This window comes from Corynebacterium axilliensis, from assembly GCF_046097495.1.
Lineage (GTDB): Bacteria > Actinomycetota > Actinomycetes > Mycobacteriales > Mycobacteriaceae > Corynebacterium.
In genome coordinates this window covers 286,547-747,919 of the sequence record NZ_CP175768.1, presented here as the reverse complement: position 1 = coordinate 747,919, position 461,373 = coordinate 286,547, and the positions used below count along the sequence as shown (strand labels likewise).

Below are 461,373 nucleotides of genomic sequence, written 5' to 3'. Positions count from 1 at the left end.
AGGAGCCGGGGGAGTGGATCTCGGTCTACCCGTTCGTGCGCTCCTATGACTGGTACACCATGGATGAGGAAAAGCGTCGCCGCATCCTCATGGAGCACGGCATGAAGGCTCGTGACTATGCCGACGTGCGTGCCAACACCGTACCGGCCTTCGCTCTCGGTGACTATGAGTGGATCCTCGCCTTTGAGGCGCCGGAGCTGCACCGCATTGTGGACCTGATGTACCTCATGCGCTACACGGAGGCCCGTCACCACGTGCGCGAGGAGATTCCGTTCCACACGGGCCGTCGCGTCAAGGACGTGGTGGAGCTCATCAACGTGCTGCCCTAAGGCACAAGGGATAGAGAGCCGGGAGGAGGAACTAGCCTTCGACCGGCTTTTCTTCTAGGTTGAGACAGAATCGAGTTGATGCAGTAGCGCAGGTCAGTCGGGGTATCGTAGCCCTCGCCCTCGAAGACGTGGCCCAGGTGCGACTCGCAATTGGCGCAGAGCACCTCGACGCGGCGCATGCCCAGGGAATTGTCCTCGCGCTCGATGACGGTATCGCCGGCCAGCGGGGAGAAAAAGGAGGGCCAGCCGCAGTGGGATTCGAACTTCTCCGTGGAGCGGAATAGCTCCGCCCCGCAGGCCTTGCACGAGTAGACACCCTCAGTAGTGGTGTTGGTGTACTCGCCCACGTGCGGCGGCTCCGTGCCGGCTTCCCGCAGCACGTAGTATTCCTCGGCGCTGAGGCGCTGGCGCCATTCGGTATCTGCGATGAGCTTGAAATCGGTCATGCCGGGAGTTTATCGCTCTGGGCCGAGGGTGTGCCAGCACCGCGGGTGTTTGTCCACCAGCCGAACACGGAGGCGGTGGTGACCACGATGAGTAGTGACCAGCCAATAGTGGCAATGAAGACGAACATCCAGTGCGCGGCCGTGGGCATGCTGGTCGACGTCCACTCGAGCGGCGCCAAGAATAAAAATGCCGCGAGCCATGCGCCCCACGTGTGAAAAACGGAACGCTTCAGCAGCACCGTAAACATCATGGGGAACAGCCACATGGAGTAGTACTGCTGGCCCAGGGAAGACAGGAAGAAGACACCGGCCATGATGATGCCGGTGGTAGTCAACGCCCAGAACGCCGGCTCCGAGTCGCGCCAGTGCATAAGCCCCAGGATTGCCGCTGCGGTCAGCGCCGCGAAGAGCAACCAGATGGGGTAATACAGCGCGCCTGACAGGTCGAAGTAGGCGCGCACGCCCGGCCAGGCGGCGTTGGCGTAGTCACGGGTAGTGGCGAGGTAAGGGAGCAATTCGGCGCGGTAGCCGCTCACGCCAGGCACGAGTGGCCACGCGGCAAGATTGGCCAGCACGGGAACAGTGATGCCGAGGCCCACCGTCCACCAACGCTTGCGCACGACCGCCAAGAACAGCAGGGGCGCGAACTGTGGCTTGACCAAGATGGCCAGTCCGATACAGAGTCCAGCGGCCCAGCCATACCTATCCAGCAGGACAAGGAAAGCCACCATGGCCAGGAGTAGTAGGCCGTTGATGTTGGTAAAGACCAGCGTGTTGACTACGGATTCGGTGACGAAGGCGGCGGCGATGCTCACCGGCCATACCGGCCCGCGCAGGCTGTGCCCCACATAGCGCGTCAGGAGCGCCAGGGCTGCGATAATTGCGGCGGCGTTGGCAAAGATGAACGCGAGGCGCGCGTGCTCTTCAGAGACGACACCCATGGGGGAGAGCAGGACTGTTGCGCCCGGGTTGTAAAGGTAGAGTGGCTCCACAAAGGAGTAGTTCTGCTCGTAGACCGCAGTGCCCTCCCATAAGTTCCGGACAGCGCGGTAGACGGTGCCGAAGTCATCCGTCACAGTGCCATTGACCGCTAGGACGAAGACGCGGTGGAGAACAAGCAGAACTGCCGCGGGCCACGCGGCAGCGGTCCACAGGCGGGCGGGGTTCGCGTAGTTGGGAGCCGGAGAAGTCACGGCAGAAGAGTTTACGGGGTGGACATGCGCCGGTAGCGCAGAAACACCGTGTTGTCGACGGGCGTGACGTTCTCCAGCTCAAGGCGCAGTACCGGCGAAGTGGCATCGCCGTCAACGATGGGGCGTTCCACGGACGGGGAGAGGTGGGGATCGACGGTGAGGTAGAGCTGATCTACCAGCCCGGCGGCGATGAACGCCGAATAGACCGAGGGACCGCCCTCGCAGGAAATACGGGTGGCGCCGCGTGCGCGTAGGGCCGCGATGGCCTCGGTAACGGTACCCGACCCCGTGCTTACGAGCTCGGCTCCGGCGGCGGCGAGCCGGGCGGCCTCGGGCGAATCCATCCTCTCTGCCGGGGTGAGTACGAGGGGGCCAGCGGCGATGAAGTCCTCGAATCCGGCAAAGTCGAGGGAGTGGCTAAACACGGCGAGACGCGTGCTTGTCGACGCCTGATAGTCTTCCGCCTTCACCGTTGCCGATCCCACCACGGCCACATCCGCCCACTCGCGCAGCGCCGCGAAAAGCTGGCCGTCCGCCTCATTTCCCATGGCGTCCGACGTGCCGTCAATGGTGGCGGAGCCGTGCAGTGTGCTCACGGCGATGAGCCGGATACCTTCGCGGTCTGGGCCCAGAAGTGTCGATGTAAGACTTGCCCTATCGTGTGTGTTCCGAGAGTCCGTCATGGCCTTACAGCATACGGAACAATGGGCTTAAGGGACATTTCGTGTGGATAAATCGATGTGGATTCCCCGGGCAGCCTGGGGTAATGCGGTGATCTTGATTTTGAACTGGTTCCAACAGCCCGATCTGAGAAATCAACACCGGATAGTCCTAGGTCTGTGGTAGGAGGACTGCTGGCGGTGCGGTAAGGCCAATTCCTATGGCTAAAAGGAATCGGCCGTCGTGTGACATGTGCGGCCACGGACTGGTGAAGAACGGCAAAACCGCGGCAGGAACCCAACGCTGGCTATGCCCTCAGTGCAACGCATCATCGGTTAATACCCGGGTGCACACCAGCGAGATTCGGCACTTCAAAATCTTTATTGACTGGATTCTTTCCGGGGAATCCGCAGACCATTTAGCCACACGGCTTGGCGTAACAAGGCGCACGTTAACCCGGTGGTTCAAGATGCTGTGGTTTATCACCGTGCCAACCGCTACAGACCCCTATCGTGTCTATGACCAGGTCTTTATCGACGGCACCTACTTTCACAAGAAATGCCTGCTTGTAGCCTGCACCGATACACACGTCATCGCCTGGCATTGGTGCTTGCGGGAGACCTCATACGAGTACTTAAAACTGCTCGACAAAATCGCTCAACCACTCGTTGTCACCACCGACGGGGCAGGCGGAGCGCTCAAGGCGCTGCGCACTAAATGGCCCGACGTGAAAATCCAGCGCTGCCTAGTCCACGTCCAACGCAACACCTTTGCCGACATCAGCCGCAACCCGATTCACCCAGCCCATAAAGCAATCCGGAAGCTGGGCTACATGCTCGTCCAGGTACACAGCCTTGAGGACGCTGCACGGTTTACAGCTGCAGTCCACCACACCCGCATCACCTTTGGTGATTGGCTTAAACAGCGCACCTATCGCAGCACGGTACCTGCAGGCCAAGTACCGAAATGGGTCAGCCCCAACCAGAAATGGTGGTACACCCACCGCAACGCCCGCAGGGCTCTAAAGCGCTTAGAAAAGCTCCTCCACGAAGAACAGCTATTTGCCTTTCTCACCCCGCCTGAAGGTGTCACACACGATTTAAAAGCCACTACAAACCTGCTGGAAGGTGGCATCAACAAACAGCTCAAAGACTTAGCCGGAAACCATCGTGGCATGTTCGATGAGCATCAGCGCATCACCATGGACTGGTGGCTCTACACTCACACCGAAGACCCGGTAGCGCCGCTGGAGTTAGCCAAGCAACAAGACTTCGGACGCCAAGGAGAAAAGACAGCACGCGCGGCCTGGGCAAAAGAGCAACTTAAACGACGCGGCCACCCAGACGGGCGACCTGCCACATACGACACCGGCATCGACAACGAATGGAACCCCAGCTTAGGCATAAGAAAAGGCTGGGCCGGACGCTCCTAAATCCACACGAAATGTCCCTTAACGCGACACGCTGCAAATCCACACGAAATGTCCCTTAAGCCGAACAATGGACGGTAGCGGACAGGAACGAGCAGCAACGAGCGGTGCAGCGGAAAACGACAAAAGCCGCAGCAAAGGCTGCGGCTTTCAGTATGTCTTTCTGGTGGTCCTAGCTGGGATTGAACCAGCGACCTTTCCGGTGTGAACGGAACGCTCTCCCACTGAGCTATAGAACCTCACTACACACAACATTTGTTATGTCTCAATGTTGCATCGTGTTGCATCGTGGTGCACGACTTAACGTACACCGCAGGTGTGTATCTCCATAATCGCCCAGCTCACTCGCGCTTTCGTGCGGGGGAGCCGGAAAGGCGGTGGTGTGCCGCTCTGGTGTTGTGTCATGTAACAGCTGGTGTTGTGTCATGTAACAAAACTCGTGTGGCACAAGTGCGGGTGCAAGGACGGCACAGGGGCGGTGCAGGGACGGCGCAATGACATCGATGTAATCCCAAGGCGTGTGTGGAGATGTTGATTCACGCTGTGGGCTGCGGATTTGGAAACTTCGGCGGTGCGCGATAATGTTTCTACTCGCACCACGGCATTCCCGCCGGAACAGTGCAATGCGGATGTAGCGCAGTTGGTAGCGCATCACCTTGCCAAGGTGAGGGTCGCGAGTTCGAGTCTCGTCATCCGCTCCAAGACTTCCACTTTGGTGGAGGGCCTTGACAACTAGATAAGCGCGATTAGCTCAGTGGGAGAGCGCTTCCCTGACACGGAAGAGGTCACTGGTTCAATCCCAGTATCGCGCACACGGACTTTTTAGTCCTAGAAAACCGGGCCTGGTTTTCGAATGCGGATGTAGCGCAGTTGGTAGCGCATCACCTTGCCAAGGTGAGGGTCGCGAGTTCGAGTCTCGTCATCCGCTCCAGCACATGTAGTGTGTGAGGCGGTATCGCCACGGTGGAATGGCCGAGTGGTGAGGCAACGGTCTGCAAAACCGTGCACACGGGTTCGATTCCCGTTTCCACCTCAAAAAGTTGGCACCCACAAAGGGTGCTGCAAGCGCGTTTAGCTCAGCGGGAGAGCGCTTCCCTGACACGGAAGAGGTCACTGGTTCAATCCCAGTATCGCGCACAGGGTTTCTTCACGGAAACCCGTGACGAGCTACGGCTTGTCACGCGGATGTAGCGCAGTTGGTAGCGCATCACCTTGCCAAGGTGAGGGTCGCGAGTTCGAGTCTCGTCATCCGCTCCATGTACGCAAGGCGTCTTCCCTTTTTCTGGGGAAGGCGCCTTGTGTGTTTTGTGTGCTTCATTCACCGTGGGGTGAAACACATTTTCAACAATTGGGGGCTGTGGGGGAACTTTCCATGCGGATGCCGCGACTACTTCATAACCGCGCATCCCGCGCGGGACAAAGAATTAGCTAGCGCTTAAACCCCAGCGATACGATGGTGGGGTTATAAGACGCGATTGAGTTTCAAGGAGTCGCCCTCACTATGCAGCTGCGCCAGGTCACCACCGCATTCGCCGCCGGAGCTACCGGTCTCATGATTGCCATGTCTGCGCCACTGGCTCTGGCGCACGACTCCGTGGTGGGCGGAAATGTGGTCAGTGACGCTCCGCTGGAGGAGTTCCCGCGGGAGATCACCCTGGAGTTCTCCGGCATCCCGAAGGAGACCTTTAACACCTTCGCCGTGAGCGACCAGGACAGCGGTAAGGTGCTGTTCGACGGCACGCCGACTATCGACGGCCGCGACCTCACCGTAGAGGTGCCCCAGGACGTGCAGCCGGGCGCCGGCGACTATCAGGTGGGATTCCGCATCACCTCCTCCGATGGTCATTCCACCGTCGGTTCCGTGGAGTTCAGCGTGGCAGGCGGCGAGGACACGGACGGCGCTTCCGATTCTGAAGGAGCCGGAGGCGCCGACGATACCGCCGCCGATTCGGATGCTTCCAGCTCCGATGGCGTCCTCGACTCGCTGCCCACCGCGGCGAAGTGGATCATCGGGATTGGCGCCGTGCTCGTGATTGCGGCAGTGGTTGTTGCATTCGGTGCCAAGACTCGCCGCGCTAACGGCGAAGAATAGAACTGCTCTCGCTCCCTCAGTTTCACCACCTAGAGATTCATCACCTAGAGATTCACCACCAAGAGAAAGGCATATTTCATGCTGAACACCCGTTTTGTACTCCTCTCCACGGTCTCCACCATTACGGCCGCCAGCCTGGCATTGGCGGGCTGCTCGAACAGTGAGGAAGACTCCGCCGGTAACCCGGGCGCTACGAGCACGGCGGCGGCCGCCTCGTCTGCTGCGGAGAAGGACGCGGGGGCGTCGTCAAGCGCGTCGGCGTCTGAGTCCGGGGAAGAGTCACCGTCCGCCGCAGGACCCATCGTCTTCGAGGACGGCGTGGTGCGCGCCATGGAGGAGGACTCCGACATGACCTCCGTATTCGGTACGCTGCGCAACACCAGCGACAAGGACGTGCACGTCATCGGCTTCACCTCCTCTATTGAGGCAAAGAGCTACCAGATCCACGAGGTGGTGGACGGCGTCATGCAGGAAAAGCAGGACGGCTTCGACATCCCCGCCGGCGGCGAGGTGGAGCTGGCCCCGGGAGGATACCACTTCATGCTCATGGGGGTTTCCGATCCCATCCTGGCGGGCGAATCGACTGACGTGACCCTGCTGCTCGACGGCGGTACCACCGCGCGCCTCGGCGACATTCCGGTGCGCTCCATGGGCGCTGGCTCGGAGAGCTATGGCGATATGGGGGACATGAAGGATATGGGGGACATGGCCGATATGGATCATGCTGATCACGCCGACCATTCCGAGCATTCCGATCATTCTGATAACTAGAGAGGACGCGTTGCAATGAGCGAGTTCGCCAATCCTGTGAGCCGGCGGGGAGTGCTCGCCGGGGGAGTGATGGTGGCCGGTGGTGCCGCGCTGGCTGGGTGCGCGAAGGCTGAAAAATCCATCGCCGCCGAGGATTCTGACAGCACTGGCTCCACTGGTCCTACTGGGGCAGAGGAGACGATGGGCAGTGACATCGTGGCCTTTGACGGCGAGCACCAAGCCGGCATCCAGACCCCGGTCCAAGCGCACGTAGAGCTGGTTGGGTTTAATCTCAAGAAGGGCACCACCGCGCGCGGCGCGCGAGCGCTCATGCGGCTGTGGACGGAGGATGCGCGGCGCCTGTGCACCGGCGAGGCACCACTGGGCAGCCTTGAGCCCGAGCTCGCCGTGACCCCGGCGAACCTCACCGTGACCTGCGGATGGGGAGAAGGCTTCTTCCAGGCAGTGGGTGCCGATAAGCCTGAGTGGCTTGGGGACGTGCGCGCCTTCGAGCACGATGATCTGCACGAAGAATGGGGACAGACGGACCTGGTCCTGCAGATCTGCAGCGACGAGCCGCTGACCGCCGCCCACGTGCTGCGGCACATGACGCGCGCCGGCGCAGATTACGCCGAGGTGGCGTGGGTGCAACAGGGCTTTAGCCACGCCTACGGTTCCGCGCCGAAGGGCACTACTGCGCGCAACCTTTTTGGCCAAAAGGACGGCACCGTCAACCCGCGCAGCGACGACGACTTTGCGGAGCAGGTATGGATTGACGGCGGAAAGTTTGCCGGCGGTAGCGCCATGGTGGTCCGCCGCATCCACATGAACCTGGACACGTGGGAGGAGCTGGACCGCACCGCCCGGGAAACCGCCACCGGCCGGACCCTCGACACGGGCGCGCCGCTGGGAGCCAAGGATGAGTTCGACCCGGTTGACCTGGATGCGCGCGACGAGTTTGGCCTCAAGGCCATTGATGCCGATTCCCACGTGGCCCGCGCGCACCCGCCGGCAGACCACCCAGAGCAGAAAATCCTGCGCCGGCCCTTCAACTTCAACCTGCCGCCGACTGCGGAGACCACCGCGCGCGGAGAGCTCAGCAACGCCGGACAGATCTTTATCTGCTACCAAAAGGACCCCACGAAGCAGTTTGAGCCCATCCAGGCCCGACTGGACGAATCGGATCGTCTCAATACCTGGATCAGCCACATCGGCTCCGCCATGTATTACGTGCCCGCCGGAACTGACGGGCAGACCTTCTGGGGCGAATCGCTACTGCGCAGTTAAGCGGGGTAGACTATGCCGCTGTAACTTTCTCGTTGAGTGCTGCTCGGCCAGGTATGTCGAGCGGCGCGTGAGCGCAAAAGGAGCGCACCAAGTCATGGCGGAAATGATTCCAGCAGTCCCGGTCAACTACGAGCCGATCACGGTCCCGGCCGGTACTGCCGTGGGAGCAGCGATGCGCGAGCATGAGCTGCCGAACAAGGGCCCCGAAGCAGTCGTCGTCGTCCGCGGCGCCGACGGCACCCTCTACGACCTTTCCCACACCCCGGACACGGACGCCGAGTTCACTCCGGTGGCCGCCTGCGAGGAGGACGGCCGCGCCGTCATCCGCCACTCCTGCGGTCACGTCATGGCCCAGGCCGTGCAGGCCGAGTTCCCCGGCACCAAGCTGGGCATCGGCCCGGCCATCGAGAACGGCTTCTACTTCGACTTCCAGACCGCTGAGCCCTTCACGCCGGAGGACCTTAAGGCCATTGAGAAGCGCATGAAGAAGATCATCAAGGGCGGCCAGCGCTTCGAGCGCCACGTCTACGCCTCCCCGGAGGAGGCAGAGCAGGCGCTTGCCGACGAGCCGTTTAAGCTCGAGCTGGTCCAAGACAAGGGCAACGTGGACCCGGATTCCGACGAGGCTGCTGAGGTTGGCTCCGGCGATCTGACGCACTATGACAACATCAACCCGCGCACCGGCGAGGTGGAGTGGTTTGACCTCTGCCGCGGCCCGCACGTGCCGACCACCAAGTACATCCCGGCCTTCACGCTGACGCGTTCGTCTGCCGCCTACTGGCGCGGCGACCAGACCAAGGCTGGACTGCAGCGTATCTACGGCACGGCCTTTGAGTCCAAGGACGCGCTCGCTGCGTACCAGACCATGGTGGAGGAAGCCGAAAAGCGCGACCACCGTCGCCTCGGCGCCGAGCTGGATTCTGTTTTCCTTCCCGGATGAGATTGGCTCCGGCTTCCCGGTCTTCCACCCGAACGGCGCCACGGTGCGCATGGAGATGGAGGAGCACTCCCGCCGCCGCCACATCGCGGATGGCTACTCCTTCGTCTCCACCCCGCACCTGACCAAGGGCGACCTGTTCAAGAAGTCCGGCCACCTGGATTTCTACGCGGACGGCATGTTCCCGCCGATGCAGCTGGACGGCGAGTGGGATGAGGACGGCAACTGCACCAAGCAGCCGCAGGACTACTACGCCAAGCCGATGAACTGCCCGATGCACAACCTCATCTTCGCGTCCCGTGGTCGCTCCTACCGCGAGCTGCCGCTGCGACTCTTCGAGTTCGGCACCGTGTACCGCTACGAAAAGTCCGGCGTCATCCACGGCCTGACCCGCGCCCGCGGCTTTACCCAGGATGACTCCCACATTTACTGCACCCCGGAGCAGCTCGAGGAAGAGCTGACCAAGGTGCTGGAGTTCATCATCTCTTTGCTCAAGGACTACGGCCTGGATGACTTCTACCTGGAGCTGTCCACCAAGGATCCGAACAAGTACGTCGGCTCCGACGAGATTTGGGAGCGCTCCACCGCCATCCTCAAGTCCGTGGCGGAGAAGTCCGGTCTGGAACTGGTACCGGATCCGGCGGGCGCTGCCTTTTACGGCCCGAAGATTTCCGTCCAGGCACGCGATGCCATCGGCCGCACTTGGCAGATGTCCACCGTGCAGTTGGACTTCAACCTGCCGGAGCGCTTCGAGCTGGAGTACACGGCGTCGGATGGCACCAAGCAGCGCCCGATCATGATTCACCGCGCCCTGTTCGGCTCCATCGAGCGCTTCTTCGGCGTGCTGCTGGAGCATTACGCCGGCGCCTTCCCGGCTTGGCTGGCACCGCACCAGGTAGTGGGCATTCCGGTGGCGGATACGTTCGCCCCGCACCTGGAGAAGGTGTGCGCTGAGCTGCGTTCCCGCGGCCTGCGCGCGGACGTCGATACGTCCGATGACCGCATGCAGAAGAAGATCCGCAACCACACCACCGGCAAGGTCCCGTTCATGTTGCTGGCCGGCGAGCGCGACGTGGAAGCAGATGCTGTGTCCTTCCGCTTCCTTGACGGCACGCAGGTCAACGGCGTGCCGGTGGAGACCGCCATCAACGTCATCGAGGCCTGGGTGCGTGAGCGCAACAATGCGCAGCCGACCAAGGAGACCATCGAGGCCCGCGTGGCGGAATCCGCGTAAGGGCTTGCGCCAAGGACGAAGAGTAAAGGAACGCGACTACTAGTGGGAGAACCAGTGGGAGAGTACGTCGATACCGGCCTGGGAACCCCCGACCGCTTGGAGCGCCTCTGGGCGCCGTACCGCATGAGTTATATCAAGCGCGAGGGCGGAGCGGGCGATGTGCCGAAGAAGGCGCATAACCCGTTCGTGGAGATTCCGCAGATGACGGATGAGGAAGGCCTGATCGTCGCTCGCGGCGAGCTGGTCTACTGCGTGCTCAACCTGTACCCGTACAACGCCGGGCACATGATGGTGATCCCCTATCGTGAGGAATCCGAGCTGGAAAACCTCACCGAGGATGAGTCCCGTGAGCTCTTCCAGTTCGCCCAGGCCGCGATCCGTGTCCTCAAGAAGGTTTCGGGCCCAGACGCGGTGAATGCTGGCTTTAACCTGGGACGCGCCTCCGGAGGTTCTGTGGGTCAGCACCTCCACATGCATATCGTGCCGCGGTGGAGCGGAGACGCTAATTTCATGACTATTGTGGACGGCGTCAAGGTGCTGCCGCAGCTCCTCAAGGACACCCGCTCGCTGCTCGCACAGGGGTGGGCGGAGCTCGCAGCCGAGGGAATCATCGGAGGAGAAGCGCATGCTTAGTGTCCATGGGCGCAAGCCCGCCGCCGTGGTAGTGGTTCCGGTGGCCAAGCTCTTCCTCAAGATGGGCCTGACCCCAAACGTGGTGACCATCGTGGGAACGATCGTGACCATCGCTATTTCGGTCATCCTGATCCCGCTCAACCACCTGTTCGCCGCAGCTATTCTGTCAGGGCTGTTTGCAGCCTTCGACATGCTCGACGGCACGATGGCGCGCCTAACCACGGGCGGCTCGCAGTTTGGCGCCACTCTAGATGCTTCGTGTGATCGCATCACCGACGGCGCACTCTTCGCCGCTATTGCCTATTGGATGGTCTACGTCGATAACGCCAGCGCCTTAAATTTCGCTGCCTGCATGGTGGTGCTGGTTAGCTCCCAGGTCATCTCCTACGTCAAGGCGCGCGGTGAGGCCTCCGGATTTAAGATGGTCGGCGGATTGGTCGAGCGCCCCGAGCGCCTCATCGTGGGGCTAGGCGGCGTGGGCCTGGAGGGCCTCGGCGTGCCCTATGCCTTAGAGGTGGCGCTGTGGCTGCTGGCTGTGGGCTCGCTGTTTACTATTTATCAGCGCATGCGCCAGGCGGCGCGCCAAGACACCAAGGCTCGGTTCAAGAAGGACCTCTAGTTACCTTTCAGTTCTTTAGCCCCTGAAGTTCAAGGAGAACCACCGTGGCCCTGTTCGACCGCGAGCGCCTCATCGCCGCCGGCTACATTGCCTGCTGGAAGGTAGTGCGCTTCCTTCCACAGCCGGCGGCCGCGTGGCTCTTCGAGCGCGCCGCCGACTACGCCAGTGACCACGGGCGGGACATGGAGCAGCTGCGCAAAAACCTCTCCCGCGTGGTGGGTCCGGAGAACGTTACCCGGCAGCTGGTGCGGGATTCGATGCGCTCGTATCTGCGCTACTGGCTGGAGGCCTTCCGCCTTCCCGCTATCCATGCGGATCCGCAGCTGCAGCAGCGCCTGCTTGCGGGGCTGCGCGGCAAGGAGCACTCCGATGCGTCCATGGCTTCTGGGCGCGGGGTGATTTTCGCACTGCCGCACTCCGGCAACTGGGACATGGCGGGCGTGTTCTGTGTGGGCCACTACGGCGGGTTTACCACCGTGGCGGAGCGGTTGAAGCCGGAGGCGCTTTTCGACGCCTTCGTGGACTACCGCGAAAGCCTCGGCTTTACCGTCCTGCCGCTTACCGGTGGCAGCTCCCCGTTCCCGCGCCTGAAGGACACCCTGCAGCGCGGCGGCGTGGTGTGCTTGCTGGCTGAGCGCGACCTCACGCGCACGGGCGTGACCGTGGACCTCATGGGGGAGGAGGCGAATGTCGCCGCCGGCCCCGCCCAGTTGGCTATCGAGACCGGCGCTGCGCTGCACGTGGTGCACTCCTTCTTCGACGGCGACGGCTGGGGGCTGAGTGTGAGCCCCGAGGTGGAAGTCACCACCCTGCAGGAGACCTGCCAGCGCATGGCCGATGGTTTTGCGGAGAATATCCGCCAGCACCCGGAAGATTGGCACATGCTGCAGCCGCAGTGGAATGTCGACGTCGCGGCACGCCGCCAAGCCCGCGCGCAGAGTTCCCAGCGGGAAGAACGGTAGGTCTGCCTGTCATGCGCATCGGAATCATCTGCCCCTATTCCTTCGACGAGCCCGGCGGCGTGCAGGCCCACATCGTGGACCTCGCCACTGTCTTCATCGAGCAGGGCCACACCGTGGAAGTGCTCGGCCCAGCGGCGCGCGCCACCGAGGTCCCCAGTTTCGTGCGCAAGGGCGGGTGGGCCATCCCGATTACCTACAACGGCTCCGTGGCGCGCCTGGCCATTGGCCCCCACGTGGGGCGCATCATCAAGCGCTTCATCCGCGAGGGCGATTTCGACGTGCTGCATATCCACGAGCCGAACTCGCCGAGTTTCTCCATGGCCGCCCTGGCCTTGGCGCAGGGGCCCATCGTGGCCACCTACCACGCCTCGGCGTCAAGCTCCCTGGTGCTTACCCTTGCCAAGCCTTTCCTGCGCCCCTACCTGGAGAAGATCCGGGGTGGTATTGCGGTCTCCGAGATGGCGCGGCGCTGGCAGGTGGAGCAGCTGGGCGGAGACCCGGTGCTCATCCCCAACGGCGTCGATACCTCCGTTTACGCCCGCGAGCGCGCGGTGCATAGCGCTAGTGACGCTGCAGCGGAGGACAGGCCGGTGGAGATTGTGTTCTTGGGACGCTTGGATGAGCCGCGCAAGGGCCTGGACATCCTCTTAGAGGCGCTCACCCTCGTCCCAGAGAAGGTGCGGGTGACCGTCATGGGTGGCGGGCACCCGCGCAGCGTGCCCGGCGTGGACTTTGTGGGGCGCGTCAGTGATGCCGACAAGGCCGCCATCCTGGGCCGGGCAGACATCTACGTTGCACCCAACACGGGCGGCGAGAGCTTCGGTATCGTCCTGGTGGAGGCCATGGCGGCCGGCTGTGCGGTGGTGGCCTCTGACCTGGAGGCCTTCGCCGCGGTGTGCAACGTCGATTCGGAAACACCGGCGGGCCGGCTGTTCCGCACGGGCGACGCCACGGACTTGGCGCGCGTGCTTACAGACTTAGTCCAGGACCCGGGTCAGCGCGCAGCGTTGACCCAGGCGGGCACGAAGCGCGCCCGGGAATACGACTGGGACCACGTGGCCGCAGCTGTCATGCAGGTGTATGAGACTGTGGCGGATGGCACGAAGGTGCGGGTGGCGTAGATGGCCGTTGAGCTCGTTATCCTGTTCGCCATCCTGTTGGTGGTGGGGATGTGGGCGCTGTTTACCGCGCAGCGCCTGAATTCTCTGCACATCCGCACGGATGCGGCGCTGGCACAGCTGGAGGCCACCCTGGATCGCCGCGCTGCCGTGGTGAGCGCCTTGGAGCCCGAGCTGGAGCACGTGGCTGCCCGGGCTGAGTCCACGGAACTGGTGCAGGGGCACTTCGACGAGCGCACCAAGCGCGAGCGGGAGCTGTCGGCGGCGATTGCGCAGTGCTTCGGGTCGCGGCCGGCCTTGCTTGCCGACGCCGAAGGGCGCATCCACCTAGCCCACCGCTTCTACAACGAAGCGGTGAGCGATACCCGCGCGTTGCGCCTGCGCCCGGCTGTGAAACTATTGCGCCTGGGCGGCACGGCGAAGCTTCCGGAGTTCTTCGAGCTTAGTCAGATCGACTTGTAGTCAGCCGGAGCAGGCCGAGCCTGCTCAGCCTGGATGCGGTATTCGGCCCGGTGCCACAGGAGTGCTATGAGCACCATGGCGAGGATAAGGACGTTGCGCACAGCAAGGGCATAGACCGGAATCGGGTTGGCGCCCACATTGAGCCACAAGTAGTCATAGCCCCACGGGTAGATATAGGTGCCTAAGGCAGCAGCCAGCACGGTGAGGACAGCTAAGGCACGACGGTACCTGGTCGTCTGCGCGGCTACCCGGCGCTGCGCGCGCGTGCCGCGGGGGACCTCGGTGCGCAGCGCTACTGCGAGGATGGGCCCGATCCACACGATGTACTGGGTCGAAAACACCTTGTTGGTGGCAATGAGGAGCAGGATGGCGGCGACGAAGAAGACGGCCGTGGACCGCGGGTTCCAGCCGCCGCGCAGGAAGCGCGAGAGCGCAACACCCAGGGCCCACACCAAAGCTGCAGCCATCGCGATGGTGCTGATGGTGAGCGCGATACTTACACCGGGGCCGGAGATTTCAAAGCTTTTCGATGGCGCATAGTGCGCGTCCCAGCGCTGCGGATCGTAGTAGGCGCCCACCATGAAAACGGTCGCCGCCACCGATTCGATCTGCAGTCCGCGCTCGCCCTGGTAGCTGAGGGGAGACAGCAGGCGGTCCACCCCAGAAAACGCTGCTACGCCCGCGCAGAGGGCAAGGACTGCGGCGAAGTAGGCGCCGAGGCGCTGCCACGTGCCGCGCGCCGAGTACCGCCCCACCAGCCCGGCGGCGAGCACGCCCGGCCAGAGCTTCACCGTCGTGGCCCAGCCCAGCAGTGCCGCGGCGACGCGCGGGCGGGTGGCGAGTAGCGCGCCCGCGCCCGCAACGAGCAGCGCCGGATACAGGTCGAGGCGCCAGGCAAAGACATGGCCTGCCGCCGTGCCGAAGAAGATCCAGAACCACGCAGCAAAAAAGACCTCGGTGCGCCCGCGGTGCTGGCGCAGGAGGAGGGCGAGGAAGGTGGCGTCGGCAAGCAAGGTCATGACCGTAAAGCCCACGAAGTAGCGCTGCTCATGTGGGCCCGTCAGCCACGCCACGAGGACGCTGGGCCACGTGCCCGGCTGCGGGTACTCGGTCATGTCGGTGGGGTTAGTGCCATAGACCCCGTTGAAGTAGTAGTAGAGGTCACCCAGCGGGGTGGTCTTGCACAGCAACATGACCACCAGCAGCACTCGGGCGACGAGCCAGCCGGTCCAGACAGCGGGGAGACTAGCGAGTTTCTTCAATGGTGGATTCGACATCGACCGGCGGGCCCAGCATGAGCAGAACGCTAAAGACAATAGAGACCACGATGAGAGCGATGATGGCCGTGCGCACTGGGTGGCGCACCGACTGTGTCAGGACGGTGTCGAAGAGGCCGTGGGGCTCCGCGTCGTCGGTGAAGCGCCACGGTCCGCTGACCAGCCCGCGCTGTGACACCCATGCGGCGAACGGCAGGGCGGCGAACGGAATGACGGTGACCACCAGCCCCAGGATGCCCACGCCCACCGGCCAGCGGTTGTTGATCCACACCAGCGCGGTCATGAGCAGGAAGCAGAGGAAACCGAAGCCGTGGATGCCGCCCGCGGTAGGGGTCAGGGCCTCGGTCGTACCGGAGTACTTCAAGATCATGGACAGGATCAGCAGGGCCCAGGTGACCATCTCCAGGTAGGCGGCCACGCGGTGCACGCTGTGGGGGCTAGTGGAACTCATGCGGCATATACTACGCAACTCCCCGCGCTGGACCCGTGCGTGAGTAGGATAGTCGGGACGAGTGTGGCGTGCGCCATAGACATGCAGAGCATTGAGGAATGAGGAGCGGCAATGGCATCGGTGGCTCAAGCGATCGACATCGAGCAGGTAGGCACGGACGAGTTCCATGCCCCGGTGGTTCCCTCCCGCATCGAGCGCACCTTCGGCGGGCAGACTATGGCCCAGGCCCTGCGTGCGGCACAGCTCACGGTCGAGGACAAGCTCGCGCATTCGCTGCACTGCTACTTCGTGGGCCCCGGTGATTCGTCGAAACCTGTGAGCATCCGCGTCGAGCGCGTGCGCGACGGGCGTTCCTTCGCCACCCGGCACGCGCGCGTCTTTCAAGGCGAGCGCCTGCTCTTCGTCCTCATCGCCGGGTTTCACGCTGTGGGAGATACCGGACCACACCACCAGGACCCCATGCCGGAGGTCCCGGGGCCGGAAGCGTTGACCGAGAGACCCGCGGCCACGCGCATCATCCTCCAGGAATGGTCGGACTGGGACGTGCGCCTAGTTCCGGAGGAAGGACGCGACGACGTCGCCGCCGAAGCAACCGGCGCCGGGTTTCGCAACATCTGGTTCCGCAACACAGGGGACCTAGTGGCTAAAGCGCCGGACCAGGCCCTCCACCAGGCGGCGCTGACCTACATGTCCGATATGACACTGCTGCGCACCGCGCTGCTGCCGCATCAGGGAGACAAGGTACAGCTGGCCAGCCTCGATCACTCCCTATGGTTCCTGCGCCCCGTGCGCGCGGACGAATGGATGCTGTATTCGCAGAGCTCGCCCTCCGCGCAGACCGGTACCGGCCTAGCACAGGGGAAAATCTATAATCAGCGCGGCGAGCTGCTCGCCGTGGCGATGCAGGAGGGGCTGACGCGAACCTTGCGCGAGGACGTCGGTGGCTCCACCGCTAATGGGAACTGGCAGAACGTCTAGCGCACCGGGGGAGGTGTCAGGGCGCGGAGGATGGGAAGTTTTTCGGGGTACCCCGTGTTAGGGGGAGTGCGTGGTGGCCGTATAATTGCCACCAGTTTCACACAGCCACTTCGAAAGGGATGACATGTCAGGCCACTCCAAATGGGCAACGACGAAGCACAAGAAGGCTGCCAACGACGCCAAGCGCGGCAAGGAATTTGCCAAGCTGATTAAGAACATCGAGGTTGCGGCCCGCACCGGCGGCGGCGACCCGGCGGCGAATCCCACCCTCGATGACATGATTAAGAAGGCCAAGAAGGCCTCCGTTCCGAACGACAACATTGAGCGTGCCCGCAAGCGCGGCTCCGGTGAAGAGGCCGGCGGCGCCGACTGGGAGACCATCATGTACGAGGGCTACGGCCCCAACGGCGTGGCCATGCTTATTGAGTGCCTGACGGACAACCGCAACCGCGCGGCTACCGACGTGCGCACGGCGATGTCCAAGAACGGCGGCAACCTGGGCGAGTCCGGCTCGGTGGCCTACATGTTCTCCCGCACCGGCCTGGTGATGGTGGAGAAGGGCGAGCTGAGCGAGGACGACGTCCTCCTCGCCGTCCTCGAGGCCGGTGCCGAGGAAGTCAACGACAACGGCGATAAGTTCGAGATCACCTGCGCCCCGGGCGATATCCCGGCCGTGCGCGAGGCCCTCGGTGAGGCCGATATCGAGGTCGACGACACCGATACCGACTTCCGCGCCTCCGTGGATGTCCCGCTGCAGGCAGCCGATGCCCGCAAGATCTTCCGCCTCATCGACGCGCTGGAGGATTCCGACGACGTCCAGAACGTCTACACCAACATGGACCTCTCCGACGAGGTCCTGGCTGAGCTCGACGAGGACTAGGCTCGACGAGGACTAGAGCTCAAGGCCGTCGAGGCCGTGGATAGTCACTGTCTCCGACAGCGGCGCGCGGCCAGGAGCGGTCTTAAACACCGGGCTGGTCTCATCCGCTACACCGAAGGTGATGGCGGTGACCAGCTTCTGCTCCTCGTCCACGCCGAGGAACTTCCGCACGGTGGGGGCCATGAGCGAAATCATGCCCTGGGGGACGCCGTGGTAGCCGTGGGCCTCCAAGGAGAGCAGGAAGTTCTCCGTGTACGTGCCCTGGTCAAAGGCCGCGCGGATGCGATCGCCCAGTGGCGGGATGAACAGCAAGGCGGCGTGGGGCGCGCCGAAGAAGCGCAGGTTCTCCCGAATGAACTCGGTGCGCGCTGCGGTATCTTCGCGGGCGATGCCGAGAAGGCCGTACATTTTTGCCGCGAGCTGCTGCGAGCGCTGCGGGTGCACACCCTGACCGTAGTCCGTGGTGAAATCCGGAGTGATGCCGTGGGAGTCGAAGTCCTCGATCATCGCGGCGCTGAGCTGGCGGAGGGTGTCGCCGCCGACGAGGTGGACGTTCCAGGGCTGCGTATTGGAGTTGGAGGGGGCCGATTGGGCGTCGACAAGCACCTGCTTAATGACCTCGGCCGGCAGTAGCTCCGGGAGGAAGGCGCGCGGCGAGTGGCGCGAGCGGATAAATTCAGAATAGTTAGTTGATGGCGTCATGCGCGCCACTATACGCATGTGGGGTGCTAGAACACATGTGTGTACACTAATCCTGTGTAGTGCTGCGGTTGGCAGCGTCGAACCTGGAGCGAAGGAGGCTGAGTGTGAACCTAGAAGGTTTGCGGGTGATGGGCATCGACCCAGGCCTGACGCGCTGTGGCCTCTCCGTTGTGCAAGCAGGGCGCGGACGAGCGGTGATCCCCATCGCGGTGGGCGTGGTGCGCACGCCGAGTGACAAGGAGCTGGGGGAGCGCCTGCAGCGGCTGTCTGTCGCCGTGCGCGAATGGATGGATGACTATCAGCCGCAGGTGGTGGCGCTCGAGCGCGTATTCGAACGCGGCGAGGTATCCACCGTGATGCAGACGGCGCACGCAGTGGGGGTACTTGTCCTCGCCGCCGCCGAGCGTGGAATCCCGGTGCACATGTACACCCCCTCCGAGGTCAAGAAGGCGGTCTCCGGCAACGGGCGCGCCGATAAGAAGCAGATGACGGCCATGATTACCCGTATTCTGGGCCTGAGCGAAGCCCCCAAGCCGGCCGATGCGGCCGATGCTCTGGCCTTGGCGGTGTGCCACTGCTGGCGGGCACCGGCGTTGGCGTGGGTCAACGGCAGTGATCCGAGCGCCGGCGTGGGGGCGGGCGCGCGCACCAGCGGCGTGCGGGGTACTTCGCCGCGTACGGCGTCGGTATCCACGCCGCGCCGCACGGGAACTGGGACAAAGTAGAGGAGTAGGAAGATGATTGCATCGCTGCGCGGAACCGTGCTCGATATTCAGCTCGACCACGTAGTACTTGAGTGTGCCGGGGTGGGCTACAAGGTCCTGGCCACGCCCAACACTCTGGGCAGCCTGCAGCGCGGGGAGGAAGCGTTTGTCATGACCACGCTCGTGGTCAAGGAAGACTCCATGACTCTCTTCGGGTTTACCAGCCCCGAGGACCGCGACATGTTCCACGTCCTGCAGACGGTGTCCGGTCTGGGTCCGAAGCTGGCGCTGGCGGCGTTGTCCGTCATGGGGGCTGGGGAGCTGGCGCAGGCGATCAGCGGGGAGGACGCCGCGCGCCTGCAGAAGATTCCGGGCGTGGGCAAGCGCATGGCGCAGCGCCTGGTACTAGAGCTCAAGGACAAGGTTGCGGCCTTTAGCGCCGAGCTTGGCGACGATTCAGCGCCCGCCCCCGCTGCCACCGGCCCCGTGGTCGACGACGTCGTGGAAGCGCTTATCGGCTTGGGTTTTACGGACAAGGCCGCACGTCCCGTCGTGGAGGCGGTGGCGGCGGAGCAGCCGGACGCGGCTACCCCTGTGGTGCTGCGCGCGGCGCTGAGCCAGCTGGGTGCGAAGAAGTAGGGGAGTACGAACCATGTCAGACGTAGAGCGCACGGAATTCTCGCTTCCCGAAGGTCTCGATGCCACCGCCCCGCCGTCCCGCAACCTCGACGTGGACGCCTCCGAGCAGCAGGGCGAGCACGACATTGAGCGCTCGCTGCGCCCGAAATCCCTGGATGAGTTCATTGGGCAGCCGAAGGTGCGAGAGCAGCTATCGCTGGTGCTCAACGGTGCGAAGAACCGCGGGGTAACCCCGGACCACGTGCTGCTGTCCGGCCCGCCGGGCCTGGGCAAGACGACGATGGCGATGATCATCTCGCAGGAGCTGGGGACCTCCCTGCGCATGACGTCTGGTCCGGCCCTGGAGCGCGCCGGCGATCTCGCGGCGATGTTGTCCAACCTCATGGAAGGCGACGTACTCTTCATCGACGAGATCCACCGCATCGCGCGCCCGGCGGAGGAGATGCTCTACATGGCGATGGAGGATTTCCGCATTGACGTCATCGTGGGCAAGGGCCCCGGCGCTACCTCCATTCCGCTGGAGATTCCGCCCTTTACTCTGGTGGGCGCGACCACCCGTGCCGGCATGCTCACCGGCCCGCTGCGGGACCGCTTCGGATTCACCGCCCAGATGGAGTATTACGACACTGCGGACCTCACGCAGGTCATTACCCGTGCGGCCACCATCCTCGACGTGGACATTGACCACGATGCTGCGGTGGAGATTGGTTCGCGCTCGCGCGGCACGCCGCGTATTGCGAACCGCCTGCTGCGGCGCGTGCGGGATTTCGCCGAGGTCAATGGCGACGGTCACATCGATCTGGCGGCGGCGCAAGGCGCGCTCGAGGTCTTCGACGTGGACGAGCGCGGGCTGGACCGTTTGGACCGGGCGGTCTTGGAGGCCCTCATCAAGGGGCACGGCGGCGGCCCGGTCGGCGTCAACACGCTGGCTATCGCAGTGGGAGAGGAGCCCTCCACCGTGGAGGAAGTGTGCGAACCCTACTTGGTGCGTGCGGGCATGATCTCCCGGACCGGCCGCGGGCGCGTGGCCACGGCAGCTGCGTGGCAGCACCTGGGCCTCGAACCGCCGGAGGGCGCCATCGGCGGCACCCTGTTCTAGCCCCGGGCAAGTGCGGGGCAACTAGCCCGGGGGATGGTCAGTCTGGCACACTGGCCTTCTATGAATGGTACGCAACTAATTCTGCTTCTCGTCCTCGCTCTCCTCGTTATCCTGCCTAGCTTCATGTCCATGCGCGCGCAGCGCAAGCGCCAGGCGCAGCTGAAGGAACTGCAGTCCTCCCTGGCGCCGGGCAAGGAGGTCATCACCGCCGGCGGCCTACACGGCACCGTGGTGGACACCCACGGTGAGCAGGTGGATCTGCGGGTCAAGGATGGCACCGTCATGACCTTCGACACCATGGCCATCGTGCGTTCTGCCGATGCGCCGGCCGGCGCTATCGGCCAGGCGGACGCCGCGGGCGAGAAGCCGCAGGCGGACGACGAGGATGAGCGTTTCCCCAAGCTGTAAATTTCGTTGCGCTCGTCACAGTGCGGGCGCCTTCCCTTAAGCCTGTTAAGGAAAACCTTGAGCCATGACGTACAGTGATGGATTGTGCTTTAGTCATGGTGCGCGCGGCGGCCTGCCGCGCGTTGTCGATCCAGCAGGGTTGCGCGTCATGGCTAGTGAGTTTTAGCCCTGTTCCTTACAACACAGGAGATCTTTGTGTCCGCATCGAAACGTGGCGGCGTATCCAACCGCCAACGGCAATGGCCCAAGCGGGCGATCGCGCTGTTTGCGCTCATCGTCATCGTTATTTATGCCCTCATCTTCTTGACCGGTAGCAAGTCGGCGTCGCCCAAGCTGGGTATTGACCTGCAGGGCGGTACCCGCGTCACCCTCGTGCCGCAGGGTGAGGAGCCAACCCAAGACCAGCTGCAGCAGGCGCGCACCATCCTGGAGCAGCGTGTCAACGGCATGGGTGTCTCGGGTTCGGAGGTCGTCATCAACGGCTCCACCCTGGTGATCACCGTGCCGGGTGAGGATGCCTCCCAGGCGCAGGCCGTGGGCCAGACCTCGCAGCTGCTCTTCCGCCCGGTGGGAGAGCAGCCGATGCCGGACGTGGCCAAGTTGGAGAAGACGGTCACGGACATGGCTAACCGCTGGGTGAAGTACGACATCATCTCTGCGGACCAGGCCAACCAGGCCCTGTCCAACATCCACGACGCCCTGAACCCGGAAAATGATCCGCAGGCGCAGGGAGAGGATGCCAAGAAGGACTCCGATAAGAAGAAGACCCCGGCGCCGAAGGTAAGTGAAAAGCCGATGGCGGAGCCGGCTAACTCTTTGGAGGAGACCGACCGCCGCAACGAAATCACCGAGGTCCTGCTCAAGGACCGCCAGTCGGAAGACCCGACCGTGCAGACCGCCGCACTGGGCCTGATGACCTGTGACGCGGAGTCTGACCAGCTGGCCGGCTCCGACGACCCGGCCAAGCCGCTCGTGGCGTGCGACTACTCCAACAAGCAGCCCTACATTCTGCAGCCGGCCCCGCTGCTCGACGGTATTAACGATCCCAACGGCACCCGCCTGACGGGTAACGAGATTGACACTAATTCCCCGATTCAGGGCGGCCTGAACCCGCAGACCGGCCAGATGGAGATCGGCTTCGCCTTCAAGACCGGCGACGGCCCCAACGGTTCCCAGACCTGGGCCACCTTGACCCAGGAGTACCTGCAGAAGCAGGTCGCCATCACCCTGGACTCCGCGGTTATCTCCGCGCCGGTCATCCAGGGCGCGACCCCGGTGGGCTCCGCAACGTCGATCACTGGTGACTTCAGCCAGGAAGAGGCACAGAGCCTGGCGAACAACCTGCGCTACGGCGCGCTCCCGCTGTCGTTTACCGGCTCCAACGGCGAGCCGGGCGGCACCGTCGAGACCGTTCCGCCGTCGCTGGGTAAGGCGGCGCTGAAGGCCGCACTCATCGCGGGCATCGTCGGCTTCATCTTGGTTGCCGCCTACTCCCTCTACTACTTCCGCGCGCTGGCGTGGGTATCCCTGTTCGTCCTCGTCGTCTCCGGCGTGCTGACCTACGGCGCACTGGTGCTGCTAGGCCGCTGGATCGGCTACTCGTTGGACCTGTCCGGTATGGCCGGTCTTGTCATCGGTATCGGTGCTACGGCTGACTCCTTCGTGGTCTACTACGAACGCATCAAGGACGAGTTGCTGGAAGGCCGCACGTTCCGCTCGGCCACGCGCACCGCGTGGGAGCGCTCGCGCTCCACCATCGTCACCGGTAACGCCGTGACACTGATCGGTGCCGTCATCGTCTACTTCCTCGCTATCGGCGAGGTCAAGGGCTTCGCCTTCACCATGGGCCTGACCACGGTCTTCGACCTGGTGGTGTCCTTCCTGGTTATGGCGCCCATCATGCAGCTCATCGGCGGCCGCCCGGTCTACGCCAAGCCGTCCATGAACGGCCTCGGCGGTATCTACAACCTGGTGGAGGAGCGCCGCGAGCGCGGCTACTATGCCAAGAAGGCAGACACTAAGGCCCCGAAGAAGGCGCCTGAGACGGCGCCGAAGGCGGCACAGAACACGTCCACCGAGCACAACACCGAGCAGGCAGCAACCGGCGTAGCCCGTCCGGTTTCCAGCACCAACACAGAAGCTGGCGACACGGCTGAAGCTGCCAAGGCTAAGGACGAGGAGAAGTAAACCATGGCTGTCGAGACCACTAAGCGCAAGATTTCCCGCATCGACCGCCTCTACGAAGACGAGGGCGGCTACAACTTCATTGGCAAGTCCAAGACGTGGTACACCATTACCGCGGTACTCGTCATCGCCGCCATCGCGGCCATCCTCATCCGCGGCTTTAACCTGTCCCTCGACTTCGAGGGCGGCACCAAGCTGAACATGCCGGCAGGGGACCTCTCTACCGAGCAGGTGGAGGAGACCTTCACCGAGGCCACCGGCGTCGAACCGGAACTGGTCCAGATCGTGGGCGCCGGCTCCTCCGAGACCCTGGAGGTCACCTCCGAGCGCCTCTCCCAGGAGCAGGTGGGTGCTGCCCGCCAGGCCATCTTTGAGAAGTTCCAGGTCAAGGACGAGAACGGCAAGGCCAGCCCGGACGCCATCGGTTCGTCCACGGTGTCGGAATCCTGGGGTTCCTCCATCACCAACCGCATGCTGCTGGCCATGCTGGTCTTCCTCGTCGTCGCCACCGTGTACGTGGCGGTGCGCCTCCAGCGCGACATGGCCTTTGCGGCCATCGTGGCGCTGATTATCGACGGCGTCGTGATCGCCGGCATCTACGCCCTCTTCGGCTTCGAGGTCTCCCCGGCCGTCATCATCGGTTTGCTCACCGTGCTGACCTTCTCGCTCTATGACTCCGTGATTGTCTTCGACAAGGTCGATGAAAACACCCGCGGGCTCGAAGGCCAGCGCAAGAAGAACTACGCCGAGCTCGCCAACTTGGCGGTGAACCAGACCGTGATGCGCTCGATTTCGACGTCCGTCATCTCGGCCCTGCCGATCATCGCCCTGTTCGTCATCGCCGTGTGGCTCATGGGCATCGGCACTCTGCGCGACTTGGCCCTCATCCAGTTCATTGGCGTGATTGAAGGTATCTTCTCCTCGCTGTTCTTGGCCACCCCGCTGCTGGTGAGCATCGCGAACCGTCGCAAGTCCGTGAAGAAGCACAACGCGGCAGTTGCTGCGTACCGCGAGAAGTCGCTCGGTGCGGTGGATGCCGCGGACGAGAACTCCGCAGAGGACGCCGAGGCTGCGGCCGAGACTGGTTCGCGGACGGTGGCCTCCCCGGCGTCGGCAAGCACGAGCAACCAGCACAGCGGCGCATCCTGGCGCCCCGGGCGCTAAGCCGATGCGCCGGACAGTAGCCGCGGCGGTAGTCGGTCTCGGGCTGGTCGCTACCGCCTGCACCTCCGCCGAGGAGGGGCCGGCTAAAGAGGACGAGCAACCAGACTTTGCCTTTCTCAGCGACGCGCGCCTGGCCACCAGCAACGCCGCGTCCGCCTGGGGAGAGGCCGTAGGCGCCGCCCAGCTAGCCAGCCGCGTCTACCCAGCGCTGTACCTGCCGGGACCGGCGGGCCAGATGATTCCCAACTCGGATCTGGCGCAGGTGGAATACTTCGAGCCCGACGACGCGCACCCAGGCGCCCACGTGGACGTCACCTTGACAGAGCAGGCGCGGTTCTCCGACGGCACCCCCGTCACCTGCGATGACTACCTGCTGTCCTACACGGCGGGCATCCTGCCCACAACGTTTGGCTCGCACATGCCGCTGGCTGGGGACATCGCCCAGCTCGAGTGCGCCCCGCAGGCCAAGCGCTTTAGCGTATGGTTCAACCCTGACGCAGGGGCGCGGTGGCGCCACCTCTTCGGCCCGGGCACGGTGCTGCCCGCCCATGCTGTTGCTCAGCGCGCGGGCCTGAGCGTGGAGGAGCTCAACGCCGCCCTGCACACCCAGGACCCGACGCAGCTGGGCGACGTCGCCAAGACTTGGCGCGAGGGCTTTTCCACTGAGCCGGGCCACTTCGACCCCGAGCTGCAGGTATCCTTCGGCCCGTACTCCATCGACCGGGTGGAGGACAGCGGGGCAGTGGTACTCAAGGCCAATCCGGAGTACTACGGCGACAAGCCGGAGCTGGAACAGATCGTGATGTGGCCCGATACGGCCGATGCAGACGCGTTGGTCGCCGCTGGAGAGCTGCGCGTGGCCGAAGCACCGGTGAAGTCCCCGGAGTGGGTAGACCGCAACGCGGAAGGCAACCCCTTCGAGATCACGTCTGCCGTGGGCGCCCTGACGGATACGCTGACTTTCTCTGACGCCGGCGTCTTTGCCCAGCCGTGGGCGCGACAGGCTTTCGCGGCCTGCGTGGACACGGCGGCGCTGGCGAAGGCCTCCTCTGAGGCTTCCGGCGTTGAGGTGCCGGCAGTATCGGTGCGCACGGTGCGCCATGACGACCCAGTGGCGGCCCAAGTCGCGGCGGCCGATGCCGCGCCTGCCGGGGCGGCGGAAGACCTCGGCGGAACCACGGTGGGCGTGGGCTACCTCGGGCCGAACCCCCGCCTTAAGAAGATGGTGGAACAGCTGCGCACCGCCTGCACGCCCGCCGGCATCACCGTGGAGGACCGCTCCGGGGAGGATGTTTCCCGCGGCCAGCTCGCCGCTGATCCGGCGACGGGCCTTCCGGGCATCGACATCTACTTAGGCCCGGTGGATCCCCTCAACGAGTACTCCGCGCCCGCGGCCAGCGTGAAGAATGCCAAGGCGCTCCGGGAGGAAGAGAAGAAGTTGTGGGAGGAGCTACCCTCCATCCCCGTTGCCGCACAGCCGCGCAATTTCGTGGTTGACCGCGCTGTTTCCGGCGTGGTGCCCTACACTGGGCCTGCGGGAATTGGCTGGAACTTGGAGCGCTGGAGCGCCACCCGCAGCACAAGCAACACTACTAACGCAGAAGCAAAGGAAGAGTCGTGAGCGAGATTTACGCCGCAGCAGCACAAGCGTTGAAGGACAAGGTGCGCCTGGTCCAGGACTTCCCGGAGGAGGGCATCCTCTTCGAGGACCTGACCCCGGTTCTGGCGGACGCGGAGTCCTTTACCGCTGTCGTCGACGGCCTGGCTGAGGCCTGCAAGGAGCTGGGCGCGGACATGGTCGGCGGCCTCGACGCGCGCGGTTTCCTGCTGGGCTCCGCCGTGGCCTACAAGCTGGGCATGGGCATCCTGGCCATCCGCAAGAAGGGTAAGCTGCCGCCGCCGGTGCTGACCCAGGAGTACGAGCTGGAGTACGGCAGTGCGGCGCTGGAGATCCCCAATAGTGGCATCGACATTAAGGGCAAGCGCATCGTGCTTGTCGACGATGTCCTGGCCACCGGCGGAACCCTCTACGGCGCGAAGATGCTCCTCGAGGCAGCCGGCGCGGAGGTCGCGGGCAACGTGGTGGTTCTGGAAGTGAACGGCCTTAAGGGCCGTGAGCGCCTCGAAGGTTCTCCGCTCGTTGTGCTTAATCAGATGGGGGCTAGGGGCTAAGCTTGTATGCCTAAGCAATTCCGCGGAGGCAGACATGACTACTGAGAAGCAGGATAAAGCTGCGAGACGTCCCAGCGGCGTGCGCAGCATGTCGGCGCGTTTGGCCCGGTCCCTGACCGGCGGCCGCGTAAAGATTAACCCGGCGCTGGACCCGCTGATGTCCATTCACCGGGAATTTCATCCGAAGGCGGATGCGGAACTTCTCAACAATGCCTACGCCACTGCGGAGCGCCTGCACGAGGGCGTATTCCGCAAGTCGGGGGAGCCCTACATCACGCACCCGCTGGCGGTGGCGACGATTGCCGCGGAGATTGGCATGGACACCACGACGGTGGCGGCCGCCTTACTGCACGACACGGTGGAGGACACCGACTACTCTCTGGAGGACCTCACCCGTGACTTCGGGCCTGAGGTGGCCCGGCTTGTCGACGGCGTGACGAAGCTGGACAAGGTAGCTCTGGGCGCGGCCGCGGAGGCGGAGACCATCCGCAAGATGATCGTGGCCATGGCTACGGACCCGCGCGTGTTGGTGATCAAGGTGGCCGACCGCCTGCACAACATGCGCACCATGCGCTTCTTGCCGCCGGAGAAGCAGGCCAAGAAGGCCCGCCAGACCCTCGACGTGATTGCCCCGCTGGCGCACCGCCTGGGCATGGCCAACGTGAAGTGGGAGCTGGAGGACCTGTCCTTTGCCATCCTGTACCCGAAGAAGTACGACGAAATCGTGCGCATGGTGGCAGACCGTGCGCCTTCGCGCGACCGAGCGCTCAAGGACATCAAGGCCCAGGTGGGCAAGGCATTGAAGGACAACGGCATCGAGGCCGAGGTCATGGGCCGGCCGAAGCACTACTGGTCTATCTACCAGAAGATGATCGTCCGCGGTCGCGACTTTGCGGAGATCTTCGACCTCGTGGGCATCCGCATCCTGGTGGAGGACGTCAACTCTTGCTACGCCGCCATCGGCGTGGTGCACTCCTTGTACCAGGCACTGCCGGGGCGCTTCAAGGACTACATTTCCTCCCCGCGCTTCGGCGTGTACCAGTCCCTGCACACGACGGTGATTGCGGAGGGCGGCTCGACGCTGGAGGTGCAGGTGCGCACGCACGAGATGCACTACAACGCCGAGTTCGGCGTGGCCGCACACTGGCGCTACAAGGAGACCAAGGGCAAAAACTCCGGTCACCAGGAAGAAGTGGACCAGATGGCGTGGATGCGCCAGTTGCTGGACTGGCAGAAGGAGGCCGCGGACCCGAACGAATTCTTAGACTCGCTGCGCTATGATCTCACGACCAAGCAGATCTTCGCCTTCACTCCGAAGGGCGACGTGGTGAACTTGCCCGCGGGCTCAACCCCGGTGGACTTCGCCTACGCCGTCCACACCGAAGTGGGGCACCGCTGTATCGGTGCAAAGGTCAACGGCAAGCTGGTCGCGCTCGAGTCCGAGCTGAAATCCGGCGACAAGGTGGAGATCTTCACCTCGAAGGACCCGAACGCCGGTCCGTCGCGGGACTGGCAGGATTTCTTGGTCTCCCCACGTGCGAAGACCAAGGTGCGCCAATGGTTTGCCAAGGAGCGCCGCGAGGAGCACTCCGAGGCCGGCCGCGACGCCCTGGCCGCCGAGGTGCAGCGCGGCGGCCTGCCCATGCACCGTCTCTTCACGGCGTCGTCGATGAAGCAAGTGGCGGAGCAGCTGCACTACCCGGACGTGGATGCCCTCTACACCGCGATTGGTGCCGGCCACGTCTCCGCTCACCACGTGGCTAACCAGCTCATGGCGCTGTTTGGCAACCAGGACGACGCCGTCGATGCGCTGGCCTCCCGCACGCCGTTTAGCGAGCTCGAGCACTCCCGCACCCAGCACACCAAGGATTCTGCTTCGGGTACCGGCATCCTCGTGGAGGGCAGCCCCGACGTCATGGCCAAGCTGGCGAAGTGCTGTCAACCCGTGCCGGGCGACGCCATTTTTGGCTTCGTCACCCGCGGTGGCGGCGTGTCCGTCCACCGCGCGGACTGCACCAACGCGGAGAAGCTCAAGTCGGAGCCGGAGCGCATGATGAAGGTGGAATGGGCCGGCGGTCCGTCCTCCTCTGGCGCGTTCTCCGCCACCCTGCAGCTGGAGGCGCTGGACCGCCAGGGACTGCTCTTCGAGCTCACGCGGATCTTCAGCGATCAAAGTCTCAACGTGCTGTCGATGACGTCGAACCGCGGCGACGACCACATCGCCACCGTACGCTTTACCTTCTCGGTGTCCGACACCAAGCAGCTAGGCCAGCTCATGACCACGCTGCGCAACACCGAGGGTGTCTTCGACGTCTACCGCGTCACTGCCTGAGCCTCCCCTTAACCGGGGGTGCCTGCCTGTCGAACAGGTGACGGGTGGGTGAATGTTGGGTGAAGGGGCAGGTGGGGGAGTCGGCAAGCGCTGCGACAGCGTGATGCGTGCGTTATAAACACGGAGGACAAGACCACTCTCACACTCAGGAGACTCTCGTGAAATTCCGCCGCTTTGGCCAGCTGCTGGCCGCCACCACCGTCACCGCCGTCGCCGTATCCGGCGCTCCCGCCCTCGCCGCCGAGGCCGATGAGGTGACCTTCTCCGTCACCAATTTCACCGACTTCCACGGCCACCTCGAGCTGGCCGAGGCGACCGACCGCGACACCGGTGCGCTCGTTGGCTACAAGGAAATGGGTGCTGCCCGCATGGCTGCCCTCATCAAGTACGTCAACAAAGACCAGGAGTACGCTCTGACGTCCTCCGGTGACAATGTGGGCGGCTCCGCTTTCGTATCGGCTATTTCTGAGGATAAGTACACCAACGAGGCCCTCAACACCATGAACCTCGATGTCACTGCCGTTGGTAACCACGAGTTCGACAAGGGCACTGAGGACCTGATGGACCGCATCGTCAAGGAGTCTGAGTTCCCGATTATCGGTGCGAACGTGACCAAAGACGGCAAGCCTCTCCTCAAGCCTTCCTTCGTGAAGGAAGTCGATGGCGTGAAGATCGGCTTCGTCGGCACCGTCACTGAGAACACCAAGTTCAAGGTATCCGCCGCCGCCATTCCGGGCATTGAGTTCACCGACCCAGTTAAGGCTACGAATGAGGAAGCCACCCGTCTGAAGGAATCCGGCGAGGCCGACGTTGTTGTCGCACTCATGCACGAGGACGCACAGCAGTTTGCAGAGGGCTTCAACAAGGACGTCGACCTGCTTTTCGGTGGCGACACCCACGTGAAGACCCAGGGCGAGGTCGCCCGTGAGGGTGCACTGCCGCTGTACTGGGCACAGGGCTACGAGTACGGCAAGGTGCTGAACGACGCCGACATCACCTTCGACAAGGAAGAGAAGAAGATCACCAAGGTCAATCTCACCCAGTACGACGTTGCGGATGCAGAGACTTTTGAGCTTCTCCAGGGGCTGGAGGATGATGCAGAGGTTGCCTCCGTTGTCGCCGAGGCCAAGAAGGTAGCTGACGAAGAGGGCTCCAAGACCGCTGGCACCACTGAAAAGGCAATGTACCGCGGTTCTAACGATGGTGAAGATACTGGTACCAACCGCGGCGTGGAGTCCACCCTCAACAACTTCATTGCTGATGGTCAGCGCTACGCTTTGTCGAAGCAGACCAACAAGGAAATCGACCTTGGCGTCATGAATGCCGGTGGTGTTCGCGCTGACCTCAAGGAAGGCGACGTCACCTACAAGGACATCTTCGCCGTCCAGCCGTTCGGCAACTCCGTCATCACGGCTGAGGTTAGCGGCGAAGACTTCATCAAGGCACTGGAGAATCAGTGGAAGCCGGGTCAGTCCCGCCCGCGCCTGGCGTTGGGCCTGTCCAGCAATGTTTCCGTGGTCTATGACCAGAAGGCTGAGCAGGGCGAGCGCGTCAAGTCTGTCACTATCGACGGCGAGCCTATCGACCCGAAGAAGAACTACACCGTTGCTCTGTCTTCCTTCCTTGCTTCGAGCGACACTGAGGAAGGCGGTGACGGCTTCTTCGTGCCGGGTTCGATCAAGAACCGTAACGACGTCGGTTACATGGATACCCAGGCCATGATTGACTACATCGCTTCTGGCGAGTCGAAGGTGCGCACCGGCCAGGGCCAGATTGGTGCCCACATTTCCGGTGAGCTGAAGGCTGGCGAGGAAATCACCATCGACCTGTCCTCCCTCAACTACTCCAATGAGGAGGAGCCGCAGGCGAAGAAGGTTACCGTTGCTCTCGGTGATGCAAAGGTTGAGGCTGACATCGACAACGCTGCTCAGGAAGGCGACAAGAGCTTCGGTGAGCGCGGCCGCGCGACCGTCAAGCTCACCATCCCGGAAGACCTGACCGGTGAGCAGCAGCTGAGCATTACTACCGATGCCGGAACCAACGCCGTTCTTCCCATCACCCTTGACGGAGAAAAGCCGCAGCCTTCCAAGGATGGAAGCTCTAACTTCGATGGATCTTCCTTCGGCTTGGGCCTGGGGGTGGGCATTACCGGCACTGTCCTCGCGGCAATCGCAGGCGTTCTGGCTGCCGTAGGTTTCGCCCTGACGTCGCTGCCGGCGCCGATTCAGCAGGTGATCAAGGACCTGCGTAAGCAGTTCAACATCTAAAAGCTGTTTCGCTAAAAGCCCACACTTCGGTGTGGGCTTTATACATACCTGGCTTTCCACCGGAGGTAAGGTAAGAGCCCGTGGAGACCTTAAAGCTTTTTGGACGCGAAGCGATGTATCAGCTGGGCATTGAGCCTCACCGTATACCCGTCGTGATGTTTGCCACCCTAGGCATCTACTTGGCATTCATGATTCTGGTGAAGCTTTTTGGCAGTCGCGTGCTGACGTCTATGACCGCCTCTGACGCGGTAATCATCATCATGTTTGGTGCCGTTGCCGGGCGTGTCATTGTGGGTAATCCACCGACACTTGCGGCGGGTATTATCGGACTTTTTACGCTCATGCTTTTAGAGGCCGCCTTTGGTACTTTCCGGCAGTTTGTGAAGTGGTCAAAGTTCATTGACCGGCGCCCAGTCCTGCTGGTGTACAAGGGACAGTTGCAGGAAGACAATATGGTCTTTGCCCATATCACCGAGCGTGATGTCAATTCGGCAGTGCGCAAAGCTGGTTTGGGGCGGCGCAACGATGTGCAATTGATGATTCTGGAGCCGACGGGTCAGATTTCGGTGATCCGCCGGGGCCAGCTTGTCGACGCCTCCCTCTTCAAGGACGTCCTCGGCGCCGAACGCATCGAGGAGGTAGAAGAGTCCACCAACCGCGAGGATTAGCGCACGCCTTGTAGCCCGTCAACCTGGTGTGGTTGGCGGGCTTTGGTGTTTGTGGTGGTGGCGTAGGTGTTTAGTTTGCGTCTGGGTGTTTATCCGGTATCGGGTGGGCGTGCTGGTGTTTGTTCGGCGTTGAGTCTGGTTAGGGCTTGGTGGTATTCGGGTGTGGCGGTAATCGGCACGCCCCAGGGCGGGATGTAGCCGATGCCGCCGGGCATTCTGAATACGTAGCCTCTTCCGGTGGGTTTCGACGGGTCGTCGTCGTTAATACCGTTGTGGTACGCACACAGGAATGTTGCGACCGGCTATTTGGTAGCAGTGTCGTGACTATCTGGTAGCGCTTTAGTGAGTATCTGGTAGCAGCTCAGGGCGCTCGGGATGATACTTCCGGTAGTCGCACCATCCGGGTGCGGCGTGTACTGGAAGGAGTCCGCTGATGACGGATTACCGTGCGGTGATGGCGCTGCTTTTAGGGAAGCGTTCTTACCGCCAGATTGAAGACCAGCTCGGGTGCTCGCACCGCGCGATTTCCCGAGCGAACCAAGCGCTGCGAAGCCTTGGCCTGACCACTGCCCAGCAGGTCGCGGCGTTGACGAATGACGAGCTGGATGAGATATTCGTTGATAAACGCACCAGCGGGCAAGGCGAATTCGTCCCGATTGACTTTGACGCGGTCGTTAAAGCACGCACAGGGCGTGCGAAGCAGACACTGCAAGTATTGTGGGCTCGCTACACTACCACCCCCGCCCAGCTGGGCCAGCGGCACTACAGCTACGACCGGTTCCGCCAGCTGGTTGCCTCCCATGTCGATGCGGCCGGGCTGACCGCCCGGATCACTCACGCACCAGGGCATACGATGCAGGTGGATTGGGCAGGGACCAGAATGCGCCTGTACGCCCCTTCCGGCACACCGGGTGAGAAAGTCAGCATTTTCGTCGCCTCGCTGCCGTATTCAGGGATGCTGTTTGCCTGTGCGTGTGTTGACCAGCGGCAGCAGTCCTGGCTTGATGCCCACCGCCAAGCGTTTGACTACTTCGGCGGGGTCTGCCAGGTTGTTGTACCCGATAACGCATCGACGGCGTCGAACGCGATCAGCACTGCCGATAGGAATCGGAAGGTCAACGACACCTACCAGCAGTTCTTGGAGCACTACAACACAGCAGCACTTCCCACTCGTGCGCGTCGGCCGAAGGATAAAGCGAATGTGGAAGCTGCGGTAAAGATCGTCACGCACAAAGTCATCCACGCACTCGATGGCCACCAGTGTGTTGACTTAGACGAGCTCAACGGAAAGATTGTGGGCGTAGTCGACGCGATCAATACCTCCGTGCCGTTTCGCAGTCAGCAGTCAAGCCGCAGGGATCTCTTTGAAGAACACGAGCAACATCTCCTTGCTGACCTGCCGACAACCCCGTGGCAACACACCGAGTGGAAGCGCGCGAAAGTGGCCCCAGATTCCCATATCACGGTTTCAACCGTGCGCTACTCCGTCCCACACCAGCTTGTTGGCCGCACTGTCGATGTACGCATCACCGGGCAAGTCTTGACCGTCTTTGACCAGGGAACAACCGTGGCAACCCACCGGGTTTCGCATAAGCGTGGGGCCTATGTCACTGACTATGAGCACATTCCCTCTGGTATGGACTCCACCCGTGGACTGTGGACAAGCGACTACTTTTACCGTGAAGCCAGCAAAACCGGCCCGGCAACACGCAAGGTCATCGAAGAACTCATCGCGGCGAAAGCCATCCCGGCCCAGGCATACCAGTCCTGCAGAAACGTTCTGTCAATGGGCAAACACGGCAACAAACCAATCCTGGAAGAGGCATGCCAGCGCCTGACCGCCAACGACGACAGCCGACGGGCGGTGTCCTATACCGCGGTCAAAAACATGATGGCCGTCGTACGCAAAGAACACGCCACACGGCCCCGCGGTCTAGACCAGCTCCCGCGCAGCACCACAACCAACCAGCCCACCGGCACAGCACCCTCCGACCGGGATACCACCGGCGCGTTTCTCGGCGGTGCAGAACAGTTCAGCATGGACAACCTCATTCAGAAAGGAAACTAAAGCCCATGTCATCACCAACCCCGCCAACAGATCGCTTCCTTGATGAATCCGTCCTGGCCGACTTCACCGCGCTGCGGATGACTGCCTTCGGCAGAAGCGTCATCGACATCGCCAACGACCCCACATTCGACGCATGGACGTTTTCCCAAAAAGTGCTTTACGCACTCGATAAAGAAGTCGCGGCCAGGCGTGAACGACGCATCAACAAACTGCTGAAAGCATCCCGATCGCCAAACCTTGATGCTTGCCTTGAAAACGTGGTCTGCACACCTGACCGCAACATCAACCCCGAGCAAGTCAGCAGACTCGCTCACGGACAATGGTGCCACCTGGGCCAAAACATTGTCATCCTGGGCAAATCCTCAGTCGGCAAAACTTACCTCGCCCAAGCACTGATCACAGCAGCATGCCGCAACGACTACTCCGCACGGTTCTACCGCACCGACATGCTCGCCGCCGAACTAGCAGTCCTACAACCCGATGACGGACCTGACCCCCGTTAGGTAGACACCTGATATCCAGCCCTGTTGGGTTGGGAAGAAAGGTAATCTACCACCATGCCTAGGTACTCCGAACAGTTCAAACGTGATGCTGTGGCCCTCTACGAAAACAATGAGGACCTCTCGCTTCACGCGGCTTCAGCAGAGCTAGAAGTCAATCGTTCCTCACTTTTCTCCTGGATCAAGCAGTACGGCACCGGCAAACGTGCCCGTACGAAGACCTTGCGTGACAAGGCGAAGGCGACGACTGATTCTGAGCGGATCCGCCAGCTAGAAAAAGAAAACGCAAAGCTGCGCGAAGAACGCGACATCCTGCGCAAGGCCGCGAAATATTTTGCCGAAGAGACACGCTGGTAATCCGCTTCCAGTTTGTCTATGACCATCGAACCGAATACTCGGTCAAGCGGATGTGCCACGTGTTAAAGCTCAATCGCCCCTCGTTCTACAAATGGGTCAACACTCGCGAAAAACGCAGGGTAAAGACGTGTTCCGATGCCCTTATTGGCGCACAAATCAAGACCATCTTCGATGATGAACACGGGCTTTATGGTGCTAAACGCATAGCTGCAAGCCTCAACGACGATACGGACTTTCCTCCGACCAATCACAAGAAGGTCGCACGCATCATGAAATCCATGGGGCTGAAAGGCTTTAGTAAACGGCGTCGATGTATCACCACCAGGCGCAAGCCTGGCCACCGAGTCATGCCAGATCTAGTAGGCCGCAAATTCAGTGCTGACAGGCCGAACCACGTCTACGTAGGCGATATCACCTACCTGCCGTGTAAGGGTGGAAAGAACATGTACCTTGCCACGGTCATCGACGCCTACTCGCGCAAACTCGTCGGACATGCACTCGCCGATCACATGCTGAGGTTACCCTCGTTTAGTGGACACCCTATTTGTACGGATCTTGTGTCCGTAGGAGAGGATGTTCATTGTGAGTCAACAGCGCAAGAAGTACACGCCGGAGTACCGGCGTGAAGCCGCGAACCTGGTAATCGAGTCTGGGCGCCCGATTGCTCATGTGGCTAAGGAGATTGGCGTATCAGCCACAATTTTGGGCCGGTGGGTCAAACTCGAGCGTGAGCGCCGTGGAGCATCAGATGGGATGAGCGAGGCTGATCTTCGTGCTGAGAATGCTCGTCTGCGCCGGGAGCTGGCGGAAGCCAAGATGGATAATGAGTTTTTGTCAAAAGCGACAGCCTTCTTCGCTGCGAAGCAACGCGAGCAGAAAAGTTCGAATTGATGCAGCAGGAGAAGGCGAACTACAGCATCAAACGCATGGCACGGCTTTTAAAAGTGTCTCGGTCTGGATACTACAAATGGACCCATACGCAGCAGAAGCGACTATCCGGCGACGATGATCGCGCAGCTTTTTACGATGATGTTGACCGAAAGATTCATCAGATTTGGTCGGACTCCGATGAGGTTTATGGTGCTCCGCGGATCACCGCAGAGCTTGCCGAGCGCTACCAGATCACCTTGAATCGCAAGACTGTGGCTAAACGGATGCGCATGATGGGCATTGAAGGGATTTCACCGCGTGCCTTTGTCCCGGTGACAACGATTCAAGCCAAGCGTAAGTCAACTCTTCCTGACCTGGTCAAGCGCATGTTTGATACTGGTCAGCTCAACCGAGTGTGGATGTCAGATATTACCTACCTGCGCACCGGTGAGGGCTGGTTGTACTTGTGCGCGGTCCGCGATGGTCATTCCCGCAGGGTACTGGGCTGGGCTATGGATAGCGTTCAAGATACATACCTGGTTGAACGGGCCCTGCGGATGGCGCATACGCTGCGCGGTGATGTTCCTGATGGGCTGGTGTTTCACGCTGACCGCGGAACGCAATTTACCAGTGAGAAGCTCTGGGAGGTCTGCCGCAACCTGGGCATTGCTCAGTCTGTGGGGCGTACTGGTGTGTGCTTCGATAACGCGATGGCTGAGTCGTTCGTTCTGGTCGACGCTAAAGACTGAATTCTATGACCGGCAGCGCTGGGCGACCCGTGATGCTGCACGCAAGGCCGTTGCCTACTGGATTGAAGTCGTCTACAACCGCCGACGCCGGCACTCTGCACTCGGGATGGTCAGCCCCGTCGACTTCGAAAACCACATTGGTCTAACCACCAGTAGAAAAGAAATAGCTGCCTAACCACTAGGTAGCTCCACTACGTGTCCACGATTTGCGGGCAACCCCAATGCGGGTATCACTGGTTATCGAAGCTTTGTCTCATGCCAGCAAGGTTCGCGGAAGCCTTAAAGGGGCAATTTTCCATTCTGATCATGGCAGTGTGTACACCTCACAAGCATTTAGGGACCACTGCGCCCAACTTGGTGTGCGCCAATCCATGGGCGCGGTGGGTACAAGTGCTGATAACGCCCTGGCAGAATCATTTAACGCCACCTTAAAGCGTGAAGTTCTGCGTGATCGGAAAGTCTTTGACAATCCCATCATCTGCCGCCAAGAAGTGAGGTTACCCTCGAGTAGTGGACACCCTATTTGTGCGGATCTTGTGTCCGTAGGAGAGGATGTTCATTGTGAGTCAACAGCGCAAGAAGTACACGCCGGAGTATCGGCGTGAAGCCGCGAACCTGGTAATCGAGTCTGGGCGCCCGATTGCTCATGTGGCTAAGGAGATTGGCGTATCAGCCACAATTTTGGGCAGGTGGGTCAAACTCGAGCGTGAGCGCCGTGGAGCATCAGATGGGATGAGCGAGGCTGATCTTCGTGCTGAGAATGCTCGTCTGCGCCGGGAGCTGGCGGAAGCCAAGATGGATAATGAGTTTTTGTCAAAAGCGACAGCCTTCTTCGCTGCGAAGCAACGCGAGCAGAAAAGTTCGAATTGATGCAGCAGGAGAAGGCGAACTACAGCATCAAACGCATGGCACGGCTTTTAAAAGTGTCTCGGTCTGGATACTACAAATGGACCCATACGCAGCAGAAGCGACTATCCGGCGACGATGATCGCGCAGCTTTTTACGATGATGTTGACCGCAAGATTCATCAGATTTGGTCGGACTCCGATGAGGTTTATGGTGCTCCGCGGATTACCGCAGAACTTACCGAGCGCTACCACATTGCGCTTAACCGTAAGACTGTGGCTAAACGGATGCGCATGATGGGCATTGAAGGGATTTCACCGCGGGCCTTTGTTCCAGTGACAACGATCCAAGCCAAGCGTAAGTCCACGCTTCCTGACCTGGTCAAGCGCATGTTTGATACTGGTCAGCTCAACCGAGTATGGATGTCAGATATTACCTACCTGCGCACTGCTGAAGGCTGGTTGTACTTGTGCGCGGTACGCGATGGCCATTCCCGCAGGGTACTGGGCTGGGCTATGGATAGCGTTCAAGATACATACCTGGTCGAACGGGCCCTGCGAATGGCGCATACGCTGCGCGGTGACGTGCCTGACGGGCTAGTGTTTCACGCTGACCGCGGAACGCAATTTACCAGCGAGAAGCTCTGGGAAGTTTGCCGCAACCTGGGCATTGCTCAGTCCGTAGGGCGTACCGGTGTGTGCTTCGATAACGCGATGGCCGAGTCATTCTGGTCAACGCTTAAAACCGAGTTCTACGACCGTAAACGCTGGGCGACCCGTGATGCCGCACGCAAGGCCGTTGCCTACTGGATTGAAGTCGTCTACAACCGCCGGCGCCGACACTCCGCACTCGGGATGGCAAGCCCCGTCGACTTCGAGAACCACATTGGTCTAACCACCAGCAGAAAAGAAATAGCTGCCTAACCACTAGGTAGCTCCACTACGTGTCCACGATTTGCGGGCAACCCCAGAAGTCTTTCGATGGTGCATGCGCTACAACACGCGCAGACGACACTCCTGGTGCAACCTTCTAGCCCCCGATGACTTCGAAGCACTCACATCAGCTACACTGACCCAAGCAGCATAGCTAACCCCCGACGTGTCTACTTTCCGGGGGTCAGGCCCGACCCCATACGGCTGAAGTTCATCCAACACCTCCACGACGTCGACGTCCTGGTCCTAGATGACTTCCTCACCACACCCATTAATGCCGCAACCGCGCACCAAATTCTCAACATCCTCGCCGGGCGTGAAGGCAAAGTGTCAACAATTGTGACCTCACAATTCACCCCGCAGGAGTGGTACAAGTCCATCCCCGACACCGTGATCTCCGAGTCAATCCTCAACCGACTCGTCTCCGGCGCCGAGATCATCACACTCGAAGGACCAAACATGAGACTGACCACCCACGCATAACCACCAACAACGCCTGAGTGAGACACCGCTACCGGATACTCACTCAGGCGCTACCAGATACTCACCACACCGCTACCATTTCAATCTTCTGAACACACAGGAAGGTCAGGTTCTTGATGTTGGTAAGCCCGCCTGCTTGCCAGGGGATGATGTGGTGGACCTGGCAGTAGTCAGCGGGTTTATTACACCCTGGCCGTGCGCAGGTTTGGGTTTCAGCACAGAGGGTGAGGCGTTGTTTCCAGTTGGCGTGGCGTTGGAGGTCGTAGGAGTTGATGGGGCCTTCGATGGGGTGGACGATGGTGGCATACCCGATGGAGGCGAATTTGTGGGTGAGGAATTCCGCCCCGGTCATGCGGGCACCATTAGTGAGCTGCAACTCAATCTCGTCTCCGTCGCCGTTGATGATGCGGTCGAGTTCGTTGAGGGTGACTACGACTTGGGCGTGCACGGCAGGCCTGGTGCCGGTGTTACCGCCCAGGATGACGGTTTTCGCGGCATCAAGCAGGTTGGTGGGGTTGACTGATTCGAGGGTGCCGCGGATATCAGCAATGACCGTTGGGGTGTCGGTGATGGTGACGGAGTTGGGTCCCTGCTTGCGGTAGGTAAACCGCACCCCGGGTTTGTGTTCGCGTTTCTCTTTAAGTTCTTTGAGGCGTTTTACGGCAACCTCGCGGATTTTGTGTGCGGGTGTGGCGGCAAGCCGTGCACGGAGGTTCCAGGCGTCGAGTTCTTTCTTTACCCGGGTGGCGTAGGACTCGATGAGGTTAAGGGTGGATAGGCCGTGCTTTTGGGCTATAGCCGCGGTGCGGGCCTTGCGTTGTTTGCCGGTGAAGCGGGTGGGGCCGAAGTAGATGCGGTGCAGGCGGGCGAGCTCTGCGGCGTCAGCTGCGTCGGCGCCGAGCGCGCGGAGCTTGTCGGGTGAGCTGGATGCGTGTTCCACTAGCGTCATCCCCGAGTTGCGGTAGTGGAAGTAGGTTTCTAATACCCCCATGGGCACTGAGGTTAAAGCACACTGGGGGAGCCTGCAACTTGAAAACCAAAAAGCTCCCCTGCGTGCGGCAGGGGAGCGGCTGGGGTTTGGGGGATTAGTGGCCCATAACCTGCTCAGCCAGGCGCATGGAGTCATCCATAGCGTCGATGATGGAGGTGAAAACCTTGATCCACTCGCGGATCTCCTTCGGGCTCACGTTGCCCTCGTCATCGGAGGAAAGTGCGAAGAAGCCGTCGGCGGAGGAACCCTCGTCGGCCTGTGCGGCGTTAGCAATTCCGGCGCCGGAGAAAGAAACGGCAGCGGCGGTTGCTACGGCAACCAGAGACTTGCGGGAGAAGAACTTCATGATACGTGTCCTATCTTTAGTAGACCGAAAAAGAGACCCCGCCCGCAGGGAACGGGCGGGAGCGTGAAAAGTTACTTAGCGTTCGGGCCGAAGTACTTGTTCACGAAGGTGAAGACGGTGCCCAGGGCGCCGATGATGGCGGTGAAGACAGCGATCCAGTCGCGGATCTCCTTCGGGGACATGTCGGAGGAGGAACCCTCGTCAGAGGAAGAGGAGGACTCGTCCTTCTTCTTGTTCGGGGTGGTCGGCGCCGGGGTGTTGGTCTCCTTAGCCGGAGTGGTGGCCGGGGTGTTGGTCTCCGTAGCCGTAGTGGTGGCCGGGGTGGTGGTCTCGGCGGAAGCGACGGACACGCCACCGAAGGCGACGGTAGCGGCGGTAGCAGCGGCGACGATGGCCTTGCGGGAGAAGAACTTCATACTCGTTCCTTATATGTGCTCGGGAATTTCAAGGACTTCACAGATGGTACTGAGCCTAGTGACCTTTTGCAAGACTTTTGGCAAAAGTCATTCATTCTGTGAAGTATCTGCCCGTATGGTGTGAGCTGGGTTTATACGTGGGACGCGTGAGGTGGCGCAACCGATGAAACTAAACGGCTAGCTAGTGCCTAAGAAAAACCTAAAAAGTATGCTCAAAAGCACGAACTCCCCGCCGGCGATGCGCGGGCGGGGAGTGTCACCGAAATGGGGGTAGTAGTTAGCGGTGATTAGTTTTTGACGGTGGCCTTGGAAATGCGAACCTCTTCGGCCGGCTCGCCGTCGGGCTGGCCGTCCTTGACGCCCTTGGCGGCAATGGTGTCGACCGTCTTCTGGCCCTTCTCAGTCAGGTTGCCAAAGTAGGTGTAGTTCGGCGGCAGCTCAGAGTCCTTGTAGTTAATGAAGAACTGGGAACCGTTGGTGTCCGCACCGGCGTTGGCCATGGCAATGGAACCCTTGGGGTAGGTGGCCGGGTTCTGCAGATCGGCTTCGTCGGTCTCGTCCGTCGGGTACTCGTTGGCGAACTGGAAGCCCGGGCCGCCGTTGCCCTTGCCGGTCGGGTCGCCGCACTGCAGGACGAAGATGCCGCCGTCGGTCATGCGGTGGCAGACGGTGTCGTCGTAGTACTTGGCGGAGATGATGTCGGTAATCGCGTTGACGGTGCAGGGGGCCAGGGAGCGGTCGAGCTCCATCTCGATGTCGCCCTGCTTGGTCGCGAAGTTGACCTTGACCGTGCCCTTGGCCGAGACGTCGGTGCCCTTCGGGGTCGGGACGTCACGGGAGGCGTCGCCAGTCTCGGTGTATTCACACTTGACGTTGTCCTCCAGCGGGGTGGTCCGCTTGCCTGCCAGGGGCTTCGCCTCCGGCATCTCGGTGGTGGACGGGGCGGTTGAGGTCTCCTGCGCCTGCGTTTCTTCCTCGCTGTCGCGGGTGGCTAGGAACCAAATTCCGCCGACAAGGGCAATAATGACGACTGCAGCGGCAACCACGACGCCGAGCGGGCGGGTCTTCTGCTTGCGGTCGCGGGACTTCAGCTCGCGGTCGAGCTGGTTGAGCGCATCATCCAAGCGCTGTTTATTGTTAGGCACCTTCGTTTCCTCCACGTGGGTGTTCAAATTCGACTCACCTATCCTAACCGGACCACCTATCACCGTGGCGCGCCGCCCCGCCCGTCAGTACCCTGGGGTGCCATGGCTACTACTAAGTTTGAAAATCAGCCCACTGAGACCAATGGCGAGCTTCCGAAGGTAGGGGAGGCGCTGCCCGAGTTCACCCTCGTCGGCACCGACATGGAAGAGGTCACCTCCGCTGACTTCGCTGGCAAGCGCCTGGTGGTGTCCTGCTTCCCGTCCGTGGACACCGGCGTGTGCGCGGCGCAGCTGCGCGCTTTCAACGAAAAGGCAGCGGACCTGGACAACACCGTAGTGCTGTCCGTCTCCCGCGACCTTCCCTTTGCGCAGGCCCGCTTCTGTGCCGCAGAAGGTATTGAGAACGTGGTGAGCGCGTCTGACTTCCGCTCTGACTTCGCCGAGAACCTGGGTCTTAAGCTGGAGGGTTCCCCGCTCAAGGGCCTGTTCGCCCGCGCGGTCATCGTGACCGATGAGGAGCACAAGGTGGTCTACACCGAGCTGGTTCCGGAGGTCACCACCGAGCCGGACTACGACTCCGCTCTGGCTGCCCTGAAGTAGATGAGCACCCCGGAAATCTACGGCTTCGCCGCGGGGCCGTACAAGACCAACACCTACGTGGTCTCCAACGGGCCCCGGGCGTTCATCGTGGACCCGGGGATGCACACGCGCGAGCGCCTAATCCAGCTCGCGGAGGACAAGGGGCTGGAGTACGAGGCCGTGGTGCTCACGCACGGGCACATCGACCACACCCGTGACGCCAGCTCCCTGGATCTTCCGGTGTACGTCCACCCGGAGGACGCCTTCATGCTTGTCGACGGATCCGGGGTCTCCCCCGAATCCCAGCAGCTTTTCGACGCTGCCTCGATGCCCCCGGTCAAGGAGCGCCGCGATCTTGTAGGCGGCGAGACGCTGAGCGTGGCGGGCCTCGAGTTCGAACTCCTCCATGCCCCGGGGCACTCGCCTGGCTGCGTGATGCTAGTGGCAGAGGACATAGCGCTTACGGGTGACGTCCTTTTCCGCGGCTCCATTGGCCGTACCGATCTTCCGCACTCTGACCCGGCGGCGATGCAGCGCTCGTTGCGCGGGCCGGTGTGGGGATTGGACGATGGGCTGGCGATTTTGCCTGGCCACGGGCCGACGTCGACAATGCGTCGCGAGCGCGCGACCAATCCGTTTCTCATCGCGGCGGGGGATGTACTCTAAAGGGCGTGAGTGATAAGAAGCAGTTCAAAGCCCTGTCCGCGCCCAAGGGCGTGCCGGACTACGTCCCGCCGCAATCGGCCACCTTTGCCAAGGTGCGTGAGACCTTCGTGCATCAGGCGCACCTGTCCGGCTTCCAGCACATCGAGCTCCCCGTCTTCGAGGACACCTCGTTGTTTGCCCGCGGCGTTGGCGAATCCACCGACGTGGTGTCGAAGGAGATGTACACCTTCGCCGACCGCGGAGACCGCTCCGTCACCCTGCGCCCGGAGGGCACCGCGGGTGTGATGCGCGCGGTCATCGAGCACAACCTGGATCGCGGCCAGCTGCCGGTAAAGCTTAACTACTTCGGCCCCTTCTTCCGCTACGAGCGCCCGCAGGCGGGCCGCTACCGTCAGCTGCAGCAGGTGGGCGTGGAGGCCATCGGTGTGGACGACCCAGCACTTGACGCCGAGATCATCGCCCTGGCGGACCGCTCCTACCGCAGCCTGGGCCTGAGCCAGTTCCGCCTGGAGCTGACCAGCTTGGGTGACCACGACTGCCGCCCGGCGTACCGCGAGAAGCTGCAGGAGTTCCTGTTCAAGCTGGATCTGGACGAGGACACGAAGGCCCGCGCAGAGCTCAATCCGCTGCGCGTGCTGGATGATAAGCGCCCGGAGGTTCAGGAGCAGCTTGTCGACGCCCCCCTGATGCTCAACCACCTCAATAACGAGTGCCGCGAGCACTTCGAGACCGTCACGGGCCTGCTCGACGACATGGGCGTGGACTACACCATCAACCCGCGCATGGTGCGCGGGCTGGACTACTACACCAAGACCTGCTTCGAGTTCGTCCACGATGGGCTCGGCGCGCAGTCCGGCATTGGTGGCGGCGGCCGCTATGACGGCCTCATGGCGCAGCTGGGCGGCCAGGAGCTCTCCGGCATCGGCTATGGCTTGGGCGTGGACCGCACGGTGCTCGCACTCGAGGCCGAGGGCGTGTCCCTCGACGGTGTCGACGAGCGCGTGGCGGTCTTCGGCGTGGCCATGGGTGCTGCGGCCAAGAAGAAGATGGCTGTCATCATCAATGACCTGCGCAAGGCCGGCATTTCCGCCGACATGTCCTTCGGTGACCGCGGTCTTAAGGGCGCGATGAAGGGCGCGGACCGCGCCAACGCGCGCTTCGCCCTCGTCCTCGGCGACCAGGAGCTCGAGGCCGGCACCGTCGCCCTCAAGGACCTAGCGGCCCACGAGCAGCACGACGTCCCAGTGGGGGACGTCGTCAAGCAGCTAAGCCAGCTGGTTTAGCACTCCACCTGGGAGACGCTGAAGCCCATCGTCTTGGCCAAGCCGCCGAGGGAGGTCTCCTTGTACTTGGAGAGCATGTCGCGGCCGGTCTCGGCCATGGTGCGCACTGCGTTGTCGAGCGTGACGTAGTGCGTGCCTTCGCCCATGTGGGCGAGGCGAGCGGCGTTGATTGCCTTCACGGCACCGATGGCGTTGCGCTCGATGCACGGAATCTGCACCAGGCCACCGACCGGGTCACAGGTCAGGCCGAGGTTGTGTTCGAGGGCGATCTCGGCGGCGTTTTCCACCTGCGCGGGCGTGGCGCCGAGGAGCTCGGCCATGCCTGCCGCAGCCATAGAGGACGCGGAGCCGACCTCGCCCTGGCAGCCCACCTCCGCGCCGGAGATGGACGCGTTGGACTTGATGATGATGCCGATGGCACCCGCGGTGAGCAGGTAACGGCGGGCATCGGAGCGAGTGAAATCGGCCTGGAAGTCGCGGGCGTAGTGCAGCACGGCGGGGATGATGCCGCAGGCGCCGTTCGTGGGGGCGGTGATGACGCGACCGCCGGCGGCGTTTTGCTCGTTGACGGCTAGCGCGTAGAGGTTGACCCACTCCATGGCGGAGAAGCCACAGGCTTCGTCATCCTGCTTGGCCAGCAGCTGCTGGTACATCTGCGGCGCGCGGCGGTTGACGCGCAGGCCGCCGGGCAGGATGCCCTTGGTGGAAATACCCTCGGTGACGCACTCGCGCATGATGTCCCACACCAGGTCCAGGTGCTTGTAGACGTAGTCCAGCCCGCCTTCCTCGCGGTGCAGGACCGCCTCGTTGGCGGCGACGAGCTCCCAGATGGCCATGTCGTTGGCCGCGCAGAGATCGAGCATGTGCTCGCCCGACTGGAAGTCGTAGGGGACGGTGTCTTCCGTGGTGGCCGCGGCGATGCCGGCCGGGACCTCGTCGCTGGCGTGCAGCTCCGCGTCCAGCTCCTCGCGGGAGAGGATGAAGCCGCCGCCGACGGAGAAGTATTCCGATTTATCGGCAAGGACGGTCCCGTCCTTGCCCCAGGCGCTAAAGATGAGGCAGTTGGGGTGCTCCGGCACGGGCTCGTTGTTGAACTCGATGGTGTAGTCCACCTCTCCGGCCGGGCCGGAGATGGTGCCCTCGGAGGGGATGAACGCATCGGCGCGCGGCTCGGCATCCAGCGGCACGGTGAGCGGATCCCAGCCGGCGAGGCCGAGGATGACCGCGCGGTCGGTGGCGTGGCCGCGGCCGGTGGCGGACAGGGAGCCGCGCAGCTCGGTGTGGACCTTCGCCGGGTGGTGGTCTAGTGCTTCGATGAAGGCCTTAGCGGCGCGCATCGGGCCGACGGTGTGCGAGGAGGAGGGGCCGATTCCAATGGAGAAAATATCGGTCACGCTAATAGTCATGGAGACCTCCTTGGTGGCGTTAAATAAGTGACGACTAACGATAGTACCGAGCGCCTCGCACGCCTGCCTAGCCTGGTTGGCCGTTGTGGCGGGAGAGTAGCGCGCGGAATCCTGCGGGGTCCGAATCAAGCTCCTCGGCAGCGTCAGACCCGCCGGCGGTATCGAGCGGCCCGGCGAGCCCAGAGACCCGGTCGAGCGGGCGGACCATCAGGTCCGCGAGCTCGCCGGCGGCGCGCTCGATGCGCTGTTGATTGCGCGCGCCTTCCGCGGTGCCGAAGTCTTCCGTGGCTTGGAATACCCCGGTGGGCACCACCGTGGCGTGCAGGTAGTTGAGCAGAGGGCGCAGCGCGTAGTCCAGCACCAGCGCGTGGCGGCTGGAGCCACCAGTGGCTGCGATGAGCGTGGGCAGCCCGTTGAGCGCATGCGGCTGAAGGGTGTCGAAGAACATCTTGAACAGCCCGGAGTAGCTGCCCTGGAACACGGGGCTGACTGCAATGAGTCCGTCGGCCCGCGCCACGGCATTCTGGGCGGCTTCCAGCGCGGGTGTGGGCGTGACCCAGTTGGTCATCGCCTCCGCCAGCTCGGCGGCGAGCTCGCGCAACTCCACCACGGTGACGTCCACGCCCTCGCCGCGGGCGGTGACGTGGGAGGCGGTGGCGGCCGAGAGGGCGTCGCCAAGCGCGCGCGTAGAAGACGGCGAGGACAAGCCCGCCGTGACGACAACGAGTGAGCGCATCTACTTCTCCTCTCCGGGGTTTACCAGCGCGTGCGGGGCATAGGAATCCAGCGTGGCGTGCGTGGGCGGGTCAGAGGGTACGTGATCCGGGCGGCGGGCCTCAAAGCGGCGGCGGAGCTCCGGGACCACCTGCGTGCCCAGGATTTCAATCTGCTCCAGCACCACCTCCTGCGGCAGGCCGGCGTGGTCCACCAGGAAGAGCTGGCGCTGATAGTCGCCCACCCAGTCTGCGAACTGCAGCGTGCGCTCCACCACCTGCTCCACCGTGCCCACGGTCAGCGGGGTCTGCGCGGTGAACTCCTCCAGCGAGGGGCCGTGGCCGTAGACGGGGGCGTTGTCGAAATAGGGACGGAAGAAATCCTTGGCCGCCTGCTCCGTGGAGCCGATGAACACCTGTCCGCCCAAGCCCACAATGGCCTGGTCCGCGCGGCCGTGACCGTAGGACTCGTAGCGGTTGCGGTAGAGGTTGACCATCTTCGTGGTGTGTTCCTTATTCCAGAAGATGTTGCTGTGGAAGAAGCCGTCGCCGTAGTAGGCAGCCTGCTCCGCAATCTGCGGGGAGCGGATGGAGCCGTGCCACACGAAGGGCGGGATGCCGTCGAGCGGGGCAGGGGTGGCGGTAAAGCCCTGCAGCGGCGTGCGGAACTTCCCCTCCCAGGTAACGTTCTGCTCGCGCCACAGGCGGCGCAGCAGGTGATAGTTTTCCACCGCCAGCGGGATGCCTTCGCGGATATCCTTGCCAAACCACGGGTAGACCGGGCCGGTATTGCCGCGGCCGAGCATGAGATCGATGCGCCCGCCGGCCAGGTGCTGGAGAAAGGCGTAGTCCTCCGCCAAGCGCACCGGGTCGTTGGTGGTAATCAGCGTGGTGGAGGTGGACAGCTGCAGGTTCTTCGTCTGTGCTGCGATGTAGGCCAGGTGGGTCGTGGGCGCGGAGGGCACGAAGGGCGGGTTGTGGTGCTCGCCGGTGGCGAAGACGTCAAGCCCTACCTCCTCGGCCTTGAGCGCGATCTCTGTAATGGCGCGGATACGATCCGCCTCGGTGGGGGTGTTACCCGTGGTGGGGTCTTGAGTGACGTCGCCGACGCTAAAGATGCCGAATTGCATGCCTATCTCCTTTCTGTGACATGACAACAATGGTGGGGTGGGGGATTATTCCCACTCCACGGCGTCGACAAGCACGGCAAGGTCTGCCGGCGTGGCGATGCCCACCGGGCGCTGCGTGGGCTCGCCGTGCTCGGTGAGGAGGACTGCGCTGGGGTGCGTGCCATCCGCGGCGGGCTCGGTGAGTGCGTCGATGACCTCCTGGGCCGTGGCGGTGCGCGGCAGGAATTCGGCGCGGTCCTTGCGTTCGGCCATGTCGAGCGCAGCGCTTACCGACGCCGCCCCGATCACCCCATCATCACTCAAGTCCGCCGCGACCCAGCGCGCGATGGCGTTGGTGGTCAATAGGGCCGTAAACGTCCCGGAATCATAGACGGGGATCTGCGAGTAGCCGGTCTCATTGATAAGCGCTAGGGCCGCGAGGATGTCCGCGTCAGGGCTTAAGGTGGTGACTTCACCCTGGGACAGCAGGGAGAGCGCGGTGGGTGGGTCCGTGAGCAGCCGCTGCAGATCCTCCAGCTGGTCCACCACCTGCGGATGCGGGGTGGCAATGGGCTGGTTGTCGTAGTAGCGGCCGTGCGCAATGGCGTTGCGCAGGTTGGAGATGTCCTTGAGCTGTTCGGCCTGCCGCTTGCTGAGAAAGTGCTTGTCGTGGGCGCGGTCGACGATCCACCAGAAGGAATCGGAATTCTTCGCGCCGATGGCTTGGCGCAGGAACTGCTCAATATCGTTAAAGGTCGCGAAGAATCGCGCCACGGGGTTTTCGCTCATACTGCCCCAGTGTACGGATGGCGGGTGCGGGCGAGAACGCTGTGAAAACGGCTGCACCGCCGGGAGAACACGGAGGAGAACTCGCGGCGGTGCGGTGCTGTGTAGGACGCGCGATGGCTTAGAAGACCACGCGGAGGATAGAGACGGTGATAGCGGCGATACCTGCGGCGGCCGGCAGGGTGATAACCCATGCCAGGGCGATGGGCTTCATGAGGTTCCAGTTTGCAGCGCGGTTGACAATGCCCACGCCGAGCACGGCGCCGATGAGGATGTGGGTCGAGGACACCGGCAGGCCCAGCAGGGAGGCGGCCATGACCACCGCGGCCGCGGCCAGCTCAGCAGCGAAGCCGGAGGACGGGTGCATCTTGGTCAGGCCGGAACCGACAGTCTGGATGACGAAGCGGCCGATGAACCACAGGCCGGAAATCAGGGCGATACCCATGGCCACCATGACCGGCAGCGGCACGGAAACCTCATCCGAAATCTGGTTGGTCTTGAGCACGTCGAAGACCGCGGCGAACGGGCCGATGGCATTCGCGATGTCATTGGAGCCATGAGAGAACGCGAAGGCGGAGGCGGTGAAGACCTGCATCCAGGAGAACAGCAGGAACGTTGAGCGCGACAGGGACTTGTTCTTCAGGGAGCGAGCGAAGATGAACACCGCCATCCACACCGCCGCGCCGACCATGCCCATGACCAGGAGGTTCTGCAGGGTGGAGAAGTCCACACCGGTGTGCTTGAGGCCCTTGAACAGGACCATCGCGGAAATGATGATGGCGCCCAGGGCCGCCAGCAACGGGACCCAGTTCTCCAGTGCGCGGTGCGCGTGGACATCTTCCATGTCCTGGTTGATCTCGTGCAGGTCGCGGTAGTACTCGGATTCGAGGGCCTCCGGGTCGTAGTCCTCCTCGGAGGTCAGGGCGGCGTCGCGAGCCATGGCGTTGGTGTAGGAAATCTGCTGGATCTCGGTCATGCGCTCGAAGCGGTTCTTGTGCTCCTTGCGCAGCTCGGCGCGCCGGGTCTTGATTTCGCGCAGGCGCTCATCGGCGGCCTCGTTGTAGACCAAGATGGAGACCTTGATCCATTTGAACAGGATGTAGGCGGCGATACCGCCCAGGATGGGGGAGAGAACCCAGGAGAAGGCAATGGTGCCGATGCCGCCCCACTGAACCATGTCCATGCCGCCCTTGCCGGTGATGAAGCCGACGGTCAGGGCCGCACCGACGATACCGCCGACGATGGAGTGAGTCGTGGACACGGGCCAGCCCATGCGGGTAGCCACCAAAAGCCAGATGGCCGCACCCAGCAGGGAGGACATCATGATGTAGACGAACTCCATCGGGTCCAAGCCGTTGATGGCGTCCAGGTCCACGATGCCGGAGCGCACCGTATCCGTAACCTCACCGCCGGCGAGGATGGCACCGGAGACCTCGAAGATGGCGGCGACGGCCAGCGCCTGCTTCATCGACAGCGTGCCGGCGCCCACGGAGGTACCGAAGGAGTTAGCAACATCGTTGCCGCCGATGTTGAAGGCCATGAAGAGTGCAAAGATAATGGCGGTGACAAGGAGGATCTTGTTCGATCCTTCCGCAACTTCGCCATTGCCCCACACGATGAAGGCAATGAGAGTAACGGCAGTGAGGAGACCGAAGAACAGGTGCCAGATCCAGTCCCTGTTCTTGCCGTTCATGGTCTCGAGGTCTGGCATCGTCGGAGTGGCGGTGCTCAAAACGTCGTTCCTTTCGCAAGAAAACGCTTTATAAGCGTCTTTTTAGTTGTCAAGATAGAGCGGAGCCCACCACAAACCGGCGGGATCTTGGACAGACTAGGCATGTCAGGTGGACGCTAAGTGAACACGTTATGGCTGTTAACTTAAACTTTATTAAGGAGTTTGCGGTCGCCCGTCAGCTACGCCCCGGCAGTCGCGGGGGCGCAGAGGAAAAATGGAGTGAACCGGGCGATCAACAAAGCCCGCCCCTCGGCGCTGTATGGCGCTGGGGCGGGCGAAAAAATCTGGTGCCGGTGTCCTAGGACGTGTACACCCCGCGGCCCAGGGTGTCGCACTGCTCCATCTTTCCGGTCTCGTACCCAGCCAGGAAGGACCTTGCGCGATCCTCAGAGGAACCGTGGGTCCAGGTATCCGGGCGAACCTCGCCGCCGGATCGGCGCTGAATGTTGTCATCGCCCACGGCGCGCGCGGTGTTGACGGCGTCAGTCACCTGCTGCTCCGTAATGGTCTCCAGCAGGGCGTCGTCACCCTTGTCGGCATAGTGCGCCCACAGACCGGCGTAGCAGTCCGCCTGCAGCTCCACCTTCACCGCATTGGAATCCTCACCCGGGTCGTTGTAATTGGACAGGCCCAGGGTGCCCTCCAGCTTCTGGATGTGGTGGCCAAACTCGTGCGCCACGATGTACATCTGCGCCAAGGGAGCGTCGTCGCCGCCAAAGTTGCGGAGCTGGTCGAAGAACGAGGTATCAAAGTACGCGGATTCATCAGCCGGGCAGTAGAACGGACCCGTTGCGCCGGAGGCTTGGCCACAGCCGGAGACCGTCGTGTCCTGGAAGATGACGCGGCCAGGCTCGGTGTAATCAATGCCAGCCTGTTCCGGAAGCACCTGCTGCCACACCTTGTCCACGGACTGGGCGGCGAACATCACGCGGCAGTCGTCGTACTTGTTGCCATCCTCTGCGGTCTGGCAGTGCGCGAAGGCATCTTCGCCGCTGTTTTCCGGCGCCGTCTGGGACTGATCCTGCTGGGGCTCCGGGCTGGTAATCGCGCCGGGGTCACCGCCCAAGAGCAGGTAGAGGCCAATGAGGAGGAGGGAGCCGACACCGCCGCCGGCGGCCACCATGCCGCCACGGCCGCCGCCACCGGAGCTTGCGCGCTTACCGTCGAAACTTGCGCCAGATTTAAAAGTCATGCATCAAATTCTGCCATAGAGCGGCGGCACCGGTTGTGCAGCGTGGGGAGCACCGCCAGGCGGAATACAACGCGGCGAAAAAGAACGGGGCAGAAGGCCCCGGCGCTGAGCGTGTCCGGCAGGAGCGGTAGACTTGGGCCGTTCAAGTTCTTGTGCTCCTCGGCGCGTGCTGTTTACGCGTGGCGTGGGTGGGCATGAGCGTCAACAATAAGAAGGGATTGAACGAACGTGCTGCGTACACATTTGGCAGGCGAACTGCGCAAGGAGATGGCGGGGCAGTCTGTCACGCTAACCGGTTGGGTGGCGCGCCGCCGCGACCATGGTGGTGTCATCTTCATCGACTTGCGCGACCGCTCTGGCATCGCCCAGGTGGTCTTCCGTGAGACCGAGGTGGCTGAGCGCGCCCACGACCTGCGCTCTGAGTACTGCGTCAAGGTCACCGGCGTCGTCGAGCCGCGCCCGGAGGGTTCTGCGAACCCGAACCTGGCTTCCGGTGAGATCGAGGTCAACGTCACCGACCTTGAGGTGCTCAACAAGTCCGCCGCGCTGCCGTTCCAGATCGATGATCCTTCCTCCTCCGGCGAGGTGGGCGAGGAGACCCGTCTCAAGTACCGCTACCTCGACCTGCGCCGTGAGCGCCAGGCCAACGCTCTGCGCCTGCGTTCTGCTGCCAACCGCGCGGCTCGCCAGGTGCTCGATAGCCACGACTTCACCGAAATCGAGACCCCGACGCTGACCCGCTCCACCCCGGAGGGCGCTCGCGACTTCCTGGTTCCGGCTCGCCTGAAGCCGGGCAGCTGGTACGCCCTGCCGCAGTCCCCGCAGCTGTTCAAGCAGCTGCTCATGGTCTCCGGCATGGAGCGCTACTACCAGATTGCTCGCTGCTACCGCGATGAGGACTTCCGCGCCGACCGCCAGCCGGAGTTCACCCAGCTGGACGTGGAGATGTCCTTCGTGGACCAGGACGATGTCATCGCCCTGGCGGAAGAGGTCGTCTCCGCGCTGTGGAAGCTCATCGGCTACGAGATCAAGACCCCGATCCCGCGCATGACCTACGCAGACGCCATGAAGTACTACGGCTCCGATAAGCCGGACCTGCGCTTCGACATCAAGATTGTGGAGTGCACGGACTTCTTCAAGGACACCACCTTCCGCGTATTCCAAAACGAGTACGTCGGTGCCGTCGTCATGGAGGGCGGCGCCTCCCAGCCGCGCCGCCAGTTCGATGCCTGGCAGGACTGGGCCAAGCAGCGCGGTGCGAAGGGCCTGGCCTACATCACCATTGCGGAGGACGGAACCCTCGGCGGCCCGGTAGCCAAGAACATCACCGACGCTGAGCGCGAGGGTATCGCTGAGCACGTCGGCGCTAAGCCGGGTGACGCCATCTTCTTCGCCGCCGGTGACACCAAGTCCTCCCGCGCCCTGCTCGGCGCAGCCCGCGGCGAGATTGCGAAGAAGCTGGACCTCATCAAGGAGGGCGACTGGGCCTTTACCTGGGTCGTGGACGCTCCGCTGTTCGAGCCTTCCGCAGACGCCACCGCATCCGGTGACGTGGCTCTGGGCCACTCCAAGTGGACCGCCGTCCACCACGCCTTTACCTCCCCGAAGCCGGAGTACCTGGACAACTTTGACAAGAACCCGGGCGAGGCACTGGCATACGCCTACGACATTGTCTGCAACGGCAACGAGATCGGCGGCGGCTCCATCCGTATCCACTCCCAGGACGTGCAGAAGCGTGTCTTCGATGTCATGGGCATTGGTGACGAGGAAGCACAGGAGAAGTTCGGCTTCCTGCTCGATGCTTTCCAGTACGGTGCCCCGCCGCACGGCGGCATCGCCTTCGGCTGGGACCGCATCGTCTCCCTGCTGGGCGGATTCGATTCCATCCGCGACGTCATCGCCTTCCCGAAGTCTGGCGGCGGCGTTGACCCGCTGACCGATGCTCCGGGTACCATCCCGGCGGCGCAGCGCAAGGAAACCGGCGTGGATTTCAAGCCGGAGAAGGCAGACAAGGCCGCCAAGGCTGACAAGTCTGCGAAGGCCGACAAGTAAGGCGCCCTGTTAACGCGAGTCCCCGGACACTGCGATAGTCATGACTCTTGGAGCGTGGCTTTTCCACCGTCCGGGGACTCAGTTGTGAGGAGTATGATTGCGGGACCGAGGAGAAAGGTGGGTGTTTCACCGTGAGCGACGAGTACGCACGAGACCCTGAGGGCCAGGTTGAGGTGATTGACCGCGTCGTGGCGGAGGCCGCGCAGCTGCTGTCGCGCCGGTTCGGTGGTGAGCCGGATCTGAGCGGGGCAGAGCTTCTCGGCGGTTCCGGCAATGCCGTAGTCTTGCGTGTGCGCACCACCCCGAGCGCCTTCTTCCCGCACCGCTCCGTGGTGATCAAGTACAACCCGGTCACCGGCCACACCATCGATGATGCAGCGCTCTTGCGGGAGGTTGTGGCCTACCAGTTCACTACCTCCATGGCGGAGGAGGTCCGGCCCGGTCCGGTGCTGCTGGCGCACGACGTGGACAAGCGCATCCTCGTGTTGTCAGATGCCGGAGATGGCGACACCCTGGCGGACACCCTCGCCCGCAGCGGCGAGAGCGACCGCGGAGACCTGCTACGCATGCTCGGCAGCTCCCTGGGCAAGATGCACGCGGGCACAGCGAGCCGCGAGGAGGACTACGACGCCCTGCTGCACCGGCAGCTGCGCCGCCATCCGGAGTACGCCAAACACCAGGCGTTGCGCGATGACTCACTGCAGCGCTCCATCCTTATCGGGGCCGATATCCTCGACCACGCCGGCCTGACCCCGCCGGAGGACGTGCTCGCCTTGGCCCGAACGGCGACTGCCAGCTTGAGCTCCGGCCGCGACCGCGCTTTCACCCCGTTCGACCTGTCCCCGGACAACATCATCGTGGGGCAGAAGCTCACCTTCTTGGACTATGAGTGGGCGGGCTTCCGCAACGTAGGCTTTGACGTGGCCTGCGTTATCGCCGGCTTCCCGCAGTTCCTCTTTACGCGCCCGATTACGGACGAGGAAGCAGACATCTTTATCCACGCCTGGCAGCGCCGCATTGTCAACGTATGGCCGCAGCTGGCCGACGACGACACTCTGCACCGCCTGCTCGTGGCCTCCCTCATCGGCTGGGCGTTGTCCAGCGTGACCACCATGTACGCCGGTGGCATCGAAGGCGTGGTGGCACTGGCGGAGGGCAACGCGGAGATTTACCACGATGCGCACCGCTCCCTGCTGCGCCCGCCGGATCACGGTCCGTTTTCTGAGGACGAGGTCCTCATCCGGCGCGATTTGTACGAGACGTTTGAGGCGCTGTCGCGCTACGCCGCGCAGTGCGGCAGCGAGGTGTGCCTGCCGGTGGCGAAGTTTGGGCGCGAGGTAGCCGCGCGCCTGCGGGAGTCCTAATGGCACAAGACTCGCTTTTCGGGGCTCTGGGTGGCGATCCCGCCGCCTCGCGCCCGGGAGCGCCGGGGCAGGATATCTTTGCCACCCATTCCGGTTCGCCGCTGGCGGCACGGATGCGGCCGCAGTCCCTCGAGGAAGTCGTAGGCCAGGAGCACCTGCTGGAGCCCGGCAAGCCGTTGCGCCGGCTTATTGAGGGATCGGGCGAAGCATCCGTCATTCTGTACGGCCCGCCCGGTACGGGCAAGACCACGATTGCTTCCCTGATTGCCAAGTCCCTGGGAGACAACTTCATCGGTCTGTCTGCCTTGGATTCCGGCGTCAAGCAGGTGCGCGAGGTCATTACGCACGCCCGCCAGGAACTTATCCACGGCCGCCGCACGGTGCTCTTTATCGACGAGGTCCATCGCTTTTCCAAAACGCAACAGGACGCACTGCTTGCCGCCGTAGAGAACCGGACCGTGCTGCTGGTGGCCGCGACGACGGAGAACCCGTCCTTTTCTGTCGTCGCCCCGCTGCTGTCACGCTCGCTCCTGTTGCACCTGGAGCCGCTCGAGGACCCGGCGCTGCGAGCCTTGGCGGAACGTGCCCTGACAAGTGAGCGGGGTCTGAATGGGCGCATCACCGCCACGTCCGACGCCCTGGATCAGCTGGTCCTGTTAGCCGGAGGGGACGCGCGCCGCACGTTGACGTACCTGGAGGCCGCAGCGGAAGCGGTGCCTGATGGCGGCGAGCTGACCAGTGAGATCATTAAGGACAACGTCAACCGTGCAGTGGTGCGCTACGACCGCGATGGCGACCAGCACTACGATGTGGTCTCCGCCTTCATCAAATCCATCCGTGGCTCGGATGTCGACGCTGCTCTGCACTACCTGGCGCGCATGGTGGAGGCGGGGGAGGACCCGCGGTTTATCGCCCGTCGCCTCATAGTCCACGCGTCCGAGGACATTGGCATGGCGGATCCGACGGCCCTGCCCACCGCGGTCGCGGCCGCGCAGGCCGCCGCACTGATTGGGCTGCCCGAGGCGCGCATTCCTTTGGCGCAGGCCACGATTCACCTCGCCACCGCGCCGAAGTCGAACTCGGTGATTAACGCCATCGGCGCCGCCCAGGCCGACGTCCAGGCGGGCAAGATCGGCCACGTGCCGCCGCATTTGCGCGATGGCCACTACGAGGGCGCGAAACGCCTGGGCAACGCCGTGGGCTACGTTTATCCCCACGACGACCCACGAGGCGTGGTGGCGCAGCAGTACCTGCCGGACGCGCTGGCCGACGCCGAGTATTACCAGCCCACCGACCACGGTGCCGAAAAGCGGGTCCGCGACTACCTGGGCCGGCTGCGGGACATCATTCGGGGGCGGCGTCGATAAGCGTGGGCAACGACGGGTAAAGTTGAGCGCTGATAGAAACCGCTCAACAGTGAAGGACTTTTGCTCGTGAAGACTCATGAGATCCGGGAACGCTTTACCCAGCATTTCGTCAAGGCCGGCCACGAGGCCGTGCCCAGCGCGTCGCTGATCCTGGATGACCCGAACCTGCTCTTCGTTAACGCCGGCATGGTTCCCTTCAAGCCCTACTTCTTGGGCCAGCAGAACCCGCCGTTTGCAAACGGCACCGCTACCTCCATCCAGAAGTGCGTGCGCACCTTGGACATCGAAGAGGTCGGTATCACCACCCGTCACAACACCTTCTTCCAGATGGCGGGCAACTTCTCCTTCGGCCAATACTTCAAGGAAGGCGCCATCACGCACGCGTGGACGCTGCTGACCGGCGCGGTGGAGGACGGCGGCCTGGGCCTCGACCCGGAGCGTCTGTGGGTCACCGTATACCTTGACGACGATGAGGCCGCAGAAATCTGGCACAACAAGATTGGAGTGCCGCGCGAGCGCATCCAGCGCCTGGGCATGGAGGACAACTACTGGTCTATGGGCATCCCGGGCCCGTGCGGTCCGTGCTCCGAGATCTACTACGACCGCGGCCCCGAGTACGGCCAGGACGGCGGCCCCGTGGCGGACGATAACCGCTACATGGAGATCTGGAACCTGGTCTTCATGCAGAACGAGCGCGGCGAAGGCATTGGCAAGGGAAACTTCGAGATCGTCGGCGAGCTGCCCAAGAAGAACATCGATACCGGCCTGGGCATTGAGCGCGTGGCCTGCATCCTGCAGGGTGTCGATAACGTCTACGAGACGGACCTGCTGCGCCCGGTTATTGACGTGGCGGAGGAGCTCACCGGCGCGAAGTACGTTCCGGATGCTCCGAAGGAGGACCTCATCCGCTTCCGCGTGGTGGCGGATCACTCCCGCACCGGCATGATGCTCATCCTGGACGGTGTGACCCCGGGCAACGAGGGCCGCGGGTACATCCTGCGCCGTCTGCTGCGCCGCATCATTCGCTCCGCCAAGCTGTTGGGCGCGAAGGGCGAGACCATGGAGCGCTTCATGAACACCATCATGGACACCATGACCCCCTCTTATCCGGAGATTGCGGAGAACCGCGAACGCATCCTGCGCGTGGCCGTCAACGAAGAGAAGGCCTTCCTCAAGACGCTGGAGTCTGGTACCAAGCTTTTCGACGAAGCAGTGGAGGAGCTTAAGAACACCTCCCGCGCCGCCACCGCGAAGGTGTTGCCCGGTGACAAGGCGTTCGAGCTGCACGATACCTACGGTTTCCCCATCGACCTGACCCTGGAGATGGCGCAGGAGGCCGGACTGAGCGTGGACATGGAGGGCTTCGATGCCGCCATGGGTGAGCAGCGCCGTCGCGCCAAGGCTGATAGCCAGGCTAAGAAGCACGGCCACGCCGATCTTTCCCTGTACCGCGGCTGGGTGGATAACCACGCTACGGTGTTCACCGGCTACGAGACGCTGGAGTCCGACGCCAAGGTGATCGGCCTGGTCCGCGATGGCCAGAAGGTCTCCGAGGTGCAGGCCGGTGACACGGTGGAGGTCATCCTGGACCAGTCGCCGCTGTACGCTGAGGCCGGCGGCCAGACCGCCGACCGCGGCCGGATTCTCCAGGGCGAGACGCTGCTCGAGGTCAACGACGTGCAGAAGATCGGTAAGAAGCTGTGGGTTCACAAGGCCACCGTCACCTCGGGCGGCTTGGAGCTCGGCAGCGGGGTTACCGCGGCGGTTGATGAGAAGTGGCGCCACGGTGCGGTGCAGGCGCACTCGGCGACGCACCTCATCCACGCCGCGCTGCGCCAGGTGCTTGGCCCCACGGCGGTCCAGGCTGGTTCCTTGAACCGTCCGGGGTACCTGCGCTTCGACTTCAACTACACCGAGCAGCTCACCCCGGAGCAGCTGGAGGAGATTGCTCTGGTGACCAACCAGGCAGTGGATCAGCACTTCGAGGTGCACACCATCGAGACCTCTTTGGATAAGGCCAAGGAAATGGGAGCGATGGCGCTGTTCGGTGAGAACTATGGTTCCGAGGTTCGCGTGGTGGAGATGGGCGGACCCTTCTCCATCGAGCTGTGTGGTGGTACCCACGTGGCTAACACCGCGGAGATCGGGCCGGTGTCCGTGCTGGGTGAGTCTTCCGTGGGCTCCGGTGCCCGCCGCATTGAGGCCTACTCCGGCCTGGATGCCTTCCGTTACTACTCCAAGGAGACCGCCCTGGTGGAGGGCGTCTCCCGTGAGCTCAAGGTGCAGACTGAAGATCTGCCGGAGCGCATCGCACAGCTCACGGAGAAGCTCAAGGCTGCAGAGAAGCAGATTGATGAGCTGCACAAGGCGCAGCTGATGTCCCAGACTGCGGAGATGATTCAGGGAGCTAGCGAGGTCAACGGTTTCACCGTGGTCTCCGTCAAGTTGCCGAACGGTGTCAACGGCGGGGACCTGCGCACCCTGGCTTCGGACATCAAGAACCGTTTGGGAGACGTCGCTGGTATCGTGGCGCTGGCTTCGGAGAACGAGGGCGGCAAGCTGCCGTTCATCGTCGGCGCCACCAAGGCGGCTAACGAGCGTGGCGTCAAGGCAGGAGACTTGGTGAAGACCATCTCCGGCTACGTCGACGGCAAGGGCGGCGGCAAGCCGGATATGGCGCAGGGCTCCGGTGCTCGTCCGGACGGCCTGCAGGCAGCGTTTGATGCGCTGCGTGACGAACTCGCCGCACACTAGGACGCGAGGGAGGAGAGCGACAGTATGGCAGCAATCGAGCCCGATACTCCGGGCGCGGACGATCCCGGCCCGGGCCGACGCCTGGGACTCGATGTAGGCACCGTGCGCATCGGCGTGGCGGTGTCGAACCGCGAGGCCACGTTGGCCATGCCGGTGGAGACCGTGGCGCGCCAGACCGGTTTTAAGGACCGGGACAAGGGCGACATTGACCGCCTGCTGGAGCTTATCCGCGAGTATGACGTTGTCGAAATCGCCGTGGGTTTGCCCCGTGATTTGAAGGGGAATGGCTCAAAGAGTGTGAAACATGCCAAAGAAATAGCGTTTCGCATCCGCCGGCGACTAGACAGAGATGACACGATAAGTGTAGTTCCGCCCGTGCGCATGGTGGATGAGCGCCTCACCACGGTGGCGGCCACTAGTGCGCTGCGGGCCTCTGGTGTGTCAGAGAAGCGTGGGCGCGCGGTCATCGACCAAGCGGCTGCGGTGGAAATTTTGCAATCCTGGCTGGATGCGCGCCATTTCGCGTTGAGCGGCCCTAATTCAGGCCCTGAGCCTTCACACTGAGGAGACTAAGTACGTGAGCCGTAAACCATCACGCATCGGACGCTCGATGGAGCCGAAGCACGTCAAACGACGCCAGCGCGGCCTCGCCGTGCTGATTGCCTGCCTCGTCCTGATCATCGGCGGGTTGGGCTACATCGGATTCCGCCTGCTGGGAGGAGGAAGCACCTTGGACTACGAGGGCCAGGGCAACGGGGTTGTCCAGACGGTGGAGGTCCCTGAAGGGTCCTCGATGAGCCAGCTGGCGCCCACGCTGGCGGAGAAGAATGTGGTGAAGACCCCTGAGGCCTTCACCTCTGCGGCCAACAGCAACCCGCGGGCGAGCCAGATCAAACCGGGCTTCTACCGCCTCCAAGAGGAGATGAGTGCGAAGTCCGCGGTGGAGGCACTGTTGGATGAGACCAACCAGGTCGACATGCTTGACGTCCAGGGCGGTGCAACGCTGCAGGACGTCAACCTGGTGGGCGGCGATGTGCGCTTTGGTATCTACTCGCAGATTTCGGAAGTCTCCTGCAAGGAGGGCGGCTGCGTTTCTGCTGAGGACCTGGAGAAGGTTGCCGCCACCGTGGATCCGGCGGAGCTGGGCGCTCCGGAGTGGGCTCTTGATGCCGTCCGTGCTCGTGGGGATGACCCTAAGCGCTTGGAGGGCCTCATCGCCCCAGGCCAGTACGTCATCGACCCGAACATGGATGCCCAGCAAATCCTGACGGATTTGGTGTCTCGCTCCACCAAGCGCTACAACGCCACCGACATCGTGGCCCGCGCCGAGGCCATCGGCCTTAAGCCCTACGAGCTGCTCACCGTTGCCTCCCTGGTGGAGCGCGAGTCCCCGACCGGAGAGTTCTCCAAGGTGGCCCGAGTTATCCTCAACCGTCTCGACGAGCCGATGCGCCTAGAGCTGGACTCTACGGTGAACTACGGCCTTAAGGACGTGGAGCTGGCAACTACCGACGAGGACCGCGGCCGCGAGACCCCGTGGAACACCTACGCCAAGGATGGCCTGCCGGATACGCCTATTGCCTCGCCGTCCGAGGACGCCATCACGGCCATGGAGAACCCGGCCGAGGGTAACTGGCTGTTCTTCGTGACGGTGGACAGTGAGGGCACCACGGTGTTCACCGATAACTACGATGAGCACCTGTCCAATGTCGACGAGGCAGTGCGCTCCGGCATTCTGGACAGTAAGCGCGAGGGCGCAGGCAATGGCGATGGCGGCGAGGCACCCGCGCCGGAGGAAGCTCCGGTAGAGGCCCCGGCTGAGGGCCAGTAGCCCATGCCCAAGGCCGCCGTCCTGGGAAGTCCGATTTCCCATTCCCTATCCCCAGTCCTTCACAATGCCGGCTACGCCGCGCTGGGTCTGGAGGACTGGGTGTACGAGAAGATTGAGGTCACGGACCTTCCTGCCTTTCTGAATGCGGCAGGGGAGGACTACCGCGGTTTCTCCGTCACCATGCCGCTGAAGTTCGATGCGTTGGCGTGCGCGGATAGTGTCTCCGAGCGCGCGCAGCTCATCGGCTCCGCTAACACGCTGGTCCGCACGGACGACGGCTGGCGCGCAGACAACACCGACACTGAGGGTGTGCTGGGCGCGCTCGAGGAGCTTGGCGTGGAGGGAGCCTCGGCGCTGCTCATCGGCGCCGGCGGTACGGCCCGACCAGTGCTGTGGGGCCTGGCGCAGCGCGGCGTGCGTACTGTCACCGTGCTCAACCGCTCCGACCGCGTGGCAGAGCTGCGCCCGCTGGCAAACGAGCTGGGCATCACGCTCAGCGCCGCGACGTTCTCGGATGATCTGGAACGCATCGCTCGGTCCGCCGACCTCATCGTGTCCACCGTGCCCTCTGCCGCACTGGATAGCTACGTGCCGCAGCTTGCCAAGGCGCCGGTCTTTGATGTCATCTACGACCCTTGGCCGACGCCGCTGACGAAGTACGCCGCTGCGGACGGTATGGCCACTGTGGGTGGCCACATCATGCTGGCGAACCAGGCTTACTCCCAGTTTGAGCAGTTCACCGGCCACGCCGCCCCGCGCGCGGAGATGCTCGCCGCTCTGCAGGCCACCGTGGGCGTGACGGGCTAAGCCGCCTCGTAGCCAGAGCCGAAGAGGTGGCCAATTCCGTCGCGCGCGGTGACCTGCGCGACGGTATACTCCGGCGTCATGGGGGTCTTAATTCTGGTGGCGTGGGGGTGCGCCCTATTTATTTTCGACGTGCGGTATAAGCGCCTGCCTAACGTGCTGACGCTTCCTGCTGCTGCCGTATCGTTGCTCTGGTTCAGCCCGGCCGGGCTGGTCTGGCCGGGACTGTACGTGGCGCTGGCGCTTGTCACGAAGACGGCAAGCGTGGGCGGCGGGGATGTAAAGCTCGCCGTGCCCCTCGGGATGCTCACCGCCCATGCCTTCGGGGTGATGGGGGTCCTCGGCGCGATGATGGGGGCGTCGCTCGGCACTGTGGCGTGGGGACTCATCACACGGGATAAAGCACCGCCGCACGGTCCGGGAATGCTGCTGGCCGCGGCGCTTGTAGTGATTTTTAGCCCCAACACGGTGTGATTGAGCACCTAGTGCGCACGAAAGCACATGTGGCGTGCGATAATTGTCCGCATGCTTCGTTGGACTACCGCAGGGGAGTCCCACGGTCAGGCGCTCATTGCACTGCTTGAGCACATGCCGGCCGGGGTTCCTATCTCTCAAAACGACATTGCCCTTCAGCTTTCCCGCCGCCGCCTAGGCTACGGCCGCGGCGCCCGCATGAAGTTTGAGGCTGACGATCTCACCCTGCTTAGCGGCATCCGTCACGGAAAGACTCTGGGCAGCCCCATCGCCATCATGATTGGCAATACCGAGTGGCCGAAGTGGACCACCATCATGTCGCCAGATGCAGTGGACGTGGAGGACCCAGAGGTAGCCAAGGCTATGGCCTCCGGCCGCGGCGCCGCGCTGACCCGCCCGCGCCCAGGCCACGCCGATTTCGCCGGAATGGTGAAGTTCGACCACTCTGAGGCCCGGCCGATTCTGGAGCGCTCTTCCGCGCGGGAGACGGCCGCGCGCGTCGCGGCAGCTACCGTGGCCCGCAACTTCCTTCGCGAAACCCTCGGCATCGAGGTGTTTTCCCACGTCATCTCCATCGGTGGCTCCGAGGCCTATGCGGGCCCGCAGCCTACCTTTGCGGCGCTGGAGGAAATTGACGCCTCCCCGGTCCGTGCCTTCGACAAGGCGGCTGAGGAGTCCATGATTTCTGAAATTGAAGCGGCGAAGAAGCAGGGCGATACGCTGGGCGGCATCGTCGAGGTCATCGTCGACGGCCTGCCGATTGGCCTGGGCTCCCACACCTCCGGCGAGGACCGGCTGGACGCACAGCTGGCCGCAGCGCTTATGGGCATCCAGGCCATCAAGGGCGTAGAAGTCGGCGACGGGTTCGCTGAAGCCCGCCGCCGTGGCAGCGAGGCCCACGATGAGATGGTGCGCACCGCTACCGGAGTGGAGCGCGAGAGCAACCGCGCCGGCGGCCTGGAAGGTGGTATGACCAACGGTCAGACGCTGCGCCTGCGTGCAGCGATGAAGCCGATCTCCACCGTGCCGCGTGCTTTGAAGACCGTGGACATGGCCACCGGCTCGGCGGCCACGGCCATCCACCAGCGCTCCGACGTGTGCGCCGTCCCGGCTGCAGGCGTCGTAGCGGAGGCCATGGTGGCCCTCGTACTCGCGCGCGCCGTGCTGGAAAAGTTCGGCGGCGACTCGGTGGCGGAGACCAAGCGCAATATCTCCTCCTACCAGGAGTATGTTGTGGACCGGCTGACGTGGGGTGAGGCATGAGCACTCCACACGTCGTTCTCGTCGGCCCTCCCGGGGCAGGCAAGTCCACCATCGGCCGCCGCCTGTCGCGCGCCCTGAACTGCCAACTGGTGGATACCGATGAGCTTCTGGAAATCCAGTACGGCAAGGCCTGCGGTGAGGTCTTTTCGGAGCTGGGGGAGCAGGCTTTCCGCGAGGCGGAGGCGGAGCAGGTCAAAGCGGCGCTCAGCACCGGTGGGGTGGTTAGCCTCGGTGGTGGCGCGGTGCTCACTGAGTCCACCCGCGCGCTGCTGGATTCCCTCACCGTGGTCTACCTCGAGGTAACCCCGGAGGAAGGTGTGGCCCGAACGCTGGGGGATGCCAACCGCCCGGTTCTGGACTCGGCCGATCCCTTCGCGCACTACGCCCAGCTCCTCGAGACGCGCCGCCCGCTCTACACGGAGGTCGCGGACCTCAAGGTGCGCACTGGCGTGCGCTCGCCGCAGCAGGTCGTGGGCGATATCCTGAGCTTCCTCGAAACTCTCTAAGGAGTAGCAGCAATGCGCACCATTTCCGTCAACGGGCCTGCACCCTACGAGGTCACCATCGGCCACGTCCTCAGCGCCCGCATTGTGGAGCACCTGGACGGCATCGGCGCCGGCAAGGTGGCCATCATTCACCAGCCGCCTCTGCGGAAGGCGGCGCAGGACTTGGCGTCCGCGCTCACGCGCGCGGGCGCGCAGTCCCACCTCCTGCAGGTGCCGGATGCTGAAGCAGCCAAGCAGCTCGACGTCCTTGCCGGGCTGTGGGACAGCCTGGGGCAGGCCGGCTTTAGCCGCCGCGACGCTGTGGTAGGCCTGGGTGGCGGGGCCGTGACCGATCTCGCCGGATTCGCGGCGGCGACCTGGATGCGGGGAATCCCGGTCATCCAGGCCCCCACCACGCTGCTGGCGATGGTGGATGCGGCCGTGGGAGGCAAGACCGGTATCAATACCTCCGCGGGAAAGAACCTGGTGGGCGCGTTCCACGAGCCCTCCGCGGTCTTTGTGGACCTGGAGCGCCTAGAGACTCTGCCGGCGGAAGAGATCGTCGCCGGGTCCGCGGAGATCATTAAGACGGGCTTCATTCATGACCCCGCCATTATCGAGCACTACCGCACTAGTCCAGCCGAATGCCTTGACCCAAAGGGTGTTCTTCCGGAGCTGATTGAGCGCTCCATTGCTGTGAAGGCCCACGTGGTGGGCCAGGATCTCAAGGAAGCAGGGCTGCGTGAAACCCTCAACTACGGCCACACCTTCGGCCACGCGGTGGAGCGCTGTGAAAATTACACCTGGCGCCACGGCCGCGCGGTTGCGGTCGGCATGATGTTCATTGCCCACCTGTCACACGCGCGCGGGCTGATCGACGATGCCCTGCTCGATATCCATCGTGACATCCTTACCTCGGTGGGACTGCCCACCACCTATGCGCCCGGGCACTTCGCCGAGCTGGTGGAGGGCATGCGCCACGATAAGAAGAACCGCGGCGGCCACATCCGCTTCGTGGCGCTGACCGGAATCGGTCAGACCACGCGCATCGAGGACGCCACGGACGCGGAGCTCAAGGCCGCCTACGCCGCGATATCTGATACGTCCGCTGCACATTAGGAGACTTCCATGACCATTCTTGTCCTCAACGGCCCCAACCTGAACCGCCTGGGAAAGCGTCAGCCGGACGTGTATGGCTCGGAGACCCTGGGGGACGTCGAGAAGCGCGTGCGTGACGCTGCCGGGGCCGAAGAGATCATTTTCTTTCAGTCCAACCACGAAGGCGAGCTCATTGAGCAGGTGCACCGCGCCGCCGACGCAGGGTGGCCCGTCATCATCAACCCTGGCGGGTTTACCCACACCTCCGTGGCGCTGCGGGACGCGCTGGCCGAGGTCGCAGACGGTGCCGGCTTCGTCGAGGTGCACCTGTCCAACGTGCATGCGCGCGAGCCCTTCCGGCACCACTCTTATCTCAGCCCCATCGCGCGCGGGGTCATCGCTGGTCTGGGAACTTATGGGTACGTCGCGGCACTGGGGTACTTCCTGGCCGATTAGTTATCATGGAGTATCGCCCAATTAGATAGGAGTGGTTCTTCATGGCTTTGGCCGATACTCGTTTTAGTAACCGCCGCCGCAAGCTCGCCTCCGAGCTCGCTGGGCAGCGCATCGACGCCGTTGTTGTCACACACCTGACGCACGTGCGCTACCTCTCCGGTTTTTCCGGTTCCAACGGCGGATTGCTGCTGCGCAAGGATCTCTCGGCGCTCATGGCTACCGATGGGCGCTACACCACCCAGATTGCGGAGGAAGTACCAGACCTCGAGGCTGTGCTCGGTCGCGACGTCGGCCCGCACCTTCTCAGCACGCTGGAGGGCGAGCTGCGCGTCGGCTATGAGGCCGACTACGTGAGCGTCTCGCAGCTGGAGCGCCTGAAAAAGGCCGCCCCGGACGGGGTGACGCTGGTGCCGGTCAGTGGCGTCATCGAGAAGATCCGCCTAGTGAAGGACCCGCTCGAGCTGGAGAAGCTCGAGGAGATTGCAGCCCTGGCCAACCAGGCGCTCACGGAGCTCGTGGAGGCAGGGGAGATTGCCGCTGGCCGCACAGAGCGTCAGGTCGCCGCCGACTTGGAGTACCGCATGCGCATGCTTGGCTCGGAGCGTGTGAGCTTCGATACCATCGTGGCCTCCGGCGAGAACTCCGCGAAGCCGCACCACGGCGCGGACGACCGCGAGCTGCGCGACGGCGACCTGGTCACCATCGACTTCGGCGCGCACCTGCGGGGTTTCAACTCCGACTGCACCCGTACCTTTGCCATCGGGAACGTCACTGACTTCGCGCGCGAGATTTACGACGTGGTCTTGCGGGCCCAGCTCGCTGGCGTCGAGGCATCCGTTCCGGGAGCTGCGCTTGTCGACGTTGACGCGGCCTGCCGCGACGTCATCACCGACGCCGGCTTTGGCGAGTACTTTGTGCACTCCACGGGCCACGGCATCGGCCTCGACGTCCACGAGGGGCCCTCGGCGGCCAAGACCGGCAAGGGAGAGCTGGCCGAAGGCATGACGCTGACCATCGAACCGGGCATCTACGTGCCCGGCAAGGGCGGCGTGCGCATCGAGGACAGCCTGATCATTACCTCCGGCGAGCCGAAGATTATCACCGCGTACCCGAAGGATCTTCAAGTCCTCTAGAAGCGGCCACCCCGGCATACCGAGCGCGGAGTGCGTACGGTATGCTTGGACACTGTTTTCATAGTTTCACCCTCAATTATTTCGGGAGAGTCATTTCATGGCAGATACCACTGACTTCAAGAACGGCCTCGTTCTGAAGATCGACAACAAGCTGCAGCAGATCGTTGAGTTCCAGCACGTTAAGCCGGGCAAGGGCCCTGCCTTCGTGCGTACCAAGCTCAAGGATGTGGTCTCCGGCAAGGTGACGGATAAGACCTTTAACGCTGGTGTCAAGGTGGAGACCGCCAACGTGGACCGCCGCGACATGACCTACCTGTACAACGATGGCCAGAACTACGTGGTCATGGATGACAAGACCTTCGAGCAGTACGAGCTGCCGTTCGAGAAGTTCGGCGAGGCCGGCAAGTTCCTGCTGGAGAACATGCGCGTGCAGGTTTCCTTCCACGACGGTGAGGCCCTCTTCGGCGAGCTGCCGATCTCCGTGGACCTCAAGGTCGAGCACACCGAGCCCGGCCTGCAGGGCGACCGCTCCAATGGCGGCACCAAGCCGGCTACCCTCGAGACCGGCGCCGAGATCCAGGTTCCGCTGTTCATCGAGATCGGCAACGTTCTCAAGATCGATACCCGCACCGGCGAGTACCTCTCCCGCGTCAACAACTAATATGACCCAGCCCGAGCCGAACTATAAGCGCCACACTGCGCGCTACCGTGCGCGCCGCCGCGCTGCTGACATCCTGTTCGAGGCGGAGTCGCGCGACGTCGATCCCGTGGCCATCGTGGAGGACCGTGTGGCGCTCGCGCGCGATCCGGAAAACGGTGTGGCCCCGATTGCGGAGTACACCCAGGACATCGTCTCTGGCGCCGCCGAGGAGCTGGACGCCATCGATGAGGCCATCGCGCGCTATCTCTCCGATGAGTGGTCGCTCGAGCGCATCCCCGCGGTGGACCGCGCCATCATGCGCGTATCCGTGTGGGAGATCCTCTTCAACGCGGATGTTCCGAACGCCACCGCACTGGTGGAGGGCGTGGAGCTGGCCTCGGAGTACTCCAACGACCAGGCAGCACCGTATATCCACGCAGTGCTGGATGACGTCATCCAGGTGCAGTCCGCCGATAGCCCCATGGCCGCGTCCACGGACGAGGCTGAGGCGGCGACTGACGCTGAGGCCGAGTAGAAGGCCGAGTAGGAGAGAGCGCCTACCGGTTGATACGACGAAAGTCCGGTCCTACCGTGATGATAGGGCCGGACTTTGTGCATCGTAGGGGGGGCACGCAGCCGAGCTTTGCTTGCTCTAGAACAGAGAGGACAGGAAGTCCTTGGTGCGCTGGTGCTGCGGGTTATCCAGAACCTGTTCGGGGGCGCCGGATTCCACCACGGTTCCGCCATCCATGAAGTAGATCTTGTCGGCCACCTCGCGGGCAAAGCCCATCTCGTGGGTGACCACGAGCATGGTCATGCCATCGGCCGCCAGCTCCTTCATAACGCGCAGCACCTCGCCAACGAGCTCGGGGTCGAGGGCGGAGGTGGGTTCGTCGAAAAGCATGAGCTTCGGGTCCATGGCCACCGCACGGGCGATGGCCACGCGCTGCTGCTGGCCGCCGGAGAGCTGGACCGGGTACGCATCCGCCTTGTGCGCCAGACCGACCTTCTCCAGCAGCTCCATCGCGCGCTGTTTCGCCTCCTCCGGCTTCTGTTTCTTGACCTGCACCGGTGCTTCGATGATGTTTTCTAGCACGGTGCGGTGGCTAAACAGATTGAACTGCTGGAAGACCATGCCGATGTCCTGGCGCTGGGCTGCAGCCTCCTTTTCGGAGATCTCGTACAGCACGCCGTCGCGTTCGCGGTAGCCGATGATCTCGCCGTCGATGTAGAGGCGCCCGGCAGTAACCTTCTCCAAGTGGTTGCAGCAGCGCAGGAACGTGGACTTGCCGGAGCCTGACGGGCCGAGGAGGCACGCCACCTCGCCCGGCATGACGGTGATGTCGATGCCCTTGAGCACTTCCAGTTGCCCGAAGGACTTGTGCACGTTCTGCGCGGAAATCATGGGAGTAGCCATTAGTTCTTAACCTCCGGGATGACGGAAACGTTGCGGGGGATGGTGCCTTCGGCATCGGCCAGCGCAGCAAGCTGGCGGCCGGTGAGCTCGCGCGTGGCACCGCGCTCGAAGCGGCGCTCCAAGAAGTACTGGGCCACCATGAGCAATGACGTGATGGCCAGGTACCAGGTAGCGGCAACCATAAGCAGGGGAATGGGCTCGAAGAGCGCGGCGGAAATGTCGGTGGCGCGGCCGAAGATCTCGGCGGTGTAGGGAATGGCCACCACCAAGGAGGAGGTCTTGAGAAGGGAGATGAACTCGTTGCCGGTGGGCGGGATGATGATGCGCATGGCCTGTGGAAGGACCGTGCGGCGCATGGTCATCCACCAGCCCATGCCTAGCGCCTTACACGCCTCCTTCTGGCCCTCCGGGACTGACGAGATTCCGGATCTCACGATTTCTGCCATGTACGCCGCCTCGTTGAGGCCCAAGCCGAGCACGGACAGGAGGAAGGCGTTGGTGAGGACCTCGGTCAGGGAAATCTCCGTAAAGCCCAGGTTGATGGACTGGTACAGGGCGGAGAGCAGGCCCCAGAACACCAGCTGCACGTAGATTGGGGTGCCGCGGAAGAGCCAGAGGAACAGCCAGGCTACGCCGCCGAGCACCGGGTTGGGGGACATGCGCATCACCGCGAGCGCGGCGCCGCCGATGACGCCGATGATCATCGCCAGAATCGTAATCGCGATGGTGTGCAGCGCGGCGGTGGCGATGCGGGTATCGAAGAGGTACTGCGCATAGGTGCCCCAGCCGAAGGCCTCGTTGCGGGCGGAGGCAATGATGAACCAGAGGCCCAGCAGCACGAGCACCGTGGCGAAGACCCAGCGCCACGGGTGGCGCAGCGGGCGGGCCTCAATCTTGGGCGGGGTCTCGGCTGACGGGGCGGACGCCGGCCGGGCCGGTGACGGATGTGCTGAGTTAGTCATTGATCGGCCTTTCATTAATCATTGCGTGTTCGACGTGTCCTTCCTCGACGCCCCAGGCGCTCATGATCCGGGCGTATTCCCCGGTGTCGATGAGGTGCTGGAAGGCGGCGGCGACTGCCTTGCCCAGGTCCGAATCCTTCGGCACGGCGAAGCCGTACGGGCTGGCCTCAAACATCTCGCCGACCATCTTCATGCGGCCGTCGGAACGGTTGACCGCCCAGGAGGAGACGGGGGAGTCGGCGGACAGCGCGTCCGCGCGGCCCATGAGGACGGCGAGCGCCGCATTGTCGTTGGTGTCGTAGGAGAGGATGGTGAGGTCGCCGCCGCAGGCTTCCTGCTTTGGGCGCAGGTCGTCGGTCTCGGAGACCGTGGTGCGCTGTACCGCGACGGTGAGGCCGCACGGATGAGAGGGGTCGACGTCCCGGGGGCCTTCGGCAAGCGCGGCCCACTGGATGCCGGCGTAGAAAGTATCGACAAAATCGAAATTCTCCCGGCGGTCCGGAGTGTCCGTGAAGCCGGAACCGCCGATATCCACCTGCCCGGACTGCACGGCCGGGAGGATCATGGAAAAGTCCTGCTCCACCGGCCTAAATTCGAGTCCCAGGACCTCCGCGACAGCGTGGGCGAGATCCATCTCGAGGCCAATGAGCGCGCCGTCGGAATCCTTAAACTGAAAGGGCGCGAAGGGGGGGATTGGTACCCACGGTAAGAACCCCATCGGCGTCCTGATACATCGCGGCGATGTCGGGAACCTCGTCCACGTCGGGCGCGGCCCAACCTTCCGGCAGGGCCGGTTCCTCGTTGGTGACGCAGCCAGACAGGCCGCTGGCACCAAGTATTGCCGCTGCGCTGAGGACGGCTGTGAGCTTCTTCATTGTTCAACCTTCTCTTGAACCTTCTCGTAGGTCGCCGCCTTCCGTGCGTCCGCCACGATGAACGCGGCAACGATGATCCCGCCCAAGACAATCATGAGCAGGATGAGCGGGGTGGAGGCGTCCTGGTCCGCGCCCCAGGGCCACAGTGCGCGCAGCGAGCCCAGCATGAAGCCGCCCATGGCAGCCAAGGTGGGATCGCGGTGGGTGTCCAGCAGGTAGTTGAGCACCTTGACAAAGGCGGCCAAGCCGCACAGGGCGCCGAGTGCGAACACACCAATGACGGCGAAGTTTCGCTCCGATACCGCCCCGATGATCGGCTGGTACAGGCCCATGGTCAGCAGCATGAGGGAGCCGGACACGCCCGGCAGCACCAGGGCGCAGATGGCGATCATGGCGGCCAAGAAGATGACGATGTAGCTGGGGTTATCCACCGGATCTGAGGTGTAACCGGTGACAAAGAAGATGGCGATAGCGGCCACCACGAAGGAGATGATGGCGGACGGAGAGGTCCGGCGAGACAGCATGCTCAGCGGCACGATGATGGACACCAAGACCATGCCCAGGAAGAGACCGCTGGACAGCGAGACCTGGTTCTCCACAAAGCTGTGCAGCAGGCTGGAGAAGCCGAATACAGCGAGGAACATGCCCACTGCGACGGAGATGAGGAAGCCCCATTCCACCTTCTTGAAGCGGCCGGAGATGAGGTCGTTGGCGTTGTGGAGGGCGCGTTCGTAGATACCGACGATCAGCGCGACCGTGCCGCCGGAAATGCCCGGGACGAGCTCGGCCATGCCAATGAGGGCGCCGCGGATGGCGTTGAGAAAATAGTGCATAAACCGAAATTAGCGATGATGTGCTCCGCGGTGGGGGTGCCGTGCCGAGGAGACGGGGTGAGCAGATGACTTCTTATTCTCTCACCAGCCGCCAGGCTTATGCAAACTATTCAGTTCGTGGAAGGTTATACGCTTCCCGTGTTGGGGGGACTACATGGGCAGGCGCTTGGCCACCTCGGCGTAGATGGCCCCGAGGACGGCGAAGGCGGCAAAACCGATCAGCGCATCCAGCATCACTGCGTAGAAGTTGTTGAGCTGCGGGTTATCGGAGGACGCGGCGGCGTCGTGTACTTCCTTGATGTAGGAGGAGCCTTCCAGCTTGGAGGAGGCCTCCTGGCTGTTGCTCGACTGCGGCTCGGCGGCGGTGGCAACGGCAGCGGTGCCGCCCAGGGTAAGGGCGAGGGACGTGCTCAGTGCGATAAGGGTGCGACGCATGGGGGTAGGGTTCCTTTCCGTCATATACGTAAAGCACCCCACAGCCTCTCAAGCTGTGGGGTGACATTGTGCCCCTGGTGAGACTCGAACTCACACTACACGGGTTTTGAATCCGTTGCCTCTGCCAATTGGGCTACAGGGGCGCACTGGATGAAATAGTAGCGCAGGCGCATGGCCGGAACCTAATTGCCCCGCCTATCTGCCACACCCAGGGCGGGCTGTGGCGGGTGAGCGGACGCGTTAGGATGGGCCGGGTGACTACTTCTTTGCCCCGACTCTTGCTTATCGACGGCCACTCGATGGCCTTCCGTGCATTTTATGCACTGCCTGCTGAGAACTTCTCCACCTCGGGCGGTCAGCACACCAACGCCGTCTACGGCTTCCTTTCTATGCTGTCCAACATCCTGGCTGAGGAGCAGCCGGATTTCGTGGCAGTGGCGTTCGACGTGGGCCGCAAAACCTTCCGCACGGAGATGTTCCCCGAGTACAAGGCGCAGCGTGAAGCAGCACCCGAGGAGTTCCGCGGCCAGGTCGAGCTCATTCGTGAGGTCTTGGGAACCCTGGGTATTACGACGTTGTCGCGCGAAAACTTCGAGGCCGACGACATCGTGGCCACGTTGTCCACGCAGGCGGGCAACGACTTTGAGACGCTTCTGGTCACGGGTGACCGCGACTACCTGCAGCTGGTGAACGACACCACGACGGTGCTCTATCCCATGCGTGGCGTGTCGACCCTGCACCGCTTTACGCCGGCCGCCGTGGAGGAGAAGTACGGTCTGACCCCGCAGCAGTATCCAGACTTTGCGGCGCTGCGCGGCGACCCGTCAGACAACCTTCCCTCCGTTCCGAAGGTGGGGGAGAAGACTGCCACCAAGTGGATTACCCAGTACGGTTCCCTCGACGGGCTCATCGAGCACGCAGAGGAGATCAAGGGCGTGGCGGGCCAGAACTTCCGTGACCGCATTGAGCAGGTCAAGCTCAACCGCCAGCTCACGCAGATGATTACGGACATGGACTTGGAGGTTGGACCTGCGGATCTGGCCTTCCAGGGCGCGGTGGCCAGCGAGGTGGCCGCGCGATTCGATGAGCTGGAATTCGGCACCAACCTGCGCGAGCGTGTGCTCAAGGCGGTTCCGCACGACGCGGACGCAGAGGCCGATGCCGCCGAGAAGGCGCCTGAGGTGTCCGTGACCATCACCGACCAGCCGCTGGCGGAGTGGCTGCAGGGCGACGGCGACGGTGCTGCGCGCGAGCACGTTGCGGTCTTCGTGCAGGGCGATGGCACTCCGGGTGCGGGCGATGCGTCGGCGCTGGCGCTTGTCGACGCCTCCTTTGAGGGCCTCCAAGTCGAATTGGCCGATCTCAGTGCGGAGGACGATGCCGCCTTGGCGGCGTGGCTGTCCTCCGACGCGCCAAAGTACTTCCACGAGGCCAAGGCGGCGTTCCATATGCTGGCCGGCCGCGGCGTGGAACTTGCCGGCATCGCGCACGACACGGCCATCGCGGCGTACCTGCTGCGCCCCGGCCAGCGCACCTACGAACTGAGCGACGTGTACCAGCGCCACCTGCAGAAGTCCTTGGGCCAGGCCAGCGAGCAGTTGTCCATCCTGGATGACAACCCGCTGGTGGACCAGGCCGGCGCCATCATGGAGCTGGCCGCGGAGCTGACTAAGCAGCTACAGGACATCGATTCCTTTGAGCTCTACGCCGACTTGGAACTGCCGCTGGTGACGATCCTGGCGCGCATGGAGGCCACCGGCATCGCCGTGGACAAGGACGTCCTGGAAACCCAGCGCGACGCCTTCATTGAGCAGGTCAACGAGCAGGAGCGCGCTGCCCGCGAGCTGGCGGGCGATGATTCCCTCAACCTGAACTCGCCCAAGCAGCTGCAGGCCGTGCTTTTCGATACGTTCGACATGCCGAAGACGAAGAAGACCAAGACCGGCTACTCCACGGCGGCGAAGGAAATTGAGCAGTTGGCGGCCAGCCACCCGCACCCCTTCCTGGACCACCTTCTCGCGCACCGCGAGTACCAGAAGATGAAGACCACGCTGGAGGGGCTCATCAAGACCATCCAGCCGGACGGGCGCATCCACACCACCTTTAACCAAACGGTGGCCTCGACGGGCCGCCTCTCGTCGGCGGACCCGAACCTGCAGAACATCCCGGTGCGCACCGAGTCCGGGCGCCAGATCCGGTCGGCCTTCCACGTGGGCGAGGGCTTCGAGACTCTCATCACCGCCGACTACTCCCAGATCGAGATGCGCGTAATGGCGCATCTCTCGGAAGACCCGGGCCTGATTGAGGCCTACCGTGAGGGCGAGGACCTGCACAACTACGTTGGTTCCCGTGTCTTCGACGTCCCCGTCGATGAGGTGACCCCGGAGCTGCGCCGCCGCGTTAAGGCGATGTCTTACGGATTGGTCTACGGCCTGTCTGCCTACGGCCTGTCGCAGCAGCTGGGCATTCCGGCGGGCGAAGCCAAGCAGATCATGGAGAGCTACTTCGAGCGCTTCGGCGGGGTGAAGCGCTACCTCGACGAGGTCGTCGTCCAGGCCCGCAAGGATGGCTACACCTCGACGCTCTTTGGCCGGCGCCGCTACCTGCCGGAGCTTAATTCCGACAACCGCGTGGCGAGGGAGAACGCGGAGCGCGCCGCCCTCAACGCACCTATTCAGGGCACGGCGGCGGACATTATTAAGGTGGCGATGGTGCGCGTGGACGCCGCCCTGAAGGGCATGTCCTCGCGCGTGCTGCTGCAGGTCCACGACGAACTCGTGGTGGAGGTCGCCCCGGGCGAGGCCGAGCAGGTGCACGGCATCCTCGAGCGCGAGATGGACAAGGCTATCGAGTTGACTGTGCCGCTGGAGGTCTCCGTGGGCCAGGGCGAAAACTGGGACGCGGCCGCCCACTAAAGGCCCAACGGCCAAGGTCGTGCCCTAAAGGCCGGCCGCGCGCTCCAGATCCGTGGGCGCGCGGCGCTCGACCAGGCAGCCAGCCAAAAGGTCGAAGGGGGTCTGGCCGAAGGCAAGGACGCTCAATCCCAGCACCGCGAGGACGACTCCCTCCACATAGGGCAGGCCGGTCAATGCAAGCAAGGTCAGCAGGATCCAGCTATTGCGGATAAGGGCGCTGGCTACCCCGGGGCGCTGCGCAATGACCTCGAGCTTAAGCGACCACTTGCCCAGCGAGGTTTGCTTCGCAGCCTCCGCCCACACTCGGTAGGCGAAAAAGACCAGCGCTAGCGCCGCAATGTCATAGATCTCGCCGGCGCGCCCTGTAAGCGCTCCGGAGGTGGCGAGGTTTACCAGCCACTTGCACACCACGATGATGGCAGCAGCCAGGAAGGCGTCGATCCACCAGGCCACGACGCGGCGAAAGAGAATCCCAAGGCGCTCGACAATCATGAACGTCAGCCTACCGGTCCGCCGTGCACACAAAGATGGCGGTGCCGGGAAAGAGGGTGCCGCGCTGCGGCGACCACTGTCCCCACGTGATGTCGAGATCCTCCGGCCACTCGGGCTCGACCAGGTTGCGGATTTCAAAAGCGCCGCGAACCTGCAAGGCACGAATCCAATCACCCATTGTGCGGTGAAACTCTGCGTAGGTCAGGTTGCCCTCGCTGTCCTGCTCAAGGTACGCGCGGTCGAAGTAGGACAGCTCCGCTGTGAGACACTGCGGATCGTCGGGAAAGACCCAGCGCATGGGGTGCGGCACGGAAAAGACGAAGCGCCCGCCGGGGCGGAGGACACGGTGGACCTCGGTCAGGGCTGCGTCGAGATCAGCCACGAACGGCAGCGCACCGAAGGCGGAGAAGACCACGTCGAAAGAATCGGTACGGTAGGGCAGCGCCAGAGTATCCGCCTGGACGAGCGGCATACCCGGGCGGGCGTGGTCGAGCATGCCCCGGGAAATGTCAAAGCCGGTGGCAAACCCTGCCTGGTCCTGCAGCCACGCGGTGCAGGGCGCGGAACCGCAACCCAACTCGAGCACCGTGTACTGGGCAAGCTCCGCGGTGCTGCCCAAGAGCCGGGCATCGGCCTCGTGGAGCATCTCCGGGCACCAGTAAAAAGAGGAGAGATACTCGGGGTGGGAGGCATGGTAGGTCGCGGCGTCGCGGTCCCAGTAGACCTGGTTGGCCGTGGAGGGAGAAAACATAAGTCCTTTCGCGGGGCACATTTGCCGTTTTAGCTGCGGGGATGTAGTGTTGGTCGGGCGTGTCTATGACTCGGGACGCGCTGGGCTGCTGTAGGAGGGCTCAGGCGGTCTGCGAGTCGGGATTGAAATCCATCCTAAGCCTTGCGTATTTGCGCTGCTTAAAGACGCTTTTCAAGAGACACGTAACTGTCCATTTACGATCTCCTACGTTTATTCGGAGCATAACTACATGCCAACTTCTAACACCCCTCAGGTTGCGATCAACGACATCGGAACCGCAGAGGACTTCCTCGCAGCTGTCGACGCCACCATCAAGTACTTCAATGACGGTGACATCGTCGAGGGCACCGTGGTCAAGGTTGACCACGACGAGGTCCTGCTCGACATCGGTTACAAGACCGAGGGCGTTATCCCGTCCCGCGAGCTCTCCATCAAGCACGACATCAACCCGGATGAGGTTGTTGAGGTCGGCGACGAGATCGACGCACTGGTTCTCACCAAGGAGGACAAGGAAGGCCGTCTGATCCTGTCCAAGAAGCGCGCACAGTACGAGCGCGCTTGGGGCGCCGTCGAAGAGCTGCACGCCAAGGAGGAGCCGGTTACCGGTACCGTCATCGAGGTCGTCAAGGGTGGTCTCATCCTCGACATCGGCCTGCGTGGCTTCCTGCCGGCATCCCTCGTTGAGATGCGCCGCGTGCGCGACCTGGAGCCGTACATCGGCCAGGAGCTCGAGGCCAAGATTATCGAGCTGGACAAGCAGCGCAACAACGTTGTTCTGTCCCGCCGTGCATACCTCGAGCAGACCCAGTCCGAGGTTCGCTCCGAGTTCCTGCACCAGCTGCAGAAGGGCCAGGTCCGCAAGGGCGTTGTCTCCTCCATCGTCAACTTCGGCGCCTTCGTCGATCTCGGCGGTGTCGACGGCCTGGTTCACGTTTCCGAGCTGTCCTGGAAGCACATCGACCACCCGTCTGAGGTTGTCACCGTGGGCGACGAGGTCACCGTCGAGGTTCTCGACGTCGACCTGGACCGCGAGCGCGTGTCCCTGTCCCTGAAGGCAACCCAGGAGGATCCGTGGCGCGTCTTCGCCCGCACCCACGCTGTGGGCCAGATCGTCCCGGGCAAGGTCACCAAGCTCGTTCCGTTCGGCGCCTTCGTCCGCGTCGAGGAGGGCATCGAGGGCCTCGTCCACATCTCCGAGCTGGCTCAGCGCCACGTGGAGGTCCCGGACCAGGTTGTCACCGTGGGCCAGGAAGTCATGGTCAAGGTCATCGACATCGACCTCGAGCGTCGTCGTATCTCCCTGTCTGTGAAGCAGGCAGACGAGGACTACACCGACGAGTTCGATCCGTCCAAGTACGGCATGGCTGACTCCTACGACGAGCAGGGCAACTACGTGTTCCCGGAGGGCTTCGACCCGGAGACCAACGAGTGGCTCGAGGGCTACGACGAGCAGCGTCAGGCTTGGGAGGCTCGCTACGCCGAGTCCGAGCGTCGCTTCAACCTGCACACCGCGCAGATCGAGCGCAACCGTGCTGCAGCTGCTGAGGCCGCCGAGTCCGCTGCCAACAACTCCAACTACTCTTCCGAGTCCCAGGATGCAGCTCCGGCATCCGAGACCCAGGCAGAGGTTGGCGGTTCCCTGGCTTCCGACGAGCAGCTCGCTGCTCTGCGCGACAAGCTCGCTGGCAACTAAAGCCTCTCACTAGTCTCCCCATTCGGGGCACTAGTTAAGGCGCTCTAGGTCGCTTCTTCCGCCACGGTGGGAGGGGCGGCCTTTCGCCGTTTTCATAGCGTAAGGTGGGCCGGTATGAAACTCATTGGACTTACCGGCGGTATCGGCAGCGGCAAATCCACGGTGGCGCAGTTGCTGGCAGATCAGGGCTGGGCGGTTGTTGACGCCGACCGGATCGCCCGCGACATCGTCGAACCCGGCCAGCCTGCTCTCGGGGAGTTGGCCGCCGCCTTCGGGGACGACATTCTCCGCACCGACGGCAGTCTGGAGCGGGGGCTTCTGGCCAGCCGCGCCTTTGCCAGCCCCGAGCAAACGGATGCGCTCAACTCCATTACGCATCCGCGTATCCAGGAAGAGACCCAGGCCCGCTTCGCCGCGGCGCGCCGCGCGGGGGAGGAGTTCGTGGTCTATGACATGCCGCTGCTCGTGGACAATGGCCTTAATAAGGACATGGACGCCACCATCGTCGTTGACGTGGAGGCAGAGGAGCGCGTACGGCGCCTCGTGGAATTCCGCGGCCTCGATGAGGCGGATGCGCGCAGGCGTATCGCAGCCCAAATTCCCGACGACGTCCGCCTCGCCGCGGCCGACTACGTGATTGACAACAACGGACCCCGCCAAGCGCTGGATGCGCAGGTCCGGGAGGTTGCTACCAAGCTCACCCAGCGTTTCAGCTAGCGTTAGCTAGCGGGTCGCCACCACGTCGGAGACCTCGATGTGGTCGTTGTTTTCCATGTCCTCACCCACAAAGTCCAGGTCGGTGCGCATCAGCATGGTGTTGTAGTCCTTCCACGAGGTCAGCGTGTAGTACAGGTGCTGGTCGTCCTGGTTGGGCAGCACGAAGGGAGCGTAGGTGTCATTGAGCGGCTCGCCGCTGATGACCTTCGTGGTATCGGCGCTGACCAGTAGGCGGCGCGGCGACCACGGGCCCTCCGGCGAATCGGCGGTGCGCATCACGATGCCCTGGCCCTCCACGCCGTACATGGTGACAAACTTGCCCAGGTAGTCGTTGTAGGCCACAGAGAGCTCCGATACCTTGCCATCGAGCACCTCGCTGGCGCGGGACGGGTCTTTCACCCACGAGCCGTTGGAGTAGTACTCGAAGGCGTCCTCGTTGGGGAAGTCCGCCTTCGCAGCGCGGGAGAGGTACGCCGGGCCGCGCCGGCCATTTCCGGTGGTAAAGCGGTAGATATAGCCTGCGTGCTCCATGAAAGCGGACTGCTGCAGCTTTTCAAAGCCAGCCCGGTAGTTCGCGCCACCCGGGATGGGCGTAGACGAGCCATGGCTGGAATTCGTGCGGGTGGATTCATCGACCGCCTGCCAGGTGGCGCCGCCATCGGTGGACTTCATGGTGGCGGCGTAGTTGGTGGACCAGCCAGTCTCCGGGGCGTGCCAGGAGCGCACGGACATGTAGTCCACGTAGTGCACGCCGTCGACCACAATGCCGGCGGTCGGAATGGTGGTGCGCTCGCCATGGTTGTCGCCGTCGCCGACCTTCTGAGAGGGGATAAACTCCTTGGCCCGGCCGGTGCCGGACCAGCCGTTTGAGGTCAGTGCCTCATCAAGCGTGAGCCCGTCGCCGTAGTCCTGGTCGGTGGTGCGCAGGAGCACGTTGGAGCGCCAGCCATCGCCCTCGCTGGAGCAGTCCATGGTGTCACCGAAAACGTAGTAGGAGCGCCCTGCGTTATCGGAGTACGCAATGCCCAAGTCAGTGCCGGACACCCCAAAGTCGAGATCCGTGCGGTTGGGGGAGCCGGTGCCGGTGATGAGCTCCATGATTTGGGTTGGGCCACCGGTGATCTGGCGCTGGTTGTAGTTGCTGCGCTGCTCGCCGCCACCGCGGGAGGAGGAACCGCTAAACAGGGAGCCCAAGGAGCTGGAGGAGCCGCCCGCGGGGCCGGCGGGCTTTGAGGTGAAGCTGCCGGACTTCGAGTACGGGGTGCACGGGGAGGCAAGGGCCTGGGGTGCCTGGGTGACAAGGACGACGGGGGTGAGCGTGGCAATAACTGCTGCGCTGGTGAGTCTGGCGAAGGAACGGAAGGTCATGGTTGCTGATTCTAAAGCAGGGAAGCAACAATTCAATGACTTGGTAGTCAAAATTTACCTATCGCTTCCACGGCGTTCATTTTTCCGGCTTAGTCTCTTCCGGCATGGGAACCTGGGACGTTGGGCCTTTTGATAATCACACCGCGTGCGAAGTGCTCGCGGAACTTCGTGATGGCCACTTCGACCTGGATACCTTCAAGAGCAGCTGTATGGATTCCCCGATTGACGTCGATGACGCGGAAGCAATCATCGCGCTGGGCGCGCTGGCGACGACACCGCCGGAGCGCCTGCCCGCGGGGCTCGGCGTCGAGCACGTACAGATGCTGCGCACCCCGCAAACCCGTGCCTGGTTGCGCAAGCGGATGAACAGGGCGATGGAGCCGGAGACCTCACCCATCTACGCCATGTGGGAGACCACCGATGAGCTGGAGAAGTGGATCCGCTCCACCCGCGCGGCCCTGCCCTAAGGTGCGAGGTTTGTTCTCTGGCACTGGGTAGTGTGCCCGCGTTAGACTGGTCGGCATGGCTTTTGCTGCTGAACATCCCATTCTGCCCGTTTCTGAGCACCGCCCGGTGGGCGAGGTCGAGCGCCGTTCGGGCGAGTTTCACGTTGAATCCGAATACCAGCCGGCGGGCGACCAGCCGGCGGCGATTGCGGAGCTGGATGAGCGCCTCAGCCGCGGCGAGCGGGATGTTGTCCTTATGGGTGCCACGGGTACCGGTAAGTCCGCCACCGCGGCGTGGCTCATTGAGAAGCAGCAGCGCCCGACGCTGGTGATGGCGCCGAATAAGACGCTGGCCGCGCAGCTGGCCAACGAGCTGCGCCAGCTACTACCCAACAACGCGGTGGAGTACTTCGTGTCGTACTACGACTACTACCAGCCGGAGGCCTACATCGCGCAGACGGATACTTACATTGAGAAGGATTCCTCCATCAATGAGGACGTGGAGCGCCTGCGCCACTCGGCCACCTCAGCGCTGCTGTCGCGGCGCGACGTCGTCGTGGTCTCCTCGGTGTCCTGCATCTACGGCCTGGGCACGCCACAGTCCTACCTTGACCGCTCCGTGGTACTGGAGGAGGGTGAGGAAATTGACCGCGACCGCTTCCTGCGCCTGTTGGTCGACATTCAGTACGAGCGCAACGACGTGGGTTTTACCCGCGGCACCTTCCGTGTCAAGGGCGATACCGTAGACATCATCCCCGCTTATGAGGAGCGTGCGGTGCGCATCGAGTTCTTTGGGGATGACGTGGATGAGCTGTACTACATCCACCCGCTCACCGGTGACGTGCTCGAGCGCGTCGATGAGGTGCGTATCTTCCCGGCTACCCACTACGTGGCCGGCCCGGAGCGCATGGCCCGCGCCATGGAGGACATCAAGGCGGAGCTGGCGGAGCGGCTGGAGGACTTGGAGAACCGCGGCAAGCTGCTGGAGGCCCAGCGCCTGCGCATGCGCACCGAGTACGACCTGGAGATGATTGAGCAGGTCGGTTTCTGCTCCGGCATCGAGAACTACTCGCGCCACGTCGACGGCCGCCCGGCCGGGTCTGCGCCTGCGACGTTGCTGGACTATTTCCCCGAGGACTTCCTCACCATCATCGATGAGTCCCACGTGACTGTGCCGCAGATCGGCGGCATGTTTGAGGGAGACATGGCACGCAAGCGCAACCTCGTGGAGTTTGGCTTCCGCCTTCCCTCCGCGGTGGATAACCGCCCGCTGACCTTCGATGAGTTTGAGGAGCGCGTGGGGCAGACGGTCTACATGTCGGCGACGCCAGGTGACTTTGAAATGACGGCCTCCGGCGGCGAGTTTGTGGAGCAGGTCATTCGCCCGACCGGCCTGGTGGATCCGAAGGTCACGGTCAAGCCGACCAAGGGACAAATCGACGACCTGATCGATGAAGTCCGCGCCCGCACCGCAAAGCAGGAGCGCGTACTCGTGACCACTCTGACCAAGCGCATGGCGGAGGACCTGACGGACTACCTGCTGGAACACGGCATCAAGGTCCGCTACCTGCACTCCGACATCGATACCTTGCAGCGCGTGGAGCTGCTGCGCCAACTCCGCCTCGGCGAGTTCGACGTGCTGGTTGGCATCAACCTGCTGCGTGAGGGCCTTGACTTGCCTGAGGTCTCCCTCGTGGCCATCCTGGATGCGGACAAGGAGGGCTTTTTGCGCTCGACCACGTCGCTCATCCAGACCATCGGCCGCGCCGCCCGTAACGTCTCCGGTGAGGTCATCATGTACGCGGACAAGATCACCGAGTCGATGCAGGAAGCCATCGATGAGACGGAGCGCCGCCGCGAGAAGCAGATTGCCTACAACACCGAGCACGGTATTGATCCGCAGCCGCTGCGCAAGAAGATCGCGGACATCTTGGACCAGGTGTATGAGGACGGCGAGGGCTCCGAGGAAGGCGCGGACGCGGACCCGACGTCAATCGTCGAAAAGCGCGATGTGTCCTCGATGGCGGCCGACGAGGTGCAGGCGCTTATCGACGATTTAACGGCCCAAATGCGGGACGCCGCCCGCGAGCTCAAGTTCGAGCTGGCCGGACGCCTGCGCGACGAGATCGCGGACCTGAAGAAGGAGCAGCGCGGCCTCAAGGAGGCAGGCATTTAGCGCCCCGTTTTGCTACGCAGCGCTAACAGTGCGTGTCATACTGGTCATATCGTTAAGGATTAATCACCACTTATAAGGAGCTTTATGCTGAGCTATAACGTCATCGCCGTGGGCACCGATGGTTCCCCGACTTCCCTGCGCGCGGTCCAGTCCGCAGCCTCCATGGCCCGTGCGTACGACTCCACGCTGATCATCGTCTCGGCCTTCTACAATCACTCCGGCTCCATGCTGGGCGCTCCCAACTCCGAAGACGCCCGCGTGCCCGTGGTGAGCGAGGACATGTCGGAGAGCTACCTCAACAACGCCGCGGAGATCGCGCACGAGGAGGGGGCCAAGCACATCGAGATCATCGCTAAGTCCGGTGACCCGGTTAATGCTCTCATCGAGGTGGGCCGCGATTACAACGTGGACCTCTTCGTGGTGGGCAATAAGGGAATCCACTCGGTGCGCGGCCGCGTGTTCGGTTCGGTGGCCACGGAGCTCACCCGCAAGGCACACGGCGACGTCGTGGTTGTGAATACGACGGACTAGGCGGCGCGCCGGCGCGCACATTGTTAAACTAGCGGGTGCGCGAAAGCTTTATATTGTTTGTCACGCGAAGGCCTCAAACGGGGCCCGCGAAGAAAGGTCATCATGAGCGATTACAGCAAGATCGTGGTCGGTACTGACGGTTCCAAGTCCTCCCTGCTCGCAGTGGAGCGCGCCGCTCGGATCGCCGCGGCCTTCGATGCCACCCTCATCATCGGTTGCGCCTACTACGAAAACCAGGAGCAGGCTTCCAAGACCCTGCGCCAGGATTCCGTGACCATTCTGGGCGATGAGAAGGCACAGACCAACCTCACCGCTGGCAAGGAGTACGCCGAGAAGTTCGGTGTCACCAAGGTAGAGACCGCCGTTCGCCCGGGCACCCCGGTACAGGCCCTGATGTCTATCGTGAACGATAACGATGCGGACCTGCTCATCGTGGGCAACCGCGGCATTAACTCCCTGACCGGCCGCCTGCTGGGCTCTGTCCCGGCTGACGTTGCTCGTCAGTCTGACTGCGATGTGATGATCGTCCACACGGTCAAGTAAGCGTCCAGCGTGCAGCGCGCGGCACCCCATTACTGGGGGCCGCGCGCTGAGTCGTTTTCTCCTTGGCTCTAAGAAGGAGCTGTTAGGGCGGGGCTGACTGAGCTTAGGGGCCCAGTGGGCCCGGCGACTGCCGGGACTACAGACGCAGCTTGCGGAAGGCGCGCGAGAGGGCGGTGCCGTCAGCGCCCTGGATGAGCGGAATGGAGATTGTCGCGTGCGCGTTGACCTTGGCCAAGGGAGCCAGGGAACCGTGGGAGAGCAGTTGCTCCTGCGGGGAGAGATTACGGATGGCCACCGCCGCCACGCGATCAGGGTGCTCTGCCACCGCATCGGCATAGGTCAACGGATCGTGCTGCCCGTCGTCACCGATGAGCAGCCAGCGCAGCTTGGGGAAGGCAATGAAGAGATTGCGCAGCTGCACGCGCTTGTGCTCCTGACCGCTGCGGAAGAGCCCCGTGGGAGTCGGGCCCCAGTCCGTGAGCAGCAGGGGACCGCGGGGGAAGCCGTTTTCCTCCATGAAGGTCACCAACGTGTCGTAGGTGTTCCACGCGCCGGTGGACAGGTAGATGAAAGGAACGCCCGGGTGCTCGGCGGCGATGTCGCGGTAGAAGCGGGCCATGCCCTCGACCTGCTGGCGGGTATTGGTGCGCTTGACCCAGGAATTCCACGCAGCAATCATGGCGCGCGGCAGCCACGTCACCATGATCGTGTCATCGATATCGCTGATCACGCCGAACTCAGTGTCCTCACCCACGATGAGCACCTGCGTGGTGACCTCTTCCGCACCGGTGGCGCGAATAGTGACGTCGTGCCAGCCGGGCTCGAGGCCGTGCTCGTGGACTAGCACGTCGATGTAACCGTTGTGGTTACTCTTTCCCGCTACGGTTTGGTCTCCGACGGTGACTTCCACCTCGTGGTTCGGGACCTGGATGGTGAAGAATTGCCGGTATCCGCGCTGGGCCCACGTATCGGTGTTCTCCTCGTCGGGGTCGTGCATCAGCACGCGGCCCAGGACGTGGACGAAGTGCTCGTTACCGTAACCCGCATAGCCGGTGACGGAGGGCTGCCAGCCTTTGCGGGCGGAGCGCTTCAGCGTGAAGGAATTGGTGGAGTGCTCAAACTTACGGGCGATATCGGAAAATGCCATGCGCCCCAGATTATCCGAAAACCTCCGCGTAGCGTCCAGTAATAGTCAACGACTGGGTGGCGCGGGTCAGCGCGACGTAGAGGTTGTGCAGGCCCTGCGGGGAGGCGGCCACGATATCGTCGAGATGTACGACGGTGACGTGGTCGAACTCCAGGCCCTTGATCTCCTCGACGTTGGCAGCGGTAATGACCGCGCGCAGGCGCCCCTCGTCGTCCTTGAACGTGCCAGGCTCGGTATCGGCGGCTGCGTCGGAGGCTGAATCGCTCCAGATGACGTCGATGCCGTCGCGCACCGCAATACTGGGCGTGGCCTCCGGGTTGATCTCCTCCAGGAGCTCGTTGGCCAGTTCCGTAATGGGGCGCGGGGTGCGGTAGTTCACCGTGAGCCCGTGCTGGCGGAAGCGCTGGCCCACGAAAGGCTCGAGCGTCTCCGCCCAGTCGTCAACTCCCGCCGGGGAACCGGTCTGGGAAGTATCACCCACCAGCGTCATCCAGCGCGACGGGCTGCGGCGGAAAATCATGCGCCACTCCATGGGAGTGAGCTCCTGGGCTTCGTCGACGATGACGTGGCCGTAGGCCCACGTGTAGTCTTCGCGGGCGCGCTGCGCGGTGGTGCGCGAGTCCCGGACCTCGTGGCGGCGGGCCAGGTGCTCGGCGTCGATGACGTCGTGCGCGGAGAGGATCTCGGCCTCAAACATGTCGTCGTCGTTGTCGGTGGAATCCGAGGAGGTCAAGATATCGAGCGCATCCTCGGCCTCGGCCACCTGCTCCCGCCATTGCTTATCCTCGGCGGCCCGCTCGGTTTCGGGATCGGGCATGCCGATGAGGACCGCCAATTCGTCGAGAAGCGCCGCGTCCGACGCCGTCCACGCCGCCCCCTCCGCTCGGTACAGGGCAGCACGGGTCTCCTCGTCGTAGGCGCTGGCCGCCGAATCAATGCGCGCGGTGGAGCTCAGCAGCGCCGCCAGCACCTCCGTCGGCGTCAGTTGCGGCCAGAACTCCTCGATGAGGTCGGTGACCCCCGGCTCCTCCGCCAAGTCATCGTGGAGCTGGTCCACGTCTGCGCGGGAGAGCAGGTTGTCTCCGCCGAGCGGGTCCGCACCGATGCGGTCTGCCATCTGCGCGGCCAGGGACTCGACGAGGTGTTCGGCGAAGGCAGCCTGGGCATCGTTGTGCGGCTTGCGGGAGCGGCGGGCCCGGGTGCGCGCGGCCTTGACCATCTGGGAGGTCACGGTGAGCTCGAGGCGATCGATCTCCAGCGTGCGCGGCTCCTCCGGCAGGCGCTGGTAGTCCTTCACTGCGTTGGACAAGATCTCCGCCATGGCCTCGGAGCCCTTGATCTCACGTGCCAGAAGGGACTCCGAGTGGGTGGCGTCGATGCCGGGGAAGAGCGAGGCGATGGTGGAAAGGACCACACCGGTCTCACCCAGCTCCGGCAGGACCCGAGAAATGTATTCCAGGAACGTGGAGTTCGGGCCTACGATGAGCACGCCGGTCGCGGCCAGCTGCTCACGGTAGGTGTAGAGCAGGTAGGCCACGCGGTGCAGCGCAACGGCCGTCTTACCGGTACCCGGGCCGCCTTCGACCACCATGACGCCGCGAGTGCTATCCCGGATGATCTCATCCTGCTCGCGCTGGATCGTCTCCACGATGGAGGGCATGTGGCCGGTGCGGGCACGCTGCATAACGTGCTGCAGCGCGGATTCGCCGGCGACATCGCTCTCTTCGACGGCGGAGTCGCCTTCTAGCACCTCGTCGCTGATGCCGGTGACCTCACGGCCCTTCGTGCGGATGTGGCGGCGCACGTGGACGCCCTCCGGGTGCGCGGTGGTGGCGAGGTAGAAGGGGCGCGCCATGGGCGCGCGCCAGTCCAGCAGCAGGGTTCGATAGTCCTCCTCGCGGGCGTCGAGCCCCATGCGGCCAATGTAACGGCGGTCCAAGCCCTCCGGGGTCGGATTGTCCCCGGGGGCGTCGATGTCAATGCGGCCGAAGACCAACCCCAGCTGTGCCACGTTGAGGCGGTCGAGCTTGGCCTGCAGGCCGTGGTACTCGGTCTCACGGCGCACTAGTGCGTCCGCATCCGGGGTATGCGGATCCACGGCCGCCTGGACCTCGTTGAGGCGCTCGTTCGCCGCCTGGACCTCATTGTCTAGGCGCGCGAAGAGGCCGTCGACATAGGCCTGCTCGCGGGCAAGCTCCTCGCTGAGTGCACTGGCTCTGACCTCATTGTGCGGCTCGGCGGGCGAGACGTGCGAGGCGGATGAAGAATCAGACACAAGGCTCCTTAGGTGCGTGTGAAGGCTTCTCTGTACGGGGAGGGCAGTGGATTGGGGATAGTTGGAACAGAAAAAGAACAACGGCCCAGCATACTCGCTGAGCCGTTGTCCTTACCACCGCCGTGATTTTAGGCAGCGGTGCTGCGGGAAAGTCCGCAGAGATGGTGGGGTGTTTTAGAAGCGGTCACCAAACTTCTTGAAAGCCTTATCGAGCTTCTTGGAGGCTTCCTTCTGCAGCTTCTCGGCGCGCTTGCGAGCCTTCTTCTGAGCGCGCTTGCTGCCAGCGGAATCAGCCTTGGCCAGGGCGGCATCAGCGCGGTCCTGCGCCTTGCCGGCGGCCTTTACCAGGCCCTTGCGAGCGGTGGCGGTGTTATCGCGCGCAGTCTCCAGCCAGTCATCCTTGTTGTCCTCGATGAAATCGCGAGCGGACTCTGCGGTGTCCTCCACGAAGGTGCGGGCGGTATCCAGCCACTCACGGCCGGTGGACTCCCAGTCATCGCGGTTGTCCTCGACGTAATCCTTCGCGGTATCAATCCAGTCGGACGCCTTAGAGGTCACATCGGAGGAGATGTCGCTTGCGCGGTTGGAGAAGTCTTCCGCAAACTTCTGCTGCTCGGTCTTGCCCGGCAGTGCCTGCTGAATCTTCTTGTTCGCGCGCTCGGAGGCCTTAGCGGTGCGCCAGCGCAGGGAGGGCTTGCCCTCGGTGTCCTGCGTAACGATGGCCAAAGCACCCAGCAGGGCGGTGTTGGTGACGAAGTTAGTGCGCTGGGTTTCCTTCTCCTCCTTGGAGTCAGCGGACCAGAAGGAGTTGCCCACCAAGTTCGGCACGTGGGTCAGAGCCAGCACAGCAGCCGAAGTGCGCGGGGCCTTACCCAGCGCCAGGGAGGTGCCGGCCGCGGTCTTTGCACCGCCAAGCGCGCGGGTGACCAGCTCCGGATCGTTCGGGAGGTAACCTGCGTACTCGCGCGGCAGCACCTTGCGCAGGCGCTTGAGCACGGACTCGGTGTCCGCGACGTGCTCCGAGGTGTTGCGGAGGGTATCCACACCATCCCAGACAAACACGGAGGCCAGCATAGGACGGGCAAGCTTACGAATCATAACGTGCTCCATTCAATAGATATGTAAAGACGTTCGTCACACCATACTACGCGGCCGCACTAAATGTCGCCGCCGCATGCGCAGCCGGTGCCTTACAGGTTCTCTAACAGTGGGAGTATTACCAGCGGCGCTCCCACCACTCGTCCAGGTGCGGGCGCTCGGCACCCAAGGTAGTGGAATCGCCGTGGCCCGGGCGCACGATGGCCTCGTCCGGGAAAACGTCGAAAAGCCGCTGCGTGACGTCCTTGTACAGGCGCACGAAGTCACCCTCCGAGGTGGTCTTGCCTACACCGCCAGGGAAGAGGCAGTCACCCACGAAGAGGTTGGGGACGCCATCGATGTCAGCGGCAATAGCTGCGCCACCGGGGGTGTGCCCGCGCAGGATGGCGACGGGGAACTCGTAGCCCTCGAAGGGGAGGGTGTCGCCGTGCTCTAGTTCGACATCGACTGGCGCCGGCAGAGCGGGGGCGTCCAAGAAGGACGCGTAGTGCTTGGCGCCGGTCTTCTCCAAGACCTCCTCGAGCGCGCGGACGTGGTCCCAGTGGCGGTGAGTGGTGAGGACCGCTGTGATGGTGACGCCGTGATCGGTAGCGAGGGACAGCAGGGCGGGGGCGTCCGCTGCGGCGTCGACAAGCAGTGCCTTATCCCCTGCGCACAGGAGGTAGCAGTTGTTGTCCATCTCGGACACGGAAATAGTGTGCAGCTGTAGCGCGTTATTCATGTGTCCAAGCTTACGGGTAGATTCTGATCCCGAACCCCACTATGAACAATCACACGGCGTAGGAGGCAGCAACAAGTGGCTGATCGTTTGGTCGTCCGAGGCGCACGCGAGCACAACCTGAAGGGCGTGGATATTGACATCCCGCGCGATAAATTGGTGGTGTTTACCGGCCTATCCGGCTCCGGCAAGTCCTCCCTGGCGTTTGACACCATCTTTGCCGAGGGGCAGCGCCGCTACGTGGAGTCCCTCAGCTCTTACGCGCGCATGTTCTTAGGGCAGATGGACAAGCCGGACGTGGAGTTTATTGATGGCCTGTCCCCGGCGGTGTCCATTGACCAGAAGTCCACCAACCACAACCCGCGCTCCACGGTGGGCACCATTACGGAGATCTACGACTACTTGCGTTTGCTCTTCTCCCGCGCCGGTACCCCGCACTGCCCGAAGTGCGATGCGGTCATTGAGCGCCAGACGCCGCAGCAGATCGTGGACGAGGTGCTGGAGCACGAGGAGAAGCTGAAGTTCCAGGTTCTAGCCCCGGTGGTACGCCGCCGCAAGGGAGAGTTCGTGGACCTCTTCGCGGACCTGGCCGCACAGGGCTACTCGCGCGTGCGGGTCGACGGCGAGTTGCACCAGCTCAGTGACCCGCCGAAGCTGAAGAAGCAGATTAAGCACGACATTGACGTCGTGGTGGACCGCCTGCAGGTCAAGGCCTCCCAGAAGCAGCGCCTCACCGACTCGGTGGAAACGGCGCTGCGGCTGGCCGACGGTCTGGTGACCCTCGACTTTGTGGACCGCGAGGAGCTCACCCACACCTACTCCGAGAAGGCCGCCTGCCCCAATGGCCATACCCTGACCGTGGAGGAATACGAGCCGCGCGCCTTTTCCTTCAACGCGCCCTTCGGCTCCTGCCCGGACTGTGACGGCCTGGGTACGCGCCTCGAGGTGGATGTGGATCTGCTTATCCCGGACCCGGACGCCCCAGCGGTGGAGGCTATTCAGCCGTGGACGTCCAGCCCGAACGCGCGCTACTTTGTCAAGCTGGTGGAGGGGCTGGCCAAGACCATGCGCTTCGACCCGAAGACTCCGGTCTCGGAGCTCACGAAGGAGCAGCGCCACGCGCTCATCTACGGCTCCGACGTGGAAGTGACCGTGCGCTACAAGAACCGCTACGGCCGTCAGCGCAACTGGTCCGCGCCTTTCGAGGGCGCCATCGGTTTTCTGGAGCGCAAGCTGGAACAGACTGATTCCGAGTCTCAGAAGGACCGCCTGCTGCAGTACACCCGGCGAGTGCCGTGCCCGACGTGTGGCGGCACGCGCCTCAAGCCGGAAATTCTGGCCGTGCGCCTGGCCTCGACCGCGCATGGCGAGCAGTCCATTGCCGGACTGACCGCGCTGTCCATTGAGGAGGCCTCGGAGTTCCTGGATTCCCTGGTGCTGGGACACCGCGAGGAAATCATCGCCGGTGCCGTGCTCAAGGAGATCCAGGCGCGGCTGCGCTTCCTCCTTGATGTCGGATTGAACTACCTTACCTTGGACCGCGGAGCCTCGACGCTCTCCGGTGGTGAGGCGCAGCGCATCCGCCTGGCCACGCAGATTGGTTCCGGATTGGCCGGCGTGCTCTACGTGCTCGATGAGCCGTCCATCGGCCTGCACCAGCGTGATAACCAGCGCCTCATCAAGACGTTGAAGCGCCTGCGGGATATTGGCAACACCCTCATCGTGGTGGAGCACGACGAGGACACCATCCGCGAGGCAGACTGGCTGGTGGATGTTGGTCCGCGCGCCGGCGAGTACGGCGGCAACGTGATCTACCAGGGCGAGCCCGCGGGGATCGAATCGGTGGATGAATCCCTCACCGGACAGTACCTGTCCGGGAAGAAGGAACTCGCAGTGCCGGATTCACGCCGCGCGATTGACCGTGACCGCATGCTCAAGGTGGTCGGCGCGCGCGAGAACAACCTGAAGGGGATCAACGTGGAGATCCCGCTGGGTGTATTGGTGTGCGTCACCGGCGTATCTGGCTCTGGTAAGTCCACCGTGGTCAACCAGATCCTGGCCAAGACCCTGGCCAACAAGCTCAACCGCGCCCGCCAGGTGCCGGGCCGCGCCAAGCGCGTGGAGGGCGTGGAGCACCTGGACAAGCTGGTCCAGGTAGACCAGAGCCCCATCGGGCGCACCCCGCGCTCCAACCCGGCGACGTACACCGGCGTCTTTGACAAGATCCGCAACCTCTTCGCAGAAACCCAGGAGGCGAAGGTCCGCGGCTACAAGCCGGGCCGCTTCTCCTTCAACGTCAAGGGCGGGCGCTGTGAGGCCTGCCAGGGCGATGGAACCATCAAGATTGAGATGAACTTCCTGCCGGACGTGTACGTGCCGTGCGAAGTCTGCCACGGTGCGCGCTACAACCGCGAGACCCTCGAGGTGCTGTACAAGGGCAAGAACATCGCCGAGGTCCTCGATATGCCCATTACGGAGGCCGCCGAGTTCTTCGAGCCGATCACTTCGATCCACCGCTACCTCAACACGCTCGTGGAAGTGGGCCTGGGCTACGTGCGCCTGGGGCAGGCAGCGACCACGCTGTCCGGCGGCGAGGCCCAGCGCGTCAAGCTCGCCTCCGAGCTGCAGAAGCGCACCAAGGGGCGCACGGTCTACATCCTGGATGAGCCGACGACCGGCCTGCACTTTGAGGACATCCGCAAGCTCATGCTGGTCATCCAGAGCCTGGTGGATAAGGGCAATTCCGTCATCATCATCGAGCACAACCTGGACGTCATCAAGGCTGCCGACTGGATTGTAGATATGGGACCGGAAGGCGGCTCGGGCGGTGGCACCGTCGTGGCGCAGGGCACGCCAGAGGACGTGGCCAAGGTTGAGGGCTCGTACACGGGATCGTTCCTCGCGGAGCTGCTGTAGGCACGCGCCATGACCCCATGTGGTGCCAGGACCGTATAAAGTGCTCTGAATGAAAGAGTTTCACCGCGTTCCTTGGCCCCGCGCGGCGGCGTTGCTCGCCGTAGGCTGTGCCGGCATCCTCGCAGCGTGCTCGGCACCCAGTGCCCCGGAACCTGGGGCGGAGGGCGCCACTGCGACGTCGTCCGCCGCCCGCGCCGACTTTGATCTGCGCGCCGAGCTCGACCACGCCATTGCCGAAGTAGAGAGCGAGTACGACGTGCGCGCCGGCGTGGCCATCGCGGACGACAAGGACGTAACGCAGGAGGGACTCACCGGTGAGGAACCCACGTGGTCCACGGTGAAAGTCCCCATCGCCATCGCCGCTCTGCGCGCCGGTGCCAGTACCGACCTAGTGGACCTCGCCATTAAGCAGTCTGACAACGACGCGGCCTGGGCGCTGTGGTCTCAGGTGACATGGACGGAGGGCAATGCGGCCGAGGCAGTGGAAGCCTTGGTGGAGGACTACGGCTCCCACGGGCGCTTTGAGGAAACCTTCGGATACTCCACGTGGCTGTTGGCCGATCAAGCGGTGTTCGGATCCCACCTGCCGTGCATTCCGGAAGCAGAGTACGTTTACGACGCCATGGATGACATTGTGCAATGGCAACACAACGGGCTCGACGCGCTGCCCAACACCCGCGCTAAGGGCGGCTGGGGCTTGTCCGAACTGGACAACGGCTACACCCACCGCCAGTTCGGGGTGCGCAACATCGATGACGGCGCAGTCGGCTTGGCAATTGAGGTCACCATGCCAGGGGAGGACATGAACGAGGCGATACCGGCGCTCAACGTGCTAGCCACGCGCGTGGATGAGGTGGTCACAGATGCCCTGGATGCTGGTGCGATTACCCCGCGTACGGAGTGTGCGAAGGATGCGGCCGGCAAAGAAGGCGGCACCGCAACCTCGACAACGTCGAGAACGTCGAGTGTGCCTAGCTCGACACCTGAATCCACACGGCGATTTGGTTCTGCGAGTTAGCGGTGTTAGGGTTTAGGGCACTACCGCCCGTAGCGCCTCTTCCAGGAGGTACTTGGGCCACAAGCGGAGTTTCTCCCACCCGATGCCGCGCTTTGCACGCTGTTACGGCAGTGCGAACGCAGGATAACGGTAGAAGAGTAGGTGCCACGTGAGTGGTGCATGCTTGTTAGAAACTCCCGGTTGCCAGCGGCACCCGGGATTTATTCGTTTGTGGTCACGGTAGGCACACTACTAGCCCCCACAATCGAGGAGAACCACAATCAGCGCTGAAGCTCGCATCAATGAGCGCATCCGAGTACCCGAGGTCCGTCTTGTTGGCCCCGGTGGTGAACAGGTGGGCATTGTCCGTACTGACGATGCTCGCAAGCTCGCGTACGAAGCGGATCTTGACTTGGTCGAGGTTGCACCGAACGCGAAGCCGCCCGTAGCCAAGATCATGGATTACGGCAAGTTTAAGTACGAGCAGGCCCAGAAGGCCCGCGAGTCCCGTAAGAATCAGCAGCAAACTGTGGTGAAGGAACAGAAGTTCCGTCCGAAGATTGATGATCACGATTACGAGACCAAAAAGGGCAACGTGGTGCGCTTCCTGGAGAAGGGTTCCAAGGTTAAGGTGACCATCATGTTCCGCGGCCGCGAGCAGTCGCGTCCGGAGCTGGGTTTCCGCCTGCTGGAGCGTCTGGCTGACGACGTTGCCGAAATCGGCGTCGTTGAGTCCCGCCCCAAGCAGGATGGTCGCAACATGACCATGGTCCTGGGACCTGTCCGCAAAGGCAAGAAGTAGACCACGCTCCACTTAGGATTTAAGGATTTAATTCTCATGAAGCAGAAGACTCACAAGGGCACCGCCAAGCGCATCAAGGTGACCGGCTCCGGCAAGCTGCGTCGCGAGCAGGCTAACCGCCGCCACCTCCTGGAGGGCAAGCCCTCCAAGCGTACCCGTCGCCTCAAGGGCACCGAGGACGTTGCCAAGGCAGACACCAAGCGCGTCAAGCGCCTGCTCGGCCGCGCATAGTCAGCGCCGAAACTCCCCATCCCCACACACTCACAATCAAGATAAGGAAGTATTACTGTGGCACGAGTAAAGCGCTCAGTTAACGCCAAGAAGAAGCGCCGCGCGATCCTGAAGTCCGCTAAGGGCTACCGCGGCCAGCGCTCCCGCCTGTACCGTAAGGCCAAGGAGCAGTGGCTGCACTCCATGACTTACGCTTACCGCGACCGTCGCGCCCGTAAGTCCGAGTTCCGCAAGCTGTGGATCCAGCGCATCAACGCCGCTGCTCGCATGAACGACATCACCTACAACCGTCTCATCCACGGCCTGCGCCTGGCTGAGATCGAGGTCGACCGCAAGATCCTCGCTGACCTTGCCGTCAACGACTTCGAGGCTTTCTCCGCACTGTGCGAGGCCGCCAAGGCCGCTCTGCCGGAGGACGTCAACGCACCGAAGGCTGCCTAAGCTCTTCTAGCGTTCCCGCGCCCGCCGCTTCCCTTTATCGAGGGGGACGGCGGGCGTTTCGCATATTCAGCCGCATGCCCAGCGCCACCCGGACCCTTAACTCCGGACCCACGCCGCCGTGGGGAATAAGCCCCAGTGCAGGACAGAAAAGGGCGACAAGGCCTGTGCCCTGTGTTACTTTAATCGAGTTCCACCAATCACAACTTGTTTCTACAGGCTTATAAAGGAGTCTTAACCATGACGAACCCCAACGGCGGTTTCCAGCAGAACAACCAGAACGTTCCGGGCAACAATTCCCAGTACGCGAACCCGTTTGACTCCAACGGTAACCAGTACCAGGGCGGCAACTACGGTCAGGGCCTGCCCGCCCAGCAGCAGGGCGGCTACCAGGCGCAGGGTCAGCACTACGGCCAGCCGGGGCAGGTCAACGCTCCGCAGAAGTCCTGGATAGTAGCTTTGCTCCTCGCCTTCTTCCTGGGTGGATTCGGATCTCACAACTTCTACCTTGGTCGCACGGGGCGAGCCATCTGCCAGCTGCTGCTGTGCCTCTTTAGCATTGCTACCTCGTGGCTCGGCATCGGCGAGTTCACGGCGCTTGGTCTCGGAATCTGGGTCCTTGTTGAGTTCATCATGATCATCGCCGGCGCCGGCGGATACGACAAGGACTCTAAGGGCATTCCGCTGAAGAAGTAGTCTTCCGCACGCTCTTCATAGGCCCACCGGTTCCTGCTAGGGGGAGACGGTGGGCTTTGTACGTTTCCGGGGCACGAGGCGAGCGGCAGGTATCGCGGTCGCCTCGGTAGGGTAGAGGCCATGAACTTGGACTTTGAGAATGCCTTCACCGAGCGCACCCCGCGCGTGGTCAACGCTGCCAAACTGCACCGCGCGGCCAACCGCAAGAAGGCGGATCGCTTCCTCATTGAGGGCGAGAACGCCGTCGACGCCGCAGTATCAACCGGCGCGGCCACGGACGTATTTGTCACGGAGAAGGCCGCGGAGCGTTTCGCGCACATCGTGCAGACGTGCGGCTACATGGACGTCTACGTGCACGCCATTACGGACAAGGCGGCTAAGCACCTGTCGGATACCGCCACGAGCACCGGGCTGTTCGCCGTGTGCCGCCCGGTGCTGTGGAAGGCAGGCAAGATTCTTGCCGGTAAGCCTTCGCTGGTCTCCGTGCCGGTTCTGACCGCCGAGCCGGGAAACGCCGGAACGCTCATTAGGACCTCGGATGCGATGGGGGCCGATGGCGTCATCTTTGCCGGCGAAACCGTCGACCCGCTGGGCTGTAAGGTGGCGCGCGCGTCGGCCGGCTCGCTCTTTCATATTCCGGTGGCGCGCGATCCCAACATCAAGGACGTGCTGGGCCAGCTGCGCTCCTCCGGAATGCAGATCCTCGCCACGGCTGCCGATGGTGAAGTGGATCTCGCCGACGCAGACCTGTCTCAGCCCACGGCGTGGCTGTTTGGCAATGAGGCCCATGGCCTAGGGGAGCTGCAAGATGAAGCGGACATGCGCGTGCGCATTCCTATCCTGGGGCGCGCGGAGTCGCTGAACCTCGCCACGGCGGCCAGCATCTGCCTCTACGAATCGGCCAAGCAGCAGGCCCGCTAGGCGGCCACCCCGCCGGGGCAGACGCGGGTGTAGCGGCCGCGAATTTGTTTCGCCCCGTCTGCAGGGCTGGTCGCCACCGGTGTCGGCGCGCACTGTAAAATGGCCCGCGTTAGTTTTCGTGTGAGAAGAAGGTAATTTAGGCACGTGTCCGACACACCTCAGATCGAATTGACCGAAGAGGCCCTCGAGGCAGCCGCGCAGAAGGCCATCGCTGCTTTTGAGGCCGCAACCACCCTCGATGAGCTCACCGCCGCCCGCCGCGAGCACTTGGGCGATGGCGGCTTTATCCCGCAGGCCCGCCAGTCCCTGGGCCAGCTGCCCAAGGACCAGCGCAAGGACGCCGGCCGCGCGGTGAACATGGCTCGCGGCAAGGCCGAGAAGAGCTTTGCGCAGATTCGTGAGGTGCTGGAGCAGCAGGCCCGCGAAGCCCAGCTCAAGGCGGAGAAGGTGGACGTCACTATCCCCACCACGCGCGCGCAAACTGGTGCGCTGCACCCGATTACTGCGCTGTCGGAGCGCATCACCGACATCTTCGTTGGTATGGGCTGGGAAATCGCCGATGGCCCGGAGGTAGAAGCAGAATACTTCAACTTCGACGCCTTGAATTTCAAGCCGGATCACCCGGCACGTACCCTGCAGGACACCTTCCACGTGGGCAAGGAAGGCTCCAAGCAGGTGCTGCGCACGCACACGTCCCCGGTGCAGGTGCGCACCATGCTGGAGCGCGACGTGCCGCTCTACATTGCGTGCCCGGGCCGCGTGTTCCGCACCGATGAGCTGGACGCGACGCATACTCCGGTGTTCCACCAGGTAGAGGGGCTCGCAGTGGACAAGGGCCTGACCATGGCCCACCTGCGCGGCACCTTGGAGCACCTGGCGAAGGTCCTGTTCGGACCGGAGACCACCACGCGCATGCGCGTGAACTATTTCCCGTTCACCGAGCCCTCCGCAGAGGTCGATGTCTGGTTCCCCAACAAGAAGGGCGGCGCCGGCTGGATCGAGTGGGGCGGCTGCGGCATGGTTAACCCGAACGTGCTGCGTGCCGTGGGTGTGGACCCGGAGGAGTACACCGGCTTCGCTTTTGGCATGGGCCTGGAGCGCACTCTGCAGTTCCGCAATGGTTTGACCGACATGCGTGACATGGTCGAAGGCGATGTCCGCTTCACCCTGCCCTTCGGCGTGCAGGCATAAGTTACCCAGAAAGGATAGAGAAGAAACCATGCTTATTTCCCAAGACTGGGTTACCCGCATCCTGGGCGCCGCCAACTCCGGCTGGAGCGTCTCCTCGGAGGACTTGGACTCTGGCTTCGTTCGTGTCGGCTTCGAAACCGAGGGCTATGCGGCGCTGCCGGAGACTACCGGCCCGCTCGTTATCGGCCAGGTCGTAGAGATCGAGGAGCTTACGCAGTTCAAGAAGCCGATCCGCTACTGCCAGGTCAACGTGGGCCAGGCAAACGGCACTGGCGAGCTGCAGGGCATCATCTGTGGCGCCCGCAACTTCCGTCTGAACGACTATGTGGTGGTCGCCCTGCCCGGCTCGGAGCTGCCCGGCGGCTTCAAGATTGCCGCGCGCGAGACCTATGACCACATCTCCAACGGCATGCTCTGCTCCGCCGCCGAGCTCGGCTTCGGCGACAAGGCCAACGGCATCATCGTCCTGGGCGACGAGGTGGCGGATAAGGTCGGCGAAGACGCCCGGCCCATCATCGGCCTGGCGGATACCGCCTTTGACGTCAACATCACCCCGGATCGCGGCTACGCGCTCTCCGCGCGCGGACTGACCCGCGAGGTGGCCGCGGCGTTCGACCTCACCTTCCCGGACGTGGCACAGGACCCGAGCGTGGCCGGAGTGGATACCTCGGCTGTTCCGCAGCCGCAGGGCGCGCTTATCGACGTCGACCTGCGGGACGAAACCAAAGCCCAGCGCTTTGGCCTCCGCAAGGTCTCGGGCATTGATCCCACCGCCCGCACTCCGTTCTGGATGGAGCGCGAGCTCATGTTGTCGGGCCAGCGCAGCGTTAACCTGGCCACCGACGTCACCAACTACGTCATGCTGTTGCTGGGTGCCCCGATGCACGCCTTCGACGCCAACGTGGTCAGCGGCAATCTTGTGGTGCGCACTGCTGCGGAAGGGGAGAAGTTTGAGACCCTGGACCACGTCAAGCGTGAGCTGTCTGCTGGCGACGTGGTCATCTGCGATGACAACGGAATCCAGTCGCTCGCCGGAGTGATGGGCGGTACGACCTCCGAGATTTCCGAGGAGACCACGGACGTCTACTTCGAGTCCGCCATCTGGGATCCGATCACCGTCGCCCGCACGTCTCGCCGCCACAAGCTGTCCTCGGAGGCGTCTCGCCGCTTCGAGCGCGCTGTGGATCCAGCCATCGTTGAGGTCGCCCTCGACGTGGCCTGCGCGCTGCTGCAGCAGATTGCCGGCGGCACCATTGAGGCTGGCCGGACGCTCGTGGGAGACGTCGCCAAGCGCGAGCCCATTACCCTGCGCACCGCTAAGCCCAGCGAGTACGCCGGCGTGGAGTACTCCCGTGAGACCGTTATCCAGCGCCTGCGCGAGGTGGGCTGTGACGTCACTGACAACGGTGATGAGCTGCAGGTTACCCCGGCCACGTGGCGTACGGATATCTCCATGGACGTGGACCTCATTGAGGAAGTCCTGCGCCTGGAAGGTCTGGAGGATATCCCGACCGTGCTGCCGACCCCGGCCGGCGGACGCGGCCTGACTCCGACGCAGAAGCGCCGCCGCGCTATCGGCCATGGCCTGGCCTACGCCGGCTACGCCGAGGTGCTGCCTGCGCCGTTTATTGCCAACGACACCTTCGACGTCTGGGGCTTGGACAAGGACGATCCGCGCCGCCAGACCGTGCCGGTGCAGAACCCGCTCGAGGCAGACAAGGCGGTGCTGTCTACCACGCTGTTGCCCAACATGCTTGAAGCCATCGCGCGCAACGTCGCCCGCGGCCGCAGCGACCTAGCTCTCTTTGGTCTCCAGCAGGTGGCCTTCAAGCGCGCGGAAGCCTCCCCGATGCCGTCGGTGGAGTCCCGCCCGTCTGATGAGGTCGTCGCCGATCTGCTCGGTACCCTTCCAGAGCAGCCGCTGCACGTAGCAACCGTCGCCACCGGCGCACTCGAGCACGAGGGTCCGTGGGGTGCCGGACGCGCCTACACCTACGCCGACGCCATCGAGTCCGCGCGCCAGGTTGCGCGCGCCGCTGGCGTCGACGTCGGGGTCGAGTCCGCCGAGCAGCTGCCGTGGCACCCGGGACGCTGTGCTGCCATTGTCCTCACGGATGATGCGAAGACTGTCGTGGGCTACGCGGGTGAGCTGCACCCGCAGGTGCTCGAGGCCCTGGATCTTCCGGTCCGCACCTGCGCTATGGAGCTGGATGTGACGGCACTGCCGCTGGAGGAGAAGTTCCCGGCACCGATGCTGTCCGCTTTCCCGGCTCTGCACCAGGACATCGCCCTGGTTGTCGATGAGACCACTCCGGCGGAGCAGGTCCGCAAGGTCGTCGAGGAAGGCGCCGGCGAGCTGCTGGAGTCCGTGGAACTCTTCGACGTCTTCCGCGGTGAGCAACTGGGCGAAGGCAAGAAGTCCCTGGCCTTCCAGCTTCTCTTCCGCGCTAGTGACCGCACGCTGACCGATGACGAAGTCAACGAGCACCGCCTGGCCGCTGCCGAGTTGGCTAAGCAGCGCCTCAACGCGGAGATGCGCGCCTAAGAATACGCAAGAGCTCGCTCCGCCTGGAGTGGGCGTTCCGCCTAAGCCGCCCGCAGCTTACGTGTCTAGTACGTACCTGTGGGCGGCTTTCGCCGTTGTGGGGGGATGGCGGGTCGGTGGTGTATACGGGGAAAGATCCCCTAGCGGTGGCGCATATGTGTCCTGCGCCATATTCTTTCCGGTAGAGCGTTACTCACCACGAAAGGAATCTGCCATCATGCGTTCTGTGTCCCGTCTCGCCGCAGCCGCCCTCGTCGGCGGCGCGCTATTCTCCGCGCCGCTAGCGTCGGCCGATATTGCTCAAGGTTTTGCCAATTCTGATGGATCAGTGAAGTGCGACTTCACCACTATGGACGGTACCTACATCAGCTGCCTCTCCGAGGGTGCGCGCGTCACCCGTCCGGAGTGTAACCCGCCGGGGCAGAAGGCGCCGCAGTACAGCTACTACGCCGGCCGCACGTACGCGGGCTGCTACAACCAGGGGCTCATGTCCACGTCCTTCGACCACATCCAGCCGGGCCAGGTGCGCCAATACAACGAGCTCACCGTCATTGCTGACGCGAAGGGTGGCCTGCATTTCGTCTCCCCGCAGGGCTACAAGGGATATGCCGGCAAGACTGCAGTGTCCGGGCCCGAGGGCCTGGGTCAGGTGTCCTCCCGCGCACTGTAATGGGAAGCGGGATTAAGAATTGAACACTGAATAACATACAGCCGACTGCATTATTTGCTAGTGTGGCTGTATGACTATTTCAGTAGCACTTGCCGGAGCCACGGGATATGCGGGCGGCGAAATACTCCGCCTGCTGCTATCCCACCCAGCATTTCTGTCCGGTGAGCTGCGCCTCGGCGCGCTGACTGGGCACTCCACGGCAGGCCAAGAAGTCTCCCGGCTCATGCCGCACCTGCCGCAGCTGGCAGGCAGGGTCATCGAGGACACCACTGCCGATATGCTATCCGGGCACGATGTGGTCTTCTTGGCGTTGCCGCACGGCCACTCCGCCGACATCGGGCGCCAGCTGGGAGAAGGCGTTACGGTCATCGACTGTGCGGCGGACTTCCGCCTGCGAAACCGGGCGGACTGGGATGCGTATTACGGGGGCGAGTACGCCGGGAGTTGGCCCTACGGCATCCCAGAGATTCCCGGCAATCGCGAGCAGCTGCGGGGGAGTAACCGGGTGGCCGTGCCGGGATGTTTCCCCACGGCGATTACCTTGGCCGCGCTTCCCGCCGTGGCCCGGGGGCTCGTGGAACCGGACCTGTCTGTCATCGCCATCACCGGTGTATCCGGTGCGGGAAAGAAGGCCTCTGTGGCCCAACTGGGTGCGGAAACCATGGGCAACCTCAAGGCCTACAAACCCGGCGGGACCCACCGCCACACCCCGGAAGTGGTCCAAAACCTCCAGCCATTCACTGAGCATGAGGTGAGTATCAGCTTCACTCCCGTCCTAGCGCCGCTGCCGCGCGGCATCCTCGCCACGGTGACCGCCCCGCTGACGCACGGAACGGATCAGCGCCGCGTGACGGAGGTCTTCAATGCATTTTATGCAGAAGAGCCCTTCTGTCACGTGCTGCCGGAGGGCCAGCAGCCGGAAACCCAGAACGTCGTGGGCACCAACATGGCGCACCTACAGGCGCACGTGGACAACAACGCTGGGTGCCTGATCATTACCGCTGCAATCGACAACCTCTGCAAGGGCACCGCCGGTGCTGCCATCCAGTGCCTCAACCTCACTCAGAAGTGGGAGGAAACCCTCGGCCTTCCCATGGCCGCCGTAGCGCCCTAATCCGCGCCACTGTTTTCGGTCCGCTTAACCCTCTCATCCCATCACCATCTCAAGGAGAACCCCCATGATCACCACCCCTGCCGGCTTTATTGCCGGTGCCACGACCGCCGGAATCAAGCCCTCCGGCAAGCCTGATATGGCCCTCGTTGTCAACCAGGGCCCGCGTTTCGACGCCGCGGCGGTGTTCACCCGCAATCGCGTGGTCGCCTCTCCGGTGAAGCTCTCGCGCCAGGCCGTGGCCAACGGGAAGCTCCAGGCGGTGGTGTATAACTCCGGCAACGCCAACGCATGCACCGGCGCGCAGGGCGACAAGGATGCCGCCGCCATGGTTGCCGCAGTCTCCGAGCAGGCTGGTGTCACTGCAGCGGACATCGCCGTCTGCTCGACGGGACTCATCGGGGAGCCCCTTCCCATGGAGAAGGTGCTCGCGGGCATTGAGACGGTGGCTCACGATCTTGGTGCAGATTCCGCCTATGCGCACGCCGCGGCCGAGGCCATCTTGACCACAGACACCGTGAGCAAAGAAGCCGGCTATGAGGGTCCGGGGTGGACCGTGGGTGCGATGGGCAAAGGCGTGGGTATGATGGCGCCCTCGCTGGCCACCATGCTGGTGTGCCTCACCACGGATGCTGTCGCTAGCGCACAGGCCCTTCAATCCGCCCTGCAGAAGGCCAGTGACCTTACCTTCAACACGCTGGATGTCGATGGCTCGACCTCTACCAATGACACCGTGGTCCTGCTTGCCTCTGGGGCCTCAGGGGTGGAGCCGAGCCAGGAGGAGCTCGACGCCGCCGTCCTTGCGGTGTGCTCCGACCTCGCGGACCAGCTGCAGGCTGACGCCGAGGGCGTCACCAAGCGCGTCAAGATCACCGTTGAGGGCACCGGCAGCGATGCCCAGGCGCTCAACGCCGCCCGCACGTTGGGGCGCGACAACCTGTTCAAATGCGCCATGTTCGGCTCCGATCCAAACTGGGGCCGCGTGCTGGCCGCCGTCGGTATGGCCGAGGCCGACATGGACCCAGACAACATTTCCGTCTACTTCAACGACCAGCCCGTGTGCGTTGCTTCCACAGGCACGCCCGGCGCGCGCGAGGTGGAACTGTCCGGTGCGGATATCGACGTCCGCGTGGACCTGGGAACTGGTGGAGCCGGTACGGCTTTCGTGCGCACCACCGACCTGTCCCACGACTACGTGGAGATCAACTCCGCGTACAGCTCCTAGGGAGGACATGCTCATGATTCAAGGCCTCAACAATGCTGATCGGGCGACGGTGCTCGCAGAAGCGCTCCCGTGGCTGCAGCACTACCGCGACAAGATTGTCGTGGTCAAGTATGGCGGGAATGCCATGGTGGATGAGTCCCTCAAGGCTGCATTTGCCGCGGATATGGTGTTTCTGCGCACGGTGGGGGCCAAGCCTGTCGTGGTGCACGGCGGGGGACCGCAGATCAACGAGATGCTGGGCAAGCTGGGCATCGAGGGCGAGTTCAAGGGTGGGTTCCGTGTCACCACCCCGGAAATCATGGACGTGGTGCGCATGGTGCTCTTCGGGCAGGTCGGCCGCGGCCTGGTCAACCTCATTAATTCCCACGGCCCGTACGCGGTAGGAACCTCTGGCGAAGATGCAGGGTTGTTTTCGGCCCGCAAGCGCCTGGTACAGGTGGACGGTGAGCCGACGGACATCGGGATGGTGGGCGATATCGTCAGCGTCAACCCGGCGGCGGTGATGGACATTATTGAGGCAGGTCGCATTCCGGTGGTATCCACCATCGCGCCCGGTCAAGACGGCGAGGTGTACAACATCAACGCCGATGTCGCCGCGGGAGCGCTGGCCAAGGCACTGGGGGCGGAGCGCCTGGTGATCCTTACCAACGTGGAGGGGCTGTACACCGATTGGCCGCACCGTGATTCGCTTGTGTCCAAGATTGAGGTGGACAAACTCCACGCCCTGCTGCCGGATCTGGATTCCGGAATGATTCCGAAGATGGAGTCCTGCCTTATGGCGGTGGAAGGCGGGGTGAATGCGGCCCATGTGATCGATGGCCGGCTAGCGCACGCGGTCCTCTTGGAGCTATTGACCATGGGCGGAATCGGCACGATGATCTTGCCGAATGGCTACAAGCGCGAGGACTGCCCAGAGGGAACCGTATTCAGGAAGGACGATACGCAATGAGCAATGAAGACGTACACACTGCCCACACAGGCCACACTGCCCACACTCCGTTGAACCAGCGCTGGTCGCAGGTGCTGAGCAACACCTATGGCACCCCGCCGGTGGCCATTGTTTCCGGGCGCGGCTCGACAGTTACCGACGAAGAGGGGAACGAGTATATCGACATGCTGGCGGGCATCGCGGTGAACACCCTGGGCTATGCGCACCCGGCCATCGTGGAGGCGGTGAGCCGCCAAGTGGCCTCCGTGGGGCACGTGTCCAATCTCTTTGCCAGCCAGCCGGTGGTGGAGGTCGCCGCCAAGCTCATTGAAAAGGTGGGGGATAGTCAGACCCGCGTCTTCTTCTCCAATTCTGGCGCGGAGGCGAATGAGGCCGCGTTCAAGCTCGCGCGCTTGACTGGGCGGCGCCGCATCTTGGCAGCACAGCACGGCTTCCACGGTCGCACGATGGGTTCGCTAGCCATGACGGGGCAGCCGGGAAAGCGGAAGGCCTTTGAGCCTTTCCCGGGCGGGGTGGAGTTTTACACTTTCGGGGATATCGACTACCTGACCACCCTGGTGGAGCAGGATCCGCAGGACACGGCCGCCATCATTCTGGAGCCCATCCAGGGGGAGACCGGCGTCATTCCCGCCCCAGATGGATTCCTCAAAGCTGTCCGGGCGTTGTGCGATGAGCATGGGATTCTCATGATCGTCGATGAGGTGCAGACGGGTGTGGGACGCACGGGCGATTTCTTTGCCTTCCAGCACGAAGGCGTGCTGCCGGATGTCATCACCATGGCGAAGGGCTTGGGTGCGGGTCTGCCCATTGGCGCCACCATTTCGCGGGGTGCAGCCGCACATCTCTTCACCCCGGGTACGCACGGCACCACCTTTGGTGGGAACCCCGTGGCGTGTGCGGCAGCCGCGGCGGTGCTGGAGCTTGTCGACGACTCACTTGTCGCCGACGTCGCCCGAAAAGGGGAGAAGTTGCGCCGTGAGCTGAGCAAATCTCCCTATGTCGCCACAGTGCGTGGGCGAGGGCTTATGCTAGGTGTTGTATTAAATACGTCGGTGGCGAAGGACGTTGTGGCGGCGGGCTTTAAGCATGGCCTCATCCTCAATGCGCCGAGCAGCGAGGTCGTGAGGTTGACCCCGCCGCTGGTCATCACCGACGCCGAACTCGATCAGGCCATAGAGCGCCTGCATAAGGTACTGGAGGAAGTTGGATGAGCGTGCGCCATTTCTTGGCCGATGACGATCTCACACCGCAGGAACAGTCCGAGGTTCTGGACCTGGCTTTGCAGCTGAAGAAGGAGCCCTTCTCTGAGCGTCCCTTGGAGGGGCCGAAGTCGGTGGCGGTGCTTTTTGATAAGACGTCGACGCGCACGCGCTTTTCCTTCGAGGCCGGGATCGCCGCGCTGGGCGGCCACGCCATCGTGACCGAAACCAAGTCCACGCAGATGGGCAAGGGCGAAACCTACCAGGACACCGGCGCGGTCTTGTCGCGGTTCGTGGAGGCCATCGTGTGGCGCACCTATGCTCACCAGAACCTGCTGGATATGGCCCAGACCGCCACGGTCCCCATTGTCAACGCACTCTCGGACGACCTGCACCCCTGCCAAATCCTGGCAGACCTGGTGACCTGCCGCGAAAACTTCGGAGACCTCACTGGGCGCAAGGCCGTCTACCTGGGCGATGGCAACAACAATATGGCCAACTCCTACATGCTCGGCTTTGCCACCGCCGGCATGGAGATGGCCATTGTGGCGCCCGAGGGCTTCCAGCCACAGGAGGAATTTGTGGAGCGTGCCCGCAGGCGGGGGACGGTCACGGTGAGTGATTCTCTCGATGCCGTGGAGGGCGCAGACGTGGTCATCACTGACACGTGGGTCTCGATGGGCCAGGAATCGGACGGTAAGGACCGCCGCACCCCGTTCCTTCCGTACCAAGTCAACGCGGACCTCATGGCGCGCGCGAAGGACGATGCGATTTTCTTGCACTGCCTGCCCGCCTACCGCGGCAACGAGGTCACCGCCGAGGTTATTGATGGCCCCCAGTCCCGAGTCTTCGATGAAGCAGAGAACCGCCTGCATGCGCAAAAGGCGCTGCTGGTGTGGCTGCTTGCTGCACAGGAGGAGAAGTAGACCCTATGACCACGACGCCGACGACCCGCAACGCCCGCCAGGCCAAGATCCTGGAGATCCTGGACCGCACCCGCGTGACCAGCCAGGTGCAGCTTTCGGAGCTGCTGCTGGAGGAGGGCATCGACATCACCCAGGCCACCCTCTCCCGCGACCTTGATGAGCTGGGCGCCAAGAAGGTCAAGCGCGACGGCGGTCGTAGCTTCTACGTGGTGGGTGGTGAGTTGGAGCAGTTTGAGGACCAGCTCAACGGTCCGCGCGAGAAGCTGCGCCGCATGTTGGATGAGCTGGTGGTCTCCCATGACTATTCAGGAAACATCGCCATGCTGCGCACGCCGGCGGGCGCGGCACAATACCTGGCTTCCTTCATCGACCGCGTCGGTTTGTCGGAGGTCGTGGGCTGTATCGCTGGTGACGACACCATTTTCATCCTCGCCCGCGAGGACATTGGCGGCCGTGAGTTGGCGGAGAAACTCACCAGCCGCAGCATTTAACATTTATACGGCTTGCTGTATAATATAAATCTAGAGAAACAGTAGAACTCTATTTTTCGACTCTAAGGAGCAATTCACCATGACTGCACGCGTTGTGCTTGCTTACTCTGGCGGACTGGATACTTCCGTCGCCATTCCTTACCTGGCCAAGATGACCGGCGGTGAAGTTATCGCCGTCTCCCTTGACCTTGGTCAGGGTGGTGAGGACATGGAGTCCGTGCGCCAGCGTGCGCTTGACTGCGGCGCTGTTGAGTCCATCGTCGTTGATGCCAAGGACGAGTTCGCCGAGGAGTACTGCCTGCCCACCATCAAGGCCAACGGCATGTACATGAAGCAGTACCCGCTGGTCTCTGCCATTTCCCGCCCGCTGATTGTCAAGCATCTCGTGGAAGCCGCGCAGGAGCACGGCGGAACCCACGTCTCCCACGGCTGCACCGGCAAGGGTAACGACCAGGTGCGCTTTGAGGTATCCTTCCGTGCCCTCGATCCCTCCCTGGAGATCATCGCCCCCGCCCGCGATTACGCGTGGACCCGTGACAAGGCCATCGCCTTTGCCGAAGAGATTGACCTGCCCATCGAGCAGTCGGCGGCGTCGCCGTTCTCCATCGACCAGAACGTGTGGGGCCGCGCCGTGGAAACCGGCTTCCTGGAGGACCTGTGGAACCCGCCCACAAAGGATCTTTACGCCTACACCGAGCAGCCGGTTCTGGGCAACGCCCCGGATGAGGTCACCATCACCTTCGACAAGGGCGTGCCGACTGCTATCGACGGCAAGCCGGTGAGCATCCTGGAGGCCATCGAGGAGCTGAACCGCCGCGCCGGTGCCCAGGGCATCGGCCGCCTGGACATGGTGGAGGACCGCTTGGTCGGCATCAAGTCCCGTGAGGTCTACGAGGCCCCGGGTGCCATGGTGCTCATCAAGGCCCACGAGGCCTTGGAGGACGTCACCGTGGAGCGCGAGCTGGCGCGCTACAAGCGTCTGACTGACGCCCGCTGGTCCGAGGAGGTCTACGACGGCCTCTGGTTCTCCCCGCTCAAGCGCTCCCTGGACGCATTCACCGAGTCCACCCAGGAGAACGTCACGGGCGATATCCGGATGGTCCTCCACGCCGGCACCGCCACCGTCAACGGCCGCCGCTCTGGCCAGTCGCTGTACTCCTTCGACTTGGCCACTTACGACACGGGAGATACCTTCGACCAGACTGCAGCTAAGGGCTTTGTCCAGCTGCACGGTCTGTCCACCCAGATCTCCAACCAGCGTGACCGCGACGGCGGTTTCCCGACTGGTAAGTAGGGGCGTCATGCACAAGACCAACGAGGGTGCCCTGTGGGGAGGTCGCTTTGCCGGCGGCCCGTCCGAGGCCATGTTCGCCCTCTCCGTATCGACGCATTTCGACTGGGTGCTGGCACCGTACGACGTGCTGGCCTCCAAGGCACACGCCAAGGTGCTGCACAAGGCAGGCCTGCTGTCCGACGCTGACCTGGACACCATGCTCTCGGGGCTTACCGAGCTGGGGGAGAAGGTCGCCTCCGGCGAGTTTGGGCCGCTGCCGACCGACGAGGACGTGCACGGCGCCATGGAGCGCGGGCTAATCGATATTGTCGGCCCCGAGGTCGGCGGCCGACTGCGCGCCGGCCGCTCCCGCAATGATCAGGTTGCCACCTTGTTCCGCATGTGGGTGCGCGATGCCATTCGGGACATCGCCCTGCAGGTCACCGATCTGGTGAAGGCTTTGTCGGCGCAGGCAGAAAAGCACCCCGATACCATCATGCCGGGCAAGACGCACTCCCAGGCGGCGCAGCCCATTTTGCTGGCGCACGAGCTGCTTGCCCATGCGCAGCCGCAGCTGCGCAACCTGCAGCGCCTGCAGGATCTGGACAAGCGCCTGGCCGTCTCGCCCTATGGCTCAGGCGCGCTCGCGGGTTCCTCGCTGCACTTGGATCCAGAGGCCATCGCGGCGGAACTGGGCTTTGACGCTGCCGCGGAGAACTCGCTGGACGGTACGTCCTCGCGGGACTTTGCCGCGGAGACGGCCTTCGTGCTCACTCAAATCTGTATCGACATGTCGCGCTTGGCGGAAGAGATCGTGTACTGGTGCACGCCCGAGTATGGCTATGTCACGCTGGATGACGCCTGGTCTACCGGCTCCTCCATCATGCCGCAGAAGAAGAACCCGGACGTTCCGGAGCTGACTCGCGGTAAGACTGGCCGGCTTATCGGCAACCTCACCGGACTGCTTTCCACCCTGAAGGCACAGCCGCTGGCCTATAACCGCGATTTGCAGGAGGATAAGGAGCCCATCGTGGATTCGGTGGCCCAGCTCAACCTGCTGCTGCCCGCGATGACGGGCTTGGTGGAGACCCTGACCTTCCACGAGGACCGCATGCGCGAACTCGCACCGCGTGGCTTTACCCTGGCTACAGACCTTGCAGAATGGATGGTGCGCCAAGGCGCGCCGTTCCGGGAGGCTCACGAGGCCTCCGGCGCCTGCGTCCAGCTGGCAGAGGCGCGGGGCGTGGATCTGGTGGATCTCACCGATGAGGACTTGGAAGGCGTCGACAAGCGCCTGCGTTCCGAAGTCCGTGAGGTGCTCACCATTGATGGCGCCGTGGCCTCCCGCGCGACCAAGGGCGGTACCGCCGGGGTGCGCGTGGCCGAGCAGCGCCAGCGGGTGGACGAGCTCGCCGCTGACTTCCGGGACTGGGCGACGACCCCGGTAGTTCCCGCCGACTAGTCGGTCTCATACTCGACCCCCGGGGACCGCTGCAGTGGGGGACTGCAGCGGGGGTGAGCTCCCCAGAAGTCCAGCACAGCAGGGCAGGGCCTTTTATGATTTAGGTCATGAGTAGCGCACAGACGGGTGGACGAAAGAAGTCACTATTCGCAGCCCTCGCCTTCCTGGTTGTGGCTATCGTCTCCGTAGTGGTGGGACGCGGCGGGATATCGCTGCCCAGCTTTAGCTCGTCTGACTCTTCCACCCCTCCCCGGGAGCACGTCTTCGTGAAAGGGGCTATCAGCCCAGAAAGCGAGGAGTTCTTCAAGTATGCGACGGAGTCTGACGTGTTTACTGTGTTGGGGATTTCGGTGGACTACGACGTTGTCTCGCCGCAGGACATGATGGAGATCGCCAGCTCGCCTAGCTCTGACTATGACTTTGTCATGCCCGCACTAGATGGGGCTGCCCGCGCCGTGGAGGCGGAGGACAAGTCCACGACCATGACTGACGCCGACTCGGGCTCAGTGGTTGCCTTTTCCACCCCGCTCATCGCGCTGGTCTATACCGATCTGGTGGACGATATGCAGGCGAAGGGCCTCGTGGCCGATTCTGGTGGGAATAAATCCCTCGACTTGGCAAAACTGAACGAGATGTCGAAGGACGGTACCCGCTGGCGCGACATCAGCCCGGACTTTGGTTCTCCGCGCGTCGTTGACGTTGCGGTTCCGAGCGTGCGCGAGTCCAGCGCTGCGCTGCAGTACGCCTCCCTCATTCGCACAGTTGGGAAAGACACTGGGGGCGATGACGCTATGCAACGACTCTTGGTTGGCCAAGGCCACGGGGAGACCAGTACGCAAGGTATCTTCGATGCCTTCTTGCGCCTCGGACAGGGGGAGATGCCCATGGTCTTGGCTACTGAAGCCGAATTGGTGGCGGAACTGTTTCAGCAATCAATTTCTGAAAGTGGTACGAGGCTAGAGGAGTACACTCCCTTAACCCTTGACCCTGGGGCACTGCTGACGTTCACTGTCGTTCCACAGACCGAGGAGGGCGAAGCCTTCGCGGCTGCCGTGCGTGAGGCTTCATTTCAGGGCGCTGCCGCGGTTCAGGGATACCGCACGGAGCCCTCCTCCGTTTTTGAAAACTTCGCCACAGAGATCGACTACGCTCCGCTTGACCTGCCAACTCAACAAAGGCCCACACCCTGGCGAGACTACGAAGCAATTCTGCAGGAACTGGGATAAGACACGGGAACCGAAACCCCGGAAAGGATGATGTGAATGTTGCGCTCCCTCAAGGTGCTTGTTGCCGTGCTGTGCGCTATGGGCCTCACAGCCTGTTCCGCCGGCAGTGGCAGCAGCTGGCTCGATGACGCGGCCTCGAATGGTAGTGAGTACGACGGCGACCTCAAGATTGTCGCCGCCACGGAGCTAGCCCCGCTGGAGCCGGTGCTGGAGCAAGCCTCCGAGGCGCTCGGCTTCGACATCACTATGACCACGGAGTCAGGCACTCTGGAGAATTCCCGCTCGCTGAAGCAGGGAACCTTTGATGACCACTACGACGCTACGTGGTTTGCCACCAACCGCTATGCGCGCATCATCGGCGCCGATAGCAAGCTGGGCAAGGAATTCAGCGTCGCGCGCTCACCCGTGGCACTGGGCGTGCACAAGGACGTTGCCCAGCAGCACGGCTGGGATACCACGCAGCCGACGTGGCAGGAGATTGCGGATTCCGGCATCACCTTTGGCATGACGGACCCCTCGACGTCGAATTCGGGCTTCTCCGCCCTGTCCGCGGCTACCACCGCCTTCGCGGACACCGGCCGGGCACTGACGGAGGAGGATATCTATAAGGCCACGGACAAGGTTCAAGACTTGTTCAGTAACCAGACGCTGACCTCCGGTTCTTCGGGCTGGCTGGCGGACAGGTTCCGGGAGCACCCCGAACAGGCCGATGCAATCCTTAACTACGAATCCGTGCTCTACCAGCTCCAGGACGAGGGCGCGGATCTGCAGGTGGTCATTCCTTCCGACGGGGTCATCTCCGCGGACTATCCGCTGTCGGCCCTGCGTAGCTCCCCGGATGAGGACGCCGAAGCCAAGGTGCAGGCGCTGGCTGACTGGATGCGTGATTCCTCGGAGGTGCTGAAGAGCTACCACCTGCGCGTGGACGATTCCGATTTGCCGGGCACCATGTTCGAGCTTCCTTATCCCGCGAACGAGAAGACGGCGCAGGCGCTCGAGGCCGCGTTTGCGCACGAGCTGCGCAAGCCTGGCAACACCGCCTTGGTGTTGGATACTTCAGGCTCGATGGAGGGCGAGCGTATCGACCTGCTCAAGAGCAGCTTGCGCCCGCTTATCGACGGCTCCGCGGACGGCAACACCGAGGAAGAAGGCCAGGTTGCTTTCCGCAACCGCGAGCAGATCAAGCTCATGCCCTACTCGTCCGAGGCGCAGCCCGTGACCCGTGCGGTGATGGATACCGAGAACATGGGCTCGGCGAAGGAACTGGCGGACCGCGTTGAGAACCTCCGCGCGGACGGGGAAACTGCCACCTTCGATTCCGTGCTCAAGTCCTTTGATGAGCTAGATACTGGCGACGGCGATATTGGCACCGTGGTGCTCATGACCGACGGCGAAGTTACCCGCGGACGAACCTTCGCGCAGTTCAAGGAGGCCTACGAGCAGCTCCCGCCGGATAAGAAGGAAATCCCGGTCTTCGTCATCCTGTACGGTGAAGCCAACGTGCAGGAGATGGAAGAGCTAGCCCAGCTGACCGGCGGAAAAACCTTCGACGCCCTCAACGGCGACCTGGCCGGAGCCTTCGAGGAAATCCGCGCCTATCAGTAGAGCACCACTATTTAGCGAAAAGGAAGGCAGGCATCCATGGACGCCTTAACACCCCGCAAAGTCATTGCCGCGGTGACGGTCACAGCGCTCGTCGTAGTGCTGCATTTTCTCACCAGTGGCGGCTTGGGCTTCCTCTGGCCCATCGTGGCGGCCAGTTGCGGTGCGGCGGCCGGCTTCCTCACCCCGCCCGAAAAGAAGAGTAAAGAGCTTCCGGCACCTCCACAGTCGGGGGCCGGCCGGCTCACCAACACTTTGGAGGGGACTCGCTACAGCCTGCACCGCCGTGACATTCCGGCCCCGGTTGACCGCGCGTGGACGGAGTTTGATTCCTCGGCGCGGTGGGTGCTCAACAACTGGAACCGGCTTGACGATGCCCCGAGCCAGCAAGCTCTGGTCCGCGACATGATTGAGGAGCACTCGAGCGCACTGGTGAAGTCCTACCTGCAGGTCACCAATCTCACCGACCCCGCAGCGGTCAAGGAAGTCACTGAGGCCCTGGCGATTCTGAACCGCGAGATGACAGAGATTCGGGACGCCATTGCCCAAGACTCGGTGCGTAGCCTGCAGGATCACACGATGGCGCTCAAGTTGGAATATGGCGGGACCCTTCCTTCTGTGGAATCCAAGGAGGTGTAGGGTTAGCGGTTATGAGTCTCGATCCGAAGCTGCTCGACATTTTGGTGTGTCCGCAGGACAAAGGCCCGCTGAACTACCTGGAAGAAGAACAGGTGCTGGTCAACGACCGGCTGGGGGTGGCCTATCCCATCGAAAACGATATTCCCGTCATGCTGGTGGATAACGCTTCGCCGTGGCCGCCCGCTGACCAGGATGCCTAAGACACACGTCCAGCCGGAATCCAAGTAAGAAGGAGCCTCCATGAACATCATTGATGAGCTGCAGTGGCGCGGCCTCATTAACCAGTCCACCGACCTCGACGCCCTCCGCGAGGCCTGCGAAAACCCCATCACGCTGTACTGCGGCTTCGACCCCACCGGTGACTCCCTGCATGCGGGCCACTTGGTGCCGATGATCATGCTGCGTCGTTTCCAGCAGGCCGGTCACCACCCGATCGCCCTCGCGGGCGGCGCTACCGGGCAAATTGGTGACCCGCGTGACGTGGGGGAGCGCTCCATGCTCTCGCAGGAGACCATCAACGAGAATCTCGTGGCCATCAAGAAGCAGCTGCGTCAGTTCATTGACTTCGAGGGCGAAAACGCAGCGACCATGGTCAATAATGCGGACTGGACGTCCCAGATGTCCGTCATCGACTTCCTGCGTGATGTGGGCAAGAACTTCTCCCTGAACACGATGCTGGACCGCGATACGGTTAAGCGCCGCCTGGAGTCCGACGGCATCTCCTACACCGAGTTCTCCTACATGCTGCTGCAGTCCAATGATTACGTCCACCTGAACAATGAGATGGAGTGCGTCCTGCAGATCGGTGGCGGCGACCAGTGGGGCAACATCGTCTCCGGTGTGGATCTCAACCGCCGTGTCAACGGTGCGAAGGTCCACGGCCTTACCGTTCCGCTGGTCACGGATGCGCAGGGCCAGAAGTTTGGCAAGTCCACCGGTGGCGGAAAGCTGTGGCTGGATCCGGAAAAGACGTCCCCGTACGCCTGGTACCAGTACTTCCTCAACGCCGGCGACTCTGTGGTGATTGACTACCTGCGGTGGTTTACCTTCCTGGACCAGGAAGAGATTGCCGCCTACGAGCAGAAGGTCGCCGACGAGCCCTTCCGCCGCGAGGCTCAGCGCCGCTTGGCACAGGAGATGACCACCCTGGTGCACGGTGAAGAGGCGACGAAGGCCGTGGAACTTGCCGCGCAGGCACTGTTCGGAAAAGCCGAGCTCGCCGAGCTGGATGAGAACACCCTTGCCGGCGCCCTCGCGGAGACCACCGTGGCTGAGGTTCCAGCAGGTGAGCCGCGCACCATCATTGATCTGCTTGTCGCCTCCGGCCTTGCGGATTCCAAGGGTGCGGCGCGCCGTACCGTGAAGGAAGGCGGCGCGTACGTGAACAATCAGCGCATTGAGTCCAATGAGTGGGAACCCACTAACGAGGATTTGCTCCATGGTTCTTGGCTGGTGCTGCGCCGCGGTAAAAAGAACTTTGCCGGCGCGAAGCTGAGCTAGGTATTCACGCAGGCGCTTTTCGACGTCTCCCTTAAGGTAAAACCCAAGGCCCAACCCGCCGCATCCCGCGGCGGGTTTCGGCGTTTTAGACCCTAAGAGCTCAACAGTGAAGGCCATGCTGCGAAGAAACAGGTATTTAACTGGGGATTTGGTGAATATTCGGGTGCTGCGTATATTTATCGAAGTCGCCGCGGGAACGCGGATGACACGGAGATTAACTCGGAGTTGACAAAGACTTAACTTGTTGACTACAGTGTGAACTCCAGCCGCTCGGAAGGACGAACAGAAAATGTTCGTAACGAAGAGTGTGCGGATGATGTGTGAGAACTCAATAGTGTGCCAATGTACTTTTTTGTGTTGGTTGGTTTTTGATTGTTCTGGCTGTGACGCGTTGTATGCGTGTTGTGGTTGGTGTATGCCGGATGGCGCTTTTTTCAAGCGGCGTCATTGTAAATAACATAAGTTGTTTGGGCGTAGATTGAAAATCTTCTAACTAGGCCAGCCTCCTTTTTTGTGCCCCGTCGGGTTGGGGGTTGGTTGGATTTTTTCTTTATGTAATTTTTGGATTTGCCAGTCCGTGTGGTGTGTGCGTGATGCGTTCGCATTATGCGGTTTGGTTTGTTCTTTTTGTTAGGTTTGGGCTTTTCACGGCCTTTTTGTGGAGAGTTTGATCCTGGCTCAGGACGAACGCTGGCGGCGTGCTTAACACATGCAAGTCGAACGGAAAGGCTCCTGCTTGCAGGGGTACTCGAGTGGCGAACGGGTGAGTAACACGTGGGTGATCTGCCTTGTACTCTGGGATAAGCTTGGGAAACTGGGTCTAATACCGGATAGTAGCCGCCTTTAGTGTGGTGGTTGGAAAGTTTTTTCGGTGCAAGATGAGCTCGCGGCCTATCAGCTTGTTGGTGGGGTAATGGCCTACCAAGGCGTCGACGGGTAGCCGGCCTGAGAGGGTGTACGGCCACATTGGGACTGAGATACGGCCCAGACTCCTACGGGAGGCAGCAGTGGGGAATATTGCACAATGGGCGGAAGCCTGATGCAGCGACGCCGCGTGGGGGATGACGGCCTTCGGGTTGTAAACTCCTTTCGACAGGGACGAAGCTTTTTGTGACGGTACCTGTATAAGAAGCACCGGCTAACTACGTGCCAGCAGCCGCGGTAATACGTAGGGTGCGAGCGTTGTCCGGAATTACTGGGCGTAAAGAGCTCGTAGGTGGTTTGTCGCGTCGTCTGTGAAATTCCGGGGCTTAACTCCGGGCGTGCAGGCGATACGGGCATAACTTGAGTGCTGTAGGGGAGACTGGAATTCCTGGTGTAGCGGTGAAATGCGCAGATATCAGGAGGAACACCGATGGCGAAGGCAGGTCTCTGGGCAGTAACTGACGCTGAGGAGCGAAAGCATGGGTAGCGAACAGGATTAGATACCCTGGTAGTCCATGCCGTAAACGGTGGGCGCTAGGTGTAGGGGGCTTCCACGTCTTCTGTGCCGTAGCTAACGCATTAAGCGCCCCGCCTGGGGAGTACGGCCGCAAGGCTAAAACTCAAAGGAATTGACGGGGGCCCGCACAAGCGGCGGAGCATGTGGATTAATTCGATGCAACGCGAAGAACCTTACCTGGGCTTGACATACACCAGATCGCTGCAGAGATGTAGTTTCCCTTGTGGTTGGTGTACAGGTGGTGCATGGTTGTCGTCAGCTCGTGTCGTGAGATGTTGGGTTAAGTCCCGCAACGAGCGCAACCCTTGTCTTATGTTGCCAGCATTTTGGTTGGGGACTCATGAGAGACTGCCGGGGTTAACTCGGAGGAAGGTGGGGATGACGTCAAATCATCATGCCCCTTATGTCCAGGGCTTCACACATGCTACAATGGTCGGTACAACGCGCAGCGACACTGTGAGGTGGAGCGAATCGCTGAAAGCCGGCCTTAGTTCGGATTGGGGTCTGCAACTCGACCCCATGAAGTCGGAGTCGCTAGTAATCGCAGATCAGCAATGCTGCGGTGAATACGTTCCCGGGCCTTGTACACACCGCCCGTCACGTCATGAAAGTTGGTAACACCCGAAGCCAGTGGCTCAAACTCGTTTAGGGAGCTGTCTAAGGTGGGATCGGCGATTGGGACGAAGTCGTAACAAGGTACCCGTACCGGAAGGTGCGGGTGGATCACCTCCTTTCTAAGGAGCATTATTTTTCGCACCAGTTGGTGCTTGAAGCAATCATCATTATCTTCACTCTTCTTTTTTGTTGTTGTTGTGGTGGTTGTGTGGTGGTTGAGTAGGCGATTGTTCTGCTGCCACTTTTGTTTAATCGGGTGGAGATACGCCTTAACCAGAAGCAATCAATTGATTAATTGCCAATCAACGCCTTTGTTTAGAGTACTTGGTGCATTGTTGGGTGTCTGGGGCATTATCCCCTGGTTGTAACCCACACGGATGTAATGACCACTTTGTGATTGGTGGTTGTTGGCCTGTGTGGGGTGTTGTGTGAGAACTGTATAGTGGACGCGAGCATTAAACTGCATGCTGTTATCACCATTGGTGGCTGGCCTTTGTTGGTTGGTTGTTGTGGTGGGTGTGTGGTTTGTGTGATTTCTGTTCTTTTGTGTTTTGTGTAGTTCACGCCGGCATGAATGATGACGCACTGTTTGTGTGGTTGTTGTTTGTGTTGGTTGTGTGTTCGTTATTTAGGGCGCATGGTGGATGCCTTGGCATGCTGAGCCGATGAAGGACGTGAAAGGCTGCGTTAAGCCTCGGGGAGTTGTCAATTGAGCGTTGATCCGAGGATGTCCGAATGGGGAAACCTGGCACCTGTTATGGGGTGTTACCCTTCAGTGAATTCATAGCTGTTGTGGGGGTTTACGCGGGGAAGTGAAACATCTCAGTACCCGTAGGAAGAGAAAATAAATATGATTCTGCTAGTAGTGGCGAACGAACGTGGATGAGGCTAAACCGTGTGCATGTGATACTTGGTAGGGGTTGTGTGTGCGGTGTTGTGGGCCCCAACGTGCGGTGACTACCATCATCGTGCTTGTGTGTTGTTGTTAGGTGAAGTGGTGTGGAAACGCCTGCCAAAGAGGGTGATAGTCCCGTAGTTGAAGACTTCAGCATATAGGTTGTTGGGTTGCCCGAGTAGCAGCGGGCTCGTGGAATCTGCTGTGAATCTGCCGGGACCACCCGGTAAGCCTAAATACTCAGTGTGACCGATAGTGTATTAGTACCGTGAGGGAATGGTGAAAAGTACCCCGGGAGGGGAGTGAAATAGTTCCTGAAACCGTGTGCTTACAATCCGTCAGAGCACTTTTTTTAGTGTGATGGCGTGCCTTTTGAAGAATGAGCCTGCGAGTCAGCGGCATGTCGCGAGGTTAACCCGTGTGGGGTAGCCGTAGGGAAACCGAATCCTAATGGGGTGTTGAGTGGCATGTCCTGGACCCGAAGCGGGGTGATCTACCCATGGCCAGTGTGAAGCAGCTGTAAGAGGTTGTGGAGGCGCGAACCCACGTAGGTTGAAAACTGCGGGGATGAGCTGTGGGTAGGGGTGAAAGGCCAATCAAACTCCGTGATAGCTGGTTCTCCCCGAAATGCATTTAGGTGCAGCGTCGCATTAGCTTGGTGGAGGTAGAGCTACTGGTTGGTTGAGCGGGACTACAATCTTAGCAATGTCAGCCAAACTCCGAATGCCATCAATTGTGTTGTGCGGCAGTGAGACTGTGGGGGATAAGCTTCATAGTCGAGAGGGAAACAGCCCAGATCGCCGGTTAAGGCCCCTAAGGGTGTGCTAAGTGGAAAAGGATGTGGGATCGCGAAGACAGCCAGGAGGTTGGCTTAGAAGCAGCCATCCTTGAAAGAGTGCGTAATAGCTCACTGGTCGAGTGGTCCTGCGCCGACAATGTAGTGGGGCTCAAGCACACCGCCGAAGCCGCGGCAAACATTTTTGTTTGGGTAGGGGAGCGTCGTGCATGTGTTGAAGCGTTACCGTGAGGGGGCGTGGAGTGTGTGCGAGTGAGAATGCAGGCATGAGTAACGAATTGGAAGGTGAGAATCCTTCCCGCCGGATGACTAAGGGTTCCTGGGTCAAGTTCGTCTTCCCAGGGTGAGTCGGGACCTAAGGCGAGGCCGACAGGCGTAGTCGATGGATAACCAGTTGATATTCTGGTACCCGTATGTCCGCGCCCATGATAAAGCACTGATACTAACCACCGCGGATACGACTGATGTGTTCTTTGAACACGTTGGTTGTTGATGTCGTGGGGCCTGATGTGTGGTTCAAGTGATGGGGTGACACAGTGTAGTAGCCATGCCGCTTAGTGGATTGTTGGTGTAAGCGTGTGAGGTGGTGTGTAGGTAAATCCGCATACCGTGTAGCCTGAGGCGTGATGCGTAGCCCGATAGAGGGTGAAGTTGGTGATCTAGTACTGTCGAGAAAAGCCTCTAGCGATGTGGATGTATGGCCCGTACCCGAAACCGACACAGGTAGTCAGGTTGAAAATACTAAGGCGTTCGGGTGAACTGTGGTTAAGGAACTCGGCAAAATGCCCCCGTAACTTCGGGAGAAGGGGGACCACACGACTTCGGCACTTTTTGCGAGTGCTTTGGGGTTGTGGGGTCGCAGAGAATAGAGGGAAGCGACTGTTTATCAAAAACACAGGTCCATGCGAAGACGTTAAGTTGATGTATATGGACTGACGCCTGCCCGGTGCTGGAAGGTTAAGAGGACCGGTTAGTCACCTTTTGGTGGCGAAGCTGAGAATTTAAGCCCCAGTAAACGGCGGTGGTAACTATAACCATCCTAAGGTAGCGAAATTCCTTGTCGGGTAAGTTCCGACCTGCACGAATGGCGTAACGACTTCCCTGCTGTCTCAACCACAGGCCCGGTGAAATTGCACTACGAGTAAAGATGCTCGTTACGCGCGGCAGGACGAAAAGACCCCGGGACCTTCACTATAGCTTGGTATTGGTGTTTGGTTCGGTTTGTGTAGGATAGGTGGGAGACTTCGAAGCATGCACGCTAGTGTGTGTGGAGTCGTTGTTGAAATACCACTCTGATCGGATTGAGCATCTAACCTTGGCCCATGATCTGGGTTGGGGACAGTGCCTGGTGGGTAGTTTAACTGGGGCGGTTGCCTCCCAAAATGTAACGGAGGCGCCCAAAGGTTCCCTCAGCCTGGTTGGCAATCAGGTGGCGAGTGTAAGTGCACAAGGGAGCTTGACTGTGAGACAGACATGTCGAACAGGGACGAAAGTCGGGACTAGTGATCCGGCACCTACTTGTGGATGTGGTGTCGCTCAACGGATAAAAGGTACCCCGGGGATAACAGGCTGATCTTCCCCAAGAGTCCATATCGACGGGATGGTTTGGCACCTCGATGTCGGCTCGTCGCATCCTGGGGCTGGAGTAGGTCCCAAGGGTTGGGCTGTTCGCCCATTAAAGCGGCACGCGAGCTGGGTTCAGAACGTCGTGAGACAGTTCGGTCTCTATCCGCCGCGCGCGTTGAAACTTGAAGAAGGCTGTCCCTAGTACGAGAGGACCGGGACGGACGTACCTCTAGTGTGCCAGTTGTTCCGCCAGGGGCATCGCTGGTTGGCTACGTACGGAAGGGATAACCGCTGAAAGCATCTAAGCGGGAAGCCTGTTTTAAGATGAGGTTTCATTATAAGGTCCCCCAAAGACGATGGGGTTGATAGGCCAGAACTGTACGCACCGCAAGGTGTTTAGGCGACTGGTACTAATAGACCAAAACAAACACACACTTCCCAAAAATCAGGAAGTGTTAACAACACAAACACACGATTGTGTAATCACACTGTCGCTCGCGTCCACTACACAGTATCTGACACAACACCCACGGCCAGAAAATGCCCTGGAAGTTTGTCGGTGGCCAATAGCAGCAGGGAAACGCCCGGACCCATTCCGAACCCGGAAGCTAAGCCTGCCCGCGCTGATGGTACTGCAACCGGGAGGTTGTGGGAGAGTAAGAAACCGCCGACACCAAACAAAAACACATAACTCAATACACACCGAAAAAGGGGACCGTTGAAGCACCACCGCTTCAACGGTCCCCTTTTTCACGTTTTACACCTGCGCACCCACCCCCCCGTCGTTTACAACAACGACACCACCCCGGGTTGCCGCCCCGTCGTTTAAAACGACGACCGGCCAAAGCCCGGGGATTGCGCAGCCCATGGCTCTCCGCGTGAGGCAGGAGCCAATGGGCGGCAGTTGGCGGGCGACCGTCGTTTAAAACGACGAACTGAGGGTTGTGTGGGGCGGTGAGGCGTCGTCAAGCACTGCAAATCCCGGCTATGAGGCACTCGGTTTCGTATTGCGCGGAGGACCTACCGGCTAGAATTTGCGTTAAGGAATCATTCAGTGCGGCGGTAGAGGAGTAGCCTATGGACTTTCCGCAGACAACCATTCCCTTTAAGTCCAACTACAACGCCTTCTTTCGCCGGAAGCTGCGCGGGGTCCCGCTGTCTGAGGCCAATCCGAAACCAGCGCCCTATGACCTTACCGAGACGCTTCTGAAAGCTGGCCCGGTGCCGCAGCTGATGCCTTGGTCACACGTGCTGTTGGCGGTCGGCGCCTTCGGCGGTGTCTCACTGTTTATTGCCCTAGTCGCGTGGTCGGTTGCGCCCAAGGAATTTCAGATCCTCGTGGCGGCGATGCTGTGCTTTATTCTTCTCTATCACGCCTACCGGGTGCATGATTCTCGTCGGTTGGATCGCCGGACCGCTAAGGCGTATGCCAACAAGTGGATAGTGTTCTATCCGGCGCTGATTGGCCCGCTCTACTTGGAAGAGACGAAGAAGGGAGACGGGGACACACCGTCGCAATATTTTTATGAGACTGACGTGTTGGTTGTTGCTCCTAACGGGGACACGCACACGATTCCGAAGCTTCGGATGAAGCTGCGTGGGCCGAGCAGTTTGGTGAGTGAGGGTGTGTCCCTGACCCACGATCCGGCGGAAGCAAGCTTGGATTCGATCTACAACAACGGTTGGGGTCTTTTCGCTGTTGTTGCCGGTGAGCCGCTTGAGACAGGGACCTTTGATCATGGGCTTTCTAAGGAGCAAGTGAAGGCGGGGCTGGAGCGCATTCAGTACGGGTGGCCGATGGACAAGTTGGGGCGGTTTCCGTATCGGCCCTAGGTGCTGCACGCGTATGGTCTAGCTGAGCATTGCGTCTTCCAGCCGGGTGGCCTGTACACTGGTTCGGTACATACGGACACGTCTAACACGTCTAACTCAGAAAGTGCATAGCTTTAATGTCTGATTCGAATTCCGGCGATCACGGCCGTGGTCGCGACGGCTCCGCAGAGGGGAACCGTAGGAACAACCGCTCCGGCGGCCGCAACTTTGAGAAGCGTGGGGGCGCGGGCGGAAACCGTCCCGAGCGCCGCGGTGAGAAGAGAGATGATCGCCGGGGTGGCCGCGCTGGCGGGAAGCCGGGCCGTGGGGACCGCCGCGATGATCGGCGTGGTGACCGCAGGGGTGATCACAAGGGCAGCAGCCGTGGCAAGAACAAGGTTGCTCATCCGCAGCGTTCCGGCTATCGCGAGGAGCGCATCAATCGCCGCATGACGGACCCGGATCTGCCTTCGGATATCGATATCACGGATCTGGACCCGTCGGTCCTGCAGGACCTGTCCTCCTTGTCCAAGGAGAACTCAGAAGCCGTGGCCAAGCACCTCATCATGGCTGCGACGTGGTTGGAGGATGATCCGCAGCTGAGCCTGCGCCATGCCCGCGCCGCCAAGGACCGTGCCGGCCGTGTATCGGTGGCTCGCGAAATGAACGGCATTGCCGCCTACCGCGCGGGCGAGTGGAAGGAAGCCCTGTCTGAGCTGCGCGCTGCCCGCCGCATCTCCGGTGGCCCTGGTTTGCTCGCCGTGATGGCGGACTGCGAACGTGGACTGGGACGTCCCGAGAAGGCCGTCGAGCTGTGGCGCAGTGAAGACGCCAAGGAGCTCGCTCCCGAGGACACGATTGAGCTCGCTATCGTTGCTGCCGGAGCTCGCCTTGATATGGGCCAGGCTGACTCGGCCGTGGTGACTATTCAGCGCGCCGAGCCCACCAAGGAAGCCACCGGCTTGTCCGCGTGCCGTCTGTCCTATGCCTACGGTAATGCGCTGCTGGAGGCAGGTCGCAAGGACGAGGCAAAGGAATGGTTCCAGCACGCAGTAGACATCGATGAAGGAGAGTGGACCGACGCTGCTGAGCGCCTGGCCGAAATCTAGCGATGAGTATTCTCAAGACACATGACGCGCTCCTGCTCGACCTTGACGGAACCGTGTGGGAGGGCGGCCAGGCGTTGCAGTGCGTGGTAGACGTCATCAACTCCTGCGGAATCCCCGCCGTCTATGTCACCAACAACGCCTCTCGGAGCCCGCAGACCGTGGCCCGAATGCTGGGAGAGATCGGTCTGGAGACCGACACCAAGCACGTGGTGACCTCTGCCCAGGCTGTCCTGCGCATTGCGAAGGCGGATCTTCCCACGGGCGCGAAGGTGCTTATCATCGGCGCGGATTCTTTCCGCACTCTGGCGCGTGAGATGGGCTTCGAGGTGGTCAGCAGCGCTGACGACAACCCGGCTGCGGTGATCCAGGGCATGCACAAGTCCGTGGGTTGGGCGGAGCTTTCGGAGGGTGCCTTGGCCATTAGCAAGGGCGCGAAGTTCTTCGCCTCCAACTTGGACACCTCGCTGCCGACCGAGCGCGGCATGGCTGTGGGCAATGGCTCCCTGGTGGGGGCAATTACCTCGACGACTGGGGTGGAGCCGGTGTCGGCGGGCAAGCCGGAGCCGGCGATGTTTACCCAGGCGGCCAAGCTGGTGAGCGCCACGAAGCCCTTGGCAGTGGGGGATCGCTTGGATACGGATATTGCCGGTGGCAACACGGCGGCGATGGACACCTTCCACGTTCTGACTGGAGTCTCGCGCGAGCTGGAGCTCATTGAAGCCCCCGCGGAGCTGCGGCCGGACTTTATCGGTGCCGGCTTCCACGAGCTGTCCCTCTCCGAGGCCCAAGCCCGCCCCGGTGCCCAGGGAGGCTTTATGGCGCGCTACGACGGCTACGACATTGTGCTGCAAGGCGGCAACGAGAAGTCGACATCGATTGAGGCCCTGCGCACGGTGCTCGAGGTAGCCTGGGCAGGCCCCAAGCCACCGCGCTACATTCAGCCCCGCGGTGAGTTCGCGGAAAAGGCCGTGGCCACATGGCGGTAAAGCCGCACGACCCGCGCGCTGTGATGGCGCCGGAGACGCTGGACTCCTCCGTCGCGGAGATTCTTTCGCAGCCGGCGGAAACGCTTGAGGAGGAGCTGAGCCAGCTCGACAGGGCGCACGCGGTGTTGCGTGACGCTCTCCAGGAAAATTAGCGCGGACGCAAGAGGAGAAAGCCAACCATGCCACCACAACGCCGTCGACTCGATGCCGAACTGGTTCGTCGCAAAATCGCCCGCTCGCGTGAGCAGGCAGTGGAGATGATTAAGTCTGGGCGCGTGACCGTCGGTGGCTTCAAGGCCTCCAAGCCGGCCACCGTGGTGGAACCGGAGGTCTCCATCAAGGTCGAGGAGAGCGAGGGGGACGATTGGGCTTCGCGCGGAGCCCATAAGCTGCTCGGCGCGCTGGAGGCATTCGACGTTGATGTAACGGGCCGTCGGGTGCTGGACGCGGGGGCGTCGACAGGCGGGTTTACCGATGTGTGCCTGCGCCGAGGGGCGGCGGAGGTGCTCTCCGTGGACGTCGGATACGGCCAGCTGTTGTGGCGTTTGCAGAACGACGAGCGCGTCACCGTGCTGGACCGGACGAACATTCGCAACCTGACGCTGGAGACTACCGGCGGGCCGTGTGATGCCATGGTCGGGGATTTAAGCTTTATCTCCCTGAAGTTGGTCTTGCCTGCCATCGTTGACTGCATGGCGGAGGGCGCGTGGCTGTTGCCCATGGTCAAGCCCCAGTTTGAGGTAGGCAAGGACCGCATTGGCTCGGGTGGCGTCGTGCGCTCCCCGCAGTTGCGTGCGGAGGCCACCAAGGACGTCGCAGTCTTCGCACAATCCCTGGGGCTGGGTGTGAAGGGCGTGGCGGCCTCCCCGCTGCCGGGCCCGAGTGGCAACGTGGAGTACTTCCTGTGGCTTATCAAAGACGGCGTGTCCACGCCGGAGGATAGGCTGGATGTCATGATCGACACGGCCATCAAGGAGGGACCCCAGTGAGCAGAACCGTGGCTGCGGAGGCGACCGCGCGGCGCGAGATTCTTTTGGTCCCGCACGCCAGCCGCGCCGATAACCTGGCCGCTACGCATCGCGCCGCTGAGCTGCTGCAGGAGGCAGGGATTAAGGTGCGCGTGTGCGCGGCAGATACTGTCCTGCCCGGTCTGCAGCACGTCAAGCACACCCCGGCTGCCGCCGAGGGCTGCGAACTCGTCCTAGTGCTAGGCGGGGACGGTACGTTCTTGCGGGCCGCGGACATGGCCCGCGCGGTCGATGTCCCCGTGCTCGGCATCAACTTAGGCCACGTGGGGTTCTTAGCGGAATGGGAAGCGGAGTCCCTGGACCGGGCCCTGGTCCGTGTCATCGAACAAACCTATGACGTGGAAGACCGCCTGACTATCGACGTGACAGTGTTCGATCCGGAGGGCTCGTTGCGCCAGCGCGGGTGGGCGCTCAATGAGGCTTCGATCGAAAACCTCAACCGCTCCGGCGTGCTCGATGCGATTCTGGAGGTGGATGGCCGCCCAGTGTCCTCCTTCGGGTGCGACGGTATCTTGATTTCGACGCCAACAGGGTCCACGGCCTACGCGTTCTCCGCGGGCGGGCCGGTACTGTGGCCGTCGTTGGATGCGATCTTGGTGGTGCCCAACAACGCCCATGCGCTGTTTACCAAGCCACTAGTGGTCTCGCCGGATTCGCAGGTGGCGGTGGAATCGGCCTCTGCCACCACACCGGCGGTGGTGATTCTGGACGGCTTCCGGGAGATTTCCATGCCGCCTGGATCGCGCGTGGAGGTCGTGCGCGGCGAGCGCCCAGTGCGCTGGGTGCGGCTGGATGAACAACCCTTCACCGACCGCTTAGTGTCCAAGTTGCGCTTGCCCGTCGAAGGCTGGCGGGGACCGCGGCATTAAACGAACACCACACGGACACCACACACGTATTTCACGGGGGAGTAGGAAGGAGAGAGCAGCGACGTGCTCGTTGACATCAGCATCTCGGATCTCGGCGTGATCGAGAGCTCTTCAGCCGAGCTTTCTCACGGGTTGACCGTGCTCACCGGTGAGACAGGCGCGGGTAAAACCATGGTGGTCACCGGCCTGCGGCTGCTGGCAGGCGGCCGCGCAGACGCCTCCCGCGTGCGCGATGGCGCCGCGAAGGCGGCAGTGGAAGGGCACTTTTCCTCTGAGTCTCCGGCCGTGGCGGAGGTTGTGGAGCAGGCCGGGGGAGAGCCGGACGAAAACGGTGAATTCATCGCCTCGCGCACGGTGTCCTCGGCCGGGCGCTCCCGCGCCTACCTAGGCGGGCGCGCGGTGCCGGCGGCAACTCTGGGGGAGTTTGCCTCCCACCTGATCACGGTGCACGGCCAAAACGATCAGCTGCGCCTCCTAGCGGCCGAGCAGCAGTTGGCGGCCATCGACCGCTTCAATCCCAGCATCGGGCCCGTGCGCGCTGCCTACACCGATGCCTTCAAGCACTGGCGGGAGTTGGCCAAAGATTATCAGCGCCGCACGGAGTCTCGGCGGGAGATGGCGCAAGAGGTCGACCGCCTCCAGTTTGCCATCACCGAAATCACCGAGCTCGATCCGGAGCCAGGGGAAGACGCCGAGCTGGTCACGCTCATCCGCCGCCTGCAGGATGTCGATAGCCTGCGCGAGTCCGCCGCCACAGCACTCGCCGCGCTCGATGGTGGGGACGGCTTTGGCGACGAAGACACCGCCGTCAACTTGGCTGGTGCGGCGGAAGCAGCACTTGCCGGTTCCAGCGATGAGGAGCTGGCGCAGCTCGCCGGTCGGCTGAGTGAGGCCACGGCCCAGCTCACGGACATTGCCGCGGAGCTGTCGAGCTACCTCGGCGCGCTGCCGGCGGACCCGAACCTGCTGGAATCGTCCCTCCAGCGCCAACAAGATCTCAAGCGGCTTACCCGCAAGTACGCCGCGGACATCGATGGCGTGCTGGCCTGGCGCGCCGCCGCAGAGGAGAAGCTGGCCGGCATGGATACCTCCACGGAGGCCTTGGAGGAGCTGAAGAAGAAGGCCAAAGAGGCCGAGAAGGACATGGTGGCCAAGGCCAAGAAGCTCACCAGCGCGCGCACGAAGGCGGCGAAGCAGTTGGGCAAGCAGGTCACCGAGGAGATTCACGGTCTCGCCATGCCGAATTCCACGCTGAGCGTCGCCATCTCCACGGCCAAGTATTCCAAGTCGGGCGCCGATGAGGTGGAGTTCCAGCTCAACGGCAAGCCGCTTGCGGCGGCGGCCTCCGGCGGCGAGCTGTCCCGCGTCATGCTGGCCATGGAGGTCGTGCTAGCCAGCGGAGACGGCACCACGCTGGTTTTCGACGAGGTCGATGCCGGTGTGGGTGGGCGCGCGGCGGTGGAGATTGGGCGTCGCCTAGCACGGCTGTCCATCACCAACCAGGTCATCTGTGTCACCCACCTTCCCCAGGTCGCCGCCTATGCGGATTCGCACCTGCACGTTTCGAAGGACAAGTTCACCTCCGGAGTCGCTGATCTCAGCTCGGAGGAGCGAGTGGAAGAGCTGGCCCGCATGTTGGCCGGTCTCGACGATACGGAGACGGGCCGGGCGCACGCGCAGGAGCTTTTTGATCGCGCCCAAGCGGAAGTCGCCGCTTTCCGCGCGCCTTCCACACTTTGAGGCCTTTACACGGGAAACTGTCAGCATGAGTCTGTTTTCCCGTAACACCGATCTGCCCGGGGAGCACGGGGCGCTGCGTGATTGCACCCCTGGCGGAAAGGGCATGAAGAAGTTCACCGCTGGCGATTTCGCGGTCATCAACGCAGCCAACATTTCTCGCCAGGAGGCCCAGACCCTCGTGGACATCAAGCCCGCCGCGGTCATCAACGTGGCGGAGTTCTCCACTGGGTCCATCCCCAACTACGGCCCGCACATGCTTCTCGACGCCGACGTGACCCTCATCGAGGGCGTGGGCGAGGAGTTTGTGTCCAACTTCAAAGATGGCAAGAAGGCCCGCATCACTGATGACGGAACGGTGTACTCGGGCGATACCAAGCTGGCGGCGGGAACGGTTGTCACCCGCGATCGCGCGGAGAAGAACTTTGCCTCCGCGCAGCAGGAGCTCATTGACCACATGGAGGCCTACTTTGGCAACTCCATCGAGTTCATTCACTCCGAGGGTCCGCTGCTTATCGACGGCCTCGGGGTCCCCGACGCCGGCTCCGACATGGCGGGCCGCAAGGTGTTGGTGGTCTCGCCGTCGGCCGAGCACCGCAAGAAGCTCACGCTCCTGCGCAACTTCATTCGGGAATACGAACCCATCATCATTGGCGTGGACTCGGCGGCGGATACCATTGTGGATCTTGGCTACCAGCCGCAGTTCATCGTGGGCGATCCCTCGGACATTAGCTCCGAGACCCTGCGCAGCGGCGCGCAGGTGATTCTGCCGGCCGAACCTGACGGGACCGCCGAGGGCCTCGAGCGCATCCAGGATCTGGGCATCGGCGCGATGACCTTCCCGGCCGCGACAGACTCGGCCACGGACCTGGCACTGCTGTTGGCCGACTATCACGAGGCGCAGATGATCGTGCAGGTAGGCGGGGCACTGGACCTGGATGACATCTTTGCCAACAAGCCCAACGCCACTCCGGCCGCGTTGCTGAGCCACATGAAGGCCGGCACGCGTCTGGTGGATGCTGACGCCGTGATTAACCTGTACACCGCCCCAGCCTCCGGTGCGCTGGGCTGGCTGTGGGGCCTGCTCGGAGTCCTCGTGGCGCTGGCCGTGGTGGTCCTCATTGTGGGCCTGGGCGGCGACGAGTCCTTCCTCCAGAACTTGATTGATACGTGGAATAACTTTGCGTTGAGCGTGCAGGAGTGGTTCAAGTAATGGCGTCTGCTAAGTCTTTGCTCGTGGCCGGCCTCGGCTTCGGTACCGCCCTCGGCGTTGCCCTGGGCACCTTGCTCATCGCCCCCAACATGAGTTCCGCACCGGGCGGCGGGGGCGGCGGAGACATCAACGATATCCGGGAGAAGTACTCCAAACTGGTCAACGAGAACAATATTTCTGAGGCCCAGCTGGATTCCGCGGACTCCGTGCTCAAGGACCTTGACCGCTTCGTCGTGGACGGCACCCTGGCGCAGCGGCCAGTGATGGTGCTGCGCACCGCTGATGCTGACGACGGTGACGTCAAGGCTGTGAAGGATTTGCTGGGGTCTGCAGACTCTGAGGATGCCGGTGAGATCACCCTGACGGAGAAGTTCTTTGCTCAGGATTCCGCAGATAAGTTGCTCTCCTTGGTCACGAGCACGCTGCCGGCGGGCGCCAAGCTCGACGAGAAGAACGTGGACGCCGGTACCCATGCGGGGCAGGCTTTGGCCGCCGCTCTCATGCTGGATCCGAAGTCGACGGAGCCGTTGTCTTCCGTGGAGGATCGCGCAACCTTGTTGCAAGCTCTCCGGGACGCCAAGTACATCGACTACCCGGACGGGACTATATTGCCGGCCCAGGCGGTGGTCATCGTGGGCGGCGGCCAGAATGCAGCGAAGGAAGATTCCGCCGTGTCGTACGCTATTGATTCGACCGTGAAGTTTGTGGAGGGCTTCGACTCCGTGGGGCAGACCACCGTGTTCGCGGCCCCGGTGACGTCTGCGGGCGATGGCGGCGTGCTGGAGGAGCTGCGCAAGGATAAGACCGATATCAGCACCGTCGATTCCATCGACCGCCCGGTATCGCACATGGCGGCGGTGCTGGCGGTGAAGGAGCAATTGGACGGCGGGAAGGGCTCGTACGGCTCTGCCGCGAACGCCGATGCCGCTGCCCCGGCGCTTCCGAAGGACCTATAAATGAGCCACGATTTTCGCACTGTGTCGACGCAGCTGCTGCTCGACGCCCCCATTATCGCCGTTCGCCGAGATGACGTCGTCATGCCGGGCGAGGTGGTGGCCCAGCGCGAGGTGGTGGAGCACCTCGGTGCGGTGGCGGTGGTGGCGCTCGATGCGGATAACCGCATCGCCATGGTGGAGCAGTATCGCCACAGCGTGGGCCGCCGTCTGTGGGAGCTTCCCGCCGGGCTGCTCGACGTCAAAGGAGAGGACGAACTCACCGCCGCGCAGCGCGAACTGCAGGAAGAAGCCGGCCTTGCCGCGGGCGACTGGAGCGTTCTCACGGATGTGGTGACCTCTCCCGGCTTCTGTGAAGAGGCCGTGCGCGTGTTCCTAGCGCGCGATCTGAGAAGCGTGGACAAGCTCGACGCCGAAGGCGATGAGGAAGCCGATATGGACTTCGCGTGGGTGGACCTCGCCGAGGCCGTGGACCGCGTCTTGTCCGGTGACATCACCAACTCCATTGCGGTGGCCGGAATCCTCGCTGCGCATGCGTGTGCGTCGACTGGCCGCGTACCCCGCCCGGTGGACTCGCCCTTCGAGTTGCGCCCCGCGTCGCTGTCTGCCCGCCGCTCGGGCCCCGACCTGAAACAGCCGTGAGCGGGCAGACTCCTGCCGCGGCGGCCGCGCACTCCTGGCTGATGCACCTGATGGTGGAAAAGGGAGCGTCGAAGAACACCGTGAGCAACTACCGCCGCGACGTCAACCGCTACGTGGCGTGGTTGGCGGAGGCGGGCATCGACGATCTGGCCCAGGTGCAGCGCACCCACGTGGAGAACTATCTGATCCATTTGCGCGAAACCTTGGCCCAGTCTTCGGCGAGTCGAGCGCTCATCGTGGCGCGCGGCCTGCACAAGTTCGCTTTGGCCGAAGGCTTGATTGATACCGACGTGGCGGCGGATGTGTCCCCGCCCAAGAGGGCACAGCCGCTGCCGGAAACCCTCAGCGTGGACGAGGTTTCTTCGCTTCTGGCAGCCATCCCCACGGATGCCGCGGCCACACCCATTGACGTGCGGGATCGAGCCCTGCTGGAGATGCTCTACGGCACGGGTGCGCGCATTTCGGAGGTCATCAAGCTTTCCGTGGACGACATCACCGAAGACGGCCCGTCCTCTGTGCGCGATATCCTCCTGCTCAGCGGCAAAGGCAACAAGCAGCGTCTTGTGCCCATGGGTTCGCTTGCGGTGAAGGCCGTGGAGGACTACCTGGTGCGTGCTCGTCCCGTCCTGGCTACTGGGTCTTCGCACGCGCTGTTCCTCAACACGCGCGGCAAGGCCCTGTCGCGCCAAAGTGCGTGGGCGGCGATTAAATCGGCGGCGCAGCGAGCTCACCTCAACAAGTCCATCTCCCCGCACACGTTGCGGCACTCTTTCGCGACCCACCTCCTAGAAGGTGGCGCGGACGTGCGTACCGTGCAGGAGCTGTTGGGTCATTCCTCCGTGACGACGACGCAGATCTACACCCACGTCACCGCAGATTCGCTCCGCGAGGTCTGGCGCACCGCCCACCCGCGCGCCTAAAATGCAGTGATCCTTAAAGACAGTGATCCTTAAAGAGACCCCTACAACTAGAAGGATGGTTATGCCCTTTACGTCTTCTCTTCGCCGCCGTGCCACGGTCTTGGCGCTCGCGGGTGCACTGGTTACTGCTCCCGCCACGCTGAGCTGGGGGACTGTGGCGGTAGCGCATGCCCAGGACGCCACGATCCCGGTGCCGGCGGGGCAGACCACCACGGTGTCCCTTCCGGTTCCGGTAGATGTGAACATGGCTGCCGATGGCTGGAGCGTGAGCGCTTCTGGCGGCAGTGCTACGGTCACCGCCCCTGAAGCCGGTGGACAGCTGAGCGTGCCCGTGTCCTATGAGGGCATGTCCATGACGATTCTGCTCGTGGCGGATGCGGACGTGACCGCCGACGAGCTTAACGACGCCGCCCAGAACGGCGACCCCGAAAGCCTCGGCGGCAGCACCCCGGGCGGGGAGCAAGGAGGCGGCCCCGCGGGTGGCGAGAACCCAGAGGGGTCTGCACCGGGCAGGGGTGACGCAGCCGAGGGCGACGGCGGTAGTGCCGGGGACGGCGCAGCCGACGGCGCTGGCCATGCGGGTTCTGGTGAGGCCCCACATGGTGAGTCCGGTAACGCCGGCCAGCCGGCGCCGCCGCGCACGGGGCGTGGCTGGGAGGACGTCGATACGTCCGGTACGTCCTACGTCAACCTGGAATCCACCATTGACGGTCAGGGCATCACCGCCAAGCTCGGATTCAAGCAAGCGCTGGATCTCTATAACCGTTTCAAGCACCTGGAAAACGACGGCGTGACGCTGCGCTACCTCAACGCGGAGGGCGAGTTTGTCCAGGGTGTAAAGCGGGACATCGACAAGGGCTCGCGAACCATGACGCTGACCTACCCAGAAGGCCAGGAGCCGGACAACCCGTTCATCATGCAGTTCTACAACAAGGACACCCAATCAGCGGAGCTGGTGGTCACGCTCACCGATCCGAATCAGGCAAACGCCGCCGAGGTGCCGCCGGAGCAGCAGCTGGGCGCCGACGGCGACAACGCGGCGGAGGCTTCCGGGGACGAGGACGGAAGCTCCGGGCGGAACTTGGCCATTAGCGTGGTTATTGCCGCGGTCGTTGCCGTGCTGGTGGGCCTGGGTCGCTGGTGGTGGAGGCGTCGTAAAGTCTAGGCTGTAGCCTTTATCTGAGGGGATTGGCTGGCTATAATCGCGTAGAGGGTGCCCGAGGGGGTAGCCTGTAATCACGATTAATCACAATGATGTAAGCAGACGTGCGCACGTCTGAGGTATGGCCAGAGCTGCGGGCCATGTCGAGGGCTATGCTTAAGTCAAGGAAGCAGGTGTGACTGTGAGCGACGAGGGACTGTTTGACGCCTCGGAGGCCGAAGTCGGGTTGACTGGACGCCCACTCCGTGAGCTGCCGGAGCCGGAGCCGCTGGAAAAGCATGGCCCAGCAACGATCATTTCCATGTGTAACCAGAAGGGCGGCGTGGGTAAGACGACGTCCACCATCAACATGGGCGCCTGTCTGGCGGAGCTAGGCCGTAAAGTCCTGCTCGTTGACCTCGACCCGCAGGGTGCGCTGTCTGCAGGCCTGGGGCTCACGCACGATCAGATCGAGGACACGATCTACGACGTCATGCTGGACAGCCAGGTCTCGGTGCACTCGGCCATCGTCCACACGGGCGTGGCGGGGCTGGACCTTGTCCCCGCCAACATTGACCTGTCGGCGGCGGAGATCCAGATGGTCAACGAGGTCGGCCGCGAACACACACTGGCCCGCGCGCTGCGCCCGGTGCGCAAGGACTACGACTTCATCATTATTGACTGCCAGCCGTCGCTGGGCCTGCTTACCGTCAACGCGCTGGCCTGCTCCCAGGGCGTTATCATCCCCATGGAATGTGAGTTCTTCTCCCTGCGCGGCTTGGCCTTGCTCACGGATACCGTTGAGAAGGTCGCCGACCGCATCAACTTCGATCTCGAAGTCATGGGCATCCTGGTCACCATGTTTGACCGCCGCACCCGGCACGCCCGCGAGGTCATGGACCGCGTGGTGGAGTATTTCGGGGACAAGGTCTTTGACACCGTGATTACCCGGACGGTGCGTTTCCCGGAGACCTCCGTGGCGGGCGAGCCCATTACGACGTGGGCGCCCAGCTCCCAGGCGGCGAAGCAGTACCGTGACCTGGCCAAAGAGGTCATCGAGCGGGCGACTGTCTAAACCGCGATGACGCAACCGGAGATTACCGGCTTCCGCATCGCGCTGGGCAACTTTGAGGGGCCCTTCGACCTGCTCCTGCAGCTCATCCAGTCAAAGAAGCTGGATGTCACGGAGGTTGCCCTGTCGGAGGTGACCGATGAGTTCGTGGCCTATACCCGCGCCCTCGGGGAGACCGCGGACCTGGATGAAACCACCGAGTTCCTCCTCATTGCCGCTACCTTGCTGGATCTTAAGGCCGCGCGCTTGCTCCCGCGCGGGGAGGTCGATGACTTAGAGGACCTAGAGCTGCTGGAGACGCGCGACCTGCTTTTCGCCCGCCTGCTGCAGTACAAGGCGTACAAGCAAGTGGCAGACCAGTTCGCGCTGTGGCAGCGCCAGGCGCGCCGGCGCTACCCGCGGGCGGTGGCCATGGAGGAGCGTTTCAGCGATCTCTTGCCGCCGGTCAAGCTGGGACATACCCCGGCGAGCTTTGCGGAGCTGGCCGCCGGCGTGTTTCGCCCGAAAGCACCCGAGGAGGTTGCCACCGGCCATATCCACCAGGTGGCGGTGTCCGTGCCGGAACAGGCCGGCAAGATCCTGGATACTCTCAAGCTGTTGGGCAGCGGCCAGTGGATGACCTTTGAGGCTCTGACCAGGGATTGCACGGTGACAATGGAAGTTGTCGGGCGTTTTCTGGCGTTGCTGGAGCTCTATAAGGCCAAGGCGGTGGATGCGGAGCAGGAGGAGTCTTTAGGTCCGTTGGAACTGTCGTGGACGGGGCTGAACGTTGATCCGGCCGTCGTTGCCGCCGCCAACTGGGATTAGCGTACGATACCCAACCATGGAAGACATGGCCCTGCCCCTTATTTCGCAGCTGCGCTCGCGCCTGGAGTCCATTCTGCTTGTCGTGGACTCGCCCGCCAGCGTGGAAGCCCTGGCCCGCGCGCTAGATGCCGAGGTGAGCGTCGTGAGTGATGCCTTAAGGGCGCTCAAGCGGGAGTTGGATGAGCGCGGCTCCGGCATCGATCTCAGGGAAACCGAGGAGGGGTGGCGCCTTTACACGCGCCAGGACAACGCCGACGCCGTCGAACAGTTCGTGCTGGACGGCACCCAAACCAAGCTCTCCCGCGCAGCCCTGGAGACCCTGGCGGTGATTGCGTACCGCCAGCCGGTAACCCGTGCCCAGGTAGCCGGTGTGCGCGGCGTCAACGTCGACGGAGTCGTTCGGACCTTGGTGCTGCGTGGCTTGATCCGGGAGGTGGAGGCCACCGAAGGCCTGGCGCATCAGTACGAAACCACGGAGCTCTTCCTCGAGCTTCTGGGCATCGATTCTCTTGAGCGCCTGCCGGAGCTGGCGCCACTGCTGCCGGACCTGGACCAGATTGAGGAGGACTATTCATAACGGGACTTCCTGCGGTAGGATTGCGCGCGGATACTGGCGCTTTGCGCCGCCGCAAATTGAAGAACTATCGAGAGGACACAAACCCGTGACTCCACCCGCTCGCCGCGATGGCACACCGGAAAAGAAGCAGAGGGCCAGCGATAAGCTGGTTTCCAACGCTAAGCCGGCGCGCCACCAGCATGTAAAGAAGAAGCGTCCTGCCACCGCAGACTCCGTCGCCCGCGATTTGGGGGCTGATTGGCTGGTTGAGGACAACGCCAAGTCGAAGAAGAATGGCGGCCAATCCGCCAAGGGCGAGCGCCTCCAGAAGGTCCTGGCTAAGGCCGGCGTGGCTTCTCGCCGCCACGCGGAGATTCTCATTGATGAAGGCCGCGTCGAAGTCAACGGCCAGGTCATCATCACCCAGGGCACCCGCGTCAATCCCAACGCCGACGTCATCCGCGTCGACGGCGTCCGCATCAACGTCAACGAGGACACGCAGTACTTCGTGCTGAACAAGCCGCGGGGCATGCAGTCCACGATGTCGGATGACATGGGCCGCCCGTGCGTCGGTGACGTCGTCGCGGACCGGGTTGTGGCCGGTCAGCGCCTGTTCCACGTGGGTCGCCTCGATGCCGATACTGAGGGTCTGCTGCTGCTCACCAACGACGGCGAGCTGGCTAACCGCCTCATGCACCCGAAGTACGAGGTGCGCAAGACCTACCTGGCCACGGTGTTGGGTGAGGGCGATAACAAGCTCGTGCGCCAGCTCAAGCAGGGCGTCGAGCTGGAGGACGGCGTGGCCAAGGCGGACTTCGCGCAGATCGTGGACAAGAACCAGGGCTATTCGCTCATCCGCGTCGAACTGCACGAAGGCCGCAAGCACATTGTGCGCCGCATGCTCAAGGAGGCCGGGTACCCGGTGCAGCGCCTGGTGCGCACGAAGCTGCACACCGTGCAGTTGGGCGATATGAAGCCCGGCACCCTGCGTGCTCTGAATTCCAACGAGTTGACCAGCCTGTACAAGGCGGTGGGGATGTAAATGATTTCTAACATGCCAAACCAAGGCCTCATTGTGGCCGTTGACGGACCGTCCGGCACGGGCAAGTCCACCACGTGCCGCGCGCTGGCCAAGCGCCTCGACGCCAAGTACGTCGATACCGGCGCCATGTACCGCGTGGCCACCCTGGCGGTGCTGCGCGCGGGTGTGGACCCGACGGATACCGCCGCCGTCATTGGCGCTACTGCGAACCTGCCGCTGGAGGTCTCCGACGATCCGGACTCCACCCAGGTCATTTTTGACGGCGAAGACGTCTCCCGCGTTATCCGGGAGGACGAGGTCACCCGCAACGTCTCTGCCGTCTCCGCCATCCCGGAGGTACGTCAGAACCTGGTGGAGCTGCAGCGCACGTTGGCTGCGCGGGCCCACCGCGCGATTGTAGAGGGCCGCGATATTGGCACCGTCGTCCTGGCGGATGCGCCGGCGAAGGCCTTCATGACCGCCTCGGCCGAGGTGCGCGCGCAGCGCCGCCACGACCAGAACCTGGCGGCGGGCATTGAGTCAGACTTTGACACCGTGCTTGCTGACGTTGAACGGCGCGACGCTGCCGATTCCTCCCGTACCACCTCGCCGCTGCGCCCGGCTGAGGACGCCGTGCTCGTGGATACGTCTTCGATGACGCGCGACGAGGTACTCGAGGCGCTTGTTGACCTCATTAAGGAGTCTGCCGATGACTAATGATGCACACACCCCGGACGAGTCGGGCCAGGCACCCGAGGAGTTCGAGACCGAGTTCCACTACCCGGTGGGCAAGTTCGAAGAAGAATTGGTCCGCGATCCGCACGGCGGCTGGGCCCCGGCTGACTTCGACTCGGAGGAGTTCGACTACGAATTTGATGAGTCGGAGCTCGATGAGTCCGAGTTCAGCGAAGCGGACTACGGCGAGGAGGGCAGCACCGAAGGCGACGAGGCTCCCCTGAGCGAAGAGGAGTGGGAGGCGCTCTCGCACGCATTTGGTGTCGACGAGCAGCACACCGAGGAAAACCTCTGCACGGTGGCCGTGGTTGGCCGCCCGAACGTGGGCAAGTCTTCCCTGGTCAACCGCTTTTTGGGGCGTCGCGAAGCAGTGGTGGAGGACCACCCGGGCGTGACCCGTGACCGCGTGTCCTACGTGGCGGACTGGAACGGCCAGCGCTTCTTTGTCCAAGACACCGGCGGCTGGGACCCCAACGTCAAGGGCATCCACGCGGCGATCGCACGCCAGGCCGAGCAGGCCATGGCCACCGCGGACGTCATTGTCTTCGTCGTCGACACCAAGGTCGGCATCACCGAAACGGACGCCGTCATGGCTCGTAAGCTGCAGCGCTCCGAGGTCCCCGTCATCCTGGTGTCCAACAAGTTCGATTCGGAGACCATGTACGCCGACATGGCGGAGTTCTACGCGCTGGGCTTGGGCGATCCCTGGCCGGTATCCGCACAGCACGGCCGCGGCGGCGCCGACGTCCTAGATGAGATCCTGCGCCTGTTCCCGGAGGAACCGCGCAATTCTTCCATTACGTCCGGCCCGCGCCGCGTGGCGCTGGTGGGCAAACCGAACGTGGGCAAGTCCTCTCTGCTCAACAAGCTGACCTCGGAGGAGCGCTCGGTCGTCGACAACGCCGCAGGCACCACCGTGGACCCGGTGGACTCCCTAGTGCAGCTGGATGAGCGCCTGTGGAAGTTCATCGACACCGCGGGCCTGCGCAAGAAGGTCAAGAACGTCCAAGGCCACGAGTACTACGCCTCCCTGCGCACCCGCGGCGTCATCGACGCGGCGGAGGTGTGCATCATGCTTATCGACGCCTCCCAGGAAGTCTCCGAGCAGGACCAACGCGTGCTCAACATGATCCTGGAGGCCGGCAAGGCCCTCGTCATCGCCTTCAACAAGTGGGACCTGGTGGACGAGGACCGCCGCTACTACCTGGACCGCGAGATCGATGAGAACCTGCGCCACCTGCCGTGGGTAACGCGTGTGAATATCTCCGCCGAGACCGGCCGCGCCCTGCAGAAGCTGGAGCCGGCCATGATTGAGGCGCTGGAGAGCTGGGATCAGCGCGTGTCCACCGGCCAGCTCAACAACTGGATGCGCGAGGCCATCGCGGCGAACCCGCCGTCGATGAACAACAACCGCCTGCCGCGCGTGCTCTTTGCCACCCAGGCATCGACGCAGCCGCCGACAATCGTGCTGTTTACCACCGGATTCCTCGACGCCGGCTACCGCCGCTACCTGGAGCGCAAGTTCCGCGAGCGCTTCGGCTTCCACGGCTCTCCGGTGCGCATCGCGGTGCGCGTGCGCGAGCGCCGCCAGCGCCGCTAGGCAGGAACCATCACGGCCTAGATCCAGCCGTTGGTTTCAGCGCGGCGGGCGGCCTCGAAGCGGTTGCTCGCCCCAGTCTTGGACATGACGGCGGAGATGTGGTTGCGTACCGTGCCGCCGCTGAGGTGCAGCGAGCTCGCGATATCGGCAGAGCCGGCACCGCGAACGAGGAGGCGGCAGACATCGATTTCGCGTTCGGTGAGAGGATTGTCGGGGCTAAAGAGGATGTCCTGGGCCAGCTGCGGATCGATGACACGCAGGCCGGAGTGGACGCGGCGGATGGCATCGGCCAGCTGGTCTGGGGGAGTGTCTTTGACTAAGAAGCCGTCGACGCCCGCGTCGAGGGCCCGCTTGACGTAGCCGGCGCGCCCGAAGGTCGTGACGATAAGGCTGCGGCAGGCAGAGCCAGCTAGGCTCTGTGCCGCATCGATGCCATTCATGCCGGGCATCTCAATATCAAGCAGCGCTACGTCGACGCTTCGCTCGGCCACGAGTCGCGCAACTTCCGCGCCGGAAGAGCATTCCGCAAGGACCTCCATGTCCGGCTCGGTGTTGAGGAGCGCGGTGAGGGCGCCGCGGACGAGCGATTGGTCTTCGGCGATGAGAAGCCGGATGGGCGCGGTCATGGTTGCTTAAACCTCCTGCACAGTATGGTCGCTGCTGAAAGTGACGAGCACGGAGGTGACACCACCGGAGCGTTGGACAATGACCGTACCACCGGCGTCCTCCGCGCGGCGGCGCAGGCCCGCAAGACCCGTGAGGCCGGAGGCCAGGGCGCGCGAGGCATCATCTGTGAATCCGCCACCGTTGTCCGAAACCTGGAGGGAATCCGCAGCGAGGAAGACCCAGCACTGCGTAGCACCCGAGTGGCGCACCACGTTGGTGGTGAGCTCACGCAGCCCCCAGGAGAATACGTCCTCGTGGCGTGATGGGTGCGGGAAATTCTCCGGCATGTGAGCTCGGATTCCTGCCGTATCGAGGATCCGGCGCGCCGCCTGAACTTCGCCGGCAAAGGTGGGGTTCTTCATGCGCGTGACGGTGGAGCGTACCTCAGCCAGGGAGCGCCGCGACAGGGAGCTGATTTCTTCCAGCTCGCCGGCGGCTCGTGTGGGATCGCGCTCCAGGTAGCGGCGTGCCACCTCGGACTTGAGGTTGATAGCGGTCAGCGTGTGGCCCAGGAGATCATGAATATCGGAGGCGATGTCCTCGCGCTGCTGCGCGAGCTCCAAGTCGTGGCGCAGGGCCGTTTCGGTATCGCTGCGCTGCGACAGGGCACCCAGCACCACGAGGAACAGCGGCCAGCCAAAGATGACCAGGCAGAGGTAGACAAAGGCGGGACGGCCGAAGTACCACGCGGGTATGCTGGCGGCACAGCCGGTCAGCGCAACGATGGTTCCCGCCACCGTGAGCGGCTGGGTGTAGGCGACGATAGCCCCGAGATACGGCAAGAAGACGACCGCCCAGACGTCGTAGGCGGGGATAGCGGCAAGCGCGAGCACTGCGAGCAGCACCCAGCGAAGCGCCACCCGCTGGCGTTGTGACCAGCCGCGCGGCCAAGTCTGAAGGCTGCCGAAGGAAAAGAAGTAGGCGGCGGCGAAAGCGAACGTGATGACAACGGCCCAGACGCGTTGTGCGGAAGAATTGTCGGGCAGCACCAGAACCTGCAGGAGCGCCGGGAGGAGAAAGATGAGCCAGATGGCCGCGAATGCCGCGTCGCGGAGCGCGAAGTGCTTCATCAGGCGCGGCCCTTGTCGCGTTGGCGAAGGAGCAGGCAGATCCCGGCGAAAACCACTGTCCATACAGCGATGTTAACGCATGCGTACCACAGCGGGTCGTCGATAAAGAGGTGCTCGCCGTCGACCATCTGGGCCCCGTCAGACAGCGGCCAGCGAGCAAGGGCCTGCGCGCCGTACATGGGACTAAAGCGGCCGATGCTCAGGATAGATTCCTTGAGCGGCATGAAGACGTTTCCGGCGAAGGCCAGGATGACGATGCTTGAGGACGCAATGGAGACGGTGTTCTCCGAGGGGATGAGCATGGTGCAGGCCATGCCGTAGATTCCGAACGGAATGGCGCACGCCAGCGTTAGGAGGAAGGACTTTAGCCACTGCTCGGGCTGCATGCTGGCCTTGGTGAGCGCTCCGGTGACGAAGACGGCGGTCACGGGCAAAAGAGCCCGTACTGCGATGTTGAGGAAGCCGGCCCAGGCCAGCTGGGAGGGGCGCAGAGGAGTCAGCGCTAGCTGCCGGCCCCAGCCGGTACGATGCTGGGCCACTATCGCCCCCGCAGCACCCACCGCGCCCGTGGCGCCGGCATAGAGGGCCATACCAATCATGACGAGGGCAGCGACGTTTCCGCCATTAAACTCAACGTCGCCATAGTCTTGCATGGCGCCGAAGAGGATATAGAAGACCACCGGAAGGCCAACGCTGAAAAAGAGCGTGGGTATGTCCCGGCGGAGTCGCTTGAGATCGAGGGCAGCGTAGCGCAGGGTGGTCGAGGTATTCGGCATGGACACTCCTTATCGGGTTGAGTTGTCGGGCCCGGCGCTGGAGAGCTCCACGAAGGACTCCTCCAGGCTGTGGGCGCTAATCGTGATGTCGCACGCGCTGGTGTGGGTAAGCAGGTAGCGTGCCACTGCGTCCGAGTCACGAGTGGTGATGGTGAGAGCGGTGGCGGTGTGCTCCCGGTGGAGCGCACCGGGCAGCGGGGCGCGCAGGAGGCTGGCGGGAACCCCCGCAGGAAAGCTCGCGCGCACGGTGCGCGTCGCATGAGCGTCGCGGATCTCCTCCGTGGTGCCATCGGCGCGGATCTGCCCCTTGTCCAGCATGATGATGCGCTGGGCAAAGGCGTCGGCCTCGTCCAGGTAGTGCGTGGTGAACAGGATGGTGCGGCCAGCTTGGGCCTCGTTGCGCATGGACTCCCAGAAGTGTCGGCGGGCGCTGGTGTCCATGCCGGCCGTGGGTTCGTCGAGAAGCAACAGCTCTGGGTCGCCGAGGAGAGCTAGCCCAAAGCGCAGGCGCTGCTGTTCGCCGCCGGAGCATCGACCGACCCGCCGCGAGAGGAGGTTACCGAGGCCCGCGCGCTCAATAACGTCCGAATAGGCGCGCCGGGTGGGGAAGGTGGCGCCGATGAGTTCCAGGGTCTCTTTGACCGTGATATCGGGCAGGAGGCCGCCGGTCTGCAGTACCGCGCCAACGCGGCCGCTGTTAATGGCGTTGCGCGGGGTATCGCCGAGGACCTCGATGACGCCTGCGGTGGGGGTGGTGAGCCCCAAGATGAGGTCGATGAGAGTGGACTTGCCGGCGCCGTTGGTGCCCAGCAAGCAGGTGATCTGTCCGCGGGGGAGGGTCAGGGAGACGTCGTCAAGCGCGCGCACTGGAGTGCGGGAGGAAGCGTGAAAAGTCTTGATGATGCCGGATGCGCAGATAGCCGGCGGTGAAGTCTGTGTGTTCATACCTTCACGCTAGGAAGGGCAGGAAGACACCACCTAGGCCCCGCGTCATCACTCTGGCATGACAGCTGTCATGGGATGTGCCGGCTGCTATTCTCCGGTGCGCGCTAGGACGAAGGCGTCCGTGCGGTACGGGATGGCCAGCTTCTGGCCGGGCTGAAAGCCCATGTGCTCGAAGAGGTACCAGTTGAGGTTGTAGGTCATGCGCTCATGAATCGTGCTCCCGTTGCGCAGCCAGTAGGAGCGCGTATGCATCAGTTGATGCAGCTGTTCCGGGGTAAGGGAATGCTCCCAGGTCAGGCGGAGCTCGTCGCGCACTTCCCACGGGGCGGCGATGGTGGGATAGAAGCCGGGGCGTTGCACGTCGCCGGAGTGCATGATGCGCGCCAGCCGCAGAATCCACGGGTCAGCACCCACGTCCAGTGTGTTCCACACCAGGAGCACTTTCCCACCCGGCGTCAGTACACGGTCGAACTCGGCGCAGGCGCGTTCCACATCTACCCAATGCCAGGTTTGGGCGCAGGTGATGGCGTCCACACTGCCGCCGGCGAGCGCGGTGTCTTCGGCGGTGGCTCGCCAACACGGCACGCCCAGCTCAGCGAGTACCCGCGTCATGTCGGGGGAAGGATCGCTGGCGTAGACCACGGGGTTGTCTAGCGTCGCGGTGAGCTTGCCGGTACCGGCACCGACGTCGAGCACGGAGTGCGCGGACGCAATGAGCTTGGCGACGTCCCCCGGGTACCCCGGCCGCACATCATCGTAGGTATCGGCGCCGTGCTCAAAGGCTCGCGCAGAGCGCGCGCGGAGCTCTGAGGTGCGAAAGGTCGGCCCCTCCTTCTCCGAGGCCGGGCGGTAGCTGGGGTAGTGCTGGGGCAGCGGATGGGAGGTACCAGGGGTCTGAGGCGGCTCGGAATTCATAGCGCTGTTAAACTTACCGCGCTTGCTTCGGCGCGCGGAAGCGCGGGCGCGGAGCAGTTCCGTTAGGACAGTAGAGGTACGACAGATGCGACATGAGAGTGGGTGGTCCGTGATGCGTGTAGGCGCAGTTAGCATGCAGCGGTCACGGCGCCGGCCATTCCGCCTACTCGCGGCGGCCTCCGCTACCGCGTGCGCCATGGCTGTGGCATCCTGCGGCAGCAGCGAGGACAACGCTCCTGAACAATCGCAGCCGTCCACGGCCTGGACCAATGACTTGGGCATTCCACTGTCGACACCACTGGTGGGGCCAGAACCAGGACACACCAAGAAGATGCAGCTGGCATCGGGCCGCACCTTCCTGCTGCACGTTCCGGAGGGCTACACCCCGGAGCGCTCGTGGCCGATCATTCTGGTCTTCCACGGCTGGAATGAAACAATCGATAGCCTGGAGGTCAACACTGGTTTTTCTGACTCCCGGGCTATCGTGGCCTATCCCCAAGGCGTGGACGGTGCGTGGTCGCCAGCACCCTATGCCAAGACGAGCACCGATGAGGACTTGCAGTTTGTTCATGACATGGTGGATGGGCTGCGGTCGACGTACCGGGTGAATGATAATGAAATCTTCGCCGCGGGCATGTCCAACGGCGGTGGCTTCGCCGCTTTCTTGGCCTGCCGCATGCCGGAAACCTTCCACTCCGTCGCCACGGTGTCAGCGGCCTACTACGAGGGCATCCACGATGGGTGTACGGATAGACCGGTAGGGCGGCTCGACCTCCACGGCACCAAAGACCCGGTGGTCAGCTACGACGGCGGCGTGCGGCACGAGACCCCGTATGCGTCCGTGAAGGAGGTTCTGCACGAGCACGAACGACGCAATAGGTGCTCGGGCAAGGTGGAAAGCGTCCGCCTGACCAACGGCGCGGAGAAGGAAACCTGGATTGGTTGCGAAGCTCCGCTGCAGCACATTCGCATCGAGGGCGGTTCCCATATCTGGCCGGGCGGATTCAATACCCGGCACATGGAGGTCGGCCCAGGCTTTGCCACCGATGCGGTGCTGGACTTCTTCGGCATCCCCGGCCGCCCGGCGAACACCAAGCAGGAGGACGCTACGGCATCGACGACGCGCCAGGCGCCTTAGTCCGAGGAGCCGTCGGTGCCTTGCTTGTCTGCGCCGCCAGTGGCTGCCCCGGTGAGGCGAATCTGCCGGAAGTGCATGCCCTCCAGTGCTGATACCCGAGCCAGGCAAATGTCTGCCACGGTGCGAAAACCCGCAGCGTAGGCGGCGCTATCCTCCCCGGTAGGCTGCGCTATCTGGACCAGATGGACGCTGCGCTCGCCGCCGTCTTCGCGGTTGAGCTCGGCGACTGCCTGGGCAGTTGTCCCGGAACCAGCAAAAAAGTCCAGCACCACTGCGTCCTTCCCGCCCGCGATGGCAATGAGGTGCTTGATCAGGCGTACCGGCTTGGGAAAGTCGAAAACGCCGGCAACGCCCAGCGCCTCTTCGGCGTCGCGCCGGCCCGAGCGGGTCACCCCGAAACGCTCGCCGTCCAAGATGGAACGCGGGCGTGCGCCCTTCTTCTGATAGTTCTTGGTGTAGACAAACCCGCGCCGGAAAACCAGCTCGTCGTAGCGCTCTGCCACCTTGTCGCGACCCCAGCGCCAGCGAGCCACGTGAGTCTTGCCCTGCGGCTGGTGCGGCCAGTACTCCCGGCCCTGCGGATCGGTGATGGGAAAGTCCAGGGAGGGAAGATAGCCCAACGTTTTCGAGTCAAGGCGCACAAGCGAATAGTTACCCTTGTCGTCACTGTGGTTGTACCGAGTCGACGTATGGCCCTGCGGATCGACGTTGAACCCAGGGTTGGCCGGGGACTTGGCGTAACACAGCACGTACTCGTGCTCGAGCACGGCGTACTTGGAATCGTTCTTGCCGGTTCCTCCCTTCTTCCAAATCATCTGTCCGGCAAAACAGTCCTCGCCGAAGACTTCATCCATGACCAGCCGCAGGTGCGCGCATTCGGATTCACCAATTGATACGAAGATAAATCCGGTGTCTGCGAGCACCTCTCGGGCCACAATGAGGCGGGGCAGCATCATGGAGAGCCAGCGCGCGTGCCATTGGCCAAAATTCTCGGACCGCATCTCGCGCCGCTGGCGAAAGTTGTCGTGGTAGACAAAGTCTTTGCCCGTGTTATAGGGCGGGTCGATATAGATGACGTCAGCGTGGAATCCTTGGGCGCGAAAACGCTTGAGGGCGCCCAGGTTGTCCGCCACGGTGACAGAATGCGGTGCGTCCTGCGGGCCAGTCTCTTCGCAGCGTGCAACATCCAGGGGCCGCTGAGCCTCCGCTGCGGCCGCTTCCTTCCCCAGCCACGTGAGGCCAAAGTACGGGGACTCCAGTGCAGGAGAGTGAGGGGCAGGAGATGCAGGCGAACTGTGCATGGTGGCGGCGAGGGAGTTTTCGGAGCTTCGGAGTAGTCTAAGTCTTACGTCGAATTCAACAGATTCAACAACGGAATTGTGCTGTGAATCAGGGTAGCGTACGCGCTGTGGAGTGAGGCGAACGACGGGCGTGAGACCTCGTATGAGAGCTCCTGTTGCCACCCCGTCAGTTCAACCGGAATGCGCAGTGACAGACACTTATTACGGAATGGTAACTGTAGCGAACCATGTTCAAACTTAAAAGCGTTCTGAGATTGTCGATCGTTGCGAGCCCACGTTATGGCCCCAATGGGGTAGCGGGAGGGGGTAACCTTTCGGCGAAGCGCTTAAAATCTCTCAGGATTGTTTTCGCCCCCTCCGGCGGTCACAACTGGCAGGGCGCGCTCATAGTTTTTATGGCGAAGATTCAGGTCCGTCGGTACGGTGGGTGACGTGGCCCGCATGGCAGTGGCTCGGACTGGCCTAGACCGGCAAAGTCTCACTGGCGCACTGTCTATAGGGTCCAGTCGCAGACAAATTGGCTGCGGTTGATTAGAGACGAAATTAGAAGAAAGGACGATACGCAATGGGTATCTTCGACAAGGCAAAGGACGCACTGAACAGCGACAAGGGCGAGCAGCTTTCTGACAGCGCTCTGGACAAGGGTGCAGACCTGGCTAAGGGCAAGCTCGGCGAGGACAAGGCCGACAAGAATCGATTCCGCTCGTGACCAGCTCGACGACCGCATCGGCAACGCTGGTGCCGAGGGCGCTCCGGAGGAGCAGAACTAAGTAGGGGATCACCCCTCAACAAGTGGCATCTGGGTGATAAACGCTCAGCCTGTCACATAGCGCAGCCCCGTCTCCGAGAGGAGAATGGGGCTGTTGTGGTTTTAGGAACGAGGCCTGTGGTGTCCACACTGTGGGAAATTTATCCGCCGTGGCCGGACCGCTACCTGAGAGCGACCTTTAAATTTGATAAGGTGTTGGATCCGTAGTCAAATCTGAGCGAATAGTAGGTAGGCTTCTACACGTGATTACTTCAGTTGGTGTGGATAAGGGCAACCAGCCCTCTCGTCAGCTCCTTATTGAGCAGGCGGAGAGGGTTATCGCCAAGGCGGGAATTAGCGCGGTGCATCTGCGCGAAGTTGCCGACCAGGTTGATGTCCCATTTGCGGAAGCGCGCGAGCACTTTGCGTCTGATGGGCAGCTCGTTGAAGCAACCACGGAAGACCTCAATGCCGCTCTTACGTCCGCGGTTGATCTGCACCTGGCAGACTTGCCTGAAGATGCAACGGCGATCGATAGGCTGCGTGCCGCATCCTTGGCCTATTTCTCCTTCGCAGTCGAGGACCCCACCGCATTCGCCGCGTTCTCTGCGGTGCAATCGGTAGCAAAACCGCGTCTTTATGCTGAGGACTTCGCCGCCGCGGGCGGTGCCACCGACCCGTGCCCAATTATGGAGCTGCTCTTTGACCTCACGGGCGATGCCATGGCGGAAGCCGGTGGCTCTTCTGACCCGCACGAGATTCTGCTTTCTGCACTGGCAATTTTTTCCCATCTGCACGGCGTGACGCAGCTGGCTGCAGAGGGTATTCTGCGCTACCTCTCACCAGCGGCAAAGAAGCAGACCTTCAGTGGCGTTATGGACACTCTTAGCGTGGGGCTCAATCCTTTCTTTAAGGGTGAGTGCGTGGAGAAGGCTGAACCACGAGGGTTGAACGGGGAACAACCGGAACCGATCGTGCAGAAGGCCGCAGAATTCCCTCGTGGCACTGAGGAAGAAACGCGCACCGCGCTGTTGCGCGGTGCCATTGAGGAGGTGCTGGATCACGGCGTCACTGGCCTCCACTTGGGCGGTGCTGCTACCCGTGCCAACTTGACGGTCCAGGAGGCCGAGCACCTCATCGAAAGCGACCAGGAGCTGGCCAGCTACCTGGAGCGCTACCTGGACAAGATCAACTACGACTTTATTGCCGGACAGGTCTCGGCCGTCCCAAAGGACGCGGGCGCGATCTCAATGATTAGGGCTACCGGCTACGGCTACGTTTCTCACGCCCTAGCGGATCCGATGGGCTTCGATGCCCTGATTAAGATCTCTTCTGGCCCCATTGTGCCGATGTCCTTTGAGGATGACTTCCTTCCGAACGCCGGCAAGGATGTTGAGGTTCAGCGTGACTTTAGCGAGTTCGGCCAGGCCTTTGGTTTTATTATGTCGCTGGTGCGCCAAGCCATTGATGAGGTGGAAGGCCCGCGTACCCCGTGGGTGCTCTACACTCTCGTGATTTCTGTGTGGGCAGGTGCACACGGCCTTGCCATGCTGAGCACCAAGGGTCCGCTGCGCGACTACGAGACGGACTACATCTTCAAGGTGCTCACACACTACATGGACATCGAGCTCGGCGGCGTCATGCGAAGCATCGGCGCAGCACAGTAGTGAAGTAGAGCGGTCAGAACTTTAAGCTGGCTTTGCAATTTCCCCCACGCCCGGCGGCGCTTGGGGGAATACTTTTTGCCTAGACCCTTGGCGGCTTGGGGGTTTAAGGTCGTATTTTAGTCTCGTCTTTGCTGCTATCTGCCTAGAGGGGAGTACGCCGGTGCACTATTTTGGGGTGCATGTAAATACTGTGAGCGGCTAATTTGCCGTCCGGACCTTCACTAAAATGGGGGTAGTCAATCTTTTCCCTGCAGTGGCAATAAGATTTGCATGGTTGTATAGTGGCCTCGTCCGATACAAGGAAATTCTTACCTTGAAGCTGCAGAATTCAAGGCCCTACTCAAGAAAGCTTCACTATGCGCCCTATTCGCTCCCGCTTTGTGGCTACGGCCGTTGCTGTCGCCACCGCCTCGTCCCTTATTGTCGCCCCGCAGGCCTTTGCCGATGAGCCACCGTCTGACTCCTCGTTCGTCCAGGAGAAGTCCGGTACCGAGACCGTAGACGTCAACGGCACGGAATTCGATGAGGACGGAAACCTCATTGACCCGAACAACGCCGGTGATACGGCCATTGAGGAGCTGGAAGGGGAGAGCGACGACAGCGGCTTCAGCTTCTACGACGCGGAGCCGACCGAGGCTTCTGACAACGCCAAGCCCACCACCCTAGATGAGCTGGAAACCACCGAGGCCTCGACCCAGGACGTTGCAATCAAGGCCGTGGAGGAGAACGGCAAGCTGGTTTGTGAGAATCACTGATGCCCCGGGCAAGGAAGGCGAGCTGCTCGAGCGCAAGCTGGACCTAGCCAAGGCGTTCTACGACGGTGGCAATAAGATCCTGCAAACTGTGTGGGAAGTAATTCCCGTGGTCGGGGACCTGATTCCTGCCGACTTCATTAAGAAGATCGGCGCCACCTCGTGGAATGGCATCGCTGACTTGGTCCGCAAGGGTGAGAAGGATAAGTCCGTGACCTGGGACCTGGCACGCGCCCAGGGCATGGCCATCGGTCGCATCGACAACGCCGATGCCGACGTGGACCTAGATAACCCGGACATGGCCAAGAAGACGGTGTCCGATCTCATTAAGTTCTCCGACGCTGCCTTTGGCAAGGGCGTATCTGTCGTCCTCAAGGTGTTTAACGCTGCGGTGACCATCGCGGGCCTCTTCCCGGGTGCCAACGCGGCGGGAGAGCTGAAGCTTTCCGACGCTCAGCAGAAGGAGATTGAGGACACCCTGTCGGGTATCTCGGAGTCTGCATCTGCGCTTGCCGCAGTCAACGCGCCGGCCGGCCAGAAGTGCGCTGACATGCTCAACGGTAAGAAGGTTGCCTCCGATGAGCCTGCTGAAACCACCACGGAATCCAGCACGGAAACCAGCACTGAGGCCACCTCTGAAACCACTGCTGAGAACACTACCGAGCCCTCTGCGGAATCCACCACCACCGAGCCGACTGAGTCCACCGAGGCTACCGAGACCACTGAGCCCACCGAGCCCACCGAGCCGACTGAGCCTTCGGAGGAAGCTTCTACCTCCGCTGAGTCGACCGAGCCGTCCGAGGCTGCTGGTGAGACCACCACTGAGCCAACGGCCTCTGCGGCTGCCGGCGCCGACGGCCAGGACGGTCGTGACGGTAAGGACGGCGAGCCTGGTCGTGACGGCCGCGATGGCCGCGACGGTCGCGATGGGCGTGATGGCCGTGACGGAGAAGATGGTGTCGACGGTAAGGACGGTAAGGACGGCAAGGATGGCGAAGCCGGCCGCGATGGTCGTGATGGGCGTGATGGCCGCGACGGCGTTGACGGCAAGGACGGCAAGGACGGCGAGCCTGGTCGTGACGGTCGTGATGGGCGTGATGGCCGCGACGGCGTTGACGGCAAGGACGGCAAGGACGGCGAGCCTGGTCGTGACGGTCGTGATGGGCGTGATGGCCGCGACGGCGTAGACGGCATTGATGGTGTCGACGGCAAGGACGGCAAGGATGGCAAGGACGCTGACATGTCCTCCATGGTCGGCTACTCTTTCCTCGCAGCCATCTTGGGCGGCGGTGTCACGGCGGCCATTCTGGCGGCAGCTGATTACCTGTACCTCACGGGCTACCTGCCCAAGGGCAGCCTGCCCTGGCGTGCTGAGCGCTAAAGAGCCACCACCCGCGGCCCTACGGTCCGCTCGGTGATGTCGTGACCTCCCCTTGACAGCAGGGGAGGTCTTTTTCTTGCGTCACAGTCTGGTCGTCGTACGTATGATGGCGGCCATGACTGTGAACACCACTGCCTATGTTTCCTTCCCCGGCAATGGCCGCGAGATGCTTGAGTACTACCACTCGGTATTCGGCGGCGAGCTAGAGATCCTGACCTACGGCGATCAGCTGGATAATGGCGTCCAGTTCCCCTTTGACCCGCCGCGAGACGCAGTGGCGCACGGTACCCTGCGTGGACCATTTACGCTCGGCGGTGGCGATGATCTGAAGAACTCCCGCGACACGCTCAATCCGGGTGACATTGGCTTCACCGTGGAGTCTGACTCTGTCGAGGAAGCAGAGCGCATCTACAACAAACTCGCAGCAGACGGTGGCAACGCCTCCATGCCCTTCGCACAGGCTCCGTGGGGCGACTACTTCGGCATGGTAGTAGACCGCTTCGGGGTGGGCTTTAACGTCACGGTCAGCGCCACCCCCGACGCTTCGAACAAGTAGCCGGTCAATGGTGGGAGTGCGCGAGGGGCTCACGGTAGTCGTCGCTCAGCGCGAGCGCGCCCACGACGTCGCGGTGTTGCTGCGTGACTTCAACGCGGAGTTCGATACCGCGAGCCCAGCGATAGGGATTCTTACTGAGCGATTTCAGCGCCTCTTGGAGCGTGATGACGTTCTGGTGTGTATTGCTGACCTCAACCAGAGCGCGGTCGGCTTTGCATTCCTGACGCTGCGGCCTAGCCCGTACTATGAAACCCCCGTTGCCATGCTTGAGGAGCTGTACGTGCGCCCGGCATTGCGCGGGCAGGGGATTGGCACGGCCATCATGGACGTAGTAGAGGCGGAGCTGCACGGGAGGGGCGTCGAGGAGATCCAGAATCAATGTCGACGAGATGGACGGCGGCGCTTGTCGATTCTTCTCTCCCCGGTCGATTCTTCACCGACCGTCCGTGGGGATAGCCGCTGCTATTCACTTGCCTTTTCTTGCTACTTCCCTTCGTCTGCGGAGACGTAACCGGCAGCGCACGTGATGAGGCCGATGAAGCCGCACACGATTGCTACTGGCCGCGGCTGCTGCAGCACTAGCACGGTGCAGGCGACGGCGTAGGAAAGAGTCGCGAAAGAGAACCACCGCATTGCGGCGGCAGACTTGTGTCTGACAAAAGGGTTATCTATTCCGAGATCGTGCGCGGCCGGTATGGCGGTAGTGGTGAGTGCCCCTAATACTAGGCCACCGAGAGCCATTGGAGCTATCCAAGCAACAAGACTTCGGATGTAAAGGGAAATCAGTACGTCCTGTCTGGGCTAGAGAAAAACATCCCCTAGGATCGTCCATGAGGCGAAAACGCCTAAACCCACCGCATCGACGCGGTGGGTTTAGCTATGCGGAGCAGTTTCGCAAATGATTTAAGCTAGATTCGCAAAACCGTCCCGGAATTTTGTCGGACTAACAGGATTTGAACCTGCGACCCCTACACCCCCAGTGTAGTGCGCTACCAAACTGCGCCATAGTCCGCCGTCGCACCGTTCGGTGCAACTGCTACAGATTACACCAGCGGTATTCGATGAAACAAATCCCTGCTCATTCCCGGTTTCGGGGCCGAATGGGCGCCGGATCCCGCGCGCAGAAGTAGTAGGAGAGGTGCTAGAACTGCCCGGCGGAGTACACCCACTGGCCATCCTGGCGGCGGAAGGTGGAGCGCTCACGCTGGGAGCCTGAGGCCGCACCTTTATAGAAGGCCTCGAACTCCACTACGCCGGTGTCATCGAGCCGGCCGCCCGCCACGGTGTCGAGAATGTCGAGGCGGTAGAAGTGGATGCCGGTATCTGCCAAATCTAGGCGCTCGGGGCGCGTTTGGGGGTCCCACGTGCGTAGCAGGTAGTCCTCGTCGCCGGTGACGAAGGCGCTGAAGCGGGAGCGCATGAGTGCTTCTGCCGAGGGGGCGGGCGTGCCCGCGTGGTATCGCGAGCAGCACTCGCCGAAGGTGAGACCGGTGCCGCACGGGCAGCGGGCGCCGGGGTCCAGGGGGTTGAGAACAATCATGGCGCTACTGCGCTTCCGTGGCGGTAACGGTGGCAGAGGCAGTAGTGGTCGTGGTGGTGATAGTGGCGTTGAGCAATCCGTCGACGGTGGTGGCCGTGGCGGCGGCGACCAGCGCGCCACGCTGGTTATCCGTGAGGCCGGCCGGCAGAGCAATGCTGCGCTCGAAGGCCGACTCGCCGTGGTGAGTGACGGTAACGGAGAGGGCGGCCATCAAGGTGTCGTCAAGCTTCAGCTCTTTCGCTGCCGCCTTGATGGCCTGAGTGGAATCCGCCGCTAGCGCCGACATGAGAAGGCCCTCGGCGGTAAAGCCCTGGCCCTTGCCGCCCGCCTTCTTCGAGCGGTCTGCGGTCACGGAATGGTCGTTGCTGCGCACGACGACACCCATGCGGGTGCCTACGGCGGGGATGGCCGTGGCAGTTGAGGCATCCACGGGCGCGGGCACGTTCTCCGGAACTATGAACTGCTCCGACCAGGCACCAATGAGGTCGGCCGCACGCGCCGCTGAGCCCTGCTTGGTCAGAAGGTGGTCGGTCTTGTCCAAAGCCACCAGGGACTTGGGGTAGCGCGTGGTCAGGAAGATATTCTGCGCGTTATCAATGCCCACCGTGTGATCCAGGGGAGAGTGCAACAGCATCAGAGGCTTGCGCAAACGCGGCAGGTAGGCCTCCGGGTTGGTCTCCGCAAGGTCCTCCAGGAAGTAGCGGGAGATGGTCAGCTCGCGGCCGCCGAGGGTGACTTCAACCTGGCCGTTAGCGTCGACCTCACTGATCTTGTCCGCATAGTGCAGCACCGAGTGCGCGGGATCGAACGGGGCGCCGATGGTAGCCACGGCCTTGAGGGAGTGGATGTCGTTTGCCGCCGCGAGGGACGCAGCGCCACCCAGGGAGTGTCCCATGAGCAGTTGCGGGGCGGAATAGTTCTGCGCCAGCCACTCTGCGGCGGCCCGGATATCCGCCACGTTTTGGCTAAAGCAGGTCTGGGCAAAATCGCCTTCGGACTGGCCCAGACCGGGGAAGTCAAAGCGCAGTGTAGCGATTCCAAAGTTGGTGAGCTGCTTGCTTACACGGGCTGCACCTGGCGTGTGGCGCGAGCCGGCGAAGCAGTGCGCGAAAATGGCGTAGGCCTGAGGTGGGGAGTCTGGAAAGTCGATGGTTCCAGCCATCGTGGTCCCTGTACTGGAGGGAAGCGTCACGTTCACGGATTGCATGTCCATAAGGATATAAGGGCAACTGCAGGCGAGCTAACCGGGGTTGACTAGAGTCGAAGGGAGAATTGACTTCACGCACACGGATGGAGGAGTGCTCATGGGTGCATTCGATTGGTTTTGGAAGGCTATGGGCGCGCAGTCCGAGCGTAACGATAAGAAATCGAAGGCCGTCGTGGATGCCGCGGACTCCGCTGTGGAAGACATCGCGGCGCTGAGTGACAGCGCGGTGGCCTCCTCCGCCCGGGAATGCGTCAAGGACGGAGCAATCGCAGATAAGTCGACCTTCCTGGCAGCTCTCGCCGTTGCCAGCGAGCGCAAGCTGGGGATGCGCCCGTTCAATGTCCAGTCACAGGCGGTCCTGCGCTTGCTGGAGGGCGACGTGATCCAAATGGCCACGGGTGAGGGCAAGACCTTGGTGGGCGCCATGGCTGCCACGGGGTTCGCGCTCACCGGAAAGCGCGTGCACGTGGTGACGGTCAACAACTATCTGGCAGCGCGCGACGCCGAGTGGATGCGCCCCTTGGTGGAGTTCTTCGGCCTGACCGTGGCCTCCGTGACGGAGAAGCTGACCCCGGAGGAGCGCCGCGAGGCATATCGCGCGGACATCATTTATGCCCCCGTCAACGAGCTGGGCTTTGACGTGTTGCGTGATAACCAGATCACCTCCCGCGTTCAAACGGTGCAGGCGCCGGCGGACGTGGCGTTGGTGGATGAGGCGGACTCCGTGCTGGTCGACGAAGCCTTGGTCCCCCTCGTTCTGGCCGGCAACCGTCCCGGTGCGGAGTCCACCGGTCACATCACCAACGTGGTCTCCCGCCTGCGGGAAGAGAAGGACTACGTCATCGCGGAAGACGGGCGCACCGTGGCGCTGACGGATGACGGCGCGGCACGTGTCGAGCGCGAACTGGGCATTGATTCGCTGTACTCCGAGGACAACATCGGCACAGTGCTGGTCAAGGTCAACTTGGCGCTGCACGCGAAGGCGCTGCTCATCCGGGACATCCACTACATCATTACGGACGGCAAGCTGCAGCTTATCGACGCCTCCCGGGGCCGTGTGGCCGACCTGCAGCGCTGGCCCGACGGTCTGCAGGCAGCGGTGGAAGCCAAGGAAGGCCTTGAGGTCTCCGAAGGTGGGCGCATCCTGGACACCATTACTCTCCAGGAGCTCATGCGCCGCTACCCGCTGGTCTGCGGCATGACGGGTACCGCCGTCGAGGCGACCGACCAGCTGCGCCAGTTCTATGACCTGCATGTCTCCGTCATCGACCGCAACAAGGAACTCCAGCGCTTCGACGAGGCGGACCGGATCTACGCCACGGTGGATGAAAAGTCGAAGGCCATTGTGGAAGAGATTGCCGCTATTCACGCCACTGGCCAGCCGGTCCTCGTGGGCACGCACGACGTGGCCGAGTCTGAGGATTTGGCTGGGGCGCTGCGGGAGCGCGGCATCGCGGTCAGCGTGCTCAACGCCAAGAACGATGAGGACGAGGCGCGCATTGTGGCCGAGGCCGGCGACGTCGGCCGCGTGACCGTGTCCACGCAGATGGCCGGCCGCGGTACCGACATCAAACTGGGCGGTGCGGACGAGGAGGACCGGGAAACCGTGGTGGACAAGGGCGGCTTGGCCGTGCTTGGCACTTCCCGCCACCGCTCCTCGCGTCTGGACAACCAGCTGCGCGGTCGCGCGGGCCGGCAGGGCGATCCCGGTATGTCGCTCTTCTTTGTCTCCTTGGAAGACGATGTGGTCAAGCAGGGTGGAGAGGACGAATCGCTGTCCGCGCGGCCTGATGATACCGGGCTTATCGATTCTAAACGGGTGCGTGACTTCGTGGCGCACTGCCAGCGCGTGACCGAGGGACAGCTGCTGGAGATTCACGCGCAAACGTGGAAGTACAACCAGCTGCTGGCGGATCAGCGCGTGATCATCGATGAACGCCGCGCGAAACTGCTGGATACCACCCAAGCCTGGGAGGAGCTTGCGGAGCGGGCGCCGGAGCGTGCCGCCGAGCTTGCCGACGTCCCCGCGCACGCCCGCGAGCTGGCTGCCCGCGAGATCATGCTCTACCACCTGGACCTGGGCTGGGCGGATCACCTCGAGCTCATGGACGACGTGCGCGAGTCGATCCACCTGCGGGCCATCGCCCGGGAAACCCCGATCGATGAGTACCACCGCATCGCGGTGCGCGAGTTCAAGGACTTGGCGCAGCGCGCGGTCGATGACGCCGTCGATACCTTTAAGACCGTGGTCATTGATGTAGACGGCGCCCACCTTGAGGATCATGGCCTGTCCCGCCCGAGTGCAACGTGGACGTACATGGTTTCGGATAACCCCCTTTCCGGCGGCGGAAACTCCGTGCTCAAGGGGATAGGCAACATTTTCCGTTAATGGAATTTGGGCTGAGGCGGATCGCGCGCGGCGCGGAGTCGCTAATATAGATTAGGTCAACATCGATCCGACACTTCGGAGGTAAAAATGAGCGAGAACACCGGAACGCCGGAACCGCAGGCGGAGACCACTTCTGTCTTCCGCGCCGACCTACTTAAGGAGATGGAAAGCGGTAGCGCTGCGGGCTCGGACGCTTCCGTCGCCGGCGCTGAAAACCTGGCTGAGGGCCAGGCGCTCCTCGTGGTCAAGCGCGGCCCCAACGCCGGCGCCCGCTTCCTGCTGGATCAGCCCACCACCACCGCGGGTCGCCACCCGGAGGCGGATATCTTCCTGGATGACGTGACCGTGTCTCGCCGCCACGCGGAGTTCCGCGCCCAGGATGGCCAGTTCGAGGTCGTCGATGTCGGATCCCTCAACGGCACCTACGTCAACCGCGAGCCGCGCAACGCGCAGGTGCTCGAGGTGGGCGATGAAATCCAGATTGGCAAGTTCCGCTTGGTGTTCATCGCTCCGCAGTAAACACCGCTGGCTCTAACGCCATGACCGCGCGGGGTGGGAAGCAGCAGGCTTCCCACCCCGCGGTACATCAGAACGAAGTCGAGAAAGCAGTACTAGTCCCATCGTGAGCGCATCGAAGTCCACCGCCGCAGCAACGTCGCCTTCCTCGGTGAAGGCCACCACGCCGAAGGTACGGCCTGCCAAGCAGAAGCCGATGTCCATCGGTGTCATGCTCAAGCAGCTGCAACCGCAGTTCCCGGATGTCACGGTGTCGAAGATCCGCTTCTTGGAGGCCGAGGGACTCATTACACCTGAGCGCACGGCCAAGGGCTACCGCCGCTTTTATCAGAAGGACGTAGACCGGCTGCGCTATATTCTTACCGCGCAGCGCGATCACTACACGCCGCTCAAGGTCATCCGTGAGCAGCTGGAGGCCATGGACTCTGGCCAGGTGACCGCCATTGTCTCCGCGCAGAACGAGGCGCTGGTGAGTGCCGAGCAGCTGCGGGCGCCCGTGGTCAGCCGTCTTACCGATGCGGACGTGGCCGACCAGGCGGGAGCGACCCAAGAAGACATCGCTGACCTAGTAAAGGTTGGTCTCATCACGCCTGATGCTGCCGGTTTCTTCGATACGGATGACGTGTCCATCGTCTCCGCGGCAGTGGCGTTGAAGTCCTTCGGCTTCGAAGGCCGCCAGCTCAAGTCGCTGCGCAACGCTGCCCGCCGTCAGGCAGATCTCATCTCCCAGATCGCTGCTCCTGTGGCGCACTCGAAGTCTGATACCGCACCCCAGCAGGCTGAGGAGCTCTCGCAGCAGCTGGCCGCGCTGGTGTTGTCGCTGCACGGAACCCTGGTCAAGACAGAGCTGCGTGACGAGTTTAAGGGCTAGCCGAACCGGCTCGGACGCTCGCCTACGAAATATGGGAGAGTGGGAGCCATGAATACCGAGGAACTTAAATTTTTAGGCATCCATTCCGTAGGGCCAGAAAACCACCTGTGCGCCCTGTTTTACTGGGAGGAGGCTGACCGTCACGTCCCTATCTGGATTTCTCCCATCGACGGCGTCCGCGTCCTGCAGGTTCTAGAGCGCCACTTTAATGCTCGCCCCAGCACGTACGAGCTGCTCATTGAATTTGCGGAAAAGCTCGACGGCATCGAATCCATCTCTGTGGACCAACACAACAAGGGTGCTTTTATGGTCGAAATCATTGATGGTATGGGCAACGACTTCGACGCTCGAATCACTGATGCCATTGTGTTGGCTGACCATTTCGACCTGCCCATTACCTTCAACAAGGATCTCCTTGCTGACGTCGCGGTGTACATCGGTGACGACGACCTGAAGGAATACTTTGGCCTTGAGCGTGACGCAGCGAAGGTTCGGCAAGACGGGGGAGAGTCGAATGTCCAGGTTGATGACGGGTTTGAGCAGATGATGCGGGACTCGGGCTTTACGGAAGAAGACTTCCTCTCTGGCGGTGACGAGGACGGGGCAGGGAACTAGGACGTGCGGATTTCCTAAAAAAGTTAATGACACGCGTGTGACTAATGGTGACAAAGGGGACGAGAAAGTCTAAAGTTCAACTAGAGGTTCACACTGGAGGGCTCTTGACGTGCCCGACGGTGTGCCCTTTAATAGGAACTTAGAACTCCCACTAAACATCATTGGAGTAATTACGTGAGCAGCAACGACCACCACAGCGATAGTCTTCTCTATGGCGACCAGCACGATCAGGAGGTCCTCGAGACCTTCGAGGGTCGCCCCGGCTACGTCCAAGAGTCCCTCTTTGATATCGGGCCGGACGAGGAGCTGGGCTACCGTGTGCCGATCGCCTGCCAGGTTGCCGGCATTACCTACCGCCAGCTCGATTACTGGGCGCGCACTGACTTGGTCAAGCCCTCCATCCGCACCGCCCGCGGTTCCGGTTCCCAGCGCCTGTATTCCTTCAAGGACGTCCTAGTCCTCAAGATTGTCAAGCGCCTGCTCGATACGGGTATCTCCCTGCAGAATATCCGCTTGGCGGTGGACTCGCTGCGAGACCGCGGCGTAAACGACTTGGCGGAGCTGACGCTGGTGTCCGACGGTGCCACGGTGTACGAGTGCCGCTCCAACGACGAGGTGATTGACCTTCTGGCCGGCGGCCAGGGAGTCTTTGGAATCGCCGTGCCGGGCATTCTCAAGGAGCTCTCCGGTACGATTACGTCCTTCCCCGCCGAGCGCATCGTGGAGGAAGCTGGCACCGAGGACGTCGTCGTTGGCCTCGACGAGCTGGCTGCTCGTCGCAAGCGCAAGTCCTCCTAAACCTAGTCGGCCGGATAGGCCGCCGGGAGGTGTCTCACCGGCATCCTCACAGCTAGCTCAGCCCCCGCACTGTTGCTCACGTCAGTGCCGGGGCTATTGCTTGTGCTGTGGTTGTTTGGCTGGGATTGTTTAAATGTTTGGGGCCGCCGTGGACCCCGTTGCGGGCTAGACGCCGGCCGCGGCCGAAATAGCCTTGGCGTCTGCGGTGCTGTCGGAAGGATCGGTGATGGCCGTGGAGACGTCGGCAAGCTGCTCCAGTGTGGCATCCTTTTCGCCGTCGCCGACGTGGACCACACTGAGGCTCACGCCCTGAGCGCGCGCGTCCTTGAGTGCGGCAGAAAAGGTCTCATCGTCCATGTCCTGCTCGGTGCCGGTGGTGACTAGGACTACGCGGGCATCGCTGCCGGTCTCGGCCGCCTGGTCGGCGGCATTGCCCAGCGCGGCGATCACGGCGCTGCGGGTCTGCGGGACTCCGCCAGTACCGAACTGGGAGACAGCAAAAGCAACGTTTTCTGCTGGACCATAGGCCACGTTCTGGCGGTAGCCCACCGTTGCAGACTCCGAAATCGGGGAGGAGTAGTTCCACAGACCCACCTGACCGCCGTCTTCGCCGGCAGCGTTGGCCGCATCCGCCACGCCCTGGCTCACCGGTCCGAAGTAGGGCGTGAGATTAGCTGAGGTATCCAGCAGGAACAGTGTGTTCGCAGCGACCGTTTCGGCCTTTCCGGCCGGCTTGTCCGCGCTGTCCTTTTTTGCCGAGGACGGTGCTGCGGAGGAAGACTCCTGGGAGGTGGAGGGCGCGGCGGCGGAAGAGGATTCACGTGCGGAGGTGGTCTCCGCGGCTGTGGACTCGGACTCGGCAGCGGCGGTGCTCTCTACGGAGGATTCGCTTGCCGCTACCGAGGCAGCATCACCGGACTCAGTGTCATCGCCGCGGAAGAGGAAGAAAGCTCCAGCGATGAGTGCGAGAAGCACCAGAAGGGCCACGATGATGAGCCACGGTGCAACCGCGTAATTGTTCTTTCCGTCCGAGTGCCGGGACATCTTATTCCTTCCGCGCTGGGGCTACACGGACCTGCACAGTAGGCAACAAAAGTAATCGTTGGACGTTGCAGGTCACATTAATGGTTATTCATTGTAGCGCTCAGACAGTCCCGAAGAAGCGCGACAAGCCGCTGGCGAAGCGGCGCTGCAGTATCAGCCAGCGCCCGTTGGCGCTGCACGTACTCAGCCTTGCCCTCGGGCGTTTCAATGGGTACGACCCCGAATCCCCATTCGCGGCAGTCATAGGGTGAGGCCTCCATGTCCAAGCTGCGGGCTTGGACTGCAAGCCGGAAGGTGTCCAGGAAGAGCTCGCCGGGAACGATGGGGCCGAGCTTCCAGGCCCACTTGTACAGGTCCATGGTGGCGTGGACGCAGCCGGCCTGGTCGTGCTCCGGTTGGTCTTCACGAGTGAGGACCGTGAGGTTGAGCGGGCGGGCAGGCTCGGTGAAGAAGCGGAAGGCGTCGTAGTGCGTGCACTTGATGCGGTGACGGTCCACCACCTCGTTGGTGCCCTCGGCCCCAAGGCGCAGCGGCAAGTCGTGGCGCGGGGCATCGGTGTGGTAGACCATAGCCCATTCGTGCAGGCCAAAGCAGTCGAACTGCACCGGATTGACCGCTGTGCGCTCAAGCAGGTTGAGGATATAGCGCAGAGCTCCACCGCGGCGTTCCACGAACGCGTGAGCGTCCATAGTCACGCCTTCCTCCGTGCGGTGATAGTCGCGCCACTGAGCGTGGGGAACATCGTCACCTGCCAGAGTCACTCCGAACCCGGGGTGCCACCGCTTAAGGTGTGAGGGCCGGACCGGATAGTACTCAAAGAGGAAATCGTAGACCGGATGGTAGGAGCCCGGATGACGGTAGCGCGCAAGGAGTTCCTCAGCAGCCTCCTCGTGCTCACGCATCCGGGTCTGCCACGCCTCTGGCTGGAGAATCATCGCTGTCCTGCAGAGCGGTTGCTGCGCCGGCGACGATTGCCGTTGCGCCTAGAGCCGCCTGAGCGCTGCTGGTGTTGACCGGAACGGCCCGATTTTCCAGCCTTTTCCTTGTCGCCGGCCTTGTTCCTGGTATTGGCCGTGGCGGAGGTTTTCTGCGCACCCGGCTGCTGCTGGTTGGGCGGGCCCAGTGGCTCTCCCGTGGGTTTGCGGGCGCCGGTCATCTGCGCCAACTCCGGGCTGCTGGCGGGTTTATCGCGGTCACTGATATCGAGATCCGTGTGCTTCACGCCGGCCTTCTTGATGAGCTTGGCCACCTCGTCGCGCTGTTCGTCGGTGACCAGAGTGACTACCGTTCCGGAGTCGCCACCACGCGCGGTGCGCCCGGAGCGGTGCAGGTAAGCCTTGTGCTCTGCCGGGGGATCGACGTGGACAACGAGGGAGACGTCCGCGATGTCGATGCCGCGGGCGGCAATATCGGTGGCAACGAGGACCGGCACGCTGCCGTCCGCGAAGCCCTCGATGGCCCTGGTGCGCGCGCCTTGACCCTTATCGCCGTGGAGGGGCATGGCGTTGATGCCTACTCGGCGCAACTTCTTTGCCTGGCGGTCGACGCCGTGCTTGGTGCGCATGAACATAATGGTCTTGCCCTTGCGCGCACCGAGGCGCAGGACCACGTCGTTGCGGGCCTCGCGGGTACCGATGAAGATCAGGTGATGCTCCATCGTGTCCACAGCGGCTTCCACCGGCGCGGTGGAGTGAGTAACGGGGTCATGCATGAACTGCTTGACCAGTTTGTTTACTTCGCCGTCGAGGGTGGCGGAGAACAGCAGGCGCTGGCCGTCGTCCGGCGTGAGCTGGAGCAGCTTGCGAACCTGGGGGAGAAAGCCCATGTCAGCCATCTGGTCCGCCTCATCAAGGGCCGTGATACAGACCTCGTCGAAGAAGAGCTTGCCCTGGTTGATGAGGTCCTGTGCGCGGCCCGGCGTGGCCACCAAGAGGTCAACCGGGCGCGCCAAGGAACGAATGTGGCGGTTAATGTTCACGCCGCCAACCACGTCGAGGACGCGCAGGCCAAGGGCGGCGGCGGGCTCGTCCAGGCGCTGCTGAATTTGGGTGGCAAGCTCACGCGTCGGGGCAAGAACCAGCCCACGCGGGTGGCCAGGCCGAGAGACCCCGGAGCCGGCGAGGCGGGTGAGCATGGGTAGACCAAAGGTAAAGGTCTTGCCCGAGCCCGTCGGGCCGCGACCGAGCACGTCCTTGCCCGAGAGGGCATCGGGAATAGCGGCGGCCTGAATAGGGAAGGGGGACGTGATGCCCTGGTTGTCCAGGACACGCACGATGTCACGGGGAAGGCCGAGATCAGCAAAAGTAGTCATCGTGGAAAAGTGTAGTGTTCGGAACTTCCTGAGCGAAATGGGTGGCAGGTCGGCGCCCTGCAGTTGTGGATGCCGCCAAGGAAAAGAGAGAGAAGGGGAGAGGTGGGGGAATAGTCCTCGTCAGACGTTTATAGCGAAAGATTTCCACCCATGCATGGGTTACTCTACGGCTATGACCAATCCGTTCAATAATTCATCTCTCCCGCAGAACTCTTCAAACAATCAACCCCAGCAACCGCAGCAGTACCAGCAACCGCAGGACGGGTGGGGCCAGCCTAGTCCACCGCAACCCGGCTTTGGTCCGGGCAATGCGCCGGGGCAGAAACGTGGCTCCAACCCGGCTATGTGGATCATCCTTGGCAGCGTTGTCGCGGTGCTGCTCATCGCAGGCATGCTCTTTGCACTGCTGAAGGTCTCCGGCAATGGGGGCGGCTTCGGATTGCTTTCGCGTGGGGATAGCGCCTGGGACGATGAGTACTGGGAACAGCCCATCACCGCGCAAGAGGCGAAGAGCATCCGCAAAGAGGATGTCGTCACCGATACGCCGAAGGCGCTGGAGGGGCTGCCGACCACGTCGTGCACCGAATCCGCTTCCTTCTACGGCGACGTCGACGCTGACTCGGCAGAAGAGCTTCCGTGGGTGCGCTCCGTGGACTGTCGTTTTGGAGATGACGAGGAGTTCAGTGCCCACTACACCGAGAACGCGGATGCCATCGCCGCTGTCGAGGAAAATGGACTGAAAACGTACACCTCTGGACTCTCCTCTGCCCGGGGTTCCACGATTGGCTTCTACGAGACTGGGGATGAGTTCATATTGGTCGAGGTCCTCAAGGGGGACAAGGCCGTGATCGAGTACATCCTCGATGACACTCATTTGGCCGACATCGATGAACGAGACGTGGAGTTTACAGAAGCGCTCGTAGAAGCCGGCATCGTGGAATTGGAGTAGTAGACGGGGCCTAACATGCCCGTCTGTTGCGGGGGTCAGCAGGCGGGGACTTGACCCCGTGATGTGAGTCATTGCCGCTGATGCACTGTGAGATTCTGCTAGTTTGTGCACTATGACACACTCTCGTCCCGGATCTCCCGAACCGCAGCGTCCCGACCAGCCGCACGATTCTTCTATTCCATACAGTGCTCACGACAGTTCCCACGGCAGTACTCACGACGGTGCTAACGACGGTGCTCACGAGGTCGACTCGGCACAGCCAGCTCACGACACTCACGCCGACCACATCAATCACACCACGCACCCCGGCAGCCAACCCGCCCAGGGCGGCAGCGCCCAGCTGCTGGGACCTGACGCCACCCCAGAAAAGAAGTCATCGTCTAAGGGCCTCTGGATTGTCCTCGGCATCATCGTCGCCCTTCTGGCCATCGCAGCACTCGTCTTCGCGCTGCTGCGCGGCGGAAACGACGATGATCCCCAGTCCACCACGGCCGCCGGCAGCTCGACTGAGGCTGCGGCCGAGGACTCTGCCGAAGAAGGAGCAGAAGAGACCTCGGACCCGAACAAGCCCGCCAGCCCTTTCCCAGAGGGCGTGGACGAGGACTACTTTGACGACAAGCTCGACGCGGAAGAACAGCAGGAAATCCGTGACAAGGACCCCGAGCAGGTCCCCGTACCCGTCGAGCTCGCTGACCTGACTGATAGTTGCTTCAAGGATGCGTCGGTCTTTGGCCAGGTCGCGGAGGATGGCACCACCATCAGTGGCGTGGTTCCCACCATCATGTGCGTGTTTGGACCGGAGAACCAGTACGCAGCTCAGTACACGCGCAATGAAGATGCCGTGAAGGCGGAACGCCGCGCACTGCGCGACCAAAAGCTCAATGGGGGAGCGACCACGGTCGGAGTCTACACAGGACGAGGATTCTGATCTGGTGACGTTTACGTCGAAGCTTCAGGACAAGGAAGAGCAGGTCCTGGCCGAGACTCTTGAGACTAAGGACGCAGTTATCGAGTACATTGCTAGCGACGGTGACAAGGACGCTATGAACTCGGTGCTCGTTGACGCCGGCATCATCCGGACCCTGGACAGCGTTATGAAGGAAAACGAGGCGAAGCTGAACGAATCGACCTCTTAACGCGCCATCACCGAGTAAACCCCCATCCGGTAGCAGGGGCGTTGACAAAGATACGCCCGCGTACTGGATGGGGGTTTGCGCTGCCCGAGTAGGGGGAGGGGGACCGAATTACTGCTCGCTCTGGGAGCGGTCGCCGGACCACTCGATGTGGAAGGTGCCTTCGTGGTCGACGCGCTTAAACGTATGGGCGCCGAAGAAGTCGCGCTGGCCCTGGATTAGTGCGGCCGGCAGGCGCTCTGCGCGTAGGCTGTCGTAGTAGGACAGGGAGGAAGCGAACACCGGAACCGGCAGGCCCAGCTGGGTAGCGGCAACGATGACGCGGCGCCAGGAATCGATAAGACCGGTCACCTCGCCCTTGAAGTAGGGATCCAGAATCAGGGCCGGAAGCTGCGGGTTGGTGTCGTAGGCCTCCCGGATCCGGTCGAGGAACTTCGCGCGAATGATGCAGCCGCCGCGCCAGATGGTGGCCAGGTCACGCGGGTCAACATCCCAGCCAAACTGCTCGGAACCAGCCTTGATCTCGTCGAAGCCCTGCGAGTAGGCAATGAGCTTAGCGGCGTAGAGAGCGCGGCGAACGTCCTCGATGAAAGCCTGCTTGCCCACGCCCAGGGCGTCGATGCCAGCGGCGACCTCGCCAGCCGGAAGGTCCTCGGCGCGAGCGGCTTCGCGCTGCGCGGTGGCAGAGGACAGCGCGCGGGCGAAGACGGACTCGGCGATGCCAGTGACTGGCACACCCAGGTCGAGGCCGTTGATGGCGGTCCAGCGGCCCGTGCCCTTCTGGCCGGCGGCGTCCACGATCACGTCGACAAGTGGGGCACCCGTCTCCGGATCCTTCTGAGCCAAGACCTCGGCGGTGATCTCAATGAGGTAGGAATCCAAGTCGCCGTCGTTCCACTCGCGGAAGACCTCAGCGATCTCCGCCGGCTCCATGCCCGCCCCGTAACGCAGCAGCTGGTAGGCCTCACCGATCACCTGCATGTCGGCGTACTCAATGCCGTTGTGCACCATCTTGACAAAGTGGCCAGCGCCGTCGGGTCCAATGTGGGTCACGCACGGGGTGCCCTCCACGTTGGCTGCGATGGACTCCAGAATCGGACCCAGGGTCTCCCACGACTCCGCCGGGCCACCCGGCATGATGGACGGGCCGTTAAGAGCGCCCTCCTCGCCACCAGAGATGCCCGCGCCGACGAAGTGGCGGCCCTTCTCAGCCACCTCCTTCTCTCGGCGGATCGTGTCGGTGAACAGGGAGTTGCCGCCGTCGATGATGATGTCACCCTCATCCATGGCCTCTGCCAGCTGATCAATGACCGCATCCGTTGCCGCACCGGCCTTCACCATGATGATGGCCTTTCGCGGGCGCTCCAGGGAGGCAACGAAATCCTCGACGGTCTCAGAGGGGATGAAGTGGCCCTCATCGCCGTGCTCCGCAATCAGGGTGCGGGTCTTTTCCGGGCTGCGGTTGTACACGGCGACAGTATTGCCGTTGTGTGCGAAGTTGCGCGCCAGGTTGGAGCCCATGACAGCCAGGCCCACGACACCAATCTGAGCGAGTTCAGTCTTTTCAGCAGTTTGAGTCATGTTCACCATCCTACGTCACCGCATTGCAGTACTCTGGTGTGGCATGAACCACGCTGAACACGCTGAACAATTCGCGGCACTTCTGGCTGCCGCGCAGGCCCGCCCACTCAATGAGGAGGAGATGAAGCTCATCAACTCCAACCAGATGGGCCTGGGAAAGCTTATCGGTCTGCGCTACACGCTGATTTCCGCCGATGAGATCCGCTCAGAGATAGATGTCACCCCGGATCACCACCAGCCGTGGGGAGTGGCCAACGGCGGACTCTACTGCACTTTGACGGAGACCACGGCGTCGATTGGCAGCCTCATCGCCGCTGGCCAGCCCGTCGTCGGCGTCAACAACAACACCGACTTCTTGAAGCCGGTTGCTAGCGGCACCATTGAGGCAGTGGCGACACCTCTCTACAAGGGCCGCCGCACGCAGCTGTGGGAGGTCAAAATCTCCCAGGGGGACACGCTAGTTGCCGCCTCGACGCTGCGCACGATGGTGGTGCAGAAGTAGCCTCTACAGCCAGTGGTTGCGGCGGAACCACCACCACATGATGGCGACCACGAGCACCATGAGCCCGAGGGAACCATAATAGCCCCAGGCAAAGTGCAGCTCCGGCATGATGTCGAAGTTCATACCGTAGATGCCGGCCACGAGCGTTGGTGCCGCCCACATGCCAACTACTGCGGAGATGGTGCGCATGTCGGAGTTCTGCTGCATCGATACCTTGGCCACGGAGGCGTCGATAAGAGAGGTGAGGCGTTCGTCGAACCCAGCCACCTGGTCCTTGACCACCAGCTCGTGGTCATTGACGTCACGCAGGTAGGAGCGGATGGTCTTCGAAATCAGGTCCTTGTGGTCCGAGTTCATCGCCTTGAGCGCCACCGAGAGCGGATTCGATCGCGTGCTTCATCTCTAAGATCTCGCGCTTGAACATGTAAATGCGGTCAATGTTGGGCTGCGAGTTCGGAGTGAAGACCTCTTCCTCTAGCTCATCAACCTCAATGGCAATGAGGCGGCAGATTTCGGAGTAGCGGTCCACCATCATGTCCAGGATTTTCCAGGCCATCGCCACAGGTCCCAGCTCCACCAGATCCTGCTCGTCCTGGACCACGTAGGCCAGGTTAGGAAGCTTGGCGGAGTGGCGCACGGTGATGATAAACGTATCGCCGATGATCATCTGAACCTCACCGGTGGAGATGATCTGGCGCTTATCGGCTACCTCGTCATGGTCCCGGTAGTTTACCGATCGGGCCACCATGAAGAGCTGGTCGTCGTAGCGCTCCAGCTTCGGGCGCTGGTGGGCTTGGACCACGTCTTCGACGATGAGTTCGTGGATGCGGAACTCCGAGGCCACCTTGGTCATCTGGGACTCCATGGGCTCATACAGGCCCACCCACACGAATCCGCGGCCGTATTCTTCCACGGTTTGCAGCGCGCTGTGCGGGGTGAATTCGCCCGGCAGGGCCTCGCCGTCAACAAAAACACGGCAGTGCTCGATGGCGCGTTCTACCGGCACGGAGAAGGTGCGGGAGGGACTGGGAGGATCGTTTCTCTTGCGTGGCCTAAAGGGCGACGGTACAGACGGCATCGTGTCAGCCTCCTTCTTCGTGCTGGGCGCGAGGCAAGCCCCGTGCTAATTTCGTTGAGCGGCTAAAGCTTACACCGTCTGAGGGCATATAATCGTTTTCATGCCTACGTGGAAAGAAGTAACTGCAGCTAACCCGAACCATTCCCATAATTTCGCGCGGAAGTGGAAGGTGTTGCAGGCCCAGGGCAAAGACATCAACGGTGAGGCCCGGCTTATCGACGCTATGGTGGAGCGCTCCGCCCGCGTCCTAGACGCCGGCTGCGGCTCGGGACGCTTGGGCGGCGAGCTGGCCAAGCGCGGGCACACGGTGATTGGTGTCGACGTCGACCCGATTCTCATCGAGCATGCCGAGCACGACTACCCGGAGGCCCAGTGGGAGGTCGGGGACCTGTCCGTTGACGAGATCCCCGAGGGCAATTTCGACATCGCCGTAGCCGCGGGAAACGTCATGACGTTCATCGCCGTCGACGGACGCGAGGCAGCACTGCGCAACGTCTTCGCGGCTCTGCGTCCCGGCGGTCGCTTCGTGGTGGGCTTCGGTGAGGGGCGCGGCTGGGGCTTCCAGGAGTTTTTGGACCTAGCGCTGAAGGTGGGCTACCGCGTCGATTTCACCTTCGCGTCCTGGGACATGAAGGTATTCAAGGAGAGCTCCACCTTCATGGTGGCGGTACTCACCCGCCCGGGAGCAGATTCGTTGGGCTAGTCCCGCCGGCCCACGGCCACGGCGGGGAGTACACAGCCACGGGGTGAGTTCAGATACGAGAAAAGGGGAGAGGCGCTCGGCGTCTCTCCCCTTTAGCTATGCTCAGGCTGTGTCTCCTGGTGCGTCGCTGCTAGTCCTTGTTCAGGGCGTTGCGGGCGACGCGTTGCTGCTGGGTGATTTCCAGGTTGCCGCGGTCACGGGAGACGGCGTTGAGCAGCCAGTGCAGTGCCACCAGCGTGCGGCTGCGGAAGCCCACGATGTAGGCAATGTGCAGGCCCAGCCAGGAGATCCACGCCGGGAAGCCGGAGAACTCGGTCTTGCCCAGCTTGACCACGGCGTTGAAGCGGGAGATAACCGCCATGGAGCCCTTGTCGAAGTAGTCGAAAGGCTCGGCCTCGTTGGCGGTGGACTCCTCATCAATCTTGGCCTCGATGAGCTTGCCCACGTGGGTGCCGCCCTGGATGGCCACCTGAGCCACGCCCGGGAGGCGGTTGAGGGAGATCATGTCGCCCACAATGTAGACGTTGTTGTACTCGCCTACGGTGAGGTCCTCGTTAACGGAGACGCGGCCGGCGCGGTCGGACTCGACACCAGCCTGGTCTGCCACCATCTTGCCCAGCGGGGACGCGGAGACACCAGCGGACCAGATCTTGGTCGCGGCCTCGATGGTGACCTCTTCCTCGTTCTTCATGTTCTTGTAGGTCACGGCGTCCTCGGTGACGTTGGTGACCATGGCGTTGAGGCGCACGTCGACGCCCAGCTTCTCCAGGGTGCGCTGCGCCTTGCGGCCTAGGCGCTTGCCAAACGGCGGCAGCACCTGCGGGGCACCGTCCAGGAGGTAGATCTTAGCGGAGGTGGAACCGAAGTTGGAGTAGGTGCCAGCGAAGGTGCGCTGGGCCAGCTCGGCAATCTGGCCGGTGAGCTCAACGCCTGTCGGGCCAGCGCCGACGATGACGAAGGTCAGCAGCTTCTCGCGCTTGGCCGGATCCTCTTCTAGCTCCGCCTTCTCGAAGGCGGAGATGATGCGGGAGCGGATCTCCAAGGCGTCGTCCAGCGTCTTCATGCCCGGCGCGAACTCCGCAAAGTGGTCGTTGCCAAAGTAGGACTGGCCGGCACCTGCTGCTACCACGAGGGAGTCGTACTCGTAGGTGCGGGTGGTGCCATCGAGCTCAGCGGTAACGGTCTGGTCCTTAATGTTGATGTCGGTGACATCGCCGTTGACGAAGTGCGCGTTGTCCTGGTTGCGCAGGATCTGGCGGGTGGACGGAGCGATTTCGCCCGCGGAGATAACACCGGTGGCCACCTGGTAGAGCATCGGCTGGAAGAGGTGGTGATTCTTCTTATCGATGAGGGTGATCTCTACGTCGGCGTCCTTCAGCTGCTTGACGGTGTTAATGCCGCCGAAGCCGGCACCGATGACGACGACGTGGTGACGGCCGCTATTCGGACGGTGGGGAGTGTGCTCCATGGTTGTTGGCTACCTTCCTCAGAAAGTTAGAGTATTTTTACCGCAGCTAGTCTAAACCCTTGTACCCGTACATGCATACTTTATGGGCCATTAACTGGCTTTTTGGGCCGCGCCTCCACCCGCATGCCGGGGCCGGGCACTAGTGTGGAAATACATTTGTGCGACGAGGAGGCTGCTTCCACCGTGTATGACCACCTAGCTTCGATCGATGCCGAGGCGTGGCCCGGCGTGGCGTCCGTTCCGTCCTCGCGGCGGGCGCGCCACTCGGCCCGGCGCGAGGAGGCGGAATTCGCCCAGGCGTGTGCCAAGGCGGGGATTGAGCTCGAGGGCGAGGACCCAGACATCACCGTGCTGCACGATGCCCTCTTTGCCCGCATCGCCGACTCCGGTTGGCTGGGGCTGGGGGAGTCCTACCTTGCGGGGGAATGGACCACGCCTGATTCCGACCGGCTGGTCACGGTCCTGCAGCGCCTGCTTGGGGTGGGGTACCGGCCCAAAGCTAAGGAGCTTCCGGTGGAGGATTCCACGCCGGGTGAGCTGCCGATGGATCTGGTGAGGCTGTACGCGGGTGATTCGCTGAGCCATTCTGGCGGAATTTTTGCCTCGGGCGTGCCCACGACGGTGCGGCAGGCCGTGCGCAGCTACAGCTCGGGTCGGCGGGAGCCGAAGGAGCACTTCGTCGACGTCACCACGGTTTCGGAGCCAACTGCCGCGGACCGAGACGATTTGGGTGATGCACAGCGCCGTGCGGCGCAGTGGCTTCTCGACGCCACCCGGTGCACCGCTGGAACCCACCTTCTGGTCTATCCCGCAACCGGACTGCAGGTGGCGGTGCAGGCGGTGGCCCGCCGCGCCACGGTGGACGTGCTTACCGGTGACGCTGAGCAAGAGACCGTTTTTAACGAACAACTGTTGCTCGAGGGCGCAGGCGATTCCGCACACGTGGAGGTCATCGATTCCGCGCTGCCGGAGCCGAAGCGCTGGCGTGGACGTTACGACGCCATCGTGAGCGTGGAGAAGCTAGAAACCCTGTCACCGGTGGAGCGGAAGCACTATGTGCAGGTGCTGGATCGTTCCCTGATAAGCGGAGGAAGGGCGGGCATCGCGTCTCTGTTTGCCACGGACAAGATGACCCCGGCGGCGCGCTCTGCACTCCAGATTTTGCGGGCCTACATCTGGCCGGGACTGGACTTTCCCACGGTGGAGGAGACCCACCAGCTGTGTGATAAGCGCTCCAACCTGCGCATCGTGGCGCAGACTCACGTGGGTTCGCACTACGCGGAGGCTCTGCGTTTTCAGCGCAGCTTCTTCGACGGCCGCCTTCGGGAGGCCGCCGCCGCGGGCTTTGACCAGGTCTTCCGGCGTTTGTGGACGTTCCAGTTCGCACTGCGTGAGGCACTTGTGACCTTGGGCATGGTGGACGCGGTACAGCTGGTGGCCACGCACCGGCACCGCGGTGGGCGGCGCTAGTCGAACATCACTTGACCTTCACTGGAGGATCACTGGGCCTTGACGGTCCGCTTACCGGGTCTACACTGGGCGGCGCCAACGCCAATCCACAGTGCAATGCCGGAGGAAAAGGACATGTCAGACGGAACAGGAATCATCGCGCACCGAGGATATAACGGGTGGTACCCGGAAAACACCTACCGCTCCTTTGAGGAGGCGCTGAAACTTGACGTGGCGGGCGTGGAGTGCGATGTCAACCTGACCAAGGACGGCCACGTCGTGGTTATCCACGATCAGACTGTGGACAGGACGTCGGACGGCACGGGCGCAGTCGGCGAAACGACGCTTGAGGAGCTTCGCGCACTCAACGTTGGTACTGCCCAGGATCCCCAGCGCATCATGCTGCTGAGTGAACTTGTAGAGCTTGTGGAGTCCTACCCCGGGAAGCAATTGCTCATCGAGACCAAGCATCCATCTCCATTCGGCGCTCGGCTCGAGGAATCGGTGGCGGAGGTCCTGCGCACTAGGAAGATGGATGCCGACCCACGCATGAGCCTCATTTCCTTCAATCCTGAGGCGATTGCCCGCTTCCGGGCGCTGTTGCCCGCGCTGCAGTCCTTCCTCCTCCTGGAACCGGCGGACGTCCTTCCACAGTCGCTCGCGGACGCAACCGGCTACGGCCCCTCCATCCGCCAGGCGCGGATGGAGGCGGACTTCTTTGACGGCGTTGATAGCCCGTCCTACGTGTGGACGGTCAACCTGCCAAAGGATATGGCATGGTGCCGCGAGCATGGGGTAGAGCTCATGGCGACGGACCTGCCGGAGCTGGCGCTCGAGGTCCTCGCCCAGCGCTAGCAGGGGCGATTCGGGTCAGGCTCTGTGACCACATCTCCCTAAAAGGTCTAGTTGTGATTGGCGTGACATGCGGGGGTGTATGAGTTTTCTCTCAGTTCGCTCCTCGTGGCGTTGGCGTGGCGTTTCCCGCGCGTGAAGACGGGTTTGGTGAGCGCAGCGCCGGAAGTTTGTCCGTTGTTTAACCGAAGAGAACCTTTAATAAACCTTTTGTTAACCGTGTTGGTCTAGCTTCTTCTGCATGGCAACATCCAACCCGGCAAGCGTGCGCACGGCCGCCATCCCGGCCGTGACCGAAAAGCCGGTCGTCTCCGAGGAGTACGCGCGCAACCCGCGCAAGCGAAAGCTCGACTGGAGACAGATCGGTCTCGCGGCACTGCTTATTGGCCCCAACCTTCTCCTACTCATCTTGTTTACGTATCGGCCGTTGGTCGATAACATTCGTATCTCCTTCTTTAACTGGAATATCTCGTCGCCGACGATGACCTTCGTCGGCCTGCAGAACTACATCGATTGGTTCCAGGCGCCGGATACCGGCCGCGTGGTGTTTAACACCGTGGTGTTCACCTTCTTCGCGGTTGCGGGCTCTATGGTGCTGGGCCTTGGACTGGCCCTGCTGCTGGACCAGAAGCTGTTCGGCCGCGCGGCGGTGCGCTCGATTGTCTTCGCGCCCTACGTCATCGCCGGTGCTGCCATCGGTGTGGCCTTCCAGTTCGTCTTCGACCCGAACTACGGTCTTATCCAGTACTTCCTGGGGCTCATCGGGGTAGAGTCACCGAACTTTTACCAGGATCAAAACTGGGCACTGTTCATGATTACGGTGACCTACGTGTGGAAGAACGTCGGCTACGTCTTCGTCATCTATCTTGCTGCCCTGCAGGGGCGCCGCCGCGATCTGGATGAGGCTTCCGAAATCGACGGCACCCCGGCCGCGCGTCACTTCTTCCGGGTCGTCCTCCCGCAGCTGCGCGGCACCACCTTCTTCCTGCTGATTACCGTGCTGCTCAACTCTTTCCAGGTCTTCGACATCATCAATGCCATGACCGGCGGCGGGCCCTTCGGGTACGGCACGTCCACGATGGTGTTCCAGGTGTACCAGGAGACGTTCATCAACAACCGTGCCGGATACGGTGCTGCGGTGGCCACCATCATGTTCCTCGTGGTGCTGGTCATTACGGTGCTGCAGATCAAGCTGCAGGAAAGGATGGACAAGTAAATGTCTGACAACCACGCAATCCCGGCGTCGGTCCAGGTGGGGCTGCCGCAAGCGAAAGGCGAGCTGCCCCCGGTTCCCGGCTCCCAGTCCATCGCTGCGCCCGTCATCACTGAAGCCCAGCGCAAGCGTCTGGGTGCGCCGATGGACCACACGCACCCGGCCACGAAGGTCATCGGCTACATTGCCTTGGCGCTGACTGTCCTGATGATCATGGTGCCGCTGTACTTCATCTTTATCACCAGTTTCAAGTCCTTCCAGGACGTGTACTCGGATCCGATTACCTTCTGGCCCAACCCGTTCAAGGCTGAGAACTACTCCTACGTCTGGCAGACGTCCGGCTTCTCCAGCTACTTGAAGAACTCCATCTTCATCACTCTGATTCTGACGGTGGTCGAGGTGGTCCTCGGCGTGCTGTCGGCTTATGCCTTCGCGTTCATCCGCTTCCCGGGCCGCAACCTGCTGTTCATGCTGATCATCGCCTCACTCATGGTGCCGAACCAGATCACCATCATCTCGAACTACTCGCTGGTTGCGTCGCTGGGGTGGAGGGACACCTATGCCGGCGTCATCATCCCGCTCGCGGGCGTGGCGTTCGGTGCCTTCCTCATGCGCAATCACTTCCAGTCGTTGCCCCCGGAGATTCTGGAGGCTGCGCGCATGGACGGGGCGGGCTTCTTTACCACTTTGTTCCGCGTCGTCCTGCCCATGTCGTGGCCAACGCTGTCTGCATTTGTCCTCATCACCGTGGTCACCGAATGGAATCAGTACCTGTGGCCCTTCCTCATTACGTCCACGCCGGCCTCGTCCACCCTTCCGGTGGGCCTTACCCGCCTGCAGGACGCGGAAGGCGTTACCAACTGGGCGCCGGTGATGGCGGGCACCGTGCTCACGACCTTGCCCATGATCCTCATCTTCCTGATACTTCAGAAACCGATGATCAAGGGTCTGACCGCGGGCGCGGTCAAGGGTTAGCCAGCCGGCTATGTCCGGGCTACGTCATTGTCCACCCATCACGTCCATACATCTATCTACATTCAAGGAGAACTTCCCATGTCTCGTAAGGCATCTACTCGCATCGTCGCCGTCTGCGCGGCACTTCTCACCACCGCTTCCCTGACCGCATGCGCGGGTGGCTCGACCACTGCAAGCAACGGCTCCAAGGACGGCGGAGACGCCAACACCATCACCTTCTGGTCCAACCACCCGGGCTCCTCCCGTGACCTGGAGCAGGAGCTTATCGACGAGTTCGAGAAGGAAAACCCGGACCTGAAGGTCGAACTGGTGACCGCCGGCTCCAACTACGAAGAGGTTGCGCAGCGCTTCAACGCGGCGCTGGCCGGCGGCGACCTGCCGGACGTCCTCGTCGCCTCCGACGTCACCTGGTTCAACTTCGCGCTCAATGAGGCCACCACGCCGCTCGATGATCTGTGGGAGATGAACGACATCGATTCCGACAGCTACGTCGATACCCTGCGTGAGGACTACAAGTACAACGACAAGCACTACGGCGTTCCGTACTCCCGCTCCACCAACCTGATGTACTGGAACACCGATGACCTCAAGGCAGCCGGCCTGCCCACCGACCGCGGCCCGAAGGACTGGGAAGAGTTCGACGAGTGGGCAACCGCCATCAAGGACAAGCTGGACAAGCCTGCCGTGACCGTTCCGGACGGCTCCAACTACCTGGACTGGTACTTCCAGGGCATGATCTGGGCCTTCGGCGGTTCCTACTCCAACGAGTGGGAGCCCAACTTCACCTCCAAGGAGTCCATTGAGGCCGGAAAGTTCCTGCAGGATCAGGTCAAGGCTGGCCACATTGAGATCGCCACCGACCCGACCGTGGCCTTCGGCTCCGGCAAGGCCTCCGGCCTTCTCGAGTCCACCGGCTCCCTGGGCGGCCTGAAGGAGACCGCCACCGTCCCGTTCATCACCACCTACCTGCCGGGCCCCGGCCCGTCGGCAGCTACCGGTGGCGCTGGCCTGGCCGTGCCGAACAATATCTCCGACGAGCGCAAGGCCAACGCGGCTAAGTTCATCGACTTCTTGACCAACACCGAGAACACCATCAAGTTCTCCCAGAAGACGGGCTACATGCCGGTGCGCAAGGACGCCCTGGAGGATCCGGAGGAGAAGAAGTTCCTGGAGGAGAACCCGAACGCGCAGACCGCCATCGAACAGCTCAACGAGAACACCCAGCCGCAGGACTACGCCCGCGTCTTCGTTCCGGGCGGCGGACAGCGCATCGGCGGCGCCCTGGACCGCATCACCGTCGGAGACGAGGACGTCGAGACCGTATTCGGTGACCTCCAGAAGGAAACCCAGAGCGTTATCGACCGCGACATCACCCCGAAGCTCAAGTAACTCTTCGGAACGTTTGAAAGGACATCATGGCTACTGTTGAATTCCGCCAAGCTTCCAGGATCTATGATCCGAAGAAGCCACCGGCGGTCAGCCGCATTAACCTCCGCATTCAAGACGGCGAGTTCTTGGTGCTCGTGGGCCCTTCGGGCTGCGGCAAGTCGACGACCTTGCGCATGCTCGCCGGCCTCGAGCCGATCGACGAAGGCCAGATCTTCATCGACGGTTCGGACGTGACGGAGACCCGGTCCCGGGACCGCGATGTAGCCATGGTGTTCCAGTCCTACGCGCTGTACCCCAACATGACGGCGCGCCAGAACATGGCGTTCGCACTGCAGAACGCCAAGGTGGACAAGGCTACTATCGACGAGCGCGTGGACTTTGCCACGAAGATGCTCGAGCTAGAGGACCTCATTGACCGCAAGCCAGCCGCGATGTCCGGCGGCCAGCGCCAGCGCGTGGCCATGGGACGCGCCATCGTGCGCCAGCCCAAGGTCTTCCTCATGGATGAGCCCCTGTCTAACCTGGATGCGAAGCTGCGCGTGTCCACCCGTGCGCAGATCCTGCAGCTGCAGCGCGAGCTCAACACCACCACGGTCTACGTCACGCACGATCAGACCGAGGCCATGACCATGGGTGACCGCGTCTGCGTGCTCAAGCAGGGCATCATCCAGCAGGTTGACGCCCCGAACACGCTGTACGAGAACCCGGGCAATACCTTTGTCGCCACGTTCATCGGTTCGCCGGCGATGACGCTCATCGAAAATGTGCCCTTCGTCGACGGCCGCGTGGTTGGCGGCAAGGACCACGCGCTGGACTACTTCATGCCGCGCGAGCAGGCGGCCAAGGTGGAATCGGACCGCGTCATCGTCGGTGTGCGCCCGGAGAACTGGGAGATCGTCGGCGTGAACCAGCCGGGCGAGCAGTACGGTCTGCCGGTGCGTGTCGACATTGTGGAGCACTTGGGCTCCGAGCTCTACGTATACGGCAGCCGCGAGGAGACGGCCGATGACGTCATCGCCGTGCGCGGTGACCGCATCACCGTCAAGGTGCCGCGCGGCATCGCCGTGGACCAGGGCGATACGATCTACCTGCGCCCGATGGAGGGCGGCTGCGTGTTCTTCGCTCCCGATACCGAAATCAACTACGACTACCTTTAAACCGCGTGCAGCACTGATGTAGCTGCAGTATCTGCACAGGTGCAGTCGCACTGATGCGCCGGGTCGAGACTCCCACGTGGGGGTGCTTGCGACCCGGCGCTTTCCTATGGGGTGACGACGGGGCGAGAGGCTCGCTCCAGCAGGACCGCGATCGAGTCGTAGGTCTTGCCGGCGATCATCTCCAGGCCCATCTCGCAGGTGCGGTTATCGGAGACGTAGGCATCGAAGTGCTCCGCGTTGAGCGAGGCGCGTTCCTCGCGCGTCGCGGACTTGACCAGCTCCGGGTGGAGCATGACGCGGTCGCCGGCAGAGCCGCAGCACATCGCGCCTTCCGGAACCTTCGCTTCGCCGCAGAGGTTGGCCAGATCTACCAGGTCCTGGCTAATGCCCATGTGCTCCGTCGAACACGTCGGATGTACCGCGATGGAGCCCATGTTGTGCACAATCGGCAGGTGCGGGGCTACCTCGTCGCGCAGCCACTCCACCACGTCGAGGATGCGGAGGTCCTGCCAGAGTTCACGGTCGGCGTCGGACAGCGCGTCCGGTACCGAGTCCAGCAGGCCGTGGGTGCAGCTGGCGGCGTCTACTACGATGGGCAGGCGGCCGTGCTCGGACCAGTGCCAAAGGTCGCGGACGATCTTTTGGGCCTGGTAGCCAAAGCCTTCCTTGTATCCCTTGGAGGACCACGGGGTGCCACAGCAATCGCCGGTGACGTCGTCCGGGATCCAGACTGGCTGGCCGGCGCGGCGTCCCAACTCCACCACGGCGCGCGGCAGATCCACCGAGTCCGGTGCAGCACCTGCGGGCCGGCCGAAGATGCGGTTGATGCAGGCGGGGAAGTAGAGCGCCTGGGCGCCCTCGCGCGGGGTCTCCGGCAGGCGGGACGCGCCCTTCGGCAGCGGCCCAGGAACTGTCGGCAGCAGGTCGGGTGACACGACGTTGCGGGCCATGTTGGCACCCAGCTCCAGGGGCTTGTGGGGCACCTTATTGGCGGAAATGACGCCGGCGCGGGCGAGCTTTTCCACCACTTCCCAGCGCTGTGCGGTGGTCAGCGCCACCTTCTCGCGGGCCGGGGTCGCCTGCTGGGCGCGCAGCTGCTTCATGACAGCGCCGGTGTCGATGCTAATCGGGCAGGGGATAGAGCAGGTGCCGTCGGCGGCGCACATGTCCACTGCGTCGTACTGGTACTCCTCCTGCAGCTGGGCCAGGACCTCGGAGCCCTCCTCTTGGCGCGCCATTTCCCGGCGCAGCACGATGCGCTGGCGTGGAGTGACGGTGGCGTGGCGGGAGGGGCAGACCGGCTCGCAGAAGCCGCACTCCACGCACGGATTGATATCGTCCTCGACCTTGGGGAAGGACTTGAAGTTGCGCAGGTGGATAGTTTGATCGCGGGTGAGCTTGATATCGGGGGCGAGAATTCCCTGCGGGTCCAGCATGTGCTTGACCTCCCAGAAGAGCTCGAAGGCCTCCGTGCCCCACTCGTGCTCCAGGTAGGGAGCCATGTTGACGCCGGTGCCGTGCTCGGCCTTCATCGAGCCCTGGTACTTGTCAATGACCAGCTCCGCCAACTCGTCCAGGAAGTTCGCGTAGGACTCGCGTTCCTCCTCGCGGTCGAAGCGCGGGGTGAAGAAGAAGTGCAGGTTGCCAAAGGCGGCGTGGCCCATGACGGATTCCAGGTAGCCGTACTTAATCTGCAGGTCCATCAGGTCGGCGGCTGCCTCGCCCACCTTGTCGGGCGGGAAGCAGACATCCTCGGTGATGTACGCCGTCCCATTGGGGCGGTCGGCTCCCAGGAGGCCGTAGAGGCCATTGCGCAGCTCCCAAGCACCACGCATGCCTTCCGGGGAGGTTTCGAACTCGAGGGGACGGGTCAGTGGGGCGTCGGCAAGCACGGCACGGAGTCTGTCCATCGCCGCCTCCAGGTCGTCCTCATCGCTGCCGCCGACCTCTACCAGCAGAGCCGCAGCGTCATCGTCCAGGTCTCGCCACGATTCCGGCGCGTGGGAGTAGTGCTCGGCGGAACGCCGCATGACGGGGGCGACCAGCAGCTCGCAGGCCTCCGCACCGGTTTCCATGATGGGGTGCACCACGTTCGCGGCATCGCGCAGGTTGCGAAGTTCCACCCAGGTGGTGGCCTTCACACGCGGCAGCTTGACGGTGCGGATGACGGACTCCGTGATGGCGCCGAAGATGCCCTCAGAGCCGACGAGAAGGCGCTTGAGGATGTGCACCGGCTCGTCCTCATCCAGGAAGGCATCAATGCGCAGACCGTTGGTGTTGCGGATGGAGAACTTGGTGCGCAGAAACTCCACCATCTCCGTGTTGGCGCGCAGCCTATCGCGGAAATCCAGGAGCTGGGCGTGAAGTTCCGGTTCCTGCGCACGGAAGGCGGCGTCACCATGGGCAGTGTTCACGATGGTGCCGGACGGAAGGACGAAGGTGAGCTCTTCGACGCAGTGGTAGCTATCGCGCTCCAGGGAGCAGCGCATTCCGCCTGAGTTATCCGCCAGCACGCCGCCGATGGTGCACACCGAGGTCGACCCCGGGTCGGGCCCCAGCATGAAGCCGTGGCGGGAGAGCACCGCCTGGGCATCGCCGAGAATAACGCCAGGCCGGGACCACAAGGCGCGGCCACCGTCGCGGACCTCCATGCCGGTGAAGTTCGACTTGACGTCAACCAGGATGTCATCACCCATCGCCTGACCGTTGAGCGAGGTGCCGGCCGCGCGGAAAGTCATATGCCTGCCGTTGGCCTCGCAGTACTTCATCAGCTCTGCCAGGTCGGAGGCGTTGCGCGGCGAGACCACGATGTTGGGGATGGCGCGATACGGGCCGGCGTCAGAGGAGAAGCGGACGAGGTCCGTCAGACGTCCATGGACGTTATCTTTACCTACGATGGCTTCCATGTCCGCAACGAGGTCAGCGGGGGAGCCGTGGCGGTAGCGCGCAGGGACCGCGTCGGCCTGGCTCGTAGCGTCCGCTGGGCGGGAAAAGTGAGAGGAATCGGGGCTGAGGAGCTTAGACATACCTCTAATCTATCGCGCGACAGTAACTATGTTCCCAATTCCGGGCGGCTTCTTTTCAGCGAGCGGGATTGCACCCCGTTCGGGTGTACTGGGCGTTGAAAAACGGCGAAGGCCTCCCAGGGCCGGAAGGCGTGGGAGGTTGAATCGAGTGGATCGGGGGAGAGAATAGGGGAGAGCGCTGTGCGGCTTAGACCTCGCTGAGGTCCTGGTCCTTGAGCTCCTTCATCACCAGGATGGCGATGAGAGAGACCACGCAGACTGCCACCAAGTAGTAGCCCACGTAGTTGACGTTAAAGGTGCTCACCAGCCAGGTCGCGATGAACGGGGCGACGGCGGCGCCGAGAATTGAGGAGACGTTGTAGGCAATTCCAGAACCCGTGTAGCGCACGTTGGTGGGGAAGAGCTCCGGCAGCACTGCGGACATCGGTCCGAAGATGAGGCCCATGCAGAACATGCCGACGAGCAGGAAGCACAGGACCGAGTTGCGGTCAGCGACGTCCAGCCCCAGGAAGAGCGGGAAGCTGAAGCCGAAGGCGATCATCACCACGGAGGTCACGATCAGCACCGGCTTGCGCCCGTACCTATCGGACAGCATGGAGGAGACCGGGATGCCGACGATGAACATGAAGATGGAGATCAGCTGGACTTCCAGGAACTCCAGGTACGGGATACCCAGGCCGAGGCCCTGCGCCTTATCACCAATGCCATAGGAGAGGATCCACGTGGTCACCAGGTAGAACAGGGTGTAGCAGGAGAGCATGACGAAGGTTCCGATGATCATCGGCTTCCAGGAGGTCTTGAAGGCTTCCACCATTGGGGTCTTGGCCTTCTTGCCCTGGGTCACGGCCTTCTGGAAGACCGGCGTTTCCTCCAAGCGCAAGCGCACATACAGGCCGATGAGAACCATGACGGCGGAGAACAGGAAGGGCAGGCGCCAGCCCCACTGCATGAAGGCGCCGGTAGTATCCCCGCGGGTGTAGTCCATGGACGCAACCAGTAACAGGAACAAGCCGTTGGCCAACAGGAATCCGAATGGTGCGCCGAACTGCGGCCACATTGCGGCAAACGCGCGCTTGCCGTCCTTGGCGGTTTCGGAGGCCAGCAAAGCCGCACCCGACCATTCGCCACCCAGGCCCAAGCCCTGGCAGAAGCGCATCAATGCCAGCAACGCCGGGGCGATGATTCCGGCGGTCTGATACGTCGGCAGCAGGCCGATGCAGAAGGTGGCTATACCCATAGTGAGCAGCGCGCCGACCAGGGTGGCCTTGCGGCCGATGCGGTCGCCGAAGTGGCCGAAGACCACGGAGCCCAGCGGGCGAGCGATAAAGGCAAGTCCGAAAGTGGCGAAGGACTGCAGCAGGGCCACCGTCGGATCGTCCGTCTTGGGGAAGAAGAGGAACGGAAACACCGCCACGGCAGCGGTGGCATAAATGTAAAAGTCGTAGAACTCGATAGTGGTGCCGATAGTTGACGCCACGGCCACGCGCACGCGGTCTCGTGGGGTGAGCTCTGCAGCCGCGGGAACTGACTTAGTCTGCGGCGCGGTGTCCACTGCAGTCATCGGAGCAGCCTCCTTAAGGATTTCAATAGGCTGATTGGTTGTGGAAGGAATCCTATCGTTTCACTATTTGGAATACAAGTCCCACAACGTGAAACATTCACAGAGTGTCGAGGTTTCACTGTCTGGGACGAGAGTGTGGCCTTGGAGTGGGCGCTGGAGTCGGCGTTAAGGCTGGCGCTGGGCCGAGCGCTTGTCGACGTCGTGCCGACTGGCGCACGTCGTTAGACATGAAGACGTCGACAAGCGCGCTTTAGTCACCGCCGGGAAGTATGGGCTCAGCTCTCAAGGTGTGGCGCGTGCGGTGATGCGGACGGGTGCGGTGGAGGTGTGGGGCGTCCATATACTCTGACATAATGTACATTATCGGACAATTACATATGCTGGCATTTGTGGCGGCGGCTTGCTCCACCTGGTTTCGCTGTACTGTCAACGCCGTGCTGTCGTCTGACTCGCCTGGTCCTCGTTCCTTATATGTATGCCGTGTGGGCGCTTGCCGCGGGTCAGCGCGGTGCCTAATTGTGCCCAACGGTGTCCGTGTAGTCGCCCGTAACGTTATGTGGGTGTCGCCGGCGCGGGCGTGGCTCGCGGCGCTAGTCTAGGAGCTATGCCTATTCAACACGTTGTAGACAAGCCCTCTCGCGCAGCTCTTTTTCTGGTCCTGAACATCGCCCCCGGTGGCGAACAGGCTACTCGGGATATGTTGACCGGATTCACTGGCACCTACAAGTCGGTACAATTCCGTCACAATGACGGAAATCTATATACTGTGGTCGGCATCGGTGCCTCCATGTGGTCGCGTCTAACTAGCGCTCCGCGCCCGAGCCTTCTCAAAGACTTCGAGGCTATCCACGCCGCGCACGATGCGCCCGCCACGCCTGGCGATATCCTCCTGCATTTCCGCGCCAACTCCTACGACCTGTGCCACGAGATGGCTCGCCACGTGCTGGACCAGCTGGGCGCGCACGCCACGGTCGTCGATGAGACGCAAGGATTCAAGTACCTGGATCAGCGCGACCTTTTGGGTTTTGTGGACGGAACGGCTAACCCGTTCGACGATGAAGCCCTGGGCGTGGTTTTGTTGGAAGACGATGCTGACTACCCACGCGGATCTTATGTCACGGTACAGAAATATATTCATGACTTGGCCGCGTGGAATCAGCTGAGCACCGAGGAACAAGAACGCGTGATCGGCCGCACCAAGGCTGACGATATTGAGCTGGATGAGGAGACGAAGCCATCGAACTCGCACGTGGCGCTCAATGACTTGGATGAGGATATCTACCGCGAGAACATGGTCTTTGGCTCCTTCGCCGCGGGTGAAATGGGAACGTACTTCATCGCCTACGCCAAGGATCCGGAGCACATCAACCAGCGCCTGCGCAACATGTTCATCGGCGATCCGGAAGGCAACTACGACCGCATCCTTGACTTCTCCACGGCGCTGACCGGCACCAACTTCTTCGTGCCCAGCGCGGAGCTGATGGATAGCTTCGACGAGCTCCCACACTAGCTACCAGACTAAGTCCCTGCGGCGCACGGAAGTAGACAATCTGGGCATTGTGCCCACGCTACCTGTGCGTCTTTGTTAGGCTGTGGCTCACAACATGGGGTGCCGCACGTGGTGTGGCTGAGATATAGACCCATTGAACCTGCACTTAGTTAGCACTAGCGAAGGGATAGTTGTGAACGACTTTGTGGCGCGCGGCGCCTACCCCCGTGTCCTGTCTATTGCCGGCACCGATCCAACCGGCGGGGCGGGAATTCAGGCTGATTTGAAGGCCATTGCCGCCGCGGGCGGATATGGAATGTCCGTGGTGACCGCCCTGGTGGCGCAAAATACCCAGGGCGTGCGCAGCGTCCATGTCCCGCCGGTGGACTTTCTCCGCGAGCAGCTGGACTCCGTTCGCGATGACGTGGCCATTGATGCGGTGAAGATCGGCATGCTGGCTGACGCCAGCATTACCCACGTGGTGGCGGAGTTCCTCGACGGCCTCGATCCGTCCGTTCCAGTTGTCCTTGACCCTGTCATGGTTGCTACCAGCGGTGACCGCCTCTTGGAAAAAGAGGCAGAGCAAGCCGTGCGCGAGCTGTGCCGCCGCGCGGATGTCATCACACCGAACCTCAAGGAACTGGCGGTGCTCACTCAGACCGAGGAAGCCCGCAGTTTGGACGAGGCCATTGCTACCGCTACGACGTGGGCGCGCGAGGCCGGCACCGCCGTTGTGGTCAAGGGCGGTCACTTGAACTCGCGGTGTGCTGATAACGCCGTGGTGGCCCCAGACGGTCAGGTGCACCGGGTGCAATCGACTCGCGTGGACACCAAGAACACTCACGGCACCGGCTGCTCGTTGTCCTCGGCGCTGGCCACGCGGCTGGGCGCCGGCGACGATGCTGCGGCTGCCCTGGAGTGGTCCACGCAGTGGTTGCATGAGGCCATTGCACACGCCGATGCGCTCCGCGTCGGCACTGGTCACGGCCCCGTCGACCACTTCCATCGCGCCCAGCGTCTCATGCGGGCAGCCTCCGCGGTGCCGCTACCCCACCTCGCCGGCCCGCTCAAGGAAGAGGCACAGGCGGCGCAGCCCCGCGTGGCCGCAGCCGGCCCGCACACCCAGCGCCTCTGGAACATCGCGGCGGCGCAGTGGGACGCTATCGTGGCTCTGCCCTTCATCGAGGACTTAGGATCCGGTGCCCTGGATGAGTCGGCGTTTTCCTTCTACCTCGATCAGGACGCCCAGTACTTGTCGTCCTACTCGAAGGCCTTGGCACGGCTGGCTAGCCTGGCGCCGAGCACCGAAGAACAGCTCCACTGGGCAGAAAGCGCCTATGGCTGCCTCGCAGAAGAAGCAGAGCTCCACCGCACCTGGCTCCAGGGAAGGGTCTCCTCGGCGCCGTCGCGAGTCACCAGCGCCTATACCGACTTTCTGATCCGCTGCACCCACACCGATGACTACGTGGTGGCAGCGGCATCGGTGCTCCCCTGCTACTGGCTGTACGCGGAGGTGGGCCTCTATTTGGCAGAGCACGATTCGGAAGACCACCCCTACCACGCGTGGCTTAAGGTCTACGGCGGTGAGGACTTCCTGGGCAGCGTTCGACGCAGCCTGGAGATTGTGGAGCAAGCCCTGGCGCGGGCGGACGAAGAAACGCGATCCCGCGCCGAGCGCGCCTACATCAGCGCCTGCATCCACGAGGTGGATTTCTTCGACCAGGCGGACCGGCGCTTCTAGTGCCCCGCGGCGATCTTAGCGCTGGCGGTAGGCGGCCACGAGCTGGCCTATCGTTAAAAGCCCCAGCACCACGGCGAGGGCCGCGAGCCACGGCATGTCCTGCGTGAGGACAAAGATACCAAAGGCAATGAGGACGACGAGGCGCACCCACAGGGCGGGGATCAGGCGGCGGTAGCCCATCGTCGCTACTTCTGGAGAGTCACGCGGACGTTGACCGCACCGACCTCGGAGATCTTGGCCGCGATCATCTCCGGGGTTTCCACGCCGTAATCGAGACGGTTGAGCGGAATGTCGCCGCCCAGCACGACGGTGTCTGCGTCGCGTACCACCTGGAAATCATTGGTCACCTGCTTTGTCTCGCCATGGATGGTGAGGTCACCAGTGAGCGAGACGGTGGCCGCGGAGCCGTCGTCAGGTACTGCGGAGAGGTCCGCCGGCTCGGTCAGCGTAAACGTCGCCACTGGGAACTCGTCTACTTCAAAGAGCTTGGACTTCATGTTCTGATCGCGGACCTTCTTGTCCGTCGTCAGCGTCGCCATGTCAACGGTGATCGTGGCGTCCTCGACCGTAGAGCCCTTGATCGTGGCCTGCCCGGTGACGTCCTTGGTGGAGCCGGATGTAGTGCGCTTGTCTGCGGGCAGGATTTCATCGATGGTGAAACCGGCAGAGGTGAAGTTGTAGGGCGAGCCCTTGACCACGTTCCACTCGCCTTCCAGATCTGTCGTGGCGGCCTGGGTCCTCTCGGCGTTGACCGGCTCAGTCTTGACTCCCCTGCCCATTACCAACGAGAACACCAGCGGCCCGAAGGCCAGCGCCGAGGAAGCGAGAATCAACACCACGAAGATGGTGATGACGAGCTTTCGGTTTCCCAACAACGATTTCATACGTCCTATCTCAATTCCTCGAGCTTGCGCGCGAGCGTGACCAGCTCGGCGCACAGTTCTTCTATCTCTTCTGGGCTGGCGCTTTCCGACGCCGCCGTTGCCACGTCCTGAGCGCAGCACCGCAACTCAAATAAGCCGTCCCGGAGGCGATCAGCCTTCTCTGGCGTCAAGATAACGGCATCCGCCGGGATCTGGGTTCCGGCGACGTTATTGCGCTGTTCGTAGGCGCGCTGCTTGCACGACGGCGAGCAAAACTTGCGCGGCCGGCCCCGGCCTCCCTGTGCGATCTCCTTGCCGCACCATTGGCAGGTGGCCGCAGCGTTACGCCGAGGCGAGCCATGCTGTCGGTCCTGTGTACCAATCACTCCACACACCTTAGCCCATAATCCTTGGGCTGGGAACAAAGCCCAAGCAGCATTCGTTATACTGGTGGAACTTTGGGTGATAAAGGTCGAACCCGATCCTGGACCCTCAATGCTTTAACACTGCTTGAAAAGGATGATGTTGCATGGCAGATCGCGTACTGCGCGGCAGCCGCATGGGCGCTGTGAGCTACGAAACCGACCGCGACCACGACTTGGCTCCGCGCCAGATGGTGAAGTACCGCACTGAGGACGGCGATATCTACGAGGTGCCTTTCGCTGACGACGCGGAAATCCCCGAGGAGTGGATGTGCAAGAACGGCAAGCTCGGCACCCTCGTCGAGGGCGAGGGCGTGGAGTCCAAGCCGGCGAAGCCGCCGCGTACCCACTGGGACATGCTGCGTGAGCGCCGTTCCATTGAGGAGCTGGATGAGCTTTTGACGGAGCGCATTGAGAACCTGCGCTCCCGCCGCCGGGCAGCTGCCCGCCTGCTCAAGGAGCAGAAGGAAGAAGAGGCCAAGGAGTCCTAAGCCGACACCGGCTGAAGAGCAAAAAAGGGGTGCTTGTCAGCACCCCTTTTGTCATGTCTTGGCTTCTTTCCTTGGCGGCTTCTCTACGCGCCACCGCTGCTGGAGAGCTCAGGCCACTGGAGGGCCAGCTCCGCTAGATAGATGGCCAGAGCAGGGCCTACTACCGCGAGGAAAAATAGGTAGCTGCCCCACTGGCCCGGCGCAAAGAACGGGAAGAGAATCATCAGCGCAGCCGGCAGAATAGCGAGCACCGTGCGCGGCAGGTGCGCAACCGCCCGGGTCATCGCTTGCGCGCAGCGCTGCGTAAACGACAGTCCGGGCCTGTCGAGGTGGAAGAACCATACGCTCACGCAGCCCAGGACAATGAGGCCGGAGATCAACGCCGCGCGGAGCACCAGACCCATGGACCCCAGATCGGCCTGGGCAATGACGGCAAATTCGTAGGCGGCGAGGCCCACGAGGAGAAGGCATAGGAGCCACCACGCGGTGTTGGGGGCTGGCCTGGTGAGGATGCGGCGTACGAACGCAGAGCCGCGGCGGGAGCCTTCCTCGCGCACCATCTCCCCTATCACCTCGTGAGCGGTTCGCAGGGACATGCCACCCGTGACGACGGGGAAACAGGTGATGACGAGCAAAACGTTGACGATCACGAGGTCGGCGAACAAGCTCAGGACGGCATAGAACTTGGACTCGGGCCCGAGGAATCGATTCATAGAGATCAAACCTAATAGAAGGGCCTCCCGGTGGAGTGAACCGGGAGGCCTATTTCGGGGGATGCGGCGAAGCGCTAGTGCACGCTAGCCCTTCACAGCACCTGCGGCGACACCTTCGATGATGTGCTTCTGCGTGGAGAAATAGAAGATGACGATCGGGATGATGGCGAGCACCAGCATGGCCATCATGGCGCCCATATCGCGGTTACCGTTGGAGCCAACGAAGGACTGGATGACCACCGGAATGGTTTTGTAGCGCGTGGACAAGCCAATGACCAGGTACGGCAGCAGGTAGTCGTTCCATACCCACATGGCGTTCAAGATAGCCACGGTCACTGCCGTGGGCTTGAGCATGGGCCACACCACCCGGAAGTAGTTCTGGATGGGGCCACAGCCGTCGATCATCGCGGCCTCTTCCACGTCGATGGGGATCGACTTCACGAAGCCGGCGAACATGAACACTGACAGTCCCGAGCCGAAGCCGAGGTACAGGACCACGATTCCGAGGGGGTTGTTGAGGTGAAGCATGTCCGCAATCTTCACCGTCGGGAACATCACCATCTGGAACGGGATGATCATGGAGACCACGAACAGGTAGTACAGCAGGTTGGTCCACCACGTCTTCACGCGGGTGATGTAGTACGCCGTCATGGCGGAGAAGAACACAATGACGATGACGGACAGGATGGTGATGACGAAGGACCACAGCGTGGCCTCCAGGAAGCCCTGCTTGGTCAAGCCCACCATGAAATTCTCGAATCCTACCCAGGTCTCCCCGATGGGCAGTGCAAACGGGTTGGAGGAGATGGCGAACTTCGACTTAAAGGAGTTGACGAGGATGAACAGGATGGGGCCCAGGAACACGATGGTGAAGAACACCAGGATGGCGTACACCACGAACTTGGCCCCGCCGGACATCCGGGTTTCGCTGTCAGACGGCAGCTGGTGGTCCTTGTGCTGGGAGGCAGGTAAGGCCTGCGTAGAGGTAGTCATGGCTTAGGCCTCGATTTCCTTGGAACGGGTGGCGCGCAGCTGGAAGTACGCGATGACGATCACGACGACGACGAAGATCACGGCCTTGGCCTGGCCCACGCCCTCGACGTTCATCCGGTTAAACAGCGTGTTGACGATGTTGAGCGCCACCATCTCAGTTTGGCCTGACGGCGCGCCATTGGTGAGCGCCAAGTTCTGGTCGAAGAGCTTGAAGGAGTTCGACAGTGTGAGGAACAAGCAGATAGTGATGGACGGCATGACCAAGGGGATGGTCACGTGGCGCAGCATTTCCCACTTGTTGACGCCGTCGAGCTCGGCGGCCTCGATGAGCTCCGGCGGGACGTTCTGCAGGCCCGCGATGTAGATAATCATCATGTAGCCAATGAGCTGCCAGTTGAGCAGCATGATGAGGCCGGCGTAACCGAATTTCCAGTCCGCACTAATCGTCGTGGAATAGTGCGAGAGCACAGCGTTGATCATCGTCTGCCAGGTGTAGCCCAGCACGATGCCGCCGATGAGGTTCGGCATGAAGAAGACCGTGCGGAAGAAGTTCGTGCCGCGCAGCTTGCGCGTGAGCATCCACGCCAGCAGGAACGCAATGACGTTGACGGTGATGACGGAAACGATGACGACGAGGACGGTGAAACCGAAGGCGGCGATAAAGCCCTCGCGCTCAGAGAAGGCCTTGGCGTAGTTGTCTAGGCCCACCCACTTGGCCTTGGTGATCGTGGTGAACTTCGTAAAGGAGAGAAAGAAACCTACAACGAACGGGACCAAGAAGGCAATCATGAATGCCAGCAGGGTGGGCAAGACGAATACTGGGAAGTACTTCTTCAGTGTTGCTTGCATGGTGGTGCGACCTTAGCTATTAGGTGTGTGGGAGCGCTTAGCCCCAGTTGGCTTCCTTCTCAGCGGTCCAGTTGTCCTTGAACTGGTTCACCACGTCCTCCCACTTCATGCTGCCAGAGGCGTACTGCGCCAGCGCCTGGCCAAAGTCATCCTTGAACTGCTGGGACGGGAAGTACTGGAAGTTCCACGGGTAGGTGGTGACATCCTTGTTGGCAATGGCATCCGCCACCTGCTTTGCAAGCGGGTCACTGGGGGTGTCCTCGGCGGTGTAGGAGTCGAAAGGAGCGATGAAGCCCAGGTCCTTAACCACGTGCTCCTTGCCGGCCTCAGAGGTAAACAGCCAATCCACGAAGTCCTTCGTTGCCTGCTGGTCCGCCTCCGAAGCCTCGGCGTTCACGCCCAGGTAGTTCTCAGTACCGACGTTGAGGCCGAACTTCTCCTCGTCCGGCAGACCCATGTACATCGGCATGAACTTGATCTTGTCTTCCTTGACCACGTTGCCGGAGGTCTCCGAAATCTGGGACCATGCCCAGTTACCGTTCTGCACCATAGCAGCCTTGCCCTGGGCAAACTCTGCCATGGAATCAGATACCGTCTTGGACGGGGCCAGGGACTTCTCCACCGTGGAGTTGTCCAGGTAGAGATCGAAGAGGTTCTTGAACTCCTTGTTGTGGGAGAACTCAATCTCGTTGGTGTCCTCAACACCCTTGTCCTGGAACTCCTGCCAGATAGGAGCGTTTGCCAGGTGGGTCTGCCAGCGCCAATCCTCACCGGAAGTCAGCGAGGTGGAGGCGAAGGCACCCTCGATGCCCAGCTCGTCCTTCTTGGACTGCATGTCCTCTGCTACTTCCTTGAGCTTCTGGTAGCTGGTGATTTCGTCCGTGGACTTGATCTTGGCCCCGGAGGTGGCGATGTACTTGTCAAAGATCTCGTCGTTGTAGATGAGGCCGAAACCTTCGACGGCAAACGGCACGCCGCGCAGCTCCCCGTCCTCGGTGGTCAGCGGCGGCACGTCATCCGTGAGCTGTTTTGCCACTTCGGTATCAGACATATCCGCCATGTAGTCCTGCCAGGTGATGAACCCGGCGGGGCCGTTGACCTGGAACAGCGTGGGGGCTTCGTCCTTGCCAATCTCCGCCTTGAGCGTTTGCTCGTAGGAGCCGGAGGCGGCGGTGACCACCTTGACGTCCACACCAGTCTCCTCGGTGTAGGCCTTCGCAATCTCCTGGTAGGCGGCATCCTGCTCCGGCTTGAAGTTGAGGAAGTAGACGTTTCCTACATCGTCCGAATCGGAGGAGCATGCTACCAGGCTGGTAGCGGCGAGGAGAGATGCCATCGAAATGGAGGCAATGCGAGTGAGACGCTTCATGATGAGCTCACCTTTCTAAGTGAGAAATCGGCACGGAGGCCAATGCTATGAACTGGTTGACCTGTTCTTCAGTTTAGTGATGTGGTGAACATCAACAAAGTTTATGGGAGTCAAATCGCCCGTTTGTGAGCATATGCATATCCGGACAAGAAAAAATGCCCCAATAATGGGGCATTCGGGCAGATACTGCACATATCGGACTGTGAAAACCATGTGCTTGCCCCCGCTTGTGTTGAGTTCACACGCGGGCGGGGACCCGCACCTGGTTATGAGAGGTTTTCCTGAGGGTGTGGGGCATGCAGGAGGCGGGCCTCGTAGCGACGGCTGGGCAGGACAGTCGCCACGTAGGACTCGGTGGCCTCCGGGAGTGAGACGGCCTCTCCCCTCTCCTGCGAGAGATACCAGCGGTGGTCCGTGATCTCGTGGAAGATCTGTGCCGGTTCCAACTTGCCCATCATCTCGCTAGGCACGGCGGCGAGGGTCGGCTCATACTCCTGGGTCATCCAGCGGTGCGCTGCCTGAGTAAGGCCCACGTGCGCCGCACACTCCACTGCCTGATAAGCCTGAATGGAGCTGAGAAGGCGCTGCGCTTGGTGTTCTTCCACGCTGAGGCCGGTGAGACTGAGTAGCTCCGCGCGGTAGTGGCCGGGGTCCACCACAACCGGACGGATGCGCACCGTCTGCTTCGCGGCATCCTTGGTGACCTTGAGCTCGCCCACGTCGAAGCCCAGGCGGTTCAGCCGGTCGATGCGCTCGGACACGCGCCAGTACTCGCTGGCGTCCACCGCCTCCTCTGCGGTGAGCTCGTCCCACAGTTCCAGATACGAGCTCTCCACGAGGCTGCCTAGCGCAATGACGTCGATGCTCGCGTCCAAATGCTCGCCGGCCTGAAGATCCATGAGCTCGCCGATGATGTTGACGCGGGCAATGTCGACGTCGTAAAGCCGGCGTGATTCTGAGAGGTTCGGCTGGAACTCCCCCGTCTCGGCGTCGACCAGGTAGGCCGAGTAGGTGTCCGCATCGCGCCGGAAGAGGGTGTTCGACAGTGATACGTCTCCCCAGTAAAAGTTGAGAAGGTGCATCCGTACAAGCAGCACCGACAGCGCGCGGATGAGCTTCTTCGCCTCTTCAATGGTGAGGTCCCGGGAGAAGATCTCGCGATACGGCAACGAGAACTCCAGGTGCTCGGTCACCAGTGCCGCGGTAAGCTCGCCGTAGCTTTCTATGGCGGGATGGCGCCCAGTGATGACGGCGACTGGACGCACACTAGGAGCGCCGAGGCGCTGTAGCTCACGCAGCATCTTGTATTCGTGGTGGGCGGTGCGCACACCAATCTACTTGACCGCGACGATGCCACGGTTGATCCCCACAAAACGCACGATGTGCCGAGAAATGCCCCTGGGCAGGGCTGCGATGAGTTCATCGGGCCAATGCTCCAGGGGCGTATCCCACGGCAACGCCAGCAACGCTGACGCGTACGTTGAGGAGGTAATACTCATTGACTCTTTCATGGTGAGCCGTTCTCCTCCTCGGTAGTGTTTAGGGCAGACGCTGGCCAGTCGACGCCGAGAAGTTATGCTGGCCGCCCTCGGCGATACGAGCGTGGAAGACGCTGCCCGGTGCTGGCGCCGTGTTCGGAGCCGCGCGGACGACGATCTGGCCATCCTCCGGCACGTCCTCTGCGGCGGATCCCAGATCGCCGTCACCGACGAGCTTGCCGTATAGGAAGGAATCGGAGCCCAGCTCCTCGACAAAGTCCAGCTTGATCGGGATCGAGTGCTCGGTGGACTCGCCTTCAGGGATGACCTGCAGGGCCTCCGGGCGGAAACCAATGGTGATGCGGCCGTTGTCCTCCGGGGCCATGGCCTCGATGGTCTCGCGAGAGAGCTTGATGCGGGCATCGCCGGAATGAGCGACGTCGCCGTCAACGGTAAAGGTGCCCAGGTTCATGGCCGGGGAGCCGATGAAGCCGGCGACGAAGACGTTGGCGGGGTTGTCGTACAGCTCGCGCGGGGCGCCCACCTGCTGCAGGTAGCCGTCCTTGAGCACGGCGATACGGTCACCCATGGTCAAGGCCTCGGTCTGGTCGTGGGTGACGTACACGGTGGTCACCCCGAGCTTGCGCTGGAGGGCGGCGATCTGCGTACGGGTCTGGACACGCAGCTTCGCATCCAGGTTAGACAGCGGCTCGTCCATGAGGAAGACCTGCGGGTTACGCACGATGGCCCGGCCCATGGCCACGCGCTGACGCTGGCCGCCGGAGAGTGCTTTCGGCTTGCGCTCTAGGTACTCCGTCAGCCCCAAAGTGGCTGCGGCCTCGTCGACGCGCTGGTTGATCTCTTCCTGGGACTTGCCGGCAATCTTCAGGGCAAAGCCCATGTTCTCGCGCACGGTCATGTGCGGGTAGAGCGCGTAGTTCTGGAAGACCATGGCGATGTCGCGGTCGCGCGGGGCGACGTGGGTGACGTCCTTGTCGCCGATGTAGATAGCGCCGTCGGTGACGTTTTCCAGGCCAGCGAGCATGCGCAACGTGGTGGACTTACCGCAGCCGGAGGGGCCGACGAGCACCAGGAACTCGCCGTCGGCGATGTCCAGGTTGAACTTCTTCACCGTGGGCTCTGCGGCCCCTGGGTAGGTCAGGGTTGCGTCTTTGAATGTAACGGTTGCCATTGCGGTAACTCCTCCATCGGCAGGTACGTGCCGAACGATCCGTAGTGTGAGAATCCGTGAAACACATCACGTTGCACCGGTTCAGTGCCACCTACAACACTAGCACCGCAACTGGTTATTACCGCAACGGCCCGACCACCTTGTGACAAGGAAGTCGGGGCGCAGAGGAACTGGAGCCTTAGCGCTTGAATGCGTGCTTAGCCAGGGAGGTCATCTCCTCGACGAAGCCAATCACCTCGGACTTTGCCTTAGAAGCCTTAGAACCCAGCTCCATGTCCTTGACGGTGCGGCTGGCCAGGGTGGAGATCTCACTGGTGAGATCGGTCAGCTGCTCCGAGCGGTGCGCGACGCCCCACTTGGTGACCTCAAGGAGAGAATCCTTGACAAAGGAGCCGTCCAGCTTGGACTCGCCCAGCTCGCGCTCGGTGAAGGTAATCGGTACCTCGCGCACGTCGAATCCATCCTTGATGGCGCGGAAAGCCACATCCACCTGGAAGATGTAGCCGGCCTTGGACAGCTCGCCGAAGTCGAGGTGCTCCAGCAGCTCGCGGCGGAAGGCGCGGTAGCCCGCGGTCATGTCGTTGATGCCGGCGCCCAGGGCGACCGAGATGTACTTGTTGCCCAGACGGGACAGCAGCTCGCGGTTGGCGGGCCAGTTAACGGTCTCGCCGCCCGGCACGTAGCGGGAACCGATGACGAGGTCTGCCCCCTTGTCAATTTCCTGGAGGAGCAGGTGCAGCTGCTCCGGGGCGTGGGAGCCGTCCGCATCCATCTCGCACAGGACCTGGTAGTCCTGCTCCAGGCCCCACTCGAAGCCCGCGATGTAGGCGCCCAGCAGGCCGCCCTTGCCCTCACGGTGCAGGACGTGGAGGTGGTCATCCGCAGCCGCCAGCTGGTCTGCGGCCTCACCGGTGCCGTCCGGGGAGTTATCGTCCACGATGAGAATGTGGACCTCCGGGGTGGCTTCGCGCACGCGGCCGGTAATCAACGGCAGGTTCTCAATCTCGTTGTAGGTGGGGATGATGACCAGGGTGGATTCGTGGGTCGAGCTCACTTGTTCCTTGCTCCTTTAGATTTCTTTTCTGGGCGTGGTGCCGCGTCCCACGCGGGTGGAATAGACCGCCAGCAGCGCGCAGACCGTTCCAATGATAACCATGAGCCATTGCAGGAGCGAACCATAACGCACCGCTAGGGTGCGGTTTTCTCGCAATGGAAGCTCCTCTTCCAGATAAGCCGGCTCGAAAATACCGCTTGACTGGCTCACGCTGCCATCTGGGTGCACGATGGCGGAGACCCCGGAGGTGGCCGCCACCACGACCGCGCGGTCCGTCTCAAGTGCGCGCAGGCGGCTCATCGCCAACTGCTGGTAGGTCATGTCGGAGTCACTGAAGGTGGCGTTGTTGGTCGGCGTAGACAGGATCTGTGCGCCGTGGTCGACGGCGCTGCGGAAGGCCTGATCGAAGCTCACCTCGTAGCACGTCGCGATGCCCACGGGGATCCCCGCCATGTCTACGACTCCAGTGCCGTCTCCCGCCTTCATGTCCCCTGCTAGATCCACCAAGTCAGTGAACCTCTTAAAGAAGTCACGCAACGGCATCGTCTCTCCGAAGGGCTGGAGGTACTTCTTATAGTGGTGTTCACCCACGGAGCCATCGGGATTGAATACCTGCATGGTGTTTCGTGCCCCGACGTCGTCGACAGTCAGCGTGCCGACCAGGACGGGGGCATCGATGGCGGCCGCGGCGGAGTTGATAAGCTCCCGCGCGTCCGGATTCCGGAAGGGATTGATATCGGAGGAGTTTTCCGGCCAGATAACGATGTCGGGGCGAGACCCAGCGCGGGCGGCCTCCTCGGTCACGCGGACGTGATTGTCCAACACCGCGCGGCGCTGGGCAGCAAAGTCCAGGCCAAGGCGCGGAACGTTGCCCTGCACGGCGGCGATGTCGACGGTGTCCACGGTGGCGCCGGGCTTGTTAACGACTGCGCCGGCTAACAACCCACCCACCAGCGGCACCGCGATAAATCCGCACGCCAACCGCGGTGCGTGCGCTAGACCGACGAGGCCGGCGGCAGCGCACACCACCGCACACGTAATAAGCGCTGGACCGCCCCACGGCGCGAGGTTGGCCAAGGGGCCTTCTATTTGGCCCCACGCCAGGCGCACCCAGGAAAAACCGCCGAAAGGCACCGAGGAGCGCAGCATCTCGACTGCGACATAGAAGAAGGGGAAGGCCGCGAATCCGTGGCGCCGGCGCAACAGCGCCGCCCCGCCGATGCCCAGCAGGATGCTGTAGAGGGACAAGAACAAAGCCAGCGCAATGTAGGGCGCGTTGCCCACCAACTCCCCGATCCACGGCAGAGTAAGCAGGTACAGCACGGCGCTGTGCACGACGGCTACGAGCGCGCCCGTGCGCAGGCGTGGGGCCTTTCCCCGCCATGGGGAAAGCGCTGCCACCAGAATGGCAATGCCGATGATGCCGGCGGCCCACCAGCCGCGCGGTTCCACGGCCAGATACGTAATAGCGCCGGAGGCCGCGGCCAGGACTGTACGGAAAAGAAACTCCAGCACTACTTGGTGCCGTCCCCGAAGTCTTCCGGCTTCACGTGCTCGGTCCAGTCCCGCAACTCGTCCTCATCGATGACCTCGTGGGACTGCCCAGCGGTTCCTGCGCCCGGGCCGGCTGTGGCTGCGCCGAAGGAGCCGTAGGAATCACGGTGTTGTGCCATGGGGGATGCCTCGTAGACGCGCACGCCCATGTTCTCGATCTTCTTAAACATGGAGGCTGCCAGCACCGAACGGATGACTGAGCGAGTCGGTGCGAAAATGAGCAGCGCGCCCATGATGGTGGACACGAAGCCAGGCAGGGACAAAAGCAGGCCACCCACCATGGTCAGGCCCACGTTTCCGGCAGTCTTGCCCGGGGTTGGATCCTCCATAACGTAGGCGCCGTCACCGGATGTGCGGATGCGGCTGGACATCATGCGGCGCACTTCCCAGCTGGCGATGGACATGCCGAACAGCATGGTGAGCGCGAGCGCCAGGAGCGCCCAGAGGACGCCGATCCACTGAGCTACGGCCCAAAAGGCCAGTGATTCCAAGAGGATGTATGCGATGAACAGAACAAACGGCATGCCGCCTACCCTACTTGCCTCACCTGGCAGTTCGCTGAAGACCCGCCTCGGGGAGATAAACTGGCTCACCATGACTGATAGCCTGCACTTTTATCCGGACGGCGGCATGGTGGAACCACACCAATGGGTAGCCCTGGGCAAGGCGGCGCGCGCCGGTGCCGACGGCAACGTGTACCTGGAGCAGCACAGCGTCATTAGCGTGCGCGGCGTGTACGACGTGGAAGCCTTCGCCGACATCGAACTCCCCGACTCCCCCGGCGATACTCCGACTACTCATCGTTTTGAGGAGCCACCCATCGGGTGGCTGACCCAGCACACCGAGCCAGGCCGCGTGGACTTGGGTGCGGGCCTTCATCGTGGTGTGTTGCCGGGTGAGCACGCCGAGCTCATCGGCCAGCTTGGCGCTGCCATTTCTGTGACCGAGTGGCGTGGCGTGGTCATCCACGACCTTGCGGAGGGTGACGCCGACGTGGTCTTGCGGGTACTGGCTCCCCGCGGCTTCATCTTCGACGCAAACTCGGCCTTCCTCAACGACTAGCCCGGACTAGCGGGGACTAGCGCGGCATGTGACGCCACACCGGGCGCGGAACCAGTCGCATTACCCACGCCAGCGCCTGCAGCGGGCGGGGAATCCAGAGGGTGCGGGAGCCCGTACCCTTCTCGATTGCCGCGCTCACGGCAGCGGCAACTACGTCCGGGGTGACCGAAAGCGGCGCGGGCTTCATCCCCGTGGTCATCGAGCCGATGACAAAGCCGGGGCGCGCCGTGATCAGTGAGAGCGGGCCGCCGTGCAGGCGGTCGGCCAATCCCTGGCAAAAAGCGTCCAGCCCGGCCTTGGTGGAACCGTAAACATAGTTCGCGCGGCGTGCGCGCCATCCGGCAATCGAGGAAAAGGCAACGATGTGGCCCTCGCGCATGACGCTGGCCAGCACCGTGAGCATGGAGACCTGCGCGGCGTAGTCGATGAGGGCGATATCAAAGGCATGCGCTTCGTCGTGTTCGGCGCGCTCCTGTTCCCCCAGGATGCCGAAGGCCACCACGGCCGTGGTGATGTCAGTGCCCGCGAGCTTAGCGGCGCGCTCCACCACTACGCGGTGGGAAGCCACATCGGCAGCATCGAAGGACATCGTGTGCACCGACTCCGCCCCCGCACGCATCAGCTGTGCCGAAAGTTTTTCCATGCCATTGCCTCCGCGCGCTGCGAGCACCACCGGCCGGCCCGCGCACTGGCGCAGCGCCAGCTCACCACCGATGTCGCTGCGTCCGCCCAGAATAAGAAGCGCACCCACTAGCGCACCTCCCGCGGCGCGCAGTTCAGGGACTCACTGTCCGTAGCAGTGATCACCATAATGTCCTCCAAGCGCATACCCCATTTTCCGGGAACGTAGATGCCCGGTTCGATGGAAAAGCACATCGACTCAGCAAGCTCAAGCTCGTTGCCTTCCATGATGAAGGGCTCCTCATGCGTCGACAAACCAATGCCATGCCCGGTGCGGTGCGTGTAGTACTCTCCCCACCCAGCCTCAGCAATGACGCGGCGGGTGGCGCGGTCCACCGCCTGGGCGCTAGCACCTGGTCGTGCGGCCGCACGGCCTGCAGCCTGCGCCTCCTGTAGCACCGCCCAGGCCGCTTGGAAGTCCTGCGGGGCTGTCGCAATGTCCCCGCCCACGACGTAGGTGCGGGTGCAGTCGGAGTGATAGCCGGAATCCAGCGTGCCGCCGATGTCAACCACCACCGGCTCACCTTCTGCCAGCCTGCGGTCGCCGTAGTCGTAGTGCGGGTTCGCCCCGTTCGGTCCGGAGCCGACGATGATGAAGTCCACTGCCTGGTGCTCGCGCAGGATCAGCTCGCGGAGCTGGGCCGCTACCTCCGCTTCAGTGCGCCCGGGCTGTAGGAGATCCGGAACCTGCGCGTGTACCGCGTCGATGGCGTGGGCGGCACGCAGCAGCTGTTCCACCTCCTCCGGATCCTTGCGCGTGAACAGCTCCGCCAAAGCTTCTGTCGCCAGCACGCAGCGCGCCTGCGGCAGTGCAGCCTGGAAGCGCAGGACGTGATCCGCGGTCAGGGAGCTCCCCAGCGCCACCGTGGCGGGGTTCAGCCCATACAGGGCCAGCGCATACGGATCCTGACCGTCACTCCATCCGCGCACCGTGGCAGGAACGCCCGCGAGGGAGTCCTGATCAGTCATAGGAGCCACAATGACGGGTTCTCCCTCCGGCCGCAGGACCAGGCACGTCAGGCGCTCATGGGAGCTGACCCATGAACCTGTCAGGTATGCGAACTCCGGCCCGGTGCCAATGAAAGCGGCATCGATGCCGCGTTGCGCCAGTACTGCCTGGGCTCGCTGGAGGCGGGAAGTGAACACACCGTTATCAGTCATGTGCTCCAGCCTATCCTTCCCAGCCGGCCTATAGGATAGGGCGCAATGATTTCTCACCCGTCCACCGTTACGATCCGCACGCGCGAGGCGTACTGCTCGGGCGTGCTTGTCGACGTCTCCCTGCGCCCCCGCCTTAACCACCGCACCCGCCTCGTGCTCACCTGCGCCCACTTCTTCCGCCCCGGGCTCGTCCCCGGTGACAGCTACAAGGTCCGCGGCGGGTTCAACCGGCGGATTCAGGCGGTGCGCACCATCGACGGCACCGACATGGCTATCTGCGCGCTGGATAGACCTGCCCCGCCCCGGGATCTCCCCGGCCTATCCGAGTCCTTTCCCCACTTCCGGCAGCCAGTTGTCACGTGGGGTTTTGGCGGCAAGGCAGCCCGGGCGCAACGCCGACGCGGCCACTTTCTCGCACCGCTGTGGCGCACGTGGTCCGCAGATTCTGCGGACCACCGTCTCCCCCGCCGGCTTCCTCTTCAACGCGGAGCCTGCGCTCAAGGGTGACTCCGGCGGGCCGGCCTTCGTGGGCGAGGAGGTTGTGGGAACGCAGTCCCTCATCCTCGACCCCTTCGGGGCGAATCTGCACGTGGCCACGATTTCGCTTGCTGCCCCTCACCGCGCAGCGATCGCCGCGGCGGCGAGCGCGCTCCTCAAGAGCGCTTAGGCACCAATGGCGACGACACCGCGCTGGATGGCGTCAATGGCGCGCCGGGCATTGCGGCGAATCTCCTCCTCGTAGCCGGTCTTGGCCACCTGCTGCAGGAGGTCCACCACCTGACGGCACCAGCGGACGAAGTCACCGGGCGTGAGCTCAGCGCCGGCCTCGTTGGCCGCGCCCATGCAATACGCCAGCGGTGCCCCGGCCGTCCACTGGTGGATAGCCAGGGCGAACGCGGGTTCTGGTTCCCGGGTCTGCGGCAGGCGCTGGCGCTTTTCGTCTGCGACGAGTTCCGCGTAAATGCGCCAGGTGTCCTCCATGGCATCGGCCATGGGATCCGTCGCCGCGACTGGCTCGCCGCGGGTGGCCTTGCGGTTCTCAAAGACACACAGGGAGGCCACGCCGGCCAGCTCCGCCGGGTCGAGGTTATTCCAGATGCCGCGCTTGAGACACTGTGCCACGAGCAAATCGGATTCGGAGTGAATCTGCGCCAAACGCTCGCCCTCGTCGGTGATGACGGGCTCGCGGTCGGCCCCGTAGCCTTCAAACTCCACGTAGTCCATCTCCGAGAGCAGATCGACGATGCGCTCAAAGGTGCGGCCCAAGGTATCGGTGGCCCGCTCAATCTTGGCCTGCAGCTTCTCCAGGTCGCGCTCGCGGCGCGCTAGCTTCTGGGCTACCCCGGCCAGCTGCTCGCGGTCGGTCGCCGGCCAGCGGTGGACCGGGTGTGCTCGCAGTTCATCGCGCAACTGGCCCACTTTGTGGTTGGGGCGATTGCGCGGGGTAGAGCGCATCTTCTTCGGCCGCGAGTAATGATCCCGCTTGAAGGTGTCCTGGACGTATTTCACGTGGCGGCGCGGGCTCTTTTGTACCGCGCGCGGCAGCTTCATCCGTCCCACCGAGATCGGCGGATTCTCAATTCCAGCGGCATCAATGCGCCCGGACCACCCTGATTCCGTGGTCACCCACGGGCGCGGATCCGCAGTCTGGTTGGCGGGGGTAATAACCACCGCCAGCGTTGGCTTCTTCTTCGTGGCGATGGCGATGACCTCGCCCACCTGCAACCGGGCCAGGACTGCAGCGACCTCCTTGCGGCGCTCGTCCTTCTTGGCTGCGTGGGCGGCCTTTTCTTCGTCGGTCAGCGCGCGGCGCAGCCGCACATAGTCCATGAGGACATCGGCCGCGTCTTCATCGTCGGTGGTGGGCGGGGCCAGGTGGCCCAGGGCATCCTCCAGCTGCGCGCGCAGTTCCTTGACGCGGTGCTCCGCGCGCTCGATCTCGCGGGTCTCCTCCACCACGGATCCATCCGCCTGGAACTGAGCAAAGGACTTCTCCAGCAGGCGCAGGGACTCCTCGAAGCCGAGCATGCCCAGCAGGTTGATGGCCATGTTGTAGCCGGGCTCAAACGTGGAGATGAGTGGGTAGGTACGGGTAGACGCCAGGCCCGCGACGGCCTGCGGGTCCATCGCCGGTGCCCACTGCACCACCGCGTTGCCCAGCGTGTCGATGCCACGCCGGCCGGCGCGGCCGGTGAGCTGTGTGTACTGGCCCGGGGTGAGGTCTACGTGCGCTTCGCCGTTGAACTTCACAAGCTTCTCCAGCACCACGGTGCGCGCCGGCATGTTGATGCCCAGAGCCAGGGTCTCGGTGGCGAAGACCGCGCGCACCAGGCCCTTGACAAAGAGCTCCTCCACGATGTGGCGGAAGGCGGGCAACATGCCCGCATGGTGGGCGGCAAAGCCCCGGGAGAGGGCTTCGCGCCAGCGCTTGAAGTCGAGCACCTGGAGGTCTTCCTCCGGGATTCCCTCCACGCCTTTGTCCACGATCGCCTTGATCTCCGCAGCCTCCTCCTGGGAGGTGAGCACCATGCGCGAGCGCAGGCACTGGTAGAGCGCGCCATCGCACCCAGCGCGGGAGAAGATGAAGGTAATTGCCGGGAGCATGTTCATGGCCTGCAGCTCCTTGAGCACCTCCGGCCGGCCCAGCGGGCGGTAGCGGTCCTGGGCGCGCGGCGCACCACTGCGCTTGTCAGATCTTTCGGCCTTGTCCCTTCCCCGGCCGCCGCCCTTGTGGCGAGCGCGGGCGCGGAAGCTGGCGCGTCCATCCGCCCGGGTCGCGTCCTCGGCGCCGGACTCCAGCCGGTGGATGCGGCGCTGCAGCTCCGCGTTGACCTGTCCGCCGGAATCCGGCTCGAAAAGCGGGTAAATCTTGCGGCCCACCATCATCCACTGGTCCAGTGGGACGGGCCGATTCTCGGAGACGATGACGGTGGTATCGCCGCGCACGGCGCTCAACCAGCGGCCGAATTCCTCGGAATTGGACACCGTGGCGGAGAGCCCAATGATGGAGACGTGTTCGTCCAAGTTGAGGATGACCTCCTCCCACACCGCGCCGCGAGAGGCATCCGCGAGGAAGTGGATCTCATCCATGACCACGTGGGTGAGGCGCTCGAGCGCACCGGAGCTGGCGTAGATCATGTTGCGCAGCACCTCCGTGGTCATCACGAGGATGTCCGCAGAGGAGTTGATGGACACGTCACCGGTGAGGAGGCCTACAGCGTCCTCACCGTGGGCCTCCACTAGGTCGTGGTACTTCTGGTTGCTCAGCGCCTTGATCGGCGTGGTGTAGAAGCAGCGGGTCCCCTGACTCAGCGCGAGGGATACTGCAAACTCGCCCACGATTGTCTTGCCGGCGCCCGTCGGTGCGCAGACCAGCACGCCGTGGCCCGCCTCGACGGCGCGGCACCCCTCCAGCTGGAAGTCATCGAGGGAGTACGGCAGGGTGCTGGTGAACTCGTCAAGATGCGTCAAGGTCATAAGCTCCCAGGGTACCCGGCCAGACTTGTCCCGTGGCGGGTGGGATATGGCCTGCTAGAGGACGTCGTCGAAGAAACCACCCTGTGGGGGCGCGGAGTGGGTGCTGGGCTGGGCAGTCGGGGTCTGGCTCGGCTGCGGCGTCGGACCACCGACCGGAGTACTGGAGGAACGCACGCTCGACGGCGCCGGGATGGTGCTCGGCGCACTGATTCCTCCCGGTCCCTCTCCCAGCGGTGAAGCTTCTTCGTCGTCGAGGTCCATCCACTCAGGCTTGTGGAGTCCCCGGCGCTTGTCGTTGATGCGGCAGAACTGGAAGGCTGCCTCCACCAGAACTATGAGAGCGATCGAAAGCAACAGCATGGAGAAGGGATCCTGTCCCGGGGTCACCGCGGCGGCGAAGATCATGATGGCCACGATGATGATGCGGCGCTTGTCCTTCACGTGCTCGTACTCAAGGACTCCCAGCATGTTAAGGGAGACAATGAGGAGCGGGATCTCAAAGCTCACGCCGAAGATGAGCAGCAGCGCAAGCACATAGAAGAAGTAGCGTTCACCCGTGAGCGCGGCGGTCTGGAACTCGGTGCCCATGCCGACAAGGAACTCTAGCCCGACCGACAGGATGAAGTACGCGAGCACAGCACCGAGCACGAACAGCGCCACGGCGGTGGTCACGAAGAGGAAGGTAAAACGGCGCTCGTTTTTGTGCAGGCCAGGCACGATGAAGGCCCACACTTGATAGAGCCAGACCGGCGAGGACAACACAGCACCTGCCAGCGCGCCCACCTTGAGACGCAGCAGGAGCATCTCGAACGGGCTGGTGGCCAGTAGGCGGCACTCGCCGTCGTTGCTAAAGGAAAGACGTTGCTCTGGCGGCAGCGAACAGTAGGGACCGCGCAGGATTTCACCCAGCGGGGACATGCCAAACGGGGCGTACTGGTACCAGGCGAAGCCCACGATGGTGCCGACGACCAAGGCCAAGAGTGAGATGATAATGCGCTTGCGCAGCTCCTTGAGGTGCTCCACAAGTGTCATCTCCCCCGTGGGGTTCTTCGGTTTACGCCGCAGCTTCGACGCCCATTTCTGTGACCGCGCGCCCGTGGTGGTCCCGCCCTTCACTGTGTCTCCCGACTAGTGGTTGTAGATGTACTTCTGGTCCTACTGCTGATTCCGGGTACCGTCTACCGGGTTGGTACGCGGCTGCATCTCGGGGCTGTTCCAGAACTCCTCATCAGTCTGCTTGGACTGGGCGATCTGCCCCTGTTGCTTCGGCGTGTTGTTCTCGTCCTTCATCTCGTTGACCTCGGACTTGAAGATGCGCATGGAACGGCCCAGGGAGCGGGCGAGCTCCGGCAGCTTACGCGCACCGAAGAGCAAAACGATGACGAGGACGAGGATGCCGATTTCCAAAGGTCCCACGCTCATGGGTATGCCTCTTTCTAGCTTGGGTTCGTAAATTCTAGAGCAACCGTGCCGCAGAGATAGCGCGTGTCGTGCGCTCAACGGCTTACGTGTCTGGCAGTTGAGTATAGCCGCTGAGTGCTCGCTCGCGATGTTCCGCAATGACCTTCACAAGCTTCTTCGGGCCGACGACCCGCAACCTATCAGCTTGGCCCAGCGCGAAGCGGCTGAACCAGGACTCCGATCCCACCGGCATCGTTGCAGCTATTAGGCCATTTCCCAGATCCTTGCCCAGGCGGATGTCGTACTGCTCAGCCAGCCACGTGAATTCTTGGTGAATCTCTAGGCGCGCCATGCCGGTGTGATCCAGACCAAACGGAGCATCGGGGTCAAAATCCAGCTCCCGCAGGTGCGGAGAGGCCGGTGTATCCAGCACCTGCACGTCGCGCATGCGGTCAAGCCGGAAGGTGCGGTGCTCCCCCTTACCCGTCTTTCCGGCGTGAGCATCCCAGGCCACGAGGTAGGGCTCGCCGTCCACGATGAAGATGCGGGCCGGGTCCACGGTGCGCTCGGTCTCCCGGTTAGAGGACCTACTCCAGTAGGTGAAGTGCACCTGCACGCGGCGGTCCACGGCCTGGGCCAAAGCTGCTTGCACGTCGGATTCCTCCGGGTCCGTGGTGGCCAGGGAGTCGTAGATGGCGGCGGTTTTAACGTCCATGATGTCGCGCAACTTCGCCGCTGCCGATTGCACGGCGGCGGTGTCCACCAGACCCGGCATGGCTTCCAGGGACTCCAGCGTGAGCAACAAAGCGCCGGCCTCCGTCGGGGTCAAGCGCAGAGCCTGGGTCAGCCCCTGGTCGTTGTAGATCTCAATGCCGTCGCGGTAGCTAAAGCTTAAGTCGATGAGATCCTCGGTGTTTCTGCCCACGCCGGAACAAAACAGCCGGTCGACGGCATCCTTGAGCTCCGGCGGCGTCATGCCCAGGTCTTCCGCGGCCTCCATCGGGGTCAGCCCCGGGTGGTTGCGCAGGTACGGCAGCAGGTTGAGGGAGCGAACCAATGCCTGCAGCTTGCGAGAGTGATCAGCCACGAACATCCACCTCCACTTCCTCCGTGTTAGCTGGGGCCACTGGGTTCACCGGGTCCCCTGCGGCACGCAGGAGCCTAACGACGTCCCGCCGCATCTCTTCCGGCTCCTCCACAACGACCTCCGGCGCGTAGCCCGCAGCGGTGCGCACGAGCCAATCGCGGCGTACTCCGCGCAGCTCGAGGCGACCGTCGGCGCGGCGCGATCCGGCGTCGACAAGCTCCTTGGCTTGACCCTCGGGGACTGTGAGGACAGCGTCGACAGTGTCGCCGCGCTGCAGTGCTTCCTCCACGAGCTGCTGCAGCGGCATGGTGGGCTCGGTGTGGGTGGCCTCCTGGCGTGAGCGCTTGAGGTTGCTCAAGCGCGTGGCGCGGAAAGCGCGCGGCGCTTCGCGATCGGCATCCCAGCCCACCAGATAGACGCGGTCGTGGTGCGAAACCAAGCCCCACGGATCCATCACGCGGCGCACCGGCTCTGCCGCGGGCGTGGCGAAGTAGTCAAAGGTGACGCGCAATCCCGCGCGGACGGCGGTGATCACGCCGGTAACCAGCTCCGGGCTTAGCCGCGTGATGTCGTTGACCGCCGTGTATACCGGCGCATCCGTCAGATCCCGGGAGGCGCCCGAGGCCGCAATCTTGGTCCAGGCGGACAGTGAGAAGTCGCTCAAGCCGCCCGGCTTGCCAATGCCCCCGGCCACACCGAGCACCATCGCTTCCTCCGGGGTGAAGTCGATAGCGGGCAGCTGGTACTCCTCCGGGTTCAGCCGGTAGAGCGGGCCTTCCTCGCCGCCAGTATGCACCACGGGAACCCCCGCGCGCTGCAGGGTCACGATGTCGCGAGAGAGCTGCTTGGCAAAGGCCTCGTCGGTCTTGTCCTGGTAGCCCTCAACGTGGCTGCGAATCCACGCCGCGCTCCTGTCGGGCACCCCGCCCTGGTGGGCGGCGCCGTGCAGGGCGAAGGTGAGATTGGTGAGCCGTTCAACTGCCGCATCCCGGGTGGGTGTGGCCATAGCACGCTCCTTTGAGGTGGGAGAATGCGACCTTAGTGGCCGCTGTGAGACTGCATGTAGTCTAACAACCCGCCCAAGCGCGGGTCATCGGACACGAAGGGATCGGAGAACTCCTCCGTCATCGGCTCCGGCCGGTTGACCTTGAGACGAGTCCAGTCCACCGTCACGGCTGCGTCGAGCTCGCGCGCGGTGGCCAGGAATTCGCCGCGTAGCTTCGCGCGTGTGGTCTGGGGTGGGGTATCGACGCAGCGGGCGATGGAATCATCCTCCAACCAGCGCGCCACCATGCCGCGCTGGGCCAGCACGCTGTAGAGCCCGCGGCCCGGGCGGATGTCGTGGTAGGTCAGATCTATCTGGGCGAGCTTGGGGTGAGACCACTCCCCTCCCAGCGCGGCGCGGTAGCGCTCGAGGAGTCCGCGTTTGATGACCCAGTCGATTTCCCGGTCTACCCCGGAGAAATCCTGCGTATCGATGGCGCCCAGCGTGCGCTTCCACAGGTCCACGACACGCGCCATCTCCGCCGTGGGGGTTCCGGCGTCCTCACGGTGCTCGAGCCAGCGCTCGGCGGCGCCGCACAGCGCCTGCTGAAGCTCCAGGGCGGTAACGCTCCCGCCGCCGTCGAGCGGCAGCACAGTAAGCCCCGTCGGGTCCTGGGCAATAGCCCGGATGTGGTGAATCGGATCGAGTACCGGGAAAGTAGGCACGTCGAAGTCGGCCTCGAGCATCTCCAGCATGAGCAGTGCGGAACCGACCTTGAGCGCCAAGGTAGGCTCGGCCATATTTGAATCACCCACGATGATGTGCATGCGGCGGAAGCGCTTGGAATCGCCATGCGGCTCATCGCGGGTATTGATGATGGGCCGTGAGCGCGTGGTGGCGGAGGAGACACCCTCCCACACCTGGTCCGCGCGCTGCGAGAGCAGGAAGCGTGCCGGCTCCCCCGCCTTGGCCGGCTCGATCTTGCCGGCGCCGCAGATGAGCTGGCGGGTAATCATGAAAGGCAGCAGCGCCCGCCCCAGATCCTTGAGCACCACATGCCGGCCGATGAGGTAGTTCTCGTGGCAGCCGTAGGAGTGCCCGGCAGAGTCGACGTTATTCTTGAACAGGTAGACTGAGCGCTTATCGCCCTCCTCCGCCAGCGCCTGCTCCGCCTGGCGGGCGAGCTTGTCGACGATAACGTCGCCTGCCCGCTCATAGCGCATGAGCTGGGTGAGGCTATCACACTCCGCGGTGGCGACTTCCGGGTGTGAACCCACGTCGAGATACAGGCGTGAGGCGTTGGGCGTGAAGATATTCGAGGAGGAATAGCGCGAGACCACCGGGCGAAAGAGCACGCGGGCAATCTCGTCCGGGGACATCGCCCGCTGCCCCGGCGCCGTGCTGGCGGTGATGCCGTATTCGGTCTCGATGCCCATGATGCGGCGCGCATAGACGGGCCCAGCAGACACCGTTATTCGCCGCCCTTCTGCACGTAGGAGCGCACGAACTCCTCCGCGTTGGACTCGAGGAGCCCGTCGATCTCATCGAGCAGGTCATCGGTACCAGCGCTGTTGATGCTGACCTGGCCGGCGTCGAACTCCTCGGCGCTGTCGCCGGAATTGTTGCCGCCGCCGGCGTTGACCTGGGATTGCTCTCCACTCATCGTGACTAGTCCTTTCGTGTCCTGTCGTGCAGGTAGAAAATGCAGGTTAATACAGTGTAGGGTACTCGACCCGCAGCCCGAGCTCGCGCAGCCCGGCGACGAGCTCCGCGGCAGTGGCGGAGGAATCAAGCAGCTCGGCCACCTCCGCCTGGCCCATCGCCCGGGTATCATCCAGCGCCACCGTGGCGGTGCCAGAGGCAGCCCCGTCTGCCGGGCCGATGCGGAAGGTGAGCGACTGCCACGAGGCGGCCAGGACGTCCTCCCCGAACTTCCGGGTGGCCTGTCCGCGCAGGAAGGCGCGCGTATCGCGGGGCGGTATGCCGGCGGCGTCCTCTATCTCCTGTGCCGACACCAAAGTGCGCATCTGTCCCTTGCGCACCAGCGCGTGATAGAGGGACTTGGCCGGATCGATGTCGGTGTACTGCAGATCAATGAGGGCGAGCTTCGGGTCGCTAGTAGCCACGCCGCGGTCGAGGTATCCCTTGATAAGCCGGTACTTGGCTACCCAGTCCAGCAGGTGCGCGGCCTTGAGCGGGTCCTGGCCCAGTAGTTCCACGACCTCGTCCCACGCCGCAAGCACCTTCTCGTCTTCCGGGGTGGTCGCAGTGACCCGCTCGCGGTAGGCGGCGAGGAGGCCCAAGGCGGTTAAGCGGTGGCCGTCGTCAAGCAGCAGCTCATGGGTGAGCGTGACGTCCCGGCTCACCCGCTGCACCTCCGCTACCGGGTCGGCCAAGCGCAGGTCACTAAAGTCCACCCCGGCCTCGATGGCGTCGAGCACCAGGGACGTCATCCCCAGCTTGAGCAAGGTCGAGGTGTGCGACATGGTGGCGTCACCAATAATGACGTGCAGGCGCCCAAAGTCCTCCGCCACCGCATGCGGCTCGTCGCGGGTATTGATGATGCCGCGGTTGAGCGTGGTCTCGAGCGAAATCTCGGTCTCGATGTAGTCCGCGCGCTGGGAAATCTGGAAGCCCGGCTCCTCCCCGTCTGCGCCCAGACCCACGCGCCCGGCGCCTGTGACCACCTGGCGGGCCACGAAGAACGGGATGAGCCCCTGCGCAATAGCGTCGAAGTCCGTGGCGCGGGAGTACTGGTAGTTCTCATGACTGCCGTAGGAAGCACCCTTGCCGTCCACGTTGTTCTTGTAGAACTTAAGCGCCGGACACGGATCGTGGCCGTCCAATACCGAGGTGCCCTGGGCGGTGAGCTGGGCTACGGCCGCGGCGGCGCTGCGCAAGATGACGTCCCCGGCGGCGTCGTACAGCATGCCATCCCACGCATTCGTGCACTCCGGCGAGGAGTATTCTGGGTGCGCGTGGTCGACGTAGAAGCGCGCGCCATTGGCGGTGACCACGTTGGCCACCCCCAGCGCGTTGGGGTCCACCACGGGGACGGTGTGATAGCGCTTGAGATCAAAACCGCGGCTATCACGCAGCGGGTGCTCCTCGCGGAAGTCCCAGCGCGAGCGCGCACCGGTATTGAGTGCGGCGTAGGCCACCACCGCATGCGTGGAGGTGACAATGGGAGAGAGCGCGGGATTCGACGGCGTGGAGATGCCGTACTCGGTTTCAGTGCCCAGGACGCGGCTCATACTAGTTCCTCTTGTTCCTTCGGTTCCTTCTGCTTCTGCCTATTTGATCCGGCGGTGTTGCCGTGGTTGCCAGTGGCTTAGGGCGCTGCCATGAGTTCGACGCCGGTGACGTGCGCGCCGGCTGAGGTCCCCGCGACGATCTTGGCCCACTCCTCCGGGTTGGCGGAGGTGGGCACGTACTCGGACTCGGCCTGCTCGGCGGCGATGGCGCGGCGCAGATGAGCGGCGGTGACGCCGGGAGAATTAGCAGAGCTCAACGCATCCTTGATGGCCAGCTTCTTCGCGCGGGCGACAATGTTGGCGATCATCGCGCCAGAGACGAAGTCGCGGTAGTGCAGCACGCGGGGTTCCGCGTTAGCAAAGAGCAGCTTGACAAAGGGACGGTCAGCGTACAGATCGTCCACGGCGCCAGCGATAAGCTGCGCCAGATCCCCGTCGTGCGGGACGGACTCCGGGAAGTGGCGGGCAAAAATCTCACGCGCACCATCCCGGGTGGGACGGTTGACGCGGATCTTGATGTCCAGGCGGCCCGGGCGCATGATGGCCGGATCGATGAGCTCCTCGCGGTTGGTGGCACCGATGACGATGACGTTGTTGAGCTTCTCCACGCCGTCGAGCTCCGTAAGCAGCTGCGGGACCACGGTAGTTTCCATATCGGAGGACACGCCCGAGCCACGGGTGCGGAAGATGGATTCCATCTCGTCGAAGAAGATGATCACCGGGCGCGGCGAGCCGTCCTCGCCTGACTGGGACGCCAACTCCCGGGCGCGCTCGAAAATGAGGCGAATGCGCCGCTCGGTTTCTCCCACGTACTTGTTGAGCAGCTCCGGGCCCTTAACGTTGAGAAAGTAGCTGGGCGCGGTGGCTCCCAAAGAGGCGGACAGGGAGTGCGCCACAGCCTTGGCAATGAGCGTCTTGCCGCAGCCCGGTGGGCCATAAAGCAACACGCCCTTGGGCGGCTGGAGATCGAAGTCACGGTAGAGATCCGGGTGCAGAAACGGCAGTTCCACCGAGTCCCGGATCTGCGAGATTTGCGCATCCAAGCCACCGATGTCCTCGTAGGAGACATCCGGGACTTCCTCCAAGGTCAGCTGCGCCACCTCGGTCTTGTGCACTCGTTCGGAGGCCACGCCGGATTTGGGCTCGATAAGCAGGGCATCGCCCGCCCGGACGGTCTCGCGCAAAGCCGCGGCGAGGATGACGACCTGCTCTTCGCCCGCGGAATTAGTCACGATGGCGCGGTCTTCGCCCACGCGTTCCTGGAGGGTGGCCAGCGTCCCGGTCTCTACTGCACCGCAGCCCTCAACCACCACGAAGCCCTCCCCCAAGCGAACCCGCTGGCCCACCTGAAGGGACCCCGGCTCGATCTCCGGGGTGATCTTGACCCGCATGCGGCGGCCGTTGGTGAAGACCTCGGCATCGCGGCGCGAGTCTTGGGCACGTCCTGAATACCCCAAAAAGACCCCGTAGGTGGAGGCAGGCTCGGCGAGCGCGTCTACCTCCGCCAGCAGCTGCTGGAGCTTGACGCGCGCGTCCTTGAGCAGCGCGGCGAGCTTGGTATTTCGCTCGGAGAGCTGATCAATCTGCCTGCGCAGCTGGGTGTGCTCGTGAACTTCAGAGGCGTCCGTCATAAGGTCCACACTAGCGCGTCGAGCGTAGGCCTACTGCTGTGTGGTGGGGCGGTAATTCTCCCCTACTTGCGCGCGCGGCGCTGCGGGCGGGGCGGGGTGACGCCGTCGGCCAACCGGCGCGTCCAAATGAGGAACGCGGTGTGGGCATTCATGCGGTGCTCCGGGCGCGTGGCCAGGCCTTCCACCTTCCACTCGCGCACCAGGGACTCCCAGGCCCTCGGCTCGGTGAAGCACTTGAGCTCGCGGATGCCTTCCATGACCTTCATCAGCTGCGGCACGGTGGCCACGTAGGTCATGAACACGCCACCCGGGATGAGGATGTCGCGCACCTTCTCTAGGTGCTCCCAGGGCTCCAGCATGTCCAGGATGACGCGGTCTACGGGCCCGCCCAGGTCCTCGACGGTGACGTCTGCCAGAATCTCCCAGGCGCGGGGACCACCACTCCGGCTGCTCACCGAAGTATTCGCGGACGTTGTCCACGGCGTATTCCAGGTGATCGTCGCGGACCTCGTAGGAAAAGACGTGGCCTTCGGGCCCCACGGCGCGCAGCAGCGTCATGGAGAGTGCGCCCGAGCCGGCACCTGCTTCCAGCACGCGGGCGCCCATGAAGATATCGCCTTCGACCAGGATCTGTGCTGAATCCTTGGGGTAGATGACGGCGGCGCCACGCGGCATGGAGAGCACGTGGTCCACCATGAGGTGGCGGAAGAGCAGGAAGGAACTGCCCAGGGTGGAGTCGATGACGGAGCCTTCGTCGAGCCCCACGATGTCATCGTGGTTGATGATGCCCTTGTGCGAGTGGAACTGGCCGCCTTCCTCAAGGACGATGGTGTAGTGACGGCGCTTAGCATCGGTGAGCTGCACGCGGTCGCCGTAGCTGAAGGGGCCAGAATAAGCCATAGCGAAAAGGGCCTTTCACAAAATCAGGGTCAGGGTCAAAGTTATGGGTTAACCCACCAAGTATGCCTCAAGAGCCTGGCCCAGCCATAGTTGGTCGCGCTCGCCCACCATCTCCCGGGCCGAGTGCATGGAAAGCATGGGCACTCCCACGTCCACGGTCGGAATGCCCAGGCGCGTGGCGGAGATGGGGCCGATGGTAAATCCGCACGGCACGTCGTTGTTTCCCACAAAGCGCTGGACAGGAACGCCCGCGCGCTGGCAGGCGCCCTCCCACAGGGCCACGGTGGTGGCGTCGGAGGCGTAGCGCTGGTTGCCGTTGATCTTGGTCACCGGGCCGCGCCCGATGATCGGGTGGTGGGTTGGATCGTGCTTGTCCGGGAAGTTCGGGTGGACGGAGTGGGCCGCATCGGCGGACACGCAGCTCGACCGCGCGAACATCTGGAAGCGTTGCTCCTCGTTAGCACCCAGGGCGCGGGCGGTGCGCGTGAGCACGTCCCCCAGGATCGGACCGGCGGCACCGTAGCGCGAGGCAGACCCCACTTCCTCGTGGTCGAAAGCGGCCATGACCAGGATGTCCTTGTGGTCTGACGCAGTGCTTGGCGACGCCGCACCGATCATCGCCCGCAGCGACGCATGCACCGAGGACAGGTTGTCCATGCGCCCGGCGGCAATGAACTTCTCCTCGGCGCCGAAGACCTCTCCCCGCTGAGCATCAGCGGTAATGAGATTGAAGGAGGCGATATCCTCGCGCGCGAGGCCGAGATTGTCGGCCACAACGCCCAGCACGGAAGCATCCGGCGTGCCCACGGAGAGCACCGGCTGCATGTGGCGCTGGCGGTCCGGCTTGAACTCGTCCTTGCGGTACAGGTGGATGGCCAACGAGGGCAGGCGCAGTAGCGGGCCGGTGTTGACCAAGTGGCGCGTGCCGTCCGTGGTCACGACCTGACCGGCCACGGTGAGCTCGCGGTCGAACCAGCTGTGCAGGAGCACACCGCCGTAGACCTCCACGGCCACCTGCTGCCAACCAGCCGAGTCGAAGTCCGGGGTGGGCTTGAGCGCCAGACCCGGCGAGTCGGTGTGCGAACCGATGATGCGGAAGCCCGAGTCCGGACCCGCGCCCTCCGGCACGTACCAGGCCATGACGGCGCCGCCGCGCACCATGACGTGACCGCCCGGCTCGGCCGACCACTCTTCGTCTTCGTCCTGGCGGCTAAAGCCGACAGCTTCCAGCTGGCAGGCCACCTCCTCCGCGGCGTGGTAAGAGGATGGGCTGGCGGCAATGAAGTCGAGAAATTCTTCCGACGTATTCAGGGCTGTACTCGTGGCTGTACTCATGGCTTCTAGCTTGCCACGAATGACGCGCTTCGGTGTGGACCCAGTGCAGAACGTGCTGTGCGCTAGGCTGAGGAGCGTTATGCCGAAAAGACTCGCCCTCTCCCCGTCCCGCGCCTCCGACTACAAGCAGTGCCCCCTGCTCTACCGCTTCCGAGCAATCGATAAGCTGCCCGAGCCCAAGACGAAGGCTCAGGTCAAGGGAACGCTGGTGCACGCGGTGCTGGAAAACATGCACAAGCTGCCCCGCGAAGAGCGCGACTACCCAGTTGCGGTCAAGATGATCAAGCCGGAGTGGGCCACCATGGTTGAGTCCTCCCCCGATCTGCGGGAGCTGGTGCCGGAGGCGGAGGAGCTGGACTTCTTTGTTGAGGCACGCGAGCTCATCAAGGGCTACTTCCAGATGGAGAACCCACAGGGCTTCGATGCCCACGAGTGCGAGATGTACGTCGACACCGTGCTGCCCAACGGCGTGCCCGTACGCGGTTTCATCGACCGCGTCGACGTGGCTCCGACCGGTGAGGTGCGCGTGGTGGACTATAAGACCGGCAAGAAGCCGCTGCCCCGCTACTCCCAGGCCGCGCAGTTTCAGATGCGTTTCTACGCGTTGGTCTACTGGCGGCTGATGGGCACCATCCCCCAGCAGCTGCGACTGATGTACCTCAAGGTGCTCGACTCCATGTTCCTCACCCCCGGCCCGGAGGAACTCGAATACTTCGAGCGGGATCTGGGCGAGCTGTGGGCCAAGATTGAAGGCGACGGCAAGGCAGGCGACTTCCGTCCGAAGACCTCGAAGCTGTGCGGCTGGTGCTCCTTCCAGGACTTGTGCCCGGCCTTCGGCGGCACGCCGCCGGAGTACCCAGGCTGGCCGGAATAGGCCCTGCCTAGAACAGGCCGGTTATGGTGCCGTCGCCGGCGACGTCGATGTTGTTGGCCGCCGGTTTCTTGGGAAGCCCCGGCATGGTCATGACGTTTCCGGTCAGTGCCACGATGAAGCCCGCACCCGTGCGCGGCTGCAGCTCGCGCACGTGCAGCACGTGGCCCTCTGGTGCCCCCAACGCGCTGGCATCATCGGAGAAAGAGTACTGCGTCTTGGAGATCACCACGGGGAGCGAATCCCAGCCATTGTCCTTGATATAGGCCAGGTCTTTCAGCGCCTTCGCCGAATACTCCACCCGCTCAGCGCGGTAGATCTGGGTGGCGATGGTCTCGATGGAGGCCTCAATTCCCTTGGTGGGGTCGTAGAGTTGCGTCGCGGTTCCCGCGGAGAGGTTCTCCAGCACTAGCTTCGCCAGGTCGGTTGCTCCTTCGCCGCCCTTGGACCAAACGTCCGCTTCTTCCAGTGGAACGCCGAAGTCCTTCGCCCACTGGCGCATGTACTCGCGTTCTGCCTCGGTATCGCTGCCAAAGAGGTTCAGGGCGACGATGGGAGCCAGGCCGAACTTTCGGAGGTTGTCCACGTGACGCTCCAGGTTCACCACGCCCTTCTTCAGCGCGTCGAGGTTCTCCGTGGTGAGCTCGTCACGCGGCTGACCGCCGTTGTACTTCTGCGAGCGAATCGTGGCCACGACCACCGCACCGGCGACATCCAGATCGCCGAAGCGAGCCTTGATATCCATGAACTTTTCCCCGCCCAGGTCCGCACCGAAGCCGGCCTCCGTGAGGACGATATCCCCGAAACGCAGGGCGGTCTGCGTAGCCAGCAGCGTGTTGCAGCCGTGCGCGATGTTGGCAAAGGGACCGCCGTGGACAAAGGCCGGCGTGCCGGCCAATGTCTGTACGAGGTTGGGGTTAAGGGCGTCCCGCATCAGTGCGGTCAGTGCACCCTCGGCGTTGAGCTCGCGTGCGGTGACCGGCTGCTGGTCGAAGGTGTAGCCAATGGTGATGTCCCCGAGGCGCTTCTTCAAGTCCGCCAGGTCCGTGGCGAGGCCTAGAATGGCCATGATTTCTGAGGCCGCCGTAATGGTAAAGCCGGTCTCCCCCGGCACGCCGTGGGCGGGTCCACCGAGTCCGGTGACGACATGGCGCAGCGCGCGGTCGTTGACGTCAACACAGCGCTGCCAGGTCACGCGCCGCGGATCGATGCCCAGGGCGTTGCCCTGGTGGATGTGGTTGTCAATGATGGCGGCAAGCGTATTAGTGGCCGCGGCAATGGCGTGAAAATCCCCGGTGAAGTGGAGGTTAATGTCTTCCATCGGCACTACCTGGGAGTAGCCGCCGCCCGCGGCGCCGCCCTTGATGCCCATCACCGGGCCCTGCGATGGCTCTCGCAGAGCCACGATGGCCTTCTTTCCCAATGCTGCCAAGGCGTCGGTCAAGCCGATCAGAACTGTGGACTTTCCCTCGCCTGCAGGTGTAGGCGACACGCCGGTGACCAGCACCAGTGAGCCCCGTTGCTCCTGCTCCCCCAGCTGGGTGATGTCCACTTTGGCCTTGGTGCGCCCGTAGGGGATCAGGGCGCTATCCGGAATACCGGCGCGAGCGGCAATATCGGTGATGGGCTCGAGCTGGTGAGCCTGGGCAATGGCGACGTCTGAAGGTTGCGTACTCATACCTTCAGACTACCGCGCTGCGCGCCGGTTTATGCTGCTTAGAGCTATTAAATAAAGACTGCGCCGAAGACGTAGCACAGGGCAATAGACAGCGCGATGCTGACCACGCCGGGGATGATGAACGGGTGGTTGAACACGGCCTTACCAATGCGCGTGCTACCGGTGTCATCCATCTCCACTGCCGCCAGCAGCGTCGGGTACGTCGGCAGAATAAACAGCGCGGAGACGGCCGGGAAGGCGGCAACGGCGGTGAGCGGGTTAACGCCCAGGGCCAGGGCTGCCGGCATGAGGGCCTTGGTGGTAGCGGCTTGCGAGTACAGCAGAGCAGCGGCGAAGAAGAGAACCACGGCCAGCAGCCACGGAGCGGACTCAATGACCGAACCGGAGATGGACTTGATGTCCTCCATGTAGTGGTTGATCAGCGTGGTGCCCAGCCAGGCGACGCCGAGCACGCAGATGCAGGCAGACATACCGGACTTGAACACCGGCGTATTGAGCACGTCACCAGCCGGGACCTTGGTCACCATGACGATGAGCGTGGCGGCGGTAAGCATGACCGTCATAATGGCCTCGTTACGCGGCAGCGTCGGATCACTGATGAGGCCGACCTGCTCGGAGGTCAAGGTGGCCCACAGCATGACGATGATGATGGCCACCAGGAAGATCAGAACCGAGGTCTTGGCGCCCTGTACCGGGGAGTAGTTGGTAGAACCCTGGGGCTGCTTGACCAGGCCCTGGGCCATGCGCTCCTGGTACACCGGGTCATCCTCCAGCTCCTTGCCGGAGCGGTTGGCAACCCACGCGGCCGGGAAGATGGAAAGGAACGTAGCCGGGATGAGGACTGCGAGAATCTGCAGGTAGCCCACGCCTTGCGGCTCCAGGAGCGAGGCTAGCAGGACGACGGCCGCCGAAATCGGCGAGGCACAGATGGCCATCTGGGAGGCGACCACGGAGATGGACAGCGGGCGGGACGGGCGAACCTTACCTTCCTTCGCCACCTCGACGATGACGGGCAGCGTGGAGAACGCCGTGTGGCCGGTACCAGCCAGCACCGTCATGAGCCACGTGACGATTGGCGCGTAGAAGGTAATGCGCTTCGGGTTCTTGCGGAGGAACCTCTCCGCGATGTAGACCAAGTAATCCATGCCGCCGGCGCGCTGCATCGCAGCGATGGCGGCAATGACCGTCATGATGATGCCGATAACGTCGAACGGGATGTCTTCACGCGTGACCGGCACGCCGGTAAGACCCAACAGCAAGACGCCGAGGCCGCCGGCCATGCCGATGCCAATCGAACCGATTCGGGCGCCGAGGTAAATCGCCGCAAGGACGATGAGGATATGCACAACAACCATTGTGAGACTCCAATATCCGCAGGTGAACTGCAGTGCGAGTGGTGAAGCGCGCGGCGGTCATGGCGTGGCCGTTGCGCGACGGCTGACTGTTTTTATTCTGCCTCATTGGTGTTGACGGAGCGAGTATTTTTGCCCGATTGTGTCTGTTTCCACACTCTTGCGGGTCCGCAGACTAACCCCTTCTGCTCCCTCCCCGCATCATCTGCACGGGGTCCTCCCAAAACGGACCGACGCCCGCGCCGCCTGAGGGAAGGCGTGCGCGGGCATCGGTTGTTGCGAGTATCTACCGGCAACTACCGGTATCTACCGGAACAAGTGGCGGAGACCTGTGCGGCTTATTCGTCGATGTAGAGCTGGCCGCGGAACTCCGGGTGCATGAGGTTCTCGACGGAGAGAACCTTGTTGAGGGTCTCCTCATCCAGCAGGCCCTTCTCCAGGACCAGTTCCTTCACGCCCTTGCCAGTCTTCAGGGACTCCTTGGCAATCAGGTCGCCATTGTGGTGACCGATGAACGGGTTCAGGTAGGTGACGATACCGATGGAGTTCTCCACGTAGGCGCGGCAGACGTCTGCGTTGGCGGTGATGCCCTCCACGCACTTCTCGCGCAGGGTGTCCACGGCGTTGCCCATGATGCGGATGGACTGGAACAGTGCCTCACCGATGACCGGCTCCATGACGTTGAGCTGCAGCTGGCCGGCCTCAGCAGCCATGGTGACCACGTGGTCGTTGCCGAAGACCTTGAAGCAGACCTGGTTGACAACCTCCGGGATAACCGGGTTGACCTTACCCGGCATGATGGAGGAACCAGCCTGACGCGGCGGCAGGTTGATCTCTGCCAGGCCGGCGCGCGGGCCGGAGGACAGCAGGCGCAGGTCGTTACAGATCTTGGCCAGCTTCATCGCGGCGCGCTTGATGGTGGAGTGCAGCAGCACGTAGGCACCACAGTCGGAGGTTGCCTCGATAAGGTCGCGGGCGGTCTTGATCTCCAGACCGGTGACCTCAGAGAGTGCCGCGGTGACCTGGTGGCGGTAGCCAGCCGGGGTGTTCACGCCGGTACCGATAGCGGTTGCGCCGAGGTTGATCTCCAGCAGGCGCTGCTGAGCGCTGCGCAGAACCGCCTGCTCCTCAGCCAGGTTGTGAGCGAAGGCCTTGAACTCGTCGCCGAGAGTCATCGGGACTGCGTCCTGCAGCTGGGTGCGGCCCATCTTCAGGATGTCGTAGAAGTCGTTGCCCTTGGCCTGGAAGGCGGCCTGCAGAGCATCGATGCGGTCGATGAGGTCCTCCATGGCGTAGTAGACGCCCAGGCGGAAGCCCGTCGGGTACGCATCGTTGGTGGACTGGGACATGTTGACGTCATCGTTCGGGTTGATGATGTCGTAGGAGCCCTTCTCCTCACCCAGGTGCTCAAGAGCCAGGTTGGCCACGACCTCGTTGGTGTTCATGTTGAGGGACGTACCAGCGCCGCCCTGGAAGACATCCAGCGGGAACTGGTCCATGCAGCGGCCTTCTTCCAGGATCTGGTCGCACGCCCAGATGATGGCCTCTGCCTTCTTCTTCGGCAGAACATGAAGACGGCGGTTGGCCATGGCGGTGGCCTTCTTCACCTGCACCATGCCGCGGATGAAGTCCGGGATGGTGTTGATGGTGACGTAAGAGATCTGGAAGTTTTCGATAGCGCGCAGCGTGTGGACGCCGTAGTACGCGTTATTCGGGACCTCCATGGAGCCGAGAAGGTCAGTCTCGGTACGAGTCTTCTTGTTGCTCGTGGACTTCGAGGTCTTGGTGGTGGCCTTCTCCTCAACCTCTGCCTTGGCCTCCTTGACCTCGGCCTGTGCATCCTTCTTAGTGGACTTTGCCATGATGGCTGACTCCTTGCATATAAATCGAAGAACGATGGTGTTCACGGTCCATCGTAATCACCATGACGAATAAAATGTTTGGAATCTGCCCCTAAAATCGGGCAATCCGGAGATCGGAGGCCAAGATGGCCTCGGCGCCAAGCGCCGAGAGGTCATCCATCACCTGATTTGCCTGCTTACGGGGCACCATGACCCGCACAGCCACCCATCCTTCGCGGGCGAGCGGAGAAATCGTCGGCCCCGTCAAACCGGGGGTAACGGCCTCCACAGCGGACAGCTGAGCCTTGGCCACGTTGTAGTCCAACATCACGTAGTGGCGTGCGTTGAGGATGCCTTTGATACGGCTGAGCACCACTTCTTCCTCGGCATTAAGCTCCTCCCCAGCCCGCTTGATCACCACGGCCTCGGAGGACACGATTGGTTCGCCGAAGGGCTCCAGTCCCTGCTGGCGCAGCGTCGCACCGGTGGAGACAACGTCCGCAATGACATCGGCAACGCCTAAGTGGATGGAGATCTCCACGGCACCGTCCAAGCGGATGACTTCCGCCTCGATTCCGTTGTCTGCCAAGTGTCGGCGCACCACGTTGGGGTACGAGGTGGCAATGCGCTTTCCCTGTAGTTGAGATACACTCCACTGCTCCCCCGCCGGCGCCGCGTAGCGGAACGTGGAGGAGCCGAAGCCGAGGTCCAGCACCTCATTGAATTGTGCGCGCGAATCCAGCGCTAGGTCGCGTCCCGTGATGCCGAGGTCTAGCACGCCCTGGGCGACGTAGATGGCGATGTCTTTGGGTCGCAGGAAGAAGAACTCCACGCCGTTGTCCGCGTCGACGACATTGAGGGACTTGTTGTGGCCGCGGCCCTTGTAGCCTGCCTCCTTGAGAATCTCGAGGGCGGATTCGGACAGGGAGCCCTTGTTGGGAACAGCGATCTTAATCATGAGCGTTGCTTTCTTAGAGGTAGCGGTAGATATCATCCAGCGTCAGGCCGCGCTTGTGCGCCATGACCTGCAGCCAGTAGAGCAGCTGGGACATCTCTTCCGCGAGCTCCTCATCGGACTGGTACTCGGCGGCGATCCATACCTCGCCGGCCTCCTCGACGATCTTCTTGCCTAGGTGGTGCACGCCCTTGTCGTAGGCCTCCACCGTGCCCGAGCCCTCCGGGCGCTGGGCAATCTTGTGGGACAATTCCGCAAACAAGCTGTCAAAATTCTTCACACGCGCAATTCTTCCACACGGGTGCATAGAATTCAGCCGTCCTGCAGAAATTCTCTGCTGCAGCGACGACGGCTGGAGAAACAGCGCGGACGGCGCAGAGAGTTAAGACCGGAGAGAATCGAACCAGGCGTAGACGTCAGCCGCGGTGGCGCCAGCTAGGTGACGGGTATCTCGCAGGCTCGAGATCTCGGTGACCTCCGGGGGAACGGCGACGCGATCGTCCTCGGGCAAGCCGATGACGGTGCAGCCGGCGTCCACAGCCGCGCGCATGCCCGCTGCAGAGTCCTCAAAGACCAGGCACTCGTGGGCCGGAACACCCAAGCGCCGGGCGGCCTCGGCGTACATATCGGGGGCTGGCTTGCCTTGGGGCACCTCGTCGCCGCAGATCGTGTCCACGAAGTAATCGCGCCCCAGCGCAGCAATGGCGGAATCAGCCACGTAGCGCTCCGTATTGGTGGTCACCATCATCGGCATACCCTGCGCCTTCAGCTCTCCCAAAAGCTCCGGGATGCCGGGGAAGATCTCCAAATGGTCCGCAAAGAGCGACTTGACGTAGTCAAACATGAGTGTGCGGTAGCGCTCGGTATCACCCGGCTGCAGCTGCACGCCGGCCTTGTCGGCGCAGATCTGCAGGGTGCGCTCGAAGGTGGCACCCACGGTGGCGAGGCGCTCCGTCGGGGTAAGCCGGCGGCCGAGATTCTCAGAGAGATAAAACGTGGCCTCCGCCCACAGGGGTTCGGAATTGGTGAGGGTCCCGTCCATATCCCAGAGGATCGCGGACGGGCGGGAAGTGAGAGAAGACAATTAGAAATCGAGCTCCGGTAGCTGTGCTAGGGCCTCGTCATCCGCGCCGGTAGAGGCAGCAGCGGAGTGGATAAGCTCCGTCAGCTCCTCCTTCTCCTCCGGCTCCAGGATGGCATCGGCGTTCTTACGGTTAAAGGCGGCCAGCTTGTCCACGGAGGGCTTGACCGCGGCGCTGAGGATGGTGCCCTCCGGGTCATCCGGGAGGCTATCCAGCTTGTCCAGCAGGTCTTCCAGAACCTTCTTGAGCTCCGGGAGTACGGAAGCGTCAAACGGCGCCTCCCAGAACTCCTTCTCCTCTTCCTTGAGGTAGTCCCCGGTAGCGAAGGACTGCAAGTTGGACATGAATTCGTCAACGGTGGGCTGGAACTCTGCGCGAATGCTCATGAGCTAGATAATGCCTCAAGATCCTTACAGGCGCACGCCCAGCAGAGAATTAACTGCCTGGCGCAGCAGCTTCTGAGCTTCATCGTGCTCCGCTACATCCGGTGCGGACTCGCCTTCTGCACTGGCAGCGCTGGTGGCGCGAGCTGCCCAGTCGTCGAGAACCTGCAGTACGCGGGGCGTATCTAGATCGTCGGCAAGCGCGGCGCGCACCTGCTGTACGGTGTCCTGGACGGTCTCGAGGGACCCCGGCGTCTCGGCGGCCGCACGCCAGCGCTCCAGGCGCTCCTGCGCAGTGGCGAGCACCTCGTCGGACCAATCGCGGTCACCGCGGTAGTGCCCGGCGTATACGCCTACGCGAATAGCGGAGGGGTCCACCCCGGCGTCGACCAATTTGTGCACGAAGACCAGGTTGCCCAGGGACTTCGACATCTTGGTGCCGTCCAAGCCAATCATGCCGGTGTGCACGTAGTGACGCGCCATGCGCTCCACGGTGAGTGCGGCCTCAGCGTGGGCTGCGGAGAACTCGTGGTGCGGGAACTTCAAATCGGAGCCGCCGCCCTGAATATCGAAGGTGGATCCCAGGCGGTTCGTGGCGATAGCGGAGCACTCGATGTGCCAGCCGGGGCGGCCAGGCCCGAAGGGAGACTCCCACGCCGGCTCGCCCTCGCGGTGTGCGCGCCAGATCAGCGCATCGAGGGGATCGCGCTTGCCGGGACGGTCGGGGTCGCCACCGCGCTCAGCAAAGAAAGTCTCCATCTGCTCGCGCGAGTAGTTGGATTCGTAGCCGAAGTGCTGCGTGGCGTCGATGGACGCGTAGACGTCCGGGCACTCGGCGTCGTCGACGACGTAAGCCGCGCCAGCGTCGAGAAGCTTCTGCACCATCTCAACGACCTCATCGATCGCCTCCATCGCGCCCACGTAGTGTTGCGGCGGGAAGACGGAGAGCAGCTCCATGTCGGAGCGGAACAGGTCGATCTGGGAGGTACCGAGCTCGCGCCAGTCCACGCCATCGCGCTCAGCGCGCTCGAACAGCGGGTCATCAACATCCGTGATGTTCTGCGCGTAGTGGACCTTGTACCCGTTATCCAGCAGCTGGCGGTAGATCAGGTCAAAGGTCAGATACGTCGCGGCGTGGCCCAAGTGGGTGGAGTCATAGGGCGTGATGCCGCAGACGTACATGGTGGCGGTATCGCCAGAGACCTCCATCGGCTTGACTGCGGCATCAGCCGAGTCATACAGGCGGAGAGGTTGCGGAGTGCCGGGGACGGTATCGACGTTCGGTGTGGGCCATGAATGCATGCCCACAATCCTAACGCGCCCGCCCGCCACTGGGCACTACTGGGCATTTCAGGGCATTTCCGGAGTCTAGGGAACGAGAACACCCAGCGCGAGCAGAATCATGACGATGATTCCCACCGGGATGCGGTAGGCCGCGAACCACTCGAAGGAATGGTTGCCCACGAACTTCAGCAACCAGGCAATGGAGGCATAACCCACAACGAAGGCGATGAACGTGCCCACGAGCAACTGAGCGCCGGTAGCGGACTGGCCCACGGTGGGGCCGAAGGCGTCGCCCAGCGAGAACAGTCCGGAGGCAATCACTGCCGGAATGGCCAAGAGGAAGCTAAAGCGCGTGGCCACCTCGCGGTCGAGGCCCAGGAACAGGCCGCCAGAGATGGTGCCGCCGGAGCGGGAAACGCCCGGGATCAGCGCCAGGCACTGGCACAGGCCCATGACGATGGCATCCCGCATGGTGAGCTCGTCAAAGCCGCGGGACTTCTTGCCAATCCGCTCTGCCAGGATGAACACGAAGGAAAAGAGAATAAGCATGGAGGCGGTGATCCACAGGTTGCGGAGGTTATCGCGAATCAGGTCCTTGCCCAGCACCCCCAGTACACCAATGGGGATGGAGCCAACAATGACCATCCAGCCCATGCGGTAATCCTGGCCGCGCTGATCCTTGTGCACCAAGCCAACGAACCAGCCCTTGAGGATCTGCCAGATCATGCCGGCGAAGTAGACGATGACGGCCAGCTCCGTGCCGAGCTGAATCACCGCAGTAAAGGAGGCGCCGGCGTCCTGTCCCCAGAAAAGCCGGGAGACGATGCTCAAGTGGCCCGAAGAGCTCACCGGTAAAAATTCCGTGAGGCCTTGGACGAGGGACAAGACGATGACCTGCAGCCATGTCATTGCGTCAGTAGCAGCTGTTGTATTCACTCGGGCGAGCCTACTACCGGATCCAGCGGGTACCGGACTTCACCACGCTGACTGCTAGGATGAGGAACCGTGAAAATGCGTCGAGTCCTGCTTACTTCTGTCCTTGTTGCGAGCGTGAGTGCGCTCACTGCGTGCACTTCCACGGTGGGAATTGGAGCCGATCCCAACTCGGCGGTGTATGGACACGCGGAGCCGGCGGCCTCCCCAGGGGCGAAGGATCCGGCCGGTGACGTCGTGGACTTCGACGCGGTCTCCGACATGGCTGCGCTGGGCGACGCCCTCGCGGTGCGCACCGCGGACTCCCTCACTGTGGGCAGCGCGCAGGACTTTTCTGCGGACAAGGCCGAGCGCGTAGACGTCGATGAGAGCTGCGGCGACCTGACTGCCTCCACATCTCACTTCGTCCTGGCCTGTGGCGACAAGGTCCTGCTCATCGACCCGCAGAATCCTTCCGCCCCCACAGAACTGGCCGTGGAAGAGGAGGCCCCCATCACCGTGGCCGCGCAAACGTCCTCGGGCGAGGTATTCGTCGGATCGAAGGACTCGAACAAGATCGGCCTCTACAAGGACGGCGAGCGCGACAAGACCATCAAGGTTGAGGCCGGTTCGGATCAGCTCATCGCGGTGCCGAACACCGACGGCGCGGATGGCGTGGTGCGCGTGCTGCGGGACGACTCCACCATCCAGTCCCTGGACTGGGAGAAGCACCGCGCGGGCGGGCGCCTGCGCGTGGGCCAGGGCGTGGGCCAGATCTCCGGCGGTGAGGGTGCGGTGGTTGTTGCCGCTGACACCGTGGGCAAGCGTGTGGCCATCTACACCGCCAGCGACGTCATCCGGCTGCACCAATACGGCAATACCGACGGCACGCCGTGGGCTACGGCGTGGGACTCCGGGCGTTCCCTGGCGTGGGTCACGACCACGGACAACAACCTCCTGCAGGCCTTTAAGGTGGCGGACGGTGTGCCGGAGGCGGCCGGGAGCCTCAGCACCGTGGCGGATGCGCAGAACGTGGCTGTGCTGGAGAACGGCACCGTGGTCGCCGCCTCTGCCACCGGCGATGGCCTGCAGTTCATCTCCGATCCCTCTCTCAAGAACTAACAGCTCACGAAGGACTTTCCATGCACTACTCCGCAATTGACCGCGCTCGCCATGCCGCCTACCAGGTGGCGCTCAAGGGGATGTTTCAGCTCAGCCCGGAGCGCATCCACGGCATCATCAACCGCGGCCTAGCGGTTCTGCAGGCAGCCGGGCCCGCCAACCGCGCGCTGGGCAAAGTACTCCCCGTGACGGATCCAGTGCTGGAACAAGAGCTGTTCGGTGTGCGCTTCCCGCGTCCGCTGGGCTTGGCCGCCGGCTTTGACAAGAACGCCGCGGCTGCCGACGCGTGGGCGGCCATCGGCTTCGGCTATGCCGAGCTCGGCACCATTACCCCGAAGGCGCAGCCGGGCAACCCCGCACCGCGCCTGTTCCGCTTGCCGGCGGACAAGGCGATCCTCAACCGTATGGGCTTCAACAACGAGGGCGCTTTGGTAGCCGCACGGAACCTGCGCGAGCGCCGCTACCGCGACGTGGTGGGCATCAACATTGGCAAGAACAAGGTCACCCCGGCAGACAAGGCCGTCGATGACTACCGCCAGTGCGCATCGGTGCTGGGAGACCTCGCCGACTTCGTGGTGGTCAACGTCTCCTCGCCCAATACTCCGGGCTTGCGCGACCTGCAGGCGGTCGAATCCCTGCGCCCGATTATGGGGGCCGTGGTGGACTCGACCTCCTCGCCCGTCCTGGTCAAGATCGCGCCGGATCTGTCTGATGAGGACGTCGATGCCGTGGCAGACATGGCCGTCGAGGTCGGTCTCGCCGGCATCGTGGCGACCAACACCACGATCTCCCGTGAAGGGCTGAAGACCCCTGCCGACGAGGTGGCGGCGATGGGCGCCGGCGGCATCTCGGGCCTGCCGCTGGCGGACCGCTCGCTGGAGGTGCTCCAGCGCCTGCACGCCCGCGTGGGCGATAAGCTGGTGCTCGTCGCCGTCGGCGGCATCACGACCCCGGAACAGGCATGGGAACGCATCACCGCCGGCGCCTCTCTGCTGCAGGGCTACACCGGGTTGATTTATGGCGGCCCGGATTGGATCCGGGATATCCACCGAGGGATTGCCCAGCAGATACGTGCCCACGGGCTGCGCTCGATCTCTGAGGCGGTCGGCTCCGGTCTCCCCTGGCGCGACTAGCGCACTGCGCGGCGGATGAGCGCCGCACACAGCGCCGCTATGACGGCGAAGACAAACAGTAGGTTCTGCCCCATCGTGGCCAGGACGGCGTCCGGCAGGACGCGGCTAGCGATGATGAAGACTAGCGCGAGGATTAGCGGGGCAATCTGTCCAAGGCTGCCGCGCTGTTCGCGGTGCTGGGCACTGAACGCGCCCACCAGAATCGCCGCGGCGATGAGCGCTACCCGCCGCCAAGTCCACTCGAAGGGTGCGTCAAGGCCATCGCTGAAGATGGAAACCAGCCCTAGCAGTGCCAGGATGGCTGCAAGGAAAGCGAGTGCGCCCGCGGCCCGAAGAACTATAGGGTCGGACCCCTTCTCGCCTCCTGCGCCGTCTGGGTGCTTGTTCAACGGGAGGGGTTTCACTTCTCCTCGTACCATCCCCAGGTCACCGCGCGGCCGAGCGTGTGGAAGAACAGATTGAAGCCCAGCACCGTGGGGGTGGACTCCGGATCGATGTCGAGCTTCTCCACGTCCACAGCGTGCACCGCGTACAGGTAACGGTGCGGCGCGTGCCCGGCGGGCGGCTGTGCGCCGTAGTAGGTCCGCTGGCCGGAGTCACCGCGCAGGCTCACTACCCCGGGGTGGCCCAGGTCCTCGGAGGAACCTGCGCCGGTAGGCAGCTCACGAACATCAGCGGGGATGTTGAAGGCCGCCCAGTGCCAGAAACCAGAGCCCGTCGGGGCATCCGGATCAAAGCACGTCACCGCAAAGGACTTGGTGCCCTCCGGCACGTCGCTCCAGGACAGCTGCGGGGAGACGTTCTCCGGGGCGCGGAAACGCTCTGCAATCTCTTCCCCCTCCGCGATGTCCTGGGAGGTCACGTTAAAGGCCGGTACCTCGCCCAGCGGTGCATACGGGTCTGGGCCGGGGAAGCAAGAATCGGTGGCGTAGCTCGCAGGAGTCTGGGGTGTTGCCGAGTTGTTGGTCGCATCGTTATTGGTCATGCTTTCCTTTGTACCGGACGGAACTTTTGCTCGGGGAAGAATCAGTCAGTGGGTCTCCGGCAGCCGCAACGGGAGGCAACTTCCACCGTTGTGTTTTAGTGCCACAATTTCAGCCTAAAATATCCCTTCACATGGGGATTTGTGTACTGCACCCCGATCGGGATACAGTATTCGAGTGCCCAGCCGAGAGGCTGAACAAACACCCTAGCCCGGGTGGCGGAATGGCAGACGCGCTAGCTTGAGGTGCTAGTGTCCTATTAACGGACGTGGGGGTTCAAGTCCCCCCTCGGGCACAAACCAAATCTCGAGACATCATATCTACGGTGTCTCGAGTTTTTCTCGTTTTCGCCTCACACTGCACAGCGCCGTTGCACGGTACAGTGGGATGCTACGACAACAACTACCCCACCTTTGAGGCCTGCCCCCTAGCAGTGACCTCGTAAAATAAGGAGTACCGAATGAACGCTACCTTTACGTACCTCGACCCGTTTACCGCACAGCGAAAGCTCATTGAGGCTCCGGAAGGATCCGAGTACGTAGTAGTCAAGCGCCGTGGGGAGGCCGTGGTCGACGGCGAGGTGATGAGCTTCCACACCAGCCACGCCCAGGCGCGTGAGGCGGTCATGGCGGGGCTGACTGCGGAGTTTAAGACTGCCGTGGATAACGAGCCCATCTACGTCACCCACGCGCGTCTGCGTGGCGAATACGCCCGTTACGTCAATCTCTAAACCCGCGGGGAACTCTCTACCGCCGCGGACTTCTTCTTGTCGGTGAAATAGCTATGCAGGGCCTTGATGGCGATCGGTGCCACGGAAATGACGATGATGAGCAGCATGATCTTCTCAATCGAATCCGCAATACCGGGGATATGGCCCAAGAAGACACCGATCAAGTTCATGGAGAGCACCCACGCCACGGCGCCGCCGATGTTCCAGCCCACAAAGTGCTTATAGGGCATGCCCGCCGTTCCGGCCGCCACGGGGATGTAGGTGCGCACAATCGGAACAAAGCGGCCCAGCACCAGCGCGAGTGGGCCGTGCTTGTGGAAGAAATCCTCGGCGGAATGCAGGTACTCCAGCTTAAGAATCCGCGCGTCCTCTTTGAATAGGCCACGCCCGAAGCGGTGCCCCAGCCAATAGCCCACTTGGTCGCCGGCAATTGCGGCAGCCATGCCCACGATAAGCAGGAGCCAAATGGACACGTGTAGCTCGTCGCGGAGGATGGCTGCGGTGACCAGAAGGGAATCGCCGGGGAGGAAGGGGAACAGGACACCGGACTCGATGAAGACCACGAGTGCGATGCCGGCGATAACCCATGGGCCGAAGGCCTCGAGCAGGGTCGCGGCGTCCATGTAGGATGTCAGGTTATGGATAAAGTCCATGGAGTACTCCATATTCGGTGTAAGAATCGGCGCGTTGAAGATCGAGGTAGATCGAGGCGCCAGATTGGTCTCCGCTTAGTATCCTCCTCCCACTTCCAATTCCATGCATCGCGAGCGGCGTTGCTAGGTACTTTTCGCCAACCCCACAGTTAAGCCACAGTGTGCGGCACGCCCCGTTCTATCCAACGAGGGCGAGGGTCTAGGCTTAGAACTCTATGGATTCGCAAAGGCTTAAGCGTTGGGCGCGCACCGCGGGTGACTTCCTTACGTCGCTCGCCCGGTCGGCGTGGCACAGCGTTGCTGCCTGGCCATGGTGGCGCTGGGCGCTAGTACTCGCCGCGGGTGCCGGCCTCGTTGCCCTCGTTATGGTGGTGGGTATCCCCGATGTCGCAGCGCTGCGCGCCTGGTCGCGGCACTTGGGCCCGTGGTTTATTGTGGCCTTCGCGGCCGCCTACGTCTTCTTCACGCAATTCCCCTTCCCCCGCACGGTGTGGACGTTAGCCGCGGGGCTCTTGTTCGGTCCCTGGCTGGGACTCGGCATCTCTTTGGTGGCGCTGACGGTCTCGGCCACGCTCTCGTTGCTTATTGTTCGGTGGTTGCTCGGTGACTGGATCCGACCCCACCTGTCCCACCCGGCGGTGCTTCCTATCAACGCGCGCCTCGAGCGGCGCGGGTGGTTGGCCGTGGCATCACTGCGCATGGTCGCGGGAGTTCCGTTTTCCTTACTAAACTATGTCGCGGCGTTGACCCCCATCCCGGTGGGACAGTTTGCCGTCGCCACACTGCTGGGCTCCATCCCCACCACGGCCATCGGCGTGTTCCTTGGGGATACACTCTCCGGACGCCCGGATCCGTTGACCGTGGTGGCGTTTCTCGTTGCCGCGGTGCTGGGAGTGGCGGGACTCATCCTCGACACGCATCTGCCCGACCCCAGCCCCTTACCCGGCTCGGTCAAGCGCAAGGGGTAGACTAGCCTCTAGTTTCGCCTAGAAAGGAGCCCTCCACAGTGCTCGCCGTTCATGCTCGCTATCGCGGCCGCTCGGTGCGTCGCGCCGAATTGGTCCAGCGATCCGCCGCTGCCCTGTCCACGTTGGAGGGGATCGGCGAATTCGAGGTCCTCGGCGTCGAAGACATCTGCGCCGTGGCGTACTCGGCGTCCGCGGTGTGCGACGTGGCGATGGCATTGCTTGCCGACGGCGACTGGGCCATCGGCATCGGCATCATCCCGGGCGATACTGCCCGCGAGAAGCACACCCGCGCGGTCGCCACGGCCGCGGTGAAGAAGTCCGCGCGGGCCGGCCACGTCTATGCCAAGGTGGACCGGCGCGGCCGCGCCGCAGAGGCCAACGACATCGCCGCCGCTTTCGCCCTGTTGGGCTTTGTCCTTTCCAAGCGCACGATGGAAGGCCGCGAGGCTACATCGCTCGTGCGCGGCGGGCTGAATCAGAACGAGGCCGCGGAGGAGCTGGGTATCTCCAAGCAGGCAATGTCCCAGCGCCTACAAGCTGCCGGCTGGGCCGCGGAAACCGCGGGCTGCCAGCTGGCGGTTAACCTCATTGAGAGGTCCAATAAGGACTAGAGCAAATCGGCCTTAGTGAGTTCGGGCGTCGTGACGAAGTCCACGAGACGCTCCACTGCGCCGATCAGCGTGGAATCCAAGTCGCGGAAGGAAGAGACCGCGTTGTAGACCCTGCTCCAGCCTTCCTTCGGATCGGACCAGCCCACACGCCGGCAGATGCCGGTCTTCCAGTCTTCGCCATACGGCACCTCCGGCCAGGCCCGAAGCCCCAAACGCTCGGGCTTAACCGCGGCCCAAATATCGATGAAAGGGTGGCCCGTGACCAAAACGTGCTCGCCCACTGTCTGCGTTAGGCGCGTTTCTTTGGAGCCTTCCACCAGGTGATCCGCCAGCACGCCGACGCGTCGTCCGGGTCCGGGCTGGAACTCCGCCAAGCGTTCCTCTAAGTTGTCCAAGCCTTCGAGGTATTCGACGACCACACCTTCGACGCGAAGGTCGTGACCCCACACCTTCTCCACGATGGCCGCGTCGTGGATACCCTCGACCCAGATGCGCGAGGGTGCGGCGACCTTAGCCTCAACATTCTCCACGCGGCGCGAACCGGAATTGGATTTCCGCGGCGCGTGCTTTTCCACGTAGCGGGTCAGAGTCACTGGCTGTCCTTCCACGAGGAAGCCGCCCTTAATCAGCTTGAACACGCGCTGGACACCGTGGCGGTCCTCCAAGCGGACAACCGGCCCCCAGGCCGTCTTGTCTACACCGAGCACTGCCCCAACGAAGTCATCGCCGCGGACCTCGACCACCATGCCAGGCTCTGCGGGCACCGCTGGGTAGGAAGGCTTTCTGGTGCGGGAGTGGCCGGCGAAGATGTCGCCGCCGTACGGGTCGTGGGTGTTATTCATAGCGGTCTACCTTATCGTCTACACTGTCCTGCCATGGATATGCGCGCCGAGGTCTGGTCACCAGTTCAAAACATTGCCGTGTGGTGTGGGGCGTGGCTCTGGGGGCACGAGTCCACCGATGATCTCCTGGACGCGCTGACGGAGCTCGGCGGCGAGCACGTGGGAGCAGGGCCGTACAGCGGCGCGCCTTTCACCGATGTCCTCGCACTCATCCGGCGGGAAACGGCTGGAATCGTGGAGCGCGGTGAGCGCGAACCGGCGATGCGCCTCATTTTGTCCGGGCCCGGCGAGGCCCCGGCCCTGCCCGCCGGGTCCGCGTCGGCACGCGCAGCTACCGAGAACCCGGCCGGCGCCATCGTGGTGCGCACCAACGATCGCGACCGCCACCTTGTTCTCATCCCCACCTACGATGACGCCGCCGCGCTGACGCAATGGGATGTCATTGAGGAGACGGAGCCGCTGCCCCAACCGGCGTGGCTGAGCCCGGGCGAGGCCGATGCTCTCCTGAGCCAGGCGACGAACGAGTCGGCGGCACTCATTGAAGCCAGCGGCGAGCACAGCGACGCCCTTCCCAACCCGCGACTGACCGTGGGCACGTTGAGCGATTTCTATGACACCCCGGGGCTACCCGCAGCCGTGCCCGGACGCTCCGCGAAGCTTTTTGCCCGAGCTGACCGCGTTGCCGCAATCATCGAAACGGTGACGGATCGCATCAACGACCACAGCTTCGATCCGCAGCTGCTGCGCTTGTGGCGGCACATTCGCCAGGCGCGCATGGCCGGCGTGGCCTATGCGCTCAGTGACTTCTCCCGCTAAGAGGACGCCTCTAGTGGGACTTCTTCAGCGACCAGATGTCGCAGCAGCCTTCCGCGCACGGCTGGCCATTGACGGTACAGCCCTGCACTGTGACGGAGCCCAACGAGGCGATTTCTGAGCCAGCCTCCAGCTCGTCGATGAGATCCACGACCAGTGAGGCGAAACGCTGGGAAGGTCCAGCCGTGCGGGTGCGCTGGACGAGCACCCCCATCTCGTCGGCGGCGTCCTGCAGCTCGGAATCAAGGTCCCAGATGACCTCCATGTGATCGGAGATAAAACCGATCGGGCAGACCACGACAGCGTCGACGCCTTCTTCGTTGTGCAGCCGCGTGGTGTGGTCCACAATGTCCGGCTCCAGCCACGGGGTGCTCGGGCTACCGGAGCGGGATTGCCACACGAGGTCATACTCCGTGATGCCTGCTGCCTCGGCAACCAGGCGGGATGCTTCGGCCACCTGGCGCGAGTAGATGTGCTTGTCGCCCTCGGCGCCGCCCACCGCGTCGTGAGCCGTGGGAACAGAGTGCGCAGTGAAGAGCATGCGGGTAGTTTCCAGCTTCTCCTCCGGAATCTCGGCGTACGCGTCCTTGACGGCCGCCGCCATCTCCTCGATGAACTTGGGGTGGTCGAAAAACTGGCGCAGCTTGGTGAAGGTGATTTCCGGCAGGCCCTTCTCCTCCAGGTGCGCGCGGAGGGCAACGATGTCCTCGTCGTACTGGCGGCAGGCGCTGTAGCCGCCCCACGCAGAGGTGGCGAAGACGGCGACGTTGCGGATGCCATCCGCGGCCATCTGCTCCACTACCTCGGTGCCGAAGGGATGCCAGTTCCGGTTGCCAAAGTAGACCGGTAGATTATGTCCGCGAGTTTTCAGTTCCCCCTCGACGTTCTCGATAATCTCTCGATTGAGACGGTTGAGTGGGCTGACGCCACCGAAGTGGAAGTAGTGTTCTCCAACAACCTCGAGGCGCTCGCGCGGAATGCCGCGCCCGCGAGTCACGTTCTCCAAAAACGGAACGACCTCCTCGTTACCTTCCGGGCCACCGAAAGAAAGAACGAGGAGGGCGTCGAATGGGGAGTCAGTGCGCTCAACCAGAGCAGTACGCTGTGTTTCAGTCATACCGCCCAGTCTAGCAATCCGACCGGTTCGAACCGGTTAAATCAGGCGCACGGCGTAGGGGGCCATGCCTCCCTGGCGCACCGGCGAGATGCTGACCGTCTGGCCCGACTGCGGGGCCTCGATCATCTGGCCATCACCCAGATAGATCGCCACGTGCGTATTACCGGACGGGCCGTAGAAGATGAGGTCACCACGCTCCATCTCGCTCGGCGACACCTTTGTACCCTTCTGGTACTGGTAGCCGGTGTAGTGCGGCAGGGAGATGCCCACTCCCGCGAAGGCGTAGAGCACCAGGCCGGAGCAGTCAAAGCCCACCTTGTTGTAGTCGCCGTAGGAGTCGGCCACGCCGCCGTCTCGAATGCCCTTGGTCGGGCCGTTCGCGTCGCCGCCACCCCACGCGTAGGGCACGCCGATCTGGGACTCAGCGCGGGAGATGACGGTTTCGATCTTGGATTGACGGGAGGCGTCGCCAAGCGTGGCGCTAGCCTTCTCTGTCACAGAGTCGGTGGTGTCGAGCTCCTCCAGTACGCCGGAGACGTCGGAGGCCAGCTCATCTTCGTCTGCGGTGTTGCTGGTGCTTGTCAACGTCGTCGACGTGGATGCGGAATCCGATGCCGAGTCGGTGCTATCGGACGCAGTGCCGTCGCCCTGCAGAGCGAAGAGCCTAGAGGACCCCTGGGCCAAGGCGTCGATTTCCTCTGGTGTGAGGCTGTTGGAGTGATCGGGCTGGGAGGCGGCGACCATAGAGGCCACGCTGCCGACAACACCGATTCCGAGGGCAATGGTCTCCGGGTCGATGTCGCTCGAACCCATGGAGCTGCCGCCGGAGGCTTCCTTGCGGTCCTCGTCCTTAGAGGACAGCTCCTGGACGTTGGGATCGGAGGACAGCGTGTCCGCTGCACTCGACAGTTCCTTCATCTCCTCCGGGGAGATCTGCTGCGACGCAGTCCGAGAGGCCTCCGCCTGCAGGGTGCGGTTCTGAGCCTCCTCTGCCGACGGGCCCACCACGGCACCGTCGACCGCATTGTCGGTTGCGGCGGCGTCGGACTCGCTCGACTCGGCACTGGCGGCATCGGTGGTGCCGGTCGCGCCCGTGCTAGTGGTGCCGGCGGTCGCGCCGCTGGCCGTCGCGGAGGTAGGGGCATCCGCGGGAGCACTCTGCTGGGGCTTGGTCGTGGGAGCCGACGAAGCGGCGCTGGTGTCAGGGGTGGAGTGAGAGGGTTGGGTAGTCTCGCTATCAGGCTTGACCTTAGATCCAGTGTCTTGACTTGACTTAGTATTATCGTCAACGCCCTTGGCTTGATTTAGTGCCTTATGGAGGCTGGACAGCTGGGATAGGAGATCCTCACGCTTCCCGGCAGATTCCTGAATCTGGGTCTCGGAGTCAGCGAGCTGTTCGCGCGCGGCAGCCTCTGCCTCGGAGGCACGAGTCTCTCGCTGCTCTGCCAACTGCTGGGTCTTGCGCAGCTGGGACTCCTTGTTGGCCTTCTCGGTGCGCTCGCGCTCAAGTTGGTCCAGGACGTCCTGCTGCTTCTGGGACTGGCCGCGGAGGAATGCTTGGCGCTCCAGCATGGTGGAGCGTGCCTCGCTGCCCGCCGCGTTAGACACGGCGTCCGACGTGTTAGCGCGGCGGTATGCCGAGCGTGAAACCTCATCGAGCTTGGACTGCGCTGCCGCCACGTCATCCTGTGCGGAATCGAGCTGCTCCTTGGCCGTCGTGGTGCCGCGGCGCGCCTGGGCAGCCTCGGTGCGCGCATCGTTGAGGTCAACGAGCGCGCGGTTGACGGTCTCGCGCTGTGCGCCGATGGCGGCCTCTGCCTGTGCGATCTCGTTCTTCGATCTGCGCAATGGCACCGGCCAGGTCGGCGATGGACGGGTTGTCAGAAGACAGCAGCTGCGCGATGTCCAGCTGCTCTGGTTCCGCCGCAACTGCTGGGGTCAATGAAGAAACGGTGGACAGAATGGCAGTCGTCGCTATCGCAGCACAAGCTGCTTTGAGGCGGCGAAAGCCAAAGGATGAAGTGGTGGCCACGAGAGTAATCTCCTCGGCACCTACCCATGACGACGTAGACGCTTCGCCCTCCTGGCGCATACTTGCCGGCGGCAAGCGGAAACGCTCAAGACTGCGAGACGCGGATATGGGGGTTCATTCTGTATAGGTCACATAGAGACATGAAGACACGCAAAGATACAGGTGTCTCCCTAGCGGCGAGCCCAGAAGAATCAAGTGGAAAAGGCTGCGAATGAAGAAGTCTGCGTTCTGCGAAGCGCATACAGATATTCCAGGCGCTGTTCTCGTTCCTCCTCGCCAGGCGCCGCGCTCTCAATCTGTAGGACACACCGTGTGCGCGCCTACGTTAAGGCTGGCACCCAACCGGGAACCGACAGGGCCGAAAAGCTCTGACAGAACCGCGCCCTTCTGTAAGAGCGCGGGCGTGCGAGCCTCTCCTACTCGGTAGGTAGGTGCTTAATTTGTGAAAAGTCGAACACTGATAACACTGATACCGACTACGGCGGGGACTCCTAGATGCGCGGTCATCCGCCAGGCGGAGAACCCCAACTGTCGTGTTCGCGCGTGGCGTGCTTCCCCACATACCCGTGCGTCGTCTCAGTTGAGAGTCAAGGCTTGGCCCATGAACGTATGGAGCAATAGTCAACCCGTGAGTCGATACGTGAACCATACGTCACCGACACGCCGCCTCGCACACTTTCCCCAACTTTCACATGAGTTAAGTCCAGCCACAGGTCCTTACAAGTGTCCCCAACCTGCAACAATTTCGTTACCAAGGTGTGACTGTAACCTTGGTCACATTTGGGAATTGTGCGCTACCCTCCTCCAGCCCCTGCCGGTCGACCCGCGCTTCACCCCACAGCGTCTCGCCGACCCGTTTCGCGGCAAGCCTTATCCGGCCGTCCCCACCGTGCACTCACTGCCCCCTCGCGTCCCGGGAGGACTCCCCGAAGCGGGCCCACACGAGCCCGACGAGTGGCGCAAGGGAGGCTCCTCAAGGTGGCCCGGACCGCTCCCCAAAGCACCTCAAGGGAGTGAACTGTCGACGCCTAGGGTCACCCTCCCGCGACTCGCGCACCGACCCGGTGCCGGGGCCGCCGAAGAGCGGCGTCGCTTCCCTCAAACCCCTCCCCCGGTGCCAAAATAAAGCCTTAGGGGTTGACTCCACTCCCCTCCCCGACGCTTCCGCGCGAGTCTTAGTCGCCGTCAGACTGTGGCGGCGACAGCGGATTTGGCAGTGGATTCGTCAGCAGGATCTGCGCCGCGCCAGGCGTGGCGGTACGCGGCCCAGCCGGCCGCGGCGGCAAGGATAAGCATGCCGATAAGAATGAGCACCCACGGCGCCGAGAAGCCGTCCGCCGTGCCGTAGAACTCATTGAGGAGAGTGACCTGATCAAGGCCCGTCGGCAAGGAGTCCTCGGCCGCCTCGAGGCTGGCGCGGTCATAAGAATCGCTCACGGCGGAGACCTTCATCGGCGCCTGGAGGATTACGGTATCGAGCCCCGTTTGCTCCTGAAGTGTTGTCGCTAGGTCGCGCAAGTCGGGGATCTTCTCCGGATAGACGTCCACCACGGCGATGCCGTGGTTGGGATGGAGTGCCTCCGCGATGGGCTCTTGGAGGGCGTCGTCACGCGCCAGCTCCGGGTTCGAGAAGGCCACACCGTCAGCCTCTAGTTGCTGAGCAATGTCGTCTACATCCAGTCCGGCCGGAATCATTGTCCACTCCTTAGTTATGGCAACAGTCATGCCAACGATGGACTGAGCCGCGCCGGCGACAATAGTGCCGGAGCCGCGTCCACCCCTTTGGTCGTCTTGAGGGTAGGCCGCGCGCACGACGGAAGGTGTGCGGACTCGCCGGTACCCCCAAAATGGATGAAACAGAACGCTTGTACTGTTATAGTGGCACCAACCGTGGGTTCTTCCCTCTACAATGGTCGAGGAACCTTCGCGTTCTGAGAACGTCGATATGCGCCGCTCCTGCGCGCCATAATGATGTGCTCACTGAACCTTGACTAAGTGTTCAACAAACCGAAAAGCGAAACGTAAGGAATGGAGCTCCCTGTGACTGAAAGCCTGAACTCCTTCGGCGCCAAGAAGACCCTAGATGTCAACGGTAAGTCCTACGACTACTTTGATATCAACGCGGTTGAGGGCCTGGAGAAGCTGCCGTACTCCCTCAAGGTGCTGGCTGAGAACCAGCTGCGCTACGAGGATGGCAAGAACGTAACCAAGGATCACATCAACGCCTTGGCTAACTGGGATCCGTCCGCCGAGCCGGACACGGAGATCCAGTTCACCCCGGCCCGCGTCCTCATGCAGGACTTCACGGGCGTTCCTTGCGTGGTTGACCTCGCCACCATGCGTGAGGCCATCGCTGCACTGGGCGGTAAGCCGGACCAGGTTAACCCGCTCAACCCGGCAGAGATGGTCATTGACCACTCCGTTATCGTTGAGGCCTTCGGTTCTTCCGAGGCTCTGGAGAAGAACGTAGAGATCGAGTACGAGCGCAACCAGGAGCGCTACCAGTTCCTGCGCTGGGGTGCTGAGAACTTCTCCAACTTCCGCGTTGTTCCCCCGGGAACCGGTATTGTCCACCAGGTCAACATTGAGTACCTGTCCCGCGTCGTCTTCGACAACGAGGGCCTTGCTTACCCGGATACCTGTATTGGTACTGACTCCCACACCACCATGGAAAACGGCCTGGGCATCCTGGGCTGGGGCGTCGGCGGCATCGAGGCCGAGGCTGCCATGCTGGGCCAGCCGGTGTCCATGCTCATCCCGCGCGTCGTCGGCTTCAAGCTCACCGGCGAGATTCCGACCGGCGTGACGGCTACCGACGTCGTTCTGACCATCACCGAGATGCTCCGTGAGCACGGCGTAGTCCAGAAGTTTGTCGAGTTCTACGGCAACGGCGTGAAGTCCGTGCCGCTGGCTAACCGCGCCACCATCGGCAACATGTCCCCGGAGTTCGGCTCCACCGCCGCAATCTTCCCGATCGACGAGGAGACCATCAAGTACCTCGAGCTCACCGGCCGCCCGCAGGAGCAGATCGACCGCGTCGAGGCTTACGCCAAGGCACAGGGCATGTGGCTGGAGCAGGACGCTCCGGAGGCAAAGTACTCCGAGTACCTCGAGCTGGACCTGTCCACCGTCGTTCCGTCCATCGCCGGCCCGAAGCGCCCGCAGGACCGCATCCTGCTGTCCGAGGCGAAGGAGCAGTTCCGTAAGGATCTGCCGACCTACGCTTCTGGCGACGTCGTGGCTGACGAGTCCACCGTGGCCGCAAAGCGCATGACCGCTGAGGGCGGCGACGAGAACTCTCTCGTTGACGTCACCGGCGGCCTGAACAAGTCCCGCCAGGGCGAGGGCGAGTCCGCTGCCAAGGGCAGCTCCGGACGCCAGTCCACCCCGGTGACCGTGACCTCCCCGAACGGCGGCGAGTACACCCTGGACCACGGCATGGTGGCCATTGCCTCCATCACCTCCTGCACCAACACCTCCAACCCGTCCGTCATGGTGGGCGCTGGCCTCATCGCCCGCAAGGCTGCAGAGAAGGGCCTGACCTCCAAGCCGTGGGTCAAGACCATTTGCGCCCCGGGCTCCCAGGTGGTCGATGGTTACTTCCAGCGCGCAGACCTGTGGAAGGACCTGGAGGCCCTGGGCTTCTACCTCTCCGGCTTCGGCTGCACCACCTGTATCGGTAACTCCGGCCCGCTGCCGGAGGAGATCTCCAACGCCATCAACGAGCACGACCTGGCAGCCACCGCAGTGCTGTCCGGTAACCGCAACTTTGAGGGCCGCATCTCCCCGGACGTCAAGATGAACTACTTGGCATCCCCCATTATGGTCATCGCCTACGCTATTGCCGGCACCATGGACTTCGACTTCGAGACCCAGGCGCTGGGCCAGGACAAGGACGGCAACGATGTCTTCCTCAAGGACATCTGGCCCTCCCCGCAGGAGATCGAAGACACCATCCAGCAGGCTATCTCCCGCGAGCTGTACGAGGCGGACTACGCCGACGTCTTCAAGGGCGACGATGCATGGCGCAACCTGGACGTTCCGGAGGGCGAGACCTTCCAGTGGAACGAGGACTCCACCTACATCCGCAAGGCACCGTACTTCGACGGCATGCCGACCGACCCGGAGCCGGTCCAGGACATCAAGGGCGCTCGCGTGTTGGCTAAGCTCGGTGACTCCGTGACCACCGACCACATCTCCCCCGCCTCCTCCATCAAGCCGGGCACCCCGGCTGCCCAGTACCTGGATGAGAATGGTGTGGCGCGCCAGGACTACAACTCCCTGGGTTCCCGTCGTGGTAACCACGAGGTCATGATGCGAGGTACCTTCGCCAACATCCGCCTGCAGAACCAGCTGGTGGACGTTGCCGGTGGCTACACCCGTGACTTCACCCAGGAGGGCGCACCGCAGTCCTTCATCTTCGACGCGTGCGAGAACTACAAGGCCGCTGACATCCCGCTGGTCGTCCTGGCCGGCAAGGAGTACGGCACCGGTTCCTCCCGCGACTGGGCTGCCAAGGGCACCAACCTGCTGGGTGTCAAGGCCGTCATCACCGAGTCCTTCGAGCGCATCCACCGCTCCAACCTCATCGGTATGGGCGTTATCCCGCTGCAGTTCCCGGAGGGCGAGTCCCACGAGTCTCTGGGCTTGGACGGCACCGAGACCTTCGACATCGATGGCATCGCGGCCCTGAACGAGGGCGGCATCCCGAAGTCGGTTCACGTGACCGCCACCAAGGAGTCCGGCGAGACCGTCGAGTTCGATGCCAAGGTCCGCATCGACACGCCTGGTGAGGCTGACTACTACCGCCACGGCGGCATCCTGCAGTTTGTGCTGCGCCAGATGGTCAAGGCCTAAACGCCGCGACCACCACCGCGTAGCGCTGCGCACGCCGCGGGGCTACCGGTAGCCGGAAGGGCCAGCTAGCAACACCACATGCTGGCTGGCCTTTCTCATGCCCTATTCTTTTCTCTTCTTTTCTTCCCACATTTCCGCTTTCCGCTGCGCCTTCAAAGGAGACCCGTTAGCCATGCCGATCATGAGCGACTCCGAACTTAACCGCCGCCGACACGACATCCTCGTCGGCGCCCGCAAGTGCTTTGCCGAGCATGGCTACGAAGGCGCGACCGTGCGACTGCTTGAGCAAGCCACTGGAAAGTCCCGCGGTGCCATCTTCCACCACTTCGGCGATAAGGAGTCGCTCTTCTTGGCCCTTGCGCGGGAGGACGCCGCCCGTGAGGCCGAGGTCGTGGCCAACAACGGTTTGGTGGAGGTGATGAGCGAGATGCTCCGCCACCCCGAACGTCACGACTGGCTGGCTACCCGCCTCGAGGTCACCTCGATGCTGCGCACCGACCCCTCTTTCGCTACCCGCTGGCGCGAGGAGCAGCAGGTACTGGACAAGGCCGTGCGGGCCCGCTTGGAGTCCAACGCTGAGCAGGGCCGGCTGCGCGACGATATGTCGATCGACGCTCTCGTGACCTATCTGGAAACCTTCATGGATGGTTTTATCAACAGGCTAGCGCTGGGTGATACGGAGAACCTGGAGAAGGTTCTCGATGTGGTGGAACAGTCTATCCGTAGCACACGGTAGAATGTGAGCTAGGTTACCGCTCCGTCCGAGTTTGGAAATTGGGTGAACTAGCTCCGATGAACCAGTACACACTCGCTCCGTTCGACTTCGGGAAGCACTTCTACTCTGATCGCTTCATCCCCGATAGCTTCGCATCGGTTCGCTCCCCCAACCCAGCCCCGGTAACGCCGGCGGTGGCCGCGGCTGCCTACGCCGCCGGGCGCAGGCCCGGTATATCTGCGCTGAAGTGGTGGCCCTTACTGGTCCGAACCGTGAGCGCGCCATTGCTCGTTATACTTGCGTGGGCCTTCGCGGTAGGCGCCAGAGGCGAACTCTCGGTCTTTCTCTACCTGCTCATCACTATAGTTTTCGGGCTGGTGTGCCTGGCCGGTGCTGCCTACCTAGCTCATTCAGTCTGGCGCAAGGTAGTGGGAGCATTCCGCGTTGACAGCGCTACCCGCCACGGGTGGGTGAACTACTATCCGGCGCTCATCAGCGAGATTTGGGTGGTTGGAGTGATAAACCACGAGCATGATCCCCGGGAATATGAGTACATGGCCAAGGCGCGCATTCAGCTGCCCAACGGCTCGACCGAGGAGGTGAACACCGAGGTGTTCTGCTCTGAGATTGACAGCGACGGGTTCAAGCGCAGGGGCATCGTGGAGGTCAACCGTGAAGAAGAGGCACTGTTTGACCGGCCCAACGGCTGGTATCTAGCCGCGCACGTAGCCACCAAGCCGATCAGTGAGGCCAGTTTTCGCCACGGCCTCACCGAGGCACAGGTCAGAGCAGGGCTCGACGCTGTCTAGGCCGTCTAAGCCCTGCACGCACAGGTGCAGCGTTCTTAAATGTCCTTGACGCTGCCCTCGCCGTCAATAAACTCCAGCGGGGAGTCCGGCAGGGTCTCGCGGGAGGCCAGCTCCGCAACAACATCGGCCACCAGATCGCGCGAGGTGTGCTGGTCCCCCGTCAGCTCGGAATTGTCTTCGACGACGGTAATGCCCCGCGAGGGCTCCTCCGTCAGGGCTGCCGGGCCAAGAATGAGGTAATTAAGGTCGGTGGAGTTAAGCTTCTTGTCCACGGACTTCTTGGACTCGACGTAGGCGTACCACGCCTCGTCCGCCGGGTCGGTGGTATTCGTCGTAGCGCCCATGTAGGAAATCATGATGTAGGCGGGAGCGTTCTTGCCCTCGGCAGCGAGCTTCTCCATGCCCGCGATCGAGGCCAGCGCGGCGTCGCGGTCAACGGCCCAGGTCACGTCAGCACCGGCACGGCCACCGTTGCCGGCGCCCCAGACAACAACATCGTAGTCACCGAGCAGCTCCGCCCACTGCTCTTCGCTGATCTCGGTGAGATCGCGCAGTACCGGCGTTGCACCCAGCGCCTCGATGTCCGGCACCTGGTTGGGGTTGCGGATGAGCGAGTGGACGTCCAGGTTAGCGTCGACAAGCTTCGGCGTCGCTAGCAGGCCCACCTTGCCGTGCCCGCCGATGTAGAGAGCCTTCTTACGTGCGTTAGTTGTCGTATCAGTCATGGCCGCCACCGTACGCGGGTGCGTGCGGTAATGCAGGACCGCTGGACAGCGGGCTAAAGCACGCAGGTTACAATCGGGGCATGATTGCCATCATGACTGTCACCGGTGCCGATCGCACCGGCATCATCGCATCCGTGACCACCGCCCTTGCCGAGCTCAACGTCAACATCGTGGATGTCTCCCAGACCCTGATGTCCGGCTACTTCACCATGATTCTGCGCGTGGAGTTTGCAGAGGACGACGTCACCATCCGGGAGATCCAGGACAAGATGAATAGCGTGGGTGAGTCCATCAATCAGTCCATCCGCGTCCAGTCTGAGGCGCTGTTTACCGCCATGAACGACCTCTAAGCGCTCCCCGGACTCACACAAGGACCAGTCATGCTCAACCGTTTTAATACTGTCAGCATTCTCGACACGATCGAGATGATCGAGAAGTACCGCCTCGACATTCGCACCGTCACCATGGGCATTTCCCTGCTAGGCTGCACGCGCCCTACGATGGAGGCCACCGCGCAAGCTGTCTATGATCACGTCACCAGCCGCGCGGGCCAGCTCGTGGAGGTCTGCCAGGGCATCGAGGCGGACCTCGGCATTCCGATTGTGAACAAGCGCATCTCCGTCACCCCGGTCTCCCTCATCGCCGCCGGCGTCGAGGGAAACCCCGTGGACATCGCCCGCGCGCTCGACCGTGCGGCAACCGAGACCGGCGTAGACTTCGTCGGCGGCTACTCCGCGCTCGTAGAAAAGGGCGCGACCATCGCAGAGAAGATACTTATTCGCTCCATTCCGGAAGCACTGGCGGATACCAACCTGGTCTGCTCTTCAGTCAACATTGCCTCCTCCCGCGCCGGCATCAACATGAACGCCGCCGCACAGATGGGCCGCGTGATCAAGGAGGCCGCCGAGCTGACCAAGGACCGCAGCGCCATTGGCTGCGCCAAGCTTGTGATCTTTGCCAACTCCGTGGGCGATAACCCCTTCATGGCGGGCGCCTTCCACGGTGTGGAGGAGCCGGACTGCGTTGTCTCCGTTGGCGTCTCCGGACCCGGCGTCGTGGACCGTGCGCTCGGTTCCCTCGAGGGCGCCTCCCTCAACGAGGTGGCCGAAGAGGTCAAGAAGGCCGCCTTCAAGGTCACGCGTGCCGGTCAGCTCGTGGGCTCCATGGCCTCCGAGCGCCTCGGGGTTCCCTTCGGAATCATCGACCTCTCCCTGGCCCCCACCGCTGAGTTGGGCGATTCCGTTGCCCACATCCTCGAGCACATGGGCCTGGATCAGGTGGGCACGCACGGCACCACGGCAGCACTTGCGCTGCTGAACGACGCCGTGAAGAAGGGCGGCATGATGGCCTGCTCCCGCGTGGGCGGCTTGTCCGGTTCCTTCATCCCGGTTTCCGAGGACAAGGGCATGATCGATGCGGTGCGCAGCGGCGCTATCTCCATTGACAAGCTGGAGGCAATGACCTCCATCTGCTCGGTGGGACTCGACATGATCGCCATCCCAGGCGATACCTCCGCCGAAACCATCGCCGGAATGATCGCGGACGAGGCAGCCATCGGCGTCATGAACCATAAGACGACTGCCGTGCGCGTCATCCCCGCCCCGGGCACTCAGGCCGGCGACGAGGTCAACTTCGGCGGCTTGCTGGGCTACGCCCCCGTCATCCCAGTGAACGAGGTGGGCAACGCCACCTTCATCAACCGCGGCGGCTTTATCCCGGCGCCGGTGCACGGCTTCCGCAACTAGAGTGAGCCGTTGCCGCGCGGACGTTAGGCCGGGCGGCGGTTAGGCCAGTTCGACGATCTCCATGTACTCGTCGTTCCACAGGTCCTCATCGCCATCCGGCATGATGATGACGCGCTCCGGGTTGAGCGCCTTGACCGCGCCCGGGTCGTGGGTCACGAGGACCACGGCTCCGGTGTAAGTGCCCAGTGCGTCGAGCACTTGCTCGCGGGACTGCGGGTCGAGGTTGTTCGTGGGCTCGTCGAGAAGCAGCACGTTCGCGCGCGAGGACACCAGCGTGGCCAGGGACAAACGGGTCTTCTCACCGCCGGAGAGTGTGCCGGCGGGCTGCTCCAGCTTGTCGCCGGAGAACATGAAGGCACCCAGCAGGCCGCGAAGGTCCTGCTGGCCGGCATCCGGGCAGGCCTCGATGGTGTTCTCCCACACCGTTTTGTCCGGATCGATGTTGTCGTGCTCCTGGGCAAAGTAGCCAATGCGCAGGCCATGGCCGGAGACGATGCCACCCTCGCCGTCGGTGCGCTCCACTCCCGCCAGCAGCTTGAGCAGGGTCGTCTTACCAGCACCGTTATAGCCCAGCACCACGACACGCGAGCCCTTATCGATGGCTAGGTCCACGCCCGCGAAGACCTCGAGCGAGCCGTACATCTTGGTCAGGCCCTTCGCGTTCATCGGGGTCTTGCCGCACGGCGCAGGCTCGGGGAACTTGATGTGGGCGACCTTGTCGGCCACGCGGACATCATCAAGCTCGCTCATCATGCGCTCGGCGCGGTGCAGCATCTGCTTGGCGGCGGCGGCCTTTGTGGCCTTCGCACCCAGTTTGGCGGCCTGCTTTTGCAGGGCCGAAGCCTTCTTCTCCGCGTTGGCGCGCTCGCGGCGGCGGCGAGCCTCATCGGTGGCGCGGGCATCGAGGTACTTCTTAAAGCCCATGTTGTAGACATCGGCCTCCGCACGCACGGCGTCGAGGAACCAGACCTTGTTGCACACCGCCTCGAGCAGGTCCACGTCGTGCGAAATCATGACCAGCCCGCCCTCGTGCTTGGCCAGGAAGCCGCGCAGCCAGGTAATGGAGTCAGCATCGAGGTGGTTCGTGGGCTCATCGAGCAACAGCGTGGTCTGGGACTTGCCGGAGCCAGCAGATGCTGCGAACAGAATCTGTGCCAGTTCCACACGGCGGCGCTGACCACCGGAAAGCGTCTTGAGCTGCTGGTCGAGGACGCGCTGCGGCAGGCCTAGGTTGTCGCAGATCTGCGCGCACTCAGAATCCGCCTCATAGCCGCCGAGGGAATGGTATTCCTCTTCCAAGCGGGAGAACTTGCGGATGGCCTTATCGCGGAATTTGTCGTCCGTTGCCGTCTCCATGAGCTCCTGCTGCTTGGCCATACGCCGCTTGATCTCATCGAGACCTCGTGCGGAGAGCACGCGCTCGCGCGCGGTCTGCTCGATGTTGCCTTCGCGGGAATCCTGCGGGAGGTAACCAATGGGGCCGGAGCGTGTCACCGAGCCGCCGTAAGGCTCGGTTTCGCCGGCCAAGATGCGCATCGTCGTGGTCTTTCCCGCACCATTGCGGCCGACTAGGCCGATGCGGTCCCCTGCCTGCACGCGAAGGTGCTGGCCGGGAGCGTCGAGAAGCGTCCGTGCGCCCACGCGCACCTCGAAATCATTGGTCACAATCACGTCGAAACAGTCTAGCAACCAGCGCAGATAAACCCGAACCGCACGGCGGCCGGGCGACGGAACGGGAGCTGCCCCAGCGTCGAAGTTCAGAATCCCCAGACCCGAAACCCGCAACTCCCTGTTCGCGTGTGCGCTGTGACGCAGTGCTTGACGACGTCCGACAGGGTGTATGGGGATCGAGGTCTGGGGATCTGGAAACGTGAGAAAGGCGGTGCAGTACGCCGCGGCGTCGCGTGAGAGGCTACACGGCGAAGCCGAGGGCCTGGAGCATCTCGCGGCCCTCCTCGGTGATCATGTTCGGGCCCCACGGCGGCATCCACACCCAGTTGAGCTGGACGGCGTCGGCAAGCTTGTTGCCCACCACCACGTCGTCGATCTGCTCACCAATAACGTCCGTCAGCGGGCAGGCCGGGGACGTCAGCGTCATGTTGATAACGCAGGTGTTTTTGCCGTTGATGTCCTCGAGCCACAGGTCATAGACCAGGCCCAAGTCAACAACGTTAATGCCCAGCTCCGGGTCGATGACGTCCCGGAGGTACTCGGTGATGTCGAAGGCTTTGGCAATCTGCTCTTCGGTCTGCTCAGGCTTGATTCCGCCGCCACCGAAGTTGGCGTTTTCGTCCTGGTACGGGTCGGTCGGGTGGTTATCGCTAGTGGTATCCGCCATCTACTTCTCCAATTCGGTCAGCGCCTGCGCGGTGGCAGCCTGGAAGGCCTTCCACCCCAGCAGTGCGCACTTAACACGGGCGGGGAACTTGGCCACGCCGGCAAAGGCGATGCCGTCCCCGATAATCTCGTCGTCTCCCTCGACCTCACCGCGGGAGGTCACCATCCGGTCAAACTCTTCGAGCTTGGCGTTGGCCTCATCCAGCGGGATACCCACGATCTCCTCCGCCATGACGGAGGTTGAGGCCTGCGAGATGGAGCAGCCCTCGGCGTCGTAGGACACGTCCTCCACTGTCTTCCCGTCAGCGGACAGCTTCACGCGCAAGGTGATCTCGTCGCCGCAGGAGGGGTTGACGTGGTGGACCTCCGCCTGTCCTTCGCGCAGGCCGGAGAACTTCGGGTTCTTATAGTGATCCAGGATGACGTCCTGGTACATGGAATCTAGGTTCATTCGCTCACTCCAAAGAAGGTACGGGCAGCCCGCACCGCCTCTACGAGGGCGTCGACCTCGTCCTCGGTGTTGTACAGGTAAAAGCTGGCGCGCGCGGTCGAATTCACCTGGCACGCGCGGTGCAGCGGCCATGCGCAGTGATGGCCGGTGCGAATGGACACGCCGTGTGCGTCGAGCACCTGCCCCAGATCGTGCGGGTGGATTCCCTCGACGACGAAGGACACCGCTCCCCCGCGCTCCTCGGCGCTTTCGGGGCCGATGATACGCAGACCCGGGATCTGGGTAAGCTGCTCAAGGGCGTAGGCGGTGAGCTTCTTCTCGTGGGCATGAATGGCGTCCATGCCCACCTCGTCGAGGAACTTCACCGCGGCACCCAAGCCCACAACTTGGCTGGTCATCTGGGTACCGGCCTCGAAGCGCGTCGGCGGTTCGGCGAAGGTGGTGCCCTCCATCTTCACGACCTCAATCATGGAGCCGCCGGTGAGGAACGGCGGCAGCTTGTCCAGCAGCTCCGCTTTGCCGTAGAGCGCACCGACGCCCGAGGGACCGCACATCTTGTGGCCAGAGAACGCCGCGAAGTCCACGTCCAGCGCGTGGAAGTCCACCGGCATGTGCGGGACGGACTGGCAGGCATCGAGCACTACCATGGCCCCGACCGAGTGAGCACGGCGCACCAGCTCGGCGACGGGCGAGATGGCACCCGTCACGTTGGACTGGTGGGTAAACGCCACGACCTTGACGGAGTCGTCGAGCTCGAGCGAGTCGAGGTCAATCCGCCCATCCTCGGTCATGGAGTACCACTTCAGCGTGGCGCCGGTGCGCTGGCACAGCTCCTGCCACGGTACGAGGTTTGCATGATGCTCGAGCTCGGTGACCACGACGGTATCGCCCTCGCCCACGTAGAACTCACCCGCGCGCTCATCGCTGAGCACGTAAGCAACTTCATTAAGCGCCTCGGTGGCGTTCTTGGTGAACGCGATTTCGTCGCGGTCCGCACCCACGAAGTCTGCGATGGCCTGGCGGGCGGACTCATAGGCCTCGTCGGCCTCCTCCGCCAGCTGGTACGAGCCACGGTGAACCGGGGCGTTGGTGCCCAGCACGAAGTTCTCCTCCGCCTTCCACACCGGCAGCGGACGTTGCGAGGTCGCACCCGAATCCAGGTACACCAGGGGTTTACCATCGCGCACTGTGCGCTGGAGGATGGGGAACTGCTCCCTAATCGCTGTGACGTCTAGATCAGACATAAATCCTTATGCTCGGTTCTGTGGTTGGTTGCGGTGAAAAGGTGTGCGCGCTGCCGCTACTTGAGGAACTGGTCGTAGCCGTCTGCCTCAAGCTGGTCAGCCAGCTCGGCGCCGCCGGTCTTGATGACGTGGCCGTCAGCAAAGACGTGGACGAAGTCCGGAGTGACGTAGTTGAGGATGCGCTTGTAGTGGGTGATGAGGAGGATGCCACCGTTGGTCTCCTCCTGGTAGCGGTTGATGCCCTCGGAGACGACGCGCAGGGCGTCGACGTCCAGGCCGGAGTCCGTCTCGTCCATGACGGCGAACTTCGGCTTGAGCAGATCGAGCTGCATGACCTCGTGGCGCTTCTTCTCGCCGCCGGAGAAGCCCTCGTTAACGGAGCGGTGCGCAAAGGACTTATCGATGGAGAGCTTCTCACGAGCGTCCGTGAGCTCCTTGTTCCATTCGCGCAGCTTCGGGGCCTCGCCGCGCACGGCGGTGACTGCGGAGCGCATGAACTGGGCCATTTTCACGCCCGGGACCTCAGTCGGGTACTGCATAGCCAGGAAGAGGCCGGCGCGGGCGCGCTCGTCCACCTCCATCTCGAGGAGGTTTTCGCCGTCGAGCAGCACCTCGCCCTCGGTGACCTCGTACTTGGGGTGGCCAGCGATGACGTAGGACAGTGTGGACTTGCCAGAACCGTTCGGGCCCATCACGGCGTGGGTCTCACCGGACTTGATGGTGAGGTTGACACCCTTGAGGATCTCTTTCGGCTCGCCGTCCTCCTCGTTGGGGAGCACCTGCGCGTGGAGATTCTTGATTTCCAGAGTAGACATGGAGTTAGTACCTGCTTTCGGGAAGTGTTAAGCGTTGATCTTAGCCAGCTCGTCGACGACGCGGGATTCCAGAATCCTCGCGCAGGGACTCGACCGGGATGCGGGAGATGACTTCGGAGAAGAAGCCGCGAATGATGAGGCGGCGGGCCTCGGCGGCAGGGATACCGCGGGACATGAGGTAGAACAGCTCAAGGTCGTCGAAGCGGCCTACGGTGGCGGCGTGACCAGCACCAACAATCTCTCCGGTCTGGATCTCCAGGTTCGGGATGGCGTCCGCGCGCGCACCCTCGGTAAGGATGAGGTTGTTGTTGGTCTCGTAGGTATCGGTGTTGTTCGCGTCCTTGCGGATGAGCACGTCACCGACCCAGCAGGTACGAGCCTCCGGGGTTCGGGAGTTCGAACCCGCCTCTTCCTTCTCCGCGGCGGAGGCGCCCTGCAGAGCACCCTTGTAGAACACGCGGGAGCGGCAGTTCGGCACGTCATGGTCCACCAGCAGGCGGTTCTCGAAGTACTGGCCGGCGTCGGCGAAGTAGACGCCAAGCAGCTCCGCGTCGCCGCCGGGGCCGTCGAAGACCACGCGCGGGACAAGACGGACGATCTCGCCGCCGAAGATGGCGGCGTTGTGGCGCAGCACCGCGTCGCGGCCGAGCTTGGCCACCTGGTGCGAGAGGTGCACTGCGTCGTTCTCCCAGTCGGCGTCTACGACGACGGTGACCTGAGCGCCATCGTCCAGCACGAACTCCACGTTGTCCGCGTGGGTGCCGGAGCCGACGTACTTAAGCACAACGGTGGCCTCGGTGTGATGGCCTACGTGGATGGAGGTGGCACCGAAGGACGTCACGCCCTCGCCCGCGCCGGTGATGGTGATCTCCACCGGCTTGTCCAGCTGCTTCTCGGCATCGATCGTGATGACCTGCGCCTCCGGCATGGACGTCCACGCCTGCGCGGCTACGCGGTCGGCGGGGGCGCCGGCGGTGCCCAGTCGGGCGTCGTCAGGCGCGACGGTCTCGGAGGTCACGCCCTCCGGAGCAGCGACCTCAATTTTCTGCGCGGTGGCCGGGGCGAACTCGCCGTTGTGCAGGCCACGCAGGTTACGCAGGGCAATGAAGCGCCATACCTCGTCGCGGCCGTGCGGGACCGGGAAGTCCTCGACGTTAAACGAGGTGAACTGATCGCCCTTGGTGACGTCAGCGGGGTTGAATTCGTTGGAGGCTACCACTTAGCCCACCGATCCTTCCATCTGCAGTTCGATAAGACGGTTCAGCTCCAGGGCATATTCCATCGGGAGCTCCTTGGCAATCGGCTCGACAAAGCCGCGCACGATCATGGCCATGGCCTCTTCCTCGGCAATGCCGCGGGACATGAGGTAGAACAGCTGCTCCTCGGAGACCTGGGAGACAGTTGCCTCGTGGCCCAAAGTGACGTGATCGTTGCGGATGTCGTTGTACGGGTAGGTATCCGAACGCGAGTTGTTGTCCACCAGCAATGCGTCGCACTCGACGTTAGCGGTGGAGTTCGAGGCGTTGTTGTTGACCTGCACCAGACCGCGGTAGGCGGCGCGGCCACCGTTGCGAGCCACCGACTTGGACACGATATTGGAGGAGGTGTTCGGCGCCATGTGAATCATCTTGGAGCCGGTGTCCTGCACCTGGTTGTCCGCCGCGAAGGCCAGGGAAAGCACCTCGCCCTTAGCGTGCTCACCGGTGAGCCAGCAGGACGGGTACTTCATGGTCACCTTGGAGCCGATGTTGCCATCGACCCATTCCATGGTGCCGCCTTCTTCCACCTTGGCGCGCTGAGTCACCAGGTTGTAGACGTTGGTGGACCAGTTCTGGATCGTGGTGTAGCGGCAGCGTCCGCCCTTCTTAACCACGATCTCAATAACGCCGGTGTGCAGGGAGTCCGAGTTGTAGATCGGGGCCGTGCAGCCCTCGATGTAGTGGACGTATGCGCCCTCCTCCACAACGATGAGGGTGCGCTCGAACTGGCCCATGTTCTCGGTGTTGATGCGGAAGTAAGCCTGCAGCGGGATGTCCACGTGCACACCCTTCGGCACGTACACGAAGGAACCGCCGGACCAGCAGGCGTTGTTCAGCGCGGAGAACTTGTTGTCGCCGGCCGGGATCACGGTGCCGAAGTACTCCTGCAGGATCTCCGGGTACTCACGCACAGCGGTATCGGTATCGACGAAGATAACGCCCTGGGCCTCAAGGTCCTCGCGGATCTTGTGGTAGACCACCTCGGACTCGTACTGAGCGGCCACGCCGGAGACCAAGCGCTTCTTCTCTGCGTCCGGGATACCTAGCTTGTCGTAGGTCTCCTTGATATCTGCCGGAAGGTCGTCCCAGGTCTGGGCCTGCTTCTCGGTGGAGCGGACGAAGTACTTAATGTTGTCGAAGTCAATGGCGGACAGATCCGGGCCCCAGGTGGGAACCGGCTTCTTATTAAACACGCGCAAAGCCTTGAGGCGCGACTCGAGCATCCATTCCGGCTCGTTCTTCTTCTCCGAAATGTCGCGGACGACATCCTCGCTCAATCCGCGGTGTGCTGCCTGGCCGGCTTCGTCGGAATCGTGCCAGCCGTAGTCGTAGCCGCCGATGGAGGAGATGATCTCGTCATCGCTCATCTTGGTCTCAAGCCCTGGTGCTGGTTGTGCCTGTGTCAAAGCCCGCTCCTTTCTCGTCGTTTCTCATCGATTAGCGTTTATTGTCCGTCCGCCGCCCGCACGGCTTGCGCGTCCTGCGCAGCCGGTGCCGAGGGCGGAACGGGAGTAATGGGGATATTTGTGGTGCAGATGCCATGGCCATCAGCAATGGAGGCCAAGGGCTGCACGTGTGTTCCTAACAAGGCAGAGAAGACTTCCTGTTCCGCCTCGCACAGCTCCGGGTGCTCCGCGGCCACGTGAGCCACCGGGCAATGATGCTGGCAGATCTGCACGCCGTGGCCCACGGTAGTGACTGTGGCAGCGTAGCCGTGGGCATCCAGTATCTCCGCCAGCTGCTGAGCTACCTCCGGGACCGATTCATCCTCGGTCACCAGCGGCTTCACGTCCTCCACGAGGCGCTCGAAGCGAGCCCGTGCGAAGCGGCGAACCGCCTCCGGCCCCCCGGCATCCCGCAGCGCGGTCAGCGCTTCCGACGCAAGCTCGTCGTAGGCGTGTCCGAACTGAGCACGGCCCTGATCGGTGAGGCGAAAGTGTTTGGCTGGGCGGCCACGGCCCGCCGCGTGGCCCGGGCGGGCCGGCGGGCGGCGGTGGACCACCTCAGTAAGTCCTTCTTCAACCAAGATGTCTAAATGCCGGCGGATGCCGGCGGCCGAGAGACCAAGCCGCTCGCCCAAGTACGAGGCCGTGACCGGGCCATCCTTGAGAAGCAACAACATGACATGACGGCGGGTGTCCCCCTCGGTAGAGCGGGTCTCCTTATTTTCCTTAGCCACGGTGTACACCTCCTCAAGTGCGTTCTCGTGTGCGTTAAAGCCGTCTCTGTTTAGACAACACTAGTGTTCCTTAATTCATTCCCGATTTCCACTTTTTCGCTGCATGTCGCGCCGACTGCCCGCACTGACCGCGAGCGTCTAAGGTAGACACTCATGGAGAAGCAGCGCCACTACACCCGATCGGGGCGGTTCGAACGCGCCCTGTGGGGCGTGCGGGAGGAGCTGCCCCGCATGGGTTTCCCCGGCTCCCGCTCGGCCCAGCTGCACGAAGACGACCCCGCGGCGCTTTCCGGCGGCCTCCACGAGGCGCATCGCCGGACCATCGCGCAGTTGCGCACCTTGTTCGCTCTGCGGTGGATAGGAACCACCGGTGCGCTGCTCATCGCCCTCGGCGGGGTGGGGGCCGGCGCACTGCCGGTGGTGGGAAACCCGTACGAGTCTTTCCCCTTCGGCTCACTGATGGCCCGAATGCTGCAATCCGCATCCGCCCTCGTCTTCATTGGCGTAGCATTCATGGTCCTGGCGTGGGTGGCCATGGCGTTTCTCGTGGGCGCACCGCTGCGCCGACGCTCGGCCGACGGTCATGTTGCCCCCGAGCGGTTCAGCCACGCGCCACACGTGGTTACGCAGTCCCAGATGTGGCGCACGTGGCTCGGGTGGGTCCTCCCCTTCCTGGCTACCGCTCCCCTTTTCACGCAGGATATTTACTCCTACCTGGCTAACGGCTCCATCGTGCTCCAAGGCCTCGATCCCTATTCTGCCGGCCCGGTGGAACTGCTCGGCACCGCGGACGACCTCGCACGCTCAGTGCCGTTTATCTGGGCAAACTCGCCTTCGCCGTACGGCCCGGTAGCCCTGGGGCTTGCTGCCGCGGTGAGTTGGCTGACCGGCAATTCGATTGCCTGGGGGGTGTTGCTACACCGCGTGCTGTCGTTGATCGGAATCGTCGCCGCCGGCTGGGCCATCACCCGACTCGCCGCGCGCTGCCGAGTCACGCCGGAAGCAGCACTGTGGCTTGGCATCCTCAACCCCCTGACCATCCTGCACTTGGTCGGCGGTATTCACAACGAGGCCGTCATGCTCGGCTTGGCGCTGGTCGGCGTGGAGCTGGGCCTGCGAGCGGTCGACGATTCTCCAGCGCAGCGCTGGCACCCCTGGGCGCTCTGTGCCGCATCGGGCGTGCTGATCTCCTGCGCCGGAATGGTCAAGGTCACCGGCTTCATCGGGCTCGGCTTCGTCGGGATGGCCCTGGCGCGCAGGTTCATGCAGAAGCGCGTGTGGTCGGCGCTGCGCGCGGTCCTGACCGCCAGCTTCATCCAGCTCGCAGTGCTGGCCGTGTCCATCGTGCTCGTCACCTTGATTACTGGCATCGATATTGGGTGGATCTTCGGGCAAGGCGGCGCGGCAACTATTCGCTCATGGCTGTCCACCACGACGTCGATAGGCGTCGGCGCTGGCTTCCTTGGCATGCTCCTAGGGCTGGGGGATCACACCGAGGCGATCCTTACCGTGACGCGCGCCGTGGGTGTCTTGATCGCAGTAGCGTTCATGGGCCGCATGCTTTTTGCCACCTTGCGCGGGGCCATTCACCCCGTGGGCGGGCTCGGCGTTTCTACGTTCGTTCTCGTGGTGTTCTTCCCCGTGGTCCAGCCGTGGTACATCCTGTGGGCGGTCCTGCCCTTGGCGGCGTGGGCGAACCGCCGCTTCTTCCGTATGGCGGTGGTGATCTATTCCTCCGTGATGAGTTTCATCGTGCTTCCGCGCGGCCTCGGATTGCCGCCCGGCACGGTGCTGGCCATCTATCTAGCCGCCCTTGGAACCTTTGCTGTGGTGGCCGTAGTCGGATGGGTGGCATTGCGCAGAACGGGTGTGCGTGTCCTAAACTAGGCCTTCGTGAACTCCCCAGCTATCCCTGCCCACCACGGCGAAGAACCAGCGCTTTCCCTGGACGATGTAGTTAAAAGCTACGGTGAGGTCGCCGCCGTGAATGGCCTGACCTTCCAAGTCAACCGCGGCGAAATCCTCTGCCTGCTGGGCCCCAACGGAGCGGGCAAAACCACCACGATCGAGATGTGCGAGGGCTTTAAGAAACCCAGCGCAGGGCGGATTTCCGTTTTGGGACTCGACCCCGCACGTACCCCGGACGCGGTGCGCGCGCGGATCGGAATCATGCTGCAGGGCGGCGGTTCCTACTCCGGCATCAAGGTCCGAGAGATGCTGCACCTGAGCGCCTCCTATAACGAGGACCCTCTCGATCCCGACTGGCTGCTGGACTCCCTGGGACTGGGCGGCGTGGCCACCAACACCTACCGCCGCCTCTCCGGTGGCCAGCAGCAGCGACTGTCCCTCGCCTTGGCCATCATCGGCAGGCCGGAACTGGTCTTTCTGGACGAGCCCACCGCCGGCATGGATGCGCAGTCGCGCTTGGCCGTTTGGGAGCTTATCCGCTCACTGCGCGCCGACGGCGTGACCGTGGTTCTCACCACACACCTCATGGATGAGGCCGAAGCGTTGGCGGACCGCGTGGTCATCATCGATCACGGCGAAATTGTCGCCAGCGGCACCACCAAGGAGCTCATGGACTCCGCTGACACCCCGCAGGTCAGCTTTGAGACCGCCACGGAGGTAGATCTGGCGGCGTTGCACCACGCGGGCATCGCCGCCGAAGCCATTCGGCCGCTGCACTACCGGCTCGTTACCTCCGTGACCCCGGACATCATCGCGACCTTAGCCGGCGCGCTGGCCGCCCAGAACGTGACGTTGCGCAGCCTGGATACCTCTCACCGCAACCTCGAAGATGTCTTCCTCGACCTTACTGGCCGCGAACTCCGCAGCTAGGCCCCTCCCCAACCCTGTCCACGACCCACCCCAACCCTGTCCACGACCCACCCTCAACCCCAAGGAGACTCCCCCCATGAGCACCTTCGCCCCCGGCACCTTTAGCCCCAAACCGAAACGCGTGGGCGTGGCCGCCATGGCCCGGGCGCAAGGCACAATCGAGTCCAAGCTCATGTTGCGCCACGGTGAGCAGCAGCTGCTTAGCGTCGTCGTGCCCTTGGCCATCCTCATCGGTGCGGCGCAGATGAAAGACATCACGGGGCATGGCGTGGAAGAGATCTTCCCCATGGTCCTCGCTGTGGCGGCAACCTCTTCCGGTTTCACCGGGCAGGCCATCTCTCTTGCCTTTGACCGACGCTACGGAGCGCTCAAGCGCACGGGCGCCTCGGGGGTGCCGGCCTGGGCCATCGTGGTGGGCAAGATCCTGGCGGTTTTGTCCATGGTGGTCGTCCAAGTGGTGGTCCTCGGCGCGGTGGCGGCGTTCTTGGGCCTGCGCGTGGGCCCAGCGGGCATTGCCGTCGGCGCGCTGACGCTAGTACTCGGTGTAGCCACCTTTACGGCCTTGGGCCTACTGCTGGGCGGCACGCTGAGCTCAGAAATCGTTCTGGCGGTGGCCAACCTCATCTGGTTCCTGCTCCTCGGCGTCGTGGGCTGGGCCATGTATTCGCAGGGGCTGGGCAACGATGGCCTCCTGACCGTGGTGCCGACGGTGGCCCTGGCCAGTGGGCTAGACAATGCGTTCACGGGTACCTTCCCGGGATTCCAGCTCCTGGTGCTGGCGGGCTGGGCGGCGGTGGCGTCGTTTGCCGCGGTGCGTTGGTTCCGTTTCGAGGGCTAAATGTGACTTTTCTCCCCAGCGGGCTCTCAAGCGCCGTGGTATTAGTTCCGGTGGCGCCCGAGCGGTAGGCTATTAAGCCGTGAGTACCGCCAATTCGTCGACAGTTCAAAGCCCCGCCCGGCCCACCGCATCCACCGCCGGGCCCTCCGTGAAGACGCAGCGCATCATCGCGCTCATCCTTCTGCTCTGCCAGGCGGGTATTACCGTCTCCGGAGCGGTGGTGCGCGTGACGGGGTCCGGGTTGGGCTGCGTCACGTGGCCGAACTGCCACCCAGGTTCGCTGGTGCCGCTCGCCGGCGCCGCGCCGATGCTGCACCAAGCCATTGAGTTTGGCAACCGCCTGCTTACCTTCGTCGTTGGTGCTGCCGCCGTGGCCACCATCGTGGCCATGCACCGCGCGCACCGCCGCACGGAGCTCAAGGTGTATGCCTGGCTGGGGCTGGCCGGTATTGCTGTCCAGGCGCTCATCGGCGCCCTGTCCGTCAAACTCCAGCTGTCGTGGTGGTCCGTCGCTCTGCACTTCCTGCCCTCCATGGCGCTGGTGTGGATCGCCGCCATGCTGTATTCCCGCATCAATGAGCCGGACAACGGCACACCGACTCGCATCTTCCCCGCCGCTGTGCGCACCACGGCCGTCATCGCCGCCGTGGCGCTCGGCATTGTTCTGCTCACCGGCACGTTCGTTACCGGTTCCGGCACCCACTCGGGTGATGCTGGCGTGGGCATGGAAGGCCGCCTCGGCGTCGACACCTACGGGATGGCCGTCATCCACGCCGTGTGCATGTACGTCTACCTTGCGCTAACTCTGGTGGTGGCTTTCTTGCTGCACCGTACCAACGCACCGGCGCCCGCGAAGAAGGCCGGCTGGGTCCTCATCGCTTGCATTCTCATCCAGTGGGCCATCGGTGTCGCACAGTTCTACATGCACATCCCCCGCTGGACGGTGCCCTTCCACGTCGGCATGTCCTCCGTAGTCACCGCGTACACCGCGTTGCTGTGGGCACACGGCAAGCGCCGCATTACACCCCACACAACCCACGCCTCCTAAGCCTCCGGAAAGCCCTACAGGCCCACGTGCACGAAGCCCAGAAGCACTGTGGGCCTTTTTGCTGCGACTTTCCTGCGATGCCGCAGGATTGTCCGTTAACCTGTAGCTATGCATGCTATTCAGGTGACCCAGACAGGAGGACCCGAGGTCCTCACCTACACCGACGTCGACGCCCCGGCCCCCACGGACGATCAGTTGCTGGTCAACGTCACCGTGGCCGGGGTCAACTACATCGACACCTACTACCGCGAGGGTATCTACAACGCCTCTGTGCCCTTCATCCCCGGCTTTGAGGGCGCCGGCCGGGTGGTCCACGATCCCAAGGGGGAAATCGCCGAGGGCACCATGGTGGCTTGGGACCACGCCTTTGGCTCCTATGCCGAGCAGGTCTGCGTCCCCCGCGAGCGCGTCGTTGCCGTCCCGGATGAGATCCCGTCTGCTGTTGCAGGCTCAATGCTTCTGCAGGGCATGACTGCCCACTACCTCTCCCAGGGCGTGTACCAACTCGGGGAAGGCGCTTCCTGCCTCATCACCGCCGGTGCCGGCGGAGTGGGCTTGGTGCTGACCCAGATGGCGAAGGCACTCGGCGCCACGATCTACTCGGTGGTGTCCACCGATGAGAAGGAGGCCCTGGCGTACGAGGCCGGCGCGGACCACGTCTTTCGCTATGGCAGCGGTTTGGCGGAGCAGGTTCGCCGCCACAACGGCGGCCGCGGCGTCGACGTGGTCTATGACGGCGTGGGCAAGGCGACGTTCCAGGAGTCCCTCGAGGTCGTGCGCCCCCGCGGCACCGTGGCGCTCTTTGGCGCGGCGTCGGGCCCGGTGGAGCCCATGGATCCGCAGCTGCTCAACAAGCACGGCTCCATCTTCCTTACCCGCCCGTCGCTGGGCGCATGGACGGCCCAGGAGGGAGAGTTCCAGATGCGCGCGCAGGCGGTGGTACAGGCGGTCACGGAGGGGGACGTGAGCTTCCGGGTTTCGGCGGAATACCCGCTTGCCGACGCCGCACGGGCCCACCGCGACCTACAGGAGCGAAAGACCACGGGGTCCATCGTGCTCCGCGTCCGCGAAGACTAATTCCTGTCGGTCCCTCCTGGGGGGCAGGGCCTAGAACAGCGCCGCTGACCAGCCCAGCATCCGGCCGATGGGCTCCCAGCCCAGCACGGCGTCGATAGACAGGCCGATAAACAGCACGGACAGGTAGTTGTTGGAGTAGATAAACAAGCGCATGGGCTTGACCTTGGCGCCCTGCTTGACCCCCTGATGCAGGCGGATGGCCATGGCTAAGAACACCGCGCCGGAGGCTACTGCCGCCACGAGGTAGATCCACGAGGCAGCCGGAATGATCAGGAAGGTCACGATCACGGTGCCGACGGTGTACCACACGATCTGGCGGGTGACTTCCTTCTCCGGGGCCACGACCGGCAGCATCGGCACTCCTGCCTTGCGGTAGTCCTCCTTGTACTTCATGGCCAGCGCCCACGTGTGCGGCGGTGTCCAGAAGAAGATAATGAGGAAGAGCACGATGGCCTGCCACCAGCGGTCCGGCTCCCCTGCCGGGGCGTTGTCACGGATAACGGCCCAGCCCACCATGGCGGGCATGCAGCCAGCGAGGCCACCCCACACAATATTCTGCGAGTTCCGCATCTTGAGGAACTTGGTGTAGACGAACACGTAGAAGAAGTTCGTGAGCAGCACGAAGAAGGCCGCGAGCCAGGAATGCGCCAGCACGCCCAGCCAGAAGACGGACAGAGCCAGCATGATCCAGGCAAAGATGGCGGCATTGCGGCGCGAAATCTTCGCGCGCACCAAGGGCCGTGCGCGGGTGCGCTGCATCTTCTGGTCGATTTCATAGTCCACGACGTTGTTAAACGTGTGCGCTGCCGCGGCGCCCATCCAGCCGCCGAAGATGGTGGAGATAATGAGCCAGAAGTTAGAGGAGACGGCTTCGAAACCGCGCTCCGCTTGGAGCATGGCCGGGATTGCCGCCACGAGGAGGAGCTCGATGATCCTCGGTTTCGTGAGCGCAAAGTAGGCCTTGATGGTCTCCAAGGAACTATCCTCCGTCTATCCCGCTACGACAAGCGGCTCGGGTCTGGTGTGTAGGTCTGAAGTAGTTGTCGGCCCCAGGGTGCCAAAAGTTCCCGGCATCGTCTTGGGCGCCGTCATAGCGCCGTACGTGGCGCTGTCAACCATGCCAGCCTACCGCTCACGACGTGGTTTCAATAATTCCCCGCCGGGGGATCAAAAACCTTTACACTGTTAGACGGTATATCTGTTTCCAGAAGCGAAGTGAGGTTTCCACCGTGTCGCACGATAAGTTGTCCCCAGAACTGCAGGCTATGGTCCAGCGCCGCTATCCGTCTGACTGGAGTGACCTCGACACTCGCGCCGTGGATACCGTGCGCGTGCTGGCTGCCGATGCCGTCCAGAAGTGCGGTTCGGGCCACCCCGGCACCGCCATGTCGCTCGCCCCGCTGGCATACACCCTCTACCAGCGCGTGCTCAACCACGATCCGGCTGACGTGCACTGGGCTGGCCGCGACCGCTTCGTTCTCTCGGTGGGCCACTCCTCGCTGACCCAGTACATTCAGCTCTTCCTCGGCGGTTTCGGCCTCGAGATGGAGGACCTGAAGTCCTTGCGTACCTGGGGCTCGAAGACCCCGGGCCACCCGGAGGTGCACCACACCGACGGCGTGGAGATCACCACCGGCCCGCTGGGCCAGGGCTTGGCGTCGGCAGTCGGCATGGCCATGGCGGCGCGCAAGGAGCGCGGGCTGTTCGATGGCTCCGCCCCCGCCGGGGAGTCCCCCTTCGACCACTTCGTCTACGTCATCTCCTCGGACGGCGACCTCCAGGAGGGGGTTACCGCGGAGACGTCCTCGCTGGCCGGCACCCAGCAGCTGGGCAACCTCATCGTCTTCTGGGATGACAACCGCATCTCCATCGAAGATGACACCAACATTGCCTTCAATGAGGACGTGGTCAAGCGCTACGAGGCCTACGGCTGGCACGTGCAGACGGTGGAATCCGGCGAGGACGTCGAAGCGCTCGAAGCAGCCGCGGCTGCAGCTCGCGCGGAGACCACTCGCCCATCCTTCATTCGCGTGAAGACGGTCATTGGCTACCCTGCCCCGAACAAGATGAACACCGGCGGCGTGCACGGTGCCGCCTTGGGTGAGGACGAGGTGGCCGCCACCAAGGAGATCCTCGGCTTCGACCCGGAGCAGTCCTTCCACATCGATGCGGATGTCCTTGAGCACACCCGAAAGTTGGCCGAGCGGGGAGCTGAGAAGCACGCGCAGTGGCAGGAGAAGTTCGACGCGTGGGCGGCTGCCCATCCGGAGGAGAAGAAGCTCTTCGACCGCCTCCAGGCGCGTGAGCTCCCGGAGAACTTCGCCGCCGAGCTGCCGACCTGGGAGCCGGGAGAGTCTCTGGCCACGCGTAAGGCCTCCGAGGCCGCCATCCAGGCCCTGGCCGCGGCCCTGCCGGAGATGTGGGGTGGCTCCGCTGACCTGGCCGGGTCCAACAACACTGTGATCAAGGGCGCGGATTCCTTCGGCCCGGAGTCCATCACCACCGGCGCGTGGGCCGCGCAGCCGTACGGGCGCAACCTCCACTTCGGTATCCGCGAGCACGCGATGGCAGCCATCATGAACGGTATCGCCCTGCACGGCAACACCCGCGTCTACGGCGGCACCTTCCTTATCTTCTCCGAGTACCAGTACCCCGCCGTCCGCCTGGGCGCTCTGATGTCCACGGACACCTACTACGTATGGACGCACGACTCCATTGGTCTGGGCGAAGACGGCCCGACGCACCAGCCGGTGGAGACCCTGGCGGCTCTGCGCGCTATCCCGAACTTGTCCGTTATCCGCCCGGCCGACGCCAACGAGACCGCGCAGTGCTGGGCCGCAGCGCTGGAGCACAAGGCCGCCCCGAAGGGCCTGGCCCTGTCACGCCAGGGCCTGCCGGTTCTGGAGGGCACCAAGGAAAAGGCGCCTGAGGGCGTGCGCCGCGGTGCGTACATCCTTGTCGAAGCATCCAAGGACTCTCCGGACGTGATCCTGCTGGCTACCGGCTCCGAGGTGCAGCTTGCGGTGGAGGCCGCACAGCAGCTGGAGGCCGAGGGCACCGCGACCCGCGTGGTGTCCGCTCCCTGCCTGGAGTGGTTTGATGAGCAGGATGCTGAATACCGCGAGTCCGTTCTTCCCTCCTCCATTCGCGCCCGCGTCTCGGTCGAGGCTGGCGTGTCCCTGCCGTGGCACAAGTACACCGGCACCTTCGGCCGCACTGTCTCCCTCGAGCACTTCGGTGCCTCCGCCCCGGCCGGCACGCTCTTTGAGGAGTTCGGCTTCACCGCGGAAGCCGTCGCTGACGCCGCCCGCGCCGCGCTGAACGACGCCGCCTAGATTCACCATTCCTGGAAAGGACAACGCAAAACACCATGACTCATATTGACGAGCTCGCACAGATCGGTACCTCCACGTGGTTGGATGATCTCTCCCGTGAGCGTTTGGAATCCGGCAACCTGCGCGAGCTTCTCAGCACCAAGTCCATCGTCGGCGTTACCACCAACCCGGCTATCTTCGCTGCCGCGATGTCCACTGGCACCGCCTACGATGCCGACATTGCCACCCTGCGCGACAAGGGCACCCCGGCTGACGACGCCGTCTATGCCCTCGCCATCGACGACGTGCGTGCGGCGTGCGACCTATTCACGGAGATTTACGAGTCTTCGCAGGGCCGCGATGGCCGCGTGTCCATCGAGGTAGACCCGCGCATCTCCGCCGACGCCGAGGCCACCCTGGCGCAGGCGCGTGAGCTGTGGGCCGCGGTGGACCGCCCCAACCTGATGATCAAGATTCCGGCCACCGCCGGCTCCCTGCCGGCTATCGCCGACGCGTTAGCAGAAGGCGTCTCCGTCAACGTCACCCTGATCTTCTCCGTAGAGCGCTACGCCGAGGTCATCGCCGCCTACAAGGACGGCATTCGCCGCGCGGCCGCCGCCGGCAAGGACGTCTCCACCATCCACTCGGTGGCATCCTTCTTCGTCTCCCGCTTGGACACCGAGGTGGACAAGCGCCTCGAGCTCATCGGCACCGACGCGGCACTGGAGCTGCGCGGCAAGGCCGGCGTGGCCAACGCGCAGCGCGCGTATGACCTCTTCATCCGCAGCTTTACACAGGACTCTGCGCAGGACGCCGAGGCGCTCCCGGAAGGAGCAAACCTCCAGCGCCCGCTGTGGGCGTCGACTGGCGTGAAGAACCCGAACTACCCGGCCACGCTGTACGTGTCTGAGCTCGCTGGCCCGGATACGGTGAACACCATGCCGGAGAAGACCATCGATGCAGTCCTGGAGCAAGGCAACCTCCACGGCGACGCGCTGCGAGGGACCAAGGACAACGCCGACCAGGTCTTCGCGCAACTCGCGGAGGTCGGAATCGACTTCGACGATGTCTTCGCCGTCCTCGAGCGTGAGGGCGTGGACAAGTTTGTCGCGGCCTGGGAAGACTTGCTGGCTTCGATGACTGACCGCTTGGCCTAAGCAAGTTAGTCTTAGACTGGTTTATATTCACTTCTCCGCCTCCCGCTGCCCCCGCGCGCCCCACCGCTTTCCAGGCAACTGTCGGTGGTTGGGCGCGTGGCACTATGCTGGGCGGTTGGACTTTACTCACACAGACCGAAAGGACACTTAGTGAGCACAACCAGCGCGTGGGTCAACCCGTTGCGCAACGCGAAAGACAAGCGCCTACCCCGCATCGCTGGGCCATCCGGCATGGTGATCTTCGGCGTCACCGGTGACTTGGCACGCAAGAAGCTGCTCCCGGCAATCTATGACCTTGCCAACCGCGGTCTGCTGCCCGCCGGCTTCACCCTTGTGGGTTACGGCCGCCGTGAGTGGGACAAGGAGGCCTTCTGCGCCTACGTACGCGAAGCCGCTGAGGCTGGAGCTCGCACCACGTTCAAGGAACACGTGTGGGAGCACCTGGCGCAGGGCATCGAGTTCGTGCGCGGCAATTTCGATGACGAAGGCTTCGACCGCCTGTCTTCCCGCCTCAGCGAGCTCAACAGCTCCCGCGGTACTGGCGGAAACTGGGCCTACTACCTTTCGGTCCCGCCGGAGTTCTTCTCCAATATCTGCCACCAGTTGGAGCGCGTCGGGATGGCCAACAGCACCGATGGCTCATGGCGGCGCGTGATCATTGAAAAGCCGTTCGGCCACGACCAAGAATCGGCCCGCGAGCTCAATGAGATTGTCAACGCCGTCTTCCCGGAGTCCTCGGTCTTCCGCATCGACCACTACTTGGGCAAAGAGACCGTCCAGAACATCCTGGCGCTGCGCTTTGCTAACCAGATCTTTGAGCCGATGTGGAACGCGCACTACATCGACCACGTCCAGATCACCATGGCGGAGGACATTGGCCTGGGAGGCCGTGCCGGCTACTACGACGGCATCGGCGCCGCACGCGACGTGATCCAAAACCACCTCCTGCAGCTGTTGGCTCTCGTGGCCATGGAAGAGCCCTCCTCCTTCGATCCGGAGGCATTGCAGGCGGAGAAGATCAAGGTACTGCGCGCGACCAACGCGGTGCACCCGCTCAACAAGACCACTGCCCGCGGGCAATATTCGTCTGGCTGGCAGGGGTCCGAATACGTCAAGGGGCTGCGCGAAGAAGAGGGCTTCGACCCAGAATCCACCACGGAGACCTACGCGGCGTGCACCCTCGAGGTCAATTCCCGCCGCTGGGCCGGCGTCCCGTTCTACCTGCGCACCGGCAAGCGCCTGGGACGGCGCGTGACGGAGATTGCCCTGGTGTTCAAGACGGCTCCGCACCAGCCCTTCGATAAGGGCCAGGCAGACGGCCTGGACCAGAATGCTGTGGTCATTCGCGTCCAGCCGGACGAGGGCGTCACAATGCGCTTTGGCTCCAAGGTCCCCGGGTCCACCATGGAGGTGCGGGACGTCAACATGGACTTCGCCTACGCCGAGGCGTTCACGGAGGAATCCCCGGAGGCCTACGAGCGCCTTATCCTGGACGCGCTGCTGGATGAGTCCTCGCTCTTCCCCACCAACGAAGAGGTCGAGCTGTCCTGGTCGATCCTGGACCCCATCATCGAGTACTGGGCTGAAGCCGGCCAGCCGGAGCAATACCGCGCGGGCACGTGGGGGCCCGAGTCCGCTGATAAGATGCTGCGCCGCCAGGGCCATTCCTGGCGCCGGCCATAGGTTTCTAGGAGGAATAGCCGCATGATTATCCCCTTGCCAGACACTACGACGCGTCAGATTTCCCAGAAGCTGGTGGAGATGCAGGAGCACTACACCCTCACCACTGGGCGCGTCCTCACCTTGATCGTCATGACGGAGGACGGCGACGACCTGGACAACCTCCTGGCCTCCGTCCGCGACGCCTCCCACGAGCACCCCTCGCGCGTCGTCGTCATTGCAACTGGCAGTGCCGAGGACGACACCCGTCTGGACGCGGAGCTGCGCGTCGGCGGCGAGGCCGGTGCCTCCGAGATCGTGGTGATGCACCTCCACGGAGCTTTGGCAGACCAAGCAGAGGCAGTGGTTACTCCCCTGCTGCTGCCGGATACTCCGATCGTGGCGTGGTGGCCCACCGCCTGTCCGGAAGTTCCGTCCGCGGTACCCATCGGTGCCCTGGCGCAGCGCCGCATCACCAACGTGGCATTCGGTGAGGGCGTAAACCAGTACGACCTGCACCTTCTGTCTAGCGGCTACCAGCCGGGTGACTCGGACATGTCCTGGGGCGCTATCACGCTGTGGCGTGGCATCGTCGCCTCCGCGCTGGACCGGCACCCGCACGAGGACGTCACCTCCGTGGAGATCGCCGGCGCGCACAACCACGCGGCCGTGGACTTTGCGGCGGGCTGGCTTCTGGACTCCCTCTCGGTCCCCGTCACCCGCTCCGACGCCGAGGTGTCGGAGGGCGCATTCCCCATCACGTCACTTATCTTCCATCGCCCCACCGCAGACGTCTCGGTGACGGTAGTGGATGACAGCACGGTGAAGGTCACCGTTCCCGGGTCGCCGGAGTCCCTGGTGAGTCTCACCGAGCGCGCAGAGGCCGAGGTGCTCTCGGAGGAACTGCGTCACCTCGACCTGGACCGGACATACGCCCACGCTCTTCGCGCTTTGGGGCGCGTGGACTACAGTGAGAAGCAATAGATACACAGTCGTTACGAAGGATTTTCCTGCACAATGGTTACTCTTCACCGCGTCAGCGATGTAGACGAGCTCATATCCAGCGCCGCGAAGGCATTTATTGATGTCATTGCGGCGGCCCAGGCCCCGGGTGGGGGCCTCCACAACGACGGCGTGGCGCGCGTCGTCCTCACGGGAGGCGGTGCAGGTATCGGACTGCTCCGCGAACTCGCGCGCCTGGACCGCGCGGCCAAGGATCAGGGACCTGACTTCCCAGCGCTCGCCGTGGACTGGACGCGAGTGCACGTGTTCTTCGGCGATGAGCGCAACGTGCCGTCCACGGATCCTGACTCCAATGAGGGACAAGCCCGCGAGGCTCTTCTTGGCCCGGTGGGCGTTCCGGAAGACAACATTCACGGCTTCGATCTGGGCGCCATCTCCATGGAGCACGCCGCTCAGGCCTACGAGGGCGAGATTCGCGAGTTCGCACCCGAGGGCTTCGATCTCCACTTGCTGGGCATGGGCCCGGAAGGCCACATCAACTCCATCTTCCCGCACTCTGAAGCGGTGTACGAGACGGAAGATTTCGCGGTCCCCGTCCATGACTCCCCCAAGCCGCCGGCAGAGCGCGTGACGCTGACCTACCCGGCCGTCAATCGCTCCCAGCGCGTGTGGCTCTTGGTCTCAGGCGAGCAGAAGGCAGAGGCCGCAGCCCAGCTGGTGGCCGGCGCTGCTGCCGAGGACTGGCCTGCCGCAGGAGCTCACGGCACCGAGGAGACCGTCCTCTTCCTCACCGACGACGCCGCCGAGGAGCTCTAAGCTACTCCCCCCTCGGCCGAGTTTCCTCCACGCATAGCGAAGGCCCCGCCTCTGGCCTCCTGGATTTCCAGGAAGCGTCAGGGCGGGGCTTTGCGCTACCGTCTGCACAGAGCGCTGTGCGCTCTGGCTTAGCGGCTTAGCCGCTAAATGCCTGCAGCAGGTTCAGCGCGATGATGCACGCCAGCCAGATGATCACCATAACAACGGTGTAGCGGTCCAAGTTCTTTTCCACGACAGTGGAACCAGAAAGATTGGACTGCACGCCGCCACCGAAGAGGCTGGACAGACCGCCGCCCTTGCCCTTGTGCAGAAGCACGAAGATGGTCATAAGGATTGCGGCAATCACCAAGATGATTTCCAGTGCCAAGATCATGAATAGGTTCCTTGTTTACACGTTGTGACCGGGATTGTGCGCCCGCGGCCGAGAATACCCGGCCGGCGCAAGACATTGTTCGATAATACACCATAAAGCGGGACGGAAACCATTCCGACCCGCTGTGGTGCGTGAGGGAAACTCATTTGAGTTTCGCCCTCAGCGCGCTAGCTACTGAGCGACGGTTGCGGCGTTAGCAGCCAGCTTGGCAAAGTCGTCGCCCTTAAGGGAGGCGCCGCCAACGAGGCCACCGTCGACGTCCGGCTTGCCCACGATCTCAGCCACGGAGTCAACCTTGACGGAGCCGCCGTACAGAATGCGGATGCCCTCTGCAACGTCGTCGCCGGCGAGCTCACGAACGAGCTCGCGGATTGCGGCGCAGACTTCCTGAGCGTCATCAGCGGAAGCGACCTTGCCCGTACCGATTGCCCAGACCGGCTCGTAGGCGATAACGGTCTTGGACAGCTGCTCAGCGTCCAGGCCCTCGAGGGAGTTGCGGGTCTGGGTGACCACGTAGTCAACGTGGGTGCCCTTCTCGCGCACGTCGAGCGGCTCGCCGACGCAGACGATCGGGCTGATGCCGTGGGACAGCGCGGCGGCTGCCTTCTCGGCTACGAGCTTGTCGGTCTCGCCGTGGTACTGACGGCGCTCGGAGTGGCCCACCACTGCCCAGGAGCAGCCCAGTGCTTCCAGCATGGAGCCGGAAACTTCGCCGGTGTAGGCACCGGACTCGTGCTTGGAGATGTCCTGGGAGCCGTAGGTGAACTGCAGCTTGTCGCCCTCGACCAAGGTCTGGACGGTGCGGATATCCGTGAACGGAACCATGAAGGCCACGTCGACCTTCTCGTAGTACTCCTTGGGCAGGGAGAAGTCGAACTTCTGCAGGGAGCTGATTGCTTCCTTGTGGTCGAGGTTCATCTTCCAGTTACCAGCAATAAGCGGGGTACGTGCCATGATATGCCTTTCTAGAGGTGTCTAAAGGGAGGACCGGTGTGGGGGCGGCTTAGGCCTCGAGGACCTTCACGCCCGGCAGCTCCTTGCCCTCAAGGAACTCGAGGGAAGCGCCGCCACCGGTGGAGATGTGGCTGAAGCCGTTCTCATCCAGGCCGAGCAGGCGGACGGAAGCAGCGGAGTCGCCGCCGCCGACGACGGTGAAGGAACCGTTCTTAGCGGTGGCGTCGATGATGGCCTGTGCCACGCCGGCGGTGCCCTTGGAGAAGGCCTCCATCTCGAACACGCCCATCGGGCCGTTCCAGAAGACGGTCTTGGAGGTAGCGATGACCTCGTCGAACTTCTTCACGGACTCCGGTCCGACGTCGAGGGACTGCCAGCCCTCCGGGATGCCGTCGAGCGGGACAACCTTGTTCTCGGCGTTAGCATCGAAGTCAGTGGCAGCAACGAGGTCAACCGGCAGGACGATCTTGTCGCCGAAGCGCTCAAGCAGGTCCTTGCAGTTGTCGATCTGGTCCTCCTGGAGCAGGGACTTCTGAACGTTGTAGCCCTTGGCTGCCAGCAGGGTGTAGCACATGCCGCCACCGATGATGACCTTGTCAGCCTTGCCAGCCAGCGCCTCGATGACGCCGAGCTTGTCAGATACCTTGGCGCCGCCGAGGACGACGACGTACGGGTGCTCCGGCTTCTCAGCCACGGCAGCCAGGGTCTCAACTTCCTTCTGGACGAGCTTGCCGGCGTAGGCGGGCAGGCGCTTGGCAACGTCGTACACGGAAGCCTGTGCGCGGTGGACCACGCCGAAGCCGTCAGAGACGAAAGCGCCGTTGTCGGCAGCCAGGCCGACGAGCTCGTCGGCGAAGGCTCCGCGCTCGGCCTCGTCCTTGGAGGTCTCACGAGCGTCGAAGCGGACATTCTCCAGCAGGAGGACGTCGCCGTCGTTCAGGCCGTTAGCGCGCTCGTGTGCGTCCTCACCGGACACATCGCCGGCCAGGGCGACGAACTGCCCCAAGGCCTCGGAAAGCGCCTCAGCGACCGGAGCCAGGGAGTACTTCGGGTTGACTTCGCCCTTCGGGCGGCCCAGGTGTGCGGACAGGATGACCTTTGCGCCACCCTCGATCAGCGCCTTGATGGTCGGCAGCGAGGCGGTGATACGACCGGAGTCGGTGATGTTGCCCTCATCGTCCAGCGGGACGTTGAAGTCGGAACGGACAAGGACGTGACGGCCGGTAACGCCCTCAGCGAGCAGGTCGTCCAGAGTCTTGAAAGCCATAGTGATTCTCCTTAAGGGAAGTGATTGACTAACTAAAATCGTACGTATTTTTCCGCGCGCACGAGCGCAGATAGACGACAACCGGCCCAGCGCACGCCACGAAGGTTGAGGGCGTGGCGCATGGGCCGGTGTATCACAGAGTGCCTACAGCTTTAGAGCTTGGAAGCAACCAGAGCGGTGGTGCGGACGAGCTGGTTGGTGTAGCCCCACTCGTTGTCGTACCAGCCGAGAACCTTGACCAGGTTGCCGTTGGAGACCTTGGTCATGCCGGCATCGAAGATGCAGCCGTGCGGGTCGGTGATGATGTCGGTGGAGACGATCGGGTCCTCGGTGTAGCCCAGGGTCTCGCCGAACTCGCCGGTAGCCGCTTCCTTGATGGCAGCGTTGATCTCCTCGACGGTAACCTCGCGGGAAGCCTCGAAGGTCAGGTCGGTGGCGGAACCGGTGATGGTCGGAACGCGCATTGCGTAGCCGTCCAGCTTGCCCTCGAGCTCCGGCAGAACCAGGGCGACAGCCTTAGCAGCACCGGTGGAGGTCGGAACCATGTTCACGGCTGCGGCGCGGGCGCGGCGCAGGTCGCGGTGCGGAGCGTCCTGCAGGCGCTGGTCACCGGTGTAGGAGTGAACGGTGGTCATGAGGCCCTTCTCAATGCCGAACTTGTCGTTGAGGACCTTGGCCATAGGAGCCAGGCAGTTGGTGGTGCAGGAAGCAGCGGAGATGACGTTGTGCTTCTCCGGATCGTACTGGTCGGAGTTGACACCGTAGACGAAGGTGCCGTCGACGTTCTTGCCCGGTGCGGAGATGATGACCTTCTTGGCGCCAGCCTCGATGTGAGCCTTAGCAGCCTCACCGTCGGTGAAGAAGCCGGTGGACTCGATGACCAGGTCAACGTTATGCTCGGACCACTTCAGGTTCTTCGGGTCACGCTCTGCGGAGACAGCGATGCGGTGACCGTTGACGGTGATGGACTCCTCATCGTGCTCGATGGTGCCGTCGAAGCGGCCCAGCACGGAGTCATACTTAAGCAGGTTGGCGAGCGTGCCGTTGTCGGTCAGGTCGTTGACAGCAACAACCTCGAGGTCGTTGTTGCCCTGTGCAACTGCACGGAAGAAGTTACGGCCGATGCGGCCAAAGCCGTTGATGCCTACGCGAATGGTCACTGTAATGTCTCCTCAAATAATCGAGTGAAGTTCAATGTGGGGACTTCCGAGACGTTGCCTCTCAGCAGTGCGTTGGAGCTAGTAAATCTAGCCTCTTAAGCCCTGCCGGTCCTGTGGCGGACTCGGTGGTTTTCCCAACACGGCCGATACTACCCACCAATTCTCACTCTCGCAGTCTCCGTTTGCGCCCGATTGTTTGGCACTCGCAGACAAAGCAAAAGAGGCGTACACTAGATGAGCACCTTATGGCTTTCAGGGGAGTTTCCTCACACATACCTGCAGTTATGCCCGTTCATGTGGGATTATGTTGCCTGGGGTGGGATATGTCACGCGAGCAAAAACGAATGAAGCCACCCGGACATAAATTCAGGGTGGCATAGATCCGCGTGAGTTCCTCGTGAATTTCTTTCGAGGTCTTCGGGGCAGTTATCAGGGGTATCGGGCACTAGGTGATGCCCGCCGGGCCCTTAAGATTCGTCGAAAAGCTCCTCGGTAACGGCCTCCGTGGTATCCGGGACTCCCAGTTCCTTGGCCCGCTTATCCGCCATCGAGAGTAGGCGGCGGATGCGGCCCGCCACGGCATCCTTGGTCATCGGCGGGTCCGCCAGTCGCCCCAGCTCTTCCAGGGAGGCCTCGCGGTGCTGCACGCGCAGGCGTCCTGCATCTGCCAGGTGCTCCGGAACCTCATCACCCAGAATGACCATCGCGCGCTCAACGCGGGCGGCGGCGGTCACCGCAGCACGTGCGGAGCGGCGCAGGTTGGCGTCATCAAAGTTGTCTAGGCGCCGGGACGTATCGTGCGCTTCCCTTGCAATGCGCTTCTTCTCCCACGTCAAGCGGGTTTCTTGGGCGCCCATGCGGGTCAAAAGTGCCCCGATAGCCTCGCCATCGCGCACCACAACGCGGTCGGCGCCGCGGGTTTCCTTCGTCTTGGCGGACACGCCCAAGCGGCGCGCGCACCCAACCAAGGCTAGGGCGGCCTCCTGACAGGGGCAGGTGACCTCCAAGGCAGAGGAACGGCCCGGTTCAGTCAACGAGCCCTGCGCCAGAAAGGCCCCGCGCCACGCGGCTTCGTTGTCCGCGACGGAACCGGAAATCACCTGGGGCGGCAGCCCCACCACGGGGTGGCCGGAGCGGGTGACCAGGCCCAGACGCCGCGTGAGCTCCTTCGCGCCGTCAGTGATGCGCACCTGTATGCGGTTCTTCTTCGCCGAGGCAGCGGGGCCTGCCAAGTGCGTCGTGGCGGCGATGCCGTACAGGTCATCCAGGGTAGCTACCAATCGGTCTGCCACCCGCTTAGAGGCCAACTCGACGTCGTAGCTGACCTGCTCACCGTGGAGCTGCAGCTCGCCGGCAAAGCGGAGGATGGCTGCGGCCTCCGCCGCCCGCGCGGACTGGCGTGGGACGGATACCGCCGAAAGTTCCTCCTTGACCTGATCGGTCAATGACGCAGACACCTCGTGCCTCCCCTTTCCTTAGGACGTACAGTCAAAAATAGGCGCTGGGATACCGGCGCCGGTGCTCACTTACCGCCCCGCGCGGCCGCTTTAAGGGTGACAGCAGCTCGCCAGGGGCGGCACAATGTCCCACAGTTTATCGTGCTCACTGTGGCCCCGCTTGCACGCGGGGTGCGCTACTCGCGGGACACCGCCGCCGCGTGATGCGCGGTTGCCCCTTCTGTCAGGCTTTTTCCGCGCGGTATTCCGCGTATAGCTCGTTGAATACCTGGGCAAGCTTATCTGGGCAGTGCTTGTTCAGCGGGCGGCCATCATCATCGACTTGGCACACATCCCGGAACACCGCTGTAGCTCCGAGCACGCTGGCGGCGCGCTGCACGAATGCCCGCTCCGAGGAATTGGGCAGCGCCGAGCCGTCCACGATCACCTTGTCCACGCGCAGGCTCGGCGCGTGTTGGGCCAGCACATGGAGGTGGCGCTCGGCGGAAAAGCCGTGCGTCTCCCCCGGTTCCGCGGACAGGTTAAGCACGACGATGCGCAGGGCATCCGACGAGGTGATGGCCTCCACGACTTGCGGCACCAACACGTGTGGGAGCACCGAGCTAAACCAGGAGCCGGGGCCGAGGGTGATCATGTCGGCGTCGCGCAGCGCGGCCAGCGCCACCGGGTTCGCGTCCGGCTTCTCCGGAAGGATGCGCACGCGGCGCACCTGCCCCACTGTCGACGCCACGGCGACCTGGCCGCGGACCGAGCGCATGATCCGTGGATCGTCGTCAAGCCCGGCCACCTCCGCCTCAATATCGAGGGGGTGACTCACTGACGGCACCACCCGGCCGGCGGACTCCGTGAGTTCCGCCACGGCGTCCAGCGCGTCCTGGAAGTCCCCCAGCACGTCGCTCAGGCCAGCAATCAGCAAGTTGCCCACTGCATGCCCAGCCATCGCGCCATTGCCTTTGAAGCGGTGCTGCAGGGTCTGCGCCCACAGCTGGCCGTTATCGGAATCGCTGGACAGCGCCGCCAGCGCCATGCGCAGGTCTCCCGGCGGGATGATCTCCAGCTCGCGGCGCAGCCGCCCGGAGGAGCCGCCATCATCGGCGACGGTGACGATCGCGGAAATGGCTTCCGCGTCCGTCTGCCGCGCGGCGAGAAGAGTTTGGTACAGGCCGTGGCCGCCGCCAAGGCTGGCCATATGTGCAGGAGGTGTGGTCACTGAGTGCTGGCTTTCCGGATACTACGAACTTTTGAGAAACTGTGAGAAGAAAAGTATAGACAGGAATCTAGTCGCGGGAGAAGTCCCTGTGCAAGGTGCTCACGTCTAGGTCGCCACGCTGACGCAGGCGCCGCGCCAATTCCTCGGCCACAGCCACCGAGCGGTGATGCCCGCCTGTGCACCCCACGCCGACGGTGATGAAGTTCTTCCCTTCGTGGCGGTAGCCGGTGAGCATGGAGTCAAACATCTCCAGGAAGTGCTCAATGAAGGCCTGGGCCGCATCCTGGGACAGCACGTAGTCCGCCACGGGCTCATCCGTGCCGCGGTAGCCCCGCAGCTCCGGGATCCAGTACGGGTTCGGCAGGAAGCGCACGTCCACTACTAAGTCGGCATCTCGCGGGGAACCGTGCTTGAAGCCGAAGGATTCTAGCGTGACGTGCTGGCGCTCGTGACCGATCTCACCGAAGGCGGCCTCCATGGCCCGACGCAGATCGTGGACGGACAAATTGGTCGTATCAATGATGATGTCTGCCCGGTCCCGGATGGCCTGCACCGCCGCGCGCTCGCGCTGAATGCCCGCCTTAAGGGTCTCCCCCTCCTGCAGCGGGTGGGTGCGCCGCACCGAATCGAAGCGGCGAATCAGGACGTCATCGCGCGCGTCCAAGAAGAGCAGGGTGGGCTTCATGTTGAGCTGCTCCAGCTCATCCAGGGTCTCCGCGAGCGAGCCGGGGAACATGCGTGATCGCACGTCCGTGACAGCAGCGATCTTGGCCACTGGTGAATCCTCACGCGCACACAGCTTGAGCAGGTCCACGATGGCCTTGGGCGGAATGTTGTGGGCCACGTAGTAGCCCTTGTCCTCCAGTACCTTGGCGGCCGAGGTCAGGCCGCCGCCTGACATGCCGGTCACCAGAATGGGCGGCGAATCAAACGGCGAATCTTCAAACGTCATGGGCTCCATTCTTACCACCGATCCTGAAATGCGGGTGAGAATTTGCCGCAACCGCCCTCTGATGTTCGGCAGTTTCCGGGGCGTTAGGAGCCCTGCAGGTGCTCGTACACGGTCTGTGCGAGCTTCGGCCCAAAGCCCTTCACCGCGGCGATCTCCTCCACGGAGGCGGCCTTCAGCTTCTTCACCGAGCCGAAGTGCTTGACCAGGTCTGTGCGCCGCTGTGGGCCGAGCCCGGGTACGGAATCCAGCACCGAGCTGCGCATGCGCTTGGAGCGCTGCTGACGGTGGTAGGTAATCGCCACGCGGTGCGCCTCGTCGCGCAAATGCTGAAGCAGGAACAGGGCCTGGGAGTTGCGCGGGAGGATCACCGGTTCGTCGTCGCCCGGCACCCACACCTCTTCTAGGCGCTTAGCCAGACCAATCAGCGTGACGTCCACGATGCCCAGCTCGTCGAAGACCTGTTGGGCCGCGGCCACCTGCGGGGCACCGCCGTCCACGATGAACAGCTGCGGTGGATAGGAGCTCTGCTTCGTCTGGCTGGCGGCTTCCTCGCGGACCATTTCCTCGGCGAAGGTGGTGTTTTCCAGCTCCTCGTCCGGCACCGCGCGCTTGTCCTCGTGGTGATGCTTGAAGCGGCGGCGGGTCACCTCGGCGATGGAGCCGACGTCGTTCGAGTGGCCGTCGCCAGCCGCCTCCTTAATGCGGTAGCGCCGGTAGTCGGACTTGCGCGGCAGCCCGTCCTCAAAAACGACGAGGGAGGCCACCACGTCCGTGCCCTGGATGTGGGAGATATCCGTACATTCGATGCGCAGCGGTGCGGAGTCCATGCCCAGGGCTTCCTGCAGCTCCTGCAGCGCCGCGGAGCGCGCTGTGAGATCTCCCACGCGCTTGAGCTTGTGCTGGCGCAGCTGCTCCTTGGCGTTGCGCTCGACGGTTTCCATCAGCGCCCGCTTGTCGCCGCGCTGCGGCACGCGCAGGTCCACCTGTGCCCCGCGCAGCTCCTCCAGCACCACCTTCACCTGATCTGTTTCTTCCGGCTGCGCTTGCACCAAGATCTCGCGCGGGATGGCATTGCCGCGGTGGGACTCCGCGTGGGACTCTTGGTCCACTCCCCGGCGCTCGAGCTTGGCGTCCTCAGCAGCCTCCTGGCGCTGCCGCTCGACGGCATCGGAATAGAACTGGATGAGGAAGTTCTGGATAAGCGCCGGCAGCCCCGGGTCCGGCTGGCCCTCCTCAATCGGCTCCGTGGTGGCTTGGTCGCCGGAGCGTTCCACCACCCAGCCGCGCTGTCCGCGGATGCGCCCGGAGCGCACGTGAAAGATTTGCACGGCGGCCTCCAGCTCATCGGAGCTGAACGCAATGAGGTCGGCGTCGGTGCCGTCTGAGAGCACCACCGCCTGCTGCTCCATGAGCTTGTCAATCGCGCCCAGATCGTCGCGCAGGCGAGCGGCCAGCTCGAACTCGAGGTTCTCTGCGGCCTCCTCCATTCGCTGGGTCAGGCGCTTGCGCACCGGGCCGGTATTGCCGTTCATGAAGCTCAGCAGCTGGTTCACCGTCTCGCGGTGCTCCTCGGCGCTGACCCGGCCGATGCAGGGCGCGTCGCACTTTCCGATGTATCCCAGCAAGCAGGGCCGGCCCAACCGCTCGTGGCGGTTGTACACGCCTTTGGCGCAGGTGCGCATGGGGAAGACGCGGGTAAGCAGATCGAGGGACTCGCGCACGGCCCACGCATGCGAATAGGGACCAAAGTAGCGCACCCCCTTGCGCCGCGGCCCGCGGTAGAAGAATGCGCGGGGAATTGCCTCCCCCACGGATACCGCGAGCATGGGGTAAGTCTTGTCGTCGCGGTACATGACGTTGAACCGCGGGTCGAAGCGCTTGATCCAGGTGTATTCCAACTGGAGGGCCTCGACCTCGCTGGCCACGACGGTCCACTCCACCGACGCGGCGGTGAGCACCATCTGCCGGGTGCGCGGGTGGAGCTGGGTGATGTCCTGAAAATAGTTGGACAGGCGGGCACGCAGGTTCTTCGCCTTGCCCACGTAGATCACCCGGCGGTTCTCGTCGCGGAACTTGTACACGCCCGGGTCGGTAGGAATGCTTCCCGGTGCCGGGCGGTAGGTGGTGGGATCCGCCACTAGTCGTCCTGCGGCATGTAGCGTGCCTCGAGCTCGCGGAAGGCGCGAACCTTCGAGATGACCTCACCCTTGTCGCCGGACTGGAGCGCCCAGACCGGGACGTATTCGAAGTCTGGGAGCTCGATGCGCGCCATACGCGAGCCCTCCGGGAACGACAGGCCATAAATGACTTGCCACGGGTAGAAACGCGTGCCGACGATGTTGCGCACCTCTACCCCGTCGCTATTAGCGCGCACGCGGGGCCGGGTCAGGGCGAACCAGGACAAGATGGAGATGATGACGCCCACGCCGGGGAAGGCGAACTTGTCGATGGTAGTCACCGTGGCGCCGGTAAAGGACAGGCCTACGGTAAAGCCCATGAACAGGTGCGCGGCCATGACCACAACAATCCAGATGATGGCCACCTTGCGCAAGAAGGGAGAGGTGGCCTCGAACTCCCACGGCTTGGAGCTCGTCATGGCAAACGGGTCGGCGCTGGTGTAGGCCAGCATCTGCTCGTCGCTCACCTTCCGGGTGGAGGGCTTGTGTGGGTCCGTCATCTCGTCCTGCATCTCCCCTGCGTCTCCTCGATTCACTTCCGTGCGGCTACTCTGCGCGCGATCCGTCTAGTGTACGCAACGTGTGCACGGTTTCTAAAGCGGCGACCATGGCCTCAGCGCCCTTATCCTCCTCGGATTGCGGGAAGCCGGCGCGGTCCACCGCCTGCTCATAGTCATTGACGGTAAGCACGCCGTTGGCCACTGGAGTGGACTCGTCGAGGGCGATGCGGGTAAGCCCCTGCGTAACCGAGTCACACACGTAGTCGAAGTGCGGTGTACCACCTCGCACCACGCAGCCGAGTGCCACCACGGCGTCATGCGTTCGGGCGGCCGCCTGCACCACGACGGGCAGCTCCAGCGCACCGACGACGCGCAGCGGGGTCACCTCCGCGCCCGCCTCCCGGGCGGTGGCCAGGGCGCGACTATGCAGCTGATCGCAGATTCTCTGCGTTCCACGTCGCGGTGACCACGGCGACGCGGATGCCGCTGCCGTCGACTCCATCCAGTGCGGGAAGTCCTTCTTTGCTCATTGCGTGCTCCTTCTCGGCGTTATCTAGGAGTGTTCTTCGTCCCAGTGTGCCACTTGGGGCAAATCGTGGCCCATGCGGTCGCGCTTGGCCCGCAGGTAGTTAATGTTTTCCGCGGTAGCCGGCGTGGCCAACGGGGTGCGGGCGGTGGCATCGATGCCGAATCCCTGCAGGCCGGAACCCTTGTGCGGGTTGTTGGTCAGCAGGTTCACGGACTTCACCCCCAGGTCACGCAGGATCTGCCCGGCCGCCGAGTATTCGCGCGCGTCTTCCGGGAGCCCCTGTTCCACGTTGGCATCGACGGTATCGAGCCCGCCATCTTGGAGGCTGTATGCCTTGAGCTTGTTCACCAGCCCAATGCCCCGGCCCTCCTGACCGCGCAGGTAGATGACAATGCCGCGGCCGGCCTCTTGGACAGCGAGCAGAGATTCCTGCAGCTGGGGGCCGCAATCGCAGCGCTGTGAGCCAAAGACGTCACCGGTGAGGCATTCGGAGTGCACGCGCACGAGGACATCCTCGGCCCCGGCGTAGCTCTCCACGTCACCCACGACGAGGGCGACATGCTCGTGCTTGTCGACGTCTCCCCGGTACCCCACCGCGCGAAACTCGCCGTACTCGGTGGGCAGGCGGGTTTCCACCTGGCGGGAAACCTGTTGCTCGTGGTGGCGGCGCCATTCAATGAGCTGCTCGATGGAGATCATGCTCAACCCGTGGGTATCGGCAAAGCGGCGCAGCTCCGGCGATCGCGCCATGTCCGTGGGGTCCTCTTCGGAGACGATCTCACAGAGCACGCCTGCCGGGCGCAGCCCGGCTAGGCGGGCAAGGTCAATGGCCGCCTCCGTGTGGCCGTCGCGCTCCAGCACGCCGTTGGGGCGCGCCGCGAGCGGGACCACGTGGCCGGGGCGGGTGAAGTCAGCCGGGCTCGACGACGCGTTCGCCAGCGCGCGGATGGTAGCGCACCGCGAGGTCGCCGAAATGCCGGTGGAGCCGTTCGCCAGATCCACGGTGACCGTGTAGGCGGTGTGGCGGACGTCCTGGTTCACCGCCATCATCGGCGGCAGGTTCAGGCGCGTGCAATCCTCCGGCAGGAGTGGCGCGCAGATGTAGCCCGAGCTGTAGCGGACCATAAACGCCACGAGTTCCGGGGTCGCCAACTCGGCGGCAAAGATGAGGTCTCCCTCGTTTTCGCGGTCCTCGTTATCGACGACCACGACTGCTTTGCCGGCAGCGATATCAGCAATAGCCTGCTCGACGCTATCTAAAGCAACAGTTGAATGTGCGGCGCTCATAGGGACTTACTCTATCCCTCCTGCGGCTCCGCGGTGACGTCGGGGTGAAGCATCTTCTCGACGTACTTGGCCACCACGTCTACCTCGAGGTTTACCACTGCCCCGGGCTCCAAGGAACCAAATACGGTATCCCGCAGCGTCGTCGGGATGAGCGACACCTCGAAGTAGTCCTCCCCCAGCGCGGCGACGGTCAAGGACGTGCCCTGCACCGTGATGGAGCCCTTCTCCACGACGTAGCGGCCCAGCTGCTGTGGCAGGCTAAAGCGCAGCACGTCCCAGTGCTCCGATGGGGTACGCGTCAGAAGCGTGGCCGTCGCGTCGACGTGGCCCTGGACAATGTGCCCGCCCAGTCGGGTGGTGGGCAGCAGCGCGCGCTCCAGGTTGACAACGTCGCCCACCTGCAGCTGGCCCAGCGCGCTGCGGTTGAGGGATTCCTGCATGACGTCGGCAGTAAAGGCGTTCTCCCCCAACTCCGCCACGGTCAGGCACACGCCGTTGACAGCAATCGAGTCACCCAGCTGCGCGTCCCCCAGCACCGTCGTGGCTGCGATGCTCAGCCGCACCGCGTCGCCCTGCGGCTGGAGCTCTTCCACGCGGCCTACTTCTTCTACAAGTCCGGTAAACATTGCGTCCTTTCTCATCAATCCTGCACGTAAATACAGCGCTCTCACTTGGCCACTATTCTGGCCCCTTTTTCGGCCTCTAGTTGCCTCGGCACCGCTGGTACTCCACCAGCACGTCGTCGCCGAGGCCCACCACGGTGCGCCGCCGCCACCGCGGCGCCTGGGCCAGGGTCGGCGCTAACGTGGCTGCGAGCGAACGATCGAGAACGCCCCGGCCGTCGCCGACGAGTACGTTGCCGACGTAGGCCTGAATCCAGTCCACGTCGCCCTGCTCAAGCATGCTGCCGGCCAGGCCCGCACCACCTTCGACGAGCACGTCACGAGCACCGCTGGCATACAACTCGTGCAGGGCCTCAGCGGGCGTGGCGTACTGCTCAAAACCAAGGCGCGCGAGGTTGGGCATGGCGGACACATCGCGGCTGCCGATGACCACGCGGCGGGGTTGGTGCGCCCGCAGCGTGGCGTCCGGATAGCGCGCGGTGAGCGAGGGGTTATCCGCTAGAGCGGTGCCGGTACCGATGAGGATGGCGTCGCGCCGCGCCCGATCCTCGTGCACGTGCTCGCGCGCCTGCGGTCCGGTTATCCACTGGCTGGTGCCGTCGACCGCGGTGGTAAAACCATCAATGCTCTGGGCAAATTTGAGGGTGACGTGGGGGCGTCCGAGCTCCACCGCGGTCAGCCACGGGACCAGACAATCGGCGGTGTTCGCTTGAGCCTCAAGCTGGCCCACCGTGACCCCGGCCTGAGACAATGTGGCGGAGCCGCCGCCCGCCTGCGGCGTCGGGTCCGGGTGGAGGTAGTACACCGCCGCGACGCCGGCAGCGATGAGCGCCTGCGCACACGGCCCCGTGCGCCCGGTATGGTTGCACGGCTCCAGCGTTACCACCGCCGTACCACCCCGGGCCCGGCTGCCGGCTGCTTGCAGCGCCATCACTTCCGCGTGCGGCCCGCCGGGCGGCTGCGTAGCGCCGACCCCTGCCACGGTGCCAGCGGCATCTAGGATCACTGCCCCCACCGGCGGGTTCGGGCTCGTGGTGCCGGCGGCGCTGCGGCCGGCCTCCATGGCGCGCTCCAAGGCCGCGCGAAGGGGCCCCGCGGGCGCGGGTGCTGCCGTACCCACTAGAGGGTGGCTTCCTGGCGCAGTTCCTCCACCGCCGCGGCCTTATCGTCCTGCTTGTAGATGGCAGAGCCCGCCACAAAGGCGTCGCACCCGGCCTCCGCCGCCTGGCGGATAGTGTCGCGGGAGATTCCTCCGTCGATCTCGATAGTCATATCCAGACCGCGCTGGTCAATGGCCGCACGCAGGGCGCGGACCTTGTCCAGCTGGTCCGGCATGAAGCTCTGCCCGCCGAATCCGGGCTCGACAGACATCACGAGGACCTCATCGAAGTGCTCAAGGACATCCAGCCACGGCTCGATGGGGGTGCCGGGCTTGATGGAGAATCCCGCCCGCACGCCCAGGTCTCGGATGGTGCGCGCCAGCGCCACGGCGGCCTCTTGGCTCTCAACGGCTTCGACGTGGAAAATGATGCAGTCCGCACCGGCCTTGGCATAGGTCTCTACCCACTTCTCCGGTTCCTGGATCATCAGGTGCACGTCGAGCGGCTGCATGGTGAGGCCATCGACTGCCGCGGTGATGTCCGGACCGAAGGACAGGTTGGGCACGAAGTGACCATCCATGATGTCGACGTGGATCCAGTCCGCGTTAGCGACAGCGCGCACCTCCTCACCCAGCTGGGTGAAGTCGGCGGCCAGGATGGACGGGGAAATGATCGGTGCAGACGTGGCAGACATGTCCACGATCCTAGTCACCCTTAACGCTTCGGCGCAGCACTGCGAAGAACATCGCGTCCGTGCCGTGGCGGTGTGGCCACAGCTGGGCGCTCAGCTCGTGGCCGACGTTGCCCATATCCGGCAAGAAGTCGCGCGCGTTAAGCTCCTCAATCTGGAACTCGGCGCCGTCGCCGTGCGCGGACAGGGCCGCCTCCACGATGCCGCGGGTCTCCCGCAGATCCGGCGAGCAGGTGGAGTAGACCACCACTCCGCCAGGCCGCACCAGGTTCAAAGCGGAGTCCAGCAACTCTGCCTGCAAGGCAGTGAGGTCGGTGATGTCACCCTCCGACTTGCGCCACCGGGCCTCCGGACGCCGGCGTAGGGCGCCGAGGCCGGAACAGGGGGCGTCGACAAGCACGCGATCAAAACCCGGCTCGAGGCCGGGCCGGCGACCGTCGGCAGTGTGCACCGTGACGGGGAGATCCCGGACCGTTTTCTCAATGAGGCGGGCGCGGTGCTGCGAGACCTCCACGGCATCGACGTGAGCATCCTCAATGCGCGCAATAGCCCCCATGAGAGCGGCCTTGCCGCCCGGACCGGCGCAGAGGTCGAGCCAGCGCCCGGAGTCGTCGCCTTCGACTGGAGCCTCCGTCACCGCGCGGGCAATGAGCTGGCTGCCTTCGTCCTGCACGGCGGCCAACCCCTGGCGCACAGGCTCCAAGGAACCGGGATCCCCGTGTTCCAGATAGACCGCGTAGGGCGAATAGCGCCCCTCCTCGCAGCCGGTGATCAGCGCCAGCTCCTCGGCGGAAATCTCGCCCGGGCGCGCCACGAGGTGCACGATGGGACGCTGCGAGTCGGCGTCCAGGGCCGCCTCAAGTTCGGTAGCGGCGTCCGTTCCCAGCGCTTGCTCGAAGGAGCGCGCAATCCACTCCGGGTGCGCGTGCCGGAAGGCCAGCGCGGCCAAGTCGCCCTGCGGGCTGAGGCGCTCCAGCCACTCGTGGGCCGGGGTACGCGTGATGGTGCGCATGATGCCATTGGCAAAGCCCTTGGCCTTGTCGTGGCCAGAGGCTTCAACCAAGCGAACGGTGGTATCCACCGCCGCGTGCGCCTCAACGCGGGTATAGAGAACCTGATAGGTGCCCAGGCGCAGGGCCGTGAGTACCTCCGGCGCCATGGCGTCCAAGCCGCGCGAGGCGCAATCGGCGATGACCGCGTCAAGCACACCCTCGGTGCGCAAGGTGCCGTAGGTCAGCTCGGTGGCAAACGCGGCGTCCCGCCCGCTCACCTTGTTCTCGCTCAAAGCCTTAGGCAGCGTGAGGTTGGCAAAGGCGTCGTCCGCGTCGACGCGACGCAGTACGTCGAAGACCACCGCGCGGGCAAGGTCGACGCCAGCGCTTCGCGCCGCGGCTGGGAAGGACCCGGACCGGCGTTGGTGGTCGGTGCCACGACCGCGTCCGCGCTGGCTCGAACCGCGCGGGGCCCCGCCGCGTCGCTGGTTGCCGCCACGCTGTTGTCCACCGCGCTGCTGTCCACGGCGCTGTTGGCCGCCGCGCTGCTCACTGTTCGGCTGATCGCCGGACTTGCTGCGAGATCTAAACCCTCCGCTCACGAGAACACCACCTCATCGTCGTTAGCTCCGGCACTGAGTCCGCGGCCCCAGTCGGCCGCATTCATCATCTTCTTTCCGGGCGGCTGGATTCTGTTCAGCCGGACCGCGCCGCTGCCGGTGCCCACGACAACGTCCTTCTTGCTAACACGGACAGCGCCAGGGCGCAGGGTCTCCGCTTCATCGTCGAGCAGGCTCACAGGCCCCACCTTGAGGCGCGACTCCCCCAGCATCGTCCACGCGCCTGGGCCCGGGGTGTGGGCGCGAATGTGGCGGTCTACCTCCGCGGCCGGAGAAGTCCAGTCAATACGCGCGTCCGCGGTGGCAATCTTGTGCGCGTACGTTGCCTCGCCCTCCTGCGGCTGCGGCGTGATGCTGCCGTCCTCGAGGCCATCCATGGTCTCTACCAGTAGATCTCCGCCCGCATACGCCAGCCGGGTGAGCAGATCATCAGCAGTATCCGTGGGCCGAATTTCCTCCTTCATCGTCGCCAGAATGTCGCCGGTATCGAGTCCCTTATCAATGCGGAAGGTGGTGGCACCCGTGAGCTCATCGCCCGCAGCGATGGACGCCTGCACCGGCGCGGCTCCGCGCCAGGCGGGGAGCAAGGAGAAATGCAGATTAACCCATCCGTGCGCCGGAGTGTCCAGTAGATCCTCAGTAATGAGGTTGCCGTAGGCCACCACCGGGATTGCCTCGGGCGCCAACTCCGCCAGGCGGGCGCGCAAAGCCTCGCCGTCTTCCGTCCCCGGCTTAAGCGTTGTGGGGGTGAGCACCTCGATGCCGTGCTCCAGTGCCAGCGCCTTTACGGGGCTGGGGTGAAGCGTCCGGCCGCGGCCCTTGCGGGCATCGGGGCGGGTAATGACGGCGACAACCTCGTGGCGGGAGGCGATAAGCTTCTCCAACGCCACGACGGCGGGTTCAGGAGTTCCGGCAAAGATGATGCGCACGGTGTGAAGTTCCCTTTCTTCTCGCGCTGTAGATAAGTGGTGGGTTCTGCTTAGCTGGCGGTGAGCACTGGCAGTCCTTGCAGGCTAAGCCTTCTGGGCGGCAAACCAACTGGACTGGCGGATGTCTTTCATCGCCTTTTTGCGGCGCTCGGGGCTAAGGCGCTGCAGGAAGAGGATTCCATCCAGGTGATCCGATTCGTGCTGAACGCAACGCGCCATCAGCCCGGAGGCAACCAGGGCGACGGGCCGACCGTAGACGTCATTGCCGCGCACCCGCACGGTGGAAAAACGCTCGGTGGGCAGCGAAATGTCCGGGATGGACAGGCAACCCTCGGTGCCGAGCTCTGTCTCCTCCCCGATTGCCTCCCACACCGGGTTCACAATGGCCCCGCGCAGCCCATGCTGATAGTGCGAGCAATCGAAGACAAAGATGCGCTGCGTGAGACCAATCTGGTTGGCAGCCAGGCCAACGCCACCTGCATGCTCCATCGTCTCCAGCATGTCCTGGGCTAGGCGCTCGAGTGCTGGCCCGAATTCGGTAACCTCGTCGGCACGGGTGTTCAGGACGGGGTCGCCGTACAAGCGAACCTCGCGAACTGTCATAGGGGAATTCTCCACTTCCTTTGTCCAGGGGCCGGGAAAGCCCTTTGGCTCGCACCGACCCCACACCGTTGATGAATCCGAGAATAGTTCACCACTGCCCGCCCGCGCTGAGCCGGGGTGGATGCGTGACGGTGCTGCGCCTGTCCGATGTTGGCCTATCCGATGTTGATCGGATCCACGGCAATGCGCAGGGGAAGGACGTCCTTGCGGGCGCTGCGCAGGGCGTTAGCTGTCCGTAGCGCACTGCCCAGCTCCGCGCGCGGACCCAGGGGCGTGCGGATCAGGAGCCGCTGCGGCTCACCGCCGCGCTCACGGTCGTAGTCCCCGGGAAGACTCACCCCGGGCGGCAGCGGCACCGGACCGAGAAGCTCCGCGTGCTCGGGCAGCTCCGCCAGCTCCAGGAAGGAGTCCAGGGACGCGTCGGCTCCGTCGATGGCTGCCATGTGCACCGCCGGCGGAAAGCGCACCTCACGCCGCGCTGACAGCTCCGCGGAAGCAGCGCCCACCATGTCCCAGTTCGCCAGGTAGTTGACCACCGGCAGCTCCTCGTCCGCAGCGATGATCACTACCCCGCCGTCAGCGGCCGGGCACACGAGAGTCGCCGCGGCCGCCCACTTGGCCAACGCGTCCTCGGTAGCGCGCAGATCCTGCCGGCCCAACAAGGCGCCCGTCTCCACGAGCAGGGCCGCACCGTAGTGTCCGCCTCCCTCTACCCGGGGTTCCGCGCCGGGAGTCGCAATAACCAGGGCGGGTCCCAGCGCTATTTCATCCACCACCTTGGAGCCGCCTGATTGGATGACCCGCGTCTGTGGGAACGCGCGGCCTAATTCCTCCGCTGTGCGCTCCGAGCCCAGCACAATGGCGCGCAGGCGCGGCGAGCCGCAGTCCGGGCAGCGGTAGTGCGCGTCCACGCGGCCGCACCACCGGCACGTCGGCAGCGAGGCCGCAGGCGCCCCGCTTTCCGCCGCCGCGGGCAGCCCCAGCGGTCCATTGCAGTGACGGCAGCGCGCCGGGGCTGAGCACTGTCCGCATGCCAGAATCGGGGCATATCCCTTGCGCGGTACCTGAACCAAGACAGGCTCGCCGCGGCCCAAGGCGGCGCGCGTGGCATGGAAGGCGGCGGCGGCCACTGAGGTGGTTCCGCCCTGCATCTGCCTAGTGAGGTTTACGCCAAAGGGGCCTACGGGAACGATGTCCGGCTTGCTCGCCGCGATGGCCTCCGGCGTAGGAACCAAATCGTGGGCCCAGCCGGAGTCCACCAGCAGCTGGGCCTCGGCGGTCCGGGAGTGCCCGGCCACGATGAGGCTGCAGCCCTCCAGTGCCGAGCGGGTGCTTAGCACTTCCCGGGCGTGCACATAGGGCTTCAAGTTATCCACTAGGTTGTCGTCGCCGTCGCCAAGAATGACCGCCAGCTGCAAGTCCTGCACCGGCGCAAAAGCGGCGGAGCGGGTACCGATGACAATGCGCGATTGACCGGTAAGCGCAGACAGGTACCGGCGATACCGAGCCTGCGGCCCAGTGCTGTGCGCCAGCACGGTGATTTGCTTGGCAGAGACGTAACGGCGGAAGGCCGCCTCCAGCTGGTCCAGGTCCCGCTGGTCCGGCACAACGATGAGCACGCCACCGCCCTTGAGCGCTACGCTCGTCCCCAAGCTAGCCAGGGCGTCGGCCCAGTGAGCACCTGGCAGGATCTGCCACGCCGCGCGGGCGATGTGGCCGGCCAGTACCGAGTCAACGAAGGATTGGCCGTGCACGTAGCTGGTCCAGGCGGACAGGTCAGGGTGTTCCGTAGTCCCCAGCTCCTCCCACGGGGTATCAAGGTCCGCCTCTTCCGCCTTAGCGTGCCGGGCAGGAATGGCAGTGCGGATGATGTCGGAGCGCACGCCGCCATAGCGAGCGGCCAGAGACTCCACTAGGGAGGACATGACTGGGGTATAGACCGCGAAGGGCGAAATCACGCGGTCGATGAAACGCAGCGAGCCATCGAAGTCGGAGTCACTTCCCCGCGAGAGCAGAATGGCGTCCACCAGGCGGCCGTTGAAGCGGATACGCACGCGCACGCCCGGCTGCGCGGCGGCCGAATCGTCCTCATCGATGAGGTAATCGAAGGCGCGATCGAGGTGAGAGACCCCTAGTAAGGGCAACACCCGCGCGACCGGTTGGTGGGCGGCGGGTGTCTTCTTGGGCATAGCGCCCGATTCTACAGGCCGGCGGCGCGGCGCAGATCCTCGGCGCGGGACGTGTCCTCCCACGGCAGGTCGACGTCGGTGCGGCCGAAGTGACCGTAGGCCGCGGTGTTGCGGTACAGCGGGCGCAGCAGGTCAAGCTCGCGGATGATGGCGGCCGGGCGCAGATCGAAGACCTGGTCCACGGCGGCCTGAATGGCACCGTCGCTCAGCCCGTCCTTGGCGGTGCCAAAGGTCTCCACGTAGAGACCCACCGGCTTAGCGCGGCCGATGGCGTAGGCCACCTGGACCTCAGCGCGATCTGCCAAACCGGCAGCCACGATGTTTTTGGCTACCCAGCGCATGGCGTACGCGGCGGAGCGGTCCACCTTGCTCGGGTCCTTGCCAGAGAACGCACCACCGCCGTGGCGTGCCATACCGCCGTAGGTGTCGACGATAATCTTGCGACCGGTCAAGCCGGCGTCACCCATCGGGCCGCCCAGGATGAAGGAGCCGGAGGGGTTGATGAGAAGCTCAGTGTCTTCGGTGTAGTACTTGCCCAGGTCGGCGTCGTTGACCACCCATTCCACCACGTGCGCGCGCAGCTGCTCCGCCAGCCACTCCTGCGTGACGTCCGGGTCGTGCTGGGTAGAAATAACGATGGTCTCCAGGCGGGTGGGGACGTCGTTCTCGTCGTAGGCAAAGGTCACCTGCGTCTTGCCATCCGGGCGCAGCGAAGGCACGATGCCCTCCTTGCGTACCTGGGTCAGGCGGCGGGACAGGCGGTGCGCCGTGGAAATCGGCAGCGGCATGAACTCCGGGGTCTCGTTCGTGGCGTAGCCGAACATGAGGCCCTGGTCGCCGGCACCGTACTGATCGTCGTCTTCATACTCGCCGGAGCGGACCTCGGTGGAGGCATCCACGCCGGCGCCGATCTCCTGGGACTGCTCACCGATGGCCACGTTGACGCCACAGGTGTTCCCGTCAAAGCCGACGTCGGAGGAGGTAAAACCAATGTCCACGAGGGTCTTGCGCACCAGCTGTGGGATCTCCACGTAGCCGGAGGTACGGACCTCACCCACCACGTGGACCTGGCCGGTAGTCACGAGGGTTTCGACGGCAACGTGGGAGTTGGGGTCGACCTCGAGGAGGGCGTCAAGAATGGCGTCCGAAATCGCGTCACAAATCTTATCCGGGTGACCTTCGGTCACGGATTCGCTGGTGAAAAGGCGTACCGCCTGAGCAGCTGTATCAGTCACAAATCTTCCTTAAGCTAGTCGTGCGCGTCGTGGGAAGCGCGAAATGGTGGAGCTGCACCAAACTGCGCCCCACCGGCGCTCATCCCCACGTACTCGGCGTGGTAACAGAAGCCCATCGTAGACCAAGCGGTCTATAACTGCAAGGTCAACTCGGTTCCCGCCAGGATTTCATTCACCGCTTGAAGTATCTGGGCCGCCACGACCTGCTTGGAACCGGGAGCTACCTCCAACGGCTCCGCATCGCGGCGCAGAATCCACCCCGCGCTCGTGGGCTGCCCAAAAACCTTGCCCTCGCCCACCTCGTTGGCCATAAGCAGGTCACAGCCCTTCTTCACAAACTTCTGCTGCGCGTACTCGAGCACGGAGGTCTCAGCGTCCCCAGTCTCGGCGGCAAATCCCACTATCACCGCATCGCGCTTTACCTCACCGCGGTCGCGGCGGGCGACAAGCCCCTTGAGGATGTCCGGGTTCTCCACCAGCTCCAGGTGCGCCAAGTCTGCGTCCGCCTCCCCCTTCTTCATCTTGGACTCCGCTACAGAAGCCGGCCGATAGTCCGCCACGGCGGCGGCCATAATGACCACGTCGGCGCGGGCAGCCGCCGCGTTCATCGCCTCCTCCATGTCCCGCGTGGAGGTCACGCGCACTACGTTAGCCCCGGAGGGACACGGCAGGTCCTCGGTGCTTCCGGCAATGATGGTCACGTTAGCTCCGCGCTGGGCGGCAATCTCTGCCAAGGCAAAGCCCTGCCGCCCCGACGAGCGATTGCCCAGGTAGCGCACCGGGTCGAGGTTCTCCTGTGTGCCACCCGCGGAGACCACCACGTTCTTTCCTTGCCAGTCGAAGGGCACGGAATGTCCAGCGATGACGGTGCGCGCGAATTCCGCAATCTGCCCCGGCTCCGGAAGGCGGCCTGGCCCCGAATCCTTGCCCGTGAGGCGCCCGTGCGCTGGCTCCATGACGGTGACGCCGCGGCGGCGCAGGGTGGCCACGTTGTCCTGGGTAGCCGGATTGAGCCACATTTCCGTGTGCATGGCTGGCACCACGATGACCGGGCACGTCGCCACCAAAACCGAGGCGGTAAGAAGGTCGTCGGCTCGACCCGCGGCAAGCCTGGCCATGAGATCCGCAGTGGCCGGTGCGATAACGATAGCGTCCGCCTGCTGCCCCAGAGCAACGTGCTGAACTTCGTCGACGGCATCGAAGACGGTCGTGGACACCGGCTGGCCCGACAGGGCCTCAAAGGTAGCCGCGCCCACGAAGTTGAGCGCAGACGCAGTGGGCACCACGCGCACCTCGTCGCCGTGCTCCTTGAAGTCACGAATGAGGTGGCAGGCCTTGTAGGCGGCGATGCCGCCGCCCACGCCGACGAGGATGCGGCGCGCCTGGGGCGTAGAGTCTGCCGCGGTGGAGTTGTCTTGAGAATCCTGAGCTTCCTTCACTCGGCCGATACTACCCAAGACATAAAAGAACCCACCGGCACGCCCCGAAACGGGGTGCGGGTGGGTTCCGTGCGCGGCACGCTGTGCCCCGAAGGCAAGGCTTAGTTGCCTTCCTCGTGGTCCAGCAGGCCGGCGTCAATTTCACGCAGAGCGATGGACAGCGGCTTCTCGCCGGCCTCCGGGGTTACCAGCGGCCCGACGAACTCGAAGACGCCCTCGTCCTGTTCCTGGTAGTAGCTGTTGATCTGGCGCGCGCGCTTCGCGGCGAAGATCACCAGTGCGTACTTGGAGGAGACCTTACCAAGCAGCTCGTCAATCGGCGGATCAGTAATACCGGTCGGCGGATCGAAGACGGGCTCCGGCTTGGTGGCCTCAGAATTAGCAGGTGTGGTCACGTTAGTCACATGCACCTTTACTGTTGGTAGATGGTCAAAATCTTGGTCTATCCACGCAGGATAGCACTAATGGCAGCTACGGCCTCATCGAGATCTTCATTGACCACGACGTGGTCGAACTCCTTTTGTGCGGCGAGCTCAGTCTCCGCGGTGTGCAGCCTGCGATCGATGACATCCTGGGGCTCGGTGCCGCGCCCGGTGAGGCGCTCCACGAGCACGTCCCACGACGGTGGGGCAAGAAACACGGTTTCTGCCTCCGGCATCGCGGCTTTGACGTTGCGAGCGCCCGCCAGATCAACCTCCACCAACACCGGGCGGCCTTCCTCCATCGCCCGGACTACCGGCTGCGCCGGCGTTCCCGAACGCTGCAGGCCGCCGTGGATATCTGCCCATTCGAGCATGTCCCCGGCGTCGATGTGCTCCTGGAATGCTTCCGGAGTGACGAAGAAGTAATCGACCCCGTCGCGCTCGCCAGGACGGGGTTGACGCGTCGTCATAGAGACGCTGAAGTACAGGTTGTCGACATCGTCGCGCAGGCGCGAAACCACGGTGGACTTGCCCACCGCGGACGGCCCGGCCAGTACGACCAGGCGCCCGCGTGCAGTTTCGTCAGCCATTGCGCTGTTTACTCGCCGTAGCCGAAGCGCTCGAGCAGGGCGCGACGCTGGCGGTCACCCAGACCGCGCAGACGGCGGGTCTGTGCAATCTCTAGGTCCTCCATGATTTCCTTGGCCTTGACCTTGCCCACCTTCGGCAGGGCCTCGAGGAGTGCGGAGACCTTGGTCTTACCGATGATCTCATCGGTCTCAGCCTTCTCCAGAACGTCCTGCAGGTTGGTCTCGCCGCGCTTCAGCGCAGCCTTGAGCTCAGCACGAGCCTTGCGGGCCTCAGCGGCCTTTGCGAGAGCTTCCTTGCGCTGCTCATCAGTCAACTTGGGAAGGGCCACGGGTTTCCTCCGATTTCATTAGTCTGAACAATATCGTCTGATGGCTGGCACCAGATCCTCGGTCCTGCGCGGGGGCTATTCCCCCAGCGCGGAACAGCTTTCTGCCGTCCCAGCGAACCGACTTCTGGCAATCCTAGCACTGGTCTGTGCGCGGTGACGCAATCCGGGTCTGCCCCGTTAAAGGTTCCCGCACGTCAACACGCATGCCTTAAACAAAATACCAGGTAAACGGCGCGCCCGTTAATCCGGCGCGCCGCGTTTCTAGTCCCGGAACTCTGCCGCCGTTTCCTCCACCGCTTTGCGCAGGTCAGAAACCTGCGGACCGCGGGAAAGGATGGCTCGGGACACGTTAGCGAAGCCCAGCTCCGGGGCCGCCTGCGTCAGGTGGCGAACATCCGCCGCCGTCGCGCCTTGGGCGCCCACGCCCGGCAGCAGCACGGGACCGCGCAATTGGTCTAATACCGGCGGAGTATCCAGCGTGGCGCCCACGACCACGCCCACGGGGCCGACAGCCCCCTCGGCGTTCGCGCCGCAGGCCAGGTTGCGCTGACCGCACTCGTCTACCACGCGCTGCGCCACGCTGCGGCCCTCCACCGTCAGGGACTGCAGCCCCACGGCCTCTGGGTTGGAGGTCGCCGCGAGGACGAAGACCCCGCGGCCGGTCTCGGCCGCCACATCGAAGACCGGGCCGAGCGCGCCCACGCCCAGGTAGGGCGAGACGGTCACGGCGTCGGCGCGCAATGGGGAGGTCTCCCCCAGCCAGGCATCGGCGTAGCCGGCCATGGTGGAGCCGATATCGCCGCGCTTGGCATCGGCCAGGCTCAGGCAGCCCGCGTCGCGGAGCCCTGCCAGGGCGTCCTCTAGCACGGCGAAGCCCGCCGAGCCGAAGCGCTCGAAGAAGGCCACCTGCGGCTTCACCATCGCGGCCGTGTCGGCAAAAGCCTCCACGCAGGTCATGGTGAAGCTGCGCAGGCCAGCAGCGTCGACAGTCAGGCCCCAGGCCTCGAGCAGGTGCGGGTGCGGGTCAATGCCCACGCACAACCGCCCGCGCTCGCGCCCGGCGGCGACGGCGCGCTCGCCGAAGTTAGTTGACTGCGTCATGATCCAGCTCCTGTAGCTCGCGTACCTTGAGGTCACCCATGCGCAGCGCCTCGATGCCCTGCACCGCAGCGGTAACACCCTGGACGGTGGTTACCAGCGGCACACCCACGGACACGGCGGCGGCACGAATGTCGTAGCCGTCGTGGCGCGCGCCGGCGGAACCGGCCGGGGTGTTGAGGATCAGGTCCACCTTGCCGCCCAGGATGGCGTCGACGATGGACTCCTGGCCCTCCTTAGCCTCGGAAACCTTGACGGCCACCTCGCACTCTACACCGTTGCGGCGCAGCATCTGCGCGGTACCCGCCGTGGCGACGATGGTGTAGCCCATGTAGGCAAGGCGCTGAATCGGGAAGATCAGCGTGCGCTTATCGCGGTTGGCCACGGAAACGAAGACCGTGCCCTCCGTCGGCAGATCGCCGAAGGCCGCCATCTCGCCCTTGGCGTAGGCCGCACCGAAGTTGTCTGCCAAGCCCATGACCTCGCCGGTGGACTTCATCTCCGGAGACAGCAGCGTATCGAGCAGCTGGCCGTCCGGACGGCGGAAGCGGTTGAACGGCAGCACGGCCTCCTTGACCGCAATCGGGTGCTCAATGGGCAGGGAGCCGCCGTCGTAGGTGGACGGGATAATGCCCTCATCCTTTAGCTGTGCGATGGAGGCGCCGAGCATGACACGCGCAGCGGCCTTGGCCATCGGCACGCCGGTGGCCTTGGACACGAACGGCACCGTACGGGACGCGCGCGGGTTGGCCTCGATGACGTAGAGGGTGTCGTCCTTGAGCGCGTACTGAACGTTCATCAGGCCCTTGACGCCAATGCCGTGCGCTAGGCGACGCGTCGACTCCCGCACCTTCTCAATGTCCTCCGGGCCGAGCGTCATCGGCGGCAGCGCACAGGAGGAGTCGCCGGAGTGGATACCGGCTTCCTCGATGTGCTCCATCACGCCACCGAGGTAGACCTCTTCACCATCGCACAGCGCGTCGACGTCGATCTCGATGGCGTTGTCGAGGAAGCGGTCCACCAGCACCGGGTGGTCCGAGGTGATCTCGGTGGCGCGCTCGATGTAGTCGCGCAGGGAGGCCTCGTCGTAGACGATCTCCATGCCGCGGCCGCCCAGCACGTAGGACGGGCGGACCAGCACCGGGTAGCCAATGCCGGCGGCGACCTCACGGGCTTCGTCGAAGGAGGTAGCGGTGCCGAAGTCCGGCGCCGGCAGCTCCGCGTTAGCCAGGACCTTACCGAACTCGCCGCGGTCCTCGGCCAAGTCGATGGCGGCAGCCGAGGTACCCACGACCGGGACACCCGCGGCGGTAAGCCGCTCCGCCAAGCCCAGCGGGGTCTGGCCGCCGAGCTGGACGATCACACCGGCGACCTCGCCGGACTGCGCCTCCGCGTGGTAGACCTCCATGACGTCCTCGAAGGTCAGCGGCTCGAAGTAGAGACGGTCCGCGGTGTCGTAGTCCGTGGACACGGTCTCCGGGTTGCAGTTGACCATGACGGTCTCGTAGCCCTCGCGGGAGAGCTCCAGGGCGGCGTGGACGCAGGAGTAGTCAAACTCGATGCCCTGACCAATGCGGTTCGGGCCGGAGCCGAGGATGATGACCTTGCCCTTCTTGCCCTCGGCCATCGGGCCGACTTCGGACTCCGCATCTGGGTCCAGTTCGTAGGCGCTGTAGTGGTACGGGGTCTGGGCCTCGAACTCGCCGGCGCAGGTATCCACGGTCTTGTACACCGGACGGATGCCCAGGGACCAGCGCAGGGAGCGCACGCCATCCTCGCCGGCGAACTCCGGGCGCAAGGCGGCAATCTGGGCGTCGGACAGGCCGAAGACCTTAGCACGGCGCAGCAGCTCAGCATCCAGCACCGGTGCCGCGACAAGCTCTGCGCGGAACTCTACGAGGGCCTCGAGCTCAGCCAGGAACCACGGATCCAGCTTGGAGTGCTCGTGCAGCTGCTCCACGGTCGCGCCCAGGCGCAGAGCCAGCTCGATGTCGTACATGCGGCCCTCGGTCGGGCGCTCCAGGTCCTTGAGCACGGCATCCAGATCGGTGGCGCGCTCGCCGGCGAAGAACTCGTCCGGCTGCGTCCAGAACCCGGCGGGCTTGGTCTCCAGGGAGCGCATGACCTTGTTGAGGCCGGAGATGTAGTTGCGGCCGATACCCATGGCCTCGCCCACGGACTTCATGGTGGTGGTCAGGGTGTCATCGGCACCCGGGAACTTCTCAAAGGCAAAGCGCGGGGCCTTGACAATGACGTAGTCCAGCGTCGGCTCGAAGGCGGCCGGGGTCACACCGGTGATGTCGTTGCGGACCTCATCCAGGGTGTAGCCGATGGCCAGCTTGGCAGCCAGCTTCGCAATCGGGAAGCCGGTGGCTTTGGACGCCAGCGCGGAAGAGCGGGACACACGCGGGTTCATCTCGATGGTGATGATGCGGCCGTCCTCCGGGTTGACGGCGAACTGGATGTTGCAGCCGCCGGTATCCACACCGACCTCGCGGATGATGGCGATGCCCTGGTCGCGCATCTTCTGGTACTCGCGGTCCGTCAGGGTCAGTGCCGGGGCCACGGTGACGGAGTCACCGGTGTGGACGCCGAGCGCGTCGACATTCTCGATGGAGGCGATGACCACGACGTTGTCGTCGCCGTCACGCATGAGCTCGAGCTCGAACTCTTTCCAGCCCAGGATGGACTCCTCGATGAGCACGTTGGCCTCCGGGGAGGCGGCCAGGCCGCCGCCGGCAATGCGATCGAGGTCCTCTTCGTTAAAAGCCAGGCCGGAGCCCAGGCCGCCCATGGTGAACGACGGGCGGACCACAACGGGCAGGCCGAGCTCAGCTACGGCCTCGTGGACCTCGTCCATGGTGTGGCACACGCGGGAGCGAGCGGACTCGCCGCCGATGGAGGCCACGATGTCCTTGAACTTCTGGCGGTCCTCGCCGCGCTCGATGGCGTCGATGTCGGCACCGATGAGCTCGATATCGTACTTCTTCAGGATCCCCAGGCGGTCCAGCTGCACCGCGGCGTTCAGCGCGGTCTGGCCGCCTAGCGTTGCCAGCACGGCGTCGATGGGGTGTCCCTCTTCCTGCTCCTTGCGGAAGATCTTCTCAATGAACCCCGGCTCGATGGGCTCCACGTAGGTGTGGTCCGCGAACTCCGGGTCAGTCATGATAGTGGCCGGGTTGGAGTTGACCAGCGTGACGCGCAGGCCCTCCTCCTTGAGCACGCGGCACGCCTGGGTACCGGAGTAGTCGAACTCACAGGCCTGGCCGATAACGATCGGGCCGGAGCCGATAACCAGGACGTGATTGATGTCGTTGCGCTTTGGCATAAGTTTCTTCTTCCTTTTCCTGGTTGCGTTCTACTTGTTCGGGGACTTCTCAGCCATGAGCTCGATGAACTGGTCAAAGAGCGGGTTGGCGTCGTGCGGGCCGGCGGCAGACTCCGGGTGGTACTGCACGGAGTAGGCCATGCCGTCCTTGAGGGCCACGCCCTCGATGGTGTTGTCGTTGAGGCAGGTGTGCGACACCACGGCCGGGCCGAAGTCGGTGTCGAATTCTTCCCCGGCCGGGTTCTTCTTACCGGACGGGCTGGCCAGGGCGAAGCCGTGGTTCTGCGAGGTGATGTCGATCTTGCCAGTGAGCTGGTTGCGCACGGGCACGTTGATGCCACGGTGGCCAAACTTCAGCTTGTAGGTGTCCATGCCCAAGGCGCGGCCGAGAATCTGGTTGCCAAAGCAGATGCCGAAGAACGGGTACTTCGCTGCCAGGATGTCGCGCACGACCTGGACCATGGTGTCCGCCGTTGCCGGGTCGCCCGGACCGTTGGAGACGAACACGCCGTCCGGGTTGTACTGCTTGATCTCCTCGAACGGGGTGTTGGCCGGCACCACGACGGTCTCGATGCCGCGCTTGGAGAAGTTACCCGGGGTGGCGGTCTTGACACCCATGTCGTAGGCCACGACGGTGTAGCGCTTCTCCCCTTCCGCCGGAACGGTGTAGGCCTGAGTGGTGGATACTTCCTCGGAGAGGTCCAGGCCCGCCATGGACTCCTGCGCGTTGACCTTCTCAAGCAGCTTCTCGACGTCTTCCTCGGCGTCCGCGCCAGAGAACAGACCAGCCTTGATGGAGCCATGGTTGCGCAGGTGGCGCACCAGGGTGCGGGTGTCGATGCCGCTGATGCCGATGATGCCCTGCTTTTCCATCTCCTCCGGCAGGGAACGGGCGGCGCGCCAGTTGGACACGCGGCGCGACAGGTCACGGATGACCAGGCCGGCTACCCAGATCTGATTGCCGTGGGACTCGTTGTCCTCGTCATTCCAGCCGGTATTGCCGATCTGCGGTGCGGCGGTAACGACAATCTGCTTGTGGTAGGACGGGTCCGTCATCGTCTCCTGGTAGCCGGTCATGCCGGTGGTAAAGACGGCTTCACCCAGCGTGGTGCCGGTAGCACCGAAGCCCTGTCCGCGGAAGGTGCGGCCGTCTGCCAGCACCAGGATGGCGGGGACGCTCTGCGCGGAGGGGGTGGACGTCTGTGGAGTGTGTGAGGTCACAGTGTGAGGCCTTTCGTTGAAAAGAATGTGGCTACAAAATGGTCGCTGGCGTGGGATAACGTTGTTCAGGGAGCTACTGCGAGGCTGCCGAGTCGGCAGCTAGGTCGAAGGTCACCCGGCCGCGCAGGATCGTGTGGGTGACGCGCGCACCGAATTCTTCACCCTCGTAGGGGTTGTTGGCGGACTTGGAGGCCAGGTCCGTCGAATCGGACACCCAGGGGTGCTCCGGGTCCACGATAGTCAGGTTGGCCGGCTCGCCCTCCGCGATGGGGCGACCGTGGCCCGGCAGGCGGGTGATCTCAGCGGGGCGCTCCGACATCACGCGGGCGACAAAGCGCCAGTCCGCCAGGCCGGTGGCGACGAAGAGCTTGGCGACGACCGCCAAGGAGGACTCCAGGCCCAGCATGCCGGGCTTAGCGTTTTCGAATTCCACGCACTTGTCTTCGCTGCCGTGCGGTGCGTGGTCGGTCGCGACGACGTCAATGAGACCGTCGAGAAGCGCCTGGCGCAGCGCCGCGGTATCGGACTCCTCGCGCAGCGGCGGATTGACGCGGAAGACGCCGTCGTAGGACACCAGCTTGTCATCGGTCATGAGCAGGTGATGCGGGGTGACCTCCGCGGTAAGCGGAATGTCCTGTTCCTTGGCCCACTTCAGCAGCTCTACCGTGCCCTTGGTGGAGGCGTGGCAGATGTGCATGCGGTTGCCGTAGTCGCGCGCCAGGAGGGCGTCGCGGGCGACGATGGACTCCTCCGCCACGCGCGGCCAGCCACGCAGGCCCAGGCGGGCCGCTACCTCGCCCTCGTTGGCGCAGGCACCCTCGGTCATGCGGTGGTCCTCGGCGTGCTGCGCCAGCAGGACATCGAGGCCCTTGGCGTATTCCAGGGCGCGGCGCATGAGCTGCGGGTCCTGGACGCACTTGCCGTCATCGGAGAACATGCGCACCTTCGCGTCCGAGCGCGCCATCATGCCGAACTCCGTCAGCGTCTTGCCCTCCAGGCCCTTGGTGATGGAGCCCACCGGGTGGACGTCGCACAGGCCAAGCTTCTGGGCCTTCGCCCACACGGACTCAGCGATGATCGGCTGGTCGGTGACCGGCGTGGTGTTCGCCATGGTGAACACTGCAGTGAACCCGCCCTTGGTCGCGGCGCGGGAACCGGTCTCGATCGTCTCGGTATCCTCGCGGCCCGGCTCGCGCAGGTGCACGTGCATATCCACCAGGCCCGGAAGGAGGACGTGGCCGGCGGCGTCGATAGTGCGGTCCGCCGCGGTGGCCTCAGCGCCCGCGCCAATCGACGCAATGACGCCGTCCTTGATGAGGACGTTGGTGGGCTCGCCCTCGCCGTAGGGACGCACGTTGGTAATGAGCAGAGTGCCCTGCTCCGGTGCGTGCAGGGCGCCGGTGTCTGGATAGGTAGTCATAGTGGGGTGATCTCCTCTTCTAGATTCTGGCGTTCTCGCCGTTGGTCAGCAGCGTGAACAGTGTGGCCATGCGCACGTGGACGCCGTTGTGTACCTGCTGCAGCACGGCCGTGTTGTCGTAGTCCGCCACGGCGTAGTTGATTTCCATGCCGCGGACCATGGGGCCTGGGTGCATAACGATGGCGTCCTTCTGCATCGCCGCCGCGCGGTCCTTGGACAGGCCATAGAGGGAGGCGTATTCGCGGTGTGAGGGGAAGAAACCGCCGTGCATGCGCTCTGCTTGCACGCGCAGCATCATGACGACGTCGGCGGTGGCCACCTCCGCGTCAAAGTCGTGGGAGACGCGCACCGGCCAGTTCTCCACGCCGAAGGGCAGCAGGGTCGGCGGCGCCACCAAGGTGACCTCGGCGCCCAGGGTGGTCAGCAGGTCCACGTTGGAGCGCACCACACGCGAGTGCAGGCAGTCACCCACGATGGCGACGTGCAGGCCCTCGAAGCCGGTGCCGGCGGCAGAGCGTGCAGAACCGGCGGCCTGGGAAGACAGTCCGAGGCGCTGGCGCATCGTGACGGCGTCGAGCAGCGCCTGCGTCGGGTGCTGGTGTGCACCATCGCCGGCGTTGATGACGCTCGGCCCGTCACCGTTCGGTGCCACCCAGCCGGCCAGCTGCTGCGCGGCGCCGGAAGACGGGTGACGGATGATGATGGCGTCCGCGCCGACTGCCGTGAGGGTCAAGCCGGTGTCCTTGAGGGACTCGCCCTTCTTCACCGAGCTTGTCGACGCCGACAGGTTGATCACGTCCGCCGACATCCACTTACCCGCGGTCTCGAAGGAAGAGCGCGTACGGGTAGAGTTTTCGTAGAAGAGGGTAAAGACGGTGCGCCCGCGCAAGGTCGGCAGCTTCTTGACCTCGCGGCCGTCAAGCGCTTCGCGGAAGCGGTCCGCCTCATCCATGAGCGCCAGGATCTCCTCCGCGCTCAGATCAGCAATGTCAATGAGGTACTTCATTTATGCATTCTCCTTGCGTTCACCGGCGGACTCGGCCGCCGCAGCGCGGGTGAGCACCACGGCGTCGCGGCCATCGATGTCGGCGTTGTAGACGGTGACGTCCTCATCGCGCGCGGTGGGAATGTTCTTGCCCACGTAGTCTGCGCGGATGGGGACTTGGCGGTGGCCGCGGTCCACGAGGACTGCGAGCTGGATGATATCGGGCCGGCCAATATCGAACAGCGCGTCGAGAGCGGCGCGGATGGTACGGCCGGAACAGAGGACGTCATCGACCACGATGACGGTCGCGCCGTTGATTTCCCCAGACGGCACGGTGGTGGGTTGCAGCGCGCGGTGCGGGCGGGCGTAGAGATCATCACGGTACAATGTGATGTCCAGCGAGCCCCAGGGAACCTCCACCCCAGAGAATTCCGCGATCTTGCGCGCGAGGCGCTGCGCCAGGGGCACGCCACCAGACGGAATGCCGAGGAACACGACTCGAGGCGCTTCGCTCGAATCAAGCGCCGTTTTTCAATGATCTGGTGCGCGATGCGTGCGACAGTACGCGCGACGTCGTCCGAGCTCAGCAGCTCGTTAGACTCCGCGTGGGTGCCGGTTTCACTCATCGTGACCTCCTTCCCCGCCTCACGGTGCGGTCTTTAAAGGATGTCTGACAATGGTTTCGGACAAAAATATTTCGGTTGTGGGTGACTGTCTATGCTTGAAAGTCAGCCACGACCATAGCACTTGTGCTGCCCCTCCGGCTAGCGCTACTGCGTCCCCCAGAGAGGCACAGAGAAGCACCGGCGCATGGCGGCACGAACCGTTTCCACAACTAGTCGAGGCAGGTGTTCTTCTTGAGTTTCACGTTTCAACACGTAGTCCCCGCCCCACGCGACGAGGTCTGGGAGTGGCACACCCGGCCCGGGGCGCTGAATCGGCTCAACGCCCCGTTTGGCCCCATGACGCCCATCGCGCAGGCAGATTCGCTGGCTGACGGAATCTCCATCCTCGGACTTCCCGGCGGCCTGAAGTGGGTGGCGCGCCACGATCTCACCCACTTTCAGCCGCAGCGCTCCTTCGCCGACGTGTGCGTCCACGCACCCCTGCGCACGCTGTCTAAGTGGCGCCACGAGCACCGCTTTGCGGACCATCCGGAAGGCACGCTGATCACCGACGACGTGGATACGCGTGTGCCTACCGCGGCAGTGAAGAGGATGTTTGCCTACCGGCAGCACCAGCTCATTGAGGACTTTCGCTTCACAAAGCGCCTCGGCGCTCTCAACGCCCGGCCGCTCACCATTGCGCTGACCGGCTCCCACGGCACTATCGGCCAAGCGGTCTCCGCGCAGCTGCGCACGCTGGGTCACACGGTCATCCCGTTGGTGCGCGCCACCCCAGGTGCGGGCGAGCGCCTGTGGCGCCCCACCCTGCCGGCCAGGGACCTCTTAGAGGGCGTCGACGTGCTGATTCACCTCGCTGGTGAGCCCATTTTCGGGCGTTTTAATGACTCCCATAAGCAGGCGATCCGGGATTCGCGCGTGGGTCCTACCCGGCTTTTGGCTCAGCGTGCCGCCGAGACCGACTCCGTGCGCGCCATGGTCTGCGCCTCCGCCATCGGCTTCTACGGTGCGGACCGCGGTGAGGAGGAGCTTACGGAAGCATCTGACCGCGGCGAGGGGTTCCTCGCAGACGTCGTCGAGGCCTGGGAGCAGGCCTGCGAGCCGGCGCGCGCGGCCGGCACCCGCGTGGTGTCGCTGCGCACGGGCATCGTCCAATCCGGCAACGCCGGCGTACTTCCACTGCTGCGCGCGCTGTTTAACACGGGGCTTGGCGGCCCGTTCGGCACCGGGTCCATGTGGTACAGCTGGGTGACCCAAGACGATCTGGCAGACATGTACGTGCGCGCAGCCCTCGATCCGGCGTGGGAAGGCCCCATCAACGCGGTCTCCCCCACTCCGGTGCGCAACCGGGAGTTTGTCGATGCGTTGGGGTCGCTGCTGCATCGCCCGGCCCTGGTCCCCGTGCCCGACCTCGGCCCAGCACTGCTGCTGGGCAAGGAAGGTGCCCGTGAGCTGGCGCTAGCCAACCAAAAGGTGCTGCCTGCGAAGCTGCAAAGCCTAGGCCACGTGTTCCGCTACACCGAGATAGACAAGGCGCTAGCCCACGAACTAGGTGGCGAATCCCTCTGCGCTCTCCCCTCGCTCTGATCCGTGTCCGGCCGCTCCGGTACTGTCGGGACGGTACACACACGAAAGAGAAGTATTTAGACGAAGTGAGTGAGAATTAACAGTGACTGAAGAACAACCCACCGAGCGCACGCTGCTGCCGGATACCCCCATTGAAGAGGTGACCCTGGAGCGCATCGCAGAGATCTTCGACTCGGAGAAGCTGGAGTACCGCATTGAGGAACAGCAGGTCAAGGACGACAAGACCGTCACCCTCCTGCGCACCGGTTTCTCCAACGCTGCGATTGCCTTTCAGCTGATCGATAACCGCCTGATCGTCGATTCGGTCTGGCGCGGCTCCGTGCCCTCGAGCGAGGCCCCGGCACTGCTCATGCACATCAACGCCTGGAATCAGGACCACTTCACGCCGACGTTCCGTTTCTTCGAGGCCCCGGACAACGCCTTGGCGGTCTCCGGCGCGCGTGAGCTCGACGTCACCCACGGCGCCTCCCGCAACCAGGTGGGCGCCTTCGTCATGTCCACGCTCGATGCCATCTTGCAGTCCTTCGCGTGGATTGAACAGCAGTACCCGCAGCTCGTGACCTGGGAGGAGCACAACCATGACTAATCCATTTGCTGATCAGAACGCCGACCCGCACGCTCTGCCGGACGTGACCTTGGACCGCATCATCGCGGGCATGAAGACCTTCGATATCGAGTTGGAGCGCGTCGCTGGCCGCGACGATGCCGCTACGGCAAACCTCAACGGCCTGCCCTGCATGTTCGCGGTGCTGGACACCGTGGCCATCGTGCGCTGTGACGTGCCGACGGACGTGGAGTACGCCAAGGCCGATGCCGGCCTCTTCCTGGCCGCCAACCAGATCAACTCCGTGTCCATGGGCGCCCGCGCCGTCATCGCTGACTTCGACGGCACGCTGTTGGTGCGTACCGAAGCCGATATTCCGTGCGCGGCCGGCATGAACGACGAGCAGCTGGCTAATGCCCTGAAGCGCTCGGTCGACGGCGTCATTGATGCCCAGAACGCCATGGTCGCCGCCGCCGAAGAGATGGCGAAGCTGGGCTCCGAGTCCGCTGCTGAGGCAGGCGCTGATAGCGCCGAGAGCACCGCTAACACCGAGGGTGCACAGTAGTGGCGGACCTACACGCCATCGAACCCGTCACTATTGAGCGGCTGGCGCAGCTGTGCGAGCTGATTGACGCTGACTACGCCATCATCGAAGCGCCGTTGCCCGACGACGCGGATGTTGCGGTACAAGGTACAGATGGCGAAGCAGCACGAGCACACCGCGTGCTGCAGACCGGTGTGCCACACATCGCCGTGCACTGCGACGTGGATGAGGAAGGCGAAACGCTCAGTGCTTTTGCCACGTGGGAAGGAACTCTTCCCGCCTCCGCGGAAAAGGAGGTCGCCGCCGCCGTGGCAGAGATCAACTGGGCCAGCGTGGCCCCGACACTGAGCTACCTGGCGGACGATAGCTCCGCCGAGGCCGGCGGCTCGCGCGATGCCGCCGCTAGCGAGATTCAGCTGTGTGCCAACCGGGCAATGGCGGTGGGCGAAGGCCTCTCCCTGGCCCAGTTGGGTCAGTTCCTGCTGAGCTCACTGGCGAGCTTTGCCGAGGTCTTCGACGTGGTGGCGCAGCGTTTTCCGCAGGCTGTGACATGGAACGATGACGGCGACGTTGAAGGAGAGAGCTAAACATGAGTGTTGATCCGTACGACATCATTGCTGGGTCCCAGTTGCCGGCGGTCACCCGTGACCGCGTGCTCACGCTCCTCAACGGCGCGGAGCTCGACATGGCAGCCACCGCGCATCCGGAGGACGAGTCCGCGGCAGTAGCCCGCCTCAACGATCTGGATTGGGTCGTCACCGTAGACGACGGCCTGGTCCGCATAGAATGCGTGCTCCCCACGGAGCTCGACGCGGAGATCGCGTCCCTCTTCCACGTGCTGTGCAACGAGTTCAACACGGGCGCTTTTGACGGCCGCGCGCTCGTCGGCGTGGTAGCGGGCGAGGTGGAGCTGCGTGGTGACGCCTGCTTTGTCACCGCGGCGGGTCTGAGCGACGATCAGCTTTTCCACGCCCTGAACCTCGCCATCATCGCGGCCCAGAACGCGCTGCTCTCGGTGCTCGACACCTTCAACGCCACCGCCCGCGAGCTGGCGGACAAGGACGGCGAGTAGACTGCGCGGCGCCGGCGTGTAGTCGGCGCCTCATCAGCGACTAGTCAGCGTCTTCGATGCGCTGGCGCTCGGCTTCGGGGTCGAAGTCGGGGGCGGGCCACTCCAGGTCAAGGTGGCGCAATACGTCGACCATGAGGAACTTCAGCGCCATGCGGGCGTACTTCTTATTGTCCGTGGGGATGACGTACCACGGCGCGTAGTTCTCGTCCGTGCGCTGGATGGCGTCCTGATACGCCGCCATGTAGTCATCCCAGTACGCACGCTCCTCCACATCGGAGGGATTGTACTTCCAGTACTTGTCCGCTCGCTCGGTGCGCTCGAGCAGGTTTTCCTTCTGGGCTTCCTTGGATAGGTGCAGGAAGACCTTGATCACCTTGACGCCGCGCGCGGTGAGCTCCAGCTCGTAGTCACGAATAGCCTCGATGCGGCGATCTACTTCTTCTTCGTCGACCCACTCGTGCACCCGCTGGATGAGCACATCCTCGTAGTGTGAGCGGTCGAAGGCCACGATTTGTCCGGGCTGCGGATCGTGCTTGCGGATGCGCCACAAAAAGTCGTGTGCGAGCTCTTCCTCCGTGGGCTTTCCAAACCCCACAGTGGTGGTGCCCTGCGGGTCAAACGTGCTCAGTACGTGCCGGATGGCACCGCCCTTGCCGGAGGTGTCCATGCCCTGCAGGACAATGAGCACGGCAGGCGCGTCCTCGCCGTAGCTGCGCCCGTTGGCAAAGAGCCGCTCCTGCAGCTCGTACAACTCGTCGTCGTACTTGCTAAAACGTGCGTCTAGTTCGTCCTTGTCCCCGTCGAAGCCGGGAGTGGATGCGGGATCCACGGAGTCGATCTGGAAGTGATTTCCTGCACGCAGGGTGAGTGCGTCTTCGATCTTGAATTTCGCCATGGGCCTACCCTACCCATCACGCCGGACCCGCGACGGTCGTTTCTTTTACGCCGCGAGGCTCGTGAGGCCGCGGATGAGGGCGCTGACGGCGCCGAGGCTGGCCACGGACAGCGAGAGCTTTCGCGCTTTCTCCCTGGGCACCCGGCTGGCAATGCGCGTTCCCACCTGAATGCCGATGAACATGCCGAGGATGCCGCAGGGCCACACCAGCCAGTGCAGGCCCGCAAAGCCACCCGCACCAAGAAAGTACTTCGTCAGCACGGAGAAGAGTCCACCGATGAAAAAGCACGGCTGGAGCGTGGCGGCCAACATGGACTGCGGCCAGCGCGCGGCCTGCGCGTAGACGGTGATGACTGGCCCCGCCACTCCGGCCAGGGTGTTGGTGAAGCCGCCGAGGATACCCGCGGAGATGGCCGGCCCAGTGCCATGGAGCTCAGGAACGAAGCGGCGTCCGAAGCTCACCACCCCCAAAGCCACGAGCAGCGCACCGCCCACGAGGACCAGCAGCATGGCGGTATCAATGCGGGCAATGAGCAGGGCTGCCGGGATGGAGCCTAAAACCATAAACGGGCCAATCCGCAGCCACTGGGACCACTTGACGTGCTCCCGCATGGAATACGTGGTCAGCGCGGCGTTGATACAGGCCAACACGTTGATGACCATGATGCCTTCCACCGGGCCCAGCAACAGCGTCAAAATAGGTCCGCCGATGAGCCCTAGGCCCATTCCGGAGACGCGCTGCAGGCACGAACCGACGGTGACGGTTGCCAGGATGATCAGCGGGATAAGAAGTACGCCCACCTCGTTGTCACTCCCGCTGCCTAGTCGCGGTAGCGGTCCATGACGGCCTGGGCCACGGGTTCTGGGAACATGCCCGTGACGTCGCCCCCGAACTTGGCTACCTGCTTGCACAAGGAAGAAGAGATGTAGCCGTACTTTTCGTCCGTGAGCAAAAAGACAGTATCGATCCCGGACAGGCGGCGGTTCATCTGCGCCATGGGCAGCTCATACTCGTAGTCCAGGGAGGAGCGCAGGCCCTTGACAATCGTGTCCGCATTGTGGGCGCTGGTGTAGTCCACCAACAGGCCACTCCACCAATCCACCTCGATGTCCGCGGACACAGTCTGCCGGATAAGGTCTACTCGCTCCTCCACCGTGAACAGGCCGGAGGGCTTATCCGGGTTGGCGGTGACCAGCACCGTGACCTTGTCAAAAAGCTCAGCGGCACGGGTAAAGACGTCCACGTGGCCCAGCGTGATGGGGTCAAAGGATCCGGGGCATACGGCGTGGGTGGGCATGGTGCTAGTCCTCCTCAGCGGACGGTCGGTGGTAGATAGCCATGTCGAAGCGGGCGATCCCGAAGGTACGCTTCTTCAGCTTCTGGCCGGTGGGTTCAAAACCTTCGGGCCACTGTGTGGCGGGCGAATCCACGTGGCGTTCGATCACCACAATGGCCGCATCCTCCAGCACTGGCTCGATGGCAGCTACTAGGTCGTCCACGTCCTCAAAGGCGTAGGGCGGGTCCGCGAGCACCATGTCGAAGTAGCCGCGCGGCGCGGTGGCCAAGTACGAAGAAGCCTTCATCTCCCGGACCTCTACGCCTGGGTGCTTGACCACGCCAATGTTGTGGCGGATCACCTTCACCGCTGCAGGGCTATGTTCCACCAGCACGACCTCCTCGGCGCCACGGCTGGCTGCTTCCAGCCCCAATGCCCCGGAGCCCGCAAACAGGTCAAGCACCCGGGAGTCGTTAAAGCCCCAGCGGACATCGAGGGAGGAGAACAGGCCCTCGCGGGCGCGATCGGAGGTGGGCCGCGTCCCTGACTCTGGCACCTTGATGGTGCGTCCGCGCGCGTCCCCGGCGATGATTCTGGTCATGGCCTCTACCCTATAACACCCCCTGCGCCGAGCCTTTGCTGCGCAAGCTACCCGCGCCCCGCAGGGGCCGGCTAATTCTTCTCCAGGAATCCCTGCTCATCGGCGGTAAGGTTGTGCGTGAGCTCTTCCGCTAGCGCAGGGTTTCGCTCCACCAGCGCGGCGGCATCGCCATGGGTGCGCTCCACAATCTCGCGGTCGTGGCTGAGATCCAACAGCTTGAGCGTGCGCTTCGTTCCGGACTGCAGCGTGCCTAGGATGTCGCCCTCGTGGCGCTGCTGCAGGTCCAGCTCCGCCAGGTCGAAGCCGGAGGGCGTGTCCGCGATGGCGGCGATTCGCCGATAGGACTTGGTGTTCTGCTCAGCCAGGGTATGCAACAGGCACACCGAGGCGTTGCCGCCTCGTCCCACGCGGCCGCGCAGCTGGTGGAGCTGGGACACGCCGAAGTTCTCCGACTCGCGGATGAGCATAACGGTGGCGTTGGGCACGTCCACGCCCACCTCGACCACCGTGGTGGCGACCAGCACGTCGATCTCTCCCCGGGCGAAGGCGGCCATAACCTCGTCCTTGTCCGGCATCTTGCCGTGCAGCATCTCCACACTCAGGCCCCGGAAGGGCAGGTTGCGCAGCTGCACGGAGAGCTGTTCCACCCCGCCGTCGCCCTCGATGCGGGGGCAGACCACGTAAGCTTGGTGGCCCTTGTCCACTTCCTCCCGGATGCGTTCGATGGCGCGGCGGACCCACTCCGGCTTCCACTCCGGTACCACGGCGGAGAGGATTGGCTTGCGCCCGCCCGGCAGCTCCTTGAGCGTGGAGACCGCGAGGTCTCCGAACACCGTCATGGCGATGGTGCGCGGGATTGGGGTGGCGGTCATGACGAGCAGGTGCGGGCTGGTTCCCTCCCGGGTCTTGGTGCGCAAACTATCGCGCTGCTCCACTCCGAAACGGTGCTGCTCGTCCACGACAACCAGGCCGAGGTCGAAAAATTCGACGGTGTCCTGGATGAGTGCGTGGGTGCCGATGACAATGTCGGCCTCGCCGGAGACGATCTGCAGCAACGCCTGGCGCTTCTCCGCGGTCTTCATCGAACCGGTCAGGACGGTCACGGTCACCCCTTCGGGGACGCTGGCGCTTATCGACGCCCCATGCTGCGCCGCCAGCACCTCCGTCGGCGCCAGCAACGCGGCCTGCTTGCCCGCGTCGACCGCCTGCAGCATGGCGCAGGTAGCCACCAGCGTCTTGCCGGAACCGACCTCGCCCTGCAGTAGGCGCATCATGGGGACCGTTCCGGACAGATCTGCGTCGATCTCTCCGATCACGCGGCGCTGGCCGTCGGTAAGCGCAAAGGGCAGATCGGTGAGCAGCTCGTCGCGGTAGCCATCGATGATGGCGGGCATAGCTGTGGCCGTGCGCCCCTTGACGTCGCGTTGGCGCAGCGCCATGACCAGCCCGATCGACAGCGCCTCGTTGTACTTCAAGCGCTGGATGGCCCGCTCCGGCCCGCGGTCCCCCGGCTCATGAATCTCCCGTACTGCCTGGTCCAGCGTGACCATCATGCGGTAATCCAGCGGTTCCGGGATAGGCGGGGTGTTCTCTAAGACCTTGTGGATGGCACCCATGATGTACCAGGACGTGACCTTGCCGCTGGCCGGGTACACCGGAATCCACTCGCGCTGGAGGAAGGTCTCCAAGGACCCGAACTGCGACAGTCTTTTCAGCGAGCCGGTTGCCTGCCCGGCGTTGGTGGGGCTCTGCGAGTTCTGGTAGCGGCCAGGATCGAGGATGAGGAAATCCGGGTGCTGGAGGCTGGGTTGGCCGCGGAAGTACTTCAGCTTGCCAGACAGCATGACGCGCATGCCACGGCCCAGCGCGCGCTGGACGTAGTACGCGTTAAAGAAGGAGGCCTGAATGCCGCTTTCCATGTAGAGGGTAAACACCATGGCCTTGGACGTGTGGCGGACGCGTACCTCCTCAATGACGCCGGTGATGGTGACGTAGTCCCCCTCCTCCGCGCCGGCCAGGCCGACGTCCTTGTTGTGGCGGATGTAGTCCCGCGGATAGTGGCTCAGTAGCTCACCGCACGTGGTGTAGCCGAAGGCCTTCTTGAGCGCGGTGGCGTCCTTCTTCGGCAGCACCTCTGTCAGCGCGCGCTCGTCTTGCCAGCCCAGCACGCTCTACTCCACCCCGATCTCAGTGCGCAGGCCAGGCACGCGTAGCACCGCCACGTCCACGCCCAGGCGCGCGGCTAAGTCCTCTTCGCCGAGATCCAGGCCGGTGAGCACCGTAACCTGCTCGCCGCCCTGGGCTAGCAGCGTGGCACACGCGGTCTCGACAGCATCCGCCTTCTCCGCCGCGGGGTGTATCACGCGCATGGAGGTAGCCGCATCCCCCATCGCCGCAACGACCTCCGCGGTGTCCGGGTTGCCGGGCTCGTAGACGGACATCGCCGCCAGCCCCGCCACCAGGGAGTGGGTAGGGATGATGGCGGCCGCGCCGGCCTCGCCGCCGAACCCATTGGGCAGGAAAAGGTCGCGGTCACTCTCGCCGTGCACACTCGCGCCGGGTTTGAGCACGTCCGCCCCGACCTTGGCAAAGAGCTCCCCTGCCGCGCCCTCCGGTGCCACCGCAAAGATGCGCCGCTGATCCGAACCGCGCAAATCACCCGCGGCGTGGTCGGCGCCGCCGGCCGGAAGAGCCTCGAGGCGCAGGCCGCTGACACTGCCGAGGGAGAAGGCCTTCTCGATGACGGCCCCGGCATTCGCGCTATGGATGTGCACGCTGCCGGAATCTTCCGTGGACCGCGCGATGACCAGGCTATTTCCCATGGTTTTCAGGGCCTCTTCGAGCGCCCCCAGGTCGCCCTCGTAGAAGAAGACAACCTCGATCTCCGCCGCCTGAGCGCTGTCCGTTTCCTCCACCTGTGCAACGGCACTATGCTCCGGGCCGCCCGCGCGTAGCGGCAGCTCTGCTGGTTGCTCACCGGTAAGCTGCGCCAGCAGGCATTCGAGGAGGATGACCAAGCCCGCACCGCCGGCGTCGACCACCCCGGCCTCCCGCAGGGCAGGAAGCTGCGACGGGGTATTCTCCAGCGCCACACGGGCGGCCTCCAGCGCGCGAACGGCGATGCCGTAGAGCTCGGCGTGCGGCTTGAGGGAGGCTTCCTTAGCCGCCTCGGCTGCAGCGCGGAGCACGGTAATGATGGTGCCCTCCACCGGAGTAGCGAGGGCCCGGTCCACCAAATCCACAGCGAGGCCCAGCGCGGCAGCGAGCACGTGGCCGTCGATTCGGGACTGCGTGGTTGCATCCGCCACACCGCGCAGCACCTGGGAGAGCACCATGCCGGAGTTACCCCGCGCGCCGCGCACCGAACCGATAGCGAGCGCCTCGGCCACGGCGGTGGGATCGGTGCACTTATCCGCCTCCTCCAGCGCGGACTCCATGGTGTGCAGCATGTTGGAACCAGTGTCCGAGTCGGGCACGGGGAAGACGTTGAGCGAATTGATGTCAGCGCGGCGGCGCGTGAGCTCCTCCACGGTGCGCGCGGCCCACTGGTGCAGGCCCTGCGCGTCCAACTCGGCGGGATAAGACATGAGGGCCAGTTTACAAGCGCCAGTCCACCGCCGGCACGCCCCGGGCTTCCAGGGCCGTGTTGGCCCGCGAAAACGGGTGGGAGCCGAAGAAGCCGCGCCGGGCCGACAGCGGCGAGGGGTGCGGGGAGGTAATGCACTCCACGCCGGGCAAGAAGGCCTGGCAGGCCTGGGCGTCCCGCCCCCACAGAATCGCCACGATATCGCGGCCGGCTAAGGCTCGAATGGCCGCCTCGGTGATGGCTTCCCAGCCCTTACGGCGATGCGATCCGGCCTGCCCCGGCGCCACGGTGAGCACTCGGTTGAGAAGCAGCACGCCCTGGTTGAACCAGGCCCGCAAGTCCCCGTCGGCGCGGCCGGGCAGGCCTAAGTCGTCGCCAAGCTCGGCGTAGATATTCTGCAACGAACGCGGCGCTGCCACGCCCGGCCGGGTGGAAAAGGCCAGACCCATAGCATGCCCCGGCGTGGGATAGGGGTCTTGGCCCACGATGAGCACCCGCACCTGGTCAAGGGGCAGGGAGAAGGCCGCGAAGACGTCCTCGGCTGGCGGCAGGTAGTCGGAGCCGAGCTCCTCCTGGAGCCGCGGGAGGTGCTCTTCTAAGGCCGGGCGGATGTGGGGCATCCACGAGTAATGAATTCCGGACGTATCAATGAGACTCATGCCGTTGCCTCCCATCCCTGGGTATAGCGAGCTTCTTTACCGTCGACGGTTATCCCGGTGCCGCGGCACACCTGCCCAATCTCCCGAAAACCGGAGGGCACGGCGTTGTAGGTGGTCGCGAGCAGGGTGTGATCCTCTCCGCCGGTAAGCACCCACTCCCACGGGTCGACGTCGAGCACAGCGCCGGCTGAAGCGAGCAGCGGATCGGGCCCAATCGCCGCCTGGTCAAGGTCAATGCGCACCCCCGAACGGCGGGCCATCAAGCCTAAGTCAGGAACGAGCCCGTCCGAGTTATCCGTCATGGACGTCGCCCCCGTCGCGCGCGCAATGACACCGCGCCCCGGGGTGAGGGTGGGGGCACAGTGGGCATCGATCAGCGGCCACAGGTCCTCCAGCTCAGGCGGCAGGGCGCGGCCGAAGCGCTCCAGTAGGGCCAAGCCCGCGGCCGAGTACCCAATCCCGCCGTGGGCCACTACCTTCTGCCCTGCCTTCGCCTTGTCCAAGGTGAGCGGGGCGCCGCTGCCGCCCAGGGAGCCAAGGGCCGTAACGGTGATGACAAGAGTGTCTCCGCGGGTCAGGTCACCGCCTACCAGCTCCGCGTTGTACACCGCGCAGCGCTCCGCAATGCCCTCCGCAATGCCCCGCACAAAGTCCACCGGGGTATCCCCTGGCGCCGCAATCGCCAACAAGGCCGCGGTGGGCCGCGCACCCATGGCCTCGATATCGGCGAAGTTGCGCACGATGGACTTCTGACCGATCTCGCCGGCGGTTGACCAGTCCCGACGGAAGTGCCGGCCCTCCACCATCATGTCCGTTGACGCCACTGCCCGGGAATTGGGTGCGGCCGGGTACAGCACCGCTGCGTCGTCGCCGTTGAGCGCGCTTGGTGCCGCAGCGACGATTTCATGAATGACGTGCGACTCTCCCGCTTGTTCCAGCGTGTAGGACAAACCCGCGGCCTCCCTTACATAGTTCGTGGCTGTGATTGTGGCAGTGTTACTGGGTTACTGGCTGAGCGCTGCCGACCACGCCCCCGGCGTTGTGGTCTCAGCCGGGGGCGCTACGATATGCGCCTATGGATACCCAATTTAACCGCACTGCCATCTACATCTCACTCGGGCTCGCCCTCGCGATGGTGCTGGCGGTTATTTTTGGCGCTAAGTACGTCTTTGACTCCGCCGCCCAGCAGCCAGTGGCGCTTCCGCCCACGCCCTCGAAGGAGGCGGAATCCCCGGAGTGCGCAGCGTTGGTGGGCGCACTCCCGGACAAGCTCTTAGACCACCCGCGCGCGGAGTTGGCGGACCCCGCTCCCGCCGGCGCCGCCGCCTGGGCTTCGACGTCGGAGGACAAGGTCACGCTGCGCTGCGGCGTCGATTTGCCGCAGCAGTACACCGAATATTCCCAGCCGGTGGACGTGGAGGGCGAGCAGTGGCTGCGGATAATCGATGCCACCCCCGGCTCCGATCTCACCACGTGGTACACCACGCATCGCTCCCCCGTCGTCGCGGTGACGGCCACGGGCGAGAATGCTCCGGAGGGCCTGGGCGATGCCCTCCAGCAGCTGGAAGCCGAGGACCAGAAACCGCACGCGGCTCCCCTGTCCCAGCTCGCGTCCGGGCCCAATGACATGTGCCCAGACTTGGAAGCGGCGCTACCGGCAGAGATCGCCGACGGCTATTCCCGCCGCACCGATGCGGGCGGAAAGGACACGTGGGTCTACAGCGCCCCCGGCCGCGAAGAAATCGTGGTGCGCTGCGGCGTGGCCGCCCCGGAAAACTACCGCGCGGGCGTGCAGCTGCAGCAGGTTAACGACGTACCGTGGTTCGAGGACACCACGCTCGCGGAGGGCACGACGGCAGGCACATGGTTCGCCTTGGGCCGCGCCGACGACCTCGCGCTGTCTGCCCCGCAGGACGCCGCCAACTCCGCCTTGGTGCGGCTGAGCAACGCCCTCACGGAGGCCACTCCGGAGCAGTAGCTCGGCCGCGGGGAACTAGCCGCGTGCCAGGGCGGTCTGAATCAGCGTATCGAGCAGCTCCTCGTAGCTAACCCCCACTGCCGCGAACACCTGCGGGTACATCGAGATCGGGGTGAAGCCGGGGAAGGTATTGATCTCGTTGATGTAGTAGGCGTCCTCGGTGACAAAGAAGTCCACGCGCGACAAACCTGCAGCACCCAGCGCGCGGAAAGCCTCCACGGCGCGCTGGCGGATTTCGGCGCTGCGCCCCTCACCCAGCGGAGCGGGGATTCTGTGCGGACACGCCCTCGTCGATGTATTTGGCATCGAAGTCGTAGAAGCCCTCGTCCGAGTCCGTAGTGCCCAAAAGCTGGGCGGGCACGGAGGCCTGGAGGCTACCATCCGGGTGCTCGAGGACGCCGACTTCGACCTCCGCGCCGCTGATCTCCGGCTCCACTAGCACCTTGTCATCAGATTCGTAGGCCAGCTTCACCGCCGCACCGAAGTCCTCCCAAGACGCCACCTTGGACACGCCAATGGAGGAGCCGCCGCGGGCGGGCTTGACAAACACCGGCAGCCCCAAGTGCTCCTTCTGCTCCTCATCCAGCGAGGTCTCGCCGCTCAGCACCACCTGCGGGGCGACGGGCAGTCCCTCGGCTACGAGGAGCTTTTTGGCAAACTCTTTATCCATGCCGGCGGCGGAGGCCAGTACGCCCGCACCGACATACGGGATGCCAGAGAGCTCGAAAAGGCCTTGAACGGTTCCGTCCTCACCATAAGGGCCGTGGAGGACGGGCATGATGACGTCCACCTCCGCGTAGTGCTCGTGGCGGGTGACGTTGTGGATGCGCCCGCGCGTCGACGGGTTGAGGGACAGCGCAAGTTCGTCCTGCAGCTCTACCTCAGGCAGGCGGCCGTCCACGATAGCCAGCCCCTCCCGGGTGCCCTGGGTCCAGGTGCCTTCCTGGGTGATGCCGATGGGCAGCACCTCGTACTTTGCAGGGTCAAGGTGAGCCATGATGGCGCCGGCGGAGATGCAGGACACCGAGTGCTCGGAGCTGCGGCCGCCGTACACTACGGCAACGCGCACAGGTTTCGCTTCAGTCATACCGGGCAACTTTACTCGGTATTATTCCGCTTTCTTGGTGCGACCCATCAGAGCCACAATCATCTCGTCCACGCTCACTCCGCGGTGGCACACACCGTAGACGGCCTGGGTAATCGGCATCTCCACGCCCGCGCGCTGGGCTAGGCGGTAGATGGAGTCGGAGGAGACAACGCCTTCGGCCACCTGGCCGTTGGTAGCGGCCTTGGCTTCCTCCAGCGTGCCGCCCTGGCCCAGGCGGTAGCCGAAGGTGCGGTTGCGCGACAGCGTGGAGCTGCACGTGGCCACAAGGTCACCCATGCCAGCCAGCCCGGAGAACGTAAACGGGTCCGCCCCCAACTCCACGCCCAGGCGCGTGATTTCTGCCAGGCCGCGGGTGATGATGGTGGCCATGGTGTTGTTGCCCAGCCCCTTTCCAGAGGCCATGCCGCACGCCAGCGCGATGACGTTCTTGCAGGCGCCGCCGATCTCCGCGCCGATAACGTCAGTGTTGGTGTAGGGGCGGAAGTACGGGGCGGCAGCGGCGTGCTGCACCGTCTCGGCGCGCTGGGTATCCGTGCAGGCGATCACCGTGGCGGCGGGCTGCTCTTGGGCGATCTCCTTGGCCAGGTTCGGGCCAGACAGCGCGGCGATGCGGCTGGTCTCAACACCTGCCGCGTCCGCAATGACCTCACTCATCAGCTTCAGGGAATCCTTCTCCACGCCCTTGGAGATGGACACCAGGGTGGCGTCCTCCGGCAAGAGCGGGGCCCACTTTTCCAGGTTGCCGCGCAGGGTCTGGGAGGGGACGCCAAAGATAACGATGGCGGCGTCACGAAGCGCCTGCTCCGGCTCCGTGGTGGCCACGATGGACTCCGGAAGGGGCAGATCCGGCAGGTAGTCCGGGTTCTCGTGGCGGGTGTTGATGGCCTCCGCCAACTCGGCGCGGCGAGCCCACAGCCGCACCTCGTTACCGGCGTCTGCGAAGACCTTCGCCAGCGTGGTTCCCCAGGAACCCGCACCCATAACCGCAACCTTGAGCATGCCGAGCCTGCCTCTCTGTGATGAGTTTTGTGGTGAGTTGAAGTTTTCACCATTAAAGCACGCTCGGCGCGTAAGGCTGCATCTTTTCGGGGAGTGGAGGAAAATGGGGCAGACAATTGACCACCCGGCTCAAAGGAGCAGCATGCCGAAGGCAAAGAAGATGCACGAGAACGACAAGGATTCTAAGTCGGAGGTGTTCGTCAGCGGGCGCCACCAAGAGATTCCCGCCGATCCGGCGAAGGAGTTCAAGCGCACCACGCTGGCGGCCGGGGCCGTGCTCTGGCGCGGCGACCCCCAGGACCCCGAGGTAGCCCTCATTCACCGCCCGCGCTACGACGACTGGTCCCTGCCCAAGGGCAAGGTGGATCCGGGCGAGTCCCTTCCCACCACCGCCGCGCGGGAAATCCTCGAGGAAACCGGGTACTCCGTGCGCCTGGGCAAGCTCATTGGCAAGGTGGCCTACCCGGTCCAGGGACGCACGAAGGTGGTGTACTACTGGATGGCCCGCGTGCTCGAGGGCGACTACACCCCCAACGACGAAACCGATGAGCTGCGCTGGCTCAAGCTCGATGAGGCTTGCGCTCTCCTCTCCTACGAGGTCGATACCCAGGTGTTGGCCAAGGCCCAGAAACGCCTGCGCTTGGCTCCCACCACCCGCGTGCTCTACGTGCGCCACGCCCGCGCGCACGAGCGCAGCACGTGGGAGGGCGACGATAATCTGCGCCCGCTGGACAAGAAGGGCCGCCGCCAGGCCGAGATGCTGGTGCCGATGCTCACCCCGTACCACCCAACGGCTATCTTCTCCGCCACCCCGCAGCGCTGCCAGCAGACGGCCGCTCCCCTGGCGGATGAGTTGGGCTTGGACATCGCCGTCAACAAGGCTTTTGGTGATGACGTCTTCGATGCCACTCCGGATAACGCTAAGGCGGCGTTTCAGCGCGTGGTCGACGGCGGTGGCGTTCCCGTCATCGTGAGCCAGGGCCTCACCATCCCGGGCATCATCGAGTCCTACGCGCCGAAGTTCATCACCACGCCCATCGAAGAGCTCAAGTTCAAGAAGGCGTCGGTGTGGGTCCTCTCCTTCAACGACGGGGAGCTCACCGGGGCAGATTACCTGGCCAGCCCACTTCCGGTGCGCTAGGACCAGCGCACCGCTGGGCGCTCCAGTAGCGCCCGCGCAAACAGCGCCTGTGCCAGGCAGACCACGGCAAACCCATACATCCCCAGGATGGGAATGAAGAGGAAGACTAGTCCCGCGATTCCTGTGAGGACGACAAGTAGAGTGGTCCGTCCCGCATGGCGAGGCGACGTTTTCGCCGACAACCGGAGGCACTCTACCAGCCCCTTATCCGGGTTGTCCGCCTTAATATGCGGCGCCGCCCACAGCAGCACGGCGGCGACAAGACCCGGCACAACAAAGAGAACGAGGCCGCCGAAAACGAGGACGTCCACGCAGGCGAGGACAAGCATGATTCCCCCGCGGCCCCGAAAACCAAACACATCCCCAATGTTGACCTTTTCGCCGTCTACTGCCTTGCGCGCGCCGACATGGTAATTTGCCCGCCCCCACAAGGCGGTCAACCACAGGACAACCAGCGGCGCAAGAATTGTCAGCCACACCGCTGCGGAGAACGGCCAATCGTACAACCCATCCCAAAAGTCAAAATTCTCTAGGAACGGAGCTGTGATCATGGGGCCCACCCCAGCGGTCAACAGTACGGAGGCGATGGCCACGAACTGCAGAAGGAAGTAGTAGACGAAGCCCGCCACGCCCCACACCAACCATTCTTTAAACACCCCGTCAAAGCCTTGCCCGATAGCGAAGGACACGTCACGAGGTGGCACTGACATCCGGCGTGCTACCTCGTACTGTGGCTGGGCGTAAGGGGTCTCGCTGGCCTGCTGGTACTGCGGAAATTGAGAGTAGCCGTTGTAGTTCGTCATGCGCCGAAAGTCCCTAAAAATCCGAAACGTTCAGCGAAGGTTAGGCCCAGCGCCGAGCCGGACGCTTTTGCGCGGAGCGAACGAAGAGGGTGTAGCCCAATGCGGAGACCGGAAAGCTGAACAGAGCTCCGATGACAGGAATCGCGCACAAGACGCTGTTCACGATGGTAAAGACGATGTAGAAGAGAAGCGTCTGCCCGAAGTTCGCGGTCACCATGGAGAAGGATTCCGAGAAGCACTCACCGATGCTCTTGGACGGGTCATTGGCTTTGATAATCGGTGCGGCCCAGAAGAGGATGACAACGGCCAGTCCTGGTAGCACGAAAAGGAGGCTGCCAACAAAGAACAAGATGAAGAAGAGCAGGTAAACAAAGGCAACGCCGAAGCGGTCGCCGCCCTTGAAGTAATCGCCGAATGTGGCCTCTTGGCCGTCGGCAATCTTGCGGGCGGCGCAGTAGAAATTCGCCATAGCCCACAACAGGTAGAGGAACCCCAGGGTGAAGCCCACCACCATGACGGCGATGCCGGCTGCAGTAGGCTCACCGGTTGTCTCGCTGGAATAGTAGTACTCAGAGCCATAAGAGCTCGTAGTTTCTGTTGGCGCCGTCAGGACAGCGTAAATAAGCGAGCCGAAGATGAGAAGAAACGGAATAGCTCCGTGCACAGCGGCAGCGAGCATGCCCATGACGGGTTTATCGAGCGTGCCTTTAAAAGCCTGGCTGATGGAGTCCATGGCGTCCACGGGCGAGACCATAAGGCCGCCCTGCCCGTGGCCACCGGGCTGCTGCTGATAGCCCGCACCGTAGCCATTCGGGCTTCCGCCATACATGTTGGCGCCAGAGCTGTTGTAGCTGGCGCCCGAATTCTGGGTGCCGAAGCCACCCTGGTCCGCGGTGTAGGAACCGGAGTCATAGTCTGACCCGCCGAACGGGTTGTTGCCACCGGACTGACCGGCGGCGTAATTGCCATTGCTATCAAACGGATTCGTCATACGCACATAGTAAAGTCCCCCGGTTGCGGGTGCTTCCGGAAGCCGGGGATTGTTACGTATTGTTCACCGTGGGGTGCTGCCCACCCCACGCCTGTCTAGCCAGCTACACTGCGCGTACGCGCGGCTTGAACGCTGGGCGCTGGGCCTCAAAACGCTCGATGGCTTCTTCGTTGCGCAACGTCAGGCCGATATCGTCTAGGCCCTCCATGAGGCGCCAGCGGGTGTAGTCATCGATATCGAAGGTGTAGACGCTGCCGCCGACGGTCACGGAGCGGGCTTCCAAATCCACGGTGACCGTGGTTTCGCCCTGTTCGAGCTGCTTCCAGATCAGCTCAATGTCCTCCTGCTCCATCAGCCCGGTGAGCACGCCCGCCTTTCCGGAGTTACCCCGGAAGATGTCCGCGAAGCGCGAGGAGAACACCGCCTTGAAGCCGTAGTCTGCCAACGCCCACACGGCGTGCTCACGGGAGGAGCCGGTGCCGAAGTCGGGCCCGGCGAAGAGCACGGAACCGTCCTGAAATTCCGGCTGGTTGAGCACGAAGTTCTCGTCGGAGCGCCAGTTGGAAAACAGGCCCTCGGCAAAGCCGGTGCGCTTTACGGACTTGAGGTAGCGCGCCGGAATGATCTGGTCGGTATCGACGTTCGAGGCGCGCAGCGGAACGCCCACACCGGTGTGTGTCACAAACTTGTCCATCGTTCTTCTCCGTTCCCTACTATGCGTTGATGTCCGCCGGCGAGGCCAAGTGTCCCAGCACCGCGGTAGCCGCCGCGACGGCCGGGGAGACCAGGTGCGTGCGCCCACCGGGCCCCTGGCGGCCTTCAAAGTTGCGGTTGCTTGTCGACGCCGACCGCTCCCCCGGCTTCAGCTGATCGAGGTTCATACCCAGGCACATCGAGCACCCGGCAGTGCGCCACTCTGCGCCAAAATCCGTGAAAATCTTGTCCAGCCCTTCCTCCTCTGCCTGGGTCTTGACCACGGCAGAGGAGGGAACGACCATCATGCGGGTATCCGCGGCGATGCTGCGGCCCTTGACCACGTCGGCGGCCGCCCGCAGGTCCTCGATCCGCGCATTCGTGCAAGAACCGAGGAACACCGTGTCGATCTGGATATCACGCAGCGGCATGCCAGGCGTGAGGTCCATGTAGGCCAGCGCTTTTTCCGTTGCAGCCTTCTCCCCCTCATCGCCGAAGGACTCCGGGTCCGGCACAGAAGCACTGAGCGGCAGGCCCTGCCCCGGGTTGGTTCCCCAGGTCACGAACGGGGTCAGAGCAGAGCCGTCGATCTCGATGACGGTGTCGAACGCTGCGCCCTCGTCAGTCGGCAGCGTCTTCCAGTACTCCACAGCGGCGTCCCAGTCCGCGCCCTGCGGCGCGAACTCGCGGCCCTTGACGTACTCAAACGTCGTCTCGTCCGGGGCCACCATGCCGGCTCGAGCTCCTGCCTCGATGGACATGTTGCAGATGGTCATGCGGGCTTCCATCGACATCTTCCGGATGGCCTCACCGCGGTACTCAATGATGTGGCCCTGCCCGCCGCCGGTACCGATCTTGGCAATGATGGCCAGAATGAGGTCCTTGGCAGATACCCCTTCGGCTAGCTCGCCGGAGACCTCAATGGCCATGGTCTTAAAGGGCTTCAGCGACAGCGTCTGGGTAGCCATGACGTGCTCCACCTCGGAGGTGCCGATTCCCATGGCAATAGAGCCGAACGCGCCGTGGGTGGACGTGTGGGAGTCACCGCACACAATGGTCATCCCCGGCTGGGTAATGCCCAGCTGCGGTCCCACGGTGTGGACGATGCCCTGCTGGGCGTCACCCATTGCGTGCAGGCGCACACCAAACTCCTCGCAGTTTTTGCGCAGGGTGGACACCTGAGTACGGGACACCTCGTCCTTAATCTCCAGCAGGTTTCCGGTCTTGATGCCTACTGTGGGGACATTGTGGTCCTCGGTAGCCAGGTGCAGTTCTGGGTGGCGCAAGCGGCGCCCAGCCAGGCGCAGCCCATCGAAGGCCTGTGGGCTGGTAACTTCGTGGAGGAGCTGGAAATCGATGTAGAGGAGATCGGGCTCGCCGTTCTCTCCTGCGCGCACGACGTGATCGCGCCACACTTTCTCTGCCAGTGTCAGTTTCTCAGTCATAAGCCTCTCCACTTGAAATCTCAATTAATGGGACGTAGATTTCATCATATGGGAGAGTATAGCGCAGTTTCAGGAATTAAGGTGCTCGATCGCGCCGTTGCCATCATGATGGCCGCCACCAACCGGCCATCCACCCTCAACGAGCTTTGCGAAACTACTGGTTTGCCCCGCGCAACCGCCCACCGGCTCGCCACGGCGCTGGAAGCACACCGCATCCTTACGCGCACCCCCGATGGAAAGTGGGGCGCGGGCCCTGCGCTTCCCGGCAACCGGGATTGCATCATCGAAACCGCCGGCCCCATCATGGAGGAACTCCTCCAGGCCACCGGGGAATCCGTCCAACTCTATGAGGTCTCCGGCACCACCCGTACGTGCATCGCTACCCGCGAGCCGGAGGCTGGCCTGCACAACGTCGTCCCCGTAGGCCGCCAGCTTCCCCTCACGTCCGGGTCCGCGGCACGAGTCATCGCCGCCTTCGCCGGCATCCACGTGCCTGATGCGACTTTTAGCGAGCACGACATCGAGCTAGCCAAGGAAGATGGCTACTCCGTGTCCATCGAGGAGCGCGAGGCCGGCTTGGCCTCTATCTCCGCGCCCGTCTTCGATGGCGCTGGGACCTTCATCGCCGCCCTGTCCGTCTCCGGCTCCGCCGAGCGCTTCCGCCCCTCTCCTGCGGACAAGTTCGCACCTATGCTTACCGCCGCAGCGCAAAAGCTCAGCGACGCCCTCGCGGCCGACGCCTAAGCGCGCCGAAACGCGGGGGACTTAACACCTACACGGGAAGGCCAAAGTAGACCGCCAGGCCGCGCAGGCCGTCGACCCCCTTGCTACTGGTGGACGACAGCGCTTCGCCGCGCTCCTGCGCCTCCCGGATCGGGTTACCCGGTTCCCGGTTGGGGCGGCGCGGCACAAAGCCCTGGTGCGGCAGCTTCGCCAGCTCATCCGCGTTGGGTACGCGTGCGTAATTGGAAAAGGTCAGGTGCTGCCCGTTCCGGTTCACCTCAGTAATTCCCTGGTAGATACCCACGACACCCGGGCGGCCCGCAACCGACACCGGCCCTCCGCTATCTCCCGGGGAGGTCGGCATCCCCACCGCATAGTGCATGCCGGGGAACACGCCGGGACCATGCACGGCCTGGCCACAGTGCCGCCCGGAGTACCTTCCGTCGATACACACCGAGGTGCCATCGGCAGGCGGCGGCGCCATACCGTCGCCCGTGAGCGGATTGCCGCCGGGCAGAGTACCGCCCGCAAACTGGATGTACGCCAGATCGTGACCGGCTGCACCAGATGGGCTAAACCAGCGCAGGGTGCCCACATGCTGCCCCCACTCGGTGTAGATCTGGTCACCGTCCAATCCGCAGTGCGCAGAAGTCCACGCGCGGGCCGGCTCCACGTAGCCCACGCTGCAGGCAGTCCCGTCTGTGGCCACAATCTTCTGACCCTGCGCGATCGTGACCTGCTCTTCTGCCATCGCCGGCGCCGCCACAGCAGACAATGTGGTCAGCGCTAGCACCGCCCCGGCGAGAACCCCCGCGCGGCGGCGTCCCCGAGTTTCGCGAACCTCGCGAGAAAACTTGCTTATCATGCGTTTCACAATAGCGCTCTGCCGAGACATCGCTACTCAGCCCCCGGAATCTACCCCCATACCCCCGCTATTGAAATTGAACTGAAAATAGGATTTACTGAAAACAGATTGAAAATCACCACGACACCAAGGAGTTGCCATGACCCACACCGTTCATGACGAGCACACCCACACTCACGGCGAGGGCTGCGGCCACGTCGCCTTCCCGCACAACGATCACACCGACTTCGCTCACGACGGCCACATCCACCGCGAGCACGAGGGACACTGGGACGAGTGCGAGACCACCGAGCACCACGTTCATGAGGATCACGCTCACGAGCATGGCGAGGGCTGCGGCCACGTTGCCATCCCCCACGGCGATCACGTGGACTACCTCCACGACGGCCACCGCCACGCCGCCCATGAGGGCCACTGGGACGACCACTAAGGTTGCCTGCCCACACGGCACCCCATCGCACGCTGCCCACTCCGAAACCTTGCCGCTACACGGCGTTCGGTTGGGCAGCGTTCCCCGTTTTACTGCAGGTGCACACAAATTCCCGTTATGGTGGTCCCATGAGTTCCTCACGACCATCCCGTATGTTCACCACCCTCGCGGCTGTAGCCGCCGCTGGACTCATGGCCGCGGGATGCTCCACACAACCGGACACTGCTGCCTCCCCCAACTCCGCGGCACCCGCACAGGGCAGTACAACCTCGTACCCGGCCTTCAGGCCGCTCAACGACGACTCTGAGGTCCCCGTCCCCCGCGAGGAAGAGCCCGCCGCCCCGCAGCCGACGGTGCCAGGCGCCGCGGGGGGCGCCAACCCAGACACGCGGCCGCAACAGGTTCAACAAGCACAGCAAGGCCAGCAGGGCCAGCAGCCTCAGGCGGCTACTCAACACCAGACCAATGAGGCCGCCCGCAAGGCCACGATGGACCACATCTACGGGCAACACCCCAAGAACGGTGCCACCATCAACGTCTACGGAACCCAGGCGCAGGTTTGCCTCATGGGCGATGGGTACCACATCGGCATCACCATGGCAGCACCCAATACGAGCTGTGATTTCGCCGAAACTGCAACGCGAACCCTGTTGAACTTCGCCCCTGGCTCCCGCGTCGATCTCCGCCACTACGTCCCGGCAAACATCACTGTCAACAGTCCAATCACCCAGAAGGACTACGACCTATCTTGCCGCGTTGACGAGCATGAAATCATTCGCTGCACCGGCGGCGACAACGCTGAGGTTCTCATTGTGTAGGAACTGGGGTTAGAGGGTTAAGGGGCAGACCCTTTTGACCCTTGACCCAGAACCGCACAGAAAAAGAGTGGCACGCGCTTTCGCGTGCCACGCTCGCAGTTTGTACCCCGTACGGGATTTGAACCCGTGTTACCGGCGTGAGAGGCCGGCGTCCTAGGCCGCTAGACGAACGGGGCTCGTTTAGCTGTCCGTTGCGGACTTGCTAAACACTATCAGGATCCCCAATAAGTTCTACAAATCCCCAGTACATGACCATTTTTACCCAAAGAAAAACCCGAAGCTCATTGCCTTTTGGCGGCGGTGGTGGAGCAGACACTCAGTCGGCCGAGATGCGGATCGAATCAGTGGTTATTCCGCAGGCGCGCCGGAGGCGGCTGAGGCCGAGGTGCTACTTCCCATCGCTCGAGCTTCGGGGTGACGCGCTGGCTCTAGCTGCATGAGGTACGAGGCTCCTGCTTCGCTCGATAGTTGGCTTGAAGAAGTCGTGGATTCTGGCGTTGCCGCCTAGTGCCTTCTGCTAGAGTCGCGTCGGCGATAGTGATGATTGTCAGCTTCTGCCATCCGCTCTCCTTCCTTTCGGGAATGTGCTGTACCTGCAGTGTATGCCCAGCACAGGCACACCGGAAGGACTTAGACCAATTGGGCGCAGGTTTGCCCCCTGGTTATGATTTTCACCCCGTTCAACCATGCGCTTTTGCATGCCGGTAAGGGGTAGCCCCAGACCACTTCCCTGCTCCAGCAGACCCTTTACTTGCAACTGTTGCAACTGATAGACTTGCACTAGTTGCAAGCAAAGGAGTGTGGACATGGAAAACAACCTCAAGGTCGTTCACGACGCCCAAGCGCGAACCGCATGGACGCAGAGTTGGTGGGCCGTGGCGCTCGTGGCGCTAGGTGTTGGCTGCGGGCTCGCCGCATGCAAAGCATCGTGGTGGTACGCCCTGGCAATACTGGTTCCGGTTTTCGTCCTTGGCTATCTCCTCAAGGACAAGATTGCGAACCCCTTCGTGCGCCCGGACCCCAATATGGGACCAGGCAACGATCGCGCTACGTGGTCGCGGGTACTACTCCCCTTCGCCATGATCATGTCCACCACGCCGACCCCGGACTCGTGGCCGTGGATGATCGTCAGCGGTGTGGTTGTCTCCGCGGCCACGGCGTGGATGCTCTACGAGAACCGCAATGCAGCAGTAAAGGGCATCAATGCCTAAAGAGCACGAGGACCGACCACCAGAATTGGATCCGGTCATCCACCCCATCAACCGGCTCAAGATTTGCGCCACGCTATTCTCCGCTGGCGCTACCGTGGGCCGCCAGATGAAGTACGCCACGCTCTCTCAGCTCACCGAGCTCCCTGCGGACACGTTGTCCAAGCAGCTGAAGCACCTTGAAGACCACGGCTATGTCAGCCGCACCCGGGAATACGGCTCCACCCGCGCCAAGGACTCCGTGTGGGTCGCTCTCACCGATTCGGGCACCCAGGCCTACACCGAGCACGTGGAGGCCCTCAAGGCGATGACAGAGGGCCTCTAAGAAGCTAGAAGCTCCCCACCCACTGTTCGATTCGCTCATGCAGGACGGGAAACTCCGTATAGCCGTCGCTTTCAAGGAAGTGCCGGCCACCGCGAACGCGTATCGGAGTGGCCGCAAGCGCCTGGCCCAGCTCTTGCGTCAAGTCTGGGTCGACGAGGGCATCATTGTCAGAAAAGAAGACCTCTACATGACCGGTGCGAGCCGCGATGCGCGGCAGATCGACGCGCGCGTGGTCGATGAATTCATCCAGCTCTGGGATTACGCGCAGCTTCTCCACGAAGCCGGAAACGATAAACAGACCCGGTAGTTCCCACTCGCCTTCGAGCGCCGTGAGATAGTGCAGCGCCGCAATCCCGCCCAGGCTATGCGTGATGATGCAGGTATCCCCATCTGGGCGGCCAATGTCGGCGCTAAGGGTGTCTACCCATGCGGAGAGTTGCGGCGTGTGGGGCGTTGGCAGCGCAACCGTGTGGACCGTGTGTCCGGCAGCGTTCAGCTGGCGCTCTAGCCACGGGAACCAATGTTTTCGGGGCCTGCTTGGTAGCCATGAACAATAAAGAAGTGCATGAGGCCGATACTAGAAACAATAGAAAAAGAGTGGCAAGCTTTTACTGCTTGCCACTCTTCAGTGGTACCCCGTACGGGATTTGAACCCGTGTTACCGGCGTGAGAGGCCGGCGTCCTAGGCCGCTAGACGAACGGGGCATAGAACTGTGACCGCCACCTTAAAGGTGGTTATCACTGCTGGCCTACCAGGACTCGAACCTAGAATGGCGGTACCAGAAACCGCTGTGTTGCCAATTACACCATAGGCCAATATTGCTGTGAACTTGCTCGGGACTGTAACCCCTCGCCGCTCGCTGCAACGGTTTATAACTATATCCAGCACACCCGATCCACACAAATCGCCTGGCCAGATACGATTTTCGGGGCGTCGAGAGTGAACTCAAACGCCCCGAAATTACACCTCTGTGAGACTACTCAGCGCTCCACGGAGTCACGGCGAGAGCGGCCTTGAGGCGAGCCAGCGTGGACTCCTTGCCCAGCAGCTCCATGGACTCAAACAGCGGCGGGGAGACCTGCTGGCCAGAGATGGCTACGCGCAAAGCACCGTAGGCCTTGCGGGGCTTGAGCTGGAGGTCGTCGATAAGCGCTGCGGAGAGCACCTTCTCGATGTCCTCCGCCTTCCAGGAGTCGAGCTCCTCCAGCTTGGCAATGGAAACCTCGAGGGGCTGCACAGCCTCCTCCTTGAGGTTCTTCTTGGCCGCCTTGGCGTCGAGCTCCAGCTCCGCATCCGGAGTCGTCAGGAAGGACAGGAGGCCGTAGGCATCACCGAGCATCTTGATGCGGGTCTGCACCAGCTCCGCAGCGAAGGCGAACTTCTCCTCCGGGTAATCCGCCGGGAAGTCGGTGTACTCGGTGAGGTAATCACGCAGGCGCTGCGTGAAGTCGGCCGTGTCGAGCAGACGGATGTGGTCGGCGTTGATTGCCTCGAGCTTCTTCTGGTCGAAACGAGCGGGGTTGCCCAGCACGTCATGCACGTCGAAGTTGGCAACCAGCTCGTCGACGGAGAAGATGTCCTTGTCCGCGGAGAGGGACCAGCCCAGCAGGGACAGGTAGTTCAGCATGCCCTCCGGAATGATGCCGGCATCGCGGTGGTTGAACAGGTTGGACTGCGGATCGCGCTTGGACAGCTTCTTATTACCCTCACCCATCACGAACGGCAGGTGGCCGAACTCCGGGGTCTGCTTGGCAATTCCCAGCTCAATGAGCGCCTCATAGAGGGCGAGCTGGCGCGGGGTGGAGGACAGTAGATCCTCGCCGCGCAGCACGTGAGTGATACCCATCAGCGCGTCATCGACGGGGTTGACCAGGGTGTAGAGCGGCGCGCCATTGGAGCGGGCCACCACGTAATCCGGCTGGGTCTCCGACTTGAAGGTCATCTCGCCGCGGACCAGGTCGTTCCAGGACCAATCCTTGTCCGGCATGCGCAGGCGCCACACCGGCTTGCGACCCTCCGCCTCGAAGGCGTCGATCTGCTCCTGGGTGAGGTCACGGTCGAAGTTGTCGTAGCCCAGCTGCGGGTCGCGGCCGGCCGCCTTGTGGCGCTCCTGAACCTCTTCGTTGGTGGAGTACGCCGGGTAGACGTAGCCGCCGTCCTTGAGCTTCTGCAGGACATCCGCGTAGATGTCCATGCGCTGGGACTGACGGTAGGGCTCGTCGGGGCCGCCCACGTTGACGCCCTCGTCCCAGCCCATGCCGAGCCAGTTAAGGGAATCGATGATGGCCTGGAAGGACTCCTCGGAGTCACGAGCAGCATCGGTGTCCTCGATGCGGAAGATGAGCTTGCCGCCGGTATGGCGGGCGTAGGCCCAGTTAAACAGGGCCGTGCGGACCATGCCCACGTGGGGCGTGCCGGTAGGTGACGGGCAAAAACGTACGCGGACGTCGGAAGTTGTTTCAGTCATGTCCCCCATCGTAGTTCAGCCCCTGCTCGACGCACCGCCCGCCCCACTTGGGGGTAAATGAATCAGGTTTCCACTAAGTGCACGCAGGAACTTTCCAGTTTCACTTAACTGGAATGATATTCATTCTCTATAGTGAAGTCCTCACGTAAGAACTGAAGAAAGGTCTCCCACCGTGGCACGAACCCGCTACGCGGCACTGCTTACCTGCGCCGCGCTCTTCGCCTCCCCCGCTACCGCTGTCGCCGGGCCCGACGACGGCAAGCACGTGGCCACCCAGACCCACATCGACTCCCCCAAAGCCTTCTGGGAGAACGACTCGCTCACCCTCAAAACCCACCAGCCGGACACCGACTCCGACCTCGCAGACACCGTGGCCTGGGTAGGCAAGGGCTGGGGCAACAACGACACCCCCCAGTACCAGTTCACGGTTCCTGAAGACCCCGCACTCTCCTTCGCAGGCACAACCGGTAAGACCTACTACTCCGCGCCCGCCACCGTGAACGGCAACCAGAACCCCATCTGGATTGGCTTCGGTGCCGATACCGAACTGCCCGTAGATAGCTTCCGCGACAACATCGCTTCTCTCGACCTGCTCAGCGTGGACGGGCCCGGCGAGGTGGAGATGTTTGGATACTTTCCCGGCCCGGGCGGCCTGCAGCGCTTCTTCGGCACGAGCGAGGGCGCCCCGCGATCTGCCTGGCTGACCAGCGGCACGCACACGCACAACTACACCGTCTTTTCCAAGCCCGGACGCTACCGGCTTACCTACCGCACCACCGCCCGCGACAAGGACGGCATGCTCATCACCTCTGCGCCCACCACCACCTCCATCCAAGTGGGCGGCCAGCGGCCGGCAGACAATGCCACCCCGACGCTGCAGGAACGCTTCGATGCCGCCCCGTCCGGTGACCCCAGCGCAGAGAACTACCAGCTCAGCATCGCGCCGAAACAGAAGGTGGACAAGCCGGGCGACGAGCATCTGTCCACCATCGACTTCACCGGTGGTTCCGACGGCACGCTCACGCTGCTTATCGACGGCTACTTCCTCACCGATCTCCCAGTCAAGGATGGAAAGGCCCACTGGGAGGAACTCCTCGGACCGGAGGCGTCCTCCCTCCAGGCCGTCTACACCCCGGCGGGCGCGAAGCCGCGGTGGGTATCGGAGAAGCTCTCCTACACCGAGGGCGCTACGCTGCGCACCACCTCGCAGAAATCCGAGGACTCCTGGACCGACACCGAGAATACCCGCCAGCTCCAGAGCGAAGACGAGGTCACGGTCTCCGATACGGGCCTTGTCGCCCGCGCGGAACCCGCCGGCGAGGGCGCAACACGCATCGTCGTGGAGGCAGCGGATAAGAAGTTCAACGGCTTTGTCCACGGTGGCTTCTTCAGCCCGGGAAGCAAGCTTCCGGATATCGACTTCGACGGGGTGATGACCAACGGCCGCGCGGACTTCGTGGTGGGCGCCGACGACATATACAACGGCAACACCATTCGTCTCGACATCCTGCCTCACCCCACTGTCACCACGGCCGGGACATCCCTCACGCTGAGCGATGACTTCGCCTACGGCACGACGTATAAGGCACACGGCGAGCTGGGCACGACCGACCCCGCGCCCGCGGAATCGCCGGAAACGCCGGCTGAGACCGAGAAGCCCGCGCCGCCATCCACCCCGGGCACCGGGCGCTGCACGGACAAGGTCGTCCTGGACCACGGACACGTCGACATCGCCGCCACCCGCGACGGTGATTCCTTTACAGCTCGCCTGAAGGACGAAACGGCCATCGTCGACAAGCAGGCCGTTGAGCGCCCGCTCGATGACGTGGTCCTAGCCGTGCACGACAACGCCCGCCGCCCGCGCCCGCAGGCGCTAGCAGGAAAGGAGTTCGACTACCTGGGCAGCGACAAGTTCTATTTGCTCCCGCAAACGCAGCAGCAGGGCATCATCTGGCCGGGATATAACACCCAGTCCCTTAAGTACAGCGACTTCAAGGACGGCCGCGTCGACCTCACCATTGAGCCGACCTCCATGCCGGACGGCGGCAACGTGGGCATGTTCCTCACCGAGGGCATGGGCAATTCCTTTACCCCGCTTTTGAACACCGCGGAGGGCGACACCACCGTGGAGACCACCTTTGCCTCCCATACCCACGCCAACTGGGCCTTCACCAAGCCGGGAATCTATGAGCTCACGGTCACCTATTCCGCCACCACCCGCGACGGTAAGGACATTACGTCGCAGCCCCAGACGCTCACTGTGGCGGTGGGCGACGCCGCCATCGAGTCCTGCGTGAGCGGGAAGGGCGGCAACGAGTCCGAGCAGCCCTCCGCCCCTCACGAGCCGAACACCCCGTCGCGAGAGGATAGCTCCTCCGAGCGGGTCTCCAAGGGACTGTGGAGCCTGGTCCTGCCCGTCGTGTTGGCCGTTATCTTCCAGGCTTTCCTCAACTTCTTCAACGACCACCGCGCCCAGATTGAGTCCCGCCTCAGCGGACTCCTCCCGCACTAGCTGTCCATTCCCTCACCATCACCGTCACTTTCTAGACAAAGGAGCTTTCTCCCGTGGTCCCTGCTCTTTCCCGCCATGCACCGCACCGGGGTACGTTGCTTGTACACGGCACACGCCGAGTCGCGGCTGCGGTCGGCGCGCTGGTTCTGGGCTTCCTCTGCGCCCCGCTATCTCCCGCTTGGGCGCAAGGCCAGGTCTTTGACTCCGGCCACGTCGATGCCTTCTACGTCACCGCCCCCGAAGGGCAGCTCACCCTGGGGTTGAAGGAAGACATCACCGGCAGTGGTGTGACCCACCCCGGCGACGATGTCACCCTCAGGGTCTCCGAAGACGCCTGGAACGACGCCACGGAAGGCGTCAGTGGCATCGGCACGCCGACGTATTACCTGCCGCAGACCCAGGACAGCGCGCTGCTGTGGCCGGGATGGGACACCCAGCCGGCGCAATCCGCGGGCTATACGGACGTCGATTTCGAATTCGTGGAGGTCACCGGCCCCGGCGATATCTTCGTCTTCGAAACCGCCGGTTTCGGCGACGTCCAACCGGTCACCAACGCCGGGGAGATGGATCTTGTCAGCGGCGACGTCATCAACCAGGCCTACCCGGCGCACCGCCACGTCAACTGGGCATTTACGGACCCAGGTCTGTACACCATGACCGTGCAGGCGGTCTCCAACGGCGATGCCAGCAATCAGGTCACCTACACCTGGGATGTCGGAGATGGCGAAGCCGCCCCGCGCGATGATGACGCAGAGGGTTCTACAGAAGACACAGGAGAAGGCACAGCTGATGGCACTGCCGACTCTGAATTCGACTCAGAAGACTCAGCTGGTGCAGACGGTGCTGGCGCCGCAGGCGCTGCCGATTCCGCAGCTCAAGCCAACGGCGGCTCCCATGCTGCCGGGGGCACAGCGCACCACAGCAAGAACCAGCAGGGGAAGAACGGCGTCAACAAGTCAGCCCAGAAGAACTCGCAGGAGAAAACCCGCCGCGAGCGCGGTTCGCAACGCCACGGCAGCACCGCTGCGCAGGGCGAGGAGTTGGCCGCTGCCGCTGAGACCGGCTCCTACGACAGTGGCGCCAACCTGCTGCCCTGGGGCATCGGCATACTCGGTATCGGCATGCTGGTGCTAGGGCTAGCCGTCGCCCGTCTCGCGCTGGCCGGGAGGCGCGAGTAATGCACCAGAATTCACCGCGCTTCGCTGCGTTCGGCATGGTGGGCGCCCTCGCCTGCTGCGCACTGGGGGTCTCGGGCTGCTCGGTACCGGCACGCGGCGAGGCTGACTCCGAGAGCCTGCAGGTCGTAGCGACCACCCCGATCCTCGCGGACGTGGCTACGCAGGTGGCCGGTCCAGACGCCCATGTGACCGCCCTGGTACCAGCTGGAAAAGATCCACATACCTTCGAGCCCAGCCTGCGCACGGTGCGCGATATTGCCAACGCAGACGTTCTGCTGGCCAACGGCCTGCTGCTTGAGCCACAAAATCTCATGAAGGCGATGCGGGAGTCCTCCGATGTGCCCGTCACCGAGGTTGCTGACCAGGCCGCTACCCGCGGCGCCACGCTCGTACCGCTGGTGGAAAATGTCGCGCTCGACGCCATCTGGTTGGGACTGCGCGTGCGCAACGCCCCCGCGGGTCGCAACAGCGTGGACATGCGCATGGTCAGCGCCGATGGCCCCGGTGACGTGGCGGCCTACGTGGTCTCCACGTTTGGCACGCCTGAACCCCTGTTCAACTCCGCGGACGGCGTCGACACCCGCGAGGATTCCACTACCTTGCCGGCAAATGCTCACACCCACGTGTCCTGGGCGTTTAGTAAACCTGGAATTTACCGTGTGAGGTTTGCCGCCACCGGCGTCAAAGACCAGGGCCTGACTGTCGCGGTGGGCGTGGCCCCGCCGGACGGGATGCATGCTGTGGACGAGGGCCACGTGGACATCACCGCGGACCTGGACGCCGGCACGATCGGCCTGGAGGACCAGGGTGAGCGCTTCGATCCCGCAACGACGGCACTGGCCATTCCCTCCTCCACCCTGCAGGAGATCCCCGCGGATGCCTCCTACCGCTTCCTGGGCAGGCCGGGCTCGGAGACCTACCTTCTGCCGCAGGCCGTGCTGGGCAAGCACATCCACGGTGAGGTCGATCCGCACCTGTGGCACAACGCCCGAAACGTCATGTCCTACGCCGAGGTCATCGCCGACCAGCTCGCACTGGCGGATCCGACCCACGGCGCCGACTACCGCGCCCGCGCCCAGAACTACGCCGCACAGCTGCAGGCCACTGACGCCGAGGTGCGCGACCTTATTGGCAGCATCCCGGACCGCGCGCGCCATCTGGTTACCCCACACCACGGCTACGCCTACCTGGAGCAGGGCTACGGCATTGACATCGCTGGCTTCGTCACGCCCAACCCAGCCATCGAGCCCTCGCCGCGCGACGTCATCGCGCTGCGCCGCACGTTGGAGAACCTGCAGCTGCCTGCCGTCTTCGTAGAACCCACCCAGCAGGCAAGCACGGACGTCATCACGGAGGCCGCCGACTCCCTCGGCATCGCGGTGTGTCCCATCTATGGCGACACGCTCGATGACCGTGTGCCTACCTACCTGGATCTCATGCGGTTCAACGCGAATTCCCTGCACCGCTGCCTCACCGCCCCGACCCCCACCCCGCAACAACCCCAAAACCCAAACAACTCTGACGAATGAAACGAATCAGGAGAATTCCCATGCATAAGCTCACCACACCCCTGGCAGCCACCATTACCGCCGCCGTCCTTGCCTTCGCCCCCTCCGCCGCGTGGGCGGGCGACCTAGCCCAGGTGGTCAGCGGCGACGAACAGGTCGCCCCGGCGGGTGAAGAAGCCACCATCGACCATGGCCATGTGGACCTGGGCCTGCAGGTCATCGATGGACACGCAGACTTCCTCGCCCGCGACGATTCCGCAGCCACCCCGGTGTGGCGCGCCCTCGACGACGTCGTCTTTGACGTCGGCGACAATGCCACGCTCACCCTTCCGGAGGACGAGGCCTTTTCCTTCGTCGGCGCGGAGCCTGGCGCGCAGGTGTGGGTCGTCCCCCAGACCGAGCAGGCGGAGGTCCCGTGGCTGGGCTGGAATACCCAGGCGCCCTCCCTGAACGAGTCCGTGGACCGCGGAGTCACCATGGAATTTTTGGGCCACACCGGGCCCGGCGAATTTTCCATGTTCCTCCAGAACGGCGGTTTCGAGCCGCCGCAACTGCTGTGGTCCACCGCGGAGAAGAAGACCGACGGCTTCTGGGTCAATCTGGGCACCCACACCCACGCTAACTGGGTCTTTACCGAACCGGGCATTCACCAGGTGCGCGTGCGCATGTCCGGTGAGGGCAAGAGCGGCACGGGCGATACAGCCGGCGCTCAAGGTAACGAGGTGTCGGCCGAGAGCGTGCTGACCTTTGCCGTCGGTGACGAAACAGACGTGGCAGAGGCTCAGGCCACCGAGTGGGACGAATCCGCCGCTGAACTCTCGGCATCCTCGGCGTCGCACTCCGGACTCGCCGGCGTTCCCGTCTGGATCTGGGTCCTGGCCGGTGCCGGCATCCTCGTCCTCCTCGGGGCCGTCGCCCTCGCACTGCGCGCACGGGGTGGTCACCGTGACTAAGCCCTACATTTGCGTCGACGAGCTCTCGGTGTCCCTCTCCGGGCACCGCGTGGTGGACAACGCCTCACTCACCGTTCACCCCGGCGAGTTCATTGGCTTGTTGGGCCCCAACGGCGCGGGCAAGACCACGCTCATGCGCGCCATCCTGGGGCTCATCCCCGCCACCGGCACGATTTCTGTCAATGCCCACCTGGGCTACGTCCCGCAGCGCCACGACGTGGAGTGGGACTTTCCCATCTCCGTGTCCAAGGCCGTCCTCAGCGGCCGCACCGGCCTGGTGGGCTGGTTGCGCCGCCCCGGCCGTAAGGACCGGGAGGCCGCGCGCCGGGCTATTGCACTGACCAACCTCGAAGAGTTTGCCGCGCGCCCGATTGCGCAGCTTTCTGGCGGCCAACGCCAGCGCGTCCTCATCGCCCGAGCGCTGGCCACGCAGCCGCAGGTGCTGCTTCTCGACGAACCCTTTACCGGCCTCGACGCCCCCAATACCGAGGACTTGCTGGTGCTTTTCGACGAATTGACGTCGCACGGCACGAGCGTGGTGATGTCTACCCACAACCTGTCCGAGGCCGCGCACTCCTGCTCGCGGCTGGTGCTCTTCAACCGCGGCGTCGTGGCCGACGGCCCGGCCGAAAAGCTCCGCCTCGACCCCGCACCGTGGAGCGCCGCCTTCGGAGTGAAACCTTCCTCGCCGCTGCTATCCGCGATTGGGGTGGCCGCATGATCGACATTTCCCTCGTCGAGTTCTTCCAGGACCTGGCCAACCCGCACCTGGACTTCCTGGCCCGAGCGCTTGCCATTTCCGTCCTTGCGGCGGTCGTTTGCGGCGTGGTGGGCTGCTTCGTGGTCCTGCGCGGCATGGCCTTCATCGGCGATGCCGTATCCCACGCCGTCTTTCCCGGCCTGGCCATCGCGTTCGTCCTGCAGGGCTCAGTTCTGCTCGGCGGCGCGGTGGCCGGCTGCGCGGTGGCCGTGCTCATCGCTTGTTTCTCGCAGCGCCGCACGGTCCGTGAGGATTCCGTCATCGGTATCTTTTTCGCCGCGTCTTTCGCCCTAGGCATGGTGATCATCTCCCGGGTCGACGGCTACACGGCGTCGCTCACCAGCTTCCTCTTCGGCTCGCTGACTGGAGTCTCACGCACGGACCTGTACACCGCGCTCAGCGTCACCGTGCTCATTGTCGGCGTTATCGTCCTGCTGTCCCCGCAGCTGACCGCCGCCTGCCTGGACAAGGAGACCGCCCGTGCCATGGGTCTGCCGGTCTTTGCGCTCGACATCGTGCTCTACCTCTGTGTCACCGGCGCGGTGGTCATCTCCGTGGGCACCATTGGCAACATCTTGGTCCTAGCTCTGCTCATTACCCCGGCGGCTACCGCCCGCCTCCTCACCGAGTCCCTCGGCTCGATGATGGTGACTGCAGCAGCCATCGGCTCGCTGGGCAGCTTCTTCGGTATCTACCTGGCCTGGGCCATCGACCTGCCGGCCGGCGCCACCATCGTCCTGTTGCTCACCGCCTGCTTCCTCGTGGCGTGGGCCATCTCCCCCGTCCTCCACTCCCGCCACCGCACGCCTCGCCCCGCCTCCCCGTCCCGACACAAGGAGTCCGTCACCTCATGAACCGCGTCTTCACCCACCGAGTCCTCGTCCTCAGCCTGAGCACTACCCTGGCCCTGACTGCCCCGATCTTGATGTCCGCCGCACCGCAGGCCCACGCCGCGAACACGGACGAGGCAACCGCCGCCACCTGCGATGCCGACTCGCGCCACGCCTTTACCCGCGGCCACCAGGATCTCGCCCTGCTGCAGGGCTCCAACGGCATTGACTTCGTCGCCCGCGACGACGAATCCCACCAGGACTACGCCTCCGGCGAGTTCTACGTGGAGGTGAGCAAAGAATTCGACGAGTCCGGCGCCGGTGACGTGCCCAGCCACGGCTGGCAGATCCCGCAGACCCAGGACGAGACCGTGCCGTGGGTGGGCTTTAATACGAGCCACGTCGACGACGAATCCGTCGTCAGCGATGCCACCCTGTCCGCGCAGCTGCACAGTGCCCCCGCGGGCGGGCGCATGGTGGGCTACCAAACGCAGCTGGGTGGGGCGGACATCGTCTTCGACTCCGACGATCCGGGTGCTGCCTGGGACTACCCCGATCACGCGCACAGCCACGTGGGCATCGTCTTCACCGAGCCGGGTGCGTACGCCGTCACCTTTACCTTCCACCTCAACGACGGATCCGAGCATTCCATCGACGTGCCCTTCCTCGTGGGAGGGGCCGATCCTTCCGAACTGTGCGAGCTCACCTGGGACTCGGAGGCCGGGGATGGCGATGCCTCCGGCGGCACCGCGAACCGCCCGCAGCAGCTGGCCAAGGACATCAACGACACGTCGAAGGCAATTAGCCGCCTGGATAAGACCATGGACAAGACCTTCAAGGAGGCTGACACCTTGGTCAACGGCGACACGCCAAAGGATGCGAAGAAGAGCACCGAGAACACGCCACGGCAAAACAGGAAGGAGAGCAGAAGGGACAGCACCGACAACAAGGACGGGGAGGACACCGCCGCCTCTCCCGCGCAGGACTCACGCCCGGCGTCGGGCGGCCAACGCGCCAACACCACCCGCCCCCAGCACGCAAGCCAGGCCCAGCCGCCCCAGTCCGGCGGTGGCTCGCGCGGTGGCTCGCGCGGCGCTAGTGGCGAAAAGGAAGCGAAGCCCACCACGCAACGCTCAACAGGCAAGCATTCCCGCAGCGCTGAAGCGCGGGATAAGGAGGACGCCACGCTTGCCGACACCCAGCCGATCCAGCCCTTAAGCTACGGCGCGCCCATGGTGGGCTTTTGGGCGGGGTTCCTCGCCGGCATGGGTGCCCTGGCGCTGCTCTTCGGCATCGGCCTGTTCGTGGCCGTGCAGTTCTTCCGCCCACGCCGGAAGGATTAAATTCAGGACCGATGTAAACGCGCAGGCGCGAAGGAACTAAAGTTGATGGTCATGTGTGAAAGCAGACCGTCTACTGCCCCTGACTTCCTCCTGTCCCGCGCGACAGGATCCGTGCGCACCCAAGGCGCACTCAGGACGTTTACCCAGGTCGACGACGCCGTGGGCGCCCTGCGCAGCGGCGCGGCGGAGATGGTTGTCGGCGCATTGCCCTTTCACAAGGGCGAGGATGCCGCCCTCACGGTGCCCGAGAAGATTATTCGGGAAGACGGTCCGCTGGAGCCCCACGCCTATTACCGCCGCGGTGCCCTGGGCGCCCGCGTCACCGGCTTCGATCCGGAACCGGATGAGCACCTGCGCCGCATCGAGGCGGCCATCGCCACCATCGAATCCTCCAAGCTGGACAAAGTGGTACTGGCCCGCGCTGTGGACATCGAGTTCCTCACGGCAGTGGACCCGCTGCTCGTGGCAGCACGCCTGATCGATATGTCCTCCCACCGCGATGGTTTCATCGCGGACCTCACCCCGGCCGGGCGGCCAGGCGCCATGCTCGTGGGTTCCTCCCCGGAGGTGCTCATCAAGAAGCAGGGCTCCACCGTCACCGCTTTCCCGCTCGCTGGTTCCGCGCCGCGCCACGCCGATAAGTCTCGGGACATCATGGCGGGCAAAGATCTGCAGCACTCGCAGAAGGACTTGGGCGAGCACGCCTTTGTTGTCGATCACCTGCGCCGCATCCTAGAGCCGCTGTGCACCAGCCTGGACGCCCCCACCACGCCAGAACTCATGTCCACCAATGAGATGTGGCACCTGGGCACGCCTATCGCGGGCACGCTGAAGAACCCGGACATGACGGCACTAGAGCTGGCCGAGCTGGTCTATCCCACCCCCGCCATCTGCGGCACCCCCACCGAGGCCGCCCAGGCACTCATTGAAACCGCGGAAACTGACCGCGGATTCTACGCCGGCGCGGTGGGCTGGTGTGATAACTCCGGCGACGGAGAATACATGGTGGCCATTCGCTGCGCGGAAGTCGCTGGCGATGGCCTCTCTGCTCGCGCCTGGGCCGGCGGCGGAATCGTGGCCGACTCCGAGCCGGACGCTGAGCTACAGGAGACCAGCGCGAAGCTACGCACCATTCTCAAGGCTCTCGGCCTCTAGGCCGGGCGAGTAGCCACCAGCACCACGTCGGTGTGGTGATGCGCGGCGCTCTAGGGTGACGACCTTAAGCTCCCACAGGTTTTCCGCCAGCCATGCGGGCATGTCCACCTCGTCCGATTCCATCTCGTGATGGACATAGAGCAAGGTGCTGCCGGGCGCGAAGTCGATGCCGAGGACATCCCATCCCTGTTCCTTCAACTAGAACGCATCGGCGCCTTCACCGCACCCGATGTCGAACGCCTGCCCCGGATGGAGGCCCGAGGCGGCGTCGACAAGCGTAGCGTTGGGATTGCCCGACCATACATACTCGGTATCGCAGTAGCGCTGCTCCATCTCCGCAGCAGTGGGACGCTTTGGAGCGTGGTTGTGGGTGCTGGACGTGTCCGTCCCCGTTAGGCCCTTACGATCGGGTTGGTGAGGCTGCCGACCCCGGGGATCTCGATCTCGATGGTATCGCCCGGAACCATGGGGGCGGTGCCGGCCGGGGAACCGGTGGTGATGACATCGCCCGGCAGCAACGTGTAGGACTGCGAAATCTCCGCGAGAATGCCGCCCATCTTGACGATCATCTGGTCAGTGTTCGAGTCCTGCTTCTGCTCGCGCTTGCCCTCGTGGGTCAGATACGCATTAATCTTCTGATCCTCTAGGTCAATGCAGTCTAGATCCGTCTCGATCCACGGTCCCAGCGGGCAGAAGGTGTCGATGCCCTTGGCACGGGCCCACTGCCCGTCCTTAAACTGCAGGTCACGGGAGGAAACGTCGTTGCAGATGGTGTAGCCCGCAACGTGATCGCGCCAGTTCGCCGGATCGATATTCTTCGACACCTTGGAGATCACCACGGCGAGCTCGCCCTCGAACTCAACGTTGGTGGCGAACTCCGGAATTTTGATGGGCGCGCCCGGGCCCACCACGGCCGTCGACGGCTTGATGAAGATAGTCGGCGGCAGGTGCTCGGCGGACTCCTTGAATACCTCGGCCACATGGTCGGCGTAATTACGCCCCAAGGCGACCACCTTGGTGGGCAAAGTCGGAGCCAAGAGGCGAACCTGGCTCAGCGGCCACTCGCGGCCGGTGGGCTCTGGCGGGGTAAACGGAGTACCGGCGATCTCCTTGGCCACCAGCTGGTCCAGCGGGGCGTCGGCGGGGCCATCGATGATGGCGAAACAGATTCCTTCAGTGTGGGCAATTCGTCCTAAACGCATAACGGACATCCTACTCGTGAGGTTTCTTCACACGCGAGCCAGCCCGCACTGTGAAGGCTGCTAATTCCCCGCGGCTTTGCGGGCGACTTCGCCAGCTAACCAGCGAGCGCGGCGACGATCCGGTCCCCAACCTCGACGGTGCGCACTGTGTCCTCACCACGGGCGGCCACATCCTGCGCTACTGCCCCTTCCACGCGCGCCGCGTTCTCCTCGTCTCCCAGGTGGCGAAGCAGCATGGCCGCGGACAGAATCGCGGCGGTCGGGTCTGCTATGCCCTTGCCCGCAATATCCGGCGCGGAACCGTGCACGGGTTCAAACATGGAGGGATTCGCGCCCGAGGCATCAATATTTCCCGAAGCAGCCAACCCAATACCGCCGGTGACGGCGCCGGCTAAGTCAGTGAGAATATCGCCGAAGAGGTTGTCGGTCACGATGACGTCGTAGCGCCCCGGATCCGTGACCATATAGATGGTGGCGGCATCAATGTGGTTGTAGTCCACCGTGACCTCGGGGTAGTCCTTCGCCACCTCGTCGACAGTGCGCTGCCACAACCCACCGGCGTTGACTAGGACGTTGGTCTTGTGCACGAGCGTGACGTGCTTGCGGCGCCCCATGGCGCGCTCGAATGCGTCGCGCACCACGCGCTCTACGCCATAGCGGGTGTTCTGGGAGACCTCGGAGGCTACCTCATGCTCCGTTCCTTCCCGCAGCGTTCCGCCGTTGCCACAGTAAAGCCCCTCGGTGCCCTCGCGCACCACGACGAAATCGATGTCCCCCGGGTTCGCCAGCGGCGAGGTGGTCGTGGGATACAGCTTGGAGGGGCGCAGGTTGACGTGATGGTCCAGGGCGAAGCGCATCTTCAGCAACAGGCCGCGCTCCAATACCCCGGGCGGTACCTTTCCCGGGGCGCCGATAGCACCGAGCAGGATGGCGTCGTGCTCGCGCAGGGAGGCCAGGTCCTCCGCGGTGAGCAGCTCTCCGTTGCGCAGGTAGCGCCGCGCCCCCAGGTCGTAATCGGTGACCTCAATATCCGCGCGTACGGCGCGCAGAACCTTGAGCGCCTCCGCGGTGACCTCCGGTCCGATACCGTCGCCGCCAATCACTGCAAGTTTCATATTGTGGAATCCCCCTCTCACATATTGGATACTTGCGAGCGTACCAGCTAGGCCGCGGCAGATCAGCAACTCTGAGAACTCTGCGCACCAACGCAGCAGCCGGAAAGACTACTTAAGCGTCGAGATCGAGCTGGTAGCAGCTCGCACCCAGCGCGGCGTTGATGTCCTCGATGAGCTCCTCCGGCACCTTGCGTTCCACGCGCAGGATAAGGACAGCGTCATCGACCTTCTTGCCCTGGGTCAGTGCTGCAGCAACAATGTTGATGCCGGCCGAGCCCAGCTTCGTACCCACCGTGCCCAGTGCACCCGGGGCGTCCTTGTAGGAGAAGAAGAGGTTACGGCCCGTCGCGCGCATGTCTACGCCGCGGCCGTTGATGCGGATAAACTTCTCCACGCCGTCGATACCAATCAACGCACCCGTTAGCTGCGACACCTCGCCGCCCGAGCCGATAATCTTTACCACGACGGAAGAGCGGTGCCCCTTGGACTCCACGTTGGTTTTCACATCAACGCTCACTCCCCGGCTTTCCGCAATCTGCATGGCATTGACGAAGGTGACGGACTCAGACACCACCCCGGAGAACAGACCGCGGACGGCAGACAGACCCAAGGCGGAGACGTCCTCGGTGGCGAGCTCACCGCAGGCCTCCACCTCCACCGCCACTGGCGCCGATCCCAGCAGGCCGCCGGCAACCAGGCCCAGTTTGCGGGTAAGGTTCAACCAGCCGGCGACCTCCTCGCCCACCTTGCCGCCTTCCACATTGACGGCATCCGCCACAAACTCGCCGGCTAGGGCCTTGAGTACGGAGGCCGCAACGTCCGTTCCGGCGCGGTCTTGGGCCTCCACGGTGGAAGCGCCTAGGTGCGGGGACACGGTGACCTGCGGGAGCTCGAAAAGCGGGGAATCCGTGCAGGGTTCGGTGGCGTAGACGTCGAAGCCCGCGCCGCGGTGGTGCCCCGCCTTGATGGACTCCGCCAGAGCTTGCTCATCCACGAGTCCGCCGCGCGCGGCGTTGATGATGATCTGCCCCTGCTTGGCCTTGGCCAGCAGCTCGGCATCAAACATGCCGGCAGTCTCCGGAGTCTTGGGCAGGTGAATAGTCACGAAGTCCGAGCGCATCATGAGCTCATCCAAGCTCACCAGCTCCACACCCAGTGCGCCCGCGCGGGCTGGGTTGGCGTAGGGATCGTGCGCGATCACCGTCGTTTCAAAGGCCTGGAGGCGCTGGGCGAAGAGCTGGCCAATGTGCCCAAAACCGACGATGCCAATGGTCTTGCCAAAGATCTCCACTCCCTTGAAGGCGGAACGCTTCCACTCGCCCTGCCGCAGCGACTGATCTGCCGCCGGGACCTGGCGCGCGGTGGCGAGGAGCAGGGCGATAGCCTGCTCGCAGGCCGAGTGAATATTCGAGGTCGGCGCGTTGACCACCATGACGCCCCGCTCGGTGGCGGCCGGGATGTCCACGTTGTCCAGCCCCACGCCGGCCCGGCCAACAACCTTGAGCTTTTGAGCCGCGGCGAACACGTCGGAGTCGACAGTCGTGGCAGAACGCACGAGCAGCGCATCCGCCTTTGGAACCGCCGCCAACAGCTCCGCGCGGTTCGGGCCGTCTACCCAGCGGACCTCGACGGATTCTCCCAGGGCGGTGACGGTGGATTCGGCGAGCTTATCTGCAATGAGGACGACCGGCTTCGACATAGATTCCTTCAGTTGAGGGATGAATAGGATGCCGTGAAGTGTAGTTTATTCTTTCCAGCCTCGAGCGATTTTATGCGTAAAATCTGTCACCGAACCAAATTCTGGGCCCAGCGCCACGATCGGCCCCTTCGCCAGACCCGCAGTCATCGCCGCACCTACCTTGGTGGCCGACGGATCCGGATCCGGCATGACCATCACCGTAGCTCCGTACGCGTTGGCGTTGGCCACATTGGCCAACGGACTGTTCGCCGTCGCCACCATCACGGGAGCCATCTGGGCGTCGCGCCGAGCTTGGGCCGGGATCGCCGGCATCTTCTCCTTGCTCAGGTGCTGTTCAAGAGGCTCCCACGCCGCCTTCAATTCGGTGTGGGCATTGGCGTCGAGGTGCGCAATGTTGTCCACCATGCGGGAGGGATCCTTGACCACCTTGGAGGTGAACCGGAAGGCCGTGTACTCACCCAGCGCCTTCGTGTTGCCGGGGTCCTGCACCACCTCCCACTCCCCGGAGTGGCTAGCCCACGGCACGTTGCCTACCACGACGATTTGTCTGACGCCCAGGTCAGTGGCCAGTTCCGCAATGTCCGTGCGGATGTCATCGCTGTAGGTCACCATTGGCACGCGTTGGGCCACGCTGAGCGACGCCGCCCTGAGCGACGCCGCGTCCGAATCCGCCGCAATAATCAGCGTGTTGGACTCCTGGAACAACAGCCTGGCGCTTTCCATGCCCGTCGTGTCGTCGAAGACGGCCACCATGTGATCGAATCTGGGATCGATCAGCCGCAGGCGGTTCTCCTCGCTCGCGCGATCGAGATCAATGTCGGCGTCGGGGACGTCCGTAATCTCCTGCGTGACCAGCGGCTCGCCGCGCCCGTACGTGGAACAACCGCTCAGCGCTCCCCCGCCCACGGCCAGCGCCGCGAGCAGGGCTAGAAATGGGCTACCGCGCAAATGCCTGCGGCCCCTCTTCACCACCGGACAGGTTGGCCTCATCAACATCGCGCACCACTGCCTTATCGAGCGCGTATTCCACCATGCCCACGAAACGCTCGCGGCGGTCCGCGAAGAACTGGTACGCGGTCTTGGAGGTCAGCAGCTCCGGGTCAAGGTCGTGCGACGCGAGAACGCTGTCGAACTCTGCGTCCTCCATGATGGACTTAGACTGCACGCGCGGCAGGTAGCGCTCCGGCGAGTGCCCGTCCAGCACGACCTCGGTGCGCTTGCCCATCGGGGTGCGGTTGAGCACGGAGTTGGCCAAGACGGGGCTCACGCCATGGCGCTGGCACCAGCCCAGCGGGAAGATGGGGAAAAAGCCCGGCTGCAGATCAGTAAACGTACGGCGGTTGAAGGGCTGGCCGGTGCGCCAATCCTTCGCGCCGCGGGACATGAGCAAGGCGTAGAGGCCGTGCCACACGCCGTCGTTTTCGCCGACGGAGAGCAGGCGGGACTCGCGGAAGGACGCGTCACGTACCGTCTTCGGCACCTCTTCGGTCTCACCCGCGACCCACGGGGTGACCTCGTCCACGTCGCGGCCGGCGCGCAGGCGAACCGCCGCGGAGCCGTACAGCTCACCGAATACGCCGCTCCAGAACCACTGGTTGAGACGGTTCCACGCATCCTGCTTGGATAGCACGCCGCTGCGCTTGGCCAGGCGAGCCAGGATGACCGCCAGCGGGATAATCTGCTCGCTGTAGGGCACCTGCGCGAGCGACAGGATGCAGCGCTCAGCCAGGAACTCCGCGACCTCCTTGAAGGTGATAACCAGGGTCTGAGATGCCTCACGGTATTCCGCCAGGGACAGCTGCAGGATGTCCTCACGCTGTCCGCCGGCGTTGCCCTTCTCGCTGGACACCAGCAGTGAGACGGCGGACAGGAACTCGTTGCGGCCAATGCCGTCGAGCGCCGGGGAAACGCGCAGCTGCTTCTCCGCGGCTGCCCAGTCATCCGCCAAGTGGAAGTCCGGGTCCTCCGACGCGAACACGGCGGTGAGCAGATCGAAGACGTCCATCTGCAAGCCCGCGGAATTAACCTGCGCGAAGATGGAACCGATACCGGAACGGGCCGTTTCGCGCGACAGGCGGATCATCGGCACGGTGTAGCCGGACAGCGGGCGCAGGATGCGGTTGTTGAAGGCGGCCACGGCATCGCGGTACGCCCCGTCGTTGGCGGCGGCAAGCTCGAAGATCATGCTCGTGCCCTCTTCGCTCAACAGGGCCGACACCGGGATGCAGCATTCGTTGACTGCGGTCTCACGGCTGGTGATGGCGCCCTCGATATCCGGTGCAAAGTGGGAGCGCAGGTCACCGTGCTGGTTGACGGCGAAGACTGCCTCGTCCGGCATGATGTCCTCGGACGCGGCCTTGCGCAGGTCCACGTAGTACTTACGAGAGACCTTCTTGGAGCGGAAGTCGGTGGTGTCCACGTAACCATCCCCGCGGAAGCAGTGATACAGCGTGGTCAGGCGCTGCTGTCCATCCAGCAACAGCAGGCCCGGGTTTACACCGGTATCGGGCGCGCCGGCCAGCGCGCGGGGGCGGAAGCGCATGGCTTCGTTGCGGGTGTCCAGGGCCATGAAGGCACCGACGGGATAGCCGCGCAGGACAGTAACGAGGAGAGAACGAATACGATCCTCATCCCACGCGTAGGCGCGCTGAAAATCCGGGAGCTGGATATCACCGCGGTCAATGCGGGCGAAGAGGTCGTTGAGGTCATAGCTTGGCGTTGTGAAACCCATGCTTCTGAGACTACCCGTCGATGTGAGAATATGCCCGTTTGTGTGCGTATATCACTAATCTGCATCGCCCCTTCCCCACGCCTTCCCGCCCACCCATAGGAAAAGTCCCCCTCACCGGAATCTAATCCAGTGAGAAGGACTTTCAGTGAAACCGTGACGCAGCTCGTTTAAGCAGTGGCGTCCAGCGGGTTCTTGACCCAGCTCATCAGGTCACGCAGCTGGGTACCGGTCTGCTCGATCGGGTGGTTGTTCACCTTCGCGCGCAGGTCCTCCAGCTCCTTGTTGCCACCCTCCACGTTGGCAACGAGGCGCTTGACAAAGGTGCCGTCCTGGATGTCACCCAGGACGTCCTTCATGCGCTCCTTCACCGAGTCATCGATGATGCGCGGGCCGGAGAGGTAGCCGCCGAACTCTGCGGTGTCAGAACAGGAGTAGTTCATGTTCTGGATACCGCCCTCAACGATGAGGTCAACGATGAGCTTCATCTCGTGGCAGACCTCGAAGTAGGCCATCTCCGGCTCGTAGCCGGCCTCGGTGAGGACCTCAAAGCCCTTCATGATGAGGAACTCCACGCCACCGCACAGGACGGCCTGCTCACCGAACAGGTCGGTCTCGGTCTCATCTTTGAAGGTGGTGGGGATAACGCCGGCACGCGCGCCACCGATAGCGGCGGCGTAAGACAGAGTCAGCTCGCGACCTTCGCCCTGCGGGTCCTGCTCGGTCGCGATGAGGCACGGAACGCCCTTGCCGTCGACGAACTGGCGGCGGACCAAGTGGCCCGGACCCTTGGGGGCAATCATGCCGACGGTGATGTTGTCCGCCGGCTTGATCAGGCCGAAGTGGATGTTGAGGCCGTGGCCAAAAAAGAGGGCGTTGCCCGCTTCCAGATTCGGCTCGATGTCCTGGCTAAAGATGTCCGCCTGGGAGGTATCCGGCGCCAGGACCATGATGACGTCGGCCTCCTTGGCAGCGTCTGCAGTAGACAGGACCTTAAAGCCGGCTTCCTCCGCCTTCTGGCGGGACTTGGAACCCTCACGCAGACCGATGACCACCTCAACGCCGGAATCACGCAGGTTCATCGCGTGAGCGTGCCCCTGGGATCCGTAGCCGATGATGGCCACCTTACGGCCCTGGATGATGGACAGGTCGGCGTCGGAATCATAGAGAGTTTCAATAGCCATGATGCTCAATCCTTACTCTGGTGTGCGAATGTGCTGACTCCGTTGTATCACAATATGGGACACTGTGCCCATAATATGAGATATTTATTCCGACAGTGCGAACGCCTGCGGACCGCGCTCCAGTGCTACGTGGCCGGACTGCACCAGCTCGCGGATACCGAAGGGCTCCAAGATATCGAGTAGCGCCCGCAGCTTCGACGGCGTACCGGTGGCCTCGATAACCACGGACTCCGGGGCCACGTCCACGACGTGAGCGCGGAAAAGCTTGGCGGCCTCGACCACCTGCGTGCGGTTGGCATTGTTCGCCGTGACCTTAATCAGCACGATGGCGCGCGCGATGGTGTGCTCCTGCTCGAGCTCCACCACCTTGAGCACCGGGACCAGCTTGTTGAGCTGCTTGGCCACCTGCTCCGCCAAGGCATCGGTCGAATCCAACACGATGGTCAGGCGGTTAATCCCCTCGGTCTCCGTGTGCGCAGAGACCAGGGACACCAGGTTGTAGCCGCGACGGGTGAACATACCGGTGACGCGGGAGATGATGCCTTCGATGTCCTGGACCAGGACCGACAGGGTGTGGCGGGAGATATCGTCTTTAGCCATTGTTCTCGGCCTCCTCGAGAGTGTCGTCGATGTCGGCCGGTGTCTCGGCCGCGGACTCGTCGTCGTCGAATAGCGGGCGCAGGCCCTTCGCGTACTGAATCTCCTCGTTGGAGGAGCCACCGGAAATCATCGGCCACACCTGGGCGTCCTGCCCCACGATAAAGTCAATGACCACCGGGCGGTCGTTGATCTCCCGCGCGCGCTTAATCGCCGGGATGATTTCCTCTTCCTTCGTCACGCGAATTGCCTCGCAGCCCAGCGCCTCGCTGAGCTGGACAAAGTCAGGAATGTACTCGTCGCGCTCGCGCAGCTTGGTGTTGGAGTAGTTCTGGTCGTAGAACAGCGTCTGCCACTGGCGGACCATGCCCAGGTTGCCGTTGTTGATCACAGCCACCTTGACCGGCAGACCCTCCACGGCAGCGGTGGTCAGCTCCTGATTCGTCATCTGGAAGCAGCCATCGCCATCGATAGCCCAGACTTCCTTATCCGGGCACGCAGCCTTGGCTCCGAGGGCAGCCGGCACGGCGTAGCCCATGGTTCCCGCGCCGCCGGAGTTGACCCAGGTACGGGGGTGCTCGAAGTCAAGGAACTGGGCGGACCACATCTGGTGCTGACCCACGCCGGCGCAGTAGATTGCCTCCGGACCCACCTGGGCGCTGAGCTCCTCCAGGACGTGCTGCGGGTTGAGCAGGCCATCCGAGGTGCTCTCGTAGCCGCGCGGGAAACGCTTCTGCAGATCGCGCAGGTAGTCCATCCACTCCGCAATGTCCGGTGCAGACTTACCGCGGTAGGCCTCCGTGAGCTGCGCCAGGACCTCGCGGGCATCGCCCACGATCCCCACTGCGGCCTCGCGGATCTTGCCCAACTCCGCCGGATCGATGTCAGCGTGAATAACTTCGGCCTCCGGGGCGAAGGTAGAGGTATCACCGGTCACGCGGTCGTCGAAGCGAGCGCCGATGGCAATAATGAGGTCCGAGCGCTGCAGGCCCGCCACGGCGGGCACGGTGCCGTGCATGCCGGCCATACCCAGGTGCTGCGGGTGGGACTCCGGGAAAGCGCCGAGCGCCATCAGGGTGGTAGTCACCGGGATGCCGGTCAGCTCCGCAAATTCGATCAGCTCGCGGGTAGCGCCGGCCTTGACCACACCGCCGCCAATGTAGAGAATCGGCCGCTCGGCGCGGGCGATGAGCTCCACCGCCTTGGCGATCTCGCTCGACTCCGGCGTCGTCACCGGGTTGTAGCCCGGCAGGGGCATCTCAGAAATTCCAGTGTAGTCCATGTGGGCGTTCTGCACGTCCTTCGGGATGTCCACGAGGACCGGGCCGGGACGACCGCTGGAGGCCAGGTGGAACGCGGCAGCAATCGCCGCCGGGATGTCATTGACGTCCTTAACCATGAAGCTGTGCTTGGTGATCGGCATGGCCACGCCGCGAATATCGGCCTCCTGGAAGGCATCGGTACCCAGCAGCGAGGTGCCCACCTGACCGGTGATGGCCACGACCGGAGTGGAGTCCAGGTTGGCGTTGGCCAGCGGGGTGACCAGGTTGGTTGCACCCGGGCCGGAGGTGGCGATCATGACGCCGACCTTGCCGCTGGCCTGGGCATAGCCCTCGGCAGCGTGGCCGGCACCCTGCTCATGGCGTGTCAGTACGTGTCGCAGAGTCGTGGATTCAGACAGAGCATCGTAGAACGGAAGGATGGCACCTCCGGGAATACCGAAGGCAACTTCGGTGCCAAGGTCTTCAAGGGTACGGACAATTGCCTGTGCGCCCGTAATTCGTTCGGGTTTCTGCGTTGGCGGTGTGGAAGCTGCCACGATAGGTGTACTCCTTACTGAAGTGTTATTCGGAGAAATTGATGAAAAAGCAAAGCCCCCGTCTCACCTTCTATAGGGAAGGCGGCGAGGGCGCTTGCTTGTCGACGTCACCTAGTGAGCCACTACGGCACGCGCCGCGTTGATACCACAGGAAGAAGTCGAATATTCATCATGTGACAAACTATACACCTATAGGTGGCCCTTGCATAACTAAAACCAGATTTTTGAGATTTAAATCCCAAGTTATGAAACATTATGAGGCGCGGCATCAACGGGGCATGTCGCCACCGCGTCGCACTGTCAATTACGATGGCCTGTTATGACGTCCTCACACCCGCAGAAAGCGTCCCAGCCCTCAGGCCGTTCCACGGCCGAGGTTTTCAAGCCCACGCGCGAGCACCTCCTGGGCATCGGACTACTAGCCGCCATCGCCTTCTTAAGCATCGGCTGGGCGCCGAAATACCTGGCCTGGGTACTTATCTTCCCAGCGCTCGCCATCTGGTGGGTGCTGCGCGCGCGGACCGTCGTGAGCGAGAAGGGCATCGACATCACCTACGGTTTCCGCGGCCCCGTACACATCGGGTGGGACACCTTCCGGGGAATCGGGTTCCAGCGCTCCCGCGCCTTCGCCCGCACCGCTGCGGGCAAGACCCTCAACCTGCCCGGCGTGACTTTTAATTCACTCCCACGCTTGGCACAGGCCTCTCGGGGTCGCATCCCCGATGCTCTCACCGCCGGCCGCGACGCCGCCGACGACAAGGTGGTCATCATCCACCGCGACGGCCAGCAAGTCCTCCTCTCCCAAGAGGAATACGCCTCCTACCTCAAAGCCCACCCCGAACTGAAGGATTAATCATGTATCCCCTGCGCTCCAAAGTCACTACCGTCGGCCGCCAGGCGTCTGGCGCCCGCGCCCTCTGGCGCGCCACCGGCACCAAGGAGAACGACTTTGGCAAGCCAATTGTTGCCATCGCCAACTCGTATACCCAGTTCGTACCCGGCCACGTCCACCTCAAAAACGTCGGCGATATCGTGACCGCCGCCGTGCGGGAGGCCGGCGGCGTGCCCAAGGAGTTCAACACCATTGCTGTCGATGACGGCATTGCCATGGGTCACAGCGGCATGCTCTACTCTCTGCCTTCGCGCGAGATCATCTCCGATTCCATCGAGTACATGGTCAACGCCCATACTGCCGACGCCCTGGTGTGTATCTCTAACTGCGACAAGATCACCCCGGGCATGCTCAATGCCGCGCTGCGCCTCAATATCCCCACTATCTTCGTCTCGGGCGGCCCGATGGAGGCCGGCAAGGCCGTCGTCGTCGATGGCGTCGCCCATGCTCCGACGGATCTGATTACGGCCATTACGGCCTCAGCTAGCGAGGATGTCTCTGATGCCGGCCTGGCCCAGGTGGAGGAATCCGCCTGCCCCACGTGCGGCTCCTGCTCCGGCATGTTCACCGCCAACTCCATGAACTGCCTCACCGAGGCCCTGGGCCTCGCCCTTCCCGGCAACGGTACGACCCTGGCAACCCACGCCTTCCGCCGCCGCCTCTTCGAGGACGCCGGGCGCACCATCGTCGAGATGTGCCAGCGCTACTACGGCGAGGAGGACGACGGCGTCCTGCCGCGGGCAATCGCCACGAAGGAGGCCTTCACCAACGCCATGGCGCTGGATATGGCCATGGGTGGCTCCACCAACACCATCCTTCACACGCTGGCTGCGGCCCAAGAGGGCGAGGTGGACTTCACGCTGGAAGACATCAACGAGATCTCCTACCGCGTGCCGTGTCTGTCCAAGGTGGCTCCCAACGGCACGTACCACATCGAGGACGTGCACCGCGCCGGCGGCATCCCCGCCATCCTGGGAGAGCTGCGCCGCGCCGGACACCTCAACCTCAAGGTGCACTCCGCCCTCTACGACAACGTGGAGGAATGGCTCGATGACTGGGACATTCGCGGCGAGTCCCCCACCGAGGCCGCCCTCGAGCTCTTCCACGCTGCCCCGGGTGGCGTGCGCACCACCGAGCCGTTCTCCCAGTCCAACCGCTGGGACGAGCTTGACACCGACGCCGTCAACGGCTGCATTCACGATGCCGAGCACGCCTTCACCGCCGACGGCGGCCTAGTGGTCCTACGCGGCAACCTGGCTCCGAACGGCGCCATCGTCAAGGCGGCCGGCGTGGACGAGGAGCTGTGGACGTTTACCGGCCCCGCCCGCGTGGTGGAATCCCAGGAGGAGGCCGTGTCCATCATCCTCAAGAAGGAAGTCCAGGCCGGCGACGTCATCGTTATCCGCTACGAGGGCCCGTCCGGCGGCCCGGGCATGCAGGAGATGCTGCACCCGACGTCCTTCCTGAAAGGCTCCGGCCTAGGCAAGGCCTGCGCCTTGATTACAGACGGCCGCTTCTCCGGCGGCACCTCCGGCCTGTCTATCGGGCACATCTCCCCCGAAGCTGCCCACGGCGGCCTCATCGGCCTCGTGGAAGACGGCGACCCCATCACCATCAACATCCGCGAGCGCCAACTCACCCTCGATGTGGACGAGGACGTCCTGGAGCGACGTCGCGCCGCCGAGGAACAGCGCGAGCGCCCCTGGGCTCCGAAGGACCGCAACCGGCCGGTCACCAAGGCGCTGCGTGCCTACGCCGCCATGGCGACCTCCGCAGATCGGGGTGCGGTGCGCGTGGTCGACGGCCTCGTCCGGTAGGCCATCCAGGCCGTGATGAGTGGCACGGCCACCCAGGCCAGGGAGGAGCGCCAGCGGAAGATGGCCTCCGCCGGCGCCCACAAGCCCTCCGGCGCCGCCGCGGACGAGACCAGGCACCACGCAGCCAGCGCAAAAAGCCAGGTACGGGCAGGACTGCCGGGGATCACCACCGTGGCGATCAACGGCAGCAGCCATATGCAGTAATAGCCTTGCATGAGTCCGGTGGACATAAGCACGCCGGCAAACAGCACGCCCAGTGAGCAATACACCCACACCACCGGTTGCTCGCGCCTATAGCGCCACAGCGCCACCAGAGCAATGGCCACCACGACGAGGAGTGCCACAATCGCAGCGTTAATAACGCCTTCTGACCAGCCCAGCTGGCGGCCCACGCCCTCAATCGAGCCGTTGTCATAGTCGCGCGCCTGGCCCAGGTACGGCACGAGGCGCTCAAAGTAGTCCTGCGGCCGCGCCATGGTCAGCCACCCGGCGGAGAAAACCACCACCATGAATACGCCGGCCACGATGAGCACGGTAAGCTGCCCGGCCAGCAGCGAGACCACGGCCAGTGCTAAAAATTGCGGCTTGATGGTCATCGCCACGCCCAGGATCACGCCTGCGGCAACCGCCTCCCAGGACTTGAGCCCCGCCCGCCAGCCGCGCGCCAGCAGCTTGACGGTGAGCAGCGCGAACAGCACTTCCAAGAGGAAGAGGAAGCCGTTGATGTTGGTCAGGCTCAGCGTGCTCTGCACCGGTTCATCGAAAGCGCAGGCCGCAATGACCAACACGGCGAAAATTTGGCCGCGATAACGCGCCGCGACCGAGGCGGCCAACAGCCACAGCGCAGCGAAGATCGAGGCCGCGCCCAGCCACATCATGATGGTGCGGGCAACGTCCCGGCCGGGCAGCCAACCAATGGGACCCAGCAAAAACGTCGCCCCCGGCGAGTACAGATAGTGCGGGTCTAGCGTGGAGTAGTCCTCGTCATAGACCGGACGGCCATGGACGTATTTCTCCACTGCGTACCAAATGGGGTCGAAATCGGAGCCGCTGGTCCCAGCCGGGGACCACACCACGGCCCCGAAAGCCATGAAACCGGCAACGAGGTACAGCAACCGGGTTGCCGGGCCCCGCCAGTCCGGGTCAGGCGCCGGCGGGAGCAGGTTCTTCAACAGGTTCATTGCTAGGTAGCGTACCACCGAACATTTGACGCTCCAGCTCGTCGCTCAGCATTGCCGCGTACTTGTTCGTCAGGTGTGAGGAATCGCGATACGCCAGCACATTGCCGATGACACCGGGGCAGCGCTCCGACCCGCACATCGCGTGCGTGAGGTCCATGTGGGTCACGTCCAAACCGGCCAGTACGCCCGGCGCTGGGTTTTCTGCTTGCAGTGAATCCTCGCGCGCCGTGCCGCAATCGAGCAGCGGATCTCCCGGGATGAATCCCCCGGCCGCCACGCAATCGCGCACGTTTAAGGGGCCAGCTGCGTTATGCGGCCAGGGAACATCGCGCAAGCCCCACACCGGCATGCCAGCGTTGTTGAGGCGCTCGACCACTCCGCGCAGGCCCACTGGGGTCTGCTCCGGGCCCAAACTACCTGGGGCCGGCTGCGTGGAAATGAGGAAGACCCCGTCCGTGGAGGGATTCTCTTCCATGTGTTTAAGCGCCGCCTCGGTCCAGGTAGCGCACTCGGGGTAGTCCACGCCATCGGAGCGCTTCGGCTCGCCGCCCGGGAAGCACCCCATCTTCAGCAGCGGGATAATGCGGATTCCTTGGTCCTCGCCCACGATGTCCAGCGCGGGCAGCATGTGATCGGCATGCGAATTGCCAAACAGGTACATCGTGCGCGGGGAATCCACGTCACCGTAGGCGCACGGCGTGGAGTCCGCATTCTGGTCGTGCGTCAGGATGGGTTCCTCGTCGTCGAACAAGGCCGTGCAGCCATCGTCGTGTGAGGCCGGGTAGAAGGACTCGATGGGGTTAAGCACATTCGGCACCGGATCCTGGGGCGAGGCGCTGACCCCGCGCAGGAGCGCATCCGGTCCCGGGTACTCGTTGGTGGCAGTCGCACTAGCACTCGGGCTGGATTCCGTCACCGCCGAGGGCTGTGCCCAGGCAGCCATTCCCACGGTTCCCACCGTCAGCACTGCCACGCCTGCCGACGCCGCCAGCTCCTTGCCCATTAGCCGCCCCGGAACCCAGGAGCGCTCCGCGGGCTTGGCCTTTTGCCGGGTGGGCGTTTCGATGAAGCGCAGCGTGAGCCACGCCAGCACCAGGGAGACAACGATGACGCCGATGCCTGCCACGACCCCGCGAGTAGTGCCGGCGGCGGCCAGGATTCCCTTGCCATCACGGTTGGACTCTCCCCCGCTCAGCAGGTAGGTCACGAGCACCAGCAGCGGCCAGTGCCACAGGTAGAGGCTATAGGAGATACGGCCTAAGAACTGGAATGGCGAGGTTGTCAGCATGCGGCCCATGAGAGACGAGGGACCGACGGTAATGATCAGTGCGGCACCTGCCAGCGGCATGAGAGTGGCCGGGCCCGGGAACTGCTGCGCGCCGTCCATGACCACGCCCGTGGCCAAGATGAGGACAAGGCCGATGAGGCTCCAATCTGTGCGACTGCGCCCGTCCCCGGCGGCGCCCGCCATGCGCTGAGTGCCGGGTTGCGTCAGCCACAGCCCCAGCAGGCCGCCCAGTCCGATCTCCCAGAAGCGGCTCAGCGGCGAGTAGTAGTTCGTGCCCTGGTCGACGCCATGCAGGTAGATCGCATACACAAAACTTGCCGCGGTAGCCAAGCCGAGCATCCAGTGCGCCGCGCGGCGACCTGCGGCCTCCCCCTTCTCGCGGCCGACGCTCCGGAACGCGGCGGCGAAAAGAAAGATGACGAACAGGGAGCCGATGTAGATCTGCAACTGGGCCGACATGGACCACAGATGCTGGTAGGTGCTCACGTCTTGGCCGATGGCGGCGTAGTCCTGCCCGGCGGCCGCCAGGGCAAAATTTTGGATATAGGCCAGAGAGCTCAGCGCCTCGCGGCCCTCCCTGCCCCACCGTGTCGGCGGAAAGACCAGCAGCGCCAGCACCAGCGTGACAGCAACTGTCACTACCAGGGCCGGGAAGAGCCGGCGCAGCATGCGGATGATCGCCTGGACCGGAGTAAGTCCCTGGGGGTTGAAGGCATTGCGGATCTGCGGCCCGAAGAAGAAAACACCGCCGATAAGGAGAAAAACATCCACGCCCGCCGAGACCTTGCCAACGAAGACGTGAAAGACCACGACCAGCGCGATGGCCAAGCCTCGCAGCCCGTCAATGTCCGTGCGATAGGTGGATGATTTCGGCATAGCCCCTAAATCCTAGGACATATGCTCGGAAATTCCTTCATCGGACGCACCTCCGAAGTGGTGGTTTTAGTCCCCCGCCAACTCCTTAAGCGCCGCCAGGTGCCCGCCGAAGGCCGCTTTGCCAGACTCCGTAAGCGCCACCCACACCGAATCCTTGGCTCGGCTGGTGCCGTACTGGCGGAAGCGCGTGACGTACCCAGCGGATTCGAGGGCGCCCAGCTGCTTGGACAGGGTGGCGTCGGAAAGCTCTGTGCGGTCACGCAGCACGGCGAACTTCATCTCGCGGTTTACCTCCCCGCCCTGCGTGGCTCCAAACGCAGTGAGCGTGGCACAAATTTTGAAGCGGTTGAGCGGGTGGATGACCGGATCAAGTTCATTCATCGCGGCATCCTATCCAGCGCGCCCGTGTGCAGCGTCCAGAAGGCCGCCGCGGCACAGAGGACACCTGCAATGCACGAGGCTACGAGGTGACCTTCAACGAAGGGCCCGAAGAGCGCCGGTAAGAACAAAAACCCTAAACCTGCGTAGTAGCGCCGCGTAACGCTACGGGAAGCATGAGGATCCACCTTCTGACGCATCGAATCCCGAACCCCTGTGCGATAAAAGAAAGCTAGCCCCACCAGTAGACCGAGAATAAGCAGAAGCCCACCTACAAGGACGAGCGGGTGGACATCAACCTTGATCCACATATAGGCAAACCACGCACCATATGCCCCCGCCACCATCAGGTTCGCCCACACGGGCGGCCGCTTGGCCGCGGCTTTGTGTTGCCGCTCCTCAAATGCGAGCGCTTCCTGTATATCCTGATTTTGCACGACTAAGGCTCCTTTTCCACGGCTCGGATCACCATGTTTTCCTTTGCGGAAACCAACTTACTTTACAAGATGGAAAACAACAAGGCTTGACCTATACCTGCAGGTGTGGGGAGCTATTTAGCGCATGGGAAGCTCTGAAACGAGGTTTAGCTCAGCGGGTTGACCCCTGCGCCAAACCACCAGACGGCAACAAGAGCTGCGATGCCAATGACAACAAAGACCCAGGATGTGGCCAGCGGGCGGCGAGTCCACGAACGGTTGAAGTCTAGGGAGATAAAGCCCGGGCCGGTAAACTGCAGGGCCACAGCAATAACAAAGAGCACGAGGCCAAGCCAGACAGACTCGTCCCACGCAAACACGTCAAACCCAGCGCCGGAGGCGTACAGGCCGTGGATAGCCGCGAAGCCAGTGACAATAAGGCCAAACATCGCGGCCAGCGGGGTCACCAGGCCCAGCAGCAAGAAGGCACCGGCAATCAGCTGGACGGTAGGCACACCGATAGCCAGGGCGGAGGCCATGGTGTAGTCACCAAACTCGTTCTCCAAACCGGACAGGCCTTCGTTGCCGCCGAGCTTGAAGAAGGTCGACGCACCGGCCACCAGCAAGTAGGCACTCAGCGCCAGGCGCACGAACAGCAGGCCGAAGTCGATGGTGCCGCGGCGCGCCGGCTGCACCTCGGCGCGGGTAGTCCCGCGCTCCTCCACCTCATCGTCCTCGTCGATCGCCACGGCCGCGGGCTCCACCTCGGCCGGCTCCGCGCTCGGGAAGGCGGTGGTCTCCAGAGACTCCTTGTCCGCGACGGCGGAAGACTTTGCCGTCGATGGGCTTTCAAAGGCGCGGGTCTCGGTAGAGTCTGCGGCATCCACACGCTCCGTGGACTCCGTAGACTCCGCGGACCCCACAGTGTCTACCTCCGGCTCTAGGGCGGGCGCCGGTTCGGCCGGCTTCGGCTTAATCACCTTCGGCTCGGCACGGCCAGCACGCTGGAAAAGGCGGCTCTTCTTGGGCTTTTCCTCCACCGCGTCAGCACTGGTGGCATCGTCAACGTCCTGGCTGGACACCTTTACAGAGTTGGACGTCTTTTCAGAATTCTTTACAGCATCCTTCGCAGAGGTAGCACTGCCATCGTAGGTCGGGAGATCATCGTCAAGGTCGGTGGCTTTGTCGGGCACGTTCTTATCGCTCATACCTACAACTTAAGGCAGTTCAGCGCCGATTTTGTGCATCCGCATCGGCGCGGCGAGCCGGAAAGGCGTACCATCACCATTGTTGACACGTATACAAACGGAGGGATGGAGCACGCCATGAGCACACACGACGATGACTGGGCCGGCGACGCCCACAATGCCTCCGATGACGGAGAGTTTGTCCGCGATACCACCTACATCCAAGATCGCTTCTCCCAGGACGACACCACGCAGTGGCCGATGGAGGCAGGCCGCTACCGGCTGATTGCCGCCCGCGCTTGTCCGTGGGCGCACCGCGCCGTGATCACCCGCCGCCTCATGGGCCTAGAAGACACGATCTCCTTGGGACTGGCCGGGCCGACCCACGACGTCCGCTCCTGGCGCTTCGACCTCGACGCCGGCGGGGTAGATCCGGTGCTCGGCATCCCGCGCCTGCAGGAGGCCTACCTCAACCGCTTCCCCGACTACTCCCGCGGTATTACGGTGCCCGCTATTGTCGACGTCCCCTCCACCCAGGTAGTCACGAACGACTACAACCTCTTGGTCAGGGACTTCATCACCGAGTGGACGCCCTACCACCGCGACGGCGCCCCCAACCTCTACCCCGCCGAACACGCGGCGGAGATCGACGAGGTCAACGATTACCTCTTCCACGCCATCAACAACGGCGTGTACCGCTGCGGCTTCGCCGCATCCCAGGACGCCTACGAGGAAGCCTACGGCGAGCTGTGGGAGGCCCTGGACTGGGTGGAGGACCGACTAGGACGCCGGCGCTACATGGTGGGCGAACACATCACCGAGACAGACATCCGCCTCTACGCCACGCTCATCCGTTTCGATCCCGTCTACTACTCCCACTTCAAGTGCTCCCGGCACAAGACCTCCGAGCTGCCCAATATCCGCGGCTACCTCCAGGAGCTCTTCCAACTCCCCGGCTTCGGGGACACCACGGACTTTACGGAGAGCAAGCAGCACTATTTCATGGTGCACCGCGAGATCAATCCCACCGGCATTGTCCCCGTCGGCCCCGATATGTCCTGGCTGGCCCTACCGCACGATCGCTCCCGCTTCGGCGGCTCCCCCTTTGCCGCAGGCACGACGCTGCCGGGCCCCATCCCGGAGGGCGAAGAGGTCAAGAACGTTGTGCCAGCATTGAGCGCCCAGCAGCAAGGACGTCCGCAGTAAGGCTGGCTAGTATTTCCGATTCCAGGCGCCAGCGCTGCCAGTAGAGGTCGATGTCGAGCGGGAAATCGTCGAGAAGCACTAGCTCCCCGGCGTCCAGCAAAGGCTGCGCCTGCAGCCGCGGCACCAGCCCCCAGCCCAGCCCGTAGCGCACCGCGTCCACGTAGGACTCCGAGGAGGGAATCTGCGAGACCTTGGCGCGCAGCACCCTAGAGTCGATGAAGCGCTCCCGCATGGCGTCATCCAGGGTGGCGTCGTTGGGGCCAAAGCCCACAAGCGGCAGCGTTTCCCAGTCCTCGAACTCCGCCGCTAGGTGCGGCGCGGCCACCGCAAAGTAGCGCGTAGTTCCCACATAAGTGGACTCACAGCCGGAGACCGGAGCGTGCTCGCGGGTGACCGCCCCCAACACGTCGCCGCGCCGCAGCATGGCAAGGGTGCGCGCCTCGTCCTCGACGCGGATGCGCAGTGCCGCCTCCCCGCGCTCAGCGGTGGATTTGATCACGGGCTGGAACCACGTGGCCAGCGAATCGGAGTTGACCGCCAGGGTCAGGGGCACGCGGGAAAGCCGCGCGGTGAGGCGTGCGTCCGCCTCCGCCTGCACCAGCGCCATGCGTCGCGCCGCCTGGGCCACGATCTCCCCGGCCTCCGTTACGGTCACAGGGTTTCCGCGCCGCAGGAGGATGCGGCCGGTGGACACCTCCAGCGCCTTGATGCGTTGGCTGACCGCAGATGGGGTGATTCCCAACACAGTGGCTGCGGCCTCGAAGGAGCCCTCATCCACGATGGCCAGCAGAGTTTCAGTATGCAGCGGGTTCATGAAGCTGTTTTAACCCAACTGTAGAACCGTTAACTGGACTTCATAGCGCTGAAACCGCACACTTGTGGACATGTCCGTAGTTTCTGTTCTCCTCGCGGGATTCTCCCTGGGCCTATCCCTCATCATCGCGATCGGCCCCCAGAACGCCTACATCATCAAGATGGGCATCAAGCGCGATCACGTCGGCCCCATCCTGCTGGCGTGCCTGCTTTCCGACGTCATACTGATCAACGCCGGCACCGCCGGCGTCGGCTTCTTGGTGGAGCGCTTCCCCACCGTACTCGTGGTCATCAAGTATCTAGGCGCGGCCTACCTGCTCTACTTCGGCTTCACGTGCTTCCGCGACGCCTTCAAGAAGGAGCAGGAAGCTCTCGTGGTCCACGAGAAGTCCCCCACGTCGAGCACCCCCGCCCCCGGTGGGACCGTGCTCACCCGCACCAAGTCCCGCACCTGGGTCAAGCCCGTCCTCACCGCCCTGGCCCTGACCTGGCTCAACCCCTTGGCCTACGTGGACGCGCTGGTCATGCTGGGCGGCATTGCCAACCACTACGGGGACCAGCGCTGGGTCTTCGCCGCCGGCGCCATTGCTGCGAGCGCCGTCTGGTTCCCGGCCCTCGGCTTCGGCGCCTACAAGCTCTCGCGCGTGCTGGCCAAGCCGACGACGTGGCGCGTGGTCAACGTCGTCATCGGCTGCGTCATGCTCGCGCTGACGGCCAACCTGCTGCTGCATTAGCCAATTGGGCAACTAGGCAGCGAGTTTAAGAGCGCTTGGTGGTGTCCTGCGCGGCGTCGTCCAGCGGCTCGTCCTCGCTGGGATCACCCACGGCGTCGGTCTCTTCCACCCACGCCTTGATTTCTTCTTCGCTGCGGTCCTGCTCCACGGCGTCGCGCTCGGTGTAGTAGGAGTGGTCGTTGCGGTTTTCTTCCCAGTCTTCCTTGTCGAAGTCCACCTCGTCGTCCTCGTGCAGCTCGTCCACGACCTCCGTGACGAGGTCCTCGAAGAGGGCCTTATCGTCCATGTTGGAATCGGCGATCTGCTGGCCAATCTCATCGTCGTAGCGCTCGGCATCGTAGTCCTCATCCGGGTGCAGCTTGAGGTGCAGCAGCGCACGGATGCGCTCGCGGCGCAGGCCCTCGTCCTTGATCTGGCCCAGGGAACGCAGCCAGCCCACGACGAGAATGACCACGAGCACGATGCCCATGTAGCCCAGCACCGGGTAGACGTACTGCATCAGCGCCTTGAAGCCGGCGAAGGACACCGCGAAGCCTGCCAGACAGCCGGCGATAAAGATGATGCGGTACTTGGACTCGTTGCCGGAGGACAGGCGCTTGCCCAGGGCGTAGAACATACCGATAGCGGTGTTAAAGATCATCAGGTAGATGATGACGGCCATGATGAGGCCCAGCGTCGGGTGAATGCGGTCCACCAGGGTGAGCATCGGAATATCGGAATCACCGAGGGACTCTGCATTCATGAGCAGAGCGAAGCCGGCAATGCCCATGAGGATGGCGTACACCGCGCCACCCACGACGCCGCCCCAGCCGGCCTCGCGCGGGCTGATGTTGTCGCCGCCGATCACCAGGGACATGGACACCGCCAGGATGAGTGCCAGACCGTTGTAGTTCAGGGCGGAGACCAGCCAGTTCGAGATCGGAGAATCGATAGCCGCGGAGGCGTCAATGGCAGCGGAGGCGCTCTCCGGCATGTGCATCAGCGTGTAGCCGCCCACAAAGAGCACCGCGATGATGATGGTCGGCGTCAGCATGCCGATGACCTGGGAGACCTTGTCCACGTCCATCATGCCGGTCACCATAACGAGCACCAGCATGAGCAGGGAGCCGACCCACGCCGGCCAGCCGAACTGCTGCTGCATGTTGGAGCCCGCGCCGGCCAGCATGACGAAGCCGACCGCGAAGAGGGTGAGCACCACCGCCACGTCCAAGATGCGGGAGATGATGGGGTGGGTGATGTTGCGGAACACCTGGTTGTGCTCGCTGGCGTGGAAGTAGCTACCGAGCTGGAGGAACACCGTGCCGGCCAGGGTCATGACCAAGCCGGCTACGACGATTCCCCAGATGCCGGGAATACCAAAGGACGTAAAATACTGGACAACTTCCTGCCCGGTGGCGAAACCCGCTCCCACGAGTAGGCCAATGAAGGACAGGGCAATGCCCACGACGTTTTTTATAGACACGTTTTCCTACCGATAGTCGTCTGACAGATAAAACGCGCCACGGTGTCTAACCATGGCGCGGTACTTATCTCACGCTACGCTGTTTCACACGGAAAACGCATTGTTCACGGCCGAGAAATTGCTCAGAATCACAGCCGGCCATGAACGGCATCACTCTATCTTAGGAGTGTGATGCGAAAGTTTCGGTGTCGATGACGAAGCGGAACTTCACGTCACCGGCCACCACGCGGTCATAGGCTGCGTCTACCTCGTCGACGCCGACCTTCTCAATGACCGCACCCAGGTTGTGCTCCGCACAGAAGTCCAGCATCTCCTGGGTCTCCGCGATGCCACCGATGTTGTTGCCGGTGAGCACCTTGCCGCCGCCGACGATGCTGCGCAGGTGCAGCGGGAGGGCCTCCGGCGGCAGGCCCACGACAGACATGATGCCGCGCGGCTTGAGCAGGCCCAGGTAGTCTCCAAGGTCATACTCGGCCGAAATGGTGGACAGGATGAGGTCGAACTCACCGCGGTGGTTGTTGAAGAAGTCCTCTTCCTCGGTGGTGGCCAGCGAACGGGCAGCGCCCAGCTTCGCGGCGTCCTCCGCCTTGCGGGAGGTGCGGGAAATCACGGTGACCTCCGCGCCCTTGGCGGCGGCAATCTGCACGCCCATGTGCCCCAGTCCGCCGAGGCCCACGATGGCAACCTTCTGGCCTTCCTTGACGTCCCAGCGAGCCAGCGGCGAGTAGGTGGTGATACCCGCGCAGAGCAACGGTGCCGCCACGTCGAAATCGAGGGAGTCTGGGATGTGCAGTACGAAGTTCTCGTTGACAACGACCTTCTCGGCGTATCCGCCCTGCGTGATGGTGCCGTCCACGTCCTTCGAGTTGTAGGTGCCCACGTTGCCGTTGAGGCAGTTCTGCTCCATGCCGGCCTGGCACTGCTCGCATTCGCCGCAGGAGTTCACCATGCAGCCAACGCCCACGCGGTCGCCGACTTGGAACTTGGTGACGTTCTCCCCCACCGCGGAGACTACGCCGGCAATCTCGTGGCCGACGGTGAGCGGGAAGTGCGCCTCTCCCCACTCGTTGCGGATGGTGTGAATATCCGAGTGGCAGATGCCGGCCGCCTTGATGTCGATGACAACATCGTCCGCGCGCGGGTCGCGACGCTCAATGGTCACAACCTTGAAGGGCTCGGTGGGGCCGGTCTTTTGAAGTGCTTTCGCTTTAATGGTCATGGCGACCACGGTACCCCGCAGCCGCCTGACCTCGCATAACGGAAATCCTTTCCAACTAGGAGAGCTTCTTAGCGATGAGCTTGTTCACCTGACCCGGGTCCGCCTTACCCTGGGTGGCCTTCATGACCGCGCCGACAATGGCCCCGGTGACCTTCTTGTTGCCGGCCTTGTACTTCTCCACGATGTCCGGGTTGGCGGCCAGGGCCTCATCGACGGCCTTCTCAATGGCACCGTCATCACGCACGACCTCGAGGCCACGCTTGGCGACGACCTCGTCGACGTCGCCCTCGCCCTCCAGCACACCGTCGACAGCCTTGCGCGCCAGCTTGGTGGTGAGCTTTCCTTCCTTCACCAACTCCACCACGCGGGCGACCTGTGCCGGGGTGATGGACAGTGCGGAGAGCTCGACGCCGGCCTCGTTGGCCTTGCCCGTCAGGTAAGACACCCACCAGGAGCGGGCCTCATCCGGGGTGGTGCCGGCCTCGACCGTCTCAATAATGAGGTCGAGCGCGCCGGCATTGACCAGGTCACGCATCTCCTCGTCCTTCAGCCCCCACTCCTCCTGAATGCGGGCGCGGCGAATCCACGGCATCTCCGGCAGGGTCTGGCGGATCTCTTTTACCCACTCGCGGGAGACAATCACCGGCGGCAGGTCCGGGTCGTTGAAGTAGCGGTAGTCCTCCGCCGTCTCCTTCGGGCGGCCCTTCGAAGTGGTGCCGTCGGTCTCCTGGTAGTGGCGGGTCTCCTGGGCGATCACGCCGCCGTCGACAAGCACCTGCGCCTGACGCTGCATCTCGAAGCGCACCGCCTGCTCCACCGAGCGCAGCGAGTTGATGTTCTTGGTCTCGGTGCGGGTGCCAAACTCCTCCTGGCCCACCGGGCGCAGCGACAGGTTGGAATCCACACGCATCGAGCCCTGATCCATGCGGGCATCGGACACGCCGAGCGCCGCCACTAGCTCACGCAGCGCGGACACGTACGCACGGGCAACCTCCGGGGCACGCTCACCGGCGCCGATGATCGGCTTGGTCACAATCTCAATCAGCGGAATGCCAGCACGGTTGCAATCCACCAGCGAAGAAGTCGCGCCGTGGATGCGGCCGTCGGCGCCACCAAGGTGGGTCAGCTTGCCGGTGTCCTCCTCCATGTGCGCGCGCTCAATCTCCACGCGCCACTCAGTGCCGTCATCGAGGACCACATCCAGGTAGCCGTCGTAAGCAATCGGCTCGTCGTACTGGGAGATCTGGTAGTTCTTCGGCTGGTCCGGGTAGAAGTAGTTCTTACGGGCAAAGCGTGAGGACTCCGCGATGGAGCAGTTCAGTGCCAGGCCGATGCGAATTGCGCCCTCGACGCCCTTCGAATTCACCACCGGCAGCGCGCCCGGCAGGCCCAGGGACACCGGGTCCACGTTGGAGTTCGGGGCTGCGTTGAAGTTCGTGGGCGAGGTGGAGAACATCTTGGTCTCCGTATTGAGCTCCACGTGGACTTCCATGCCCATCACCGGATCAAACTTTTCCAGGACCTCGTCGTAGTCCATCAGGTCATACATCGCAGCAGTCATGGATGCCATCTTAGTATGCGCGCCCTCCCCCGCGCTCATACGGCTAGCCCAGCAGCGTGATGCCGTGGGTGATGAGAATCTTTACAATCATGGCCGCCGGATACACCATGGCATAGCCCAGTGCCACGCGCTGATCTGTGTTTGTGCGGTTGTTAGCGAACGCCAATACGGCCGGCTGCGTCTGCGCGCCGGCCAGGGCTCCGGCAGTCTTCGTCGCCCCCACACGCAGCACGCGGCGCAGGACCACCGCGAAGCCCGCTGCCACCACAGTGGTGATCAGCGCGCCCAAAACTAATATCTTCCACCAGGAACCGCCGCTAAAGGCCCCCGCAATTTCACCGCCAGCGTTGGTGCCCGCCTGGGCGAGGAACAAGAGCAGCCCCAGCTCCGCCAGGACCGTGTTCGCCGAGTGCGGAAGCGCGGTAACCGTCGAGCCAATGCGTCCGATACGCGCCATCACCAGCGCCACGATGAGCACGCCGGCGGCCGCACCCAAGTTAAAAGAGCTCCCGCCCGGCAGCGGGATATCAATGTGCCCCACAAAGATGCCCACGGCGAGCCCCAAGCCCAGCGACACCGGATTAATGTCGGTCAATCCCTGCGAGGAATCCCCCAAGAAGGTCGAGATTTCCCGCAGCGCCCGCTGGGTGCCCACCACCCGCACGCGGTCGCCGAGCTCCACCACGTGTTCTGGAATCGCCACCTGGTCGTTATCGGCGCGCCGAACGCGCGAGATACGCGCCCCCCAGCGATCCGCCAGCTGATTATTCAGCTCCGCGATGGTCTTCCCCGCCAACTCGTGCTCGGAGATGGTGATGCGGCGGAAGTCTAGGTCGTGGCGATCGTCATTCAGAATCTGCGGCGATTCCCTGCCAGCACTCCCCAAGATGTTATCGAGGTCCTCGGGAGCACCCACCAGAGTGACCACATCGCCCGGATGCAGCACGTCGAAGTACTTCGGAATGGTCAGCTCGTTGCTGCCCACGCGGCGCAGGCGCGTGACCTGCACCTCACCGTTGCCAATACTGTCGATTTCCGCGATCGAGATTTCCCGCATCACCTGCATGTGCTGCCTAGTGACGGGTGACATGGTGTCGTCGTCATTGCCGGCGTCGCGCAGCACCAGCACCGTCGCCGCCAACATCCCGATGACACCGAAGAGGTAGGACACCGCGTACCCCACGGTGGCCGCGCCTGGATCGCCCGTGCTTTCCGACGCCGCCGCCAACGCCGGCGTATTCGTCACCGCACCGGCAAACGTGCCAGCAATCGTGGCATTGCTCAGGTCGAAAACGTACCTTCCCACGCCAAAGGCCAACCCCGCCGCCACGAGAAAGACCCCGATCATTGAGAGGACCGGCCCAGTGGCCGTTTTGAGCGACTTAAAGAACGCCACGCCCGAGTTGTTGCCAATACCGAAGGCGAAGAGAACCAACCCCAAGGTCCCCAAAATCGGCGGCACGGAGGCTTCCACCCCCGCTGCCTGCGCGGCGGCCGAAAAAGCGATCCCCAAAAAGAGCACCGCCGCGGCACCCAAACTGATGCCGCGAGACTTGACGCTGCCCAGCGCCATACCAATGCCAATGAGCAGGAACACTAACAAGATGGGCTGCTCGGCGAAAAACGCCATCACGTTCGTCATGACTAGTGCGGTGCCCCACGGAGGGCTATTTAGCCAAAGAGCGCCTGCGCATTGGAGTAGCGCTTCGCCGGGACAACCTTGAGCTTGCCCACGGCATCTTCCAGCGGGACAAGGTCGATGTTCTCGCCGTGCAGTGCTACGCACATGCCGGACTGGCCGTTGTGGGCTGTGCGAGCCGCGTGCGTACCGTAGCGGGTAGCCAGAACGCGGTCGTACGCGGTCGGCGTGCCACCACGCTGGATGTGACCCAAGACCGTCGTGCGCACGTCGTAGCCCGTGCGCTTCTTAATCTCGTCACCGATGACCTGGCCAATGCCGTTGAAGGTCTGGTGGCCGAACTGGTCCACGCCGCCCTCTTCGAAGTCCATGGTGCCTTCCTTGGGCAGCGCACCCTCGGCCACACAGACGATTCCGTACTTCTCACCCATCTGGAAGCGGCGCTCCATCGCCTTCGTGATATCGGCGATATCGAACGGCACCTCGGGGATAACGGTGTAGTGAGCGCCGCCAGCCATGCCTGCATGCAGGGCGATCCAGCCAACGTGGCGGCCCATGACCTCCACGATGAGAATGCGGTTGTGAGACTCTGCGGTGGTGTGGAGACGATCAATCGCGTCGGTTGCCACAGAAACGGCAGTATCGAAGCCGAAAGTGTAGTCGGTGGCGTTGACGTCATTATCAATAGTCTTCGGCACACCAATGACCGGAATACCGTTGTCAGACAGCCACTTAGCGCCCTTCAGGGTGCCTTCGCCGCCGATAGCGATAAGAGCATCTACGCCGGCGTCAGCCATGTTGGCCTTGATAGTGTCCAGGCCCGCCTTGAACTTGTCCGGGTGCAGGCGGCCGGTACCCAGGATGGTGCCGCCGCGCAGCAGAATGCGGTCGATCTCTGCATCGTCGTAGAGGTCCCGGCGGCGGTCCTCCATGAGGCCAACCCAGCCGTCCTCATAGCCGACAACCGTATCGCCGAACTCGTTGGATGCGGTACGAACGACCGCGCGGATAACAGCATTCAGACCGGGGCAATCACCACCGGATGTCAGTACAGCAAGACGCATGCTTTCTAAGCTACCCCGTTGCCAGCTGTCTCGCAGTTACGGGTTCAGCCATGGAGCGTGTCGGTGAAGAATAGGGATGCGCACAACCCTACGGCCAGCGCCGCCAAAATGACGAACAGCGAACTCGCCACCCCAGCTGCCTGCAGAGCCGCCGAGACAGCAGCCACACCAATCACCGATCCCACCTGCCGTGAGGTGTTATACACACCGGAGGCGGCTCCCATGAGTTCTGGCGGAGTATCCCGCATCGTGGTCGCCGCGTTGGAGCCCCAGATGAAGGACTGCCCCGCTCCAAGTGCGGCGCACGGCAGCGCCAGCCACCACCCTGAAGTGTCACTCAGCATTAATGCCCACGCCCCAATGAAAGTGGCGAGCAGGATTCCGAATCCAAAAAGCGCGAGACGCCGCGGATCGAGTTTGTCTGCCAAGATTCCAGCCAGTGGTGAGATGCACAGCGATACCAGCGCCATCGGGGTGACAACCAGCCCGGCATCCCCCGCCGACAGTCCCCGCTCATCTTGCAGCCACATCATCATAGGGATCATCATCGATGCCGCCATAAAGCCCATCGCCACGATGGCTACCGACCCGACCGAGTAGTTTCGATCCCTGAAGAGCACCAGCGGAACCAGCGGTTCACGGCTGCGCTCCTGCAGAGTGATGAACACCACCAATCCCACGACACCGCAAGCGAGCAATGCCCATATCCACCACGGCCAACCGGTCTCTGGGCCCTGCTGCACCGCGAAGACGAGACACGTCAGTGCAATAAAGGACACGCCTGCGGAGGCGTAGTCGATTCGCCTGCCGGACGTCGGCAGCTCCGGCACCCACCGTGCGGCCAAGGTAATGGCCAGAAAAACGAACGGAACGTGCACCCAGAACACGGCATGCCACCCGAAAGCGCCTACTACGAAGCCGCCCACGAGCGGACCCGCCAGCGTGGCCACCGAGCCCACGATACCCCATACGCCTAGTGCACGACCGCGCCGCGACCTTACAAATATTCGGTTAATCACAGCCATGGATTGCGGCATTTGAATTGACGCACCGAGGCCTTGCAGCGCACGCGCCGCGATGAGAAGCTCCACGTTCGGAGCCAGCGCACAGCAAACGGCACCGACACCAAACAGCCCCACTCCCAGCTGGAACATACGCTTCTGCCCGTAGATATCTCCCAGCCGGCCGGTGTACAACAGTGGCACCACCACAGCAAGCAGATACACAGCCGATACCCACATCACCTGGTTGACCCCGGCATCGAAGTACCGCTGGATGCCGGGCAGCGCAACCGCAATCATCGACTGATCAAGCAAGGATACGAAGAAGCCAAGGGACAGCGCTGCCATGGCGCGCCAGGCGTTACTCTCCGCTGGGAGCACGGTGGGTTGATTCATGCAGCGAAGTCTAGCCACCGCTTCGGACACGGGCCTAGACTGGTCCGCATGGGAATGATTGACATTAAGAAACCGCAGGACGTCTCCACCGCCACCACCGTAACCTTGGGGCTCATCGGCGGGTGGGTTACCGCTAAGGAAACAGGAATCCGCCCACTGGGTGGCGTGATCCTCGCTGCCGCCGGAGTGTGGGCCGGCCGCAGCTGGTGGGCCAAGACTACTCCCGCCACCACCGCGGGCTTGGCCGCCTTGTACACGGGCGCGTTTGGCCTCTCCCACCCGCTGGCCAAGAAGATCGGGGCATGGCCGGCCGTCCTTACCGTGACCGCAGCATCCGCCGGCGCTGCCTACGCGCTTTCCGACGCCAAGTAGATCCACATAAATAGAACGCCCAGCGTGTGCCGAATAATAGGGGCGGCACTCGTGGGCGTTCTATCTGTCTCTCTCACAGTGTGATCCGCACCCAGCAGATGCAATCACTAAGTTGATTCTAACCTAACGCTTCCCTTCTGTAAAGCCTTGTGGAAATATTTTTTTAATGCCGGGTTTTCGCAGCATAGACACCGTTTAGTAGACGCCAATTTACACAGCCCGCCCGGCATCCCAACTGTTTAACGGATGAAATTTTGCGACACGCTACCCCCACTCTTCAGCACCCAGCAAAGACATACACCCAACTCGCCAGAGTCGCACACCTGACCTAAAGTGAAGCTTGACACCCCCACCGCGACACTGACTCCCTGCAAATACACGCAGAGTATGGCCATTTTCACCACGTGCCACTAGTCTGAAAATAGAACAGCATTTCGACTATGTCACCCGGGGGATTCATGAGCACGACCACTCGCCCACCAACTTCTCAGCACTTAAAGTTTTTCGCCCACACCAACCCTTCCAATCCACTTGCCCAAGCCCGCGCTGCAGTCCGACGCGCCGACTACGATTGCTGGCGCCAAGCACAGCCAGATCTGGATGCCGATATTGACACGGTGGCGCTTAGCCTCGTGAACGCATGGGGCCTCAAGGAGGCTTACATCAAATCTGGACTGCGAGCACTCAATCGGCTCGATAGCCTGCCTAAACTTAAGCGGCTCCAGGAAACCCACTACCTCCTCGATATGGCCGGACTCATCGCTATAGACGGGCCGATGCAAGCCTTAGCGGGGCCCGACGTGGAAACACTCGCGCTTATCGACGACTTGTTGGTGAACTACTTCACCGCCGACCAGCCGCATCAAGTCTTCCCCACCGTGGACAAGATTCGGCGTCGCATGCGTGACATCTGCCGCTCTCTGGACGACACTATTGCCTATCGGGATACGAGACCGAAAGACAGCTATGCCTTCTCCAGCAACGGAACGAAGGCCTGGATTGAGCTTGGCGTCGATGAAGACACCGGCATCAAGCTCGACGCCTTCATCCGGAAGACCGCATCTACGCACGGAATCTCCATCACGGATGCCATAAAGAAGCTTCTCTCCGGAGAAATCACACCGCCTGCCACGGTCATCCTCCACACCTATCGCGCTACGGACGTGGAAGGAGCACCCACCTTCATCGAGAATCATGGGTGGCGTTCCGCCCCGATGCCGCATACCCGCATCCGCGACCTTTTCGACGATGTAGAGCCTGCACAAGGCTATGTCTGTCCGGAAGTCATGCGCAAAATAGTCGAAGGCAGGGACGGCACCTGCCGCGTCGGCGGCTGTAATAAGCCCGCCTACCACTCGCAAATGGACCACCGGCACAACTATTCCGAGGGAGGCGCCACCCACCCCTCCAACTTGGGTTCGCTGTGCCAGGGCCACCACAACATGAAGACAGACGGTCGCCTGCACTATCTCCTCGACCCCTATACCGGGGACATCGTCTGGCTTTTCGACGACGGTACGTGGACCATCACCAAGCCTGAAGGGCCCCTAGCCCCGAAGATGCAACGGTGGGCGCAGACCGTAGGCCAGCACATTACCAACCGCCGCACGTTTGTCCGCGAACAAGCACAGAAGCTCAAAGAAGAAATCGACGAATACAACGCCAAGCAAAAAGCAAAGGCCAAAGAAAAAGAAAGTAAAGAAGCGGAGGCGAAGGGCGATGACCTCCCCGACGACATCCCCTTCTAAACGGCGGCGTCGAAATAAACGACGCCACCTCCCTTCCCACAACGCGAAAGTCCTCCACAGCTCCAAAGAACCGGGAGGACAGTCGTGGGGTCAGTGCCCTTGGGGCTGGCTACTTGCGGCCTGCCTCGTAGGCTGCGCCCACCTTGTACAGGCGATCGTCCTTAAAGGCAGGTGCCATGATCTGCAAGCCGGTCGGAAGGTTGGAGTCCGATGCCAGTCCGGACGGTACCGACATGCCACACAGGCCTGCGAGGTTGAGCGGCAGCGTGCACAAGTCAAAGTTGTACATCGCCATCGGGTCCTCAACCTTCTCGCCCAACTTAAAGGCCGTAGTAGGAGTCGTTGGGGAGACCAAGACGTCGGCCTGCTCAAAGGCGCGCTCGAAATCTTGAGCAATGAGGGTACGCACGCGCTGGGCCTGCAGGTAGTACGCGTCGTAGTAGCCGACGGACAATGCGTAGGTACCGAGCATGATGCGGCGCTTGACCTCGGGGCCAAAGCCAGCCGCACGCGAAAGGGACATGACCTCTTCCGCCGAGTGGGAGCCATCGTCGCCGACGCGCAGGCCGTAGCGCATGCCGTCGAAGCGAGCCAGGTTGGAGGACACCTCACACGGCATGATGAGGTAGTACGCGGCGAGGGCGTCGTCGAAGTGCGGGCAATCAACCTCAACGGTCTCGGCGCCCTGAGACTTCAGCTGCTCAACGGCCTCGTGATAAGCCTCCATAACGCCCGGCTGCCAGCCGTCACGCTCAAACTGCTTGATGAGACCGACCTTGACGCCGGTCAGGTCGCCCTTGGCGCCTTCCTTCGCGGCGGCTACGACCGGGGCAACCGGCTTATCCACCGAGGTTGCATCGAAGGAATCGTGGCCCGCGATGATCTCGTGGAGCAGCGCCGTGTCGAGGACAGTGCGGGCAGTCGGGCCCGCTTGGTCCAGGGAGCTAGCGGCAGCGATAAGCCCATAACGGGAGACGGTGCCGTAGGTCGGCTTCACGCCCACGGTGTTGGTCAGCGCGGCCGGCTGGCGAATGGAGCCGCCGGTATCCGTACCAATGCCCAGCGGAGCTTGGCCGGAGGCCAGCGCCGCGGCAGTGCCGCCGCCCGAGCCGCCCGGGGTGCGCTCGGTGTCGTAAGGGTTGTGCGCCGGGCCGAAGGCAGAGTTCTCGTTGGAGGAACCCATGGCGAACTCGTCGAGGTTCGTCTTGCCCAGAATCGGGATGCCGGCCTCGCGGAGCTTGGAAACGAGGGTGGCATCGTAAGGCGAGACCCAGCCTTCGAGCATCTTGGAGGCGGCGGTCGTCGGGGCGTCGGTAGTAACCAGCAGGTCCTTCAGAGCCAGCGGGACGCCCGCCAAGGCGGACGCGGGCTCCTCGCCAGCGTCGAGAGCCTTATCGACGGCGTCGGCAGCCGCCAGCGCTTCCTCGGCACCTACATGCAAGAAGGCGTTGAGCTCATCATTGGTTTCACCAATGCGATCCAGGAACGCCTGGGTTACCTCGCGGGAGGTCAGCTCACGGGAGTGAATCTTCTCCGCAAGCTCGGCGGCGGTCAGGGACGTCAAGCCCTCAGCGGGCGCGATAAACTGTGCCATTTTTACTCGTCTCCTCCACCCAGAATCTGCGGAACCATGAAGCGCTCGTCTTCGGATGCAGGCGCCTGGTCCAAAGCCTGCTCGGCGGTGAGGGTACGCACGATGACGTCCTCACGCATCGGCGCGTTAACGGAGTGCGGGTGCGACATCGGCTCCACACCTTCCGCTTCGACCTTGCCGACTGCGGATACGGAATCCACAATCTCATCAATCTGAGTAGCGAACTGCTGCAGTTCTTCCTCACTCAGGGCCAATCGCGACAGCTTTGCCAAGTGCGCGACCTCGTCACGCGAAATATCAGACACGCGAACTCCATCCTTTTATTCACTGAGACGGTTAATGCTCTCCCATGGTACTTCACGCCTTCCAGCGCGCCACCACCGCTCCTATCTATCTGACTATTGAATAGTATTCCGCGGGTTATGTACCATAGATCACGTTAAATCAACCGCTTAACGCCAGTTACACAGAAAGATCATCATGTCCTACCTTGTACGCGTCCAGCTCCCCGATAGCCCCGGTAGCTTGGGTTATTTGGCGCACGCACTGGGAGACATTGAGGCGAATATCCAGTCGGTAGACATCGTGGAGAACTTCCCCGACGGTACCGTCATGGATGACATTGTGGTGGACCTCCCGCAATCCACAATGGCCGATGAAATTATTACAGCTGCACAGGGCGTCGACGGTGTGGAAATTGATTCCATTCGCCCGTTTAGCGGCCGTGTCGATCGCCGCGGTCAGATTCATTTGCTCGCACGCGTTGCGGCGCGCACCAGCGTGAAAGCCGCTATGCAAGAGGTCTGTGCCGCCATTCCCAAGGCTCTGACCTCGAACTGGGCCATCATCACCACGAATATCTCCCCCATCAAGCGCATCGCAGCGTCGGATGCAGCGCCTGCCGACGACGGCACGAACCCCACCGAGCTCGGCATCACCGAGGCCCGCATCCTCAACAAAGACCGCGATACGTGGATTCCGGAATCATGGACACTCCTGGACTCCTCACTGGCCGCTGCACCGCTGGTGGGCACCAACTACGTGGTGGTCATGGGCCGCGTGGGCGGACCGGACTACTTGGCCTCCGAGGTTCAGCACCTCGGAGACCTCGGCGCTATCCTCGGCAAATTCCTCACTTAAGAAGTTGGTGCAGCCCGGCGGCTACGTCGGGCACCACGTGGGTGACCTGGTCACTGATAGCCGCGTCCGGGAAACTGAAGGACTCGGTGGCGATGGCGTGCATCGACAGATCGTTGAAACTATCGCCAAAAGTGTAGAGCTCGGAGCCTTCAATACCGAGATGACCAATGAGCCGCGTCAAGCCCTCGCCCTTGTTATGGCCCGGCGGCATGATGTCGTAGAACCCCATGTTAAAGGAGGACTCGACGTCGAAGTTTGCGCTGACCCACGCGTCGACCTCGTGGCGCAAGGCCTCGTCATCCGGAATCCACAACGACAGTAGGACGGTGTCACCCACACTATCCAGATCGGTCGGCCGAGCATTCGGAACCATGGAGGATTCTCGGTTTGCGAGGCCGTTCCATACCAAGGCATCAGAACCAGTCAAGGTTGTGGCGTAGATATTGATCCCTTGACGTCCGGAAAACCGTTGGACAATCTCCCCGACTACGTCACTGGGGAGATGCTCCTCCTGAATGATCGAATAGTTCCCAGTAGTAATGACGGTGCCGTTGTAAAGCACGTGGTAGTCCAGTTCCACGCCGAATTCCTCCAGGGTGCCGCGGGCACTGGAAATCGATTTGCCCGTGGCGGATACTGCGAGGTTGCCGGCTGCTCGCCACGCGGCGATGGCGTCGCGGCACGCGGGCGTGATCTCTTCATCGACGTATACCGTGCCGTCCATATCTAGCGCCGCAATTTTCATGCTTCTCCCTCCTCCAGCAGGCGCTCAAAGCCCGCTTCATCCAGAATTCGAAGACCGAGGTCGCGGGCCTTCTGTTCCTTCGATCCCGCGTTGTCACCAACCACCACATAGCTGGTCTTCTTGGACACCGAACCCGATGCCTTACCACCACGCGAAATGATGGCCTCCTTCGCGGAATCACGCGTGAAGTTCTCCAACGTGCCGGTGACCACTACGGTAAGACCCTCGAGGGTTTGCTCGGGTTTATCCGAAACTTCGTCCGCCATGCTCACGCCCGCGGCAGTCCAGCGCTGCACAATGTTGTCGTGCCAGTCCACCTCGAACCACGCTTTGAAGGACTCGGCGATGATCCCGCCAACTCCGTCTGTATCTGCCAGTTCTTCCACCGACGCGCTCCGCAGTGCGTCCATCGACCCAAAGCGCGTGGCAAGGGCTCGGGCGGCAATCGGCCCCACGTGCCGGATGGACAGGGCCACCAGCACTCGCCAAAACTCAGTCTGCCGGGCGGTCTTGAGGTTCTCCAGAAGCTTCTTGCCTGAGGCATTCAGGGCGCCCTTTTGCGTGGTATACAGCGAAGACTTGAGCAGTGCCTCTTCGTCCAAGTCAAAGAGGTCTGCCTCGTCCTTCAGCACACCGGAAGAGATGAGGTCAGCTGCAGCCTTCTCTCCCAGCGCCCCAATATCGAGCGCCTTGCGGGAGGCAAGATATTCCAGACGAGCTGCAAGCTGCGCCGGACAGCTACGCGTGTTGGGACAGCGCCAGTCCTGATTGCCCTCCTTCTGCGGGGCTAGCTTCGTACCACAGGCGGGGCAATTTTCCGGGAAGACCCATTCCGTTTCGCTGCCGTCGCGCTTATCCAACACAGGGCCTAGGACCTCCGGGATAATCTCGCCGGCCTTGCGGATGATGATGGTATCCCCAATGAGGACGTTCTTGTTCTTGACCTCGAATTGGTTATGCAGGGTGGCCATGGAGACCGTCGAGCCAGAGACAAAGACCGGCTCCATAATCGCAAACGGTGTCACACGTCCGGTACGTCCGACACCGACCTCGATATTGAGCAGCTTGGTCGTCACTTCCTCCGGCGGGTACTTGTACGCGATAGCCCACCGCGGCGCACGCGAGGTGGCGCCGAGGGCACGCTGGCTGGCTAGGTCATCGACTTTGATGACGAGTCCATCCATCTCGAAGTAGGCATCGTGGCGGTGTTCTGCCCAGTGCTTAACCTGGTCTTGCACCTCCCTAGCGCTGGTCACACGCTTGGTATAGGGCGAGACTGGGAATCCCCACGCTTCAAGAGCACGGTAGGCGTCGTGCTGCGAGGTGGGCTGGAAGCCCTCCCGCGCGCCGATTCCGTGGCAGACCATGTGGAGCCGACGCTTCTTCACGTCTTCGGGGTCCTTCATGCGCAGGCCACCGGCTGCCGCGTTGCGGGGATTAGCAAAGGTGGGCTTGCCGTCTTCTCGGCGCGCAGAGTTAATCTCCTCAAACTCGTCCGGGCGCATGTAGACCTCGCCGCGCACCTCCACCAAGGACGGGACGGGGTACTCCTCCGTACCCGTCAGCTCTTGGGGGATGTCCGGGATGACACGAGCGTTCGCGGTGATGTCTTCACCCATGCGCCCGTCGCCACGCGTGGCTGCCGTAGCGAGCGTGCCATCGCGGTAGACCAAGTCGATAGACAGGCCATCGATCTTCAGCTCGGTGAGATAGGACTCTGCTGGAGTGCGGTCCAGCCAATCCTGCAGCTCATCAGCACTAAAGACGTTGTCCAAGCTGTACAGGCGCTCCAAGTGCTCAATGTCGACGGCGCCCTCCGGCGCGGCGCCCACCTGCTGGGTAGGCGAACTTGGCGTCTGCAGTTCAGGGTGCTCGGCCTCGAGGGCCAACAGGCGCTGGAAGAGCGCATCAAAGTCGGCATCTGGAATCGCGGGCTCACCGTTGTAGTACAGCTCGCGGTGCTTGCGCACCTCTTGCGCAAGCTCGGACCATTCGCGTTGGATATCTACTGCATCACTCACGAGTCACTAGTGTAGCCGGGCTGCCGGACATGCCTGTGACCTGCAGTTGGTCATTCTGCACGTGTTCGTCCGTCATTCTGCAGGACTCCCATAGTGCGTGTCCGAGCCGGGCGCTAGAGTGTTGTCCATGAACTTCGACGCCACCCGCATGCTCTCCTTCGACCTCGAAACCACCTCCGTTAAGCCCAAAGAAGCCCGCATCGTCACCTCCGCTCTCGTGCGCATTGACGGGCGCGAAGTGGACAAGCGGGAAATGCTCGCTGACCCGGGCGTGGAAATCCCGGAGGAGGCCGCGAAGATTCACGGCATCACTACTGAGAAGGCCCGCGCGGAGGGGCGCCCGCACGAGGAGGTTCTCAAAGAGACGGTCGATGCCATCTACCAGGCCTGGGAGGATGGACTCACTCTCATCGTGTACAACGCCGCCTACGATCTCTCCGTACTGCGCGCCCTGACCGGGGATTTCACGGTCAATGGTCCGGTGTATGACCCGTTTGTCATTGACCGCGTCAAAGACAAGTGGCGCAAAGGAAAGCGCACTCTAGAGGACGTGTCCTCTCACTACGGCGTGGAGCTGAGTAACGCGCATGAGGCTACTGCCGACGCCCTCGCGGCCGCCCGTGTCGCCTGGAAGCAAGTGCGTCAGCACTTCCCTGAGCTGTCCCAGATGGATACCAACGAGCTCATGGAGTACCAGGCAGTCGAGTGGTACAAGGACCGCGAGTCCTTCAAGAGGTACCTGGAAGGACGCGGTCGGGATGCCTCAAATGTCTCCACCGCGTGGCCAATGATTCTCTTAATTCCAGGACCCCCTTTTCCCGTTAACCCTTGCCAGTTTTCTAGAGTTCTGGAATTCTAGAAAACATGGAAACGACAGTCGAAGCACGCCTCGCCGAGCTTGAAGCGCGCGTCGCCGCACTTGAGGGACGCGCCAGCGCCGAGCACACCGACCCCGCTTCACGCACCTCCACCCAAGCAACCACCGAGGATTCGATTTACTGGCTCGTTGACGCCCTCGCGCCCAACGAGCAGCTTCCCGACGGCTCCGTCATCTTCGGCGGCAATATCAACGTCGGCAAGCGCGCCTATGCCTATCAATGGCAGCGCCCAACCACCTTCGTCACCGATGAGGAATGGACGGAGAATCTTGAGCGCCTATCCGCGCTCGCCCATCCCGTTCGCGGCGAAATCCTCCGCCGCCTGCTCGCCGCACCTGCGACGGCAGCCGAGCTTGTCGAAGAAAACATCGTCTCCTCCACCGGCACCGCCTATCACCACTTAAGCGCACTGACCCACGCCGGCTGGACCACCAAGTCCGGTGGCGAATATGCCATCCGCCCTCCCCGCGTTATCCCCCTTCTCACCATCATCACTGCAAGCGAGGACCACTAATGCAGAACCGTGTCGCATCCAAGATTGCCCTAGCTATCATCACCATCATTGTTGTTGCCGCCGTCCTCCTTGTTGTAGGGCCACAAAGAATTGCTTTGGCACAAGACAAAACTGGCGACGAAGCCCTAGCAACCCAGCTGGAAAAGCACTCCGAATCCGGTTTCCACAATCTCACCGCCTTCACGCTTCACGACGGCCAAGCCACCTTCGCGGGACTGGGCAGCGACGAGCACACAGAGATCGAAATCGGCTCCGTGACCAAGATGTTCACCGGCGAACTGGCCCACCAGCTCGTCGACGAAGGAAAGTTGAAACCTGATACCACTGTGGGCGAAGTCCTCGATGTCGGCGATGCTCCCGTCGCTGACGTCACCGTGAGGGAACTGCTTAACCACACCTCTGGTCTACCGCGACTGGCGAGCGCGAGCCTCCTCAGCAGTCTCGCCTCGGGTGTCACCGGTTCGAACCCCTATGAAGGCGAGACCGTAGAGGACATCATGGCTGCCGCCACGAAGGCCGAGCTGAAGAACCGCGGCGAAGAGTCCTATTCGAACCTTGGCTATGGGCTCTTGGGCCACATGCTCGAGACCGCCGCTGGACAGCCTTATGAGCAGATGCTCAAAGAACGCATCTTTAAGCCAGCCGGCATGACGGAAACCTACCTCATGACGCCAGGCTCAGTGCCTGACGACGCCCCACGCGGCCTCACCCCCACCGGCCGCCACGCCGAGCCTTGGGAGATGGACGGCTCCGCTCCCGCGGGAGCCATCCGCTCCACGGCAAGTGACATGGCCAAGTTCGCCGAGTGGTTCATGGATAACGGCGATACCGACTACGGATGGCAGCCGCCCAGCGAGGACAATGCTGGCTTCTGGCACAACGGCGGCACCTATGGCTATTCCACCATGCTCATCGTCGATCCAGAGACCAAACGCGCCGCCTTCGCCAACAACGATTCCTTCACCGGCACCGAAGACCTAGCCCAAGCACTATTCGACGAGCTCGCACCCTAAGGAGAAATCGTGTTCCTCACTATCAGCATGATCGTTATCATCGCCTCCCTCCTGTGGTCCGCATGGAAGGCATTTACCACCCCAGGAAAGACGGTCTACCGCGCTATTTCTGTAGCGATAACTGCCCTCGTCCTAGTCCTTATCGGATATACCCTACCCTGGAATACAGACCTCCATTTCGCCTGGTGGTATGGCCTCGTCGCCGCATGCGCTCTGTATGCCGGCGCAGTAGCTTGGCGGGCTATGGACTCGAAGCCCGCAAACACAATCTAAGTCCTCCCGCAAACTGACGTTATGACTGCTCCCTCTCACCGCACGGTCCACATCCATAACGTCGCCCCCACCGTAATTGCCACCCTTCAGAAGCGCGTTGGCGGCGCGAACCGTCGTCGAACCCCGAGGTGTCCCCGCTGCAAACGGGAATCGAGTCAAGGCTGCGAATGAGGTAGATAAGTTTGTTCGAGCCTTCCCAGTTCAAGATGATGAGGTCATCGAGTTTTGTCCCGTTCGGGTCATTGCGTGGGGCCTGAAAACGGATCTCGCGAACTACGCCAGGCTCGTGCACAACTTGAATCTCGAGCTGGCGACGCTGCTTTCGCAACTTTGCCGGAATCTCTGCTATCTCGGCTACTTCCACTGACTCTTGAGCAGCGCAGACAGCTGCACCGCTATCCGGAACTTGACTAGTTCAGTGATCGCTGTATAGTTCAGCGCATGCTGACTATTGCTTCTCGCCTCGACGTGATGAACCGCCTGGGTCGTGCACTGGCCGACCCCACTCGATCCCGGATCATCTTGACTCTGCTCGACCACCCCGCTTACCCGGCGGAACTGTCCCGAGATCTGGACCTGACACGCTCGAACGTGTCCAACCACCTGGCATGCTTGCGCGATTGTGGAATTGTCGTCTCCGAGCCCGAGGGGCGTCGGACACGATACGAGATCGCCGATCCGCACCTGGCGCAGGCGCTGACCACATTGGTCGATGCCACCTTGGCAGTAGACGAAGACGCCCCGTGCATCGATCCCGCCTGCTCGCTTCCCGGGTGCTACGCAGCTGGGGAGGACGCATGATCCTCACCTCGGTCTTGCAGGCGATCGGCCTGTTCGCAGCTACCAACATCGACGACATCATCGTGCTCTCCCTCTTCTTCGCGCGAGGGGCAGGCCAGCGCGGCACTACCGCCCGCATTCTGGCCGGCCAGTACCTCGGATTCGCGGGCATCCTCGGTGCCGCGGTTCTAGTGACCATGGGCGCCGGAGCATTCCTGCCCTCGACAGCCATCCCGTACTTCGGTCTCATCCCTCTGTGCCTCGGCCTCTGGGCCGCATGGGAGGCTTGGCGCGGAGACGATGACGACGATGACGACGAGGCCAAGGTTGCCGGCAAGAAGGTCGGTGTTTGGACAGTCGCAGGCGTCACGTTTGCCAACGGTGGCGACAACATTGGCGTCTACACCCCTGTATTCCTCAGCGTGGAACCTCTCGCAGTAGTCGCCTACTGTGTTATCTTCCTCGCGCTCGTTGCGGTCCTGGTGGCCCTGGCAAAGTTCGTCGCCACCCGCCCCCCGATCGCGGAAGTGCTCGAACGCTGGGAGGGCATCCTCTTTCCCATCGTTCTCATCGGCCTCGGCATCGTGATCCTCGTCAGCGGTGGAGCCTTCGGGCTATGACGTAGCGGTAGCGTTCCAAACGGCCCTGACTGGGCGCACCCCCTCGGTTCAGACCCCGACAACTACCCGCAGCCAGTCCTGCGTGATCGCAGCAACAAGACCACCATGGAGCGTTACAAGACCCCGGCCACCCAGCGAACGAAGCCACCACCGGCTGGTCCTCAACAACGAGGACGAAACCCGTGGCCTAGAGGTCGTGGACGAGTGCCGTAATTGGGCCTAAAACGGCGTTGAGACCAAGAAAAAATGACCCCTCCAACGAAGGGAGTGGGTCATTTTTCGTTCGCGGCCAATTTTTTGGCTGGCAGGAGGTTTCGTAGAAAGATTGAAGTGGTTTCGTGAAAGCCCCCAAACGCGCCGCCTTCGCCAACAACGGTTCCCTCACCGGCACCGAAGACCTAGCCCAAGCACTATTCGACGGGCTCGCGCCCTAAGGAGAAACCGTGGTCCTCACCATCAGCATGATCGTTATCATTGCTTCCCTTTTAGGGTCCGCATGGAAAGCAATCGTTGTCCCCAAAAGACGAGCTCACGCGTTATTTCCGTCCTGATGAATACCCTCACTGTCGCCGTTATCGGACTTGCCATGCTCTGGAATTCAGGCCTCCACTTCTTCTGGTCGTACGGCCTCGTCGCCGCATGTGTTCTGTACGCCGGCGCAGTAGCTTGGCGGGCTGCAGAATCGAAGCTCAAAAGCGCAATCTAAAACCTTCCGTAGACTGGCGCTATGGCTGCTCCCGCTCACCGCACCATCCATATCCCCAACGTCGACCCCTCCGTCATTGACACCCTCCAGAAGCGCGCTGATGCTGCTGGCATTTCTTTGGAAAACTACCTGCGCGATCTCCTGACAACCACAGCTTCACACCCAGATTTCCCGCAGCGTCCCAGTGTTCAGGAAAAGATTACGGAGCTCACCCATCGTGCCCCTATAGCTATTAACGGCGATTTCGACGTCGTCGGCGCCATTCGGACGGTGCGGGACGCCTAAATCGACCTGGGCGCCGAAAAAGTCTCCCAAATCTCCCCATTTCAAAAAGTCTCCCAAATCTCCCAATCCATTTATGATGGAGACCATGACCCCACACGAGAATCCCTTTCGCCCCACCTTCGGCGTTCCACCGCTCTTTTGGGTTGGCCGCACGGCAGTGCTCGACACCTTTCGGGCTGCACTAGATTCACAACCAGGCAGCCCTGGCCGCTCGCTCATTATTAGCGGCGCTCGCGGTATTGGCAAGACGGTGCTCCTCAACGAACTCGAAGATATCGCCTCGAGCCGCGGGTGGATTACGTTGCGCGCCTCGGGCCGCAGCTCCATGGTGGAAGAACTGGTCGATACCACCATCCCGCGCATCATGGACAAGCTTGCCCCAGCGGACAAGCACAAGGTCAACCGCGTCGGCGTTGGCGGCCTGGCAACCATTGGCATTCAGCACAACACGGAAGAGGCCTATAAACCCACGCTCAACACTCGCCTGCGCGAGCTTTTAGCGCTACTCAAAGGCACAGGCGTGCTGCTCACCATCGACGAGGTACAGGACGCGGACGCAGACGACCTCACCTCCTTGGCCGTGACCTACCAGGACCTCGTGCGCGATGAACTCGACGTTGCCATCGTGGCCGCTGGTCTGCCGCAGGGCGTTAACCGCCTGCTGGACTTGCCTGGCGTGACCTTTCTACGCCGCGCCCAGAAGTTCGTTCTGGGCCCGCTCTCTCCTGCTAACGCCACCGTGGCTTTCACGGAAACAGCCGCCCATTCCGGGCTCGAATTCACTGATGATGCAGTGGCCGCTGCCGTTCGCCTTTCCCGCGGCTACCCCTACCTCGTGCAGCTCGTCGGTTCGTTGGCCTGGGGCCGGGCGCAGCGTGGAAGTGGAAGCAGCGTCGAGGAACACGACGTCACGGCAGTATCAGCCGAGGCCATCTCGGTTCTCGGCGCCCAAGTCCACCAGCCTGCGACCCTTTCGCTCCCGCCGGCGCAGCGTCTCTTCCTCGAAGCGATGAGCGCGGTCATGGAAGATGGCACGGCGGAAATCAAGGACATCGCCGCGCACCAAGATCGGACGGTGCGCTCCCTCTCTGCCACACGCCAGCGGCTTATCGACGCCGACCTCATCGAACCCACCGCCCATGGCCAGCTCCAGTTCGTCATCCCCTACATGGAGGCCTTCTTCACCACGACGGACAGCCTGGGGCGCGTGGACTAGAGATTGCCGGCGTCGCGGGCGAGGATATCGGCGGTCTCGGATACCGAGCGCAGAGTGCTAGCGGAAGCCGTGACTGGGTACACGTCAAATTTATCGACGAGCAGCTCGCGTGGCATGCCGATGCGGTCAAGGTGGCGGGCCAGTGCGATAGCCTCCGCGCGGGCATCGCGACCGGGGAACCCCAGCCCAATGCGGTGCCCGGCGCTGAGGTGCTCCCCCAAGCCGTCGAGATTGCGCGGGGTGTCCAGGCCCCGGAAGTCCGTGAGGAAAGTCGTTGCCGCGGGCGCGAGCGCCCACAGCGGCGGGGCGTGGAGGTAGTCCGCCTCGAAGGACTGCAGCAGATCGAGCGCGACCTCGTTGGGGACGGCGGGAATGGTGTCGAAGTCGGTGGTGCCGGGAAGGCGGCCCGCCGTGACGTCGCCAAGCAGCGGCTCGTCGAGCTGGACGACGACCTCCCCGTGGAAGCGGCTAGCGACGTCCTCGGCGTGGGCGTGCAGGCCCTGGCGGAGGGACTCGGCGAGCTCGGTGAAGGCTCCGCGGTCGGTGAGGACGCGGTGGCCGTCGGAAAGCTCAATGCTCGCCGCGAGCGACCACGGGCCAAGTGCCTGTACCTTCACGCGGGTCACGTTCTCACCCCAGACCTCCTGAACCTCGTCGAGGTCGCGCTCCAGCCGGTCCCACGCGCGGCGGGTCAGCAGTTGCGGGCGCGCCGTCATCCGCCACGCGCGCGGCCCGCGGTCGATGGAGATGGCCTCCAGCATGCTGGCCGTGCGGCCCACCGCATCCGAGCCCAAGCCGCGCTCGGGAAGCTGCGGGAGGGCGGGAAGCGCGGTCTCCCCCAGGATGATGTCCGCTGCCTCCGCCATGGACGTGCCGGGCATGGGGCCAAGGGCGAATCCGGTCATCTACTTCGTCCCGCAGATGGTGCCGGAACCCAGCACGATATCGCCCAGCTCGTCCGGGCTCGGCAGGTAGAGCACGGCAGCCTGGCCACGCGCCACGCCGGAGAGAGGCTCGTTAAGCTCCAGCGCCATGCGGTCGCCCTCGCGGTCCACGTGGGCGCGGCAGGGAACGACAGAGCCGTGGGCGCGCACCTGCACCTCGCAGTCAAAGTCGCCGTCCATGGCCGGGTGGAGGTATTTGAGTCGGTCGGCCTCAATGCTGGTCACGGCCAAATCAGCGCGCGATCCCACGGTGACGGTGCCGGTGGCGGCGTCGATGTCGGTGACGTAGCGCGGGGAGCCGTCGGCAGTCGGCGTCTTGATGTCGAGCCCCTTGCGCTGGCCGATGGTGTAGTTCCACGCGCCATCATGCTCCTTGAGCTCGTTGCCCGCAGTGTCCACGATCATGCCCGGGCGCAGACCGATGGAGCGGCCCAGGAAGGCCTGGGTATTGCCGTCCGGGATGAAGCAAATGTCATAAGAATCCGGCTTGGAGGCGGTGGAAAAGCCGTGGCGCTTGGCCTCCTCGCGGATCTGTGGCTTCGGGGTATCCCCGATGGGGAAGAAGCAGTGGTCCAGCTCCTCCTTGGTGATGACACCCAGCACGTAGGACTGGTCCTTGTTCTCATCCAGGGAGCGGCGCATGTAGCCGTCGGCGTCGATAGTGGCATAGTGGCCCGTTGCCACCGCATCAAATCCCAGCGCCATGCCCTTGCGCAGTAGGGCTGCGAACTTAATCTTCTCATTGCAGCGCAGGCACGGATTGGGGGTCTCACCGCGGGCGTAGGAGTCCACGAAGTCACCGATGACGGCTTCCTTGAACTCCTCGGAGAAGTCCCACACATAGAAGGGAATGCCCAGCTTGTCGCAGATGCGGCGGGCGTCGGCGGAATCCTCCAGCGAGCAGCAGCCCCGAGCCTTCTCCCGGGTCTGCTGGGCGTCCTTGTGCAGGGCCAGGTGCACGCCAATGACGTCGTGGCCCGCCTCCACCGCGCGCGCCGCGGCGACGGAGGAATCGACGCCGCCGGACATGGCTACCAGTACTCGCATGCTCTCCCCTTCTTCTTTCATTGACGTCCACCAAGACTAGTCGCGGTGTACCTCCTACCCCAACACGCCATCGCTCTGAGGTATTCCCTAAGCTAATCAGCATTATGGGCAGGAAACGCAGTACTGAACACTCCATCGCGGGCACCTACGAAATCTCCACCGGCGAGCTCGTCGTCGTGCCGGATCCCTTCCGCGACGGCGCCTTCATCCTCAACATCAACGGCGTGCCGTCCTCGCACCTCATCCCTGACGAGCCGCGGGCCCTGGAGTTTGAGTACATGCGCTGGATTGCCGCCGCCGTGGAGAATCTTGCTTCCGGCAAGCGCCTGCTGCATTTGGGCGGCGGGGGCTGTTCCCTGCCCCGCTACTTCGCCGACCTGTGGCCGGATTCCCACAACACGGTGGTCGAACTCGATGCCAAGCTAGCGGAGCTCATCCGTGACCTGGCCGCCATCCCCTCAGCGCCCCGCGTGAAAATCCGCGCCGGCGAGGCCCGCGCTGTCACCGAAGGATTTCCGCCGAACCGCTTCGACGTCATCATCCGGGACGTCTTCGCCGGTGCGAAGACCCCAGAGCCGCTGACCACCCAGGAGTTCTTCCAGCACGCCCACGCCACGCTCAGCCCGGGCGGGCTCTACGTGGCCAATTGTGGCGACCACTCCGACCTGCAGGGCGCAAAGGCGGAGCTCGCCGGAATGGCGGAGGTATTTGCGCATGTTGCCGTTATTGCCGATCCTCCCATGCTTAAAGGCCGGCGCTACGGCAACATCATCCTCATCGGCTCGGATACCGAGCTTCCCACAGACGGCTCCCCCGCAGCCGCCACGATATCCAAGCCCCTCTTGTCCGGGGCCGTGCCCGCGCACTACCGCGACGAGGCGTGGACGCGCCACTTCTTCAGCGGCGCGAGCCCGCGTCGCGATACGCCTGCTCTTTAAAGCAGGCTGTTGAGCAGGTCCGCCACCTGCTTGGAGTCGAACGCCGGCACCTCGACGCCCGCGCCGTGTCCGGCGGTGCGCGCCACGTCGGCGGCGGTGTCCACGTCCTGCTGGTCAATGTTGTTGGAGTCGAAGTCCTGGACGTGCTCCGCGTTATCGAGGAACAGGGCCAAGTCGCCGGTGGTGGCGTCGTGGTTGGCCAGCTTGTCCAGGTCGCCGGTGCTAATAGCGCCGGTCTTGAGCAGCTTCTCCGCCTGCTCGATAAGCTCGGTCGGGTCGATGGAGATGCCCGCGTCCTGCGCAGCCTGGGCCACGGCCGGGATCGCCATCGCGCCGGCGGCCACGGCAAGGATGCCCGCGATGAGAACGCCGGCGTCATCGCCCAGGTCAATGCCCGGCACCACCAAGTCGTCGACGATGCCGCCGAAGTTGATGTAGTTGCCGTTGGAGAACTCCTTCAGCTGCGACTGGCTGCCGTTGAACAGGTTCATGTCCACGACGGTTTCGATACCGGCCACGCGGCCGGAGCCGGAGCGCTGCCAGAAGGCAATCTTGTCCCAGCCACCGACGGGTTCCGGAGCGGTGTCCTGGTAGGCGGCCAGCCACAGCGGGTACTCAGAGAAGCGCGTGGTGTTGCCCATCTGGCCCATCCAGAAGAACTTGTAGGTGTAGAGCATAGGCGTGCGGCCGGTCAGCGACTTGACCTCGGTCATGAAGGTGTCGATCCAGTCGGCGAGCTGATCGGCGCTCAAACCTTCGGTGACCTCAATGTCCAGCACCGGCGGCAGGGTCTGAGACGGCACCAGGGCGATCTGGGAGGCGAAGCTCGCTGCCTGCTGCTTGGCGTCGCTGGCCGGGCGGGCGTAGTGGTACGCGCCCACCTCGAGGCCGGCTGCCGACGCCGCGTTGGCGTCCCCCACAAACTTCGGGTTCACGAAGGAGGTTCCCTCGGTGGCCTTGACGAAGGCGAAGGACTGGCCATCCGACTTCACAGCATCCCAGTCGATGCCGCGCAAGGACATGTGGTTGTTGCCGGAAACATCCACGCCCTGTGGCGCGGTGGACGGGATGGCAACGGCGGTGGATACGGACAACGCAAGGGCCGTTACGGCAGTAACGGCGGCGGTAACAAGGCGACGTGCATGGCTCATGCGCGCAACACTACCGAATTCGCCCCAATAATCACAGACGCAACACGCGCAACATTCAACTCTTTCGTCACAGTAGTTGCGGGTCCAGCACTACACGCAGTGCTTGACGACGCCCCACCACTACTCTTTCGAGTTCACCCCCGACGACGCGTGGTCACTCATTTCGCTTGACGAGTTGCAAGAGATGCGCAAGCGCAAGATCGGGTTCCCGCAGAGGAACCATGTGCTCACCCTTGGGTGAGGCAATAGTTTCGTACGCTCTCGCTGGTCTCCGTGAAGCGGGACGTGGGTCTGGAGAAAGGCGAGCCTAGAAGTACTGGTTCATGTAGTCGCGAGAACCCAGGCCGATCGCGTCAAAGCACTCTGCCTCCTTGGCTTCTTCTTCGAAGTACTCGAGTTCCTCACCCTCGGTGCCCCCAGCTCGCGCTTCCTCGAGTTCCTCAAGGGCATCGGCCAGCGCGTACGGTTGCCATACGCTAAGCCCCAGTTTCTCGAAAGCGTAAGACTCTGGAGCTTGATCATCGTCAATCCGAGACCCGTGGTTAAGCCTCTTCAACAGCTCGGCGCACTCGATGGCGTTCATGTGGGAGAGGTTATGGCCTTCCCATTCCACCGTGACACCGTCTTTCTCAGGGTTGGTCGCGAACTCAATAAATTCAACACCGTTGTCACCGATGTGAACTTGAATATTTGCCTGGGAGTAGTACAAGGGGCTTTCACTCGGGTGATTCTCCGGCTCCCCGAGAACCGCTACCACCTGCTCAGCACTGTCACCGAAGCGAATAGTACCTTCGCCTAACGGTAATGCGAACTGAGCACCTTCATGCGAGAACAACGTTATTGAAGATGCCATCAGTACCTCCACGACCTACCGACCAAGCTCCTCGAGCCTGTACCAATCGGAGTGCCTAGAATAAGCCGAGTTGGATAAAGGCGCAACGAAGAGTTTTCCTCAAAACAACCGCTAATGTCGATTTGGGGTAGTTGGTACCGCGAGTCCGCGTAGTTGGTACCGGTGTTCCGTGTATCCGGTACTGCATTGGGTTTTTCTTTCATAGTTGATGTTGGCGACACCACAATCCGCTGGTGTTGCGTCAACTTCTACTTGGAAGGAGCTGGTCCTTGTGGCCAACTTCAAGCAGATCATTGCGATGTGCCTTGATGGTGCTAGCTAGGCGCAGATCACACACGCATTGGGGTGTTCACGACGGGAAGTATCCCGGGCAAAGAATGTCATCTCTGATGAGGGTTGACTTCAGAGATTTTCCGTCAGCTCCCGCTGGGGTGGTTTGATGATCGATTCAGTGATGGCCGGAGTAAGAGGTCTTTGTCCTATGACCTGCTGTATCTCGGCGGGGCATGTCGGTGTCAACGTCTAGGGGTATTGAGCAGAGTGATATTTAGCCCGCTGAGTTCGGCTTGGTCGATGTGGATTTGGTCAGGAAACCAGGATGAGGCCGCCGATTCAGCTAAGGAAACGGACGGGGCCTATCGGTGCCAAATGGTGCCAAATGGTGCTACCCTAGTGTTATTGCCACCTGTTACGACAGGATCGGAAGAAGACCCTGGGACCCCAGCCGGACGACTGGACCCGGGGTCTTCGCCTGCCTCTAGAGGGAATCCGGGGTGGGACGGTTGAGGACCACTTTCTCGTGCAGCTTCTCCCAGTACTGCTCTTCCCCTAGGTGGACGGAGTTCAGTGCTCCCAGAACGGCATCTGGAATCCAGAGCAGGGGATCATCGCCACCGCGTACGTGTCGCAGTCGGATGCCAGCACTTTGTCCCTGGCCCTGCAGGGCAACTATATGGGCGACGTCTCGCCTGTTTTGTGCTTCTTGCCGGCTTTCCAAAGTGACGTTGTGGACGTGCATCTCGGAGAGCTCGAAGTACATCTGCTCCAAGCATTTCCTGCGGTGCCTCTCCGTCTTCTTGCTCACTTCACTCTGGTGGGTGATGATCGCTTGCATGGAGTCGATCTCAGAAAGGGTGTCCACGATTTTTCGGCGTCGGCTATGACGTTCGTCGGTCCAGTGAAGTTTGACCTGGCCAGGAAGTCGTAGTGGACGCAGCTCCTCGCGTATTTTTTCCAAGTCTTGAGTGTCGATGATGGCTGCACACACCATGTACTCCTGCCGGTCTGGGGGTCTAAGGGCGGAGGACTCATCGATGTAGGCGACTAGCTGTGATTCCACCCTGAAATTGTAGCCCGTCCGGGCCGACGCACCCCTCGGCTCGGTACCAAATACTCGGGTTAAGGGTCAAAAAGTGTGTCCGGAATCGCGGATTTTCACGGATTGACCTGTAGGTTTCCGGAAAGTATATGCTCCGGAAGCATATATCTAGCTGTGATGTCCAGGGACGTTGTTGAGTCGGTCGAAGGGTACGCCGCCAATCGCAGAGTGGTGTCGGTGGTGGTTGTAGAAGTGGAGCCAGCCGGGCAGCGCCAGGCGTCGTTCGGCCTCTGAACCGTAAAACCTGGCATAGGCCCAGCCGTCCCCGAGCGTGCGGTGGAATCGCTCGATCTTCCCGTTCGTCTGCGGCCGGTAGGGGCGTGTCCGCTTGTGTCGGATGCCGAGCCGAGCGCAGAAGTCCCTCCATGCGTGGGATTCTGTATGCCGACCCGTTGTCGGATAGGACTCGCTCGACGGTCACGCCTCGTTCGGCGAACCAGGCCACGGCGCGTTCGAGAACTCCCACCGCTGTGCTCGCCTGCTCATCCGACCAGATTTCTGCGTATGCGACGCGGGAGTGGTCGTCGATGACTGTGTGAACGAACGCCGTCCCGGTGCGCGGCTTGTGATCTTTTCCTCGTGGTAATCCCGGAGTCGCGAGCTTGTTCCGTGCGCCTTGCTGCCGACCTACGTAACGATGTCCACCGCCGTCGGGGATGTTGCCGAACTTCGTGACATCGACATGAATCAACGATCCCGGATGAGGATGCTCATATCGCCGCAATGGCTCGCCAGTGACACGATCGATATGCGAGAGGCGGTTCACGCGGCAACGGACGAGGACCGCGTGAACAGTCGACGTCGAGAGACCAAGTCGCGCAGCGATCTGGGCTGGCCCCAGTCGAAGCCGCCAGCGCAGGTTGATGATCTTCTTCTTGACATGCTCGGGCGTCCTGCCTGGGATCCGGTGCGGCTTGCTGGAGCGATCCTGCATCCCAAACTCACCCTCTTCCCGGTAGCGGCCTGCCCATTTCCGGGCAGTGATCGGGGAGACCATGAACATCTTGGGGTCGTTTGCGGGAGGGGGCGGAATCCTACGCTAAGGCTTTGGCCAGCGATATTCTCCGGTGAGATTGATGTGTTCCCATCCGAGCGGCGAAACATGGGCCAAGAGATCGGGCGATAGCAGCTTTCCATCGCGTTTCTGGTTTGCAACGACCTCGCCGAGCTTCATGGTGTTCCAGAAGATGATGATGGCGGCGAGCAGATTCATGCCGGCGATGCGGTAATGCTGGCCTTCGGCGGAACGGTCGCGGATTTCACCGCGGCGGTGGAAGCTGATTGCCCGCTTCAGCGCATGATGAGCTTCGCCTTTGTTGAGCCCGATCTGGGCACGCCGTTGGAGTTCGGCATCCAGAATCCAGTCGATCATGAACAGGGTGCGCTCGACGCGACCGACTTCCCGCAGGGCTGTCGCGAGCTCGTTCTGCCGCGGATAGGAGGCGAGTTTCCGCAGAATCTGGCTTGGCGCGACGGTCCCGGCAGCAATGGTGGCGGCGATGCGCAGGATGTCGGGCCAATTGCGCTCGATCATGGCTTGGTTGACCTTTCCGCCGATCAACGCTCGCAGGTGCGCCGGGGCGGCCGACGGATTGAACGCGTAGAGCCGTTTGGATGGCAGGTCGCGGATGCGCGGAGCGAACCGGTAGCCGAGAATGGCACATGCGGCAAAGACGTGATCGGTGAAGCCGCCCGTGTCGGTGAACTGCTCGCGGATATGGCGTCCAGCATCGTTCATCAGCAGGCCATCGAGGATGTAAGGCGCTTCGCTTGCCGTTGCAGGAATCACCTGGGTTGCGAACGGCGCATATTGGTCGGAGACGTGGCTATAGGCTTTCAGGCCCGGGGTATTGCCATATTTCGCGTTGACCAGGTTCATGGCCTCACCTTGCTCTGTAGCGACGAAGAACTGTCCGTCGCTCGAAGCCGACGTGCCCATGCCCCAGAACCGGGCCATGGGTAACGCTGCCTGTGCCTCGACCACCATGGCCAGCGCCCGGTCATAGGCTTCGCCCTCGACATGCCACCGTCCAATGCGGATCAATTCCCAGAAGGTGTGGGTGTTTGTCGCATCCGCCATTTTGCGCAAGCCGAGGTTGATCCCTTCCGCCAAGATAACGTTCATTAGCCCGATCCGGTCAGCGCAGGGTGCTCCTGTGCGCAGATGGGTGAACGCTTCGGTGAAGCCGGTCGCCGCATCCACCTCCAGCAGGAGATCGGTGATGCGCGTGGGCGGGATCTGCTTGTAGAGATCGAGCACCAGATCTTCGGCGCCTGTCGGCGCGGCGGCTTCGAGTTTCTCGATATGCAGAACGCCGTTTTCAATCGACCCGCCCGGGATCGTGCCTGCGCGAGCGGCACGGCCAAGCTCGCGCAACCGCATGTCGAGGCGAGCTTGCCGGTCTGCCAGCCATTCCTCCGGCCGCAATGGCACAGCGAGACGACCGCCTTCCGCGATGGCTTGTGCCGGAACGAGTGCGTGTTTCAGATCGCCATAGCGCCGGGACCTAGTAAGCCAGACATCTCCGGAGCGGAACGCATCGCGCAGATGGAACAGCACCGCGATCTCCCATAGGCGAGCGTCGCCAGCCCTCTGGGCCCGAAGGTGGCGATGCCATTTCGAGCTGGGCCGCAAGAAGCTGGTCATCGCGGCATCGTTCAAACCGGTACGAAGGGCCGTCACCGCTTCCAGAAGCGGCAGTGCAACGGGCGCAGCTCGCAGATCGAGCAGGCGCAACATGCGTGGAGCGTATCGGCGGAAGCGGTGATAACCGTCGAGCACATGATTGAGCGGATCGTCGGCCATGGTGGCGGTCAGCCTGGTTGCCATTGCAACAAGGGTTTTAAGCCGTCCCACCCTGACCCACTCGCGATGACATCGCCCAGCGGCTGGCCATCATCCTGTGCATCGACCAGGGCGCCCCCGATCTCGGCGAAGGATTTCAGGGTGTCACGCACCACCCCCGCTTCGTCTGCGACCTTTGCATGGCAAATACGCTCCGAAGCACGGTAGAGACGGCCGACGATCCGGTCGTGGGTTTCGACCACTGCGTCGGCCAACATCGCCTGCCATTCCGAGACGCAAACAGCCAAGATCGCAAGCCGCCTGTCCTCCGGGAGATCGCGCATGCCGTCGGCATAATACCGTTCACCCTGCCTGCGCAGACGAGTCACCCGATGGGCAGGAACGCCGGCAAGCAGATCCTCGGGGAGATCGACGCGTTGCAGATATTCGAGCCGGTCGAGCAGCCGGTTGGCCGACGAAGAGTTCGAGCCAGGCTCGAACTGGCGCAGCCACACAAAACGGGTCACCCGATCATCAGCCGTCTCCTCGAGCAATGCCAGCAACTGTTCTCGGATCGACATAGGCAGCCGACTGGCGATCCTCGTCTCGATGCGTCGCTCGGCATCGACGAGAGCCGCGGCACAAAGCCGCTCGATCGTGGATGTCGCGGGAAGGACAGTGCGGGTGCGTCGGCACTCGGCTACGAAGCGACGGGCGATATCCTCGTTCGACACCGCCATCTCGGCTTCTCGGAACAACCATTCCTTCAGCTCGCTCGCACCACGTCCGGAGAAGGTGCGGAAGCCGTAGAGCCCCCGTAACTCGGCAAGATGCTCGTGCCGTGTTTCCTCGCGGGCAGCATAGTCTACGAGATCGTCGGCACCCAGGCCAAGCTGCGCTCCGATAAATTCGATGACCTCTGCAGGGATCAGTTCGCCTGGAGCCAGCACCCGGCCGGGATAGCGCAGGACACACAATTGCAGGGCGAAGCCGAACCTGTTGTGAGCGCGCCGACGCAGCCTGATATGCCCAAAGTCTTCATCACTCAGCGTATAGTGCTTGAGCAAATCCGTCTGTGAAGTCGGCAAGCGCAACAGCGCGTCTTTCTGCCGATCGGTTAGAGTGACGCGACGCGGCATACATGTTCCTTTTTCAAAATCTGATAGCGTTCAAGACGCTTTGTTTATGAAGCTGGTTGAGATACATTTCCAGAGGTCAATGCAATCGTGGCCGAAGCGCCGCCTCAAACCAACGTTTGTGATACATGCTGATCGGATATGCCCGCGTCTCCAAAGCCGATGGCTCGCAGTCTCTCGACCTGCAGCACGACGCCTTGCGCGCCGCAGGTGTCGAACGGGACAATATCTATGATGATCTTGCTTCCGGCGGTCGTGATGATCGCCCTGGCTTGACTGCCTGCCTCAAGTCATTGCGTGACGGCGATGTGCTGGTGGTCTGGAAGCTCGATCGCCTCGGACGATCGCTTGCCCATCTGGTCAACACGGTGAAGGAGCTGTCAGACCGCAAGATCGGCCTGCGGGTTCTGACTGGAAAGGGCGCTCAGAGGCACTGTTGCAAAGTTAGCGATGAGGCAGCCTTTTGTCTTATTCAAAGGCCTTACATTTCAAAAACTCTGCTTACCAGGCGCATTTCGCCCAGGGGATCACCATAATAAAATGCTGAGGCCTGGCCTTTGCGTAGTGCACGCATCACCTCAATACCTTTGATGGTGGCGTAAGCCGTCTTCATGGATTTAAATCCCAGCGTGGCGCCGATTATCCGTTTCAGTTTGCCATGATCGCATTCAATCACGTTGTTCCGGTACTTAATCTGTCGGTGTTCAACGTCAGACGGGCACCGGCCTTCGCGTTTGAGCAGAGCAAGCGCGCGACCATAGGCGGGCGCTTTATCCGTGTTGATGAATCGCGGGATCTGCCACTTCTTCACGTTGTTGAGGATTTTACCCAGAAACCGGTATGCAGCTTTGCTGTTACGACGGGAGGAGAGATAAAAATCGACAGTGCGGCCCCGGCTGTCGACGGCCCGGTACAGATACGCCCAGCGGCCATTGACCTTCACGTAGGTTTCATCCATGTGCCACGGGCAAAGATCGGAAGGGTTACGCCAGTACCAGCGCAGCCGTTTTTCCATTTCAGGCGCATAACGCTGAACCCAGCGGTAAATCGTGGAGTGATCGACATTCACTCCGCGTTCAGCCAGCATCTCCTGCAGCTCACGGTAACTGATGCCGTATTTGCAGTACCAGCGTACGGCCCACAGAATGATGTCACGCTGAAAATGCCGGCCTTTGAATGGGTTCATGTGCAGCTCCATCAGCAAAAGGGGATGATAAGTTTATCACCACCGACTATTTGCAACAGTGCCAACCCATGTTATATTGCACAAGATAAAAATATATCATCATGAACAATAAAACTGTCTGCTTACATAAACAGTAATACAAGGGGTGTTATGAGCCATACTCAACGGGAAACGTCTTGCTCGAGGCCGCGATTAAATTCCAACCTGGATGCTGATTTATATGGGTATAGATGGGCTCGCGATAATGTCGGGCAATCAGGTGCGACAATCTATCGATTGTATGGGAAGCCCAATGCGCCAGAGTTGTTTCTGAAACATGGCAAAGGTAGCGTTGCCAATGATGTTACAGATGAGATGGTCAGACTAAACTGGCTGACGGCATTTATGCCTCTTCCGACCATCAAGCATTTTATCCGTACTCCTGATGATGCATGGTTACTCACCACTGCGATCCCCGGGAAAACAGCATTCCAGGTATTAGAAGAATATCCTGATTCAGGTGAAAATATTGTTGATGCGCTGGCAGTGTTCCTGCGCCGGTTGCATTCGATTCCTGTTTGTAATTGTCCTTTTAACAGCGATCGCGTATTTCGTCTCGCTCAGGCGCAATCACGAATGAATAACGGTTTGGTTGATGCTAGTGATTTTGATGACGAGCGTAATGGCTGGCCTGTTGAACAAGTCTGGAAAGAAATGCATAAGCTTTTGCCATTCTCACCGGATTCAGTCGTCACTCATGGTGATTTCTCACTTGATAACCTTATTTTTGACGAGGGGAAATTAATAGGTTGTATTGATGTTGGACGAGTCGGAATCGCAGACCGATACCAGGATCTTGCCATCCTATGGAACTGCCTCGGTGAGTTTTCTCCTTCATTACAGAAACGGCTTTTTCAAAAATATGGTATTGATAATCCTGATATGAATAAATTGCAGTTTCATTTGATGCTCGATGAGTTTTTCTGATAGTTAGTCTTTGTAGAGACACAAACCTGAAATTCCGGACACCGCGCTTCAGGACATCTCCCTGGACGCCGATATCTGGCAGTATCCGGACGGGGCACTGTTGCAAATAGTCGGTGGTGATAAACTTATCATCCCCTTTTGCTGATGGAGCTGCACATGAACCCATTCAAAGGCCGGCATTTTCAGCGTGACATCATTCTGTGGGCCGTACGCTGGTACTGCAAATACGGCATCAGTTACCGTGAGCTGCAGGAGATGCTGGCTGAACGCGGAGTGAATGTCGATCACTCCACGATTTACCGCTGGGTTCAGCGTTATGCGCCTGAAATGGAAAAACGGCTGCGCTGGTACTGGCGTAACCCTTCCGATCTTTGCCCGTGGCACATGGATGAAACCTACGTGAAGGTCAATGGCCGCTGGGCGTATCTGTACCGGGCCGTCGACAGCCGGGGCCGCACTGTCGATTTTTATCTCTCCTCCCGTCGTAACAGCAAAGCTGCATACCGGTTTCTGGGTAAAATCCTCAACAACGTGAAGAAGTGGCAGATCCCGCGATTCATCAACACGGATAAAGCGCCCGCCTATGGTCGCGCGCTTGCTCTGCTCAAACGCGAAGGCCGGTGCCCGTCTGACGTTGAACACCGACAGATTAAGTACCGGAACAACGTGATTGAATGCGATCATGGCAAACTGAAACGGATAATCGGCGCCACGCTGGGATTTAAATCCATGAAGACGGCTTACGCCACCATCAAAGGTATTGAGGTGATGCGTGCACTACGCAAAGGCCAGGCCTCAGCATTTTATTATGGTGATCCCCTGGGCGAAATGCGCCTGGTAAGCAGAGTTTTTGAAATGTAAGGCCTTTGAATAAGACAAAAGGCTGCCTCATCGCTAACTTTGCAACAGTGCCCGCTCAGATCGACACCACGACTGCGTCCGGTCGCATGGTGTTCGGAATCTTCGCCACCTTGGCCGAGTTCGAGCGGGATCTGATCCGAGAGCGCACCATGGCGGGTCTCGCCTCCGCGAGAGCGCGCGGTCGCAAGGGCGGACGAAAATTCGCGCTCACCAAAGCTCAGGTGCGTCTCGCGCAAGCCGCCATGGCCCAGCGCGATACTTCAGTTTCCGATCTCTGCAAGGAACTCGGCATCGAGCGCGTCACTCTCTACCGATATGTCGGTCCCAAAGGCGAGCTCAGAGACCATGGAAAGCATGTTCTCGGACTTACGTAGCAACTCGTTTCTTTTCGCAGGTTGAGCCACCTCCGCGCTTCATCAGAAAACTGAAGGAACCTCCATTGAATCGAACTAATATTTTTTTGGTGAATCGCATTCTGACTGGTTGCCTGTCAGAGGCGGAGAATCTGGTGATTTTGTTTTTCGACGTGGTGACGGGCATGCCTTCGCGAAAATCGCACCTGCTTCCCGCCGCGGTGAGCTCGCTGGAGAGCGTGACCGCCTCATTTGGCTCAAAGGTCGAGGTGTGGCTTGCCCCGAGGTGATCAACTGGCAGGAGGAACAGGAGGGTGCATGCTTGGTGATAACGGCAATTCCGGGAGTACCGGCGGCTGATCTGTCTGGAGCGGATTTGCTCAAAGCGTGGCCGTCAATGGGGCAGCAACTTGGCGCTGTTCACAGCCTATCGGTTGATCAATGTCCGTTTGAGCGCAGGCTGTCGCGAATGTTCGGACGCGCCGTTGATGTGGTGTCCCGCAATGCCGTCAATCCCGACTTCTTACCGGACGAGGACAAGAGTACGCCGCAGCTCGATCTTTTGGCTCGTGTCGAACGAGAGCTACCGGTGCGGCTCGACCAAGAGCGCACCGATATGGTTGTTTGCCATGGTGATCCCTGCATGCCGAACTTCATGGTGGACCCTAAAACTCTTCAATGCACGGGTCTGATCGACCTTGGGCGGCTCGGAACAGCAGATCGCTATGCCGATTTGGCACTCATGATTGCTAACGCCGAAGAGAACTGGGCAGCGCCAGATGAAGCAGAGCGCGCCTTCGCTGTCCTATTCAATGTATTGGGGATCGAAGCCCCCGACCGCGAACGCCTTGCCTTCTATCTGCGATTGGACCCTCTGACTTGGGGTTGATGTTCATGCCGCCTGTTTTTCCTGCTCATTGGCACGTTTCGCAACCTGTTCTCATTGCGGACACCTTTTCCAGCCTCGTTTGGAAAGTTTCATTGCCAGACGGGACTCCTGCAATCGTCAAGGGATTGAAACCTATAGAAGACATTGCTGATGAACTGCGCGGGGCCGACTATCTGGTATGGCGCAATGGGAGGGGAGCAGTCCGGTTGCTCGGTCGTGAGAACAATCTGATGTTGCTCGAATATGCCGGGGAGCGAATGCTCTCTCACATCGTTGCCGAGCACGGCGACTACCAGGCGACCGAAATTGCAGCGGAACTAATGGCGAAGCTGTATGCCGCATCTGAGGAACCCCTGCCTTCTGCCCTTCTCCCGATCCGGGATCGCTTTGCAGCTTTGTTTCAGCGGGCGCGCGATGATCAAAACGCAGGTTGTCAAACTGACTACGTCCACGCGGCGATTATAGCCGATCAAATGATGAGCAATGCCTCGGAACTGCGTGGGCTACATGGCGATCTGCATCATGAAAACATCATGTTCTCCAGTCGCGGCTGGCTGGTGATAGATCCCGTCGGTCTGGTCGGTGAAGTGGGCTTTGGCGCCGCCAATATGTTCTACGATCCGGCTGACAGAGACGACCTTTGTCTCGATCCTAGACGCATTGCACAGATGGCGGACGCATTCTCTCGTGCGCTGGACGTCGATCCGCGTCGCCTGCTCGACCAGGCGTACGCTTATGGGTGCCTTTCCGCAGCTTGGAACGCGGATGGAGAAGAGGAGCAACGCGATCTAGCTATCGCGGCCGCGATCAAGCAGGTGCGACAGACGTCATACTAGATATCAAGCGACTTCTCCTATCCCCTGGGAACACATCAATCTTACCGGAGAATATCGTTGGCCAAAGCCTTAGCGTAGGATTTCGCCCTCTCCCGCAAACGACCCCATCTTTGCGGCGATCGTGGCCGGATAGCCGTCTTCGACAATCAGCCGAGCTAACCGGAGACGGGCACGAGGAGTGAGAAGAGCGTTCGGATGGGTCATCAATTGGCCTCCGCCGCGGTCTTCGTAAGCGCGCGTCTGGTGAGAAGCATGATGACGAGAGCGATCGCTGTCAGCACCGAAGCGACCCAAACCGGCGCGAGCAGCCCCAGCCCGGTCGCGAGCCCGAGCGCACCAAGCACGGGCCCCGCTGCAGCTCCGATATTCAATGCTGCGGTTGCGTACGAACCGCCCATCGTTGGCGCACCCGATGCTGCATACAGCACACGCGTGATCAGAGTACTGCCGACGCCGAACGACAGGAATCCCTGAACGAGGACGAGGACGATAAGCGCAACGGGATGAGATGCGACCACTGCCAACACGATCCAGCCTGTCAGCAATAGCGGTCCGCCGACTGCGAGCACGAGGCCAGGTCGTTGATCTGATAGTCGTCCTGCGATCGTGACGCCAAGGAACGATCCGATGCCGAACATCACCAGCGCGACGGACACCCACGCTTCGGCCAAGCCCGCGGTCTCGGTCACGATGGGTGCCAGGAAGGTGAATGCCGCAAAGGTCCCTCCGTTGATCAGCGCTCCGAGTGCCATGGCCAGGATGAGCCGCGGCGTCGCCAACTGGCTGAGCTCGACACGGAGCCTTGGTGAGGTCGCGCTAGTCTCGCTCCGACCAACATTGTTCGTGACGCCACGAATGACTCCAACGGCCGCGGGAATACAGAGGATGGCGATCGCCCAGAACGTCGTTCGCCAGCCCAGCGCTGTGCCGAGCAGTGCCCCGGCGGGGACGCCCACGACGGTTGCGATCGTCGTGCCGGAGAGCAGGATCGACAGTGCACGCCCCTTCTGGTTCGCTGGCACGAGGGTAGTGGCCGTGCTCAGTGCTACGGCGAGGAATCCTGCGTTTGCGAGAGCGCTGAGCACCCGGGTGATGAGCAGGAGAGAGAACACTGGTGTCATCGCTCCGATGACGTGGCTTCCCGCGAACACGAGAAGGCAAACGATCAATGTGAGCCGCGGTGGCCAACGGCGAGCGAATGCCGCCATCACTGGCGCGCCGACGACCGTACCGACTGCGAATGCGGAGGTCAGCAGGCCCGCAGTGCCGACCGAGACGTCAAGTTCGGTCGCGATCGCGGGGAGCAATCCCGCGAGCATGAATTCTGAAGTGCCCATGACGAAGACCGCCAGGGCAAGCATGTAAAGGGCAAAAGGCATCGAGTACTCCGAGGTGTGAGATCAAGAAATGGTTCTTCTTGTCACCACGGCCAGCGCCCCGGGTACGCCAGACATACGCCCACACAGATCGTGGGCGTCGTAACTAGTGGTTCAAGGGGCTGGCGGTGTGACCGACAACCCCTGACCTGTCTGATTCGGGACTCGACATGCCCCAAACTCTAACATGCCTTCAATGGCAAGGGCAAGCGGTCTGGACAGATACTTCTTGAATCGGCACGGTGTCATTACGGGCGGGGGCCAGAACAACGTCCCTGGACATCACATCTAGCCCCCGACGGGAAATCCTCGGTGTGGCAGCCGTGATGTGCTATGCGCGGCGTGGTGTGGTGTCGCAATGTCGAAGAACCAACCACGCTGCCACTGCGGCGGTGAAATGAAACGCAACGGCACCACCAGCAAAGGCACCACCAGATGGCGCTGCAAACAATGCGGCGCCTCCAGCGTCAAACGTCGAAACGACATCACCAACGCGGCAGTGTTCACCCAGTTCATCGAGCATTGCACCACCGCAATATCACTCGACGACCTAGCCAAACGAAACGGTGTTAGCCGCGCCACCATGAAGCGGCGCTTCAAGTGGTGCTGGCTCGTTGATGTGCCTGACCCCACCGCCGGCCACCACAAGCGGATCTACGACCAGGTATTTCTCGATGGCACCTACACCGCCGGTGGCTGCCTGATCGTCGCGGCGACCATCGACCACGTGATCGCCTGGCACTGGTGCAAACACGAAACCACCCGCGACTACCAACTGCTGCTTGAACGCATCGAAGCCCCACTCATCGCCGTCATCGACGGCGGCCAAGGCGCATACAGCGCAATCAAAAAGTGCTGGCCGACTACGAAAATTCAACGCTGCCTCGTCCACGCCCAACGCGTGGTCCGCCGCTACACCACCACCAACCCACGCACCGATGCCGGGCGCACCATCTACCGACTTGCGCTGAAACTGACCCGGATCACCACACTGGATGAAGCCGCCGCGTGGGGTGTGCAACTGCACGAGTTTTCAACGATCTACCGGGAATGGATGAACGAGAAAACCATGATCAAAGACCCCAAAACAGGTGCATGGACCCGCGTGTGGACCCACCACAACGTGCGCAAGGCCTACAACAGCCTCAACCATCTTTGGCGGTCCGAGATGCTGTTTGTCTACCTCAACCCGCCAGCAGGAGTCCTTGCGCCCGAGCGGATCAAATCCACCACCAACAGCTTAGAAGGCGGCATCAACGCCCAGCTCAAACTGCTCGCCAGAACCCACCGCGGCAGATCAGGCGAACGACAACGCCGCATGCTGGATTGGTGGCTCTACTTAAAAACGGAACTGCCTGACGATCCAGTACGAATCGCCAGGCAGTCCGACTGGGGCCAGGGCCAACTCGCCAAAGTATCCACCCTGACCCAAACCGAGAACCAAGCCGACCACGAAACAGGACGCCCAGCCCTCTACGACAACGCTATCGACACCGACTACACCCACTCAATCGGCATTCAAAAAGGCCAAATCTAACCCCCGCGACACGCCGAGCCAGACACACATTTTGACCCTTAACCCAAATACTCGGAACACGGCAGTACCGAGTCCCCAGAACACCGGTACCAAAAACGCGCATCTGACAAGCTGTGCAAGGACCTGAGAAAACTTAGAGATACACTACGGCGCCTGACGTCCAATAGCCACCGTAGCACAACACCGAAGCAGTTCGTGACTGCAACATTGTCCGCTACATCAGAGCTTGACCACCGCGTCTGCATTATCGGCAATGTATGCGGAGTGAGTGGCCACGACGACCACGGCACCATTTCGTGCGAACTGACGCAGTTTATTAAGGACGAGGTGCGAGTTCTCCTCATCGAGAGCGCCCGTGGGTTCGTCGGCTAAGACGATATTCGGCTCGGAAAGGATGAGTCTGGCCAATGCAATGCGTTGTTGCTCACCGCCGGATAGCTCACTTACTGTCCGCTTTTCCGATCCACCAAGCCCAACGTCTGCCAATACTGCGGCTAAAGCTTCGCTGGAAACACGCGGAACAGCAATCTTGATATTCTCCTCCACCGTCAGGTCGGAGACCAAACCATAGTCCTGAAACAGATAACCGACATTTGCCCGGCGAAACTTACGGCGTGCACGCGAACTCATCGTCGCGAGGTTATGCCCGTCAAACTCAATGCTCCCTGTGTCCGGGACAATAAGTCCACCCAGCATGTTGAGAAGAGTCGTCTTACCGCTACCCGAGGCACCTGTCAGCGCAGTCAGCTGCCCCGCCGTAAAGTGCGCAGTGAGGTCATGGATAATCGTGCGATATTTAAAAGCACACGATACGTTTCTTACGTTCAGTGTCATTGCGGTCTTTGTGGTCATTGTGGTTGTGTTCCTTCCCGTGCATCCCAGCGCGATGCTGCCCGCAGCGTCAACAGCACGGAGGTTGCCAGCCATACTGCACCGAAACCGACAACCGCAGCGATAGTCACTGGAGTCCATTGATTCTCAAATCCGAGATTCCATGTCGATGGCACGCGCAGTTCAGCTTGGTGGCTGTGCTCGCGGAGCTTGGATAACAGCCAGCCGATCGTTGCCACGAAAAAGGCCAACTCCATGGCAACCACCTGCTTCGATACCCACCAGGGGCTTCGACCACAGATATATGCCACGTGAATCTTTCGCCGATACGCTACTCGAAATGTCATCACGGTGGCACCAACCAAGACTGTCACCAGCAGTGCTGCCACCAGGGTATTTAAGCCCCACAAGACCACGTTCTGCCCAGCCTCACGAACACTAGCCTGCCAGGAGTCCGCGCGCGGTCTGGAAAACGATAGCGCGTTGCCCGCACTTCCCCCGAGAAGTTGAGCTGGGACGTCAGCGGACGACGATAGGAGGACATGTTGGGAAACCTTGGACATCAGATTGTGGTCCCCCAACGGCGCTAAACCAGGCGGGAGGATGACCAGAATCGGGTCATCGACTAGCGGGCGAAGCTCCACATCATAGGTGAAAGCTGTTCCTACACTGCACGGAGCACGCCACTCGATAGCGGGGGCGGATTCTTCGGTGTAGCTAGCCTCAAACTCCAGTGTGTCCTTGATTGTTTCCTTGGAAGTCTGCGACAAATCCTCCGGCGAGCAGACCGTGACGTTTGTGCCGTTCAGCCCGGATACTCCGGCCTGTCGCGCGTATTCCTGGTTCACCAGCAGAACTGGAGCTTCTAATTCAACGGGCCACGTTATCCAAAAAGGGTCTACGAGTAAGAGCTTTCCTGACTTGTCGGCGGCTCGGAATGGTGCCGCAGTTTCAGAACTCGCCCATTGTTCGAAAGCAGTGTTCGTATTCAACGCGAACTCCTGCGGCCCACGATGGTGATCCCAAGCCTCCTGGAGACGGTGGCGCTCATCAAGTTCCGCGGCGAATCCCACCAACGTCGCAACCGCGGTCAAAGCCACGATGAGGGCGATACAACGGACCACGAACAACGAGTAAAGGATTGGCCTCGCATGAATCTTTCCCTTAATGGATTGGGGAATTGAGGAGATGCGAACAAGAAATTGTCCACCGAGATACCCAAAGAGCAAGACGATGAACAAAGTTATGCCGACGAGGCAAAAAATGACCCAAAAGACTCCAGCCATTGCCCAACCGTTATAAGCGTAGAGCAGCCCAGCGACGACTAGCGGGCCACCGAGAAGTGCTCTTAAAAGAACGTTTTTCTGGCGCTGAGCTTCAATGCCTAGCGTTCTCAGGAGGCTTAGCCCCAGCAGGCGGTGGACACCGATCTCCCGAGCGCGTGACAGTGCGTGACCCGCGCCAAGGACTAGGCACAACAGTATGGCCACCACAATCAGCACGGGGATTGTTGATGAGGCAAAGATCTGAACCATCCGATTGTGGAGCGGAACTGCGCCAACATCCTGGGATTCCAGCCACTGCATCAGCGCTTCTTCATCCGCAGCAGAGCCCTTGATAAAGATGATCTGGCGTGGATCAGGGTGTGGAAAGTCTTCGAGCGGATAAACAACGTCGGCTTCTCCGCGCTCAAAACGGGGGCGCTCCAGCCTTTCACTATTCGGCGGAAGTGCAGAAGAATAAACCCGGTACTCGCCACCGGATACAGCCAGAGAGGAATAGCTAATAGCAACCTCAAAACCATTGTCTCGGGCAAAGGTGCCCAAGTCGGAGAAGAAGTCTTCACGTGCTGTAGTGCGATTATCGGATTCGACTTCTACGCCATATCCGCCTAGGTGACCGTCGACCGTCGAGTACAACGTCGCTGCCAGAAACGCCACGACGGCGGCCATAATAACCGTGATATAAACACCCACGGCGACTAAGCTCGTGCTCAACTGGTGCATGCTCTAGCCTAGTGTTGTGATGTCTAGCGACATTTTGGACACGGAGTCCAGGATGTTTTTGGACGGGATGTCTAGTGGCTTTTTGGACGTTTGCGGCGGTGGAATAGCCGGATGGCTATTCCATTGCATAAGCGTAGAAAGGTCGCAGATTTCGATCCCGTTCGTGACGGCAAGACGGTCACACAGTTTTGCAAAGAATTGGGAATCTCGCGGCAGACGTACCACAACATCAAAAGCCGGATAGCGCAGAAGGGTCGGGCAGGCATTGTGCCGGATTCGACTGCCCCGAAGAATCCGATTAAGAAATTCCACGAGGCCGACAAAATCGCAGTCGTCCACGCCAGGCAGGAGTTGATGGAGCAAGGCTTGGATTATGGGCCTTGGTCGATCTACTACTTCTTGTTCGACACTGTAGGTCCAGATTCCACACCGTCGCGTTCTACAATCGCCTCGTGGCTTCATGAGCTGGGATTCGTTGATGCCAACGCCCGCAAACGGCCACGCAGCTCCTATAAGCGCTTCGCCCGCGCTCTCGTCGGTGAACTCTGGCAGATCGATGGACTGGTCTATCGCCTCTTTGACCACGCCCACACACATGTCACGATTTACCAGGTTATCGATGATGCCAGCAGGTTCGATGTCGGAACCACAGCGTTCGCTCTGCCAGAAAACGGTACTGATGCGCGCGCTGTGCTGGCCGCAGCGTTCGCCGCCTACGGCAAGCCCCAAGAAATCCTTTCCGACAATGGCGATGCGTTTGCCACCTATCACCGTGGTTTTCTCTCTGCTACTGAAACTTGGCTCGCCAGCCAAGGCGTTCTTGCTATTGCTGGTTTCGCCCCGACAACCCAGGGAAAAGACGAGCGCTCTCACCGCACGTTGACCCAGTTCCTCGATGCACGCCACCCAGTTAGCCTTGCTGAGGTCAACGCCTATCTGGCTGAATATCGCCAGGTGTACAACGAGCGACGACGGCATCAATCACTGCTGGTCGGCAAAATGCACATCACACCACGCCAGGCTTTCGATACCTTCCCCAAGGCACCGTCGCCTACGCATCCACTCGATCCTGAGCAGGTCTGGGCCCGCGTAGTCGCCTACAACCAGGCTCACAATCCACACGCTGTACCCGAAATGCTAAACGGCCCCGTGGAAGCGGCAACTTCACACGAGGCCAGCACCGATGACATGGCAGCTCAGCAGGGCATACCTTCCACCGATACCCCCACACTAACGGTGCCGACGACAAATTCAACAAACCATTGGGGCATCCCAGACCAGCTCTGCGTGAGCAAAGATGGCGTTGTACGCGTGTGCGGCTTCGGTCTCTACATTGGTCTGAGGTTTAAAAACCGCAGGCTCTACTCCACGGTCACAGCCGATAACGTTGCGGAGTTTTACACGGCCCATGACGGTGAATTCCTCTTCAGCGTGCCGCTGCCAATCACGTTGAGCCACAGGCCACCAGGTGGCCAGATCAACATCAACCTCGTTGAAGGAATGAAACATCGCCAACCACCGCGGATGAACCCGAAACTATCCAAACCCCGGCCGAAACGCAGGCCATAACCATAAACCGCTAGAAGTGTCCAAGAACTCCATGGATTCCGTGTCCAAGAAGACACCGGACTCCATGTCCAAAAACCCTATGGACATAACAGCTCTAGCCTAGTGTGAGCTCGCTAACAAAATGGAACATGCTCGCCAAGAGTACACCACAATTTCGATAACACGCCGGACGGCGAAAAATGCTGTGGATAAATTAGACCGAACGGGCGCGGCGAATGATCTCCGGAAGCTCGGCCAGCACGGCGTCGATGTCCTCCTCCGTCGTGAGGCGACCCAGGGTAAAACGCAGGCTGCCGCGGCCGTGTTCCTCATCAATGCCCATGGCTTCGAGCACGTGGGACATGCGGTTAACACCCGCGTGGCAGGCGGAGCCGGCGGAGGCTTCGATCCCGGCGGCGTCGAGCAGCATGATGAGGCTGTCGCCGTCCGTGCCGGGGAAGGACACGTGCAGGTGGGAGGCCAGGGTGGGCTCGGCGGAGTTAACGATGACGTTGTCGATGCTGGACTCGATGCCTGCCTTGAGCTTGTCGCGCAGAGCGCTCAGACGTGCGCTCTCCTCTTCCATCTCCTCGACAGATTCGCGCAGGGCTGCAGCGAGTGCGCTTGCGCTCGCCACATCGACAGTGCCAGGGCGGATGCCGCGCTCTTGGCCACCGCCGAAGGCTAGTGGCAGCGGCGCTGGGGTACGGCGAGCGAGGAGCAGGCCGATGCCGCGGGGACCGCCGAACTTGTGGGCGCTGGCCGCGAGTGTGGTGGCTCCCAGCTCGTGGAAGTTGATGGGCAGCTTCCCGGCGACCTGCACGGCATCGATGTGCACTGGGGTGTTCTGCGCGGCGGCGCGCTGCGCAATGTCGGCCACCGGCTGGATAGCGCCGGTCTCGTTGTTGGCCCACATGCAGGTGGCCACCGCGGCCGGGGTATCTAGGGCGCTAAGGTCACTGACGTGCCCCGTGGAATCAACTGGGAGCAGGTCCACGCTGGCCCCGTGCTCAGCGTGGAGCTTCTCCACGGTTTCGAGCACGGCGGGGTGCTCGATGGGAGTCGAGATGATGCGCGTCTCCACCTCCGGTGCTGCGCTTTGCGCAGCGCGGTACAGCCCCTGGATGGCAATGTTGTCCGCCTCCGTGCCAGAGGAGGTGAAGATGACCTCGATGGGTTCGCAGCCCAGCAGCTCGGCGACGGTCTCGCGGGCGTCGTCAAGCACAGAGCGCGCCTTGCGCCCCGAGGCGTAGGACGCGCCCGGGTTGAGGGAGCTAGCTGCCGTGGTCCATGCGTCGATGGCGCTTTGGCGCATGGGCTGGGTGGCTGCGTAATCGAGGTAGAGCGGCATTAGTTGCCTGCCTCCTTGCGGTTTTCCAGTTCTTTAGCCAAGGCCGGGGCAATCTCGTGAAGGTCGCCCACCACGCCCAAGTCGGCGATCTGGAAGAAGGGCTCGTCCTGGTCCTGGTTGACCACCACGATGGTCTCCGAGGTCTGCATGCCGGAGGTGTGCTGGATGGCGCCGGAAATGCCGAGGCCGATGTAGAGCTTCGGGGAGACCGTGACACCCGTCTGGCCGATCTGGTGGGCGGGGTCGTAGAAGCCCTCGTCCACGGCGTCACGGGTGGCACCGACGGCGCCCCCGAGGGCGTCAGCCACCGGCTCCACCACGTCGGCGAACTTGTCGCCCACGCCGCGGCCGCCGGCGACGACGACCTTGGCAGAGGTCAGCTCCGGGCGTGCGGTCTTCTCCGCCGGGGTGAAGGAGGTGACGGTGACGTCCTTCGAGGTGGCAGCCGGCAGCTCAAAGGGAGCGGGCGCTGCAGTCACCGGCTGTGGGTCCGCGGTGACGGAACCCGGGCGCAGCGTGTAGACCACGGAACCGGTGGCGGTGGCGGAGGTCTCGTAGGAGCCACCGAAGATGGTGTGGTGCGCGGTGCCGTCGGCGTTGATGCCGTCGACGTTGACCAAAGCACCCGAGCCCAAGCGGGCGGCGAGGCGGCCGGCGATTTCGTTGTTCGTCGGGGTGGAAGCCAGCACGATGGGCGCCGGGTTGTTGGCAGCCAAGGCGTGGAGCGCGTCCACCTCCGGGGTAACGATGCGCTGGTCGTAGTCCGCGGCGGTGGCCTGCACCACCTGGGCCGCGCCCAGGGCGCCCAGCTCGGCGTCGAAGGATGCGGCGGTAGCGGCATCCTTGGCTACGACGACAGCGGAGACGGTGCCGAGTGCGCGGGCGGCGGTGATGAGCTCGCCGGTTACGGGGCTGAGCTGCTCTGCTTCGTGCTCAACTAGGACATAAACGTGAGACATGAACTTTTCTCCTTTAACCCTCGATGAGATTCTTGGCGGCCAGGAAGTCGACGATCTTCGCGGCGGCGACGGCCGGATCTTGTTCGATGATGACTTCACCGGCGGTGCGGGCCGGGCGCTGCGCGGAGGCGGTCACCGTGGTGGTGGACGGCACGCCGTCGATGCCCAGGTCTGCCACGGCGAGCGTGGTCACCTCGGCCTTCTTGGCGGCCATCAGCCCCTTGAAGTTGGGGAAGCGCGGCTTGTCGGCCTTGTCGGTAAAGGACAAGATGGCCGGCAGGTTGGCCTCAAGCTCCCAGTGGCCGTGAGCATCCTCGCGGGTGCCGGTGGCGGTGGCACCCGCCAGGGAGGCGGCCTTGAGCTCGGTCAGGGCGGGCAGCTGGCGGTATTCGGCAAGCAGGCCGGCGACGAGGCCGGTGGAGGCATCGGAGGAGTTGTTGCCCAGGGTGATGACCTGAACCTCACCGAACTTCTCGCCTACCTGGTTGATGGCGGCGTTGAGGACCCAGGCGGTGGCCAGGGCATCGGCGCCGGACAGAGAGTCGTCGACCACGTGGACTGCGTGATCCGCGCCCATGGCCAGGGCCTTGCGCAGGGCTTCGTCGGCAGCCGCCGGGCCCATGGTGAGTGCTACGACCTCGTAGCCGGCGTCGGCGTTGTCGTCGCGCAGACGCAGGGCCTGCTCGACGGAGTACTCATTGACCTCGTCGATGACGTTGTCCACCGAGGTGCGGTCCAAGGTGTGGTCCGCCTCCAGAGTCTTCGTTGACCACGTATCCGGTACGTGCTTAACCAGAGCCACGATAGTTGGCATGTGGGCACTTCCCCTTCCACTATTTTTAAGAACAATTAGGGTGCGTAATTACCTTCGGACGATACTACTCGCGGTCCACACAGAAGGGCGACCCCCTGGCTCCCAATGCGGGTAATCACGAGCGTCTTAGCCGTCGACCCCTTCAATTTGAGCTTCTTGCGCAGCTGGTCAGGGTCCACGTCTTGGCCGCGCACCAGGATTTCCAGCGCCCCGACGTCGTGCGCCGCCATCGCCGTCTTGAGCTTGCGCATCGGCACTTCCTCGATGAATTCAAATCCGGACGTCCCTGCCGGCAGACGCGCGCCGGTGAGGTAGGCAATCCGCGGATCCAGCTGGTGGAGCCCCTCCCGGGCGGCATAGTGGCGCACCAGTCCCGCGCGCACGATGGCGCCGTCCGGGTCGATGACGAAGCGCCCCACAGGCCCGGCCTCCGGCAGTTCGCCCTCAGGCACATCGGAATCGATGACGTCGGTGTGCCCGTGGCGGATGACCACGGCGCGCTTGTCCATCCCGGCGCTGAGATCTGGGGTGTAGAGGCAGGTCTCCTTCACGCCACCGTCCACGCTGACTACACAGGCCAGACCCTCCCACTCCGAGTGGTCGATGCCGGGCGCACATTTAATGGCGAGCGTCGGGTGGGCGGCGATAAGCGCCGGCAACGGCGGCAGCAGCTGGTCCAGCTTGGAGATGCGGTTGCCCCCGGCGCGGCGGGCGGGGTCGGCGATGCAGACCTGTGCGCTCGTCGTCGTAGTGAGCGCGTCGGCGCGGAAGACTGGGTGCTCGATGTTGTGGCGCGCCATGGCCACGCGGGAGGCGTCGAGGTCGCTTCCCACGTACTCCCCCGACTTAAAGGCCTGCCCCTCGGTGCCGATGGAACAGGTGAGATCGTGGACCAACCGCACACCCTGCTCGCGCAGAAAACGCGCGCGGTAGTCCGCCACGGCGGGCGGGGTGGCCTGTTGGGCGGAGTCGTGGTCCATGAGCCAGTCTTCAGGCAGCTTTCCGGAACGGCGGGCGTGGAGCAGTTCGGAGACGGCGCGTCCGTGCTCGCCGAACCTGTCCTTCAGCGTGGCGGCATCCCGCAGCTGTGACTTCTTAGTGAGCTCCAGCGTGGCGGCCGCGGCGGTGATGTCGGCGGCATGGGTGGCGAGGAACTCGACGTCGTCTGGGGTATAGCTCATGATGGAAAAGCAGTTTAGATGCGGTTGACGGGGCTGGTGGTGAAGTACTCGCGGTAGCGCTCGTCATCCATGGGGTCCCCGATGATGGGACGCAGGTCCGAAAAGGACGCGTCCTGCACAACGTCCTGGACGCTGGCGTAGGAGGCTAGGCGCTTGAGCTGCGCCCAGGTGGGGATGGCCAGGCGCACCAGCCCGGCGCGCCACCCATCGAGTACCAGTTGCGGGCGGAACCAGCCGGCGTCGTCAGCTTCCCCGGTGTCGCCGTCGGGGTCTTGGCCGTCCGGGAGCACGCCGATGAAGAAGAAGGTGTCGAACCAGTGGCCCTTGAATTCGCCTGCCCAGCGGGACCACGGTTGGAGCATGTCGGCGTCGAGCCGCATGCCGTTGTGGAAGAGGAACTCGGTGAAGGAAATGGCATGGGTTTCGAGCAATCCCCGCTCGCGGTGGTAGCGGGAGGCGTCGGAGACGATGCCGTCCTCCCGGATGGCCAGGAGCGTACCGGCTTCCTCGAAGAGCTCGCGGGCAGCGGCGAAGACCAGGGCGTGGGCCTTGTACTTGGTCACGCCCATGCGCCGGGCCAGGGAGATGACGGAGCGGCCTGCCCACAGGTCGCCGGAGTGCCACATACGTGGAGGGAAGTCACGCGGATCTACCCCGCCGCCGGGGAAGACCACGTGCCCGGGGTAGTTGCGCATGGTTGGCACCCGCTCTTGGACCCACACCTCCAGCCCGTCGTCGCCATCGCGCAGCAGAAGCACCGTGGCGGCGAGGCGCGCACCATTAAAGCCGGTGGTCTCGCTGGGATCGATGGCGTCGAGACTGTCGTGGATGGGGTTGCTCATTCAGCTTTCCAGGAACGCTCTAGCGGATGCGGCGGGCGAAGTAGCGCTCCCCAATCCGGTCCACCTGGATGGGCTGGTGGAAGGCAGCGGAGAGATTCGCCGACGTGAGCACCGAATTGATGAGGCCTTTGGCCACGACCTTACCCTCATCCAGGAGCATGGCATGCGTAAATCCGTAGGGGATCTCCTCCACGTGGTGGGTAATCATCACGATGGCGGGGGCGTCCGGGTCGAGTGCTAGGTCCCCCAGGTAGCCCACGAGGTCCTCGCGGCCGCCGAGGTCCATGCCGGCAGACGGCTCATCCAAGATGAGCAGCTCCGGGTTGGACATGAGTGCGCGGGCCAGCACGACGCGCTTCTTCTCCCCCTCCGACAGGGTGCCCCACGTGCGGTCTGCCAGGTGGGACGCCCCGACCTGGGCCAGGATCTCCCCGGCGCGGGAGAAGTCCATGTCCTGGTAGTCCTCGCGCCAGCGGCCCAGCACGGCGTAGCCGGCGGAGATCACCAGGTCGTCCACGCGCTCGCTGTCCGGGATGCGGTGCTGCACGGCGGCCGAGGAGATGCCGATGGCCGCGCGCAGGTCGCGCATGTCCGTCTTGCCAATCCGCTCACCCATGATGAAGGCGCGTCCGGCGGAGGGGAACTCCTCGGCGGCGGCCATGCGCACCAGCGAGGTCTTCCCGGCGCCGTTGGGGCCGATGATGACCCAGCGCTCGTCGAGTTCTACCTGCCAGTCAACGGGGCCGACGAGGGTGCGCCCGCCGCGGCGCAGTTCCACTCCGCGGAAGTCAATGAGCCAGTCCTCGTCGGTCTCGCTCTCTGGGGAGGGCACGGGGTTGTTCACAGCAGAAGTCGCGGGGTTCACAGGATCCATGTCTCCTATTGTGGCCGAATTCTTCCTTCCCCGGTGAAAGTGACACAGCTGCATTATTCTATGGGCATGACTCAACGCCTTGGTATAGACGATGTCCGCCCTTGCCTCCACGGAGGCGTCGCCTCCAAAGCTGTGGTCGGTGAGGTTGTCCCGGTAACTGCTCTGGTGTGGCGCGAGGGCCACGATGCCGTTGCCGCCACCCTGTCGGTGTGGAACACCGAATCCCCCTCCACCTCCGCGTACACCATGACGGTGGATCCGGAGGACCAGGACCGCGTCCACGGCGTGTTTACTCCGGCGACTCCCGGCCGTTGGTTTTTCCGGGTCGATGCATGGTCGGATCCCATGTCTACCTGGCGCAACGCGGTGACCAAGAAGATGGAGGCCGGCCAGTCGGTCCACGAGCTCAATAACGATCTCCTCCACGGCGCGGAGCTCTTCGAGGAAGCGGCCATCCAGTCTCCCAGCGAGAAGGCCGAAAAGCTCTTCCAGGCGTCGAAGGAGCTGCGGGACGAGACTGTGGACGTCGATCAGCGCGTGCGCACCGCGCTGGGCGACGATACCTGGGACACCCTCCGCCGCCACCCGCTGCGCCACCTGTTGGTGGAGGGAGATATTCACGAGGTGTTGGTAGAGCGCCGCGAGGCCCTGTTTAGCTCCTGGTACGAGCTCTTCCCGCGCTCCACCGGCGGCTGGGACGCCGAGGGAAACCCGGTGCACGGCACTTTTCAGACCACCGCCGCCGAACTGGAGCGAGTGGCCAGCATGGGGTTTGATACCGTCTACTTCCCGCCCATCCACCCCATTGGTGAGGTGCACCGTAAGGGCAAGAACAACTCCGTGGTTGCGGAGCCGGGCGATGTCGGCTCGCCGTGGGCCATCCAGGACCACTCCACGACGCACCCGGAGCTGGGCACCATGGAGGACTTCAAAGAGCTGGTCGCCCACGCCGAGGAGCTGGGCCTCGAGGTCGCCATCGACTTGGCCCTGCAGGCCTCCCCGGACCACCCGTGGGCGGAGACCAACCCGGAGTTCTTCACCGTGCTGGCGGATGGCACCATTGCCTACGCGGAGAACCCGCCGAAGAAGTACCAGGACATCTACCCACTGAACTTCGACAACGATCCGGACGCCATCTACCAGGAGATCTACCGCATCGTCATGATTTGGGTGGACGCCGGCGTGAGGACCTTCCGCGTGGATAACCCGCACACCAAGCCGGCCAACTTCTGGAACTGGCTGATCTCCAAGGTCCACGTCACCCACCCGGAGGTCATCTTCCTCTCCGAGGCCTTTACCCGCGCCCCGCGCCTGTTCGGCCTGGCCAAGGCGGGCTTTACCCAGTCCTATACCTACTTCACCTGGCAGACCTCGAAGTACGATCTGACCAAGTTTGCGCAGATGCACGTAGACCAGGCGGACATTTGCCGCCCCAACCTCTTTGTCAACACCCCGGATATCCTGCACGAGTCCCTGCAGACCGGCGGGCGCGCCATGTTTGCCATCCGCGCCACCCTGGCCGCCACCCTGTCCCCGCTGTGGGGCGTGTATTCCGGCTTCGAGCTCTACGAGCACCAGGCCGTCAAGCCTGGCAGCGAGGAGTACCTCGATTCGGAGAAGTACCAGCTGCGCCCGCGCGACTTCCAGGCGGCGGTGAAGTCGGGCGATTCCCTGGAGTCCTACCTGCGCCTGCTCAACCTGATCCGCCGGGAGAACCCGGCTCTGCAGCAGCTGCGCTCGCTGCGCTTCCACCACACGGATAACGACGCCATCATGGCCTACTCCAAGGCGGATGCGGCCACGGGCAACGTGGTGCTCGTGGTGGTCAACCTGGACCCACGCAACGCGCAGGAAGCCACGGTGCACCTCGATCTCCCGGCAGTGGGCCGCCACCCGGGCGATACGTTTACCGTGCAGGATGCGATCAGCGGCGCGGCCTACGAGTGGTCGGACCACAACTTTGTGCGCTTGGAGCCGCTGCGCGACGTGGCCCACGTCTTCATCCTCCCGCCGGCCGCCCACGAGCTGCAGGAACGCCTGGCCTGGCGGCGGGTGGAGGACTACCGCGCTTAATTTGGCTTAGGCCCCGCGCGCACGCGCGTGATTAGGTAATTTGGTCGGTATGAACATCCCGGCATCCGACCTTGAACGCCTCAATATTTGCCGCCACCACGCGCCGCACGATTTCTACGGGTGGCACGCAGGCACCGTCCTTACCCGCCGCCCCGGGGCCGAAGCTGTAGAGCTGGTCACCGCAACTGACACCATCACCATGACTCCTGCGGGCAACGACCTGTGGGAGGCACCGCTGGCGGTTGAGGAAGACTACCGCCTGCGGATCACGTACCCGGGCCAGCCTGCTGTCGAGGTCGCCGACGGCTACCACTTCCTGCCCACCTTGGGCACGCTGGACCTGCACCTGATTGGTGAGGGCCGCCACGAGCGCCTCTGGGAGGTGCTGGGCGCCAACCTGAAGTCCTACACCACGGACATGGGTGAGGTCACCGGCACCGCTTTCGCCGTGTGGGCGCCGAACGCCGAAGGTGTGGCCGTGGTAGGAGATTTCTGCGGCTGGAACCCCACGCAGTTCCCCATGCGCGCCCTGGGCTCCACCGGTGTGTGGGAAGTGTTTATCCCCGGCGTGGGTGAGGGCGAGCGCTACAAGTTTGCCGTCCACGGTAAGAATTCCCCGCGCGTGGACAAGGCGGATCCGCTGGCTAAGCGCACCATCGCGCCGCCCGAAACCGCCTCCGTGGTCTCCAGCACCACCTTCGCGTGGAGCGACGCGGAGTGGATGTCCGCGCGCACGGATGACCTGGATGTGCCGATGAGCATCTACGAGCTGCACGTGGGCTCGTGGAAGATCGGCGCCAACTACAACTCCCTGCGCCAGGAGCTCATCCCCTACCTCCAGGAGCACGGCTACACCCATGTGGAGCTTCTCCCGGTAGCGGAGCACCCGTTCGGCGGCTCCTGGGGCTACCAGGTCTCCGGCTACTATGCTCCATCTGCCCGCTGGGGTTCCCCGGACGAGCTGCGCGCGCTTATCGACGAATTGCATAACGCCGGCATCGGCGTCTTCATCGACTGGGTTCCCGCCCACTTCCCCAAAGACGAGTGGGCCCTCGGACGCTTCGACGGCCAGGCCCTCTACGAGCACCCGGACCCGCGCCGCGGCGAGCAGGCTGACTGGGGCACGTACGTCTTCGACTTCGGCCGCAACGAGGTCCGCAACTTCCTCGTAGCCAACGCCCTCTACTGGGCGGAGGAGTTCCACATCGACGGCCTGCGCGTTGATGCCGTAGCCTCCATGCTCTACCTCGACTACTCCCGCGACGAGTGGCTACCCAACATCTACGGTGGACGTGAGAACCTCGAGGCCGTCCAATTCCTGCAGGAAACCAACGCCACGCTCAACCGCACCAACCCGGGCGTGCTGACGATTGCGGAGGAATCCACCTCCTGGCCGGGTGTTACCGCCCCGACCAGCGAGGGTGGCCTGGGCTTCAACTTGAAGTGGAACATGGGCTGGATGAATGACACCCTGGAGTACTTCAAACACGAGCCCATCCACCGCCGCTACCACCATGGCGAACTGACCTTTTCCATGGTTTACGCCTACTCCGAGCGCTACGTGCTGCCGTTTAGCCACGACGAGGTCGTCCACGGCAAGGGCTCACTGTGGAAGCGTATGCCTGGGGACGACTGGAATAAGGCCGCAGGCCTGCGCGCCCTCTACGGCTACATGTTCTCCCACCCAGGCAAGCAGCTCATGTTCATGGGCCAAGAATTCGGCCAGACCACCGAGTGGGCTGAGGGCAACTCCGTGGATTGGTCCAACTTGGAAGGCTGGGGCAGCGAGTGGCACCACGGCATCAAGCGCCTCGTGCGCGACCTCAACGCCGTGTACAAGGATAACCCGGCCCTGTGGTCGCAGGACTTCAGTCAGGACGGCTTCCAGTGGGTCAAGGCGGATGATGCCAACAACAACATGTTGGGCTACGTGCGCTACGGCACCGACGGCTCCGCCTTGTTGGCGGTGTGCAACTTCTCCGGCAGCTCCGTGCCGAACTATGACCTGTGGGTGCCGCGCAACGGTAACTGGGAGCTGGTCATCAACACCGATGACGCCGTGTACCAGGGTGCTGGCAACGACCTTGCCCATCGCGTGCGCTCGGAGGGCAATCACCTGCACCTGCACCTGCCGGCTAACTCGGTGCAGTGGTACTCCTTCCGCGGCTAAGGCTCGCGGCTCAGGCACACAGCAACCGCCCGAACTGAGAGACTATCCTGCTCAGTTCGGGCGGTTGTTGCAGTCTTAGGAATGGGAGTCGATGAAAGCGCGCACGCGGGCATCGATGTCATCACGCAGTGCGTCCATGCGCTCCTCACCCTCTATGCCGCGCAGCGAGGGATCTTCAATGTCCCAGCGTTCGGCCTCACCCTCGTAGTGGGCATCTCCGACGACGATGACGTGGTCGACGTCAGCGGCGAGGGTGGCGTCAATAAGCGTAGGCGTTCCCGACATGTCAGCACCGACCTTGGCCAGCGACGCTTGTGCCTCGGCGTTCACGCCCTGCTCACGGTGCTGCTCAGTGGTCTTCACACCAGCGGAGTGAATTTCCCAGTCCGGAGCATGCTTTTTAGCCAGCGCGGCCGCCATCTGGGATTTGCCGCGGTTGGTATTGCAAAGAAAAAGTACGGAAGTCATGCCTCCGTACTCTAGTTGATAGTTACTTGACCGACTTTTCAATCTCGTAATACACCGGCAGGGACTTCCAGTTGAATGTCACGTTGCTGACGTTCTCCGACCAGCCGCCGACCACATTGGGGTAGAACAGCGGGATGGCGGGCAGGTCCCGCAACAGCAGTTCCTGCGCCTGGTTGTAGATCTTCGCGGCGTCGTCCGGGCTTTATAACACTAAAAAGAATCTAGCATGACACAGCTCACATACGGGCTGGTTTGGTGAGGTCCTTTTCACTCACGGTCCCTCGCGCAGGGGAGCTAATACAGGGCGCTGGCCAGCTGCGTGCGCGCGGCAAGCACGCGGGGGTCGCCGGCCTCGAAGAGAGCGAAGAGCTCGAGCAGGCGGTCCTTGAGGCGGGCCTTGTCCTCGCCGGCGGTGCGTTTCATAGCGTCGATAAGCAAGGCAAAGGAGCGTTCCGGCACGCCGGCGACGACGAAGGCATCCGCGGCCGCCAGCTGCTTGTCCACGTCCTCCGGGTGCGCCTCCGCCTCCGCAATCGGGTCACCCTCACCGGAGGTGGACTTCAGGCGCTTGAGCACAACGGTGGTGGCGCGGGCCTGCTTGATCTCCGCGTTGTCGGGCTCGGCAGCGAGCACCTCATCATAGGCGGCAATCGCGGCGTCGAAGTCACCGGCGTTGAGCGCATCCTCCGCCACATGCAGGCGCGGATCTGGCTCGTCCTCCTGCTGCTCCGGAGCCGCGCCGGCGCCCTGCAGGCCGCGCAGCTGCGGGCCGAGCTTGTCGACGATCGCCGCCACCCACTGCTCCAGGTTCTCCCGCGGCTGACCACCCTCAAAGTTGGTAACCGGCTGACCCGCGGCAATCGCCACAGTGGTTGGCAGATTCTGCACGCCGAAGACCTGCGCCACCTGCGGCACGGCGTCGGCGTCAATGTAGCCCACGATGAACTTCAGGCCACCCCCGGCCGCCATCTCCTCAAAGTCCTTCTTGAGCTGCTCTGAGGCGGGCGAGCGCGGCGAACCGATCAGGGCGATGACCGGAACCTCCGCTGAGCGGCGCACCAGGTCATTCTCAAAGTTCTCCGCGGTGACCTCGAAGAAGGGCTGTACCCCTGCCGGCGCGGCGGCCCCGGAACTCCCCTGCTCCTGTGCGGCGGCCTTGGCCTCTGCCTGCTGCTTGATGGCGCCCAAGTCAAGGGCGCCGCCTACGTATGGTCCGGTCACTTGTTCTCCTCCAGGTAACGGTTGACGGATTCTACTTTCTGCGTGATCTGGCCCGTCACGCCCTCCCGAATATCGGCCTTAATCACCAGGCTGGTGCGCGGCGAGACGGCCCGGACGGCGTCGGTGGCCTCCTTGATGACGGCGAAGACCTCGTCCCACTTCCCCTCAAGGAGGGTAAACATGGCATTCGTTTCATTGGGCAAACCCGAAGCCCGCACCACACGCACGGCCTCCGCCACGGCATCAGACATCTCGGCACTGTCATCGCCCACCACACTGGGGGCTACGGAAAAGGCAACAATCATACCCGCCAGTCTACCGTCGCTCCCAACAATGGCGGTGCCAGTGACGGCGGTCGTCGCCCCGGCCCCCGGTGTCCCGCGGCCAGGCCACAATGTGGGCCACCCCGGGAGGGATATTTTGATTGCATCCGGGGCACACGTAAAATTTCTTGGCAGCCGAACTTCCAATGTGCCGCATGATAAAGGGTTCCCCATTGGTCCAGCTCGGGCCGGGCACGGTCTGCGGGCCCAACAGCGCGCCGCCGTGGCTGGGAAGGTAGCGCTGCTCCGGGCGGATGCGGCGATTGCGGCGTGGCATCAGAACAGCCGCAGCTCGTTCGACTCAATGCCGCGCAGCTCCTGGTAGTCCAGCACCACACAGCGAATGCCGCGGTCTTCGGCCAAAGTCCGAGCCTGCGGTTTGATTTCCTGGGCGGCGAACACCCCGTGGACAGGCGCGAGTAGATCGTCGCGGTTAAGCAGGTCCAGGTAGCGGGTGAGCTGCTCGACGCCATCAATCCCGCCCCTACGCTTGACCTCCACGGCCACGAACTCGTTTTTCGCATTCTTCGCCATGATGTCCACGGGCCCAATCGCAGTGGGGTACTCGCGGCGCACCAGCGAGTACTTCTCCCCCAACGTTTCGATGTGTTCCGCCAGCAGCTCCTGTAAGTGAGCCTCCACACCGTCCTTCACTAGGCCGGGGTCCTCCCCTAGGTCCATTGCGATGTCCTGGTAGACCTCCGCCACGGTGATCCGCAGCTGCTCGCCCTTCGGGTTTTCCACCAGCCACAACTTCTCACCGGTGTCCTCGCCATCCAGATCCGTGATGTCGGATTCCTCCAGCGTGCACGGCGGCGTCATCCAGTTCAACGGCTTGTACGCCCGGTCATCCGCGTGCACGGACACGGAGCCGTCCGCCTTAATCAGGATGAGGCGGTCCGCCATGGGAAGGTGGGCGTCGAGGCGGCCGACGTAATCTACAGAGCAACGGGCGATGACAACACGCATGCCCTCTACCCTATCGGGTGCGCCTTATTTCTTGGAATAGCGGGTAGCACGCTTCTGAAGCTGCCGGTAATCCAGCTTTTCCTTCCGCTTGGAGGGCGCGGCCTCCACCCAGGCGCCCAGCGCCATGATGCCGTGCGAATCCGCGGCGAACTCATAGTCAACGCCGTGCGCGGAGAACTCCATCACCTGCTCCCCTTCGGGCATAAAAGAAGCCTCGTCACCGTCCAGCGGGCGGGTGCCGTTCAGGTCGATGTCGAGGCGGTTGATGCGCAGGTTAGCGCGCGGAAGCACGGAGCGCAGTTTGAAGAACTCCATATACTCGCCGTTATAGCGCACCAGCCCGTGGCGCCAGGTATGGGAATCCTTCGCGGGAAGACGCCGCAGCAGCACGGAGGTGCCGCGGGATCGCAGCGTAAAAAAGCGCACCGCCGCCAAGAGCACCACGCCCACCACAATCAGGACGAGGACGAAAAGCAGTCCCTGGAGCACCTGAGAATTCATGGTTGACTGTTCCTTTACGGCAGTGCGAAAGTGTTTCGTAGATTGTAGCGCTTTGCCAGGCTCAGGCGCTAGTCCCAGCAGCGCCACAGGTTACTCTACGAGCATGCAATAAACCCCGCCTCCCTGGTAATCCAGGGACGCGGGGTTCATCACTGTGAGTGGGAAGGGCGGTCATTGCTGCCCGTATATTCCCCTCTCCGCTGCGACGCTAGCTGTTCAAGCGGCGGACGGCGCGCAGGGCGGCGTCACCGCGAGACTTCGTCAGCTCACGCTCGGACTGGGCGTCCTCCTGAGCCTGTGCCTCATCGACCTCGCTGGCCCACACGGCCCAGTCTGCGAGGACGGTGATCTCGTTCTCAGTTACGGAGAGGAAGCCACCCTGGACGGCGGCGACGCGACGCTCGCCATCGACCGGGTGGATGGTCACAACGCCGTTGTCGATCAGCTGACCGACCAAAGGCTCATGCCCAGGAAGCACGCCGATCTCACCCTCGGTGGTCTCAGCCGTCACCATGGTGGCCTTGCCGGTCCACAGCAGGCGCTCGACGGAAACCAATACGGCGGTGATGTCAGCCATGTGCCTCTCCCTACTTCTTCTCGTTCAGCTTCTTGTACGCAGCCTCGACGTCGTCCAAGCCACCCAGGCCGTTGAAGGCCTGCTCCGGGTAGTGGTCGAATTCGCCGTTGCAGATGCGCTCGAAAGCATCAATGGTGTCAGCCAGCGGCACGTAGGAGCCCGGCAGGCCGGTGAACTTCTCTGCGACGAAGAAGTTCTGGCCCAGGAAGCGCTCAATACGACGTGCGCGCTGAACAGTAACCTTGTCCTCCTCAGACAGCTCGTCCATACCGAGGATGGCGATGATGTCCTGGAGCTCCTTGTTCTTCTGCAGGATACCGATGACACGCTGTGCCACCTCGTAGTGGCGCTCGCCCACAACGGACGGCTCCAGAATACGGGAGGTGGAGGTCAGCGGGTTCACTGCCGGGTAGATACCCTTCGACGCAATCGCGCGGTCCAGCTCGGTGGTGGCATCGAGGTGGGCGAAGGTGGTCGCCGGAGCCGGGTCCGTGTAGTCATCGGCCGGCACGTAGACGGCCTGCAGGGAGGTAATGGACTTACCCTTGGTGGAGGTAATACGCTCCTGCAGCACACCCATCTCATCAGCCAGGGTCGGCTGGTAGCCCACGGCGGACGGCATACGGCCGAGCAGCGTGGAGACCTCAGAACCTGCCTGGGTGAAACGGAAGATGTTGTCGATGAACAGCAGCACGTCCTGGTTCTGCACATCGCGGAAGTACTCCGCCATGGTCAGGCCGGACAGAGCCACGCGCATACGGACTCCCGGCGGCTCATCCATCTGGCCGAACACAAGGGCCGTGTCCTGAAGAACGCCCATCTCTTCCATCTCGAGGAAGAGGTCGGTGCCCTCACGGGTGCGCTCGCCGACTCCGGCGAAGACGGAGGTACCGGAGAACTCGCGTGCGATACGAGTAATCATCTCCTGGATGAGCACGGTCTTGCCCACACCTGCGCCGCCGAAGAGGCCAATCTTGCCGCCCTTGACGTACGGGGTAAGCAGGTCGATGACCTTAATACCGGTCTCGAGGATCTCGGTCTTACCCTCCAGCTGGTCGAATGCCGGCGGCTCGCGGTGGATACCCCACTGTTCGCCATCGCGGCCGAGACCCGGCTGGTCCAGGCAGTCACCGAGAGCGTTGAAGACGTGGCCCTTGACCACATCGCCCACAGGGACGGAAATCGGCTTGCCGGTATCGGTCACGGCGGCGCCACGGACGAGGCCGTCGGTCGGAGCCATGGACACGGCACGGACGAGGTTGTCACCGAGGTGCTGAGCGACCTCAAGGGTGACGGTCTTTGCAACAGCCTCGAGGGAGACCTCGACGGTCAGTGCGTTGTACAGTGCCGGCAGCCCGCCACGCGGAAACTCCACGTCGACGACCGGACCGATGACACGCACCACACGGCCGGCGGTAGCCGACGACTGTGTGTTCTGCTCTTGCAGAGCTGTAGTCATAATCTAGTCACTTTCTGCGCTTTCGGCGAGCGCCCCAGCGCCACCGACGATCTCTGTGATTTCTTGGGTAATCTGCGCCTGACGGGCCTGGTTGGCCACGCGGGAGAGGTCCTTGACCAGCTCCGTTGCGTTGTCGGTTGCAGACTTCATTGCGGTACGGCGTGCGGCGGACTCAGAAGCCGAAGCCTCCAAGAACATCGCAAACAGGATACGGGAGACGTACTGCGGAAGCAGCGCGTCCATGAGGGTATCCGCGTCCGGCTCGAACTCGAAATCAGGGGTGACCTGATCCTCGGGCTCGGCGTCGGACAGCGCGGACTCTCCCATGTGGTAGTCCTCCTCCTCAATCACCGGTACCACCGGCAGCAGCTGCTGCGCACGCGCGGTCTGGGTCAGCATGGATTCAAACTCGGTGTACACAACGTGCACCTGGTCGAAACCGCGAACGGTCTCGCCCTCGAGGTGAATGCCCTCGCGAGTCTTGGCCTGGCCCTGGGAGCCGGCGATGAAGCCGTCAATCATGTGACGACGCACATCGTGGGTGGCCTCCCAGGACGGATCCTGCGAGAAGCCAGTCCAGCTGCCTGCGACCTCGGACTCACGGAACTTGTAGAAGCCGACGCCCTTGTTACCCGTGACGTAGCGAACCGTCTCGTAGCCCTCCTGCTTGAGCAGGGCCTCGAGCTCGGCTGCCTTCTTGAAGATGTTGTTGTTGTAGCCACCGCACATGCCTCGGTCCGAAGAGACCACGAGAATAGCGGCGACCTTGCCATCTTCACGCTCACGGAACATAGGGTGATTAAGGGTCGCGTGCGCGGCGAGCTTTTTCATCACGTTGGACAGCTCGTGCGCGTAAGGCTGCGACGCCTCAACCCTGGCCTGTGCCTTGGTAATGCGCGAGGTAGCAATGAGCTCCTGTGCCTTGGTGATCTTCTTGGTGGAATTGACAGACCGGATGCGGTCGCGCAGTTCACGAAGATTAGCCATGGTGTTCGCTCCTCCCTTCTTTTTCTAGACGGTATTCGTAGAGTGTGCGGGACTCTATTTGACCGCGTTGCGGGAGACGTTGAGCTCGGTCTTCTTCACCTCGTCCGCATTCAGCGGATCGACCGGCGCCTCAGAACCCAGGTTGTGGCCCTCGGAGGTACGGAAGGACGGGGTGAAGTCCTTCGCAGCCTTGACGAGCGCGTCCTTGGACTCATCGGTCAGCGGGGTGCCGCCAGCGATCTGCTCAAACACCTGCGGGGTCGCAGAGTTGAGGTGATCGTGCAGCTCCGCCTCGAAGCGGCGAACGTCTTCGACGGGAACGACGTCGAAGATGCCCTGGTCGGCGAGGAAGATGGAGACCATCTGGTACTCAACCGGCTGCGGGGAGGACTCGGACTGCTTGAGCAGCTCGACCAGACGCTCGCCACGCTCCAGCTGAGCCTTGGACGCTGAGTCCAGGTCAGAGGCGAAGGCGGCGAAGGCCTGCAGGTCGCGGTAGGCAGCCAGCTCCAGACGGAGGTTACCGGCCACCTTCTTCATGCCCTTGGTCTGTGCAGCGCCACCGACACGGGAGACGGACACACCGACGTTAATTGCCGGACGGACGCCCTGGTTGAACAGGTCGGACTCCAGGAAGACCTGGCCGTCGGTAATGGAAATAACGTTGGTCGGGATGAAGGCGGAGACGTCGTTCGCCTTGGTCTCGATGATCGGCAGTGCGGTCATGGAGCCTGCACCCATGTCGTCGGAAAGCTTTGCAGCACGCTCCAACAGACGGGAGTGGAGGTAGAAGACGTCGCCCGGGTATGCCTCGCGGCCCGGCGGACGGCGCAGCAGCAGGGAAATCGCGCGGTAGGCCTCAGCCTGCTTGGTCAGATCATCGTAAATGATCAGGACGTGGTTGCCCTGGTACATCCAGTGCTGACCCAGCGCGGCACCGGAGAACGGTGCCAGCCACTTGAAGCCCGCGGCGTCGGACGCCGGAGCGGCCACGATGGTGGTGTAGTCCAGCGCGCCGTGCTGCTCCAGGGTGTGGCGCACACCAGCAATGGTGGAGCCCTTCTGGCCAATGGCGACGTAGATGCAGCGAACCTGCTTGTTCTTGTCGCCGGACTCCCAGTTAGCCTTCTGGTTCAGGATGGTGTCGATGCAGACTGCGGTCTTACCGGTCTTGCGGTCACCAATGATCAGCTGACGCTGACCGCGACCAATCGGGGTCATTGCGTCAATTGCCTTGATGCCGGTCTGCATCGGCTCTTCCACCGGCTGGCGCTGCAGCACGGACGGTGCCTGCAGCTCGAGGACGCGGTCCTCTTCAGCGGTGATCGGGCCCAGGCCGTCAATCGGCTGGCCCAAGGGGTTGATAACGCGGCCGAGGAATTCCTCGCCCACAGGGATGGAGAGGACCTCACCAGTCCTCTTGACCTCGTCGCCTTCCTTAAGGGACTCGAAGTTGCCCAAGACCACGACACCGATGGAGTTGGTGTCAAGGTTCTGTGCGACGCCAATCACGCCGCCGGGGAACTCGAGCAGCTCATTCGCCATGACGGACGGCAGGCCCGAAACCTGCGCAATACCGTCAGCTGCCGAAATGACCACGCCGACCTCCTCACGGGAGGCCTCCGCGGAGTAGCTCGAGGTGTAGTTCGCAATCGCGCTACGGATCTCATCGGAGGAGATCGTCAGCTCCGCCATGTTCTTCCTGCTCTCGGTAGTATCTTCCAGCAATTACTTAATCGTTTCTGTCGTTTCGGCTTATGCCATCTGGGCGCGCAGGCGGGCAATCTTGCCTGCCGTCGAGCCATCAATGACTTCGTCGCCGACGCGGATGGTCATACCACCGAGGAGGCTGGTGTCAACCTCAGAGTGGATGGACATCGCACGACCATAAATTTTGCCCAGCTTTTCAGCGAGTGCTGCGCGCTGGCTATCGTTCAGCTCACCCGCAGTGGTCACGCGCGCAATGGAACGGCCCTGCAGCTGTGCCGCAGTGTCCGCCAAACCGGCGATATCATCAATCGGGTTCTGCTCCGGGCGGCCAATGGCCTGCAGCGCGAGCGCCTCAGTAACCATGGTGACCTTCCCGTAGAGCACGCTTGCCAGCAACCCAACCTTGCGGTCGGTGGTCGCAGTACGGTCTGAAAGCAGCTGGGTCAGTTCGCCTTCGCGGTCAAGCACGCGGGACAAGGAGAAGAGCTCGTCTTCCACCTGGCCCAGCTTGCCCTCGGATTCCGCTCCGCGCAGCAGTGCGCGGCGGCCGATCTTCACGAGGCCACGGGCGATATCACGCGGGGTGGACCACTGAGCGGCGGCGGCTTCCTCGAGCACCTGCTGTGCTACTGGGGAAACCTTGCCGGCGAAGAGGGTCCGCGCCAGGGACTTGCGCTCCTCGGCGGAAGCAGCGTCATCGGTCAACGCGACGCGCAGTTCGCGGTCGCTATCGAGGACGCTGACCACCTCGAAGAGGTCCTGCCCTGCCTGTGTAGCAGTCGCCACCGAGTTGTCGCCGGACAGGATTCCATCCAGCGTGGACTCGACGGTGGCGAGTGCTTCGCGGCTAGCTGCCTTCATCGTTGCCTACTTTCCGGCCGGTGCCACAGAGTCGAGCTCGGACAGGAAGCCATCAATGGTGGAGGACTGCTTGGTGGCGCTCGAAAGCTCGCCGCCGAGCAGCTTCTCTGCCAGGGTGATGGAGTTCTGTCCAATTTCGGAACGCAGCTCAGACACGACCTGTGCGCGGGAAGCTTCCAGCTGCTTCTCGCCGGAGGCGACGATGCGGCGGGACTCTTCCTCGGCAGCTGCCTTAGCTTCAGCCTCGATCAGCTTGCCGCGCTCACGCGCCTGCTCACGGATCTCAGCAGCCTCTGCTCGAGCGTCAGCTAGCTGAGCGTTGTACTTTTCCAAAGCGGCCTTTGCTTCGGCCTGCTGGGCCTCCGCACGCTTAAGGCCACCTTCGATCCGGTCCTCGCGCTCACTAAGCATCTTGTTGTACAGCGGAAATACGTACTTCCAGAAGAGCAAGAAGATGACAATGAAGCAAATCAGGGACCAGAAAATGTCATAGTTCTTGGGAAGGAGCACAGAGAACTGGCCGTCACCCGGCAAGGTCTCTTGGCCCTCCGCCAGGAGGTAAAAGACGTTGTTCATGGGTCTCCGTTCTTAAAAGTGTGGGTTTGGTGAAACGCGCGCTTTTAGAACAGGAAGCCAGCAACAAGGCCGATGAGGGCCAGGGCCTCGGTGAAGGCGATACCAAGGAACATGGTGGTACGCAGCTGGCCCGCCATCTCAGGCTGGCGTGCCATAGCCTCAACGGTCTTGCCGGCAACGATGCCGATACCGATGCCCGGGCCAATAGCGGCCAAGCCGTAGCCAACAGCCTTCAGGCTGTCAAGGTTGGACGCAGCATCCTGAGCCAGAATGATTTCGTTCATGGTGAAAGTCGTTCCCTTTCTTGTTTCCCACGCCCCACTGCGGGGCTCGGGGTGTGTTCTGATTAAGTGGAGATTTTCTCGGTCGCTTCCGCAACCTCGTCCTAGTGCGAATCCGCGTGGAGGGACAGTTCGATGTACACCGCCGACAGAAGAGCGAAAATGTACGCCTGCAGGAAGATGACCAAGATCTCGAACAAGCTAAAAGCAAAGCCAAGGATGATGGTCAGACCAGACAGCGCGGTCCAGCCATTTAGCTGCCAGAAGAAGAAGTTCGAGGCAGCGAAAAGGAGAACCAGAATGATGTGTCCAGCGAGGAAGTTCGCCATGAGACGAATGGCAAGGGTGACCGGACGCAGTATGAAGGTAGAGAAGAACTCAATCGGCACGACGAGCAGATGCAAGACCGGTGGCAGGTTAGGAATAACCACCGACGACTTCACGAACTTGCCAAAACCGTAGCGCTTAGCGCCAGCGTAAATCATGGCGATGTACGCCACGGCTGCCAGCACGATAGGCATACCGATACGACCGTTCGGGGACACGTTAAGCCCTGGGATGATGGTCGATACGTTCATAAAGAGGACTGCGAAGAAGATAGTTGCGATTACCGGGAGGAATCGCTTTCCTTCCTTCTTACCCAAAATGTCCTCGGCGATGTAGACGCGGACGAAGTCGACCGCATGTTCGCCGACATTCTGAAGGCCCTTCGGAACCAACTTGGGGCTACGGAAGGCCGCCCAGAATAGGATCACCAAGATCAGCGTCATGAGGATGCGGATCAGCATTAGGCGATCAAGAGCGAACCACCCACCGGCAATGTCACCGAAAAACAGGTGGCCAGGCTCTGTTTGCCCCGGGAAGAATTCTTCACCTAGATCGGGCGAGTGAAAATGCCCTTTCATGGCCAATGTTGTAACGCTCAGCGTTCTCTCCCGTGTTTGGGCCGCCGTAACTGGGTTGTTACGGGCGGTGCGATGGACGTCTCAAGCTCTCTGCCACAGCTCCGGACTCCGTCGCACATCTTCGAAGCCATGGCAGGGATTGACCGCGCATAGAAAAAGCTTGAATAGTCGCAGGTAGCGAGCACGTAGCTTCAACTCCGCGGTAACCCGGAGGATATAATATCAGGTGGGAGGCGGTCTCATGGAGGGTGGGGTGGCCCCAACATGCGCGTCGAATTCCTTGATCACGGCTTTTTTGCTTTTAGTACCCCTGACTAGGCAAAAGGTTCGTTATGACCTTTGTCACGTCCACTTTAAGGCCCATTACGTCGGGGGTAACTAACCCCCAGAATATAGGGGGTTAGCTCCGAAAACACCACCCACATACACCCATGTGCGGAACCCCCGAAGCCAGAAAACCCGGAGGAGTTCAGCGTCTCCCCGCTCTGAGTTACTCCTGTTACTTGGGCCGGTGCCTGGCACCCCCACCCGTGCTCCAAGTAAACTGCGCGAATCCAATCTGCGCCTAGCCGATATAAGACACCCGCGCTGTAATCACGCCCCAGACTTCGGTGCCGAGCGTGGCGATAAGCGCAAAAACTACCGTAAGGAATAGGGCTAGGCGATCGTAAAATTCGAGGTCCCGGATAAGGGCCAAGACAATAATGAGAACCAGAATCTTCAGGAGCCATCCACCGAATACCACCATCAGGGTGGTCGTGGGGTTGGAATTCGAGGTAAGCAGCACCGATAGTGCCGTAATGAGGACGAATCCACCGCCCAGCGCCGCTCCGATGAGGACGCCCCAGATACCCGGAAGGCCCTTCGCACCACCCCACATGGCAAGCGAGAGGAATGTGATGGCAACCAGGGCCCAACCGCCATATTTGACGGCACGTTCAAGCGGACGGCGTGGGTTATCAAAGTCAGAGACGTCGTTGATAAGCGCATCCTGGTTCTCGGCAGGGGTCTCAGTCATACTGTGACAGCCTACCTCAGGAGGGATCCGATTCGAACACCACGCTGGTCGGACGAGACTTGCGCCCAATCCTGCCCTGGCGCAGCGGAATGAGGGTCACGACGAAGGCACCAACAAGGGCAAGCACGGCTAGTGCCGCCGCCACGGGCGCGGGAACGATGGAAAAAGACACCGCGCCGAACGCCACCGCTGAGACCCACAAGTAGAGCACCAGCACCGTACGGCGGTGCGTATGCCCCAATGACAGCAAGCGGTGATGGATATGCGCTTTGTCTGCTGCGAAGGGCGAGCGCCCCTGAGAGACGCGGCGAATAACCGCCCAGACAAGGTCCAGGACTGGAATAAAAACCGCCGCGATAACCACAATCACCGGTGACATGAGTGCCACCATGTCCACCGTTCCATACAGCGACATGTTGATTTTGCCCGAAGCCGAGGTAGATGCAGCCGCCAGCAGCAAGCCAATGAGCATCGCGCCACTATCCCCCATAAAGATGCGCGAAGGCTCGAAGTTATGCGGCAAGAAGCCCGCGCACATTCCCACGAGCCCCGCCGCGATGATGGCTGGCGGGTAAGCCGAAACTGCGCCGCCTTGGTCGTGCAACACCGTCAGCGAGAACAGCAGAATCGCACCGCCGGCAATCATGCCCAGGCCCGCGGCCAAACCGTCTAGGCCGTCAACGAAGTTGATGGCATTGATGAGCAGCACCGTAAAGAACGTAGTCAAGAGTGTTCCCTGGACCTGATCCAGGATGACCGTCGTTCCATCCCCGAAGGGGAGAAACAGCAGCGTCCACGTCAGGCCCAAGCCGCTCATGATCGCCGCGGCGACGAGCTGGCCAATGAGCTTGACCAGAGCGCTGAGCTCCACCAGGTCATCCACCACGCCGACGATCACGATGGCGCCGGCCGACCACAGCACCGCGTTCATCTCCGGGGTGACAGGCATGAAGCCGCGAGTCAAGGCTGGAAGCTGGCCTGCCAGGAATACCGCGGCGGCAAAGCCGGTAAACATGGCCACGCCACCGAGCTGCGGAGTGGGCTGCGAGTGACTATCGCGCAGACGAATCTCCGCCACCTGTCCGGTGCGCACGAGGAAGGTACGCACCAGCCCAGTGGTGAGGTACGTGAATGCCGCGGCGACAAAGATCACCAAGGCTAGCTCACGCAGCGGCACTCCGGTTCCACCCACGATTGTCGCTCCTTTAGGAGGTCGCGCCCGGTCGCGTGCGCAGGGATGCCGCAGTCACGCCGATGGCCTCGCCGATCTGCTCCGCGGTCAAAGCACCCTCGCGCAGCAGGTACGGGTGCGGGCCGGACAGGTCAATGATGGTGGACGGCTTGCCAATCTTGGCCTCTCCCCCGTCCAGGTACACCGTCACGGCCTTGCCCAACTGCTGCTTGGCCGCGATGGCCGTCGTCGGCGGCTGGTGGCCAGAGATGTTGGCGGAGGATACGGCCATCGGGCCGACCTCACGTAGCAGCTCGATAGCGATGGGGTGCATCGGCATCCGCAGCATCACGGTGCCGCGGGTATCCCCCAGGTTCCACGGCAGGGAGGGCGCCTGCGGGACCACGATGGATAGCCCGCCCGGCCAGAAGGCCTCGATGAGAGTCCTCGCGGTATCGTCCAACGTGGCCACGAGGCCCTTGACCGTATCCCAAGAACCGACGAGCACCGGCACCGGCATGTCCGGCCCGCGGTGCTTGGTGGCCAAAAGGCTAGCCACGGCGTCGTTGTCGAAGGCATCGCAGCCTAGCCCGTAGAGCGTATCGGTAGGCATGACCACCAGGCGCCCGGACTTGGCGGCCTTGGCAGCCAGCGCCATGCCTTCCTCGCGTTCGGTGGCATCCGCGCAGTTATAAATTTGTCCCTGCATAGGTCTCTCCTTTTATTACTGTCACGTCGGCGCCAGAATCACCCGGCCGCGTGGCGTCCTCCGCTAAGGAGGGTTGTCGGCCAATCTTTGACCAATTTACTGTACTCCGCGCCGCGCCGTCACAAACCGGGCGGTCCCCGTGAGATCTTGCAACGGCGCAACCTCCTCGAATCCGCCGTGCTCCATCAGCGCGCGCTGGACGGCGTCGGAGGTCGCGTCGTCGTGTTCGATGCCGACTCGTCCGCCCGGGCGCAGCAGCCGGGCGATGGTGGGAATCATGGCGTTGATGGTCACCATGCCGTCCGGACCGCCGAAGACGGCCTCGTGTGGATCGTGGTACACCTCCGGCTCGAGGTCCGGTGTCTCCGGGACATAGGGCGGGTTGCTCAGCACTAGGTCCACGGTCCCGTCCAGGTCTGCCAGGGTGCCGGGGTGGGTAACGTCGCGCTGGACGACGTCTACCTGACCCCCGCCCTGTGCCGCACATCGCTGCGCGTTGCGGCTGAGGTAGCCCAGGGCGGCGTCGGAAAGCTCCACGGCCCACACCTGCGCCTGCGGCACGTAGTGCGCGACGTAGAGCGCCAAGGCCCCGGAGCCGGCGCACAGGTCCACCACCCGGAAGTCGTGGCGGCCCGTCGTCGATTCTTCAGCGTAAGAATTCTGCAGTAGCCTCACGCCCCAGTCGGCGAGAACTTCCGTTTCTGGGCGCGGGATGAACACGCCGGGGCCAACCTCGAGCTCGAGCGGGCCAAACCACGCCACCCCCAGGATGTGCTGAAGTGGCTCGCGGGCTTCGCGGCGCGTAACCAGCGCCCCGAAAGCCACGTCGAAGCCGGGCATCGGCTCCTGGTGAAGTGGGATGTCCATGTGCCCGGTGTGGATAAGGTGCGCGGCGAGGAGGCGCGCGTCCCACTCCGGGGACGGCACGCCAGCAGCGCGAAGGCGCTCCGCGGCATCGCGAAGCGCCTCCTGATAGGTGCGAAAAGTCACCGTATAGCCTTAGCCTTCAGCCTCGAGGCGCTCTGCGCGCTCCTGGGCCTGCAGGGCGTCGATAAGATCCTGCATGTCCCCGTTGAGCACCGAGTCCAGGTTGTTGGCCTTGTAGCCGATGCGGTGGTCGGTGATGCGGTTCTCCGGCCAGTTGTAGGTGCGGATGCGCTCGGAGCGGTCCATGGTGCGCACCTGGGAGGCGCGCTGCTCGCCGGCTTCGGCCTCGCGGGCCTCGCGCTCCATCTGATCCAGGCGGGCCTGCAGCACCTGCAGAGCACGGGCCTTGTTCTGGATCTGGGAGCGCTCCTTCTGACACGTCACCACCAGGCCCGTGGGCAGGTGGGTGATGCGCACGGCGGAGTCGGTGGTGTTCACGCCCTGGCCGCCCTTACCGGAGGAACGGTAAACGTCCACGCGGATGTCCTTGTCATCGATGTTGACCGCTTCCACCTCTTCCGGCTCCGGGTACACCAGCACGCCGGCGGCAGAGGTCTGGATGCGGCCCTGGGATTCGGTGACCGGCACGCGCTGCACGCGATGCACGCCGCCCTCGAACTTGAACACGCTCCATGCACCATCGCGGGACGGAGTCTTGGACTTGAAGGAGATGGACATGTCCTTCACGCCGCCGAGGTCAGACTCGTTGAGGCCCAGGACCTCCCACTGGAAGCCGGCCTTGTCGGCGAAACGCTCGTACATGCGGGCCAAGTCACCGGCAAAGAGAGCAGCCTCTTCGCCGCCGGCACCGGCCTTGATCTCCATGATGATGTCCTCGGAGTCCTGCTCGTCGCGCGGGGCGAGCAGGTCAGCCAGCTTTTCCTCCAGCTGCACCACGAGCGGCTCGAGGCGGTCTACCTCAGGCTGGAACTCGTGATCCTCGTAGGCCATCTCCTTGGCATCGGCCAAGTCTTGGCGGGCCTGGACCAGCTCGTCGTTAACGGCGACAATCGGGCGCAGCTCCGCGTAGCGCTTGGACAGCTTGCGGAACTGGGACTGATCCCCGGCTACTTCCGGGTCAGCCATCTGCATCTCGATGCCCTGGTACTCGGAGACGATGTCATCAACAAGGGAAACCTGATTCGACATTACTTGTAGTCCTCCTCGTCCCTATCTGCTGCCATGGGCGCGGACGATGCCACCTGCATGAGGAACTCGCCGTTGGAGCGGGTCTTCTTGAGCTGCTTGATGAGCAGGTCGATGGCCGCGAAGGAATCCAGGCCGGAGAGGATGCGGCGCAGCTTGGTCATGATGCGTGCTTCCTCCGGGACCAACAGGAGCTCGTCCTTGCGGGTGCCGGACGGGTTGACGTCGACGGCCGGGAAGATGCGGCGCTCAGAGATGGCGCGGTCCAGCTTGAGCTCGGCGTTGCCGGTGCCCTTGAACTCCTCGAAGATGACGGTGTCACCGGTAGAGCCGGTCTCCACCATCGCCGTGGCGATAATCGTCAGGGAACCGCCGTTCTCGATGTTGCGGGCAGCGCCCAGGAAGCGCTTCGGCGGGTACAGGGCGTTGGAGTCCACACCACCGGAGAGGATACGGCCCGAAGCCGGGGAGGAGTTGTTGTACGCACGGCCCAGGCGGGTGATGGAGTCCAGCAGCACCACGACATCCTTGCCCTGCTCCACCAGGCGCTTGGCGCGCTCAATGGCGAGCTCCGCCACGGAGGTGTGCTCTGACGGCGGGCGGTCGAAGGTAGAGGCAATGACCTCGCCCTTGACGCTGCGCTGCATGTCAGTGACCTCCTCGGGGCGCTCGTCCACGAGGACGACCATGAGGTAGCACTCCGGGTTGTTGGCAGCAATCGCGTTGGCAATGTTCTGCAGAATCGTCGTCTTACCGGCCTTCGGCGGGGACACGATGAGCGCGCGCTGGCCCTTACCAATCGGCATGATGAGGTCGATGACGCGGGTGGTGAGGATCTTCGGATCCGTCTCTAGGCGCAGGCGCTGGTTCGGGTACAGCGGGGTGAGCTTGGAGAAGTCCGGGCGCTCCTTCGCGGTTGCCGGCTCCAGGCCGTTGACCGTGTCCACCTGCACCAGCTGGTTGTACTTGCGGCGGTTGCGGCCGTTGCCGTGGGTGTGGGTGGGGCCGGAAACCTTGACCTGACCGGTCACGGCGTCGCCGGAGCGCAGGCCCAAGCGGCGCACGAGGTTGTTGTTGACAAAGACGTCGGAGCTTGCCGCGCGGTAGCCGGTGGTGCGCAGGAAGGCCACGTTGTTGTCTACGACCTCCAGGATGCCGCCGACTGCCTGCACCTCATCGCCTTCGCGGATCTGCAGGTCGTTACCGCCGTTGCCGCCGCCATCGCGGTCACGGCCGCGGCGATTGCGACGATTCCGGCGGTTGCGGCGTCCGCCGCCGCCATTGTTGTCATCGTCGTGGCGGTTGTTGTTGTCACGGCGGTTGTTGCCGCCGTTGTTGCTGCCGTTGCCACCGTTGTTCTGGCGGTGGTTGTCGTCCTGCTTCTGCTGGCCGTTGTTGCCGCCATTATTGTTGCCGTTGCCACCGTCCTGGTGGTTGCCGGACTGGTCCTGGCCGCCGTTGTTCTGGGCCTTAGCCTCCTCGCGGGCCTCGCGCTCCTGGCGGCGGGCGCGGTTGCGGCGGGCGCGGCGGGCCTGCGAGCGCGACTCGTAGCGCTGCTCGTCTTTGCCGTTGCCACCGCCGTTGTTATCGCGGTTGCCGCCCTTGTCCTGTGCGGACTGGCCGGCGTCAGACTGGGCGCCCTGCTCCGGCTGGGCATTGACCTTTTCCGGGGCCTTTTCTGAGGCCTTTCCCGCACCCTTGTCGGCCTTTTCAGCCTTTACCGGCTGGTCCGCCTTCTCCGCCTTCGCGGTGGCAGCCTTGGCCTTGGCCGGCACCTGGCCGGTGGTCAGGGCGGTGATGAGATCCCCCTTGCGCAGTCCGGAGACGCCGCGGAGTCCGCGCTCCGCGGCAAGCTTGCGCAGTTCCGGCAGCTTCAGGGATGCGAGATCCTGTGCTGCGGTCTTGTCCGTATCGCTCACGGATATCCTTTCGTCGCTTGACCAACCTGTGCCGCATCCGCGCCGCACTCCCGCGGGGCGCCCAGCATCAGCGTTGGAAGCCAGTGTGTAATTGAGATGGTCCGCCGCCACTAGCGAAGGATCGCACCGGCGATCCCTGTGGGCGGTGGTTGTATATGACTCTCCCCTGTCAGCCCCACGGCACAAGCCTCGTACGAGCCATGAAAGGAGGGCCGGTTTCGGGAGAAAGTATAAGAAGACGACTGCGAGCGAATCGATTCCTGCTCGGAATATGTGGAGCTCGGAATGTGCGGGGAGCATCTCCCCGCCAGTCGCGAACAACTATACCGCATCCTTATATCGCACTCACACTGACACGGCTAAAGTGGGGCGCATGCTCTCCACAATGCAGGATATCCCGCTCTCCCTCACCCGCATCCTGGACTACGGGTCCTCGGTCCACGGCCAGACCAAGGTCGTGACGTGGCACAGCGCGCGTGATGGCGCCGAGCGCGAGGAGACGAACTTTTCCACCATCAGCGCCCGTGCCGCGGCCTTCGCCCACGCCCTGCACGACACTCTCGGCGTGACCGGGGACGAGCGCGTGGGCACCTTCATGTGGAACTGCGCCGAGCACCTCGAGGTACTCTTCGGCACCGCCTGCAAGGGCGCGGTCTTTACCCCGCTCAACAAGCAGCTGATGAATGACCAGATCCGGCACATCATCAACCATGCAGAGATTCAGGTCATCGTCGCGGATCCCCGCCTCGCGGAGCAGCTTTCCAAGGTTCTTGCCGGCGCCGACTCGGTGCGGGCGGTGGTCTTCACGGGCGCTACTAAGCCGCCCGTGCTCATGCCCCGCGGCGTGGAGGTGTACAGCTACGAGGAGCTGCTGGATGGGCGCTCCACCGTCTACGAGTGGCCCACCTTGGATGAGCGCACGGCCGCGGCGCTGTGCTACTCCACGGGCACGACCGGCGCGCCGAAGGGCGTGCTCTATTCGCACCGCGCGCTGTACTTGGAGGGCATGCAGCTGCGCTCCTCCGACTCGCTGTGTGTGACCCACGGCGAGACCTTTCTGTGCTGCATCCCCATCTATCACGTGCTGAGCTGGGGTGTTCCCTTCGCCGCCTGGATGACGGGCGCCCCGCTGGTGCTTCCCGACGCCGACGTCTCCCCCGCCACCCTGGCCAAAGTCATCGCCGATACCTCCCCGCGCGTGGCCCACGGAGTGCCCACCATCTGGATTCAGCTCTTCGTGCACTACCTCAAGCACCCGCCGGAGCGCATGACGCTCACCGAGATCTTCGCCGGCGGCTCGCCCGTCCCGCCCCAGCTCATCAAGATGTGGGAAGAGCGCTACGGCGTCGACGTAGTCCACGTCTGGGGCATGGCGGAAACCACCACGGTCGGCACGGTAGCCCGCCCGCCCTCAGGTGCCTCCGGCGAGGCCCGCTGGACCTACCGCGTCTCCCAGGGCCGCTTCCCTGCCTCCCTGCAATATCGCGTGGTCAATGACGGTCACGTGGTCAACACCACCGACCGCAACGCGGGCGAGATCCAGGTCCGCGGCAACCTGGTGACCGGCTCCTACTATCACTCACCGACCTCCGAGGACGGGGGCGCGGCCCACGAATTCCGCGGCAAGGACGTCGAGGATGCCGAGTCCAAGTTCACCGCCGATGGGTGGCTGCGCACCGGCGACGTCGGCTTTGTCAACGAAGAGGGCTTCCTCACCGTGGAGGACCGCGCGCGCGACGTCATCCGCTCCGGCGGCGAGTGGATCTACTCAGTACAGCTGGAAAACCTCATCATGGCCAACGAGGACGTGCTCGAATGCGCGGTGATCGGCTACCCCGATAAGCAGTGGGTGGAGCGCCCCTTGGCGGTCACCGTGCTGGCGGCGGGCATTAGCCCCACCATCGACACCGCGGAGCGCCTGCGCGACGGCATGCGTTCCGAGCTGCCGTCGTGGATGCTCCCGGAGTACTGGACCTTCGTCAAGAGCATCGACAAGACCTCCGTGGGCAAGTTCGACAAGAAGGACCTGCGCTCCCACCTGGCCGAAGGCGAGTACAACATCATCCGCCTCAAGGGCCCGGGTGAGTCACAGCGCCTCGACTCCGACGACTAGCAGCCTCTGTCCACAACCCCCACCTATTAATTCGGCTTTCTTCGGGATAAAATAGCGGGCAATGCCCGATTCCATCCCTCTGCCCCTGCCCCGCGTCCCCGGCGCGCCCAGCCTGCCCGCCGACCTCCCGGCGCCCACCGCCTCCGGCCAGCGCGCCCTGCTGGACCGCTACGGCCGCCAGGCGCGGGATTCTGCGCGTATCCCTGACTGACCGCTGCAACCTGCGCTGCACCTACTGCATGCCGGCAGAGGGCCTGGAATGGATGCCCACGGAGCAGACGCTGAGCGACGAAGAAACGGTGCGCCTCATCCGCCTCGGCGTGGAGAAGCTGGGCATCCGCCAGGTCCGCTTTACCGGCGGCGAGCCCCTCCTGCGCAGGTCTCTGGAGGACATCATTGCGGAAACTACCCGCCTGCGCACCGATGAGGGCCAGGCCCCCTCTACTGCACTAACCACGAATGGCCTGGGTCTGGACAAGCGCCTCGACGGGCTTGTCGCCGCCGGGCTGGATCGCGTCAACATCTCCTTAGACACGCTCGATCCGCAGCTCTATGCGCGCCTGACGCGGCGTGACCGCCTAGCAGACGTCCTCGTCTCCATCGACGCCGCACTGGCCGCCGGGCTTAGCCCGCTCAAGATCAACGCAGTCATCATGCCGGGCGTCAACGAGTCCGCCATCCTGCCCCTGGCACGCTATTGCCTACAGCGCGGCGCGCAGCTGCGCTTTATCGAGCAGATGCCGCTGGGACCGAAGGAGAAATGGGACCGCTCCAAGATGGTGACCGCTGACGACATTTTGGCGCGCTTGGGCGAGGAATTCGTGCTGCGCCCGGCCCGCCAGCCGCGCGGTTCCGCGCCGGCCGCCCTGTGGGAGGCTTCCTCCCGCGATGGTTCGCTCCCCGCGGGGCGGATCGGCGTCATCGCCTCTGTCACCCGGCCGTTCTGCGGGAACTGCGACCGCACGCGGCTGACCACGGACGGCACGGTGCGCAACTGCCTGTTTGGCAACTCGGAGACGTCCCTGCGTGACCTCCTGCGCGCCGGGGCCACCGATGAGGAGCTAGCCGCAGCCTGGGCGGGCGAAATGTGGGCCAAACTACCTGGCCACGGTGTCAACGATGAGGGCTTCCTGCAGCCGGATCGCCCGATGTCCGCCATTGGCGGCTAGATTGGGAGCAATGACGCCCGCCCCTTTGAGTATCCAGGAGTACTTCGACCGCCTGAGCGGGATCCTGCGCCCGGTGGCCGCGGACATCGCCCCGGTGTCTGCAGGGCGCGTGCTGGCAGAGCCGGTCTCCGCACGCATGGCTATCCCTCCCGGGGACAATTCGGCGATGGACGGCTTTCTCACGCCCCCGCTCGACGGGCCCTGCACGCTAAAGGTCATAGGCGATGTTCCGGCGGGCTCCCCGGCGCGAACCCCGCGTCCGGGTACTGCGGTGCGCATCATGACGGGTGCCGCCGTGCCCACGGGTTTTGATGGCATGGTGGTCCCGGTGGAAAACACCGACGTCTCCCCCGGCCCCGGCCCGCTTCCCGCTACGGTCACTATCCACACGTTGCCCGCACGCGACCACATCCGCCGCCGCGGCTCCCACGTGGTGCCCGGGCAGCAGCTGGCGGAGCCTGCCACGCTTGTCGACGCCGCCCTGCTCGCCACCCTCCTGTCCGCTGGGGTGGACACCGCGCCGCAGCACCGCATCCCGCGGGTGACCGTCATCGCCACCGGCGCAGAATTGGTCAGCGGTCAGCTGCCGGATTCCAACGGCCCGATGCTCGAGGCACTGGTTTCCGCCACCGGCCCGGCCCACATCACTCGCCTGCGCTGCGGCGACGATCCGACGGAGCTGGCCCGAGTGCTGGATGACGCGGTCACCACCTCCGCCAGCGACCTCATCGTTACCTCCGGGGGTGTGTCCGCCGGGGCCTTCGACGTAGTCCACACGGTGCTTTCCCAGCGCGGCGAGCGCGCCTGGTTCGGGCACGTGGCGCAGCGCCCCGGCGCGCCTCAAGGCCACGCGCTGTGGCAGGGTGCGCCGGTTCTCTGCCTGCCCGGCAACCCGGTGGCGGCGTTCGTCTCGGCGCACCTGTACCTCTCCCCGGCGCTGCGGATTCTCCGCGGCCTGCCCCGGCCAGCCAGCGCCATCGACCGGCCCGCGCTTCGCGCCATCGCGGGCGCGGACTTCCCCGCCTCCCCGACACCGCTCATCCAGCCCTGCGTGTTGGACCTCGCGGGCGCGGTTACTGCCTCCCCACCACCGGGGCCGCGCATGCGCAGCCACCACGTCGGCGCGCTTCCCGGCACCGGCGGCTTTGCCGTCATCACTGACCCGGTCGCCGCCGGGGAGACGCTTACTATTTATCCCTACTAGCTACCACCACTCCCAACACCCGCTCTCACTGACGCTAGGGTGGATTCACCCGCAGGAAAGGACCATTCGACCATGAAGTTCACCCACCTCAATGACTCCGGCGCCGCCTACATGGTGGATGTCACCGAGAAGCAGCCCACCGTGCGCACCGCCACCGCGCAGGGGGAGGTAGCCTGCTCCCCGGACATCCTCACCGCGCTGCGCGACGGCACCGTGCCCAAGGGCGATGTCCTGGCCGTGGCGCGCGTGGCCGGTATTGCCGCCGCCAAGAAGGTCCCGGATCTGCTGCCGCTGGCCCACACCATCGGCGTCCACGGCTGCGCGGTGGACCTGGAACTGAAGGAGGACCATGTCTTCATCGAAGCCACCGTGCGCACCGCGGACCGCACCGGCGTAGAAATGGAGGCCCTGACCGCAGTGAATGTGGCGGCGTTGGCCCTCATTGACATGGTCAAGGGCGTGGACCGCTCGGCGTATATCCGCCGCTGCGGGATTACCGCGAAGTCGGGCGGGCGCTCCGGCGACTGGTCCCGTGAGCTGCCCGGCGCGTCATGCTAGACCTCGGCGTCATCGTGCTGGCCGGCGGCCGCGGCACGCGGATGGGCGGGGTGGACAAGGCCAGCGTGACCATTGCTGGTGAGCGCCTCCTGGACCGTCTTATGCGCCAGCTGCCGTACGGCACCCCGACGGCGGTCGTCTCGCCCTACCACCTAGGCGTGCCGCAGGTGTGCGAGTCCCCGCTCTTCGGCGGTCCCGTGGCTGGTATAGCTGCGGGCCACGCCGCCCTCACGAGAGTTTCTCTGACGGCCATCCTGGCCGTCGATGCCCCTGATTCCCCACAGATGCTCCCCGCGCTTCGCAGTGCCCGCGCTGCAGCTGGCGTAGATGTCGCGGTGGCCTCGCTCGACGGCCACCTCCAGCCGCTGTGCGGGGTGTGGCGCACCGAGGCCTTAAGTCGAGCGTTGAACAGCGTGGGCTCACCTCGCAATCAGCCCGCCATGCGCCTGCTCCGACAGGCCGCGAGTGTGACAGAAGTCCCTGGTTCCGCAGCGGCGCGCGATATCGATACTGTCGACGAGTTGCGGGCCCGGCGCGCGGCCCGCCAGGCTGAGCTAGCTGGGCTGGCTGGGCAGCCGGGCAGGCCGGTCTAGCTACTCGACGATAATCTGGCCGTGCTGGCCCTTCTCCGCGTTGGTCATCATGTGGTTAACAAAGGAGTAGGTGCCCGGCTCGTTGAAGGTCATCTCCACGAAGCCACCCTGTGCAGGAAGCAGGTCGAGCGCCTGGGAGCCGGAGTCCTTCGCCCCCTTGAGAAGGTAGGCGCCTTCCTTGTAGACGGTGTCGAACTGCTCGCCCACCACGTGGAAGCTCAAAGGTAGGTCCGGGCCCAGGTTAACCAGCCAGATGCGCACGGTGTCACCCACCTTGGCGTGCAGCGGGGCTAAGCCCTTGTCGTACTGGTTCGGGTAGTAGTTGAATGCCGTGAGGTCATAGTCGCCGTCGGAGACACGCTGCGCGTTCGCGCCTTCTGACTCCTGGCCGGCGGAAGCCAGGAACACTTCGTTGGAGGTCATGAGATACTCGGCATCCGCCGGGGCCAGGGCATCGTCGCCCTGCGGATCGATGATGACAGCGCCAGCCATGCCGTTAGCGATGTGCAGGCTCATCGGCATGGTGGAGCAGTGATACATCCAGATGCCCGCGCGGTGAGCCACGAACTCATAGGTCAGCTCCTCGCCCGGCTGAATGGTTTTCATCGTCTCATCCGGGCTGACCTCGCCGGCGTGGAAGTCCACCGAGTGGCCCATCGAGCCCTCATTCTTGATGGTGATGCGGAAAGTATCGCCCACCTTGCCGCGCAGCGTCGGGCCGGGGGCCTGGCCGTTGAAGAGCCAGCGGGTCTGGCGCACGCCCGGGGCTACCTCGACCTCTTCCTCGGTCATGGTCCACGTCTCCTCGTGGACTGAGCCCTCGGCTGGCTTCAGGGAGGCGTCGAAGGCCTCAAAGCCTTCGCGCGGGGCCATGCGCTCGGCAGCGGAGGGGACGGTAGCCGGTGCTGCCGCACCCTGCGCCCCGGCGCCGGAATGACCGGAGTGACCGGTGTGATCGGCGCTAGCGGAGTCGTCGACGTTGACCTTAAACGTCATGCCCTGCATCTTGTGGCCGGCGATGGTGCAGTATCCCTCGACGGATTCATCGATCACCCCGGCGTCGAGCTGCACGGTCTTGCCCGGATCCACGCGCCCGGTCTCGGCGCGCCCAATCTTGAGGTCATGGACCTGGTCGCCAGAGTTGGTGAAGTTGACCACGAGGTGGCTGCCGGCCGGGATATCCACCGAGCTCGGGGTAAAGGCCATGCCGTCCACGGACACATCGATGGTCACCGCGTCCGCGCTGGCCACCGTGGCTGGGTCCTGCTTGCCTGCGGCCGAGTTGTACACGGCCAGAGCGATAACAGCGACCAGCGCCGCGATGATGATGAGCCAGGACGCCCACTGCTTATCGGAGTGCTCCTGCTTAACGGGCACGCTTGACATGACCTTCTCCTTGAGACGACGTGACGGCCCACACCAGGGCCGCAATGTTGGCGATGAGGCCTAACCCCATCATGATAAGCCCGGCCGTGGACACCCCCGCAATACCGAGAACGCTGAGCACACCGCCGAGGTTGATGGCGCCGACGCGCACCAGCCCCGCGGTCTGGCCGCGTGCGGGGCGGGCAGCCCCGGCCAGAATCGGCAGCATGTGGTGCAGCACGCCGGTCACCAGCTGCAGCAAGCCAGCGCCGACGAACGCCGGCATGAGCAGCAGGGTGACCGCCCGCGGGTAGGCGCCGGCGACGGTGGCCGCGGCGTCGCCCGCGCACAGCGCCACCATCCACACCAGTCCCGCCATGACGGACACGCTTGCCGTGGTTTTCGCCCCGCCCAGCGCGCCGGCAAGGACGGGCTGGATGATGAGCACCGCGGCTAGGACGGCGAGCAGCTGCGCCATGCCGGCGGCGCGGGTGAGCCCGGAGGCGTCGGCAAGCATGGCTATGCCCAGCCCGACGCAGTGCACGGTCAGCGCCCGGCTGCACCGCGCGCGGGCCACCGCAGAAATCGGCGTGCGGGTAAACGTGGGCAGTAGGGTGACCACCGTGCCCAGGATGGTGAGGAAGGCAAAGCCCCACACCATGCCGCGGGAATGCGCGGCCACCAGCAGCGAGTAGTTACCCACGCCGTGCGCGGCCAGCAACACGAACAGTACTGAGGCCACCATGAAGCACGCCGCTGCCAGGTAAAAAGGCACGGTGACGGCGAAGGAGCCGGACAAGGAGCCCCGGAGCGTGGACCACAGTGCCCACAGGTGCCACGCCATGGCGACGATGACGAGCGCGGAAGCAGTGTCCGCGAGCACTCCCCAGTCGTAGCCCGCGCGGTCGATGAGCAGCAGGACCAGGCCCAGCTGGACCAGCCCCACGCGCGCGCCCACCCCGCGGTATCCGGTCGACGGGGTGCGGGTGAGTGCCTCGGTGAAGTGGGTGCTAAAGACCAGGATGGCGGTCGTCAGCGCGCCCAGCGTGAAGGGGTGGATGAGATCCCACCACACTACGGGCGCGCCCAGGAAGCCCGCCACGGTGATGCCCACACCCACCACGATCCAGAAGGCCACGAGGCTGAATGCAAGGGTGTGCCAGCGCCGGCGCCCGGCGAGAGACACATCACGCAGAGACATATCTTTTTTCACGGGTTTAATCGTAGTAAATTGATCCCCAGGGCAGCAACGCCAGCCGCCCTAACAACACGAAAGGTATGTACACCAATGAACCTGCCGCTTTTCGACGCCGCCAAGGGCCGCGACATCCCCACCCTCAACGCCTCCGAAATCCCGCATGCGGTGCGCCACGGTGCCATCCATGGCGCGCTGGGCACGCTCAACGTGGGCGAATCGATGATCCTCATTGCCCCGCACGATCCGCTCCCGCTGCTCAAGGAAGTAGACCAGCGCGAGGAGAGCTTCGAGCGCGAGTACCTCAAGCGGGAGCCACAAGAAGTCCACATTAAATTTACGCGCACCGCCTAGCGGCACCGTAAAGTATCGGGGCATGCGCCGTTTTAGATTCGCTGCCCCAGTTCTCGCCGCCGCGTTAACGCTGACCGGCTGTGCGTCCCACTCCGAAGAACCGTTGCAGGTCTTTGCAGCCTCCTCCACGCGCGTGCTGAACAGCGAACTAGAGTCCGCCTCCGCTACCCCTCTGGCATTCAATAACGGCGGGTCCTCCGCCCTGGTGCACCAGGTCAACGAAGGCGCACCGGCGGACCTGCTGCTGACCGCCTCGCGCGAGACCATGGAGGCAGCCACGGATGCCGGTAGCGTGGACGCTCCCGTGACGCTGGCCACCAACGTCATGGTCATGGTGGTGCCGAAGGGCAACCCGGCGGGCATCAAATCTGCCGCCGACCTCGATCCCTCAGCACGCCTAGTTCTGTGCGATCCCAGCGTGCCGTGCGGGGCTATCTCCACGCGCATCATGGACGCCAATGGCTGGGATCTTCAGGCCTCCTCCCTGGAAGCACAGGTAGCGGACGTCCTGGGAAAGGTCGCTTCCGGCGAGGCGGACGCCGGCTGGGTCTACTCCACCGACGCCGCCGCCAGCGACGACGTCGAAGCCATCCCGCTCGATCACGCGGAGGACTTCCGCAACGAGGTCATGGGCGCCGTGGTGGCCGATTCATCGCAGCACGAGGAAGCCGAACAAGTCCTCTCCCTCCTTGAGTCCGACTTCGACGCCTCGTGGGAGAAGTTCGGCTTTAGGCCGGAGCACTAAATGGCGCCGGTAGTCTTGCGCGAGCAGCGCCCGCGAATGCCATGGGGAGTCATCGCCGCCGGCGTGCTCGCCGCTGTCTACATCCTCGCCCCGGTGCTTGCCCTGGGGATGCGGGTGCCCTGGGCACACCTGTCGGAAACTCTCTCCGCGCCCGAGACCCACGATCTGCTCCGCACCACGCTCAGCGCGGCGGTCATTTCAACCGTCCTCTCTACCTGCTTAGGCACCTGCCTGGCGCTGTGGCTCCAACAGCTGCGGCGGGTCTCTCACCTGGTCCGGCTCGTGGTCTACCTGCCCCTGGCCATGCCACCCGTGGTGGGTGGTCTAGCACTGACCGCACTGCTGGGGCGCCGCGGCCTGCTGGGTCCGGTACTGGAACAGCTAGGCGCCCACGTCGCCTTCGCCTTTCCTGGCGTGGTGGCCGCACACCTCTTCGTCACGCTGCCTTTCGTGGTGGTGGCGGTGGATTCGGCGCTGCGGCAGCTCGACGCTGAGGTGGTGGCCAGCGCCCGCAGCGTCGGCCTGGGCCCAGGCCCCATCTTGCGGCACATCATCCTGCCGGCCATCCTGCCGGCCGTGCTCACCGGCGGCGCGCTGGCCTTTGCCCGTTCCCTGGGAGAATTCGGCACCACCATCACCTTCGCCGGGTCCCTGCCCGGCATTACCCGAACCATGCCCAGCGGCATCTACCTCGAGCGCGAAGTCAGCGCAGAGAACGCCTACGCCCTCTCCGCACTCCTGATCGGGATAGCTATCCTCACCCTCGCCGTGGCCGGACTACCCCTGCTGCTGCGGCGACGCCGCGGGCAGGCGGTGCGCTCGGTGCAGCCGTTGGACGCGGCCGCACTCCGCGCGGCGACCGCCCCGCACGTTTCGCCCCGTGAGCTGACCGTTACCGTGGGGGAAGCCAGCACCACCTTCCGCGGCGGACGCGTCACCGCGGTGGTCGGCCCCAACGGAGCGGGCAAGACCACACTCATGCGCTTTATTAGCGGGCGCCTGCGCGGGGCGCAGACCAACGCCGAGCGCGTCGTCATGCTCACCCAGAACCCCGGCCTGCCACCCACCGCCACCGTGCGGCAGGCGCTGACCATGGTGACCAAGGACGCACAGCGCACCGAGAACCTGCTGCGCGCCGCTGGCCTACAGGAGCTCGGGCACGTCTCCGAGCTTTCCGGTGGCCAGGCGGCGCAGGTGGCCCTGCTGCGCGCCCTCGCGGCGCGCCCGGAGGTGCTGGTGGTGGACGAGCCCTTCGCCGCCATGGACGTCGCCTCTGCTGCCCGGTGGCGCCACCTACTGCGGCTGGCCGCTCCTGAGCGCACCACTATCATCGTCACCCACAGCCGCGTGGACCTCACCGCGCTGGCGGACGACATCGCGGTCATGGACGCCGGCGAGGTAGTCTCCCAGGGCCCTGCGGAGCGAATGCTGAGCCGGCCCACCTCACGCTTTGTGGCCCAACTCGCGGGCATGAACCTACTGCGCGGCCACCTGCGCGGAGAGGACTTCTCCCCCGACCGCAACGGTGAGCACTGGGCTGCCTTTACCTACAGCGCCCTGCACTGTGAGCCCCAGGGCGAGCTGAACGCCACCGTACTAGCAGATTTGGGAGCTGAAACCCTGTTAGAGATTGACGGACAGCGGGTCACAGCGGGCCAGCCGGCGGGCGGCATGGCGCCCGGCGAACGCGTCGCGGTGTGCCTCGACGGGGCCGCGCTGAGCGTCTATCCCCGTACTTAATCCACAGTATTTGCGCACGTAGTGAGATAAATCCTAGCTCCTACTGGCGGTTGAGTAGTAGAAAATCAGCGCACGCGATGTAGAATCTTTGTAGCACTACGCAAGGAGCCACCGTCCATGTCCACACCATCTACGCATAGCCCCCGCTCATCCACGGAGCTCTTCCCTGACACGATGAAGCTCTCCCCTAAGCAGAGCGAGGTCCTCTCCGTTCTGCAGGACTTCCCGCAGGGAGCACGGGCCGCGGACATCGCTGAGGAGATGGGCATGCACGTCAATACTGCGCGCGGCCACCTCGATGAGCTGGTCCACGCGGGTGCGGTCCGCGTCATCACCGCCCCGGCCCACGGGCGCGGGCGGCCTTCCCTCATCTTCCAGGTGCGCGTGCCGGATAATCGCTCGGTGGCGGAGGAATACGTCACGCTCATCAGCGTGCTGGCGAAGATGCTGGCGGACAAGGACCAGCTCGATGACTACGCGTCCGAGCAGGCCCGGGAAATCGGCCGCACCTGGGCCAAATCCGCATCCAGCGGCCACAGCGCCGAGGCGCTCGCCCCGCTCTATCGGACGATGCGCGATATGGGCTTTGACCCGGTGACTTCCATTGACCAGTTCACCAAGGAGGGGCGCACCGACGTCGAGCTGCACGCCTGCCCGTTCGTCACGGCCGGCGTGGAGCCCTCCCCCTTCGTCTGCGCCATCCACGATGGCTACCTGGAGCAATCTGCTGCCGACGCCGGCGGGCGCCTCAGCCTCAAGCTCATTCCGAAGTCCGGCAACGGCGTGTGCCGGATCAACGTGGAAAAGGCCGGCTAACTGCGCTAGCCGGACTAGCCGCGCTCCGCGGTGACCGGCCCGGCGACGCTGAGCTCGAGCACCTTCAGGCCCTGCTCGCGGGCGTCATCGAGGATGGATTCCTCAATCTCCTCGGTGTGCAGCACCATGACCGTCGGACCCGCACCGGAAAGGTATGCGGCGTAGCCCCGGTTGCGCAGGCGGTTGACCCACTCCGCCGTCACCGGCAGAACGTCGGCGCGATAAGGCTGGTGCAGGCGATCGCGGGTGCCCTCCCACAGCAGCTCCGGGTACGAGGTCAACGCCGCCACGTTGACCGCGGTGCGGGAGACGTTAAAGGCAGCATCGGCGTGGGTGACGTGCGACGGCAGCACGCGGCGCACGGCCTGCGTCGAGGCGTGGAAATTCGGGACTAGGGCCGTGGCCTTGATCGAGGGATGCACGTCCAGGGTGGCGGCACGGTATTCGGGCAGCGAGTGGCCGTCGACAGGCACCGTGGTCCACGAGACCACCGCGTTGCCCAGCACCGACGCCGCGGCATTGTCCGGGTGGCCCTCAAAGGCCGAGGACAGCTGCACCAGCTGCGCGCCCGACAGCGGGGAGCCGGCCAGCGCGTTGCCCGCGGCCACGCCTGCCACCGCAGCGGAGGCCGAGGAGCCCAGGCCGCGCGACTGCGGGATGGTGTTGTTGCACACCACGCGCAGGCCGGTCACGGAGGCATCCGCGGCCTTGAGCGCAGACCGAATGGCCTTGACCACCAAGTGCGAACCATCGCGCGGGAGCTCATCGGCGCCTTCGCCGAAGATCTCCACCTCCAGTCCAGACTTGATTACCTCGACCTCCACGGTGTCGTAGAGGGACAGGGCGATGCCCAGGGTGTCGTAGCCCGGTCCCAAGTTGGCCGAGGAGGCCGGGACCTTGACTGTGACTTGGGTGCCTAGTTCGATGTCAATGCTCATGCTTTACACCTTATCGGGCCTCATCATCCGGTCTAGCCTTCTGGCCTAATCGCCCAAGCGGATGACGGAGTGGACAGCCTTGACCTCGTCGAGCGCGCCCAGTTCAGCGACGATATCCTCCAGCACTGCTTCCTTCGCAGCGTGGGTGACCACGATAAGCCGCGCGGTCTGCTCTCCGTCCTCCTGGCGGACGGTGCGCAGGGAGACGCCGTGGCGGGCGAAGACACCGGAGATGGCGGAGAGCACGCCGGTGCGATCATCAACCTCCATGTCCACGTGGTAGCGGGTCTCCACCGCGCCAAACTCCGCGATGGGCAGGTTAGCGTAGGTGTTCTCCCCCGGGGCGCGGCCGCCGTGCACGATGTTGCGGGCCGCACCCACGACATCGCCCAATACTGCCGACGCCGTCGGGTTGCCGCCCGCGCCGTTGCCGTAGAACATCAGCGAGCCGGCGGCCTCCGCCTCGACGAAGATAGCGTTGTAGGACTCGCTAACAGAGGCCAGCGGGTGGTCCTTGGGCACCAGCGTCGGGTGCACGCGGGCGTTGACGGATTCCTGCCCGGTCTCTGCGTCCGTGAGGCGCTCACAGATGGCCAGCAGCTTGATGGAGTACCCAGCCTGGTTCGCGGCCTTGATATCGGCCGCGGTGACCTTGGAGATACCCTCGCAGTAAACGTCGTCGAAGGTCAGGCGGGTGTAGAAGCCCAGGGAGGCCAGGATGGCGGCCTTGGAGGCGGCGTCGTGGCCCTCCACGTCCGCGGTCGGGTCGGCCTCCGCGTAGCCCAGGCGGGTGGCTTCTGCCAGCGCATCCTCATAGGACGCGCCGGTGGACTCCATGGCGTCCAGGATGAAGTTGGTGGTGCCGTTGACGATGCCAGAGATGCGCTGGATCTGATCACCGGCCAGGGAGCGGCGCAGCATGCCCACCACGGGGATGGCGGCGGCCACCGCCGCCTCGAAGTACAGGTCCACGCCTGCGCGGTCCGCCGCCTCCGCGAGCTCGTCCGCGTGGGCGGCCACCAGCGCCTTGTTGGCGGTGACCACGGACTTACCGGCGTTCAGCGCGGCGAGCACGAGCTCGCGCGGGAAGTCGATGCCGCCGATGACCTCCACGACGAGGTCGATGTCATCGCGCAGGACGAGCGCCTTGGCGTCGTCCGTGAGCAGCTCCTTCGGCACCCCCGGGCGCAACTTGTTCTTATTGTGGACGGCCACGCCGCGAATCTCCGCGGGTCCGCCGATGCGGTGCGCGAAGGCGTCAGCGTTCTCCCCCAGCAGGCGGAAGACCTCTGCCCCCACGGTGCCGAATCCGAGCAGTGCGATTCCTACGGGCTCGCCCTCAGGCTTTCCGGTGTGGTTCGTCGTCATGGTTTCCTCACAAGTTGCGTGTTGTTGGTGCGGTACAGACCATCACTATACAGAACGAGCTGTCTATTTCTACGTGGGGAGGCCATGGGGAGGCGCGGAAGGCCCGCGACCGGCACCATCTCACAGTTGAGGCTGAATGAAATGGCGCCGCAGCGCTAATCGACGTCCAACGCGAGCAGGTCCTGCACCGTCTCCCGGCGCAGCATGAGCTGGTGCTTGCCGTCGCGCACGGACACTACCGCCGGGCGCAGCGCGCCGTTGTAGCGCGAGGCCATCATGTACTGGTAGGCGCCCGTGGTGGCGAATGCCAAGAGGTCTCCGGTGGTGATATCGGACGGGAAGCGGCGCTCGTTAACCAGGATGTCGCCGGATTCGCAGTGGAAACCCACGATGCGCGAATCTACCGGCTCGCCCTGAGTGCGGCGGTTGACCACGCGCACGTCGTAATCCGAGTCGTAAAGAGCCGGGCGGATGTTGTCGGACATGCCGCCGTCCACCGACAGGTAGCGGCGAATGGGCAGATCCGCCTTGCCGGTCTCCACATCCTTGACTGTGCCCACGCGGTAGACGGTCACCGCGGAGGCGCCAACCAGGGAGCGGCCCGGTTCCACCAGCACGAACGGCGGGGTGATGTCGAGCTCGCGGGCGGTGCGTTCCACCGCCTCCAGCAGGTCGGCCGCGAGCGAGGCAACATCCAGCGCCTCTTCGTACTCCATGTAGGGGATGCCGAAGCCGCCGCCCAGATCCAGCTCCTCCAAGGCCACGCCGAGCTCGGAGTGGATGCGCTTATAGAGGCTCAGCACGCGCTCCGCGGCAAGCTTGAAGCCCTCGGCGTTGAAGACCGAGGAGCCGACGTGGCAGTGCAGGCCCACCAGCGAGAGGTTCGCCGCCTCGAGCGCGCGCTGCGCCGCGGTGAAGGCCGCACCCGTGGACAGCGAGATGCCGAACTTCTGATCCTCGTGCGAGGTGGCGATGAACTCGTGCGTGTGGGCGTCCACGCCGGGCTTGACGCGGATCATCACCGGCTGCACGCGACCGGCCGCAGCGGCGATGCCGTTAAGGCGGGTGAGCTCCTCCTCGTTGTCCAAGACCACGTGGGCGATGCCGTTGTCCACGCACAGTTGGAGGTACTCGTCCTCCTTGTTGTTGCCGTGGGCGGTCATGCGCTCGGGCGGGAAACCCGCGGCGAGCGCGAGCTTAGCCTCGTTAAGGGAGGCGACGTCGAGGCACAGGCCCTCTTCGTCGACCCACCGCACGATGCGCTTGGTAATGAACGCCTTGGAGGCGTAGTGCACGTGCTCCGGGCCGCCGAAGGCCTTGGCCATGTCGCGGCAGCGTGAGCGGAAGTCCTGCTCATCGAAGACGTAGAGCGGGGTGCCGTATTCCTCCGCCAGCTCAGAGAGGCTAACGCCGGCGATGGTTACCGCACCGTCTGCGCCGCGCGCGGCGTTGCGCGGCCAGACGTGAGAGGGAAGAGAATTGAAATCAGCCATAGTCGCGCGACCTACATCTTCTCCGGGGTGCTCACTCCCACCATGGTCAAGGCATTGGCCATGACCTGGCGGGTAGCGCTGGCCAGCGCCAGGCGAGCCAGGTGGATGGGCTCGGTCTCCTCGTCCGCCTTCGGCAGGACCTGGCACTGGTCGTAGAAGCGGTGGAACACAGCCGCCAGATCCTCGGCGTAGCGAGCGATACGGTGCGGCTCACGCAGGGTGGCCGCGGTGGCCACGACCTCGGGGAACTCACCCAGGGTGCGGATAAGGTCGCCCTCCTTGTCGTGGGTGAGGAGGTCCAGTGAGGCGTCGGCAAGCGCGGCGGTATCCAGCCCCAGCTCCGTTGCCTTGCGCAAGATGGAGCAGATGCGGGCGTGGCCGTACTGCACGTAGTACACCGGGTTATCCGCGGACTGGGAGGCCCACAGGCCCAGATCGATGTCCAGGCTGGAATCCACCGAGGAACGCACCAGCGAGTAGCGCGCGCCGTCCACGCCGATGGCCTCCACCAGGTCATCCAAGGTAATAACGGTGCCCGCGCGCTTGGACATCTTGACCGCCTGGCCGTCGCGCAGCAGGTTCACCATCTGGCCGATGAGCACCTCGACGGCCTCCGGGTCATAGCCCAGCGCTTGCGCGGAGGCGCGGAGGCGGGCGATATAGCCGTGGTGATCCGCGCCGAGCATGTAGATAGCCAGGTCGTGACCGCGGTCGAACTTATCGGCCACGTAGGCAATGTCGCCCGCGATATAGGCCGCGTTGCCGTCGGACTTGATGACCACGCGGTCCTTGTCGTCGCCGTACTCAGTGGACTTCAGCCACCACGCGCCCTCGGATTCGTACAGCTTGCCGTTGTCCTTGAGGGTCTGGATGGCCTTGTCCACCGCGCCGGATTCGAACAGGGAGTTCTCGTGGAAGTAGACGTCGAAGTCCACGCCGAACTCGTGGAGGGACTCCTTGATCTGGGCGAACATCATCTCCACGCCAACGGCGCGGAAGTTCTCCTGCACCTCGGCGTCGCTCCCCTCGAGGGCCCCCGGATTCTTCTCCACCACCGCCTGGGCGATGTCCTTGATGTAATCTCCGCCGTAGCCGTCCTCCGGGGTGGGCTCGCCCTTGGCGGCGGCCACCAGGGAACGCGCGAAGCGATCGATCTGCCCGCCGTGGTCGTTGAAGTAGTACTCGCGGGTAACGTCCGCGCCGGAGGCCTCGAGGACGCGGCCCAAGGAATCACCCACCGCGGCCCAGCGGGTGCCGCCCAGGTGGATGGGGCCCGTCGGGTTCGCGGAGACGAACTCCAGGTTGATCTTCTTCCCGGCGTACGTAGCGTTGCGGCCAAACTCCTCGCCGGCGTTAAGGACCTGGGAGACAATTGCGCCCTGGGCGGCCGCGGCGAGGCGGATGTTGAGGAATCCCGGTCCGGCGATGGAGGCCTCCTCAATGGCGTCGTTGCCCGCGAGGGCGTCGGCAAGCCATTGCGCCAGCTCACGCGGCTGGGTGCCGGCCTTCTTGGCCACCTGGAGGGCCAGGTTGGTGGCGTAGTCACCGTGCTCCGGATTGCGCGGGCGCTCAACGGTCACGGTCTCCGGCAGCACGGAGGCGTCCAGCTCGTGCTGGTCAAGCACAGCGGCCGCGGTCTCTTTAATCAGGACGGAAAGATCTTCAGGATTCATAGGGCCAAAGTCTATCGTCCCCTCGCTTCGGAAGCACCGTCAGGGCGCAGGCTGCGCACCCGACTGGCTGCACGTTAGGGGCGTCACTTGCCCCCGCTACGTGATCGATGCGGCACATCGGGGTGTGACCCTTTACCCTAAACTCACTATCTGCATCGCAGTTCTCAGTAGTTTTCACGTACTCACTGTAGCGAGTTAGAAGCGAGTTATATGTCTACATTTCACATCACTACCGACGCCATCGCCGGCAGTGGCGGGCTGACCGCAGCGGTCTCCACCCTGCCGCTCATTGCGTTCTTCATCATGCTACTGGGCTTCAAGGCCCGCGCCCACACCTCGGGTGCCGTAGCGCTCATCGTTGCCCTGGCCGTTGCCATCCTAGGCATGGGCATGCCCACCGGCATGGCTGTGAACTCGGCGCTGCGCGGTGGACTCTTCGGCCTCTTCCCCATCGTCTGGGTCATCATCACCGCCATCTGGTTCTACGAGGTGACGGTGGCCTCCGGTCGTTTCAACGACCTGCGCAAGACCTTCGACCTGCTGGGCGATGGCGATATCCGCATCCAGGCCATCCTTATCGCCTTCTGCTTCGGCGGCCTGCTGGAGGCTCTTGCCGGCTTCGGCGCCCCGGTGGCCATTACCGCCACGATGATCCTGGCCCTGGGTATGAAGCCGCTTAAGGCAGCGACCACGGTACTGATTGCCAATACCGCCCCCGTGGCCTTCGGCGCGGTGGGCATCCCGGTGACCACCGCTGGTTCCGTGGGCGGGCGCACCGCCGAGCAGACCGGCGACATCGCGGGTCTTATCTCCCTGCAGGTGCTGCTCATCGCCGCCGTGGTGCCGTTCTTCATCCTCTTCATCCTCGACGGCATGCGCGGTGTCAAGGAAGCCGCCCCGGCCGCCGCGGTCATCGGCGTGTCCTTCGCCATCGCGCAGTGGGCTGCCGCCACCTTCTTTGCCTACCAGCTCACCAACGTGGTGGCCTGCATCGTGTCCCTGGGCGCGGGCGTGCTCTTCCTGCGTGTGTGGAAGCCCAAGGGCGTTGACAGCCTGCGCGAGCGCATGGAGCTGCCCGCTCAGGAAGAGGTCACCGACCTCAACGGCCGCCGCATCTGGATGGCCCTGCTGCCCTACGCCGTTGTCACCGCCGTCTTCGCCGTGGCCACCGCATGGCCTGCCATCTTCGGTTTCATTAAGATCAACAACCCGTGGCCGCTTCTCGACGGCACGATTATCGACGCCGACGGCAACGCCATGGACACCGCTTTCAAGTTCAACGTCTTGGGCAACCCGGGCACCTTGCTTCTCATCTCCGGCATCATCGTTGCAGCTGTTTACATGGCATTCAACGAGAACGGCCGCTACAAGCTGGAAGCCTCCGCACCAGTGGCCAAATTCGGCGAGGTAGTCAACCGCATGAAGTTCTCCGCGCTCACCATTATTTTGGTTCTGGCCCTAGCGTACACCATGAACTACTCCGGCCAGACCATTTCCATCGGCCAGCTGGTGGCCTCCGTGGGCGGCATCTTCGCGCTCTTCTCCCCGGTGCTGGGCTGGATCGGTACCGCCGTGACCGGCTCCGACACCTCCGCCAACGCCCTGTTTGCCAACCTGCAGGTCACAGCCGCCGACCGAATTGGTGTCAACCCCGACCTCATGCTGGCTGCAAACACCTCCGGCGGCGTGGTGGGCAAGATGATCTCCCCGCAGTCCCTGGCCATCGCTGCCACCGCGGTGAAGATGGAAGGCGAGGAATCCCGCATCCTCAAGTCTGTGGTGGGCTACTCCGTGGCCTTCTTGGCCGTGGTCTGTGTCATTGTCTTCCTCATGACCAACGTGTTGGGATTCTTGGTTCCCTAGAACTGGCCCCTAACATCTTTCCTTCCAACTTTCCGACAGTTGCGTAGGTTTTCCCACAACTCACCCCCAGATTCGGGTCATTTACCGGCCCGTTCTGGGGGCTTCGTTGTTACTTGACTCAGTTGTCTCGTCATTAATGCACGTGAGAAATTTTGCAACATTAGTGTTGCGTTAAAGCGCCAGGTAGGAGCTGTTTTTTACATCGATATTCCGTGTTTTACACGGTAGGCTCATCTCCACACCCATAGGAAAATGTCCGTCGCGCTTGCGCTCCCTCGCCGCAGGGAAGCGCGAGCACGTGGGTCAGAAAAGGAGCGCACACTAATGCGAATAGCATTGTTTTCTACGTGTATCGGCGACTCGCTGTTCCCCGATGCTCACAAGGCCACGGCCCTCGTCTTGTCCCGCCTGGGACACGAGGTCGTCTTCCCAGAGCAGCAGACCTGCTGCGGCCAGATGCACATCAACACTGGCTACCAGAAGGAAACCCTGGGAATGATCCGCAGCTACGCGGATGCCTTCGCTGACCCGTCCATCGACTACGTAGTTGCAGCCTCCGGCTCCTGCGTCGGCGCCGTCCGTGAGCAACACGTGCGCGTGGCCGACCGCTTTGGCTCCTCCGCAGACGTTGACGGCGCCAAGAAGGCTTCTGAGAAGACGCTGGATCTGCCGGAATTTCTCGTGGACGTTGCCGGCGTGACCAACGTTGGTGCGTTCTTCCCGCACCGCGTCACCTACCACTCCTCCTGCCACGGTCTGCGCTTCCTCAAGCTCGGTGACCGTCCGTACCAGCTGCTCAAGGAGGTCGAGGGAATCGACCTCGTCCCGCTGCAGAACTCTGAGGAGTGCTGTGGCTTCGGCGGCACCTTCGCCGTTAAGAACGCCGAGGTGTCCCAGGCCATGGTGGGCGATAAGACCCGCCACGTCCGCGAGACCGACGCGGAGTACGTCACCGGCGGTGACTCCTCCTGCCTGATGAACATCGGCGGCGCCCTGTCCCGTCAGCGTTCCGGTGTGCGCGCCATCCACATGGCGGAAATCCTCGCCTCCACCAAGGAACACCCGTGGACCCCGACCTCCGCGGCCTACTCCAAGGAGAAGATGCTCTAATGACTTCCTTCCTCGATACCACCCCGCCCCGCGCCCCGGAAGGCTACGGCAACCTGCGCGGTTCTAAGGCATTCGTGCCGCTGGCACACGTGGGCCTGAACAACTCCACCCAGCGCCACAACCTGCACCACGCCACCACCTCCATCCGTGACAAGCGCCAGCACGCCGTGGACGAGACCCCGGACTGGGAGCAGCTGCGTGACGCCGGTTCCGCCCTCAAGGAGGACGTTGCGTCCCGCATGGGCGAGCTCCTCCTGCAGTTTGAGGAGCAGGTTACCCAGCGCGGCGGCATCGTCCACTGGGCACGCGACGCAAAGGAGGCCAACGAGATCATCGAAGGCCTCATCAAGGAAACCGGCGAGACCGACGTCATCAAGGTCAAGTCCATGGCCACCCAGGAGATGGGCCTTAACGAGCACCTCGAGGCCGCTGGTATTCACGCCCAGGAGACCGACCTGGCTGAGCTCATTGTCCAGCTCGGTGAGGACCGCCCATCCCACATTCTGGTTCCAGCTATCCACCGCAACCGCGCGGAAATCCGTGACATCTTTGTCAACAAGATGCCGAACACGGATGACTCCCTGAAGGCAGAGCCGGCAGAGCTGGCTGAGGCCTCCCGCCAGTTCCTGCGCGAGCAGTTCATGAAGGCCAAGGTGGCCATCTCCGGCGCCAACTTCGGCGTGGCAGAGACCGGCACCATCAACATCGTGGAGTCTGAGGGCAACGGCCGTATGTGCCTGACCTTGCCGGAGACCCTCATTACCGTCATGGGCATTGAGAAGCTCGTGCCGACTTTCCAGGATCTCGAGGTCTTCCTGCAGCTGCTGCCGCGTTCCTCCACGGCAGAGCGCATGAACCCGTACACCTCCATGTGGTCCGGTGTGACCGAGGGCGATGGCCCGCAGAACTTCCACCTAGTTCTCATCGACAACGGCCGTACCGCCGCCCTGTCCTCCCCCATCGGCCACCAGGCCCTGAAGTGCATTCGCTGCTCGGCGTGCCTCAACGTCTGCCCGGTCTACGAGCGCGCCGGCGGCCACGCCTACGGCTCCGTCTACCCGGGCCCGATTGGAATCTCCCTGACGCCGCAGCTGACGGGTATGAAGGACCACAACGATCCGTCGGCAAGCCTGCCCTACGCCTGCTCCCTGTGCGGCCGCTGCGACGAGGTCTGCCCGGTCCGCATCCCGCTGTCCCAGGTCATCTTGGAGAACCGCCACCAGAAGGTCACCCACGCCACCCCGCCGGTTGAGCAGAAGCTTTTCAAGGTCATTGAGCTGCTGTGGTCTAACCCGAAGATGTGGAACCAGGTCACCCACATGGTGGCGCTGGGCCGCGTGCTCGGCGGCTTCAATGGCGTGATGGACAAGCTGCCGCTGTTCATGTCCGGCTGGTCGGATGTGCGCGACACCGCTGTGCCGCCGAAGAAGTCCTTCCGCCAGTGGTTCGAATCTGACGAAGCTCAAGAACTCCTTGCCCAAGCCAAGAAGGAAGGCATCAAGTGACCACCGCAAAAGAGGAAATCCTCAACCGTATTGCCTCCGCCCAGAAGCAGGCGGGCCTGCCGGACCACGTAGAGGTTCCGCGCGAATACCAGCACGAAGGCACGCTCAACGCTGAGGAGCTGCGCGAGATGCTGGTGGACCGCCTGGTGGACTACCGCGCCGACGTGCACGTCACCGATGAGGCCGGCCTGAACAGCACCATCGTGGACATCCTGAAGGACCGCGGCTGCTCCACCCTCGTCTACGCACCGGGCCTGGACACCGGCCTGCTGGATGGCTTCGAGGGCACCGCCACGCCGGACGATAAGAACAAGGATCCGCGTGAGCTGAACGACGTGGACGCGGTCGTCACCGAGTCCCACGTCACCTCCGCACAGACCGGCACCATCGTGCTCGAGTCCGACGAGGTCTGCGGCCGCCGCGCCCTGACCCTCGTGCCAGACCGCCACATCTGCATCGTCCGCAAGGACCAGATTGTGTACGGCATCCCGGAGGTTGTCTCCCGCATGAACCCGGACCGCCCGGCCACCTGGATCTCCGGCCCGTCCGCGACCTCGGATATCGAGCTCACCCGTGTGGAGGGCGTGCACGGTCCGCGTGACCTGATTGTGGTGATTGTTAAGTAACGTGACGTTCGGGGGCACCCGCCCCTGTAACGTCCTGTTATACATCACCCACGGCGCATAGAATGAGACGAGTACCATCTCGATAGTGAAGGAGTCTCATTCCATGCGTCTTTCTCGCGTTTTGGGGGCGATCGCCGTGACCGCCGGCCTCGTCGTCACCCCCGCCGCGCAGGCCGATCAGCCCACCATCTCCTGGGGTCCGTGCCCGGAAGGAGTGGACCACGAGCGCGCCGAGTGCGGCCACGTCACCGCGCCGACGTACTACGACGCACCGGACAAGGGCACCATCGACGTCGGCTTCATCCGCCTCAAGGCCACCGGCGAGCGCAAGGGCAGCCTGTTTACCAACCCCGGCGGCCCGAACGGCGATGCATACGCCTGGGTGAACAACGCCAACTGGCCGGAAGAGATCCAGCAAAACTTCGACATCATCGGCGTCCAGCCGCGCGGCCTGCGCGATTCCGGCGCGCTGAACTGCTCCATAACCGCAGCCTCCGGCAATCCGCTGGAGGGCCTGACCCAGGCCGGGGCCGAGACCCGCGACAACTGTGAGAAGAACACCCCAGGCTATACCGATTCCCTCACCACGGAGAACACCGCCCGCGACTGGGAGGTTGTACGCCAGGCGCTGGGCGATGAACGCATTAACATCGCCGGCCTGTCCTACGGCACCTTCCTGGGTTCCACCTACGCCACTCTCTTCCCGCAGCACACCGACAAGGTGGTGCTGGACTCCGGCATGGACCCGGGCATGGCCTGGAACCAGATCTTCGCATCCCAGCAGGCCGGCTACGAGAACGCCCTGCATGACTTCTTTAGCTTCGTGGCGAAGAACGATGACATCTACCACGCCGGCAAGACTCCGCTGAAGGCCTACGAGCGCTGGTCCCAGATTGTCGCTGCCGAGGCTGGCGTGCGCCCGACTGTCCTGCCGCCGGACGCCGAGATTGGTGACCTCCCGCCAGGACTGGAATTCGCCGGCCAGCCGGGCGCGAACATCATGACCGCCACGGGCGAGCTGCGTGTGCAGGCCGAGCACCTGGCAGGCAAGGTATCCAACCCGCAGGGTATCCAGGCCACCTCCCCCACCCTCCAGGTCACGCGCGACCAGGTTGTCCCGCGCCCAGAGGCCTGGGACGCGATGGCCAAGCACATCGGCGGCATCGAGCCTCTCGACTTCAACGCAGTCGATCCGCAGGCTAGCGAAGCGGACCAGGAAGCCGCGCTGCAGACCTTGGTGAACACCCAGAGCATGCAGAACATCATCATGTGCAACGAGAACACCTCCCCGATGGATCCGACGCGCATCCCGGCCTTCCTGTGGGCCAACTACGTCACCGTTGACCCCTTCACGCTGTTTAACTCCATGTACGCCTCTGGCGTCGGCTGCGGCGGCCGTGCCCCGATTACGAAGCCGGTACAGGTCAGCGGCGCGCAGCTGGCCACCAAGCCGCTGCAGATTCAGTCCACCGGCGACCCCCAGACCCCGTACGCCTACTACCGCGGCCTGTCTGACCCGATGCAGTCCCACGTGGTCACCGTCCACGGCCCGGGCCACGGCCACTTTGCCATGGGCAACGACGCCGTGAACCAGATTGTGGTGGACTACCTGCTCACCGGTGAGGTCCACACGGCCGATGCCCCCGGTTACTTCGACCAGGAGCACGCCTCCGCCTAACACCAGGCAAGCGCGACACCCAGCACACGCGGGCCGTGGCCTTGCGGCTCCGCCCCCGCTGCTGGGTGTCAATTTCTGTGGTCACACGTCGATGCGCTAGAATCGCATCGTTGGCATTTCGCCACTTATGCCTCTGTAGCTCAGCGGATTAGAGCATCGGTTTCCGGTACCGAAGGTCGCAGGTTCGATCCCTGTCAGGGGCACTTTTTCATACCTTTTATCGCCTAGATTAGGGGCGCTACCCCCTCCCCAACACGTCCTGCCGCTTAAGCCGCCAAGCGGGACTGAATGTCCGCAACAACTTCTTCTGGGTTCTTCGTCGAGGCGATAAAGGAGCTAGCACCATAGTCGATGCGTACGGTGGGACCTGAAACGATATAGGCTGCCGCGCCATCGACGACACGGGGGCCTGCGCCTTCTTTCAGCCCTGTCTCTGGGCCGACACTCACGCCGGAAATGTCGTCGAGCGGCATCGTCTTCTTGAAAACACCCAAGACAGATGCCGTTACGACGTCGTCGCGCACGACGAGCTTAACCCGCATGGCAATACAGGCCAGCGTTGCTGCGATGACCAGCACACCGAAAAGAATAGCTGCCCAGTTAGAATCGGTCATCGTCGGTACCAGCGCTGCCACAACAGTGATGCCGACGATGATGCCGAGCCACTGGAGAGGGCCATTGAGATAGCGCACGTAAACGTTGTCACCCATAGCCCTCGATGCTACCTAGGAGCGCGGCGTGAGCAAGCCGGCCTCGTGGAGTAGTTCGCCAATCTCGTTGTCTTCGAGCTTGTCTAGGAAATGCTTGCGCATGAAGCGGCCCGCCTTGGTATCGCGGCCGGAGCCGAGGGCTTGGCCGTCGCGGAGCTGCACGGTGGCATCGAGAAGCGCGCGCACGTCGAAGGTGGAGTTGAAGACCTCCGGCACTCCGCGCTCGAGGTCCATGAGCGTGTAGACGGCCTCCATCGGGGTGCGCACCGAGTACTCCGTGGTGAAAATGCAGTCACGCTGCGCGGACTCAGCAAACTGGCCGATGAACGCGAAGTTCTTCGCGCCCTCCGGGACGACGTCTGGGCGGTCGCCGGCCTGGCGCGGCATGAAGAAGGCGGTGACGTACGGCATCATGACAGGCACGGCCTTCGCACCTGTGGCGGCCATCTCGTCAATCTGATCGACGGGCACGCCCAGGTGGTAGAGCCACTCACGGGTGATTTCCTCACCGGTGGATTCCTCGATGGTCTTACCCGTGTAGTCGCCCGGCTTATCCGAGTAGAGGGCGTAGACCCACACCACGATCTGGTCGTCCGGCTGGTTCTTGAAGTGCGGCTGGCGGTTGACCGTCCAGGACATCAGCCAGTTGGAGTCACGGGCGGTGACGATGCCGCCGGTGACCACCTTGCCGGAGAAGGGATCGCGCTTGGCAATCTTCTCGATGTAGCGCGGGATGCGCTCATCCAGCGTGGTCACCGTGCAGGACTCCCACTTAGTCTCCGGGATGTGGCTGCCAAAGACGTCGGGGCGGCCAAAGGACGGATCCTTCGCGGCAATGCGGCGCCAGAGGTCCCACGCCGGGGCTGGGCCCTCGTTGAGCTTGGCGGCGCGGTGGTGGTTGCCGTTATCGGAATTCTCCACCAAGGAACCGATGGTGAGGAAGGCGAGGTCGTTTTCCGTCAGGGCCACCCCGCCCTCTTCACCATTCTTTTCCCAGTGGATGTAGGTAGCCTGCTTCTCGCCATCGGCGATGCGGAAGTCCACGTCGGTCACACGCGTGCCGTACTCGAACTGCACGCCGTGGTCCTGCAGGTACTTCGTCAGCGGCAGCACGAGAGATTCGTACTGGTTGTACTTGGTGAACTTGAGCGCGGAAAAGTCCGGCAGGCCGACGATGTGGTGAATGAAGCGGTGGACGTAGAGCTTCATCTCCAGCGCGGAGTGCCATTCTTCGAAGGCGAACATCGTGCGCCAGTACATCCAGAAGTTGGACTCCAGGAAATCCTTAGTGAACCACTCGTTGATGCGGACATTTTCTATTTCTTCGCGCGTAGCTAGGAAGAGCTTGATGAGCTCCTTCTGAGCCGTGCGGCTCAGCGTGAACTTGCCCTCAGTCTGCGCATCCTGGCCGCGGTTCACAGTGGCGCGCTGCAGGGAGTAGTTGGGATCATCGAGGTTGAGCCAGTAGAACTCATCGAGAACGCTGGCGTCCTCAATCTCCAGCGACGGCACGGAGCGGAATAGGTCCCACAGGCACTCGAAGTGGTTCTCCATCTCACGGCCGCCGCGGATGACAAAGCCATCCTCCGGCTCCTTGATGCCGTCGAGAGCTCCGCCGGCGATGTTCGCCTGCTCGAGGATGTGGATGTTTTCTCCCGGGACCTGGGCATCGCGTACGAGGAAGGCAGCGGCAGAAAGACCTGCCAGACCGGATCCGAGGATCCACGCGGTCTTCTCGTCAGCGCCTTCTGGCTTTCGGGGGCGGGCAAAGGCTTCGTAGTTTCCGTTGGTGTAGCGCACGGCAGCACTCCTTGTGTTGACAACTCGGTGACACCTTTGACGTTAAACCCACCCACCAACCCGCGCTAGCGTTAGTGAATGTTATTCCCTCTAGCGGGGCTAGTTTTGCCGGAGAATTACCCGCTCTCCGTAATGACACAGGGTACTGCCAGGCAATTCCGAAGAATCCGCTCGCCTGCGCCCTTCCAGAGAGCCCACATGAACTCCCCACCCCAGTAGCGTTGGGCGCCCGCGGCCCTCCCCGCACCAGATCGCGGAGGTAGCGTGAAACGCTAAGTTTCTAAGATCTATGTATAGACTTTCGCTCACGGGCTACAAGCCAAACTGGGAAAGATCGATTCCCGTCTGCGGGGCGACTGTGGCGGCCAACCCCAACGCCGCTAGGATGGCGACGATGATGCCGATGACGGTCCCGGCGGTACTGCTACCACCGGCGGCACCAGACGTCTTCGGGCTGAAAGTGCGCGGCTCAGCGACGCGCACTTCGGATACTCGCTCCTCCGCGCGGTCCAGGCGTGGCCTGGGCGCAAGCGGTTGAAGAACGTGTAGGGAAAAGTGACAAGCGGGGCACGGAGATAGCCTTTCAGCGCGTGGAGATACCATACGGAAAGAGATAGGAGAAGAGACGCCGTTCACCTTAATCCCGCAGGCAGGATTTGCCTCCTTCACGCCAGAATCGCCGGACGTGAAACCCGCAAAACCACAAAGCAGCCCGTGCAGTGATACTGCCGGGCTGCGTGGATTCCACTAGGCCGTCGTTTTAAACGACGGGCCGCGTACCGTTCTTACTGGGTGATGAACGGGTTCACAATCTGCTGGGTGATATCGAGCGTGCCGTGCTCGATGTAGTACATGCCCAGGAACATGGCGAGCAGCATAACCAGGGCCAGAAGCATGGAGGGGATCCACTGAACGAAGACGGACACCCAGCCGTCAGCCTTGTCACGTGCGGCAGCTTCGCGCTGCTCCTGAGCCAAATCGCGCTCGTCGATCATGTTTTGTCCTTTCACTTAGCTCCCCTGACCAATAGCGAGAGGGGTGCTCGCCCTTTAACACACTGTATGTTAGCAGGTTATGCAGACTAGTCCGAAGTTTGCTGCCCATTTTTCGGGTCAATCCTTCAGAAGTTTGACACCCCCTGTGACTAGGACCGCAGTCTAGACTCCGGGGTCCTCGTCGTTCTCCAGAGCCTCGATGAAGTCTTCGCGGTCCTGGAACATGCGGTTGATGTCGTCCTCGGCGCCGATGATCCACAGCTGCGAGGCCTCGTCGAAGGTCAGCGCGCCCTCCGGGTGCTGCTCTAGTACCTGTTCCATCGCCTCGGCTTGCTCGTCGCTGAGCTCCTCGACGTCTTCGACACGGCCGACCTGTTCACTGAGCTCTCGCAGCGCGGTGACGCGGTACTGCGTGTATTGACGCTCCGGGTGCTCGAATAATTCTTGTCCCATCATGGCGTGGGGTCACCTCCAGGTGAGTTGGTGTGTGCGCTGCTTAGGAGTTCTTTCCGCCCAGGCGCTCATCCGGCACGAAGCCGGAGTAGCCAGGGAGGTTGTTCTCCTCGAGCACGCCTTGGCAGAACCTCTTGAGAGCCGGTGCATCGGCGGGATCAAGGTGGTCGAAGACCATGCGGCGGACCGACTCCACGTGCTCCGGAACGGATGCTTCGAGGCGCTCCATGCCAGTGTCCGTCAGCACCACCTCGACGCCGCGGGCGTCGCCCGAGCAGCGCTCCTTGCGCACCAGGCCGCGCTTTTCCATGCGGGTGATCTGGTGAGAGGCCCGCGAGCGGTCCCAGTCCAGTTCCGAGCACAGCTCGCGCAGGCGCAGGGTCTTATTCGGCGCTTCCGACAACGACACCAGTACGGAATACTCCGAGATAGAAATCTCGCCGCAGGCCAAGAGCGTCTCTTCCATGCCCCGGTTGATCTTGCGAATGGAGGCAAGCAGGTGGCGCCAGAGGTCCTGTTCTTCTTCATTGAGCCATCGAATGTCCGCTGTCATGGCAATTACCCTACACTGTGGGTCCTACACTGACTTCAGCTTCTTCATACTTAGCTCCGTGCGGCCCGGCACTCGGGAGAAGCGGCCTGGCATGCACGTGAACACGATGACTTGCGCTTGCCTTCCCACCCGGTCGAAAAGTGTGGACATAAGTTGCAGACGCGTGGCGTCGGTGGAGCCCAGCGCGTCATCGATGACCACCGGTGCCCCTCCACCAGCGACGAGCTGCGCAATGGCGAAGCGGGTCAGAATTCCCAGCTGCTCCTTGGCACCGCCAGACAGGTCGCCGAAGTCAATCGTCTGCCCGTCGTGGCTGCGGGTTTCCACTTGTAGCTCCTCGGACAACTGGAAGTCCACGTCGCCGCCGAAGACGGGGCGCGCCAGCGCGTTAAGCGCATTGACAAAGGGCGCAGCGTAGCGCTGACGGGCGGTATCGCGGTGTCGGAGCATGAGTGCGCGCAGGTACCGGGCGGCGTGTGCGCGGCGCTCGACAGCAGCGTGACGTTCCGTCGCCACGGTGAGGTCGGCCGCTGCCTTCTCCAGTGCTTCGGCCGCGCCTTCGTGCTGGGTGATCTGTCCCTTCAACAAAAGCTGTTCTCTTTCTGCGTCGCGCTCCGCCTGCTTCAACGATTCCAGGTGGGCCTTAGCACCCTGAGCCAGCGACTCCGCAGTCTCGAGGTCCACGCCGGATAGCTCCTTCAACGCTGCCTTCTCCTTGGCGTGCTCGGCCTCAGCGGCAGCCACGGCGCTGTCCATATCCGCATCCGCGCGCTTCTCGCGGGCAGCGTCCAGCTCCTGCGACTTCCGCTCCAGCTGAGACTTCGCTTCCTCGGCGCGCACAGTGGCAACATCCAGCGCGCGACCGGCCTTGTCTTCGCGATATGGGGCGAGGGCGCGGTCCAGCTCATCTAGCCGCCGGCGCAGCTCTTCTTCTTCGCGCTCTACCTCAGCGACCTGGCGCGGGGTGTCCTCCTGCGCGGTCTCCAGCTCAATCGCAGAGGCAGAGTCTGACTCCGCATGGTCCGCATCGTCCGCATCGTCCGTGGCGAAGGCCTCGTACTGCGCGCGCAGCTCCCCTATGTCGTCGCCACCTAAAGCTGCGGCGAGCTCGCGCTCGGCGTTGGTGGCAGCCGCGGCGAGTTCGGCATGCTTCTCCTGCGCGGCGCGCGCGGCATCCACGTCTTCGCAGCCGGCGTCCTCGAGCAAGCGCGTCAACTCCGCGCGGGTGCGCTCCACCCCGTCGTCGCCGGAGTCCCCGGCGGCTGCCGCGTAGCGCGCGGTCACGGTTCCGATCTGCAGCGTGGTTCCATCACGCAGCTCGATGGCTTCTTCTTCGCTCCCCAGCTCGCGCTCATCACCGTCGACGCTCATAACCCCGGTGCCGGACACGTGCAGTTTAGCTGCCGCGGCCGCGCGCAGGCGCTGCTGAATAGTGACTTCACGCTCTGCCTCCTCCAGCTGGGGCAGGTTCTTCACGGCCGGAGCCACAGCAAGCTCGCGGCGGCGTTGTCGCAGCGCCTCCTCCAGCTCGCTGAGCGCTTCCAGGCGCGTGCCCAGTGCCGTGTACTCGGCGCGCTGCTGGGCACGGCGGGCTCGCTGCAGCTCCGCGCGGACGGCCGCGTAGGAGGCCTGCGCCTTTGCCCGCTGCTCTTCCAGCTTCCTGCGTTCCGTAGCGTCTGCCTCCGCGCGCTGCGCGGCCTCCGTCACCGTGGCAGCGGCGCGCTCCGCCGCCTGCGCCGCAGCGGTGTGTTCGGCGATGAGCCCCGCGCGGCGCGCGGCTTCTGCCTGGGCGCGATCGACAGCCTCCGCCGCGCGCGCAACAGCCGCTTCCTGCGCCGTCACCTTCTCCTGCGCTGCGCGTGCCTGGGCCAGCTCGGCATTGCGCTTCTCGCAGTCCTCTACCGCGGCCGGGAGCTGCGCCTGTGCCTCGGCCTGCGCCTGCTCGGCGGCTTCGTAGCTTTCGACCACGCCGTCGAGCTCGCGCACCGCGGCGAGCGCCTCTCGGTGCCGCTCTTCGGCCTGGTCCCGTGCTTCGATGGCCGCCTTATACTCGCCCGCCGGCCGCTCCTTCTTGGCGGTGTAGTAGGTGGTGTATTCAGCCTCGATGCGGCTAAGCAGCTCGGAGTCCTCCGCCACCGCTTCAGCCCCGGATTCTTTCTCCAAGGCGGCAGTGAGCGAGGGGATACCGACGGCCGCAATGCCTTCGTTACCGTCTTCCTGGCGGACAAAGAGTGCGCCAACCAACGCGCGGTCCATGTGCTCATTCAGGATGCGGGCGAGCTCGTTGTCCGCCTCCGCGCCGGTCCATTGGCCCTGGCGTGGGGTGAACACGTGCAGCTCGGAGGCCTTCTTGCCCAGCCACCGCTTGTGAATTCGGAAGCGGTGCGGGCCCACTGTGGCCTCCACGGTGATTTCCGGGGACTCGTCCCGCCCCACTGGCTTCAGCGCCTTGATCTTTTTCGACTTCGCGGAGTGCTTCTCCGTGAGAACGATGTCAATGGCCTCCACCACCGTGGACTTGCCGGCCTCATTCTCGCCCTCGATGACCACCACGCCGGTCTCCGGGAGGTCCTCCAGCAACAGGTGCTCGACGCCGCGGACGTTTCTCAGCTCAACAGAATGCAGCTTCATCATTATTTAGGCTCCCTTCGCGGTCAGGCGGAATAGCAGGTTGGCGGCATCACGCGCCGTGGGGTTATCCAGCTCCTCCACCAGCTCCCCCAGCGCGTCGGCGGCGTAGCCGCTGAGCTCGAGACCTCCCAGCTCTTCCTCGGAGGGCGCCAGGTGCAGGTCCATCGTCCTCTCTCGCGGCCGCAGAGAGGCGAAGACTTCTTCCAAATCTGCCAGGCCCTGCTCCAAGCGGGCCTGAGCGTTAAGACCCACCGTGCCGCGCAGGCTATACTTCACAGCGGTGCGACTCTTGTTCGGTAGCTCCTCCAGCTGGTCCAGGAAGCCCTGCACCTCCTCCAAGGAGTTCACGTCCGCATCGATGGCGCGGAATTCCCAGCGTCCCACCGCCCGGCGTTCTACCTCCGGCGTGCCATCTGTAATGGTCACCACCAAGGCGTTGCCGGAGTCCCGCTCGCGGTCGTCGAAAGCCGTAGTCTCCGGGCTGCCGGAGAACCACACCCGCCCCGTTCGGCTCAGTGACTCCGTGGAATGTGTATCCCCCAGGGCCAGGTAGTCAATGACTCCCCGGTCAATGCAGTCCTCTACAAAGGCAAGGTCGATGGTGTCGGCATCAGATTCGTCCCCCTCACCCGCCCGGGAAAGCACCTGCCCGTGGCCCACCGCGATGCGGGCCACCGCGCCAGCGGAGCGGTCCTGCGGTGCTAAGGGCTCCAACGCGCGGCGCACCAGGTCGTAGTTCGCGCGCTTGGATAGGTAGGGCGCGCCGACGATCTCCACGCCCGGGCGGACCTCGATGGGATCGCTGTTTTCGATCACGTGGACGTTGTCCGCAAAGGAGTTGAAGAAGATGGAATCCGCCACCAGCGGATCGTGGTTGCCGGGCAGGAGGTAGAGGGGCACGGGCAGATGCTTGAACACCTCCTTGGCGCGCAGGAGCGTGGAGCGGCTCAGGGCGTTGTGCTCGAACACGTCTCCCGCCACGACGATGAATTCCGCGCCGGTCTCCTGCGCCAACTCCCCTAACCGTTGGACGGCCTCCAGGCGGTCATCGTCAAAGCGGGATTGCGCTTCCGGGCTGAGGAACCACCGGGTCATGCCCAGCTGAAAGTCGGAGGTATGGATGAACTTTACTTTTGCCACTATGTGCTCCTCAGGTGCGACGGCGGGGCGGGGAATCTCTTAATGCGTCAGATGATAGTAAAGGTCGTCGACATCGGAGACCGCCCGAAGCAAATCTATGTTCGTATGGCTGACGGAGCGCATGGCCTTGCGCAGCAGCTCCGGGTCCGAGTCATCCACGGCGGGCGCGTACTTGGGCTCGGGCAACGGCGGGAGTTCGCGCCCCTGCCAAAACAGGGCGTTGCGCTCCTCCGCGGAGAGCTCATTAGCTGTGAAAGAATCCTCCGAGGCCGACTTGGCCTGTGCCATCACGGATTGCTCCAACCGGGCGAAGTCCAGCCCGCGCAGGGCGAAGATGACGGACGGGTCCGCATCCATGCGCGCGGCTAGGCGGTCCGCCACGGCCACGACGTGCTTGCACACGTACTCCGGATCCGGGCAGGTGCAGGAGAAGCGCAGATCATCGGGGAATTCCGCAAAGAGGATGTCCAGGGCGCCGTCGTCAAGCAGGCCCTCCCGGGCCCGCGCCACGGAGTTGGCGGTGCGCGCAAACATCTCCGACAGCCGCCCGATGTCGTCGTTGTTGCGGTAAGGAACCTGGATGAGCACCGCAAAAGGCTCGTTCTGGGAGCCGGCCACCTTGCCGTGCACGGCGCCGTTGCGCACATCGAGGCCCACCACGTGCCCGCCGGCGGCGTACTGGCGCCCGCGGGAGATGCGTCCGGAATCCGCGTGCTGGTTGACAAAGTTGACCACGCGGGTGGCCGCCGGCTGCATGGTGCGCACGCGGTCGACGCGGTTGACCTCCTCCGGCGTGCTGACGCGCTTGCGGGTGCCAAAATTGGCGTAGATGACGTTATTCTCGCCCGAATCCTGCGGTGCCATTTACCTCTCCTGTCCCCTATAGCTCATCAGATCCGCCAGCTGCTCCGGGCTGAGCTCCGTGAGCCAGCCTTCGCCCTCGCCCACCACGGCGCCGGCCAGCTGCGTCTTGCCGTCGAGGATATCCTGGATGGATTCCTCCAGCGTGCCGGCGGTGATCATCTTGTACACTTGGACATTGCGCTGTTGACCAATGCGGAAGGCGCGGTCCGTGGCCTGGTTCTCTACCGCCGGGTTCCACCAGCGGTCCATGTGCACGACAATTGACGCCGCCGTGAGGTTCAGGCCCGTGCCGCCCGCTTTAAGGGAAAGCACCATCGCCGGCGGCCCGTCCGGGGTCTGGAATTCCTCCACCATCTTATCGCGCTTGTTCTTGCTCACCCCGCCGTGCAGGAAGGGAATCTCGCAGCCAAACTGGTCCTCCAGGTAGGGCTGCAGAATGTCTCCGAAGGCCTTGTACTGGGTAAAGATGAGAACCCGCTCGCGGGACTCGATGGCCTGGTCCAAAATCCGCATGAGCTCCTCGACCTTGCCGGAGCGGTGCTTGCCCTTGATAGTGACCGCACTGCCATCGCCCAAGAAGTGCGCCGGGTGGTTACAGATCTGCTTGATGCGGGTCAGCGAGGCCAGCACCAGGCCGCGGCGGGACATGCCCTCGCGCTTCTGGAGGGCGGCTTCGACGTCATTGACCAGGGCCTTGTACAGCGCGGCCTGCTCCGTGGTCATGCGCACGGTGATGATCTGCTCGGACTTCTCCGGCAGGTCGTCGATGATGCTGGGGTCGGTCTTCAAGCGGCGCAGGATGAACGGCGCGGTAAGCAGGCGCAGCCGCTCCGCCATCACGTCGCTGTTTTCGCGCTCGATGGCCTTGGCAAAGTGGTTGCGGAAGAAAGAGGCCGAGCCCAGGATTCCGGGGTTGCAGTAGTCCAGGATGGAACGCATCTCCGACAGGCGGTTCTCAATCGGGGTACCGGTCAGCGCCACACGGTGGCGCGAGGGAATGGAGCGCACCGCCTTGGAGGAGCGCGTCGCGGCGTTCTTGATGGCCTGGGCTTCATCCAGAACCACGCGATCCCACTCCACTGTGCCCAAGGTGAGGAAGTCCCGGCCCACGGTGCCGTAGGAGGTGATGACGATGTCCGCGGCTTGGGCGGCTTCCGCCAATTCCTTACCTTTGAGGCGGCCCGTGCCGTGCTGGACCAAGACCTTAAAGTCCGGCACGAAGCGCGCGGCCTCCCGCGCCCAGTTGCCCACGACGGAGGTAGGTGCCACCACCAGCGTGGGGTGCCATTCTGCATCGCTTTCCGACGCCTCCCATGCCGCCTTCTCCACGGCGAGCAGGGAAAGCAGCTGAAGCGTTTTGCCCAACCCCATATCGTCGGCAAGCACGGCTCCAACGTTGTTCCGTGACATCCAGTACAGCCAGTCCACGCCGCGGCGCTGGTAGTCCCGCAGCTCTGCATGGACCGTAGCGGGAATCTCCACGCGCTCCGGCGCGGTGGTATCCAGCCCACCCAGCAGCGAGGTATGCCACTTAGAGCCGGTGAACTCCACCGGCTGATCCGCCATGGATTTCAGCGCCATCTCGCGCAGGTTCGCCAGGGACACCGGCGCGTCCTCGGCCTCCTCGTTGAACTCCTTGCGGCGGCGCTCAACGTCCTTGACCAACTCCTGCCAGCCGGGCTGCTCCAGCTGACGCGCCATCTCCGCAGCCGCCGCGAGCTTCTCCAGCTCCTTGAGCGCGCGGCGGCGGGCGGTATCCGCGAGCTCCCGCATGTACGCCGAGATCTTGCCCAGCGCCTGGGTATCCGCCATGACCCACTCGCCGCGCAGGCGAATCAAGCCGGACTTGGAGTTGATGAGCTCCTGCATTTCGGCGTCGGTCAGCTGCGTGTCTCCCACAGACAGCTTCCAGTCGTACTCGACGAGCTGATCCATGCCCATATGCGCCTTCGTGGCGGCCTCAGCGGGATCGTGGGCCTCACGCGTTTCCAGCTTGGCCTTGGTCTCCATGCGGGACCACGCCTTGGGTAGCAGGACGGTAAACCCAGCCTTGCGCAGCGCCGCCGCGTCTTTCGAGATGAACTCGACCAGCTGATCTGTAGTGAGGAAGACGTCCCAGTCCCCCGCCCCACGGTCCGGCGGGGCCGCGTTGTATTTCAGGCGCGGCGCCACGTCGAAGGCATGGCGACGGGCATCCCGCAGCTTCTCCACGCTGCCGCGGTCCAGCTGATCTTGCCGGACAGTCTGGGGCGCATCGGTGCCCGAGCGCACGCGCACGCGGATGGGCCAGATGGACTCCTCCGGGTCTTCATT

Annotated in this window: 411 protein-coding genes, 14 tRNA genes, 3 rRNA genes, 20 pseudogenes and 1 riboswitch (2 of these 449 only partly in view); of the genes and pseudogenes, 219 read left to right on the top strand and 229 right to left on the bottom strand. The window is 63.2% G+C overall.

Annotated elements, in window-relative coordinates:
• Window positions 1–329: the final stretch of a hydrogen peroxide-dependent heme synthase gene (gene hemQ, locus ACKFR8_RS03660; protein WP_408930585.1), read on the top strand. The gene continues 373 nt to the left of window position 1, outside the view; the window shows 329 of its 702 coding nt (coding positions 374–702); its start codon lies off the left edge, out of view; the stop codon is at window positions 327–329.
• 31 nt (window positions 330–360) lie between these two features.
• Here the strand turns inward: hemQ and msrB are convergent.
• The 3 genes and pseudogenes from msrB to ACKFR8_RS03645 all read right to left on the bottom strand — a co-directional run bounded on the left by msrB (window position 361) and on the right by ACKFR8_RS03645 (window position 2,564).
• Window positions 361–775: pseudogene (msrB, locus tag ACKFR8_RS03655) on the bottom strand (peptide-methionine (R)-S-oxide reductase MsrB).
• Window positions 772–1,968 carry a glycosyltransferase family 87 protein gene (locus ACKFR8_RS03650; protein ID WP_408930584.1) on the bottom strand — a complete coding sequence of 399 codons (1,197 nt, stop codon included), beginning with the start codon at window positions 1,966–1,968 and terminating at the stop codon, window positions 772–774. Before ACKFR8_RS03650 ends, msrB begins: the two are co-directional and overlap by 4 nt.
• An 11-nt stretch (window positions 1,969–1,979) precedes the next feature.
• Window positions 1,980–2,564 (bottom strand): dihydrofolate reductase family protein, encoded by a 585-nt coding sequence (locus ACKFR8_RS03645; RefSeq protein ID WP_408930583.1) that lies wholly within the window; start codon window positions 2,562–2,564, stop codon window positions 1,980–1,982.
• Between the two features lie 284 nt (window positions 2,565–2,848).
• Here ACKFR8_RS03645 and ACKFR8_RS03640 point away from each other — a divergent pair, with 284 nt between their 5' ends.
• On the top strand, window positions 2,849–4,060 hold the full coding sequence (locus ACKFR8_RS03640; RefSeq protein WP_408929539.1) for an IS1249 family transposase: 1,212 nt from the start codon (window positions 2,849–2,851) through the stop codon (window positions 4,058–4,060).
• Window positions 4,061–4,221: 161 nt separating this feature from the next.
• On the opposite strand, the gene ACKFR8_RS03635 is transcribed toward ACKFR8_RS03640, so the two are convergent.
• Window positions 4,222–4,296: transfer RNA gene (locus ACKFR8_RS03635), tRNA-Val, on the bottom strand.
• 386 nt (window positions 4,297–4,682) lie between these two features.
• Between ACKFR8_RS03635 and ACKFR8_RS03630 the strand changes: the two genes are divergently transcribed.
• The 15 genes and pseudogenes from ACKFR8_RS03630 (at window position 4,683) to ACKFR8_RS03560 (ending at window position 14,151) form a co-directional block, all read left to right on the top strand.
• Window positions 4,683–4,758 (top strand) — tRNA-Gly (locus ACKFR8_RS03630).
• Between the two features lie 39 nt (window positions 4,759–4,797).
• Window positions 4,798–4,869: transfer RNA gene (locus ACKFR8_RS03625), tRNA-Val, on the top strand.
• Window positions 4,870–4,912: 43 nt separating this feature from the next.
• A tRNA-Gly gene (locus ACKFR8_RS03620) sits at window positions 4,913–4,988 on the top strand.
• 31 nt (window positions 4,989–5,019) lie between these two features.
• Window positions 5,020–5,090 (top strand) — tRNA-Cys (locus ACKFR8_RS03615).
• Between the two features lie 32 nt (window positions 5,091–5,122).
• Window positions 5,123–5,194, top strand: a tRNA-Val gene (locus ACKFR8_RS03610).
• A 44-nt stretch (window positions 5,195–5,238) separates the two neighbouring features.
• Window positions 5,239–5,314: transfer RNA gene (locus ACKFR8_RS03605), tRNA-Gly, on the top strand.
• 244 nt (window positions 5,315–5,558) lie between these two features.
• Window positions 5,559–6,149, top strand: coding sequence for a copper resistance CopC family protein (locus tag ACKFR8_RS03600; protein WP_306507400.1), 591 nt, complete (start codon window positions 5,559–5,561; stop codon window positions 6,147–6,149).
• 78 nt (window positions 6,150–6,227) lie between these two features.
• Window positions 6,228–6,920, top strand: coding sequence for a copper chaperone PCu(A)C (locus ACKFR8_RS03595; RefSeq protein ID WP_306507399.1), 693 nt, complete (start codon window positions 6,228–6,230; stop codon window positions 6,918–6,920).
• Window positions 6,921–6,935: 15 nt separating this feature from the next.
• Entirely contained in the window at window positions 6,936–8,186 is a 1,251-nt protein-coding gene (locus ACKFR8_RS03590) for a Dyp-type peroxidase (RefSeq protein ID WP_306507398.1), read from the top strand.
• Between the two features lie 94 nt (window positions 8,187–8,280).
• Window positions 8,281–10,357, top strand: a pseudogene (thrS, locus tag ACKFR8_RS03585) (threonine--tRNA ligase).
• Between the two features lie 42 nt (window positions 10,358–10,399).
• The gene (locus tag ACKFR8_RS03580) at window positions 10,400–10,990 is read left to right on the top strand and encodes an HIT family protein (protein WP_296133623.1); all 591 of its coding nucleotides are present in this window, start codon (window positions 10,400–10,402) and stop codon (window positions 10,988–10,990) included.
• Window positions 10,983–11,609 carry a phosphatidylinositol phosphate synthase gene (pgsA, locus tag ACKFR8_RS03575; protein WP_296133622.1) on the top strand — a complete coding sequence of 209 codons (627 nt, stop codon included), beginning with the start codon at window positions 10,983–10,985 and terminating at the stop codon, window positions 11,607–11,609. The genes ACKFR8_RS03580 and pgsA overlap by 8 nt, the downstream gene beginning before the upstream one ends.
• A 50-nt stretch (window positions 11,610–11,659) precedes the next feature.
• On the top strand, window positions 11,660–12,571 hold the full coding sequence (locus tag ACKFR8_RS03570; RefSeq protein ID WP_408930978.1) for a phosphatidylinositol mannoside acyltransferase: 912 nt from the start codon (window positions 11,660–11,662) through the stop codon (window positions 12,569–12,571).
• A gap of 11 nt (window positions 12,572–12,582) precedes the next feature.
• Window positions 12,583–13,692, top strand: a complete 1,110-nt coding sequence (locus ACKFR8_RS03565; protein WP_306507395.1) for a glycosyltransferase family 4 protein — start codon at window positions 12,583–12,585, stop codon at window positions 13,690–13,692.
• Window positions 13,693–14,151, top strand: coding sequence for a hypothetical protein (locus ACKFR8_RS03560; protein ID WP_306507394.1), 459 nt, complete (start codon window positions 13,693–13,695; stop codon window positions 14,149–14,151).
• Here the strand turns inward: ACKFR8_RS03560 and ACKFR8_RS03555 are convergent.
• Window positions 14,136–15,413 (bottom strand): DUF2029 domain-containing protein, encoded by a 1,278-nt coding sequence (locus tag ACKFR8_RS03555; RefSeq protein ID WP_306507393.1) that lies wholly within the window; start codon window positions 15,411–15,413, stop codon window positions 14,136–14,138. The two genes, ACKFR8_RS03560 and ACKFR8_RS03555, sit on opposite strands and share 16 nt — an antisense overlap.
• Window positions 15,397–15,879 (bottom strand): DUF3817 domain-containing protein, encoded by a 483-nt coding sequence (locus ACKFR8_RS03550; RefSeq protein WP_408930582.1) that lies wholly within the window; start codon window positions 15,877–15,879, stop codon window positions 15,397–15,399. The genes ACKFR8_RS03555 and ACKFR8_RS03550 overlap by 17 nt, the downstream gene beginning before the upstream one ends.
• Window positions 15,880–15,990: 111 nt before the next feature.
• Here ACKFR8_RS03550 and ACKFR8_RS03545 point away from each other — a divergent pair, with 111 nt between their 5' ends.
• Window positions 15,991–16,857 (top strand): acyl-CoA thioesterase, encoded by an 867-nt coding sequence (locus ACKFR8_RS03545; protein WP_306507391.1) that lies wholly within the window; start codon window positions 15,991–15,993, stop codon window positions 16,855–16,857.
• A gap of 124 nt (window positions 16,858–16,981) precedes the next feature.
• Window positions 16,982–17,737, top strand: coding sequence for a YebC/PmpR family DNA-binding transcriptional regulator (locus ACKFR8_RS03540; protein ID WP_296133613.1), 756 nt, complete (start codon window positions 16,982–16,984; stop codon window positions 17,735–17,737).
• 12 nt (window positions 17,738–17,749) lie between these two features.
• Here the strand turns inward: ACKFR8_RS03540 and ACKFR8_RS03535 are convergent, their stop codons facing one another.
• Window positions 17,750–18,439, bottom strand: coding sequence for a nitroreductase (locus ACKFR8_RS03535; protein ID WP_296133611.1), 690 nt, complete (start codon window positions 18,437–18,439; stop codon window positions 17,750–17,752).
• 104 nt (window positions 18,440–18,543) lie between these two features.
• On the opposite strand from ACKFR8_RS03535, the gene ruvC reads away from it, so the two are divergent.
• The 11 genes from ruvC to ACKFR8_RS03480 all read left to right on the top strand — a co-directional run bounded on the left by ruvC (window position 18,544) and on the right by ACKFR8_RS03480 (window position 32,076).
• On the top strand, window positions 18,544–19,164 hold the full coding sequence (gene ruvC, locus ACKFR8_RS03530; protein ID WP_296133609.1) for a crossover junction endodeoxyribonuclease RuvC: 621 nt from the start codon (window positions 18,544–18,546) through the stop codon (window positions 19,162–19,164).
• A 12-nt stretch (window positions 19,165–19,176) separates the two neighbouring features.
• The gene (ruvA, locus tag ACKFR8_RS03525; protein ID WP_296133607.1) at window positions 19,177–19,782 is read left to right on the top strand and encodes a Holliday junction branch migration protein RuvA; all 606 of its coding nucleotides are present in this window, start codon (window positions 19,177–19,179) and stop codon (window positions 19,780–19,782) included.
• 13 nt (window positions 19,783–19,795) lie between these two features.
• Complete coding sequence (ruvB, locus tag ACKFR8_RS03520; RefSeq protein WP_296133604.1) at window positions 19,796–20,881, top strand: Holliday junction branch migration DNA helicase RuvB; 1,086 nt, start codon at window positions 19,796–19,798, stop codon at window positions 20,879–20,881.
• Window positions 20,882–20,941: 60 nt separating this feature from the next.
• Entirely contained in the window at window positions 20,942–21,289 is a 348-nt protein-coding gene (gene yajC, locus ACKFR8_RS03515; RefSeq protein WP_296133601.1) for a preprotein translocase subunit YajC, read from the top strand.
• A gap of 195 nt (window positions 21,290–21,484) precedes the next feature.
• Entirely contained in the window at window positions 21,485–23,476 is a 1,992-nt protein-coding gene (gene secD / locus ACKFR8_RS03510) for a protein translocase subunit SecD (protein WP_296133599.1), read from the top strand.
• A 3-nt stretch (window positions 23,477–23,479) separates the two neighbouring features.
• Window positions 23,480–24,637, top strand: a complete 1,158-nt coding sequence (gene secF, locus ACKFR8_RS03505) for a protein translocase subunit SecF (protein ID WP_296133598.1) — start codon at window positions 23,480–23,482, stop codon at window positions 24,635–24,637.
• Window positions 24,638–24,641: 4 nt separating this feature from the next.
• Window positions 24,642–26,258: an ABC transporter substrate-binding protein gene (locus tag ACKFR8_RS03500; protein ID WP_296133597.1), complete on the top strand. Its 1,617-nt coding sequence runs from the start codon at window positions 24,642–24,644 to the stop codon at window positions 26,256–26,258.
• The gene (locus tag ACKFR8_RS03495) at window positions 26,255–26,809 is read left to right on the top strand and encodes an adenine phosphoribosyltransferase (RefSeq protein WP_296133595.1); all 555 of its coding nucleotides are present in this window, start codon (window positions 26,255–26,257) and stop codon (window positions 26,807–26,809) included. Before ACKFR8_RS03500 ends, ACKFR8_RS03495 begins: the two co-directional genes overlap by 4 nt.
• A gap of 34 nt (window positions 26,810–26,843) precedes the next feature.
• Window positions 26,844–29,141: a RelA/SpoT family protein gene (locus ACKFR8_RS03490; RefSeq protein WP_296133594.1), complete on the top strand. Its 2,298-nt coding sequence runs from the start codon at window positions 26,844–26,846 to the stop codon at window positions 29,139–29,141.
• A 158-nt stretch (window positions 29,142–29,299) separates the two neighbouring features.
• Entirely contained in the window at window positions 29,300–31,408 is a 2,109-nt protein-coding gene (locus tag ACKFR8_RS03485) for a bifunctional metallophosphatase/5'-nucleotidase (RefSeq protein ID WP_408930581.1), read from the top strand.
• Window positions 31,409–31,521: 113 nt separating this feature from the next.
• Window positions 31,522–32,076 carry a DUF421 domain-containing protein gene (locus ACKFR8_RS03480; protein WP_296133627.1) on the top strand — a complete coding sequence of 185 codons (555 nt, stop codon included), beginning with the start codon at window positions 31,522–31,524 and terminating at the stop codon, window positions 32,074–32,076.
• A gap of 89 nt (window positions 32,077–32,165) precedes the next feature.
• Here ACKFR8_RS03480 and ACKFR8_RS03475 read toward each other — a convergent pair.
• A pseudogene (locus ACKFR8_RS03475) lies at window positions 32,166–32,369 on the bottom strand (HNH endonuclease); the annotation flags it as partial.
• 140 nt (window positions 32,370–32,509) lie between these two features.
• Between ACKFR8_RS03475 and istA the strand changes: the two are divergent.
• The 8 genes and pseudogenes from istA to ACKFR8_RS03435 all read left to right on the top strand — a co-directional run bounded on the left by istA (window position 32,510) and on the right by ACKFR8_RS03435 (window position 38,881).
• The gene (gene istA / locus ACKFR8_RS03470; protein ID WP_408930580.1) at window positions 32,510–34,144 is read left to right on the top strand and encodes an IS21 family transposase; all 1,635 of its coding nucleotides are present in this window, start codon (window positions 32,510–32,512) and stop codon (window positions 34,142–34,144) included.
• A gap of 5 nt (window positions 34,145–34,149) precedes the next feature.
• Complete coding sequence (locus ACKFR8_RS03465; protein ID WP_408930579.1) at window positions 34,150–34,647, top strand: ATP-binding protein; 498 nt, start codon at window positions 34,150–34,152, stop codon at window positions 34,645–34,647.
• A gap of 54 nt (window positions 34,648–34,701) precedes the next feature.
• Window positions 34,702–35,001, top strand: a complete 300-nt coding sequence (locus ACKFR8_RS03460) for a transposase (RefSeq protein WP_408930578.1) — start codon at window positions 34,702–34,704, stop codon at window positions 34,999–35,001.
• Complete coding sequence (locus tag ACKFR8_RS03455; RefSeq protein ID WP_408930977.1) at window positions 34,974–35,627, top strand: IS3 family transposase; 654 nt, start codon at window positions 34,974–34,976, stop codon at window positions 35,625–35,627. Before ACKFR8_RS03460 ends, ACKFR8_RS03455 begins: the two co-directional genes overlap by 28 nt.
• Window positions 35,575–36,795 (top strand): annotated as a pseudogene (locus ACKFR8_RS03450) (IS3 family transposase). The gene ACKFR8_RS03455 and the pseudogene ACKFR8_RS03450 overlap by 53 nt, the downstream one beginning before the upstream one ends.
• Window positions 36,796–36,832: 37 nt before the next feature.
• Window positions 36,833–37,114: pseudogene (locus ACKFR8_RS03445) on the top strand (transposase); the annotation flags it as partial.
• Window positions 37,115–37,172: 58 nt separating this feature from the next.
• Window positions 37,173–38,389 (top strand): IS3 family transposase gene (locus ACKFR8_RS03440; protein ID WP_408930577.1). Its coding sequence is split into 2 segments (ribosomal slippage): window positions 37,173–37,434 and window positions 37,434–38,389, totalling 1,218 coding nucleotides; the frame shifts between segments, so codons are not numbered across the junction.
• Between the two features lie 135 nt (window positions 38,390–38,524).
• Complete coding sequence (locus ACKFR8_RS03435; protein ID WP_408930976.1) at window positions 38,525–38,881, top strand: ATP-binding protein; 357 nt, start codon at window positions 38,525–38,527, stop codon at window positions 38,879–38,881.
• Between the two features lie 61 nt (window positions 38,882–38,942).
• Here the strand turns inward: ACKFR8_RS03435 and ACKFR8_RS03430 are convergent, their stop codons facing one another.
• From ACKFR8_RS03430 to ACKFR8_RS03415, 4 genes are all read right to left on the bottom strand, one after another.
• The gene (locus tag ACKFR8_RS03430) at window positions 38,943–39,872 is read right to left on the bottom strand and encodes an HNH endonuclease signature motif containing protein (protein WP_408930576.1); all 930 of its coding nucleotides are present in this window, start codon (window positions 39,870–39,872) and stop codon (window positions 38,943–38,945) included.
• Window positions 39,873–39,966: 94 nt separating this feature from the next.
• Window positions 39,967–40,218, bottom strand: coding sequence for a hypothetical protein (locus ACKFR8_RS03425; protein ID WP_296134422.1), 252 nt, complete (start codon window positions 40,216–40,218; stop codon window positions 39,967–39,969).
• A gap of 71 nt (window positions 40,219–40,289) precedes the next feature.
• On the bottom strand, window positions 40,290–40,634 hold the full coding sequence (locus ACKFR8_RS03420) for a hypothetical protein (RefSeq protein WP_296134423.1): 345 nt from the start codon (window positions 40,632–40,634) through the stop codon (window positions 40,290–40,292).
• Between the two features lie 287 nt (window positions 40,635–40,921).
• Window positions 40,922–41,779: a peptidylprolyl isomerase gene (locus ACKFR8_RS03415; protein WP_296134425.1), complete on the bottom strand. Its 858-nt coding sequence runs from the start codon at window positions 41,777–41,779 to the stop codon at window positions 40,922–40,924.
• Window positions 41,780–41,881: 102 nt separating this feature from the next.
• On the opposite strand from ACKFR8_RS03415, the gene tpx reads away from it, so the two are divergent.
• From tpx to hisS, 3 genes are read left to right on the top strand one after another with little or no spacing between them, the layout of a single operon-like run.
• The gene (tpx, locus tag ACKFR8_RS03410; protein ID WP_296134427.1) at window positions 41,882–42,379 is read left to right on the top strand and encodes a thiol peroxidase; all 498 of its coding nucleotides are present in this window, start codon (window positions 41,882–41,884) and stop codon (window positions 42,377–42,379) included.
• Window positions 42,380–43,024 carry an MBL fold metallo-hydrolase gene (locus ACKFR8_RS03405; RefSeq protein ID WP_408930575.1) on the top strand — a complete coding sequence of 215 codons (645 nt, stop codon included), beginning with the start codon at window positions 42,380–42,382 and terminating at the stop codon, window positions 43,022–43,024. It abuts the gene before it with no gap.
• 5 nt (window positions 43,025–43,029) lie between these two features.
• Window positions 43,030–44,307 carry a histidine--tRNA ligase gene (gene hisS, locus ACKFR8_RS03400; RefSeq protein ID WP_296134430.1) on the top strand — a complete coding sequence of 426 codons (1,278 nt, stop codon included), beginning with the start codon at window positions 43,030–43,032 and terminating at the stop codon, window positions 44,305–44,307.
• On the opposite strand, the gene ACKFR8_RS03395 is transcribed toward hisS, so the two are convergent.
• The 6 genes from ACKFR8_RS03395 to ACKFR8_RS03370 form a co-directional block, all read right to left on the bottom strand.
• The gene (locus ACKFR8_RS03395) at window positions 44,304–45,713 is read right to left on the bottom strand and encodes an L-serine ammonia-lyase (RefSeq protein ID WP_408930574.1); all 1,410 of its coding nucleotides are present in this window, start codon (window positions 45,711–45,713) and stop codon (window positions 44,304–44,306) included. The two genes, hisS and ACKFR8_RS03395, sit on opposite strands and share 4 nt — an antisense overlap.
• A gap of 67 nt (window positions 45,714–45,780) precedes the next feature.
• Window positions 45,781–46,449: an FMN reductase gene (locus ACKFR8_RS03390; protein ID WP_296134433.1), complete on the bottom strand. Its 669-nt coding sequence runs from the start codon at window positions 46,447–46,449 to the stop codon at window positions 45,781–45,783.
• Window positions 46,450–47,556: an LLM class flavin-dependent oxidoreductase gene (locus ACKFR8_RS03385; RefSeq protein ID WP_408930573.1), complete on the bottom strand. Its 1,107-nt coding sequence runs from the start codon at window positions 47,554–47,556 to the stop codon at window positions 46,450–46,452. It lies immediately after the preceding gene.
• A gap of 45 nt (window positions 47,557–47,601) precedes the next feature.
• On the bottom strand, window positions 47,602–48,324 hold the full coding sequence (locus tag ACKFR8_RS03380; protein WP_408930572.1) for a CBS domain-containing protein: 723 nt from the start codon (window positions 48,322–48,324) through the stop codon (window positions 47,602–47,604).
• 118 nt (window positions 48,325–48,442) lie between these two features.
• Window positions 48,443–50,032, bottom strand: coding sequence for an inorganic phosphate transporter (locus ACKFR8_RS03375; protein WP_408930975.1), 1,590 nt, complete (start codon window positions 50,030–50,032; stop codon window positions 48,443–48,445).
• 319 nt (window positions 50,033–50,351) lie between these two features.
• A complete protein-coding gene (locus ACKFR8_RS03370; protein WP_306507376.1) occupies window positions 50,352–51,245 on the bottom strand; it encodes a KPN_02809 family neutral zinc metallopeptidase in 894 nt (297 codons plus the stop codon).
• Window positions 51,246–51,473: 228 nt separating this feature from the next.
• Between ACKFR8_RS03370 and aspS the strand changes: the two genes are divergently transcribed.
• The 15 genes from aspS to nusB all read left to right on the top strand — a co-directional run bounded on the left by aspS (window position 51,474) and on the right by nusB (window position 67,501).
• On the top strand, window positions 51,474–53,297 hold the full coding sequence (aspS, locus tag ACKFR8_RS03365) for an aspartate--tRNA ligase (protein WP_306507375.1): 1,824 nt from the start codon (window positions 51,474–51,476) through the stop codon (window positions 53,295–53,297).
• Between the two features lie 131 nt (window positions 53,298–53,428).
• Window positions 53,429–54,661: a phosphotransferase gene (locus ACKFR8_RS03360; RefSeq protein WP_306507374.1), complete on the top strand. Its 1,233-nt coding sequence runs from the start codon at window positions 53,429–53,431 to the stop codon at window positions 54,659–54,661.
• On the top strand, window positions 54,661–56,028 hold the full coding sequence (locus ACKFR8_RS03355) for a replication-associated recombination protein A (RefSeq protein ID WP_296133673.1): 1,368 nt from the start codon (window positions 54,661–54,663) through the stop codon (window positions 56,026–56,028). Before ACKFR8_RS03360 ends, ACKFR8_RS03355 begins: the two co-directional genes overlap by 1 nt.
• A 66-nt stretch (window positions 56,029–56,094) precedes the next feature.
• Window positions 56,095–58,782 carry an alanine--tRNA ligase gene (gene alaS / locus ACKFR8_RS03350; protein WP_296133674.1) on the top strand — a complete coding sequence of 896 codons (2,688 nt, stop codon included), beginning with the start codon at window positions 56,095–56,097 and terminating at the stop codon, window positions 58,780–58,782.
• Window positions 58,783–58,806: 24 nt separating this feature from the next.
• On the top strand, window positions 58,807–59,346 hold the full coding sequence (gene ruvX, locus ACKFR8_RS03345) for a Holliday junction resolvase RuvX (protein ID WP_296133676.1): 540 nt from the start codon (window positions 58,807–58,809) through the stop codon (window positions 59,344–59,346).
• A gap of 46 nt (window positions 59,347–59,392) precedes the next feature.
• Window positions 59,393–60,613, top strand: a complete 1,221-nt coding sequence (mltG, locus tag ACKFR8_RS03340; protein ID WP_408930974.1) for an endolytic transglycosylase MltG — start codon at window positions 59,393–59,395, stop codon at window positions 60,611–60,613.
• 3 nt (window positions 60,614–60,616) lie between these two features.
• The gene (locus ACKFR8_RS03335) at window positions 60,617–61,420 is read left to right on the top strand and encodes a shikimate dehydrogenase (RefSeq protein ID WP_296133678.1); all 804 of its coding nucleotides are present in this window, start codon (window positions 60,617–60,619) and stop codon (window positions 61,418–61,420) included.
• Between the two features lie 78 nt (window positions 61,421–61,498).
• A complete protein-coding gene (locus tag ACKFR8_RS03330) occupies window positions 61,499–61,891 on the top strand; it encodes a prepilin peptidase (RefSeq protein WP_296133679.1) in 393 nt (130 codons plus the stop codon).
• 51 nt (window positions 61,892–61,942) lie between these two features.
• Entirely contained in the window at window positions 61,943–63,154 is a 1,212-nt protein-coding gene (gene aroC / locus ACKFR8_RS03325) for a chorismate synthase (RefSeq protein ID WP_296133681.1), read from the top strand.
• On the top strand, window positions 63,151–63,660 hold the full coding sequence (locus ACKFR8_RS03320) for a shikimate kinase (RefSeq protein WP_296133683.1): 510 nt from the start codon (window positions 63,151–63,153) through the stop codon (window positions 63,658–63,660). The genes aroC and ACKFR8_RS03320 overlap by 4 nt, the downstream gene beginning before the upstream one ends.
• Window positions 63,661–63,672: 12 nt before the next feature.
• Window positions 63,673–64,758: a 3-dehydroquinate synthase gene (gene aroB / locus ACKFR8_RS03315; protein ID WP_296133685.1), complete on the top strand. Its 1,086-nt coding sequence runs from the start codon at window positions 63,673–63,675 to the stop codon at window positions 64,756–64,758.
• A 9-nt stretch (window positions 64,759–64,767) separates the two neighbouring features.
• Complete coding sequence (gene aroQ, locus ACKFR8_RS03310) at window positions 64,768–65,193, top strand: type II 3-dehydroquinate dehydratase (protein ID WP_296133686.1); 426 nt, start codon at window positions 64,768–64,770, stop codon at window positions 65,191–65,193.
• Between the two features lie 41 nt (window positions 65,194–65,234).
• Window positions 65,235–66,326 carry a M24 family metallopeptidase gene (locus ACKFR8_RS03305; RefSeq protein WP_408930571.1) on the top strand — a complete coding sequence of 364 codons (1,092 nt, stop codon included), beginning with the start codon at window positions 65,235–65,237 and terminating at the stop codon, window positions 66,324–66,326.
• Window positions 66,327–66,423: 97 nt separating this feature from the next.
• Complete coding sequence (efp, locus tag ACKFR8_RS03300; protein WP_296133690.1) at window positions 66,424–66,987, top strand: elongation factor P; 564 nt, start codon at window positions 66,424–66,426, stop codon at window positions 66,985–66,987.
• A gap of 1 nt (window position 66,988) precedes the next feature.
• Window positions 66,989–67,501 (top strand): transcription antitermination factor NusB, encoded by a 513-nt coding sequence (gene nusB, locus ACKFR8_RS03295; protein WP_408930570.1) that lies wholly within the window; start codon window positions 66,989–66,991, stop codon window positions 67,499–67,501.
• A 117-nt stretch (window positions 67,502–67,618) separates the two neighbouring features.
• On the opposite strand, the gene ACKFR8_RS03290 is transcribed toward nusB, so the two are convergent.
• From ACKFR8_RS03290 to ACKFR8_RS03265, 6 genes and pseudogenes are all read right to left on the bottom strand, one after another.
• Window positions 67,619–68,383, bottom strand: coding sequence for an amino acid ABC transporter ATP-binding protein (locus ACKFR8_RS03290; protein ID WP_408930569.1), 765 nt, complete (start codon window positions 68,381–68,383; stop codon window positions 67,619–67,621).
• On the bottom strand, window positions 68,383–69,345 hold the full coding sequence (locus ACKFR8_RS03285) for an amino acid ABC transporter permease (protein ID WP_306507360.1): 963 nt from the start codon (window positions 69,343–69,345) through the stop codon (window positions 68,383–68,385). Before ACKFR8_RS03285 ends, ACKFR8_RS03290 begins: the two co-directional genes overlap by 1 nt.
• Window positions 69,338–70,220: pseudogene (locus ACKFR8_RS03280) on the bottom strand (ABC transporter substrate-binding protein). Before ACKFR8_RS03280 ends, ACKFR8_RS03285 begins: the two are co-directional and overlap by 8 nt.
• On the bottom strand, window positions 70,217–71,053 hold the full coding sequence (locus ACKFR8_RS03275) for a DUF368 domain-containing protein (RefSeq protein WP_306507359.1): 837 nt from the start codon (window positions 71,051–71,053) through the stop codon (window positions 70,217–70,219). Before ACKFR8_RS03275 ends, ACKFR8_RS03280 begins: the two are co-directional and overlap by 4 nt.
• A gap of 150 nt (window positions 71,054–71,203) precedes the next feature.
• A complete protein-coding gene (locus ACKFR8_RS03270) occupies window positions 71,204–71,488 on the bottom strand; it encodes a hypothetical protein (RefSeq protein WP_296133699.1) in 285 nt (94 codons plus the stop codon).
• A 69-nt stretch (window positions 71,489–71,557) separates the two neighbouring features.
• Window positions 71,558–71,631 (bottom strand) — tRNA-Leu (locus tag ACKFR8_RS03265).
• Between the two features lie 102 nt (window positions 71,632–71,733).
• Here ACKFR8_RS03265 and polA point away from each other — a divergent pair.
• A complete protein-coding gene (polA, locus tag ACKFR8_RS03260; protein WP_408930973.1) occupies window positions 71,734–74,403 on the top strand; it encodes a DNA polymerase I in 2,670 nt (889 codons plus the stop codon).
• A gap of 24 nt (window positions 74,404–74,427) precedes the next feature.
• On the opposite strand, the gene ACKFR8_RS03255 is transcribed toward polA, so the two are convergent.
• The gene (locus tag ACKFR8_RS03255; protein WP_408930568.1) at window positions 74,428–74,895 is read right to left on the bottom strand and encodes an RDD family protein; all 468 of its coding nucleotides are present in this window, start codon (window positions 74,893–74,895) and stop codon (window positions 74,428–74,430) included.
• A 10-nt stretch (window positions 74,896–74,905) separates the two neighbouring features.
• A complete protein-coding gene (locus ACKFR8_RS03250; RefSeq protein WP_408930567.1) occupies window positions 74,906–75,646 on the bottom strand; it encodes a class I SAM-dependent methyltransferase in 741 nt (246 codons plus the stop codon).
• A 229-nt stretch (window positions 75,647–75,875) separates the two neighbouring features.
• Between ACKFR8_RS03250 and rpsA the strand changes: the two genes are divergently transcribed.
• Window positions 75,876–77,339 (top strand): 30S ribosomal protein S1, encoded by a 1,464-nt coding sequence (gene rpsA, locus ACKFR8_RS03245; RefSeq protein ID WP_408930566.1) that lies wholly within the window; start codon window positions 75,876–75,878, stop codon window positions 77,337–77,339.
• Between the two features lie 114 nt (window positions 77,340–77,453).
• A complete protein-coding gene (coaE, locus tag ACKFR8_RS03240) occupies window positions 77,454–78,056 on the top strand; it encodes a dephospho-CoA kinase (RefSeq protein ID WP_408930565.1) in 603 nt (200 codons plus the stop codon).
• 6 nt (window positions 78,057–78,062) lie between these two features.
• Here coaE and ACKFR8_RS03235 read toward each other — a convergent pair whose 3' ends face one another.
• A complete protein-coding gene (locus ACKFR8_RS03235) occupies window positions 78,063–79,424 on the bottom strand; it encodes a DUF4185 domain-containing protein (protein WP_408930564.1) in 1,362 nt (453 codons plus the stop codon).
• A 104-nt stretch (window positions 79,425–79,528) separates the two neighbouring features.
• Here ACKFR8_RS03235 and ACKFR8_RS03230 point away from each other — a divergent pair, with 104 nt between their 5' ends.
• From ACKFR8_RS03230 to ACKFR8_RS03215, 4 genes are all read left to right on the top strand, one after another.
• A complete protein-coding gene (locus ACKFR8_RS03230) occupies window positions 79,529–79,891 on the top strand; it encodes a DUF4259 domain-containing protein (protein ID WP_296133217.1) in 363 nt (120 codons plus the stop codon).
• A gap of 55 nt (window positions 79,892–79,946) precedes the next feature.
• The gene (gene uvrB / locus ACKFR8_RS03225) at window positions 79,947–82,046 is read left to right on the top strand and encodes an excinuclease ABC subunit UvrB (protein ID WP_296133219.1); all 2,100 of its coding nucleotides are present in this window, start codon (window positions 79,947–79,949) and stop codon (window positions 82,044–82,046) included.
• An 84-nt stretch (window positions 82,047–82,130) separates the two neighbouring features.
• A complete protein-coding gene (locus ACKFR8_RS03220; protein WP_296133222.1) occupies window positions 82,131–82,577 on the top strand; it encodes a universal stress protein in 447 nt (148 codons plus the stop codon).
• Between the two features lie 102 nt (window positions 82,578–82,679).
• Window positions 82,680–83,120 (top strand): universal stress protein, encoded by a 441-nt coding sequence (locus ACKFR8_RS03215; protein WP_296133224.1) that lies wholly within the window; start codon window positions 82,680–82,682, stop codon window positions 83,118–83,120.
• 136 nt (window positions 83,121–83,256) lie between these two features.
• On the opposite strand, the gene ACKFR8_RS03210 is transcribed toward ACKFR8_RS03215, so the two are convergent.
• The 4 genes from ACKFR8_RS03210 to ACKFR8_RS03195 all read right to left on the bottom strand — a co-directional run bounded on the left by ACKFR8_RS03210 (window position 83,257) and on the right by ACKFR8_RS03195 (window position 88,361).
• Entirely contained in the window at window positions 83,257–84,267 is a 1,011-nt protein-coding gene (locus ACKFR8_RS03210; RefSeq protein ID WP_296133226.1) for an App1 family protein, read from the bottom strand.
• 10 nt (window positions 84,268–84,277) lie between these two features.
• On the bottom strand, window positions 84,278–86,542 hold the full coding sequence (locus ACKFR8_RS03205; protein WP_306507894.1) for a HelD family protein: 2,265 nt from the start codon (window positions 86,540–86,542) through the stop codon (window positions 84,278–84,280).
• A 174-nt stretch (window positions 86,543–86,716) separates the two neighbouring features.
• On the bottom strand, window positions 86,717–87,640 hold the full coding sequence (locus tag ACKFR8_RS03200) for a DoxX family protein (protein WP_296133229.1): 924 nt from the start codon (window positions 87,638–87,640) through the stop codon (window positions 86,717–86,719).
• A gap of 118 nt (window positions 87,641–87,758) precedes the next feature.
• Window positions 87,759–88,361, bottom strand: a complete 603-nt coding sequence (locus ACKFR8_RS03195; protein ID WP_408930563.1) for an MBL fold metallo-hydrolase — start codon at window positions 88,359–88,361, stop codon at window positions 87,759–87,761.
• Between the two features lie 75 nt (window positions 88,362–88,436).
• On the opposite strand from ACKFR8_RS03195, the gene uvrA reads away from it, so the two are divergent.
• The 44 genes and pseudogenes from uvrA (at window position 88,437) to der (ending at window position 136,882) form a co-directional block, all read left to right on the top strand.
• Window positions 88,437–91,274 (top strand): excinuclease ABC subunit UvrA, encoded by a 2,838-nt coding sequence (gene uvrA, locus ACKFR8_RS03190; RefSeq protein ID WP_408930562.1) that lies wholly within the window; start codon window positions 88,437–88,439, stop codon window positions 91,272–91,274.
• 49 nt (window positions 91,275–91,323) lie between these two features.
• Entirely contained in the window at window positions 91,324–92,292 is a 969-nt protein-coding gene (locus tag ACKFR8_RS03185; protein WP_408930561.1) for an S-adenosylmethionine synthetase, read from the top strand.
• A 259-nt stretch (window positions 92,293–92,551) separates the two neighbouring features.
• Window positions 92,552–93,073 (top strand): translation initiation factor IF-3, encoded by a 522-nt coding sequence (gene infC / locus ACKFR8_RS03180; protein ID WP_082013933.1) that lies wholly within the window; start codon window positions 92,552–92,554, stop codon window positions 93,071–93,073.
• A gap of 36 nt (window positions 93,074–93,109) precedes the next feature.
• Window positions 93,110–93,304, top strand: a complete 195-nt coding sequence (gene rpmI / locus ACKFR8_RS03175) for a 50S ribosomal protein L35 (RefSeq protein ID WP_010190075.1) — start codon at window positions 93,110–93,112, stop codon at window positions 93,302–93,304.
• Between the two features lie 57 nt (window positions 93,305–93,361).
• On the top strand, window positions 93,362–93,745 hold the full coding sequence (rplT, locus tag ACKFR8_RS03170; protein WP_066484446.1) for a 50S ribosomal protein L20: 384 nt from the start codon (window positions 93,362–93,364) through the stop codon (window positions 93,743–93,745).
• 237 nt (window positions 93,746–93,982) lie between these two features.
• Window positions 93,983–94,438, top strand: a complete 456-nt coding sequence (locus ACKFR8_RS03165; RefSeq protein ID WP_296133238.1) for a TM2 domain-containing protein — start codon at window positions 93,983–93,985, stop codon at window positions 94,436–94,438.
• A 120-nt stretch (window positions 94,439–94,558) separates the two neighbouring features.
• Window positions 94,559–95,359 (top strand): TrmH family RNA methyltransferase, encoded by an 801-nt coding sequence (locus tag ACKFR8_RS03160; protein WP_296133240.1) that lies wholly within the window; start codon window positions 94,559–94,561, stop codon window positions 95,357–95,359.
• A 144-nt stretch (window positions 95,360–95,503) separates the two neighbouring features.
• Window positions 95,504–96,550 carry a phenylalanine--tRNA ligase subunit alpha gene (gene pheS / locus ACKFR8_RS03155; RefSeq protein WP_296133242.1) on the top strand — a complete coding sequence of 349 codons (1,047 nt, stop codon included), beginning with the start codon at window positions 95,504–95,506 and terminating at the stop codon, window positions 96,548–96,550.
• A gap of 28 nt (window positions 96,551–96,578) precedes the next feature.
• Entirely contained in the window at window positions 96,579–99,095 is a 2,517-nt protein-coding gene (pheT, locus tag ACKFR8_RS03150; protein ID WP_408930560.1) for a phenylalanine--tRNA ligase subunit beta, read from the top strand.
• A gap of 217 nt (window positions 99,096–99,312) precedes the next feature.
• A complete protein-coding gene (locus tag ACKFR8_RS03145; RefSeq protein WP_408930559.1) occupies window positions 99,313–99,765 on the top strand; it encodes a hypothetical protein in 453 nt (150 codons plus the stop codon).
• Between the two features lie 70 nt (window positions 99,766–99,835).
• On the top strand, window positions 99,836–100,879 hold the full coding sequence (argC, locus tag ACKFR8_RS03140) for an N-acetyl-gamma-glutamyl-phosphate reductase (protein ID WP_408930558.1): 1,044 nt from the start codon (window positions 99,836–99,838) through the stop codon (window positions 100,877–100,879).
• Window positions 100,880–100,943: 64 nt separating this feature from the next.
• Window positions 100,944–102,101, top strand: coding sequence for a bifunctional glutamate N-acetyltransferase/amino-acid acetyltransferase ArgJ (argJ, locus tag ACKFR8_RS03135; RefSeq protein WP_408930557.1), 1,158 nt, complete (start codon window positions 100,944–100,946; stop codon window positions 102,099–102,101).
• Between the two features lie 13 nt (window positions 102,102–102,114).
• On the top strand, window positions 102,115–103,050 hold the full coding sequence (argB, locus tag ACKFR8_RS03130) for an acetylglutamate kinase (RefSeq protein ID WP_408930972.1): 936 nt from the start codon (window positions 102,115–102,117) through the stop codon (window positions 103,048–103,050).
• On the top strand, window positions 103,047–104,261 hold the full coding sequence (locus tag ACKFR8_RS03125; protein WP_306507901.1) for an acetylornithine transaminase: 1,215 nt from the start codon (window positions 103,047–103,049) through the stop codon (window positions 104,259–104,261). Before argB ends, ACKFR8_RS03125 begins: the two co-directional genes overlap by 4 nt.
• Complete coding sequence (argF, locus tag ACKFR8_RS03120; protein WP_296133248.1) at window positions 104,258–105,175, top strand: ornithine carbamoyltransferase; 918 nt, start codon at window positions 104,258–104,260, stop codon at window positions 105,173–105,175. The genes ACKFR8_RS03125 and argF overlap by 4 nt, the downstream gene beginning before the upstream one ends.
• A 5-nt stretch (window positions 105,176–105,180) precedes the next feature.
• Complete coding sequence (locus ACKFR8_RS03115; protein WP_296133250.1) at window positions 105,181–105,666, top strand: arginine repressor; 486 nt, start codon at window positions 105,181–105,183, stop codon at window positions 105,664–105,666.
• A gap of 79 nt (window positions 105,667–105,745) precedes the next feature.
• On the top strand, window positions 105,746–106,960 hold the full coding sequence (locus ACKFR8_RS03110; protein ID WP_296133252.1) for an argininosuccinate synthase: 1,215 nt from the start codon (window positions 105,746–105,748) through the stop codon (window positions 106,958–106,960).
• A 7-nt stretch (window positions 106,961–106,967) separates the two neighbouring features.
• A complete protein-coding gene (gene argH, locus ACKFR8_RS03105; RefSeq protein WP_296133254.1) occupies window positions 106,968–108,401 on the top strand; it encodes an argininosuccinate lyase in 1,434 nt (477 codons plus the stop codon).
• A 107-nt stretch (window positions 108,402–108,508) separates the two neighbouring features.
• Entirely contained in the window at window positions 108,509–109,627 is a 1,119-nt protein-coding gene (locus ACKFR8_RS03100) for a hypothetical protein (protein ID WP_306507903.1), read from the top strand.
• A gap of 36 nt (window positions 109,628–109,663) precedes the next feature.
• Window positions 109,664–111,232: a vWA domain-containing protein gene (locus ACKFR8_RS03095; RefSeq protein WP_296133258.1), complete on the top strand. Its 1,569-nt coding sequence runs from the start codon at window positions 109,664–109,666 to the stop codon at window positions 111,230–111,232.
• A 36-nt stretch (window positions 111,233–111,268) separates the two neighbouring features.
• Window positions 111,269–111,868, top strand: a complete 600-nt coding sequence (locus ACKFR8_RS03090; RefSeq protein WP_296133260.1) for a hypothetical protein — start codon at window positions 111,269–111,271, stop codon at window positions 111,866–111,868.
• A gap of 11 nt (window positions 111,869–111,879) precedes the next feature.
• Window positions 111,880–112,068, top strand: a complete 189-nt coding sequence (locus ACKFR8_RS03085) for a Trm112 family protein (RefSeq protein ID WP_296133262.1) — start codon at window positions 111,880–111,882, stop codon at window positions 112,066–112,068.
• 40 nt (window positions 112,069–112,108) lie between these two features.
• Window positions 112,109–113,368: a tyrosine--tRNA ligase gene (gene tyrS / locus ACKFR8_RS03080; protein ID WP_296133264.1), complete on the top strand. Its 1,260-nt coding sequence runs from the start codon at window positions 112,109–112,111 to the stop codon at window positions 113,366–113,368.
• 655 nt (window positions 113,369–114,023) lie between these two features.
• A 16S ribosomal RNA gene (locus ACKFR8_RS03075) occupies window positions 114,024–115,543 on the top strand.
• Window positions 115,544–116,041: 498 nt separating this feature from the next.
• Window positions 116,042–119,114, top strand: a 23S ribosomal RNA gene (locus tag ACKFR8_RS03070).
• A gap of 122 nt (window positions 119,115–119,236) precedes the next feature.
• Window positions 119,237–119,354: ribosomal RNA gene (rrf, locus tag ACKFR8_RS03065) — 5S ribosomal RNA — on the top strand.
• The 16S, 23S and 5S rRNA genes sit together here, the layout of an rRNA operon.
• Window positions 119,355–119,758: 404 nt before the next feature.
• Window positions 119,759–120,514: a hypothetical protein gene (locus ACKFR8_RS03060; protein ID WP_408930556.1), complete on the top strand. Its 756-nt coding sequence runs from the start codon at window positions 119,759–119,761 to the stop codon at window positions 120,512–120,514.
• Between the two features lie 119 nt (window positions 120,515–120,633).
• Window positions 120,634–121,602, top strand: a pseudogene (locus ACKFR8_RS03055) (hypothetical protein); the annotation flags it as partial.
• Between the two features lie 2 nt (window positions 121,603–121,604).
• Window positions 121,605–122,588: an HAD-IIA family hydrolase gene (locus ACKFR8_RS03050; RefSeq protein WP_296133370.1), complete on the top strand. Its 984-nt coding sequence runs from the start codon at window positions 121,605–121,607 to the stop codon at window positions 122,586–122,588.
• The gene (locus tag ACKFR8_RS03045; protein WP_296133368.1) at window positions 122,579–122,740 is read left to right on the top strand and encodes a hypothetical protein; all 162 of its coding nucleotides are present in this window, start codon (window positions 122,579–122,581) and stop codon (window positions 122,738–122,740) included. Before ACKFR8_RS03050 ends, ACKFR8_RS03045 begins: the two co-directional genes overlap by 10 nt.
• A gap of 27 nt (window positions 122,741–122,767) precedes the next feature.
• The gene (locus tag ACKFR8_RS03040; protein ID WP_296133366.1) at window positions 122,768–123,577 is read left to right on the top strand and encodes a TlyA family RNA methyltransferase; all 810 of its coding nucleotides are present in this window, start codon (window positions 122,768–122,770) and stop codon (window positions 123,575–123,577) included.
• Window positions 123,574–124,485 (top strand): NAD kinase, encoded by a 912-nt coding sequence (locus ACKFR8_RS03035; protein ID WP_296133364.1) that lies wholly within the window; start codon window positions 123,574–123,576, stop codon window positions 124,483–124,485. The genes ACKFR8_RS03040 and ACKFR8_RS03035 overlap by 4 nt, the downstream gene beginning before the upstream one ends.
• Window positions 124,486–124,548: 63 nt before the next feature.
• The gene (recN, locus tag ACKFR8_RS03030; protein WP_408930555.1) at window positions 124,549–126,225 is read left to right on the top strand and encodes a DNA repair protein RecN; all 1,677 of its coding nucleotides are present in this window, start codon (window positions 124,549–124,551) and stop codon (window positions 126,223–126,225) included.
• A gap of 25 nt (window positions 126,226–126,250) precedes the next feature.
• Window positions 126,251–127,435 (top strand): putative cytokinetic ring protein SteA, encoded by a 1,185-nt coding sequence (gene steA / locus ACKFR8_RS03025; RefSeq protein WP_296133361.1) that lies wholly within the window; start codon window positions 126,251–126,253, stop codon window positions 127,433–127,435.
• Complete coding sequence (locus tag ACKFR8_RS03020) at window positions 127,435–128,391, top strand: copper transporter (RefSeq protein ID WP_306507962.1); 957 nt, start codon at window positions 127,435–127,437, stop codon at window positions 128,389–128,391. The genes steA and ACKFR8_RS03020 overlap by 1 nt, the downstream gene beginning before the upstream one ends.
• The gene (locus tag ACKFR8_RS03015) at window positions 128,392–129,030 is read left to right on the top strand and encodes an NUDIX domain-containing protein (protein ID WP_296133358.1); all 639 of its coding nucleotides are present in this window, start codon (window positions 128,392–128,394) and stop codon (window positions 129,028–129,030) included.
• Window positions 129,027–129,950, top strand: coding sequence for a site-specific tyrosine recombinase XerD (xerD, locus tag ACKFR8_RS03010; RefSeq protein ID WP_296133356.1), 924 nt, complete (start codon window positions 129,027–129,029; stop codon window positions 129,948–129,950). Before ACKFR8_RS03015 ends, xerD begins: the two co-directional genes overlap by 4 nt.
• Window positions 129,951–130,011: 61 nt before the next feature.
• A complete protein-coding gene (locus ACKFR8_RS03005) occupies window positions 130,012–131,115 on the top strand; it encodes a hypothetical protein (RefSeq protein WP_296133354.1) in 1,104 nt (367 codons plus the stop codon).
• A gap of 172 nt (window positions 131,116–131,287) precedes the next feature.
• A complete protein-coding gene (locus ACKFR8_RS03000) occupies window positions 131,288–132,166 on the top strand; it encodes a ParA family protein (RefSeq protein ID WP_296133351.1) in 879 nt (292 codons plus the stop codon).
• A gap of 6 nt (window positions 132,167–132,172) precedes the next feature.
• Window positions 132,173–132,970, top strand: coding sequence for a segregation and condensation protein A (locus ACKFR8_RS02995; RefSeq protein WP_296133350.1), 798 nt, complete (start codon window positions 132,173–132,175; stop codon window positions 132,968–132,970).
• Window positions 132,971–132,995: 25 nt separating this feature from the next.
• The gene (gene scpB, locus ACKFR8_RS02990) at window positions 132,996–133,547 is read left to right on the top strand and encodes an SMC-Scp complex subunit ScpB (protein WP_296133374.1); all 552 of its coding nucleotides are present in this window, start codon (window positions 132,996–132,998) and stop codon (window positions 133,545–133,547) included.
• A gap of 85 nt (window positions 133,548–133,632) precedes the next feature.
• Entirely contained in the window at window positions 133,633–134,568 is a 936-nt protein-coding gene (locus tag ACKFR8_RS02985) for a pseudouridine synthase (RefSeq protein ID WP_296133348.1), read from the top strand.
• Entirely contained in the window at window positions 134,569–135,264 is a 696-nt protein-coding gene (gene cmk, locus ACKFR8_RS02980) for a (d)CMP kinase (protein WP_296133346.1), read from the top strand. It begins immediately after the preceding gene.
• Entirely contained in the window at window positions 135,257–136,882 is a 1,626-nt protein-coding gene (gene der / locus ACKFR8_RS02975; protein ID WP_408930554.1) for a ribosome biogenesis GTPase Der, read from the top strand. Before cmk ends, der begins: the two co-directional genes overlap by 8 nt.
• 17 nt (window positions 136,883–136,899) lie before the next feature.
• Here der and ACKFR8_RS02970 read toward each other — a convergent pair whose 3' ends face one another.
• From ACKFR8_RS02970 to ACKFR8_RS02950, 5 genes are all read right to left on the bottom strand, one after another.
• Window positions 136,900–137,508: a response regulator transcription factor gene (locus ACKFR8_RS02970; protein WP_296133343.1), complete on the bottom strand. Its 609-nt coding sequence runs from the start codon at window positions 137,506–137,508 to the stop codon at window positions 136,900–136,902.
• Window positions 137,509–137,514: 6 nt separating this feature from the next.
• Window positions 137,515–138,618 carry a sensor histidine kinase gene (locus ACKFR8_RS02965; RefSeq protein ID WP_296133341.1) on the bottom strand — a complete coding sequence of 368 codons (1,104 nt, stop codon included), beginning with the start codon at window positions 138,616–138,618 and terminating at the stop codon, window positions 137,515–137,517.
• Window positions 138,618–139,394, bottom strand: a complete 777-nt coding sequence (locus ACKFR8_RS02960; protein ID WP_306507959.1) for an ABC transporter permease — start codon at window positions 139,392–139,394, stop codon at window positions 138,618–138,620. The genes ACKFR8_RS02965 and ACKFR8_RS02960 overlap by 1 nt, the downstream gene beginning before the upstream one ends.
• A 9-nt stretch (window positions 139,395–139,403) precedes the next feature.
• Window positions 139,404–140,339, bottom strand: coding sequence for an ABC transporter ATP-binding protein (locus ACKFR8_RS02955; protein WP_306507958.1), 936 nt, complete (start codon window positions 140,337–140,339; stop codon window positions 139,404–139,406).
• 87 nt (window positions 140,340–140,426) lie between these two features.
• Window positions 140,427–141,254 carry a class I SAM-dependent methyltransferase gene (locus ACKFR8_RS02950; protein WP_306507957.1) on the bottom strand — a complete coding sequence of 276 codons (828 nt, stop codon included), beginning with the start codon at window positions 141,252–141,254 and terminating at the stop codon, window positions 140,427–140,429.
• Window positions 141,255–141,387: 133 nt separating this feature from the next.
• Between ACKFR8_RS02950 and ACKFR8_RS02945 the strand changes: the two genes are divergently transcribed.
• A complete protein-coding gene (locus tag ACKFR8_RS02945; RefSeq protein ID WP_296133334.1) occupies window positions 141,388–142,392 on the top strand; it encodes an alpha/beta hydrolase family esterase in 1,005 nt (334 codons plus the stop codon).
• Here the strand turns inward: ACKFR8_RS02945 and ACKFR8_RS02940 are convergent.
• Window positions 142,389–143,693 carry a site-specific DNA-methyltransferase gene (locus ACKFR8_RS02940; RefSeq protein ID WP_408930553.1) on the bottom strand — a complete coding sequence of 435 codons (1,305 nt, stop codon included), beginning with the start codon at window positions 143,691–143,693 and terminating at the stop codon, window positions 142,389–142,391. The genes ACKFR8_RS02945 and ACKFR8_RS02940 overlap by 4 nt on opposite strands.
• A 565-nt stretch (window positions 143,694–144,258) precedes the next feature.
• On the opposite strand from ACKFR8_RS02940, the gene ACKFR8_RS02935 reads away from it, so the two are divergent.
• The 6 genes from ACKFR8_RS02935 (at window position 144,259) to ACKFR8_RS02910 (ending at window position 149,308) form a co-directional block, all read left to right on the top strand.
• The gene (locus tag ACKFR8_RS02935) at window positions 144,259–144,402 is read left to right on the top strand and encodes an antitoxin (RefSeq protein WP_408930552.1); all 144 of its coding nucleotides are present in this window, start codon (window positions 144,259–144,261) and stop codon (window positions 144,400–144,402) included.
• 302 nt (window positions 144,403–144,704) lie between these two features.
• Window positions 144,705–146,108: a WHG domain-containing protein gene (locus ACKFR8_RS02930; RefSeq protein WP_306507955.1), complete on the top strand. Its 1,404-nt coding sequence runs from the start codon at window positions 144,705–144,707 to the stop codon at window positions 146,106–146,108.
• 356 nt (window positions 146,109–146,464) lie between these two features.
• Window positions 146,465–146,863, top strand: a complete 399-nt coding sequence (locus ACKFR8_RS02925) for a hypothetical protein (protein WP_408930551.1) — start codon at window positions 146,465–146,467, stop codon at window positions 146,861–146,863.
• Window positions 146,850–148,241 carry a hypothetical protein gene (locus ACKFR8_RS02920; protein ID WP_408930550.1) on the top strand — a complete coding sequence of 464 codons (1,392 nt, stop codon included), beginning with the start codon at window positions 146,850–146,852 and terminating at the stop codon, window positions 148,239–148,241. The genes ACKFR8_RS02925 and ACKFR8_RS02920 overlap by 14 nt, the downstream gene beginning before the upstream one ends.
• Window positions 148,242–148,356: 115 nt before the next feature.
• The gene (locus ACKFR8_RS02915; RefSeq protein WP_306507953.1) at window positions 148,357–148,797 is read left to right on the top strand and encodes a VOC family protein; all 441 of its coding nucleotides are present in this window, start codon (window positions 148,357–148,359) and stop codon (window positions 148,795–148,797) included.
• Window positions 148,798–148,804: 7 nt separating this feature from the next.
• On the top strand, window positions 148,805–149,308 hold the full coding sequence (locus ACKFR8_RS02910; RefSeq protein ID WP_408930549.1) for a GNAT family N-acetyltransferase: 504 nt from the start codon (window positions 148,805–148,807) through the stop codon (window positions 149,306–149,308).
• Window positions 149,309–149,735: 427 nt separating this feature from the next.
• Here the strand turns inward: ACKFR8_RS02910 and ACKFR8_RS02905 are convergent.
• The 3 genes from ACKFR8_RS02905 to ACKFR8_RS02895 all read right to left on the bottom strand — a co-directional run bounded on the left by ACKFR8_RS02905 (window position 149,736) and on the right by ACKFR8_RS02895 (window position 151,544).
• A tRNA-Pro gene (locus ACKFR8_RS02905) sits at window positions 149,736–149,809 on the bottom strand.
• Window positions 149,810–149,938: 129 nt separating this feature from the next.
• Window positions 149,939–150,337 (bottom strand): YchJ family protein, encoded by a 399-nt coding sequence (locus tag ACKFR8_RS02900; protein WP_408930548.1) that lies wholly within the window; start codon window positions 150,335–150,337, stop codon window positions 149,939–149,941.
• A 4-nt stretch (window positions 150,338–150,341) separates the two neighbouring features.
• On the bottom strand, window positions 150,342–151,544 hold the full coding sequence (locus ACKFR8_RS02895; RefSeq protein WP_408930547.1) for a bifunctional alpha/beta hydrolase/OsmC family protein: 1,203 nt from the start codon (window positions 151,542–151,544) through the stop codon (window positions 150,342–150,344).
• Between the two features lie 97 nt (window positions 151,545–151,641).
• Between ACKFR8_RS02895 and secA2 the strand changes: the two genes are divergently transcribed.
• The 5 genes from secA2 (at window position 151,642) to ACKFR8_RS02870 (ending at window position 156,733) form a co-directional block, all read left to right on the top strand.
• Window positions 151,642–153,933, top strand: coding sequence for an accessory Sec system translocase SecA2 (secA2, locus tag ACKFR8_RS02890; RefSeq protein WP_408930546.1), 2,292 nt, complete (start codon window positions 151,642–151,644; stop codon window positions 153,931–153,933).
• An 87-nt stretch (window positions 153,934–154,020) separates the two neighbouring features.
• Window positions 154,021–154,452 (top strand): oxoglutarate dehydrogenase inhibitor Odhl, encoded by a 432-nt coding sequence (odhI, locus tag ACKFR8_RS02885; protein WP_408930545.1) that lies wholly within the window; start codon window positions 154,021–154,023, stop codon window positions 154,450–154,452.
• A 103-nt stretch (window positions 154,453–154,555) separates the two neighbouring features.
• A complete protein-coding gene (locus tag ACKFR8_RS02880) occupies window positions 154,556–155,320 on the top strand; it encodes a transcriptional regulator FtsR (protein WP_408930544.1) in 765 nt (254 codons plus the stop codon).
• 48 nt (window positions 155,321–155,368) lie between these two features.
• Complete coding sequence (locus ACKFR8_RS02875) at window positions 155,369–155,935, top strand: bifunctional nuclease domain-containing protein (protein ID WP_408930543.1); 567 nt, start codon at window positions 155,369–155,371, stop codon at window positions 155,933–155,935.
• Between the two features lie 288 nt (window positions 155,936–156,223).
• Entirely contained in the window at window positions 156,224–156,733 is a 510-nt protein-coding gene (locus ACKFR8_RS02870) for a MerR family transcriptional regulator (protein WP_408930971.1), read from the top strand.
• A gap of 165 nt (window positions 156,734–156,898) precedes the next feature.
• Here ACKFR8_RS02870 and ACKFR8_RS02865 read toward each other — a convergent pair whose 3' ends face one another.
• The 3 genes from ACKFR8_RS02865 to ACKFR8_RS02855 all read right to left on the bottom strand — a co-directional run bounded on the left by ACKFR8_RS02865 (window position 156,899) and on the right by ACKFR8_RS02855 (window position 160,088).
• Complete coding sequence (locus tag ACKFR8_RS02865) at window positions 156,899–157,777, bottom strand: vWA domain-containing protein (protein WP_408930542.1); 879 nt, start codon at window positions 157,775–157,777, stop codon at window positions 156,899–156,901.
• Window positions 157,778–157,854: 77 nt separating this feature from the next.
• Window positions 157,855–158,712: a 3-methyladenine DNA glycosylase gene (locus ACKFR8_RS02860; RefSeq protein WP_408930541.1), complete on the bottom strand. Its 858-nt coding sequence runs from the start codon at window positions 158,710–158,712 to the stop codon at window positions 157,855–157,857.
• Complete coding sequence (locus ACKFR8_RS02855) at window positions 158,709–160,088, bottom strand: DEAD/DEAH box helicase (RefSeq protein ID WP_408930540.1); 1,380 nt, start codon at window positions 160,086–160,088, stop codon at window positions 158,709–158,711. The genes ACKFR8_RS02860 and ACKFR8_RS02855 overlap by 4 nt, the downstream gene beginning before the upstream one ends.
• 172 nt (window positions 160,089–160,260) lie before the next feature.
• On the opposite strand from ACKFR8_RS02855, the gene ACKFR8_RS02850 reads away from it, so the two are divergent.
• The 3 genes from ACKFR8_RS02850 (at window position 160,261) to ACKFR8_RS02840 (ending at window position 162,173) form a co-directional block, all read left to right on the top strand.
• Window positions 160,261–161,037, top strand: coding sequence for a hypothetical protein (locus tag ACKFR8_RS02850; RefSeq protein WP_408930539.1), 777 nt, complete (start codon window positions 160,261–160,263; stop codon window positions 161,035–161,037).
• A 112-nt stretch (window positions 161,038–161,149) separates the two neighbouring features.
• Window positions 161,150–161,965: a hypothetical protein gene (locus ACKFR8_RS02845; protein ID WP_408930538.1), complete on the top strand. Its 816-nt coding sequence runs from the start codon at window positions 161,150–161,152 to the stop codon at window positions 161,963–161,965.
• 4 nt (window positions 161,966–161,969) lie between these two features.
• Window positions 161,970–162,173 carry a hypothetical protein gene (locus ACKFR8_RS02840; protein ID WP_408930537.1) on the top strand — a complete coding sequence of 68 codons (204 nt, stop codon included), beginning with the start codon at window positions 161,970–161,972 and terminating at the stop codon, window positions 162,171–162,173.
• A gap of 108 nt (window positions 162,174–162,281) precedes the next feature.
• Here ACKFR8_RS02840 and gndA read toward each other — a convergent pair whose 3' ends face one another.
• Entirely contained in the window at window positions 162,282–163,751 is a 1,470-nt protein-coding gene (gene gndA, locus ACKFR8_RS02835; RefSeq protein WP_408930536.1) for an NADP-dependent phosphogluconate dehydrogenase, read from the bottom strand.
• Window positions 163,752–163,794: 43 nt separating this feature from the next.
• Here gndA and ACKFR8_RS02830 point away from each other — a divergent pair, with 43 nt between their 5' ends.
• Window positions 163,795–164,253 carry a PaaI family thioesterase gene (locus tag ACKFR8_RS02830; protein ID WP_408930535.1) on the top strand — a complete coding sequence of 153 codons (459 nt, stop codon included), beginning with the start codon at window positions 163,795–163,797 and terminating at the stop codon, window positions 164,251–164,253.
• 3 nt (window positions 164,254–164,256) lie between these two features.
• Here ACKFR8_RS02830 and corA read toward each other — a convergent pair.
• Window positions 164,257–165,331, bottom strand: a pseudogene (corA, locus tag ACKFR8_RS02825) (magnesium/cobalt transporter CorA).
• Window positions 165,332–165,431: 100 nt separating this feature from the next.
• Here corA and ACKFR8_RS02820 point away from each other — a divergent pair.
• The gene (locus tag ACKFR8_RS02820; RefSeq protein WP_408930534.1) at window positions 165,432–166,034 is read left to right on the top strand and encodes a class I SAM-dependent methyltransferase; all 603 of its coding nucleotides are present in this window, start codon (window positions 165,432–165,434) and stop codon (window positions 166,032–166,034) included.
• A 130-nt stretch (window positions 166,035–166,164) separates the two neighbouring features.
• On the opposite strand, the gene ACKFR8_RS02815 is transcribed toward ACKFR8_RS02820, so the two are convergent.
• A complete protein-coding gene (locus tag ACKFR8_RS02815; protein WP_408930533.1) occupies window positions 166,165–167,502 on the bottom strand; it encodes an NAD(P)/FAD-dependent oxidoreductase in 1,338 nt (445 codons plus the stop codon).
• Window positions 167,503–167,685: 183 nt separating this feature from the next.
• Between ACKFR8_RS02815 and ACKFR8_RS02810 the strand changes: the two genes are divergently transcribed.
• The 6 genes from ACKFR8_RS02810 (at window position 167,686) to ACKFR8_RS02785 (ending at window position 174,537) form a co-directional block, all read left to right on the top strand.
• Complete coding sequence (locus ACKFR8_RS02810) at window positions 167,686–168,972, top strand: class I SAM-dependent methyltransferase (RefSeq protein WP_408930532.1); 1,287 nt, start codon at window positions 167,686–167,688, stop codon at window positions 168,970–168,972.
• A 114-nt stretch (window positions 168,973–169,086) separates the two neighbouring features.
• Window positions 169,087–169,806 (top strand): glycerophosphodiester phosphodiesterase, encoded by a 720-nt coding sequence (locus ACKFR8_RS02805; RefSeq protein WP_408930531.1) that lies wholly within the window; start codon window positions 169,087–169,089, stop codon window positions 169,804–169,806.
• A 238-nt stretch (window positions 169,807–170,044) separates the two neighbouring features.
• On the top strand, window positions 170,045–171,019 hold the full coding sequence (locus ACKFR8_RS02800; protein ID WP_296132299.1) for a carbohydrate ABC transporter permease: 975 nt from the start codon (window positions 170,045–170,047) through the stop codon (window positions 171,017–171,019).
• Window positions 171,020–171,991: a carbohydrate ABC transporter permease gene (locus ACKFR8_RS02795; protein ID WP_296132303.1), complete on the top strand. Its 972-nt coding sequence runs from the start codon at window positions 171,020–171,022 to the stop codon at window positions 171,989–171,991.
• Window positions 171,992–172,069: 78 nt separating this feature from the next.
• On the top strand, window positions 172,070–173,380 hold the full coding sequence (locus ACKFR8_RS02790; protein ID WP_296132305.1) for an ABC transporter substrate-binding protein: 1,311 nt from the start codon (window positions 172,070–172,072) through the stop codon (window positions 173,378–173,380).
• 26 nt (window positions 173,381–173,406) lie between these two features.
• Window positions 173,407–174,537, top strand: coding sequence for an ABC transporter ATP-binding protein (locus ACKFR8_RS02785; RefSeq protein ID WP_296132307.1), 1,131 nt, complete (start codon window positions 173,407–173,409; stop codon window positions 174,535–174,537).
• Between the two features lie 104 nt (window positions 174,538–174,641).
• On the opposite strand, the gene ACKFR8_RS02780 is transcribed toward ACKFR8_RS02785, so the two are convergent.
• Window positions 174,642–177,563: an FAD-binding and (Fe-S)-binding domain-containing protein gene (locus ACKFR8_RS02780; RefSeq protein ID WP_408930530.1), complete on the bottom strand. Its 2,922-nt coding sequence runs from the start codon at window positions 177,561–177,563 to the stop codon at window positions 174,642–174,644.
• A 187-nt stretch (window positions 177,564–177,750) separates the two neighbouring features.
• Window positions 177,751–179,124 (bottom strand): MFS transporter, encoded by a 1,374-nt coding sequence (locus tag ACKFR8_RS02775; protein ID WP_408930529.1) that lies wholly within the window; start codon window positions 179,122–179,124, stop codon window positions 177,751–177,753.
• Between the two features lie 604 nt (window positions 179,125–179,728).
• Between ACKFR8_RS02775 and ACKFR8_RS02770 the strand changes: the two genes are divergently transcribed.
• Together ACKFR8_RS02770 and ACKFR8_RS02765 are read left to right on the top strand one after the other, a co-directional pair.
• On the top strand, window positions 179,729–180,634 hold the full coding sequence (locus ACKFR8_RS02770; protein ID WP_296132315.1) for a Dyp-type peroxidase: 906 nt from the start codon (window positions 179,729–179,731) through the stop codon (window positions 180,632–180,634).
• A gap of 85 nt (window positions 180,635–180,719) precedes the next feature.
• A riboswitch (TPP riboswitch) is annotated at window positions 180,720–180,819 on the top strand.
• Window positions 180,819–182,354 (top strand): bifunctional hydroxymethylpyrimidine kinase/phosphomethylpyrimidine kinase, encoded by a 1,536-nt coding sequence (locus tag ACKFR8_RS02765; RefSeq protein WP_408930970.1) that lies wholly within the window; start codon window positions 180,819–180,821, stop codon window positions 182,352–182,354. Its footprint overlaps the riboswitch before it by 1 nt.
• Before the next feature lie 15 nt (window positions 182,355–182,369).
• Here ACKFR8_RS02765 and ACKFR8_RS02760 read toward each other — a convergent pair whose 3' ends face one another.
• From ACKFR8_RS02760 to ACKFR8_RS02750, 3 genes are read right to left on the bottom strand one after another with little or no spacing between them, the layout of a single operon-like run.
• Window positions 182,370–182,534, bottom strand: coding sequence for a hypothetical protein (locus ACKFR8_RS02760; protein ID WP_296132317.1), 165 nt, complete (start codon window positions 182,532–182,534; stop codon window positions 182,370–182,372).
• A gap of 5 nt (window positions 182,535–182,539) precedes the next feature.
• Window positions 182,540–183,238 (bottom strand): YceI family protein, encoded by a 699-nt coding sequence (locus ACKFR8_RS02755; protein ID WP_408930528.1) that lies wholly within the window; start codon window positions 183,236–183,238, stop codon window positions 182,540–182,542.
• A 5-nt stretch (window positions 183,239–183,243) separates the two neighbouring features.
• Window positions 183,244–183,603, bottom strand: a complete 360-nt coding sequence (locus tag ACKFR8_RS02750; RefSeq protein ID WP_408930527.1) for a hypothetical protein — start codon at window positions 183,601–183,603, stop codon at window positions 183,244–183,246.
• A 143-nt stretch (window positions 183,604–183,746) separates the two neighbouring features.
• Here ACKFR8_RS02750 and ACKFR8_RS02745 point away from each other — a divergent pair, with 143 nt between their 5' ends.
• Complete coding sequence (locus ACKFR8_RS02745; RefSeq protein WP_296132324.1) at window positions 183,747–184,130, top strand: RNA polymerase-binding protein RbpA; 384 nt, start codon at window positions 183,747–183,749, stop codon at window positions 184,128–184,130.
• A gap of 83 nt (window positions 184,131–184,213) precedes the next feature.
• Here the strand turns inward: ACKFR8_RS02745 and ACKFR8_RS02740 are convergent, their stop codons facing one another.
• The 9 genes and pseudogenes from ACKFR8_RS02740 to ACKFR8_RS02700 form a co-directional block, all read right to left on the bottom strand.
• Window positions 184,214–184,843, bottom strand: a complete 630-nt coding sequence (locus ACKFR8_RS02740; RefSeq protein WP_408930526.1) for a MusI family membrane protein — start codon at window positions 184,841–184,843, stop codon at window positions 184,214–184,216.
• A gap of 84 nt (window positions 184,844–184,927) precedes the next feature.
• Complete coding sequence (locus tag ACKFR8_RS02735) at window positions 184,928–185,836, bottom strand: carbohydrate ABC transporter permease (protein WP_296132328.1); 909 nt, start codon at window positions 185,834–185,836, stop codon at window positions 184,928–184,930.
• A gap of 3 nt (window positions 185,837–185,839) precedes the next feature.
• Window positions 185,840–186,685, bottom strand: coding sequence for a carbohydrate ABC transporter permease (locus ACKFR8_RS02730; protein WP_296132331.1), 846 nt, complete (start codon window positions 186,683–186,685; stop codon window positions 185,840–185,842).
• A 37-nt stretch (window positions 186,686–186,722) separates the two neighbouring features.
• The gene (locus ACKFR8_RS02725; RefSeq protein ID WP_296132334.1) at window positions 186,723–188,054 is read right to left on the bottom strand and encodes an ABC transporter substrate-binding protein; all 1,332 of its coding nucleotides are present in this window, start codon (window positions 188,052–188,054) and stop codon (window positions 186,723–186,725) included.
• A 266-nt stretch (window positions 188,055–188,320) separates the two neighbouring features.
• Window positions 188,321–189,565, bottom strand: a pseudogene (locus tag ACKFR8_RS02720) (DUF4032 domain-containing protein).
• 28 nt (window positions 189,566–189,593) lie between these two features.
• Entirely contained in the window at window positions 189,594–190,724 is a 1,131-nt protein-coding gene (locus ACKFR8_RS02715; protein WP_408930525.1) for an ABC transporter ATP-binding protein, read from the bottom strand.
• A 178-nt stretch (window positions 190,725–190,902) separates the two neighbouring features.
• Window positions 190,903–191,778 (bottom strand): polyprenol monophosphomannose synthase, encoded by an 876-nt coding sequence (locus ACKFR8_RS02710; RefSeq protein ID WP_408930524.1) that lies wholly within the window; start codon window positions 191,776–191,778, stop codon window positions 190,903–190,905.
• A gap of 15 nt (window positions 191,779–191,793) precedes the next feature.
• The gene (gene lnt, locus ACKFR8_RS02705) at window positions 191,794–193,293 is read right to left on the bottom strand and encodes an apolipoprotein N-acyltransferase (RefSeq protein WP_408930523.1); all 1,500 of its coding nucleotides are present in this window, start codon (window positions 193,291–193,293) and stop codon (window positions 191,794–191,796) included.
• A complete protein-coding gene (locus ACKFR8_RS02700; RefSeq protein ID WP_408930522.1) occupies window positions 193,293–193,856 on the bottom strand; it encodes an FxsA family protein in 564 nt (187 codons plus the stop codon). The genes lnt and ACKFR8_RS02700 overlap by 1 nt, the downstream gene beginning before the upstream one ends.
• 70 nt (window positions 193,857–193,926) lie before the next feature.
• Between ACKFR8_RS02700 and ACKFR8_RS02695 the strand changes: the two genes are divergently transcribed.
• Window positions 193,927–194,394: a hypothetical protein gene (locus tag ACKFR8_RS02695; protein ID WP_408930521.1), complete on the top strand. Its 468-nt coding sequence runs from the start codon at window positions 193,927–193,929 to the stop codon at window positions 194,392–194,394.
• A 16-nt stretch (window positions 194,395–194,410) separates the two neighbouring features.
• On the opposite strand, the gene ACKFR8_RS02690 is transcribed toward ACKFR8_RS02695, so the two are convergent.
• Together ACKFR8_RS02690 and ACKFR8_RS02685 are read right to left on the bottom strand one after the other, a co-directional pair.
• Window positions 194,411–195,145 (bottom strand): SDR family oxidoreductase, encoded by a 735-nt coding sequence (locus ACKFR8_RS02690; protein ID WP_408930520.1) that lies wholly within the window; start codon window positions 195,143–195,145, stop codon window positions 194,411–194,413.
• Entirely contained in the window at window positions 195,145–196,236 is a 1,092-nt protein-coding gene (locus ACKFR8_RS02685) for a M24 family metallopeptidase (protein WP_408930519.1), read from the bottom strand. Before ACKFR8_RS02685 ends, ACKFR8_RS02690 begins: the two co-directional genes overlap by 1 nt.
• Before the next feature lie 45 nt (window positions 196,237–196,281).
• Here ACKFR8_RS02685 and ACKFR8_RS02680 point away from each other — a divergent pair, with 45 nt between their 5' ends.
• Window positions 196,282–196,743, top strand: coding sequence for a hypothetical protein (locus ACKFR8_RS02680; RefSeq protein ID WP_408930518.1), 462 nt, complete (start codon window positions 196,282–196,284; stop codon window positions 196,741–196,743).
• 34 nt (window positions 196,744–196,777) lie between these two features.
• Complete coding sequence (locus ACKFR8_RS02675) at window positions 196,778–196,903, top strand: hypothetical protein (protein ID WP_408930517.1); 126 nt, start codon at window positions 196,778–196,780, stop codon at window positions 196,901–196,903.
• Here ACKFR8_RS02675 and ACKFR8_RS02670 read toward each other — a convergent pair.
• The 11 genes and pseudogenes from ACKFR8_RS02670 to ACKFR8_RS02620 form a co-directional block, all read right to left on the bottom strand.
• Window positions 196,900–199,713 (bottom strand): DEAD/DEAH box helicase, encoded by a 2,814-nt coding sequence (locus tag ACKFR8_RS02670; protein WP_408930516.1) that lies wholly within the window; start codon window positions 199,711–199,713, stop codon window positions 196,900–196,902. The two genes, ACKFR8_RS02675 and ACKFR8_RS02670, sit on opposite strands and share 4 nt — an antisense overlap.
• 54 nt (window positions 199,714–199,767) lie before the next feature.
• Window positions 199,768–200,745, bottom strand: coding sequence for a twin-arginine translocase subunit TatC (tatC, locus tag ACKFR8_RS02665; protein ID WP_408930515.1), 978 nt, complete (start codon window positions 200,743–200,745; stop codon window positions 199,768–199,770).
• Window positions 200,746–200,868: 123 nt separating this feature from the next.
• The gene (tatA, locus tag ACKFR8_RS02660; protein WP_296132367.1) at window positions 200,869–201,135 is read right to left on the bottom strand and encodes a Sec-independent protein translocase subunit TatA; all 267 of its coding nucleotides are present in this window, start codon (window positions 201,133–201,135) and stop codon (window positions 200,869–200,871) included.
• Window positions 201,136–201,217: 82 nt separating this feature from the next.
• Window positions 201,218–202,201, bottom strand: coding sequence for a helix-turn-helix transcriptional regulator (locus ACKFR8_RS02655; protein WP_408930514.1), 984 nt, complete (start codon window positions 202,199–202,201; stop codon window positions 201,218–201,220).
• The gene (locus ACKFR8_RS02650) at window positions 202,194–203,207 is read right to left on the bottom strand and encodes a helix-turn-helix transcriptional regulator (RefSeq protein ID WP_408930513.1); all 1,014 of its coding nucleotides are present in this window, start codon (window positions 203,205–203,207) and stop codon (window positions 202,194–202,196) included. The genes ACKFR8_RS02655 and ACKFR8_RS02650 overlap by 8 nt, the downstream gene beginning before the upstream one ends.
• 32 nt (window positions 203,208–203,239) lie before the next feature.
• A complete protein-coding gene (pafA, locus tag ACKFR8_RS02645; RefSeq protein ID WP_408930969.1) occupies window positions 203,240–204,622 on the bottom strand; it encodes a Pup--protein ligase in 1,383 nt (460 codons plus the stop codon).
• A gap of 35 nt (window positions 204,623–204,657) precedes the next feature.
• Window positions 204,658–204,849 carry a ubiquitin-like protein Pup gene (locus ACKFR8_RS02640; RefSeq protein WP_306507228.1) on the bottom strand — a complete coding sequence of 64 codons (192 nt, stop codon included), beginning with the start codon at window positions 204,847–204,849 and terminating at the stop codon, window positions 204,658–204,660.
• Window positions 204,850–204,895: 46 nt separating this feature from the next.
• Window positions 204,896–206,440, bottom strand: a complete 1,545-nt coding sequence (dop, locus tag ACKFR8_RS02635) for a depupylase/deamidase Dop (protein ID WP_408930512.1) — start codon at window positions 206,438–206,440, stop codon at window positions 204,896–204,898.
• Window positions 206,441–206,517: 77 nt separating this feature from the next.
• The gene (gene arc / locus ACKFR8_RS02630) at window positions 206,518–208,071 is read right to left on the bottom strand and encodes a proteasome ATPase (RefSeq protein ID WP_408930511.1); all 1,554 of its coding nucleotides are present in this window, start codon (window positions 208,069–208,071) and stop codon (window positions 206,518–206,520) included.
• 62 nt (window positions 208,072–208,133) lie between these two features.
• Window positions 208,134–208,971 (bottom strand): annotated as a pseudogene (locus ACKFR8_RS02625) (tRNA (adenine-N1)-methyltransferase).
• Window positions 208,972–209,019: 48 nt separating this feature from the next.
• Window positions 209,020–210,306 (bottom strand): M18 family aminopeptidase, encoded by a 1,287-nt coding sequence (locus ACKFR8_RS02620; protein ID WP_408930510.1) that lies wholly within the window; start codon window positions 210,304–210,306, stop codon window positions 209,020–209,022.
• 79 nt (window positions 210,307–210,385) lie between these two features.
• Here ACKFR8_RS02620 and ACKFR8_RS02615 point away from each other — a divergent pair, with 79 nt between their 5' ends.
• Window positions 210,386–211,180 carry a RecB family exonuclease gene (locus ACKFR8_RS02615; protein WP_296132387.1) on the top strand — a complete coding sequence of 265 codons (795 nt, stop codon included), beginning with the start codon at window positions 210,386–210,388 and terminating at the stop codon, window positions 211,178–211,180.
• A gap of 7 nt (window positions 211,181–211,187) precedes the next feature.
• Here ACKFR8_RS02615 and ACKFR8_RS02610 read toward each other — a convergent pair whose 3' ends face one another.
• The 9 genes from ACKFR8_RS02610 to ACKFR8_RS02570 all read right to left on the bottom strand — a co-directional run bounded on the left by ACKFR8_RS02610 (window position 211,188) and on the right by ACKFR8_RS02570 (window position 220,661).
• Window positions 211,188–212,855: a formate--tetrahydrofolate ligase gene (locus tag ACKFR8_RS02610; protein WP_296132390.1), complete on the bottom strand. Its 1,668-nt coding sequence runs from the start codon at window positions 212,853–212,855 to the stop codon at window positions 211,188–211,190.
• A 47-nt stretch (window positions 212,856–212,902) separates the two neighbouring features.
• On the bottom strand, window positions 212,903–214,210 hold the full coding sequence (locus ACKFR8_RS02605) for an anaerobic C4-dicarboxylate transporter (protein ID WP_408930509.1): 1,308 nt from the start codon (window positions 214,208–214,210) through the stop codon (window positions 212,903–212,905).
• Window positions 214,211–214,545: 335 nt separating this feature from the next.
• Window positions 214,546–216,069: an aspartate ammonia-lyase gene (gene aspA, locus ACKFR8_RS02600; protein WP_296132395.1), complete on the bottom strand. Its 1,524-nt coding sequence runs from the start codon at window positions 216,067–216,069 to the stop codon at window positions 214,546–214,548.
• 91 nt (window positions 216,070–216,160) lie between these two features.
• Window positions 216,161–217,006: an ATP phosphoribosyltransferase gene (hisG, locus tag ACKFR8_RS02595; protein WP_408930508.1), complete on the bottom strand. Its 846-nt coding sequence runs from the start codon at window positions 217,004–217,006 to the stop codon at window positions 216,161–216,163.
• A gap of 13 nt (window positions 217,007–217,019) precedes the next feature.
• Complete coding sequence (locus tag ACKFR8_RS02590) at window positions 217,020–217,283, bottom strand: phosphoribosyl-ATP diphosphatase (RefSeq protein WP_306507235.1); 264 nt, start codon at window positions 217,281–217,283, stop codon at window positions 217,020–217,022.
• A 102-nt stretch (window positions 217,284–217,385) separates the two neighbouring features.
• Window positions 217,386–218,087 carry an HAD family hydrolase gene (locus ACKFR8_RS02585; RefSeq protein ID WP_408930507.1) on the bottom strand — a complete coding sequence of 234 codons (702 nt, stop codon included), beginning with the start codon at window positions 218,085–218,087 and terminating at the stop codon, window positions 217,386–217,388.
• Entirely contained in the window at window positions 218,088–218,471 is a 384-nt protein-coding gene (locus tag ACKFR8_RS02580) for a hypothetical protein (protein WP_296132406.1), read from the bottom strand. It lies immediately after the preceding gene.
• 24 nt (window positions 218,472–218,495) lie between these two features.
• Complete coding sequence (gene mshC, locus ACKFR8_RS02575; RefSeq protein ID WP_408930506.1) at window positions 218,496–219,770, bottom strand: cysteine--1-D-myo-inosityl 2-amino-2-deoxy-alpha-D-glucopyranoside ligase; 1,275 nt, start codon at window positions 219,768–219,770, stop codon at window positions 218,496–218,498.
• A 66-nt stretch (window positions 219,771–219,836) separates the two neighbouring features.
• On the bottom strand, window positions 219,837–220,661 hold the full coding sequence (locus ACKFR8_RS02570; protein ID WP_408930968.1) for an undecaprenyl-diphosphate phosphatase: 825 nt from the start codon (window positions 220,659–220,661) through the stop codon (window positions 219,837–219,839).
• 141 nt (window positions 220,662–220,802) lie between these two features.
• On the opposite strand from ACKFR8_RS02570, the gene ACKFR8_RS02565 reads away from it, so the two are divergent.
• Window positions 220,803–221,786, top strand: coding sequence for a hypothetical protein (locus ACKFR8_RS02565; protein ID WP_408930505.1), 984 nt, complete (start codon window positions 220,803–220,805; stop codon window positions 221,784–221,786).
• 20 nt (window positions 221,787–221,806) lie between these two features.
• Window positions 221,807–222,919 carry a quinone-dependent dihydroorotate dehydrogenase gene (locus tag ACKFR8_RS02560; RefSeq protein ID WP_408930504.1) on the top strand — a complete coding sequence of 371 codons (1,113 nt, stop codon included), beginning with the start codon at window positions 221,807–221,809 and terminating at the stop codon, window positions 222,917–222,919.
• Here ACKFR8_RS02560 and ACKFR8_RS02555 read toward each other — a convergent pair.
• Both ACKFR8_RS02555 and ACKFR8_RS02550 read right to left on the bottom strand, forming a co-directional pair.
• Window positions 222,916–223,323 (bottom strand): hypothetical protein, encoded by a 408-nt coding sequence (locus tag ACKFR8_RS02555; protein ID WP_408930503.1) that lies wholly within the window; start codon window positions 223,321–223,323, stop codon window positions 222,916–222,918. The genes ACKFR8_RS02560 and ACKFR8_RS02555 overlap by 4 nt on opposite strands.
• Complete coding sequence (locus tag ACKFR8_RS02550) at window positions 223,320–223,904, bottom strand: YbhB/YbcL family Raf kinase inhibitor-like protein (protein WP_408930502.1); 585 nt, start codon at window positions 223,902–223,904, stop codon at window positions 223,320–223,322. Before ACKFR8_RS02550 ends, ACKFR8_RS02555 begins: the two co-directional genes overlap by 4 nt.
• Window positions 223,905–224,111: 207 nt before the next feature.
• On the opposite strand from ACKFR8_RS02550, the gene ACKFR8_RS02545 reads away from it, so the two are divergent.
• Window positions 224,112–224,197 (top strand) — tRNA-Leu (locus ACKFR8_RS02545).
• Between the two features lie 165 nt (window positions 224,198–224,362).
• On the top strand, window positions 224,363–224,632 hold the full coding sequence (locus ACKFR8_RS02540) for a hypothetical protein (protein WP_296131659.1): 270 nt from the start codon (window positions 224,363–224,365) through the stop codon (window positions 224,630–224,632).
• On the opposite strand, the gene ACKFR8_RS02535 is transcribed toward ACKFR8_RS02540, so the two are convergent.
• Window positions 224,629–225,285: a DedA family protein gene (locus ACKFR8_RS02535; protein WP_408930501.1), complete on the bottom strand. Its 657-nt coding sequence runs from the start codon at window positions 225,283–225,285 to the stop codon at window positions 224,629–224,631. The genes ACKFR8_RS02540 and ACKFR8_RS02535 overlap by 4 nt on opposite strands.
• Before the next feature lie 215 nt (window positions 225,286–225,500).
• Here ACKFR8_RS02535 and ACKFR8_RS02530 point away from each other — a divergent pair, with 215 nt between their 5' ends.
• Both ACKFR8_RS02530 and ACKFR8_RS02525 read left to right on the top strand, forming a co-directional pair.
• Window positions 225,501–226,253, top strand: coding sequence for a TVP38/TMEM64 family protein (locus ACKFR8_RS02530; protein WP_408930500.1), 753 nt, complete (start codon window positions 225,501–225,503; stop codon window positions 226,251–226,253).
• A 38-nt stretch (window positions 226,254–226,291) separates the two neighbouring features.
• A complete protein-coding gene (locus ACKFR8_RS02525) occupies window positions 226,292–226,864 on the top strand; it encodes a MarR family transcriptional regulator (protein WP_408930499.1) in 573 nt (190 codons plus the stop codon).
• Here the strand turns inward: ACKFR8_RS02525 and ACKFR8_RS02520 are convergent.
• Window positions 226,861–227,706 carry a DUF3097 domain-containing protein gene (locus ACKFR8_RS02520; RefSeq protein ID WP_408930498.1) on the bottom strand — a complete coding sequence of 282 codons (846 nt, stop codon included), beginning with the start codon at window positions 227,704–227,706 and terminating at the stop codon, window positions 226,861–226,863. The two genes, ACKFR8_RS02525 and ACKFR8_RS02520, sit on opposite strands and share 4 nt — an antisense overlap.
• Before the next feature lie 33 nt (window positions 227,707–227,739).
• Here ACKFR8_RS02520 and ACKFR8_RS02515 point away from each other — a divergent pair, with 33 nt between their 5' ends.
• The gene (locus ACKFR8_RS02515; protein ID WP_408930497.1) at window positions 227,740–228,522 is read left to right on the top strand and encodes a hypothetical protein; all 783 of its coding nucleotides are present in this window, start codon (window positions 227,740–227,742) and stop codon (window positions 228,520–228,522) included.
• 10 nt (window positions 228,523–228,532) lie between these two features.
• Here the strand turns inward: ACKFR8_RS02515 and ACKFR8_RS02510 are convergent, their stop codons facing one another.
• The 3 genes from ACKFR8_RS02510 to ACKFR8_RS02500 all read right to left on the bottom strand — a co-directional run bounded on the left by ACKFR8_RS02510 (window position 228,533) and on the right by ACKFR8_RS02500 (window position 233,480).
• On the bottom strand, window positions 228,533–229,636 hold the full coding sequence (locus tag ACKFR8_RS02510) for a ferrochelatase (protein WP_408930496.1): 1,104 nt from the start codon (window positions 229,634–229,636) through the stop codon (window positions 228,533–228,535).
• Window positions 229,637–229,672: 36 nt separating this feature from the next.
• Complete coding sequence (locus ACKFR8_RS02505) at window positions 229,673–231,490, bottom strand: DIP1281 family NlpC/P60 protein (RefSeq protein WP_408930495.1); 1,818 nt, start codon at window positions 231,488–231,490, stop codon at window positions 229,673–229,675.
• A gap of 1,363 nt (window positions 231,491–232,853) precedes the next feature.
• Entirely contained in the window at window positions 232,854–233,480 is a 627-nt protein-coding gene (locus ACKFR8_RS02500; protein ID WP_408930494.1) for an Rv1476 family membrane protein, read from the bottom strand.
• Window positions 233,481–233,708: 228 nt separating this feature from the next.
• Here ACKFR8_RS02500 and can point away from each other — a divergent pair, with 228 nt between their 5' ends.
• From can to ACKFR8_RS02485, 3 genes are all read left to right on the top strand, one after another.
• A complete protein-coding gene (gene can / locus ACKFR8_RS02495; protein WP_408930493.1) occupies window positions 233,709–236,525 on the top strand; it encodes an aconitate hydratase in 2,817 nt (938 codons plus the stop codon).
• 172 nt (window positions 236,526–236,697) lie between these two features.
• Entirely contained in the window at window positions 236,698–237,261 is a 564-nt protein-coding gene (locus ACKFR8_RS02490) for a TetR/AcrR family transcriptional regulator (RefSeq protein WP_408930492.1), read from the top strand.
• Between the two features lie 56 nt (window positions 237,262–237,317).
• Window positions 237,318–238,049, top strand: a complete 732-nt coding sequence (locus tag ACKFR8_RS02485) for a hypothetical protein (protein WP_408930491.1) — start codon at window positions 237,318–237,320, stop codon at window positions 238,047–238,049.
• 35 nt (window positions 238,050–238,084) lie between these two features.
• Here ACKFR8_RS02485 and ACKFR8_RS02480 read toward each other — a convergent pair whose 3' ends face one another.
• Window positions 238,085–238,774 (bottom strand): NAD(P)-binding oxidoreductase, encoded by a 690-nt coding sequence (locus ACKFR8_RS02480; protein ID WP_408930490.1) that lies wholly within the window; start codon window positions 238,772–238,774, stop codon window positions 238,085–238,087.
• Between the two features lie 80 nt (window positions 238,775–238,854).
• On the opposite strand from ACKFR8_RS02480, the gene ACKFR8_RS02475 reads away from it, so the two are divergent.
• Entirely contained in the window at window positions 238,855–239,124 is a 270-nt protein-coding gene (locus ACKFR8_RS02475) for an ACT domain-containing protein (protein WP_296131694.1), read from the top strand.
• A 30-nt stretch (window positions 239,125–239,154) separates the two neighbouring features.
• A complete protein-coding gene (locus ACKFR8_RS02470; RefSeq protein ID WP_408930489.1) occupies window positions 239,155–240,519 on the top strand; it encodes a PFL family protein in 1,365 nt (454 codons plus the stop codon).
• Window positions 240,520–240,558: 39 nt separating this feature from the next.
• Here ACKFR8_RS02470 and ACKFR8_RS02465 read toward each other — a convergent pair whose 3' ends face one another.
• The 8 genes and pseudogenes from ACKFR8_RS02465 to ACKFR8_RS02430 all read right to left on the bottom strand — a co-directional run bounded on the left by ACKFR8_RS02465 (window position 240,559) and on the right by ACKFR8_RS02430 (window position 248,804).
• A complete protein-coding gene (locus ACKFR8_RS02465; protein ID WP_408930488.1) occupies window positions 240,559–242,190 on the bottom strand; it encodes an ABC-F family ATP-binding cassette domain-containing protein in 1,632 nt (543 codons plus the stop codon).
• 241 nt (window positions 242,191–242,431) lie between these two features.
• Window positions 242,432–242,857: a metal-sulfur cluster assembly factor gene (locus ACKFR8_RS02460; RefSeq protein ID WP_296131702.1), complete on the bottom strand. Its 426-nt coding sequence runs from the start codon at window positions 242,855–242,857 to the stop codon at window positions 242,432–242,434.
• Window positions 242,858–243,307 (bottom strand): Fe-S cluster assembly sulfur transfer protein SufU, encoded by a 450-nt coding sequence (gene sufU, locus ACKFR8_RS02455; protein WP_296131704.1) that lies wholly within the window; start codon window positions 243,305–243,307, stop codon window positions 242,858–242,860.
• On the bottom strand, window positions 243,304–244,551 hold the full coding sequence (locus ACKFR8_RS02450; protein WP_296131707.1) for a cysteine desulfurase: 1,248 nt from the start codon (window positions 244,549–244,551) through the stop codon (window positions 243,304–243,306). Before ACKFR8_RS02450 ends, sufU begins: the two co-directional genes overlap by 4 nt.
• Before the next feature lie 56 nt (window positions 244,552–244,607).
• On the bottom strand, window positions 244,608–245,366 hold the full coding sequence (gene sufC / locus ACKFR8_RS02445) for a Fe-S cluster assembly ATPase SufC (RefSeq protein WP_296131710.1): 759 nt from the start codon (window positions 245,364–245,366) through the stop codon (window positions 244,608–244,610).
• Window positions 245,367–245,393: 27 nt separating this feature from the next.
• Window positions 245,394–246,585 (bottom strand): annotated as a pseudogene (gene sufD, locus ACKFR8_RS02440) (Fe-S cluster assembly protein SufD).
• On the bottom strand, window positions 246,586–248,031 hold the full coding sequence (gene sufB / locus ACKFR8_RS02435) for a Fe-S cluster assembly protein SufB (protein WP_408930487.1): 1,446 nt from the start codon (window positions 248,029–248,031) through the stop codon (window positions 246,586–246,588).
• Window positions 248,032–248,069: 38 nt separating this feature from the next.
• Window positions 248,070–248,804, bottom strand: a complete 735-nt coding sequence (locus tag ACKFR8_RS02430; protein WP_306508085.1) for a helix-turn-helix transcriptional regulator — start codon at window positions 248,802–248,804, stop codon at window positions 248,070–248,072.
• Between the two features lie 153 nt (window positions 248,805–248,957).
• Between ACKFR8_RS02430 and mptB the strand changes: the two genes are divergently transcribed.
• From mptB to ACKFR8_RS02405, 5 genes are all read left to right on the top strand, one after another.
• Window positions 248,958–250,691: a polyprenol phosphomannose-dependent alpha 1,6 mannosyltransferase MptB gene (gene mptB, locus ACKFR8_RS02425; protein WP_306508084.1), complete on the top strand. Its 1,734-nt coding sequence runs from the start codon at window positions 248,958–248,960 to the stop codon at window positions 250,689–250,691.
• Window positions 250,692–250,697: 6 nt separating this feature from the next.
• Window positions 250,698–251,642, top strand: a complete 945-nt coding sequence (locus tag ACKFR8_RS02420; protein ID WP_306508083.1) for an ABC transporter ATP-binding protein — start codon at window positions 250,698–250,700, stop codon at window positions 251,640–251,642.
• Window positions 251,643–251,718: 76 nt separating this feature from the next.
• Window positions 251,719–252,480 (top strand): ABC transporter permease, encoded by a 762-nt coding sequence (locus tag ACKFR8_RS02415; protein WP_306506857.1) that lies wholly within the window; start codon window positions 251,719–251,721, stop codon window positions 252,478–252,480.
• A 79-nt stretch (window positions 252,481–252,559) separates the two neighbouring features.
• Window positions 252,560–253,528: a COX15/CtaA family protein gene (locus ACKFR8_RS02410; protein ID WP_408930486.1), complete on the top strand. Its 969-nt coding sequence runs from the start codon at window positions 252,560–252,562 to the stop codon at window positions 253,526–253,528.
• A 108-nt stretch (window positions 253,529–253,636) separates the two neighbouring features.
• Window positions 253,637–254,605, top strand: a complete 969-nt coding sequence (locus ACKFR8_RS02405) for a quinone oxidoreductase family protein (RefSeq protein ID WP_296131734.1) — start codon at window positions 253,637–253,639, stop codon at window positions 254,603–254,605.
• A 30-nt stretch (window positions 254,606–254,635) separates the two neighbouring features.
• On the opposite strand, the gene ACKFR8_RS02400 is transcribed toward ACKFR8_RS02405, so the two are convergent.
• Window positions 254,636–255,580, bottom strand: coding sequence for a heme o synthase (locus ACKFR8_RS02400; RefSeq protein ID WP_306506858.1), 945 nt, complete (start codon window positions 255,578–255,580; stop codon window positions 254,636–254,638).
• A 290-nt stretch (window positions 255,581–255,870) separates the two neighbouring features.
• Here ACKFR8_RS02400 and tkt point away from each other — a divergent pair, with 290 nt between their 5' ends.
• From tkt to pgl, 5 genes are all read left to right on the top strand, one after another.
• A complete protein-coding gene (tkt, locus tag ACKFR8_RS02395) occupies window positions 255,871–257,940 on the top strand; it encodes a transketolase (protein WP_408930967.1) in 2,070 nt (689 codons plus the stop codon).
• Between the two features lie 35 nt (window positions 257,941–257,975).
• Window positions 257,976–259,076 carry a transaldolase gene (tal, locus tag ACKFR8_RS02390; RefSeq protein ID WP_306506859.1) on the top strand — a complete coding sequence of 367 codons (1,101 nt, stop codon included), beginning with the start codon at window positions 257,976–257,978 and terminating at the stop codon, window positions 259,074–259,076.
• A 231-nt stretch (window positions 259,077–259,307) separates the two neighbouring features.
• The gene (gene zwf / locus ACKFR8_RS02385; RefSeq protein WP_373692264.1) at window positions 259,308–260,759 is read left to right on the top strand and encodes a glucose-6-phosphate dehydrogenase; all 1,452 of its coding nucleotides are present in this window, start codon (window positions 259,308–259,310) and stop codon (window positions 260,757–260,759) included.
• A gap of 21 nt (window positions 260,760–260,780) precedes the next feature.
• Window positions 260,781–261,719: a glucose-6-phosphate dehydrogenase assembly protein OpcA gene (locus ACKFR8_RS02380; RefSeq protein ID WP_408930485.1), complete on the top strand. Its 939-nt coding sequence runs from the start codon at window positions 260,781–260,783 to the stop codon at window positions 261,717–261,719.
• 33 nt (window positions 261,720–261,752) lie between these two features.
• On the top strand, window positions 261,753–262,514 hold the full coding sequence (gene pgl / locus ACKFR8_RS02375) for a 6-phosphogluconolactonase (RefSeq protein ID WP_408930484.1): 762 nt from the start codon (window positions 261,753–261,755) through the stop codon (window positions 262,512–262,514).
• Between the two features lie 136 nt (window positions 262,515–262,650).
• Here pgl and secG read toward each other — a convergent pair whose 3' ends face one another.
• The 29 genes and pseudogenes from secG to pyrR all read right to left on the bottom strand — a co-directional run bounded on the left by secG (window position 262,651) and on the right by pyrR (window position 294,820).
• A complete protein-coding gene (secG, locus tag ACKFR8_RS02370) occupies window positions 262,651–262,887 on the bottom strand; it encodes a preprotein translocase subunit SecG (RefSeq protein ID WP_296131751.1) in 237 nt (78 codons plus the stop codon).
• 171 nt (window positions 262,888–263,058) lie between these two features.
• Window positions 263,059–263,841 carry a triose-phosphate isomerase gene (gene tpiA, locus ACKFR8_RS02365; RefSeq protein WP_296131754.1) on the bottom strand — a complete coding sequence of 261 codons (783 nt, stop codon included), beginning with the start codon at window positions 263,839–263,841 and terminating at the stop codon, window positions 263,059–263,061.
• 49 nt (window positions 263,842–263,890) lie between these two features.
• Entirely contained in the window at window positions 263,891–265,108 is a 1,218-nt protein-coding gene (locus tag ACKFR8_RS02360) for a phosphoglycerate kinase (protein WP_408930483.1), read from the bottom strand.
• Between the two features lie 152 nt (window positions 265,109–265,260).
• A complete protein-coding gene (gap, locus tag ACKFR8_RS02355) occupies window positions 265,261–266,268 on the bottom strand; it encodes a type I glyceraldehyde-3-phosphate dehydrogenase (protein ID WP_296131760.1) in 1,008 nt (335 codons plus the stop codon).
• Window positions 266,269–266,735: 467 nt separating this feature from the next.
• A complete protein-coding gene (gene whiA, locus ACKFR8_RS02350; RefSeq protein WP_296131763.1) occupies window positions 266,736–267,725 on the bottom strand; it encodes a DNA-binding protein WhiA in 990 nt (329 codons plus the stop codon).
• 223 nt (window positions 267,726–267,948) lie between these two features.
• Window positions 267,949–268,914 carry a gluconeogenesis factor YvcK family protein gene (gene yvcK / locus ACKFR8_RS02345; RefSeq protein ID WP_296131765.1) on the bottom strand — a complete coding sequence of 322 codons (966 nt, stop codon included), beginning with the start codon at window positions 268,912–268,914 and terminating at the stop codon, window positions 267,949–267,951.
• An 88-nt stretch (window positions 268,915–269,002) separates the two neighbouring features.
• Window positions 269,003–269,887 carry an RNase adapter RapZ gene (gene rapZ / locus ACKFR8_RS02340; RefSeq protein ID WP_296131766.1) on the bottom strand — a complete coding sequence of 295 codons (885 nt, stop codon included), beginning with the start codon at window positions 269,885–269,887 and terminating at the stop codon, window positions 269,003–269,005.
• An 83-nt stretch (window positions 269,888–269,970) separates the two neighbouring features.
• Complete coding sequence (uvrC, locus tag ACKFR8_RS02335; protein WP_296131768.1) at window positions 269,971–272,025, bottom strand: excinuclease ABC subunit UvrC; 2,055 nt, start codon at window positions 272,023–272,025, stop codon at window positions 269,971–269,973.
• Entirely contained in the window at window positions 272,025–272,564 is a 540-nt protein-coding gene (locus ACKFR8_RS02330) for a PH domain-containing protein (protein WP_408930966.1), read from the bottom strand. The genes uvrC and ACKFR8_RS02330 overlap by 1 nt, the downstream gene beginning before the upstream one ends.
• A gap of 46 nt (window positions 272,565–272,610) precedes the next feature.
• Window positions 272,611–273,094: pseudogene (gene ribH / locus ACKFR8_RS02325) on the bottom strand (6,7-dimethyl-8-ribityllumazine synthase).
• A 23-nt stretch (window positions 273,095–273,117) separates the two neighbouring features.
• On the bottom strand, window positions 273,118–274,380 hold the full coding sequence (locus ACKFR8_RS02320) for a bifunctional 3,4-dihydroxy-2-butanone-4-phosphate synthase/GTP cyclohydrolase II (RefSeq protein ID WP_296131772.1): 1,263 nt from the start codon (window positions 274,378–274,380) through the stop codon (window positions 273,118–273,120).
• A gap of 11 nt (window positions 274,381–274,391) precedes the next feature.
• The gene (locus ACKFR8_RS02315) at window positions 274,392–275,006 is read right to left on the bottom strand and encodes a riboflavin synthase (RefSeq protein ID WP_296131773.1); all 615 of its coding nucleotides are present in this window, start codon (window positions 275,004–275,006) and stop codon (window positions 274,392–274,394) included.
• Window positions 275,007–275,082: 76 nt separating this feature from the next.
• On the bottom strand, window positions 275,083–276,066 hold the full coding sequence (gene ribD / locus ACKFR8_RS02310) for a bifunctional diaminohydroxyphosphoribosylaminopyrimidine deaminase/5-amino-6-(5-phosphoribosylamino)uracil reductase RibD (protein ID WP_408930965.1): 984 nt from the start codon (window positions 276,064–276,066) through the stop codon (window positions 275,083–275,085).
• A gap of 56 nt (window positions 276,067–276,122) precedes the next feature.
• Entirely contained in the window at window positions 276,123–276,797 is a 675-nt protein-coding gene (rpe, locus tag ACKFR8_RS02305; RefSeq protein WP_296131776.1) for a ribulose-phosphate 3-epimerase, read from the bottom strand.
• 10 nt (window positions 276,798–276,807) lie between these two features.
• A complete protein-coding gene (locus tag ACKFR8_RS02300; RefSeq protein WP_296131780.1) occupies window positions 276,808–278,388 on the bottom strand; it encodes an RsmB/NOP family class I SAM-dependent RNA methyltransferase in 1,581 nt (526 codons plus the stop codon).
• Window positions 278,385–279,335: a methionyl-tRNA formyltransferase gene (gene fmt, locus ACKFR8_RS02295; RefSeq protein WP_296131783.1), complete on the bottom strand. Its 951-nt coding sequence runs from the start codon at window positions 279,333–279,335 to the stop codon at window positions 278,385–278,387. The genes ACKFR8_RS02300 and fmt overlap by 4 nt, the downstream gene beginning before the upstream one ends.
• An 84-nt stretch (window positions 279,336–279,419) precedes the next feature.
• Window positions 279,420–279,938: a peptide deformylase gene (gene def / locus ACKFR8_RS02290; RefSeq protein ID WP_296131786.1), complete on the bottom strand. Its 519-nt coding sequence runs from the start codon at window positions 279,936–279,938 to the stop codon at window positions 279,420–279,422.
• Window positions 279,939–280,093: 155 nt separating this feature from the next.
• Entirely contained in the window at window positions 280,094–282,127 is a 2,034-nt protein-coding gene (locus ACKFR8_RS02285) for a primosomal protein N' (RefSeq protein WP_296131789.1), read from the bottom strand.
• Between the two features lie 11 nt (window positions 282,128–282,138).
• The gene (gene metK, locus ACKFR8_RS02280; protein ID WP_408930482.1) at window positions 282,139–283,362 is read right to left on the bottom strand and encodes a methionine adenosyltransferase; all 1,224 of its coding nucleotides are present in this window, start codon (window positions 283,360–283,362) and stop codon (window positions 282,139–282,141) included.
• A 131-nt stretch (window positions 283,363–283,493) separates the two neighbouring features.
• Window positions 283,494–284,735, bottom strand: coding sequence for a bifunctional phosphopantothenoylcysteine decarboxylase/phosphopantothenate--cysteine ligase CoaBC (coaBC, locus tag ACKFR8_RS02275; RefSeq protein ID WP_306506954.1), 1,242 nt, complete (start codon window positions 284,733–284,735; stop codon window positions 283,494–283,496).
• 167 nt (window positions 284,736–284,902) lie between these two features.
• Window positions 284,903–285,205, bottom strand: coding sequence for a DNA-directed RNA polymerase subunit omega (gene rpoZ, locus ACKFR8_RS02270; RefSeq protein ID WP_296131796.1), 303 nt, complete (start codon window positions 285,203–285,205; stop codon window positions 284,903–284,905).
• Window positions 285,206–285,243: 38 nt separating this feature from the next.
• Window positions 285,244–285,813: a guanylate kinase gene (gmk, locus tag ACKFR8_RS02265; RefSeq protein ID WP_296131800.1), complete on the bottom strand. Its 570-nt coding sequence runs from the start codon at window positions 285,811–285,813 to the stop codon at window positions 285,244–285,246.
• 8 nt (window positions 285,814–285,821) lie between these two features.
• On the bottom strand, window positions 285,822–286,142 hold the full coding sequence (gene mihF / locus ACKFR8_RS02260) for an integration host factor, actinobacterial type (protein ID WP_039675208.1): 321 nt from the start codon (window positions 286,140–286,142) through the stop codon (window positions 285,822–285,824).
• Window positions 286,143–286,403: 261 nt separating this feature from the next.
• The gene (gene pyrF, locus ACKFR8_RS02255; RefSeq protein WP_408930481.1) at window positions 286,404–287,243 is read right to left on the bottom strand and encodes an orotidine-5'-phosphate decarboxylase; all 840 of its coding nucleotides are present in this window, start codon (window positions 287,241–287,243) and stop codon (window positions 286,404–286,406) included.
• Window positions 287,227–290,568, bottom strand: coding sequence for a carbamoyl-phosphate synthase large subunit (gene carB / locus ACKFR8_RS02250; RefSeq protein WP_306506875.1), 3,342 nt, complete (start codon window positions 290,566–290,568; stop codon window positions 287,227–287,229). Before carB ends, pyrF begins: the two co-directional genes overlap by 17 nt.
• Window positions 290,569–290,598: 30 nt before the next feature.
• Window positions 290,599–291,789: a glutamine-hydrolyzing carbamoyl-phosphate synthase small subunit gene (gene carA / locus ACKFR8_RS02245; protein WP_296133791.1), complete on the bottom strand. Its 1,191-nt coding sequence runs from the start codon at window positions 291,787–291,789 to the stop codon at window positions 290,599–290,601.
• A 73-nt stretch (window positions 291,790–291,862) separates the two neighbouring features.
• Window positions 291,863–293,209 carry a dihydroorotase gene (locus tag ACKFR8_RS02240; protein ID WP_408930480.1) on the bottom strand — a complete coding sequence of 449 codons (1,347 nt, stop codon included), beginning with the start codon at window positions 293,207–293,209 and terminating at the stop codon, window positions 291,863–291,865.
• Between the two features lie 19 nt (window positions 293,210–293,228).
• On the bottom strand, window positions 293,229–294,215 hold the full coding sequence (locus ACKFR8_RS02235) for an aspartate carbamoyltransferase catalytic subunit (protein WP_408930479.1): 987 nt from the start codon (window positions 294,213–294,215) through the stop codon (window positions 293,229–293,231).
• Window positions 294,216–294,820: pseudogene (gene pyrR, locus ACKFR8_RS02230) on the bottom strand (bifunctional pyr operon transcriptional regulator/uracil phosphoribosyltransferase PyrR).
• 231 nt (window positions 294,821–295,051) lie between these two features.
• Between pyrR and ACKFR8_RS02225 the strand changes: the two are divergent.
• From ACKFR8_RS02225 to ACKFR8_RS02205, 5 genes are all read left to right on the top strand, one after another.
• On the top strand, window positions 295,052–296,404 hold the full coding sequence (locus ACKFR8_RS02225) for a TIGR01777 family oxidoreductase (RefSeq protein WP_296133799.1): 1,353 nt from the start codon (window positions 295,052–295,054) through the stop codon (window positions 296,402–296,404).
• A gap of 82 nt (window positions 296,405–296,486) precedes the next feature.
• The gene (locus ACKFR8_RS02220) at window positions 296,487–296,990 is read left to right on the top strand and encodes a YbjN domain-containing protein (RefSeq protein WP_296133800.1); all 504 of its coding nucleotides are present in this window, start codon (window positions 296,487–296,489) and stop codon (window positions 296,988–296,990) included.
• The gene (locus ACKFR8_RS02215; RefSeq protein ID WP_296133802.1) at window positions 296,983–297,513 is read left to right on the top strand and encodes a YbjN domain-containing protein; all 531 of its coding nucleotides are present in this window, start codon (window positions 296,983–296,985) and stop codon (window positions 297,511–297,513) included. Before ACKFR8_RS02220 ends, ACKFR8_RS02215 begins: the two co-directional genes overlap by 8 nt.
• Window positions 297,513–298,079: a hypothetical protein gene (locus ACKFR8_RS02210; RefSeq protein WP_408930478.1), complete on the top strand. Its 567-nt coding sequence runs from the start codon at window positions 297,513–297,515 to the stop codon at window positions 298,077–298,079. Before ACKFR8_RS02215 ends, ACKFR8_RS02210 begins: the two co-directional genes overlap by 1 nt.
• Before the next feature lie 2 nt (window positions 298,080–298,081).
• Window positions 298,082–298,564 (top strand): hypothetical protein, encoded by a 483-nt coding sequence (locus ACKFR8_RS02205; RefSeq protein ID WP_296133805.1) that lies wholly within the window; start codon window positions 298,082–298,084, stop codon window positions 298,562–298,564.
• 40 nt (window positions 298,565–298,604) lie between these two features.
• Here the strand turns inward: ACKFR8_RS02205 and ACKFR8_RS02200 are convergent, their stop codons facing one another.
• The 8 genes from ACKFR8_RS02200 to ACKFR8_RS02165 form a co-directional block, all read right to left on the bottom strand.
• Window positions 298,605–299,459: a PPK2 family polyphosphate kinase gene (locus ACKFR8_RS02200; protein ID WP_408930477.1), complete on the bottom strand. Its 855-nt coding sequence runs from the start codon at window positions 299,457–299,459 to the stop codon at window positions 298,605–298,607.
• A gap of 45 nt (window positions 299,460–299,504) precedes the next feature.
• The gene (locus tag ACKFR8_RS02195; protein WP_296133809.1) at window positions 299,505–300,260 is read right to left on the bottom strand and encodes a sulfite exporter TauE/SafE family protein; all 756 of its coding nucleotides are present in this window, start codon (window positions 300,258–300,260) and stop codon (window positions 299,505–299,507) included.
• Between the two features lie 20 nt (window positions 300,261–300,280).
• Window positions 300,281–300,757 carry a pantetheine-phosphate adenylyltransferase gene (gene coaD / locus ACKFR8_RS02190; protein ID WP_296133811.1) on the bottom strand — a complete coding sequence of 159 codons (477 nt, stop codon included), beginning with the start codon at window positions 300,755–300,757 and terminating at the stop codon, window positions 300,281–300,283.
• Between the two features lie 4 nt (window positions 300,758–300,761).
• Window positions 300,762–301,337 (bottom strand): 16S rRNA (guanine(966)-N(2))-methyltransferase RsmD, encoded by a 576-nt coding sequence (rsmD, locus tag ACKFR8_RS02185; RefSeq protein WP_408930476.1) that lies wholly within the window; start codon window positions 301,335–301,337, stop codon window positions 300,762–300,764.
• A 71-nt stretch (window positions 301,338–301,408) separates the two neighbouring features.
• Entirely contained in the window at window positions 301,409–303,505 is a 2,097-nt protein-coding gene (locus ACKFR8_RS02180; protein ID WP_408930475.1) for an ATP-dependent DNA helicase RecG, read from the bottom strand.
• 3 nt (window positions 303,506–303,508) lie between these two features.
• Window positions 303,509–304,924, bottom strand: a complete 1,416-nt coding sequence (locus ACKFR8_RS02175; protein ID WP_408930474.1) for a DAK2 domain-containing protein — start codon at window positions 304,922–304,924, stop codon at window positions 303,509–303,511.
• A gap of 10 nt (window positions 304,925–304,934) precedes the next feature.
• Window positions 304,935–305,582 (bottom strand): uracil-DNA glycosylase, encoded by a 648-nt coding sequence (locus tag ACKFR8_RS02170; RefSeq protein ID WP_306506883.1) that lies wholly within the window; start codon window positions 305,580–305,582, stop codon window positions 304,935–304,937.
• Window positions 305,579–306,532, bottom strand: coding sequence for a thiamine-phosphate kinase (locus ACKFR8_RS02165; protein ID WP_408930473.1), 954 nt, complete (start codon window positions 306,530–306,532; stop codon window positions 305,579–305,581). The genes ACKFR8_RS02170 and ACKFR8_RS02165 overlap by 4 nt, the downstream gene beginning before the upstream one ends.
• A gap of 125 nt (window positions 306,533–306,657) precedes the next feature.
• Here ACKFR8_RS02165 and ACKFR8_RS02160 point away from each other — a divergent pair, with 125 nt between their 5' ends.
• The gene (locus ACKFR8_RS02160; RefSeq protein ID WP_408930472.1) at window positions 306,658–307,560 is read left to right on the top strand and encodes a DUF3515 domain-containing protein; all 903 of its coding nucleotides are present in this window, start codon (window positions 306,658–306,660) and stop codon (window positions 307,558–307,560) included.
• Window positions 307,561–307,575: 15 nt separating this feature from the next.
• Here ACKFR8_RS02160 and ACKFR8_RS02155 read toward each other — a convergent pair.
• Both ACKFR8_RS02155 and ACKFR8_RS02150 read right to left on the bottom strand, forming a co-directional pair.
• Window positions 307,576–308,647 (bottom strand): annotated as a pseudogene (locus ACKFR8_RS02155) (D-alanine--D-alanine ligase family protein).
• Between the two features lie 21 nt (window positions 308,648–308,668).
• Window positions 308,669–309,667, bottom strand: coding sequence for an NAD(P)H-dependent glycerol-3-phosphate dehydrogenase (locus tag ACKFR8_RS02150; RefSeq protein WP_296133826.1), 999 nt, complete (start codon window positions 309,665–309,667; stop codon window positions 308,669–308,671).
• Window positions 309,668–309,809: 142 nt separating this feature from the next.
• Here ACKFR8_RS02150 and ACKFR8_RS02145 point away from each other — a divergent pair, with 142 nt between their 5' ends.
• Window positions 309,810–310,808 (top strand): NUDIX hydrolase, encoded by a 999-nt coding sequence (locus ACKFR8_RS02145; protein ID WP_296133828.1) that lies wholly within the window; start codon window positions 309,810–309,812, stop codon window positions 310,806–310,808.
• Here the strand turns inward: ACKFR8_RS02145 and ACKFR8_RS02140 are convergent.
• The 4 genes from ACKFR8_RS02140 to leuC all read right to left on the bottom strand — a co-directional run bounded on the left by ACKFR8_RS02140 (window position 310,805) and on the right by leuC (window position 314,740).
• Window positions 310,805–311,611, bottom strand: coding sequence for a hypothetical protein (locus tag ACKFR8_RS02140; protein WP_296133829.1), 807 nt, complete (start codon window positions 311,609–311,611; stop codon window positions 310,805–310,807). The genes ACKFR8_RS02145 and ACKFR8_RS02140 overlap by 4 nt on opposite strands.
• A 40-nt stretch (window positions 311,612–311,651) precedes the next feature.
• Window positions 311,652–312,602, bottom strand: a complete 951-nt coding sequence (locus tag ACKFR8_RS02135; protein ID WP_408930471.1) for a hypothetical protein — start codon at window positions 312,600–312,602, stop codon at window positions 311,652–311,654.
• A 103-nt stretch (window positions 312,603–312,705) separates the two neighbouring features.
• Entirely contained in the window at window positions 312,706–313,296 is a 591-nt protein-coding gene (leuD, locus tag ACKFR8_RS02130; protein ID WP_296135035.1) for a 3-isopropylmalate dehydratase small subunit, read from the bottom strand.
• 19 nt (window positions 313,297–313,315) lie between these two features.
• Window positions 313,316–314,740, bottom strand: a complete 1,425-nt coding sequence (gene leuC / locus ACKFR8_RS02125; RefSeq protein WP_296135034.1) for a 3-isopropylmalate dehydratase large subunit — start codon at window positions 314,738–314,740, stop codon at window positions 313,316–313,318.
• Window positions 314,741–314,788: 48 nt separating this feature from the next.
• On the opposite strand from leuC, the gene ACKFR8_RS02120 reads away from it, so the two are divergent.
• The gene (locus ACKFR8_RS02120) at window positions 314,789–315,484 is read left to right on the top strand and encodes an IclR family transcriptional regulator (protein WP_296135030.1); all 696 of its coding nucleotides are present in this window, start codon (window positions 314,789–314,791) and stop codon (window positions 315,482–315,484) included.
• Between the two features lie 28 nt (window positions 315,485–315,512).
• Here ACKFR8_RS02120 and ACKFR8_RS02115 read toward each other — a convergent pair whose 3' ends face one another.
• Window positions 315,513–316,328, bottom strand: coding sequence for a hypothetical protein (locus tag ACKFR8_RS02115; RefSeq protein WP_296135028.1), 816 nt, complete (start codon window positions 316,326–316,328; stop codon window positions 315,513–315,515).
• A gap of 139 nt (window positions 316,329–316,467) precedes the next feature.
• Here ACKFR8_RS02115 and ACKFR8_RS02110 point away from each other — a divergent pair, with 139 nt between their 5' ends.
• Both ACKFR8_RS02110 and ACKFR8_RS02105 read left to right on the top strand, forming a co-directional pair.
• On the top strand, window positions 316,468–316,758 hold the full coding sequence (locus ACKFR8_RS02110; RefSeq protein WP_296135025.1) for a hypothetical protein: 291 nt from the start codon (window positions 316,468–316,470) through the stop codon (window positions 316,756–316,758).
• A gap of 128 nt (window positions 316,759–316,886) precedes the next feature.
• Window positions 316,887–317,576, top strand: a complete 690-nt coding sequence (locus ACKFR8_RS02105) for a hypothetical protein (RefSeq protein ID WP_408930470.1) — start codon at window positions 316,887–316,889, stop codon at window positions 317,574–317,576.
• A 103-nt stretch (window positions 317,577–317,679) separates the two neighbouring features.
• Here the strand turns inward: ACKFR8_RS02105 and ACKFR8_RS02100 are convergent.
• Window positions 317,680–317,752 (bottom strand) — tRNA-Glu (locus tag ACKFR8_RS02100).
• A gap of 630 nt (window positions 317,753–318,382) precedes the next feature.
• On the opposite strand from ACKFR8_RS02100, the gene ACKFR8_RS02095 reads away from it, so the two are divergent.
• Both ACKFR8_RS02095 and ACKFR8_RS02090 read left to right on the top strand, forming a co-directional pair.
• Window positions 318,383–318,787 carry a hypothetical protein gene (locus ACKFR8_RS02095; RefSeq protein WP_306506895.1) on the top strand — a complete coding sequence of 135 codons (405 nt, stop codon included), beginning with the start codon at window positions 318,383–318,385 and terminating at the stop codon, window positions 318,785–318,787.
• Complete coding sequence (locus ACKFR8_RS02090) at window positions 318,780–319,109, top strand: transcriptional regulator (protein ID WP_296135246.1); 330 nt, start codon at window positions 318,780–318,782, stop codon at window positions 319,107–319,109. The genes ACKFR8_RS02095 and ACKFR8_RS02090 overlap by 8 nt, the downstream gene beginning before the upstream one ends.
• Before the next feature lie 4 nt (window positions 319,110–319,113).
• On the opposite strand, the gene ACKFR8_RS02085 is transcribed toward ACKFR8_RS02090, so the two are convergent.
• The 4 genes from ACKFR8_RS02085 to gltX all read right to left on the bottom strand — a co-directional run bounded on the left by ACKFR8_RS02085 (window position 319,114) and on the right by gltX (window position 321,586).
• On the bottom strand, window positions 319,114–319,605 hold the full coding sequence (locus ACKFR8_RS02085; protein WP_408930964.1) for an RBBP9/YdeN family alpha/beta hydrolase: 492 nt from the start codon (window positions 319,603–319,605) through the stop codon (window positions 319,114–319,116).
• 133 nt (window positions 319,606–319,738) lie between these two features.
• Window positions 319,739–319,814, bottom strand: a tRNA-Glu gene (locus ACKFR8_RS02080).
• A 39-nt stretch (window positions 319,815–319,853) separates the two neighbouring features.
• Window positions 319,854–319,925, bottom strand: a tRNA-Gln gene (locus ACKFR8_RS02075).
• 161 nt (window positions 319,926–320,086) lie between these two features.
• Window positions 320,087–321,586, bottom strand: a complete 1,500-nt coding sequence (gene gltX / locus ACKFR8_RS02070) for a glutamate--tRNA ligase (RefSeq protein WP_296132574.1) — start codon at window positions 321,584–321,586, stop codon at window positions 320,087–320,089.
• 163 nt (window positions 321,587–321,749) lie between these two features.
• Here gltX and ACKFR8_RS02065 point away from each other — a divergent pair, with 163 nt between their 5' ends.
• The 8 genes from ACKFR8_RS02065 to ACKFR8_RS02030 are packed head-to-tail and all read left to right on the top strand — an operon-like array spanning window position 321,750 to window position 331,816.
• Window positions 321,750–324,089: a choice-of-anchor M domain-containing protein gene (locus ACKFR8_RS02065; RefSeq protein ID WP_408930469.1), complete on the top strand. Its 2,340-nt coding sequence runs from the start codon at window positions 321,750–321,752 to the stop codon at window positions 324,087–324,089.
• Between the two features lie 53 nt (window positions 324,090–324,142).
• The gene (locus tag ACKFR8_RS02060; protein ID WP_408930468.1) at window positions 324,143–325,267 is read left to right on the top strand and encodes a choice-of-anchor M domain-containing protein; all 1,125 of its coding nucleotides are present in this window, start codon (window positions 324,143–324,145) and stop codon (window positions 325,265–325,267) included.
• The gene (locus ACKFR8_RS02055) at window positions 325,267–326,796 is read left to right on the top strand and encodes an anchored repeat ABC transporter, substrate-binding protein (protein WP_408930467.1); all 1,530 of its coding nucleotides are present in this window, start codon (window positions 325,267–325,269) and stop codon (window positions 326,794–326,796) included. The genes ACKFR8_RS02060 and ACKFR8_RS02055 overlap by 1 nt, the downstream gene beginning before the upstream one ends.
• 20 nt (window positions 326,797–326,816) lie before the next feature.
• On the top strand, window positions 326,817–327,728 hold the full coding sequence (locus tag ACKFR8_RS02050) for a choice-of-anchor M domain-containing protein (protein WP_408930466.1): 912 nt from the start codon (window positions 326,817–326,819) through the stop codon (window positions 327,726–327,728).
• Entirely contained in the window at window positions 327,721–328,449 is a 729-nt protein-coding gene (locus tag ACKFR8_RS02045) for an anchored repeat-type ABC transporter ATP-binding subunit (protein ID WP_408930465.1), read from the top strand. Before ACKFR8_RS02050 ends, ACKFR8_RS02045 begins: the two co-directional genes overlap by 8 nt.
• Window positions 328,446–329,342, top strand: coding sequence for an anchored repeat-type ABC transporter permease subunit (locus ACKFR8_RS02040; protein ID WP_408930464.1), 897 nt, complete (start codon window positions 328,446–328,448; stop codon window positions 329,340–329,342). Before ACKFR8_RS02045 ends, ACKFR8_RS02040 begins: the two co-directional genes overlap by 4 nt.
• Complete coding sequence (locus ACKFR8_RS02035; protein WP_408930463.1) at window positions 329,339–330,661, top strand: choice-of-anchor M domain-containing protein; 1,323 nt, start codon at window positions 329,339–329,341, stop codon at window positions 330,659–330,661. Before ACKFR8_RS02040 ends, ACKFR8_RS02035 begins: the two co-directional genes overlap by 4 nt.
• Window positions 330,662–330,712: 51 nt before the next feature.
• Window positions 330,713–331,816: an isochorismate synthase gene (locus ACKFR8_RS02030; protein WP_408930462.1), complete on the top strand. Its 1,104-nt coding sequence runs from the start codon at window positions 330,713–330,715 to the stop codon at window positions 331,814–331,816.
• Here the strand turns inward: ACKFR8_RS02030 and ACKFR8_RS02025 are convergent.
• The 9 genes from ACKFR8_RS02025 to ACKFR8_RS01985 form a co-directional block, all read right to left on the bottom strand.
• On the bottom strand, window positions 331,784–332,014 hold the full coding sequence (locus ACKFR8_RS02025) for a hypothetical protein (protein WP_408930461.1): 231 nt from the start codon (window positions 332,012–332,014) through the stop codon (window positions 331,784–331,786). The genes ACKFR8_RS02030 and ACKFR8_RS02025 overlap by 33 nt on opposite strands.
• A 194-nt stretch (window positions 332,015–332,208) precedes the next feature.
• Window positions 332,209–333,018, bottom strand: a complete 810-nt coding sequence (locus ACKFR8_RS02020) for a fumarylacetoacetate hydrolase family protein (protein WP_408930460.1) — start codon at window positions 333,016–333,018, stop codon at window positions 332,209–332,211.
• Between the two features lie 95 nt (window positions 333,019–333,113).
• Window positions 333,114–334,133: a 3-isopropylmalate dehydrogenase gene (locus tag ACKFR8_RS02015; protein WP_408930459.1), complete on the bottom strand. Its 1,020-nt coding sequence runs from the start codon at window positions 334,131–334,133 to the stop codon at window positions 333,114–333,116.
• Between the two features lie 112 nt (window positions 334,134–334,245).
• The gene (gene serA / locus ACKFR8_RS02010) at window positions 334,246–335,832 is read right to left on the bottom strand and encodes a phosphoglycerate dehydrogenase (RefSeq protein ID WP_408930458.1); all 1,587 of its coding nucleotides are present in this window, start codon (window positions 335,830–335,832) and stop codon (window positions 334,246–334,248) included.
• A 45-nt stretch (window positions 335,833–335,877) separates the two neighbouring features.
• Window positions 335,878–336,780 (bottom strand): hypothetical protein, encoded by a 903-nt coding sequence (locus ACKFR8_RS02005; protein WP_408930457.1) that lies wholly within the window; start codon window positions 336,778–336,780, stop codon window positions 335,878–335,880.
• Complete coding sequence (locus ACKFR8_RS02000) at window positions 336,770–338,563, bottom strand: GmrSD restriction endonuclease domain-containing protein (protein WP_296132619.1); 1,794 nt, start codon at window positions 338,561–338,563, stop codon at window positions 336,770–336,772. Before ACKFR8_RS02000 ends, ACKFR8_RS02005 begins: the two co-directional genes overlap by 11 nt.
• Window positions 338,564–338,730: 167 nt before the next feature.
• Window positions 338,731–339,744 (bottom strand): ketol-acid reductoisomerase, encoded by a 1,014-nt coding sequence (gene ilvC / locus ACKFR8_RS01995; RefSeq protein WP_408930456.1) that lies wholly within the window; start codon window positions 339,742–339,744, stop codon window positions 338,731–338,733.
• Window positions 339,745–339,828: 84 nt separating this feature from the next.
• On the bottom strand, window positions 339,829–340,344 hold the full coding sequence (gene ilvN, locus ACKFR8_RS01990; RefSeq protein WP_296132625.1) for an acetolactate synthase small subunit: 516 nt from the start codon (window positions 340,342–340,344) through the stop codon (window positions 339,829–339,831).
• Window positions 340,337–342,160 carry an acetolactate synthase large subunit gene (locus ACKFR8_RS01985; protein WP_296132629.1) on the bottom strand — a complete coding sequence of 608 codons (1,824 nt, stop codon included), beginning with the start codon at window positions 342,158–342,160 and terminating at the stop codon, window positions 340,337–340,339. The genes ilvN and ACKFR8_RS01985 overlap by 8 nt, the downstream gene beginning before the upstream one ends.
• Window positions 342,161–342,479: 319 nt before the next feature.
• On the opposite strand from ACKFR8_RS01985, the gene ACKFR8_RS01980 reads away from it, so the two are divergent.
• Both ACKFR8_RS01980 and ilvD read left to right on the top strand, forming a co-directional pair.
• The gene (locus tag ACKFR8_RS01980) at window positions 342,480–343,013 is read left to right on the top strand and encodes a PH domain-containing protein (protein WP_296132632.1); all 534 of its coding nucleotides are present in this window, start codon (window positions 342,480–342,482) and stop codon (window positions 343,011–343,013) included.
• Between the two features lie 2 nt (window positions 343,014–343,015).
• A complete protein-coding gene (gene ilvD, locus ACKFR8_RS01975; protein ID WP_408930455.1) occupies window positions 343,016–344,869 on the top strand; it encodes a dihydroxy-acid dehydratase in 1,854 nt (617 codons plus the stop codon).
• Here the strand turns inward: ilvD and ACKFR8_RS01970 are convergent.
• From ACKFR8_RS01970 to ACKFR8_RS01950, 5 genes are all read right to left on the bottom strand, one after another.
• A complete protein-coding gene (locus ACKFR8_RS01970) occupies window positions 344,803–346,050 on the bottom strand; it encodes a glycosyltransferase family 87 protein (protein ID WP_296132638.1) in 1,248 nt (415 codons plus the stop codon). The two genes, ilvD and ACKFR8_RS01970, sit on opposite strands and share 67 nt — an antisense overlap.
• Window positions 346,013–348,214: an acyltransferase family protein gene (locus ACKFR8_RS01965; protein WP_408930454.1), complete on the bottom strand. Its 2,202-nt coding sequence runs from the start codon at window positions 348,212–348,214 to the stop codon at window positions 346,013–346,015. Before ACKFR8_RS01965 ends, ACKFR8_RS01970 begins: the two co-directional genes overlap by 38 nt.
• A gap of 66 nt (window positions 348,215–348,280) precedes the next feature.
• Window positions 348,281–348,595: a transcriptional regulator gene (locus tag ACKFR8_RS01960; RefSeq protein ID WP_408930453.1), complete on the bottom strand. Its 315-nt coding sequence runs from the start codon at window positions 348,593–348,595 to the stop codon at window positions 348,281–348,283.
• On the bottom strand, window positions 348,592–349,029 hold the full coding sequence (locus ACKFR8_RS01955) for a hypothetical protein (RefSeq protein WP_296132645.1): 438 nt from the start codon (window positions 349,027–349,029) through the stop codon (window positions 348,592–348,594). Before ACKFR8_RS01955 ends, ACKFR8_RS01960 begins: the two co-directional genes overlap by 4 nt.
• A 146-nt stretch (window positions 349,030–349,175) precedes the next feature.
• Complete coding sequence (locus ACKFR8_RS01950) at window positions 349,176–350,216, bottom strand: DoxX family protein (protein ID WP_408930452.1); 1,041 nt, start codon at window positions 350,214–350,216, stop codon at window positions 349,176–349,178.
• 117 nt (window positions 350,217–350,333) lie between these two features.
• On the opposite strand from ACKFR8_RS01950, the gene ACKFR8_RS01945 reads away from it, so the two are divergent.
• Window positions 350,334–351,401, top strand: coding sequence for a glutathione S-transferase family protein (locus ACKFR8_RS01945; protein ID WP_408930451.1), 1,068 nt, complete (start codon window positions 350,334–350,336; stop codon window positions 351,399–351,401).
• Here the strand turns inward: ACKFR8_RS01945 and ACKFR8_RS01940 are convergent.
• On the bottom strand, window positions 351,349–352,215 hold the full coding sequence (locus ACKFR8_RS01940; protein ID WP_408930450.1) for a LysR family transcriptional regulator ArgP: 867 nt from the start codon (window positions 352,213–352,215) through the stop codon (window positions 351,349–351,351). The two genes, ACKFR8_RS01945 and ACKFR8_RS01940, sit on opposite strands and share 53 nt — an antisense overlap.
• 70 nt (window positions 352,216–352,285) lie before the next feature.
• On the opposite strand from ACKFR8_RS01940, the gene ACKFR8_RS01935 reads away from it, so the two are divergent.
• Window positions 352,286–352,948, top strand: a complete 663-nt coding sequence (locus ACKFR8_RS01935) for a LysE/ArgO family amino acid transporter (protein WP_408930449.1) — start codon at window positions 352,286–352,288, stop codon at window positions 352,946–352,948.
• Window positions 352,949–352,973: 25 nt separating this feature from the next.
• Here the strand turns inward: ACKFR8_RS01935 and ACKFR8_RS01930 are convergent, their stop codons facing one another.
• The 6 genes from ACKFR8_RS01930 to ACKFR8_RS01905 all read right to left on the bottom strand — a co-directional run bounded on the left by ACKFR8_RS01930 (window position 352,974) and on the right by ACKFR8_RS01905 (window position 361,290).
• Entirely contained in the window at window positions 352,974–354,410 is a 1,437-nt protein-coding gene (locus ACKFR8_RS01930) for a YkvI family membrane protein (RefSeq protein WP_408930448.1), read from the bottom strand.
• Window positions 354,411–354,570: 160 nt separating this feature from the next.
• Entirely contained in the window at window positions 354,571–355,629 is a 1,059-nt protein-coding gene (locus tag ACKFR8_RS01925) for an NAD(P)-dependent alcohol dehydrogenase (protein ID WP_408930447.1), read from the bottom strand.
• A gap of 55 nt (window positions 355,630–355,684) precedes the next feature.
• The gene (gene gatB, locus ACKFR8_RS01920; protein WP_408930446.1) at window positions 355,685–357,190 is read right to left on the bottom strand and encodes an Asp-tRNA(Asn)/Glu-tRNA(Gln) amidotransferase subunit GatB; all 1,506 of its coding nucleotides are present in this window, start codon (window positions 357,188–357,190) and stop codon (window positions 355,685–355,687) included.
• A gap of 43 nt (window positions 357,191–357,233) precedes the next feature.
• Complete coding sequence (locus ACKFR8_RS01915) at window positions 357,234–358,832, bottom strand: aspartate:alanine exchanger family transporter (protein ID WP_408930445.1); 1,599 nt, start codon at window positions 358,830–358,832, stop codon at window positions 357,234–357,236.
• Window positions 358,833–358,861: 29 nt separating this feature from the next.
• A complete protein-coding gene (locus ACKFR8_RS01910; protein ID WP_408930444.1) occupies window positions 358,862–359,893 on the bottom strand; it encodes a 6-phosphofructokinase in 1,032 nt (343 codons plus the stop codon).
• A gap of 44 nt (window positions 359,894–359,937) precedes the next feature.
• Window positions 359,938–361,290 (bottom strand): DHA2 family efflux MFS transporter permease subunit, encoded by a 1,353-nt coding sequence (locus ACKFR8_RS01905; RefSeq protein WP_408930443.1) that lies wholly within the window; start codon window positions 361,288–361,290, stop codon window positions 359,938–359,940.
• Window positions 361,291–361,338: 48 nt separating this feature from the next.
• On the opposite strand from ACKFR8_RS01905, the gene ACKFR8_RS01900 reads away from it, so the two are divergent.
• Window positions 361,339–361,662: a hypothetical protein gene (locus tag ACKFR8_RS01900; protein ID WP_296132671.1), complete on the top strand. Its 324-nt coding sequence runs from the start codon at window positions 361,339–361,341 to the stop codon at window positions 361,660–361,662.
• Window positions 361,663–362,120: 458 nt separating this feature from the next.
• Window positions 362,121–363,410 carry an HNH endonuclease signature motif containing protein gene (locus tag ACKFR8_RS01895; RefSeq protein WP_408930442.1) on the top strand — a complete coding sequence of 430 codons (1,290 nt, stop codon included), beginning with the start codon at window positions 362,121–362,123 and terminating at the stop codon, window positions 363,408–363,410.
• 109 nt (window positions 363,411–363,519) lie between these two features.
• Here ACKFR8_RS01895 and gatA read toward each other — a convergent pair whose 3' ends face one another.
• Both gatA and gatC read right to left on the bottom strand, forming a co-directional pair.
• On the bottom strand, window positions 363,520–365,004 hold the full coding sequence (gatA, locus tag ACKFR8_RS01890; protein WP_296132674.1) for an Asp-tRNA(Asn)/Glu-tRNA(Gln) amidotransferase subunit GatA: 1,485 nt from the start codon (window positions 365,002–365,004) through the stop codon (window positions 363,520–363,522).
• Window positions 365,005–365,006: 2 nt separating this feature from the next.
• A complete protein-coding gene (gene gatC, locus ACKFR8_RS01885; RefSeq protein ID WP_296132676.1) occupies window positions 365,007–365,309 on the bottom strand; it encodes an Asp-tRNA(Asn)/Glu-tRNA(Gln) amidotransferase subunit GatC in 303 nt (100 codons plus the stop codon).
• Between the two features lie 175 nt (window positions 365,310–365,484).
• Here gatC and ACKFR8_RS01880 point away from each other — a divergent pair, with 175 nt between their 5' ends.
• Window positions 365,485–366,144 (top strand): amino acid-binding ACT domain protein, encoded by a 660-nt coding sequence (locus tag ACKFR8_RS01880; protein ID WP_296132678.1) that lies wholly within the window; start codon window positions 365,485–365,487, stop codon window positions 366,142–366,144.
• Here ACKFR8_RS01880 and ACKFR8_RS01875 read toward each other — a convergent pair.
• A complete protein-coding gene (locus ACKFR8_RS01875) occupies window positions 366,137–366,889 on the bottom strand; it encodes an HAD-IIB family hydrolase (protein WP_296132680.1) in 753 nt (250 codons plus the stop codon). The two genes, ACKFR8_RS01880 and ACKFR8_RS01875, sit on opposite strands and share 8 nt — an antisense overlap.
• A complete protein-coding gene (gene ligA, locus ACKFR8_RS01870) occupies window positions 366,886–368,910 on the bottom strand; it encodes an NAD-dependent DNA ligase LigA (RefSeq protein WP_408930441.1) in 2,025 nt (674 codons plus the stop codon). Before ligA ends, ACKFR8_RS01875 begins: the two co-directional genes overlap by 4 nt.
• A 127-nt stretch (window positions 368,911–369,037) precedes the next feature.
• Between ligA and ACKFR8_RS01865 the strand changes: the two genes are divergently transcribed.
• From ACKFR8_RS01865 to ACKFR8_RS01835, 7 genes are all read left to right on the top strand, one after another.
• Window positions 369,038–369,769 (top strand): 3'-5' exonuclease, encoded by a 732-nt coding sequence (locus tag ACKFR8_RS01865; protein WP_408930440.1) that lies wholly within the window; start codon window positions 369,038–369,040, stop codon window positions 369,767–369,769.
• Between the two features lie 5 nt (window positions 369,770–369,774).
• Complete coding sequence (locus ACKFR8_RS01860) at window positions 369,775–370,302, top strand: ArsR/SmtB family transcription factor (RefSeq protein WP_296132687.1); 528 nt, start codon at window positions 369,775–369,777, stop codon at window positions 370,300–370,302.
• Window positions 370,302–371,315 (top strand): serine hydrolase domain-containing protein, encoded by a 1,014-nt coding sequence (locus tag ACKFR8_RS01855; RefSeq protein WP_296132690.1) that lies wholly within the window; start codon window positions 370,302–370,304, stop codon window positions 371,313–371,315. Before ACKFR8_RS01860 ends, ACKFR8_RS01855 begins: the two co-directional genes overlap by 1 nt.
• A 714-nt stretch (window positions 371,316–372,029) precedes the next feature.
• A complete protein-coding gene (locus ACKFR8_RS01850; protein WP_092147900.1) occupies window positions 372,030–372,389 on the top strand; it encodes a Cd(II)/Pb(II)-sensing metalloregulatory transcriptional regulator CmtR in 360 nt (119 codons plus the stop codon).
• A complete protein-coding gene (locus ACKFR8_RS01845) occupies window positions 372,386–372,988 on the top strand; it encodes a cadmium resistance transporter (RefSeq protein WP_408930439.1) in 603 nt (200 codons plus the stop codon). The genes ACKFR8_RS01850 and ACKFR8_RS01845 overlap by 4 nt, the downstream gene beginning before the upstream one ends.
• Before the next feature lie 727 nt (window positions 372,989–373,715).
• On the top strand, window positions 373,716–373,979 hold the full coding sequence (locus ACKFR8_RS01840) for a FitA-like ribbon-helix-helix domain-containing protein (RefSeq protein ID WP_408930438.1): 264 nt from the start codon (window positions 373,716–373,718) through the stop codon (window positions 373,977–373,979).
• 76 nt (window positions 373,980–374,055) lie between these two features.
• Window positions 374,056–375,195 carry an AAA family ATPase gene (locus tag ACKFR8_RS01835; protein WP_408930963.1) on the top strand — a complete coding sequence of 380 codons (1,140 nt, stop codon included), beginning with the start codon at window positions 374,056–374,058 and terminating at the stop codon, window positions 375,193–375,195.
• Here ACKFR8_RS01835 and ACKFR8_RS01830 read toward each other — a convergent pair.
• Together ACKFR8_RS01830 and mnmA are read right to left on the bottom strand one after the other, a co-directional pair.
• Window positions 375,192–376,100 (bottom strand): methionine synthase, encoded by a 909-nt coding sequence (locus ACKFR8_RS01830; RefSeq protein WP_408930437.1) that lies wholly within the window; start codon window positions 376,098–376,100, stop codon window positions 375,192–375,194. The genes ACKFR8_RS01835 and ACKFR8_RS01830 overlap by 4 nt on opposite strands.
• Window positions 376,101–377,186 (bottom strand): tRNA 2-thiouridine(34) synthase MnmA, encoded by a 1,086-nt coding sequence (mnmA, locus tag ACKFR8_RS01825; protein WP_408930436.1) that lies wholly within the window; start codon window positions 377,184–377,186, stop codon window positions 376,101–376,103.
• 104 nt (window positions 377,187–377,290) lie between these two features.
• On the opposite strand from mnmA, the gene ACKFR8_RS01820 reads away from it, so the two are divergent.
• Window positions 377,291–378,124, top strand: coding sequence for a spermidine synthase (locus ACKFR8_RS01820; protein ID WP_408930435.1), 834 nt, complete (start codon window positions 377,291–377,293; stop codon window positions 378,122–378,124).
• Here the strand turns inward: ACKFR8_RS01820 and ACKFR8_RS01815 are convergent.
• The 5 genes and pseudogenes from ACKFR8_RS01815 to ACKFR8_RS01795 all read right to left on the bottom strand — a co-directional run bounded on the left by ACKFR8_RS01815 (window position 378,121) and on the right by ACKFR8_RS01795 (window position 385,430).
• A complete protein-coding gene (locus tag ACKFR8_RS01815) occupies window positions 378,121–379,275 on the bottom strand; it encodes a glycoside hydrolase family 25 protein (protein WP_408930434.1) in 1,155 nt (384 codons plus the stop codon). The genes ACKFR8_RS01820 and ACKFR8_RS01815 overlap by 4 nt on opposite strands.
• Before the next feature lie 307 nt (window positions 379,276–379,582).
• The gene (locus ACKFR8_RS01810; protein WP_408930433.1) at window positions 379,583–380,128 is read right to left on the bottom strand and encodes a hypothetical protein; all 546 of its coding nucleotides are present in this window, start codon (window positions 380,126–380,128) and stop codon (window positions 379,583–379,585) included.
• Window positions 380,129–380,885: 757 nt separating this feature from the next.
• Window positions 380,886–381,467 carry a hypothetical protein gene (locus ACKFR8_RS01805; RefSeq protein WP_408930432.1) on the bottom strand — a complete coding sequence of 194 codons (582 nt, stop codon included), beginning with the start codon at window positions 381,465–381,467 and terminating at the stop codon, window positions 380,886–380,888.
• A gap of 147 nt (window positions 381,468–381,614) precedes the next feature.
• Window positions 381,615–382,506, bottom strand: a pseudogene (locus tag ACKFR8_RS01800) (IS481-like element IS5564 family transposase); the annotation flags it as partial.
• A gap of 39 nt (window positions 382,507–382,545) precedes the next feature.
• Window positions 382,546–385,430: pseudogene (locus ACKFR8_RS01795) on the bottom strand (Tn3 family transposase).
• A gap of 125 nt (window positions 385,431–385,555) precedes the next feature.
• Between ACKFR8_RS01795 and ACKFR8_RS01790 the strand changes: the two are divergent.
• Window positions 385,556–385,891, top strand: a pseudogene (locus ACKFR8_RS01790) (recombinase family protein); the annotation flags it as partial.
• Between the two features lie 17 nt (window positions 385,892–385,908).
• Here ACKFR8_RS01790 and ACKFR8_RS01785 read toward each other — a convergent pair.
• Entirely contained in the window at window positions 385,909–386,613 is a 705-nt protein-coding gene (locus ACKFR8_RS01785) for an IS6-like element IS26 family transposase (RefSeq protein WP_001067855.1), read from the bottom strand.
• 150 nt (window positions 386,614–386,763) lie between these two features.
• On the opposite strand from ACKFR8_RS01785, the gene ACKFR8_RS01780 reads away from it, so the two are divergent.
• The 5 genes and pseudogenes from ACKFR8_RS01780 (at window position 386,764) to ACKFR8_RS01760 (ending at window position 390,518) form a co-directional block, all read left to right on the top strand.
• Window positions 386,764–387,579 (top strand): aminoglycoside O-phosphotransferase APH(3')-Ia, encoded by an 816-nt coding sequence (locus ACKFR8_RS01780; RefSeq protein ID WP_408930431.1) that lies wholly within the window; start codon window positions 386,764–386,766, stop codon window positions 387,577–387,579.
• A 156-nt stretch (window positions 387,580–387,735) separates the two neighbouring features.
• Window positions 387,736–388,440 carry an IS6-like element IS26 family transposase gene (locus ACKFR8_RS01775; protein WP_001067855.1) on the top strand — a complete coding sequence of 235 codons (705 nt, stop codon included), beginning with the start codon at window positions 387,736–387,738 and terminating at the stop codon, window positions 388,438–388,440.
• A 5-nt stretch (window positions 388,441–388,445) separates the two neighbouring features.
• A complete protein-coding gene (locus ACKFR8_RS01770) occupies window positions 388,446–388,814 on the top strand; it encodes a recombinase family protein (RefSeq protein ID WP_012360778.1) in 369 nt (122 codons plus the stop codon).
• Window positions 388,815–388,879: 65 nt separating this feature from the next.
• Window positions 388,880–389,682: pseudogene (aph(3'')-Ib, locus tag ACKFR8_RS01765) on the top strand (aminoglycoside O-phosphotransferase APH(3'')-Ib).
• A complete protein-coding gene (locus tag ACKFR8_RS01760) occupies window positions 389,682–390,518 on the top strand; it encodes an aminoglycoside O-phosphotransferase APH(6)-Id (protein ID WP_000480968.1) in 837 nt (278 codons plus the stop codon). The pseudogene aph(3'')-Ib and the gene ACKFR8_RS01760 overlap by 1 nt, the downstream one beginning before the upstream one ends.
• A gap of 105 nt (window positions 390,519–390,623) precedes the next feature.
• On the opposite strand, the pseudogene ACKFR8_RS01755 reads toward ACKFR8_RS01760, so the two are convergent.
• From ACKFR8_RS01755 to ACKFR8_RS01745, 3 genes and pseudogenes are all read right to left on the bottom strand, one after another.
• Window positions 390,624–390,722 (bottom strand): annotated as a pseudogene (locus ACKFR8_RS01755) (IS481 family transposase); the annotation flags it as partial.
• On the bottom strand, window positions 390,722–391,897 hold the full coding sequence (gene cmx / locus ACKFR8_RS01750) for a chloramphenicol efflux MFS transporter Cmx (RefSeq protein WP_042529219.1): 1,176 nt from the start codon (window positions 391,895–391,897) through the stop codon (window positions 390,722–390,724). The gene cmx and the pseudogene ACKFR8_RS01755, both read right to left, overlap by 1 nt.
• A 21-nt stretch (window positions 391,898–391,918) precedes the next feature.
• Entirely contained in the window at window positions 391,919–391,972 is a 54-nt protein-coding gene (locus tag ACKFR8_RS01745) for a chloramphenicol resistance leader peptide (protein WP_011113070.1), read from the bottom strand.
• 280 nt (window positions 391,973–392,252) lie between these two features.
• Here ACKFR8_RS01745 and ACKFR8_RS01740 point away from each other — a divergent pair, with 280 nt between their 5' ends.
• On the top strand, window positions 392,253–393,431 hold the full coding sequence (locus tag ACKFR8_RS01740; RefSeq protein ID WP_005323424.1) for an IS256-like element IS1249 family transposase: 1,179 nt from the start codon (window positions 392,253–392,255) through the stop codon (window positions 393,429–393,431).
• A 219-nt stretch (window positions 393,432–393,650) separates the two neighbouring features.
• Here the strand turns inward: ACKFR8_RS01740 and ACKFR8_RS01735 are convergent, their stop codons facing one another.
• Window positions 393,651–394,283, bottom strand: coding sequence for an ABC transporter ATP-binding protein (locus ACKFR8_RS01735; protein ID WP_296134094.1), 633 nt, complete (start codon window positions 394,281–394,283; stop codon window positions 393,651–393,653).
• Window positions 394,280–396,268, bottom strand: a complete 1,989-nt coding sequence (locus ACKFR8_RS01730) for a hypothetical protein (RefSeq protein ID WP_296134096.1) — start codon at window positions 396,266–396,268, stop codon at window positions 394,280–394,282. Before ACKFR8_RS01730 ends, ACKFR8_RS01735 begins: the two co-directional genes overlap by 4 nt.
• Window positions 396,269–396,379: 111 nt before the next feature.
• Between ACKFR8_RS01730 and ACKFR8_RS01725 the strand changes: the two genes are divergently transcribed.
• Entirely contained in the window at window positions 396,380–397,837 is a 1,458-nt protein-coding gene (locus ACKFR8_RS01725) for an integrase core domain-containing protein (protein WP_408929761.1), read from the top strand.
• 193 nt (window positions 397,838–398,030) lie between these two features.
• Here ACKFR8_RS01725 and ACKFR8_RS01720 read toward each other — a convergent pair whose 3' ends face one another.
• Genes ACKFR8_RS01720 through ACKFR8_RS01695 form a run of 6 tightly spaced genes read right to left on the bottom strand, consistent with a single transcriptional unit; the run spans window position 398,031 to window position 403,837 of the window.
• The gene (locus tag ACKFR8_RS01720; protein ID WP_408930430.1) at window positions 398,031–399,167 is read right to left on the bottom strand and encodes a cysteine desulfurase family protein; all 1,137 of its coding nucleotides are present in this window, start codon (window positions 399,165–399,167) and stop codon (window positions 398,031–398,033) included.
• Window positions 399,167–400,126 carry an electron transfer flavoprotein subunit alpha/FixB family protein gene (locus ACKFR8_RS01715; RefSeq protein WP_296134100.1) on the bottom strand — a complete coding sequence of 320 codons (960 nt, stop codon included), beginning with the start codon at window positions 400,124–400,126 and terminating at the stop codon, window positions 399,167–399,169. Before ACKFR8_RS01715 ends, ACKFR8_RS01720 begins: the two co-directional genes overlap by 1 nt.
• Before the next feature lie 13 nt (window positions 400,127–400,139).
• Complete coding sequence (locus tag ACKFR8_RS01710) at window positions 400,140–400,940, bottom strand: electron transfer flavoprotein subunit beta/FixA family protein (protein WP_296134103.1); 801 nt, start codon at window positions 400,938–400,940, stop codon at window positions 400,140–400,142.
• Window positions 400,941–400,975: 35 nt separating this feature from the next.
• Window positions 400,976–402,121, bottom strand: coding sequence for a THUMP-like domain-containing protein (locus tag ACKFR8_RS01705; protein ID WP_296134104.1), 1,146 nt, complete (start codon window positions 402,119–402,121; stop codon window positions 400,976–400,978).
• A 14-nt stretch (window positions 402,122–402,135) separates the two neighbouring features.
• Window positions 402,136–402,963: an NUDIX hydrolase gene (locus ACKFR8_RS01700; RefSeq protein ID WP_408930429.1), complete on the bottom strand. Its 828-nt coding sequence runs from the start codon at window positions 402,961–402,963 to the stop codon at window positions 402,136–402,138.
• A 19-nt stretch (window positions 402,964–402,982) separates the two neighbouring features.
• Entirely contained in the window at window positions 402,983–403,837 is an 855-nt protein-coding gene (locus tag ACKFR8_RS01695; RefSeq protein WP_296134108.1) for an ABC transporter ATP-binding protein, read from the bottom strand.
• Window positions 403,838–403,903: 66 nt separating this feature from the next.
• Here ACKFR8_RS01695 and ACKFR8_RS01690 point away from each other — a divergent pair, with 66 nt between their 5' ends.
• Together ACKFR8_RS01690 and glgB are read left to right on the top strand one after the other, a co-directional pair.
• A complete protein-coding gene (locus ACKFR8_RS01690; protein ID WP_408930428.1) occupies window positions 403,904–405,910 on the top strand; it encodes a maltotransferase domain-containing protein in 2,007 nt (668 codons plus the stop codon).
• Window positions 405,911–405,959: 49 nt separating this feature from the next.
• Complete coding sequence (gene glgB, locus ACKFR8_RS01685; protein ID WP_408930427.1) at window positions 405,960–408,080, top strand: 1,4-alpha-glucan branching protein GlgB; 2,121 nt, start codon at window positions 405,960–405,962, stop codon at window positions 408,078–408,080.
• Window positions 408,081–408,155: 75 nt separating this feature from the next.
• Here glgB and ACKFR8_RS01680 read toward each other — a convergent pair whose 3' ends face one another.
• The 21 genes from ACKFR8_RS01680 to rho all read right to left on the bottom strand — a co-directional run bounded on the left by ACKFR8_RS01680 (window position 408,156) and on the right by rho (window position 425,808).
• Entirely contained in the window at window positions 408,156–408,548 is a 393-nt protein-coding gene (locus ACKFR8_RS01680) for an arsenate reductase/protein-tyrosine-phosphatase family protein (RefSeq protein ID WP_408930426.1), read from the bottom strand.
• Window positions 408,549–408,570: 22 nt separating this feature from the next.
• Window positions 408,571–408,702: a hypothetical protein gene (locus ACKFR8_RS01675; RefSeq protein WP_408930425.1), complete on the bottom strand. Its 132-nt coding sequence runs from the start codon at window positions 408,700–408,702 to the stop codon at window positions 408,571–408,573.
• Window positions 408,703–408,842: 140 nt separating this feature from the next.
• On the bottom strand, window positions 408,843–409,769 hold the full coding sequence (locus ACKFR8_RS01670) for a tetratricopeptide repeat protein (protein WP_296134115.1): 927 nt from the start codon (window positions 409,767–409,769) through the stop codon (window positions 408,843–408,845).
• A complete protein-coding gene (locus ACKFR8_RS01665; RefSeq protein ID WP_296134116.1) occupies window positions 409,766–410,074 on the bottom strand; it encodes a thiamine-binding protein in 309 nt (102 codons plus the stop codon). The genes ACKFR8_RS01670 and ACKFR8_RS01665 overlap by 4 nt, the downstream gene beginning before the upstream one ends.
• 10 nt (window positions 410,075–410,084) lie before the next feature.
• A complete protein-coding gene (locus ACKFR8_RS01660) occupies window positions 410,085–410,369 on the bottom strand; it encodes a hypothetical protein (RefSeq protein WP_296134118.1) in 285 nt (94 codons plus the stop codon).
• On the bottom strand, window positions 410,369–411,061 hold the full coding sequence (gene nucS, locus ACKFR8_RS01655) for an endonuclease NucS (protein ID WP_296134120.1): 693 nt from the start codon (window positions 411,059–411,061) through the stop codon (window positions 410,369–410,371). The genes ACKFR8_RS01660 and nucS overlap by 1 nt, the downstream gene beginning before the upstream one ends.
• 24 nt (window positions 411,062–411,085) lie before the next feature.
• Window positions 411,086–411,562, bottom strand: a complete 477-nt coding sequence (locus ACKFR8_RS01650; RefSeq protein WP_408930424.1) for a DUF2550 domain-containing protein — start codon at window positions 411,560–411,562, stop codon at window positions 411,086–411,088.
• A gap of 208 nt (window positions 411,563–411,770) precedes the next feature.
• Window positions 411,771–412,139 carry a F0F1 ATP synthase subunit epsilon gene (locus ACKFR8_RS01645; protein WP_408930423.1) on the bottom strand — a complete coding sequence of 123 codons (369 nt, stop codon included), beginning with the start codon at window positions 412,137–412,139 and terminating at the stop codon, window positions 411,771–411,773.
• 10 nt (window positions 412,140–412,149) lie between these two features.
• Entirely contained in the window at window positions 412,150–413,598 is a 1,449-nt protein-coding gene (atpD, locus tag ACKFR8_RS01640) for a F0F1 ATP synthase subunit beta (RefSeq protein WP_408930422.1), read from the bottom strand.
• Window positions 413,599–413,601: 3 nt separating this feature from the next.
• Window positions 413,602–414,585 carry a F0F1 ATP synthase subunit gamma gene (locus ACKFR8_RS01635; RefSeq protein WP_408930421.1) on the bottom strand — a complete coding sequence of 328 codons (984 nt, stop codon included), beginning with the start codon at window positions 414,583–414,585 and terminating at the stop codon, window positions 413,602–413,604.
• A gap of 54 nt (window positions 414,586–414,639) precedes the next feature.
• Window positions 414,640–416,280 carry a F0F1 ATP synthase subunit alpha gene (gene atpA / locus ACKFR8_RS01630; RefSeq protein ID WP_408930962.1) on the bottom strand — a complete coding sequence of 547 codons (1,641 nt, stop codon included), beginning with the start codon at window positions 416,278–416,280 and terminating at the stop codon, window positions 414,640–414,642.
• A gap of 60 nt (window positions 416,281–416,340) precedes the next feature.
• Complete coding sequence (locus ACKFR8_RS01625; protein ID WP_408930420.1) at window positions 416,341–417,156, bottom strand: F0F1 ATP synthase subunit delta; 816 nt, start codon at window positions 417,154–417,156, stop codon at window positions 416,341–416,343.
• A gap of 6 nt (window positions 417,157–417,162) precedes the next feature.
• Window positions 417,163–417,732 (bottom strand): F0F1 ATP synthase subunit B, encoded by a 570-nt coding sequence (locus tag ACKFR8_RS01620; protein WP_408930419.1) that lies wholly within the window; start codon window positions 417,730–417,732, stop codon window positions 417,163–417,165.
• A gap of 44 nt (window positions 417,733–417,776) precedes the next feature.
• Window positions 417,777–418,016: an ATP synthase F0 subunit C gene (locus ACKFR8_RS01615; RefSeq protein ID WP_408930418.1), complete on the bottom strand. Its 240-nt coding sequence runs from the start codon at window positions 418,014–418,016 to the stop codon at window positions 417,777–417,779.
• Between the two features lie 101 nt (window positions 418,017–418,117).
• Window positions 418,118–418,918: a F0F1 ATP synthase subunit A gene (gene atpB / locus ACKFR8_RS01610; protein WP_408930417.1), complete on the bottom strand. Its 801-nt coding sequence runs from the start codon at window positions 418,916–418,918 to the stop codon at window positions 418,118–418,120.
• Between the two features lie 565 nt (window positions 418,919–419,483).
• Window positions 419,484–419,936 (bottom strand): hypothetical protein, encoded by a 453-nt coding sequence (locus tag ACKFR8_RS01605; protein WP_408930416.1) that lies wholly within the window; start codon window positions 419,934–419,936, stop codon window positions 419,484–419,486.
• A 16-nt stretch (window positions 419,937–419,952) separates the two neighbouring features.
• Window positions 419,953–421,128, bottom strand: coding sequence for an MraY family glycosyltransferase (locus tag ACKFR8_RS01600; RefSeq protein WP_408930415.1), 1,176 nt, complete (start codon window positions 421,126–421,128; stop codon window positions 419,953–419,955).
• Between the two features lie 13 nt (window positions 421,129–421,141).
• Complete coding sequence (locus ACKFR8_RS01595; protein ID WP_408930414.1) at window positions 421,142–421,816, bottom strand: L-threonylcarbamoyladenylate synthase; 675 nt, start codon at window positions 421,814–421,816, stop codon at window positions 421,142–421,144.
• A gap of 96 nt (window positions 421,817–421,912) precedes the next feature.
• Window positions 421,913–422,806, bottom strand: coding sequence for a peptide chain release factor N(5)-glutamine methyltransferase (prmC, locus tag ACKFR8_RS01590; protein WP_408930413.1), 894 nt, complete (start codon window positions 422,804–422,806; stop codon window positions 421,913–421,915).
• Between the two features lie 9 nt (window positions 422,807–422,815).
• Complete coding sequence (gene prfA / locus ACKFR8_RS01585) at window positions 422,816–423,892, bottom strand: peptide chain release factor 1 (protein ID WP_296133101.1); 1,077 nt, start codon at window positions 423,890–423,892, stop codon at window positions 422,816–422,818.
• Complete coding sequence (gene rho / locus ACKFR8_RS01580) at window positions 423,892–425,808, bottom strand: transcription termination factor Rho (protein WP_408930412.1); 1,917 nt, start codon at window positions 425,806–425,808, stop codon at window positions 423,892–423,894. The genes prfA and rho overlap by 1 nt, the downstream gene beginning before the upstream one ends.
• A 373-nt stretch (window positions 425,809–426,181) precedes the next feature.
• Here rho and ACKFR8_RS01575 point away from each other — a divergent pair, with 373 nt between their 5' ends.
• From ACKFR8_RS01575 to ACKFR8_RS01555, 5 genes and pseudogenes are all read left to right on the top strand, one after another.
• Window positions 426,182–427,921: a long-chain fatty-acid--CoA ligase gene (locus ACKFR8_RS01575; RefSeq protein ID WP_408930411.1), complete on the top strand. Its 1,740-nt coding sequence runs from the start codon at window positions 426,182–426,184 to the stop codon at window positions 427,919–427,921.
• Window positions 427,922–427,982: 61 nt separating this feature from the next.
• Window positions 427,983–429,090 (top strand): annotated as a pseudogene (gene moaA, locus ACKFR8_RS01570) (GTP 3',8-cyclase MoaA).
• A gap of 10 nt (window positions 429,091–429,100) precedes the next feature.
• Window positions 429,101–430,294 carry a molybdopterin molybdotransferase MoeA gene (locus ACKFR8_RS01565; RefSeq protein ID WP_408930410.1) on the top strand — a complete coding sequence of 398 codons (1,194 nt, stop codon included), beginning with the start codon at window positions 429,101–429,103 and terminating at the stop codon, window positions 430,292–430,294.
• A 72-nt stretch (window positions 430,295–430,366) separates the two neighbouring features.
• Complete coding sequence (gene moaC, locus ACKFR8_RS01560) at window positions 430,367–430,852, top strand: cyclic pyranopterin monophosphate synthase MoaC (RefSeq protein ID WP_408930409.1); 486 nt, start codon at window positions 430,367–430,369, stop codon at window positions 430,850–430,852.
• Window positions 430,846–431,445: a molybdenum cofactor guanylyltransferase gene (locus tag ACKFR8_RS01555; protein WP_408930408.1), complete on the top strand. Its 600-nt coding sequence runs from the start codon at window positions 430,846–430,848 to the stop codon at window positions 431,443–431,445. Before moaC ends, ACKFR8_RS01555 begins: the two co-directional genes overlap by 7 nt.
• On the opposite strand, the gene ACKFR8_RS01550 is transcribed toward ACKFR8_RS01555, so the two are convergent.
• The gene (locus ACKFR8_RS01550) at window positions 431,446–432,831 is read right to left on the bottom strand and encodes a multicopper oxidase domain-containing protein (RefSeq protein WP_408930407.1); all 1,386 of its coding nucleotides are present in this window, start codon (window positions 432,829–432,831) and stop codon (window positions 431,446–431,448) included.
• Window positions 432,812–434,011, bottom strand: coding sequence for a beta-carotene 15,15'-monooxygenase (locus ACKFR8_RS01545; protein WP_408930961.1), 1,200 nt, complete (start codon window positions 434,009–434,011; stop codon window positions 432,812–432,814). Before ACKFR8_RS01545 ends, ACKFR8_RS01550 begins: the two co-directional genes overlap by 20 nt.
• An 87-nt stretch (window positions 434,012–434,098) precedes the next feature.
• Here ACKFR8_RS01545 and ACKFR8_RS01540 point away from each other — a divergent pair, with 87 nt between their 5' ends.
• The 4 genes from ACKFR8_RS01540 (at window position 434,099) to ACKFR8_RS01525 (ending at window position 437,660) form a co-directional block, all read left to right on the top strand.
• Window positions 434,099–434,359: a DUF2249 domain-containing protein gene (locus tag ACKFR8_RS01540; protein WP_408930406.1), complete on the top strand. Its 261-nt coding sequence runs from the start codon at window positions 434,099–434,101 to the stop codon at window positions 434,357–434,359.
• A 22-nt stretch (window positions 434,360–434,381) separates the two neighbouring features.
• On the top strand, window positions 434,382–435,104 hold the full coding sequence (gene modA / locus ACKFR8_RS01535) for a molybdate ABC transporter substrate-binding protein (protein ID WP_408930405.1): 723 nt from the start codon (window positions 434,382–434,384) through the stop codon (window positions 435,102–435,104).
• The gene (locus ACKFR8_RS01530) at window positions 435,105–436,844 is read left to right on the top strand and encodes an ATP-binding cassette domain-containing protein (RefSeq protein ID WP_408930404.1); all 1,740 of its coding nucleotides are present in this window, start codon (window positions 435,105–435,107) and stop codon (window positions 436,842–436,844) included.
• A 117-nt stretch (window positions 436,845–436,961) separates the two neighbouring features.
• Window positions 436,962–437,660, top strand: a complete 699-nt coding sequence (locus tag ACKFR8_RS01525; protein WP_408930403.1) for a helix-turn-helix transcriptional regulator — start codon at window positions 436,962–436,964, stop codon at window positions 437,658–437,660.
• A 14-nt stretch (window positions 437,661–437,674) separates the two neighbouring features.
• Here ACKFR8_RS01525 and thrB read toward each other — a convergent pair whose 3' ends face one another.
• From thrB to argS, 4 genes are all read right to left on the bottom strand, one after another.
• Complete coding sequence (gene thrB / locus ACKFR8_RS01520) at window positions 437,675–438,598, bottom strand: homoserine kinase (RefSeq protein WP_408930402.1); 924 nt, start codon at window positions 438,596–438,598, stop codon at window positions 437,675–437,677.
• Between the two features lie 45 nt (window positions 438,599–438,643).
• Window positions 438,644–439,966 (bottom strand): homoserine dehydrogenase, encoded by a 1,323-nt coding sequence (locus tag ACKFR8_RS01515; protein ID WP_408930401.1) that lies wholly within the window; start codon window positions 439,964–439,966, stop codon window positions 438,644–438,646.
• Between the two features lie 155 nt (window positions 439,967–440,121).
• A complete protein-coding gene (lysA, locus tag ACKFR8_RS01510; protein WP_408930400.1) occupies window positions 440,122–441,459 on the bottom strand; it encodes a diaminopimelate decarboxylase in 1,338 nt (445 codons plus the stop codon).
• A gap of 11 nt (window positions 441,460–441,470) precedes the next feature.
• A complete protein-coding gene (gene argS, locus ACKFR8_RS01505; RefSeq protein ID WP_408930399.1) occupies window positions 441,471–443,132 on the bottom strand; it encodes an arginine--tRNA ligase in 1,662 nt (553 codons plus the stop codon).
• A 210-nt stretch (window positions 443,133–443,342) separates the two neighbouring features.
• Here argS and ACKFR8_RS01500 point away from each other — a divergent pair, with 210 nt between their 5' ends.
• The 6 genes from ACKFR8_RS01500 to ACKFR8_RS01475 all read left to right on the top strand — a co-directional run bounded on the left by ACKFR8_RS01500 (window position 443,343) and on the right by ACKFR8_RS01475 (window position 450,117).
• Entirely contained in the window at window positions 443,343–444,995 is a 1,653-nt protein-coding gene (locus tag ACKFR8_RS01500; protein WP_296133123.1) for an L-lactate permease, read from the top strand.
• A gap of 324 nt (window positions 444,996–445,319) precedes the next feature.
• Window positions 445,320–446,105 (top strand): (Fe-S)-binding protein, encoded by a 786-nt coding sequence (locus ACKFR8_RS01495; protein ID WP_296133124.1) that lies wholly within the window; start codon window positions 445,320–445,322, stop codon window positions 446,103–446,105.
• A complete protein-coding gene (locus ACKFR8_RS01490; RefSeq protein ID WP_296133125.1) occupies window positions 446,105–447,610 on the top strand; it encodes a LutB/LldF family L-lactate oxidation iron-sulfur protein in 1,506 nt (501 codons plus the stop codon). Before ACKFR8_RS01495 ends, ACKFR8_RS01490 begins: the two co-directional genes overlap by 1 nt.
• Entirely contained in the window at window positions 447,607–448,236 is a 630-nt protein-coding gene (locus ACKFR8_RS01485) for a LutC/YkgG family protein (protein WP_408930398.1), read from the top strand. Before ACKFR8_RS01490 ends, ACKFR8_RS01485 begins: the two co-directional genes overlap by 4 nt.
• Window positions 448,237–448,339: 103 nt before the next feature.
• The gene (locus ACKFR8_RS01480; protein ID WP_408930397.1) at window positions 448,340–449,914 is read left to right on the top strand and encodes an alpha/beta fold hydrolase; all 1,575 of its coding nucleotides are present in this window, start codon (window positions 448,340–448,342) and stop codon (window positions 449,912–449,914) included.
• A 129-nt stretch (window positions 449,915–450,043) separates the two neighbouring features.
• Window positions 450,044–450,117: transfer RNA gene (locus ACKFR8_RS01475), tRNA-Arg, on the top strand.
• Between the two features lie 63 nt (window positions 450,118–450,180).
• Here the strand turns inward: ACKFR8_RS01475 and ACKFR8_RS01470 are convergent.
• The 10 genes from ACKFR8_RS01470 to ACKFR8_RS01425 form a co-directional block, all read right to left on the bottom strand.
• Window positions 450,181–450,624, bottom strand: coding sequence for a hypothetical protein (locus ACKFR8_RS01470; RefSeq protein ID WP_408930396.1), 444 nt, complete (start codon window positions 450,622–450,624; stop codon window positions 450,181–450,183).
• A 15-nt stretch (window positions 450,625–450,639) separates the two neighbouring features.
• The gene (locus ACKFR8_RS01465; protein ID WP_408930395.1) at window positions 450,640–452,424 is read right to left on the bottom strand and encodes an oleate hydratase; all 1,785 of its coding nucleotides are present in this window, start codon (window positions 452,422–452,424) and stop codon (window positions 450,640–450,642) included.
• 312 nt (window positions 452,425–452,736) lie between these two features.
• Complete coding sequence (locus tag ACKFR8_RS01460) at window positions 452,737–452,907, bottom strand: hypothetical protein (RefSeq protein ID WP_408930394.1); 171 nt, start codon at window positions 452,905–452,907, stop codon at window positions 452,737–452,739.
• 302 nt (window positions 452,908–453,209) lie between these two features.
• Window positions 453,210–453,419, bottom strand: a complete 210-nt coding sequence (locus tag ACKFR8_RS01455) for a hypothetical protein (protein WP_296132898.1) — start codon at window positions 453,417–453,419, stop codon at window positions 453,210–453,212.
• 162 nt (window positions 453,420–453,581) lie between these two features.
• The gene (locus ACKFR8_RS01450; RefSeq protein WP_408930393.1) at window positions 453,582–453,875 is read right to left on the bottom strand and encodes a molecular chaperone GrpE; all 294 of its coding nucleotides are present in this window, start codon (window positions 453,873–453,875) and stop codon (window positions 453,582–453,584) included.
• Between the two features lie 40 nt (window positions 453,876–453,915).
• Complete coding sequence (locus ACKFR8_RS01445) at window positions 453,916–454,425, bottom strand: MarR family winged helix-turn-helix transcriptional regulator (protein ID WP_408930392.1); 510 nt, start codon at window positions 454,423–454,425, stop codon at window positions 453,916–453,918.
• Between the two features lie 24 nt (window positions 454,426–454,449).
• On the bottom strand, window positions 454,450–457,059 hold the full coding sequence (locus ACKFR8_RS01440) for an AAA family ATPase (RefSeq protein WP_408930391.1): 2,610 nt from the start codon (window positions 457,057–457,059) through the stop codon (window positions 454,450–454,452).
• A gap of 3 nt (window positions 457,060–457,062) precedes the next feature.
• A complete protein-coding gene (locus ACKFR8_RS01435) occupies window positions 457,063–458,196 on the bottom strand; it encodes a metallophosphoesterase family protein (RefSeq protein ID WP_408930390.1) in 1,134 nt (377 codons plus the stop codon).
• 39 nt (window positions 458,197–458,235) lie between these two features.
• A complete protein-coding gene (locus ACKFR8_RS01430; protein ID WP_408930389.1) occupies window positions 458,236–459,060 on the bottom strand; it encodes an SWIM zinc finger family protein in 825 nt (274 codons plus the stop codon).
• Window positions 459,061–461,373 carry the 3' portion of a DEAD/DEAH box helicase gene (locus ACKFR8_RS01425; RefSeq protein WP_408930388.1) on the bottom strand. The gene runs 753 nt beyond the window's last position, so 2,313 of the gene's 3,066 nt are visible here — the last part of the coding sequence; its start codon lies beyond the right edge, outside the window; it ends in the stop codon at window positions 459,061–459,063.

Coding starts and splice junctions, on each gene's coding strand:
- ACKFR8_RS03640 (WP_408929539.1), top strand. CDS start 2,849: ATGGCTAAAAGGAATCGGCCGTCGTGTGACATGTGCGGCCACGGACTG.
- ACKFR8_RS03600 (WP_306507400.1), top strand. CDS start 5,559: ATGCAGCTGCGCCAGGTCACCACCGCATTCGCCGCCGGAGCTACCGGT.
- ACKFR8_RS03595 (WP_306507399.1), top strand. CDS start 6,228: ATGCTGAACACCCGTTTTGTACTCCTCTCCACGGTCTCCACCATTACG.
- ACKFR8_RS03590 (WP_306507398.1), top strand. CDS start 6,936: ATGAGCGAGTTCGCCAATCCTGTGAGCCGGCGGGGAGTGCTCGCCGGG.
- pgsA (WP_296133622.1), top strand. CDS start 10,983: ATGCTTAGTGTCCATGGGCGCAAGCCCGCCGCCGTGGTAGTGGTTCCG.
- ACKFR8_RS03565 (WP_306507395.1), top strand. CDS start 12,583: ATGCGCATCGGAATCATCTGCCCCTATTCCTTCGACGAGCCCGGCGGC.
- ACKFR8_RS03560 (WP_306507394.1), top strand. CDS start 13,693: ATGGCCGTTGAGCTCGTTATCCTGTTCGCCATCCTGTTGGTGGTGGGG.
- ACKFR8_RS03550 (WP_408930582.1), bottom strand. CDS start 15,879: ATGAGTTCCACTAGCCCCCACAGCGTGCACCGCGTGGCCGCCTACCTG.
- ACKFR8_RS03545 (WP_306507391.1), top strand. CDS start 15,991: ATGGCATCGGTGGCTCAAGCGATCGACATCGAGCAGGTAGGCACGGAC.
- ACKFR8_RS03540 (WP_296133613.1), top strand. CDS start 16,982: ATGTCAGGCCACTCCAAATGGGCAACGACGAAGCACAAGAAGGCTGCC.
- ACKFR8_RS03535 (WP_296133611.1), bottom strand. CDS start 18,439: ATGACGCCATCAACTAACTATTCTGAATTTATCCGCTCGCGCCACTCG.
- ruvA (WP_296133607.1), top strand. CDS start 19,177: ATGATTGCATCGCTGCGCGGAACCGTGCTCGATATTCAGCTCGACCAC.
- ruvB (WP_296133604.1), top strand. CDS start 19,796: ATGTCAGACGTAGAGCGCACGGAATTCTCGCTTCCCGAAGGTCTCGAT.
- yajC (WP_296133601.1), top strand. CDS start 20,942: ATGAATGGTACGCAACTAATTCTGCTTCTCGTCCTCGCTCTCCTCGTT.
- secF (WP_296133598.1), top strand. CDS start 23,480: ATGGCTGTCGAGACCACTAAGCGCAAGATTTCCCGCATCGACCGCCTC.
- ACKFR8_RS03500 (WP_296133597.1), top strand. CDS start 24,642: ATGCGCCGGACAGTAGCCGCGGCGGTAGTCGGTCTCGGGCTGGTCGCT.
- ACKFR8_RS03490 (WP_296133594.1), top strand. CDS start 26,844: ATGACTACTGAGAAGCAGGATAAAGCTGCGAGACGTCCCAGCGGCGTG.
- ACKFR8_RS03480 (WP_296133627.1), top strand. CDS start 31,522: ATGTATCAGCTGGGCATTGAGCCTCACCGTATACCCGTCGTGATGTTT.
- istA (WP_408930580.1), top strand. CDS start 32,510: ATGACGGATTACCGTGCGGTGATGGCGCTGCTTTTAGGGAAGCGTTCT.
- ACKFR8_RS03465 (WP_408930579.1), top strand. CDS start 34,150: ATGTCATCACCAACCCCGCCAACAGATCGCTTCCTTGATGAATCCGTC.
- ACKFR8_RS03460 (WP_408930578.1), top strand. CDS start 34,702: ATGCCTAGGTACTCCGAACAGTTCAAACGTGATGCTGTGGCCCTCTAC.
- ACKFR8_RS03430 (WP_408930576.1), bottom strand. CDS start 39,872: ATGGGGGTATTAGAAACCTACTTCCACTACCGCAACTCGGGGATGACG.
- ACKFR8_RS03425 (WP_296134422.1), bottom strand. CDS start 40,218: ATGAAGTTCTTCTCCCGCAAGTCTCTGGTTGCCGTAGCAACCGCCGCT.
- ACKFR8_RS03420 (WP_296134423.1), bottom strand. CDS start 40,634: ATGAAGTTCTTCTCCCGCAAGGCCATCGTCGCCGCTGCTACCGCCGCT.
- tpx (WP_296134427.1), top strand. CDS start 41,882: ATGGCTACTACTAAGTTTGAAAATCAGCCCACTGAGACCAATGGCGAG.
- ACKFR8_RS03405 (WP_408930575.1), top strand. CDS start 42,380: ATGAGCACCCCGGAAATCTACGGCTTCGCCGCGGGGCCGTACAAGACC.
- ACKFR8_RS03395 (WP_408930574.1), bottom strand. CDS start 45,713: ATGACTATTAGCGTGACCGATATTTTCTCCATTGGAATCGGCCCCTCC.
- ACKFR8_RS03390 (WP_296134433.1), bottom strand. CDS start 46,449: ATGCGCTCACTCGTTGTCGTCACGGCGGGCTTGTCCTCGCCGTCTTCT.
- ACKFR8_RS03385 (WP_408930573.1), bottom strand. CDS start 47,556: ATGCAATTCGGCATCTTTAGCGTCGGCGACGTCACTCAAGACCCCACC.
- ACKFR8_RS03380 (WP_408930572.1), bottom strand. CDS start 48,324: ATGAGCGAAAACCCCGTGGCGCGATTCTTCGCGACCTTTAACGATATT.
- ACKFR8_RS03375 (WP_408930975.1), bottom strand. CDS start 50,032: ATGCCAGACCTCGAGACCATGAACGGCAAGAACAGGGACTGGATCTGG.
- ACKFR8_RS03370 (WP_306507376.1), bottom strand. CDS start 51,245: ATGACTTTTAAATCTGGCGCAAGTTTCGACGGTAAGCGCGCAAGCTCC.
- ACKFR8_RS03355 (WP_296133673.1), top strand. CDS start 54,661: ATGGCACAAGACTCGCTTTTCGGGGCTCTGGGTGGCGATCCCGCCGCC.
- ruvX (WP_296133676.1), top strand. CDS start 58,807: ATGGCAGCAATCGAGCCCGATACTCCGGGCGCGGACGATCCCGGCCCG.
- mltG (WP_408930974.1), top strand. CDS start 59,393: ATGGAGCCGAAGCACGTCAAACGACGCCAGCGCGGCCTCGCCGTGCTG.
- ACKFR8_RS03335 (WP_296133678.1), top strand. CDS start 60,617: ATGCCCAAGGCCGCCGTCCTGGGAAGTCCGATTTCCCATTCCCTATCC.
- ACKFR8_RS03330 (WP_296133679.1), top strand. CDS start 61,499: ATGGGGGTCTTAATTCTGGTGGCGTGGGGGTGCGCCCTATTTATTTTC.
- aroC (WP_296133681.1), top strand. CDS start 61,943: ATGCTTCGTTGGACTACCGCAGGGGAGTCCCACGGTCAGGCGCTCATT.
- ACKFR8_RS03320 (WP_296133683.1), top strand. CDS start 63,151: ATGAGCACTCCACACGTCGTTCTCGTCGGCCCTCCCGGGGCAGGCAAG.
- aroB (WP_296133685.1), top strand. CDS start 63,673: ATGCGCACCATTTCCGTCAACGGGCCTGCACCCTACGAGGTCACCATC.
- aroQ (WP_296133686.1), top strand. CDS start 64,768: ATGACCATTCTTGTCCTCAACGGCCCCAACCTGAACCGCCTGGGAAAG.
- ACKFR8_RS03305 (WP_408930571.1), top strand. CDS start 65,235: ATGGCTTTGGCCGATACTCGTTTTAGTAACCGCCGCCGCAAGCTCGCC.
- efp (WP_296133690.1), top strand. CDS start 66,424: ATGGCAGATACCACTGACTTCAAGAACGGCCTCGTTCTGAAGATCGAC.
- nusB (WP_408930570.1), top strand. CDS start 66,989: ATGACCCAGCCCGAGCCGAACTATAAGCGCCACACTGCGCGCTACCGT.
- ACKFR8_RS03290 (WP_408930569.1), bottom strand. CDS start 68,383: ATGGCTACTCCCATGATTTCCGCGCAGAACGTGCACAAGTCCTTCGGG.
- ACKFR8_RS03285 (WP_306507360.1), bottom strand. CDS start 69,345: ATGACTAACTCAGCACATCCGTCACCGGCCCGGCCGGCGTCCGCCCCG.
- ACKFR8_RS03275 (WP_306507359.1), bottom strand. CDS start 71,053: ATGCACTATTTTCTCAACGCCATCCGCGGCGCCCTCATTGGCATGGCC.
- ACKFR8_RS03270 (WP_296133699.1), bottom strand. CDS start 71,488: ATGCGTCGCACCCTTATCGCACTGAGCACGTCCCTCGCCCTTACCCTG.
- polA (WP_408930973.1), top strand. CDS start 71,734: ATGGGCCGGGTGACTACTTCTTTGCCCCGACTCTTGCTTATCGACGGC.
- ACKFR8_RS03255 (WP_408930568.1), bottom strand. CDS start 74,895: ATGATTGTCGAGCGCCTTGGGATTCTCTTTCGCCGCGTCGTGGCCTGG.
- ACKFR8_RS03250 (WP_408930567.1), bottom strand. CDS start 75,646: ATGTTTTCTCCCTCCACGGCCAACCAGGTCTACTGGGACCGCGACGCC.
- rpsA (WP_408930566.1), top strand. CDS start 75,876: ATGCCAACTTCTAACACCCCTCAGGTTGCGATCAACGACATCGGAACC.
- coaE (WP_408930565.1), top strand. CDS start 77,454: ATGAAACTCATTGGACTTACCGGCGGTATCGGCAGCGGCAAATCCACG.
- ACKFR8_RS03235 (WP_408930564.1), bottom strand. CDS start 79,424: ATGACCTTCCGTTCCTTCGCCAGACTCACCAGCGCAGCAGTTATTGCC.
- ACKFR8_RS03230 (WP_296133217.1), top strand. CDS start 79,529: ATGGGAACCTGGGACGTTGGGCCTTTTGATAATCACACCGCGTGCGAA.
- uvrB (WP_296133219.1), top strand. CDS start 79,947: ATGGCTTTTGCTGCTGAACATCCCATTCTGCCCGTTTCTGAGCACCGC.
- ACKFR8_RS03220 (WP_296133222.1), top strand. CDS start 82,131: ATGCTGAGCTATAACGTCATCGCCGTGGGCACCGATGGTTCCCCGACT.
- ACKFR8_RS03215 (WP_296133224.1), top strand. CDS start 82,680: ATGAGCGATTACAGCAAGATCGTGGTCGGTACTGACGGTTCCAAGTCC.
- ACKFR8_RS03210 (WP_296133226.1), bottom strand. CDS start 84,267: ATGGCATTTTCCGATATCGCCCGTAAGTTTGAGCACTCCACCAATTCC.
- ACKFR8_RS03200 (WP_296133229.1), bottom strand. CDS start 87,640: ATGATTCGTAAGCTTGCCCGTCCTATGCTGGCCTCCGTGTTTGTCTGG.
- ACKFR8_RS03195 (WP_408930563.1), bottom strand. CDS start 88,361: ATGAATAACGCGCTACAGCTGCACACTATTTCCGTGTCCGAGATGGAC.
- ACKFR8_RS03185 (WP_408930561.1), top strand. CDS start 91,324: ATGAAAGAGTTTCACCGCGTTCCTTGGCCCCGCGCGGCGGCGTTGCTC.
- rpmI (WP_010190075.1), top strand. CDS start 93,110: ATGAAGCAGAAGACTCACAAGGGCACCGCCAAGCGCATCAAGGTGACC.
- ACKFR8_RS03165 (WP_296133238.1), top strand. CDS start 93,983: ATGACGAACCCCAACGGCGGTTTCCAGCAGAACAACCAGAACGTTCCG.
- ACKFR8_RS03160 (WP_296133240.1), top strand. CDS start 94,559: ATGAACTTGGACTTTGAGAATGCCTTCACCGAGCGCACCCCGCGCGTG.
- pheT (WP_408930560.1), top strand. CDS start 96,579: ATGCTTATTTCCCAAGACTGGGTTACCCGCATCCTGGGCGCCGCCAAC.
- ACKFR8_RS03145 (WP_408930559.1), top strand. CDS start 99,313: ATGCGTTCTGTGTCCCGTCTCGCCGCAGCCGCCCTCGTCGGCGGCGCG.
- argC (WP_408930558.1), top strand. CDS start 99,836: ATGACTATTTCAGTAGCACTTGCCGGAGCCACGGGATATGCGGGCGGC.
- argJ (WP_408930557.1), top strand. CDS start 100,944: ATGATCACCACCCCTGCCGGCTTTATTGCCGGTGCCACGACCGCCGGA.
- argB (WP_408930972.1), top strand. CDS start 102,115: ATGATTCAAGGCCTCAACAATGCTGATCGGGCGACGGTGCTCGCAGAA.
- ACKFR8_RS03125 (WP_306507901.1), top strand. CDS start 103,047: ATGAGCAATGAAGACGTACACACTGCCCACACAGGCCACACTGCCCAC.
- argF (WP_296133248.1), top strand. CDS start 104,258: ATGAGCGTGCGCCATTTCTTGGCCGATGACGATCTCACACCGCAGGAA.
- ACKFR8_RS03115 (WP_296133250.1), top strand. CDS start 105,181: ATGACCACGACGCCGACGACCCGCAACGCCCGCCAGGCCAAGATCCTG.
- ACKFR8_RS03110 (WP_296133252.1), top strand. CDS start 105,746: ATGACTGCACGCGTTGTGCTTGCTTACTCTGGCGGACTGGATACTTCC.
- argH (WP_296133254.1), top strand. CDS start 106,968: ATGCACAAGACCAACGAGGGTGCCCTGTGGGGAGGTCGCTTTGCCGGC.
- ACKFR8_RS03100 (WP_306507903.1), top strand. CDS start 108,509: ATGAGTAGCGCACAGACGGGTGGACGAAAGAAGTCACTATTCGCAGCC.
- ACKFR8_RS03095 (WP_296133258.1), top strand. CDS start 109,664: ATGTTGCGCTCCCTCAAGGTGCTTGTTGCCGTGCTGTGCGCTATGGGC.
- ACKFR8_RS03090 (WP_296133260.1), top strand. CDS start 111,269: ATGGACGCCTTAACACCCCGCAAAGTCATTGCCGCGGTGACGGTCACA.
- ACKFR8_RS03085 (WP_296133262.1), top strand. CDS start 111,880: ATGAGTCTCGATCCGAAGCTGCTCGACATTTTGGTGTGTCCGCAGGAC.
- tyrS (WP_296133264.1), top strand. CDS start 112,109: ATGAACATCATTGATGAGCTGCAGTGGCGCGGCCTCATTAACCAGTCC.
- ACKFR8_RS03060 (WP_408930556.1), top strand. CDS start 119,759: ATGGACTTTCCGCAGACAACCATTCCCTTTAAGTCCAACTACAACGCC.
- ACKFR8_RS03050 (WP_296133370.1), top strand. CDS start 121,605: ATGAGTATTCTCAAGACACATGACGCGCTCCTGCTCGACCTTGACGGA.
- ACKFR8_RS03045 (WP_296133368.1), top strand. CDS start 122,579: ATGGCGGTAAAGCCGCACGACCCGCGCGCTGTGATGGCGCCGGAGACG.
- ACKFR8_RS03040 (WP_296133366.1), top strand. CDS start 122,768: ATGCCACCACAACGCCGTCGACTCGATGCCGAACTGGTTCGTCGCAAA.
- steA (WP_296133361.1), top strand. CDS start 126,251: ATGAGTCTGTTTTCCCGTAACACCGATCTGCCCGGGGAGCACGGGGCG.
- ACKFR8_RS03020 (WP_306507962.1), top strand. CDS start 127,435: ATGGCGTCTGCTAAGTCTTTGCTCGTGGCCGGCCTCGGCTTCGGTACC.
- ACKFR8_RS03015 (WP_296133358.1), top strand. CDS start 128,392: ATGAGCCACGATTTTCGCACTGTGTCGACGCAGCTGCTGCTCGACGCC.
- ACKFR8_RS03005 (WP_296133354.1), top strand. CDS start 130,012: ATGCCCTTTACGTCTTCTCTTCGCCGCCGTGCCACGGTCTTGGCGCTC.
- ACKFR8_RS02995 (WP_296133350.1), top strand. CDS start 132,173: ATGACGCAACCGGAGATTACCGGCTTCCGCATCGCGCTGGGCAACTTT.
- scpB (WP_296133374.1), top strand. CDS start 132,996: ATGGCCCTGCCCCTTATTTCGCAGCTGCGCTCGCGCCTGGAGTCCATT.
- cmk (WP_296133346.1), top strand. CDS start 134,569: ATGATTTCTAACATGCCAAACCAAGGCCTCATTGTGGCCGTTGACGGA.
- der (WP_408930554.1), top strand. CDS start 135,257: ATGACTAATGATGCACACACCCCGGACGAGTCGGGCCAGGCACCCGAG.
- ACKFR8_RS02970 (WP_296133343.1), bottom strand. CDS start 137,508: ATGACCGCGCCCATCCGGCTTCTCATCGCCGAAGACCAATCGCTCGTC.
- ACKFR8_RS02965 (WP_296133341.1), bottom strand. CDS start 138,618: ATGAAGCACTTCGCGCTCCGCGACGCGGCATTCGCGGCCATCTGGCTC.
- ACKFR8_RS02960 (WP_306507959.1), bottom strand. CDS start 139,394: ATGCCGAATACCTCGACCACCCTGCGCTACGCTGCCCTCGATCTCAAG.
- ACKFR8_RS02955 (WP_306507958.1), bottom strand. CDS start 140,339: ATGAACACACAGACTTCACCGCCGGCTATCTGCGCATCCGGCATCATC.
- ACKFR8_RS02950 (WP_306507957.1), bottom strand. CDS start 141,254: ATGAATTCCGAGCCGCCTCAGACCCCTGGTACCTCCCATCCGCTGCCC.
- ACKFR8_RS02945 (WP_296133334.1), top strand. CDS start 141,388: ATGCAGCGGTCACGGCGCCGGCCATTCCGCCTACTCGCGGCGGCCTCC.
- ACKFR8_RS02940 (WP_408930553.1), bottom strand. CDS start 143,693: ATGCACAGTTCGCCTGCATCTCCTGCCCCTCACTCTCCTGCACTGGAG.
- ACKFR8_RS02935 (WP_408930552.1), top strand. CDS start 144,259: ATGGGTATCTTCGACAAGGCAAAGGACGCACTGAACAGCGACAAGGGC.
- ACKFR8_RS02925 (WP_408930551.1), top strand. CDS start 146,465: ATGCGCCCTATTCGCTCCCGCTTTGTGGCTACGGCCGTTGCTGTCGCC.
- ACKFR8_RS02915 (WP_306507953.1), top strand. CDS start 148,357: ATGACTGTGAACACCACTGCCTATGTTTCCTTCCCCGGCAATGGCCGC.
- ACKFR8_RS02910 (WP_408930549.1), top strand. CDS start 148,805: ATGGTGGGAGTGCGCGAGGGGCTCACGGTAGTCGTCGCTCAGCGCGAG.
- ACKFR8_RS02900 (WP_408930548.1), bottom strand. CDS start 150,337: ATGATTGTTCTCAACCCCCTGGACCCCGGCGCCCGCTGCCCGTGCGGC.
- ACKFR8_RS02895 (WP_408930547.1), bottom strand. CDS start 151,544: ATGCAATCCGTGAACGTGACGCTTCCCTCCAGTACAGGGACCACGATG.
- secA2 (WP_408930546.1), top strand. CDS start 151,642: ATGGGTGCATTCGATTGGTTTTGGAAGGCTATGGGCGCGCAGTCCGAG.
- odhI (WP_408930545.1), top strand. CDS start 154,021: ATGAGCGAGAACACCGGAACGCCGGAACCGCAGGCGGAGACCACTTCT.
- ACKFR8_RS02875 (WP_408930543.1), top strand. CDS start 155,369: ATGAATACCGAGGAACTTAAATTTTTAGGCATCCATTCCGTAGGGCCA.
- ACKFR8_RS02865 (WP_408930542.1), bottom strand. CDS start 157,777: ATGTCCCGGCACTCGGACGGAAAGAACAATTACGCGGTTGCACCGTGG.
- ACKFR8_RS02860 (WP_408930541.1), bottom strand. CDS start 158,712: ATGATTCTCCAGCCAGAGGCGTGGCAGACCCGGATGCGTGAGCACGAG.
- ACKFR8_RS02855 (WP_408930540.1), bottom strand. CDS start 160,088: ATGACTACTTTTGCTGATCTCGGCCTTCCCCGTGACATCGTGCGTGTC.
- ACKFR8_RS02850 (WP_408930539.1), top strand. CDS start 160,261: ATGACCAATCCGTTCAATAATTCATCTCTCCCGCAGAACTCTTCAAAC.
- ACKFR8_RS02845 (WP_408930538.1), top strand. CDS start 161,150: ATGACACACTCTCGTCCCGGATCTCCCGAACCGCAGCGTCCCGACCAG.
- gndA (WP_408930536.1), bottom strand. CDS start 163,751: ATGACTCAAACTGCTGAAAAGACTGAACTCGCTCAGATTGGTGTCGTG.
- ACKFR8_RS02830 (WP_408930535.1), top strand. CDS start 163,795: ATGAACCACGCTGAACACGCTGAACAATTCGCGGCACTTCTGGCTGCC.
- ACKFR8_RS02820 (WP_408930534.1), top strand. CDS start 165,432: ATGCCTACGTGGAAAGAAGTAACTGCAGCTAACCCGAACCATTCCCAT.
- ACKFR8_RS02815 (WP_408930533.1), bottom strand. CDS start 167,502: ATGGAGCACACTCCCCACCGTCCGAATAGCGGCCGTCACCACGTCGTC.
- ACKFR8_RS02805 (WP_408930531.1), top strand. CDS start 169,087: ATGTCAGACGGAACAGGAATCATCGCGCACCGAGGATATAACGGGTGG.
- ACKFR8_RS02800 (WP_296132299.1), top strand. CDS start 170,045: ATGGCAACATCCAACCCGGCAAGCGTGCGCACGGCCGCCATCCCGGCC.
- ACKFR8_RS02795 (WP_296132303.1), top strand. CDS start 171,020: ATGTCTGACAACCACGCAATCCCGGCGTCGGTCCAGGTGGGGCTGCCG.
- ACKFR8_RS02790 (WP_296132305.1), top strand. CDS start 172,070: ATGTCTCGTAAGGCATCTACTCGCATCGTCGCCGTCTGCGCGGCACTT.
- ACKFR8_RS02785 (WP_296132307.1), top strand. CDS start 173,407: ATGGCTACTGTTGAATTCCGCCAAGCTTCCAGGATCTATGATCCGAAG.
- ACKFR8_RS02780 (WP_408930530.1), bottom strand. CDS start 177,563: ATGTCTAAGCTCCTCAGCCCCGATTCCTCTCACTTTTCCCGCCCAGCG.
- ACKFR8_RS02775 (WP_408930529.1), bottom strand. CDS start 179,124: ATGACTGCAGTGGACACCGCGCCGCAGACTAAGTCAGTTCCCGCGGCT.
- ACKFR8_RS02770 (WP_296132315.1), top strand. CDS start 179,729: ATGCCTATTCAACACGTTGTAGACAAGCCCTCTCGCGCAGCTCTTTTT.
- ACKFR8_RS02760 (WP_296132317.1), bottom strand. CDS start 182,534: ATGGGCTACCGCCGCCTGATCCCCGCCCTGTGGGTGCGCCTCGTCGTC.
- ACKFR8_RS02755 (WP_408930528.1), bottom strand. CDS start 183,238: ATGAAATCGTTGTTGGGAAACCGAAAGCTCGTCATCACCATCTTCGTG.
- ACKFR8_RS02745 (WP_296132324.1), top strand. CDS start 183,747: ATGGCAGATCGCGTACTGCGCGGCAGCCGCATGGGCGCTGTGAGCTAC.
- ACKFR8_RS02740 (WP_408930526.1), bottom strand. CDS start 184,843: ATGAATCGATTCCTCGGGCCCGAGTCCAAGTTCTATGCCGTCCTGAGC.
- ACKFR8_RS02735 (WP_296132328.1), bottom strand. CDS start 185,836: ATGACTACCTCTACGCAGGCCTTACCTGCCTCCCAGCACAAGGACCAC.
- ACKFR8_RS02730 (WP_296132331.1), bottom strand. CDS start 186,685: ATGCAAGCAACACTGAAGAAGTACTTCCCAGTATTCGTCTTGCCCACC.
- ACKFR8_RS02725 (WP_296132334.1), bottom strand. CDS start 188,054: ATGAAGCGTCTCACTCGCATTGCCTCCATTTCGATGGCATCTCTCCTC.
- ACKFR8_RS02715 (WP_408930525.1), bottom strand. CDS start 190,724: ATGGCAACCGTTACATTCAAAGACGCAACCCTGACCTACCCAGGGGCC.
- ACKFR8_RS02700 (WP_408930522.1), bottom strand. CDS start 193,856: ATGCCGTTTGTTCTGTTCATCGCATACATCCTCTTGGAATCACTGGCC.
- ACKFR8_RS02695 (WP_408930521.1), top strand. CDS start 193,927: ATGACTGATAGCCTGCACTTTTATCCGGACGGCGGCATGGTGGAACCA.
- ACKFR8_RS02685 (WP_408930519.1), bottom strand. CDS start 196,236: ATGACTGATAACGGTGTGTTCACTTCCCGCCTCCAGCGAGCCCAGGCA.
- ACKFR8_RS02680 (WP_408930518.1), top strand. CDS start 196,282: ATGATTTCTCACCCGTCCACCGTTACGATCCGCACGCGCGAGGCGTAC.
- ACKFR8_RS02670 (WP_408930516.1), bottom strand. CDS start 199,713: ATGACCTTGACGCATCTTGACGAGTTCACCAGCACCCTGCCGTACTCC.
- tatC (WP_408930515.1), bottom strand. CDS start 200,745: ATGACACTTGTGGAGCACCTCAAGGAGCTGCGCAAGCGCATTATCATC.
- tatA (WP_296132367.1), bottom strand. CDS start 201,135: ATGAGCGTGGGACCTTTGGAAATCGGCATCCTCGTCCTCGTCATCGTT.
- ACKFR8_RS02650 (WP_408930513.1), bottom strand. CDS start 203,207: ATGGCCACACCCACCCGGGATGCGGCAGTTGAACGGCTCACCAATCTC.
- pafA (WP_408930969.1), bottom strand. CDS start 204,622: ATGGGCATCGAGACCGAATACGGCATCACCGCCAGCACGGCGCCGGGG.
- ACKFR8_RS02640 (WP_306507228.1), bottom strand. CDS start 204,849: ATGAGTGGAGAGCAATCCCAGGTCAACGCCGGCGGCGGCAACAATTCC.
- dop (WP_408930512.1), bottom strand. CDS start 206,440: ATGAGCCGCGTCCTGGGCACTGAAACCGAGTACGGCATCTCCACGCCG.
- arc (WP_408930511.1), bottom strand. CDS start 208,071: ATGACGGACGCCTCTGAAGTTCACGAGCACACCCAGCTGCGCAGGCAG.
- ACKFR8_RS02620 (WP_408930510.1), bottom strand. CDS start 210,306: ATGAGTACAGCCACGAGTACAGCCCTGAATACGTCGGAAGAATTTCTC.
- ACKFR8_RS02615 (WP_296132387.1), top strand. CDS start 210,386: ATGCCGAAAAGACTCGCCCTCTCCCCGTCCCGCGCCTCCGACTACAAG.
- ACKFR8_RS02610 (WP_296132390.1), bottom strand. CDS start 212,855: ATGAGTACGCAACCTTCAGACGTCGCCATTGCCCAGGCTCACCAGCTC.
- ACKFR8_RS02605 (WP_408930509.1), bottom strand. CDS start 214,210: ATGGTTGTTGTGCATATCCTCATCGTCCTTGCGGCGATTTACCTCGGC.
- aspA (WP_296132395.1), bottom strand. CDS start 216,069: ATGGCAAAGTCCACTAAGAAGGATGCACAGGCCGAGGTCAAGGAGGCC.
- hisG (WP_408930508.1), bottom strand. CDS start 217,006: ATGATTAAGATCGCTGTTCCCAACAAGGGCTCCCTGTCCGAATCCGCC.
- ACKFR8_RS02580 (WP_296132406.1), bottom strand. CDS start 218,471: ATGAGCATTCGCGCAGAGTTCCAGCCCACCGTTGACGAATTCATGTCC.
- mshC (WP_408930506.1), bottom strand. CDS start 219,770: ATGCATTCATGGCCCACACCGAACGTCGATACCGTCCCCGGCACTCCG.
- ACKFR8_RS02570 (WP_408930968.1), bottom strand. CDS start 220,661: ATGACATGGCTGCAGGTCATCGTCTTGTCCCTCGTCCAAGGCCTCACG.
- ACKFR8_RS02560 (WP_408930504.1), top strand. CDS start 221,807: ATGCACTACTCCGCAATTGACCGCGCTCGCCATGCCGCCTACCAGGTG.
- ACKFR8_RS02550 (WP_408930502.1), bottom strand. CDS start 223,904: ATGACCAATAACGATGCGACCAACAACTCGGCAACACCCCAGACTCCT.
- ACKFR8_RS02540 (WP_296131659.1), top strand. CDS start 224,363: ATGAACGCTACCTTTACGTACCTCGACCCGTTTACCGCACAGCGAAAG.
- ACKFR8_RS02535 (WP_408930501.1), bottom strand. CDS start 225,285: ATGGACTTTATCCATAACCTGACATCCTACATGGACGCCGCGACCCTG.
- ACKFR8_RS02530 (WP_408930500.1), top strand. CDS start 225,501: ATGGATTCGCAAAGGCTTAAGCGTTGGGCGCGCACCGCGGGTGACTTC.
- ACKFR8_RS02520 (WP_408930498.1), bottom strand. CDS start 227,706: ATGAATAACACCCACGACCCGTACGGCGGCGACATCTTCGCCGGCCAC.
- ACKFR8_RS02515 (WP_408930497.1), top strand. CDS start 227,740: ATGGATATGCGCGCCGAGGTCTGGTCACCAGTTCAAAACATTGCCGTG.
- ACKFR8_RS02510 (WP_408930496.1), bottom strand. CDS start 229,636: ATGACTGAAACACAGCGTACTGCTCTGGTTGAGCGCACTGACTCCCCA.
- ACKFR8_RS02490 (WP_408930492.1), top strand. CDS start 236,698: ATGCCGATCATGAGCGACTCCGAACTTAACCGCCGCCGACACGACATC.
- ACKFR8_RS02485 (WP_408930491.1), top strand. CDS start 237,318: ATGAACCAGTACACACTCGCTCCGTTCGACTTCGGGAAGCACTTCTAC.
- ACKFR8_RS02480 (WP_408930490.1), bottom strand. CDS start 238,774: ATGACTGATACGACAACTAACGCACGTAAGAAGGCTCTCTACATCGGC.
- ACKFR8_RS02475 (WP_296131694.1), top strand. CDS start 238,855: ATGATTGCCATCATGACTGTCACCGGTGCCGATCGCACCGGCATCATC.
- ACKFR8_RS02470 (WP_408930489.1), top strand. CDS start 239,155: ATGCTCAACCGTTTTAATACTGTCAGCATTCTCGACACGATCGAGATG.
- ACKFR8_RS02460 (WP_296131702.1), bottom strand. CDS start 242,857: ATGGCGGATACCACTAGCGATAACCACCCGACCGACCCGTACCAGGAC.
- sufU (WP_296131704.1), bottom strand. CDS start 243,307: ATGAACCTAGATTCCATGTACCAGGACGTCATCCTGGATCACTATAAG.
- ACKFR8_RS02450 (WP_296131707.1), bottom strand. CDS start 244,551: ATGTCTGATCTAGACGTCACAGCGATTAGGGAGCAGTTCCCCATCCTC.
- sufC (WP_296131710.1), bottom strand. CDS start 245,366: ATGTCTACTCTGGAAATCAAGAATCTCCACGCGCAGGTGCTCCCCAAC.
- mptB (WP_306508084.1), top strand. CDS start 248,958: ATGGAGAAGCAGCGCCACTACACCCGATCGGGGCGGTTCGAACGCGCC.
- ACKFR8_RS02415 (WP_306506857.1), top strand. CDS start 251,719: ATGAGCACCTTCGCCCCCGGCACCTTTAGCCCCAAACCGAAACGCGTG.
- ACKFR8_RS02405 (WP_296131734.1), top strand. CDS start 253,637: ATGCATGCTATTCAGGTGACCCAGACAGGAGGACCCGAGGTCCTCACC.
- tkt (WP_408930967.1), top strand. CDS start 255,871: ATGGTCCAGCGCCGCTATCCGTCTGACTGGAGTGACCTCGACACTCGC.
- tal (WP_306506859.1), top strand. CDS start 257,976: ATGACTCATATTGACGAGCTCGCACAGATCGGTACCTCCACGTGGTTG.
- zwf (WP_373692264.1), top strand. CDS start 259,308: ATGGTGATCTTCGGCGTCACCGGTGACTTGGCACGCAAGAAGCTGCTC.
- ACKFR8_RS02380 (WP_408930485.1), top strand. CDS start 260,781: ATGATTATCCCCTTGCCAGACACTACGACGCGTCAGATTTCCCAGAAG.
- pgl (WP_408930484.1), top strand. CDS start 261,753: ATGGTTACTCTTCACCGCGTCAGCGATGTAGACGAGCTCATATCCAGC.
- secG (WP_296131751.1), bottom strand. CDS start 262,887: ATGATCTTGGCACTGGAAATCATCTTGGTGATTGCCGCAATCCTTATG.
- tpiA (WP_296131754.1), bottom strand. CDS start 263,841: ATGGCACGTACCCCGCTTATTGCTGGTAACTGGAAGATGAACCTCGAC.
- ACKFR8_RS02360 (WP_408930483.1), bottom strand. CDS start 265,108: ATGGCTTTCAAGACTCTGGACGACCTGCTCGCTGAGGGCGTTACCGGC.
- yvcK (WP_296131765.1), bottom strand. CDS start 268,914: ATGGCCAGCCTTGGCGGCGGCCACGGCCTGTACCAAACTCTTCTCGCC.
- rapZ (WP_296131766.1), bottom strand. CDS start 269,887: ATGACGTTTGAAGATTCGCCGTTTGATTCGCCGCCCATTCTGGTGACC.
- ACKFR8_RS02330 (WP_408930966.1), bottom strand. CDS start 272,564: ATGACGGACCCACACAAGCCCTCCACCCGGAAGGTGAGCGACGAGCAG.
- ACKFR8_RS02320 (WP_296131772.1), bottom strand. CDS start 274,380: ATGAGCGCCGCACATTCAACTGTTGCTTTAGATAGCGTCGAGCAGGCT.
- ACKFR8_RS02315 (WP_296131773.1), bottom strand. CDS start 275,006: ATGTTTACCGGACTTGTAGAAGAAGTAGGCCGCGTGGAAGAGCTCCAG.
- ribD (WP_408930965.1), bottom strand. CDS start 276,066: ATGGAGGCCGGCCGCAGCGCCGCCGGCACCACGAGCCCGAACCCGCCG.
- rpe (WP_296131776.1), bottom strand. CDS start 276,797: ATGTCTGCCACGTCTGCACCGATCATTTCCCCGTCCATCCTGGCCGCC.
- def (WP_296131786.1), bottom strand. CDS start 279,938: ATGACAGTTCGCGAGGTTCGCTTGTACGGCGACCCCGTCCTGAACACC.
- ACKFR8_RS02285 (WP_296131789.1), bottom strand. CDS start 282,127: ATGCCCAAGAAGACACCCGCCGCCCACCAACCGGTCGCGCGGGTGTTG.
- gmk (WP_296131800.1), bottom strand. CDS start 285,813: ATGGCTGACGAAACTGCACGCGGGCGCCTGGTCGTACTGGCCGGGCCG.
- pyrF (WP_408930481.1), bottom strand. CDS start 287,243: ATGACGCAGTCAACTAACTTCGGCGAGCGCGCCGTCGCCGCCGGGCGC.
- carB (WP_306506875.1), bottom strand. CDS start 290,568: ATGCCAAAGCGCAACGACATCAATCACGTCCTGGTTATCGGCTCCGGC.
- ACKFR8_RS02240 (WP_408930480.1), bottom strand. CDS start 293,209: ATGACTACCTATCCAGACACCGGCGCCCTGCACGCACCGGAGCAGGGC.
- ACKFR8_RS02235 (WP_408930479.1), bottom strand. CDS start 294,215: ATGAAGTACCTCATTGACATTGCTGATCTGAGCGCGGAGGAGATCCTG.
- ACKFR8_RS02215 (WP_296133802.1), top strand. CDS start 296,983: ATGACTAATCCATTTGCTGATCAGAACGCCGACCCGCACGCTCTGCCG.
- ACKFR8_RS02205 (WP_296133805.1), top strand. CDS start 298,082: ATGAGTGTTGATCCGTACGACATCATTGCTGGGTCCCAGTTGCCGGCG.
- ACKFR8_RS02200 (WP_408930477.1), bottom strand. CDS start 299,459: ATGGCGAAATTCAAGATCGAAGACGCACTCACCCTGCGTGCAGGAAAT.
- coaD (WP_296133811.1), bottom strand. CDS start 300,757: ATGCCCACCCACGCCGTATGCCCCGGATCCTTTGACCCCATCACGCTG.
- rsmD (WP_408930476.1), bottom strand. CDS start 301,337: ATGACCAGAATCATCGCCGGGGACGCGCGCGGACGCACCATCAAGGTG.
- ACKFR8_RS02175 (WP_408930474.1), bottom strand. CDS start 304,924: ATGTCTTATCCCGCCGAGTTGGACGCGCAGGGCCTGCACCAGTGGGCC.
- ACKFR8_RS02170 (WP_306506883.1), bottom strand. CDS start 305,582: ATGAGTCTCATTGATACGTCCGGAATTCATTACTCGTGGATGCCCCAC.
- ACKFR8_RS02160 (WP_408930472.1), top strand. CDS start 306,658: ATGGATACCCAATTTAACCGCACTGCCATCTACATCTCACTCGGGCTC.
- ACKFR8_RS02150 (WP_296133826.1), bottom strand. CDS start 309,667: ATGCTCAAGGTTGCGGTTATGGGTGCGGGTTCCTGGGGAACCACGCTG.
- ACKFR8_RS02145 (WP_296133828.1), top strand. CDS start 309,810: ATGCCGAAGGCAAAGAAGATGCACGAGAACGACAAGGATTCTAAGTCG.
- ACKFR8_RS02140 (WP_296133829.1), bottom strand. CDS start 311,611: ATGACGAACTACAACGGCTACTCTCAATTTCCGCAGTACCAGCAGGCC.
- ACKFR8_RS02135 (WP_408930471.1), bottom strand. CDS start 312,602: ATGACGAATCCGTTTGATAGCAATGGCAATTACGCCGCCGGTCAGTCC.
- leuD (WP_296135035.1), bottom strand. CDS start 313,296: ATGGACAAGTTTGTGACACACACCGGTGTGGGCGTTCCGCTGCGCGCC.
- leuC (WP_296135034.1), bottom strand. CDS start 314,740: ATGACTGAGAAACTGACACTGGCAGAGAAAGTGTGGCGCGATCACGTC.
- ACKFR8_RS02120 (WP_296135030.1), top strand. CDS start 314,789: ATGGGAGAGTATAGCGCAGTTTCAGGAATTAAGGTGCTCGATCGCGCC.
- ACKFR8_RS02115 (WP_296135028.1), bottom strand. CDS start 316,328: ATGATAAGCAAGTTTTCTCGCGAGGTTCGCGAAACTCGGGGACGCCGC.
- ACKFR8_RS02110 (WP_296135025.1), top strand. CDS start 316,468: ATGACCCACACCGTTCATGACGAGCACACCCACACTCACGGCGAGGGC.
- ACKFR8_RS02105 (WP_408930470.1), top strand. CDS start 316,887: ATGAGTTCCTCACGACCATCCCGTATGTTCACCACCCTCGCGGCTGTA.
- ACKFR8_RS02095 (WP_306506895.1), top strand. CDS start 318,383: ATGGAAAACAACCTCAAGGTCGTTCACGACGCCCAAGCGCGAACCGCA.
- ACKFR8_RS02090 (WP_296135246.1), top strand. CDS start 318,780: ATGCCTAAAGAGCACGAGGACCGACCACCAGAATTGGATCCGGTCATC.
- gltX (WP_296132574.1), bottom strand. CDS start 321,586: ATGGGGGACATGACTGAAACAACTTCCGACGTCCGCGTACGTTTTTGC.
- ACKFR8_RS02055 (WP_408930467.1), top strand. CDS start 325,267: ATGCACCAGAATTCACCGCGCTTCGCTGCGTTCGGCATGGTGGGCGCC.
- ACKFR8_RS02050 (WP_408930466.1), top strand. CDS start 326,817: ATGCATAAGCTCACCACACCCCTGGCAGCCACCATTACCGCCGCCGTC.
- ACKFR8_RS02040 (WP_408930464.1), top strand. CDS start 328,446: ATGATCGACATTTCCCTCGTCGAGTTCTTCCAGGACCTGGCCAACCCG.
- ACKFR8_RS02035 (WP_408930463.1), top strand. CDS start 329,339: ATGAACCGCGTCTTCACCCACCGAGTCCTCGTCCTCAGCCTGAGCACT.
- ACKFR8_RS02030 (WP_408930462.1), top strand. CDS start 330,713: ATGTGTGAAAGCAGACCGTCTACTGCCCCTGACTTCCTCCTGTCCCGC.
- ACKFR8_RS02020 (WP_408930460.1), bottom strand. CDS start 333,018: ATGCGTTTAGGACGAATTGCCCACACTGAAGGAATCTGTTTCGCCATC.
- ACKFR8_RS02015 (WP_408930459.1), bottom strand. CDS start 334,133: ATGAAACTTGCAGTGATTGGCGGCGACGGTATCGGACCGGAGGTCACC.
- serA (WP_408930458.1), bottom strand. CDS start 335,832: ATGTCGAAGCCGGTCGTCCTCATTGCAGATAAGCTCGCCGAATCCACC.
- ACKFR8_RS02000 (WP_296132619.1), bottom strand. CDS start 338,563: ATGGGTTTCACAACGCCAAGCTATGACCTCAACGACCTCTTCGCCCGC.
- ilvC (WP_408930456.1), bottom strand. CDS start 339,744: ATGGCTATTGAAACTCTCTATGATTCCGACGCCGACCTGTCCATCATC.
- ilvN (WP_296132625.1), bottom strand. CDS start 340,344: ATGGCTAAAGACGATATCTCCCGCCACACCCTGTCGGTCCTGGTCCAG.
- ACKFR8_RS01980 (WP_296132632.1), top strand. CDS start 342,480: ATGACGTCCTCACACCCGCAGAAAGCGTCCCAGCCCTCAGGCCGTTCC.
- ilvD (WP_408930455.1), top strand. CDS start 343,016: ATGTATCCCCTGCGCTCCAAAGTCACTACCGTCGGCCGCCAGGCGTCT.
- ACKFR8_RS01970 (WP_296132638.1), bottom strand. CDS start 346,050: ATGAACCTGTTGAAGAACCTGCTCCCGCCGGCGCCTGACCCGGACTGG.
- ACKFR8_RS01965 (WP_408930454.1), bottom strand. CDS start 348,214: ATGCCGAAATCATCCACCTATCGCACGGACATTGACGGGCTGCGAGGC.
- ACKFR8_RS01960 (WP_408930453.1), bottom strand. CDS start 348,595: ATGAATGAACTTGATCCGGTCATCCACCCGCTCAACCGCTTCAAAATT.
- ACKFR8_RS01950 (WP_408930452.1), bottom strand. CDS start 350,216: ATGAGCGATAAGAACGTGCCCGACAAAGCCACCGACCTTGACGATGAT.
- ACKFR8_RS01945 (WP_408930451.1), top strand. CDS start 350,334: ATGAGCACACACGACGATGACTGGGCCGGCGACGCCCACAATGCCTCC.
- ACKFR8_RS01940 (WP_408930450.1), bottom strand. CDS start 352,215: ATGAACCCGCTGCATACTGAAACTCTGCTGGCCATCGTGGATGAGGGC.
- ACKFR8_RS01935 (WP_408930449.1), top strand. CDS start 352,286: ATGTCCGTAGTTTCTGTTCTCCTCGCGGGATTCTCCCTGGGCCTATCC.
- ACKFR8_RS01925 (WP_408930447.1), bottom strand. CDS start 355,629: ATGACCATTAAAGCGAAAGCACTTCAAAAGACCGGCCCCACCGAGCCC.
- gatB (WP_408930446.1), bottom strand. CDS start 357,190: ATGACTGCTGCGATGTATGACCTGATGGACTACGACGAGGTCCTGGAA.
- ACKFR8_RS01915 (WP_408930445.1), bottom strand. CDS start 358,832: ATGACGAACGTGATGGCGTTTTTCGCCGAGCAGCCCATCTTGTTAGTG.
- ACKFR8_RS01910 (WP_408930444.1), bottom strand. CDS start 359,893: ATGCGTCTTGCTGTACTGACATCCGGTGGTGATTGCCCCGGTCTGAAT.
- ACKFR8_RS01905 (WP_408930443.1), bottom strand. CDS start 361,290: ATGAATCAACCCACCGTGCTCCCAGCGGAGAGTAACGCCTGGCGCGCC.
- ACKFR8_RS01900 (WP_296132671.1), top strand. CDS start 361,339: ATGGGAATGATTGACATTAAGAAACCGCAGGACGTCTCCACCGCCACC.
- ACKFR8_RS01895 (WP_408930442.1), top strand. CDS start 362,121: ATGAGCACGACCACTCGCCCACCAACTTCTCAGCACTTAAAGTTTTTC.
- gatA (WP_296132674.1), bottom strand. CDS start 365,004: ATGGCACAGTTTATCGCGCCCGCTGAGGGCTTGACGTCCCTGACCGCC.
- ACKFR8_RS01880 (WP_296132678.1), top strand. CDS start 365,485: ATGTCCTACCTTGTACGCGTCCAGCTCCCCGATAGCCCCGGTAGCTTG.
- ACKFR8_RS01875 (WP_296132680.1), bottom strand. CDS start 366,889: ATGAAAATTGCGGCGCTAGATATGGACGGCACGGTATACGTCGATGAA.
- ACKFR8_RS01865 (WP_408930440.1), top strand. CDS start 369,038: ATGAACTTCGACGCCACCCGCATGCTCTCCTTCGACCTCGAAACCACC.
- ACKFR8_RS01860 (WP_296132687.1), top strand. CDS start 369,775: ATGGAAACGACAGTCGAAGCACGCCTCGCCGAGCTTGAAGCGCGCGTC.
- ACKFR8_RS01855 (WP_296132690.1), top strand. CDS start 370,302: ATGCAGAACCGTGTCGCATCCAAGATTGCCCTAGCTATCATCACCATC.
- ACKFR8_RS01850 (WP_092147900.1), top strand. CDS start 372,030: ATGCTGACTATTGCTTCTCGCCTCGACGTGATGAACCGCCTGGGTCGT.
- ACKFR8_RS01845 (WP_408930439.1), top strand. CDS start 372,386: ATGATCCTCACCTCGGTCTTGCAGGCGATCGGCCTGTTCGCAGCTACC.
- ACKFR8_RS01840 (WP_408930438.1), top strand. CDS start 373,716: ATGGCTGCTCCCGCTCACCGCACCATCCATATCCCCAACGTCGACCCC.
- ACKFR8_RS01835 (WP_408930963.1), top strand. CDS start 374,056: ATGGAGACCATGACCCCACACGAGAATCCCTTTCGCCCCACCTTCGGC.
- ACKFR8_RS01830 (WP_408930437.1), bottom strand. CDS start 376,100: ATGACCGGATTCGCCCTTGGCCCCATGCCCGGCACGTCCATGGCGGAG.
- mnmA (WP_408930436.1), bottom strand. CDS start 377,186: ATGCGAGTACTGGTAGCCATGTCCGGCGGCGTCGATTCCTCCGTCGCC.
- ACKFR8_RS01820 (WP_408930435.1), top strand. CDS start 377,291: ATGGGCAGGAAACGCAGTACTGAACACTCCATCGCGGGCACCTACGAA.
- ACKFR8_RS01815 (WP_408930434.1), bottom strand. CDS start 379,275: ATGAGCCATGCACGTCGCCTTGTTACCGCCGCCGTTACTGCCGTAACG.
- ACKFR8_RS01810 (WP_408930433.1), bottom strand. CDS start 380,128: ATGGCATCTTCAATAACGTTGTTCTCGCATGAAGGTGCTCAGTTCGCA.
- ACKFR8_RS01785 (WP_001067855.1), bottom strand. CDS start 386,613: ATGAACCCATTCAAAGGCCGGCATTTTCAGCGTGACATCATTCTGTGG.
- ACKFR8_RS01780 (WP_408930431.1), top strand. CDS start 386,764: ATGAGCCATACTCAACGGGAAACGTCTTGCTCGAGGCCGCGATTAAAT.
- ACKFR8_RS01775 (WP_001067855.1), top strand. CDS start 387,736: ATGAACCCATTCAAAGGCCGGCATTTTCAGCGTGACATCATTCTGTGG.
- ACKFR8_RS01760 (WP_000480968.1), top strand. CDS start 389,682: ATGTTCATGCCGCCTGTTTTTCCTGCTCATTGGCACGTTTCGCAACCT.
- cmx (WP_042529219.1), bottom strand. CDS start 391,897: ATGCCTTTTGCCCTTTACATGCTTGCCCTGGCGGTCTTCGTCATGGGC.
- ACKFR8_RS01740 (WP_005323424.1), top strand. CDS start 392,253: ATGTCGAAGAACCAACCACGCTGCCACTGCGGCGGTGAAATGAAACGC.
- ACKFR8_RS01735 (WP_296134094.1), bottom strand. CDS start 394,283: ATGACCACAAAGACCGCAATGACACTGAACGTAAGAAACGTATCGTGT.
- ACKFR8_RS01730 (WP_296134096.1), bottom strand. CDS start 396,268: ATGCACCAGTTGAGCACGAGCTTAGTCGCCGTGGGTGTTTATATCACG.
- ACKFR8_RS01725 (WP_408929761.1), top strand. CDS start 396,380: ATGGCTATTCCATTGCATAAGCGTAGAAAGGTCGCAGATTTCGATCCC.
- ACKFR8_RS01720 (WP_408930430.1), bottom strand. CDS start 399,167: ATGCCGCTCTACCTCGATTACGCAGCCACCCAGCCCATGCGCCAAAGC.
- ACKFR8_RS01715 (WP_296134100.1), bottom strand. CDS start 400,126: ATGTCTCACGTTTATGTCCTAGTTGAGCACGAAGCAGAGCAGCTCAGC.
- ACKFR8_RS01710 (WP_296134103.1), bottom strand. CDS start 400,940: ATGCCAACTATCGTGGCTCTGGTTAAGCACGTACCGGATACGTGGTCA.
- ACKFR8_RS01705 (WP_296134104.1), bottom strand. CDS start 402,121: ATGAGCTATACCCCAGACGACGTCGAGTTCCTCGCCACCCATGCCGCC.
- ACKFR8_RS01700 (WP_408930429.1), bottom strand. CDS start 402,963: ATGAGCAACCCCATCCACGACAGTCTCGACGCCATCGATCCCAGCGAG.
- ACKFR8_RS01695 (WP_296134108.1), bottom strand. CDS start 403,837: ATGGATCCTGTGAACCCCGCGACTTCTGCTGTGAACAACCCCGTGCCC.
- ACKFR8_RS01690 (WP_408930428.1), top strand. CDS start 403,904: ATGACTCAACGCCTTGGTATAGACGATGTCCGCCCTTGCCTCCACGGA.
- glgB (WP_408930427.1), top strand. CDS start 405,960: ATGAACATCCCGGCATCCGACCTTGAACGCCTCAATATTTGCCGCCAC.
- ACKFR8_RS01680 (WP_408930426.1), bottom strand. CDS start 408,548: ATGACTTCCGTACTTTTTCTTTGCAATACCAACCGCGGCAAATCCCAG.
- ACKFR8_RS01665 (WP_296134116.1), bottom strand. CDS start 410,074: ATGATTGTTGCCTTTTCCGTAGCCCCCAGTGTGGTGGGCGATGACAGT.
- ACKFR8_RS01660 (WP_296134118.1), bottom strand. CDS start 410,369: ATGCCACGCCGCAATCGCCGCATCCGCCCGGAGCAGCGCTACCTTCCC.
- nucS (WP_296134120.1), bottom strand. CDS start 411,061: ATGCGTGTTGTCATCGCCCGTTGCTCTGTAGATTACGTCGGCCGCCTC.
- ACKFR8_RS01650 (WP_408930424.1), bottom strand. CDS start 411,562: ATGAATTCTCAGGTGCTCCAGGGACTGCTTTTCGTCCTCGTCCTGATT.
- ACKFR8_RS01645 (WP_408930423.1), bottom strand. CDS start 412,139: ATGGCTGACATCACCGCCGTATTGGTTTCCGTCGAGCGCCTGCTGTGG.
- atpD (WP_408930422.1), bottom strand. CDS start 413,598: ATGACTACAGCTCTGCAAGAGCAGAACACACAGTCGTCGGCTACCGCC.
- ACKFR8_RS01635 (WP_408930421.1), bottom strand. CDS start 414,585: ATGGCTAATCTTCGTGAACTGCGCGACCGCATCCGGTCTGTCAATTCC.
- atpA (WP_408930962.1), bottom strand. CDS start 416,280: ATGGCGGAGCTGACGATCTCCTCCGATGAGATCCGTAGCGCGATTGCG.
- ACKFR8_RS01625 (WP_408930420.1), bottom strand. CDS start 417,156: ATGAAGGCAGCTAGCCGCGAAGCACTCGCCACCGTCGAGTCCACGCTG.
- ACKFR8_RS01620 (WP_408930419.1), bottom strand. CDS start 417,732: ATGAACAACGTCTTTTACCTCCTGGCGGAGGGCCAAGAGACCTTGCCG.
- ACKFR8_RS01615 (WP_408930418.1), bottom strand. CDS start 418,016: ATGAACGAAATCATTCTGGCTCAGGATGCTGCGTCCAACCTTGACAGC.
- atpB (WP_408930417.1), bottom strand. CDS start 418,918: ATGAAAGGGCATTTTCACTCGCCCGATCTAGGTGAAGAATTCTTCCCG.
- ACKFR8_RS01605 (WP_408930416.1), bottom strand. CDS start 419,936: ATGACTGAGACCCCTGCCGAGAACCAGGATGCGCTTATCAACGACGTC.
- ACKFR8_RS01595 (WP_408930414.1), bottom strand. CDS start 421,816: ATGCAGGGACAAATTTATAACTGCGCGGATGCCACCGAACGCGAGGAA.
- prfA (WP_296133101.1), bottom strand. CDS start 423,892: ATGTCGAATCAGGTTTCCCTTGTTGATGACATCGTCTCCGAGTACCAG.
- ACKFR8_RS01575 (WP_408930411.1), top strand. CDS start 426,182: ATGCTCTCCACAATGCAGGATATCCCGCTCTCCCTCACCCGCATCCTG.
- ACKFR8_RS01565 (WP_408930410.1), top strand. CDS start 429,101: ATGACGCCCGCCCCTTTGAGTATCCAGGAGTACTTCGACCGCCTGAGC.
- moaC (WP_408930409.1), top strand. CDS start 430,367: ATGAAGTTCACCCACCTCAATGACTCCGGCGCCGCCTACATGGTGGAT.
- ACKFR8_RS01555 (WP_408930408.1), top strand. CDS start 430,846: ATGCTAGACCTCGGCGTCATCGTGCTGGCCGGCGGCCGCGGCACGCGG.
- ACKFR8_RS01550 (WP_408930407.1), bottom strand. CDS start 432,831: ATGTCAAGCGTGCCCGTTAAGCAGGAGCACTCCGATAAGCAGTGGGCG.
- ACKFR8_RS01545 (WP_408930961.1), bottom strand. CDS start 434,011: ATGTCTCTGCGTGATGTGTCTCTCGCCGGGCGCCGGCGCTGGCACACC.
- ACKFR8_RS01540 (WP_408930406.1), top strand. CDS start 434,099: ATGAACCTGCCGCTTTTCGACGCCGCCAAGGGCCGCGACATCCCCACC.
- modA (WP_408930405.1), top strand. CDS start 434,382: ATGCGCCGTTTTAGATTCGCTGCCCCAGTTCTCGCCGCCGCGTTAACG.
- ACKFR8_RS01530 (WP_408930404.1), top strand. CDS start 435,105: ATGGCGCCGGTAGTCTTGCGCGAGCAGCGCCCGCGAATGCCATGGGGA.
- ACKFR8_RS01525 (WP_408930403.1), top strand. CDS start 436,962: ATGTCCACACCATCTACGCATAGCCCCCGCTCATCCACGGAGCTCTTC.
- thrB (WP_408930402.1), bottom strand. CDS start 438,598: ATGAGCATTGACATCGAACTAGGCACCCAAGTCACAGTCAAGGTCCCG.
- ACKFR8_RS01515 (WP_408930401.1), bottom strand. CDS start 439,966: ATGACGACGAACCACACCGGAAAGCCTGAGGGCGAGCCCGTAGGAATC.
- lysA (WP_408930400.1), bottom strand. CDS start 441,459: ATGGCTGATTTCAATTCTCTTCCCTCTCACGTCTGGCCGCGCAACGCC.
- argS (WP_408930399.1), bottom strand. CDS start 443,132: ATGAATCCTGAAGATCTTTCCGTCCTGATTAAAGAGACCGCGGCCGCT.
- ACKFR8_RS01500 (WP_296133123.1), top strand. CDS start 443,343: ATGTCTACATTTCACATCACTACCGACGCCATCGCCGGCAGTGGCGGG.
- ACKFR8_RS01495 (WP_296133124.1), top strand. CDS start 445,320: ATGCGAATAGCATTGTTTTCTACGTGTATCGGCGACTCGCTGTTCCCC.
- ACKFR8_RS01490 (WP_296133125.1), top strand. CDS start 446,105: ATGACTTCCTTCCTCGATACCACCCCGCCCCGCGCCCCGGAAGGCTAC.
- ACKFR8_RS01480 (WP_408930397.1), top strand. CDS start 448,340: ATGCGTCTTTCTCGCGTTTTGGGGGCGATCGCCGTGACCGCCGGCCTC.
- ACKFR8_RS01470 (WP_408930396.1), bottom strand. CDS start 450,624: ATGGGTGACAACGTTTACGTGCGCTATCTCAATGGCCCTCTCCAGTGG.
- ACKFR8_RS01455 (WP_296132898.1), bottom strand. CDS start 453,419: ATGATCGACGAGCGCGATTTGGCTCAGGAGCAGCGCGAAGCTGCCGCA.
- ACKFR8_RS01450 (WP_408930393.1), bottom strand. CDS start 453,875: ATGATGGGACAAGAATTATTCGAGCACCCGGAGCGTCAATACACGCAG.
- ACKFR8_RS01445 (WP_408930392.1), bottom strand. CDS start 454,425: ATGACAGCGGACATTCGATGGCTCAATGAAGAAGAACAGGACCTCTGG.
- ACKFR8_RS01440 (WP_408930391.1), bottom strand. CDS start 457,059: ATGATGAAGCTGCATTCTGTTGAGCTGAGAAACGTCCGCGGCGTCGAG.
- ACKFR8_RS01430 (WP_408930389.1), bottom strand. CDS start 459,060: ATGGCACCGCAGGATTCGGGCGAGAATAACGTCATCTACGCCAATTTT.